At 58.1% G+C, this 452,027-nt stretch carries 457 protein-coding genes, 2 tRNA genes, 4 pseudogenes and 1 riboswitch (2 of these 464 running past the window's edge); of the genes and pseudogenes, 207 read left to right on the plus strand and 256 right to left on the minus strand.

The window, feature by feature from the left end; genetic code table 11:
• The 7 genes in view from ACR3E7_RS08155 to selD are tightly spaced (at most 7 nt apart) and all read left to right on the plus strand, a layout consistent with a single transcriptional unit that may run on beyond the window.
• Positions 1-2,016, plus strand: the 3' portion of a protein-coding gene (locus ACR3E7_RS08155) for a monovalent cation/H+ antiporter subunit A (protein WP_480502675.1). The gene continues 855 nt to the left of window position 1, outside the view; the window shows 2,016 of its 2,871 coding nt (coding positions 856-2,871); its start codon lies off the left edge, out of view; its stop codon occupies positions 2,014-2,016.
• Complete coding sequence (locus ACR3E7_RS08160; RefSeq protein ID WP_170770195.1) at positions 2,016-2,375, plus strand: Na+/H+ antiporter subunit C; 360 nt, start codon at positions 2,016-2,018, stop codon at positions 2,373-2,375. The genes ACR3E7_RS08155 and ACR3E7_RS08160 overlap by 1 nt, the downstream gene beginning before the upstream one ends.
• On the plus strand, positions 2,372-3,916 hold the full coding sequence (locus tag ACR3E7_RS08165) for a monovalent cation/H+ antiporter subunit D (RefSeq protein WP_480502676.1): 1,545 nt from the start codon (positions 2,372-2,374) through the stop codon (positions 3,914-3,916). Before ACR3E7_RS08160 ends, ACR3E7_RS08165 begins: the two co-directional genes overlap by 4 nt.
• Positions 3,913-4,413 carry a Na+/H+ antiporter subunit E gene (locus ACR3E7_RS08170; RefSeq protein ID WP_174839409.1) on the plus strand — a complete coding sequence of 167 codons (501 nt, stop codon included), beginning with the start codon at positions 3,913-3,915 and terminating at the stop codon, positions 4,411-4,413. The genes ACR3E7_RS08165 and ACR3E7_RS08170 overlap by 4 nt, the downstream gene beginning before the upstream one ends.
• Positions 4,413-4,682, plus strand: coding sequence for a K+/H+ antiporter subunit F (locus ACR3E7_RS08175; RefSeq protein ID WP_170770632.1), 270 nt, complete (start codon positions 4,413-4,415; stop codon positions 4,680-4,682). The genes ACR3E7_RS08170 and ACR3E7_RS08175 overlap by 1 nt, the downstream gene beginning before the upstream one ends.
• Before the next feature lie 7 nt (positions 4,683-4,689).
• Positions 4,690-5,076, plus strand: a complete 387-nt coding sequence (locus ACR3E7_RS08180) for a Na+/H+ antiporter subunit G (RefSeq protein WP_170770191.1) — start codon at positions 4,690-4,692, stop codon at positions 5,074-5,076.
• A gap of 5 nt (positions 5,077-5,081) precedes the next feature.
• Positions 5,082-7,241: a selenide, water dikinase SelD gene (gene selD / locus ACR3E7_RS08185; protein WP_480502677.1), complete on the plus strand. Its 2,160-nt coding sequence runs from the start codon at positions 5,082-5,084 to the stop codon at positions 7,239-7,241.
• Here the strand turns inward: selD and mnmH are convergent.
• Together mnmH and ACR3E7_RS08195 are read right to left on the minus strand one after the other, a co-directional pair.
• Positions 7,232-8,284: a tRNA 2-selenouridine(34) synthase MnmH gene (gene mnmH / locus ACR3E7_RS08190; protein ID WP_480502678.1), complete on the minus strand. Its 1,053-nt coding sequence runs from the start codon at positions 8,282-8,284 to the stop codon at positions 7,232-7,234. The genes selD and mnmH overlap by 10 nt on opposite strands.
• A 44-nt stretch (positions 8,285-8,328) precedes the next feature.
• Entirely contained in the window at positions 8,329-8,994 is a 666-nt protein-coding gene (locus tag ACR3E7_RS08195) for an SOS response-associated peptidase (RefSeq protein WP_480502679.1), read from the minus strand.
• Between the two features lie 45 nt (positions 8,995-9,039).
• On the opposite strand from ACR3E7_RS08195, the gene ACR3E7_RS08200 reads away from it, so the two are divergent.
• Complete coding sequence (locus ACR3E7_RS08200) at positions 9,040-10,692, plus strand: tetratricopeptide repeat-containing sulfotransferase family protein (RefSeq protein ID WP_480502680.1); 1,653 nt, start codon at positions 9,040-9,042, stop codon at positions 10,690-10,692.
• A gap of 61 nt (positions 10,693-10,753) precedes the next feature.
• Here the strand turns inward: ACR3E7_RS08200 and ACR3E7_RS08205 are convergent, their stop codons facing one another.
• Positions 10,754-12,331, minus strand: a complete 1,578-nt coding sequence (locus ACR3E7_RS08205) for a bifunctional metallophosphatase/5'-nucleotidase (RefSeq protein WP_170788949.1) — start codon at positions 12,329-12,331, stop codon at positions 10,754-10,756.
• A 108-nt stretch (positions 12,332-12,439) separates the two neighbouring features.
• Here ACR3E7_RS08205 and ACR3E7_RS08210 point away from each other — a divergent pair, with 108 nt between their 5' ends.
• From ACR3E7_RS08210 to arsC, 4 genes are read left to right on the plus strand one after another with little or no spacing between them, the layout of a single operon-like run.
• On the plus strand, positions 12,440-12,778 hold the full coding sequence (locus ACR3E7_RS08210) for a DUF952 domain-containing protein (RefSeq protein WP_170770179.1): 339 nt from the start codon (positions 12,440-12,442) through the stop codon (positions 12,776-12,778).
• Positions 12,775-13,206 carry a DUF1330 domain-containing protein gene (locus tag ACR3E7_RS08215; RefSeq protein WP_480502681.1) on the plus strand — a complete coding sequence of 144 codons (432 nt, stop codon included), beginning with the start codon at positions 12,775-12,777 and terminating at the stop codon, positions 13,204-13,206. The genes ACR3E7_RS08210 and ACR3E7_RS08215 overlap by 4 nt, the downstream gene beginning before the upstream one ends.
• Positions 13,203-14,261, plus strand: coding sequence for a quinone-dependent dihydroorotate dehydrogenase (locus ACR3E7_RS08220; protein WP_480502682.1), 1,059 nt, complete (start codon positions 13,203-13,205; stop codon positions 14,259-14,261). The genes ACR3E7_RS08215 and ACR3E7_RS08220 overlap by 4 nt, the downstream gene beginning before the upstream one ends.
• Positions 14,258-14,599 (plus strand): arsenate reductase (glutaredoxin), encoded by a 342-nt coding sequence (arsC, locus tag ACR3E7_RS08225; RefSeq protein ID WP_480502683.1) that lies wholly within the window; start codon positions 14,258-14,260, stop codon positions 14,597-14,599. The genes ACR3E7_RS08220 and arsC overlap by 4 nt, the downstream gene beginning before the upstream one ends.
• On the opposite strand, the gene ACR3E7_RS08230 is transcribed toward arsC, so the two are convergent.
• Genes ACR3E7_RS08230 through ACR3E7_RS08240 form a run of 3 tightly spaced genes read right to left on the minus strand, consistent with a single transcriptional unit; the run spans position 14,596 to position 16,855 of the window.
• Positions 14,596-15,912, minus strand: coding sequence for an MATE family efflux transporter (locus tag ACR3E7_RS08230; protein ID WP_170788952.1), 1,317 nt, complete (start codon positions 15,910-15,912; stop codon positions 14,596-14,598). The genes arsC and ACR3E7_RS08230 overlap by 4 nt on opposite strands.
• 5 nt (positions 15,913-15,917) lie before the next feature.
• The gene (locus tag ACR3E7_RS08235; protein ID WP_170782752.1) at positions 15,918-16,436 is read right to left on the minus strand and encodes a PaaI family thioesterase; all 519 of its coding nucleotides are present in this window, start codon (positions 16,434-16,436) and stop codon (positions 15,918-15,920) included.
• Complete coding sequence (locus ACR3E7_RS08240; protein WP_170770167.1) at positions 16,436-16,855, minus strand: PaaI family thioesterase; 420 nt, start codon at positions 16,853-16,855, stop codon at positions 16,436-16,438. The genes ACR3E7_RS08235 and ACR3E7_RS08240 overlap by 1 nt, the downstream gene beginning before the upstream one ends.
• A gap of 113 nt (positions 16,856-16,968) precedes the next feature.
• Here ACR3E7_RS08240 and ACR3E7_RS08245 point away from each other — a divergent pair, with 113 nt between their 5' ends.
• The 8 genes from ACR3E7_RS08245 to ACR3E7_RS08280 all read left to right on the plus strand — a co-directional run bounded on the left by ACR3E7_RS08245 (position 16,969) and on the right by ACR3E7_RS08280 (position 24,970).
• The gene (locus ACR3E7_RS08245; RefSeq protein ID WP_170770165.1) at positions 16,969-17,337 is read left to right on the plus strand and encodes a MerR family transcriptional regulator; all 369 of its coding nucleotides are present in this window, start codon (positions 16,969-16,971) and stop codon (positions 17,335-17,337) included.
• 276 nt (positions 17,338-17,613) lie between these two features.
• Positions 17,614-18,015, plus strand: coding sequence for a MerR family transcriptional regulator (locus ACR3E7_RS08250; RefSeq protein ID WP_170770163.1), 402 nt, complete (start codon positions 17,614-17,616; stop codon positions 18,013-18,015).
• A gap of 46 nt (positions 18,016-18,061) precedes the next feature.
• Complete coding sequence (locus ACR3E7_RS08255) at positions 18,062-19,843, plus strand: acyl-CoA dehydrogenase C-terminal domain-containing protein (RefSeq protein WP_480502684.1); 1,782 nt, start codon at positions 18,062-18,064, stop codon at positions 19,841-19,843.
• 54 nt (positions 19,844-19,897) lie between these two features.
• A complete protein-coding gene (locus tag ACR3E7_RS08260) occupies positions 19,898-20,110 on the plus strand; it encodes a hypothetical protein (protein ID WP_170770159.1) in 213 nt (70 codons plus the stop codon).
• Between the two features lie 316 nt (positions 20,111-20,426).
• Positions 20,427-21,065 carry a glutathione S-transferase family protein gene (locus tag ACR3E7_RS08265; protein ID WP_480502685.1) on the plus strand — a complete coding sequence of 213 codons (639 nt, stop codon included), beginning with the start codon at positions 20,427-20,429 and terminating at the stop codon, positions 21,063-21,065.
• An 11-nt stretch (positions 21,066-21,076) separates the two neighbouring features.
• On the plus strand, positions 21,077-22,288 hold the full coding sequence (locus tag ACR3E7_RS08270; protein ID WP_480502686.1) for an acetyl-CoA C-acetyltransferase: 1,212 nt from the start codon (positions 21,077-21,079) through the stop codon (positions 22,286-22,288).
• Positions 22,288-22,776: a cupin domain-containing protein gene (locus ACR3E7_RS08275; RefSeq protein ID WP_170782755.1), complete on the plus strand. Its 489-nt coding sequence runs from the start codon at positions 22,288-22,290 to the stop codon at positions 22,774-22,776. The genes ACR3E7_RS08270 and ACR3E7_RS08275 overlap by 1 nt, the downstream gene beginning before the upstream one ends.
• Complete coding sequence (locus ACR3E7_RS08280; protein ID WP_480502687.1) at positions 22,769-24,970, plus strand: 3-hydroxyacyl-CoA dehydrogenase NAD-binding domain-containing protein; 2,202 nt, start codon at positions 22,769-22,771, stop codon at positions 24,968-24,970. The genes ACR3E7_RS08275 and ACR3E7_RS08280 overlap by 8 nt, the downstream gene beginning before the upstream one ends.
• A 79-nt stretch (positions 24,971-25,049) precedes the next feature.
• Here ACR3E7_RS08280 and ACR3E7_RS08285 read toward each other — a convergent pair whose 3' ends face one another.
• Positions 25,050-25,697: a sulfotransferase family 2 domain-containing protein gene (locus ACR3E7_RS08285; RefSeq protein WP_480502688.1), complete on the minus strand. Its 648-nt coding sequence runs from the start codon at positions 25,695-25,697 to the stop codon at positions 25,050-25,052.
• Positions 25,694-26,629: a DMT family transporter gene (locus ACR3E7_RS08290; protein WP_480502689.1), complete on the minus strand. Its 936-nt coding sequence runs from the start codon at positions 26,627-26,629 to the stop codon at positions 25,694-25,696. Before ACR3E7_RS08290 ends, ACR3E7_RS08285 begins: the two co-directional genes overlap by 4 nt.
• 155 nt (positions 26,630-26,784) lie before the next feature.
• Between ACR3E7_RS08290 and ACR3E7_RS08295 the strand changes: the two genes are divergently transcribed.
• The gene (locus ACR3E7_RS08295) at positions 26,785-27,798 is read left to right on the plus strand and encodes a hypothetical protein (RefSeq protein WP_480502892.1); all 1,014 of its coding nucleotides are present in this window, start codon (positions 26,785-26,787) and stop codon (positions 27,796-27,798) included.
• A gap of 6 nt (positions 27,799-27,804) precedes the next feature.
• On the opposite strand, the gene upp is transcribed toward ACR3E7_RS08295, so the two are convergent.
• The 7 genes from upp to ACR3E7_RS08330 all read right to left on the minus strand — a co-directional run bounded on the left by upp (position 27,805) and on the right by ACR3E7_RS08330 (position 34,161).
• A complete protein-coding gene (gene upp / locus ACR3E7_RS08300; RefSeq protein WP_480502690.1) occupies positions 27,805-28,437 on the minus strand; it encodes a uracil phosphoribosyltransferase in 633 nt (210 codons plus the stop codon).
• The gene (locus tag ACR3E7_RS08305; protein ID WP_480502691.1) at positions 28,434-29,420 is read right to left on the minus strand and encodes an adenosine deaminase; all 987 of its coding nucleotides are present in this window, start codon (positions 29,418-29,420) and stop codon (positions 28,434-28,436) included. Before ACR3E7_RS08305 ends, upp begins: the two co-directional genes overlap by 4 nt.
• Entirely contained in the window at positions 29,417-30,628 is a 1,212-nt protein-coding gene (locus ACR3E7_RS08310) for a phosphopentomutase (protein ID WP_480502692.1), read from the minus strand. Before ACR3E7_RS08310 ends, ACR3E7_RS08305 begins: the two co-directional genes overlap by 4 nt.
• On the minus strand, positions 30,625-31,932 hold the full coding sequence (locus ACR3E7_RS08315) for a thymidine phosphorylase (protein ID WP_480502693.1): 1,308 nt from the start codon (positions 31,930-31,932) through the stop codon (positions 30,625-30,627). The genes ACR3E7_RS08310 and ACR3E7_RS08315 overlap by 4 nt, the downstream gene beginning before the upstream one ends.
• A 3-nt stretch (positions 31,933-31,935) precedes the next feature.
• Complete coding sequence (locus ACR3E7_RS08320) at positions 31,936-32,322, minus strand: cytidine deaminase (RefSeq protein WP_170788962.1); 387 nt, start codon at positions 32,320-32,322, stop codon at positions 31,936-31,938.
• Between the two features lie 89 nt (positions 32,323-32,411).
• Entirely contained in the window at positions 32,412-33,503 is a 1,092-nt protein-coding gene (locus ACR3E7_RS08325; RefSeq protein WP_480502694.1) for a cupin domain-containing protein, read from the minus strand.
• A complete protein-coding gene (locus ACR3E7_RS08330) occupies positions 33,478-34,161 on the minus strand; it encodes a hypothetical protein (protein WP_480502695.1) in 684 nt (227 codons plus the stop codon). Before ACR3E7_RS08330 ends, ACR3E7_RS08325 begins: the two co-directional genes overlap by 26 nt.
• A gap of 186 nt (positions 34,162-34,347) precedes the next feature.
• On the opposite strand from ACR3E7_RS08330, the gene ACR3E7_RS08335 reads away from it, so the two are divergent.
• The 3 genes from ACR3E7_RS08335 (at position 34,348) to ACR3E7_RS08345 (ending at position 40,384) form a co-directional block, all read left to right on the plus strand.
• Positions 34,348-36,621: an NADP-dependent malic enzyme gene (locus ACR3E7_RS08335; RefSeq protein WP_480502696.1), complete on the plus strand. Its 2,274-nt coding sequence runs from the start codon at positions 34,348-34,350 to the stop codon at positions 36,619-36,621.
• A gap of 255 nt (positions 36,622-36,876) precedes the next feature.
• Positions 36,877-38,766 (plus strand): propionate-CoA ligase PrpE, encoded by a 1,890-nt coding sequence (gene prpE, locus ACR3E7_RS08340; protein ID WP_170770129.1) that lies wholly within the window; start codon positions 36,877-36,879, stop codon positions 38,764-38,766.
• Positions 38,767-38,944: 178 nt separating this feature from the next.
• Complete coding sequence (locus ACR3E7_RS08345; protein ID WP_480502697.1) at positions 38,945-40,384, plus strand: amidase family protein; 1,440 nt, start codon at positions 38,945-38,947, stop codon at positions 40,382-40,384.
• A 259-nt stretch (positions 40,385-40,643) separates the two neighbouring features.
• Here the strand turns inward: ACR3E7_RS08345 and ACR3E7_RS08350 are convergent, their stop codons facing one another.
• On the minus strand, positions 40,644-41,405 hold the full coding sequence (locus ACR3E7_RS08350; protein WP_237215598.1) for an NAD kinase: 762 nt from the start codon (positions 41,403-41,405) through the stop codon (positions 40,644-40,646).
• 167 nt (positions 41,406-41,572) lie between these two features.
• Between ACR3E7_RS08350 and glyA the strand changes: the two genes are divergently transcribed.
• Positions 41,573-42,868, plus strand: a complete 1,296-nt coding sequence (gene glyA / locus ACR3E7_RS08355; RefSeq protein WP_480502698.1) for a serine hydroxymethyltransferase — start codon at positions 41,573-41,575, stop codon at positions 42,866-42,868.
• A 49-nt stretch (positions 42,869-42,917) separates the two neighbouring features.
• Here glyA and ACR3E7_RS08360 read toward each other — a convergent pair whose 3' ends face one another.
• Positions 42,918-43,292, minus strand: a complete 375-nt coding sequence (locus ACR3E7_RS08360) for a hypothetical protein (RefSeq protein ID WP_480502699.1) — start codon at positions 43,290-43,292, stop codon at positions 42,918-42,920.
• Positions 43,293-43,341: 49 nt separating this feature from the next.
• On the opposite strand from ACR3E7_RS08360, the gene ACR3E7_RS08365 reads away from it, so the two are divergent.
• Positions 43,342-44,142 carry an alpha/beta fold hydrolase gene (locus tag ACR3E7_RS08365; protein ID WP_480502700.1) on the plus strand — a complete coding sequence of 267 codons (801 nt, stop codon included), beginning with the start codon at positions 43,342-43,344 and terminating at the stop codon, positions 44,140-44,142.
• Here ACR3E7_RS08365 and ACR3E7_RS08370 read toward each other — a convergent pair whose 3' ends face one another.
• The 6 genes from ACR3E7_RS08370 to ACR3E7_RS08395 form a co-directional block, all read right to left on the minus strand.
• Entirely contained in the window at positions 44,143-44,331 is a 189-nt protein-coding gene (locus tag ACR3E7_RS08370) for a hypothetical protein (protein ID WP_480502701.1), read from the minus strand.
• Between the two features lie 88 nt (positions 44,332-44,419).
• Positions 44,420-44,797, minus strand: coding sequence for a rhodanese-like domain-containing protein (locus ACR3E7_RS08375; protein WP_480502702.1), 378 nt, complete (start codon positions 44,795-44,797; stop codon positions 44,420-44,422).
• A gap of 80 nt (positions 44,798-44,877) precedes the next feature.
• Positions 44,878-46,230, minus strand: a complete 1,353-nt coding sequence (locus tag ACR3E7_RS08380; RefSeq protein ID WP_170782772.1) for an HlyD family type I secretion periplasmic adaptor subunit — start codon at positions 46,228-46,230, stop codon at positions 44,878-44,880.
• A complete protein-coding gene (locus ACR3E7_RS08385; RefSeq protein ID WP_480502703.1) occupies positions 46,227-48,461 on the minus strand; it encodes a type I secretion system permease/ATPase in 2,235 nt (744 codons plus the stop codon). The genes ACR3E7_RS08380 and ACR3E7_RS08385 overlap by 4 nt, the downstream gene beginning before the upstream one ends.
• A gap of 37 nt (positions 48,462-48,498) precedes the next feature.
• Positions 48,499-50,436 (minus strand): type I secretion protein, encoded by a 1,938-nt coding sequence (locus ACR3E7_RS08390; protein ID WP_480502704.1) that lies wholly within the window; start codon positions 50,434-50,436, stop codon positions 48,499-48,501.
• 135 nt (positions 50,437-50,571) lie between these two features.
• Entirely contained in the window at positions 50,572-52,971 is a 2,400-nt protein-coding gene (locus ACR3E7_RS08395) for a CDK5RAP3 family protein (protein WP_170770099.1), read from the minus strand.
• 595 nt (positions 52,972-53,566) lie between these two features.
• Between ACR3E7_RS08395 and ACR3E7_RS08400 the strand changes: the two genes are divergently transcribed.
• Together ACR3E7_RS08400 and ACR3E7_RS08405 are read left to right on the plus strand one after the other, a co-directional pair.
• Positions 53,567-54,316, plus strand: coding sequence for a helix-turn-helix transcriptional regulator (locus tag ACR3E7_RS08400; protein WP_237217234.1), 750 nt, complete (start codon positions 53,567-53,569; stop codon positions 54,314-54,316).
• Positions 54,297-54,806: a hypothetical protein gene (locus ACR3E7_RS08405; protein WP_170770097.1), complete on the plus strand. Its 510-nt coding sequence runs from the start codon at positions 54,297-54,299 to the stop codon at positions 54,804-54,806. The genes ACR3E7_RS08400 and ACR3E7_RS08405 overlap by 20 nt, the downstream gene beginning before the upstream one ends.
• Before the next feature lie 398 nt (positions 54,807-55,204).
• On the opposite strand, the gene ACR3E7_RS08410 is transcribed toward ACR3E7_RS08405, so the two are convergent.
• Positions 55,205-55,290, minus strand: a tRNA-Leu gene (locus ACR3E7_RS08410).
• A gap of 757 nt (positions 55,291-56,047) precedes the next feature.
• Positions 56,048-56,935, minus strand: coding sequence for a LysR family transcriptional regulator (locus ACR3E7_RS08415; protein ID WP_480502893.1), 888 nt, complete (start codon positions 56,933-56,935; stop codon positions 56,048-56,050).
• 145 nt (positions 56,936-57,080) lie between these two features.
• On the opposite strand from ACR3E7_RS08415, the gene ACR3E7_RS08420 reads away from it, so the two are divergent.
• From ACR3E7_RS08420 to ACR3E7_RS08430, 3 genes and pseudogenes are all read left to right on the plus strand, one after another.
• On the plus strand, positions 57,081-57,929 hold the full coding sequence (locus ACR3E7_RS08420; RefSeq protein WP_170770091.1) for a TauD/TfdA dioxygenase family protein: 849 nt from the start codon (positions 57,081-57,083) through the stop codon (positions 57,927-57,929).
• 135 nt (positions 57,930-58,064) lie between these two features.
• Positions 58,065-58,373: pseudogene (locus ACR3E7_RS08425) on the plus strand (alcohol dehydrogenase catalytic domain-containing protein); the annotation flags it as partial.
• Positions 58,374-58,511: 138 nt separating this feature from the next.
• Positions 58,512-59,018, plus strand: coding sequence for a zinc-binding dehydrogenase (locus ACR3E7_RS08430; RefSeq protein WP_480502894.1), 507 nt, complete (start codon positions 58,512-58,514; stop codon positions 59,016-59,018).
• 624 nt (positions 59,019-59,642) lie between these two features.
• Here ACR3E7_RS08430 and ACR3E7_RS08435 read toward each other — a convergent pair.
• Positions 59,643-59,876: a hypothetical protein gene (locus tag ACR3E7_RS08435; RefSeq protein WP_010442296.1), complete on the minus strand. Its 234-nt coding sequence runs from the start codon at positions 59,874-59,876 to the stop codon at positions 59,643-59,645.
• 135 nt (positions 59,877-60,011) lie between these two features.
• Between ACR3E7_RS08435 and ACR3E7_RS08440 the strand changes: the two genes are divergently transcribed.
• The 10 genes from ACR3E7_RS08440 (at position 60,012) to ACR3E7_RS08485 (ending at position 69,922) form a co-directional block, all read left to right on the plus strand.
• Positions 60,012-60,764, plus strand: a complete 753-nt coding sequence (locus tag ACR3E7_RS08440) for a Crp/Fnr family transcriptional regulator (protein WP_480502705.1) — start codon at positions 60,012-60,014, stop codon at positions 60,762-60,764.
• Between the two features lie 445 nt (positions 60,765-61,209).
• Entirely contained in the window at positions 61,210-61,518 is a 309-nt protein-coding gene (locus ACR3E7_RS08445; RefSeq protein ID WP_170336653.1) for a hypothetical protein, read from the plus strand.
• A gap of 3 nt (positions 61,519-61,521) precedes the next feature.
• Positions 61,522-61,875 (plus strand): hypothetical protein, encoded by a 354-nt coding sequence (locus tag ACR3E7_RS08450; RefSeq protein ID WP_170694906.1) that lies wholly within the window; start codon positions 61,522-61,524, stop codon positions 61,873-61,875.
• Complete coding sequence (locus ACR3E7_RS08455; protein ID WP_480502706.1) at positions 61,865-62,719, plus strand: hypothetical protein; 855 nt, start codon at positions 61,865-61,867, stop codon at positions 62,717-62,719. The genes ACR3E7_RS08450 and ACR3E7_RS08455 overlap by 11 nt, the downstream gene beginning before the upstream one ends.
• A gap of 92 nt (positions 62,720-62,811) precedes the next feature.
• A complete protein-coding gene (locus tag ACR3E7_RS08460; RefSeq protein WP_480502707.1) occupies positions 62,812-64,011 on the plus strand; it encodes an N-acetyltransferase DgcN family protein in 1,200 nt (399 codons plus the stop codon).
• Positions 64,008-65,129, plus strand: coding sequence for an alanine/ornithine racemase family PLP-dependent enzyme (locus tag ACR3E7_RS08465; RefSeq protein ID WP_480502708.1), 1,122 nt, complete (start codon positions 64,008-64,010; stop codon positions 65,127-65,129). The genes ACR3E7_RS08460 and ACR3E7_RS08465 overlap by 4 nt, the downstream gene beginning before the upstream one ends.
• Positions 65,130-65,508: 379 nt before the next feature.
• A complete protein-coding gene (locus ACR3E7_RS08470) occupies positions 65,509-66,081 on the plus strand; it encodes a hypothetical protein (RefSeq protein WP_170521931.1) in 573 nt (190 codons plus the stop codon).
• Between the two features lie 556 nt (positions 66,082-66,637).
• The gene (locus ACR3E7_RS08475; protein ID WP_480502709.1) at positions 66,638-67,270 is read left to right on the plus strand and encodes a tyrosine-type recombinase/integrase; all 633 of its coding nucleotides are present in this window, start codon (positions 66,638-66,640) and stop codon (positions 67,268-67,270) included.
• A gap of 1,639 nt (positions 67,271-68,909) precedes the next feature.
• A complete protein-coding gene (locus tag ACR3E7_RS08480) occupies positions 68,910-69,599 on the plus strand; it encodes a hypothetical protein (RefSeq protein WP_170717691.1) in 690 nt (229 codons plus the stop codon).
• Positions 69,600-69,673: 74 nt separating this feature from the next.
• Positions 69,674-69,922 (plus strand): ParB N-terminal domain-containing protein, encoded by a 249-nt coding sequence (locus ACR3E7_RS08485; RefSeq protein WP_170353732.1) that lies wholly within the window; start codon positions 69,674-69,676, stop codon positions 69,920-69,922.
• Here ACR3E7_RS08485 and ACR3E7_RS08490 read toward each other — a convergent pair.
• The 3 genes from ACR3E7_RS08490 to ACR3E7_RS08500 form a co-directional block, all read right to left on the minus strand.
• Positions 69,914-70,927: a fatty acid desaturase gene (locus ACR3E7_RS08490; RefSeq protein WP_480502710.1), complete on the minus strand. Its 1,014-nt coding sequence runs from the start codon at positions 70,925-70,927 to the stop codon at positions 69,914-69,916. The two genes, ACR3E7_RS08485 and ACR3E7_RS08490, sit on opposite strands and share 9 nt — an antisense overlap.
• Positions 70,928-70,999: 72 nt before the next feature.
• The gene (locus ACR3E7_RS08495) at positions 71,000-71,206 is read right to left on the minus strand and encodes a cold-shock protein (protein ID WP_170430361.1); all 207 of its coding nucleotides are present in this window, start codon (positions 71,204-71,206) and stop codon (positions 71,000-71,002) included.
• A gap of 504 nt (positions 71,207-71,710) precedes the next feature.
• A complete protein-coding gene (locus ACR3E7_RS08500) occupies positions 71,711-72,100 on the minus strand; it encodes a MerR family transcriptional regulator (protein ID WP_170499190.1) in 390 nt (129 codons plus the stop codon).
• 98 nt (positions 72,101-72,198) lie between these two features.
• Here ACR3E7_RS08500 and ACR3E7_RS08505 point away from each other — a divergent pair, with 98 nt between their 5' ends.
• The gene (locus ACR3E7_RS08505; RefSeq protein WP_170499188.1) at positions 72,199-72,522 is read left to right on the plus strand and encodes a hypothetical protein; all 324 of its coding nucleotides are present in this window, start codon (positions 72,199-72,201) and stop codon (positions 72,520-72,522) included.
• Positions 72,523-72,526: 4 nt separating this feature from the next.
• The gene (locus ACR3E7_RS08510; protein WP_480502711.1) at positions 72,527-72,745 is read left to right on the plus strand and encodes a GDCCVxC domain-containing (seleno)protein; all 219 of its coding nucleotides are present in this window, start codon (positions 72,527-72,529) and stop codon (positions 72,743-72,745) included.
• Positions 72,746-73,009: 264 nt separating this feature from the next.
• On the opposite strand, the gene ACR3E7_RS08515 is transcribed toward ACR3E7_RS08510, so the two are convergent.
• Positions 73,010-73,933 (minus strand): LysR family transcriptional regulator, encoded by a 924-nt coding sequence (locus ACR3E7_RS08515; RefSeq protein WP_480502712.1) that lies wholly within the window; start codon positions 73,931-73,933, stop codon positions 73,010-73,012.
• 101 nt (positions 73,934-74,034) lie between these two features.
• Here ACR3E7_RS08515 and ACR3E7_RS08520 point away from each other — a divergent pair, with 101 nt between their 5' ends.
• From ACR3E7_RS08520 to ACR3E7_RS08530, 3 genes are read left to right on the plus strand one after another with little or no spacing between them, the layout of a single operon-like run.
• Positions 74,035-75,021 (plus strand): sterol desaturase family protein, encoded by a 987-nt coding sequence (locus ACR3E7_RS08520; protein ID WP_480502713.1) that lies wholly within the window; start codon positions 74,035-74,037, stop codon positions 75,019-75,021.
• A 10-nt stretch (positions 75,022-75,031) separates the two neighbouring features.
• Positions 75,032-75,436 carry a hypothetical protein gene (locus ACR3E7_RS08525; RefSeq protein ID WP_480502714.1) on the plus strand — a complete coding sequence of 135 codons (405 nt, stop codon included), beginning with the start codon at positions 75,032-75,034 and terminating at the stop codon, positions 75,434-75,436.
• Positions 75,406-75,801: a 3-methyl-2-oxobutanoate hydroxymethyltransferase gene (locus ACR3E7_RS08530; protein ID WP_331252127.1), complete on the plus strand. Its 396-nt coding sequence runs from the start codon at positions 75,406-75,408 to the stop codon at positions 75,799-75,801. Before ACR3E7_RS08525 ends, ACR3E7_RS08530 begins: the two co-directional genes overlap by 31 nt.
• A gap of 175 nt (positions 75,802-75,976) precedes the next feature.
• On the opposite strand, the gene ACR3E7_RS08535 is transcribed toward ACR3E7_RS08530, so the two are convergent.
• Together ACR3E7_RS08535 and ACR3E7_RS08540 are read right to left on the minus strand one after the other, a co-directional pair.
• Complete coding sequence (locus tag ACR3E7_RS08535; RefSeq protein WP_480502715.1) at positions 75,977-76,876, minus strand: hypothetical protein; 900 nt, start codon at positions 76,874-76,876, stop codon at positions 75,977-75,979.
• Positions 76,877-77,609: 733 nt separating this feature from the next.
• Positions 77,610-77,873 (minus strand): DUF4242 domain-containing protein, encoded by a 264-nt coding sequence (locus ACR3E7_RS08540; protein WP_170773675.1) that lies wholly within the window; start codon positions 77,871-77,873, stop codon positions 77,610-77,612.
• Positions 77,874-78,036: 163 nt separating this feature from the next.
• Between ACR3E7_RS08540 and ACR3E7_RS08545 the strand changes: the two genes are divergently transcribed.
• Positions 78,037-78,915, plus strand: a complete 879-nt coding sequence (locus ACR3E7_RS08545; protein ID WP_170773677.1) for a LysR family transcriptional regulator — start codon at positions 78,037-78,039, stop codon at positions 78,913-78,915.
• 80 nt (positions 78,916-78,995) lie between these two features.
• Here ACR3E7_RS08545 and ACR3E7_RS08550 read toward each other — a convergent pair whose 3' ends face one another.
• Both ACR3E7_RS08550 and ACR3E7_RS08555 read right to left on the minus strand, forming a co-directional pair.
• Positions 78,996-79,568, minus strand: coding sequence for a carboxymuconolactone decarboxylase family protein (locus tag ACR3E7_RS08550; protein ID WP_170773679.1), 573 nt, complete (start codon positions 79,566-79,568; stop codon positions 78,996-78,998).
• 69 nt (positions 79,569-79,637) lie between these two features.
• Positions 79,638-80,363 (minus strand): hypothetical protein, encoded by a 726-nt coding sequence (locus ACR3E7_RS08555; RefSeq protein WP_480502716.1) that lies wholly within the window; start codon positions 80,361-80,363, stop codon positions 79,638-79,640.
• A 77-nt stretch (positions 80,364-80,440) separates the two neighbouring features.
• Here ACR3E7_RS08555 and ACR3E7_RS08560 point away from each other — a divergent pair, with 77 nt between their 5' ends.
• Entirely contained in the window at positions 80,441-81,004 is a 564-nt protein-coding gene (locus tag ACR3E7_RS08560; RefSeq protein ID WP_480502717.1) for a Crp/Fnr family transcriptional regulator, read from the plus strand.
• 235 nt (positions 81,005-81,239) lie between these two features.
• Here the strand turns inward: ACR3E7_RS08560 and ACR3E7_RS08565 are convergent, their stop codons facing one another.
• The 4 genes from ACR3E7_RS08565 to ACR3E7_RS08580 form a co-directional block, all read right to left on the minus strand.
• The gene (locus tag ACR3E7_RS08565) at positions 81,240-82,019 is read right to left on the minus strand and encodes an IclR family transcriptional regulator (RefSeq protein WP_480502718.1); all 780 of its coding nucleotides are present in this window, start codon (positions 82,017-82,019) and stop codon (positions 81,240-81,242) included.
• 11 nt (positions 82,020-82,030) lie between these two features.
• Complete coding sequence (locus ACR3E7_RS08570) at positions 82,031-83,389, minus strand: TRAP transporter large permease (RefSeq protein WP_170770085.1); 1,359 nt, start codon at positions 83,387-83,389, stop codon at positions 82,031-82,033.
• Complete coding sequence (locus ACR3E7_RS08575) at positions 83,389-84,054, minus strand: TRAP transporter small permease (RefSeq protein ID WP_170770084.1); 666 nt, start codon at positions 84,052-84,054, stop codon at positions 83,389-83,391. Before ACR3E7_RS08575 ends, ACR3E7_RS08570 begins: the two co-directional genes overlap by 1 nt.
• Before the next feature lie 67 nt (positions 84,055-84,121).
• A complete protein-coding gene (locus ACR3E7_RS08580; protein WP_170770083.1) occupies positions 84,122-85,360 on the minus strand; it encodes a TRAP transporter substrate-binding protein in 1,239 nt (412 codons plus the stop codon).
• Between the two features lie 107 nt (positions 85,361-85,467).
• On the opposite strand from ACR3E7_RS08580, the gene ACR3E7_RS08585 reads away from it, so the two are divergent.
• The 5 genes from ACR3E7_RS08585 (at position 85,468) to ACR3E7_RS08605 (ending at position 91,240) form a co-directional block, all read left to right on the plus strand.
• Entirely contained in the window at positions 85,468-87,063 is a 1,596-nt protein-coding gene (locus ACR3E7_RS08585; protein ID WP_480502719.1) for a GMC family oxidoreductase, read from the plus strand.
• Between the two features lie 616 nt (positions 87,064-87,679).
• Entirely contained in the window at positions 87,680-88,213 is a 534-nt protein-coding gene (locus ACR3E7_RS08590) for a hypothetical protein (protein ID WP_480502720.1), read from the plus strand.
• Positions 88,214-88,919: 706 nt separating this feature from the next.
• The gene (locus ACR3E7_RS08595; protein WP_480502721.1) at positions 88,920-90,137 is read left to right on the plus strand and encodes a tyrosine-type recombinase/integrase; all 1,218 of its coding nucleotides are present in this window, start codon (positions 88,920-88,922) and stop codon (positions 90,135-90,137) included.
• Positions 90,124-90,447 (plus strand): helix-turn-helix transcriptional regulator, encoded by a 324-nt coding sequence (locus ACR3E7_RS08600; RefSeq protein ID WP_480502722.1) that lies wholly within the window; start codon positions 90,124-90,126, stop codon positions 90,445-90,447. The genes ACR3E7_RS08595 and ACR3E7_RS08600 overlap by 14 nt, the downstream gene beginning before the upstream one ends.
• Before the next feature lie 163 nt (positions 90,448-90,610).
• Positions 90,611-91,240 carry a hypothetical protein gene (locus ACR3E7_RS08605; RefSeq protein WP_480502723.1) on the plus strand — a complete coding sequence of 210 codons (630 nt, stop codon included), beginning with the start codon at positions 90,611-90,613 and terminating at the stop codon, positions 91,238-91,240.
• A gap of 372 nt (positions 91,241-91,612) precedes the next feature.
• On the opposite strand, the gene ACR3E7_RS08610 is transcribed toward ACR3E7_RS08605, so the two are convergent.
• Positions 91,613-92,269, minus strand: a complete 657-nt coding sequence (locus ACR3E7_RS08610) for a hypothetical protein (RefSeq protein WP_480502724.1) — start codon at positions 92,267-92,269, stop codon at positions 91,613-91,615.
• A gap of 156 nt (positions 92,270-92,425) precedes the next feature.
• Here ACR3E7_RS08610 and ACR3E7_RS08615 point away from each other — a divergent pair.
• From ACR3E7_RS08615 to ACR3E7_RS08625, 3 genes and pseudogenes are all read left to right on the plus strand, one after another.
• Positions 92,426-92,578: pseudogene (locus tag ACR3E7_RS08615) on the plus strand (IS3 family transposase); the annotation flags it as partial.
• 412 nt (positions 92,579-92,990) lie between these two features.
• On the plus strand, positions 92,991-93,647 hold the full coding sequence (locus tag ACR3E7_RS08620) for a recombinase family protein (RefSeq protein ID WP_480502725.1): 657 nt from the start codon (positions 92,991-92,993) through the stop codon (positions 93,645-93,647).
• 48 nt (positions 93,648-93,695) lie between these two features.
• The gene (locus ACR3E7_RS08625) at positions 93,696-95,045 is read left to right on the plus strand and encodes a hypothetical protein (RefSeq protein WP_480502726.1); all 1,350 of its coding nucleotides are present in this window, start codon (positions 93,696-93,698) and stop codon (positions 95,043-95,045) included.
• Positions 95,046-95,089: 44 nt separating this feature from the next.
• Here ACR3E7_RS08625 and ACR3E7_RS08630 read toward each other — a convergent pair whose 3' ends face one another.
• Both ACR3E7_RS08630 and ACR3E7_RS08635 read right to left on the minus strand, forming a co-directional pair.
• A complete protein-coding gene (locus tag ACR3E7_RS08630) occupies positions 95,090-95,437 on the minus strand; it encodes a hypothetical protein (protein ID WP_480502727.1) in 348 nt (115 codons plus the stop codon).
• Positions 95,415-95,936, minus strand: coding sequence for a Panacea domain-containing protein (locus tag ACR3E7_RS08635; RefSeq protein WP_480502728.1), 522 nt, complete (start codon positions 95,934-95,936; stop codon positions 95,415-95,417). The genes ACR3E7_RS08630 and ACR3E7_RS08635 overlap by 23 nt, the downstream gene beginning before the upstream one ends.
• Positions 95,937-96,089: 153 nt before the next feature.
• On the opposite strand from ACR3E7_RS08635, the gene ACR3E7_RS08640 reads away from it, so the two are divergent.
• The gene (locus ACR3E7_RS08640) at positions 96,090-97,736 is read left to right on the plus strand and encodes a DNA cytosine methyltransferase (protein WP_480502729.1); all 1,647 of its coding nucleotides are present in this window, start codon (positions 96,090-96,092) and stop codon (positions 97,734-97,736) included.
• Between the two features lie 2 nt (positions 97,737-97,738).
• On the opposite strand, the gene ACR3E7_RS08645 is transcribed toward ACR3E7_RS08640, so the two are convergent.
• The 3 genes from ACR3E7_RS08645 to ACR3E7_RS08655 form a co-directional block, all read right to left on the minus strand.
• A complete protein-coding gene (locus tag ACR3E7_RS08645; protein WP_170802781.1) occupies positions 97,739-98,353 on the minus strand; it encodes a BglII/BstYI family type II restriction endonuclease in 615 nt (204 codons plus the stop codon).
• 8 nt (positions 98,354-98,361) lie between these two features.
• A complete protein-coding gene (locus ACR3E7_RS08650; RefSeq protein ID WP_480502730.1) occupies positions 98,362-99,120 on the minus strand; it encodes a BglII/BstYI family type II restriction endonuclease in 759 nt (252 codons plus the stop codon).
• 273 nt (positions 99,121-99,393) lie between these two features.
• A tRNA-Thr gene (locus ACR3E7_RS08655) sits at positions 99,394-99,469 on the minus strand.
• 163 nt (positions 99,470-99,632) lie between these two features.
• Between ACR3E7_RS08655 and ACR3E7_RS08660 the strand changes: the two genes are divergently transcribed.
• On the plus strand, positions 99,633-100,541 hold the full coding sequence (locus ACR3E7_RS08660) for a hypothetical protein (protein WP_170790451.1): 909 nt from the start codon (positions 99,633-99,635) through the stop codon (positions 100,539-100,541).
• A gap of 48 nt (positions 100,542-100,589) precedes the next feature.
• Here ACR3E7_RS08660 and ACR3E7_RS08665 read toward each other — a convergent pair whose 3' ends face one another.
• Positions 100,590-100,859, minus strand: a complete 270-nt coding sequence (locus tag ACR3E7_RS08665; RefSeq protein WP_170614681.1) for a DUF2312 domain-containing protein — start codon at positions 100,857-100,859, stop codon at positions 100,590-100,592.
• Positions 100,860-101,022: 163 nt separating this feature from the next.
• On the opposite strand from ACR3E7_RS08665, the gene ACR3E7_RS08670 reads away from it, so the two are divergent.
• Complete coding sequence (locus ACR3E7_RS08670) at positions 101,023-101,241, plus strand: hypothetical protein (protein ID WP_170770077.1); 219 nt, start codon at positions 101,023-101,025, stop codon at positions 101,239-101,241.
• Between the two features lie 9 nt (positions 101,242-101,250).
• On the opposite strand, the gene ACR3E7_RS08675 is transcribed toward ACR3E7_RS08670, so the two are convergent.
• Entirely contained in the window at positions 101,251-101,466 is a 216-nt protein-coding gene (locus ACR3E7_RS08675) for a hypothetical protein (RefSeq protein WP_170770076.1), read from the minus strand.
• 244 nt (positions 101,467-101,710) lie between these two features.
• Between ACR3E7_RS08675 and ACR3E7_RS08680 the strand changes: the two genes are divergently transcribed.
• The 4 genes from ACR3E7_RS08680 to ACR3E7_RS08695 are packed head-to-tail and all read left to right on the plus strand — an operon-like array spanning position 101,711 to position 103,891.
• Entirely contained in the window at positions 101,711-102,574 is an 864-nt protein-coding gene (locus ACR3E7_RS08680) for an MBL fold metallo-hydrolase (protein WP_170770075.1), read from the plus strand.
• 22 nt (positions 102,575-102,596) lie between these two features.
• The gene (locus tag ACR3E7_RS08685; protein ID WP_170790449.1) at positions 102,597-103,019 is read left to right on the plus strand and encodes a YeeE/YedE family protein; all 423 of its coding nucleotides are present in this window, start codon (positions 102,597-102,599) and stop codon (positions 103,017-103,019) included.
• A complete protein-coding gene (locus ACR3E7_RS08690) occupies positions 103,019-103,450 on the plus strand; it encodes a DUF6691 family protein (RefSeq protein ID WP_170770073.1) in 432 nt (143 codons plus the stop codon). The genes ACR3E7_RS08685 and ACR3E7_RS08690 overlap by 1 nt, the downstream gene beginning before the upstream one ends.
• 9 nt (positions 103,451-103,459) lie before the next feature.
• Positions 103,460-103,891: a protein tyrosine phosphatase family protein gene (locus ACR3E7_RS08695; protein WP_170790448.1), complete on the plus strand. Its 432-nt coding sequence runs from the start codon at positions 103,460-103,462 to the stop codon at positions 103,889-103,891.
• A gap of 9 nt (positions 103,892-103,900) precedes the next feature.
• Here ACR3E7_RS08695 and ACR3E7_RS08700 read toward each other — a convergent pair whose 3' ends face one another.
• The 5 genes from ACR3E7_RS08700 to ACR3E7_RS08720 all read right to left on the minus strand — a co-directional run bounded on the left by ACR3E7_RS08700 (position 103,901) and on the right by ACR3E7_RS08720 (position 109,775).
• Positions 103,901-104,974, minus strand: a complete 1,074-nt coding sequence (locus ACR3E7_RS08700) for a FliM/FliN family flagellar motor C-terminal domain-containing protein (RefSeq protein WP_480502731.1) — start codon at positions 104,972-104,974, stop codon at positions 103,901-103,903.
• Positions 104,975-105,047: 73 nt separating this feature from the next.
• Complete coding sequence (locus tag ACR3E7_RS08705; RefSeq protein WP_480502732.1) at positions 105,048-107,726, minus strand: ATP-binding protein; 2,679 nt, start codon at positions 107,724-107,726, stop codon at positions 105,048-105,050.
• A complete protein-coding gene (locus tag ACR3E7_RS08710) occupies positions 107,714-108,025 on the minus strand; it encodes a hypothetical protein (protein ID WP_170770069.1) in 312 nt (103 codons plus the stop codon). Before ACR3E7_RS08710 ends, ACR3E7_RS08705 begins: the two co-directional genes overlap by 13 nt.
• Entirely contained in the window at positions 108,022-108,402 is a 381-nt protein-coding gene (locus ACR3E7_RS08715; RefSeq protein WP_170770068.1) for a response regulator transcription factor, read from the minus strand. The genes ACR3E7_RS08710 and ACR3E7_RS08715 overlap by 4 nt, the downstream gene beginning before the upstream one ends.
• Positions 108,403-108,479: 77 nt before the next feature.
• Positions 108,480-109,775, minus strand: a complete 1,296-nt coding sequence (locus ACR3E7_RS08720; RefSeq protein ID WP_480502733.1) for a helix-turn-helix domain-containing protein — start codon at positions 109,773-109,775, stop codon at positions 108,480-108,482.
• Positions 109,776-109,952: 177 nt separating this feature from the next.
• Here ACR3E7_RS08720 and ACR3E7_RS08725 point away from each other — a divergent pair, with 177 nt between their 5' ends.
• The 4 genes from ACR3E7_RS08725 (at position 109,953) to aat (ending at position 113,179) form a co-directional block, all read left to right on the plus strand.
• Positions 109,953-110,489, plus strand: coding sequence for a LuxR C-terminal-related transcriptional regulator (locus tag ACR3E7_RS08725; RefSeq protein WP_170770066.1), 537 nt, complete (start codon positions 109,953-109,955; stop codon positions 110,487-110,489).
• 149 nt (positions 110,490-110,638) lie between these two features.
• Positions 110,639-111,139: an acetyl-CoA carboxylase biotin carboxyl carrier protein gene (gene accB / locus ACR3E7_RS08730; protein WP_170770065.1), complete on the plus strand. Its 501-nt coding sequence runs from the start codon at positions 110,639-110,641 to the stop codon at positions 111,137-111,139.
• A 9-nt stretch (positions 111,140-111,148) separates the two neighbouring features.
• Positions 111,149-112,498 carry an acetyl-CoA carboxylase biotin carboxylase subunit gene (gene accC / locus ACR3E7_RS08735; RefSeq protein ID WP_170782801.1) on the plus strand — a complete coding sequence of 450 codons (1,350 nt, stop codon included), beginning with the start codon at positions 111,149-111,151 and terminating at the stop codon, positions 112,496-112,498.
• A gap of 48 nt (positions 112,499-112,546) precedes the next feature.
• Positions 112,547-113,179, plus strand: a complete 633-nt coding sequence (gene aat, locus ACR3E7_RS08740) for a leucyl/phenylalanyl-tRNA--protein transferase (RefSeq protein ID WP_480502734.1) — start codon at positions 112,547-112,549, stop codon at positions 113,177-113,179.
• Here the strand turns inward: aat and ACR3E7_RS08745 are convergent.
• The 6 genes from ACR3E7_RS08745 to ACR3E7_RS08770 all read right to left on the minus strand — a co-directional run bounded on the left by ACR3E7_RS08745 (position 113,134) and on the right by ACR3E7_RS08770 (position 116,882).
• Entirely contained in the window at positions 113,134-113,502 is a 369-nt protein-coding gene (locus ACR3E7_RS08745; protein ID WP_170770062.1) for a DUF2155 domain-containing protein, read from the minus strand. The two genes, aat and ACR3E7_RS08745, sit on opposite strands and share 46 nt — an antisense overlap.
• Positions 113,502-113,951: an outer membrane lipid asymmetry maintenance protein MlaD gene (gene mlaD, locus ACR3E7_RS08750; RefSeq protein ID WP_170770061.1), complete on the minus strand. Its 450-nt coding sequence runs from the start codon at positions 113,949-113,951 to the stop codon at positions 113,502-113,504. Before mlaD ends, ACR3E7_RS08745 begins: the two co-directional genes overlap by 1 nt.
• A 12-nt stretch (positions 113,952-113,963) precedes the next feature.
• Positions 113,964-114,347 carry an NADH:ubiquinone oxidoreductase subunit NDUFA12 gene (locus ACR3E7_RS08755; protein ID WP_170770060.1) on the minus strand — a complete coding sequence of 128 codons (384 nt, stop codon included), beginning with the start codon at positions 114,345-114,347 and terminating at the stop codon, positions 113,964-113,966.
• A gap of 79 nt (positions 114,348-114,426) precedes the next feature.
• Positions 114,427-114,786 carry a RidA family protein gene (locus ACR3E7_RS08760; protein WP_170790443.1) on the minus strand — a complete coding sequence of 120 codons (360 nt, stop codon included), beginning with the start codon at positions 114,784-114,786 and terminating at the stop codon, positions 114,427-114,429.
• 62 nt (positions 114,787-114,848) lie between these two features.
• Complete coding sequence (gene clpX, locus ACR3E7_RS08765; RefSeq protein WP_170770058.1) at positions 114,849-116,114, minus strand: ATP-dependent Clp protease ATP-binding subunit ClpX; 1,266 nt, start codon at positions 116,112-116,114, stop codon at positions 114,849-114,851.
• 135 nt (positions 116,115-116,249) lie between these two features.
• Positions 116,250-116,882: an ATP-dependent Clp protease proteolytic subunit gene (locus tag ACR3E7_RS08770; RefSeq protein WP_170770057.1), complete on the minus strand. Its 633-nt coding sequence runs from the start codon at positions 116,880-116,882 to the stop codon at positions 116,250-116,252.
• A gap of 320 nt (positions 116,883-117,202) precedes the next feature.
• Between ACR3E7_RS08770 and ACR3E7_RS08775 the strand changes: the two genes are divergently transcribed.
• On the plus strand, positions 117,203-117,544 hold the full coding sequence (locus ACR3E7_RS08775) for an ArsR/SmtB family transcription factor (protein WP_480502735.1): 342 nt from the start codon (positions 117,203-117,205) through the stop codon (positions 117,542-117,544).
• 7 nt (positions 117,545-117,551) lie between these two features.
• On the opposite strand, the gene ACR3E7_RS08780 is transcribed toward ACR3E7_RS08775, so the two are convergent.
• Positions 117,552-118,673, minus strand: coding sequence for a zinc ABC transporter substrate-binding protein (locus ACR3E7_RS08780; protein WP_480502736.1), 1,122 nt, complete (start codon positions 118,671-118,673; stop codon positions 117,552-117,554).
• Between the two features lie 93 nt (positions 118,674-118,766).
• Between ACR3E7_RS08780 and ACR3E7_RS08785 the strand changes: the two genes are divergently transcribed.
• The 4 genes from ACR3E7_RS08785 (at position 118,767) to ACR3E7_RS08800 (ending at position 120,992) form a co-directional block, all read left to right on the plus strand.
• Positions 118,767-119,246, plus strand: coding sequence for a Fur family transcriptional regulator (locus ACR3E7_RS08785; protein WP_480502737.1), 480 nt, complete (start codon positions 118,767-118,769; stop codon positions 119,244-119,246).
• Positions 119,225-119,986, plus strand: a complete 762-nt coding sequence (locus ACR3E7_RS08790) for a metal ABC transporter ATP-binding protein (RefSeq protein ID WP_480506575.1) — start codon at positions 119,225-119,227, stop codon at positions 119,984-119,986. Before ACR3E7_RS08785 ends, ACR3E7_RS08790 begins: the two co-directional genes overlap by 22 nt.
• Positions 119,986-120,780, plus strand: coding sequence for a metal ABC transporter permease (locus ACR3E7_RS08795; protein ID WP_170790437.1), 795 nt, complete (start codon positions 119,986-119,988; stop codon positions 120,778-120,780). Before ACR3E7_RS08790 ends, ACR3E7_RS08795 begins: the two co-directional genes overlap by 1 nt.
• Positions 120,781-120,854: 74 nt before the next feature.
• Positions 120,855-120,992 (plus strand): entericidin A/B family lipoprotein, encoded by a 138-nt coding sequence (locus ACR3E7_RS08800; RefSeq protein ID WP_170770051.1) that lies wholly within the window; start codon positions 120,855-120,857, stop codon positions 120,990-120,992.
• A gap of 1,078 nt (positions 120,993-122,070) precedes the next feature.
• Here ACR3E7_RS08800 and ACR3E7_RS08805 read toward each other — a convergent pair.
• Together ACR3E7_RS08805 and ACR3E7_RS08810 are read right to left on the minus strand one after the other, a co-directional pair.
• Entirely contained in the window at positions 122,071-122,520 is a 450-nt protein-coding gene (locus tag ACR3E7_RS08805) for a hypothetical protein (protein WP_237215606.1), read from the minus strand.
• 116 nt (positions 122,521-122,636) lie between these two features.
• Positions 122,637-122,951: a hypothetical protein gene (locus tag ACR3E7_RS08810; RefSeq protein ID WP_234899444.1), complete on the minus strand. Its 315-nt coding sequence runs from the start codon at positions 122,949-122,951 to the stop codon at positions 122,637-122,639.
• A 191-nt stretch (positions 122,952-123,142) separates the two neighbouring features.
• Here ACR3E7_RS08810 and ACR3E7_RS08815 point away from each other — a divergent pair, with 191 nt between their 5' ends.
• Positions 123,143-124,090, plus strand: a complete 948-nt coding sequence (locus ACR3E7_RS08815) for an aldo/keto reductase (RefSeq protein ID WP_480502739.1) — start codon at positions 123,143-123,145, stop codon at positions 124,088-124,090.
• Positions 124,091-124,124: 34 nt separating this feature from the next.
• Here ACR3E7_RS08815 and lepA read toward each other — a convergent pair whose 3' ends face one another.
• From lepA to ACR3E7_RS08830, 3 genes and pseudogenes are all read right to left on the minus strand, one after another.
• The gene (gene lepA / locus ACR3E7_RS08820) at positions 124,125-125,924 is read right to left on the minus strand and encodes a translation elongation factor 4 (protein WP_480502740.1); all 1,800 of its coding nucleotides are present in this window, start codon (positions 125,922-125,924) and stop codon (positions 124,125-124,127) included.
• An 86-nt stretch (positions 125,925-126,010) separates the two neighbouring features.
• Complete coding sequence (locus ACR3E7_RS08825) at positions 126,011-126,289, minus strand: RNA ligase family protein (protein ID WP_480502898.1); 279 nt, start codon at positions 126,287-126,289, stop codon at positions 126,011-126,013.
• 77 nt (positions 126,290-126,366) lie between these two features.
• Positions 126,367-126,564, minus strand: a pseudogene (locus ACR3E7_RS08830) (RNA ligase family protein); the annotation flags it as partial.
• On the opposite strand from ACR3E7_RS08830, the gene ACR3E7_RS08835 reads away from it, so the two are divergent.
• The 3 genes from ACR3E7_RS08835 (at position 126,469) to ACR3E7_RS08845 (ending at position 128,116) form a co-directional block, all read left to right on the plus strand.
• Positions 126,469-126,732, plus strand: coding sequence for a hypothetical protein (locus tag ACR3E7_RS08835; protein ID WP_480502900.1), 264 nt, complete (start codon positions 126,469-126,471; stop codon positions 126,730-126,732). The pseudogene ACR3E7_RS08830 and the gene ACR3E7_RS08835 sit on opposite strands and share 96 nt — an antisense overlap.
• Positions 126,733-126,799: 67 nt before the next feature.
• Positions 126,800-127,108, plus strand: a complete 309-nt coding sequence (locus tag ACR3E7_RS08840) for a hypothetical protein (RefSeq protein ID WP_170753872.1) — start codon at positions 126,800-126,802, stop codon at positions 127,106-127,108.
• 66 nt (positions 127,109-127,174) lie between these two features.
• Positions 127,175-128,116: a LysR family transcriptional regulator gene (locus ACR3E7_RS08845; protein WP_480502741.1), complete on the plus strand. Its 942-nt coding sequence runs from the start codon at positions 127,175-127,177 to the stop codon at positions 128,114-128,116.
• On the opposite strand, the gene ACR3E7_RS08850 is transcribed toward ACR3E7_RS08845, so the two are convergent.
• Positions 128,113-128,556: a low molecular weight protein-tyrosine-phosphatase gene (locus tag ACR3E7_RS08850; protein WP_170770046.1), complete on the minus strand. Its 444-nt coding sequence runs from the start codon at positions 128,554-128,556 to the stop codon at positions 128,113-128,115. The two genes, ACR3E7_RS08845 and ACR3E7_RS08850, sit on opposite strands and share 4 nt — an antisense overlap.
• A 28-nt stretch (positions 128,557-128,584) precedes the next feature.
• Between ACR3E7_RS08850 and ACR3E7_RS08855 the strand changes: the two genes are divergently transcribed.
• Both ACR3E7_RS08855 and ACR3E7_RS08860 read left to right on the plus strand, forming a co-directional pair.
• Complete coding sequence (locus tag ACR3E7_RS08855; protein ID WP_170790434.1) at positions 128,585-129,280, plus strand: NAD-dependent deacylase; 696 nt, start codon at positions 128,585-128,587, stop codon at positions 129,278-129,280.
• 61 nt (positions 129,281-129,341) lie between these two features.
• Positions 129,342-129,950: an HdeD family acid-resistance protein gene (locus ACR3E7_RS08860; protein ID WP_480502742.1), complete on the plus strand. Its 609-nt coding sequence runs from the start codon at positions 129,342-129,344 to the stop codon at positions 129,948-129,950.
• Positions 129,951-130,026: 76 nt separating this feature from the next.
• Here the strand turns inward: ACR3E7_RS08860 and ACR3E7_RS08865 are convergent, their stop codons facing one another.
• From ACR3E7_RS08865 to meaB, 4 genes are all read right to left on the minus strand, one after another.
• Complete coding sequence (locus ACR3E7_RS08865) at positions 130,027-130,500, minus strand: copper chaperone PCu(A)C (protein ID WP_480502743.1); 474 nt, start codon at positions 130,498-130,500, stop codon at positions 130,027-130,029.
• A 44-nt stretch (positions 130,501-130,544) separates the two neighbouring features.
• Positions 130,545-130,895 (minus strand): hypothetical protein, encoded by a 351-nt coding sequence (locus ACR3E7_RS08870; protein WP_480502744.1) that lies wholly within the window; start codon positions 130,893-130,895, stop codon positions 130,545-130,547.
• Between the two features lie 399 nt (positions 130,896-131,294).
• Complete coding sequence (rpmB, locus tag ACR3E7_RS08875; RefSeq protein WP_170326827.1) at positions 131,295-131,582, minus strand: 50S ribosomal protein L28; 288 nt, start codon at positions 131,580-131,582, stop codon at positions 131,295-131,297.
• 231 nt (positions 131,583-131,813) lie between these two features.
• The gene (gene meaB, locus ACR3E7_RS08880) at positions 131,814-132,785 is read right to left on the minus strand and encodes a methylmalonyl Co-A mutase-associated GTPase MeaB (RefSeq protein ID WP_480502745.1); all 972 of its coding nucleotides are present in this window, start codon (positions 132,783-132,785) and stop codon (positions 131,814-131,816) included.
• A gap of 265 nt (positions 132,786-133,050) precedes the next feature.
• Here meaB and hrpB point away from each other — a divergent pair, with 265 nt between their 5' ends.
• From hrpB to ACR3E7_RS08895, 3 genes are all read left to right on the plus strand, one after another.
• Positions 133,051-135,483, plus strand: coding sequence for an ATP-dependent helicase HrpB (gene hrpB, locus ACR3E7_RS08885; RefSeq protein WP_480502746.1), 2,433 nt, complete (start codon positions 133,051-133,053; stop codon positions 135,481-135,483).
• 89 nt (positions 135,484-135,572) lie between these two features.
• A complete protein-coding gene (locus tag ACR3E7_RS08890; protein WP_170770042.1) occupies positions 135,573-136,031 on the plus strand; it encodes an NUDIX hydrolase in 459 nt (152 codons plus the stop codon).
• A gap of 92 nt (positions 136,032-136,123) precedes the next feature.
• Positions 136,124-137,602: an inorganic phosphate transporter gene (locus ACR3E7_RS08895; RefSeq protein ID WP_480502747.1), complete on the plus strand. Its 1,479-nt coding sequence runs from the start codon at positions 136,124-136,126 to the stop codon at positions 137,600-137,602.
• Here ACR3E7_RS08895 and ACR3E7_RS08900 read toward each other — a convergent pair.
• Together ACR3E7_RS08900 and ACR3E7_RS08905 are read right to left on the minus strand one after the other, a co-directional pair.
• Positions 137,599-138,573, minus strand: coding sequence for a 2-dehydropantoate 2-reductase (locus tag ACR3E7_RS08900; protein ID WP_480502748.1), 975 nt, complete (start codon positions 138,571-138,573; stop codon positions 137,599-137,601). The two genes, ACR3E7_RS08895 and ACR3E7_RS08900, sit on opposite strands and share 4 nt — an antisense overlap.
• A 66-nt stretch (positions 138,574-138,639) precedes the next feature.
• Complete coding sequence (locus ACR3E7_RS08905; protein ID WP_480502749.1) at positions 138,640-139,602, minus strand: pirin family protein; 963 nt, start codon at positions 139,600-139,602, stop codon at positions 138,640-138,642.
• A 291-nt stretch (positions 139,603-139,893) separates the two neighbouring features.
• Between ACR3E7_RS08905 and ACR3E7_RS08910 the strand changes: the two genes are divergently transcribed.
• Positions 139,894-140,373: a twin-arginine translocation pathway signal gene (locus ACR3E7_RS08910; RefSeq protein ID WP_480502750.1), complete on the plus strand. Its 480-nt coding sequence runs from the start codon at positions 139,894-139,896 to the stop codon at positions 140,371-140,373.
• Positions 140,374-140,973, plus strand: coding sequence for a ferric reductase-like transmembrane domain-containing protein (locus tag ACR3E7_RS08915; RefSeq protein WP_170790427.1), 600 nt, complete (start codon positions 140,374-140,376; stop codon positions 140,971-140,973).
• On the opposite strand, the gene argF is transcribed toward ACR3E7_RS08915, so the two are convergent.
• Both argF and ACR3E7_RS08925 read right to left on the minus strand, forming a co-directional pair.
• The gene (gene argF / locus ACR3E7_RS08920) at positions 140,970-141,896 is read right to left on the minus strand and encodes an ornithine carbamoyltransferase (protein ID WP_170782824.1); all 927 of its coding nucleotides are present in this window, start codon (positions 141,894-141,896) and stop codon (positions 140,970-140,972) included. The two genes, ACR3E7_RS08915 and argF, sit on opposite strands and share 4 nt — an antisense overlap.
• 111 nt (positions 141,897-142,007) lie before the next feature.
• The gene (locus ACR3E7_RS08925; RefSeq protein ID WP_480502751.1) at positions 142,008-143,195 is read right to left on the minus strand and encodes an acetylornithine transaminase; all 1,188 of its coding nucleotides are present in this window, start codon (positions 143,193-143,195) and stop codon (positions 142,008-142,010) included.
• Positions 143,196-143,487: 292 nt separating this feature from the next.
• Between ACR3E7_RS08925 and ACR3E7_RS08930 the strand changes: the two genes are divergently transcribed.
• On the plus strand, positions 143,488-144,378 hold the full coding sequence (locus ACR3E7_RS08930; protein ID WP_480502752.1) for a DMT family transporter: 891 nt from the start codon (positions 143,488-143,490) through the stop codon (positions 144,376-144,378).
• Here ACR3E7_RS08930 and ACR3E7_RS08935 read toward each other — a convergent pair.
• On the minus strand, positions 144,360-145,163 hold the full coding sequence (locus ACR3E7_RS08935) for an ABC transporter permease (RefSeq protein WP_170790423.1): 804 nt from the start codon (positions 145,161-145,163) through the stop codon (positions 144,360-144,362). The two genes, ACR3E7_RS08930 and ACR3E7_RS08935, sit on opposite strands and share 19 nt — an antisense overlap.
• Positions 145,164-145,289: 126 nt before the next feature.
• Here ACR3E7_RS08935 and ACR3E7_RS08940 point away from each other — a divergent pair, with 126 nt between their 5' ends.
• Positions 145,290-145,868: a GcrA family cell cycle regulator gene (locus ACR3E7_RS08940; RefSeq protein ID WP_170770617.1), complete on the plus strand. Its 579-nt coding sequence runs from the start codon at positions 145,290-145,292 to the stop codon at positions 145,866-145,868.
• A 195-nt stretch (positions 145,869-146,063) separates the two neighbouring features.
• Here the strand turns inward: ACR3E7_RS08940 and ACR3E7_RS08945 are convergent, their stop codons facing one another.
• Positions 146,064-147,500, minus strand: a complete 1,437-nt coding sequence (locus tag ACR3E7_RS08945) for an arylsulfatase (protein WP_480502753.1) — start codon at positions 147,498-147,500, stop codon at positions 146,064-146,066.
• 377 nt (positions 147,501-147,877) lie between these two features.
• Here ACR3E7_RS08945 and ACR3E7_RS08950 point away from each other — a divergent pair, with 377 nt between their 5' ends.
• Together ACR3E7_RS08950 and ACR3E7_RS08955 are read left to right on the plus strand one after the other, a co-directional pair.
• Complete coding sequence (locus tag ACR3E7_RS08950; RefSeq protein WP_480502754.1) at positions 147,878-149,701, plus strand: DUF3604 domain-containing protein; 1,824 nt, start codon at positions 147,878-147,880, stop codon at positions 149,699-149,701.
• A gap of 242 nt (positions 149,702-149,943) precedes the next feature.
• Positions 149,944-150,357 (plus strand): universal stress protein, encoded by a 414-nt coding sequence (locus ACR3E7_RS08955; RefSeq protein ID WP_480502755.1) that lies wholly within the window; start codon positions 149,944-149,946, stop codon positions 150,355-150,357.
• A 75-nt stretch (positions 150,358-150,432) separates the two neighbouring features.
• Here the strand turns inward: ACR3E7_RS08955 and ACR3E7_RS08960 are convergent, their stop codons facing one another.
• The 3 genes from ACR3E7_RS08960 to ACR3E7_RS08970 form a co-directional block, all read right to left on the minus strand.
• Positions 150,433-152,040 carry a BCCT family transporter gene (locus ACR3E7_RS08960; RefSeq protein WP_170770029.1) on the minus strand — a complete coding sequence of 536 codons (1,608 nt, stop codon included), beginning with the start codon at positions 152,038-152,040 and terminating at the stop codon, positions 150,433-150,435.
• A gap of 516 nt (positions 152,041-152,556) precedes the next feature.
• Positions 152,557-153,633 (minus strand): DUF2235 domain-containing protein, encoded by a 1,077-nt coding sequence (locus ACR3E7_RS08965; RefSeq protein WP_480502756.1) that lies wholly within the window; start codon positions 153,631-153,633, stop codon positions 152,557-152,559.
• On the minus strand, positions 153,611-155,902 hold the full coding sequence (locus ACR3E7_RS08970) for a xanthine dehydrogenase family protein molybdopterin-binding subunit (protein WP_480502757.1): 2,292 nt from the start codon (positions 155,900-155,902) through the stop codon (positions 153,611-153,613). The genes ACR3E7_RS08965 and ACR3E7_RS08970 overlap by 23 nt, the downstream gene beginning before the upstream one ends.
• A 116-nt stretch (positions 155,903-156,018) precedes the next feature.
• Here ACR3E7_RS08970 and ACR3E7_RS08975 point away from each other — a divergent pair, with 116 nt between their 5' ends.
• From ACR3E7_RS08975 to ACR3E7_RS08985, 3 genes are all read left to right on the plus strand, one after another.
• Positions 156,019-156,750, plus strand: a complete 732-nt coding sequence (locus tag ACR3E7_RS08975; RefSeq protein WP_480502758.1) for a dienelactone hydrolase family protein — start codon at positions 156,019-156,021, stop codon at positions 156,748-156,750.
• Positions 156,751-156,828: 78 nt separating this feature from the next.
• Positions 156,829-159,981 carry a valine--tRNA ligase gene (locus ACR3E7_RS08980; protein WP_480502759.1) on the plus strand — a complete coding sequence of 1,051 codons (3,153 nt, stop codon included), beginning with the start codon at positions 156,829-156,831 and terminating at the stop codon, positions 159,979-159,981.
• A gap of 93 nt (positions 159,982-160,074) precedes the next feature.
• Positions 160,075-160,407 (plus strand): DnaJ family domain-containing protein, encoded by a 333-nt coding sequence (locus tag ACR3E7_RS08985; RefSeq protein WP_480502760.1) that lies wholly within the window; start codon positions 160,075-160,077, stop codon positions 160,405-160,407.
• Here the strand turns inward: ACR3E7_RS08985 and ACR3E7_RS08990 are convergent, their stop codons facing one another.
• Both ACR3E7_RS08990 and ACR3E7_RS08995 read right to left on the minus strand, forming a co-directional pair.
• A complete protein-coding gene (locus tag ACR3E7_RS08990) occupies positions 160,408-161,190 on the minus strand; it encodes a crotonase/enoyl-CoA hydratase family protein (protein ID WP_170770023.1) in 783 nt (260 codons plus the stop codon).
• A 64-nt stretch (positions 161,191-161,254) separates the two neighbouring features.
• Positions 161,255-162,325 carry an SMP-30/gluconolactonase/LRE family protein gene (locus ACR3E7_RS08995; RefSeq protein WP_480502761.1) on the minus strand — a complete coding sequence of 357 codons (1,071 nt, stop codon included), beginning with the start codon at positions 162,323-162,325 and terminating at the stop codon, positions 161,255-161,257.
• Between the two features lie 95 nt (positions 162,326-162,420).
• Here ACR3E7_RS08995 and ACR3E7_RS09000 point away from each other — a divergent pair, with 95 nt between their 5' ends.
• A complete protein-coding gene (locus tag ACR3E7_RS09000) occupies positions 162,421-163,530 on the plus strand; it encodes a pyridoxal phosphate-dependent aminotransferase (protein ID WP_480502895.1) in 1,110 nt (369 codons plus the stop codon).
• Positions 163,531-163,636: 106 nt separating this feature from the next.
• Here ACR3E7_RS09000 and ACR3E7_RS09005 read toward each other — a convergent pair whose 3' ends face one another.
• From ACR3E7_RS09005 to ACR3E7_RS09030, 6 genes are all read right to left on the minus strand, one after another.
• A complete protein-coding gene (locus ACR3E7_RS09005; protein WP_480502762.1) occupies positions 163,637-164,827 on the minus strand; it encodes a pyridoxal-phosphate-dependent aminotransferase family protein in 1,191 nt (396 codons plus the stop codon).
• 51 nt (positions 164,828-164,878) lie between these two features.
• Positions 164,879-165,511, minus strand: a complete 633-nt coding sequence (locus ACR3E7_RS09010) for a bifunctional 4-hydroxy-2-oxoglutarate aldolase/2-dehydro-3-deoxy-phosphogluconate aldolase (protein ID WP_170782838.1) — start codon at positions 165,509-165,511, stop codon at positions 164,879-164,881.
• 3 nt (positions 165,512-165,514) lie between these two features.
• Positions 165,515-167,320, minus strand: coding sequence for a phosphogluconate dehydratase (edd, locus tag ACR3E7_RS09015; protein ID WP_480502763.1), 1,806 nt, complete (start codon positions 167,318-167,320; stop codon positions 165,515-165,517).
• A 2-nt stretch (positions 167,321-167,322) separates the two neighbouring features.
• Complete coding sequence (gene zwf, locus ACR3E7_RS09020) at positions 167,323-168,768, minus strand: glucose-6-phosphate dehydrogenase (protein WP_480502764.1); 1,446 nt, start codon at positions 168,766-168,768, stop codon at positions 167,323-167,325.
• Between the two features lie 127 nt (positions 168,769-168,895).
• A complete protein-coding gene (gene ptsP, locus ACR3E7_RS09025) occupies positions 168,896-171,139 on the minus strand; it encodes a phosphoenolpyruvate--protein phosphotransferase (RefSeq protein ID WP_480502765.1) in 2,244 nt (747 codons plus the stop codon).
• Between the two features lie 46 nt (positions 171,140-171,185).
• Positions 171,186-172,424, minus strand: a complete 1,239-nt coding sequence (locus tag ACR3E7_RS09030; RefSeq protein ID WP_170782841.1) for an aspartate kinase — start codon at positions 172,422-172,424, stop codon at positions 171,186-171,188.
• Positions 172,425-172,590: 166 nt separating this feature from the next.
• On the opposite strand from ACR3E7_RS09030, the gene ACR3E7_RS09035 reads away from it, so the two are divergent.
• Positions 172,591-172,947 (plus strand): hypothetical protein, encoded by a 357-nt coding sequence (locus tag ACR3E7_RS09035; RefSeq protein ID WP_480502766.1) that lies wholly within the window; start codon positions 172,591-172,593, stop codon positions 172,945-172,947.
• An 8-nt stretch (positions 172,948-172,955) separates the two neighbouring features.
• Here ACR3E7_RS09035 and ACR3E7_RS09040 read toward each other — a convergent pair whose 3' ends face one another.
• The 4 genes from ACR3E7_RS09040 to ACR3E7_RS09055 all read right to left on the minus strand — a co-directional run bounded on the left by ACR3E7_RS09040 (position 172,956) and on the right by ACR3E7_RS09055 (position 175,337).
• A complete protein-coding gene (locus ACR3E7_RS09040; protein WP_480502767.1) occupies positions 172,956-173,411 on the minus strand; it encodes a DUF1178 family protein in 456 nt (151 codons plus the stop codon).
• A 69-nt stretch (positions 173,412-173,480) separates the two neighbouring features.
• Positions 173,481-173,960, minus strand: a complete 480-nt coding sequence (locus ACR3E7_RS09045; RefSeq protein ID WP_480719401.1) for an NUDIX hydrolase — start codon at positions 173,958-173,960, stop codon at positions 173,481-173,483.
• An 85-nt stretch (positions 173,961-174,045) separates the two neighbouring features.
• Positions 174,046-174,789, minus strand: coding sequence for an EcsC family protein (locus tag ACR3E7_RS09050; RefSeq protein ID WP_170790409.1), 744 nt, complete (start codon positions 174,787-174,789; stop codon positions 174,046-174,048).
• 53 nt (positions 174,790-174,842) lie between these two features.
• Entirely contained in the window at positions 174,843-175,337 is a 495-nt protein-coding gene (locus ACR3E7_RS09055) for a GNAT family N-acetyltransferase (RefSeq protein WP_480502769.1), read from the minus strand.
• 72 nt (positions 175,338-175,409) lie between these two features.
• On the opposite strand from ACR3E7_RS09055, the gene ACR3E7_RS09060 reads away from it, so the two are divergent.
• The gene (locus ACR3E7_RS09060) at positions 175,410-176,015 is read left to right on the plus strand and encodes a flavin reductase family protein (RefSeq protein ID WP_170782847.1); all 606 of its coding nucleotides are present in this window, start codon (positions 175,410-175,412) and stop codon (positions 176,013-176,015) included.
• 133 nt (positions 176,016-176,148) lie between these two features.
• Here ACR3E7_RS09060 and ACR3E7_RS09065 read toward each other — a convergent pair whose 3' ends face one another.
• Complete coding sequence (locus ACR3E7_RS09065; protein ID WP_170790407.1) at positions 176,149-177,783, minus strand: SulP family inorganic anion transporter; 1,635 nt, start codon at positions 177,781-177,783, stop codon at positions 176,149-176,151.
• A gap of 163 nt (positions 177,784-177,946) precedes the next feature.
• Between ACR3E7_RS09065 and ACR3E7_RS09070 the strand changes: the two genes are divergently transcribed.
• Both ACR3E7_RS09070 and ACR3E7_RS09075 read left to right on the plus strand, forming a co-directional pair.
• Positions 177,947-178,504, plus strand: coding sequence for a hypothetical protein (locus ACR3E7_RS09070; protein WP_480502770.1), 558 nt, complete (start codon positions 177,947-177,949; stop codon positions 178,502-178,504).
• Between the two features lie 76 nt (positions 178,505-178,580).
• The gene (locus ACR3E7_RS09075) at positions 178,581-179,453 is read left to right on the plus strand and encodes an S-methyl-5'-thioadenosine phosphorylase (RefSeq protein WP_480502771.1); all 873 of its coding nucleotides are present in this window, start codon (positions 178,581-178,583) and stop codon (positions 179,451-179,453) included.
• A 3-nt stretch (positions 179,454-179,456) separates the two neighbouring features.
• On the opposite strand, the gene ACR3E7_RS09080 is transcribed toward ACR3E7_RS09075, so the two are convergent.
• Positions 179,457-180,314, minus strand: coding sequence for an alpha/beta hydrolase (locus tag ACR3E7_RS09080; RefSeq protein ID WP_480502772.1), 858 nt, complete (start codon positions 180,312-180,314; stop codon positions 179,457-179,459).
• 241 nt (positions 180,315-180,555) lie between these two features.
• Here ACR3E7_RS09080 and ACR3E7_RS09085 point away from each other — a divergent pair, with 241 nt between their 5' ends.
• From ACR3E7_RS09085 to ACR3E7_RS09095, 3 genes are read left to right on the plus strand one after another with little or no spacing between them, the layout of a single operon-like run.
• Positions 180,556-181,278, plus strand: coding sequence for a heparan-alpha-glucosaminide N-acetyltransferase domain-containing protein (locus ACR3E7_RS09085; RefSeq protein WP_480502773.1), 723 nt, complete (start codon positions 180,556-180,558; stop codon positions 181,276-181,278).
• Positions 181,275-181,571, plus strand: coding sequence for a DUF418 domain-containing protein (locus tag ACR3E7_RS09090; RefSeq protein ID WP_480502774.1), 297 nt, complete (start codon positions 181,275-181,277; stop codon positions 181,569-181,571). Before ACR3E7_RS09085 ends, ACR3E7_RS09090 begins: the two co-directional genes overlap by 4 nt.
• Positions 181,572-181,623: 52 nt before the next feature.
• Positions 181,624-182,253, plus strand: a complete 630-nt coding sequence (locus ACR3E7_RS09095; protein WP_480502775.1) for a LysE family translocator — start codon at positions 181,624-181,626, stop codon at positions 182,251-182,253.
• Here the strand turns inward: ACR3E7_RS09095 and ACR3E7_RS09100 are convergent.
• Entirely contained in the window at positions 182,250-182,423 is a 174-nt protein-coding gene (locus tag ACR3E7_RS09100) for a hypothetical protein (protein WP_170354960.1), read from the minus strand. The genes ACR3E7_RS09095 and ACR3E7_RS09100 overlap by 4 nt on opposite strands.
• 106 nt (positions 182,424-182,529) lie before the next feature.
• Here ACR3E7_RS09100 and ACR3E7_RS09105 point away from each other — a divergent pair, with 106 nt between their 5' ends.
• The 3 genes from ACR3E7_RS09105 (at position 182,530) to ACR3E7_RS09115 (ending at position 183,934) form a co-directional block, all read left to right on the plus strand.
• A complete protein-coding gene (locus ACR3E7_RS09105; RefSeq protein ID WP_480502776.1) occupies positions 182,530-182,664 on the plus strand; it encodes a hypothetical protein in 135 nt (44 codons plus the stop codon).
• Between the two features lie 80 nt (positions 182,665-182,744).
• A complete protein-coding gene (locus ACR3E7_RS09110) occupies positions 182,745-183,284 on the plus strand; it encodes an adenine phosphoribosyltransferase (protein WP_170770004.1) in 540 nt (179 codons plus the stop codon).
• Between the two features lie 170 nt (positions 183,285-183,454).
• Positions 183,455-183,934 carry a fasciclin domain-containing protein gene (locus ACR3E7_RS09115; protein WP_170770003.1) on the plus strand — a complete coding sequence of 160 codons (480 nt, stop codon included), beginning with the start codon at positions 183,455-183,457 and terminating at the stop codon, positions 183,932-183,934.
• 34 nt (positions 183,935-183,968) lie between these two features.
• Here ACR3E7_RS09115 and ACR3E7_RS09120 read toward each other — a convergent pair whose 3' ends face one another.
• The 11 genes from ACR3E7_RS09120 to coxB form a co-directional block, all read right to left on the minus strand.
• Complete coding sequence (locus ACR3E7_RS09120; RefSeq protein ID WP_480502777.1) at positions 183,969-185,384, minus strand: FAD-binding oxidoreductase; 1,416 nt, start codon at positions 185,382-185,384, stop codon at positions 183,969-183,971.
• 38 nt (positions 185,385-185,422) lie between these two features.
• The gene (locus ACR3E7_RS09125; protein ID WP_170790402.1) at positions 185,423-186,241 is read right to left on the minus strand and encodes an MBL fold metallo-hydrolase; all 819 of its coding nucleotides are present in this window, start codon (positions 186,239-186,241) and stop codon (positions 185,423-185,425) included.
• A 102-nt stretch (positions 186,242-186,343) separates the two neighbouring features.
• Positions 186,344-186,928 (minus strand): GNAT family N-acetyltransferase, encoded by a 585-nt coding sequence (locus ACR3E7_RS09130; RefSeq protein ID WP_170770610.1) that lies wholly within the window; start codon positions 186,926-186,928, stop codon positions 186,344-186,346.
• A complete protein-coding gene (locus ACR3E7_RS09135; RefSeq protein ID WP_170790401.1) occupies positions 186,928-188,190 on the minus strand; it encodes a M16 family metallopeptidase in 1,263 nt (420 codons plus the stop codon). Before ACR3E7_RS09135 ends, ACR3E7_RS09130 begins: the two co-directional genes overlap by 1 nt.
• On the minus strand, positions 188,187-189,575 hold the full coding sequence (gene thrC, locus ACR3E7_RS09140; RefSeq protein WP_480502778.1) for a threonine synthase: 1,389 nt from the start codon (positions 189,573-189,575) through the stop codon (positions 188,187-188,189). The genes ACR3E7_RS09135 and thrC overlap by 4 nt, the downstream gene beginning before the upstream one ends.
• Positions 189,572-190,249, minus strand: coding sequence for an SURF1 family protein (locus ACR3E7_RS09145; protein ID WP_480502779.1), 678 nt, complete (start codon positions 190,247-190,249; stop codon positions 189,572-189,574). The genes thrC and ACR3E7_RS09145 overlap by 4 nt, the downstream gene beginning before the upstream one ends.
• A 155-nt stretch (positions 190,250-190,404) precedes the next feature.
• The gene (locus ACR3E7_RS09150) at positions 190,405-191,220 is read right to left on the minus strand and encodes a cytochrome c oxidase subunit 3 (protein WP_170769997.1); all 816 of its coding nucleotides are present in this window, start codon (positions 191,218-191,220) and stop codon (positions 190,405-190,407) included.
• 22 nt (positions 191,221-191,242) lie between these two features.
• Positions 191,243-191,818 (minus strand): cytochrome c oxidase assembly protein, encoded by a 576-nt coding sequence (locus ACR3E7_RS09155; protein WP_170782862.1) that lies wholly within the window; start codon positions 191,816-191,818, stop codon positions 191,243-191,245.
• Complete coding sequence (locus ACR3E7_RS09160; RefSeq protein WP_170769995.1) at positions 191,818-191,979, minus strand: hypothetical protein; 162 nt, start codon at positions 191,977-191,979, stop codon at positions 191,818-191,820. Before ACR3E7_RS09160 ends, ACR3E7_RS09155 begins: the two co-directional genes overlap by 1 nt.
• A complete protein-coding gene (gene cyoE, locus ACR3E7_RS09165) occupies positions 191,976-192,932 on the minus strand; it encodes a heme o synthase (RefSeq protein ID WP_170769994.1) in 957 nt (318 codons plus the stop codon). The genes ACR3E7_RS09160 and cyoE overlap by 4 nt, the downstream gene beginning before the upstream one ends.
• 73 nt (positions 192,933-193,005) lie before the next feature.
• The gene (coxB, locus tag ACR3E7_RS09170) at positions 193,006-193,917 is read right to left on the minus strand and encodes a cytochrome c oxidase subunit II (protein ID WP_170790398.1); all 912 of its coding nucleotides are present in this window, start codon (positions 193,915-193,917) and stop codon (positions 193,006-193,008) included.
• A gap of 176 nt (positions 193,918-194,093) precedes the next feature.
• Here coxB and tldD point away from each other — a divergent pair, with 176 nt between their 5' ends.
• From tldD to ACR3E7_RS09195, 5 genes are all read left to right on the plus strand, one after another.
• Entirely contained in the window at positions 194,094-195,515 is a 1,422-nt protein-coding gene (gene tldD / locus ACR3E7_RS09175; protein ID WP_170790397.1) for a metalloprotease TldD, read from the plus strand.
• 239 nt (positions 195,516-195,754) lie between these two features.
• A complete protein-coding gene (gene dprA / locus ACR3E7_RS09180) occupies positions 195,755-196,882 on the plus strand; it encodes a DNA-processing protein DprA (RefSeq protein ID WP_480502780.1) in 1,128 nt (375 codons plus the stop codon).
• Between the two features lie 142 nt (positions 196,883-197,024).
• The gene (topA, locus tag ACR3E7_RS09185; protein ID WP_480502781.1) at positions 197,025-199,643 is read left to right on the plus strand and encodes a type I DNA topoisomerase; all 2,619 of its coding nucleotides are present in this window, start codon (positions 197,025-197,027) and stop codon (positions 199,641-199,643) included.
• A gap of 92 nt (positions 199,644-199,735) precedes the next feature.
• On the plus strand, positions 199,736-200,440 hold the full coding sequence (locus tag ACR3E7_RS09190) for a CoA transferase subunit A (RefSeq protein WP_170782869.1): 705 nt from the start codon (positions 199,736-199,738) through the stop codon (positions 200,438-200,440).
• The gene (locus ACR3E7_RS09195) at positions 200,440-201,066 is read left to right on the plus strand and encodes a CoA transferase subunit B (RefSeq protein ID WP_480502782.1); all 627 of its coding nucleotides are present in this window, start codon (positions 200,440-200,442) and stop codon (positions 201,064-201,066) included. The genes ACR3E7_RS09190 and ACR3E7_RS09195 overlap by 1 nt, the downstream gene beginning before the upstream one ends.
• 40 nt (positions 201,067-201,106) lie before the next feature.
• On the opposite strand, the gene ACR3E7_RS09200 is transcribed toward ACR3E7_RS09195, so the two are convergent.
• Complete coding sequence (locus ACR3E7_RS09200; RefSeq protein WP_170782871.1) at positions 201,107-201,967, minus strand: lytic transglycosylase domain-containing protein; 861 nt, start codon at positions 201,965-201,967, stop codon at positions 201,107-201,109.
• A gap of 352 nt (positions 201,968-202,319) precedes the next feature.
• Between ACR3E7_RS09200 and ACR3E7_RS09205 the strand changes: the two genes are divergently transcribed.
• From ACR3E7_RS09205 to pdeM, 14 genes are all read left to right on the plus strand, one after another.
• Complete coding sequence (locus tag ACR3E7_RS09205; RefSeq protein WP_170769986.1) at positions 202,320-202,532, plus strand: Flp family type IVb pilin; 213 nt, start codon at positions 202,320-202,322, stop codon at positions 202,530-202,532.
• A gap of 458 nt (positions 202,533-202,990) precedes the next feature.
• Positions 202,991-203,872, plus strand: coding sequence for a Flp pilus assembly protein CpaB (gene cpaB, locus ACR3E7_RS09210; RefSeq protein WP_170782872.1), 882 nt, complete (start codon positions 202,991-202,993; stop codon positions 203,870-203,872).
• Between the two features lie 190 nt (positions 203,873-204,062).
• Positions 204,063-205,469 carry a type II and III secretion system protein family protein gene (locus tag ACR3E7_RS09215; protein WP_170782873.1) on the plus strand — a complete coding sequence of 469 codons (1,407 nt, stop codon included), beginning with the start codon at positions 204,063-204,065 and terminating at the stop codon, positions 205,467-205,469.
• 16 nt (positions 205,470-205,485) lie between these two features.
• A complete protein-coding gene (locus ACR3E7_RS09220) occupies positions 205,486-206,118 on the plus strand; it encodes an OmpA family protein (RefSeq protein ID WP_480502783.1) in 633 nt (210 codons plus the stop codon).
• A gap of 201 nt (positions 206,119-206,319) precedes the next feature.
• The gene (locus tag ACR3E7_RS09225; RefSeq protein ID WP_170769982.1) at positions 206,320-207,555 is read left to right on the plus strand and encodes a CpaE/TadZ family protein; all 1,236 of its coding nucleotides are present in this window, start codon (positions 206,320-206,322) and stop codon (positions 207,553-207,555) included.
• 24 nt (positions 207,556-207,579) lie between these two features.
• A complete protein-coding gene (locus ACR3E7_RS09230; protein ID WP_170769981.1) occupies positions 207,580-209,022 on the plus strand; it encodes a TadA family conjugal transfer-associated ATPase in 1,443 nt (480 codons plus the stop codon).
• A gap of 12 nt (positions 209,023-209,034) precedes the next feature.
• Positions 209,035-210,003: a type II secretion system F family protein gene (locus ACR3E7_RS09235; RefSeq protein WP_170769980.1), complete on the plus strand. Its 969-nt coding sequence runs from the start codon at positions 209,035-209,037 to the stop codon at positions 210,001-210,003.
• Between the two features lie 10 nt (positions 210,004-210,013).
• Positions 210,014-211,000: a type II secretion system F family protein gene (locus ACR3E7_RS09240; RefSeq protein WP_170769979.1), complete on the plus strand. Its 987-nt coding sequence runs from the start codon at positions 210,014-210,016 to the stop codon at positions 210,998-211,000.
• Positions 211,001-211,050: 50 nt separating this feature from the next.
• Positions 211,051-211,608: a tetratricopeptide repeat protein gene (locus ACR3E7_RS09245; protein ID WP_237218035.1), complete on the plus strand. Its 558-nt coding sequence runs from the start codon at positions 211,051-211,053 to the stop codon at positions 211,606-211,608.
• 11 nt (positions 211,609-211,619) lie between these two features.
• Positions 211,620-212,471: a tetratricopeptide repeat protein gene (locus tag ACR3E7_RS09250; protein ID WP_480502784.1), complete on the plus strand. Its 852-nt coding sequence runs from the start codon at positions 211,620-211,622 to the stop codon at positions 212,469-212,471.
• Between the two features lie 3 nt (positions 212,472-212,474).
• Positions 212,475-213,020: a prepilin peptidase gene (locus tag ACR3E7_RS09255; protein ID WP_170769977.1), complete on the plus strand. Its 546-nt coding sequence runs from the start codon at positions 212,475-212,477 to the stop codon at positions 213,018-213,020.
• A gap of 117 nt (positions 213,021-213,137) precedes the next feature.
• Positions 213,138-214,445 carry an ATPase gene (locus ACR3E7_RS09260; protein WP_170769976.1) on the plus strand — a complete coding sequence of 436 codons (1,308 nt, stop codon included), beginning with the start codon at positions 213,138-213,140 and terminating at the stop codon, positions 214,443-214,445.
• A gap of 39 nt (positions 214,446-214,484) precedes the next feature.
• Positions 214,485-216,893: a ligase-associated DNA damage response DEXH box helicase gene (locus tag ACR3E7_RS09265; RefSeq protein WP_480502785.1), complete on the plus strand. Its 2,409-nt coding sequence runs from the start codon at positions 214,485-214,487 to the stop codon at positions 216,891-216,893.
• Positions 216,894-216,937: 44 nt separating this feature from the next.
• Positions 216,938-217,600 carry a ligase-associated DNA damage response endonuclease PdeM gene (gene pdeM / locus ACR3E7_RS09270; protein ID WP_480502787.1) on the plus strand — a complete coding sequence of 221 codons (663 nt, stop codon included), beginning with the start codon at positions 216,938-216,940 and terminating at the stop codon, positions 217,598-217,600.
• 5 nt (positions 217,601-217,605) lie between these two features.
• Here pdeM and ACR3E7_RS09275 read toward each other — a convergent pair whose 3' ends face one another.
• The 18 genes from ACR3E7_RS09275 to ruvC all read right to left on the minus strand — a co-directional run bounded on the left by ACR3E7_RS09275 (position 217,606) and on the right by ruvC (position 234,025).
• Entirely contained in the window at positions 217,606-218,343 is a 738-nt protein-coding gene (locus ACR3E7_RS09275) for a LytTR family DNA-binding domain-containing protein (protein ID WP_480502788.1), read from the minus strand.
• Between the two features lie 200 nt (positions 218,344-218,543).
• Positions 218,544-219,434, minus strand: coding sequence for a bifunctional methylenetetrahydrofolate dehydrogenase/methenyltetrahydrofolate cyclohydrolase FolD (gene folD, locus ACR3E7_RS09280; RefSeq protein WP_170790388.1), 891 nt, complete (start codon positions 219,432-219,434; stop codon positions 218,544-218,546).
• A gap of 51 nt (positions 219,435-219,485) precedes the next feature.
• Positions 219,486-219,791, minus strand: coding sequence for a chorismate mutase (locus ACR3E7_RS09285; protein WP_170769971.1), 306 nt, complete (start codon positions 219,789-219,791; stop codon positions 219,486-219,488).
• A gap of 58 nt (positions 219,792-219,849) precedes the next feature.
• Entirely contained in the window at positions 219,850-221,526 is a 1,677-nt protein-coding gene (locus tag ACR3E7_RS09290) for a formate--tetrahydrofolate ligase (protein ID WP_170769970.1), read from the minus strand.
• 186 nt (positions 221,527-221,712) lie between these two features.
• A complete protein-coding gene (locus ACR3E7_RS09295; protein ID WP_480502789.1) occupies positions 221,713-222,288 on the minus strand; it encodes an MOSC domain-containing protein in 576 nt (191 codons plus the stop codon).
• Between the two features lie 90 nt (positions 222,289-222,378).
• Positions 222,379-224,295 carry an ATP-dependent zinc metalloprotease FtsH gene (gene ftsH, locus ACR3E7_RS09300; protein WP_170782882.1) on the minus strand — a complete coding sequence of 639 codons (1,917 nt, stop codon included), beginning with the start codon at positions 224,293-224,295 and terminating at the stop codon, positions 222,379-222,381.
• A gap of 76 nt (positions 224,296-224,371) precedes the next feature.
• A complete protein-coding gene (tilS, locus tag ACR3E7_RS09305; protein ID WP_480502790.1) occupies positions 224,372-225,619 on the minus strand; it encodes a tRNA lysidine(34) synthetase TilS in 1,248 nt (415 codons plus the stop codon).
• Entirely contained in the window at positions 225,616-226,440 is an 825-nt protein-coding gene (gene ybgF / locus ACR3E7_RS09310) for a tol-pal system protein YbgF (protein ID WP_170770606.1), read from the minus strand. The genes tilS and ybgF overlap by 4 nt, the downstream gene beginning before the upstream one ends.
• A gap of 4 nt (positions 226,441-226,444) precedes the next feature.
• Positions 226,445-226,957, minus strand: coding sequence for a peptidoglycan-associated lipoprotein Pal (pal, locus tag ACR3E7_RS09315; RefSeq protein WP_170769966.1), 513 nt, complete (start codon positions 226,955-226,957; stop codon positions 226,445-226,447).
• A gap of 87 nt (positions 226,958-227,044) precedes the next feature.
• The gene (tolB, locus tag ACR3E7_RS09320; RefSeq protein WP_480502791.1) at positions 227,045-228,364 is read right to left on the minus strand and encodes a Tol-Pal system beta propeller repeat protein TolB; all 1,320 of its coding nucleotides are present in this window, start codon (positions 228,362-228,364) and stop codon (positions 227,045-227,047) included.
• Complete coding sequence (locus tag ACR3E7_RS09325; RefSeq protein WP_480502792.1) at positions 228,361-229,467, minus strand: energy transducer TonB; 1,107 nt, start codon at positions 229,465-229,467, stop codon at positions 228,361-228,363. The genes tolB and ACR3E7_RS09325 overlap by 4 nt, the downstream gene beginning before the upstream one ends.
• A gap of 9 nt (positions 229,468-229,476) precedes the next feature.
• Positions 229,477-229,953 carry a protein TolR gene (tolR, locus tag ACR3E7_RS09330; RefSeq protein WP_480502793.1) on the minus strand — a complete coding sequence of 159 codons (477 nt, stop codon included), beginning with the start codon at positions 229,951-229,953 and terminating at the stop codon, positions 229,477-229,479.
• Position 229,954: 1 nt separating this feature from the next.
• Positions 229,955-230,650, minus strand: a complete 696-nt coding sequence (gene tolQ, locus ACR3E7_RS09335) for a protein TolQ (protein WP_170769962.1) — start codon at positions 230,648-230,650, stop codon at positions 229,955-229,957.
• Positions 230,651-230,761: 111 nt separating this feature from the next.
• Positions 230,762-231,145, minus strand: coding sequence for a tol-pal system-associated acyl-CoA thioesterase (gene ybgC / locus ACR3E7_RS09340; protein WP_170782889.1), 384 nt, complete (start codon positions 231,143-231,145; stop codon positions 230,762-230,764).
• On the minus strand, positions 231,142-231,765 hold the full coding sequence (locus ACR3E7_RS09345; RefSeq protein WP_170782890.1) for a hypothetical protein: 624 nt from the start codon (positions 231,763-231,765) through the stop codon (positions 231,142-231,144). The genes ybgC and ACR3E7_RS09345 overlap by 4 nt, the downstream gene beginning before the upstream one ends.
• Before the next feature lie 64 nt (positions 231,766-231,829).
• Complete coding sequence (gene ruvB, locus ACR3E7_RS09350; RefSeq protein ID WP_170769959.1) at positions 231,830-232,849, minus strand: Holliday junction branch migration DNA helicase RuvB; 1,020 nt, start codon at positions 232,847-232,849, stop codon at positions 231,830-231,832.
• 4 nt (positions 232,850-232,853) lie between these two features.
• Positions 232,854-233,531: a Holliday junction branch migration protein RuvA gene (gene ruvA / locus ACR3E7_RS09355; RefSeq protein ID WP_170790379.1), complete on the minus strand. Its 678-nt coding sequence runs from the start codon at positions 233,529-233,531 to the stop codon at positions 232,854-232,856.
• Entirely contained in the window at positions 233,528-234,025 is a 498-nt protein-coding gene (gene ruvC / locus ACR3E7_RS09360; protein ID WP_170769957.1) for a crossover junction endodeoxyribonuclease RuvC, read from the minus strand. The genes ruvA and ruvC overlap by 4 nt, the downstream gene beginning before the upstream one ends.
• A gap of 332 nt (positions 234,026-234,357) precedes the next feature.
• Here ruvC and ACR3E7_RS09365 point away from each other — a divergent pair, with 332 nt between their 5' ends.
• Complete coding sequence (locus ACR3E7_RS09365; protein ID WP_170769956.1) at positions 234,358-234,570, plus strand: DUF1127 domain-containing protein; 213 nt, start codon at positions 234,358-234,360, stop codon at positions 234,568-234,570.
• A 104-nt stretch (positions 234,571-234,674) separates the two neighbouring features.
• On the opposite strand, the gene ACR3E7_RS09370 is transcribed toward ACR3E7_RS09365, so the two are convergent.
• From ACR3E7_RS09370 to ACR3E7_RS09385, 4 genes are all read right to left on the minus strand, one after another.
• Positions 234,675-235,157, minus strand: a complete 483-nt coding sequence (locus tag ACR3E7_RS09370; protein WP_237215610.1) for a hypothetical protein — start codon at positions 235,155-235,157, stop codon at positions 234,675-234,677.
• Positions 235,124-235,996: a 50S ribosomal protein L11 methyltransferase gene (locus tag ACR3E7_RS09375; protein WP_480502795.1), complete on the minus strand. Its 873-nt coding sequence runs from the start codon at positions 235,994-235,996 to the stop codon at positions 235,124-235,126. The genes ACR3E7_RS09370 and ACR3E7_RS09375 overlap by 34 nt, the downstream gene beginning before the upstream one ends.
• 64 nt (positions 235,997-236,060) lie before the next feature.
• Entirely contained in the window at positions 236,061-237,293 is a 1,233-nt protein-coding gene (locus tag ACR3E7_RS09380) for an MFS transporter (RefSeq protein ID WP_480502796.1), read from the minus strand.
• Between the two features lie 73 nt (positions 237,294-237,366).
• A complete protein-coding gene (locus tag ACR3E7_RS09385) occupies positions 237,367-239,592 on the minus strand; it encodes a primosomal protein N' (protein WP_480502797.1) in 2,226 nt (741 codons plus the stop codon).
• A 59-nt stretch (positions 239,593-239,651) separates the two neighbouring features.
• On the opposite strand from ACR3E7_RS09385, the gene fsa reads away from it, so the two are divergent.
• The 4 genes from fsa to ACR3E7_RS09405 all read left to right on the plus strand — a co-directional run bounded on the left by fsa (position 239,652) and on the right by ACR3E7_RS09405 (position 242,895).
• Complete coding sequence (fsa, locus tag ACR3E7_RS09390; RefSeq protein ID WP_170354905.1) at positions 239,652-240,305, plus strand: fructose-6-phosphate aldolase; 654 nt, start codon at positions 239,652-239,654, stop codon at positions 240,303-240,305.
• Between the two features lie 199 nt (positions 240,306-240,504).
• Positions 240,505-241,212, plus strand: a complete 708-nt coding sequence (locus ACR3E7_RS09395) for a DUF484 family protein (RefSeq protein WP_170769951.1) — start codon at positions 240,505-240,507, stop codon at positions 241,210-241,212.
• The gene (locus ACR3E7_RS09400) at positions 241,209-242,129 is read left to right on the plus strand and encodes a tyrosine recombinase XerC (RefSeq protein WP_170790376.1); all 921 of its coding nucleotides are present in this window, start codon (positions 241,209-241,211) and stop codon (positions 242,127-242,129) included. The genes ACR3E7_RS09395 and ACR3E7_RS09400 overlap by 4 nt, the downstream gene beginning before the upstream one ends.
• Before the next feature lie 70 nt (positions 242,130-242,199).
• Positions 242,200-242,895 (plus strand): CDP-alcohol phosphatidyltransferase family protein, encoded by a 696-nt coding sequence (locus tag ACR3E7_RS09405; protein ID WP_480502799.1) that lies wholly within the window; start codon positions 242,200-242,202, stop codon positions 242,893-242,895.
• Here the strand turns inward: ACR3E7_RS09405 and ACR3E7_RS09410 are convergent.
• The 9 genes from ACR3E7_RS09410 to ACR3E7_RS09450 all read right to left on the minus strand — a co-directional run bounded on the left by ACR3E7_RS09410 (position 242,892) and on the right by ACR3E7_RS09450 (position 252,615).
• On the minus strand, positions 242,892-243,359 hold the full coding sequence (locus ACR3E7_RS09410; protein ID WP_170769948.1) for a hypothetical protein: 468 nt from the start codon (positions 243,357-243,359) through the stop codon (positions 242,892-242,894). The two genes, ACR3E7_RS09405 and ACR3E7_RS09410, sit on opposite strands and share 4 nt — an antisense overlap.
• Before the next feature lie 76 nt (positions 243,360-243,435).
• Complete coding sequence (locus ACR3E7_RS09415) at positions 243,436-243,891, minus strand: methylated-DNA--[protein]-cysteine S-methyltransferase (RefSeq protein ID WP_170790375.1); 456 nt, start codon at positions 243,889-243,891, stop codon at positions 243,436-243,438.
• A gap of 125 nt (positions 243,892-244,016) precedes the next feature.
• Positions 244,017-246,920, minus strand: coding sequence for an isoleucine--tRNA ligase (ileS, locus tag ACR3E7_RS09420; protein WP_480502802.1), 2,904 nt, complete (start codon positions 246,918-246,920; stop codon positions 244,017-244,019).
• Positions 246,921-247,125: 205 nt separating this feature from the next.
• Complete coding sequence (locus ACR3E7_RS09425) at positions 247,126-247,605, minus strand: DUF2269 family protein (RefSeq protein ID WP_480502896.1); 480 nt, start codon at positions 247,603-247,605, stop codon at positions 247,126-247,128.
• On the minus strand, positions 247,605-248,930 hold the full coding sequence (locus ACR3E7_RS09430) for an SDR family oxidoreductase (RefSeq protein WP_480502803.1): 1,326 nt from the start codon (positions 248,928-248,930) through the stop codon (positions 247,605-247,607). The genes ACR3E7_RS09425 and ACR3E7_RS09430 overlap by 1 nt, the downstream gene beginning before the upstream one ends.
• 73 nt (positions 248,931-249,003) lie before the next feature.
• The gene (locus tag ACR3E7_RS09435) at positions 249,004-249,714 is read right to left on the minus strand and encodes a VIT1/CCC1 transporter family protein (RefSeq protein WP_170790373.1); all 711 of its coding nucleotides are present in this window, start codon (positions 249,712-249,714) and stop codon (positions 249,004-249,006) included.
• 54 nt (positions 249,715-249,768) lie between these two features.
• The gene (locus ACR3E7_RS09440; RefSeq protein WP_480502804.1) at positions 249,769-250,758 is read right to left on the minus strand and encodes a YcjF family protein; all 990 of its coding nucleotides are present in this window, start codon (positions 250,756-250,758) and stop codon (positions 249,769-249,771) included.
• Positions 250,751-251,206, minus strand: coding sequence for a GNAT family N-acetyltransferase (locus tag ACR3E7_RS09445; protein ID WP_170769943.1), 456 nt, complete (start codon positions 251,204-251,206; stop codon positions 250,751-250,753). The genes ACR3E7_RS09440 and ACR3E7_RS09445 overlap by 8 nt, the downstream gene beginning before the upstream one ends.
• A complete protein-coding gene (locus ACR3E7_RS09450) occupies positions 251,203-252,615 on the minus strand; it encodes a YcjX family GTP-binding protein (RefSeq protein WP_480502805.1) in 1,413 nt (470 codons plus the stop codon). The genes ACR3E7_RS09445 and ACR3E7_RS09450 overlap by 4 nt, the downstream gene beginning before the upstream one ends.
• 107 nt (positions 252,616-252,722) lie before the next feature.
• Here ACR3E7_RS09450 and truA point away from each other — a divergent pair, with 107 nt between their 5' ends.
• Positions 252,723-253,490: a tRNA pseudouridine(38-40) synthase TruA gene (gene truA / locus ACR3E7_RS09455; RefSeq protein ID WP_170790370.1), complete on the plus strand. Its 768-nt coding sequence runs from the start codon at positions 252,723-252,725 to the stop codon at positions 253,488-253,490.
• Here truA and ACR3E7_RS09460 read toward each other — a convergent pair.
• From ACR3E7_RS09460 to ACR3E7_RS09475, 4 genes are all read right to left on the minus strand, one after another.
• Positions 253,487-254,407: a nickel/cobalt transporter gene (locus ACR3E7_RS09460; protein WP_170790369.1), complete on the minus strand. Its 921-nt coding sequence runs from the start codon at positions 254,405-254,407 to the stop codon at positions 253,487-253,489. The two genes, truA and ACR3E7_RS09460, sit on opposite strands and share 4 nt — an antisense overlap.
• The gene (locus ACR3E7_RS09465) at positions 254,392-255,039 is read right to left on the minus strand and encodes a DUF1007 family protein (protein WP_480502807.1); all 648 of its coding nucleotides are present in this window, start codon (positions 255,037-255,039) and stop codon (positions 254,392-254,394) included. Before ACR3E7_RS09465 ends, ACR3E7_RS09460 begins: the two co-directional genes overlap by 16 nt.
• Positions 255,040-255,111: 72 nt before the next feature.
• Positions 255,112-255,930: a thioesterase family protein gene (locus ACR3E7_RS09470; protein ID WP_480502809.1), complete on the minus strand. Its 819-nt coding sequence runs from the start codon at positions 255,928-255,930 to the stop codon at positions 255,112-255,114.
• A complete protein-coding gene (locus ACR3E7_RS09475) occupies positions 255,927-257,162 on the minus strand; it encodes an acyl-CoA dehydrogenase family protein (protein WP_480502810.1) in 1,236 nt (411 codons plus the stop codon). Before ACR3E7_RS09475 ends, ACR3E7_RS09470 begins: the two co-directional genes overlap by 4 nt.
• A gap of 124 nt (positions 257,163-257,286) precedes the next feature.
• Between ACR3E7_RS09475 and ACR3E7_RS09480 the strand changes: the two genes are divergently transcribed.
• Positions 257,287-258,222: a 2-hydroxyacid dehydrogenase gene (locus tag ACR3E7_RS09480; protein ID WP_480502812.1), complete on the plus strand. Its 936-nt coding sequence runs from the start codon at positions 257,287-257,289 to the stop codon at positions 258,220-258,222.
• A gap of 7 nt (positions 258,223-258,229) precedes the next feature.
• On the opposite strand, the gene ACR3E7_RS09485 is transcribed toward ACR3E7_RS09480, so the two are convergent.
• Positions 258,230-258,586 carry a hypothetical protein gene (locus tag ACR3E7_RS09485; RefSeq protein ID WP_237218032.1) on the minus strand — a complete coding sequence of 119 codons (357 nt, stop codon included), beginning with the start codon at positions 258,584-258,586 and terminating at the stop codon, positions 258,230-258,232.
• Positions 258,587-258,980: 394 nt separating this feature from the next.
• On the opposite strand from ACR3E7_RS09485, the gene ACR3E7_RS09490 reads away from it, so the two are divergent.
• The 4 genes from ACR3E7_RS09490 to ACR3E7_RS09505 all read left to right on the plus strand — a co-directional run bounded on the left by ACR3E7_RS09490 (position 258,981) and on the right by ACR3E7_RS09505 (position 266,543).
• Positions 258,981-259,304, plus strand: a complete 324-nt coding sequence (locus ACR3E7_RS09490) for a hypothetical protein (RefSeq protein WP_480502813.1) — start codon at positions 258,981-258,983, stop codon at positions 259,302-259,304.
• Between the two features lie 54 nt (positions 259,305-259,358).
• Complete coding sequence (locus tag ACR3E7_RS09495) at positions 259,359-260,345, plus strand: type I glyceraldehyde-3-phosphate dehydrogenase (protein WP_480502814.1); 987 nt, start codon at positions 259,359-259,361, stop codon at positions 260,343-260,345.
• 325 nt (positions 260,346-260,670) lie between these two features.
• A complete protein-coding gene (locus tag ACR3E7_RS09500) occupies positions 260,671-262,473 on the plus strand; it encodes an autotransporter assembly complex protein TamA (RefSeq protein ID WP_480502815.1) in 1,803 nt (600 codons plus the stop codon).
• On the plus strand, positions 262,470-266,543 hold the full coding sequence (locus ACR3E7_RS09505; protein ID WP_480502816.1) for a translocation/assembly module TamB domain-containing protein: 4,074 nt from the start codon (positions 262,470-262,472) through the stop codon (positions 266,541-266,543). Before ACR3E7_RS09500 ends, ACR3E7_RS09505 begins: the two co-directional genes overlap by 4 nt.
• Here the strand turns inward: ACR3E7_RS09505 and ACR3E7_RS09510 are convergent.
• The 4 genes from ACR3E7_RS09510 to ACR3E7_RS09525 all read right to left on the minus strand — a co-directional run bounded on the left by ACR3E7_RS09510 (position 266,537) and on the right by ACR3E7_RS09525 (position 272,609).
• On the minus strand, positions 266,537-267,046 hold the full coding sequence (locus ACR3E7_RS09510) for a thioesterase family protein (protein WP_237217226.1): 510 nt from the start codon (positions 267,044-267,046) through the stop codon (positions 266,537-266,539). The genes ACR3E7_RS09505 and ACR3E7_RS09510 overlap by 7 nt on opposite strands.
• A 94-nt stretch (positions 267,047-267,140) precedes the next feature.
• The gene (gene fdhF / locus ACR3E7_RS09515; protein WP_480502818.1) at positions 267,141-269,924 is read right to left on the minus strand and encodes a formate dehydrogenase subunit alpha; all 2,784 of its coding nucleotides are present in this window, start codon (positions 269,922-269,924) and stop codon (positions 267,141-267,143) included.
• 14 nt (positions 269,925-269,938) lie between these two features.
• Complete coding sequence (locus ACR3E7_RS09520; RefSeq protein ID WP_480502819.1) at positions 269,939-271,642, minus strand: NAD(P)H-dependent oxidoreductase subunit E; 1,704 nt, start codon at positions 271,640-271,642, stop codon at positions 269,939-269,941.
• A gap of 85 nt (positions 271,643-271,727) precedes the next feature.
• A complete protein-coding gene (locus ACR3E7_RS09525) occupies positions 271,728-272,609 on the minus strand; it encodes a LysR family transcriptional regulator (RefSeq protein WP_170769931.1) in 882 nt (293 codons plus the stop codon).
• Positions 272,610-272,765: 156 nt separating this feature from the next.
• Between ACR3E7_RS09525 and ACR3E7_RS09530 the strand changes: the two genes are divergently transcribed.
• Positions 272,766-273,122 (plus strand): YybH family protein, encoded by a 357-nt coding sequence (locus ACR3E7_RS09530; RefSeq protein ID WP_480502821.1) that lies wholly within the window; start codon positions 272,766-272,768, stop codon positions 273,120-273,122.
• A 22-nt stretch (positions 273,123-273,144) separates the two neighbouring features.
• On the opposite strand, the gene ychF is transcribed toward ACR3E7_RS09530, so the two are convergent.
• Positions 273,145-274,242 (minus strand): redox-regulated ATPase YchF, encoded by a 1,098-nt coding sequence (ychF, locus tag ACR3E7_RS09535; protein WP_480502823.1) that lies wholly within the window; start codon positions 274,240-274,242, stop codon positions 273,145-273,147.
• Positions 274,243-274,435: 193 nt separating this feature from the next.
• Between ychF and ACR3E7_RS09540 the strand changes: the two genes are divergently transcribed.
• From ACR3E7_RS09540 to ACR3E7_RS09570, 7 genes are all read left to right on the plus strand, one after another.
• The gene (locus tag ACR3E7_RS09540; protein WP_170769928.1) at positions 274,436-274,921 is read left to right on the plus strand and encodes an acyloxyacyl hydrolase; all 486 of its coding nucleotides are present in this window, start codon (positions 274,436-274,438) and stop codon (positions 274,919-274,921) included.
• A gap of 78 nt (positions 274,922-274,999) precedes the next feature.
• Positions 275,000-275,791, plus strand: a complete 792-nt coding sequence (trpA, locus tag ACR3E7_RS09545; RefSeq protein ID WP_480502824.1) for a tryptophan synthase subunit alpha — start codon at positions 275,000-275,002, stop codon at positions 275,789-275,791.
• Positions 275,792-275,944: 153 nt separating this feature from the next.
• Positions 275,945-277,111: an alpha-hydroxy acid oxidase gene (locus ACR3E7_RS09550; protein WP_480502826.1), complete on the plus strand. Its 1,167-nt coding sequence runs from the start codon at positions 275,945-275,947 to the stop codon at positions 277,109-277,111.
• A gap of 247 nt (positions 277,112-277,358) precedes the next feature.
• The gene (locus tag ACR3E7_RS09555) at positions 277,359-278,012 is read left to right on the plus strand and encodes a 50S ribosomal protein L25/general stress protein Ctc (RefSeq protein ID WP_170769925.1); all 654 of its coding nucleotides are present in this window, start codon (positions 277,359-277,361) and stop codon (positions 278,010-278,012) included.
• A gap of 126 nt (positions 278,013-278,138) precedes the next feature.
• Complete coding sequence (gene pth / locus ACR3E7_RS09560; protein WP_170790356.1) at positions 278,139-278,819, plus strand: aminoacyl-tRNA hydrolase; 681 nt, start codon at positions 278,139-278,141, stop codon at positions 278,817-278,819.
• Between the two features lie 82 nt (positions 278,820-278,901).
• On the plus strand, positions 278,902-280,065 hold the full coding sequence (locus ACR3E7_RS09565; protein ID WP_480502828.1) for a serine hydrolase domain-containing protein: 1,164 nt from the start codon (positions 278,902-278,904) through the stop codon (positions 280,063-280,065).
• Between the two features lie 9 nt (positions 280,066-280,074).
• Positions 280,075-280,452 carry a DUF2237 family protein gene (locus ACR3E7_RS09570; protein WP_170769922.1) on the plus strand — a complete coding sequence of 126 codons (378 nt, stop codon included), beginning with the start codon at positions 280,075-280,077 and terminating at the stop codon, positions 280,450-280,452.
• A gap of 120 nt (positions 280,453-280,572) precedes the next feature.
• On the opposite strand, the gene trpB is transcribed toward ACR3E7_RS09570, so the two are convergent.
• From trpB to ACR3E7_RS09610, 8 genes are all read right to left on the minus strand, one after another.
• Entirely contained in the window at positions 280,573-281,820 is a 1,248-nt protein-coding gene (trpB, locus tag ACR3E7_RS09575) for a tryptophan synthase subunit beta (protein WP_170782916.1), read from the minus strand.
• Between the two features lie 67 nt (positions 281,821-281,887).
• Complete coding sequence (locus ACR3E7_RS09580) at positions 281,888-282,529, minus strand: phosphoribosylanthranilate isomerase (protein WP_480502830.1); 642 nt, start codon at positions 282,527-282,529, stop codon at positions 281,888-281,890.
• A 6-nt stretch (positions 282,530-282,535) separates the two neighbouring features.
• Positions 282,536-282,886 (minus strand): lipopolysaccharide assembly protein LapA domain-containing protein, encoded by a 351-nt coding sequence (locus ACR3E7_RS09585; RefSeq protein WP_170783005.1) that lies wholly within the window; start codon positions 282,884-282,886, stop codon positions 282,536-282,538.
• A gap of 6 nt (positions 282,887-282,892) precedes the next feature.
• Complete coding sequence (gene ihfB, locus ACR3E7_RS09590; RefSeq protein WP_050603110.1) at positions 282,893-283,177, minus strand: integration host factor subunit beta; 285 nt, start codon at positions 283,175-283,177, stop codon at positions 282,893-282,895.
• Between the two features lie 270 nt (positions 283,178-283,447).
• Positions 283,448-285,124 carry a 30S ribosomal protein S1 gene (gene rpsA / locus ACR3E7_RS09595; RefSeq protein ID WP_170377709.1) on the minus strand — a complete coding sequence of 559 codons (1,677 nt, stop codon included), beginning with the start codon at positions 285,122-285,124 and terminating at the stop codon, positions 283,448-283,450.
• A 225-nt stretch (positions 285,125-285,349) separates the two neighbouring features.
• The gene (locus ACR3E7_RS09600; protein WP_480502832.1) at positions 285,350-285,643 is read right to left on the minus strand and encodes a DUF6525 family protein; all 294 of its coding nucleotides are present in this window, start codon (positions 285,641-285,643) and stop codon (positions 285,350-285,352) included.
• Positions 285,644-285,784: 141 nt separating this feature from the next.
• A complete protein-coding gene (locus ACR3E7_RS09605; RefSeq protein ID WP_480502833.1) occupies positions 285,785-287,464 on the minus strand; it encodes a tryptophan halogenase family protein in 1,680 nt (559 codons plus the stop codon).
• Positions 287,465-287,585: 121 nt separating this feature from the next.
• Entirely contained in the window at positions 287,586-288,119 is a 534-nt protein-coding gene (locus ACR3E7_RS09610) for a hypothetical protein (RefSeq protein WP_170790351.1), read from the minus strand.
• Positions 288,120-288,337: 218 nt separating this feature from the next.
• Here ACR3E7_RS09610 and ACR3E7_RS09615 point away from each other — a divergent pair, with 218 nt between their 5' ends.
• Positions 288,338-288,817: a YHS domain-containing (seleno)protein gene (locus ACR3E7_RS09615; RefSeq protein ID WP_170769915.1), complete on the plus strand. Its 480-nt coding sequence runs from the start codon at positions 288,338-288,340 to the stop codon at positions 288,815-288,817.
• A gap of 31 nt (positions 288,818-288,848) precedes the next feature.
• Here the strand turns inward: ACR3E7_RS09615 and ACR3E7_RS09620 are convergent, their stop codons facing one another.
• The 10 genes from ACR3E7_RS09620 to miaB form a co-directional block, all read right to left on the minus strand.
• Positions 288,849-289,466 carry a (d)CMP kinase gene (locus ACR3E7_RS09620; RefSeq protein WP_170769914.1) on the minus strand — a complete coding sequence of 206 codons (618 nt, stop codon included), beginning with the start codon at positions 289,464-289,466 and terminating at the stop codon, positions 288,849-288,851.
• Positions 289,463-290,809: a 3-phosphoshikimate 1-carboxyvinyltransferase gene (aroA, locus tag ACR3E7_RS09625; protein ID WP_480502834.1), complete on the minus strand. Its 1,347-nt coding sequence runs from the start codon at positions 290,807-290,809 to the stop codon at positions 289,463-289,465. Before aroA ends, ACR3E7_RS09620 begins: the two co-directional genes overlap by 4 nt.
• Before the next feature lie 69 nt (positions 290,810-290,878).
• The gene (gene trmB / locus ACR3E7_RS09630; protein ID WP_480502835.1) at positions 290,879-291,589 is read right to left on the minus strand and encodes a tRNA (guanine(46)-N(7))-methyltransferase TrmB; all 711 of its coding nucleotides are present in this window, start codon (positions 291,587-291,589) and stop codon (positions 290,879-290,881) included.
• A gap of 125 nt (positions 291,590-291,714) precedes the next feature.
• On the minus strand, positions 291,715-292,896 hold the full coding sequence (gene metK, locus ACR3E7_RS09635) for a methionine adenosyltransferase (RefSeq protein ID WP_170782922.1): 1,182 nt from the start codon (positions 292,894-292,896) through the stop codon (positions 291,715-291,717).
• A 5-nt stretch (positions 292,897-292,901) separates the two neighbouring features.
• Positions 292,902-292,950: riboswitch (SAM-SAH riboswitch) on the minus strand.
• Between the two features lie 42 nt (positions 292,951-292,992).
• Positions 292,993-294,489, minus strand: coding sequence for an apolipoprotein N-acyltransferase (gene lnt / locus ACR3E7_RS09640; RefSeq protein ID WP_480502836.1), 1,497 nt, complete (start codon positions 294,487-294,489; stop codon positions 292,993-292,995).
• A complete protein-coding gene (locus tag ACR3E7_RS09645) occupies positions 294,486-295,373 on the minus strand; it encodes a hemolysin family protein (RefSeq protein ID WP_480502838.1) in 888 nt (295 codons plus the stop codon). The genes lnt and ACR3E7_RS09645 overlap by 4 nt, the downstream gene beginning before the upstream one ends.
• 36 nt (positions 295,374-295,409) lie before the next feature.
• On the minus strand, positions 295,410-295,904 hold the full coding sequence (gene ybeY / locus ACR3E7_RS09650; protein ID WP_170782924.1) for an rRNA maturation RNase YbeY: 495 nt from the start codon (positions 295,902-295,904) through the stop codon (positions 295,410-295,412).
• Positions 295,905-295,942: 38 nt separating this feature from the next.
• Positions 295,943-296,965: a PhoH family protein gene (locus ACR3E7_RS09655; protein WP_170790346.1), complete on the minus strand. Its 1,023-nt coding sequence runs from the start codon at positions 296,963-296,965 to the stop codon at positions 295,943-295,945.
• Between the two features lie 156 nt (positions 296,966-297,121).
• The gene (locus ACR3E7_RS09660; RefSeq protein WP_170770592.1) at positions 297,122-297,832 is read right to left on the minus strand and encodes an outer membrane protein; all 711 of its coding nucleotides are present in this window, start codon (positions 297,830-297,832) and stop codon (positions 297,122-297,124) included.
• A 239-nt stretch (positions 297,833-298,071) separates the two neighbouring features.
• Positions 298,072-299,391: a tRNA (N6-isopentenyl adenosine(37)-C2)-methylthiotransferase MiaB gene (miaB, locus tag ACR3E7_RS09665; protein WP_170769906.1), complete on the minus strand. Its 1,320-nt coding sequence runs from the start codon at positions 299,389-299,391 to the stop codon at positions 298,072-298,074.
• Positions 299,392-299,511: 120 nt separating this feature from the next.
• On the opposite strand from miaB, the gene ACR3E7_RS09670 reads away from it, so the two are divergent.
• Positions 299,512-300,375, plus strand: coding sequence for a glycosyltransferase family protein (locus ACR3E7_RS09670; protein WP_170783006.1), 864 nt, complete (start codon positions 299,512-299,514; stop codon positions 300,373-300,375).
• A gap of 68 nt (positions 300,376-300,443) precedes the next feature.
• Here the strand turns inward: ACR3E7_RS09670 and ACR3E7_RS09675 are convergent, their stop codons facing one another.
• Positions 300,444-301,241, minus strand: coding sequence for a phytanoyl-CoA dioxygenase family protein (locus tag ACR3E7_RS09675; protein ID WP_480502839.1), 798 nt, complete (start codon positions 301,239-301,241; stop codon positions 300,444-300,446).
• A gap of 86 nt (positions 301,242-301,327) precedes the next feature.
• Between ACR3E7_RS09675 and ACR3E7_RS09680 the strand changes: the two genes are divergently transcribed.
• Complete coding sequence (locus ACR3E7_RS09680; protein ID WP_480502840.1) at positions 301,328-302,218, plus strand: LysR family transcriptional regulator; 891 nt, start codon at positions 301,328-301,330, stop codon at positions 302,216-302,218.
• A 2-nt stretch (positions 302,219-302,220) separates the two neighbouring features.
• Here ACR3E7_RS09680 and irrA read toward each other — a convergent pair whose 3' ends face one another.
• Positions 302,221-302,637: an iron response transcriptional regulator IrrA gene (irrA, locus tag ACR3E7_RS09685; protein ID WP_480502841.1), complete on the minus strand. Its 417-nt coding sequence runs from the start codon at positions 302,635-302,637 to the stop codon at positions 302,221-302,223.
• A 188-nt stretch (positions 302,638-302,825) separates the two neighbouring features.
• Here irrA and fabA point away from each other — a divergent pair, with 188 nt between their 5' ends.
• Genes fabA through ACR3E7_RS09705 form a run of 4 tightly spaced genes read left to right on the plus strand, consistent with a single transcriptional unit; the run spans position 302,826 to position 305,644 of the window.
• A complete protein-coding gene (fabA, locus tag ACR3E7_RS09690) occupies positions 302,826-303,335 on the plus strand; it encodes a bifunctional 3-hydroxydecanoyl-ACP dehydratase/trans-2-decenoyl-ACP isomerase (RefSeq protein ID WP_170326986.1) in 510 nt (169 codons plus the stop codon).
• A 31-nt stretch (positions 303,336-303,366) separates the two neighbouring features.
• Positions 303,367-304,596 (plus strand): beta-ketoacyl-ACP synthase I, encoded by a 1,230-nt coding sequence (fabB, locus tag ACR3E7_RS09695; RefSeq protein ID WP_170354844.1) that lies wholly within the window; start codon positions 303,367-303,369, stop codon positions 304,594-304,596.
• Between the two features lie 5 nt (positions 304,597-304,601).
• Positions 304,602-305,393, plus strand: coding sequence for an enoyl-ACP reductase FabI (locus ACR3E7_RS09700; protein ID WP_170782930.1), 792 nt, complete (start codon positions 304,602-304,604; stop codon positions 305,391-305,393).
• Between the two features lie 59 nt (positions 305,394-305,452).
• Positions 305,453-305,644: a hypothetical protein gene (locus ACR3E7_RS09705; RefSeq protein WP_170769900.1), complete on the plus strand. Its 192-nt coding sequence runs from the start codon at positions 305,453-305,455 to the stop codon at positions 305,642-305,644.
• Positions 305,645-305,661: 17 nt separating this feature from the next.
• Here ACR3E7_RS09705 and ACR3E7_RS09710 read toward each other — a convergent pair whose 3' ends face one another.
• Complete coding sequence (locus ACR3E7_RS09710; protein WP_480502842.1) at positions 305,662-306,090, minus strand: FKBP-type peptidyl-prolyl cis-trans isomerase; 429 nt, start codon at positions 306,088-306,090, stop codon at positions 305,662-305,664.
• A gap of 108 nt (positions 306,091-306,198) precedes the next feature.
• Between ACR3E7_RS09710 and ACR3E7_RS09715 the strand changes: the two genes are divergently transcribed.
• The 9 genes and pseudogenes from ACR3E7_RS09715 to ACR3E7_RS09755 all read left to right on the plus strand — a co-directional run bounded on the left by ACR3E7_RS09715 (position 306,199) and on the right by ACR3E7_RS09755 (position 314,351).
• Entirely contained in the window at positions 306,199-306,888 is a 690-nt protein-coding gene (locus tag ACR3E7_RS09715; protein WP_480502843.1) for a haloacid dehalogenase type II, read from the plus strand.
• A complete protein-coding gene (locus ACR3E7_RS09720; RefSeq protein ID WP_480502844.1) occupies positions 306,885-307,712 on the plus strand; it encodes an alpha/beta fold hydrolase in 828 nt (275 codons plus the stop codon). Before ACR3E7_RS09715 ends, ACR3E7_RS09720 begins: the two co-directional genes overlap by 4 nt.
• Positions 307,709-308,683 carry a threonine ammonia-lyase gene (locus ACR3E7_RS09725; RefSeq protein ID WP_480502845.1) on the plus strand — a complete coding sequence of 325 codons (975 nt, stop codon included), beginning with the start codon at positions 307,709-307,711 and terminating at the stop codon, positions 308,681-308,683. The genes ACR3E7_RS09720 and ACR3E7_RS09725 overlap by 4 nt, the downstream gene beginning before the upstream one ends.
• A 59-nt stretch (positions 308,684-308,742) precedes the next feature.
• Positions 308,743-309,531, plus strand: coding sequence for a 3-oxoadipate enol-lactonase (gene pcaD, locus ACR3E7_RS09730; RefSeq protein WP_480502846.1), 789 nt, complete (start codon positions 308,743-308,745; stop codon positions 309,529-309,531).
• An 11-nt stretch (positions 309,532-309,542) separates the two neighbouring features.
• The gene (locus ACR3E7_RS09735) at positions 309,543-310,277 is read left to right on the plus strand and encodes an alpha/beta fold hydrolase (protein WP_480502847.1); all 735 of its coding nucleotides are present in this window, start codon (positions 309,543-309,545) and stop codon (positions 310,275-310,277) included.
• 61 nt (positions 310,278-310,338) lie between these two features.
• Positions 310,339-311,538, plus strand: a pseudogene (locus tag ACR3E7_RS09740) (TCR/Tet family MFS transporter).
• A gap of 82 nt (positions 311,539-311,620) precedes the next feature.
• Positions 311,621-312,715, plus strand: a complete 1,095-nt coding sequence (locus ACR3E7_RS09745; protein ID WP_480502848.1) for a Zn-dependent alcohol dehydrogenase — start codon at positions 311,621-311,623, stop codon at positions 312,713-312,715.
• Positions 312,716-312,721: 6 nt separating this feature from the next.
• A complete protein-coding gene (locus ACR3E7_RS09750; RefSeq protein WP_480502849.1) occupies positions 312,722-313,954 on the plus strand; it encodes a mandelate racemase/muconate lactonizing enzyme family protein in 1,233 nt (410 codons plus the stop codon).
• Positions 313,955-314,063: 109 nt separating this feature from the next.
• On the plus strand, positions 314,064-314,351 hold the full coding sequence (locus tag ACR3E7_RS09755) for an ArsR/SmtB family transcription factor (RefSeq protein WP_170770588.1): 288 nt from the start codon (positions 314,064-314,066) through the stop codon (positions 314,349-314,351).
• Here the strand turns inward: ACR3E7_RS09755 and ACR3E7_RS09760 are convergent.
• Positions 314,348-317,344: a cyclic nucleotide-binding domain-containing protein gene (locus ACR3E7_RS09760; RefSeq protein ID WP_480502897.1), complete on the minus strand. Its 2,997-nt coding sequence runs from the start codon at positions 317,342-317,344 to the stop codon at positions 314,348-314,350. The two genes, ACR3E7_RS09755 and ACR3E7_RS09760, sit on opposite strands and share 4 nt — an antisense overlap.
• A gap of 244 nt (positions 317,345-317,588) precedes the next feature.
• On the opposite strand from ACR3E7_RS09760, the gene ACR3E7_RS09765 reads away from it, so the two are divergent.
• The gene (locus ACR3E7_RS09765; protein WP_170783009.1) at positions 317,589-317,948 is read left to right on the plus strand and encodes a DUF3307 domain-containing protein; all 360 of its coding nucleotides are present in this window, start codon (positions 317,589-317,591) and stop codon (positions 317,946-317,948) included.
• Here ACR3E7_RS09765 and ACR3E7_RS09770 read toward each other — a convergent pair.
• The 7 genes from ACR3E7_RS09770 to ACR3E7_RS09800 form a co-directional block, all read right to left on the minus strand.
• Positions 317,945-318,676, minus strand: a complete 732-nt coding sequence (locus ACR3E7_RS09770) for a hypothetical protein (RefSeq protein WP_480502850.1) — start codon at positions 318,674-318,676, stop codon at positions 317,945-317,947. The two genes, ACR3E7_RS09765 and ACR3E7_RS09770, sit on opposite strands and share 4 nt — an antisense overlap.
• Positions 318,677-318,730: 54 nt before the next feature.
• Positions 318,731-320,035, minus strand: a complete 1,305-nt coding sequence (locus tag ACR3E7_RS09775) for an NAD(P)/FAD-dependent oxidoreductase (RefSeq protein ID WP_480502851.1) — start codon at positions 320,033-320,035, stop codon at positions 318,731-318,733.
• Entirely contained in the window at positions 320,032-320,706 is a 675-nt protein-coding gene (locus ACR3E7_RS09780; protein WP_170782943.1) for a TetR/AcrR family transcriptional regulator, read from the minus strand. Before ACR3E7_RS09780 ends, ACR3E7_RS09775 begins: the two co-directional genes overlap by 4 nt.
• Positions 320,707-322,257 (minus strand): trimethylamine methyltransferase family protein, encoded by a 1,551-nt coding sequence (locus ACR3E7_RS09785; RefSeq protein WP_480502852.1) that lies wholly within the window; start codon positions 322,255-322,257, stop codon positions 320,707-320,709.
• Positions 322,258-322,259: 2 nt separating this feature from the next.
• The gene (locus tag ACR3E7_RS09790) at positions 322,260-324,662 is read right to left on the minus strand and encodes a GcvT family protein (RefSeq protein WP_480502853.1); all 2,403 of its coding nucleotides are present in this window, start codon (positions 324,660-324,662) and stop codon (positions 322,260-322,262) included.
• 111 nt (positions 324,663-324,773) lie between these two features.
• On the minus strand, positions 324,774-325,403 hold the full coding sequence (locus ACR3E7_RS09795; protein WP_480502854.1) for a glutathione S-transferase family protein: 630 nt from the start codon (positions 325,401-325,403) through the stop codon (positions 324,774-324,776).
• Between the two features lie 11 nt (positions 325,404-325,414).
• Positions 325,415-325,912 (minus strand): class I SAM-dependent methyltransferase, encoded by a 498-nt coding sequence (locus ACR3E7_RS09800; protein ID WP_331252079.1) that lies wholly within the window; start codon positions 325,910-325,912, stop codon positions 325,415-325,417.
• A 233-nt stretch (positions 325,913-326,145) separates the two neighbouring features.
• On the opposite strand from ACR3E7_RS09800, the gene ACR3E7_RS09805 reads away from it, so the two are divergent.
• Genes ACR3E7_RS09805 through ACR3E7_RS09825 form a run of 5 tightly spaced genes read left to right on the plus strand, consistent with a single transcriptional unit; the run spans position 326,146 to position 333,366 of the window.
• Complete coding sequence (locus ACR3E7_RS09805; RefSeq protein WP_170769883.1) at positions 326,146-327,918, plus strand: ABC transporter ATP-binding protein; 1,773 nt, start codon at positions 326,146-326,148, stop codon at positions 327,916-327,918.
• A complete protein-coding gene (locus ACR3E7_RS09810; protein ID WP_170769882.1) occupies positions 327,911-329,821 on the plus strand; it encodes an ABC transporter substrate-binding protein in 1,911 nt (636 codons plus the stop codon). Before ACR3E7_RS09805 ends, ACR3E7_RS09810 begins: the two co-directional genes overlap by 8 nt.
• A gap of 13 nt (positions 329,822-329,834) precedes the next feature.
• The gene (locus tag ACR3E7_RS09815) at positions 329,835-330,863 is read left to right on the plus strand and encodes an ABC transporter permease (RefSeq protein ID WP_170769881.1); all 1,029 of its coding nucleotides are present in this window, start codon (positions 329,835-329,837) and stop codon (positions 330,861-330,863) included.
• Positions 330,860-332,014: an ABC transporter permease gene (locus ACR3E7_RS09820; RefSeq protein ID WP_170769880.1), complete on the plus strand. Its 1,155-nt coding sequence runs from the start codon at positions 330,860-330,862 to the stop codon at positions 332,012-332,014. The genes ACR3E7_RS09815 and ACR3E7_RS09820 overlap by 4 nt, the downstream gene beginning before the upstream one ends.
• A complete protein-coding gene (locus ACR3E7_RS09825; RefSeq protein ID WP_480502855.1) occupies positions 332,011-333,366 on the plus strand; it encodes a CoA transferase in 1,356 nt (451 codons plus the stop codon). The genes ACR3E7_RS09820 and ACR3E7_RS09825 overlap by 4 nt, the downstream gene beginning before the upstream one ends.
• Before the next feature lie 88 nt (positions 333,367-333,454).
• On the opposite strand, the gene ACR3E7_RS09830 is transcribed toward ACR3E7_RS09825, so the two are convergent.
• Positions 333,455-335,827 (minus strand): mechanosensitive ion channel domain-containing protein, encoded by a 2,373-nt coding sequence (locus tag ACR3E7_RS09830; protein WP_480502856.1) that lies wholly within the window; start codon positions 335,825-335,827, stop codon positions 333,455-333,457.
• 367 nt (positions 335,828-336,194) lie between these two features.
• Between ACR3E7_RS09830 and ACR3E7_RS09835 the strand changes: the two genes are divergently transcribed.
• The 7 genes from ACR3E7_RS09835 to ACR3E7_RS09865 are packed head-to-tail and all read left to right on the plus strand — an operon-like array spanning position 336,195 to position 342,686.
• Positions 336,195-337,409 (plus strand): glycosyltransferase family protein, encoded by a 1,215-nt coding sequence (locus tag ACR3E7_RS09835; protein ID WP_480502857.1) that lies wholly within the window; start codon positions 336,195-336,197, stop codon positions 337,407-337,409.
• Positions 337,406-338,653: a glycosyltransferase gene (locus ACR3E7_RS09840; protein ID WP_480502858.1), complete on the plus strand. Its 1,248-nt coding sequence runs from the start codon at positions 337,406-337,408 to the stop codon at positions 338,651-338,653. Before ACR3E7_RS09835 ends, ACR3E7_RS09840 begins: the two co-directional genes overlap by 4 nt.
• Positions 338,653-339,729, plus strand: coding sequence for a glycosyltransferase family 4 protein (locus ACR3E7_RS09845; protein WP_480502859.1), 1,077 nt, complete (start codon positions 338,653-338,655; stop codon positions 339,727-339,729). The genes ACR3E7_RS09840 and ACR3E7_RS09845 overlap by 1 nt, the downstream gene beginning before the upstream one ends.
• The gene (locus ACR3E7_RS09850; RefSeq protein WP_480502860.1) at positions 339,726-340,310 is read left to right on the plus strand and encodes a histidine phosphatase family protein; all 585 of its coding nucleotides are present in this window, start codon (positions 339,726-339,728) and stop codon (positions 340,308-340,310) included. Before ACR3E7_RS09845 ends, ACR3E7_RS09850 begins: the two co-directional genes overlap by 4 nt.
• The gene (locus ACR3E7_RS09855; RefSeq protein ID WP_480502861.1) at positions 340,307-341,449 is read left to right on the plus strand and encodes a glycosyltransferase family protein; all 1,143 of its coding nucleotides are present in this window, start codon (positions 340,307-340,309) and stop codon (positions 341,447-341,449) included. The genes ACR3E7_RS09850 and ACR3E7_RS09855 overlap by 4 nt, the downstream gene beginning before the upstream one ends.
• The gene (locus ACR3E7_RS09860; RefSeq protein ID WP_480502862.1) at positions 341,446-342,213 is read left to right on the plus strand and encodes a polysaccharide deacetylase family protein; all 768 of its coding nucleotides are present in this window, start codon (positions 341,446-341,448) and stop codon (positions 342,211-342,213) included. Before ACR3E7_RS09855 ends, ACR3E7_RS09860 begins: the two co-directional genes overlap by 4 nt.
• Positions 342,210-342,686, plus strand: a complete 477-nt coding sequence (locus ACR3E7_RS09865) for a class I SAM-dependent methyltransferase (RefSeq protein ID WP_480502863.1) — start codon at positions 342,210-342,212, stop codon at positions 342,684-342,686. The genes ACR3E7_RS09860 and ACR3E7_RS09865 overlap by 4 nt, the downstream gene beginning before the upstream one ends.
• 22 nt (positions 342,687-342,708) lie before the next feature.
• On the opposite strand, the gene ACR3E7_RS09870 is transcribed toward ACR3E7_RS09865, so the two are convergent.
• Positions 342,709-343,848: an alpha-D-ribose 1-methylphosphonate 5-triphosphate diphosphatase gene (locus tag ACR3E7_RS09870; RefSeq protein ID WP_170769870.1), complete on the minus strand. Its 1,140-nt coding sequence runs from the start codon at positions 343,846-343,848 to the stop codon at positions 342,709-342,711.
• 52 nt (positions 343,849-343,900) lie between these two features.
• Between ACR3E7_RS09870 and ACR3E7_RS09875 the strand changes: the two genes are divergently transcribed.
• Positions 343,901-344,584: a DUF1045 domain-containing protein gene (locus ACR3E7_RS09875; protein ID WP_480502864.1), complete on the plus strand. Its 684-nt coding sequence runs from the start codon at positions 343,901-343,903 to the stop codon at positions 344,582-344,584.
• On the opposite strand, the gene phnN is transcribed toward ACR3E7_RS09875, so the two are convergent.
• Genes phnN through phnG form a run of 9 tightly spaced genes read right to left on the minus strand, consistent with a single transcriptional unit; the run spans position 344,566 to position 350,552 of the window.
• Positions 344,566-345,114: a phosphonate metabolism protein/1,5-bisphosphokinase (PRPP-forming) PhnN gene (gene phnN, locus ACR3E7_RS09880; RefSeq protein WP_170790317.1), complete on the minus strand. Its 549-nt coding sequence runs from the start codon at positions 345,112-345,114 to the stop codon at positions 344,566-344,568. The two genes, ACR3E7_RS09875 and phnN, sit on opposite strands and share 19 nt — an antisense overlap.
• Positions 345,111-345,794, minus strand: coding sequence for a phosphonate C-P lyase system protein PhnL (gene phnL / locus ACR3E7_RS09885; RefSeq protein WP_480502865.1), 684 nt, complete (start codon positions 345,792-345,794; stop codon positions 345,111-345,113). Before phnL ends, phnN begins: the two co-directional genes overlap by 4 nt.
• Before the next feature lie 3 nt (positions 345,795-345,797).
• Positions 345,798-346,568: a phosphonate C-P lyase system protein PhnK gene (gene phnK / locus ACR3E7_RS09890; protein ID WP_480502866.1), complete on the minus strand. Its 771-nt coding sequence runs from the start codon at positions 346,566-346,568 to the stop codon at positions 345,798-345,800.
• A 4-nt stretch (positions 346,569-346,572) separates the two neighbouring features.
• Positions 346,573-346,977: a VOC family protein gene (locus ACR3E7_RS09895; protein ID WP_480502867.1), complete on the minus strand. Its 405-nt coding sequence runs from the start codon at positions 346,975-346,977 to the stop codon at positions 346,573-346,575.
• Positions 346,974-347,834 (minus strand): alpha-D-ribose 1-methylphosphonate 5-phosphate C-P-lyase PhnJ, encoded by an 861-nt coding sequence (locus ACR3E7_RS09900; protein ID WP_480502868.1) that lies wholly within the window; start codon positions 347,832-347,834, stop codon positions 346,974-346,976. The genes ACR3E7_RS09895 and ACR3E7_RS09900 overlap by 4 nt, the downstream gene beginning before the upstream one ends.
• Positions 347,831-348,427, minus strand: coding sequence for an HAD family hydrolase (locus ACR3E7_RS09905; RefSeq protein ID WP_170790313.1), 597 nt, complete (start codon positions 348,425-348,427; stop codon positions 347,831-347,833). Before ACR3E7_RS09905 ends, ACR3E7_RS09900 begins: the two co-directional genes overlap by 4 nt.
• Complete coding sequence (locus tag ACR3E7_RS09910; protein WP_480502869.1) at positions 348,424-349,515, minus strand: carbon-phosphorus lyase complex subunit; 1,092 nt, start codon at positions 349,513-349,515, stop codon at positions 348,424-348,426. The genes ACR3E7_RS09905 and ACR3E7_RS09910 overlap by 4 nt, the downstream gene beginning before the upstream one ends.
• A 3-nt stretch (positions 349,516-349,518) precedes the next feature.
• Complete coding sequence (gene phnH, locus ACR3E7_RS09915; protein ID WP_170790311.1) at positions 349,519-350,094, minus strand: phosphonate C-P lyase system protein PhnH; 576 nt, start codon at positions 350,092-350,094, stop codon at positions 349,519-349,521.
• A complete protein-coding gene (phnG, locus tag ACR3E7_RS09920; RefSeq protein WP_170790310.1) occupies positions 350,094-350,552 on the minus strand; it encodes a phosphonate C-P lyase system protein PhnG in 459 nt (152 codons plus the stop codon). Before phnG ends, phnH begins: the two co-directional genes overlap by 1 nt.
• 103 nt (positions 350,553-350,655) lie before the next feature.
• Here phnG and phnF point away from each other — a divergent pair, with 103 nt between their 5' ends.
• Positions 350,656-351,366: a phosphonate metabolism transcriptional regulator PhnF gene (gene phnF / locus ACR3E7_RS09925; RefSeq protein ID WP_480502870.1), complete on the plus strand. Its 711-nt coding sequence runs from the start codon at positions 350,656-350,658 to the stop codon at positions 351,364-351,366.
• A gap of 161 nt (positions 351,367-351,527) precedes the next feature.
• Here phnF and ACR3E7_RS09930 read toward each other — a convergent pair whose 3' ends face one another.
• The 5 genes from ACR3E7_RS09930 to phnC all read right to left on the minus strand — a co-directional run bounded on the left by ACR3E7_RS09930 (position 351,528) and on the right by phnC (position 356,245).
• Positions 351,528-352,142: an LbetaH domain-containing protein gene (locus ACR3E7_RS09930; protein ID WP_170782966.1), complete on the minus strand. Its 615-nt coding sequence runs from the start codon at positions 352,140-352,142 to the stop codon at positions 351,528-351,530.
• Between the two features lie 9 nt (positions 352,143-352,151).
• On the minus strand, positions 352,152-353,510 hold the full coding sequence (gene phnE / locus ACR3E7_RS09935; RefSeq protein WP_480502872.1) for a phosphonate ABC transporter, permease protein PhnE: 1,359 nt from the start codon (positions 353,508-353,510) through the stop codon (positions 352,152-352,154).
• Positions 353,507-354,388 carry a phosphonate ABC transporter, permease protein PhnE gene (phnE, locus tag ACR3E7_RS09940; RefSeq protein ID WP_480502873.1) on the minus strand — a complete coding sequence of 294 codons (882 nt, stop codon included), beginning with the start codon at positions 354,386-354,388 and terminating at the stop codon, positions 353,507-353,509. The genes phnE (ACR3E7_RS09935) and phnE (ACR3E7_RS09940) overlap by 4 nt, the downstream gene beginning before the upstream one ends.
• A 69-nt stretch (positions 354,389-354,457) precedes the next feature.
• Positions 354,458-355,360: a phosphonate ABC transporter substrate-binding protein gene (gene phnD / locus ACR3E7_RS09945; RefSeq protein WP_480502874.1), complete on the minus strand. Its 903-nt coding sequence runs from the start codon at positions 355,358-355,360 to the stop codon at positions 354,458-354,460.
• A gap of 63 nt (positions 355,361-355,423) precedes the next feature.
• The gene (gene phnC, locus ACR3E7_RS09950) at positions 355,424-356,245 is read right to left on the minus strand and encodes a phosphonate ABC transporter ATP-binding protein (protein WP_480502875.1); all 822 of its coding nucleotides are present in this window, start codon (positions 356,243-356,245) and stop codon (positions 355,424-355,426) included.
• A gap of 163 nt (positions 356,246-356,408) precedes the next feature.
• Here phnC and rpe point away from each other — a divergent pair, with 163 nt between their 5' ends.
• Together rpe and ACR3E7_RS09960 are read left to right on the plus strand one after the other, a co-directional pair.
• Positions 356,409-357,095 (plus strand): ribulose-phosphate 3-epimerase, encoded by a 687-nt coding sequence (gene rpe, locus ACR3E7_RS09955; RefSeq protein WP_480502876.1) that lies wholly within the window; start codon positions 356,409-356,411, stop codon positions 357,093-357,095.
• Positions 357,096-357,209: 114 nt separating this feature from the next.
• Positions 357,210-357,428 (plus strand): hypothetical protein, encoded by a 219-nt coding sequence (locus tag ACR3E7_RS09960; RefSeq protein WP_170790303.1) that lies wholly within the window; start codon positions 357,210-357,212, stop codon positions 357,426-357,428.
• Positions 357,429-357,482: 54 nt separating this feature from the next.
• On the opposite strand, the gene ACR3E7_RS09965 is transcribed toward ACR3E7_RS09960, so the two are convergent.
• From ACR3E7_RS09965 to parC, 4 genes are all read right to left on the minus strand, one after another.
• Positions 357,483-358,226: an FkbM family methyltransferase gene (locus ACR3E7_RS09965; protein WP_480502877.1), complete on the minus strand. Its 744-nt coding sequence runs from the start codon at positions 358,224-358,226 to the stop codon at positions 357,483-357,485.
• Positions 358,227-358,395: 169 nt separating this feature from the next.
• The gene (gene tuf / locus ACR3E7_RS09970; RefSeq protein ID WP_170356932.1) at positions 358,396-359,571 is read right to left on the minus strand and encodes an elongation factor Tu; all 1,176 of its coding nucleotides are present in this window, start codon (positions 359,569-359,571) and stop codon (positions 358,396-358,398) included.
• 113 nt (positions 359,572-359,684) lie between these two features.
• Entirely contained in the window at positions 359,685-360,278 is a 594-nt protein-coding gene (locus tag ACR3E7_RS09975) for a hypothetical protein (protein ID WP_170775380.1), read from the minus strand.
• Between the two features lie 97 nt (positions 360,279-360,375).
• A complete protein-coding gene (parC, locus tag ACR3E7_RS09980; RefSeq protein ID WP_480505763.1) occupies positions 360,376-362,724 on the minus strand; it encodes a DNA topoisomerase IV subunit A in 2,349 nt (782 codons plus the stop codon).
• A 201-nt stretch (positions 362,725-362,925) separates the two neighbouring features.
• Between parC and ACR3E7_RS09985 the strand changes: the two genes are divergently transcribed.
• The 6 genes from ACR3E7_RS09985 (at position 362,926) to ACR3E7_RS10010 (ending at position 367,154) form a co-directional block, all read left to right on the plus strand.
• A complete protein-coding gene (locus tag ACR3E7_RS09985; protein WP_237217585.1) occupies positions 362,926-363,531 on the plus strand; it encodes an SH3 domain-containing protein in 606 nt (201 codons plus the stop codon).
• A 68-nt stretch (positions 363,532-363,599) separates the two neighbouring features.
• Positions 363,600-364,427 (plus strand): SDR family NAD(P)-dependent oxidoreductase, encoded by an 828-nt coding sequence (locus ACR3E7_RS09990; protein ID WP_480505768.1) that lies wholly within the window; start codon positions 363,600-363,602, stop codon positions 364,425-364,427.
• Positions 364,428-364,504: 77 nt separating this feature from the next.
• Positions 364,505-364,708: a twin transmembrane helix small protein gene (locus ACR3E7_RS09995; protein WP_170356709.1), complete on the plus strand. Its 204-nt coding sequence runs from the start codon at positions 364,505-364,507 to the stop codon at positions 364,706-364,708.
• Positions 364,709-365,281 carry a cob(I)yrinic acid a,c-diamide adenosyltransferase gene (locus ACR3E7_RS10000; protein WP_170775376.1) on the plus strand — a complete coding sequence of 191 codons (573 nt, stop codon included), beginning with the start codon at positions 364,709-364,711 and terminating at the stop codon, positions 365,279-365,281.
• Between the two features lie 185 nt (positions 365,282-365,466).
• Complete coding sequence (locus ACR3E7_RS10005; protein WP_170775374.1) at positions 365,467-366,225, plus strand: electron transfer flavoprotein subunit beta/FixA family protein; 759 nt, start codon at positions 365,467-365,469, stop codon at positions 366,223-366,225.
• Entirely contained in the window at positions 366,225-367,154 is a 930-nt protein-coding gene (locus ACR3E7_RS10010; protein WP_170775372.1) for an electron transfer flavoprotein subunit alpha/FixB family protein, read from the plus strand. The genes ACR3E7_RS10005 and ACR3E7_RS10010 overlap by 1 nt, the downstream gene beginning before the upstream one ends.
• A gap of 63 nt (positions 367,155-367,217) precedes the next feature.
• Here ACR3E7_RS10010 and ACR3E7_RS10015 read toward each other — a convergent pair whose 3' ends face one another.
• Positions 367,218-368,039 (minus strand): DUF6473 family protein, encoded by an 822-nt coding sequence (locus ACR3E7_RS10015; RefSeq protein WP_480505760.1) that lies wholly within the window; start codon positions 368,037-368,039, stop codon positions 367,218-367,220.
• Between the two features lie 162 nt (positions 368,040-368,201).
• Here ACR3E7_RS10015 and ACR3E7_RS10020 point away from each other — a divergent pair, with 162 nt between their 5' ends.
• The gene (locus ACR3E7_RS10020; RefSeq protein WP_170775370.1) at positions 368,202-369,077 is read left to right on the plus strand and encodes a 3-hydroxybutyryl-CoA dehydrogenase; all 876 of its coding nucleotides are present in this window, start codon (positions 368,202-368,204) and stop codon (positions 369,075-369,077) included.
• 73 nt (positions 369,078-369,150) lie between these two features.
• Here the strand turns inward: ACR3E7_RS10020 and ACR3E7_RS10025 are convergent, their stop codons facing one another.
• The 7 genes from ACR3E7_RS10025 to ACR3E7_RS10055 are packed head-to-tail and all read right to left on the minus strand — an operon-like array spanning position 369,151 to position 374,568.
• Positions 369,151-370,050, minus strand: coding sequence for a lysophospholipid acyltransferase family protein (locus ACR3E7_RS10025; RefSeq protein ID WP_170775368.1), 900 nt, complete (start codon positions 370,048-370,050; stop codon positions 369,151-369,153).
• A 39-nt stretch (positions 370,051-370,089) separates the two neighbouring features.
• Positions 370,090-370,359 carry an HPr family phosphocarrier protein gene (locus tag ACR3E7_RS10030; protein WP_170356715.1) on the minus strand — a complete coding sequence of 90 codons (270 nt, stop codon included), beginning with the start codon at positions 370,357-370,359 and terminating at the stop codon, positions 370,090-370,092.
• Complete coding sequence (locus ACR3E7_RS10035) at positions 370,356-370,769, minus strand: PTS sugar transporter subunit IIA (protein WP_170775360.1); 414 nt, start codon at positions 370,767-370,769, stop codon at positions 370,356-370,358. The genes ACR3E7_RS10030 and ACR3E7_RS10035 overlap by 4 nt, the downstream gene beginning before the upstream one ends.
• Positions 370,766-371,659, minus strand: a complete 894-nt coding sequence (rapZ, locus tag ACR3E7_RS10040; RefSeq protein WP_170775357.1) for an RNase adapter RapZ — start codon at positions 371,657-371,659, stop codon at positions 370,766-370,768. The genes ACR3E7_RS10035 and rapZ overlap by 4 nt, the downstream gene beginning before the upstream one ends.
• Positions 371,644-372,114 (minus strand): HPr kinase/phosphorylase, encoded by a 471-nt coding sequence (locus ACR3E7_RS10045; protein WP_480505757.1) that lies wholly within the window; start codon positions 372,112-372,114, stop codon positions 371,644-371,646. Before ACR3E7_RS10045 ends, rapZ begins: the two co-directional genes overlap by 16 nt.
• 3 nt (positions 372,115-372,117) lie before the next feature.
• Complete coding sequence (locus ACR3E7_RS10050; RefSeq protein ID WP_480505755.1) at positions 372,118-373,830, minus strand: ATP-binding protein; 1,713 nt, start codon at positions 373,828-373,830, stop codon at positions 372,118-372,120.
• A 33-nt stretch (positions 373,831-373,863) separates the two neighbouring features.
• Positions 373,864-374,568 (minus strand): response regulator transcription factor, encoded by a 705-nt coding sequence (locus ACR3E7_RS10055; protein WP_170775352.1) that lies wholly within the window; start codon positions 374,566-374,568, stop codon positions 373,864-373,866.
• 346 nt (positions 374,569-374,914) lie between these two features.
• Between ACR3E7_RS10055 and ACR3E7_RS10060 the strand changes: the two genes are divergently transcribed.
• The 3 genes from ACR3E7_RS10060 to ACR3E7_RS10070 all read left to right on the plus strand — a co-directional run bounded on the left by ACR3E7_RS10060 (position 374,915) and on the right by ACR3E7_RS10070 (position 377,733).
• Positions 374,915-376,513 (plus strand): phosphoenolpyruvate carboxykinase, encoded by a 1,599-nt coding sequence (locus ACR3E7_RS10060; protein WP_170775350.1) that lies wholly within the window; start codon positions 374,915-374,917, stop codon positions 376,511-376,513.
• Positions 376,514-376,866: 353 nt separating this feature from the next.
• Positions 376,867-377,157, plus strand: a complete 291-nt coding sequence (locus ACR3E7_RS10065; RefSeq protein ID WP_170775348.1) for a hypothetical protein — start codon at positions 376,867-376,869, stop codon at positions 377,155-377,157.
• A gap of 33 nt (positions 377,158-377,190) precedes the next feature.
• Positions 377,191-377,733, plus strand: a complete 543-nt coding sequence (locus ACR3E7_RS10070; protein ID WP_480505752.1) for a hypothetical protein — start codon at positions 377,191-377,193, stop codon at positions 377,731-377,733.
• Here ACR3E7_RS10070 and ACR3E7_RS10075 read toward each other — a convergent pair.
• A complete protein-coding gene (locus tag ACR3E7_RS10075; RefSeq protein WP_170775346.1) occupies positions 377,730-378,494 on the minus strand; it encodes a sulfite exporter TauE/SafE family protein in 765 nt (254 codons plus the stop codon). The two genes, ACR3E7_RS10070 and ACR3E7_RS10075, sit on opposite strands and share 4 nt — an antisense overlap.
• A 144-nt stretch (positions 378,495-378,638) precedes the next feature.
• Here ACR3E7_RS10075 and ACR3E7_RS10080 point away from each other — a divergent pair, with 144 nt between their 5' ends.
• From ACR3E7_RS10080 to ACR3E7_RS10090, 3 genes are all read left to right on the plus strand, one after another.
• On the plus strand, positions 378,639-380,330 hold the full coding sequence (locus tag ACR3E7_RS10080; protein ID WP_480505750.1) for an acyl-CoA dehydrogenase family protein: 1,692 nt from the start codon (positions 378,639-378,641) through the stop codon (positions 380,328-380,330).
• 151 nt (positions 380,331-380,481) lie between these two features.
• Positions 380,482-381,036 (plus strand): hypothetical protein, encoded by a 555-nt coding sequence (locus tag ACR3E7_RS10085; RefSeq protein ID WP_170791608.1) that lies wholly within the window; start codon positions 380,482-380,484, stop codon positions 381,034-381,036.
• Between the two features lie 42 nt (positions 381,037-381,078).
• Positions 381,079-381,471 carry an META domain-containing protein gene (locus tag ACR3E7_RS10090; protein ID WP_480505748.1) on the plus strand — a complete coding sequence of 131 codons (393 nt, stop codon included), beginning with the start codon at positions 381,079-381,081 and terminating at the stop codon, positions 381,469-381,471.
• Here ACR3E7_RS10090 and recO read toward each other — a convergent pair.
• The 13 genes from recO to folK all read right to left on the minus strand — a co-directional run bounded on the left by recO (position 381,455) and on the right by folK (position 391,749).
• Positions 381,455-382,180, minus strand: a complete 726-nt coding sequence (gene recO / locus ACR3E7_RS10095) for a DNA repair protein RecO (protein WP_480505746.1) — start codon at positions 382,178-382,180, stop codon at positions 381,455-381,457. The two genes, ACR3E7_RS10090 and recO, sit on opposite strands and share 17 nt — an antisense overlap.
• Before the next feature lie 104 nt (positions 382,181-382,284).
• Positions 382,285-382,950, minus strand: coding sequence for a hypothetical protein (locus tag ACR3E7_RS10100; RefSeq protein ID WP_480505745.1), 666 nt, complete (start codon positions 382,948-382,950; stop codon positions 382,285-382,287).
• Between the two features lie 188 nt (positions 382,951-383,138).
• Positions 383,139-383,468 (minus strand): DUF1491 family protein, encoded by a 330-nt coding sequence (locus ACR3E7_RS10105; RefSeq protein ID WP_480505743.1) that lies wholly within the window; start codon positions 383,466-383,468, stop codon positions 383,139-383,141.
• A gap of 55 nt (positions 383,469-383,523) precedes the next feature.
• Complete coding sequence (gene era, locus ACR3E7_RS10110) at positions 383,524-384,432, minus strand: GTPase Era (protein WP_480505741.1); 909 nt, start codon at positions 384,430-384,432, stop codon at positions 383,524-383,526.
• Positions 384,433-384,659: 227 nt separating this feature from the next.
• Positions 384,660-385,340: a ribonuclease III gene (gene rnc, locus ACR3E7_RS10115; protein ID WP_170775328.1), complete on the minus strand. Its 681-nt coding sequence runs from the start codon at positions 385,338-385,340 to the stop codon at positions 384,660-384,662.
• Positions 385,337-386,176, minus strand: coding sequence for a signal peptidase I (gene lepB, locus ACR3E7_RS10120; RefSeq protein WP_170791612.1), 840 nt, complete (start codon positions 386,174-386,176; stop codon positions 385,337-385,339). Before lepB ends, rnc begins: the two co-directional genes overlap by 4 nt.
• 53 nt (positions 386,177-386,229) lie before the next feature.
• Entirely contained in the window at positions 386,230-386,652 is a 423-nt protein-coding gene (gene acpS, locus ACR3E7_RS10125; protein ID WP_170356731.1) for a holo-ACP synthase, read from the minus strand.
• Positions 386,649-387,083 (minus strand): hypothetical protein, encoded by a 435-nt coding sequence (locus ACR3E7_RS10130; RefSeq protein WP_480505738.1) that lies wholly within the window; start codon positions 387,081-387,083, stop codon positions 386,649-386,651. Before ACR3E7_RS10130 ends, acpS begins: the two co-directional genes overlap by 4 nt.
• Positions 387,084-387,118: 35 nt before the next feature.
• Positions 387,119-387,865: a pyridoxine 5'-phosphate synthase gene (locus tag ACR3E7_RS10135; RefSeq protein WP_480505736.1), complete on the minus strand. Its 747-nt coding sequence runs from the start codon at positions 387,863-387,865 to the stop codon at positions 387,119-387,121.
• Positions 387,858-388,556, minus strand: a complete 699-nt coding sequence (locus ACR3E7_RS10140; RefSeq protein ID WP_170775320.1) for a DUF2062 domain-containing protein — start codon at positions 388,554-388,556, stop codon at positions 387,858-387,860. The genes ACR3E7_RS10135 and ACR3E7_RS10140 overlap by 8 nt, the downstream gene beginning before the upstream one ends.
• Before the next feature lie 16 nt (positions 388,557-388,572).
• Positions 388,573-390,705 carry a RelA/SpoT family protein gene (locus ACR3E7_RS10145; protein WP_170775318.1) on the minus strand — a complete coding sequence of 711 codons (2,133 nt, stop codon included), beginning with the start codon at positions 390,703-390,705 and terminating at the stop codon, positions 388,573-388,575.
• A gap of 26 nt (positions 390,706-390,731) precedes the next feature.
• Positions 390,732-391,085, minus strand: a complete 354-nt coding sequence (gene rpoZ, locus ACR3E7_RS10150; RefSeq protein WP_170356736.1) for a DNA-directed RNA polymerase subunit omega — start codon at positions 391,083-391,085, stop codon at positions 390,732-390,734.
• A 94-nt stretch (positions 391,086-391,179) separates the two neighbouring features.
• The gene (folK, locus tag ACR3E7_RS10155; RefSeq protein WP_480505734.1) at positions 391,180-391,749 is read right to left on the minus strand and encodes a 2-amino-4-hydroxy-6-hydroxymethyldihydropteridine diphosphokinase; all 570 of its coding nucleotides are present in this window, start codon (positions 391,747-391,749) and stop codon (positions 391,180-391,182) included.
• A 140-nt stretch (positions 391,750-391,889) separates the two neighbouring features.
• Between folK and ACR3E7_RS10160 the strand changes: the two genes are divergently transcribed.
• The 6 genes from ACR3E7_RS10160 to ACR3E7_RS10185 all read left to right on the plus strand — a co-directional run bounded on the left by ACR3E7_RS10160 (position 391,890) and on the right by ACR3E7_RS10185 (position 395,722).
• Positions 391,890-392,462 carry a LabA-like NYN domain-containing protein gene (locus ACR3E7_RS10160; RefSeq protein WP_170775314.1) on the plus strand — a complete coding sequence of 191 codons (573 nt, stop codon included), beginning with the start codon at positions 391,890-391,892 and terminating at the stop codon, positions 392,460-392,462.
• Between the two features lie 188 nt (positions 392,463-392,650).
• Positions 392,651-393,601 carry a 4-hydroxy-3-methylbut-2-enyl diphosphate reductase gene (gene ispH, locus ACR3E7_RS10165; protein ID WP_480505732.1) on the plus strand — a complete coding sequence of 317 codons (951 nt, stop codon included), beginning with the start codon at positions 392,651-392,653 and terminating at the stop codon, positions 393,599-393,601.
• Positions 393,598-394,050, plus strand: a complete 453-nt coding sequence (locus ACR3E7_RS10170) for a DUF3429 domain-containing protein (RefSeq protein WP_170787294.1) — start codon at positions 393,598-393,600, stop codon at positions 394,048-394,050. The genes ispH and ACR3E7_RS10170 overlap by 4 nt, the downstream gene beginning before the upstream one ends.
• Positions 394,047-394,634, plus strand: a complete 588-nt coding sequence (locus tag ACR3E7_RS10175) for a class I SAM-dependent methyltransferase (protein WP_480505730.1) — start codon at positions 394,047-394,049, stop codon at positions 394,632-394,634. Before ACR3E7_RS10170 ends, ACR3E7_RS10175 begins: the two co-directional genes overlap by 4 nt.
• Positions 394,627-395,094: a ribonuclease HI gene (gene rnhA, locus ACR3E7_RS10180; RefSeq protein WP_480505728.1), complete on the plus strand. Its 468-nt coding sequence runs from the start codon at positions 394,627-394,629 to the stop codon at positions 395,092-395,094. The genes ACR3E7_RS10175 and rnhA overlap by 8 nt, the downstream gene beginning before the upstream one ends.
• Before the next feature lie 28 nt (positions 395,095-395,122).
• Entirely contained in the window at positions 395,123-395,722 is a 600-nt protein-coding gene (locus tag ACR3E7_RS10185) for a COG3904 family protein (protein ID WP_480505726.1), read from the plus strand.
• Between the two features lie 2 nt (positions 395,723-395,724).
• Here the strand turns inward: ACR3E7_RS10185 and speB are convergent, their stop codons facing one another.
• From speB to def (ACR3E7_RS10215), 6 genes are all read right to left on the minus strand, one after another.
• Entirely contained in the window at positions 395,725-396,546 is an 822-nt protein-coding gene (speB, locus tag ACR3E7_RS10190; protein WP_170791619.1) for an agmatinase, read from the minus strand.
• 62 nt (positions 396,547-396,608) lie between these two features.
• The gene (locus ACR3E7_RS10195; protein ID WP_170791620.1) at positions 396,609-396,845 is read right to left on the minus strand and encodes a GlsB/YeaQ/YmgE family stress response membrane protein; all 237 of its coding nucleotides are present in this window, start codon (positions 396,843-396,845) and stop codon (positions 396,609-396,611) included.
• A gap of 1 nt (position 396,846) precedes the next feature.
• Entirely contained in the window at positions 396,847-397,083 is a 237-nt protein-coding gene (locus ACR3E7_RS10200) for a hypothetical protein (protein WP_170775300.1), read from the minus strand.
• A 5-nt stretch (positions 397,084-397,088) separates the two neighbouring features.
• Positions 397,089-398,003, minus strand: a complete 915-nt coding sequence (fmt, locus tag ACR3E7_RS10205) for a methionyl-tRNA formyltransferase (protein WP_480505724.1) — start codon at positions 398,001-398,003, stop codon at positions 397,089-397,091.
• Positions 398,004-398,044: 41 nt separating this feature from the next.
• A complete protein-coding gene (gene def, locus ACR3E7_RS10210; RefSeq protein ID WP_170791623.1) occupies positions 398,045-398,539 on the minus strand; it encodes a peptide deformylase in 495 nt (164 codons plus the stop codon).
• Positions 398,536-399,054, minus strand: coding sequence for a peptide deformylase (gene def / locus ACR3E7_RS10215; RefSeq protein WP_480505722.1), 519 nt, complete (start codon positions 399,052-399,054; stop codon positions 398,536-398,538). Before def (ACR3E7_RS10215) ends, def (ACR3E7_RS10210) begins: the two co-directional genes overlap by 4 nt.
• Before the next feature lie 94 nt (positions 399,055-399,148).
• Here def (ACR3E7_RS10215) and ACR3E7_RS10220 point away from each other — a divergent pair, with 94 nt between their 5' ends.
• Entirely contained in the window at positions 399,149-400,321 is a 1,173-nt protein-coding gene (locus tag ACR3E7_RS10220) for a MalY/PatB family protein (protein WP_480505720.1), read from the plus strand.
• A gap of 36 nt (positions 400,322-400,357) precedes the next feature.
• On the opposite strand, the gene ACR3E7_RS10225 is transcribed toward ACR3E7_RS10220, so the two are convergent.
• Positions 400,358-400,711, minus strand: coding sequence for a hypothetical protein (locus ACR3E7_RS10225; protein ID WP_170775290.1), 354 nt, complete (start codon positions 400,709-400,711; stop codon positions 400,358-400,360).
• Between the two features lie 211 nt (positions 400,712-400,922).
• On the opposite strand from ACR3E7_RS10225, the gene ACR3E7_RS10230 reads away from it, so the two are divergent.
• Positions 400,923-401,912: a glutathione S-transferase family protein gene (locus ACR3E7_RS10230; RefSeq protein WP_480505718.1), complete on the plus strand. Its 990-nt coding sequence runs from the start codon at positions 400,923-400,925 to the stop codon at positions 401,910-401,912.
• On the opposite strand, the gene ACR3E7_RS10235 is transcribed toward ACR3E7_RS10230, so the two are convergent.
• Positions 401,894-402,256 (minus strand): response regulator transcription factor, encoded by a 363-nt coding sequence (locus ACR3E7_RS10235; protein ID WP_170775286.1) that lies wholly within the window; start codon positions 402,254-402,256, stop codon positions 401,894-401,896. The two genes, ACR3E7_RS10230 and ACR3E7_RS10235, sit on opposite strands and share 19 nt — an antisense overlap.
• A 181-nt stretch (positions 402,257-402,437) precedes the next feature.
• On the opposite strand from ACR3E7_RS10235, the gene cobD reads away from it, so the two are divergent.
• From cobD to ACR3E7_RS10250, 3 genes are read left to right on the plus strand one after another with little or no spacing between them, the layout of a single operon-like run.
• Positions 402,438-403,403, plus strand: a complete 966-nt coding sequence (cobD, locus tag ACR3E7_RS10240; RefSeq protein WP_480505716.1) for a threonine-phosphate decarboxylase CobD — start codon at positions 402,438-402,440, stop codon at positions 403,401-403,403.
• Positions 403,400-404,320 (plus strand): adenosylcobinamide-phosphate synthase CbiB, encoded by a 921-nt coding sequence (cbiB, locus tag ACR3E7_RS10245; protein ID WP_480505715.1) that lies wholly within the window; start codon positions 403,400-403,402, stop codon positions 404,318-404,320. Before cobD ends, cbiB begins: the two co-directional genes overlap by 4 nt.
• Before the next feature lie 12 nt (positions 404,321-404,332).
• Positions 404,333-405,496 (plus strand): lytic murein transglycosylase, encoded by a 1,164-nt coding sequence (locus tag ACR3E7_RS10250; RefSeq protein ID WP_480505713.1) that lies wholly within the window; start codon positions 404,333-404,335, stop codon positions 405,494-405,496.
• A gap of 14 nt (positions 405,497-405,510) precedes the next feature.
• On the opposite strand, the gene ACR3E7_RS10255 is transcribed toward ACR3E7_RS10250, so the two are convergent.
• The 5 genes from ACR3E7_RS10255 to ACR3E7_RS10275 all read right to left on the minus strand — a co-directional run bounded on the left by ACR3E7_RS10255 (position 405,511) and on the right by ACR3E7_RS10275 (position 411,735).
• Positions 405,511-405,849, minus strand: coding sequence for an acyl-CoA thioesterase (locus ACR3E7_RS10255; protein WP_480505766.1), 339 nt, complete (start codon positions 405,847-405,849; stop codon positions 405,511-405,513).
• A gap of 233 nt (positions 405,850-406,082) precedes the next feature.
• On the minus strand, positions 406,083-406,433 hold the full coding sequence (locus ACR3E7_RS10260) for a hypothetical protein (protein WP_480505711.1): 351 nt from the start codon (positions 406,431-406,433) through the stop codon (positions 406,083-406,085).
• Positions 406,434-406,487: 54 nt separating this feature from the next.
• Entirely contained in the window at positions 406,488-409,943 is a 3,456-nt protein-coding gene (locus tag ACR3E7_RS10265; protein ID WP_480505709.1) for a chromosome segregation SMC family protein, read from the minus strand.
• Positions 409,944-410,083: 140 nt separating this feature from the next.
• Positions 410,084-410,491, minus strand: coding sequence for a hypothetical protein (locus ACR3E7_RS10270; RefSeq protein WP_170775274.1), 408 nt, complete (start codon positions 410,489-410,491; stop codon positions 410,084-410,086).
• 35 nt (positions 410,492-410,526) lie between these two features.
• Positions 410,527-411,735 carry an aminotransferase-like domain-containing protein gene (locus tag ACR3E7_RS10275; protein WP_480505707.1) on the minus strand — a complete coding sequence of 403 codons (1,209 nt, stop codon included), beginning with the start codon at positions 411,733-411,735 and terminating at the stop codon, positions 410,527-410,529.
• 153 nt (positions 411,736-411,888) lie between these two features.
• Here ACR3E7_RS10275 and ACR3E7_RS10280 point away from each other — a divergent pair, with 153 nt between their 5' ends.
• Positions 411,889-412,653 carry an FCD domain-containing protein gene (locus ACR3E7_RS10280; RefSeq protein WP_170787321.1) on the plus strand — a complete coding sequence of 255 codons (765 nt, stop codon included), beginning with the start codon at positions 411,889-411,891 and terminating at the stop codon, positions 412,651-412,653.
• Between the two features lie 35 nt (positions 412,654-412,688).
• Here the strand turns inward: ACR3E7_RS10280 and ACR3E7_RS10285 are convergent, their stop codons facing one another.
• The 7 genes from ACR3E7_RS10285 to ACR3E7_RS10315 all read right to left on the minus strand — a co-directional run bounded on the left by ACR3E7_RS10285 (position 412,689) and on the right by ACR3E7_RS10315 (position 417,129).
• Entirely contained in the window at positions 412,689-413,549 is an 861-nt protein-coding gene (locus ACR3E7_RS10285) for a glycosyltransferase family 2 protein (protein ID WP_480505705.1), read from the minus strand.
• 82 nt (positions 413,550-413,631) lie between these two features.
• Complete coding sequence (locus tag ACR3E7_RS10290) at positions 413,632-414,447, minus strand: hypothetical protein (protein WP_480505703.1); 816 nt, start codon at positions 414,445-414,447, stop codon at positions 413,632-413,634.
• 90 nt (positions 414,448-414,537) lie between these two features.
• Entirely contained in the window at positions 414,538-415,098 is a 561-nt protein-coding gene (locus ACR3E7_RS10295; RefSeq protein WP_170787325.1) for a F0F1 ATP synthase subunit B, read from the minus strand.
• A 5-nt stretch (positions 415,099-415,103) separates the two neighbouring features.
• Positions 415,104-415,655, minus strand: coding sequence for a F0F1 ATP synthase subunit B' (locus tag ACR3E7_RS10300; RefSeq protein WP_480505701.1), 552 nt, complete (start codon positions 415,653-415,655; stop codon positions 415,104-415,106).
• A gap of 86 nt (positions 415,656-415,741) precedes the next feature.
• Complete coding sequence (locus tag ACR3E7_RS10305; RefSeq protein ID WP_005981269.1) at positions 415,742-415,966, minus strand: F0F1 ATP synthase subunit C; 225 nt, start codon at positions 415,964-415,966, stop codon at positions 415,742-415,744.
• 69 nt (positions 415,967-416,035) lie between these two features.
• Entirely contained in the window at positions 416,036-416,794 is a 759-nt protein-coding gene (locus tag ACR3E7_RS10310; RefSeq protein ID WP_170356118.1) for a F0F1 ATP synthase subunit A, read from the minus strand.
• A gap of 2 nt (positions 416,795-416,796) precedes the next feature.
• Complete coding sequence (locus ACR3E7_RS10315; RefSeq protein WP_480505700.1) at positions 416,797-417,129, minus strand: AtpZ/AtpI family protein; 333 nt, start codon at positions 417,127-417,129, stop codon at positions 416,797-416,799.
• 231 nt (positions 417,130-417,360) lie between these two features.
• On the opposite strand from ACR3E7_RS10315, the gene ACR3E7_RS10320 reads away from it, so the two are divergent.
• A complete protein-coding gene (locus ACR3E7_RS10320) occupies positions 417,361-417,693 on the plus strand; it encodes an ArsR/SmtB family transcription factor (protein WP_170775386.1) in 333 nt (110 codons plus the stop codon).
• 5 nt (positions 417,694-417,698) lie between these two features.
• Here the strand turns inward: ACR3E7_RS10320 and ACR3E7_RS10325 are convergent, their stop codons facing one another.
• The 6 genes from ACR3E7_RS10325 to ACR3E7_RS10350 form a co-directional block, all read right to left on the minus strand.
• Positions 417,699-418,112: a universal stress protein gene (locus ACR3E7_RS10325; protein ID WP_480505698.1), complete on the minus strand. Its 414-nt coding sequence runs from the start codon at positions 418,110-418,112 to the stop codon at positions 417,699-417,701.
• 79 nt (positions 418,113-418,191) lie between these two features.
• Complete coding sequence (locus ACR3E7_RS10330; protein WP_480505696.1) at positions 418,192-418,470, minus strand: hypothetical protein; 279 nt, start codon at positions 418,468-418,470, stop codon at positions 418,192-418,194.
• Between the two features lie 64 nt (positions 418,471-418,534).
• Positions 418,535-419,443, minus strand: a complete 909-nt coding sequence (locus ACR3E7_RS10335; protein ID WP_480505694.1) for a DMT family transporter — start codon at positions 419,441-419,443, stop codon at positions 418,535-418,537.
• A complete protein-coding gene (locus tag ACR3E7_RS10340; protein ID WP_480505692.1) occupies positions 419,440-420,318 on the minus strand; it encodes a LysR family transcriptional regulator in 879 nt (292 codons plus the stop codon). The genes ACR3E7_RS10335 and ACR3E7_RS10340 overlap by 4 nt, the downstream gene beginning before the upstream one ends.
• Positions 420,319-421,024: 706 nt before the next feature.
• On the minus strand, positions 421,025-421,432 hold the full coding sequence (locus ACR3E7_RS10345) for a universal stress protein (RefSeq protein WP_480505691.1): 408 nt from the start codon (positions 421,430-421,432) through the stop codon (positions 421,025-421,027).
• Between the two features lie 57 nt (positions 421,433-421,489).
• On the minus strand, positions 421,490-421,939 hold the full coding sequence (locus ACR3E7_RS10350) for a phasin family protein (RefSeq protein ID WP_480505689.1): 450 nt from the start codon (positions 421,937-421,939) through the stop codon (positions 421,490-421,492).
• Positions 421,940-422,138: 199 nt separating this feature from the next.
• Here ACR3E7_RS10350 and ACR3E7_RS10355 point away from each other — a divergent pair, with 199 nt between their 5' ends.
• Positions 422,139-423,311, plus strand: a complete 1,173-nt coding sequence (locus ACR3E7_RS10355; protein ID WP_480505688.1) for a cation:proton antiporter — start codon at positions 422,139-422,141, stop codon at positions 423,309-423,311.
• Here the strand turns inward: ACR3E7_RS10355 and ACR3E7_RS10360 are convergent, their stop codons facing one another.
• Both ACR3E7_RS10360 and ACR3E7_RS10365 read right to left on the minus strand, forming a co-directional pair.
• Positions 423,312-423,719, minus strand: a complete 408-nt coding sequence (locus tag ACR3E7_RS10360) for a c-type cytochrome (protein WP_170791643.1) — start codon at positions 423,717-423,719, stop codon at positions 423,312-423,314.
• Between the two features lie 114 nt (positions 423,720-423,833).
• Positions 423,834-425,438 carry a Na/Pi cotransporter family protein gene (locus ACR3E7_RS10365; RefSeq protein ID WP_480505685.1) on the minus strand — a complete coding sequence of 535 codons (1,605 nt, stop codon included), beginning with the start codon at positions 425,436-425,438 and terminating at the stop codon, positions 423,834-423,836.
• A 437-nt stretch (positions 425,439-425,875) separates the two neighbouring features.
• Here ACR3E7_RS10365 and ACR3E7_RS10370 point away from each other — a divergent pair, with 437 nt between their 5' ends.
• Together ACR3E7_RS10370 and ACR3E7_RS10375 are read left to right on the plus strand one after the other, a co-directional pair.
• Positions 425,876-427,096 (plus strand): APC family permease, encoded by a 1,221-nt coding sequence (locus ACR3E7_RS10370; RefSeq protein WP_480505683.1) that lies wholly within the window; start codon positions 425,876-425,878, stop codon positions 427,094-427,096.
• Positions 427,097-427,139: 43 nt separating this feature from the next.
• Positions 427,140-428,756: an MFS transporter gene (locus ACR3E7_RS10375; RefSeq protein ID WP_480505681.1), complete on the plus strand. Its 1,617-nt coding sequence runs from the start codon at positions 427,140-427,142 to the stop codon at positions 428,754-428,756.
• Here ACR3E7_RS10375 and ACR3E7_RS10380 read toward each other — a convergent pair whose 3' ends face one another.
• Entirely contained in the window at positions 428,757-430,349 is a 1,593-nt protein-coding gene (locus ACR3E7_RS10380; protein WP_480719404.1) for a trypsin-like peptidase domain-containing protein, read from the minus strand.
• Between the two features lie 220 nt (positions 430,350-430,569).
• On the minus strand, positions 430,570-431,073 hold the full coding sequence (locus tag ACR3E7_RS10385) for an Hsp20/alpha crystallin family protein (protein WP_480505677.1): 504 nt from the start codon (positions 431,071-431,073) through the stop codon (positions 430,570-430,572).
• Between the two features lie 280 nt (positions 431,074-431,353).
• Here ACR3E7_RS10385 and ACR3E7_RS10390 point away from each other — a divergent pair, with 280 nt between their 5' ends.
• Both ACR3E7_RS10390 and ACR3E7_RS10395 read left to right on the plus strand, forming a co-directional pair.
• Positions 431,354-432,658 carry a ferredoxin reductase family protein gene (locus tag ACR3E7_RS10390; protein ID WP_480505675.1) on the plus strand — a complete coding sequence of 435 codons (1,305 nt, stop codon included), beginning with the start codon at positions 431,354-431,356 and terminating at the stop codon, positions 432,656-432,658.
• A gap of 327 nt (positions 432,659-432,985) precedes the next feature.
• Positions 432,986-433,549, plus strand: a complete 564-nt coding sequence (locus ACR3E7_RS10395; protein ID WP_480505673.1) for a flavodoxin domain-containing protein — start codon at positions 432,986-432,988, stop codon at positions 433,547-433,549.
• 55 nt (positions 433,550-433,604) lie between these two features.
• Here ACR3E7_RS10395 and ACR3E7_RS10400 read toward each other — a convergent pair whose 3' ends face one another.
• Complete coding sequence (locus ACR3E7_RS10400) at positions 433,605-434,450, minus strand: universal stress protein (protein WP_480505671.1); 846 nt, start codon at positions 434,448-434,450, stop codon at positions 433,605-433,607.
• Between the two features lie 88 nt (positions 434,451-434,538).
• Positions 434,539-434,916 carry a SnoaL-like domain-containing protein gene (locus tag ACR3E7_RS10405; RefSeq protein ID WP_480505669.1) on the minus strand — a complete coding sequence of 126 codons (378 nt, stop codon included), beginning with the start codon at positions 434,914-434,916 and terminating at the stop codon, positions 434,539-434,541.
• 397 nt (positions 434,917-435,313) lie between these two features.
• Here ACR3E7_RS10405 and ACR3E7_RS10410 point away from each other — a divergent pair, with 397 nt between their 5' ends.
• Positions 435,314-435,571 carry a hypothetical protein gene (locus ACR3E7_RS10410; RefSeq protein WP_480503605.1) on the plus strand — a complete coding sequence of 86 codons (258 nt, stop codon included), beginning with the start codon at positions 435,314-435,316 and terminating at the stop codon, positions 435,569-435,571.
• 454 nt (positions 435,572-436,025) lie between these two features.
• Here the strand turns inward: ACR3E7_RS10410 and ACR3E7_RS10415 are convergent, their stop codons facing one another.
• The 8 genes from ACR3E7_RS10415 to ACR3E7_RS10450 all read right to left on the minus strand — a co-directional run bounded on the left by ACR3E7_RS10415 (position 436,026) and on the right by ACR3E7_RS10450 (position 441,554).
• Positions 436,026-436,913, minus strand: a complete 888-nt coding sequence (locus tag ACR3E7_RS10415; RefSeq protein ID WP_480503606.1) for an HlyD family type I secretion periplasmic adaptor subunit — start codon at positions 436,911-436,913, stop codon at positions 436,026-436,028.
• Between the two features lie 27 nt (positions 436,914-436,940).
• Complete coding sequence (locus ACR3E7_RS10420) at positions 436,941-437,108, minus strand: hypothetical protein (protein WP_480503607.1); 168 nt, start codon at positions 437,106-437,108, stop codon at positions 436,941-436,943.
• Positions 437,108-437,329, minus strand: a complete 222-nt coding sequence (locus tag ACR3E7_RS10425) for a hypothetical protein (protein ID WP_480503608.1) — start codon at positions 437,327-437,329, stop codon at positions 437,108-437,110. Before ACR3E7_RS10425 ends, ACR3E7_RS10420 begins: the two co-directional genes overlap by 1 nt.
• Complete coding sequence (locus tag ACR3E7_RS10430; RefSeq protein ID WP_480503609.1) at positions 437,329-437,769, minus strand: ATP-binding cassette domain-containing protein; 441 nt, start codon at positions 437,767-437,769, stop codon at positions 437,329-437,331. The genes ACR3E7_RS10425 and ACR3E7_RS10430 overlap by 1 nt, the downstream gene beginning before the upstream one ends.
• 5 nt (positions 437,770-437,774) lie before the next feature.
• Positions 437,775-438,161, minus strand: coding sequence for an ATP-binding cassette domain-containing protein (locus ACR3E7_RS10435; RefSeq protein ID WP_480503610.1), 387 nt, complete (start codon positions 438,159-438,161; stop codon positions 437,775-437,777).
• Between the two features lie 3 nt (positions 438,162-438,164).
• Positions 438,165-438,419, minus strand: a complete 255-nt coding sequence (locus ACR3E7_RS10440) for a hypothetical protein (RefSeq protein WP_480503611.1) — start codon at positions 438,417-438,419, stop codon at positions 438,165-438,167.
• A 359-nt stretch (positions 438,420-438,778) separates the two neighbouring features.
• Positions 438,779-439,135, minus strand: a complete 357-nt coding sequence (locus ACR3E7_RS10445; RefSeq protein ID WP_480503612.1) for a hypothetical protein — start codon at positions 439,133-439,135, stop codon at positions 438,779-438,781.
• 193 nt (positions 439,136-439,328) lie between these two features.
• Positions 439,329-441,554 (minus strand): Ig-like domain-containing protein, encoded by a 2,226-nt coding sequence (locus ACR3E7_RS10450; RefSeq protein ID WP_480503613.1) that lies wholly within the window; start codon positions 441,552-441,554, stop codon positions 439,329-439,331.
• Between the two features lie 535 nt (positions 441,555-442,089).
• On the opposite strand from ACR3E7_RS10450, the gene ACR3E7_RS10455 reads away from it, so the two are divergent.
• The 3 genes from ACR3E7_RS10455 to ACR3E7_RS10465 all read left to right on the plus strand — a co-directional run.
• On the plus strand, positions 442,090-449,982 hold the full coding sequence (locus ACR3E7_RS10455; protein WP_480719406.1) for a beta strand repeat-containing protein: 7,893 nt from the start codon (positions 442,090-442,092) through the stop codon (positions 449,980-449,982).
• 89 nt (positions 449,983-450,071) lie between these two features.
• The gene (locus ACR3E7_RS10460; RefSeq protein WP_480506158.1) at positions 450,072-451,805 is read left to right on the plus strand and encodes a type I secretion system permease/ATPase; all 1,734 of its coding nucleotides are present in this window, start codon (positions 450,072-450,074) and stop codon (positions 451,803-451,805) included.
• A gap of 12 nt (positions 451,806-451,817) precedes the next feature.
• Positions 451,818-452,027, plus strand: the 5' portion of a protein-coding gene (locus ACR3E7_RS10465) for an HlyD family type I secretion periplasmic adaptor subunit (protein ID WP_480506160.1). The gene runs 1,314 nt beyond the window's last position; the window shows 210 of its 1,524 coding nt (coding positions 1-210); the start codon lies at positions 451,818-451,820; the stop codon falls past the right edge of the window.

Consider the following 452,027-nt stretch of genomic DNA (forward strand, 5'->3'; position numbering starts at 1 on the left):
GCGGTGATTGCGCTGTTCAAAGACGACCTCAAGGCGCTGCTGGCCTTTTCAACCGTGTCACATCTGGGCCTGATCACCATGCTGCTGGGCTTTGGCACCAAGTTTGCCGCTGTCGCCGCCGTGTTCCACATCATCAACCACGCGACATTCAAGGCTGCGCTGTTCATGACCGCCGGGATCGTCGATCACGAGACCGGAACCCGGGATATCAAAAAACTGGGCGGGCTGCGCCACCTGATGCCGATCAGCTTTACCATCGGCACTATCGCAGCGCTGTCCATGGCGGGTCTGCCGCCCCTGAACGGGTTCCTGTCGAAAGAGATGATGCTGGAAGAAACCGTCCACACCACCTGGCTGCATTCGCACTATCTGGTGCCGGGTCTAGCCCTGTTGGCTGCAGTGTTCTCGGCAGCCTATTCATTCCGCTTCATCAGCCACGTGTTTCTTGGCCCCGAGCGTCACGACTATCCGCATCATCCGCATGACCCCCCGGTCGGGCTGTGGCTGGCCCCGGCGTTTCTGGTCGTGCTGGTCGTGCTCATCGGCCTTTATTCCAACGCTATCGTCGGCCCGCTGGTCGCGGTTGTGTCGGATGCGGTCTATGGCGGTGGCAAGCCGCCCTATTACTCGCTGAAACTGTGGCACGGGTTTACGCCCGCGCTTTACATGTCGGTTGTCGCCACACTGGGTGGCCTGTTCCTGCTGTCCCAGCACCGCCGGGGTGAGCAATTCTGGAACGCCCTGCCCCGCCCCGAGGCGAAAACCATATTCGAGGCCGTGATCAGTGCGCTGACTTCGGCAAGCCGCTGGATCACCGACACACTGCATAATGGCGTGATCAGCCGCTATGCCATCATCCTGATCGCCTTTACCGTGGGGCTTGGGTACTACGCCTATGCGACCGGTTCTATCGGCGCGCAGACGCGCGATCCCCTGCCGCTGCAGGTGATCCCAGTGATCGGCTGGATTTGTCTGGTGGGAGCCACCCTGGCCATCATGTGGTTCCACCGCAACCGCCTATTGTCGCTTGTATTGATCGGTGTCGTTGGTCTGATCGTTTCGATGGCCTTCAACTATCTGTCGGCCCCCGACCTTGCGCTGACCCAGATCTCGGTCGAGGTGGTAACGATGATCCTGTTGCTGCTGTCGCTGAACTTTCTGCCCACCGATACGCCTTGGGACAGCAGCGCCGCGCGGCGCTGGCGGGATGCAGCGATCTCGGTCGTAGCGGGGATCGGATCCGGTGCCCTGATCTATGCGCTGATGTTGCGGGATTTTGCCTTCCCCACGATCTCGGATTTCCACCTGGCCAATTCGTATAAGGGCGGAGGCGGCACCAATGTGGTGAACGTAATCCTCGTGGACTTCCGAGGCTTTGATACATTCGGCGAGATTATCGTGCTGGGCATCGCCGCCCTGATCATCTTTGCCCTGACCGAGTCCGTTCTGGGCACGAATGTGCGCGCCTATCTGCTGAACCGCAAACCACATTGGCCACAGTCGGGGGACTCGCATCCGCTGATGATGGTCGTCGTGACCCGGATGATGATGCCGATCGCGCTGATGGTGGGAGCATACATCTTTTTCCGTGGGCACAATCAGCCCGGCGGCGGGTTCATCGCCGGTCTGATTGTCGCCATTGCCTATCTGATGCAATACATGGCCAGCGGCTATACCTGGGCCATTGAACGGCAGAGGTTCTACTACCATGGGTCTATCGGGTGGGGCGTGCTGATCGCCGCTGCAACAGGGATCGGTGCATGGTTCAATGAGCGTCCGTTCCTGACCAGCGATTTCGGTTATATCCACTGGCCGCCGCTGGAAGAGTTCGAATGGGCCACAGCTATCCTGTTTGACACTGGCGTGTTCCTCGCCGTGCTTGGCGCGGTGATGCTGGCGCTGGACAGCCTGTCGCGCTTTGCGTGGCAGCCGGGCATGGCGCAGGAATTCCCGATGGATATCAACCCGCTGCGGGACCGCGACACAAAAGACGATAACGAGAAGGAGCAGGCCTGATGGAAGCGCTCGTAGCCTCAGCCGTAGGCGTCATGACCGCTGCCGGGATCTTCCTGATCCTGCGCCGCCGAACCTTTCCCGTCATCCTGGGCCTTTCCCTGCTGACCTATGCGGTGAACGTGTTCCTGTTTGCCACAGGCCGGTTGGCGTTGGATGCACCTGCGGTGCTGAACAAATACAAGGACGTGCCCTACACCGACCCGCTGCCGCAGGCGCTGGTGCTGACGGCCATCGTAATTTCGTTCGGGATGACGGCAGTGATCGTGATGATTGCCCTCTCGGCCTATCTGTCGGCCAAGGATGATCACATCGACATGCGTGGACAAAACAATACCGATGCGCCGGGAGAAGACGCATGAACCACTGGATCGTCGCTCCGATCGTTCTGCCCGCGATCCTGGCCCCGTTCATCATCATGGTCCTGCGCTATCATCTGGACCTGCAACGCATCTTCTCGGTCGCTGGTGTGGTGGGCCTATTGGGTATTGCCCTGACCATCACCGCGCAGGCCGCTGGCGGAGATATTCTGGTCTATGAGTTGGGCAACTGGCCTGCGCCATTCGGCATCGTTTTGGTACTGGACCGGCTTTCTGCGATGATGGTGCTACTGACCGCGCTGTTGGCCCTGCCTATCGTGCTCTACGCCATCGCCTCGGGCTGGGACGACCGGGGCAAACATTTCCACGCCCTGTTTCACTTCCAGCTCATGGGTGTGTGCGGAGCCTTCCTGACAGGCGACGCCTTTAACCTTTTCGTGTTTTTCGAGGTGCTGCTGATCGCCTCATACGGATTGATGACGCATGGAGGCGGCGCAACCCGCCTGAAAGCAGGCGTGCAATATGTGGCCTATAACCTGCTGGGCTCTACCCTGTTTCTGTTTGCTCTGGGTACGCTTTATGCCGTCACAGGCACGCTGAACATGGCCGATATGGCGGTGCGCGTGGCTGAACTGCCTGCCGAAGATACGGCCTTGCTGCGGGTCGGCGCAGTGCTGCTTCTACTGGTCTTTTGTATCAAGGCCGCCGTTCTTCCGCTGCACTTCTGGTTGCCTGCCAGCTATGCCAACGCGCCGTTACCGGTGGCCGCACTGTTTGCGATCATGACCAAGGTTGGGGCCTATTCGATCCTGCGGATGTACACGCTGGGCTTCGGTCCCGAGGTTGAGGCCACCCAAGGCCTGGTGGGCTCTTGGCTGCAACCAGCGGCTCTGGTGACACTGGCCATTGGAACCATCGGCATTTTGGGCGCACAGCATATCGCGCGGATGGTGGCGTTCTGCGCCATCGCCTCGATGGGGACATTGTTGATCGCAATCTCTTTGTTTACCGAGACCGCTACGGCTGCGGCGCTGTATTACATCTACCACTCGACCCTTGCCACGGCGCTGCTGTTCCTGATCGCGGATATGGTGGTCGAACGCCGCGGCGGGTCCATCGCTCCCACCGCGCCGATGCCGCAGGGCGGGCTGATCTCGGCCCTGTTCTTTGTAGGGGCCATCGCCCTGGCTGGGATGCCACCCCTGTCAGGCTTTATCGGCAAGTTGCTGGTGCTGGATGCCGCGCGAGATGCGCCTGACGCCAACGCGATCTGGGCGGTTGTCCTGATCGGGTCCTTCGTGACAATCGTCGGTTTGGCCCGCGCGGGTACGGTAATCTTCTGGAAAAGCCACGACATCCAGCACAATCCTGCAACCGACCTTGAAAAAGAAGAAGAGGCGCTGGCCAGCCCTGCCCCCGAGCCCCACCCCGGACTGGCCTTTACATCGGTCTTTGCGGCAGTTCTGGGTCTGGTCCTGCTGACACTCTTTGCGGGTCCGGCGCTGAAATATGCCAGCAACACGGCTGAGCAGCTCTTTACCCCAGAAAACTATATCGCTGCCGTATTGGGAGAGAACGGATGATCAGATTGCTGCACCGGATATTCCCGCACCCGCACCTGACCTTCCTGCTGACGGTGGTTTGGGTGCTGCTGGCCAATACCGGCTCGCTCAACTCGGTGGTGTTCGGGTTGTTGTTGGGGATCATCATCCCCTTTGTCACGCAACCCTATTGGCCCGACCGGCCGAAACTGCGCAACTGGCCGATGATCGCCGAATACATGCTGGTCGTGCTGTGGGACATCGTGATCGCCAATATAACCGTGGCCAGGATCATCCTGTTCAAACGCGATGCCGACCGGCAACCCAACTGGGTCTCGATCCCATTGGAACTGCGCACCCCCGAGGCGATCACCGTTCTGGCCGGAACAATCACCATGACGCCCGGCACAGTCAGCTGTGATCTGTCCGCACAAGGCCATAACTTGCTGGTTCACTGCCTCGACGCCCCCGACCCCGAGGCGGTACGTGACGAGATCAAGCAACGCTATGAGCGCCGCCTGAAGGAGATTTTCGAATGATTGTCACCTATGCCATCTGGTTCGCTTTCGCCTGTTTCGGCGCGGCGATCATGCTGTGTCTCTACCGGATCATCTCGGCCGAGGGGGTCGGCACCCGCGTTCTGGCGCTGGACACGATGGTGATCAATACCATCGCGCTGATGATCCTGTACGGGCTTGCATTGGGGACCGAGATCTTTTTCGAGTCCGCCATGATCATTGCCATGCTGGGTTTTGTCTCGACCGTAGCCTATGCGCGCTTCATGCTGCGCGGCAATATCATCGAGTGAGGGCGGCATGACGATTATCTTCGAAATTCTGATTGCTTTCTTTCTGGTCGTTTCTGGCATCTTCGGCTTTGTCGGGTCCTATGGGATGATCAAGCTGAAGGACCCGATGTCGCGCCTGCATGCACCCACTAAGGCCACCACGCTGGGCGTAGGCGGGGTGCTGCTGGCGTCGATCGGCCATTCGGTTCTGCTCGAAGGCAAGCTCTCGCTGCACGAGCTTCTGATCACACTCTTTTTGTTCCTGACCGCGCCGATCACGGCCCTGTTCATTGCCAAATGGCATATTCATCGCCATGAAAAGCCAAGCGATCTGCCGGATGCGGGCGAGGATGAGCTTTGGGCCACCCACGCGGTCGAGCAGGTCGAGGACGTCCCTGACCACACAGCGAACTGACCCTGATGCATACTTCTCCGCTGCCCCTGACCCGCGATCTGGTTCTTGTCGGCGGCGGCCATACGCACGCGCTGCTGCTGCGCAAATGGGGGATGAACCCCTTGCCCGGCGCACGCGTGACCGTGATCAACCCCGGCCCCACCGCGCCGTATTCCGGCATGTTGCCGGGGTTTGTGGCCGGGCATTACCAACGCGCAGAACTGGATATTGATCTGGTGAGGCTGGCCCGGTTCGCTGGCGCGCGGGTCATTTTGGGCAAGGTCGAGGGAATTGATCTGGATACCCGTTGCGTGCGCGTACCAGGCCGCCCTCCCGTGGCGTTTGACGTGGCCTCGGTTAACATTGGCATCACCTCGGACATGCCCGCCCTGCCCGGATTTTCTGATCACGCGGTGCCCGCTAAACCTCTGGGTCCGTTTGCCGCCAGATGGGGCGAATATCTTGAACGCACGGGCCCTGCTTGGGTCGTTGTGATTGGCGGCGGAGTGGCCGGGGTTGAGTTGGTGATGGCCATGGCCCACGCCCTGCGCGCCAAGGGACGTGTGGCGCAGGTCACGTTGATCGACAATGCGCAGGCGTTGACGGCGACAGCGGACAAGGCCGCTGCAACCATCCGCAAGGCCATGGAGGGGCTTGGGGTTGACGTGATCGAAGGCGCGACCATTGCAAAGATCACCAGCGAAACCGTCGTGCTGGAAGATGGCCGCCAAATCCCTGCCAGTTTCGTGACAGGCGCAGCCGGAGCGCGCCCTTATGCCTGGATGGCCGATACCGGGCTGGAGATGCAGGATGGTTTTATCCGGGTGAACGGCTTCCTCCAGTCCAGCGATTCCGCGATTTTCGCCGCCGGAGATTGCGCGCATCTGTCCGAAAACCCGCGCCCCAAAGCGGGCGTTTACGCGGTGCGCGAGGCACCGATCCTGTTCAACAACCTGCGGGCTATGTTGGGGGCGGGCCGAATGCGCCGGTATCAGCCGCAGAAAGACTATTTGAAACTAGTCTCGCTGGGCGAGAAGTCAGCCTTGGGCGAGCGCCTCGGAACATCGTTCAGTGGCCCTTTGATGTGGCGTTGGAAAAACCACATTGATCAGACCTTTATGAACAAGTTTCGCCACCTGCCCCAGAAGGAACCGCCTGCAGTGCCGCGACTTCACGCCAGCGGTCTACATGAAGCGTTGGGCAACAAACCCATGTGTGGCGGCTGCGGTGCCAAAGTCGGGCACGGTGCGCTGCACGCTGCATTGAAACACCTGCCCGAGGTACAACGAGAGGACATCCACTCCCTGCCCGGCGACGATGCCGCCCTGGTTCATACTGGTGGCGTGCGGCAGGTCATCACCTCGGACCATCTGCGAAGCGTCTCAGATGATCCAGTACTGATGACACGCATCGCCGCAGTTCATACCTTGGGCGATATCTGGGCAATGGGCGCTACGCCACAGGCCGCTACAGCGACCATCATCCTACCCCGCATGACGCCTGAATTGCAGCGCAGAACGATGGCCGAGATCATGGCAACCGCCAGCGAGGTCATCCGCGAAGCCGGGGCCGAGATCGTGGGCGGTCATAGCTCGATGGGGGATGAGATGACCATCGGGTTCACCCTGACCGGACTGTGCTCGCGCGCGCCGATCACCCTGTCCGGGGCGCATACGGGCGATGCTTTGATCCTGACCAAACCCTTGGGCAGCGGCGTTCTAATGGCTGCTGAAATGGCCGGCCAAGCCGACGGGGGCTGGATCACCAAAGCCTATGAACAGATGACCCACCCGCAAGCCGAAGCGTCTCGGATTCTGGCCGATGCCCACGCGATGACGGATGTCACCGGGTTTGGGCTGGCGGGGCATCTCATGGGCATGTGTCAGGCCTCGGGCTGTGGCGCAACGCTGGATCTGGATGCGATTCCATTGATGACCGGCGCGCTCGACTTGGCCAAGCTGGGGGTCCGGTCCACGATTTTCGACGAAAATCGTTCCATCGCACTGGATCTGCCATCCGGTGGAAAGGCCGATCTGTTGTTCGATCCGCAAACCGCAGGTGGGCTTTTGGCCGCGGTCGCGGCGGATCAGGCCCACAGTCTTTGCGAACGGTTGCACAAAGCGGGATATCCGGCGGTGGTGATCGGCCATATGACCGAAGCCGCAGGGCTGCGCCTTCAGGACTGATCCAGAACCGTCTGCACCTGAGAAGCGACCTGCTCCAACCCCTTGGCATCCAGCGTCGGCACATCAACCCGCGCAATCACATCCGCCTTCCGGGCACGGCTGGATTTCGCATAGGCCGGGTCATAGTGTTGCTGCATCAAAGCCTGCGTCAACGCCAGCTTGTCGCCCGCCTCGATCAGGGTAAGCCAACCGTCGACCACCTCATGCCCGCGATGAGACCGGAGCGGAAACAGCCTGTCCCGCAATCGAGCTGTGTCAGATAAAATATCATCATAGGCCCGCACCAGATAAGCTGAGCGCGCCTCAAGCGGTGCGCAGATGTGAATGCGCGGCGCGGCACATAATGCGGTCCACAGTGAGGGCGGCAGGATCAAAGACCCGATCTTGGAAGATTCCGCCTCGACCACCACGGGATGTGCGGGATCAAGGGCGCAGAGCGCCGCCGCAAGCGCCGATTCAAATGCTTTCTGACTAGGTTGACCCCCGGGCTGTTCCCCAAGTAGCGAGCCGCGGTGATTGGCCAACCCTTCCAGGTCCAGCACCTGAACACCACGGGTGTTCAGGCGGGTCAACAATTCCGTCTTGGCAGTTCCGGTGTAGCCATCCAGCGCGAAGAGACGATGCGGCAGAGGGTCCTCGTAGAGATACCGGTTCACCAACCGGCGATAGGTGCGATAGCCGCCCTCGACCACTTCGGCCCGCCAACCGATCTGTTGCAGCATCCAGGTGAACGAGCCTGAACGCTGACCACCACGCCAGCAATAGACCAGAGGTTTCCACCCGCCCTCATGATGCGACAGGTTGTTTTCGATATGGTTGGCAGCATTGCGAAACACCAACGCCGCCCCTAGTTTGCGGGCCAGAAACGGGCTTTCTTGCACATAGATCGTCCCGACCCGCGCGCGTTCTTCATTGTCCAAAACCGGCAAGCTGATCGCACCTGGAAGGTGATCTTCGGCATATTCTGCGGGGCTGCGCACGTCGATCACGGTGTCAAACCCATGCGCATACAGGTCAGGCAAGCTGGAGAATTTCAGAACCATGCCAACCGTCTATCCCGCACAGGCTGGTTTGAAAAGAAGAACGCTTAACCAGCGACGGACTCGATCAGGCTCGCTCCGCTGGCTCGGTTCGAGTTCACGGCAGGATCGACGCGATGATAGCTCAGTAAGCCCTCTGGCCCCGGCACCATCAGACGGGCGGCCCCTTTCCCAGCCTCACCCAGCCACAAGGGCCAGTCCTGTGGCTCAAGGATCAGCGGCATTCGATGGTGGATCGCACCCAGAGTGTCATTGGCCGAGGTCGTGACGATGGCGCAGGTCGGCTGCCGGGCTTCCTCAGCGCCCCAGTTCTGCCAGACACCGGCAAAGGCGATGGGCGCATGATCGAGGCGATGAATATACCATGGCAACCTGTTGCCTTTTTCGGTCTTGGTCCATTCAAAAAACCCCGTCGCCACGATCAGACAGCGCCTTTCGCGGCAGGCCGCGCGAAAGGCCGGTTTCTCGGCCAAGGTCTCGGCCCGCGCGTTGATCAGCAGGGGCCCAGCAGTTTCGGTCTTGTACCAATGTGGCAGGAACCCCCAGCGCATCGGATCCAGGGTCCGCCCGTTTTCGCTCGCGCGCACCACATGTACTTGATTTGTGGGACAAACATTGAAATTGGGCACAATTGGCAAGCTGTTGGACGGACGCGCGGCGAAAAGCTGAGCCATCGCATCATTGGGAAGAGTTATTGCAAACCGTCCGCACATGGGTAATGAACCACCTATATTTCCTTCTTACAGGCGCCAGGTCATATGCAAAATCAATCAGCGAAAACTTTGAAAAGCAAGGCATTGTCGGCGCTGGAGACCGGCAAGCTTCAGCAGGCGTTGAAGAAGGCGCAGCTGGGATTGAAGAAGTTTCCCAAAGACAATGACTTCCACGCCATCGCGGGCTTTGTCCTGACCGAGATGCAGCAATACAAGAAGTCGATCCCGCATTTTGTAGAAGCTGCGCGGATGAAGCCTTCCGACCCGCAATTTGTTGAGAATCTGGCCAATGCCTTGATGCAAACCGGCCAGATTCCAAAGGCGCTGGAATATGCCGAACAGAAGCTTGAGATCTTTCCGAATAACAAAGAGCTCAACCGCGTTCTGGATGAGATTTATCTGAAGGGCAACAACTGGCGGCAGATCATTGATCACACAAGCAAAAGGCTGGCCGCGGACCCCGACAATGCCGACCTTCTTTCAACACGGGCGCGGGCCTATGGGCGCGTCGGTTTTGTCGAAGATAGTTCGAACGATATTGACCATGCCTACCGGATCGCACCGGAAAGCCACAAAATCGCGTTCCAAAAGGCCGTCAACCTGCATCAAGGCGGTGACAAGGCGGGAACCAAGGCTATTCTGGATCGAATTCTTAACGAAAACCCGGACCACATCAATTCGTTGCTGCAACTATCTACGATGGTAGGTGGTGCGGAAGCCGGAAGCTTGCTCAAAAACGTTGAAAGCGCAGTTGAGAGATCGGAACATAAGCTATCCGAATTGGAATTTGCCAAGGCGCATCTGACACACAAAATCGATGGCTTGGACGCGGCCATGCCGCAATTCGAAAAGGCCAACGCACTTCAGCACGATACCAACCCATACGACTTTGATGCTGAAGATCAAAAACTGGATATCGTCACAGGCCAGTTTTCTGAAGATAAGCGAACACAGGCAGATGACGTGAGCGAAGGCCCGCTGCCGATCTTCGTCGTCGGCCAACCGCGATCAGGCACAACCTTGATGGAAATGATGCTGAGTTCGGACCCCAACATTGCTGGCTGTGGTGAACTTATGCTCGGGTCCGACCTCTCGGTTAACTTCTGGCAAGGCCAAGATACCTTCGATACGACATCAGCCGCTCATTTCGCGCAGGAATTTCGCAAACTGATGCCTCCGATCCCTGAAGGGTCCATCGCCTTTGTCGACAAGATGCCGCATAACTTCCAGCGGGTGGGCTATTTGCTGTCGGCCTTCCCGAACGCACGTGTGATCAACATGCAGCGCGATCCACGCGATGTAGGGCTGTCAAAATGGATCCGACGCTTTCCCGCAGGCGGTATGCACTATGCGTCAAACCAAAAGGCTATTGCACACACGGCCAACCTGTACCGGCGCTATATGGCGCATTGGAAAAAAGTGTTCGGGGATCGCATCCTGACCATTCCTTACGAAAAACTCGTGGCCGATCCAGAGACCTACAGCAAGCAGGTCGCGGCATTCTGCGGCATCGACTGGTCCGAGGCGATGATGCATCCGGAAGAGAACAAAAAACAGGTTAGAACGGCCAGCATCGACCAGGTGCGCAACAAAATCTCCACCAAATCTGTCGGCGGATGGCGCAGCGTCAGGCACCATCTTCAGCCAATGCTTGATGGTATCGATCCCGCGCTTTGGCCTGAATACGAATTCGACTGATCCCAATAAAAAAAGGCCGCATCCGTACGATGCGGCCTATCAGTTTTCTGCACCTAAGGTGTCATTTCTGCTTAATGCGCCCGTCCAGATACGGGGTGTACGGCGCGTTGGCGGCCAGATATTCGGCCGTCACGTCAGCCAGGTCCGGGCCATAATCATAGGCGTTCTTGTCATCGCCTTCGAACATGTCATAGCCGTCGCCGCCATTACGGACATAGTTGTTGGTCACGACAAGATAGGTCGCCGCCGGGTCAATCGGCACAAAGCCCCCATCCTTGGCTACCATCACATCGCTGATACGCCCTTCGTTCGGCGCAACCGCAGGATCCCATGTGAAAGTCATACCGGCCACTTGCGGGAAACGGCCCTTAACCTCTTCCACCTGGCTCACACCGTTTTCCAGCGCATCAATGACGCCCTGACCGCTGATCTGGAAGGTCGAGAGCGTGTTCTGGAACGGCAGCACGGTCAGCACTTCGCCCATGGTCACGTCACCCGGATCAATCGAGGCACGCAAACCACCCGAGTTTGCAATTGCAATCTGCACACCCTGATCGGCAACACGGGCCAGCATGGCATCGGCTACAAGATTGCCCATCTGGCATTCTTGCACTCGGCAGACAGCGCGGTCGCCCTCAATCGCGTCAGCAGCACTTGCCACAACCTTGTTGCGAATCTCGTCCAGCGGCACGGCCAGTTCCGCGATGCGATCCAGCGCCGACTGATCCTCGGTCACAGTGTTGTCCATGATCAGCGGCTCACCCGCGGCCTCGACCACATTGCCGTCGTCATCGAAGGTCACGTTCAGCTCGCCAAGGAATTTGCCATAGGCATAGGCCTGAACGATCTGAACCCCGTTCACCACGGTTGGATAGGGACCCGCCGCCTTGTCCGAGACGTTGGACAGATACGTGTTGGAATGTCCCCCCACGATCACATCGACACCGGTTGTTTCACTGGCCACGCGTTGGTCCACGCCAAAGCCCGAATGGCTGAGTACGATGATCTTGTTCACCCCCTCGCCGGTCAGTCTGTCAACTTCGGCCTGCACCGCCGGGACCGGGTCCGAAAAGGTTATGTTCGGGCCGGGTGAGGCCAGATCATGGGTGTCTTCCGGGGTCAGGCCGATCAGGCCGATCTTCTCGCCGCCCACTTCAATCACGGTCGATTTCTTGATCTTGTCGGTCAGCAGCTCTTCGTCTTTGACATCGGCGTTCGACATCAGCACTGGAAAATCGACCGAGTCGATGAAACCGCGCAGAACCTCGGGCCCGTCGTCGAATTCGTGGTTGCCCACGGTCATCGCGTCATAACCCAGCTTGTTCATGAACTCAGCCGCGACCTTGCCCTTGTAATAGGTATAGAACAGGGACCCCTGAAATTGGTCTCCGCCATCCACAAGGATCGAGTTCTCGGCACGGCCACGGGCATCGTTCACTGCCGTTACCAAACGGGCCGAGCCACCAAAGCACTCGCCTTCGGCATTGTCTTCAGCGCTACAGCCGCTGTCATATTTGTTGATCGGCTCGAACCGGGCGTGGAAATCGTTGGTATGCAGGATCGTCAGCTTATATTCGGCTGCGGCCATGCCTGCTGTCAGGCCCAGAACGGCGACCGATGTCAGTAAGCGGGTGAACATGTTCAAACTCCCAATTGTTATTTGTCGTGATCGTGCGCCGTGCTGCGCAAAGAGTCAAAGGGGGAAATCCAGCTTGATTCTACCCGCCGTGCGGGGCATCACGGCCCCATGCTGATTTACAAGATTTTCCGGGCCGACGAATGGGCCGCGTTGCAGTCCGATGGGGCGACGGATGGTGCTCCGATTGATGTGGCGGATGGCTATGTCCATTTTTCGACGGCCGAGCAAGCAGCCGAGACAGCGGCCAAGCATTTCGCCGGGATCGACGGTCTGACCCTGTTGGCCTGCGACGCCGACGCGATGGGCGACGACCTGAAATGGGAGGTCTCGCGCGGGGGCGCGCTGTTTCCGCATCTCTACCGGCAGATCAGGATGACGGATGTGCATTGGGCCAAGCCTTTGCCTTTTGACGGACAGGCCCACCAGTTCCCCGAGGAGATGGAATGACCCGCTACATCGACCCTGAGCGTGCTCAGTTCGCGGCGTTCAAGGATCTGGACCGCGATCATCCGATCGAGATGCTTAATCTGGTGAAATTCCGCGCCAAGGCCGCGTACCCGGATGACCACGATCTGGCCGCTGCCGGTCTGACCGGCGCGCAGGCCTATCGCAACTACGGGAGCGACACCGCCCCGATCATCGCTCGTATCGGCGCACATATTCTATGGAGCGGCGCGTTTCAAACAACCCTGATCGGCCCGCAGGACGAGGTTTGGGACGCAGTCTTTATCGCCAGCTATCCCACCGCTCATGCGTTCATGGAAATGGTCACGGACCCGGATTACCAAAAAGCGGTCGTGCATCGTCAGGCAGCGGTGGACACGTCGCGGCTTATCCGTTGCGCGCCGACCCAAGGCAGAGAGAGCTTCGGATGAAACTGACCGAGAAACTGGGCCTTGCCGCCCTGCACCGGATGGATCCGGAAGCCGCGCATGGGATGTCGATCAAGGCGTTGAAAGCGGGGCTAGCCCCCGCGCCCGGTCCTGTGACCTCGTCCCGGTTGCGCACACAGGTGGCTGGGCTTGATCTGCCCAACCCGGTTGGGCTGGCCGCTGGGTTCGACAAGAACGGCGAGGTTCTGACACCTCTGTCCCGCGTGGGCTTCGGGTTTATCGAGGTCGGTGCCGTGACCCCACGCCCGCAGCCCGGTAACCCCAAACCACGCCTGTTTCGCCTGTCCGAAGACAAGGCCGCCATCAACCGCTTTGGCTTCAACAACGAAGGCATGGAGGTCATGGCCACTCGTCTGGCGGATCGCCCCAAAGACGCTGTGATCGGCCTGAACCTGGGTGCGAACAAGGACAGCGACGACCGCCCCGGCGATTTTGCCAAGGTGCTGGCCCATTGCGCGGCACATCTGGATTTCGCGACGGTCAATGTCTCGTCCCCTAACACCGAGAAACTGCGCGACCTGCAGGGCAAGGCTGCGCTCAGTGCGTTGCTAGGCGGAGTGATCGAAACCCGCGATGCCCTGCCCCGTCCCCTGCCTGTCTTCCTGAAGATCGCCCCCGATCTGACCGAAGGCGAATTGCAAGACATTGCTGATGTCGCTCGGGAAACCGGCGTGGATGCGGTGATCGCCACCAATACCACCCTGTCCCGCGACGGGCTGCGAAGTGTGCATAAGGATCAGGCCGGAGGTCTGTCCGGCGCACCTCTGTTCGAGAAATCCACCCGCGTATTAGCCCGGCTGAGCCAGTTGACAGAAGGTCAAATCCCTCTGATCGGTGTTGGTGGGATCAGCACGGCGGAACAGGCCTATGCCAAGATTTGCGCCGGAGCCTCTGCCGTGCAGTTCTACACGGCGATGGTTTATGGCGGCATCTCATTGGCCGCTGAGATCGTGCAGGGGTTGGATAAACTTCTGGCGCGCGACGGGTTCGACACTGTCGCACAGGCTGTGGGCAGTAAACGTGAGGACTGGTTATGATCGAATATTGGCACAACCCCCGCTGTTCCAAATCCCGCGCGGGACTGGCGTTGCTTGAGGAAAAAGGCGCGCAGGTCGAGGTGCGGAAGTACCTTGAAGACGCCCCCTCGGCGGATGAGTTGCGCGCAACACTGGCCCTTTTGAACGTACCCGCCATCGACATGATGCGGACAGGGGAGAAACAGTTCAAGGAACTCGGGCTGACCAAAACCACGTCAGAGAACGCATTGATCACGGCCATGGCGAAACGCCCGATCCTGATCGAGCGCCCTCTGGCGATCAATGGCGACAAGGCCGCCATCGGACGCCCGCCCGAGAAACTGCTGGACCTGCTTTAAGCGATCTGAGCCTCAAGCCGGGGATAACGCCATCCCAAGGTCAATCCCCGCGCAATGTTCAGAACCATCAACGCGGCCCAAAGGCCGTGATTGCCCAGCGTCGGCACCAGTAAGAACAGGGCGACCACATAGATCGCAACCGACTGGATCATCGCGTTGCGCATATCCCGCGTCCAGGTTGCCCCGATATAGATGCCGTCAAACATCCAGCTTGCCACCCCGATCACCGGGGCCAGCGCCGCCCAGATCAGGTATTCTCGCGCAGCCAGACGAACCTCGGGCGAGGTGGACATCAGGTCGATCAGCGCAGGCCCGGCAAGGTAAAACACTGCGCCCAAGGCAAAGGCTCCGCCCACACCCCACTGCGATGCCAAGACCGAAGCCCGCCGCACTTGATACCGGTCCCGCGCACCCACTGCGCCGCCCACCAGCGCCTCGGCTGAAAAGGCGAATCCGTCCAGCGCAAAAGCCGTGATCTCCAGAAACTGCAGTAGGACCTGATTGGCCGCCAGATTAACATCGCCCAGATCGGACCCCACAAACAGGAAGGTGGTGAATGAGCCCGTCAACAGGACCGACCGGATCATGATATCCGCATTCACCTGCACCATCCGACGCAAACGCGCGGCGTTGAATATGCGGGGCCAGTCGCGCCACTGATTGCCGCCGAACGCGCTGCGACACAGCCACAGACCCAACGCCAGACCAGTCCACTCGGCGATCAAAGTGGCGATGGCGACGCCTTCGACACCCCAGCCCAGTCCCAGAACAAACCAAAGGTCTAACAGGATGTTCAGCCCGTTCATCCAGATCTGAAGCAGGAACACGCCGCGCGTGCGTTCGATTGCTATCAACCAGCCGGTCACGGCATAAAGCGCTATTGTCGCCGGCGCCCCCCAGATCCGAATTTCAAGGTATGCGCGAGTCAGGGACTCGACCTCGGGACTGGCCGGGGACAGCGCGAAGGCCCCCCAGAACACCCATACTTGCGTAGCGATGAATACAAGACCAGCGGCACCGCCCAGCAGTAGGCCGCGCATCAACAGCGCACCGGTCTCGGCTGTATCGCCTGCGCCGCGCGCCTGCGCTGCAAGACCGGTCGTGCCCATGCGCAAGAACCCGAAAATCCAGTAAATCGCTGACAGGATCACCGCGCCCATGCCGACGGCTCCGATGGGGGCCGCCTGCCCCATCTGGCCCACAACGCCGGTATCGACCGCGCCCAAAATCGGAACGGTGGCGTTTGACAACACGATAGGAAGGGCAATCTTCAGCACCCGTCCATGCGTTATTGGCGCCGAGGCGTCCTGCATGGATGCTAGCTACCCTTGGTCATAGGTTGTGGCATCAGGAAATGACCCGTGGCCTGCGCAAAGGGGCGCGCATGATTGTCCTGCCATGCTTCGACCCGGACCGAGGCATAGCGACGCCCCGACCGGCTGATGATAGCCCGCGCATAGGCATCGCGCGGCAGACCGGATCGCAGATAGTCGACCGTGAAATCCACGGTTTTGGGAAAGCGGATCGTCTCATCCCGCGCGATCTGCTCGGCATCCAGCTCACCGCTCTCGATGCTGGGGAGGAAATACTCCCAACTCAAGGTGATCACGGCCGTGACCTCAAGGAAGGCTGCGGTGACGCCCCCATGCAGGGCGGGAAGGATCGGATTTCCGATGAGCTTTTCGTCATAGTTCAACACCCCGGTCAGTTCGTCCCCACGCCGGTCAAAGCTGAAATCCATGAATCGGATATAAGGCACTCCATCGACAATCGCGTTCAGCGCCGCGTCCCGGCGCTGTTTGACCACTTGCACGGGTTCGGGACGTTTGCGCGCCATCAGAGTCCCTCCACCGTGAAAGAGCCCGAGGCCGTAGCCACCGGCAGGTCCTGATTTTCGTCCATCGCGGTCGCGCGTACGAAGGCCACGTTACGGGTGATGTGGTAGCAGGTCGCGCGCGTGGTGATGGTCTGACCCGGAGTTGCTGCGCGCATATAATCGATACGCAAATCGATGGTCGCCGTTCCACCGGGCGCGGACGGGTGGCTCATGACAGCGGCGCCGCAACAGGTGTCCAGAACGGCAAATACAGCGCCGCCATGGATGACCCCAGTGCGCGGATCGCCCACCAATTCCACGTTGTAGGGCATTGTAATCGCAGCCTCTCCGTTACCGATTTCAGTCAGCGTCATGCCCAGCGCCCTGGCATGTGGGATCGCCTCGATGAACTGACGCGCGATAGCAGCTTTGTCGACCATCTATTTGTACCTTCTTGGTTTCTCCCTTTATGAGCGCGTGGCCCGCAAAAGAGCAAGCCCACCTGTTGCGCTTGTCAGGCGTAGGTCATAGGCTGCGCCAGAGGAGATCAGGAATGCCCGACGACCGTTTGTCATTCAAAGAGATGTGCGCCCAGTTCGATGTGACACCGCGCACCCTGCGCTATTATGAGTATATCGAGCTGTTGCAACCCGACCGCGAAGGCCGTGCGCGATTCTATGGTCCACGCGAGTGCGCCCGCATGACGCTGATAATGCGGGGGCGCAAATACGGCTTTCCCTTGGAAGACATCCGCCAATGGCTGCTGATATACGAAGATCAGGGCAACCAGGCGCAGATGAAGGCTTTTGTCGACTTGGCCGATGTCCAATTAGTTGAACTACACAAGCAAAAGCAGCAACTGGATGAGGCGATCGACGCTCTGAAAACCATGCGCGATCAGACCGCCAGGTCGCTGGATTGACCTCAACGCCTATTGCGGCCCTCTTGAAGCCCCGCAAAAGGGATTGCTGTTGCAATTCCCGTTTCAATTGGGTGTTGGCCAGCTGTCGAAATCTTAAAATGACGTGACGTGACGTTGGGGATTTCACCCTCAAACGGACTTGACGCAAACGGAAGTTACGTCAACTAAAGTTGTGACGTAGCGTTTGCATTACGTGAACGTCATCTCCGTGTTGTAAGTGGCGCATCGACTGCGCAACTGTACTTGATAGACGCCAGTGACAAGAGTGCTGAAACCATGACCGAAGATCTGATGACCATTCGTGAAATGTGCGAGACCTATGACGTCACGCCGCGCACATTGCGGTTTTACGAGGCCAAAGAACTTTTGTTCCCGATCCGCGAGGGGCAAAAACGCCTGTTCACCAAACGCGACCGGGCGCGCCTGAAACTGATTCTGCGCGGCAAGCGCTTTGGCTTTAGCCTAGAAGAAATCCGGCAACTTCTGGATCTGTATCATGTGGGGGATCAGCAGATGACGCAGATGACCCGCACGTTTGAGATCGCCCGCGAGCGTCTGACCGATATGGAGGCCCGCCGCGAAGAACTGACGCAGGCCATCGACGATCTGAAGGAACAGTTGCGTTGGGGCGAGAAAGTGATCGCCTCGATGAAGAACGAAAAGAAAGCCGCCGAGTAGCCCTGCGGCCCCACCTCCGGACATTTGAGATTAAAGGGAGCTTCTTATGCCCGTCTATAACGCGCCAACAAAAGACATGCAGTTCATTCTGCACGAAGTCCTCAACGTTTCGGGATCGAAAACCCCCGGTTACGACGAATTGGAAGCCGAATTCACCGGTGCCGTTCTTGAGGAAGCCGGCAAAATCGCAACAAACGTCCTGCACCCGCTGAACGTTGTGGGTGACACCGAAGGTGTGCGCCACGAAAACGGAGTCGTCTACACGCCGACCGGCTTCAAAGACGGTTTCGAGCAGATGAAAGAAGGCGGCTGGACCGGCTTGGATATGCCCGAGGAATTCGGCGGTCAGAACATGCCTTATGTCCTGGGTAGCGCGGTGGGCGAGTTCTTTCAGTCCGCCAACCAAGCCTTCACCATGTATCAGGGTCTGACCCACGGCGCGGCTTCGGCCATTCTCGCCCACGGCACCGACGAGCAGAAGGCCACCTATCTGCCCAACATGGTCAGCTGTGAATGGACCGGCACCATGAACCTGACCGAACCGCATTGCGGCACCGATCTGGGCCTGATGCGCACCAAGGCTGAACCGCAGGACGACGGCAGCTATAAGGTGTCAGGTCAGAAGATCTTTATCTCGGCCGGTGATCACGACATGGCCGACAACATCATCCACCTGGTTCTGGCCAAAATCCCCGGCGGCCCCGAGGGCATCAAGGGTGTCTCGCTGTTCATCGTGCCCAAGTTCATGGTCAACGAAGACGGCTCGCTGGGCGAACGCAACGGCGTTTCGGTCGGCAAGGTCGAAGAGAAAATGGGCATCCACGGCAACTCGACCTGTGTGATGAACTATGACGAAGCCACCGGCTTTTTGCTGGGCGATCTGCACAAAGGTATGCGCGCCATGTTCACCATGATGAACGAAGCGCGTCTGGGTGTGGGTATGCAAGGTCTGGCACAAGCCGAGGCCGCCTATCAGAACGCTGTCGAATACGCCAAGGACCGCCTGCAGGGCCGTGACGTGACCGGAGCGAAAAACCCCGATGGCCCGGCCGATCCGCTGATCGTCCACCCCGATATTCGCCGTAGCCTGATGGATCAGAAAAGCTTTACCGAAGGTGCGCGTGCCTTCATCTTGTGGGGTGCCACACTGATCGACCAAGCACATCGTTCTGGCGATGCAGATGCAGACGGCCTGATCTCGCTGCTGACGCCGGTCATCAAAGGTTTCCTGACTGACGAAGGCTATGACATGACTGTCAAAGCTCAGCAGGTTTACGGCGGCCACGGCTACATCGAGGAATGGGGCATGTCGCAATACACCCGCGACGCCCGTATCGCCATGATCTACGAAGGCGCAAACGGCGTTCAGGCGCTGGATCTGGTGGGTCGTAAGCTTGCTACCGATGGCGGCAAGCACGTCATGGCCTTCTTCGACATCGTCAAGAATTTCTGCAAGGAAAACGGTGGCCAGAACGAAGCCTTTGACAAGGCGTTCATCGAACCGCTCAAGGCGGCGTCCAAGGATCTGCAGGCGGCTGGCATGTACTTCATGCAGAACGGTGCAAAGAACCCCAACCACGCACTGGCTGGTTCGAACGACTTCATGCACATGTTCGGCCATGTCTGCCTGGGCTTGATGTGGGCGCAAATGGCAAAAGCAGCCTATGCGGCCCTTGACGGCGGGGCGTCGGATACCGAGTTCTACCAGACAAAGATTGCCACCGGCCAGTTCTACATGGCGCGTCGCCTGCCGGCCACCGGCCTGCATCTGGCGCGTATCCAGACCGGTGCTGACACTGTCATGGCTCTGGATGCGGCGAACTTCTGATCCAAAACCGGCTGCAGGATTTTGTCTTGCAGCCGGACTTCGCAAAGGACCGACATGCCCAAACGCTTTCGCCTGACCCGCCGGTTTCCGGTTGCAATGACCGAAGATGGCTATCGCAAACTGCGCGGTTTCGCTGCCGAAGCCGGGTTGGATGAAGGTGAGGCTCTGTCGTTTCTATTCGAAAATTTCAACAGCGTGATTGATCACGACAACCTGACGCACAAGTTGCGCATCTTCAACTCGGAACTAGAGGCGCGAAAACGGTGAATGATGCGGGGACCAGACAACTTTGGCGAATCGCAGATACTCTGTCCGCCTCCGGCGGACGTATTTGGAGCGAGAAGAAGGCAAACGCACGCTTCCCCCCCGCCATCCGGGTTATGATCGCACCTTTGGGCACGCAGTCAGGACGGCGAGGCTTTTCATCGTGCGGACATCGGCTCGGCAGCCTGTACCGCACGCATGAAAAGGCCGCTTTGACGTTAAAGAACCGTTACGGAGAAGGGAAAACTCTGCGGACTTCTTCTCTTCAAAAATTCGGAAATATCGACATAGCCGCACAAGCCACGGGAGGGGCGCGCACATGACCATCAAACTGCATTGCTTCGGAGAAAGCGGAAATTCTTACAAAGCCGCGCTTGCGCTTGAGATGTCGGGCCTGGAATGGGAACCCGTTTTTGTGGACTTTTTCAAAGGCGTATCGCGCACCCCCGAATATCGCGCCGAGGTCAATGAAATGGGCGAGGTGCCAGTCCTGACCGATGGCGATTTTCGCACAAGCCAATCCGGGGCCATTCAGGCTTATATCACTGAAAAGTCAGGCAAGTTCGGTGGCAAGGACCGCGACGAAAACTACGATATCTTTCGCTGGGTCCTGTGGGACAATCACAAGCTCAGCTCGAATGCGGGGATGACCCGGTTTTTGTGCAATTTCCTGCCCGAAGAGCACCGCAACCCAGATGTCATTGCGTTCAACCAAGGACGCCTGAAGGCCGCTTACGAAATTCTGAATACCCACCTTGAGGGCCGCGACTGGATCGTGGGCGACGGCGTGACCAACGCCGACCTCAGCTGCTGCGGATACCTGTACTACCCTGAACCATTCGGCTTTGACCGTGCCGACTGGCCCCATATCGACGCCTGGCTGACGCGCCTCAGCGAACAGCCCGGCTGGAAACACCCCTATGACCTGATGCCCGGCAATCCGTCGGATCGAGCTTGAGGAGAAGACCCATGACCGAAGCCTATATCTATGACGCCCTGCGCACCCCGCGTGGCAAGGGCCGCAAGGATGGCAGCCTGCACGAGGTAACCTCGGTGCGACTGTCCGCCGTCGCCCTTAACGCCATGAAAGAGCGCAACAACCTGGAAGGTCACGCCGTCGAGGACGTGATCTGGGGCAACGTCACGCAGGTGATGGAGCAAGGCGGTTGTTTGGCGCGCTCGGCCGTGCTGGCCTCGGATCTGGATGAATCGATCCCGGGTCTGGCCATCAACCGCTTCTGCGCTTCCGGCATGGAAGCCGTGAACCTGGCCGCAAACCAGATCAAAGGCGGTGCCGGTGACGGCTATATCGCCGGCGGCGTCGAGATGATGGGCCGTGTACCCATGGGATCGGACGGCGCAGCTATTGCCGTTGACCCTACCCTGGCGATGGATACCTATTTTGTACCGCAGGGGATTTCCTCGGACATCATCGCCACCGAATACGGCTTCAGCCGCGATCAGGCGGACCAGTTGGCGATGGAATCGCAGCGCCGCGCGGCGCAAGCCTGGGACGAAGGCCGCTTTGAAAAATCGATCATTCCGGTCAAGGACCGCAACGGCCTGACCATTCTGGACCGCGACGAATACATGCGCCCCGGCACTGACATGCAGAGCCTCGGCAGCCTGAACCCAGCCTTCCAGATGATGGGCGAGCAGATGCCGGGCTTCGACAAGGTCGCCCTGCTGAAATACCCGCACCTGGAAAAGATCAACCACATCCACCACGCGGGCAACAGCTCGGGCATCGTGGACGGGGCAGCGGCCGTTCTGATCGGCAACAAGGAATTCGGTGAGAAGCACGGCATCAAGCCGCGCGCGCGTATCAAAGCCACCGCCAAGATCGGTCTGGACCCGACGATCATGCTGACAGGCCCGGTTCCGGTGACCCAGAAAATCCTGGCCGACAACGGCATGCAGATTTCGGATTTCAACCTGTTCGAAGTGAACGAAGCCTTCGCGTCGGTCGTACTGCGGTTCCAGCAGGCATTTGATGTGGACCCCGAGCTGGTGAACGTCAACGGCGGCTCGATCGCGATGGGTCACCCGTTGGGTGCAACCGGCGCGATGATCATCGGCACCCTGCTGGACGAACTGGAGCGTCAGGACAAAGAAACCGGCCTGGCCACGCTCTGCATCGCGTCGGGCATGGGTGCCGCGACTATCATCGAGCGGGTCTGATGCCCAAGCTGGATCTCTCTCAGATCCCGTTTATTGGGGGATCGTCTTATCCCGGTAAGCTGGCCGAGGCGACCGCAGGTCGTTTCGTTCAGCGGCTGGGGGATACGGGCGGTCTGACCCAATACGGGGTCAACATCGTACGGTTGGAGCCTGCGGGGATGTCCTCGCTGCGGCACTACCACATGGAGCAGGACGAGTTCGCCATTGTGCTTTCCGGCACCTGCACATTGATCGACGACGATGGTGAGCATGAGATGCAGCCCGGTGACTGCGCGGCCTGGCCCGCAGGTGAGCCCAACGGCCACCACCTTGTGAACAAAACCAACGCGCCCGCGACCTTTCTGGTGGTGGGCACGCGGACCCCGACCGAGACCGGCTTTTACAGCGATATCGACATGATGGTGAAGGATGACGCCGACGGCGAGGCCTTCACCCGGAAAGACGGCAGCCCGCTGACGGCTGACCAGATTGGAGATGACAATGACTGATTTCACTCTGACCAAAGACGCAGACGGCGTCGCCACGATCACCTGGGACGTTCCAGGTAAGACGATGAACGTAATGTCCTTTGACGGGCTGGCCCAGCTGAGCGACCTGATCGATCAAGCGCTGGCGGATGAGGAGGTCAAGGGGATCGTCCTGACCTCGGGCAAAGAAGGGTCGTTTGCGGGCGGCATGGACCTGAACCTGCTGGCCGTGATGAAGGAACAGGCAGGCGACAACCCGGCCAAAGGTCTGTTTGAGGGCACGATGCAAATGCACGCCCTTCTGCGCAAGATCGAGCTGGCAGGCATGGACCCCAAGACCAAGAAAGGCGGCAAGCCGATCGCAACCGCCCTGCCCGGCACTGCCGCAGGCATCGGCATGGAGTTGCCTCTGTCCACGCATCGCATTTTCGCTGCCGAGAACCCCAAGGCGAAATATGGCCTGCCCGAGATCATGGTCGGCATCTTCCCCGGCGCGGGCGGCACCACGCGGATGGTCCGCAAGGTGGGCGCGATTGCAGCGGCACCGCTGCTGCTGGAAGGCAAGATGCTGGACGTCAAAAAGGCCAAAGGCGCAGGCTATATCGATGAGATCGCTACAGATCCGGTGGCAGCCGCAAAGGAATGGGTGCTGAACGCGAAAGACACCGATCTGGTCAAGCCGTGGGATGCCAAGGGCTATAAAATGCCCGGCGGTGCGCCGTACCACCCTGCAGGTTTCATGAACTTCGTTGGCGCCTCGGCGATGGTACACGGCAAGACCCAAGGCGCCTTCCCGGCGGCCAAGGCGTTGCTGAGTGCAGTTTATGAGGGGGCTCTGGTTGACTTCGACACCGCGCTGAAGATCGAAGCGCGCTGGTTCACCTCAGTCCTGATGAACCCGTCCTCGGGTGCCATGATCCGGTCGCTGTTCCTGAACAAAGAAGCGCTTGAGAAAGGCGCAGTACGTCCAGCCGGTGTGCCGGATCAGTCGGTCAAGAAGATCGGCGTTCTGGGTGCGGGCATGATGGGTGCGGGCATCGCGCTGGTCTCGGCCCAGGCCGGGATGGAGGTTGTTCTGGTCGATCGTGATCAGGCGGCTGCTGATAAAGGCAAAGCCTATACCGAGGCTTATCTGGACAAGGGCATGAAGCGCGGCAAAGTCACCGAAGACAAGAAACAGGCGATGTTGTCGCGCATCACCGCAACGCCCGATCTGGACCACCTGAAAGGCTGCGACCTGATCATCGAAGCCGTGTTCGAAGACCCTTCCGTCAAGGCCGAGATGACCCAAAAGGTCGAGGCGATCATCCCCGAGGATTGCATTTTTGCCTCGAACACCTCGACCCTGCCGATCACCGATCTGGCCAAGGCCAGCGTTCGGCCCGAACAGTTCATAGGCATTCACTTTTTCTCGCCGGTTGAGAAGATGTTCCTGGTTGAGATCATCAAGGGCAAGGAAACCGGCGATCGTGCGGTTGCCAAGGCGTTGGACTATGTGCGCCAGATCCGCAAGACGCCGATTGTGGTCAACGATGCACGCTTCTTCTACGCCAACCGCTGCATCATCCCTTACATCAACGAAGGTCTACGGATGATCACCGAAGGCGTCAGCCCGGTGCTGATCGACAATGCCGCGCGTCAGCTGGGCTTCCCCGTAGGGCCGATCCAGTTGAATGACGAAACCTCGATTGATCTGGGTGCCAAGATCGCGCGGGCGACCAAAGCTGCGATGGGCAACGCCTATCCCGAAAGCCCCGCCGATGACCTGATCTTCTGGATGGAAGGCGAAGGCCGTCTGGGCCGCAAGGCCAATGCAGGCTTCTTCGACTATGACGAAAAGGGCAAACGCGTCGCATACTGGACCGGCCTGGCCGAGAAATACCCGCATGCCGAAGAGCAGCCCGACCTGATCGAAGTACAGGAACGCCTGATGTTCGCGCAGGTGTTGGAAGCTGTCCGCGCGTTGGAGGAAGGTGTTCTGGAAGACATCCGCGAAGGCGATGTGGGCGCCATCCTGGGTTGGGGCTTTGCGCCGTGGTCCGGTGGCCCGCTGAGCTGGCTGGACATCATCGGCACACCTTATGCGGCTGAACGTTGCGATCAGTTGACCGAAGCCTACGGTGAACGCTTCACCTGCCCGCCGCTGCTGCGGGAAATGGCGGAGAAGGGTCAAAGCTTCTACGGGCGTTTCGACCCCGAAGCCAAAGCGGCCTAAAAGTCAAAGAAGCTGGCGCAGCCCCCCTGCGCCAGCTTTCCCATTTGCACTTTTTCAAGATTCCAAACGGAACGTACTGCTAATCAAAGCGATACCCAAACCTGTCGACATCCTCGGCGCAAGCCTCGGCCACAGCCGCACGTGTCTTGTCGCAATAGTAACTGCGATAATCCGGCGCCCGCTCGGACCTGTTGCTCAGGGGCAATGCCACCCGAAATCCCAAATGGTCGATTAGCGGGGCGGCGTCTCGGTCAAAATACTCCAGCCGGATGAAAGCACTGCAATGTTCGGTTCCGTCGGTCAGCGTCATATAGCGCCTTGCGGGATTGGCTGCGAAGGATCGTGCAATCTGCGGGTGCAAGACGAAATCCTGAAATGAAAGGGTTTGCGCCAAGGTGACATCCCGGTGGTCAAACTTTTGGGTTCTGAGCCAATGATAGTAGCTGACCATCCTGTCCCAAGGGTTGCGCACCAGCGTGAACGTGAACACGCCGCGCAACGCATCCGGCGTCATCAATCCGTCCAGCGCAGAAAGCGGTGCGTGTTTCGTCAAAGCGCCAACGCCTGTCAAAGCCTTCTGCCGCTTGCGCCGCCGTAGGGCCTTGGGCGTATCGCCTATAAGGATATCATCCTTCATAGCCCGCGCCTCTAACGCCAGAGACAGCGACGTTCCCCCGGTTTTGGGGATGTGGACAAACACGTATCTACGGCCATTTGAGATGATCATGCCGCCGCCCGCTCGGCGGGCGCGCGACCGGCCCGCCAGCCCAGCAGCGCTCCGGCGGTCGCGATCAGACCAATCCCTCCGATCTGCATCAGCCCGATGGACTGACCAAAGGCGACCCACGCAAACAGGGGGCCGAAAATCATGACCGAGTATTCGAACACTGCAACATAGGATGGCTCGCCTACCTGATAGGCTTTGATCAGCATGAAAACCGCGATTGTTGACCCTACAGCCTGCACGATGATCCATGGCACAGCGTCTTGCATCTGCCACACCCAGCCACGCGTGACAAACCCGTCGGGCCCTGGGGGCGATATCATGGGGAAGAGGGTTAGAACCCCCACTCCGATCAATCCCGTCAACCCCAGTGTGATCACCATCGCCGCCAACAGCGCGACTGTGCTTTCACCCGCGCAATGGCTGCGCGTGATGATGGCGCTGAGGGCATAGAACAGCCCTCCGGCCACCGGCAGTAGGGTGCGGGCATCAAAATCCTGCGGATTGGGTTGCAGCACGCATAGAATCCCAGCGAACCCCAGTAGGACGGCCAGAATGCGCCAAGGCCCGATCCTCTGCCCCATTGCAAGCGTCGAAATCAGCAGCACGAAAATCGGAGAGGTGAACAGACCTGCCAGCGCCTGCGCAATCGGCATCAGCGCCAGCGAGGTGAAATAGAACAGCATGGCCAGCGTGATCAGCACACTGCGTAGCATCACCGGACCCGGCCGGACGGGACGCAAGCGCCCGAATCCCAACAAGGACAAGCCGATGATCAGCGGCAGCATCAGGGTGGACCGGCTCAGGTGGAACTGCCACAGCCCGACCGTGTCGGCCAGCAGGATCACTACGTTGTCGATCACCCCGATGATCGCCATTGCGCTGACCATCAGAACCGAGGCCAGGATCGGAGAAGTTTGCGCACCAGACGACATGTTTGACCCTATTGCAGAAACCGACCGGGGCACGCCTGCGCCCGGATGCGTCGTCACATCCAGCACAATTCCCCGACATCGCGCAACAGGTTTGCGCCGCTGGATTTTTGCGTGCTAAACTGCCGCCAATCAAGAATGAGCAGACCTCACCCGTGATGACGGCCCTTAAACAGTACCAACGGATCGAAGCAACCGGTCTGTGGCGCCCATCGCCCGATGTGCAGCGGCGCGAGGTCGTGGTGTCGATTGGCGAAGCCACGATGACAATCTCGGATTTCAACGACAACGCGCTGACCCATTGGTCGCTGGCTGCGTTGGAGCGGCAGAACCCCGGCGCGTATCCAGCTATATACAACCCCGATGGCGACCCGGACGAAACGCTGGAGCTGGCCGAAACCGAGACCACCATGATCGAGGCAATCGACCGCCTGCAACGGGCCATTGACCGCAGCCGTCCGCATCCGGGGCGATTGCGCTGGCTCAGCGTCGCCGGTGTTGCCGCCGCCGTCGTGGCCCTTTTGGTGTTCTGGGTGCCCGCCGCCGTGCAAAACCACGTGGTCTCGGTGCTGCCCGAGATCAAACGCCACGATATCGGCGACGCAATTCTTGAACGGATCGAGCGCGTGTCAGGCCGCGCCTGCGCCTCGGTCGACGCACAGGACGCGCTGAAACAGTTGGCCACACGTACCGGTGTGCGTGAAGTGGTTATCCTGCCTGCGGGCGTGCAAACGAGCCTCAGCCTGCCGGGCGGCATTATCCTGCTAAACCGCGCGTTGGTCGAAGATCACGAGGACCCTTCGGTCGCCGCCGGCTATATCGTCGCCGAACGCGCCCGGTCACAGGCACAGGACCCGCTGGACGATCTGCTGAACCGCACAGGTGCTGCAACCGCCTTTCGCCTGCTGACAACCGGAGAGCTGACACCGGGCATCGTCGATGCCTATACCGAAGAGGTTCTGTCTGAACCCCGCCCGTCCCTACCTGATGACGCGTTGCTGGAGATGTTCGCGCAGACCGCCTTGCCCTCGACCCCGTTTTCCTATGCTTTGGATGTGACCGGCGAAACCGTCCTGGGGTTGATCGAGGCTGATCCCATGGCCGGACGTCCTCAGCAGCAGGTTCTGCCGGACCGCGATTGGGTCCGGCTACAGAATATTTGCGGCGGCTAGACCAGCTTACTTGGTGCCAAACATCCGGTCGCCCGCATCGCCCAGCCCCGGCATGATATAGCCCTTGGAATTCAGCTCGCGATCCAGCGAGGCCGTGACGATATGCACATCCGGGTGCGCCTCTTTCATGCGTGCGACCCCTTCGGGCGCGGCCAACAAGCAAAGGAAGCGAATATCAGTGGCGCCAGCCTCCTTCAGCAGATCTATCGCCGCGGCTGAACTGTTGCCGGTGGCCAGCATCGGATCAACGGCAATGACCAGACGGTCCTTCAACTCTTCGGGCGCTTTGAAGTAATACTGCACGGGCTTGAGCGTTTCCTCATCGCGGTAGAGGCCGACAAAACCCACACGGGCCGAAGGGATCAGCTCCAGCACCCCGTCCAGCATGCCGTTGCCTGCGCGCAGGATCGACACCAGCGCCAGTTTCTTGCCCGCCAGGATAGGGGCGTCCATTTCCTCCATCGGGGTTTCAATGTGACGGGTGGTCAACGGCATTTCGCGCGTGATCTCATAAGCCAGCAGCAGCGTGATCTCACGCAGCAACTGCCGAAATTCGGCGGTCGAAGTGCCCTTGTCCCGCATGAGCGTCAGTTTGTGCTGCACCAGCGGATGGTCAACGACGGTCAGGTGTTCGCTCATGTTCTCTCCAGTCTTGTCTTGACCCGTTCACGGGTCTTGTCATCGCAAAAGGCGGCCGCAAGGGCGTTTTCATTCAGGGCCGCGAAATCCTCGGCCTGCCAGCCGAAGGCTTGCGCCAGCATCTCATATTCCCGCCGCATTGTAGTGTGGAAAAACGGAGGGTCATCGGTGGAAACCGTGACTTTGACACCGGCATCCCGCAGTTTTGCAATCGGATGGGCCGCGAATTCGGGGAAAAGCCCCAGTACCACATTTGAGCCGGGGCAGACTTCAAACGTGATGTCGCGGTCGATGATCTCGCGGATCAGGTCAGGGTCTTCGATGGCGCGTACGCCATGGCCCACACGCTCCACGCCCAGATCGCGAATGGCATCGCGTACGCTTTCGGGGCCGCCGAACTCTCCGGCATGTGTCGTCAATCGCAAACCCGCCTCGCGCGCGCAATCGAAGGCCCATGCGTAGTCGCCCTGAGCGCCCACGGATTCATTGCCACCCATACCAAACCCAGTGATCCACTCGCCCGCCGTTTCCGCCGCGCAATAGGCGCTGAGTTTAGCCTTTTCAGGACCGAAATGGCGCACGCAGGTCACGACGCCGCGCAAGGTGATGTCGTATTTTCGTTCCGCCTCATCCGCCGCGTCCTGAATGGCGGTCAGGTAGTCACGCCAAGCGTGCAGGTCTCCGCCGCCGCAGAAATCGGGGCTGAGGAAGGTTTCCGAATAGACCACTCCGTTCGCCGCGCTTTCTTCGAGGATGGCCAGTGTCAGGCGGCGGAAATCCTCGGGCGATTTCAGCACTTCGCAGGCGGCCTCATACACGCTGAGGAAATGCGCGAAGTCGCGGAAATCATAACTACCGTCGGGCTTGAAAATCCCGCTCAGGTCGATGCGCTTTTCATGGGCCAACTGCCGGATAAAGGCGGGCGGGGCCGCGCCTTCGTGGTGCAGGTGCAATTCGATTTTGGGAAGGTCTGCAACGCTCATAGGAAACTCCGCCCCGGCCCATGTGCCGGGATGTTCAGGTGATGTGCGATGCTGGCCGCAATGTCGGCGAAATTGACCGCGCCGATCTGACCCGCGCCTCGCCCGGCGATCAGCACCGGAACCTGTTCCCGAGTATGGTCGGTGCCGATCCAGCTGGGGTCATTGCCGTGGTCGGCGGTCAGCAGCATCAGGTCGCCGGGGCGCAGGTGGGCGATGATTGCGCCGATCTCACGGTCGAACCATTCCAGCGCGCGCGCATAGCCGCTGATGTCGCGGCGGTGGCCGTAGAGGCTGTCGAACTCCACGAAATTGGCGAAGGTCAGGCTGCCCTCTTCCGCCTCGTCGACCAGATCGGAGAGGTGGCGCATTAGGTCCGCATCCGAGCCTTTGCGCAGCGTGTCGATCCCCTGCATCGAGAAGATATCGCCGATCTTGCCCACCGCATGCACGCGCCGCCCGGCATCCTGCGCCCAGTTGGTCAGAACCGGCGCAGGTGGCAGGATTGCGAAATCCTTGCGGTTGGTGGTGCGCGTAAAGCCTTGTTCTGGCGTGCCCAAGAATGGCCGCGCGATGACCCGGCCCACTTTCATCTCGTGCAAGCGCGGGGCCAGAGTTCGGCACATTTCCAACAAGCGGTCGAGGCCGAAATGTTCCTCATGCGCCGCTATCTGGAACACGCTGTCGGCGGATGTGTAGCAAATCGGCCAGCCGGTGCGCAGATGTTCGGCGCCCAGATCGGCGATGATCGCCGTGCCAGAGGCGTGGCAATTGCCCAGTATGCCATCGGTTCCCGCAGCCTGCGCCGCAGCGCGGCTTAGATCGGCGGGGAAAGACGGGCGCGTGTCCGGAAAATAGTGCCAATCCCATGGCACCGGCAGCCCCGCCAGTTCCCAATGGCCCGAGGGCGTGTCCTTGCCCGGCGAATGTTCCCGCGCGCAGCCCCATAGGCCGGTCGGTTCCGCCCGCAGCCCCGGCGTACCCGCGCCCGAGGCCAAACGGGTCGCCGCCCCTAACCCCAACGCATCCAGATTGGGCAGGTGCAGCGGACCCGAGCGGTCATCCTCGGCCTGCCCCTCGGCACAGGCCTGTGCGATATGGGCCAGCGTGTTGGCCCCGGTATCGGGCACCGTGCCGTTGAAAAACTGATCCGCATCCGGCGCGCCGCCGATGCCGACCGAGTCCATCACGACCAGAAACGCGCGGGTCATGCGGTGATCCTTTCATGCACGATCCCCGGCAGCGCGGGGCTGGCCGGCCCGAGACTGATCGCTTGCAGGACGGCCTGCGCCGCCTGTTGCGCCGCGTCTTCGCGGGCGGCGTGGATCACGGCCAACGGCGCACCCTTGTCCAGCTTGTCACCCAGCCGCACGATGTCCGAGATGCCAACGGCAGGGTCAATCAGGTCGCTCTCAACTTGCCGCCCACCGCCCAGCGCGACAACGGCCAGACCCAGCGCCTCACCGTCCATCGCGGTCACATAGCCCGCACTTGGCGCAGGGACTTCAAGGATCACGCTGGCCTCGGGCAAGTACCGCGACCAGTTGTCGACGAAACGCAGTGGCGCGCCAACGGCGGCCATCATGCGCCCGAACCTTTCGGCCGCGCGGCCAGAGCGGATAATTTCGGCCAGTTTCTCGCGACCTTCATCCACGGTTGCGCACATCCCGGCATCCACCAGCAGCACGCCACCCAATTCTGCCGAGATTTCGGCCAAGGGCGAATTGTGCCCGTTGGTCATGGCCTTCATGACCTCGCAGATCTCTAACGCGTTGCCCAGCGCCGGAGCCAGAGGTTGGTTCATATCCGTGATCACCGCCGAGGTGCGGCATCCCGCAGCATTCGCGGTCTGGGTTAGGGCCTGTGCTAGATTGCGTGCATCTTCGTGGGTTTTCATAAACGCGCCGCTGCCCACCTTGACATCCAGCACCAGAGCATCAGGGCTGGCGGCCAGTTTCTTGGACAGGATCGAGGCGGTGATCAGGTCGAGGCTTTCGACCGTCGCCGTCACATCGCGGATTGCATATAGCCGCTTGTCCGCAGGGGCGATCTGCCCCGTTGCGCCAACGATGGCGGCACCCGTTTCGCGCAAGATCTGCGCCAGACGATCTTCGCTGATCTGAGTGGTCACGCCCGGAATCGACTCGAGCTTGTCCAGCGTCCCGCCGGTATGGCCCAACCCACGACCCGAGATCATCGGGACATAAGCCCCCATCTCGGCCAGTGCAGGCGCAAGCACGAGGCTGACGCTGTCGCCCACCCCGCCGGTCGAGTGCTTGTCGATCACCGGGCCATCCACGTCCCATGTCAGAACGTCGCCACTGTCGCGCATTGCAACCGTCAGGTCAGCGCGGCCCTGCACGCCCAGACCGCCCATACAAACGGCCATGGCAAAGGCACCGGCCTGCGCGTCACTAACGCCGCCATCGGCCAGACCTTGCGCGAACCAGCGCAACTCCTCGGCCGTGGGCACCTGACCCCGGCGCAGCTTGGCGTTGATCGAACGGGCGTCCATGGCTCACTCCATATGCGAGGCACCAAAGGCCCCCGGCAGCAGATCGCCGATGGTGGTCTCCATCTCAGCCCCTTCGACCGAGGCCAGCGTCACCTTGACCTCGCGCTTGCCGAACTCGGCCAGTTTCTGACGGCACCCCCCGCAGGGCGGCACGGGCTGAGGCGATGAGGCAACCACATAAACCTCGGTCAGTTCCTGCTCGCCTGCGGCGACCATGGCGGCAATCGCCCCTGCTTCAGCGCAGGTACCTTCGGGATAGGCCACGTTTTCCACGTTGCAGCCGGAATAGACGGTGCCGCTTGCCGACCGGACCGCCGCCCCGACCTTGAAGTTCGAATAGGGTGCATATGCGTTTTCGCGAACTAAGAGGGCTGTGTCTTTCAGGTTCATGGCGATTCCCCGATTTTTGATCATCTGGTCAGAAAAATACTGTTCTAGTGAAACGGCGCGCCAAGGTGAAGCCCCGCACGCCGCAATTCTTATCCCAGCCGCGTATTGAACGTACCGGGCAGTGTGACCTCAAGCAGCTCCACGTCATCCGACGGGTCCGACAGGCGCGTCCGCATCCCCGGAGGGATCACAAAAGCGTCGCCCTGTTCCAGCGGGTACGGCTCACGCCCTTCACCCTCAAGTGTGACCGCGCCGTTCATGACAAAGGTGAAATGGATATCGGTGTCATGGGCGGCCCATCGCGGATCACCCTGCCCTTTGCGCACCACCTGCACCCCGGCCACGCCCTTGGTGTTTTCGGCAATGGTTGTGTCGCGGCAGATATAGCCCGGCAGGCGGAACGGCACCCAATCCGCGCCCTCGGCCTGATTGAAGACGAACTTCTGCCCCTGCCATTCACGATCGGGGCGGTGGTGCGGGGTGGGCAGGTCCATATCGTGATCAATCTCGGTGACGTGCTCGGCAGGCACGCCGATCTCGATCACCTGCACATTGTCCGATGCCTCAAGCACGCGGTGACGGATTTCGGGTGGCTGGATAAAGCAATCACCCGCCGTCAGGCGCATCTTTTCGCCTTGATCCTCATAGACCACATCCACCCAGCCGTGGATGCAGAAGATCAGTTGGAACCCGACCTTGTGGAAATGCACCATGTCCGGCACCGGTCCACCGTAGGGAATGCGGATATGGCTAGCAATGATGGACCCGCCCAGCCGGTCGGGCACCAGATCGCGGTAATGCATCCCGGCACGGCCAATGATCCACGGGGCCTGATCCTTGAGCCTGCGCACCACGAAGGAATGGACGGTGTCGGGCATGACCATGGGCGGATTCAACTCATCAATCTCGACCTTTGTGCCGTTCGGGGCCACTAGGCTGCGCTGCCCGTCGGCAAAGCTATCGGGGTCATCGGTCAGGATGCGCAACGTGCCGGGGCTTTCCGACGCGTCCTTTTCAATCCGCAGCCGCAGCCCGTGGCCGGAAAACACCGCCACCCGAGGATCATCGGCGGGATAAATCATATCCATCCGCATCCCCAGCACCTTGGTATAAAACGGGATATCGTCGCGCAGCTCCTGCGTGGGCAGGCGAATCTCAGCTTTGGTCTGGTTGTTGGTCATTCACTGTCTCTTCGGTCTTGGCTTTCGGCCATCCGATCAGAACAGCGGCCAGAATGCCAATCGAAAAGAACATCTCAAGCGTTTCTTCGAGCACAAACAGGCGCAGCATCATGGTTTGCGAAATATCCGAACCCATCATCCCGGACACCTCTTCGAGCAGTTGCGCGACCACCGCCGACATGCCCGCCAGGAAAAACACCAGCAAAAAAGGCGCGCGGGCTTTGAACGCGCGCCAGCCAGACGGAATGCCATGCCAGACCAGCCCGCCAAGCACGATTGCAACCAGCACCAAACGCACAAGGGTCATGTCCAGCGCTGTATCCAACCCGCTGAGGATCGTATGCTGCCAAGTGCCAATGGCGTAGATATCTGCCTCAAGCTCGCGCTCGGCCAGCAGAAGACAGACAACGCCAATATACAAACGCGACACGCCACGATAGCGATAAAGCGCAATCACCCCAGCCATCATCAGCGCGAATGCCGATCCGGTTTCGATCAGCCCGCCTTCTTGGTTGAAGGCCGAAGCCTGAACAGGCCAGATCGAAATCACGACCAGAATCCAGGCCATCACAGCCAGCACCGCCCGTAGCCCCATGGATTGCACACCGAACGATCCGTGCAGGACCAAGCCGGGGTTGCGTTCGTCTTTCAAGCTCATATCAGACCTTCATCACTGCGCGTATTCATTGGTGTTTACGAACGCGGCAGACCGTAAATGTTTCGTGGCAGAATTCAACCAGCACCCCCATGAGGTCGGAAACCCACAATGAAATGACGCAACGTAGCCAAGCCTCGGAAAATGGTTTAACGATCAACCAAATCTTGGAACGGAGTTGATTTGTCGATGTCGGACACACCCAGCCTGCGGCAGGCCGCGCTTGATTACCACGCCCATCCCAAACCTGGAAAGCTTGAGATCAAGGCCACAAAGCCCATGGCGAATGGCCGCGATCTGGCCCGCGCCTATTCGCCCGGCGTGGCCGAAGCCAGCCTGGAAATCAAGGCCGACCCGCACAATGCCGAGCTTTACACCGCGCGCGGCAATCTTGTTGCAGTGGTCTCGAATGGCACTGCTGTTCTGGGGCTGGGCAATATCGGTGCGCTGGCCTCGAAGCCAGTGATGGAGGGCAAGGCCGTTCTGTTCAAGAAATTCGCCGGTATCGACTGTTTCGATATCGAGGTCGACCAGCCCGACCCCGAGAAGCTGGCTGATATCGTCTGCGCGCTGGAACCGACCTTTGGCGCGATCAACCTTGAAGATATCAAGGCCCCCGACTGTTTCATCGTCGAGAAAATCTGCCGCGAGCGGATGAACATCCCCGTTTTTCACGACGACCAGCACGGCACCGCCATTGTCGTGGGCGCTGCGGCCAAGAACGCGCTGCACGTTGCCGGCAAATCGTTCGAAGATATCAAAGTCGTCTCGACCGGCGGCGGGGCGGCCGGGATTGCCTGTCTGTCCATGTTGGTCAAACTGGGTGTCAAGCGCGAGAATATCTGGCTGTGCGATATTCACGGGCTGGTCTACGAGGGCCGCGCCGAGGATATGAATCCGCACAAGGATCAGTTTGCGCAGAAATCCGACCTGCGTACATTGGATGATGTGATCGGCGACGCGGACCTGTTTCTGGGCCTCAGCGGGCCGAATGTGCTCAAGCCCGAAATGGTCGCGAAAATGTCTAGCCGCCCGATCATCTTCGCGTTGGCCAACCCGACGCCGGAAATCCTGCCCGACGCCGCGCGCGAAGTGGCCTCGGATGCAATCATCGCCACAGGCCGCAGTGACTTTCCAAATCAGGTCAACAACGTCCTGTGCTTTCCTTTCATCTTCCGGGGCGCGCTGGATGTAGGCGCAACCGAGATCAACGACGAGATGCAAATCGCTTGCGTGGACGGCATCGCCGAGATGGCGCGCGCTACTACCAGTGCCGAGGCCGCAGCCGCCTATAAAGGGGAACAGTTGACCTTTGGGCCGGACTATCTGATCCCCAAACCCTTTGATCCGCGCCTTGTGGGGGTTGTGTCCTCGTCCGTGGCCAAGGCCGCAATGGACAGCGGCGTTGCCAAGCGTCCCATCGAAGATATCGAGGCGTACAAGGAACAACTGAACCAGACCGTTTTCAAATCCGCCCTAATCATGCGCCCGGTTTTCGAGGCCGCCGCAGCCGCTTCCCGCAAGATCGTCTTTGCCGAGGGTGAAGATGAACGGGTGTTGCGGGCTGCTCAGGCTATTCTGGAAGAAACCACCGAGACCCCCATTCTGATCGGTCGACCAGACGTGATCGGGGCCCGCTGTGAAAGGTTGGGTTTGACGGTGCGGCCAGGTGCGGATTTTCAGATCGTGAACCCGGAAAACGATCCGCGATACTACGACTATTGGACGTCCTACCACCAGCTCATGCAGCGCCGCGGCGTAACGCCTGATCTGGCCAAGGCCATCATGCGGACAAACAACACCGCAATTGCCGCCATCGCGGTGCAACGGGGCGACGCCGACAGTATGATCTGCGGCACCTTCGGCGAATATCGCTGGCACCTGAACTATGTGGAACAAGTGTTGGCGGACGGCGACCTGCGCCCGCATGGTGCTCTTTCGTTGATGATCTTGGAAGACGGGCCGTTGTTCATCGCCGACACTCATGTGCGGCAACTGCCCTCGCCCGAGGAACTCGCCGAAAGCACCATTGGGGCCGCCCGTCACGTGCGCCGCTTTGGGCTAGAGCCCAAGATCGCTTTCTGCTCGCAATCGCAGTTTGGCAACCAGTCCGAAGGGTCCGGCAAACGCCTGCGGGCCGCGCTGGATATTCTGGATTCCGAGCCGCGTGACTTTACCTATGAGGGCGAGATGAACTTGGATCTGGCACTGGACCCCGAACTGCGCGGGCGGATCTTCCCCAATTCGCGCTTGAAAGGTTCGGCCAATGTGCTGATTTTTGCTCATGCGGACGCAGCCAGCGGTGTGCGGAATATTCTGAAGATGAAGGCCGACGGGCTGGAGGTCGGGCCGATCCTGATGGGGATGGGCAACAAAGCGCATATCGTGACGCCCTCGATCACCGCACGAGGGCTTTTGAACATGGCCGCCATCGCCGGTACGCCGGTCACGCACTACGGATAAACTGCGGCCGGACGTCTGAAACGGCGTCCGGCCGATTCCCTATCTGTTTGCACGCCTGAATTTGCAGATTTGCAAATTTACCCATCAATCGCCAGATAACCCTCACGCAGTCGTGCATTTGCAAAAATTTGCAAGACAATTCGGCGAATTCTGCAAACTTTTTGCGATAAAGTGACGCTCCGTCACGCCGCTTGCTTGTCCTGTGGCCGCCCTGCCCCTTACACACATGCCCAGGAATTGACGGAGGAGAACACCGTGGCATATCAGGACGTTTACGAAGGCTGGAAATCCGACCCCGAGGGCTTCTGGATGGAGGCCGCAAAGGGCATCGACTGGGTAAGCCCCCCGACCAAAGCATTGTTCGATGACAACGCACCGCTATACGAGTGGTTCTCGGACGCCCGCGTAAACACCTGCTGGAACGCTGTCGACCGCCATGTCGAAAACGGACGGGGCGAGCAGACTGCAATCATCTATGACAGCCCGATCACGCATACCAAGCGCGAGATTTCCTATGTCGAGCTGCGCAACCGCGTAGCCAATTTGGCAGGTGCACTTCGGGCCAAGGGTGTCGAAAAGGGCGACCGGGTTATCATCTATATGCCAATGATCCCCGAGGCGCTTGAGGCGATGCTGGCCTGTGCGCGTCTGGGCGCGGTGCATTCGGTGGTATTCGGTGGCTTTGCCAGCAACGAACTGGCCGTGCGGATCGACGACGCCAAACCCAAAGCGATCATCGCCGCCTCTTGCGGGATGGAGCCGGGCCGCGTGGTTCACTACAAACCCCTGCTGGACGGCGCGATTGATCTGGCAGAGCACAAACCCGATTTCTGCGTTATTTTCCAACGCGAACAGGAAGTCGCCCAGCTGGTCGAAGGGCGCGACTTTAACTGGCACGGCTTCCAGTACGGCGTCGAACCGGCTGAATGTGTCCCGGTCGATGGTAATGATCCTGCCTATATCCTTTACACCTCGGGCACGACCGGTTCACCCAAAGGTGTCGTGCGCCCCACGGCAGGCCATCTGGTCGCGTTGAACTGGACGATGAAGAATATCTACAATGTCGACCCTGGTGACGTGTTCTGGGCGGCATCCGACGTGGGATGGGTCGTAGGGCACTCCTACATCTGTTACGCGCCCCTGATCCATGGGAACACCACCATCGTGTTCGAAGGCAAACCGGTGGGCACCCCGGATGCGGGGACCTTCTGGCGCGTGATTTCGGAACATAAGGTCAAGAGCTTTTTCACTGCCCCGACGGCGATCCGCGCGGTTAAACGCGAGGATCCGCAAGGTGAGTTGATCGCCAATTACGACCTGTCCCATTTGGGCGCGCTTTACCTGGCTGGAGAACGGGCAGACCCGGACACGATCGTCTGGGCGCAGGACGCGTTGAAAGTGCCGGTGATCGACCATTGGTGGCAGACTGAAACCGGCTGGACCATCGCTGGCAACCCGCTGGGGATCGAGGAACTGCCGACCAAGTTGGGCTCGCCAGCGAAGCCAATGCCGGGCTATGACGTGCAGATCCTGGACGAAGGCGGCCATCCGATGAAACCCGGCGAGTTGGGCGCGATTGCGGTGAAGTTGCCCCTGCCCCCCGGTACGTTGCCGACGTTGTGGAATGCGGAAGAGCGATTCAAAAGCTCGTACCTCAATCATTTCCCCGGTTACTATGAGACCGGCGATGCAGGCATGATTGATGAGGACGGATATCTGTACATCATGGCGCGCACGGATGATGTGATCAACGTTGCGGGCCACCGCCTGTCCACGGGGGGCATGGAGGAGGTTCTGGCCGCCCATCCCGACGTTGCCGAATGCGCTGTGATCGGAGTAACCGACCAGTTGAAGGGCCAGATGCCGGTTGGTTTCCTGTGCCTGAACGCAGGCTGCGACCGCGATCATGCTGAGGTCGTGCAGGATGTGGTCAAGCTGGTGCGCGAAAAGATCGGTCCGGTTGCGGCGTTCAAACAGGCTGTTGTGGTGGACCGCCTACCCAAGACGCGTTCAGGCAAGATCCTGCGGGGGACCATGGTGTCGATTGCCGATGGTGCAGACTACAAAATGCCTGCTACCATCGACGATCCCGCCATTCTAGACGAGATCACGGACGCGCTGAAGACCATCGGCTACGCACAATAACAACGGGAAACTCAAGGGTGCGCCTGTCGGCGCGCCCGATTTGCGCAGACGCGCGAATGCGAGGCTCTGCCTCGCGCTCCGGGATATTTCTGGCCAGATGAAAGAGGATCCCCGAAATGGGACTGAACCTCTTGCCATCGGCCGTCTTCCGCCTCAGGTTGAACCCCGGAGGACGAGCATGAGCGACAATGACATCTGGCGACTAAGCGCCACGGACTTGGCGAAGCAGACCCGCAGCAAGCAGATCAGCGCGGTGGAGGCCGTTCAGTCTTCGATTGACCGGCTGCATCAAGTCAATCCAGCCCTGAATGCCGTGGTCGAAGACCTGAGCACTGAGGCATTGACGCACGCGCATACGCTGGATCAGGCCGTGGCTGCGGGCACGGAGCCCGGTCCGCTGCACGGTGTGCCCGTGACGATCAAAATCAATGTCGACCAAAAAGGACACGCGACCACGAATGGGGTCGTGGCTTTGAAAGACGTGATCGCGCCGGACGATGCGCCCATAGTGCGAAACCTGCAAAATGCTGGCGCCGTCGTCCTAGGGCGCACGAATACGCCCGAGTTTTCCTTTCGCGCCGATACCGACAACGAGCTGCACGGCCGCACACATAACCCCTGGGGGCGGCATATCTCGCCTGGTGGGTCCTCGGGCGGGGCCGGCTCGGCGGTGATGGCTGGGATCGGGGCCTTGGCGCATGGCAATGATATTGGCGGTAGTCTGCGGTTTCCGGCGGCGGCAAACGGGGCCGTGACCGTAAAGCCGGGATTGGGCCGCGTGCCTGCGTGGAACCCGAGCCAAAAGGTGGAACGCGGCCTGTTGGCGCAATCCATGTCGGTGCAGGGGTTGATCACCCGTTCAGCCACCGATCTGCACCTGTCGATGCCCAGCCTGATCGCCGCCGACCCGCGCGATCCGTTCCATGTGCCGATGCCATGGCGTGGGGCCGCCTATGACGGACCTATCAAGGTTGCTTTTACAAAGAACACGTTCGGCTATGATCTGCATCCAGAAGTCGCAAAGGCCTTAGATACTGCCCGTGACGCGCTGATTGACGCAGGATATGCGGTAACAGAGGTCGATCCGCCTGATGTCTTTGATTGTGGGCGCAACGGATACCGCGCTTTGATGGGCGAAGTACTGACCCTGTTGAAAACTGATATCAAGGCAGCGGGGTCGCAGACCATCCGCGATATATTCGACGTGTATTTTCAGGAGTTCCCGCCGATCACCGGTACAGAGCTGATTGAGATGCTGGCCAAGCGCACACACTATGCCCGCGAATGGTCTCTGTTCATGCAGGACTACCCATTGGTTCTGTCGCCTTTCCTGCCGCAACCATTCTTTAGACCCGACCGCGATACAGAAGGCCCTGAAGGCGTGCATGAGGTGCTGGGCTGCGCGGTTTATTCCTATGCGATGAATTTCCTCGGGTTGCCCGCAGCCTGCGTTCCGGCGCGTTTGGCAGAACTGCCAAAAGGAGCGCAGCCAATCAATGTTCAGATCGCAGCCCCGCGCTGGCGTGAGGACATGGCGGTTGATGCGGCCGCGGCCATTGAGGCGCGCGTTGGGCAGATGTGTCTGCCACTGTGGGATAAGATGGGTTCCGCAGAATAACCCCCGACAAAAGAAATTGACCCCGGGGTTTTGTGCCCGGGGTCCACTTTCTAAAATATGCCCGGAGATCCGATAACAAGCGTAGCACCACCTACCCTTGTCAGCGCCTAAACTGCGCGGTCATTTCGAAAACACCGTCGGCGGCCACTCACTCCCGCCTTGGATGTGTCTCCGGGCAAGTTCACATTAACCCCAGGTTAATCAAACTCCTGTGAACTGGTTCACATAAGCGCGAAAAAACCGCGGTCGACTGTGGAAACTACGTGAATTGCTCAGAAATCAGCCGCTCTTCCAGCCCGTGGCCGGGATCGAACAGGATGCGATGCTGAATTGAAGGCTCAGACCGAATCTCAACCCAGTCGATATCCGGGAATGAGATCGAATCGGCATCTGCCATCACCGGGCGTTTGTCAGCGTCCAGAACATCGAACCGCACTTTTGCGATCTTGGGCAGCAAGGCCCCGCGCCAACGTCGGGGGCGAAAGGCGGCAATAGCGGTCAATGCCAGCACATCCGATCCTATCGGCAGGATTGGTCCATGTGCCGAGTAGTTATAAGCCGTCGACCCCGCTGGCGTAGACAAAAGCGCCCCGTCGCACACCAGTTCATCCATGCGAACACGCCCATCCACGCTAATCCTCAGCCGGGCGGCCTGCGGACCGGCCCGCAGCAGCGACACCTCGTTGATCGCCAAAGCCTCATGCATCTTGCCGGATTGATCCATGGCGCGCATGGCCAGCGGATTGATGACTTCTTCTTCTGCATCGGCGAGGCGTTCCATCAGATCTGCCTCGTGAAACTCGTTCATCAGAAAGCCGATCGTGCCCCGATTCATCCCGTAAACAGGCGTATCCAGATGCTGCATGTTGTGCAGCGTGTGCAGCATGAAACCGTCACCGCCCAAAGCGACAACCACATCCGCGTCGCGCGGGGCCGCATTGCCATAGCGCCGCACCAGCGCATCACGGGCGGTCTGGGCCACCTTGGCGTCGCTGGCGAGAAAAGCGATTCTCTGAATCATCGGTTGCAGTTTCCGGTGCTGAACATTTGGTTCCGAAACAACCATACCTTTCCCCGATAGGCCAGTCTTGACGCCGCAGCGGGCCAAATCGTCGCTTTACAGCTTTTGCATATCTGCCGTTTCCGATAGGAAATCCGCAAGATAATTCCAGCCATGCGGAGCCCCCAATGAACGCCAACCTTCGTGACACAGGTTTTTTCACCCAGTCTCTCGCGGATCGTGACCCCGAGCTTTTCGGCTCGATCACATCCGAGCTGGGCCGTCAGCGCGACGAGATCGAGCTGATCGCATCCGAGAACATCGTCTCTGCCGCCGTGATGGAAGCTCAGGGTTCGGTGATGACCAACAAATACGCCGAAGGCTACCCCGGTCGCCGCTACTATGGCGGGTGCCAGTTCGTCGACATAGCCGAGAACCTGGCCATCGACCGCGCCAAGCAGCTCTTCAATTGTGAATTCGCCAACGTGCAGCCCAACTCGGGCTCGCAGGCCAACCAAGGCGTGTTCCAAGCGCTGATCCAACCCGGCGACACCATTCTGGGCATGAGCCTGGATGCAGGTGGCCACCTGACCCACGGCGCGGCCCCCAACCAGTCGGGCAAGTGGTTCAAGGCTGTTCAATACGGCGTACGCCAGCAGGACAACATGCTGGACTACGATCAGGTCGAAGCGCTGGCGAAAGAGCATCAGCCCAAGCTGATCATCGCCGGTGGTTCCGCCATTCCGCGCCGGATCGACTTTGCCCGCATGCGCGAGATTGCCGATATGGTCGGCGCCTATCTGCACGTCGACATGGCACACTTTGCCGGTCTGGTTGCCGCTGGCGAGCACCCAAGCCCCTTCCCGCACGCACATGTCGCGACCACCACTACCCACAAGACCCTGCGCGGCCCACGCGGCGGCATGATCCTGACCAACGACGAGGCGATCGCCAAGAAAGTGAACTCGGCCATCTTCCCCGGCATTCAGGGCGGTCCGCTGATGCATGTCATCGCTGGTAAAGCCGTTGCCTTTGGTGAGGCGCTGCGCCCCGAGTTCAAGACCTACATCCAGCAGGTCATCAACAACGCACAGGCGCTGTCTGATCAGTTGATCAAAGGCGGTCTGGACACAGTTACGCACGGCACCGACACCCATGTGGTTCTGGTTGACCTGCGCCCTAAAGGCGTCAAGGGCAACGCGACCGAAAAGGCCCTGGGTCGTGCGCACATCACCTGCAACAAGAACGGTGTGCCGTTTGATCCGGAAAAACCGACCATCACTAGCGGTATCCGTCTGGGCAGCCCCGCCGGGACCACCCGCGGCTTTGGCGAGGTCGAGTTCCGCCAGATCGCGGACTGGATCATCGAAGTGGTCGACGGTCTGGCCGCCAATGGCGAAGACGGAAATGCCGAGGTCGAAGCCAAGGTCAAAGCCGAAGTGGCCGAGCTGTGCGCCCGCTTCCCGATCTACCCGAACTTGTAATTTTTCAGGATATCAACAGGCTGAACGGCGCCCCAAGCGGCGCCGTTTTTCATATGAAGCCCTGCCAGCGCAAAAACACCAGCAGCAGAACCAACAACGCCAGCAGGTTGAAAGCCAACCCACCCAACATCCCCAGAAACCAGCCCAACCTGCGGTCGGCCAAATTGATGCCGGTCAGATGATCCTGCACCTCTTCTGACGCGCGAGCCAGTTTGGGCGTATCCAGCACCAGCCTCAGCTTGGGATGGGCCGCCATCTGTTCGGCATTCGCCAAAAGCAGCGCCTGCTTATAGATGCGTCGGGGCAATTGACGTTTGGCCTTTCTGACCGAGGCCGTCAGCGTCTTATCCCGCACACCCAGCTTGTCGCGCATCAGCTGCACGGTCTGCGCGATTTGAGTTTGAATATCGGGGTTTTGCGCCATATTGGGGCCTCCTGGCGCGGCACCATATCCGGGTGGCGCCAGCACGACAATGGGGCTGGTTGTTTGGACCGGTGACGGGTATCACTCGGTAATGCTGAATACGATTGTCCATGGTGAGCCAACTTCAAACCCCCCGTTGCTGATTGCCCATGGGCTCTATGGCTCTGGCCGCAACTGGGGCGTAATTGCGCGCAGACTATCGGATGAGCGGCAAGTCGTTGCCGTCGATATGCGCAACCATTCCAACAGCGCGTGGACCCAGCAGCATGATTACCCAAGCATGGCGGATGATCTGGCCGAGGTGATTGACCATTTCGGCGGACAGGCCGATGTGGTGGGGCATTCGATGGGCGGCAAGGCGGCCATGACGCTGGCCCTGCTGCATGGTGAGAAACTGCGCAAGCTGGTAGTCGCCGACATCGCACCCGTGACCTATACCCACAGCCAGATCCAGTTCATCGAGGCGATGCGGGCCGTGGATCTTTCCTCTGTCACACGCCGCTCGGACGCCGAACAGCAGCTGGCTGATCAGGGGGTTGAGAAAGCCCTGCAAAGCTTTTTCACCCAGTCGCTGGACATCAAGGGCCAACGCTGGCTGCTGAACCTGGACGTTCTGGCCGCCGAGATGCCCAAGATCATGAGCTTTCCTGACATCACCGGCACATGCACCAAACCGACCCTGTTTCTGTCGGGGGGCGCGTCGGATTATGTCCTGCCCGAACACCGCCCCGCGATCCGGGCCCTGTTCCCGACCGCGCGCTTTGCCAAGATCCCCGGCGCAGGCCATTGGCTACACGCTGAAAAACCGCGCGAGTTCGAGGCCTCGGTCCGGGCGTTCCTGAACGCCTGATCAGGCTGCGTCGTTATACAGGTCTCGGGCTACCCGCCACGAGACCGGTGCCGCCAACGCAAATCCCAATGCCGCTGCCAATACGATGGTGGCCACGGAATTCGTGCCCGCAACCAGAACCGCGATCACAGCCGTTCCGGCCAGTGCAGTGGAAATCATGGCATAAAGAGTTGTCGCAAGACGTAACATGGTCAGTTGCCCTTTGTTATGTAACTGACCACAACTGTAACGCGGTACACTCCCGCAGACCTTGACATGCGTCAGGTGAAAAATTTTTCTATTCTTCTGACACTTCACCGCCTGCGTTCACCCAATCGGAAAAGCCACCCAAATTGTAGACCTGAGCATAGCCCATATCCTTGAGCAATTTGCCCGCTAGGGCAGCACGTCCCCCGGCAGCGCAATACAAAACAATGGGGCGATCCTTACGCAACTCGGGGTCATGGGACTTCAGCGCCTCATCTGCGCTGAATTCAAGCGACCCGCGAGAGATATGATGCGCACCACTGGCACGGCCCGTTTTCTGCAACTCGGCCCCGTCGCGGACATCCAGCAGTAAACCGCCCTGCCCCAGAATCTCGGCGGCGCGGGCCATGTCGATCCGCTCCACGCTGGCATTGGCGGCTTCCATCATCTCTTTCACGGTCAAGGGCATCTGTATCTCTCCTGTTGGTGCTGCCGACAGGGTAACATGCGAAAATTGGAAGGTGTAGTGGGATCGCCCTACACTGGCGATCAATGTTCGCGGAAGGCACGCGACATGCTGTCTGTCACCGGCTTGGCGATATAGGCCGCGAAAGTGCGTTCCTCGGTCTGAATCATGATCTCGGCTGGCATCCCTGGCGTTGGGATAAAGCCGCGCACGCGGTCAATCTCCTCCGGCGGCAGCGAGATTCGGGCCAAATAGACCTCTTGCGGGGCACCCGCAGAGTCCTCGAGCAAGGCATCGGCCGAGACGTAAAAGACCTCGCCGCTCAGCACCGGAGTCGTGCGCTGGTTCAAGGCGACCAATCGCACGGTGGCGTCCTGTCCCGTCACGACGCTGTCGATCTCGGTACGCGGGATTTGAGCCTCGATGATCAGGGGGGCGTCGGCGGGCAGGATTTCGGCGATGGGTTCACCTGTTTCGATCACCCCGCCCGGCGTGTGATAATGCAGCCGCACGACTGTGCCCGTAACCGGTGCGCGCACAACGGCGCGGTCCAGAACACTGCGGGCCTGACGGGCTTTTTCGCGGACACTTTCCAGATCGGCCTCGATCACGCCCAGCTCGTCCAATGCCGCCTCGCGGTAGGCCGACCGCGTTCGGGTGATCTGTTCTTCGTATTTCAGCATCATCTGGTTGACCTCGGCGGTCTCAGCCGCCAACCGCGCCTGCTGACCATCGGCCTCGGCCTGCACGCGGCGGATCGTGTTTAGCTCGCCTTTGCGGACCAAACCCTTTTCAAACAGCGCCTCTTTGGTCTCATACTCTTCCTGCAAAATGGCCGAGCGCACCCGCATACTGTCCAACTGCGCCTCAAACCCGCTGGAGCGGATGCGCAGCGCTTCCATATTGCGCTGAAGCAGAGCTATATCGTTCAGTAGGGTCTTGCGCGAGACGTCAAAGCTGATCTTCTGGCCGTCTAGGATCGTCATCACCTCGACGTCATCGGTGGCCTTGATCAGATCGGGCGAAAATTCCAGCCGCTCGCGTTCTTCATACTCGGCCAACAGGCGCTGGCTCATCGCCTGAAGGCGGATTTTACGGATGAACAGCTCACGCTCATTGGCCTCGGCAGAGGTCTGGTCCAATGTCATCAGGACCTCCCCGGCCTGCACCGATTGACCTTCGATGACCTTGATATCTTCGATGATGCCGCCTTCCAGATGCTGCACGATCTTGTTGCGTCCAGTGGCGACAAAGCTGCCCTGCGCAATCACGGCGGCAGCCAAGGGCGCGCGAAAGGACCACACGCCGAACCCGCCGAAACAGACAACCAGCAGCACCATTCCGACGACAACGAATTTGCTGATCGAGCGTGGAACCTCGGCATACCACACCTCGGGGTCTTTCGGATCATTGTTGACGGGCACCAGATCATTCATGTCGCATTCCCCTTCTGGCCTTCGATACCGGGCTGTTTACGCGGCCCGTTCAGCTGTTGCAGCACCTGTTCGCGCTGACCGAACAGGGCGACCCGCCCGTCGGTCAGCAGCATGATCTTGTCGACCGCATTCAGCAAAGTCGGCTTTTGCGTGATCACCACCACCGTGATCTTGTTCGCCTTGGCCTGCGCAATCGCCCGTGCCAAAGCCTGATCCCCGGCCACGTCCAGGTTCGAGTTCGGCTCGTCCAGAACCACCATACGTGGGTTACCAAAGAACGCGCGCGCCAGCGCGATGCGCTGCTTTTGACCGCCGGACAGCGGAGAGCCATCGGCGGCGACAACAGTCTCATACCCTTGAGGCAGCGTGGCGATCATGTTGTGCACATCGGCCAGCACGGCGGCGTCGTGGATTTGCTCATCCGTCGCGTCCTCACGCATGCGGCCGATATTGTCCTTAATGCTGCCGGGAAACAGCTGCACGTCCTGCGGCAAATAACCTATACTCTCACCGAATTGGCGCGGGTCCCAGTTGCGGATATCCATCAGGTCCAGTCGCACGCTGCCCGACGTTGGCAGGATCGAGCCCACCAGTGTCTTGCCCAGCGTCGTCTTGCCCGCCCCGGAATTGCCGATAATGGCCAGTGTCTCACCGGGATTGAGCGAAAACCCGATCCCGTTCAGCACCACGCGTTTGGTCCCGCCGGGCACGTAAAGAAGCCGTTCGACATCCAACCGGCCTTCGGGGCGCGGCAGGCGCAGCTTTTCGTATTGCAACTCGGACTTGGTCAAAAGGGTCTTGATCCGACCAAAGGCAGCGCGGGTCAGCAGGAAGGTGTTCCACCCTTCGATGGATCCTTCAATCGGGGCAAAGGCGCGCCCGGCGATGATCGAGGCTGCAATGACCATGCCGCCGGTGATCTCACCTTGCAGGGCAAGATACGCGCCCCAGCCCAGAATTGCGATTTGTGTAAGTAAGCGCACCGCGCGCGAAATCGCAGCAAAGATGACGTTCCGATCCTGCGCCCGCACCTGCCATGTCAGCGACTGCGCGGTGTCGCGGCCCCAAATGCGCACCGCCTCGGGGATCATCGCCAAAGCGTTGATGATCTGACTGTTGCGCGCCATCGAATCCAGATGCTGGTTGGCCATGGACTGAGCCCGGTTCGCCTCGGCAAAGGGCTTGGCGGTCATGCGCTGGTTGATCAGAGCGATGATCATCAGTAGCAGCGCAGTCACGATCACGATTGTGCCAAGTTGCGGGTGCACAAGGAAAATCATCAGGATGAACAAGGGCGCGAACGGCACGTCCAGAAATGAGATCAACGTGCCCGACACCAGAAATCCGCGGACCTGCTGCAAATCGCCCAGCGTCTGATATTCCCGTCCGGTCCCATGCAGCGAGGCATGGGCCGCCGCGCTGAGGATGGGCGCACCCAACCGGGCGTTTACCTCGACCGCTGTGCGCATCAGCATGAATCGGCGCACCGCATCAAAGGCTGATTGAAAGATCACCGCCCCGGCCACAATCGCGGTCAGCATGATCAACGTGTCCAGAGACCGGCTGGTCAATACGCGGTCGCTGATCTGAAACAGGTAGATCGGGATGGCCAGGATCAGGATGTTGGTTGCGCAAGTCAGCACCAGCACAAAAGCCAGATTGCGCAAGATTGCCCGCATCGAAATTCGCAGCGTCTGCTGAAAGTCCTCGGGCGGAGTGCGTTTGTGAAAGGTCTGGGGTGGCCCTTTGCCATCCCCACCGCCCTCTTTCCGGAGCGGCAGAGGTTGGTTCGCCTTGGCCTCGATCGTGGTTCCCAATTGTCCACCGCCTTTTGAGCGATCCGGGGGGGGCGTCCGGTCGGTCTTCTCCCTGGCGGTTTCCGGATCGGGGCCTTTGGCATCGGCCACCCCAGCTTCGCGGCCCTTCTGGAGTTTGTCGTTGACGGGCTGCGGAACGTCACGCCGAAGGGATTTCTCGGCGTGACGGAGGAATGTCGTTTCTTGAGCACTTTGCGTGCCCTTTGGTGAAGGTTGCAGTTCAGAGACTTTTGGGGCCTTGGGTGGAAACGTCACCGGATTATGCACACGCAGATCCTGGCTTAACCGCAAGCTCGCCATTTTGGCGGGTTTGGTCACGGGGTCATCTGCAGGGGCCTTGGTCGGGCCACCACCACCGCGTCCGTCCAGTGGGCTGGCGAACAGGGATCGGCGCGACGAGAACAAAATCGACATACTCAAACTTTCGAAACACTCGTATCCAACAGGGAAATCAGGCCAGCATGGTTTGCAGACCATCATCGAAGCTTTCGGCCATCTCGGACGGGGTCATCTTGTTGTGGCCCGGCGCGTTTTCCGAGTTTCCGGGTCCATCCACCGTGTCAATAAGGACAGCGATGGCATCATTTCCGATCTCAACATCCAGATCATCGTCCGGCGTGTCGATCAGACTGGCCTGATGCAGCACGAGGTCGGAATATTCGCCCTCACCGGTCATGACCACGGAATCGACGCCGGCTTTTACCACACCCGCGGTATTCAGAACCGCATTTCCAGCCCCCAACGCAGAAGCCACTGCACCGGCTTCCCCGTTAAGGTTGATGTCGTCCTGGTCTTGCAGGATCGTGATCTGTTCAATCGCGTTAACCTGCACCAGATCGCCGTCGATTTTGAGGACCCGGATCTGTTCCATCCCCGCGAAGTCCGGGTTGTTCAGCAAGGCGTCTTCCAGCGCTTCGGTGTCCATTTCCTCAAGCGGCAGAACACCCGCCAAGCTGGCGTCCAACTCCTCATGCGTGTCCTCACCCATCGTGGTCAGCGCCACCTGATTGACAACAAGATTGTCATCATCCTCATCCGGAATGCCACCGTTGATCTCGTCATCATCGAGGAACACGATTGTCTGGTGAACGATATCCACCGAAATCATGTCCCCGCCGATCAGGATCACGTCGTAATAGCTGCCAAGTTGCAGAATCTCGGTTACGTTGATCAGAACATTGTCACCCATCACGTAAAGGCTGGACGATGCGGTGATCTCGGTTTCGATGTGGTCGATATCGGTGGCGTCGATTTCTTGCTGGATGAAATTCGCGACCACCAGATCGCCCGCAATCCAGGTCACAGCGACCAGAGGATCCTGCCCCTCGGCCGCGACGTTGTCATCCAGCCAATGGGCCTCGTTGCCTTCAACGGTGATGGTCGAGGTTTGAACCACCATCGTGTCGCTTTGCGCACCGGCATCGCCGGTGTCAATGTCCGACACTACCGCAACCTGACTGACGACGGTCACGTTGACCGATTGCCCGCCCACCGCGATCACTGGCGCGTCGACCCAGGCCACTGTGACGGCAACTTCGTTGACGGCCAGATTGCCACCGGTGGATACGGTATGCCCCTCGCCAAATTCCGAGTCTTCGGACTGGTCCCACTCGGCGGGAAGAAGTTCTTCGGGCAGATCCTCTGTCTGGTCCTCATCGGGTTGATGATGCTGCGGCAGAAGCTCGCTCCAGTCAGGGGCCTCATCGACATGTTCGCCGTTCACGATGGCACCCATCGCGTCTTCGCCCTGGAACTGATGCACCGTCGCGCCTTCGACCTCGATGGTCTGCTGTACCTCTTCGACGAGGGCTTGAATGTGTTCAACCGACTGATAATCGGCGATATTCAGAGACGGGGCCGATACCGCGTGCAGCGACTCCGCAACCGCCGCCAAGGCGTCGCCCTGCGCAATCAAGGTTTCGACATCGCGGAACTCGGCCTGTCCAAGGGTGTCATTGTCGCTTAGACGCAGAGTTTGAACGGTATAGGTCACGGCCGACCCGATCAGCTCGGGGATCAATTGCGGTTGCAGAACTACGGTCTGAAATGAGATCGCCGGAAGCTGCACGTCGGAAATGAAATCATCGGCATTCGGCACCAGACCGAAACCCGGAACCGGGGCCGCCACGGACATCGCCTGCACGGGTGCAGGGGCTATATCAGCCTGTGGCGCATCCGTTCTGAATGGCAGGGCATCATATTTCCCCGGATCCAGCTTCAACCCCGCCTTGACCTTGATGACGGTCGCATCTTCAAGCTCTTCCAGTTCCGCCTTGCGCCTGAATGCGACAAATTCGTCATACTGATCCCGCCATCGGGCCTGTTCGCTGGTAAGTTCAAATGTTCCAATAAAATGAGCAATCGTTTCACTGATACTGTCGAGCGACATAACACTGTTCCTTTCCCCATCCCGGCCAGAAATTTCCGTTTTGGGTTAAGTTGGGCCGAGGCCGCACCATGCGGCCTCAGCATGTTTTTGCCGGAGATCGTGGGGGTTTAGCCGATCTCCGGCTGGGACACCGGCTTATACGTCGGTATCGTCGCTGGAGTAGGACGAAGTCATCGATCCACCAACCATGGTCGTATCGACCGAGTTGCCAAGCACGTTGGCACCCATGACGATCGACTGGTTGAAGGCCGTGGTGTCCACAACTGCGGCAGACGAAGCATAGGATTCACCCGATACGATGCCGTCACCAGCATTGTTCGAGCCCCAGACACCCGCGTTGCCACCGGTGCCACCTGCGCCCGAGTTCGCACCCGAAGCATCGCCACCAGTGACTATCCCACCAGCTGTGTGGCCGGTAGTCGCCCAACCGATTGCTTCACCGCTGGTGCCGCCCATACCGGCCCCGGCGCCGCCGCCGCCGCCAAAGCCTGAGGTCGCCGACCCGTCCGTCGAACCGGATGCATCAGAGGTGGCATCATTGTCCGAAGACGCGTCACCACCGTATCCGGCAATGGATTCGGCAAGACTGTCCGCCGAGCCATCTGTGTCTGCCTGCGCAAACACATCCACCAGACCACCGTCTCCGGCCGTGTTCATCGCATCGGCCGAACCGGTGCCCGAACCATCCGACGTCGCGCCTTGCTGGATCGCGCCGCCACCGCCGCCGAAACCATCGGCGGTCGAGGTGCCGGTTCCGGTGCCGCTGGCCGAGCCGTCGGTGTCGTTTGTGCCACCTGCTCCGCCATCGCCACTGGTGTTCTGCGAGTTGCTGGCCGACCCGTTCACGTCACCCGGAGACTGGGTGATGTTCGGACCGGTTGTCGCCTGATCGCCGACACCCTGCGCGCCGGCGTTCGCTCCGGCTGTACCGCCTGTCGCGCTACCGCCGGTGCCATCGCCACCCGAGCCGAAGCCGCCGGTGCCGTCGCCACCCGAGCCAAAGCCTCCGGTTCCGTCGCCGCCAGATCCAAACGCGCCGGTTCCGTCACCGCCAGTTCCCGGATTGCCGCCATTGGTGTCGCCACCGCCGTTGCCGGCACCGGCCTGACCTGCGTTCAGCCCGGACAGACCGTTTTGCTGGTTCAGAGCTGCAAGCGCTGCATCGACCTGACCGGAAGTGCCACCAGTGCCTTCAGCACCCGTGCCTGCACCACCCGTGCCGTTGCCAGCATCACCGGTACCGCCCATGCCTTCTGCGCCGTTGCCCTGGGCCCCAGAGCCTTCGGCACCCGCGCCTTCGCCACCATCGGCATCAGCGTCGCTGCCTGCCAAGCTGCCAGCCAGACCCAGACCGACATTTCCGGCCGCCGCATCGTTGGCGTCGGTGTCGCTGCTGCTGCCATTGCCGGCCTGACCATCCGCATCCGCATCACCGTCGCCACCGGCTGCGCCTTGCGCGGACGAGTCGTTCGCGCCAAGACCCGCGCCAAGCGCCTCTGCGACCGAAGCATTGTTGCCACCGGAAGACTGGCCATCATTGTCGGCATTCGACAGGCCCAGACCCAGACCCAGCCCAAACGAGCTTGCGTCTCCGCCTTCACCGCTGGTGCCGTCTGCGTCGGTGTCGGATGAACCTGTGTTGCTTGCTCCAGAGATGCTACCGGCGTCTCCGCCTTCACCGCCACTGCTGCTGCCGTTGGACTCGGCACCCGACACACCGACACCCAGGCCGATGTTGGATGCTGAACCGGTCGAGCCGCCGTCACCACCAACGCCTGTACCATCCGCGTTGCCGGTCAGACCACCAAAGGCCAGCGCGTCAGCGCCATGGGTTTGGGCACTTGCCGCGCCGCCATCGGTGCTGCCACCGCTGCCAGAGTTGCCACCATCGGTTGAAGAGCCGATGCCTTCATGGGCCGTCGCGGTGCCACCATGAGCATTGCCGCTCTGGTCAAATTCGCCTTCGTTGCGAACGGCGGCCGAGCCCAGATGGTCATTGTCGGACAAGTTTGCGACCTGGCTGCTGATCGAAGACATGTCATTGCCTTCACCGCTCAGGTCGATGTCCAGATTCAGGTCGTCGCCCGGGTCATAGTCCATATCGCCTGCAACGGTGATGACATCGCCCAGCTCAGCCGAACCTGACGCGTCAATATCGACGGTGTCATTGTCTTTCGGCAAGCCTTCTCCGTCGCCGAAGTCGATCGTGACCGAGTTGCTGTTCGAGTTGTCATTGTCGCCATTGCTTTGCGACTGACCCTGACCTTGATCTTGACCCTGGCCCTGATCCTGGCCTTGGGCTTGGTCTTGACCCTGACCATTTTCAACAGACGTCGCCTGAGCTTGCGCTTGGTCCTGACCCTGGCCCTGTTCGTTGTCGACATCATTGTCGACATCCGTCTCTTGCGACGTCAGGTCAGCATCAACATAGGCGTCATCCACATGGATATCTGCGTCGATTGGCGCGATGATCGTATCCACGTTCACCTCGTCAATATCGGTAATGCTGTTATGGGGTTGTTGACGTTTTGACATATCAATTTCCACTTATTAAGCGCACTGACCGTCACTCTTTCAAAAACGGTTACGGGCGCGGTTGAAACAAACAGCGCACTCGCGCAAAACCCGCGCGGATGCGTATTTCACAGTGAGATTGTCCTCCACCCTCCTTTCCCCGGCTTAGCCGGTCCTGCATCTGCCAAGACGTTCGTGGAAATGCGCGATTCGCAGACACGTTCGGATCTTTAGCCCCGTTAATTGGAGCCGTTCCATGGTTGCAGGAGGAAACTGGCCTGAATAGCTAGCCGGAAGCACTAGAACGGGTAATCACCTGATTCGGATTGATTATTTCCAAATCACGAACAATGCGCGACTTTTTTGGCTGCTGATTTTTTAGCTAATCGCATATCGAGAAAACTCGTTAAATTGCCTCTACTTAAGCGGGTGAAACGCCCCTGATCCTAAACTTAAGTTCTAGAACTGTTTGCGCGTTAACGACCGTGCAACCAGGAAATTTGCACTTTTCCCTATAGCCTGCACCGAAAGTGCGTTAATGTTCGGTTAATATTATTCGAAGTGCCAGTTTGCTATTTCGCCGCTTAGCGGTGCAGGTTTTGACAAGGGGGGAATGATGAGCATTCCGTTTCGGGAAAATGCTGCGCAAAACCAATTTGGTTTTGACGAATTCTCGGTAAATTTTATTGGTAAAGAGCTTTTCTACTCGGACCAGACCTTAACGGGTGTTGAAACAGAGTTTGGTGTCACCACACACCGCTACGATTCAATCTCAGCCCTGCCGACATATGGCGACCCTACCACCGGCCCCGGTAGGATCGTGATCGTCGATCAGATGATTCTGGAAGATCTTCTGGCCCGTCCCAGACACTATCGCGATTGCGTGGGCAGCGGCAGCTTGGCATACGCGTATCGAAAAGAGGAATCCGCCCGCTTTCTGTTTGAGCAATGGGACCGGACTCGCCATGGAGATATCGGTTTTCTGCCAATGAATGTCGGTCCCGATGTCTGGCGCGCGATCCTTCGATTGTTGCTGCATGAGGAACTATACCTGCCCGGCTTTCTAGCAGACAGCGTCTCCAACTTGCAAAGCCCACCCAAGCAGCACGCAGGCTCTACGCCTGCCGCGCCTGAGCCGCACCCGCTTTATTCCAAACTGACCCGGAGGGAAAAGCAGGTCCTGCAACAGGTATCAAAAGGGCACAGTAACAAGATCATCGCGGCCAATCTTGGTATAACCGAACACACGGTGAAGTTGCACATGCACAATGTCGCCGGAAAGATCGGCGTCAGCAACAGAACCGCCGCCGCACAGTTCTTTTTCGAAGTCGCCCCGGACGAAGCCCATGAACTTGCCAGCGACTGAGGATTTCGAAACCCGCTTTGACCGTCTTATCCTTTTGGTCGGCAAGCTGAACTATATGTGGACCAATACAGAAAGCCTGCTGATCCACCTGATCGCCGGGCTGAGCGGAACCAACAAGGATGTCGCGGTCATCATTTTTCTGACCCTCAACACCACCCGTGCACGCATTGATCTGGTGGAACGGCTGGCAAAGATGGACGGTCGCCCCCCCGATCTGAGGGATGCGATTCTGGAGCACACCCAGCGCTTGTCGAAACTTTCGGGCATTCGCAACAAGTACAATCACTGCATCTATTCCTTCGACCCTGACAGTGGAAATCCCAAGACGATTCTTATGCGGATTTCAGACCGGAAAACCGACATCAAGCTGGGACGCGAAGACACCGTTGACGCCGCAGCGCTGACAGAGATTGAAGGCGTAGTGAAAAAACTCTCGGACGCCAACCGCGATATCTGGCAGTTGATCACAAGGTTAGGCTTTCCGGTCTAAAGGCGACGTGGTGCGGGTGGTCAGGTTTAACAGAACATAAACAGGCCATTTCCTTCACGTTCACCTGACTTGATCTATAGTGGCGAGTGTCGCTTTAACTGCGACATTATCTTGCTACCCGATCAGGGTCTTTCGATGTTCAACTATGTTCTGACAACTTCTACCACTTTGATATGGGTCGCAACCGGGCTGCTTGTCGGCTTCCTTTTTATCTAGCCCCCCAGTGCGCGCCTAACTTGAGACTGAGAACAGAAGCCTTGAATGGCTTTGTTGCGTAGAGGTTGTGTAAGCAGTGAACAGGCACGCCGTCACGGGCAACTGACACCGCGTAGCGATTCTACCAAAATCAACGACTCTGGAACGGGTTGCACGCCAAACAACATCGGCTGTGAAATACCTGGTGCGGGCGGTGGGACTCGAACCCACACGGGCATAAGCCCTTCAGATTTTAAGTCTGATATGTCTACCATTCCATCACGCCCGCACGGCGTATTCCGCTCCCAATTGGGCTGAGGAAATCACTAAGCGGATAACGCTGCAAACACAATCCGTTTCAACGACAACCACTTGAATTCTGATTCACGGAGGGCCGACAACCGGAGCGATCGTTGCCAATCGTCAAAGGCTGGTTAAAATTCGCACGCAAGGATTGCACATAAATTGCCAATCTCTAGGACGGGGACCACCCCTAAGGGATATCATTTTCGATTTTCGGGCAAGTTACGAGTGCAGAACAAAAGTCCTTTCCAGACTGGATCGCTGGCATCGAACATCGCGCCAAGAGGCCGCCAGCCTGGCACCCCAACTTCGCACAAATACAATCTGGCAACGCCTCGCCTATCCCGGAGCCTTCGTCGGGGCGTTCTTTCTGGGAGTAATCGCCGTCTTCCTGACACGCTACATTCAATACCACATGGTAGGCGTGCCCGACGCTGGTGACACGAACTTTCCAGGCATCATCGGTATCGGCGTGGCCAGCATGGCGGGTTTCTTTATCTCACTGTTCCTCACAGACAAACTAAAGGAATTCGCTAGTGCCAGCACGGCAGGCGTTATGACGACCACACTCACCTTCCCAAATCTGGTCTGGAAAAACGACATCGGATGAGTATTCGATATGGGCTCGAATCCGTTTTTCTCCACGCTGCATACTAATGACTGACCCAAGCCCAGTTTTGACTCCCAGTTTTCTTAGTTCAATTGGTCGAAAACATCTTGTGGATACCTACTGGAGTGCCAACTCACAGACAAACCCGTTGACTATCTGCTGCTTCCAACAGCGCCGCTGTAACTGCGTCGATCATTTTGGTGTGAGGCGATGCCGTCATACTTACTAAGCCAACAATGCGTTCTGGTCCCTTCTGTTCAAGGGGGATCCTTTTGAGCCGCAGATGGTCGTATGTCGTTAAACGGTTGTCTGGTATGATTGACACGCCAAGTTCAGCGGCCACCATACTTGAGATTGCTTCAAGACTCTCAAGCTCCATCGCGTCTTTGACTTCAATGCCCTTTCTTTGCAGCCAAGTCTCGATTTGCCTTCCTACAACCGCATCACGCGTAAAGCGAATAAACGGTGACGCAACAAGCAATTCTCTCGAAGGTAAATCCGGGGTGTTTTCCGAGACAAGCAGGACCAATTTTTCAGATACAATTTCTGAGAAATCCAATGTGTTTGGCAGAACATCTGGTCGGGAAATGATCGCCGCTTGAATCTGCCCGCGGTCCAACTGTAGCAAAAGCTGATTGGTCAAACCTGGAACAATCCGTACAAGGATGTCCGGATGCGCGGACTTTAGCCTCGCCAACGCAGTTGGCACTAATCCAGTCAGGGTCGTTGGAACGGCCCCCAAAGTTATTTCACCAGAGAGTTCGTTGTTCGACTTCACCCTTTCCGCCAAACCGTCATATGCGGCCACCACCGCAGCAGCCTCTCCGACGAACGTTAGCCCGGTATGAGTAAGTTTGGGCGACTTGGATGATCGGTCAAATAATTCGAGCCCCAACGCGACCTCCAGATTCCGCATCTGGTGACTGACCGCCGACGGGGTTAGATGCTCCGCCTCAGACGCGGCACGGAAGCTACCATGTCGATGAACTGCGATTAGAGTTCGCAGTGCCCGAATGCTCATTCCGATAACCTCGCTAGCGCTAAAACCGTGTTCATTATGTGAAAATTTTTTCACTTATTAGTCAAAGATTTTTCGTTTTTGTTCATTTTTGTTGATGTGTACCATGCACACAGCACGCCTTATGAAACCAAACCCAGAGATGCTTATGGTTGCTCCCAAATCCAACGCCTATACTTCCATCGTCGCCAAACCCTTCGCTCCAAACCTCGGGGCTGAGATCTACGGAGTCGACCTAAGCAGGCCTGTGCCTGACGACCAGTTTGCAGAGATCTGCGACGCTTTTCACACCTACCAGGTGCTGTTCTTCAAAGAGCAGAAGGAAATACCACCTGCGCAGCACATTGAATTTGGGAAACGCTTTGGGCCGCTTCACGCACACCCCGCAGCCCCAACGATGGACGGGTATCCGGAGATTTTCGAAATACATGCAACTAAGAATTCCAAGGTAGCAAACGGTGAGTTCTGGCACTCTGACGTCTCTTGCGATGAGACACCGCCCCTTGGAACTATGCTGCAAATCCATATTGCACCACCCTGTGGCGGGGATACCATGTTCAGTGATATGTATGCGGCCTACGATGATCTTTCAGAACCGATAAAAGATATGATCAACGGGTTATCTGCACTTCATAGTTCCGAGCATATCTACAAAGGCCGCTATAGCGACCGGGGGCAAAAAGACAGCGAAATTGACTGTCCCGAAGCAGTTCATCCGATCGTCAGGACCCATCCGGAAACGGGCCGAAAGTCGCTGTTTGTGAATCGAACATTTACAACAAAGATTTTGGGCTTGTCGGAAAAGGAAAGCGACGCGATCCTCAACATGCTTTTCGAGCATGCGGAACAGATCAACTATCAAATCCGGTTCAGGTGGTCACTTAACGACATGGCCTTTTGGGACAACCGGTGCTGTATGCATCGTGCGATCTGGGACTATTGGCCCGCTGAGAGAAAAGGGCGACGTGTGACCGTGAAAGGCGATAGGCCTGTCTAGACTCGACCGAACCGAATTGCTGGATCAAAGAAACCGAATCTTTAGGAGCGATAAGTGCGAGCTGCAGTCGTAAGAAAGTTTTGTGAAGATCTTTCGATTGAGACGGTCCCGGATCCAACCTGCCCAGACAATGGAGTGGTCCTGGAGGTCGCAGCCTGTGGAGTATGCCGCTCGGATTACCATGGATGGTCTGGCGCGCACCCCAAAGTTCAAAATGGCTCCATCTTAGGGCACGAATATTGTGGAACTGTGGTAGAGGCAGGGCCTCAAGCGAAGCACAGTGTTGGTGACCGCCTCATAGCGCCATTCATCTTGGGTTGCGGCAGCTGCAACGCTTGTCAAACAGGCGTATCAAACACTTGTGCTAACCAAATCGTTCCAGGATTTGGAACGCCAGGTGCCTACGCAGAATATGTCGCTGTGCCGTTTGACCATAACTTGGTTCACTTGCCAGAAACGCTCTCTCCTTCCTTGGCGGCAGGGCTCGGGTGTCGTGTAACCACTGCGTGGCATGCTTTGACAGACCGTGCAGATGTCGCAGCTGGTGAATGGGTGGCTGTCCACGGTACAGGAGGTATTGGCTTGTCCGTTCTTCTATTGGCAAAAATGCTTGGATGCCGAGTTGTCGTAGTGGATGTGGTTGATGAGAAACTTGAGCATGCAAAGCTTAACGGCGCAGACGCTACAGTAAATGCCAGCAAAGAAGACGCCGCAGCAGCGATCCTAGATATCACGGATGGAGGAGCACAGGTTTCCATAGAAGCGCTGGGGATAGAGACAACGACGAACGCATCCTTAGAGTGTCTCGCCATCCTTGGTCGACACGTGCAAATTGGTATGCCTTCGGGCGACGGCCAGATGCAGGTAAACATGCGTGCAATCTATTCCAAACAACTCTCGTTTTTCGGCACTCGTGGTATGCCTTCGTGGAAATACCCACGCCTTCTAGGAATGATCGAGCGTGGCGAAGTAGATATCCAGCCAATGGTCGCCAGAGAGGTCCGATTGGAAGAGGCCAGCAATGAACTTCGCGCAATGAATGGACCAACTTCCCCAGGAACCGCTGTTATCACAAGGTTTCAGCCGTGATCAGCGCAAACGCCTGATAGGTATTTATTCAGTCATTCTCTCTGTCATCGTGCGCCCCTTCGCAAATTCAGATACTCACGCAAACTGGCTGTTCAGGGTAATGCAATGAGCGCCTGCTTTGGGCTCGGTGCAGACGTTCAGCAGAATTCAGTGAGCGTCCGCTGTGCGGACAAACCGGACTTGTGCGATTGCGGCAATTGCTGACGCGGCATTGATTTGCTGTCGCAGCACATTCATCGCTGCGTTGCAGCTGTTGTCGCCAGACCGGTCATTCAAAGCTATGATGATGCGATACTATCAAACTGTAGTTTCGAGGCACATAGGATCAGCAACTTAGACGCCGAACAAAGCCAACGTTTGCGTTGTCGCAGGCAGTGCAGCAGGACAGGCCATGCGGGCCTTCAGCCAGTAAGAAAATTCTCGTTGTGGCTCATGCAGGTGGCGGGGAAGAGGGAGTAATTCGCGGTCGTGGAATTTTTCATTAAGTTGAGATATTGCAGAGATTGGATCTTTGGTTCTTGCTTCGTGTTTGAATTGATCGGGAACGAAGCACCAATAGTGCTTCTATTTGTTGTTATGCTTTTTTGACGAGCGTATTCTTGTTTTTCTGACAGGAAATTAACGTTACTGCCGAACGCGATAGCCGGAAGCAATGATCTTGTTTATCAGAACAGCGGCGGCCTGGTGCATGTCCTTTTCATCGTTATTGCCGACCGCTGTTTCGTGGACAGCAGCTGCGTCATGCAGAACTCCCACAATTTCATGTTCGGGCAGAAGCTCACGATCTTTAATTGCAAGCAAAAGCGCTTCACAAATTGAGAGTGCGGCCATTCCTGAGTGGTCTTGCCGGTCAGCCATGGTAGACGTCCTTTTTTAACAGGCGTCCAAGCAAGGAAGCGCCACAATGAATTGCATCATACTGGCATAGATTGCTGTATACTTAACTGATCGAAAGCAGTCTTGGCGTCGGATAGTTTCGCGGGCTGCTCATCGATGAAGGAAGAACACTTGCGCACTATCAAAAACAGTCCACTCACCCGAAAGCTTTCAAACTTCGTCGCTCTGACTGAGGTTGAACTTGCGGCATTGGCACGCCTGCACAAGCGTCGCAGAACCTTTGAAGCCGGACGTGACCTTGTGCATCAAGGGCAATCAGAGCAGGCTGCCTACATTCTGGCCTCGGGCTGGGTTTGTTCCTACAAAACCCAGACTGACGGGTCGCGTCAGATCGTCGATTTCCAAATACCGGGTGACTTTCTGGGCTTGCGAAGCGTTCTGCTGCACACCTCGGATCACAGCATAGAACCAATCATGGAAATCCAAGCCATTGAAGTAGTAGTGGATGATCTCCTGGAAGCATTTGCGCAGACGCCCCGGCTGGCGACAGCAATTCTTTGGGCGGTCTCCCGAGATGAAGCGATGGTGGTTGAGCACCTGGTCAACATAGGACGGCGCGATGCGGGTGAGCGCATGGCGCATTTTCTTTTGGAACTTGGTGTGAGGCTGACTCAGGTCGGGATGGCAAACAAGACGGGATACACTTGCCCCCTGACACAATACCACCTTGCCGATGCGCTGGGACTGAGTGCCGTGCATGTTAATCGTGTCCTACGGCAACTGCGGGAGAAGGGGTTGGTTACTTTTCAATCCGGGCAAGTGGTATTTGATGATTATGAAGGACTGGTGACGTTGGCCGGTTTTGACCCCACTTATCTGGATCAGGCCGGGCAACTGTTGAAGCAATAAGTTCACCCCTACAGCGATGCCGGGATTTTGATGATCGTTGCCTGTTAGAGACGGAATTCGCTTCGGCAGATTTGGGATTTCACTGAAAAAGAAGCGCAAGATAAATACAGTCCGATTGCGGTACTGGATTTCCTGCGCTTCTCAATTACTCGTTAAGAACACGCCAGCAAATATCCCGCCAACATACATCACGTTGCCGGAATCCAAACATCGTTGCACTGACGCAGGTTAGTCAATTTTTTACAGTACCTGATCCTCGGGCACCAAATGCATTTGAAATTCCAATAAAATCTCAGGTCATTGGTCGAAGACTAACATCGATCAGCGCGCGTCTGCCATTTGCACATTATTCTAAATTACAACGCCAGTACTACCGCAGCGCTTACGAGCGTGTACCGCGGCAGACTGCGCGGGGAAGATCCAACAAACTATATGGAGGACCAAGGTGAGCACGAGATCGTCCAGTTCTTTGGTGACGTTTTCAAATCCGTTCTCTTTGTCCGGCTACCCGGATGAACTTCCTGCAGGCGAGTATGAAGTAGTTGTTGAAGAAGAACTACTACAGGGCCTGAGTTTCGAAGCATATCGCAGAACCGGAACCTACCTGACAGTTCAGGGCAAAGGCAGCAAGCCAGGCCGCACGGAAATGCGCCCAATTGACCCAGAAGATTTTGAACTGGCGCTTAAGCACGACCAGACCTTGGCCACATCTAACAATGACAGCGATGCGGCGCTTTCCCCGCAGGAGGAATAGATTATGAACACGCCCGAATGGCTTAAACCCGGAATCTACGGTGCTCTGATCGGCGGGGTTTTCGTAGGCGTCGTTGGATTTTCATGGGGTGGATGGATGACCGGCGGTAGCGCGGACAAGATGGCCAACGCCATGTCCCGCGATAATGTAATCGCTGCGTTGGTTCCGATCTGCGTCGACATGGCGAGAACTGACACTCAACGCGCCGAAAAAATAACGACGATCAAAGAGGCTTCTTCTTTCAAGCAGAAGGATGCCGTCATGGCGGCTGGCTGGGCAACGGTGCCGGGATCCCAAACTCCTAACAAAGACCTGGCGCAGGCCTGTATCGAGGGGCTGAACCTGGATGGATCGTAACTCAATCACTCAACATTCGGACAACGCCGTTTGCATCAGGGCAAATCGAAAAAATCAGTACCGGTTTTGCGCTCACTTAATGGCTGCGTTGTTTGTTGTCGTCTTCAGCGGTTTGGCGGGCTCCTTTATCTCATCAAGTCCCGCATCGGCCGAAACAAATTCGATCCCGGATAACGCGCATCCCAAAAAGTATGGCGACGGTTGGGAATGCGATTTGTCCTATCGGTTGAAAGGCGAAGAATGCGTGGCCATTGTCGTGCCGGGAAATGCCTACCCCACAAACAGAACCTATGGCTCAGGGTGGGCATGTATGCATGGCTTTGTTGAAGTTGGCGGCACCTCATGCACTGAAGTGATTGTGCCTGAGGGTGGATATCTCGATCCATCAGGTGAGAGGTGGCGGTGCCTGCGTGGATACACAAGAGTAGACGATAGCTGCCAGAAAATCGTGGTGCCGGATAATGCTTACCTAACGAATAGCACTTATGGATCTGCATGGCGTTGCAACCGTGGCTACGAAAAAGACGGAGAAGCATGCGTGGCAGTAGCGGTGCCGGAAAACGCTTTTCTGAACGCATCAACCAGCGGGCGTCCCTGGACGTGCGAGCGTGGGTATTTTGAGCGCGACGGACGGTGCGATGCCGTGTTTGTGCCTGAAAATGCTTTCTACGATGACGCGATCCATGGAGTTGGATGGAAATGCGAACGTGGCTACGAGGCGTCCGGTGATCGCTGCAATGCAATCGAGCTACCGGCAAATGCCCATATCGACCGATCCGGCAATGGGTGGCAATGCCACAAAAACTATCATCGATCAGAAGGGCTGTGTGTTCTGAACCAGTGAGAATTCAGACAGAAAGCCCACTTTCCCAAACTTCACAATTTTTGCCCGTCCTTACCAAGGACGCGCGTTTCACACTCTAAAAAGGAACAAATATGAAACCCGTACCCATTGTGTCGGATGCCAAGCAGTTCATTGCCAGCGATGCGCAAAAGCTGGCGCCTGAACAAGCAGTTTTTCCAGAGCTTCACCGCAAGACACTCGTGACAGATACACCGACTGCAATTGTGTATTGCGAAGGAAACTTCGCAAAGATCGATGGCAAGACGGCTAATGGTCTGGTTCGACATTCACAGGCCTATCGCGTTCTTTCGGTGATCGACAGCACGTATGGCGGTTGTGACAGTGGCAAAGTGCTTGATAATTTCGCAAATCAGGTTCCCATCTTCGATGATCTTGATGCCGCCGTCGCTAATGAAGCTACGATCCCCGACACTTTTATTTACGGAATGGCGCCGGCCAGCGGCAGAATGTCCCTTGAGGATCGCGAAGTTGTTGTGGATGCGATAACGCTCGGAATGAACATCGTGAGTGGACTGCATGAATTTCTTAGTGATGATAAAGAGCTCGCCGGATTTGCCAAAATTCACGATGTCACGATACGCGACATTCGCAAGCCGCGGCCCAATCCCGACCTGCGCCTGTTAGATGGCAGTATTGGAGACGTCCAGGCGATCCGCATCGCGGTGTTCGGCACCGATTGTGCAATTGGAAAGCGTACAACCGCGACAATCCTGACATGTTCCCTTAACGCGCATGGGATCAAAACAGTTTTGGTCGGTACCGGCCAGACAGGATTGATGCAGGGCGCCAAGTATGGTGTCGCGATGGATTCGGTGCCGCCGCAATTTTGCTGTGGCGAGCTTGAGCGCGCTGTTGTTGCAGCATCTGAAGATGAACACCCGGATGTCATAGTGATCGAGGGCCAGGGGGCGCTAAGCCATCCGGCCTTTTGCACATCAGCATTCATTCTGCGAGGCAGTCAGCCACATGCAGTTATTCTTCAACACGCGCCTAAACGAAAACGTCGATGTGATTTCCCCAACATGACTATGCCCGACCCTTGCGATGAAATCACCCTGATCGAGGCTTTTGCGAACACAGAGGTAATTGGCATGACGATCAACCATGAAGGAATGAATGATGTTGAGATTTCAAAGGCCATCACAGATTATAACTGCAAATTGTACCTCCCGGTCACTGACGCTCTGAACCGTCCTTCATCAAACTTGGTGAACATGGTTCTTTCTGCCTTTCCGCGTTTGCAGCACGTACCTGTAACGACGATTGAATGAGCAAGCTGCGTATCGACATTGATCTGAGCAAAATTCTTTACAACACACGGTTCCTTGTCGATCGCCTTAGACCCCGTGGAATTACGGTTACAGGCGTGACAAAAGCCGTGTGCGGTCACCCTGAGATTGCGAATGCTATGCTTGAAGGCGGCGCGACAGGGCTGGCGGACGCGCGGATCAGCAATATCATGCGTATGCGCGATGCTGGAATCTCGTGCTCCATATCCTTGATCCGAACACCCATGCTGAGCCAGGTCGCGCAAGTTGTTGATTACTGCGATGTAAGCTTCAACACAGAGATGGACATTATCGCAAGCCTGGCCATGAGTGCGCTGGGAAAGAACATTACTCACAACATTATCCTGATGGTGGAAATGGGGGATATGCGGGAAGGAATCCCGCCTGAACACCTTGAAAGCACTGTGTTTCAAATTCTTAGAATGGAAGGTATTTCTCTGAAGGGGATTGGCGCAAATTTTGCCTGTCTGGGTCATGTGGCACCCTCTGCAGAAGCAATGGCATTGCTTTCGTCGCTTGCCGTCGATACCGAACTTGCAAGTGGACCCGCTCTGGAAACAGTGTCAGGCGGCGGTTCTGCCAGTTTACCATGGGCGCTTGGCAAGGGGGCGACCGGAAAGATCAACAACCTGCGTCTGGGTGAGGCTATCCTGTTGGGTACCGATCCTGTATCCGGGCACGCGATCGGCGGGCTTTATACAGATGCTTTCACTCTTTGGGCGGAAGTGATCGAAACGAAAGCCAAATCAAACCCAAATCCCGTGCGAATGAACTACCCTATACCTTCAATGCAGTGTGTGACTTTAGACGGTCCTTCGAATACTCGGTCGATCCTTGCGATCGGACTCCAGGACACCGATGCGGCGGGTCTTGTATTCCCTGCGGGCGTCACGTTCGTCGGAGCCACCAGCGATCATATCATTGTTGAAACCACTGATTGTCTGCTTCGCCCTGGTGGCGAGGTGAAGCTGAAATTGAACTATAGCGCGCTCTCGCGCGGCATGGCTGCACCCGATGTAGCAAAAGTCTTCCATGGTGATGGCGCATTGGTTGACTGCACCGCAGCGAACACTGATCGCCCATATTCGAAGCGAAAGTAGCGCGCCAGGGTTGCCGCCGCCTCGGTTCTGCTTCATCCACCCGTCTTATTCTACGGCTTTACGTAGTAAATTGGGCCACCAATACCTATATTGGTGGTACCCGCATTCACTTTTCACACCCTATCTGGGCTCGTGAGTGTTGCGGACAATCAAAGGATCAAAATGATGCCTTTCAAAGACCTTACGACCAGAGCGGCTGCCGCACTGAAGGAAAACGATGCGGACGCGTCAAAAAAAGAAGTGACTTCGAAAGGGCAGGACGCCGTCCCCGAAAAATCAAAGCCTAAACCTCAAAACTGATAATACCCTGCCGGGAGCGGGTGGCTTGTTCTTGTTTACATCTCCGAGCGAGCGGTATCAGCAAAGGAGAACTACCCAAATGAACCAACTAATCAGCAAGACAATCGCAGTCTTTTCCAGGCCGTTTACTTTCCCTGGCTTTGACGAATTACTCCCGGCGGGCGAATACGACATAGAAACTGAGCTTTCCGCACCACCAGATTATTTGGATCCAGAAGCCTGGAAAGCATCAGTGCTAATCTTTCTGCTTCCACGGAAATCTCACCCCGGTCTGGCGCGAACGTTGACCGTTTCTCTTACTGATTTGGAGAGAGCCCGCGCAAGGGATAAATTGTCTGCGAAGGAGTTGTCGCAATTCCTGCTCGACCAACTCTTGGCCGATCCGATGGTGCAACTGATCATGGAAGCTGACGGTGTGTCTGAGACTCAACTTCGGCACCTCTACTCGGAGTCGCTCATTTCTGAGGCAGACGACGGATCATCAGATCAACGAGCCATACCACGAGGATGCGCAAGCGGTTCTCGGTATGCTTTCGCTGTCCAAGCTGCTGAGAACGAAGGAATGCCAGTTCGTCCTATTAAAACCCCTCGGATTACAGGCCGTCCCATCGGACAGTCTGAACCAGGCAGCTCCTTCAATCTCAAGGCTTAGGGCTCGGAACTTTCTTTTCCAGTCGCTGTATAAACCAAAACAGAAATCGAGGCTAAGAACTGATGGAAGACTTCGACAACGACGCAGATACGATCATGGCTCGCGCCCACAATGACGTGCCGCAAGAACGCCCGTGTCTTCGTTGCAGAACGCCATTCTGGAGCGAAGGGTTCGGAGAGCGGATTTGTCGACGCTGCAAGGGGTTGAGCGCGTGGCGAAATGGCGTATCAGTAAGCCCTGGGTTAGCTCGGCGTCGCTGATAACCTGACGCCGGTCTTTCCAGCTTTTCTGATCATGTCTCATTTTATCTTATTAGTGCTGACCCGGGCCTTTTAACGTGGAACCCGATCGGTAATCGGTGCTGAAGACGAAGCGTACGCGCGGTTTGGACTCGAACCGTTCTTATGTGTAGTGATATGGGCTCAAGCCGCCTAATGCACACACTAAACCATGCCAGTATTCATAATCGGACAGCAGGCATTCACGCCGCTTGTACTATTCGGTGGTCAGCGCGGTGCTGTTGCTTGGGTGCGGAGGGTGGATCGGAGTGCAAAAAATGCCAAGAGTCCAACTACCTGCAGTCACCCCAAAACCCAGAGCTTGGAACAAGGGGCGGATCATCGGTCAGAAACGACCGCTACTCCCAAAACAGGTCTGGGCGATCCGTGCCCGGCTCGAACTTTCTGGAAATCTGCGTGATCTCACAATGTTCAACGTCGCGATTGATAGCAAGCTACGCGGCTGCGATCTGGTCAAACTCGCTGTGACCGATCTTGTCAAAGACGATCGCGTCCGTGAGCGTGTTTCGGTGATCCAGAGCAAAACCAAGCGATCTGTTCAATTCGAACTGACGGAAAACACGCGAGAAACTGTATTGGTATGGGTAAAATCACCGGAAATGTTTGCTAGCCGGTTCATGTTTCCCAGCCGATTCCATGATCGACCACACATCTCGACGCGCCAGTATGGCAGGCTGGTTCGAGACTGGGTGACCGGAATCGGATTGGAACCGAGCGGATATGGCACGCATTCGCTTCGCCGAACCAAAGTAGCTGAGATCTACCGCAAGACAGGAAATCTCCGCGCGGTCCAACTTCTGCTTGGGCTCACAAAGGTCGATAGCACCGTGCGATACCTGGGCGTTGAATTGGAAGACGCGCTAAGCATTGCAGAGCGCATAGACATCTGAGACAGTTTGGCGAGCGGCGCTGTCGGTCGCCAATCCATAGTGGTTCTAGTTCTTTTAAGCAGGAGTGGGACGTAGCGTGCCCTGAGCGGAAGTGTCAAAATCTTGTTGCGTACGCTCGCAGCACAGTTTTCTCGGCTCAGGCGCAATTTACAGGGTGCGGGACCGAGCGGCCATTTGATCACGCCGCGAGCACTTGTGCAGAAGCGGCGCGAAAATCGCTGCGTTGCAGCCAATGTCATCAAGCCAGTCATTCCTAGTTACGGGGAAGCCTTGATCACATACTCCTCTTTCGCCGCACTCAGGCCAGACAATTTCTTTCGGTAGTTCACCAAGGATCTTGGTCACCGGCAGTTTCAAAAACTACCTGCCCTGGCGGTACTTGCATTGCGACAAGGGAAACTTCCTTGACTCTATTCTGGCTAAGGACCACAAAAGTGCATTGGTGAAAGTTACTCGTCGCCGCGATGCTGCCGGCTTCGATGATCCAATGGCCTTCAGAATAACTGTAGCATATGCCCCAGCATAGGAACGGGTTTCGCTGGGGTCTTCGCTATGAGCTCGTTCCTCACATGCATTCGCAACTGTCACCTGACATGCGCCAGCCATCGCGTGACCCATGAAAGAAAGCGCCGTATGAACAACACATGGCTCATAAATTGCGTGCTTGATGCCCGATAGATCAGGTCTCAGGCTCCGTTTCAATCAGTCATTCATCCTGTTTGCGCGCTGCATTCTTTGTTTGATCCCGACACTCTTGGTGTTGTTCTCAGGGACGCAGCTTCCTGCCCAAGTCGCAGGCAATGCCGATGGATCGGTTTGTGACCAAGGTTTCGAAAACAAGAACGGATCGTGCCAAAGAATAGACTTACCGGAAAACGCATATTTGACGGGTAGCTCCTTTGGCAGCGGCTGGGAATGCAATCATGGTTTTCAGATTGTCGGAGAACTCTGCGAGGAGATAAGAGTTCCTGAAAACGCCTATCTTGCATCAACCGGAGACCGATGGGAGTGCAACCGGCTGTTCCAGCGCGTCGAGGACGAATGTGAAGAGGTGATTTCACCTCAAAATGGGTACGTCGAAACCCGGTTTGGCGTGCAGGAATTACACTGCAACTGGGGATTTCGTAAGGAGAACCAGGATTGTGTTGCAATAGAAGTTCCAAAAAACGGTCGTCTGAGCGACAAAAGAAGCTCGGATGGGTGGGTATGCCTCAGAGGCTACAGGGCAGCTGAGAGCGGCTGTGAGCCTGTGGCCGTTCCACTGCATGCATACCTTGCACCTGAAACCTATTCCGGATGGAAATGCGAACGTGGTTTTCGCGCAAACCGGGACAGGTGCGTTGCGATCCTTGTCCCTTCAAATGCTCACTTAAATCGAAGAGGTGATGGTTGGGAATGCAAACGGCCATTCACACGACAGAACGATACGTGCACCGAAAATGTGCCGCGACAATAGGTTGGTGGAAATCAATATCGACCGACATATCCGGAAGGACCAAGCCGTGAACCATAACTCGATTAACGAAAACTTGGGTAAAAGCCTCAAGGCTGAAAAGGCGCGTCGCCGGTCCTACGGGATTAAAATATCTGTGGCGTCGGCGGTGCTTGTTGCGGCCATAATTGTGGCGGTGTTTCTCTGATGCGTAAAAATGCCCCTCAAGTAACTCTTCCCAGTTCAAAGATGTCAGCTCATGGTCTGGAACAAAGAGCGTTTCAGGACCGCAGTGTTCGTAAGTCGCGGAACGCTGACGTATCAGGAGTGATTGAGGAAGAATTTGGAAAGTACTTGATTAAGGCTGGCGTTCTGAGCGGCAATAGTGTTGCACGGGCATTTCCCAAGCCGCCGGCTAAAACGCAGGCAATGATTGCCGACGCAGTTGGAGAAACACCAGCATTGGCCATTGAGGCCTTAAAAGAAATTCTCGAAGAACGAGACAGAAAGCGTAGCGGTCAACGCCGTTTGGAGGGAAACTCCGGCACCTTCGTTCCTAGTGAAAGAGAATATGCAGAGGCATTACGCCAGATCAGGCTCACCGCCGCGCAGGTCACATTGCTCAAAGCACTTACAATCGCAGGCAAGGACGGTCTGACCATTGGTCACTTGTCTCAGGCGGCCGGTTACAAATCGCGCGAGGCCTCAATCAAGGTCTTTAAGAAAATCGGTCTATTGATTGCGGAGTATCTAGAGCTCGAACTTCCCGAAGGCGGATCGGTACAGAATGATGGCGCCGCTCAGGTCCTGGCATTTTCTCACATCGAAAGTGACGACGAGCCAGCAACTTGGATTATGCATCAGGAACTGCGCGACGCTGTTCGTTCGGTTCTATGACGTACGTTACAGCCCCAGCTCCTGTAGCGAACTTCGAACCGGAACAAATGCACGAAAGGTTGCTCACGTAGCTTATGTTGGAGAAAAGACCATATCCGCTCGACCTGATCTATGTACCTGTGAAACGGGCGAAAACGCTTGATCAACAAAAAGTTCTGACGCTGGCCGAAGATATCCTGAAGAATGGCCAGAAGACCCCGATCCAGATACGCGCTGACAACAAAAGGTTCGTGCTGATTGAAGGTCTTCACCGACTAGAGGCTATCCGCGCCCTCGGCGGTGATACTATTGAAGCCTATTTGGTCCGCGCCAGACTACACTAAGCTCTTTTTGGGATTGGCGTTTGACAAAGCCTCTGAAAAGGTCATCAGGCGCTGACTTTTTTCATCCCAAAGATGCAATCGCGCACAATGAAGGCTCTGATATAGAGTAATACGCTGGCAGTTTTCCAACTCAGAATGGTCACGCAAAACTTCGTTTAGCCGATAGAACGGTATGCGGCTGGCGAGGTGGTGAACATGGTGCACACCAATGTTGCCAGAGAACCACCGCAAGATGCCAGGCAAGGCATAGTGAGAACTACCATAGAACGCGGCGTTCTGAAGGTTCCAGCCCTCTTCCCGGTCCCAGGTCGTGTGTTCGAACTGGTGTTGAATGTAGAAAAGCCAAATACCAATCGATGATGCGACAATCACGGTTGGCAGGAAAACACACGCCACCACCTCAAAGCCTCCGGCCCATAAAATCAGAGCCAAGAACCCTGCAATTGCGGCGTTTGTTCCCATCGCACTTGCCCAATACAGCCAGCCCGACCGCATGAAGCCAACAGGTAAGCGGTATTGAATAAAGAACGTATAGATCGGCGCAACACCGAACAGGAAGACGGGGTTCCGGGTCAGACGATACGCGGCACGCCCGAACCAATTCCGTTTCAGGTATTCCTCAATGGTCAATGTAGGGATGTCACCCATACCACGCCGATCAAGGTTACCGGTTGAGGCATGGTGAATCGCATGGCTTTGCCGCCAAACGTCATAGGGTGTCAGGGCAAGAACACCCAGAACCCGGCCGGTCCAATTGCAAACAGTGCGACTTCTAAAGAAAGATCCATGACCGCAATCATGCATAATGATGAAGATACGGACCAGAAATGCGGCATTCAGGACGGCCAGTAAAAATGCGATCCAGACACTAAAATATAAAGCCATCCACGCTAGAGCCCATAGCGCGAATAAGGGGACAACGGTGATCGCAATTTCATAAATACTGCGCTTTGCATCGGCAACACGGTATTGCGCGAGCACCCGCGTCCAGTCTTTAGGTTGCAACTGACTTTTTCTCCAAGGGCTTTTAGCAGCCCATTGTGCAAACGGGCACCCCATAAGGGTGCCCGTAAAAGGTCAGGCCAGTGCCAGATTGGCGGCGCTGTCGCGTCCGTCACGGCCAGCTTCGACGTCAAAAGTGACCTTCTGGCCGTCTTTCAATTCGCTGATGCCGGAACGTTCAAGTGCTGAGATATGCACGAACACATCGCGCTTACCATCTTCAGGCTCGATAAAGCCAAAACCTTTGGTCGAGTTGAACCATTTTACTGTGCCATTTGCCATGGTCGAAGTCTCCTAATACTTGCCGCCCGCATTATTGCGGCGACTCGGCGTGGTCGGTCTGAATCGAAAGACTGAACGCCGAGTTTGGGAGACAGCAGGTCGAAAAAGAAAAACGTAAGCCTTGTGTATATGGACTTTGAGTACACACGATACAAGCCTTGATACAATGGAAAGCAACAGAAGATCTGAGTCTGCCTAGCCCAATTTGGGACAAAGATAAGCAGAACGCATTGCTCTGCGTTTCGGAAATCAGAGGTCGGCTTCTGATAAAACCTGCCGAATGCGTATGCAGCAAACTGATTGCTCAGGCACGGCAGGTAGGGCTCACTGTCCGAAATCGCCGCGTGCTTCAAGAACACCGTGGCCAGGCACAAATGTTCGTTGATTGATTGAAACATTACTAAATCAACGAGTTGACCTCTCTAACGAACGGTAGATTCTGCGCGGCCCGAATCTTGGGTCATGCTGCGTTGGCATAGGGCGACTGCGAGCCTCAAAGTGCCATTAGTAGGTCCGTATCTGCGTAAGCATCGGGCAAGAAACGTTACCGATGTTACAGTTGGCCGTAAGTTCATTCAGGGCGGCCTCCAATCGCTTAAGTTCGATTATCTTCATACGCACATTGGAGATATGAAGCTCGGCCAGTTCCTTAACGGATTGGCAATCCTCGCTATCACCTTCGGACAGGTTGAGAAGCACCTTTGCATCGGCAAGCGCAAAACCCAAGTCTCGGCACTTCCTTAGAAAACAAAGCCGTCCCACATCGTGCGCAGAGTACATGCGTCGATTATTCGATGCCCTTTCTGGTTTCGGCACGATCCCTTCGCGTTCGTAGTAGCGGATAGTTTCAATTCCGACACCGCTTTGCCGGGATGCCTCCCCAATCGCAAACATGTGAGATTTCCTGTCTTGATCCTGTAGTGGCTACAGAAGTTATACGAGAGGTTGTTGTCTCTACAACTCCGCGCGACGTAGTCCATCAGGGAAACAGAATGCAGAAGTATCTTAGCCTCAGCTATTTGGGATCGCTATCAGCGCTTGGCGTCGCGACTTGCTGCGTTTTGCCCATGATGATGATGTTACTGGGGCTGGGCGGCAGTTGGTTGGCAATCTTTGGGAAGGTTGCGGCAGCGAGTTACTATGTGCTGACGATTTCAACGGCACTCGTCGCGATATCGTGGCTGGTATCTTATCGGCGCGGTTCCTTACCGACGTTAAAATGGCGGCTTGCAGGAACAACTCTAATCACCGGCGTGGCTTGGGTCGTTGTGTTTAACGAGGCACGGATTAACGATTACCTGATCATGCAGATGTGAGACTATGACAAAACAAACTGTAGTCCTAGAAAGCACCCTGATTTGCCCGAAGTGCGGCCACAGCGAAACCGAGCAAATGCCAACGGATGCTTGCCAGTGGTTCTATGAATGCAAGTCGTGCAAAACAGTTTTGAAGCCGTTGGAAGGCTACTGTTGTGTTTACTGTTCATATGCGACGGTCCCGTGTCCACCAATTCAGCTAGGCGATAGCTGTTGCGGATGAAGTGAAGGACGGCTTTGTTGAGCAAACTGTGAACTGCCGCCGCGAGCATCGCTGCTATTTGCATGAATGACAGTTCTTTCCGCTGCTTGGCCGCACAAGATATTCGGCAGTTGCAATGTTGTTACTGCTACAAGCGCATGCAGCAATAAAATCCAGGGTACAGGTTGGACTCGAAGCGGTCGTTCGCTGCGTCGGGCATGAAAGTCTGCTTTGCGGACACTACGTCATTTCGCTGCTTGCGCCCCAATGGTCGCCTGTCTAGGACTAGCTCAAGACAACGCATTGTGTTGACCCGGATTCAGAGAAGTAATCTCGGCAAGCTTGAGCGAATTCTTGAACGATTCGTCTTGGACGCGCACTGTCGTAGCCGAGGGCCAGCGTTAGTGGCGGCAAAGTATCTGAAATCGGGCGCGCGACGACAGGCGCACCAACATACGTCTCGGACGTTAAAGGCAGCATATTTAGGATTGCGCATCCCCTCCCCGCTGCCACAAGACTGCGTACCATTTCGGTCGAGTTCGCGTAGGCCGCGATTGGCACTTGCCTTGTGCGGGATTGAAACAGACCTTTGTAATAGGAAGCGGCCAAGGGGCGGTTCAGCACAACCAAAGGTTCCTTTGAAATCTGAGCCATCGTGACTGCATCTTGGTCTGCCAATGGATGGGACTGTGGCAGCAAGCAGTACGGCGGTGCTGTGATGAGGGGGGTAAATTCGATGGAGGGCCTTGCACCCTCTGCGACAAACAAAATGGCATCGTATGTCCCATAGAGCAGCCCGTCCTGTACTTCATCATTGTTACATTCTTGCAATTCGAGCGTGACACCTGTGCGGTGAGACAAGAACGTATCAAAAATCCGCGGTAGAAACGCTGGGGCGATGGGAGCATAGTAGCCTACCCTCAGCGTTCCACTATGCGATTGCTTCAACTCCGCGCCCTCAATCAGAAGTGACCGGTAGTCTTCCAACAAATGCTCGCATTTCCGCGCCACGTCGCGTCCCGCTGCGTTCGGCTGAATACCACGCGCGCGTTGGCGGATCACAAGTGTCAGATCAAATTCTGCCTCGACCTGATCAATCGCGCTGGATACTGCAGAGGCAGCAATGTTCAGTTCCGCCGCCGCTTTGGCAATGTTGCCATGACGCAGCGCGGTTGTGAAATATTCCATGGCCTTAAGGGTTAGCGGCATCTTTATCTCTGAATTTATGATGATGTTTGTCTTTTAATACTATTTTTCCGGTGAAATAAATCGTGCCAACGTAAATGCGCTGCTTTTCTAGGAGACCATTGATGTCTGGCGCACCACTCAAAGGCTGGAACCACACGCCAAATGTCCCGCTGCAAGTGTCGCCATTCTTTAGCTGGCCCCCGCGCCCAATGGCGATGGTCGCATGGTTCTGGAACTCTTGGTTCTTCCTCACCGAACGATTAATCGTCGTCGCGATTGCCTGCATTTCGTTCTATTGGTTCCACCCCCCCTTAGCCGAAACGCAAACGCTGGCGTTCGGTTGGATTGCCGAGATGTTCATCCGTAACGTCGCATTGATGACACTCGTCGCCGGAGGGCTTCACCTCTATTTCTATACCTTCACCAAACAGGGCCAGGAGTTGAAATACGACCCGCGTCCCCTGATGAAAAACGGGCGACAGTTCACGCTGGGCGGGCAAATCCGCGACAACATGTTCTGGACCATCGCCAGTGGCGTCACAGTTTGGACGTTCTATGAGGTGCTGATGTTCTGGGCGATGGCCAACGGTTATGCACCGATGCTGACATGGGCAGCGAACCCCATCTGGTTCATCGCTCTATTTCTGCTGATCCCCGTTTGGGAAAGTTTCTATTTCTATTGGATTCACCGCTTCCTGCACATCCCGTTCTTCTACAAACACGTGCATGCACTGCACCATCGCAACATCAACGTAGGGCCTTGGTCGGGCATGGCGATGCATCCGGTAGAACATTTGATCTTTCTTGGGTCGGTGCTGATCCATCTTATTGTTACGGCACACCCGCTGCACATTCTGTTCCACCTGCAATATTACGCGCTGACGGCTGCGACGACGCATACGGGCTTTGAAGGCATGATGATCAAGGACAAGAACCGCTTGAAGTTGGGAACATTCCATCACCAGATGCACCATCGTTATTTTGAGTGTAACTATGGCTCGCTCGAATTGCCTTGGGACAAGTGGTTCGGTTCATTCCATGATGGCACCGTAGAATCTGACGCGAAAATCCGCGAGCGGCGCAAGAAATTTACCAACGGGGCCAAATGAATTGGGTGGCATGACAGTCAAGGACTTGCTGGAGGCCAAAGGCAAACGCACAATCAACTACGTGCAGGTCGCCCGCGAAAAAGAAGCGATTGCGGCGCGCGAAGCGGGTATAGACATGATCGGCTCAGCCTTTGTACCAGAGCAGGGCCATTCTGCTAAAGCTGTGCCCGACACGCATTTCCAGTTTGGCCTACCATGGGGCATACCCGCAGACGTAACAGAGGCGTTGCGCGATGCCATGGCCGCAATGATGGCAGGCGCTCAATCTGTCTATTGCGGCTACAACCCATGGGTCGTGGAGGCGCTTGCCCATCACGGTGTTCCTGCCATTTGCAACGTGGGTCTTGCCCGCCCAAGGCAGCTTGGACGGGCGGGTTCAAGGCGGTGGGCAAGACGCTGGAACAAGCCAAGATGATCCGGACGCAAGTTCAGGAGTTCGAGAACGCCGGTGCGTTCGCCGTAGAGATGGAGGTCGTGGCCGCAGGTCTTGCAATCGAGATCACCAAACGCACATCTATGCCGACGGTCTCGCTGCGGTCAGGCGGTGGATGCGACGCGCAATATCTGTTCTCGGCTAATTTGTTGGGCGAAAACCGCGGCTATATCCCGCGCCATGCCAAAACCTACCGTAGCTTCGCCGGAGAGCGGGACAGGCTACAAGATGAACGTGTCGCCGCCTACCGTGAAAAATTCGCGGACGTCACGAACGGAGGGTTTCCTAATGCAAACCAAATCGTGAACATCGACGAAGATACACTCGCGAAAGTCTGGGAGACGTAAACTCGAATCTTTAAAAGTGGCCAATCATTTGCCGCGCGACATTTTTTTGGTTTGGGCTCGGAGCAGTCGTTCGCTAAGCAGCGCATCAATGACCGCCGTGCGGACAAAGCAGAAGTATGAACTCAGCCGCGAAAAAACCTCCGCACACATCTGGCAAACAGGCTCAATGCCGCGATTAGAACCTGACCCTAAACGCCAGCCCAACCAACGGCGCAGTGTCATAGCTTTGCCGACTGATTTCTACTCCATTCGCATCATCTAACGTTAGGCGGCCATCAAATTCTGCTCCCGCAAATACGCTCAATGAAACTCCAGGATTCGGATTGTACCCAAGAGAAAGAACCACAGGAATACTCTTATCTTCACCCACCCCATCCGGGGCGGGGCCATCCCCATCCAGCCTGAAACGGATCCTCTCTGAGCGTGCGGTCAACGAAAGGTCGATAGCCTCATTTAGAGCGTAGCTCAGCGACAAACCGGGACCTTGCGTTGCTCCGACACCAGAGCCGGTGTTCAATTTCCAGCGGTCATTTATGTCCCAGTCGATAAGCAGAGCCGGAAAAAAATCAGTACCGCTTTCGTCAAATTCAGAAAACACACCAAAGGCTGGGCCTATCGTTAGGCGCTCGTTCAGTTGCCATGCAATACCTGCAAAAACACCGTAGGTTCTACCGTCAGATGAGGAGGCCCCGCTTTGGTAGTCCCACCTGATCTGTGGCGATACAAAAACCGTTGTTGTATCCCCCACACGAAACCGAACAGGAACAGCTACGCGAAGGTCACGTATGTTTTCCCATGGCTGGTTGTTCGATTGGCTGAATTTATAGTCCAGCTTGCCAAAACTGGTGGAAAGCCCAACGGAGCTTCCGCCTTCTAGATTGTAAAGTGCGGTAGCACGTAGAAACGCTCGACTTGCAGAGAACTTGCCGCCGTCACTCAAATCCGCATCCCCTTGAAACGCGGCAAGCCCATCAACCTGATACGCCCAGCCTAACCGAGGCTGGGCAGCCGACGGAAGCGAGGTGAACCCAAGAAAAACAAATCCAAAGCAGCACGTTAGAAGAAGATTTTTCATTTGACATTTTCCACGTGAGACTGGTTACGTATTGAATTGTCATTCCTGGTCGAACAGATCAAGTCCTTTAGAGTCTGCTAAGTGGACGAAGCCGCCGTTAACACCGTCATCAGCAGGTGTTGCCTAACAAGCGATATCCAAGCCACCTCGCAAACCTTCAGCGCGTTGTTCAGCAGTGTAATTTCGCGTTCGTCTAGTTCGGTTCTACTGGCGGTCTGAATGAAGGGGCGCAGGACTTCTTTGCCATTTCACTCTCGCAAAATTAAAAATGAATAATGAAGTACTTGCTCCAAACCCCAACTGCCAGGGCAATCCTCATAGCACTCTTTGTAATTATTGTTGTGAGGGTGTGCAGCTATGACAGCTATCAAGGGGCTGGATATCAAAGGCCTGATCAAGAGTATTGGGATGGCGAGGGCAGGCCTTAGCCCGAGTTCCCTTCTGTACTGCAGCGTCCAATGCAAACAGTCGCGCAGGTTGACCAAGTGATCCATCCGGCAGTCTGTGGTCGCATTGTGTAAGCAGAACTCCAGGGAGTCTGAGCTAGTCTTTCGAAGAAGCTAAAACGAGATGAGTTCTAGTCTGCATTGGAGATGATGCTGCGCTTCCGCAAAACTCGGTGTACCAAGTATCTGCGGGACGAACCTGCACCTCCCTGCCGAGCTGCTCAACCATTGCCAAGGGCCCATGAGCATATACTCAGGGCCCAAAAAGCAATCAATATTACAAGCCGTTACGGAGTAAGGTCCATTGCGGCTACGACCTTTTCGTAAGGAAGCCCAGCGGTATCGTTCAATCGACGAACTTGATCGGCGCTTTCACCATCAAACAAGCACATGCAGCGCCCGTCTTCGGGAGCAAATGTTGAACGAACGTAGCTGATCTTGTCTCCATCTGCCGTCATTTTTTGCGCAGTTGCTATCGCGGCTTTTTGAGCAGCGCCCAAGTCATCTATGCTGATACCCTTAAGGTTTCTTTCGACCATAAAAACAGACATTTCGCTCCCTTTTCGAATAGTCAAAACTAGTGCGTCTATTGCATCACGGAGCGGTGGCTCGGGGAACTATCAATACCTTATGACTTAATAACTCCAGGTTTGGATAAAACGGTGTATCCTGCGTCATGATTGTTATTAGCTTTCAGTGACGAGGTGCCCCAACATGGAGATGTCTCAGATTAGATATGTCTTATCTGCCGCAAAGCATCTGAATTTCACCAAAGCTGCTGCAGAATGCAATGTGAGCCAACCAGCGCTTACCAAGGGCGTCAAGTCACTAGAAACCGAACTGGGCGCACAGGTTTTCCATCGGGAAGGTAGGAAAATACTGGTTAGCGACTTTGGGAAGTCTATGCTGCCGCATCTACAGCACATCGTCGACGAAGCAGCAGCTACACAAGCGCTGGCTCAGAATTTTCGTTTGCTGGAAAAAGTACCGCTGCGCTTGGGTGTCCTATCAACAATTGGGCACGTTCGCCTTGCTCGCTTTTTAGCTCAATTCGAGAAAAACCACAGCGGATTAGAGTTGTCTGTCAACGAAGCAAGCGTGTCGGACCTAAAGAAAAAACTTGCCGATGGCGATATCGATGTTGCTTTAATGACCCTGACTGAAGAGCTTGAAGAGGAGTTCAGGACTAGACCACTCTACGACGAAAGATATGTGGTTGTTTTCCCGCCGGAACACCGCCTTGGACAACTCAACTCAGTTTCGCTCCAAGACTTATCACAAGAAAACTACGTTGACCGCTTGGCCTGTGAGTTGCGCGAGATGGTAATGTCGGTTTGTCAGTCAAAAGGCGTTGAGCTGTACGCTCGCTTCAGGTCTGAGCGAGAAGATTGGGTACAAGCAATGGTTGCTGCGGGCATTGGTTTTGCCTTTATGCCTGAGTACTCGGTTACTCTACCGGGCTTGATGCAGCGCCCGCTTGTTGAGCCAGAAGTTTCAAGAACTATCGCGGCCTTTACAGTTCCCGGCCGAAAACATTCGCCTGCACTTGATGCACTTATGAGGTCATCGCAGACTTTTGCATGGCCGGGATAAGTAACGTCAGCTTTGGGCTCGGTGCACACACTATGTCACTTCCGTTCAATCTCTGCTCTGCGGTCTGGCACAACTACAAATCAAGAGATATCGAGGCCGTTCTCCCGTCCGAAATCAGTGTAGAAGGTTTCGCTGCGGCATCGTTCCAAAGTGGCCTCATCGGCTTGTCTTGGATCGTTGCCAGGGCTTTGGACACCTGTTCCTTCTATAAATCGGTTCACCAGATTGAACACGCCGCAAACTTGGATGGCATCAAACAATGCACTCTCCGACCAGCCTGCGTCATACACCGCTTTTGCGTCTGATTCAGTCATTTGCGATGGCGAGACAGTGAGCTTTTCGACATATGCCAATAAAGGTTTAAGCTGATCCTCGACTGGTGCCGTATCGCGGTCCTCCATCAGCGACTCAATTGTCTCGACCTCAATACCGTATGCCTTGGCAAAAACGATGTGCGCCCCATGGCAATACGCGCAAGCATTCAAGCCCGAGACATAGGCTGCGATTAATTCACGTTCGGCGACCGACAGATCGCTCTTTCCCCTCATAACCAGGCTTTCGTACGCACAAAGTGGAGAAAGCTTATCGGGAAAAGCTTGATAGACACTACCAAGTGTTGCGTTGTCCGGCAAAGACGGGAACAGGCGTTTCATTGAATTCTCTCCCAATATTTTTGGGTAAACCTGGTCTCAATGTGACGATGCCAAGTTGCTTACGCAAACTCAAAGCGATTTTTGGATCCCACGTGATAGTTTTCTGCACACACTGCAAACGGCGGGTTCGCTTGGCTGCAACGCAGCATTTTCGACACTTGTTGAAAGGCAGCTTTGGGCTCGAAGCAGCCATTCACTACAGCTTGTATGAGTGTCCGCTCTGCGGACGAAGTCGCCATTGTCCGCCTGGGGACAAAGGTCCGCTTTGGGGAGACGCGCCCAGAGAAACCCAGTCAGAAGCGAAAGCAGTACAGCCAAAGTTGTCAGGGCCGATTTAACAATTGTGGCTGTACTGGCGGCATACACCAGTGCACTTGATACCTCTGGCCAACTCCAAATCATGGCCGCGATTCCAATGTTTTCGAAATAGTCGAACAAGGCGCAGCCAACCGAGAGAATTATGCCAGAGCGAACAAGCTTGCTGTCGGGCATACGTCGCCCGAACCAGCTAAACGTGGTTATCAAAGTCAGCGCGAGCATAGCCGGGTAAAATGTATCCAGAGAGAGCTGGTAACTGAGATAATACTCGCGCCCTTCCGCTCTTAAGGCTTCAAGAAGCGACGCGGCGTCTTTGGGAGAGTAGCCGAGCGGACGCATGTCGAATGGGACCTGCCCCGAGACAGCTTCGATGTGGGCAAGCGTGACGCTGATCATCAGCACGTAGATGACTAAAGCAATCAACCCGCAGCCAACGGCGGCAAAACCGATGTACCTTGAAAGAATTGTGTGAATCATTTTGGGAACTCCTTGATCTGTGCCAAGTTGCCCTTGGGTGAAGCCACACGCATTATCATTTGATAAGGCAAACCAAGATGGATCTACGGAAATTTCTCGCACAGTCTCCTGACCTGCCTGATATGAGTTTTGCAGACGGTTTTGCGTCTCAGTGGAGAAGTAAGCGTTTGAACAAGGGCGCGCGCCTTGCCCACCAAGAACAACCTGAATCAGATGAGTTCATTCTTTTGGATGGGTGCCTAGCCAGCAGCATTTGTGACCAAGAAGGCAAGGAAGTATGCGTTGGGCTCCATGTAGGTCCTTGCGTTGTCACGCCGAATATCGCGCGAACGCGGGATGGAGTGTCCCTTGTGTCCATCGAGGCAACCAAAGACGCCTCGCTTTATTGGATCAATACTGATCGGCTTACGAACCTGATGATTGAGTCTGAACCAATCCGAAACTGGGCAAATGGTATTCTACGAGACGCATTGAGTGAAAAGGCGGAACGCGAATGGTGTCTCGCCGCTCTTGACGGGGCGGAGCGGCTGAACTGGTTCCGCCAAGCCTTCCCCAGCTATGAAGACATTTTCACTCATTCGTTGATAGCATCCTTTTTGGGGATCACGCCCGTTACGATGAGCCGTCTACGCGCTAGGTAGAGAGCAAAAAGAAGGGCGGAACTCACGATTTGGAAATTCCAACCGACGCCCACGGAAACTTAACTCGGCAATTCGGCTGAAATTTCGGGACTCTCAGAGGCGATATACATTCAAACAACCGACTTTCCTTGAGCCCGCGTAAGCGGGTGAAGGTTGTTGATATCTGGAAAATAGATAGGGGCGCGAACAATACCGGTTTAGGCAAAAAACTTGCTACAGCACTGCAAAGAGCCAATCAGGAACAAAGAAGGTTCGACAACTTTTCGGCTCCACCATTCAGGACAGGAAGGAATTCGAGCAACCCTTGCAGTTCATGACGTTGCGTTGGGGCATGAACCGACAAAGTGGCGACCAACCTGCCCGTCTCGTCCTGAATTGGCACGGCGACAGCGGTCATGCCGGACATGAATTCTTCGTCATCCGTCGAATAATTTCTGGCAGAAATCCGGTGCATTTCGGCCCGCAATGCTTCCGGTTCGGTCAGTGTATGCGGCGTCTGGGCGTCCAGCCTTCCAGCGGCCAGATAACCGTCCAGAACTTGTTGCCTAAGCGTCGACAAGTACATCTTGCCGCTAGCGGTGCAGTGAAACGGCACTTGCGTCCCGATCGGCAATTGAATGCGCAAAGGCCACTTTGTCTCGACCCGGTCAAGATAGATCATCCCTTCGCGGTCGGGGATCGCCAGATTGCACGTTTCGCCGATCTCATCCGCCACGCTGGTCAAAATTGCTAGTCGCGCGGTACGAAGATGTTCCGATGACACTGTATTCACGGAAAGCTGGCGCAGGCGAGGCCCCGGTCCGAAAGACCGCCCATCCAGATCGCGCTGCAGAAACCCTTCGGCTTCGGCGGTTTGCAGCAGGCGATGGATCGTCGGTTTTGCCAAGCCCAGAGTTTCGATTAAATCCGATGGCTTTACCGCGACCCCACGCCGGGCGATTTCCTCAAGGATCACCAATAGGCGCAGGTTTGTCGGTATCTGAGTTTCTTTTTCGGGTGCATCAGTATAGGCCATCCCGATACATTCTAGTTGTTTGGCAGCAGGATCAAGGCCAGATCAGGTACCAGTGACACCAGTATCCAAACTGATAGCAAAGCCACTAGATACGGCACCGTGTAGCGCAACAATCTGAAATAGGGCACGCCGGTCACGCCGGACGCCACGTACAAGTTCAATCCATAGGGCGGGGTGATGAAACCGATGGATGCCCCAACCAGAAAGATCACCGAGAAATGGATTGGATCGACGCCAACAGACGCTGCTATGGGGGCCAGGATCGGCGCAAGAATGATCGTGACAGGTAGGCTTTCCAACACCATGCCGGAAAAGAATACGATCACCATCGAGGTAAACAACACGGCGTGGTACCCGCCCATTGAGGTGACAAAGTCACCGATCGTCTGCTGCGCCCCCAGCAACGACAGGATTTGCTGCATCACGACAGACACGGCAATCAGCGGTGCAAGGATACCAGTGATCTGCGCAGATCGGATCACGATCGAGGGGATCTCGGGGATGGTAAACCCTTCAACTACGAACATCTCGGCATAGGTTTTCTCAGTCGGCGGAATATTGTTGCGCGCGCCCATGATGCGGTTAATCGGATAGCTGACCAGCCCGGCAATCACACAGAATCCGACAGTCACGCCGGCAGCTTCGGTGGGTGAAAACTTGCCGGTGTAGATGCCCCACAGTACTAGGCCGATGGCAAAGAACCCAAGCCAAGCGCCAAAGGCGGTTTTCAGGATGCGGTTAAGTTGCAACGGGATCAGATAGCCCCAACCGTTGATGCGGCAGATGATCCAACAGGCCAGTTGCATGCCCATCACCATCAGCGCGCCGGGCAGAATGCCGGCCACGAACAGCTCGGAGATTGGCAGGTTCATCAGGAACCCGTAGACGATGAAAATAATCGACGGCGGTATGATGATGCCGACCGTACCACCCGCCGCAGCGGTTGCGGCACTAAAGCGCTCGTCATAACCGCCCTTGACCATTTCCGGGTGCAGCATCGACCCGATCGTCGCGGTGGTGGCCGAGTTTGAGCCGGAAATCGCCGCGAACAACCCGCACGCCCCCAGCGAGGCCATCGCAAGCCCGCCGCGTATCCAGCCCAGACAGGCATAGGCAAAGTCGCTTAGCCGGCGCGCAATACCGGATTTGTTGATCAGGTCACCGGTCAGAATGAACAATGGCATCGCCAACAGGGCGAAGCCCTTGTTGAACACGTTCAAGAGTTCCGCTCCCATATTGTCCAGCGTCAGGCCAAGGACAAAAGAACAGCCGATCACCCAATAGCTGATGACCAGCAGAACCGGCACGCCCAGCATGAACAGAAAAGTGACCCCTATCGAGATCAGAGTTACCCAGGTTCCGTCCGCCATCAGTCCGATCCTATCACCGCCTGCTGAAGCAGTGGCTTACCTGTTTTCCAGTTGTCAAAATCATCTGCCAGGTTCTGAAACACCCGCCCAACCATTAGGAAGAACGACAGCGGCGCGGCCAGAAGGAACCACCATTGCATGATGTTGTCGGTTCCGAGCACGATCTGAAAATTCGAAGCCGAAAGCGCCACCAGACGTGTCGTTGTCACGATGACAATGACTGCGAAAATGAACCAAAGAACAGCGTCCAATATCAGACAGGCCAGCTGCGCGCCGCGCGGCATCCCTGTGCGAAATTCAGTAAAGCTCAGATGTGTACGCAGGCGCACGTTGTAAGACGCGCCAAACCAAGCCATCACCATGAACAACAACGGCGGGATGGTCGTCGACCACGGTTCCTGATCGTTGAACACAAACCTGTCAATAACACCCCAAAAGATGATCAGCGCGATGGCCAGATAGGAGTACACCATGACCGAGCGTTCAAGCTGGCGCTCGATGAACGGTACTTTTCGGTAGATCATCATGATTAGCAAACCGCCGAGCGCGGCGACCACCGTTCCGACTACCCAAGCCGCGTCAGACCGCAGTGCGGTTTGAATCTCGAATGAATCCCGGCTGAGTAAGGCGCTGAAAATTGCCCCAATATCTGCCCACAGCGACATGAACCCCATCCTCCCAGTCGGTGTTTAGTGGAACCGGCCCGCGAAAGGGCCGGTTCGTTCAGTTTAATCAGGCAGTGCCCATCCACCAACGGCGGGGTTCGACATTTTCAGGCAGCATATCCGCCGGAATCTCGCGCGCGATGTCGTAGATTTCCTGATAGGTATCGATGCCACCTGCCCAGTTGTTCAGACGCTCACGCCATTGCGCCCAGGGTTCAGGGTTGTAGTTGGGCGCACACATTTCTTCGGCCAATTTGATCTGATCATCAGCTAGGAACGCGGCCCGTACACCGTTTTCGGCAAAGATCGTGTTCGGCAGTTGCGGGTCCGAGAAGCCCACGGTGTTCAGCAACGCAGCCTCGTTCGCACCTTGAATGAGCGCTTGTGTGAAGTACGAGGATTCCATGACGGCATCCTGAAGCTCTCCGCTCAGGCTGTCGAACACTTTTGCTGACATCGAGGTGTGTTCGGTACCACAGAAGAACTTGAGGTTCACCGACTGCGACACAACTGGGGCCATGTTGGCATAAGCCACGGCAGAGGCCCAAGTCTCGGCCCCATCGATCAGACCAGTTTTCAACGCATCCAACGTCTCTTCCCACGCGACAGGCACTGGGTTCAGGTTCAGCAGCTGCATTGCGATCCGACCAAGTTGTGTGCCGGTCACGCGGTTCTTAGTACCGAACAACTCTTCCAGCTTTGTAACAGTTGGTTTGTCTGCAAAGTTAGAACCCATCTGAAGGCCACGCAGTTCACAATGGGTGAACAAGAACTTCAGCCCATGGCGCTTCTCAAGGGGGTCTCGTAAGATGCGCTGACTGGCGGGGCTGTAAAAGAAATGATACTGCGCTGCGCGGCTGGGGAACATATAGGCATAGTCCAACACGTTCAAATACGGCGCGCCGCCTGCCGAGTTCTGGGTTGAAGCGGCATAGATGTCGACGATTCCCTGCTGAGTCTTCTCGACGCAGCTCAGCTGACCGCAGATCTGGTTGTCGCCGATGAACTCGATGCGAATCTCACCGTCTGTACGCTCTTCGAGGTCGCGCGCGAACTCGATGGCACCGGCCCGTTCGATCAAAAGGTTGCGGGTATTGAAGCCGGCCGCACCGAATTTCAGCGTGTGTTTGGGCTCCTTCGAGAACCTCTTTTCATAATTTGACTCAGCGGCTTGCGCCAGATTGGCGAGGCTCATCGCGCCGCCAAACCCACCAGCTGCCAGCAGAGTCGAGCTCATGCCATAGCGCCCTGCCACACGGAAGAAATCCCGCCGTGAAATGCCACTCAGTTTCCGTCCGATCTCCATTGCTATCCTCCCGTTTCGCAATTATTGAGACGTTTTGTATCAAAAAATGCTAGTATAGTTCTGGCAATTTGCATAGAGTTTTTTGACGACTTTGGGAGGAGACGGTCATGGAAGTGGATTATGCGGTTGTCGGGGCGGGGTCTTCTGGCTGTGTCATTGCCAACCGCCTAAGCGCTGATCCCAACACCAAAGTCGCCCTGCTTGAAGCGGGCGGGCCAGATACGAACCCGTGGATTCACATCCCTGTTGGGTATTTCAAAACCATGCACAACCCGTCGGTCGACTGGTGCTACCGCACCGAACCCGACCTAGGGTTGAACGGTCGTTCCATCGACTGGCCGCGCGGCAAAGTACTGGGTGGATCATCCTCGCTAAACGGTCTCCTTTATGTACGCGGACAAAAAGAGGACTACGACCGCTGGCGCCAGATGGGCAATGTCGGCTGGGGATGGGAAGATGTGCTGCCCCTATTCAAACGCAGCGAAGATCAGGAACGCGGCAAGGATGCCTTTCACGGCACAGGCGGCCCGCTGTCAGTATCGAATATGCGTATACAACGTCCGATCTGCGACGCCTGGGTCGCCGCTGCGCAATCCGCGGGCTATCCGTTCAACCCGGACTACAACGGTGCGGAACAAGAAGGCGTCGGGTATTTTCAACTGACGACGCGCAACGGTCGCAGGTGCAGCGCTGCGGTGGCTTATCTCAAGCCGGTCCGCGACCGCACCAATCTGAATATCATCACCCACGCTATGGTGTCGCACGTCACATTTAACGGCAAAAAAGTGACCGGACTGGAATATCGCGACCGATCTGGAGCTGTGCAGAAAATCACCGTTCGTCGCGAGATCATTCTGTCCGGCGGAGCAATCAACTCGCCGCAGATATTGATGCTATCGGGCATTGGTGATCCCGATCACTTGAAGGATAACGGGATTGAGCCGATCCACGCGTTGCCTCGCGTTGGCAAAGGTTTGCAGGATCACCTGCAGGCGCGACTTGTATTCAAATGCAACGAGCCCACGCTGAATGACGAAGTGCGTAGCCTGTTCAATCAGGCCCGGATTGCGCTAAAATATGCGTTGTTCCGCGCAGGTCCCATGACCATGGCCGCTAGCCTTGCCACCGGGTTTCTGAAAACGCGCCCCGAAGTGCAAACGCCCGATATCCAGTTCCACGTCCAGCCGTGGTCGGCGGACAGTCCTGGCGAGGGGGTACACCCGTTTTCTGCCTTTACCATGTCGGTTTGCCAATTGCGCCCGGAAAGCCGAGGCGAGCTGCGCTTAAATGGGCCCGATCCATCTGAATATGTCAAAATCTTCCCGAATTACCTGTCTACGGAAACCGACTGCCGGACGATCGTGGACGGTGTGAACATCGCTCGAAGGATTGCACGACATAACCCATTAGCGTCAAAAATTTCGGAAGAGTTCCGGCCTGACGCGCAGCTATCCTGCGATGATTACGAAGGCACACTGGACTGGGCACGGTCGAATTCTGTTTCGATTTACCATCCGACGGGCACTTGCGCGATGGGCGCGTCGGGCGATGCAGTCGTAGACCCCAAACTGAAAGTCAACGGAATAGAAAATCTGCGGGTCGCTGATTGCTCGATCATGCCAGAAATCGTCAGCGGAAACACCAACGCACCTGCGATCATGATCGGTGAAAAGGCGAGCGATTTAATACTTGCGGATGCCTGACCACTCGGCACGTGCGATCACTTCGGACAGGAGCACGGCGACAGCGGGTGGCCCCAACCGAAGCAACTTGGCTGCGCGTCTCAAAGATGTCCGACTGAAAAAGGGATACACTCTAAAGGCTTTGGCCAAGGCATTGGGCGTCGAACACCACACTATGATCAAGCAAATGGAACTTGGCAATGTGGCAGTACCTTCGAACCTATGGGTAACACTTGACGAACCTCTCAATTTGGATCGCTATATCTGGGTGCGTCTTTGAACCCAAGAATAACATCCCGACATGCATTGGTCGCTCTTGGCAACCTGAGCAGCCGGGAAGTAGCGAACTTCTTGGATGCCTTGCACAAGGGACAACTGAAAAACTTGCTGAACCAGCAGAACCAACAACCCAAACCAAAATCCACACCTGAAGACCTGACCTCTGCATGCCCAGCGCAAAGCGGATCGATTTAGCGTGCCCAAGTTCGGATGCGCTGGGTCTTCTTTGTGTCTAAAGAAAGAGCCCAATGAATATCTTCAAACCAATGACAGCCCGTACTTCGACAAGTTCATGATCGGCGGCAAAGAGTACAAGGCCAGTACCAAGCGCAAAGACTAGACTGTTGCTAAACGCGTCATGCCGGCGGAATACAACAAGGTCATGGACATTCGCCAACATGGCGAGAAGCCGGAGACAACGCTCCGAGACGCCTCCGCGCTCACGGTGGCCAGTGTCCAAAGCCGGACCAAGGACAGCTACCAATACAACATGCATCAAATGCTAGGGCTGACCAAGGTCTTCCACGGCCACTGGTCGCTTGATCCGGACCGTCCTCTTTCTCCTTGGACCGGTGGCGACGTGGATCACCTAAGGATGGCACGTCGGGCAGAAGGTATGACGGCAAACACGACCAAAGTCGAACTTCGCTTTCTCAAGCGAGTGAACAACTTTTGCAAAAAGAAGAACAAGGTGAACCCTGACCTGGATACTGAATTCGACCGCGGCTTAGTGAAATGCCAAGTTTTTTCTGAAACCAAAGAAAATGCCATTCCCCAGTTTCCCAACGCCAAGGCATCTGAGGGAAACGCCGCATATCAGAAGGCGGCCGATCTGTTCGACTACCTAAAAAATAAAGGTTTAAGGCTGATTGAAGCCATTCTGGTCGAGTAAGCAGATATGATCTGGAAAACAGAGCGATCGGCAACCGGGGCCACAAAACCAAGAAGTCCGTGTTAGTCCCAATCAGCGACCGGCTCTACGACGTTTTTTACAAGGCTCCCTGAGCAGCCAAAACCTTTCGTCTCAATGGACCGGGCCGTCAAACCCAAGCGGCAAGCCTAACGGACAACTGCGCCTCCAGTGCCCGTGTGTTGGCGGAGAAAGGAGCGGCAACAATTCACTCCTGCAGGGATACCTATGCAACTCGGATGCTGAACAAAGGTATGCGACCTGAGGAAGTGTCTCATCTCTTAGGTCACTCGACGGTCACTCGACGGTCACTCCGACACAAAAAACCGCCAAGTTCGCGAATCTGACCACGTCAGACAAAGCGCGCGAGATGCTAAACGCAGCCTAAGGCAAAACCGAAAGCGTCCCAAATTCCGACCCATTCTGGACTTACTGCACTGGGTCAAATCGCCCTGATAGGTGTTAAGACCAGTTTTTAAGGAATTTTCTGGTGCCCCCACACGGACTCGAACCGCGGACCTACTGATTACAAATCTAATGCCATTGAATTACCTACATTTACCTAAACATCGAAAGCACGTTGACTTATATACCAAAATCCCGTTTGATTTACCGATCTTGAACTACTGATTTACTTTGATTTACCAGTTTGACGCGTCCTATACGCGTCCTAGGATTTTGAGTTGGTATGCCGATCAAAAAAAGGACACCACCAAGAAAACCACCATCGAAGGCTAAACTGACCAAGTCTTTTATAGAGAGTCTGCCTTCCTTTCCGTACGACTATCTGGTCGCAGACACTGAAGTCCCCCGCCTAAAAGTAAAAATTACCCCAGCAGGAAATCGCAGTTTCCTAATCAGGTACCGGAATTCTTTTGGACGGGAAAAAAAGTTCAAGCTGGGTGATTTTCCAGACATGAGCGTAACGCTCGCGCGCAACATGGCAGCACGTCATCTAAACAACATTGCTGCGGGCCACGACCCAGCCGACGAGCGCGCAAAAAAACGTCATGGCCTAACTTTGAACGAATTGTTCGAACGGTTCTTAGAAGAATATGGCCAATTTCACCTCCGATCTTCGACGATCAAAGGGTACAGGCAATTGCATCGGGCAAACTTGGTCAACTCTCTGGGCAAGCGGCCAATCTCATCAATTACCCGAAATGACCTACTCCATTTCCATAGGGATCATGCCAATACCCCATATACAGCTAACCGGCTAATTGCCTTGATCCGAAGGCTCTTCAATTGGGCTGAAAACATTGGTCTCTGCGATGACTACAATCCAGCAAAAGGCGTTAAACCCTATACGGAACGAGCCGTAGAGCGGTTACTCACAATAGAAGAGACAGAAAGATTAGCGCAAGCTTTAGACTACGTTCGCATCAAGCATCCCGGCTCGGACGCATCGCTAAACGCAATTATCTTCATGTTCTTTACGGGATGCAGACGCAGTGAAGCACTGCGCATGAGATGGGATGAATTAGACTTTGAACGAAAAACCATAGCGTTCATTGGGGCCAAATCAGGTGATCGCAAGCAACACATGTCCGACGACCTCCATAGCTGGCTTGATGAACTCCATAAGCGCGCCACAAGCGAGTATTTGTTTCCTGGCGGCATAGTCGGACAGCCTCTTAAAGACATAAAGCGAACTTGGGAAATGGTCCGGAGACGTGCGGGGTTACCAGAGTTGAGGCTACATGATATTCGGCACAATGTGCTCTCTGACATCGCCGCATCAAATGATCTAGCGACAGCGCAGTCCGTCGGTGGGCACAAAAGCATTAGGTCTACAATGCGATACATTCACTCCAGATCATCGACAACCCAATCCGCTATCAATGAAACGGGTAGTCGCGTTCGAAGCACCTTCTTGGACAGGGGTAAGAATGATGAAATTTAGAAGGATTAGAGTGCGTGACCCTAAAACTGGAGTGCACCGTTACAAGTTAGTTGCCGAAACCGCAGAAGAGCAGCAAAAAAGGCGAAGACAGCGTCAGGCTGTTCACACATTAAATGATGAACTAAATGAAGTTGCCGCCGCGAAAATCCTGAACCTTAGCGTGCAGACGCTACGCAACAGGCGTAGCTTAGGTGAACCACCAAAATACTTCAAAAAGGGAAGAAGTGTGTATTACCACCTTTCCGACATATTGGATTTTGACAAAATAAGAAGAAAGAGAGGGCGTCATCTTCCAAACAAGCGAAGCTGACATTGGTAGACCAAATTTAGTTTTCGGAAACGGGAAACCTTCAGCATCTACGCAATGGCCACTTCCCCTCAGACAAAGACTTTAGAAACTTCCGAATATTTTTTACCAGACAAGCCAAAAACTGGCGGCGAAGACAGCCAAGATCACCAGCGGAGAAGTATTTATGCAGAGAACAGTAAAAGCCGTACTATTTATATCGTGCTCCATACTCGCGGTTCTAATTTTCTCACACTTCAAACCCCTCTTTGCTCCAAATCCGAATATTTCTGGCGGCTTTGGAGTAACTTTCGGAGAATCACTGCCAGAAGAAATAATTGAGGAAATTTTGAGCGATGAAAAACACTCATACACTGTCAAAATTTCCCCACCGGTTCCGAATAAAAACTTTGAAGTCTACTACGCGAGTGTCTTAAAATCCGAAATTGGCGTTTATCAAATATTCGGCGAAACTCGCTATAAAGGATGGTCGGTTTGCTGGGACACAGCAGACGTTTTGATTGAGTTACTTGAACAAAAATACGGAAAGTTTGAACACACCCAAAAGAGAGAATTGTCTTTCAGTAAATCCGGCGGCATCTCACAGGTACCTTGGTGGACCTACACGTATGGCAACATTCATACCGGCAAGGCGATTACACTAGACTGCGACGGATCGCTTATGAGGTTGACCTTTAGTGCAAATGATTTGGCACATGAAGACCTTAAAAGAAGAGGAAAACTTCTAATCGAAAACGCGAAAGAAAGCAGGGAGAAACGGCAATCCGAAGTCGAACGCGACGACTCTGGTCTATAATTCACTGATTATGGCCGCATCATCCAGTCACTTGTGGGCCCATATTTCGAATGCGTGGCGGCAGAGGCCCCTATAGCGCTATTTGTAGCTGAAATTCGGACAGTAAATTTAAGGTGCACATAACAACCCGAAGAGTCTGTTTCCTCGAAGAAACGTCTAACGTTTAGGAGTAAAAAGCACTTGCCCCCAATCAATGTAACAGATGTTCCTAACCGAATGATGCGAGATTTCAACACGCGTCATTTGCCGTTTACGATCACATCAGTAGAGCGTGGCCAATATCACTCCAGCCCCACAAAAGTTTTGGGATGGTTACTCAAGATCGGGTCACCCAAAAGCAACATGCACTTTCGGAGTAACAATACGACTGATTCAACCTAGGTTACGGCTACTCGATACTTGCAAAAAGCGGTCGTATGCTGGTCCAAAACCTTGAAGAGGCGTTCGACCAATCCATATTCGACAACTGGGCCATTCTTCCTGCCTGTCCTTCCCATATTCTCGGCCTTTTCTCAAAATTCGAATTTGTTCTTCGTGGCTTTTACCATTGAGACTAGTACCGTCGACGCCATGGTTCTTCGGTCCGTAACCACAAACATAGCTATCACTCCTGTTCGCGGGGTCTTTCGGCCCCAGTAAAGCTATGCGACCCTCGCTCGCGCGAACCGTCAGCGTGTTTTCATACGGCAGTTCAATCTCAGCAAGATGCTCCCTATAAATATAGGTAAGCGAATTACTTGGCTTAAGTGTGCACTGATTGCCTCCAACAACTTCTCCTGTTGTGGCTTTTTTCGGAATATCACAGGTGATGACCCAATTCCCCACACGCTCGAAATACTCGTGCAGTTTGGCTCTGTCAGCGTCTGCGCGTATTCGTATCTCCTCAGCACTCGGACGAGGTGCAAGAACAGCTTCCAAAGCTTGAATTTCTTCTCTGTTAGCCTCGCTAATTCCCTGCCCACTAGAGCAAGCGACAAGAAATAAAAATGATATGATAAAGCCCAAAGGCAGCGATAAACGTTTAAACAACATGACATTCCTTGCGCTAGCGCGTGATGTGGCAAAGCAGAATTTAATACTGCGAGAATGCCCAAGAAGAGAGTAAAGGGCAATGGACATTGCCTTGGCGATAGTCTTCCCCCACTGAAGTGGTCCGCCGTATGCATAGGAAACCGGAGGATCAGAATGAGAGTTAATCGACACAAGCCGGAATAGACTGTCACGAATTTACGGTAGGTTGAAGTGCTTGTCGGTCAGGGAATGCAGCGCGTGGATTCGATCCGTGAAGTGCGGATAACTGAGCAGACCTACTACCTCTGGCGAATGCAGAATGTGGGCCCCAGCTTTAGAAACCGGAGCTAAGCCACCTTCCCTAGCCTAAATTGTCTCGGAATATTGGACAGTAAATACTAGAATGTAATAAATCTGTAGGTGAGCATTCCTAATACCTGCGTCCCGAGCGCTTAGGGGTGCATACTGCGTATCTTCGATTGACATAACAGATACAACTAACACATTGATATAAAACGCACCCTACATTGAACCAACGTCCATGAGCCGACAGGCGTAAATCAACATACAATCGATTGCAGCCAAAAACTCAATAATCGTGGGAAAATATGTACGATTCTAACGTGCTTTTTCGGAAAATTGAAAAAATACAAAAAATCTTTGGCAAAACCTACCAATTGATGGCGCAGGTGATCAGGTCTGTACACATGCAACCGACGTTACTTGTGCAGGAGACCACATGGACCCGAAATTTATCTGTTACTACCGTGTTTCGACTAACCGGCAAGGCACAAGCGGACTGGGACTAGAGGCCCAGCGCAAAGCCGCAACCGAATACGCTAACCAACTTGGCGGGCAAATCATTAGGGAATTTATAGAAGTGGAAAGCGGAAAGCGGAACAACAGACCAAAACTATCTGAGGCGTTAGACAAATGTCGAAGCACGACTTCTATCCTTCTAATCGCGAAACTAGACCGCCTTGCCCGCAACGTACACTTTATTTCCGGACTTCTGGAAAGCAATGTTCGATTTGTAGCTGCAGATATGCCCAATGCAGACAAATTTATGTTGCACGTCTATGCCGCCATGGCTGAGGAGGAAGGTCGCAGAATAAGCGAGAGAACCAAAGCTGCACTTTCCAGAGCAAAGGAACGAGGGGTGAAGCTGGGTGAAGCTGCCAAACTAGTTGAAGACCGGAACGCCACGAGAGCAGATAAGTTTGCCGCCGAAATCGGCCCAAAGATAGCTCGCCTACGTTTTGATTTAGACTTGAGTTTTAAACAGATCGCCGAAGAGCTAAATAGCAAGGACATTCCTTCGTTCCGAGGAGGATCGTGGCATCAAACCACTGTTTTCAGAGTATATAACAGATTCAATGCTAATTGCTTGACCTAGCTCCATTTGGCGTCCCCTCTGTAAAGACCGTAATTAGGGACATAACACATGACGCAGAGAGACAGATTTCTGCCAAACATTGGAGCTGGCTCACGAGTTTCAGCGGAAACGGCAATGATAGATCGTTTTCAGTTGAAAGTTGGTCGCTGGTACGTTCATGGAACTCGCGACGAAATCTCAGCTAAATGGTCGCTACTCTCTGCACATGAAGTAGAAACTTCGTCAGGAACCACAGTGCCATGGTTTCAAAGCCGAAACTATCGAAGCAACTATAGAAGGTTGCACTTGTCGTTTCGCAGCACAGGAAGAGGGCCGCAAAACATTGGCCCGCGACCGCTACTTTCAGGAAACATCTTCGGCCAATTGCTCGGGACGGACATTCCGGGTTCTGGCCAGGAGGCGCGTTGTGCAATCGAAATAGACGCAACATGGAACTTGTCGCGTTTCCTGCAGGCCCACGAATTGTTCATTAAAACTGAAAATGGAAAACCTCGCTTCTCGACACATAACTTTCCGAATGCAATTGAACCCAAGCCCGAGTGGTGGCGAAACGAACGGCCTCTTGTTGTCTGCGACAATCTGATTATCGGCGATGAATTTCGATATAGGTTTGTAATGAATAGAACGCTGGAAACCCATCTATCGAATTATGTAGCGGGAACACTGGCGACATTCGTTCAAGCGTTGCAACAACACGAGTTGATCGAAAACGACAGCGCGAACGCGACAGATTTTTCTCCTGAAGACTACCAACTAGGTGACATAGAGTTCTATTGGGAGTTCAATCACGATACACCGATCACTTTTGTCGATACGCTGACTCACTCTTTACCTCGCGTCGCAAAAAGAATGCGTATCACACGCAGACGGATCGAGCCAACAGAACGCGAAATTTCACACCAATCTCAGAGCGCAACAATCTACCTCACTCGTGATCGCCGACTAAGAGTATATGCAAAAACGGATCGCCGAGTTCGCTTCGAGGTTACCTTTCCTGATGGGTATCGCAGTACCTTACATCGGCGATCATCTTTCCACTCTATGGAAGATTTTTTACTAGCGGTCGAGAATCTCAAAGCCGAAGCAACTCAAACTCTAAATGACGTCTTTGAGCACTTGTGGCATTGGGAAGAAAAACACGAGATGGACGCGACACCCGACCAACTCAGAGCGGCTATTGCAGCAGCGTCGGAAACCCCGTTTATCGCCACAACTATTATCCATAATCTGGCTAAGAACGGTCGTCTTGCTTTGGCTGCAGGTGATCCAATACGAGCGACGGTTCAAAGATTGGCGCGATCAAACCCACCTGTTCTAAAAACGCTAAAATCAGACAGACGCATATACGTCGTAGAACGTCGTTTCGAATACGCACGGCGAAATCTTCACATGGTGTAGCTTGGCACCTCGTCCAATACCCGACGCCAAAGGCCAATAGGGGATTAAGGCTTCTTGTCGTTGTCTGGGCCGCCAGCCCGTCCGACTGCAGCGCCTGCGACAAACAGAAACGCGCTTCCCATCCAAGTAAAAACTCTATCAAGCCACGCCTCTGACAACCCGAGGCTGTGTCCGCAGAAGACTAACACCACAATGACAATCAACAAGAGAACAGACAGTAGTACAGCCGCGCCGTGAGCTTTGTCTGACGTTCCGTAGCGGAAGATGCCGAGGTTAATATAGAAGGCACGGTCGGGGGCGGCAGGAGCCGTCCAGTCCGGAGCCATTCCGGTTGCTTTGTCTGGTTTGTCGGATGCCTTGGCGACATCTCTATTCGTTATCTTGATCGCCAATTTTTTCCCTAAACACAGTCTCAATTAAATCAGTCGGGATGGTCGGCTTCTCATCAAGGTCATAGTGCCGAGAAACAATTTCCCATGGCTCACCTTTTGCATGGGTCGCGTTCGAAAGCCTTACGCCCCTGAACTGCTTGTAATTGTCCCAAACGGCACAAAGAAAATCGTCAAGGGTGCCGTCATGTTCAGGGGTAACGCGAACGAATTCTCCATTACGCGACTCCAAACGTGTTCCTAAGGCAGTTATCGGACGCCGTCCAAACCCCTTGAACTCAATATACAGGTCGCGAACGACCGGGCCGTGCGGCCATGCCTCAATATCCTCTTCGAAAAGAGGACTGCCATAGTTGGCAAGAAACCAAGCCTGCGCATAGTAAACGAGCTTGTATAGCTTCATCTGATCGCAAGGCGGAAAGTTTGGCTCTGACCAACTCTTCGTCAGGAACCAATTCGCTACCGCCATTGCTGTGCTGGGGGCGTGCTCATGCTCTGCCATGGGTTCCTCCTATGTTCTATATATGGGCATGTTTGGAAGAAAGCCATACCAGCAAGTTAAGTATATAGCCCCCAAATAATAGGTGCGAGTGCGAGTTAAACTGCGTGCACGCAACACCACATTTTGATACAAGCGAGAAAGAAGACACCTTACTTGGACAAAATTCGCAGCATGAAAGCTATTGATCTATACGCGGGAATCGGCGGCTGGAGCCTCGGCTTGAAGCTGGCTGGAATCGAAGTCGTGCGATCCTTTGAGTGGTGGCGGCCAGCAGCGTTAACGCACAGCGCCAACTTGAAGGGAGATGTTCAAGTTGTCGATATTCGAAAAATGCCACTTGATCTGCTTAGCCTTCCAGACGGGTCCAATATAGACGTTGTGGTTGGAAGCCCACCATGCACCCAATTTTCGTACGCTAACCGAGGAGGTTCGGGTGATCTTGCTGACGGGTTAGTTGACATTCAGCGCTTCATGGAAGTTGTAAGACTCGTTAAGCCAAAGTTTTGGGCCTTCGAAAACGTACCTCGGGTCGCCAAAGTCGTCGAAAAAGAAAGTGGAAAGGGAGGTGTGCTCGAACAGTATGGAGATTTGCTGCAGAACGCTGAAATGCAGATCGTCGACATGTCAAACTTTGGCGTCCCTCAAAGGCGAAAGCGTTGTATTATAGGCAACCTCCCGTTTGAGCTTCTTGCTAGTTATCAGGAAGTATCTCCGAGTGTAACTTTGGGGGATGTTCTCTCTGCAATTCATCAGCAAAACGATCCAGTTTACCGCCGTGTGACGACGGAGCCCGTCACTGATGTTGAGCGAGAAGATTTCCTGAGCGATGAAGAAGCCCGTTTCAATCGAGACATGAAGCGTGCTCACCCGGTTTACAATGGGATGGAGTTCCCTGAGCCACTCAACCGAACAAGTCGGACAATTACAGCTACCTGCACGCGCGTCAGCCGCGAAAGCTTGATTGTGGGGGATACAACTCACGAAGGGAAGTTTAGGCGTCTCAGCGTGAGGGAGCGGGCATCTCTACAGGGGTTCCCGGTGGACTATCAATTTCACGGCTCCACTCACGCTGAAAAACTAAAAATGATAGGAAATGCAATTCCTCCAGCGTTCACCTACTTCGTTGCTCATAGTATGCTGGGTACACCGCCCACGAGCGTACCCGCTTTGTCGAAACAGGTTGCTTCTCGTTACATCGAGCGATCCAAACCAATCGAAACGAAGCCAGACAGAGTAGGCAAAACCTATCCGGAGACACGTAGGTTTCGTTTTAGCGTTCCAAATTTACGCTTCAAAAGCGGCACCCGTTTCGAACTTTCTAATGTTTCAGACCCTTATGATTGGCAAGTCAGATTTTTCTTTGGTGACTCCAAACGTATTAGGGAGCATGTGTTTGACTTTGAGCAAATGCTGGCAGTCGGTGAAGGTTTGGAGGCTGACCTCCCCCAACTTCTAGAGCACACACTGCGTTCTGCCTCAGTTCAACTACCGTCGGAAACATCTAGTGACCTGCAGCTATTGTGGTCGCATCGCGTCAAGGGAACTTCAGCCTTTCTCTTCTTGGACAAACTAGGAGAGATAGCTTCGAGCATTCTAGCATCGGACCTATGGCTAGAAACAGCCGACGGTACTTTTGAGGTATTATTGGAAACACTTCTCACTGAACAAGAAGGCGAAAAACCCATAGGGCTAGCAAAGCTGAAACGGAACGCTAGGAGCATCATCGCTGGTGCCGTGCTAGCCGTAGCAACAAATGAATCGCTTAGAGCAAACCCTAAGCGATCAGTTGCTGCGGAATAAGCTCAGGGCTTCACGCCGATAAGAATAAGCGGCACTGGCGGAAATATCCTACCTTGCCGCAGTATTTCATTTAGGTTTTTCTCATAGAAAGAAGGGCCGCTAGACATCTGGCGCTCAAGCTCCTTCATTGGGACTATCTCGATTCCCAAATCTATTCGGTCACGCATGTAATCCGCAGCATGCTTAACGAACAAATCAAACTGTACGAAAGCATACTTCCCAAACTGAACCTCAACAGAAACCCTTCCCTTTCGAAAGTCTGCGGAGTTTGAAGTCCTGAGCGGCTCCTCTCCAGCTTCTTCAATAAGCTGCTTCTGCTTCGCCCGCGGTTCGTCAATAATCCTCTTGGTTAATTCTGCATCCCGCGCAACGTAGTAGCTGTTAGTCTTCGCCTTTGCCCACCCTTGATCCCTGAGCGCTTTGCGGAATGCCTTGTTCATAGGTTTCGGGCCGTACAAGAGTTTGCCCTTCATAGTTTTCTCTTTGGAAACCTTGGTTAGGCAGCTAGCGGCATCTACGTTGGCGATAGCCAGTTTAATTTCCTCCCAATAGTCCTCGTGGTGATGCCGCAACCATTCCAGCCCATTCAAATGGGAATAATAAGCACCGATCTTCATGTCGTTCCTTAGTCAAAGTTTACAATAGTATCCGGCAACCCAACTAAAACGAGTGGACATGGGTTGCCCACACCGCGTGCCACACGGTCTTCCAGTTTCGACCAGTGAGTTGTAGCCGTTCCGAATTTATCTGAGACAAACCGGCGCGTGAAAGCATCACGAAACGCCATTGGGTTAATGTCTCGTTCAACAAGTTTGTTGATAGCTTGCCGTTGTTTAGGCGTAGGCACATACTCGTGCGCTGCGAGTTCATCAAAGTTGTCGACTTCATGATCGTCCAAGAACCGCCTAACCATATTCGGTAGGCCTTCCTGCAATGATCGTCCTCTTGTGATGATCACTCCCACGTCAATAGCGCCTTCTGCGTGGAGACGCTTGAAGTTCTCAAGGTCTCGATCAAAGAAAGGGTCCTTGTTGTTCCATTCGATTTCGAGAGCAACAAGCCCTGCTTCACCAAAGCTTTTGACGTGATCAACTTCGTGGGAAACAGATTCACGTTTCACACCGTTGATCGTTTTTTCAATCGTGAAATTCGTCTTTTTCCAGCCCATCTCGTCTAGAGCACGACGAAGCCTTTGTGTTCCCTTGGCTTCCCCACCACCAGACCCGATCAGCTCTGACATTGGGATTTCAAATTCTAACAAGCAACTGCAAAGCTCATCCCATGCCTCCGGAAAGTCGATGAAAAGAATCGCAGCTGCGTGAAAATAGAACTCAACTTGGAAACCACGTTGTGTCAGTGCACTAGTATCTACTGGTGTAGGCACGCATTATCCCTCAAGTATGGCCGTGCGCCGCTGGCGAAGCGACAAAAAACTCAGGCAAGCTCTATACTTAAACCGATTTGATTAGAAGTATCGAACGGCAGAATATCAAAAATTCGACGGAAGTTTTTCGGGCAACTTGGTTCCGCGGCCTTTAGCTAAGCATTGCATCAAGTTTTGGAAAACATTGCCAACGCACGGCTTCGTAACGCGCGTCCTATTTGCGTCCTACAATCGACTGTAAGACCTCAAAAACCAGCTAACCTATTGATTTAGTGGTGCCCCCACACGGACTCGAACCGCGGACCTACTGATTACAAATCAGTTGCTCTACCAGCTGAGCTATAGGGGCACTGGGTGTCGATTACTTTCTCTGCCGCGCGACTGCAAGCCCGAAATTTCACCGCAACTTAGGGAAATTCTTGTTTCGTCGTTGGCGAGGCAAGCGAAGGGTTAGTTGAGGCGGGTTTGACTGCGCGGGTTGCAACCTGTAACCCGACAAACGAGGCAAGAAGATGCAGGGACGAGAGCCGGATATGCAGTTTGCGATCCACGCTGGGGCCGCTTTTACGGATCAGGGGCGGCTGCAAAGGTCGCTTCAGGCGAATGGTGCGTTGCTCAGCGAGTGTGGCGCGCGGTTCTTTGGCCCTCGTCGGTATCGTCAGTATTTCAAACCGAATTTCGGCGGGCCGGATATTCGAACTCTGTCACCTGACGCAATCAAGAAAATGCGACTGGCCTTACCTGTGGACGCGGCGACCAAGCGTGCCATTTTCCTGAACGACAATTTCGTGGGTGATCAGGGGAATCTTCTGCGCGACGGCCAACTTTATCCCGATGCCGGGCGCAGGATGGCGCTGTTGCAGCAGGCCTTTCCAGAAGAACCTATAAATCTGTATTTCGCCCTTAGAAATCCGGGCAGTTTCATCCCGAAACTGCTGATGGCCCTGCCCGACCCAGATCGGGAAGAGATTCTGCGCACAACAGATCTAAGCTGTCTGAGCTGGATTGGCATGATCGAGGATATTCGTGATCTCGCCCCGGATGTGAAGATTACGCTTTGGTGCAACGAAGACACCCCCCTCATCTGGGGCAATGTTGTGCGCCAAGTCAGCGGGATACCAGAAACCGCAGCCCTGACCGGAGAATATGACCTGATCTTGTCGTTGTTGACTGCAGAGGGGCAAGTTCTGGCGCAGGCAGCCTTGGACACTGAAGCCAACGATCCTGAAGCCCTTCAGGTCCAGTTGTTCCACATTTTTGAGGAACACGCCGAAACGGACAGGCTTGAAGAGGAGCTTGAGCTTCCCGGATGGAACGCAGAAATCGTTGATGCATTCTCGGAGCTGTACGAACAGGACGTAGCTCGGTTGGCAAATATGAGCGGGGTTCAGGTTCTGAGCCCGCGCAACGCGCCCCTCTAGGTACAGAGGGATGGGCAAACGCCGGGTGTGGGCGTTTGCAAAGGGCCTTTAGCTCATGCCAAGCGCTTCTTTGTACATTTCAAGGACCGCCTCTTCCTCGGCGATGTCGTCCTTGTCGCGTTTACGTAGGGCAATGACCTTGCGCATCACCTTGGTGTCGTAGCCGCGGGCCTTGGCTTCGGCCATAACCTCTTTCTGCTGCTCTGCGATGTCTTTTTTCTCGGCATCCAGACGCTCGAACCGCTCGATAAATTGGCGCAGTTCTCCGGCGGTCACGCGGTAATTGGCGGTGGCCTGGTCTTCGGTCATATCTTCCATCTACGTCTCTCCCAGAGGTTGCGGTCCTGCCGCGGTGGCAGCGGCAATATGCCGGATACATCGCACCCGCCGGCGCCGCAAGCGGTCAATCGCAGGCCGGGCTTGTGCGCCACAATGCGATCCGGTAAGCGCAATGCGCATCAGCAAAAGATTGCGAGGCCAAATGTTCGAACTCATCACCTGGGGCGGAGCCGCCCTGTCGCTTGCCGGTCTCCTGGGGCTGGTCTGGTGTATCCTGCGCGTGATGAAGGCCCGCAAATCGGGCCTGTCTGATGATGAACTGCGCGCCGTTGTTCAGGGGGTTCTGCCGTGGAATCTGGCATCCCTGTTTTTGTCGGTCCTGGGCCTGATGCTGGTGATCCTGGGAATTTCGTTCAGCTAAACCTGTACGTCATACTGGCAAGTTGTCGAACTGCGCTTCCATTGCATCTTCGCAAAGGGCCGCATCCAGGCGACGCAGCCGCGATGGCACGTGAACGCCCTGCTGGCGCATCCGATCGATTACCTTTGTAACGCTAGGCTGCAAGGCCAGACGAGTTTCCAGACAGGCACCCTGCAACTTTTCTTCCAGTTGTGCGGCTTCGGAATACAAATTGCTTGTAGACATCGTCATCCTCCCAAATGCTGTCTGACTACACCCATATAGGTAACTGTTTTAAGACTAGCTGGTCCACGCCCGCGGTCGCGCATAAACTTGCCGTTACGTAAGGCAAAATCGGCGGCGAATTGCGGAACGGTTAAAGTCTAGTCGATTTCCGGCTAATCTGCCTTGACAGGCATCAAGTCACGCAAGCTTGATTGCGATATATTCCAGACTTACTATATAAAGAGAAAGACAAGCGGAGGGCAAGATGACACCCAAGGTCAAGGCATTTTTCGACACCGATACATTCACGGTGTCTTATCTGGTGCAAGAACCCGAAGGCACAGCCTGCGCGATTATCGACAGCGTTCTGGATTTCGACCATGCCTCCGGTCGCACGAGCACCAGTTCAGCCGACGAGATCATCAGCCATGTCCGCGCCAACGGGCTGAAGGTCGAATGGATTTTGGAAAGTCATGTCCATGCCGACCACCTGTCGGCTGCGCCTTACCTTCAGCAGGAACTGGGTGGGAAAATTGGCATCGGCGACCAGATCGTCACCATTCAGGAAACCTTCGGCAAAATCTTCAACGAAGGGACCGAGTTTCAGCGCGATGGCAGCCAATTCGACGCCCTGTTCCGCCAAGGCGACAGTTTTCACATCGGCCAGATGCGGGGTGATGTCCTGCATACGCCCGGCCACACTCCGGCTTGCATGACCTATGTGATCGGCGATGCGGCTTTTGTCGGCGATACCCTGTTCATGCCCGATTTCGGAACCGCGCGCTGTGACTTTCCCGGTGGGTCCTCGGAGGTCTTATATGACTCGATTCAAAAGATCCTTTCCCTGCCCGACGAGACTCGGATCTTTGTTGGTCACGACTACAAAGCCCCCGGCCGCGATGAGTTCGCGTGGGAAACCACCGTGGGCGAACAAAAGGCGCTGAACGTGCATATCGGTCAGGGCCGCCCGATCGAAGAATTCGTCGAGATGCGGGATGCGCGCGATGCGACCCTGGGAATGCCGCGTCTGATCCTTCCTTCCCTTCAAGTCAACATGCGGGCCGGCCAGATGCCACCAGCGGACGAAAAAGGCGATGTTTTTCTGAAGGTTCCACTGAACAAGCTGTAACGATCCGTCGAAAGGGCAAACAATGCAAACGGAATGGATTTGGGGATTCGGCGGCGGCCTGATGATCGGGTTGGGCGCTGCCATTTACCTGTTGGGTAACGGTCGCATCATGGGGGCCAGCGGTATTTTAGGCGGGCTGATCGACGGCTCGGACCGTACAAAGGAGCGATTGGCCTTTATCGCAGGACTTGTCGGAATGCCCCTGATTCTCAGCCTGCTTCTATCTCCCGCGCCCGCGACACATCTGACAGGCAATCTCTCGGTCGTCATTATTGCGGGCCTGCTGGTTGGGGTCGGCACTCGGATCGCCAATGGCTGCACGTCGGGGCATGGGGTTTGCGGCATCTCCCGGTTTTCGCTGCGCGGCATCGTGGCGACGGTAATTTATATTGGCGCCGGTGCCGTAATCTTGGTGTTCCTGCGCCACCTGCTGGGGTTGATCTGATGCGTATGGTGATTTCCCTCCTTGCAGGGTCCCTTTTCGGCGCGGGGCTGCTTTTGTCGGGCATGACCGACACCACCAAAGTTCAGGGTTGGTTGGACATTTTCGGAAATTGGGACCCGACGCTGGCCTTTGTGATGGGCGGCGCGATCGTGCCCATGTTCTTTGCCTGGCGACTGGCCGAGCACCGCCGCCCGTTGACTGGCGGGACGTTTCCGGCCCCATCCGCTCCCGAGCTTGACCGCAACCTGATCATCGGCTCGGTTATGTTCGGGATGGGTTGGGGGCTGTCGGGCCTGTGCCCTGGACCGGCCATTGCGTCGATCTCATATGGGGGAGTTGGCGGGATTGTGTTCCTTCTTGCGATGATTGCGGGGATGTATGCGGCCCCTGCGGTGGGGTCGAAACTGGACAGGGCGGCCAACGCGGCCTAATCAAACAGGATGGAGATTCGCCCCATCACCCCCCGCTACGCCGTCTCGCCGCAAATCACGGTCGAGGATGTCCCAGCCATTGTCGATGCAGGTTTCGTGAAGGTTATCTGCAACCGCCCGAATACTGAGGTGCCGGTCGATATGCAGTCTGACGCAATCGGTCAGGCTGTTCGGGCGGCAGGGCTGGAATATGAGGTTCTGGAACTGACCCACCAGACGATGACGCCGGAAAACGTGACCCGTCAGCGTGACCTTGCCGAAAACTGCACCGGGCCGGTTCTGGCCTATTGCGCCTCTGGCACGCGATGCTCGGTTGTCTGGGCCTTGGGACAATGTGACCGGATGAGCACCGATGACATTCTAGAGGCCACAACCAAGGCGGGTTACGCACTGGAGAACCTGCGCCCGACGCTGGACCAAATTCGCGGCTCGACAGACTGATCTACCGCTTTACCCAAATGCATCCGGGTTGTTTTCCAAACCAGCGAGTTTGGAAATTTCGGCGGCGATCTGATCAGAGTCGTTGAATTCCAGTGTCTCTGCTGTCAGATCGGGCTCCTTTATCGAGGGCTGACTTTCTTGCCTCGCTGTTTCTGCGTGGTGAGGTTGCTCGGTGGCCAACCGGGCTTCCAGAAACTCTTCGGTATTGGCCAGTGCTGGCAGTGGTGCATATTCATTTAACCGCACTGCTCGCATCCCGCCACATTGGCCCAATCGTCCGACCGCGGCACGGGTGCGATCTATGGTCAGAACCTCGGCCCGATCCAACCGGGAGCCGGTAAGCGGCAATACATCGCCCGCCGAGAGCCCCGACAATGCAGCCAGCGGCAGGGTCATTCGGCAAATCACCGTGTTCAATTCGGCCCGCACAACCCCGGTTGCCTGCTCCAGGCTCGGCCCCGAGGGGTCTTCTGGCACAATTTCAGCATCCGTGCCCGCCCGCTCGGGCAAAAGCAGTGCAATATGGCCCTGACGCAACCCGCCACTCAATTCGACCGTCAGATCAAAGGTCAAATATGCGTCCTCAACCATGGCCAGGGACAACGATCGCATATCAGCAAGACGGGCCTTGAATTCATAACCGGTTAGGCCAGGCTGGCCGCCAGTGGGATCGGCTAAAGCATCGGCGCGACGCAGTGCCTCTTCGACCATTGGCGCGACCATGGCGGCATCCGTGTCTGTGAACGAGCGACCGGAAGGAGGGTCAGGCATGACCTCTCCGATCGTTTGCACCTGAAGGATGGCCGATACCACCCCGATATCCATACATACCGCTGCCGCGACCCCATCGGGATCTGAGAAGCGCAACAACAACCAATCGTCGCCTGCAAAATCGCCCAGTACATCCGGAGATCTTGCTGACTGCTTCGCCCCGATGACTGAAAGAGGTAAGTTCAACCGATCCCCCGCGGCGCGGGCAAACCCCAGCCGAAAAGCGCGCAGGGCAGAACGAGGGCCATCCCCCTGCCCTTCTTGCCCGACCGAGAGTTTGCGCGCCAACACCGCGTTGACCGGTTGTGCCATAGCCTAAACCGCCAATTTACTTCATCTTCTCTGGTCTAACCCAGCGGCGGTTACCAATGTCTTTACAAAAAAGCTATTGCGCGGCCTGCCGATAGGCCAACGGCACGCGAACGCGGAACGCTGCGCCGCCTTGACCGGGCAAGTAGGTGATCTCTCCGCCAAGGCGCTGCATGATTTCCCGGCAGATCGCCAGACCCAATCCCGCCCCGCCGGCTTTGTCACCGCCGATCCGAGCGAATTTCTCGAACACCATCGACTGCGCCTCGGGAGGAATGCCGCTGCCGTTATCGGTGAAATCGACCACGACTTGTCCCCCTACATCATGGGCGGAAATCGTCAGAACCGGCTCATCCGCGTCGCAATACTTCTGGGCGTTCGTGATCAGATTGATGAAGACCTGCCCCAGACGATCAAGATCGGTATGGAGCGGCAGGCGTTCAGACGCGATTGAACGCCGAACGGTCAAAGTATGGCTTCCTCCGGCCAAAGCGCTGGAAACAGCCCGATCCAGCACGGACCGCAGCGTATCGCCACCCATGTTCAAACTGACCCGACCGCTTTCCAGAACGCTGAGGTCCAACAAATCGTCCAGCAGCCGCGTCAGGCGCAGCGCCTCGTCATGGATGATGGCGGCATAGCGCGTCTGTTCCTGGACGCTCAGCCCGTCCGTGTCGCGCATGATCTCGGAAAACGCCCGGATCGAGGTCATGGGGGTGCGCAATTCATGGCTGACCTGGCTGAGGAAACTGTCTTTCTGCTCTGAGATTTGGGTCAGCTTGGTATTGGCCTCGCGCAGTTGCCGTGCAGTGCGGCTGAGTTCGGCTGACTTCACCTCAAGCTGGCTGGAATATTCCAACAATTGCGCCGATTCGTCGGCCACCGCCAGCAGGTCTTCGACCGAAACCGACGAGCCTCCCACGATCTGACCGATCATCGCGTGGGCCGTCGCCGCCCCGACCGAACCGCTAAGTTCCCGTTCCAGCCGCTCCAGAAAGGCAGGTGTCGGCTCGGGTAGGCGCGTGCGGCCACCCTGTTGTTGGGCTTCGGCCTGAAAGAATTCCTGCGCAGGACCGGCCCCCAGAATCCGCTGGGTCATGATCATCAGGTCTTCGCTTTGTGCGACCGATCCACTCCAGCCACGTGGGGCAACGGAATGGTCAAATACATTGACGAATTGCGCGCCCTGCAACCGTTCCAGCGGGCTGGGAAAGCTCAGCAGCGAAGCCACGCAGAACGCCACCGTGTTCAACGACAGCGACCACATCACCGCGTGGACCATTGGATCCATGCCCTCGATCCCGAACAGCGCCTGCGGGCGTAACCAGCCCAGCCCGAAAGGTCCGTGCTGCAAGACGCTGTCGGTCATCAGGACACCGCCCATTCCGGGCAGCAACAACGTATATATCCAAAGCAGAAACCCGGTCGTCAGCCCCACAAGCGCGCCCGTCCGCGTGGCCCCTCTCCAGAACAACCCGCCGACCAAAGCGGGTAAGATTTGCGAAATTCCGGCAAAAGCCACCAACCCGATTGACGCAAGCGCCGCTCCTCCTCCTGACAATCGGTAATAATAGTACCCAAACGCCATGATCACCGCGATAGACACGCGTCGCGCCATCAAAACAACGTTGCGCACATCGCCCGAGACAGGTCCGCCCCCTTCCTGCGTGCTCAGCCAAATGGGCATAACCACATGGTTCGACACCATAGTCGACAGCGCCATGGCGGTGACGATCACCATGGATGTGGCCGACGAAAATCCTCCGATAAATGACAGCATGGCCAGCCATTCATTGCCCTGCGACAGCGGTACCGTCAGCACAAACAGATCGGGGTTCGAGCCGTCGGGCAACAGGTCAAGCCCGACCACGGCGATCGGCACCACGAACAGGCTCATCAACAGAAGATATAGCGGAAAGGCCCAGGCGGCAGTCCTCAGATGCGCTTCATCTGCGTTCTCGACGACCATGACCTGAAACATGCGGGGCAGACAGACAAAGGCCGCAGCGGACAGAAAGACAAAGGTTGTCCAGCGACCGGCATCGACGTTCCACTGACCTATCTCCGAGGCGTCAATACGGTCCATCATTGGCGCGACACCGCCGGCAATGCCCCAGACAACAAAGATGCCCACCGCCAGAAGCGCAAAAAGTTTGACGACGGATTCAACCGCAATTGCAGTGACCACGCCGTGGTGGCGCTCGTTGGCGTCCAGATTTCGCGTTCCAAACAAAATGGCGAAAACAGCCAGCCCTGCCGCAACCCAAAACACGCTTGATCCTTCGCGGTAAAGCCCTGTGGGGTCGGCCTCGGCAAAGATCGAAAAGGATAGTGTGATGGATTGCAGTTGCAGCGCGATATAAGGCGTGCCGCCTAGCACAGCCAGTATGGTCACGCCGATTGCCAGCGTGTTCGACTTGCCATACCGGGACGAGATCAGGTCGGCGATTGACGTCACCCGCTGACTGCGCCCCACCCGCACCAGTTTGCGTAAACCCCACCACCAGCTGATCATCACCAGCGTGGGGCCAAGATAGATCGTAACGAATTCCAGCCCCGAGCGGGCAGCATTGCCTACTGCGCCGTAAAAAGTCCAGGCAGTACAATAGATTGACAGAGACAGCGTATAGATCAGAGGTGAGCGCAACCACGCACCCTTGCCTGCCGCCGCCAACCGGTCCGCCGCAAAAGCGACGCCAAACAACAGCACGACATAGCCCAGACAAACAAGGATTAGAACGTTCAGCGTTGCCATTTGTCCGCATCCGATTCGGCGTCATCTCGGCTAGCGCTGCGCCTAGCTGCGAAGCCAAAGATCAAGCTGACCCCGATCAGCAGGCCCCAGCAAAAGAAAATGTAGAACATGGCCGAGGACAGGGGCACACCGTTGTCGCCTTCGGATTCCGGCCAAAGCAACGGAATGGCGATCAGCGCGGCCCCCAGAATCGGAAGCAGTCGCGCGGCGTCCATCAGCCGGCGGCGGCGGTAACTCTGGCGTTCCAGAAACAGCGAAGGCCGAACGCCCGGAGGCTGTCGATCCCCGCCGTTGCTCATGATTGCGTGGCCTGAGCGTGCAAGTCGCGTACGGCTGTCAGCACCTCGGCATTGGAAAACGGCTTAGTCATAAAGCGGCTGACCCCAGCATTTTCAGCCATCTCGCGGTCGCGCGATTGCCCGCGTGCGGTCAGCATCAAAACCGGCAAGCTGCGCATATCGTCCAGTTCGCGCAGGTCACGCAGAATGTCCATGCCACTTTTGCCCGGCAACATGACATCAAGAATCACCAGATCAGGCTGTGCGCCCTGGATCACCTCGATCGCGTCCGTCCCTTCCGAGTGCGTCTCGACCTGCCAACCCTCACGCGTCAACAGGAACCGAATGGCCTCGGCAATGTTGGGCTCATCCTCAATCAACAGAACCTTGCGGCTCATTTGTCGTATTCCTCCCCGAGACGGATCATCCATCCACAAACCGTCAGCGCCAGCTTACGCCGTCTGTCGGGAAACTGTCAAAAACCTTCGCTCAGAATCGATGGTTCGCGGCGCGACGCGCAATCATCGTTGGGGCACACCCGGCAACTGGGACCTACACGTGCGACGGCCTGATCACTGGGCTGACCCTCTTCAACCGACCGGACCAACATGACCGAATGGTAAACAGGCGCATCATCGTAGCCTGCGACCCCTTGCGGCCACGCGTAGGCAAAGCAATCGAACTCGGCAGCCGAGCGACCAAGCTGCACGATCCGGCGACGGATCGGAACCAGAGGGCGATTCAGCGCCTGAAACAGGGGCCAAAGGGGGCAGGCCTCGCCAAATCGGGGCATTGCGAAGCCCGGGACGGATTTGGTGAACAGGATGCTGCCGGATGCATCGCAAATAACCAGCCCTGTCGGTCGCCGCAGCACGCCTTCGGGCAAAGCCGCAAGTCGCCGCAGGACGGTCGCGATATCCACGTTGAATTGAGCAGCCAGTTTCAGCGGGTCTGGCTCTGCACCGTCCAGCACCGCTTTCACCGCGTCCAAAGGCATAGCACGTGCATCGGTTGCATAGACGTCCAGAAACCCGCGGGTCACAGTCCGGGCCGCCGTCGAAGCAAAACCGCTCAGGTCCAAGTCTGCAGGGTCCGCACCAGCCTCGATCTCGGGGAAATGATGGTCGTGACGTTCAAAGAACGCCTCAACATCTTCCAGCGGCACCCCGCGCCGATCATCGGTGGTTTCGGTGTCGTCCAGGTAAGCCACCAGCGATTTGGAGCTATCTGCCAACCTCTCCGCATCCTGGTGAAGGTTGCGGTGGAATCGATCCTGCCAATCAGGCTCAATCTCATGTGTTTCAGCCAGAATGGCAGCTGTGGACCGAATCGCGGCGGCGGTCGACAGCACCTCGTGCATCGAGGCCGCCAAATGCGGGTCATGGGTCAGACGGTCGGACAGGGTTTCAACGGTGCGTTCCAGCGAAACCACCCGGCGGTGCATCTGCGCCAGAACCCCCGCCCAACCGGGAAACCGCCCAGCAAATTCCTCAAGCGCATCAACCTCAGCCTGCTGACCAACTGCGTCTACCGCAGCCTCACGCAGGGCCGAGATTAGGGTGGCTTCGATCCCCTGCGTCAAGACCGAAGGCTCAACCGACAGAGCCGCCGCAATATCGACCAGCAATTTCCCCCCGATCCGGCGGCGATTATGTTCGATCAGGTTCAGGTAAGAAGCCGAAATACCCACACGGCGCGCCAGTTCGGCCTGACGTAGACCGGCGATCTGACGCCTTTCGCGGATTCGACTTCCTGTCAGCGCGTCCCTCATAGCTGCACTTTCCCTGTCATTGTTCGTGGAATTTTCGGAACTCTTGATATATTTCTATTACTTATAGTCAAATTTTCCCACCATCTTTACAACCTTAACAAAATCACAGGTCAAGCCAGGAACATATTCCCGGCCTTCCCCCTTCTCATCCCACTAAAATCCCGGCACCATAGCGGGATGAGCGACCCCGCCTTCGAATATGCCCCAATCGGCCTTGTCGAGCTGGAGAACCGGATCATCCGACGGTGCAACTTGCAATTCGCCCGCACCTTTGGCGGGGAAGAATTCGAGTACCGCAATATGCCTCTGCTGCACCTTTACCCCTCGGTCGCGGATTGGGAACGGATTGGCGCGCGCAGCCTTCAAGTGATGCGTGACACAGGATATTACACGGACGAACGGGTCATGCGGCGGCGTAATGGCGACCTGTTCTGGTGCCGTGCACGCGGTCGGTCCCTAACGCCGGACGACCCATTCCGGCATGGAATCTGGAGTTTTTCCGACATCTCGGAAGAACGCCCCTTGGTCGAGTTGACCACGCGCGAGCGCGAGGTCGCGATCCTGTCCTGCCGTGGCCTGTCCGCCAAGGAAATCGGCGTGGAACTGGGCCTGAGTTACCGCACCATCGAGGCCTACCGTGCCCGGCTGCTGGAGAAATTCGGAGCGCGAAAACTACCGGAATTGGTAGCGAAACTTTCTGGAATGCCGCTCTAGGTTTATTTCCCTACCGAAAACTTAACCAAACCCGGTTCAGACAGGCCGAGACGCGCTTTTCATGGCTGGACGCATAGATTATAACGCTGCGTAATCAGATCAAAGCCCGCAACTCACAGACGGGCCAAGGGGAACCGTCGAGGACACTCATGACAGACACTAAACACGAAGCGGATGTGGCATTCATCAAGGCTCTTGCCGAATTGCTACGCGAAAACGACCTGACCGAGTTGCAGGTCAAACGCGAATATGGCGAAGAAGACAGCCTGAACGTGCGCGTCAGCCGCATGAACCAAGCCGCAGCCGCTCCTGTTCAGGTTGCCGTCCCGGCAGCAGCCCCCGCTGCTGCCCCAGCAGCCGCACCTGCTGCTGCTCCGGCCGAAGCCCCTGCGGCAGCCGAAGACCCCGCCAGCCACCCCGGTGCCGTAACCTCGCCCATGGTGGGCACCGTTTACATGCAGCCCGAACCGGGCGCGCCTGCCTTTATCTCGGTCGGTGCGTCGGTGTCCGAGGGCGACACGCTGCTGATCGTGGAAGCGATGAAAACCATGAACCACATCCATGCGCCGAAATCCGGCACCATCAAGCGTATTTTGGTGGGCGACGGCGACGCTGTGGAATTCGGCACGCCTCTGGTCATCGTTGAGTAAGGCGGGCCCATGTTCGACAAAATCCTGATTGCCAATCGAGGCGAGATCGCCCTGCGCGTCATCCGCGCCGCGCGCGAGATGGGGATTAAGACGGTCGCCGTGCATTCGACAGCCGACAGCGACGCGATGCATGTGCGCATGGCAGACGAGTCGGTTTGCATCGGCCCTCCGCCCAGCCCGCAAAGCTATCTGTCCGTGCCCGCTATCATCTCAGCCTGCGAGATCACCGGCGCGCAGGCGATCCATCCCGGCTATGGCTTCCTTTCCGAGAATGCCGAGTTCGTGCAGATCGTAGAAGATCATGGCATAACTTTCATCGGCCCGACCGCCGAACATATCCGCGTCATGGGTGACAAGATCACCGCCAAGGACACGATGAAAGAACTGGGCGTGCCTTGCGTTCCGGGTTCCGACGGCGGCGTCCCCACGCTGGAAGACGCCAAACGTATCGGCGAGGAATTTGGCTATCCCGTCATCATCAAAGCCACCGCCGGTGGCGGCGGACGCGGCATGAAAGTCGCGATGAACGCGGATGAGATGGAAAGCGCCTTCATGACCGCGCGTGCCGAAGGCAAGGCTGCCTTTGGCAATGACGAGGTCTATATCGAGAAATACCTTACCACGCCGCGCCATATCGAGATTCAGGTCTTTGGTGATGGCAAGGGCAATGCCGTCCATCTGGGCGAACGCGATTGTTCCCTGCAGCGCCGCCACCAGAAAGTGTTTGAAGAGGCCCCCGGGCCATGCATCACCCCCGAGGAACGCGCCAAGATCGGCAAGGTCTGCGCGGACGCGGTGGCCAAGATCAACTATATCGGCGCGGGTACAATCGAGTTCCTGTACGAAAACGGCGAGTTCTATTTCATCGAAATGAACACCCGCCTGCAGGTGGAACACCCGGTGACCGAGGGCATTTTCGGCGTCGATCTGGTGCGCGAGCAAATCCGCGTGGCGGCCGGCGAAGACATGTCGTTTGGTCAAGACGATCTGGAGATCAATGGCCACGCCATCGAAGTTCGGATCAACGCGGAAAAGCTGCCCAACTTCTCGCCCTGCCCCGGCAAGATCACAGCGTATCACGCGCCGGGTGGTCTGGGCGTACGGATGGATTCGGCGCTCTATGACGGCTATTCGATCCCGCCCTACTACGACTCGTTGATTGCCAAGCTGATCGTACAGGGCCGCGACCGGGCCGAGGCGCTAGCGCGTCTGGAACGTGCCTTGGGCGAGCTGATCGTGGACGGGATCGACACCACCGTGCCTCTGTTCCACGCCTTGCTGCAAGAGCCTGATCTTCACAGCGGTGACTACAACATCCACTGGCTGGAGCACTGGCTTGCGGAGAACATGGCCGATTAACACAACCCGGTCGAAGGGCCTTGGCCTTTCGACCGCGGGACGTCCTGCATGAGCCTCTCGCCGGAACTTTTGCTACATGGCTATTCCGTCGGCATTTTTCCGATGGCCGAGCACCGCGACGACCCGGAGTTGTTCTGGGTCGATCCCAAGTTTCGCGGCGTGTTTCCGCTGGACGGGTTTCACATTTCTCGCAGTCTGGCGCGGCGGATGCGCAAATGCGGATTCTCGATCAGCATCAATCAAGACTTCGCTTCGGTGGTCGATGGCTGTGCCGACCGCGCAGATACGTGGATCAATAGCGAATTGCACCGGCTCTACCAACAGCTTCACCGCTCGGGCCATGCGCATTCACTGGAGGTGTGGGACGAATCCGCGTTGGTTGGCGGCGTCTATGGCGTGACCCTTGGCGCAGCTTTCTTTGGTGAGAGCATGTTTTCCCGCCGCACGGATGCGTCGAAAATCGCGTTGGCCTATCTGATTGACCGGCTGCGAAGAACCGGATTCCAGCTATTCGACACGCAGTTTTTGACAGCGCACTTGGCCTCTCTGGGCGCGATTGAGATACCGCGCGTGCAATACCGGCAGGAACTGGAAGAGGCAATCAAACTTGAGGCTGACTTTGTCGCGGCTTTGGATCAATCCGCTGAAGGCGTGATACAACGGATGACCCAGACGTCATAGCGCGCGTGATCCAGGGCGTTCAACGCCGGAGCTGTCGCAATCATCCAACCGTCAAACAGTTGATCTGTCTTACCATTTTCCCAAATCGTCAGATAGGCAAAAGCGTCACCGGTCGGGTTCTCGGCCGGATATCGGCAGTCGCCCAAGGCGACATCCAGACCAAAGATTGCCTCGGTCTGACCATTTTGCATCTGGATATCCACGGTCTGGCCGCTGACTTTGTCCAACCCGCGCAACATCGCGCCCGGCCCGGATTGGACCTTTTGCTGGGCCGAAACGCCCGTTGCGGTCAACAATGCCGCGACAAGGGCTGCGCGTCGCATCAGCTGCCGTCCCCGGCAACGAATTTAACCAGCAAAGAGATCAGGCTGACCGCGCCCTGCGTGTCGGTAACTTCGTCACCCGGCTCAAAATAAAAGGGCGAACCACCAGGCATTACCTCAACGAAGTTGCCGCCCAGCAGCCCTTCGGAGGAAATCACGATCGCGCTGTCATCAGGCACCAGAATGCCGTCCGATATCGAAAAGGTTGTATCTGCGCGGTAGGTATCGGAATTTAGGGTTACCCCCGTCACAGTTCCGATTTTAACCCCGGCAAGGCGCACATCTGTCCCTACGCCCACGCCCTCCAGCGACCGGAACGAGGCCCCCAGTTCGTACCCTGTACCGCCCTGCGACAGGCCAGTGGATTGACTGGCATAGATGCCAAACGCAACGGCACAGGCTAAAACAGCGCCGCCAACTAGGACTTCGGTTACGTTATAGCTCGACATAAATTGCCTCGTTTATTCGGGGCTCCAGGCCTCGTAATCGGAACGTTCAATCGGGTCCGGGCGGCGCAGCGACCCAGCCGGTGCATATGCCAGCGCCGAGCCCGTCAGGTTTTCCTGATGCGGTTTTTCCCATGATTTATGCGCCAGCGGCTTGTCGGTCGGTGGTTCATCCCACGTGCGGTGCAGCCAACCGTGCCAGTCAGGATCAATGCGGCTGGCTTCGGCCTCACCATTGAAGATCACCCAGCGCTTGCTGTCATCGGCGTTGCGATAAAAGACGTTACCCTGGTCATCTTCGCCAACCTTCTCACCCTTGCGTGCAGTATAGATCTGCGTGTTCAAGGTCGCCCCGTTCCACCAAGTCACGGCTCGCAAGAGATTGTTCAGGATACCCATGGGCTGCCTCCGGCAATTCTGTTTCCGCAGATATGGACCAAAGGCGCGCCAAGGTCCAGTCTCACAAGGATCACACCTGTCATTCCGGCAGATATGCGGTCACTTCGATTTCAATCCGGTATTTCGGGTCGATCAACCCACATTCGATCATCGTTGCCGCCGGTGGGTTCGCGCCGAATGTCTCGCTCAGGATTGGCCAGCAGGGTTCGAACTCGGCCTTGTCAGGCAACATGTACGTCACGCGGACCACGTCAGCAAACCCAGCTCCGGCCTCAGCCAGCGCCTTTTCAATGATCGTCAACGCCGAACGGCACTGCTCGACCACGTCATTGCCTTGCCCGACCGTGCCCGCAACATGGACCCAGCCACCTGCAACAACAGCCCGGCAATATCCGAGTTTGGCTTCAAACTCACCACCGGACGAAATACGTTTGATCATTCCTGCGCCTCACAAGAAAACGGCGCGGAAAACCGCGCCGTATGTGTTTGAAATTAAGCGGTTTACCCGGCTGACGCAGATTCCGCTGCATCCGCATAGATGATGAGCGGTTGCGACTCTGAGGTCACGGCCTCTTCGTTGACCACAACTTCGGTCACGTTTTTCAGACCTGGAAGTTCGAACATCGTATCCAGCAGGATATCTTCCAGGATCGAGCGCAGACCACGTGCCCCGGTTTTCCGTTCGATCGCCTTCTTGGCAATCGCCTTAAGTGCGTCATCGGTAAAGGCCAGCTCGGCATCTTCCAGCTCGAACAGACGCTGGTATTGCTTGACCAGCGCGTTCTTGGGCTTGGTCAGGATCGTAACCAGAGCATCCTCGTCCAGATCCTCAAGCGTTGCCAGAACCGGCAGACGGCCAACGAATTCCGGGATCAAGCCGAATTTCAACAGATCTTCGGGCTCAAGATCTTTGAAAATCTCGCCCACGCCCCGGTCATCATTGTCACGCACATCAGCACCAAAGCCCATGGCCGAACCTTTGCCGCGCTGCGCGATGATCTTGTCCAGACCCGCAAATGCGCCACCGCAGATGAACAGGATATTCGTGGTGTCCACCTGCAGGAATTCCTGCTGCGGATGCTTGCGTCCGCCCTGCGGCGGAACGCTGGCCACTGTGCCTTCCATCAGTTTCAGAAGCGCTTGCTGCACGCCCTCACCCGATACGTCGCGGGTGATCGAGGGGTTTTCGGACTTGCGCGTGATCTTGTCGACTTCGTCAATATAGACGATGCCGCGTTGCGCACGCTCGACATTGTATTCCGACGCTTGCAGCAGTTTCAGAATGATGTTCTCGACATCCTCGCCCACATACCCGGCTTCGGTCAGGGTCGTCGCATCCGCCATGGTGAAGGGCACATCCAGAATACGCGCCAGCGTCTGGGCCAGCAGCGTCTTGCCGCAGCCGGTCGGGCCGATCAGCAGAATGTTGGACTTCGCCAGCTCAATATCGCTGCCCGCTTTCTGAGCATGGTTTAGACGTTTGTAGTGATTGTGAACCGCAACCGACAGAACGCGCTTGGCGGTGGCCTGACCGATCACGTAATCGTCTAGAACCTCGCAGATATCCTTGGGCGTCGGCACCCCGTCGCTGGACTTCAGGCCACTGGCCTTGGTCTCTTCGCGGATGATGTCCATGCACAGTTCGACGCATTCGTCACAGATGAATACTGTGGGTCCGGCAATCAGCTTGCGCACCTCATGCTGGCTCTTGCCGCAAAAGCTGCAATAGAGCGTATTTTTGCCGTCGCCGCCTGAATTCGTCGCCATGTTATACCTTTCGGGCTTCGTCTCTGCGGCCCCGCCCGGGGCCGCGTTTGCCGCTTGTTGGTGCAGCTTAGGCCACCACCGGGGCGGCTACAATCTCAAAAATGTACCCAACGTGGTCAACACGGGCACAGATTCCTACGCGTCGTCCCCGTCCATTTTTGCACGATTTTCGACGATTTCGTCGATATGGCCCCATTCTTTTGCTTCCTCCGGGCTCATGAAATTGTCACGGTCCAGCGCCTTTTCAACCGCCTTTTTTGTCTGTCCTGTATGGCGCACGTAAATGTCATACAGACGATCCTTCAGCTTTTGCGTCTCGGCCGCGTGGATCATGATATCGCTGGCCTGACCCTGATAACCACCGCTGGGCTGGTGCACCATGATCCGGCTGTTGGGCAGCGAAAAGCGCATCCCCTTCTCGCCCCCGGCCAGCAGAACCGACCCCATCGAGGCCGCCTGACCGATCACCAATGTCGAACATTTCGGCTTGATATACTGCATTGTGTCGTAGATCGACAAACCGCTGGTCACAACGCCGCCGGGCGAATTAATGTAGATCGAGATTTCCTTGTTCGGGTTCTCGGCCTCAAGATGCAGCAACTGGGCCACGATCAAATGGCTCATCCCGTCATGGATCGGGCCGTTGATGAAAATGATCCGCTCTTTCAGAAGGCGCGAGAAAATATCATAGGCGCGTTCACCACGGCTTGTCTGTTCGACCACCATGGGGACGAGCGTATTCATATAGGTATCAACGGGATCGAACATACGGAACCTGCCTGCTTTGCTATGGATCGGGACAATACCCGAAGAAACGTTACCCGAGTCTTAGTGCTGCCACTGAGGGGCTGCAAGGGGGGCCAAAGACTTCTGTATCTTCTTGTGCAAATGAGATCGTTCGGACTCGAAAAACACGCATCTTGCACACAGAGCCTCACAATCATGTGCAAGCATCATCCCATCACGTCATTTTGATTCATGCATATGGGGGCAATTGGTCAAAATACAGGCAGACGGCCTCCGCGCAGCGGAGATCATTGAAAATCGAAAACACTCGCCCGTCGACCGGGCCCACAAGGAAAATATTAATGGCACTGCCCCAGATTTCACAGGATATGTCACCTCAGAACCTCGAACAGATCGCGGGGAACGCAACGGACGCGTCGAACTTCCTGAAAGCCATTAGCCACGAAGGGCGGCTGATGATCTTGTGCCATTTGGTCTCTGGCGAAAAATCGGTCACCGAACTGGAAGAACTTTTGTCGGCGCGACAAGCCGCAGTGTCCCAACAACTGTCTCGCCTGCGTCTTGAGGGGCTGGTCTCGCCCCGACGCGAGGGCAAGGCGATCTTCTACCGTTTGGCAGATGATCGCCCCCGCCGGATGCTGGAACTTGTCTACGAACTGTTTTGCACCGAAGAAGCGGCCTAAGCGCGGCTCAGGACCCGCTGGCGCAATTCACGTAGCCCTGCGCCATCCCCAATAACATAGCCGAGTAATGATCGGCTCCGGGGGTGACGTCGACGCCAAGCGGGTCCAGTTCGTAAACACCGGCACCAGAACCTTCGATCGCTGTCTCGACAAGGCGCGTGTCGTATTGAGGTTCGGCGAAGGCACATTGGATTGAATCCTCTGCTACCTTCTCTTGCAGCGCGGCCAGTCGCGCAGGCCCAGGGTTGGACGCGTCGCCGAGACTTACGGAGCCAGATGTTTGCAGTCCAAAGCGGTTTTCGAAATACTGATAGGCGTCGTGGAACGTAATAAACCGGTGATCCTGCATCCCAGCGATTTCAGTAGCGATCTGGGCTTCCAACTCAAGCAGCTCCGCTTTGGCGCGCTCTGCATTTTCCCTGTAAATGGCGGCGTTCTCAGGGTCTGACGTGGCCAGCGCCTCAGCAATGACATGGACCCAAACACGCCCGTTTGCAGGGTCGAGCCAAGCGTGCGGGTCGACGCCTTCATGATCGTGACCATGGTCATCATGGCCTGCGTGCTCGTCATGATCTTCGTCTTGGCTGGCGTGGTCATCATGATCTTCATGCGCCGCGTGCTCATCATCTTTGTCATGACCGTCATGATCGTCATGCCCCACATGTTCTTCATGATCTTTGTGATCGTCATGCCCGGCGTGATCGTCATGTTCTTCGTGTTCATCATGCGAATCGTGACCATCGTGGCCCGCATGGTCATCATGATCGTCGTGAACATCTGCAACCACGTCGCGGAATTCATACAGCACTGTACCTTCCGAATCCAACAACGTGACGAGGCGCGCATCGCCCGATAGCGCAGCCAGCGGCTTCTCCATCCATGGTGTTAGCTCTTCGCCGACCCAGAACACGACATCGGCAGATTGTAACGCCCGCGCCTCGGATGGGCGCATGGCGTGGTTATGCGGCGAAGATCCAGCCGGGATGATCAGCGCCGGCTCTCCAACACCGTTCATGACCTGCGCGACCAACGAATGAACAGGCGCAATATCCGTCGCTACTTTAGGCGGCTCGGCGACCGCCTGACTTGCCAACACAGAGCCCACAGCACAAAGAACTGACCGTCGCATATTTACCCTCGAGTGATATGTTATTACATTTCTTGGTCGCTTGATATGCCCGACGTTATAACATATCAAGCCAAAAATAATTCGGAGCACCGGATGAGCACCGTCGGTTTCAGACAGCACGATCACGCCCATTGCGTACATACCGCCCTCGCCCAAGCTGAGGCGAAATGCAAAGCAAAACGTTTGCAATTTACGCCAGTTCGACGGCGGGTTCTTGAGATTTTGCTGGAAAAACACAAGGCTATGGGTGCTTATGACATCCTGGCCGTGCTGGCTGCGGAAGGCATGGGGTCACAACCCCCCGTGGCCTATCGGGCACTGGATTTTCTGGTGCAACACGGCTTTGTCCACCGCATTGAGCAGCTCAATGCCTATGCAGCATGCGCGCACCCCACCCATGATCACGTACCAGCCTTTTTGATTTGCCGATCTTGCAAAGCGGTCGCCGAAACCGAAACCGAACTGACGCAGGGCCGTCTGGGCGTTGCCGCAAACACATCCGGCTTTCAAATCGAACGCGTCGTGGTCGAGGCTGAAGGCCTGTGCCCGGAATGTATTGGAACACAGGCGTGACGACCCCACTGATCACTCTCAAAGACCTGACGATCCGGGTGGATGGGCGCACAATTCTGGAAAACGTCAACGCATCGGTGTCCGAGGCTGAGATCGTGACGATTGTCGGCCCGAACGGGTCGGGCAAATCGACCTTGTTGCGCGCCATGATCGGTGCAATCCCACCAGCAGAAGGAACAGTCCACCGTGCGCCAAACCTGCGTGTTGGATATGTCCCTCAAAAATTGGCTTTGGATGCGGCCCTGCCGATGACCGTTCAGCGTTTCCTCGGCCTGCCCCGACGGGTCTCGGCGCAAGAGGCGGTTCAGGCCCTTGAATTGGCCGGTGTACCGGATCTCAGAAACCGGCAAATGACCAAACTGTCCGGCGGGCAGTTCCAGCGTGTCCTTCTAGCCCGCGCCCTTTTGGAGAAACCCCAAGTGCTTTTGCTGGATGAGGCTACGCAAGGGTTGGATCAACCGGGTGCCGCGGCCTTTTACCAAAGGATCGAGCAGGTGCGTCACGATATCGGCTGCGCGGTCGTCATGGTTAGCCACGATCTGCACGTGGTCATGGCGGCCTCGGACCGGGTTCTGTGCCTGAACGGACATATCTGCTGTGAAGGGTCGCCGCGAACGGTTGCTGATGCGCCTGAATACCGTGCGCTGTTCGGCAGTGGCACTAAGGGGACCATGGCGCTCTACCAGCATCAGCACAGTCATTCGCATGACCATGATCACTCGCATGATGAGGCACATTGATGCTGGATGACTTCATGGTGCGCGCAGCGCTGGCTGGTGTTGGCGTGGCGATTGCCGCGGCCCCTTTGGGTTGTTTCGTCGTTTGGCGCCGAATGGCTTATATGGGAGAAGCCACGGCCCATGCCTCGGTCCTTGGGGTCGCGCTGTCGCTTGCTTTCTCGCTTCCGCTTCTGCCCGCGATCCTGGCCTCGGCCCTTACCATGGGTTTGGCCGTAACGTTGTTGCGCGGCAAAGGTTTTGCCATGGACACTTTGCTGGGCGTCATCGCACATACCGCGCTGGCGGCAGGTCTGGTGACGGTGGCGCTGTTGTCAGATGTACGTCTTGACCTGAACGCTTTTCTGTTTGGCGACATTCTGGCCGTGACCAAAGGGGACCTTGCCACCATCTGGATCGGAGGAGCGCTGATCCTGACAGTGATGACACTCAGGTGGTCTGCTTTGCTGGTCGCCACGCTGAACCCCGATCTGGCCTATGCATCAGGCATCGACCCCAAACGCGAGGAGCTTTGGCTGACCCTCGCCATGGCGCTGGCCGTTGCAGTCGCAATCAAAGTGGTTGGCATCCTGCTGATCGCCGCACTGTTGGTCATTCCGGCAGCCGGGGCGCGGTCGCTGGTCAAAACCCCGGAAAGCATGGCTGTTTTCGCCGCCGTGATCGGGTCCCTCGCCGCTTTGGGTGGGCTCGGCGGTGCCTATCTGGCCGACACACCGGCGGGTCCCAGCATCGTCTGTGCCGCCGCTATAATCTTCCTGCTGACCGCACTTTTTGGCCCTTTCATCCGCAAGGACTGATTCCGCTGCAAAACGCTGGTTTCGCTTTTGAAAAACTGCTAGGCACGGCATAGCAAACACCTATGGAGACACAGATGATCCGCACCGCTCTGATTGGACTGACCCTGCTGGCCCTGACCGCCTGCGAAACTGCAAAAGGCGTTGGTCGGGATATCGAGAAAGCCGGGGACGCAATTACCAACACGGCAAGCGACGTTCAGGAAAACATCTGATCCCCTCCATTTTGGGGCAAGAACCTTGCCGCCCTCAATATATTGTTGAATGACCCAGCATATCGTGGCTATAATAGATCCACAGGTGCATAGACGCGGCATTGCATATCTGACACGACGTTGGGGTTCTTGTGGTCACACAAGAACCCCTTCTCGCATTTGGCGAAAGGTAAGTGGCAGCCTGATTGCCCAATAGCCTGGGAAAAGGAAAAGGCGTCAGGTGCGCAGACGCGGTCTTTGCATGTGCCCTTGCGGAACACTCCTGACGCCTTGCCGGTTCGGCACACCCGAGGGACGCACCGTTCCAGTTGTCTCGGCCCCCGCAGGAACCGCGACCACCGTGCCACGCTCGTGAAAGCGCGTCACAGCCCGCATCAACCATCTGATAAGGTTTCGAAACGGTCCGGCCATGATGCCCGGACCACCTTGAAACCAGCCGGTAACCCGCTGCGATCACAGAAAAACCCGAAAGTTCCCCATCATCCGCGTAGCCCCTTTGGCCTTTGCGTCCCGCCGTGACCCCTAAAGGCCTTGGCGATATCGAAACTGTTACATCCGATCCGCAGTCCGGCAAGAAAATAGCACCGCAGCATGAAAATTAGCCGTGGATAAAGTGTTGATATCCGCAGGGATGAATTTGTGGACAAGTCTGGAAACCCAGCCGCGAGGGGCTGTTGAGTACGGAAAACTCCCGTTTGTGAAAAATGGCCTCCTTCGCACCCGTTTCTGCACCCGCAAATGGGTTTCCTGAAGGTGCAGAGGCAGAATCACGTTGCCAATCCGAATCAAACCGCGCAATTCGACCTGAAAAACCAGAGAGCTCGGGCGACAGCATCGAACCACTGCAACACCGCGCTGAAGGTCGCGGGCCCAATCCCCTGCCGCCAAGAGACGCTGCGTATCTGGCGGAAAGGAGCAAAAGCCTGTTGCATGTGGGGCGCGCCGCCGCCCGAACCGCCTCCTCCCTGCGGAGACGGGTAGTCCTGAGAAGCGCCCTGACCCGGCCGGAATTACCTACTACGCCGCGGCATACCTTAGCAGCCGGTACCCCCTACAGCCCGTCCGAGTCAGGGTCGCTTCAGTTCACCTGCCGTTCCAGAACGGTGCTGTAGGTCGTTCCACGACGCAGGCTACGGAAATCCGCGTAAATTTTGCCGTCCTCATACCGGGCATCAATAAGCGCATTCACACCGATCTCGGGGTTGGCCGAGCTTTCGACGATGCTGATCCGGGTCGGGTCATCCAGACTGATGGTGCCAGTCGCGTCCATCACCCGCCAGGTCTGAGCCGCATTCGGACGCCACTTACTGGGCCCCCAAAACACATTGTCCTGCTGCTTTTGGATATCCAGAACCCACTCGGCGTTGTTGAACCGAGGCGCGTCCCCGGTCGAGGTCCGGTTCGGCCCGACGGCGGTATAGCTGCCCGTCCACGTCCCGCGCAGGTCCGGCGTATCGGCTGCGGCTGCGGTGGCAAGGCTGAGGCTCGTGGCCAAAGCGGCTGCTCCGGCAGTCATAAATCTGGTCATGGTCTCTCCTCCGTTTGTGTCCGGGCCGATGCTGGCCTGCTCAACAGATTGGGAGGTGGCGGACACGTTACAACATTTGTGAAGGAAGCTTCATGAAGGGTTTAGATTGCGGTTAATCAGGCCCACGCCAAGGCGGTTCCGGCGACAACCAAGGCAATCCCGATCCCTTCCCGCATCGAGAAATCTTCACCGAACAAGAAGAACGAGGCAATGGCGATCAGCACAACCTCGGCCCCCAGAATGCCGGTATAGATGATACCCAACCGCTCCTCGCGCAGCGCGGCAAGCTCCAGCGTTGCGGCGGCCAGCAGGGTTGCCACGATCAACAGGCTAAGGCCGAGGCCGGGGATTTTCCACCAGAACTTCATCGAGATCATGGCAATGGAATAGAGACCTGCCGATCCGAGGGCGATTATGGGGACCATGGACATAGGGGCCTCCTGCCGAAGTTGCCGCTAGGTCACCACTAACAAGTTTTAAAAAGTTGGGCTGTGAGCTGGATCACAGATTCGGATATCCTGTTTGGATTTCAAGTGATTTTACTCAGCCCTCAAGCTTGAAGTGCATAACGGTCCCGCAGAATATTCATATATTCTGATTCGAATTTTCAGGGAGGGGAGCAATGACGACGTTTCACGAAATCGGTCTAACCGGGGTGCGAATTCCTCGAATTGGTTTTGGGTCAACAGGGATAGGTAGCATTCCGCAAATCTATGGTTACGAAGTTGATGAGAATAGGGCGCGAGAAACCTTGCGCACAATACTTATCCGCCCCGACGGGTTTATCGATACCGCCCGCGGCTATGCTATGGGCCGAAGTGAAGACCGCATTGGGAGCGTAATTCGTGAACTCGGTGGTTTGCCAGAAGGCTGTGTATTGTCCACGAAAATCGACCGCGACATGGAGACGAGCGTGTTCGACGCTACCCAAGCTAGGCGATCGCTAGAGCAAAGCTTAATGGCACTCGGTGTAGACAGCGTCGACATCCTTCACCTGCACGACCCGGAATACGCTGGTGATATGTCAGAGATCACGCGCAGCGGAGGTGCGCTGGACGAATTGTTCAAAATCAAAGAGGAAGGCCTTGCAACTGCCGTTGGTTTGGCCGGCGGACGGCTGGACGTTCTGTCGCCTATGTTGCGCGACTGGGACTTCGATGTCGTGATGACGCATAACCGGCACACACTTGTAAACGTGAATGCTTCGCCCCTAATCGAACAAGCCGTTTCCAAGGGTGTCACCGTCTTAAATGCAGCACCCTACGCGGGAGGAATTCTGGCAAGAGGTAGCGCGGTTCACCACTTTTACGTTTACCGGCCAGCAACAGAAGAAATGCTCGCGCCTGTGCGCGCGGTCGAAGATATCTGTGCCCGATACGACATTCCAATGGGCGCGCTGGCGCTGCAATTCTCGCTTCGAGATGCAAACATTGCTTCAACAGTTTGCGGGGTGACGTGGCCCCAGCATGTAAACCAAACGCTTGAGTGGGCCGATTGGGACATACCTGAGGCGGTCTGGACTGAACTCACCGACCTCGGACAATCGGACGCCGATCCAGAATCCGCGTAAACTTAGACAAACCAAGAGGAAGAAATGGACAGCCTTAGCTGTCCATCTTCAACGCCGAAATAAACGCCTCTTGCGGGATATCGACCTTCCCGAATTGGCGCATTTTTTTCTTACCCGCCTTCTGCTTGTCCAGCAGTTTGCGTTTCCGGGTGGCGTCGCCTCCGTAACACTTGGCGGTCACGTCCTTGCGCAGGGCCGAGAGGGTCTCGCGGGCGATGACCTTGCCTCCGATGGCGGCCTGGATCGGGATTTTGAACATGTGGCGTGGGATCAGGTCTTTGAGCTTTTCGCACATCGCCCGGCCCCGCATCTCGGCCCGGTCGCGGTGAACCATGGTTGACAGTGCATCGACCGGCTCGTCATTCACCAACACCGACATCTTGACCAGATTGTCCTCTGTATAGCCGGTCATCTGGTAGTCGAAGGATGCGTAGCCCTTGGTCACCGATTTCAGACGGTCGTAGAAGTCAAAGACGACCTCGTTCAGCGGCAGGTCATAGACGACCATCGCGCGGCTACCCGCATAGGTCAGATCCAGCTGGATGCCACGGCGGTCCTGACACAGTTTCAGCACGTCGCCGAGGTATTCGTCGGGCACCAGAATGGTCGCCTTGATGCGCGGTTCCTCGATATGGTCGACCTTGGAGGGGTCGGGCATGTCAGCAGGGTTGTGCAGCTCGATCATCTCGCCGTCTTTCATGTAGACGTGATAGATCACCGACGGCGCGGTGGTGATGAGCTCGATATCGTATTCACGTTCGATCCGGTCGCGAATGACCTCAAGGTGCAACAGCCCAAGGAAGCCGCAGCGGAAGCCAAAACCAAGTGCCGCCGAGGTTTCCATTTCGAACGAGAACGAAGCGTCGTTCAGCGCCAGCTTATCGATCGCGTCCCGCAGGTCTTCGAATTCGGAACTGTCGACGGGAAAGAGGCCACAGAACACCACCGGCTGCGCGGGCTTGAAGCCGTCCAGCGCGTCCTCAGTCCCGTTGCGGTCATTGGTGATGGTATCCCCGACGCGGGTGTCGCGGACCTGTTTGATTGAAGCGGTCAGAAAGCCAATCTCACCGGGGCCTAGGCTGTCGACCATCTCCATCTCGGGGCGGAAGACTCCGACGCGGTCCACATGATGGAGGGTCCCGTTCGACATGAACTTGACCCGCATCCCCTTTTTCAGCGTGCCGTCCATGATGCGGACCAGGACGATCACGCCCAGATAGGCGTCGTACCACGAATCCACCAACATCGCCTTGAGCGGCGCGTCCAGATTGCCCTGCGGTGCTGGCAGTTGCTGAACAATGGCTTCCAGCGTTTCGTGGATGCCCTGCCCCGTCTTAGCCGAGACCTGAATGGCGTCGGTCGCGTCGATGCCGATCACATCCTCGATCTGTTCGGCCACGCGGTCGCAGTCAGATGCGGGCAGGTCGATCTTGTTCAGCACCGGCACGATCTCATGATCGGCGTCGATGGCCTGATACACGTTGGCCAGCGTCTGCGCTTCGACCCCTTGGGTCGAGTCGACGACCAGCAGCGAGCCCTCGACCGCGCGCATGGACCGTGAGACCTCATAGGCAAAGTCCACGTGACCGGGGGTGTCGATCAGGTTCAGCACATATGCCTCGCCATCATCAGCCGTATAGTCGATGCGAACCGTGTTGGCCTTGATGGTGATGCCGCGTTCCCGCTCGATATCCATGCTGTCGAGCAGCTGTTCCTTCATGTCGCGATCCTTGACCGTTCCGGTCTCTTGGATGAGCCGGTCAGCAAGGGTGGATTTGCCATGGTCGATATGCGCGACGATGGAGAAATTGCGGATATGAGCGAGGTCTGTCATAGCGACGGGATATGGTTCGAAAACAGTCGCTGGTCAAGGTGGGACAGCCCCATGCGAACGCCTTTGTTCGCATGGCTTGTCGGATGTCATGCAAGCTCGTTTTTGATCGGTTCGGCATTCACCCAATGCGTGTCGCTTTGCACATGATCTTCGCGCACATACTTGGCTAGGCGGGTTGGCATATCCTGTTCCGAAAACGCAGCCATATCACGAACCACGAAACCCTCTTGCCTATCGCGATTGAGGTTGGAAAGAACAGTGCTAACAACCTGATCCGAAAACGGCCCGCGATGCAGTTCTGGTACCGGCGCGATCCCAAGTTCGGCAAAGCGAAAGAGAGTCGCATCCCAGGCCTGAACCTCCACTTGTTTGATCCATACAAACCCAGAAAATAGGATGGTAAAGCGCGATACACGATAGAGTGGCGTGCAAAGAGATACTCGCCAACAATACGCTCATTCTCGGCCAGTTGAGGTGAGATACCAGCCGCAAAAGCTTTCATCCAATCGCGCGACGGATGGTATCGGGCATCAAGGCTGCGTGGATGGCAGCCCTGACTGTGGATTGTCGTATTCTCACCGTCCATTTTCTCGGTGAAGACCACCTCATCGGCGGCAACCAGCCCGTCGACACTGCGCATAATTTTGTCATCGCTGGTAGCCCCAGGGGATTGTGGCAAATGGAATGTGCGGCCGTATTTCTTAAGCATTTTATTTTCAAATCCGTTGGTTTGCCTAAGCAAATGCGACTTTGCTCCACTGCCCAATCACATTTTCGCACCCCCCGATTGATCCCGAAACCAGTTTGATTCATACTCCGCGAAAGGCCGAGAGGGGCGCAAGATCCCTCCGGGCAGGCAAAAACGAGGCTCGAGCATGAAAAAGTTCCTCTTAATAGCATTCTGTGCTGCGTCTGTGGCAAGCTCTCCGTTGGCGGTTGAGGCCGCGCAAATCAAGCGGGCGTGTCTGGCGTCGGACCGTTCGGCTGCGACGCGGGATCGGTGCAGTTGCATTCAACGCGTGGCCGATCAGGCGCTGACGCGCAGCGACCAAAAGACCGTCTCGAAATGGTTCGCTGACCCCCATCAGGCGCAGGAGTTGAAAATGTCACGCACCGCGCGGGATGATGCGCTATGGGATCGATATCAGAATTTTGGCCAGATGGCGCAGGCGATCTGTAGCTAAATACCTCAGCATCCTTGACCTGACCCGTCCTGCGCCCCAGAAAAGGCGCAGCGAAAGAGGTGTGCGATGGTGATGAAAGGGCTGACTCTGCGGGGCCTTGAAGTGTTCGAGGCCTTGGCGCGCACCGGTTCGGTGGCGCAGGCGGCCGAGATCACCGGGCTCAGCCAGCCATCGGTAAGCCAGCAATTGCGCAATCTGGAAAACGCGTTGGGCACCGAACTGGTCGACCACGGACGCCGCCCAATGCGGCTGACGCAGGGCGGGCGCAGCTTTCTGGCCCGCGCTGAGACGGTTTTGGCCGAATTGCAAATGGCCCAGAGCGAATTGACCGTGATGGATCTGGGCCATCTGACTACCCTGTCCATCGGGCTGATCGACGATTTCGACAATGACCTGACACCCAGACTGGCGACATTGCTGGCCGACAGCCTGACTCGCTCGAAATTCAAGCTGATCACCCTGCCCAGTCTTGATCTGTTTGCCGAACTCGAGGCACAGCGCCTGCACCTGGCCGTCTCGGCCCATTCCGGTGAAGTGCTTGAGGGCGTGGCCGAATACCCGCTGGTGCAGGATCCGTTCATTCTGGTCACTCCCAAAGGAGCGCAGGATGCGGTGCAGACGCTTCCGTTTCTGCGCTACGCCCGTGAACAGCTTATCAGCCGCCAGATCGAGGCACATCTGGCCCGCCAGAAGCTAGAGTTCGAGGAACGGTTCGAGATCGGCTCGCATCTTGCGCTGATGGCAATGGTCGCGCGTGGCCTCGGCTGGGCCATCACCACGCCCTTGGGGTTCATGCGCGCCGCCCGGTTCCATGAAGGGCTTGAGGCGCACCCTGCCCCGTTTGGGGATTTCTCGCGGATGATTTCCCTGTTCACCCGCACTGACTGGTCCGATCAGGTCCCGCAAGAGGTGGCCGACATGATGCGCCGCCTGATGCGCAGCCAGATCGTGGACCCGGCGCTATCGCAACTGCCATGGCTGGAGAGCCGGCTAAAGGTGATGGGCTAAGCGCGCAGATGCGTCTCAAGGCCTACGACGGCGGCTTCGATCAGGTCCAGCGCTCCGTCGAAATCGCGGGTATAGTAAGGATCGGGCACATGGTCCGCACCAGATTGCGGTGCAAAATCGGTCAGCAAACGAACCGGGGTGTCGTTGCCCGCAGGCCGCAGATCCTCGATATTCGCGATGTTGTCGGCATCCATCCCGATGATCAGATCGAACCGGTGGAAATCCTCGGCCACGAATTGCCGCGCCCGTAGATCGTCCAGCTTAATCCCGCGCGCCCGCGCCGCTTTTTGCATCGGCCCATAAGGCGGATCACCGATATGCCAGCCCGAGGTCCCGGCACTGTCGGTGACAAAATGGGGCGCACGGGTACGAAAAGCACCTTCGGCGGCAGGAGAACGGCAGATATTGCCCAGACAGACAAACAGGATACGGTGGCTCATGAGGCGAGGTGTAGCGCGTGAGGCAAAGATGGGAAAGATCGTCATTCTGACAGGTGCCGGGATTTCCGCCGAAAGCGGTTTGGGCACATTTCGCGACGAAGGCGGTCTGTGGTCCCAGCACCGGATCGAAGACGTCGCCACGCCCGAGGGCTTTGCACGTGATCCAGCGTTGGTTCACGGCTTTTACAACGCCCGCCGTATTCAGGCTGCCAAAGCGCAGCCCAACGCCGCCCATCTGGCGCTCGCCCGCCTGCAACGCGACTTTCCGTCGGAGGTTGTGATCGTCACCCAGAATGTTGACAACCTGCACGAGGCTGGCGGGGCCGAAAACGTCCTGCACATGCACGGCACGCTTGCAGGAGCACTCTGTGCCACTTGCGATCATCGCTGGACTGCCCCACCCGAGATGTCCGTGGGCGAGGTTTGCCCGGCCTGCACCGCCCCCTCTGCCCGACCCGACGTGGTCTGGTTCGGCGAGATGCCGTATCACATGGACCTCATTTACGACCACTTGGCAGGGGCGACCGTTTTTGCATCAATCGGCACGTCGGGCCAGGTCTACCCGGCAGCTGCATTCGTACACGAAGCTGCCTTGGCCGGAGCGCGAACGGTTGAACTAAACCTTGATCCCTCGGATGGCGCCTCGCGGTATGATGAAGTCATTCTGGGCCCAGCCACTCAGATCGTGCCGCAGTGGGTCGACGGATTGCTGACACATTCCTAACCTGCGGTTGAAAAACGATTTATTTTGGGGCTGAATAACCCTGCCAATACCGGAGGCCCCAATGACCGACCCGAACAACCCGCAGCCAGAGATCCTTGAGGCACACAGCATGGACAGCCGCGATGCGCTGGGCGATCAACTGGCCAATCTGTGGTGGACCTTCCTGCTGCGCGGCCTTCTGGCAGGCGCGCTGGGAATTGCAGCGCTGTTCTGGCCCACGGGTAGTATCGCACTGCTGCTGCGGCTGGTGGGGGTGTTGCTGGTATTGGATGGCGGCCTCACCCTGCTGGGGTTCGGGCGGCGCGGCCTGATCGGCGGTGTTGGCGTCGGCGCGCTGCTGATCGGTCTGGTACTACTGATCTGGCCCGAAGGCGTCGCGCGCTTGACCTTTTTCCTGCTAGGCGCATGGGCGCTGATCGTGGGGATCGGCGCGCTGATGGCGTGGCGACAAATGCCCGAACACAACCCAGATGCGGGGACTGTTCGCAATTCGGGGATCGTTGCCCTAGTCATCGGGCTGGTCCTGTTGTTTTGGCCCGGTAGTGGTATGGTCGCGCTTGGCTGGGCGATCGCCTTCTCAGCCCTGGCCTTCTCTGCCGTCATGTTCTTTCTGGCAGCCCGCTTAAAACGCGCCCATGACCGGGTCGCCCCGCGTGTCGTTAACCGCTAAGGCGCAAACAGGCCGGGTTTTACCCGGCCTGACGCATGGATGACGGCCGCATCGCGGCCCGAAGACAGGCGTAGGCCTAGTTAGAATGCGACCCGTGGCCGCCCGTATCGTGACGTTCCAAATCGACGGGAACCTCGATCACGACCTCACCGGCTTTTTCGAAGATCAGCGTCACAGGAACCGTCTCACCTTGTTCGAACGGAGCGGCAAGTCCCATGAACATCACATGGTCGCCGCCGCGCTTCAGCATATGCGACTCGCCCGCCGGGATCACAAAGCCTTCCTCAACATGGATCATCTTGGCAACGCCGTTTTCATCGATCTCATGGGTATGCAACTCGACCCGTGCCGCCGCGTCGGATTGCACACCGATCAGCCGGTCCTCGGCATCGCCACTGTTTTGGATCACCATAAAGGCCGCCCCGGCCTTGGCTGCTTTGCCTGCCGAACGCGCATAGGCATCCTCGACCGTGATAGTGTCCTGCGCCATAGCGGCGGAGGCAAAGGTAACGGCGGCCAGCACCGCCGTGAATTTGGATGAAAAGGGCATTGCGCCTCTCCTGACTTGGGTATTTGAACGAACTGAGTTTGCGATCAAATCCGGGCCGGAGGCGCGCGCGCCGGATGACGTGGACGGGGTGCCGCGATCAGATTTCCGCGCGTGCGTGCCGGCACGGCAACCTTGGGGCGCGGCGCAGGCGGAACATCCACATGCGGCGCGTCAATCGCCCCCAGCAATGTCAGCGCATAGTCCGGACAATAGTGCGGCGGTTGCGTCGGTTGTCCTTCGGCGTCCATATAGACGACCGCCGGCCCTGTGCCCGTACACAGCACCATCTGCCCTACAGCGGCGTCCACCCCGCGCGAGGCCGCAACGCTCTGACCGGTCAGGACAACCAGCAGCGATAGCATGTAAGGCAAGAGATATTTCAGAACGGGTCTCACTCTGACCCACGGTATAAGCCCGAGGGAAAGCGGGCTTCAAGCACAATCGGCAGCGCTAGAAGCCCTTGGTTTGAAATGAACCGTCAGCGGTCCAGTTCCGGTCGTTTTACGGACCCTTTGGTCAAGCTCGTATGCAGCCGGTTCACCTGACGTTGCATCCGAAAACCTGTCCCAAAGGTATTGCCGAAAAAACCGGTCAACAGGGCAAGAAAATCGTAGGATTTGAAAGACATGAGAGTGAACTCCGCCAGATGAATATGACTTAACTTAACCCTACGTCAGCCAACTGTATGTGAACATTGTCACGCTGGAAGTGCTTTTCTCATAATGTCTTGACTGTAAACGAAAAGACCCCGCACCGGACAGGTGCAGGGTCAAAATTCGCAGATAGGAAAAAGCTTAGGCGGAGGCCTGTGCCTTAGCGATTTCTTTTTTCACTTTCAGCGCGTTGGCCGACAGCTCTTCGTCCTTGGCTTTGGCCAGGAACGCGTCCAGACCACCGCGGTGGTCGACCGAGCGCAGCGCAGCCGCCGAGATGCGCAGCTTCACGCCACGGCCCAGAGCTTCGGACTGCAAGGTGACGTCGTTCAGGTTGGGCAGGAAACGACGACGAGTTCTGTTTTTGGCGTGGCTGACATTGTTGCCAGTCATCGGGCCTTTTCCGGTCAGTTCGCAACGGCGCGACATGGTTTCTTCCTTTGTTTCTGGAGGCCAGGCAAAACGCCCTCGGCCAAATCACAAGGGGCACAACCCGAAGTCGCGCCCGAAAACTGGTTGGATGCGTTTAGTGGGAATCGCCGAGAGGGTCAAGACGGATCAACGGAATTCTTTGACTTTGCTGCATGACGCCGGGGCGCACCAGTCACATCATGGTTTTGTCAGGAAAATTCGCAAAAAGAACACCCCACTGATAGCCCCCTAAACCAGATGAGACAGCATCTGTTGCGCAGCAGCAGCCGGGCTGAGCACCCCTTGCGCGACTTTGGCATTCAACGATGCCATTTCAGCTTTGGCCTCGGACGTTTCCAGCCTGGCCAGCAGGGCATGGCGCACCTCCTGATCGAACCAGAAACAGGCTTGATCGGACCGGTTCGCTGCCCATTGACCTGTTTCACGGCGCCATTGGCTAAGCGCCTGCATCTCGACCCAAGCCTGTTCCAACCCGTGTTCTTCGACGGCTGAAACCGTCATTGCCTTGGGAAAGCCCTCAGGGTCCTGCGGGCGCTTGCGCAACAGCCGCAATGCTCCCGCATAATCTGCGCAGGTACGGGTTGCAGTAGCCTTGAGGTCCCCATCCGCCTTGTTGACCAGAATCATATCCGCCATTTCCATGATGCCGCGCTTGACCCCCTGCAACTCGTCCCCGCCCGCCGGTGCGAGCAAGAGCAGGAACAAGTCCGACATCTCGGACACCACAGTTTCGGATTGCCCCACGCCAACGGTCTCAATCAGAACCACGTCGAACCCTGCGGCCTCGCACAGGGCGATGGCCTCGCGGGTGCGACGGGCCACACCACCCAGATGGCTTTGGCTTGGGGACGGGCGGATAAAGGCGGCGTGTTCGCGGCTCAGACGCTCCATCCGGGTCTTGTCGCCTAAAATGGACCCGCCGGACCGGGCCGAGCTGGGATCGACCGCAAGAACAGCAACGCGCAGCCCCTGCCCGATCAACATCATGCCGAAGCTTTCGATAAATGTGGATTTGCCAACGCCCGGCGTGCCCGACAGCCCGATGCGCAGCGCCTGCCGCCCGGAATTGGTCAGACGCGCCAATAGTTCACCCGCCTGTGCCCGGTGGTCAGCACGGCCGCTTTCGACCAAAGTGATCGCGCGGGCCAGCGCACGCCGGTCCCCGTCCAAAATCCTGTCACTCAGGTTGTCTATGTCCATTTTCGTCCCAACCTCCTGCGGCTCCACTAATTGCCGTCGCCACAGCCGATTTGTCCAGACCGGACTGTGCGAAGACCCCGCTGGATGCCAACAAGCTGCGCTGTTTTTGTGACCCTGGCGTCTAGTTTCTGTCCCCTTCACCGTCGCTGCTCAGGCCCAGCGTGCGGACCCGCTTTGGGTAAAGGCGTGCGAGATAGGCCTCTCCTCTGACGAAACCGGTGCAGAGGAACTGGACGCCGCCCGGCGCTTGGCGGATAAAGCCTGCATGACTCGACTGCCAATCGACGACGCCATTCCTGAACTGCTGGCTGCCCTAAAATCCGCAGGGCGGGCCGTACTGCAAGCGCCTCCGGGCGCGGGTAAGACGACACGGGTCCCTCTGGCGATGCTCGAGGCGGGGTTGTGTGGCGGCAAGATCGTGATGCTGGAACCGCGCCGTCTGGCCGCCCGTGCGGCAGCGGAACGCATGGCCGAAACGCTGGGCGAACGTGCGGGGCAGACGGTGGGCTACCGGGTACGGGGCGAAGCGAAGGTGTCGGCCAACACCCGGATCGAGGTCGTGACCGAAGGCATCCTGACCAGGATGCTACAATCCGAACCCGACCTGCCCGGCGTTGGCGCGGTGATCTTTGACGAATTCCACGAACGGTCCCTTAATGCCGATTTGGGACTGGCGCTGTGCCTTGAGGTGACAGGCGCGTTGCGCGACGATCTGATCCTTTTGGCCATGTCTGCCACGTTGGACGCCGAACCTGTCGGGCGGTTGATGAACGCGCCACTGGTAACCTCGTCCGGCCGCAGCTTTCCGGTTGAAACACGCTGGCTGGACCATCCTTTGGGCACGAAGGCGCGACGGCTGGATGCTCTGGTCGATCTGGTGGTGCAGGCCGAACGCGAAACAACCGGCGGGATGTTGGTTTTCCTGCCAGGCGAGGGCGAGATTCGCCGCGCCGAAAACGCCTTGGCCGGGCGCTTGCCCGATGTGTGTGTTGTGCGCCCCCTATTCGGCGCGATGCCCTTCGCCGCCCAACGCAAGGCGGTTGGTCCGGTCGAGACGGGGCGCAAGGTCGTTCTGGCCACGTCGATTGCCGAAACCTCTCTAACCATTCCCGACATCCGCGTTGTGGTCGATATGGGACAGGCACGGCGGACGCGGTTTGATCCGGGATCAGGCATGTCGCGGCTGGTAACGGAACGGGTCACACGCGCCGAGGCAACCCAACGCACGGGCCGTGCCGGACGCGTGGCTGAAGGCGTTTGCTATCGCTTTTGGTCCAAAGGCGAAGAGGGCGCCCTTTCCACCTACCCTCCGGCCGAGATCGAGGCAGCCGACCTGACCGGTCTGGCGCTGGAACTGGCGCTTTGGGGGGCGGAACCGGGCGATCTGGCCTTTCTGACCCCTCCGCCCGAAGGCACGATGTCTGAGGCCCGCGCCTTGCTGACCATGCTGGGCGCACTGGACCGCAAGGGGCGGATCACCGATCACGGTCGCACACTGGCCGCCCTGCCCCTGCACCCAAGGCTGGGACATATGCTGGAACGTGCCGGGCCGGACGCCGCCGCTCTGGCCGCATTGATGGCCGAGCGCGACCCGCTGCTTGGCGCGCCTGTTGATATGTTGTTGCGGCTTGAGGCCTTGCGCGACCCGCGCGCATTTCAACGCAACCGCGTCTGGCAAGTAAATACGGGTGCGCTTGATCGCATCAAGGCCGAGGCCAAGCGGCTGCGCAGCAAGGGCAGCCCATCCGACCCGAGCCCCGCCACCATGGCCGCGCTGGCCTATCCCGACCGCATCGGCCAACGCCGCAAAGGCGATGAGCCGCGCTATGTCTTGTCGGGTGGCAAGGGAGTGGTGCTGGACAGCACGGACACCCTGGCCGCAGCCCCCTATCTGGTTGTCACCGACACCGACGGCAATCCGCGCGAGGCGCGCGTGCGCATGGCTGCGCAGATCTCGGAACGTGAAATCCGTGATCTCTTCGCGGATCAGATCGCCTGGGTCGAAAGTTGTGCGTGGTCCAAACGCGACCGCCGCGTCATCGCCCGCAGGCAGGAACGGCTGGGCGCGATTACCTTGGATGACCGTATCTGGAAGGACGTGCCCGACGAAACCTTGGCACTGGCGATGTTGGACGGTGTCCGCGACCTCGGACTGCGGCTCGAAGGGGCGTCCGCCCGGCTGGCGGCGCGGGTTGAACTTGTCCGAGCCCAAGGTGCCAACCTGCCCGATTTCTCAGCCGAGGGGCTGACGAACACTCTAGAGGACTGGCTGCTGCCCATGCTGTCAGGCGTGCGCTCGGCCGAGGACTTGAAGCGGTTTGATCTGCTGCCTGCCCTGCGTGCACGGCTAGACTGGACCCAGACGCAGGAACTGGACCGACGTGCGCCGGGCGCGTTTCAGACGCCGTTGGGCCGCAAGGTACCGATTGATTATGGCGGGGCGATCCCGGAAATCTCGGTCCGGTTGCAGGAACTGTTCGGTGTTACCCGCCATCCGGTTGTCGGAGGCGAACCGCTGAAGATCACCCTGCTGTCCCCGGCCCAACGCCCCATTCAGATCACACGCGACCTGCCGGGGTTCTGGGCGGGCTCCTACGCTGATGTCCGAAAGGACATGCGCGCGCAATACCCCAAACACCCCTGGCCCGAAGACCCCACACAGGCCGTCCCAACCTTGCGTGCGAAACGACGCAATTAGGCCTGCCCCTCCGGTTTATTGAATATATCTTCTTTCGTTGTTATTTGACCGCTTGAGGAGGCGCTCGGGCAGGCCGGCGTAAAAAATACATGTCACATTGGTTGCGAAATACCTGGGAGGAGATCCTTCGCCCCCTGTTCCTGCGTCCCCGCAGGGTGCAGGTCGCAGCGTTGTGCACGCGCCAAACCGATAGCGGGATCGAGGTGCTACTGATCACCAGCCGCGACACCGGTCGCTGGATCATCCCAAAGGGCTGGCCCATGGATGGCAAAGACGGTGCGGAAACGGCTGCGCAAGAGGCATGGGAAGAGGCCGGCGTTCAGGCCGCACATATCCACCGGGACCCGGTGGGGCGCTATACATATGACAAAAAGCTAAACGACGGATCTTTGCTTCCGGTTCTGACCAGCGTGTACCGAATTGAGGTAGAGGAGTTGGCGGACGAGTTCCCGGAGCTCGGCCAGCGCGAGCGGCACTGGGTTCGCCCGTCCGAGGCGGCAGAGCGGGTGAACGAGCCCGAATTGCGTGCGCTTCTTCGTCGGTATTAACACATTCGCAAGCCCTGAAAGGGCAGAAGGTTGAATAGCAGGCCCGAACCTTGTATCGGCCTGCGCTAGCCCGCAACCACTTGCAAAACCCAATGACTGAAATCCACACCAACAGCCGATGGAAGGCGCTGGACAGCGACCTGCACCGCATTTCGCGTATTGAACACGCGAATGCGTTCGTTGCGCGCCCGCTGCTGGCCTCCGGCGTTGCGTTGGCCTTTGTGGTGTTGGCGGGATTGACTGCTGCAGTGTTGTTTGGGCAGGCCGACGGGCGTCTGGTAGTGGTCTCAGCCGCCGTATTCGGCGCCTATATAGCGATCAATGTGGGCGCCAACGATGTCGCCAACAACATGGGCCCCGCCGTGGGCGCCAACGCGTTGCCGATGGGTGTCGCCATCACAATCGCCGCCATCGCCGAAAGCGCAGGTGCGCTGCTGGCCGGGGGTGATGTCGTGACGACTATTTCGCGCGATATCGTACATCCGGCTTCGGTCACAACAGAAGCGCACTTTATCTGGGCCATGTTGGCGGCCCTGATGTCGGCGGCGTTGTGGGTCAATATCGCCACTTGGGTGAGGGCCCCGGTTTCGACCACGCATTCGGTCGTTGGGGGCGTGGTCGGCGCAGGCGTCGCAGCCGCAGGTCTGAGCGCCGTGAACTGGAGCACCGTCGGCACCATAGCACTCAGTTGGATGGTCTCGCCCGTGATTGGCGGCGCGGTCGCCGCCATGTTCCTGGCTTTTATCCGCGCGCGCATTCTGCGCCAGGACGACAAAATCACCGCCGCGCGCCGCTGGGTTCCTATTTTGGTGGGGCTGATGGCAGGTGCTTTTGCGACCTATATGGCGGTAAAAGGGTTAGAGCGGGTCGTCCAAGTTGATCCTGTCATCGCATTGAGCACCGGTGGAGGTTTGGGGCTTGTTTTCTGGCGACTTACGATCCCATGGGTGCACAGGCGGACCCGCAACATAGAGAACCGCCGCCGGGCGATGAAATCTCTGTTTGGCCTTCCTCTGATCATCGCTGCCATTTTCCTCAGCTTCGCGCATGGGGCAAATGACGTGGCGAACGCGATTGGCCCTTTGGCCGGGATCGTCCACGTGTCTGAATTCCACGACCTTGCCGCCACGGTAGCCGTGCCGCAATGGATCATGCTGATCGGCGCGTTTGGGATCTCTTTCGGTTTATTCCTGTTTGGTCCGCGCCTGATCCGCATGGTGGGTACCCAGATCACGAAACTGAACCCGATGCGTGCCTTTTGCATCGCCCTCGCCACAGCTCTGACCGTCATTCTGGCCAGTTGGCTGGGCTTACCCGTGAGCACCACCCATATCGCTATCGGCGCAGTATTCGGGGTGGGTTTCTTCCGCGAATGGGAGACAGATCGCCGCTGGAAAAAGTCCAACCAACAGCGCCCGCCTGAACAACGACGTGCCCGCGAGGAACGCCAACGCCGCAAGCTTGTCCGCCGGTCGCATTTCATGACGATCCTTGGGGCGTGGATGGTGACAGTACCCGCCTCGGCCGTCATGTCGGCGATGATCTTCGGCCTTCTGACGGCCTTCCACTAATCCACAGCGCGCCTGACCTGATCAACGGATAAAGGCTGATCCTGCGCCTCTTCGATCAAAGCCTGCACACCCGCGCAATACGGCGTCGCCACGCCATGCTGCACTCCGAGGCGGATAATCTCGCCTTGCAGGCTGTCGATCTCGGTAACGCGCCCGGCCATCAGGTCATATGCCATAGAGGTGCGCGCATTAGGATCTATCGTCAGCATCCGCGCCGCAATTTTTGAAAACAACGGCGTCGGCAGGCGAAGAACATGCGGAATAGCCCAAGCAGGCAACGGTGTGGTCGATGCAACGGGATGATCCGCAGCCCTGAGAACAGCCAGAGCCTCGGCCATTTGGTCGGCCAAAAGCTGACGCCAGTTCCGGTCCATCAACTGCTGTTTCAACGTCATCCCGGACAAGGCGTTCAGCGCATTGTTGAGGTTGATGACCAGCTTGCCCCACTGAACGGCCTCGATCCTGTCGCTTTCGACAACAGGCAATTCCGCAGATCCCAGCGCCTGCCCCAAACCTCCTGCGCCGGATTGGATGACAATCTCGCCCGAGGTGGCCCGGTGAAACCGCCCGCCCTCCATAGGAACAACGTTGAACGGCACCATTCCGGCGCGGACATCCTGAGCGGGCAAGGCAGCGCGCAGTACACGCGCATTCTCGATCCCGTTTTGCCAGGACAGCACTACCGACTGCGGCGCATATTGCCCAATCAGCGCAGCCATATCTGCCGTCGCTCCGGATTTGACGGTGACGATGACCACCTCGGCATCTGCCATGCACACCGGATCCTCGGCTAGGGTCAAAGTGTCAATGTGCCGGTTCTGCCCGGCAAAATCCGTCAGGGTCAGGCCATGTTGCCGGATCGGGTCCAAAACGCGGGCACGCCCCAACAGAGTGACCTCGTGACCGGCACTAGCAAGCAACCCGCCGCAATAACACCCGATACTGCCTGCACCCGCTATGGCGATTTTCATGGCGCCCTCCCCTTCAGACAAGAATTGCCGGGATAGGCCACTGGGGCAAGGTCACGTGACGTTCCGTCACCGCGCCAATCTGGGCTTCGTGCGTGCAAGCTGTTCAGAAATCTCGATATATTCGGCGTCATCTCCGGGGGGCAGTTGAAAAGCACCCTTCGCCCAATCGGCGGCCTGCCATTCCCGCGTGGCGGTCTCGATCTTTTCCTTCGAGGATGAGACAAAATTCCACCAGATATACCGATCTTGCCCCAATGTTGCGCCCCCTAACAGCATCAGCCGCGCCCCTGCTGGTCCTGCCCTGACCGAAAGGCGATCGCCTGGCCGGAACACCATCATGCGGCCGGCTTCGAAAACGTCGCCTGCAACCTCGACCGAGCCCTGTGTCACGTAGACGCCCCTATCCTCTTGATCGTCGGGCAAGGGAATGGCCGCGCCGGGGTCAAGTTGAACATCCAGATAAAAGGTCTCGGACAGCATGTTTACGGGGCTGGACGCGCCATAGGCCGATCCAAGGATGAGCCTCGCACTGACCCCTGTGTCCTGAATATGCGGCAACGCACATTGCTTGTGATGTTCGAAATCGGGGGCCATATCCTCGTGCTGTTCCGGCAGTGCGATCCAGGTCTGGATGCCGAACAGGCTGTGCTTTTTGCCGCGTGTTTCGGCGCTTGTGCGTTCCGAATGGGTCACACCGCGCCCCGCCACCATCCAGTTCACCTCGCCTGGATAGATCATCTGATGGGTGCCCAGACTGTCGCGATGTTCGAATTCACCCTGATACAGGTAAGTCACGGTACCCAGCCCAATATGCGGGTGCGGGCGCACGTCAATGCCACCATCGGTGATAAATTCCGCCGGGCCCATCTGGTCGAAGAAAATAAATGGTCCGACAAGCTGACGTTTTACCGAAGGCAGCGCCCGTCGCACCTCAAACCCGCCGAGATCGCGAGCCCGAGGAATGATCAGTGTTTCAAGCGCGGCGCTCTCAGACAGGCATTCGGGGCTGTGGGTGGGGTTCCAACTCATTCCGGTGTCCTCAGTTGCAAACGTAGGTTCTGTTCGTAGATGCAACATATACCCAAAAAACATCATTAATACTGCAATTTTTGCACATAACTAGTGCGCATTGCGAGTTACATCATTTCATTGCAATTATGTTATCACATACCATTCGATTAGTCGCGGCAAAGAAACCCTGCTCCGAACGCCCAGAAGTGGCCCCCGCATCCTCGAGCCACTTCACAATTCGCATATCCTCCTCGGAATAAGCTGAGATCGTGCTATTTTATATCTAGCGTCAAACCGCAGGAGGATTGCATGACCGGTTCGCCCCTCAATCGTCGTTCTCTGATCGCAGGAGGCGGGGCTGTGTTGGCCTCGGGCCTTTTGGTTCCTGCTCGCGCCAAAGGGTTGGCGCCGACGCCGTCGATGCGCGGAGGATCGAACAACTATCGCCCCGGCGCTCCTGTGGTCGAACGGATTGGTGGCGGCGGGTTCTGGATGACGGGTACCGTGCGCCGCGCAGGTGACGGTGCCCCTCTGCCCGGTCAACGCATTCAAATCTGGGCGCACACAACCGAAGGTCATGAGCGCGACCCCCAAAGCCACGGCGCAACCTTAACCGACGCGGAAGGTGTGTTCCGGCTGGAGATGCCGCAGATCGTGCCTGCTTTTGGGCAACCGCATGGGCATCTGGCCTATGATAGCGGCGAATTCGAGACGGTTTTCCTACGCCCTGTGATGTCCAGTGCACGGGACAAAACCCTTGCGGCGCATTTCGTGTTGCAACCTATCTAAGTGGCTCGTCGCACCGCGTTGGTCTGGGTGGCCTTGTTTGTTGCGCTTTTGGTGCCAGTCATTGCTGCTGGCTTCAGCCCCTATCTGGCCTGGCGAAGTCCTATCTACATCGTTGCAGGTTTCGCGGGGGTGCTGTCGCTGAGCTTATTGTTGTTGCAGCCGCTATTGGCCTCAAAAGCTCTACCGGGAGTAACGCCACTTCTCAGCCGCCGCCTGCACCGCTGGGTTGGCCTGATTTTGATCGGTGCCATCATCATCCACGTCGCCGGGTTGTGGATCACCAGCCCGCCGGATGTTGTAGATGCTTTGACCTTCACATCACCCACTCCATTCTCAGTGTGGGGCGTCATCGCCATGTGGACTGCATTCGTGGCTTGTGGGTTGGGCGTTTTGAGGCAGCGGCTGGCCCTGCGGTTTCGCATCTGGCGGCTATTGCACACCGTTTTAGCCTCTGTGACAATTGCCGGGACCGTCGCTCATGCGCTCCTGATTGAAGGCACGATGGAGGTTGTGACCAAAGCCGCCCTATGTGGTTTGGTTCTGGTGACGAGCGTTTGGACGCTCGCCAGATTGCGTGTATGGGACCTGCGCAGGCGTTAGACGCCCAGACACCAGCGCATCACAGCCTTTTGCGCGTGCAGACGGTTTTCGGCCTCGTCAAAGATCACCGAGTTCGGGCCGTCCATGACCTCGGATGTCGCCTCTTCTTCGCGGTGGGCCGGCAGGCAATGCATGAACAGCGCGTCCGGCTTAGCATGTGACATCAGTTCGGTATTGACCTGATAGGGGCGCAGAAGGTTGTGGCGGCGTTCCTTGGCAGACTGGCTGTCATGCATCGAGACCCACGTGTCGGCTACCACCAGATCGGCGCCTTGGACGGCTTTGAACGGATCACGCTCGATCACGATCTGCGACCCTTTTTGGCGGGCGAATCCCATGAACTCTTCTTCGGGGTCAAGCTGTGGAGGGCCTGTGAATGTGAAGTCGAAGCCAAATTGACCGGCCGCATGAAGAAAGGATGCGCAGACATTGTTGCCGTCGCCGGTCCAGACCACCTTTTTGCCTGCGATCGGCCCGCGATGTTCTTCAAATGTCAGGACATCGGCCATGATCTGACAGGGATGGGTGCGGTCGGTCAGGCCGTTGATGACCGGCACGTCCGAGAATTCGGCCATTTCCGTAAGGATCGTCTCGTCAAAGGTGCGGATCATGATCATGTCGACATAGCGCGACAGCACGCGCGCGGTGTCGGCGATGGTTTCTCCGTGACCCAGTTGCATGTCTTTGCCGGACAGCACCATCGTTTGCCCGCCCATTTGGCGCACGCCGACATCGAAAGACACGCGCGTCCGGGTCGAGGGTTTTTCGAAGATCAGAGCAACCATCCGATCCTTGAGGGGTTGTTCATCATCAACGGCGGCTTTGGGGCGGCCAAGGCGCGCCTGTTTCATTGCGCCGGCTTGGTCGATCATAGCCCGCAGGTCGCTTGCTTCGGTTTTGTGAATGTCGAGAAAATGGTTCATTTCGTTTCGCTTTTGGCTTTTGGTTGCCGGGGGCGCTGCCCGTCATCATTGGATCTTGAACCAATGGCGCCCGAATGGCGGCCCCCGAGGTATTTTTGAACATAAGAAGGATCAGGCAGTGGTCAGATTGGCCTGGACCTGCTGCGCTGCTTTTTCCAGGCGGATCATGGCTTGCGCGATATCGTCCTCAGTCAGGGTCAGCGGTGGCAACAGGCGGATCACATTGTCGGCAGCAGGGACGGTGATGACCTCATTGTCATAGCCCGCATTCACCACGTCGATATTGGTGGGCTTACATTTCAGGCCCAGCATCAGACCAGTGCCGCGCACCTCTTCGAAAACATCCGGGTGGTCGGCAATCAGCCCTTCGAGTTTCTGACGCAGAAGGCCCGCCTTGCGGTTCACACCTTCTAGGAAGGCAGGGGTTGCCACTTGGTCAATCACTGCGCAGCCCACGGCGCAGCCCAGCGGGTTGCCGCCATAGGTCGATCCATGAGTGCCTGCGGTCATGCCGTTGGCGGCGTCTTCGGTGGCCAGGACGGCGCCCAGGGGGAACCCTCCGCCTATGCCTTTGGCAACCATCATGATATCCGGCGTGATCCCAGCCCATTCGTGGGCGAAGAGCTTGCCGGTTCGGCCCACGCCGCATTGCACTTCGTCAAGGATCAGCAGCAGGCCATTGTCGTCGCAGATCTGGCGCAGCGCTTTCATTTCCGCATCGGGGATAGGGCGGATACCGCCCTCGCCCTGCACCGGTTCGATCAGAATCGCGGCGGTTTTCTCGGTGACGGCGTTGGTCACTCCGTCCAGATCGCCAAATGTCAGGTGCACGAAGCCAGGCAGCAGCGGGCCAAAGCCCTTGGTCATCTTCTCGGACCCCGCAGCGGCGATACCTGCCGAGGAGCGACCGTGGAACGAACCGTCGAATGTGATGATCTCGACCCGTTCTGGCTGACCTTTGTCATAGAAATGCTTGCGGGCCATTTTCACGGCCAGTTCACAGGATTCCGTTCCGGAATTGGTGAAAAACACCGTATCGGCAAAGGTATGTTCCACCAGCTTGTCGGCCAAGGCCTGCTGCTGGGGAATGTGATAGAGGTTCGACACGTGCCACAGCGCATGCGCCTGTTCGGACAACGCGTTCACCAGCGCCGGATGCGCATGGCCCAGCGCGTTCACGGCGATCCCGGCGCCAAGATCAAGGAAACGTCGGCCATCCGCCTCGGTCAGCCAGGCGCCCTCACCTTTCACGAAGGTCAAAGGCGCGCGATTATAGGTCGGCAGAACGGACGGGATCATGGGATCATCCTTTTTGGATCAGTTGAGCCTCGTGAGTGAAACACGAAGGCCCTATTCGTCAACAGATTTGGTGGAGTTTGCGCGGAATTACAGTGCGCAATAGATCAAACAGGCCGGTTACGCAGTGATGCGTCGACGTCGGAGGCGCAGGATATGTGCAGTCTTGATCATGCAAGCGCGTATAGCGAGGTCTGCACCAACTGGGAACCCCGAAATGGACGCGTGGTCGAATTTCCGTCCAAAGGTGAACTTGTCCCTTGCTATTTGAAGCTCCTTGGCGCACCGCTGGCCCATGACACCCGCCCGCCATAACCCGCCGTTCGCGGCCTTGCTGATCATTGCAGCCAGCGCGCTTCTTGCCGGGACAACCCTGCTGGCCAAGGCGTTGGGAACAGATGAGTTGGGCCCAGCCCTGCACCCGATGCAGATCAGCCACGGGCGGTTTATGTTCGCGTTTATGGTCATTGTCAGCGCAGTTGGCATTCTGCGCCCGCGCCTGAGCCGCCCGCATTGGGGGCTGCATATCGGGCGCACCAGCTTTGGCTGGTTGGGGATCACACTGATGTTCGCTTCGGTCGCGTTTATCCCGCTCGCCGATGCCACTGCGATATCCTTCCTGAACCCGGTTTTCGCCATGGTGCTAGCAATTCCATTGCTACGGGAAACCATCGGCCCGTGGCGCTGGCTTGCAGCAGCGGTCGCTTTGGCCGGAGCTTTGATCTTGCTGCGCCCCACCCCCGACAGTTTTCAACCCGCCGCGTTGCTGGCGCTGACAGCTGCCGTGGTGATCGGGATGGAGCTGATTTTCATCAAGAAGCTCTCGGGCCGAGAGATTCCCATCCAGATTCTGCTGATCAACAATGCGATGGGCCTGACTATCGCCTCGGTCGCGGTCAGCTTCGTGTTCCAGATGCCCACCCCACAGCAATGGGCGGCACTGGCCGGAATCGGAGTGCTGATGGCCTGTGCACAGGCGTGTTTCGTCAACGGAATGGCGCGGGCGGACGCATCATTTGTTGCACCGATCAGCTATGTCACGCTCATCTTTGCCGCGTTCTATGATTTCGCCATTTTCCGCGTTGTGCCTGATTGGATTAGCACGCTGGGCGCCACGATCATCCTGACCGGAGGTCTGATCCTCGTCTGGCGCGAAGGACGGCAGCGTCAGGCCTTGAGCCGATAACCTGTTCGCAACATCTGCCAGGTCGCCGCGCCTACCAAAAGGGTTGCGCCTGCGCAGATAACCATCCCCAGCCACGCAGAGCTATCGGACACCCCGATCATCCCATATCGCAGCCCGTCGATCAGATAGAAAACCGGGTTCACGTGGCTCAGGCGGTTCAATACGGGTGGTAGAGCCTCTACCGAGTAAAATGTGCCCGACAGGAATGCCAGTGGCGTGACGATAAAATTGGTAATCGCCGCCATCTGGTCGAATTTATTGGCGAAAATCCCGGCGAACAGGCCAAGTGCACCCATGAAAGCCCCGCCCAGTACCACAAAAATCAACGCGATAAGTGGGTTTTGCGGCACGATACCCAACACCAGGGCCAAAGCTATGGCGACCACCAGCGCGATCAGAACGCCCCGCGCAATCCCGCCTGCCAGATAACCCAACAGGATCTCCAGCGGCGACAAGGGCGGCATCAGCGTATCGACAATGTTGCCCTGCACCTTGGCGATTACCATCGACGAAGACGTATTGGCAAAAGCGTTCTGGATCACGGTCATCATCATGATCCCGGGCGCCAGAAAGGTCAGGAAAGGCACACCCATAACGTCCGAACGGCTGGGGCCGATGGCTATGTTGAAGATCAGCAGAAACAGGCCCGCCGTCACCAAAGGGGCCAACAAGGTCTGTGTCCACACCCCCATGAACCGAAGCGTTTCGCGTTGCGCCAGGGTGAAAAGGCCCATCCAATTCACCGCGCCAAAGCGGCGCGCGTCCTGTTCGATCAGATTCTGCATGACCCACCCCATGGCTGATTCGAGAACCGCTTGTAACTCGGGCGGCAGTGATTAGAATAGGGCGCTGAGATGATTTCCCAAGGCGGCCCGAATCCGGGGCCGCTTTCCGCTTTTGAAAGGCAAATGATGTCCTGGACTGACGAGCGTGTAGAGCTGCTGAAAAAGATGTGGGGCGAGGGCCAGTCGGCCAGCCAGATCGCCAAGGAACTGGGCGGCGTGACCCGCAATGCGGTGATCGGCAAGGTTCACCGTCTGGGCCTGTCGAACCGCGCAACCGGCGCGACCCCGGCCAAGGCCGAACCGAAGGAAAAACCGGCCCCCGCTGCGCCCAAGGCCGAGGCCAAACCGAAACCCGCGCCCAAGACCGAACCCGCGCGCCCCGCACCCGCTCCGACGGCCGAGGCGAAGCCCGCCGTGCCCGCCCGCCGCCAGATCATCCCGGCCGGTCAACCGCTGCCGCCGCAGCCTTCGGCCAACGAAATCAGCCCCGAGGCTCTGGCCAAGGTCAACGAGGTCGAGAAGAAGGCCAAGAAGCTGACGCTGATGGAACTGACTGAGAAAACCTGCAAATGGCCCGTCGGCGACCCCGCAACCGAGGATTTCTGGTTCTGCGGCCTGCCGGTTGAGGCCGGTAAGCCTTATTGCGAGGCGCATGTGGGCGTGGCCTTCCAACCCATGAGCTCGCGCCGCGATCGTAGGCGGTGATTGGGAACACCGGAACCTAAATAGACATTGTAGAGCTTGAAAAGAGTGGAGGCGTTTCGTGGAGCCTCCTACTGGAAGTGTTGTAAATTCAAGAACTACGCAAGGCGCAACGAGTCCTCACAAGGAAAACACCCTCGCTGAAAGCTGCGAGGGTGATTTGGGTCCGAGCGTCGGCTGGGCGGACAAAGCCGTCACTCAGTCGTTGGGTGGTTCATAGGGATCCGGCGTTCCCGGGGGGATCGGAGGAAACTTCTCGAATGTAGCGAGGTGCTCCTGCAACTGTGGCAGAGCCTTTTCAGCCGCCCATGTGTGCGGGAAGAGTACGCTTTCACGCTCGTGTGGGTCATTCAAAAGGTTATAGAGCCTTGGTGTGTCGAAAGACTCCGTTGCACCAAAAGCCGTCGTATTCTCTTTGAAAAGAACTTTCCAATCCTTCCATTTTACGCCGAATATCTGCTCACCCATGTAGACGATCACGCCTTCTCGGTTTGAGTTTGGTTGGTCACCAAGAAAGAACTTTGACTGGTCGACACCATCAAAGGCTCTGTCATCAGGTACCTTGCCCCCTGCGAAAGCCGCAAGTGTCGGATAGAGATCCATTGAGTGGACAACATCGTTGCTTTCAGAACCGGCAGGGATCTTTCCCGGCCACTTGATTGCAAAGGGTACACGCATACTTCCTTCGAGGCTGGTGAATAGAGTACCGCGCCAAGGTCCGGCCGTACCATGTACCGCAGGAACTGGCGAGACGTTGGCGTTCCCAACCGGAAGAGCTTCGGGGCCGTTGTCAGCAGTAAATATCACCACGGTGTCGTCGGAAACGCCTGCTGCCTCAATCGCATCAACAATGCGCCCGATATAGCTATCTGTTTGAAACAGAATGTCGGCCCAGACGCCGTTTCCAGTGGCGCCTTCGAACTCCTCGGACACGATGTTTGGATAGTGGGTCTGAGTATAAGCAAGATAGATGAAAAACGGCGCGTCTTCGGTACTCTTTGCTTCGATAAACTCGATGGCCTTTTTCGTCAGGTCGCCATCTATTTCGCCGCGATAGTCCAGATCGTAGTCTTGAGCGATGGTTGCTGGCTCGCCAGCAACACCTTGCATCACAACCGGCTCTTCCATGTTGGCATCGGCAAAACCCGGAAGCGTGCGCCAGACTGTAACGTCAGTGGTCTCTACGCCGTAAAACTCATCGAATCCTTGATTCGTTGGATAGCGCCCTTCGGTCCATCCAAGGTGCCATTTCCCGTACATGGCCGTGCTGTATCCTACATCCTTCAGCATCTCGGCCATCGTGATTTCCCATTGGGTCAGACCGTAAACGCCACCTCCCAGTGGGACCGTATGGTTGCCGCTCCGGATGCCGTACCGTCCAGTCATGGTCGCTGCGCGGGACGGCGTGCACTGGCTTTCCACGTTGAAGTTCGTGAGTCGTAGTCCTTCCGCAGCGAGGGCGTCCATCTCGGGAGTCGCAGTACCACGGATTATGCCACCTCCATTGAACCCGGGTTCGCCCCACCCAAAATTATCTAAAAATATGAATACGATGTTAGGTTTTTCTTGAGCCGAAGCGGCCTCGGCAAATAGAAGAGATGAGGACAGTAGGAATGTGCGGGACAACCACTTCATAATAACATCTCCAAATTAGGCTCACGGACTCAAGACTGTCGAACGAAGCTGCCAGTCGTCAAGAACGGCCACTCGTTGCGGTATTTTCTCACAGTGGTAGAGCGTCAGAATTGCGGGCGAAGCTGCGGTCCGGTTTTGGTCGAATCTCCCTCAGGCTCTCTTTTGCTCAACAAAGAAAAACCGTTGTTTTCCTTGACGAACAACCGACTCAGATGTTGCCATAAGCTGGCATTCAGCTCGGCTGGGAGGTTCATATGAAGTTTTTTCTAACGACATCGACAGCAATAGTTTCCGCAGCATTCATAACAAGCTCTTCACATGCTCAAGAGGCCGCACAAGGTGGGCTAGTCGGAGAGATGACTATATCGGTTGATGATATGCGTGAACCCGCACCCGCCGATTTCTCACCCTATGCAGGTCGAGACTTTCCTACACGCCCGCTGTGGGGTGACACTCACCTGCACACATCAAATTCACTCGATGCCCGCGGATTTGGCGTTATTCTTAGCCCCGACGATGCCTATAGGTTTGCACGTGGTGAGGAAGTCACCACATCACATGGCCTCCGTGTGAAGTTATCGCGCCCGCTCGACTGGCTTGTTGTATCCGATCATTCTGACGCCATGGGTGCAATGAATGAAATCATCGCGGGAAACTCCACACTGATGCGCGATGCAACGCTCAGAGACTGGAGCGAACGGCTTAATGCGGGCGGAGACGTTGCACTTGGCGCCACTATGGAAGTTATTGAAACCTTTGCTGGCATCACGGGCGAGGCACTTCCCGAGGCTGTTGCAGATCGAAGGTTTGTGCAATCCGTATGGGACGAGTTCACGCAAACTGCGGATCATCACAATGACCCTGGCACATTCACTGCGTTCATCGGATACGAGTGGACATCTACCGAAGCTGGCAACAACCTCCACCGCAATGTGATCTACCGGGATGATGCCATTCGCGCTCGGCAAATGTTGCCCTTCACAACTGCGGAAACATTTAATCCGGAACGGCTTTGGGACTGGATGGAAACTTATGAACTAGAGACTGGTGGTCGTGTACTGGCCCTTGCTCACAACGGCAACGTCTCCAACGGTTTGATGTTTCCGGTCGAGACAAACCCTGAAACGGGTGAGCCTTTGACAGAAGACTACGCAGAGCGGCGTGCCAAGTGGGAGCCGATGTATGAGATTACCCAGATCAAAGGTGATGGAGAAACTCACCCGTTTCTCAGCCCGAACGATGAGTTCGCTGACTATGAAACCTGGGACAAATCCAATCTGGGTCCGACACTCAAAGAAGACTGGATGCTTCAGTACGAATACGCCCGCGAGGCCTTGAAGAACGGTCTCAAGCTAGAAGCTCAGCTCGGCACCAATCCATACAAGTTCGGAGTAGTGGGCTCGACCGACAGCCATACTGCTTTGGCAACGGCGGAAGAAGACAATTTCTTTGGCAAACACTCTGGCGTCGAGCCGGAACCTGGCCGTTGGCAGCATGTCGTTGGCGAGTTCGATGCCTTGAGGATTCTCGGGTGGGAAATGGCAGCCTCAGGCTATGCAGCGGTTTGGGCTCAGGACAACACACGCGAAGCCATCTTCGACGCCATGGAACGGAAAGAAGTATACGGGACAACCGGTAGTCGCATCGCGGTTCGTTTCTTTGGTGGTTGGGATTTTACGGAAGCTGACGCAAGATCTCGATTGCCCGCAGAAATTGGATATGAAAAAGGCGTTCCGATGGGTGGGGACCTCGCGGACGCGACACAAGGCGCGGACGCCCCAACCTTCCTGGTTGCTGCGCTGAAAGATCCGTTCTCCGGCAATCTCGACCGTGTTCAGATTGTGAAAGGTTGGCTAAATTCCAGCGGCGAAACTGAAGAGCGGGTCTATGACGTGGCTTGGTCGGGAGACCGAGAACGCGATGCGGACGGCAACCTGCCAGCGGTGGGGAACACCGTGGATGTTGCAACGGGTACGTTTACGAATTCAATAGGTTCCCCGGAACTGATCACCGTTTGGAAAGACCCGGATTTCGATCCTTCTATGAGCGCTTTCTACTATGCCCGTGTCTTGGAAATTCCCACACCGAGATGGACAATTTACGATGCTGTTCGGTTCGGAGACGAACTGCCTGCCGAGGTGCCCACGTCAACTCAGGAACGTGCTTACACTTCGCCAATTTGGTATACTCCCGGGGGCTGAAATATACCTAAGCTGTCATCGTTACGGCAAAAGCCCGGCAGTTCCTGTCGCAGCAACACTAGGCTAGTGCGTTCATGCGAACGTCCGCTTAGGACGCGACACGGCCATTCGTTGCGTAGTACATCAGAAACTGCTTAGCGGACAAAGTGCCTGCTGTTTATGGAACGCGGTCGCTCTTGACTGTTCGCTTTGCAAAGTCATTCAATACTTATTGGCCAAATGCGTGAAACGGGATGTTGTAGATGCCACGTGATACGAAACTAATCCTATGCCCGCTAAACCTTCGTCACGTCAGGTTGGACTACAGCGCCTACGAAGAAGCAATCGCAATGGCCAGGCGCAGAGAAGCGCGGCTTCTCGTGGTGACAGTTGCGCCAGAAATGGAGCGAAACTTGAATATTCGCGACTCTGTTGGCTATTGGAGCGAGCAATTGGAGAAGTTTGTGATAGATCACCCGGCGGAAGGCGTCGAATTAGAAACTGTTGTTCGAACCGGTGCTGTGCATCGGCAAATCGTAAAGCTCGCCGATGAACGCAACGTGGATATGATCGTGATGGAGGCGGCCAACCCAAAGATTCAGGATTACCTCCTGGGAACGACCGCCAGCCACGTAGTGACACATGCCAGTTGCTCGGTTTTTGTTGTTCGGCACTAGTTGATTCAAAAACCTCGGCAACCCGATGTGATGGCTCCCTTATTTTAGGAAGCCATCATTGATTTTGTCCGCTTGCTACAGCTTTTTGTACTCGGATCGCAGAGCCAGCCACAGACAGTAGCACATAATGAGGATCACCAGTGTAAATGGAATCCCCATTGACACGGCAGCACCTTGGAGGGCGTTCAATCCACCGCCTAGAAGAAGCGCAATTGCAACCAAACCTTCCAAAGTGCACCACCAAACACGCTGAACAACGGGCGCATCCAGTTTACCACCTGCGGTGATAGTATCGATAACCAACGACCCTGAATCAGATGACGTGACAAAGAAGATCACAATCAAAATCAGCGAGATCGGGGCGACGATATTGTACAGAGGCAACTCCTTGAGGAAGCCAAACAGGGCGCCCTCCGGCGCATAACTGTCGATGACGGTTGCTTTGACGCCTTCAGCGCTACCTGCGTTCAGCATGTCAATCGCGGCCCCTCCAAAAGTGGACATCCACAATGCGCAGACCGCCGTAGGAGCAATAAGGGCACAAAGAACAAACTCACGCACCGTACGACCCCGAGAGATCCGGGCAATGAACATTCCCACGAAAGGAGACCATGCAATCCACCATGCCCAGTAGAACGTAGTCCACCCATGGAAAAAGCTGGTATCCTCTCTGCCAAAGGGATTGGAGAGCGCAGGTAGCAGCGTGACATAGTCTACCATGACTGAAACGTAACGAGCAATTGCGGCCGCCACCCCGGTCATTGCGATCACAAAAATAAACAGCCCCACAGCCATGATCATGTTGATCTCAGATAGCCGTTTCACACCGGCATCCATTCCCAACAAAACAGAACCAAGCGCAATGAGCGTGATCGCGACAATGATGATGACGGTCAATGTGGGCGAAGGCGTGATGCCAAACACTTCATTCAAACCTGCGGCAACCTGTTGCGCACCGAGGCCCAACGAGGTGGTTAGTCCGAAGAGGGTCGCAAACACGGCCAGCGTGTCGATGACATGCCCCCAGAAGCCCCAGACACGTTCACCGAGTAGCGGAAAGAACGCCGACCTAAGCGTCAGCGGCAGGTTCAAGTTGTATGCAAAAATCGCCAGTGCCAGTCCCACTGCAGCGTACACAGCCCAACCTTCGAGACCCCAGTGATGGATCGTACCAACAACACCGATATACTCATTGCCGGGCTCGGTGATGTCGATGTTTAAGGGGCGCGCATTCCCATCTTCCGAGAAGTTGTAGTACACGGGCTCCAATACACCGAAGAACAGTAGACCGATCCCGATTCCTGCGGCAAACATCATTGCGATCCAACCCGCATACGAGTAGTCGGGTTTCGCATCTTTTCCGCCAATTCTGACCTTTCCGACCGGCAAGACAATGAGCGCCAGGCAGAACAAGGTGATCGCATTCACCGACAACACAAGAAACCAATCAAAGGTGCTGGTCAGCCACGGCCGAAGCCAGCCAAAAAATGCAGCGGCCGCTTCCTGATTGGCCAATGCCACGATCACGAAGCCTAGGATCAGCAAACCAGAAACGATGAAGACAGGGTTATGGATGTCTAACCCGAGGGGTCTGATGTTGTCCTGTCCGAGTTCATATTCAGTCTCGAAATCCCAGACGCGAGGGTCTGGGTCGAGCATCTTTTTTTGACTTGTATCTGACATTTTACCTCCCTAAGCGCATGTGTCATGCGCCTTAGCGTTGCACAACCTGCGGCAATCTGTCCAACATTCAGTCAGACGCAGCTGCCACGATTGACGGTGTTCCAAGGGCCAACACAGCAGAGATTTCGAACAGGACCGGTCAAATCGGCTTACAAATGCGAAAAATTCAACAGGATCAACTTGCCGCGCACCGACCCAGACGTTCGCGCGAAAACGCCGAGACCTGCAAGACTTTATGACATTGTTTTCTGTGGCCCGTATAGCCAGATCAACTGCAACGCAGCCCCCCACTTAGGTTAAGTCCACTTCTGGCTGAAAGCCCCTGCATCTTCGCGGCTGGCTCGATTGCCTCGGGCAGCCCAACTGTCGGTTGGGCAGTTTTGGCGAATTAATGTAGCTTGCTTTTGGCGTTGCCACGAAAACTCCAATTCTGCTTCCCTAAGATGTCTGTTTTGGGCTCGAACCGGACTTTGAAGTGTTGGTGATCATTGGAGCCGTTAGCAAATCGTCAGCCCTTCACTGCGCCGGATGTGATGGCAAATCCGGCATCGGTACCCAGCCCGGCAGATCATCCGGCGAGACCGAGACGTGCAGCCTCTCGGATCGGTCCTTGCCCACTTTCCGGTGCTTGCGCAGCAGGAAAATCTTACCCCAGCCGCGCCATGTGCCCACTGACCGCGCAGCGGTATCGGTAGGGAAGCGGTCGCGCCATCCGTCAGGCAGTGGCAGGCCGTGCATCTCGGCCTTGTCCAGCATCCAGATCAGAGAGATGTTGCTGAGTGGGCGCGCCTCTTCGAACCCGTTCAATTGACCGCCGACATCCCCATGCGTGCCCCGGAACCAGACTTGTTCCACATGGCCCTTGAAATCAGGGGTACATTTCCACAAGACCGGCTCGAACACTTCGCGGGTCTCGTCAAGCGCCATGGCGTGATAGCCGTGGCGGGTTGCCGGGCCAAGCTGGTGGTTGTGAAAGGCGTGACGTTCTTCGGCCCAGCGCCACAGTAGTGGAAGACGTAGGCCCAGCGCTTTTACTGTGTCCCAGACGCCGACCATCTCAATCGCCACATCCTCGTGGCAGAAGGCTCGCCGGAATTCAGCCGCCGCCTTGCCGTTAGCGTTGCACTCATAGTGACGATAGGCCTGTTTGATGTTCCGCTCGGTCGCGTGTTCGGCCTTGAGCAACCCAATCAAGTCGATCACCCCGGCAAGGCTGCGCACCCCGTAGGCTCCACGCGAATAGCCGATGAAGTAAATCCTGTCGCCGGGTTTGTAGCGCGACGCCAGATAGCCGTAAGCACGCCTGATCTGGCGGTTGATCCCCCGCCCCATCATCACGTCCAGCGAGGACTTCCAGTTGTCCCACTGTACCCCAGCTTCGTAAAATACCGAGACCTTGCTGCCCATCTCGCAACACAGACGCAGAGTTTGGCCTGCGTGGGTCTCTCGGCCCGGTTCCAGCGTCGACATGGTCCCGTCGAGGATAATCACATGGCTGATCGGTTCACGGTGGCGCGACTCGGCTGAGTGTTCGGACCGCAGAGGCCGTCCGAGCCATCCCAGTACCTTTCTACTCAGCCGCGACAGATCCATGCGTCAGCAACTCCCATACTCTTTGAGGTGTGAAAGGCATATCTGCCTGTCGCACCCCGTGATCCCAGAGCGCATCCTGAACCGCATTTGCCACTGCGGCCAGCGCGCCCACGGTGCCGGCCTCACCGCATCCCTTCATCCCCATCGGGTTTGAAGTTGACGGAACCGGCGCCGAGGTAAACTTAATCATGGGTATCTCGGCGGCGCGCGGCAAGGCATAGTCCATCAACGAAGCCGTGAGCAGTTGCCCCTGCGCATCATGCACAACACGCTCGGTCAGCGCCTGTCCGATCCCCTGGACCACACCGCCATGTACTTGCCCTTCGGCCAGCATCGGGTTGATAAGGTTACCAAAATCATCGACCACTGTATAGCGGTCGACCCAGGTTTCTCCGGTGTAAGAATCAATGACGATTTCGGCAACATGTGCGCCATTGGGATAGCTGCGCGCATCCAGGTTGGCGCGCGCGTGATGTTGCAGCAGATCAGTACGGCCATCGGCGCGGGCCATATCCGCGGCCTCGGTCAGGGTGGGCGTCAGGTTCGACCCCGGCGCGCGAAAGGTTTCGTGATCGAATGTCACATCGCTTTCCTCCACCCTCATCTTATCAGCCAGATAGGGCGTGAATGCGGCGATCATGACGTCGATTGTCGCCAGTGTGGCTGTGCTTTGCACCGTAACGGACCGAGACCCACCGGTACCGCCACCATGAGGAAGTTGATCGCTGTCGCCCTGCACCACATTGATCAGGTCCACCGGAATTCCGGTCTGATCTGACAGGAAATGGGCATAAACCGTCTCATGCCCCTGCCCGTTCGATTGGGTGCCGACATAGAGGTTCACGGTGCCATCCTCGCAGAACTCCACTTTCGCGTTCTCGGAAGGGTCCCCCAAAATACTTTCGATATAGTAACATACGCCCTGCCCGCGGATCAGGCCGCGTTCGGCATCGGCGGCCTTGCGGGCGGCAAACCCCGCAGTCTGTTCGCCCGCGCGGGACAGGATCATGTTGAAGTCGCCCACATCATAGGTCTCGCCGGTGGCCGAGGTGTAGGGAAACGCCTCGGGGCGGATGAAATTCTTGCGGCGCAGTTCCCACGGGTCCACGCCCAGTTCGCGCGCGGCGCGGTCCATGACGCGCTCTAGCACATAAATCGCCTCGGGGCGGCCCGCACCGCGATAGGCATCGACCTGTGTGGTGTTGGTAAAGAACCCTTCGACCCGCAGATAGGTCGTCTGGACGTCGTAAACGCCCATCAAAACTTTGCTAAACAGGCTAGTCTGAATCGCCTGCCCGAAATGGCTGTTATAGGCACCCAGATTGATCTTGCTGTGAACGCGATAGGCCGTGATCCGGTGATCGGCATCAAAGGCCAGTTCGGCCAGCGAGGTCAGGTCGCGGCCATGATGGTCGGACAGCATCGCCTCGGACCGGTCGGACATCCAGTGCACGGGTTTGCCCAGCTTCTTCGCTGCAACGGCAGTGCAGAAATATTCCGGGTAGGGCATCACCTTCATACCAAAGCCGCCACCTACATCCGGAGTGGTGACGCGGATGTCTTCAGGCTCAACCCGCAGCTTTTGCGCCAGTTGAGCGCGCATGGCCCAAACCCCCTGTCCGCCATAAGCAAAATGCAGGCGACCATCGACCCAGTTGGCCTGACAGCCGCGCGGCTCGATCGAGGCAATGATGACCCGATTGTCCACCACGTTGAGCGATACAGTATGCGCCGCAGCCTGAAACGCGGCCTCGGTCGCGGCCTCGTTGCCCAGACCCCAGTCAAATGCGCGATTATCCGGCGCTTCGGGGTGCAAGGTCTCTCCGCCCGCATCCACGTCCAGCTTGGCGGGGCGTTCGTCAATCTCGACCAAGACCAGTTCGGCGGCGTCACGGGCCTGGGCTTGAGTGTCAGCAATAACCACCGCGATCGGTTCGCCAACAAAGCGCACCCGGTCGGTCGACAGCATGTGACGCGCAGGCGCTGCTGCGGGCGATCCGTCCCGGTTCTTGACCGTCGCCGCATTGATCACGGTGTCGATCCCGGCCTCTTTCAAATCCTCCAGCGTCATCACCAACCGAACCCCATCAGCTGCGCGCGCGCCGTCCAGATCAAGCGCCGTGATCACCCCATGCGCCACCTGCGAGCGGACAAACACGGCGTGCAGGGCACCTTCTGGTACAACATCATCCATGTAGTGTCCCTGCCCGGTCAGAAACCTCTGATCCTCGGTCCGTTTGACGGGCTGGCTTCTGCCGAATTTTTCCATGGGGCGACCCTCCTGCGCGGTTCCGAAGGCGACCCTAGCCCGAGTGTGGGCGATGTCCAGAAAAAGACAGGGGTTTGGACTTTAAGTTCTGCGGGATTCCGATAGCCTCAGACCCCATGACCTGGACACATGATACCGTTTTCCCTTTCTCTGCCGCGATGACGAGCGGCAAGACCGCAACCCATGACGTTTATGCCGGGGGCGAAGGCCCACCCATCCTGATCCTGCAGGAATTGCCCGGGATTGGGCCGGAAACGCTGGATCTGGCCAAACGCCTGAACGGGGCGGGGTTTCGTGTCTACCTGCCGCATATGTTCGGCACCTATGGCAAAGTCACGATGGGCCGCAACATGGCCCGACTGTTCTGCGTCCGGCGCGAGTTCAACATGTTCCTCAAAGGCCGTCAGAGCCCCATTGCGGGCTGGATGCGATCGCTGGCGGCCGAAATCAAGTCCCGCGACAACGCAGCAGGCGTGGGTGTCATCGGTATGTGCCTGACCGGAAGCTTTGCACTGACCATGATGGCTGAGGACGCGGTTCTGGGCGGCGTCGCCAGCCAGCCCGCTCTGCCGATCTTCGGCGGCGATGAACTGCACATGAGCCCCAATGATGTCGCACAAGCCCGTGCTGGTATGGCGACTAAAGGTCCGGGGCTGGCGATGCGTTATGCGGGTGACAAGCTGGCCCCGAAACGGCTGATGTGCGCGCTACAAGACGCCTTTGGTGATGACCTTGAAACGCAGGAATATGAGGGCAAGGATCACTCTCTGCTGACGTTGGATTTCCACGAACCGGCTTATCAGAGGGTGCAGGATTACTTCCGTGCCCGATTTGCCCAGGCCGGATAGCACACGCACCCTTCCCCTTCTTGCGCGCATTCGCTATTGCAATCGCTGACCCGAGATTGATGACGCAGGACGCACCCCATGGCGATGGAAAAGACATTCAACGCGGCCGAGGCCGAGGCCCGCATCTACGAGGCCTGGGAACAGGCCGGAGCCTTCAAGGCAGGCGCGAACCGTTCGCGCGACGAAAGCTTTACCATCATGATCCCGCCGCCCAACGTGACGGGCGCGCTTCATGTGGGGCACGCGTTTAACAACACGCTGCAGGATATCCTGACCCGCTGGCACCGGATGCGCGGGTTTGACACGCTGTGGCAGCCCGGACAGGACCACGCCGGTATCGCCACCCAGATGCAGGTGGAAAAGATGCTGGCCAATACCCAGCAACCAGGACGACGTGAGCTGGGGCGCGAGGCGTTTCTGGACAAGGTCTGGGAATGGAAAGGCGAATACGGCGGCACCATCATCGAACAGCTTAAACGGCTGGGCTCCAGCTGTGACTGGTCGCGCAATGCGTTTACCATGGCGGGCGCACCGCGTGACCCGCGCACCGGCCACGAAAATTCTGCGAATTTTCACGACGCGGTCATCAAGGTTTTCGTCGATATGTACGAAAAGGGCCTGATCTATCGCGGCAAGCGTCTGGTCAACTGGGACCCGCATTTCGAGACGGCGATCTCGGATTTGGAAGTCGAGAACATCGAAACGCCCGGCCATATGTGGCACTTCAAATACCCGCTGGCCGGCGGCGAAACCTATACCTATGTCGAAAAGGACGAGGACGGGAACGTCGTGCTTGAGGAAGAGCGCGACTATATCTCGATCGCCACGACCCGCCCCGAAACCATGCTGGGAGACGGCGCGGTTGCGGTTCATCCGTCGGATGAGCGTTACGCCCCAATCATCGGGAAACTCTGCGAAATCCCGGTTGGTCCGAAAGAACATCGCCGCCAGATTCCGATCATCACCGATGAGTATCCCGATCCCGATTTCGGCTCGGGCGCGGTGAAGATCACCGGCGCGCATGACTTCAACGACAACATGGTCGCCAAGCGCGGCGGCATTCCGATGTACCGCCTGATGGACACCAAAGGCGCGATGCGGGCCGATGGCGCGCCTTATGCCGATGAGGCCGACAAGGCACAGGAATACGCGCGTGGTCGCGAATTCACCGAGAACGAGATCGACGCGATCAACCTGATCCCCGATCACCTGCGCGGCCTCGATCGGTTCGAAGCGCGCGCGAAAGTCGTCGAAGATATCACTGCTGACGGCCTGGCCGTGATGACCCGCGCAGATGACCCTCGTCTGGGTGTGAAGCTGGGCGAGGATGACGACCCGTCGGCGCTGGTGCCGCTGGTCGAGAGCAAACCGATCATGCAGCCCTTCGGCGATCGTTCGAAGGTGGTGATTGAGCCGATGTTCACTGACCAGTGGTTCGTCGACGCCGAAAAGGTCGTCGGCCCTGCGCTGGATGCGGTCAAGGAAGGCACGGTCAAGATCATCCCGGAGTCGGGCGAGAAGACCTATTACCACTGGCTGGAAAACATCGAGCCCTGGTGCATCTCGCGTCAGCTGTGGTGGGGCCATCAGATTCCAGTTTGGTATGGGCTCGATCTGTCGGCCGAGAACTTCAAGGATGACGAAAACGACGGCAACCTTGATCTGGTCGAATTGGGCCGTTTGCTGAACGAAGGCGGCATGCTGCATCGTGGCAATGTCATGGAATGTGCCGCAAGCCTTGAGGCCGTCACTGAAAAATTCCTCGACGATAACGCTGACATTCCTAGCCCTTTGAGCCACGCGACGGTCATCGAAGTCGCAGACAAGCATGAAGCGATCCATCAGTTCGCTGAAAGCCTTGCCCATTACGCGGTCGAACAAGACCCGACCAAGCTGGTCTATCCGGTGTGGCGCGACCCCGACGTCCTCGACACGTGGTTCTCCTCCGGCCTCTGGCCCATCGGCACGCTGGGCTGGCCCGAGCAGACCGAGGAACTGGAGCGCTACTTCCCCACCGATGTTCTGATCACCGGCTTTGACATCCTGTTCTTCTGGGTCGCCCGGATGATGATGATGCAACTGGCCGTGGTCGATCAGATCCCGTTCCACACTGTCTACCTGCACCAGCTCGTCCGCGACGAGAAGGGCAAGAAGATGTCCAAGACCACCGGCAACGTCATCGACCCGCTGGAGATCGTGGACGAATTCGGCGCCGACGCCCTGCGCTTTACCAACGCCTCGATGGCGGCGATTGGCGGCGTGCTGAAACTGTCCCGCGAGCGCATCACCGGCTATCGGAACTTCGGCACCAAACTGTGGAACGCCGTCCGCTTTGCCGAGATGAACGAGGTTTTCACCGACGCCGTGCCGCAACTGGACGTGGCCGACCTGAAGCCCAAAGCCGCCGTAAACCGCTGGATCATCGGCGAAACCGCCCGCGTGCGGGCCGAGGTCGACGCGGCGCTGGAAAGCTATCGCTTCAACGACGCGGCCAACGGGCTCTATGCCTTTGTCTGGGGCAAGGTCTGCGACTGGTATGTGGAATTGTCGAAACCCCTGCTGCAAGGCGATGACGCCGAGGCGCAGGCCGAAACCCGCGCCACCATGCGCTGGGTTCTGGATCAGTGCATGGTCTTGCTGCACCCGATCATGCCCTTCATCACCGAGGAACTCTGGGGCCTGACCGGCGACCGCGCGAAAATGGTCGTCCACGCCGACTGGCCGACATATGGCACCGAACTGGTCGATGCCGATGCGGATCGTGAGATGAACTGGGTGATCTCGGTCATCGAAAACACCCGCTCGGCCCGTGCCCAGATGCGGGTTCCAGCGGGGCTCTACGTGCCGATGCTGGTGACAGAAATCGACGCCCACGGCCAAGCCGCATGGGACCGCAACGAGGCGCTGATCAAGCGTCTGGCCCGGATCGACAGCCTGACCAAGGCCGATGCGCTGCCCAAAGGCACGATTTCCATCGCCGCCCCCGGCGCGTCCTTCGGCCTGCCGCTGGCGGATATCATTGACATCGGTGCCGAAAAGGAACGGCTGGAAAAAGCCAAAGGCAAGCTGGCCAAGGAACTGGGCGGTCTGCGCGGGCGTCTGAACAACCCCAAGTTCGTGGCCTCGGCCCCGGAAGAGGTTGTCGAAGAAGCCAAAGCCAACCTCGCCGCCCGCGAAGAAGAAGAGGCTAAACTGAACGAGGCGCTGGCCCGTTTGGAAGAAATAGCCTGATCTTCTTCTCGTTCCATATACGGAAATCCCAAACCTCGCCGCACCACCCGTGGCGGGGTTTTCAGTTTCAGAGACAGCCTTTAGAATAGTGCCATGTTCGGGTCGCTAGCAAAACTCATCGAACGCCAGATCCAAAAGGCGCAGGCCGAGGGGCAGCTAGAGGGCCTTGAAGGCGAAGGCCGCCCCCTGCCCGACCGATCCTGCGAAGCGCAAACCGATCCTGCTTTGGCCGCCGGGCATCGGATCATGGCGCAGGCCGGTGTTTTGCCCGAAGAATTCACGATCAAGAAACAACTCGACGCTGCCAGGCAGGACTATGCCACACTGAGCGATCCGCAAGCGCGCAAACGGGCGATGGCGCGCATCGCCGATCTTGAGACGCGCTATAACATGGCCCGCGACGCCCGCCGCGCATTTATGCGCTGATCACTTGAAGACGGGCTTGCGACCTTGCATTTGGGCCGCGATGACCTCCATCTGCTCGGGCTTGCCAATCAACTCAACCTGTTCGGCGGATTCGGCCATCAGCACCTCGGCGCGAGGTTGAGTTTCGGCCAGATCGATCAGCCGCTTGGCCGCGCGGATGGCCGACGGGCTGCGGCCCCCGATGTCTTCGGCAAGCGCTATGGCCTCGGTCAGTGGATCGTCAGAGAGTTTGGTCACCAAACCCCAATCCGCCGCCTGCGACGCACCGATAGGCCGCGCAGTATAAGTCAACAGACGCAGAACGTCGGAGCGGACCAGCTTGGGCAGCAACACCATACCGCCCATATCGGGGATGATGCCCCACTTCATCTCCATCACGGCCAGTTTGGTGTCAGGATGCGCGATGCGCACATCCGCACCCAAGGCGATCTGCAACCCGCCGCCATAGGCCACGCCCTGAATTGCGCAAATTACCGGCATGGGTAGGCGTCGCCAGATCAGGGCCAGTTCCTGCATCTCGTTGGCATCTTCGTGACTGCGGGCCATCAGCCATTCGCGCGGGTCGATATGGGCCATCTTGGCAAAGCTCGCCATATCCAGACCAGCGCAGAAACTCTTACCTTCGCCCGACAACACCACCGCTCGCGCGTCCGAAGCCGCCACTTCTTGCCCCGCAGACAAAATCGCCTTGATCATCGCGTCATCCAACGCGTTCATCTTGTCGCCGCGCGTCAGCGTGACATGAGCGATGTGATCTTTGTATTCGACGGATACGCGTGACATGCGGACCTCCCATTACCGGTTGAGGCAAGCATGCCTGCAAGTGCCACCAAGTTCCAGATCAACGTTAGGGCAGCTTTTCGGCAGGCATTCGGCCGAACCACGGCGAATCCAGTGTCATGACATAGAAGTCATCACCTACAATCCGCCCTGCCGTCGTGATGCCCAAACGTCCAGCGGGGTCTTGCAGATTTTGCAGGATCGTCCCGTCGCCGTCGAAGAGGATCACCATACCCCGATGGATCGGGGCAGGCCGGACCATCGGCCCCAACCGCCAGATCACCTTGCGCAGAAACGGATAGGGCATCAGCGCCTCGGTCGGTACGCGCGGGCTGGCGAAGGCCAGCCAATAGGTGCCGTCGTCCTGGGCTTTGATATTGTCTGGATAGCCCGGCAGGTTGTCCAGAAACACCTCTTGTGTTCCCGCTTTGGGACCAGTCAACCACAGCCTGTGCACTCGTGCGCGCCCGGTCTCAGCAATCAGCAGAAAATCTTCGTCAGGCGACAGCGCGACCCCATTGGTATAAACGAAACCTTCGGCGATCTTTTCGACGGCTCCCTCCGGGGAATAGCGGGCGACATAGCCAGTGGGCGATTGCTCCCAAATCGTCAGAACCGAAGTGGGTTTGGTACCCCCCATGGTTTCGGGGTCGAAACGGTCAGACGAGTTCGAGAAATAAACCGTGCCATCACGCCCGACGTCCAGATTGTTGGCGTAGATCACCGGTGCGCCGTCAATTTCAGAGACCAGCGTTTCCAAATTCCCCGGCCCGGTCCAGCGCATCAGTCCCCGATAGCTGTCCGAGATATAGAGGGCTCCGTCAGGACCGGCCTTCAGACCCAACGGTCGGCCGCCAAGATCGTCGACCTTCTGCGGCGCATCCTGATCAATGCGATAGAGCGCTCCGGACTGTGTGGTCGTAAAGACTGTGCCATCAGGCAGACCAGCAATGTCTTCAGGGCCCTCCTCGCCGTCGGGCAGGGAGATCAGTTCAAGCCGATCCAGCGCGTTGTTTTCGGCGAATTCGCCCGTAAAACCAGGGGCCTTTGGGGCGTCCCAGACGACGGGCTCAACTGCGACCGGCCAAAAAAGCAGATAGGCGAGACCAATTAGGATCAGACCGATTGCGATGCGCATGTGCGCTCCTTCCGTTGTGGCTCGGCGCAAGGGTGCGGGTGTTTTGCCCGCAGCGCAAGCTTGCCTGACGGATGACCTTACGTTTATCTGCCTTCATGACAGAGTTCCGCTTTACCCCACTTGCCCAATCCCTACCCGCCACCGTGCCTTTTGTCGGCCCAGAAACGCAGGAGCGGCAGCGCGGTGCGCCTTTTCTGGCTCGATTGGGGGCCAATGAAAGCGTCTTTGGCCCCTCTCCGCGTGCGATTGAGGCGATGGCGCGGACCGGGATCTGGATGTATGGCGATCCCGAAAACCACGACTTACGCCATGCTTTGGCGGATCACCATGACGTTGCGCCCGAGAATATCGTTGTGGGCGAGGGGATTGACGGGCTGCTGGGATATCTGGCGCGCCTATTTGTCGGGCCGGGCGATGCCGTTGCGACCTCGGACGGGGCCTACCCTACCTTCAACTACCACGTGGCCGGGTTCGGAGGGGTGCTGCACAAGGTGCCTTATAGAGATGACCATGAGGACCCCGTGGCGCTGTTTGCCAAGGCGGCTGAGGTAGGTGCAAAGCTGGTTTACCTAGCCAACCCGGACAATCCGATGGGCAGTTGGCACAGGGGTGCAGATATAGTCGCGGCGATGGACAAACTGCCCGCAGGCTGCGTGCTGGTTCTTGACGAGGCTTATGTAGAATGCGCCCCCGAGGGCACCGCCGCCCCAATTGATGCAAACGACCCGCGCCTGATCCGCATGCGTACCTTTTCCAAAGTTCACGGCATGGCAGGCGCGCGGGTTGGATATGGGATCGGGGCACCGGCGTTGATTTCAGCGTTCAACAAGGTGCGCAATCATTTCGGAATGAACCGGGCGGCGCAGGCGGGGGCCTTGGCGGCGTTGCAGGATGATGAATGGCTGGCCCATGTTCAGCAACGCATTGCGGCAGCACGGGACCGCATTGGTGTCATCGCGCGGGATCACGGGTTGGAGCCCCTGCCCTCGGCCACCAATTTCGTTGCCATTGATTGCGGGCGTGACGGGGAGTTTGCCAAGGCGGTGCTGGACGCGCTGGTTGCGCAGGGCATTTTCGTGCGGATGCCGTTTGCCGCGCCTCAGAACCGATGCGTTCGGATCAGTTGCGGTGCAGAGAAGGATCTGGATGCGTTTGCATCAGCTTTGCCCAAGGCGCTGGCTGAGGCGCAGGCGCGTTTTCCCTGAGCTGGGCTCGTGTGGTGAGCGAGCGGGGGGCTGTTTGCCCCCCATCGCGCTTGGGCGCGATTCCCCCCGAGGATATTTTTAGCCAGATGAAGGGCGGATCTGCGCTTTAGGCCGCGAGAGTGGCTGCGGCGGCTTCGAGCGCGCCTTTACCGCGCGGGATGTTCAGCGCTGCGAGCGCGGTTTCGACCCCGCCCAGCATCGCCATCACCATTTGGGCGTTGACATGACCCATATGGCCGAGGCGGAAGCAGCCGTCCCAGTCCTCCATCCCCAAGCCGATGCCTAGGGTGAGGCCGAGTTGGGTCTCGGTGAAATGGCGCAGCGGAGTGCCCTGTCCGTGTGATAGGCGCAGCGCTGTGACTGCGTGACTGCGATGCGCGCGGTCGGCTACATTCAGGTGCAGCGCGCCGCCTTCTGCCCATGTCTCGCAGGCGGTCCAGATGGCGGTGGCAAGGCGCTCGTGGCGCGCCCAAACATGTTCGAGCCCTTCGGCGTGGATCAGGTCGAGCGCGGCGCGCAAGCCGTAGAGATGATGGGTCGGCGCGGTGCCGTCGAAATACTGATAGAACAGGTCGGGCTGGGCGCGCGGCACCCAATCCCAGTATTGCGAGACGCGGGGCATGGTGGCGCGTTTGGCGGCGGCTTTTTCGTTGAAAAAGACAAAGCCCACTCCTGCAGGGGTCATCAGTCCTTTCTGGCAGGCGGTGACCATGACATCGACGCCCCAGGCGTCCATTTCGAACCGGTCGCACCCGAGCGATGCGATGCAATCGGCCATCAGTAGAGCGGGATGGCCTAAGTCATCCAGCAGGGCACGCAATGCTGGAATATCGTTGCGTACGGAAGTCGACGTGTCCACATGCACTGCCAAAACGGCTTTGATCTCATGTGTTTTGTCAGCGCGTAAAGCTTCAGCGATGAGGTTAAAATTCCAAGGCGAAGAGGTCCCAAAATCAATCAACTGCGGCTTGGCGCCTATGCCTTCGGCCATCTCGGCCCAACCATAGGTGAAGCGGCCAGACGCTGGGGCTAGAACCACCTCACCTGGAGCGATCACGTTGGACAGTGCCGCCTCCCACGTGCCGTGACCGTTGGCGATGTAGATCGCCACTTTGTGTTCGGTTCGCGCCACGCGCTTGAGGTCGCGGGTCAGGTCGGGCATCATCTCGATCAGTGCGCCATCATAGATATTAGGCGACGGCCGATGCATCGCTTGCAACACGGCGTCAGGCATAACTGATGGGCCCGGAATGGCCAGATACTCGCGCCCTTGCGCGAGAGAGATGTGGTTTGTCATGGGGTCAACCTGTCTGAATTGACGCCCAATTTAGTGACGTCCCGCGCGGCGTCAATCCATCAGCTGCGACGCCTCACGTGCAAGTTTTTCGATGCCGGTCCAGTCGCCGTCCATGACCATCTGTTTGGGCGCGACCCAGCTACCGCCTGCGCAAACAACATTCGACAAAGACAGGTAATCGCGTGCATTTGACGGCGACACACCACCCGTTGGGCAGAATGTGATTTGCGGCAGCGGCGCGCCGATCGCTTTGAGCGCGGGGGCACCACCGGACGCTTCGGCCGGGAAGAATTTCAGCATGTCATAGCCCTGCTCAAACAGGCGCATCGCCTCAGAGGCAGTGGCCGCACCCGGCAGCAGGGGTAAGCCTTCGGCTTCACATGCGGCGATCAAAGCGTCGGTTGCACCCGGTGAGACACCAAATTGCGCTCCCGCCTCTTTCGCTGCGCGGACGTCTTCTGGGGTGATCAGCGTACCAGCACCAACCACACCACCCGGCACCTGAGCCATGGCGCGGATCGCGCTGAGCGCCGAAGGCGTGCGCAGGGTGACCTCAAGCGCGGGGAGGCCTCCTGCGACCAAAGCCTCGGCCAGAGGCCGTGCTTGAGCCGCGTCATCGACGACCAGAACCGGCACGATTGGGGCCAGTGCGCAAATCTCGCGGGTGCGTTGGGTTTTGGACATGGTTTACACTCCGAAAATGCTGGCGCCAGTGTCAGCGGACCCGACATTCTGGCGGAAGGCTCCGAACAGGTCGCGCCCCACGCCGTGCTGATTGGCGCTGAGGTCGGCGGTGGCGGGTCTACGATCCAGCACGCCGGGCGTCAGGATCTCCAAATCGCCTTTTACTGCGTCGACCCGCAGGATATCGCCGTCTTGCAGGCAGGCGATGGGGCCGCTATCCAGCGCCTCGGGGACCACATGGATCGCAGCGGGGACCTTGCCGGAAGCACCCGACATGCGGCCGTCGGTGACAAGCGCGACCTTGTGACCCCTGCCCTGCAAGATCGACAACATGGGTGTCAGCGAGTGCAGTTCGGGCATTCCGTTGGCCTTTGGTCCCTGAAAGCGGACGACGACGATGACATCGCCAGTGAACTCTCCGGCCTTGAACGCGGCTTTCACCTCGTCTTGGTCGTGGAACACGCGGACCGGAGCCTCGACTTGCCTGTGTTCAGGCGCGACAGCCGAGACCTTCATGACGCCCGTTCCCAGATTGCCCGTCAGGCGTGACAGGCCACCGGTGGGTTGGAACGGGTCGCTGGCCGGACGGAGGATCTTGTTGTTCAGGCTGTGTCCTGCACCTTCTTCCCAGACCAAGTCGCCATCTTTCAGCTTGGGTTCCTTGGTGTAGTTATGCAGCCCCTGCCCTGCGACCGTCAGCGTATCGGGGTGCAGCAGGCCGTCCTCCAACAAAGTGCCGATGCAATAGCCAAGCCCGCCTGCGGCGTGGAAATGGTTCACATCAGCCAAACCGTTGGGATAGACCCGCGCGACCAAAGGCACCACGGCGGAGATATCCGAGAAATCCTCCCAATCCAGTACGATCCCGCCCGCACGCGCCATGGCGATCAGGTGGATCAGCAGGTTGGTAGAACCCCCTGTGGCCATCAGGCCGACAATCCCGTTCACAAAAGCGCGTTCGTCGAGGATCTGGCATACGGGCGTATAGTCATTGCCCAGCGCGCTGAGCGACAGGGCGCGGCGCGCGCCTTCCTCGGTCAGCGCATCACGCAGGGGGGTGTTGGGGTTGACGAAGCTAGAGCCCGGCAGGTGCAGGCCCATGAACTCCATCAGCATCTGGTTGGTGTTGGCAGTACCGTAGAAGGTACAGGTACCAGGGCCATGATAGGCGGCCATTTCAGCCTTCATCAACTCGTCGCGGCCGACTTCTCCGGCGGCGAATTTCTGGCGGACCTTGGCCTTTTCGTCGTTTGGCAGGCCGCTGGTCATTGGACCGGCGGGCAGGAAGACGGCGGGAAGATGGCCAAATGCTTGCGCGCCAATGATCAGGCCAGGGACTATTTTGTCGCAGACGCCTAAGAACACCGCCGCATCATATGTGTTGTGACTGAGGGCCACGCCGGTCGCCAGCGCGATCACATCGCGCGAGAACAAAGACAACTCCATCCCCGCTTCGCCTTGCGTAACGCCGTCGCACATGGCAGGCACGCCGCCCGCGACCTGCGCCGTGCCGCCTGCCGCGCGGATCGCATCGCGGATCAGGGCGGGGTAGCGTTCGAACGGCTGGTGGGCCGAAAGCATGTCGTTATAGGCGGTGACGATGCCCAGATTGCCTGCCGCGCCGGTGGCCATGGACTGCTGATCCTCGCCCGCACCGGCATAGGCATGGGCCTGTCCACTGCAGGACAGGTGCGCGCGAGCGGGGCCTTTGGATTTGGCCTGCTCCATCCGTTCCAGATGCGGGTCCCGCAGATCGGCGCTGCGCGTGATAATGCGCTGAGTGACGTCGGTGATGACGGAATGAACCATGATTACCCTCCGATCTGACGCCAGCGGCGTCCGTCCCGATGCATCAGCATCAGGGCTTCCTCTGGGCCAGAACTACCCTGATCGTATTTAGCGGGCCGGTCACCACGCTGTTCCCAGCCGCTTATGATAGGATCGACCCAGGCCCAGGCGGCCTCGGCCTCATCGCCGCGCATGAACAGGGTCTGGTCGCCGCGAATGACGTCCATGACCAGTCGCTCATAGGCGTCCTGTGCCCGCGCATCTGCGCCCAGCGCCTCAGCAAAGCTCATATCCAGCGCCACATCAGACAGACGGAAGCCGCCCGGGCCGGGGTCTTTTATCGTAGTGCGCAGGGTAATGCCTTCGTCGGGTTGAAGGCGGATCACCAGCACGTTGCCATGCAGAGGGCCAACATTCGGGAAAATCGTATGCGGCGGGTCGCGGAAGAAAACCGCAATCTCGGATTCACGGGCTCGCAGGCGCTTGCCCGTGCGCAGATAAAACGGCACCCCGGCCCAGCGCCAGTTGCCAATATGCGCCTTGAGCGCAATGTAGCTTTCGGTGCGGCTGGCCGGATCTCCTACATGGTCCAGATAGCCGTCGCCACCCTTGTCGGTACGGTATTGACCTCGGGCGATATCCCTTGCGTCGACTGGTTCTAACGCTTCGATCACTTTCACCTTTTCATCGCGCACCGCGTTGGGCGCGAATTTCGACGGAGGCTCCATCGCCGTCAGACACAGAAGTTGTACCAGATGATTCTGGATCATATCCCGCATCGCGCCGGATTGGTCGTAGTAGACCCCGCGCCCTTCGACCCCGACGGTTTCAGCGACGGTGATCTGAACGTGGTCGACATGGGTGGCGTTCCACAGCGGCTCGAACAGGGAATTGGCAAAGCGCAAGGCCATCAGGTTCTGCACCGTTTCCTTGCCCAAATAATGGTCGATACGGTAAATCTGATGTTCCTCGAAACAGGCGCGCAGCCCTTCGTTTAGCGCCTTGGCCGAGGCCAGATCGTGCCCGAACGGCTTTTCCACGACGATCCGGCTGTCAGGCGTTGCCACGCCGTGGTCGTTCAGGCGTTGTGCAATCCCGGAAAACAGGCTGGGACCGACCGACAGGTAAAAGGCGCGCACCACGTCCGGGCGCAACATTTTGGCTAGCTCTGGCCAGCCTTTGTTCCCCAGTGCATCCACCGAGACATATTCGACCTGTGCCAGAAACCGATCCAGCACATCCTTTTTGAACTCCGGCGCGAATTCCTTCATCGACGCGCGGACCTGATCTCGGAACGCGGCGCTGTCGATATCCGAGCGCGCGGTGCCGATCACCCGGGCCTCGGGCGGCATCTGGCCGACCTCGAAGCGATGATACAGGCCGGGCAGGATCTTGCGTTGCGCCAGATCTCCGGTCGCGCCAAACAGCACCAGATCGAAGGGATTAACCGGGATTACGCGTGAAACCATCGACAGGCTCCTTCAGAACTCACTGGGCTTACCAGCTATGTTATCGCTAACATTCACCGCCGAACTAATGAAATCCGACGCATAAATCAACACCGGATTTGAAATTAGTTTCAAAATCCCTGCCCGCTTAGCCCTGATTGCGCAGCCACTCCATGACGGCGGGGCGCACGGATTGTTCGCCCCGGTGCCGCGCATCTGCGATGATCTTGCGCAGAGATTGCAGATCAGCCCGTAACAGAACGCTTTTCACCGGCCCGATTGAGGCAGGCCGCATCGACAGCGACCGGATGCCCATCGCAGCAAGGCAAAGCGCTTCGACCGGTCGGCCGGCATCCTCACCGCAGAACGACAGTGGCGTGTTCGAGATGTTGCAGCGTTCAACGATGCGTTCAATGAAGCTGAGGAAGCTGACATTCAGCGTATCATAGCGGCGGCGCACCAGTTCGTTCTCGCGGTCAGCTGCAAAGAAGAACTGTTTCAGGTCATTGCCTCCGATCGAGACAAAATCCACCTCGTCAAAGAACTTCTGCGGCGCAAAAGCCAGCGAGGGCGTTTCCAGCATCGCTCCAACTTCGATCTTTTCCGGCAGGACGTGACCCAGACGCTTTTCGCGTTCAATGGTCTTGTTGACCTCCCACCTGGCATCACGGAATTCGTCAGCTTGTGCCACAAATGGGAACATGATCGTCAGCGGGCGGCCATTGGCAGCGCGCATCAAAGCCTGCAACTGCATCCGCATCACGCCGCGCTTGTCCAGCCCCACCCGAATTGCGCGCCAACCCAGCGCGGGGTTGGGTTCTTCCACGTGTTTCATGTAGGGCAGAACCTTGTCCGAACCGATGTCCAGCGTCCGGAACACCACGCGCTTTTCGCCCGCCGCGTCCAGAACCCGCTGATACTGCGTCACAAGCTCGGACCGTTTCGGCATCTGATTGCGGATCAGGAATTGCAACTCGGTCCGAAACAGGCCTACGCCCTCGGCCCCCGAATTGCCCAGCGAGGGCAAATCCGCCATCAGACCCGCATTCATCACCAGATTAATCCGCTCGCCATCACGGGTCACGCAAGGCGTTTCGCGGATCGAGGCATATCTCTCCTGCGCCTGCGCCTGCATGGCGATCTTGTCGCGGAAGGCAGTGACGACGGAATCTTCGGGGCGCAGATGGACGCTGCCGTTGTCACCGTCGACAAGGATGTGATCCCCGTTCAACGCCTCGGTCGTAATTCGGCCCACATGCACAACCAGCGGAATCGCCAAGGCCCGCGCCACAATCGTTGCGTGGCTTCCGACCGAGCCTTCTTCCAGCACAATCCCATTCAGCGACCTGCCATATTCCAGCAAGTCTCCGGGCCCGATATTCCGAGCGATCAGGATCGGGTCAGGCGGCAAATCCGCGCCATTGGTGTTGCCTTGCCCGGTGAGAATACGCAGCAGACGGTTGCTGAGGTCGTCCAGATCAGCCAAACGTTCGCGCAGGTAGGGATCCGTTACTTGCCCCATCCGCACCCGGGCCTGCGATTGCTCCTTTTCGACAGCCGCCTCGGCGCTCAAGCCGCGAGCGATGTCTTCCTCCATCCGGCGCATCCAGCCCTTGGAATTCGCGAACATCCGGTAGGCTTCCAGCACCTGCAACTGCTCGGTATCGCCATCCTTTGATATCTCGAGCATCTTGTCGACGCCGACCCGCAATTCATCGACAGCCTCGGTAAGCCGCTCACGTTCGCGATGAGGGTCTTCGGCAATGGGGTTGGTGACCACCACGCGCGGCTCGTGCAACCAGACATGGCCCTCGGCCGAGCCTTCCTGCGCCGGGCCGCCGCTCAGCTGTACCGATTGCTGGTGTCGTGGCGACAGAGCCGCACCCTCACCCACAAAGGCACCCAGTTCGGTCATCTCGGCCAGCACCATGGCGACTACTTCCAGCGCATAGACCTCGTCCGCCGAGTATTCCCGCGCGTCGCGGGATTGGACCACCAGAACACCAAGTTTTTCACCCAGACGTTGGATCGGCACACCCAGGAAAGACGAGAATCTCTCTTCCCCGGTTTCAGGCATATAACGGAAACCCTTGGCGGCAGGCGCATTCGGTGTGTTCACGATTTTGCCGAACTTAGCTACACGACCCACAAGCCCCTCACCCATGCGCATTCGGGTCTTATGAACAGCCTCGGGTGACAACCCTTCGGTCGCGCAGAGCTCCAATGTGTCTTCATCGCGAAACAGATAGATCGAGCACACTTCGGCCCGGATACTATCGGCGATCAGGTGGGTGATCCGGTCAAGACGTTCCTGACCGGCGGCCTCGCTCGCCATCTCTTCGCGCAGCCGCCCAAGCAGCTTGCGGGATTCAGTTTCGGTACCGTCCGCCATGGCCCACCCAAATTAGTGCGTCAGGCAAGACCTTTGGCTGAAACGCTCAGGCCGCCTTGTCCAGTTCAAAGGCATCATGCAGTGCCTGAACCGCAAGTTCCATGTATTTCCTGTCCACAAGGACGGAAATTTTAATCTCGGAGGTTGTGATGACCTTGATGTTGATCCCCTCATCCGAGAGAATTTTGAACATCTTGGCCGCAACACCCGATTGCGACCGCATGCCGATGCCAACCACCGAAACCTTGCAGACGTCTTCGTCGGCGACCAGTTCGGCATAGTTCAACTCACCCGCATCCTTGATCGCCAGCAATGCCTTTTCGGCGCGTGCCACCTGATCGGTCGGGCACGAGAACGTCATGTCGGTGCGTCCCTCGTCCGAGATGTTCTGCACGATCATGTCCACATTTACGCCCTCATCGCTGAGCGCGGTAAAGATGATCGAGGCGATGCCGGGGCGGTCTGCCACGGACACGACGGTCATCTTAGCTTCGTCGCGGGAATAGGCCACACCGGCCACAACATTGGATTCCATGATATCCTCCTCATCGACGACCAGCGTACCGGCCTCGTCGGATTGTTCTTCGAAACTTGAGAGAACGCGCAGTTTCACCTTGTAGCGCATCGCCAGCTCGACCGAGCGGGTTTGCAGCACCTTGGCCCCCAGCGAGGCCAATTCGAGCATTTCCTCGAACGAAATCTTGTCCAGCTTGCGCGCCTTTTCACAGATGCGCGGGTCGGTGGTATAGACGCCGTCCACATCCGTATAGATGTCGCAGCGCTCCGCACCAAAAGCTGCGGCAAAGGCCACCGCCGTCGTGTCCGATCCACCGCGACCCAGCGTGGTGATGCGGCCTTCGGGGCTGATGCCCTGGAACCCGGCGACGACGGCAACGCGCATGCCTTCGCCGAATTTCTGGTTCAGGTTCTCGGTCGGGATTTCCTCGATCCGGGCCTGGCTGTGGGCGCTGGTGGTCATCAGCGGCACCTGCCAGCCCTGCCAGCTGCGGGCGGGGATATCCATTTCCTGAAGCGTCAGCGCCATCAAGCCGGCGGTCACATTCTCGCCCGAGGATACAACCGCATCATATTCGCGCGCATCGAACAATGGAGAGGTCTCGTTCACCCAGCCTACCAACTCATTGGTTTTACCGGACATGGCCGAGACGATGACAATGACGTCATAGCCCTTTGCCACCTCGACGCCGATACGTTTCGCAGCGCGACGGATGCGGTCCAGGTTGGCGACAGATGTGCCGCCGAATTTCATCACGAGTACGGGCATGGGGGCAATTGTCTCCGCGCCTTGGAATTCAGATCCCGAGCGTCTTATGTCAGGGGGGTCGCAAGGGCAAGTGTTCAAAACCTTTTCCATTGCGGTCTAACGGGTGCTTTACATCCCCCCACCACGGTGTCAGCTTGGCCCTATTCCATTTGTGAAGAGGTTCCCCATGCCCCGCCTAGCCCTTGCTTTTGTCTTGTTGTCCACACCCGCTTTGGCTCAGCAAGCCTCGCTCGCCGCAACAGATGGGCAGAACGCGCTTGGAACCGTACCCTGTGCCACCAATGCGGGCGAACCGCTGCGCAGCTGCAACGCCGAGCTGCGCCATCGCGAAGATGGACGGATAACTCTGGCAGTTGGCATGGGCAATGGCGAAGTACGCAACATCTATTTCGCCGACGGCATCCCAGAATCCACCGATTCCGCCGCGCGCCTCAGCTATGAGACGCAGGGAAACGTCATGGTGATCTTCGTTGACCCCGGCGAGGTCTACGAAATCCCCACGGCGGCGTTGGCCCCTCGGTAAACTTAGGATCAGTTGCTTTTGCGGCTGGGGATAAAGGGCAAGGGCGCGACAGGAACGCCGTCCTCAATCAGGGCCTTGGCCTCTTCGGGTTTGGCTTCACCATAGATAGCCCGTTCTGGGGCATCGCCCAAATGCATCTTGCGTGCTTCGGACGCGAAATCCTTACCCACGTAGTCCGAGTTTTCCTCGACCTTGCGCCGTAACTCGGACAGCGCCTTCTCAAGCTCGGCGGGTGGAACCGACATCTCGACCGGGTTTTCTTCCTTGGCGGGTGTCTCGCTGCGCGCCTCGACCTTTCGGGCTGGGCGCACACGCGGGGTCATGATCGCCTTTTCAACGCAAGCGTCGCCACAGATGGCACAGACCACCATGCCTGCCCCGGCAAGCTTGTCGTAAGCGGCGGCCGATTGGAACCAACTGTCAAACGCGTGGCCCTTGCTGCATTTCAAGGCGTATTGAATCATGATCCGTCCAGATTGCGATTGCCGAATAGATACTGACCATCAAAACAATGACAAGCCCCAGTCTGCAGATCAATGCGACTGCGTTGCCACCTGCCGTAACATTTGGGAGAGTTCAGGCTGATCCACCCGCGCTGCCGCTTCCTGCATCGAAAACCATGCGCGCTCACGATCACCGCATTCGGGATAGCGCTCCGATAAGGACACTACTATCAGCGGAAATACATCCACCAGGCAAAGGACCGCTCCTTTTTTGCGCCGTTGTTTTACGTGCGTGTACCGCCCGATCATCTCAGCCGAACAGAACCCACGCACGCCCGCTTCTTCCCAGGCTTCCTGCCGCGCTGCCTCGGACGAAGACATCCCCTTGATCAATCCGCCCTTGGGAATAATCCAGCGGCCCGACCTACGAGTTGTGATCAGCAAAACTTCGGGGGCGCCCGCACGTAAACGGTAACACAATGCGGCGGATTGTTGTCGAACCGGAATCCTGTCCGATTCCGGCGGTTGATACCGCCATAGCCTGCTCATGCCCTGTGCCCCTTTCAACACCTGCGACGCCCAAAGCTTTGGTTTTTGTACTTATTTAGAGGGTCGTCGCAGAACCACTACCATACTTGGCGAACTCCACCAAGCGTCACATGCGTGCGGCCAGTTTTCGCACAAGATCGTCATGCGGGATATCGGCATCACTGGCCAATCGGCGCAAACCGAAATGCACGCGGGCGATACGCTGGTAATAGCGTGTATAGACATAATTCGTCCCACCCCCAGCAAGCGCCCCCAAAACAGGTACGGATTGCGCGGCGAGTTTTTGCCCCAGCACCACCGCCAGTTTCGGCGCGACGGTGGCGATCAGCTTTTGAAGGGCCGGTCCGGTCAACGTCATCCGAGCTGAAAAAAACCCGAAATCCGCACCATCGTCGAAGGACAGCGGACCCGCCGCGGACAGAACCTGCACACAATCGAATTTCACACCGTCTTCCGATGGGTCAAACCCTTCTCGTGCCGCAGCACCTTGTATGGCGCGCAACAGCATCGTGGTCGTTGCGGGCAATTCCACCAAAGAGGTCGACACTCCGCCCACACCGCCTGCTGCGCCCATGGCCGTGGTCACAGCCGTATTCACCCAAGGTCGTTGATCCGGCACCGCCCTGCGCGACCCTTCGGCGGCATGCATGGCCAGCCAAAGCGCCTGCTCGGTTGCGCCAGTCAACGCCTCTCGCACTGACGGGGGCAGTTGATCCAGCAAGGTTTCCGCAGATCCGCCCAGACTGTTGAGCAACCGAACACCCGGCCCACCCGCCGAGCGGTAGTACCCGGCCAGCCGGTCCAACTCTGCCTCGGCATCCAGTTTTTCGACAAGAACAACGTTCTGCATGCGTGCCCTCCTGTCCTAAAAAGATCGGCACTATGCCCCGTTTTTTCAATAGCTCATCGGTCCCAACGCGTTACAGGACCTTTGACATCCGTCCACGCGTCCAAGGCAAGCTCAGCCCCCAGAACCCGTTCGGGATTGGTGGGCGGCGGCATCTCAACTCCGGTCAGGCGGGCGAAGCCGAAACGACTGTAATAAGGTGCATCGCCCACCAGCATCACCCGCTCCCATCCTCTGATAAGACCTGCCTGCAAGCCCTCGTGTATGAGGAAACCGCCCAAGCCCTCCCCCTGATGGGTGGGGTGCACGGCCACCGGCCCCAGCAACAACGCATCGAAGGTCCCCACATGAACGGGCCAGAACCGGATCGCCCCCGCCAAAATGCCCTCACCATCTCGGGCCACTAGAGACAAGCCCTCAACCGGCGGAACATCATCGCGCAACCGGTACGAGGACAGCGCCTCGCGCCCAGGCGCAAAGCACAGGTCGTACAAAGCCTCGACCTCCCACCAATCGTCCGGGTCCTCCGGCTTGATCGTGAATTGCTGCACCCCTGCCCTCTTTTCCTTGCTGGAATTCGCCCTAGCACTTCGTTACGCCTTGGGCAAACGCTTGGAGTTCATATGTTCTATCGCCCCGAAGACGGCCACGGCCTGCCGCATAACCCTTTCAACGCCATCATAACCCCGCGCCCGATTGGCTGGATCTCTTCCCGCGACGGCGATGGGATCAACAATCTGGCGCCGTACTCCTTCTTCAACGGGGTCGCGTATACACCGCCACAGGTGATGTTTGCCACGACCGGGACGAAACCCGACCAAGACGGCGGCAAAGACAGTCTCGCCAATATCGAAGCAACAGGCGTTTTCTGCGTCAACGTTGTCGCCCATGCGCATCGTGATGCGATGAACGCCAGCTCTGCCGGGTTACCAAAACATGTGGATGAATTCGGCCACGCAGGTTTGACTGCAGTGGAGTGCGAGACGATCCCATGTGCTAGGGTTCAAGACGCGCCCGCCGCCCTGGAATGCAAGCTGACCCAGATCGTCACACTGCCCGGCGCGGCGAACCGCGTTGTTTTCGGCGAAGTCACCGGTGTCCACCTGCGCGATGACTGTTTGAAGGATGGCAAGTTCGACGTCACGGCGTTTCAGCCACTGGCGCGGCTCGGATACCGCGACTATTCGGTGGTTACTGAACTATTCTCACTCAACCGCCCGGATGACTGAGCGTATAGGGGGCGCTGCCCCCGCCGCCTATTCGGCGACTCCCCCGGGATATTAATAGCCAGATGAAGCAGGGGATCCTCCGTTCATATGGCCCCAAATATCCCGGAGCGCGAGGCGGAGCCTCGCTAAATCCTCAGTGACCGCCCAGAATGCCGGTGCGAACTGAATAATCGACCGCGATTTCATAATCAGGGTCATCGTCGCTATCGACCATAAGGTGACCGGCTTTGTTCAGCAGCTTGTGGCAATCTCGACTCAGATGGCGCAGCATCACGCGTTTACCGGCCGCTTCGTATTTGCCAGCGATATTTTCGATCGCCTGTAGGGCAGATTGATCGACCACACGGCTTTCGGCGAAATCCACTATGACGGTCTCGGGATCATTCGGGACATCGAAAAGTTCGACAAATCCGTCAGAAGAACCAAAGAACAGAGGGCCTTGGATTTCGTAGACTTTCGCACCTTTCTCTGTTTCAGAATCCCGCGTAATCGCATGGATGCGCTTGGCGTTGTTCCAGGCATAGGCCAGAGCCGAGACGATGACGCCGACGACAACTGCAACCGCAAGGTCCTCCATCACCGTAACAACCGTCACCAGCACGATGACGAACGCATCCATCAGGGGCACTTTGCGCATGATGTTGAACGAGTTCCAAGCGAAGGTACCGATGACCACCATGAACATCACGCCGACCAATGCGGCCAGCGGAATCTGCTCGATCAGCGGGGACGCGAAAAGGATGAAAATCAACAAAAACAAGGCTGCCGCGATGCCAGCGATTCGAGTTCGACCACCGGATTTCACGTTGATCATCGACTGGCCGATCATCGCGCAGCCGCCCATGCCACCGAAGAACCCGGTAGCGACGTTGGACACGCCTTGCGCGATGCATTCCTGTGACGCTCCGCCCCGTTTGCCCGTGATTTCACCCACAAGATTCAGGGTCAGCAGCGATTCAATCAGGCCGATGGCGGCCAGAATGACGGCGTAGGGCAGAATGATTTCAATGGTTTCCCAGGTCAGCGGCACCATCGGAATGTGGAAAGGCGGCAGGCCGCCTTCGATCGAGGCTAGATCGCCTACGCGCGGTACATCCAGGCCAAAGCCGATCACCAGCGCGGCAACAACGACAATCCCGGCCAGAGGGGCCGGAACAACACGCGTGATGCGCGGCATGACCCAAATCACCGCCATGGTCAGCGCGACCAGGCCCAACATGGTGTAAAGCTGCAGACCCGAAAGCCACTCACCTCCGCCCATGCCGTGGCCGGTGTTCTCCATTGTGCCCGGAACCTTGAACTGCCCAAGCTGCGCCAGAAAGATCACGATCGCCAGCCCGTTTACAAAGCCCAACATCACCGGATGCGGCACCAAGCGGATAAACCGGCCCCAATGCATGGCCCCGGCAATCACTTGCAGGATGCCCATCAGAACCACGGTCGCAAACAGGTATTCCACGCCATGCTCCGCCACCAGCGCCACCATCACAACCGCCAAGGCCCCGGTCGCACCCGAGATCATGCCCGGACGCCCGCCGATCAGCGCCGTGATCAGGCCGACCATGAAGGCAGCATAGAGGCCAACCAACGGATGCACGCCTGCGACAAAGGCAAATGCCACCGCTTCGGGCACCAGCGCAAGGGCCACGGTCAGGCCAGACAGCAGTTCGATCCGCAAACGGGACGGTGTCAGCCCTTCATCCGGCACCCAACGCAGGTCGGGTTTGGCAATACGGTTGGCAAAGCTTGCCAGCATGGCTCGGGGCATGGAATGTCCTGTCGGTTGATCTGCGCGCGAAAGGGGCTTTCTACCTGTCATCCGCTCTCTGAGCCACCGCATCAAGCGGGAGGCTGCTATGCACGGGGCGCATAGCCGGTATCTCACAAAGTCGTGAGTTGAACCTGCCACACCGGGGGCACACCTTTGCGCCATGCGATGGCTGATCTTGTTTCTTCTGACCCCTATTGCTGCCTTGGCGCAGGATTTGCAGGGCAATGACACTGCCAGCAACTGGCGTGTGACCCATTATGAAACCTACGGGGTCTGGAATTCCATCTGCGATGAGCGCGAGGAATACGGGGCGCTCAAGCAAAGCTGTTACATTCGCCGGGCCGAGGTGTTTTCGCTGCGCCCGAAATTTGGAGCACAGTTCATCTTTATCACCCCTGCCCCGGATGGCGTGGAGATCGAGTTCGGTATCGAGCCCGGCACGTTGTTCTGGCCATCCGGCTTTCGGATCGATGGAAAGGACGGAGCGGTTTGGCGCACGCGCAGACCTGGATGTCTGACCGGGTTGAGCTGCACGTTTGACGGCGTCGGTGCGGATGAGATCGTTGAAGCCATGCTGAAGGGCGAGGCCTATCGGTTCGAATTCCGCGACAGGCATGGGCAGGCACAGGACCTAACATGGCCATTGCAGAAATTCAGCCCCGCATGGGCGGATTTCCAACAACAGGCGCAGGCGCGCAATCTGTTGACGTCACAATAAGCCGCATTGCCCCTTGTCAGCCGTCGTCGCTCGGCGCACAAATCCTTCAACTCGCACAACAACTCGGAGAAAGCACGTGACCCAGACCAAGATAGCCGTCATCGGCGGATCAGGCATCTACGACATTGACGGGTTGGAAAATGCAGAATGGGTCACTGTCGAGACGCCCTGGGGAGACCCTTCAGACCAGATCCTGACCGGGTCATTGGACGGTGTTGCAATGGCGTTCCTGCCCCGCCATGGGCGCGGCCACGTGCACTCTCCGACCGAGGTACCCTATCGCGCCAATATCGACGCGTTGAAACGGCTGGGTGTCACCGATGTGATCTCGGTCTCTGCCTGCGGGTCGTTTCGCGATCATATGGCACCGGGGGACTTCGTGATCGTAGATCAGTTCATCGACCGGACCTTTGCGCGCGAGAAAAGCTTTTTCGGCACCGGTTGCGTGGCGCATGTCAGCGTGGCCCATCCAACCTGCCCGCGCCTGTCGGATGCGTGTGAAACCGCAGGCAAGGCCGCCGGGATCAATATCCACCGCGGTGGCACCTATCTGGCGATGGAAGGCCCGCAATTCTCATCGCTGGCGGAATCCAAAATGTACCGCGAACACTGGGGCTGTGACGTGATCGGCATGACCAACATGCCTGAGGCCAAGCTCGCCCGCGAGGCCGAGCTGTGCTACGCCTCAATCGCGATGGTCACGGATTACGACAGTTGGCACCCTGACCACGGCGAGGTTGACGTCACCGCCATTATCGCCACCCTGACCGGCAACGCGGAAAAAGGCAGGGCCCTGGTCAAAGGGTTGCCCGTGCTTTTGGGGGCAGACCGTGCCCCCTGCCCGCATGGATGTGACCGTGCGTTGGAATACGCCATTCTGACAGCACCGGAAAAACGTGACCCGGCCCTGCTGGCCAAACTGGATGCGGTGGCCGGGCGGATCCTTTGACCGCTAATTGATCAGCGCCTGTTGCACTTGATCCCATAGGCCGTAGGACCAAAGGTCGTTATGCATACCGTCGGGAATGATGAAAAGCTGCGCGTTGTCTCCGGCCATTTCGGCCAGAGACTGCCCGTGGTGGACCGGGATGGTCGTGTCCGCCGTGCCGTGGAAGATCAGCGTTGGCACGCTGACTTGATCAATCAGGTCGCGGGTTGCGAATTGGTCCTTCATAAGGGCTGAGACCGGCAGGAACGGATAACGTTCAGCTGCGACATCGACCGTTGCGGTGAACGGTGCCTCCAACACCAACAGGCGTGCATCAGGGCGCTGCGCGGCCACGGCGGCGGCAACGCCGGTCCCAAGGCTTTGCCCATGCAGAACGACCGTGTGACCCGCTGCAGCAAGGCGGTCATACATCTGGATCCCATCGCCGATCAGCGCCGGTTCAGAGGGCGTGCCCTCACTACCCGGAAAGCCGCGATAGCTGGGGGCGAACAGGCCGAAACCACTGTTGAGGATTTCACGCATCCGATCTGCGCGATCCCCCAGGCTGCCGGATTGACCATGGAAAAACAGCACTGTAGGCGCGCCTTCTGTGGCCGGAGGAGCCGTCCAAACAGCCAGCTGGGTACCATCGGCCATGAGCAGTGAAAGCACCTCGACATCCGCCAGACCGACCGTAGCCGGCGCAGGTAGCGTCTCGCCCGGTTTGAACAACAGCGATTGTTGGTTGGCGTACATATACCCAAGGATCGCGGCATAGACAGCAGCACAGATCGCAACCAACAGGATCAGCGCCCTTTTGAGCCGCGCGCTTGTGAGTACATGCCCCGTGATGTGCGGATGATCCGTTTGCACCTGTGCCATAGGCCTCCTCCCGGTTGAAATCTGCCTGTTCATAGACTGGGAACCCTGCCCTGTGTTTCAAGGCGCGACCGCGCGGTTTAATGCAATCTTCAGACTGTTGCGGAAATACCGCCCTGTGCGCGGGTTGGATAGGGTCAAGGTTGAAAACAAGCGCAGCCGCTCGCGATTTGTTTACAGGGTGCAGCCGCACTTGCGCCACAAAGACCCAGCAGAACCGCAGGCGACAACTATGAGGACAAGCATGAAACGGTTAGAGGCACTGGACGCAGCCCGGTTTTTGGCGTTCTGCGGTATGGTGTTGGTTAATTTCCGGATCGCGGCGCAGGTTGCGCCAGATGGCGGCTGGGCGACGGCTCTGGTCGATGCGCTGGAGGGGCGTGCAGCGGCCTTGTTCGTGATCCTGGCCGGGATCGGCGTCAGCCTGTCACACATCGCGGCCCCTCTGCTGCTGCGGCGTGCTTTGTTCCTTTTTGGATTGGGGCTGATCAACATGAACGTGTTTGACGCCGACATCCTGCATTTCTACGCATTGTATTTTGTGGTCGGCGCAGCGTTTTTGACCGCCTCGGCGCGAAGCCTTTGGTTGGGCGCTCTGGGTATCGTCGGATTGGCTGTACTGGCCAATCTGACCTTCGACTACAGCAATGGATGGAACTGGGCGACCCTGACGTATTACGACCTCTGGACCTTACCCGGTTTTCTGCGCAACGCGGTCTTCAACGGCTGGCATCCGGTTTTGCCATGGGCTGCGTTCCTGCTGATTGGCATGGCAATTGGGCGGTCAGAACTCCACACGATCTGTATCCAACACCGCCTGATCATGTGGGGGTTCGGCGCAGCCGTGCTTGCAATGTTTCCTTCGATGCTGGTCAAGACCCTGACCTGGTCGCCTACCTCGGCACCGAATCCATTCCGCCCGGACCATTCTATATCCTCGCCGGAACCGGATCGGCCTGCGTGGTGATCGGGCTGCTGCTGAAACTGTGGCCAAAGCTCAAACGCTTGGGCGCCGCATCAGCTTTGACAGCGCCGGGGCGGATCAGCCTGACACTGTATGTCGCGCATATCCTGATCGGTATGGGCGCGCTAGAGGAAGCAGATCTGCTGGACGGCTCTCTCTCCCCCGCTCAGATTGTCTTCTATGCGCTGGGCTTTTGCATACTGTCTTCACTGGCGGGCCTGCTTTGGTCGCGTTGGTTCACGCGTGGACCGCTTGAGGGCCTGATGCGTCGCATGACGCAGCCACGTGCGGCTTGACCTTCTCGGTATCGCAGGGCTTTCTGGCGGTACTATTCTGACAGGAGCCCCCATGTCCCTTGATCTCTGGCTGGCCTTTGTGGCTGCCTCGACTGCACTGTTGCTGATCCCCGGACCGACCGTCCTGCTGGTGCTAAGTTATGCTCTGTCGAAAGGACGCAGCGTTGCCGTGGCCTCGGCCACTGGCGTTGCCGTCGGAGATCTGATCGCCATGACCGCGTCTTTGCTGGGCTTAGGCGCACTGGTGCTGGCCTCCGCCACCTTGTTTTCGGTCCTGAAATGGGTGGGGGCAGCCTATCTGATCTGGCTTGGCATCAAATTGCTGCGCAGCGCCCCATCCGGTGGGTTGAGCACCGTCGAGACCAGCCGGGACGTCACTGCCCGCAGCGTGTTCGGTCACGCAGCAGCCGTGACGGCGCTTAACCCGAAATCCATTGCCTTTTTCATTGCGTTCGTGCCGCAATTCCTGCGCCCCTCGGACCCTCTGGGCCCGCAATTCATCATCCTGATCGCCACATTCGTCGGACTCGCTTGGCTGAACGCGCTAGCCTATGCGCTGCTGGCAGATCGGCTGCGGGTGATGATCGGACGAGCGGGCGTGATCACTGCCATGACCCGGTTGGGAGGGCTGGCCCTGATCGGAATGGGTGTCGCGACTGCGGTTTTGCGCCGTCCAGCCTAGTCTTCGGCGTTTTCCTTCATGAAGCCGCGTATGAACCGCCGAATTTCGCGGGCGGCCGAAGTGTCCAACTCTTTGCACAGTTCGACAAAAGCGTCCCGCTCATCCTTGTCCAGACGCAGGACCAACTGACTGTTTTTCTTGGTAGAACCCTTACCGTCTTTCTTGGCCACGCTGCACATCCCTGACAAAGTCTTGATTCTTCCCGAGATGCATTGTATATACATCGCATAGAAATTGTAGTTATCGAGCACCTAACAATAAATAAGGAATATGGCAATGAACCTTCATGCTGCTCAGGCATTTCTTTTGCAAGACCAGCGCAACTGGCGCAAACCTCACCTAGCTTGGCTGCCCTCGGCGCTGTATCGCTATAAAAGCTTCCCGACCATTCTTGCGGGACGTCATAAATAAACACTCTCAATCAATCCTTGCATGACCGACCCCAATGGGCCAAACAGCCCAGCGTGTTTTGACGCCAAAGGGGTCCTTCCATGTCCAGAAACAAAACGGTCAAGGATTACATCCGAACCATCGTCGATTTCCCCCATGAAGGGATCATGTTCCGGGACGTGACAACGCTGTTCGCCGACCCGCGCGGGTTTCGCATGGCGATTGATCAGATGCTGCACCCTTATGCAGGCGAGCGGATTGACAAGGTTGTGGGACTTGAGGCCCGCGGCTTCATTCTGGGCGGCGCGATTGCCCACCAACTGAGTGTCGGGTTCGTCCCGATCCGCAAAAAGGGCAAGCTACCCGGCACGACGATCAGCCAAGACTACAAGCTGGAATATGGTGAGGCTATCGTTGAGATCCACGACGACGCGATCCAGCCCGGCGAAAAAATCCTGGTGGTCGATGATCTGCTGGCCACCGGGGGCACAGCTGCCGCCGGGATCAAACTGATCGAGAGATTGGGCGGTGAGATCATCTCTTGCGCGTTCATCATCGACCTACCCGACCTTGGCGGTCGCAAATTGCTGGAGGAGATGGACATGGATGTGCATGTCCTGTGCGAATTCGAAGGTCTCTGACTGCAAACTGATCACAAAGCTGTGAGTTGAAAATTCGTTCTACGCTGGCTTAGCGCAGAGTTTGGCGGCTTCAAGTCAAAGTCATCAACATATTCAGTGATCCTGTTTTGAATAGCGCGCGTACCCCTGTTGATGCCACCAAGGGCATCCCAACAAGGGAATCTTTTATCATGTTTCGCAAATTCGCAATTGCCGGCGTGTCCGGCGCCCTGATCGCCACCGCTGCTTTAGCCGGAGCCAAGAAAGACATTGTGGATACCGCTGTCGGCGCGGGCAGCTTTGAGACTCTGGTCGCTGCTGTTCAGGCCGCCGAGTTGGTGGATACTTTGAAAGGTGAAGGTCCATTTACGGTCTTCGCCCCGACTGACGAAGCCTTCGCAGCCCTGCCTGAAGGGACCGTTGAGTCTCTGCTCAAGCCCGAAAACAAAGATCAACTGGTCGCTGTTCTGACCTATCACGTGGTACCGGGCAAAGTGATGTCGGGTGATCTGTCCGACGATATGAAGGCTGCGACCGTGCAAGGCGGCGACGTGACAATCGATCTGGACAACGGCGTGATGGTAAATGACGCCTCAGTCGTTCAGGCCGATATCGAAACGACGAATGGCGTGATCCACGTTATCGACAAAGTGATCCTGCCATCCTCGTAAAACGGCGCGCGGCTCGGGGGTACCCGGGCCGCACTTATACCGACAAAACAGCCCCGGGGTTCATGATCCCCTTGGGATCAAGCACAGACTTGATCGCCCGCATTGCAGCCAGCTTGGCCGGATCGCCGTAGCGTTCCAGATCATCTGTCTTCAGCCGTCCAATCCCATGCTCTGCGCTGACCGATCCACCGAACTTGTGCACAAGATCGTGGATGGCACGCTTGATCAGGGCCCGCTGCACATCGAAATCAGAGCGATTACGCCCTGCCGGGGGAAACACGTTGTAGTGAAGATTACCGTCCCCCAGATGACCGAAACAGTTGATGCGAAACGGCCCCAACGTGGCAACAACCTCTGCCCCCTGTCGGATAAACGCGGGGATTTCCGAGATCGGCACTGAGATATCATGGCTCGAAACTGAGCCGATCAGCCGGTTCGCCTCGGGGATTCGCTCGCGCACAGCCCAAAGATCAGCCCGCTGCGCCTCGCTTTGCGCGATCACGGCATCCCGGACCAAACCCCTTGCCTCAGACGCTGAATAGAGCGTCTCAAGTGCCTCCTGAGGTGCGATATCGCCGAACAACCCAATCTCGATCAATACGGACCATTCCGGCGGGGATGCAAATGGCTGACGTATATCCGGCAGCACCTCGGACAGAAAGTGCAGCCCCTGCCTGTGGATCAGTTCGAACGTGCTGACACCGTCCCCCAGCTGATCCCGCGCCAGGGCCAACAAATCAATGGCAGCTTCGGGCGACGGGACCTGCACCATCGCCGTTCCAACCCCAGCAGGACACGGCGACAGCTTAAGCGATGCCGCGGTGATGATCCCCAACGTTCCCTCAGACCCGATCAGCAAATTGCGCAGGTCATAACCGGTATTGTCCTTGCGCAACCGGCTGAGCCCATGCCAGATCTCCCCATTGGGCAGAACCGCCTCAAGCCCCAGGCAAAGATCGCGTGCATTGCCATAGCGCAGGACGTTGACCCCACCCGCATTGGTCGCAAGGTTGCCGCCAATCCGGCACGACCCTTCCGCGGCCAGAGACAGAGGAAACAAGCGGATTGCTTGCCGGGCAGCCGCTTGAATATCAGCCAGAACGGCTCCGGCCTCGGCAATCAGAATATTCTCGGTCGGATAAACCGCGCGGATAGCTGTCATCCGCTCCAACGAGATCAACAGCGGCGCAGGCCCATCAGGCATCACCTGCCCACCGACCAGCCCGGTTCCGCCCCCATAAGGCACAACCGGTATCGACGCCGCAGACGCCAACCGTATCAGCGCCGCGACCTCTTCCGTTCGACGCGGGGCCGCGACAAGACCGACCTGTCCTGAAAATCTGCGGCGCGGCTCCTCTGCATATCGCAGCTCGGGAACACGTAAAACGTCATCGCCCAGAGAGTCGCGGATGGATTGAGCAAAGGTTTGGTTAGCAGGATTCAGTCTCATAGGCATTCCTTGACCAACTCCGCCGGACCCGGCAAGCCCTATTCAAGCTCGATCAGATATTGAGGCTCCAGCACCACCACCGTCGGCCGATCCGGCAATGTGCGCAGCGACACAGTCAATTCCGAGATACCATCCCGCTCAACCGGGAACTCATCCCGGATATCGACCAGAAACCGGTCCAGCGAAAAGCCCGAAAACCAATGCATCGGAATAATGACCGAGCTTTTCAACCGCTTCAGCACCTCAATCATCTCGGGCAGAGGCATGGTCGTGCCCCCATCTACCGCGGCCATGACCACGTCCAGCCGCCCCAAGGCTGCGAATTGTTCGTCCGACGGGACATGATGCAAATGCCCCAGATGGCCAATGCACAGCCCCTCGATTTCGAAAACAAAGATAGAGTTTCCGCGCTCCTCAACCCCGCCATAGACCGAACGAATGTCGGTCGAGACATTGCGCACCAGCATCTCACCCAAATCCAGATGATGCTCGATCCCCTGCCCGAACTCCCCCCAACCGGGCAAGACATGCGGAATCGCCGGGTCGGGATGCGCCGTCCAATGGGTGCTATGAGCATGGTTCATCGTGACCACATCCGGGATCAGATCGGCACTGCCAATAAACCCTGTGAAATCCGTCACCGCATTCAACCCGCCCCGCGTCTGAATCAGAAACGAGGCATGGGCGACATAGCTGATCCGCACCGAAAACTCCGGCACCGGGTCCGTCCAGGCGGCTTTGTGAACATACTCAATTCCAGGTGCGGCATCCGCAATGGCAATACAATGGCTTGGCCGCCGCTCCTGCGCCGCAGCCCCACCCGAAATCACCAACAATATCGCAACCACCCAGCGCATAACCCGATACTAGCGCAGATGCGCCGCAAGTCATGCCCCTTGTTCTTCTGTTCAAAAATACCTCGGGGGAGGCGCGGCTTGCCGCGACGGGGGCAGAGCCCCCTAGCCCGCGTCGGTCCTGCCGCGACGGTCCGACCGCAGGCACGCATACAGAACATGCGTCCGCCAACGTCCATTGATCTGCAAATAGGATTGCGCCACGCCCTCATATTTGAAGGCTGACCGCTCCAGCAACCCGCGCGAGGGCTTGTTTTCGGGCAAACACGCCGCCTCGATCCGGCTCAGATCCAAGCGCGTAAAGGCATGATGCACAACTGCCCCGATCGCCTCGCGCATATAGCCGTTCCGCGCATAGGCCTGCCCGGTCCAATACCCCAGCGTTCCCGCCTGCGCAGGACCCCGCCGAATATTGTCCAGCGTGATCGCGCCGACCAGCCGGTCATCCTCGCGCCGGAACAGAAACAGCGGTATCGCCGTCCCGCTCGCGACCGAGCGCTGCGCCCAATAAACCCGGTTAGTAAAAGACTTGCGGCTTAGGTGGTCCTTGGCCCAGATCGGCTCCCACGGAGTGAGAAACTCTTTTGAGGCCCGCCGCAGCGCCGCCCAGTCGTTGAAATCGGAATGCACCGGCGGGCGCAGGCTGAGGCGCGCTGTCTCAAGTTTCAGCTTGCGTCGGCCCAGAAGCATCACGCCGCGCGCCTCTCCTGCAATTCCGCCAATGTGGGCGCGCCCGAGACCGGACCATACAGCGCCAGCGCCGCCGGGGCCTGTATCGCCATGGTTTCGGCAAAGGCACGCACGTCCTCGGTGCTGACCGCATCAATCTTGGCCACGGTATCTTCAAGCGAGGGCACCCGGCCCCAAATCTGCACCAACCGCGCCAGACGCTCAGCCCGGTTCGAGGGGCTTTCAAGCCCCATCAGCATTCCGGCCTTCATCTGCGCACGCGCACGGGCGACCTCTTCGGGGCTCATATCTTCGGCAGCGCGCTTCATCTCGTCGATTGTGATCGTCGCCAGCTCGCCTATCTGATCGGCTGACGTACCTGCATAGATCGTGGTCGTTCCGGTATCCGCATAGGCCCCGGTTTGCGCAAAGATCGTATAGCAGAGCCCGCGTGTCTCGCGCACCTCCTGGAACAAGCGCGATGACATACCCCCACCCAAAGCGGTCGAGTAAATCTGCGCGGTATAGATCGCATCATCACGGTAGCCGGGGCTTTCCAACGCCAGCGCAAAATGCGCCTGTTCTAGCTCTTTCTCCTGTCGCGCTTCGCCGCCGGTGAACTTCGCGGCTTCTGCAATCAACCCCTTGCGCGGTTGCAGATGGCCAAACATCTCTTCGGCCATTTTCATCAGCGCGTCATGATCCACGGCGCCAGCCGCAGATAGGATCATCTGCTCAGGGCCATAGTGTTCAGCCACGAAACCCGACAAGTCCTCGCGCGAAAACGCGCTGACCCGTTCGGACGGTCCCAGAATGGTACGGCCCAGAGGTTGGTCGTGATAGCTCTGCTCTTGCAGCCAATCGAAAATCACGTCGTCGGGCGTGTCATAAGCCTGACCGATCTCTTGCAGGATCACGCCGCGCTCGACCTCGATCTCGCGCGGGTCGAAGATGGGGTTCAGAACGATGTCGCCGATCACGTCCATCGCCAGCGCTACGTCATCTTGCAGAACACGCGCATAATAGGCCGTCACCTCGCGCGAGGTGTAGGCGTTGATATAGCCGCCCACATCCTCGATCGCCTCGGCGATTTGCAAAGCCGAACGTCGCTCGGTTCCCTTGAACGCCATATGCTCAAGGAAATGCGCAATGCCGTTCTGTTCGATCCGCTCGTTCCGCGCACCCGCGGTCACCCAGATGCCGATGGCCGCAGATTGCAGCCCCGGCATGTTCTCACTGACGATCCGAAATCCGTTCTTCAGCTGGTCTTGTCTGACAGTCACTCGGCGATATGCCCTTTGATATGATCCTCGAGGGCACCCAGATCATTGGCAATCCGTGTCACCCGTTCCGGACGTTCATACAGATCAGACATGCGGGATGGAAGAGGCGGATATTCCCCGCTTGCCTTCTCTACCGCTGCCGGGAATTTCGCCGGGTGGGCGGTGGCCAGAGTGATCATCGGAACCGCCACTGCGCGTTGTTCTTCGGCGACCTTAATTCCAACGGCAGTGTGCGGGCAGACCAGTTCGGCACTGTGGGCCAGCGTGTGTTTGATTGTCGTCAGCGTTTCATCCTCGGACACACGTCCCGAGTCGAAGCTTTCGCGCAGGGCCTCCATCGCGCCCTGACTGACGTTGAAACCCCCGCGTTTCAACTCATCCATCAACTGCGCCACGGCGCTGCCATCCTCGCCATATGCATAGTAAAGCGCCCGTTCAAAGTTCGAGCTGACCTGAATGTCCATCGACGGGCTGATCGACGGGATAGTGTCGCCCTTGAAATACCCCTCGCCCGACAGGCAGCGGTGAAGAATGTCGTTCTGGTTGGTCGCCACAACCAGACGATCAATGGGCAGCCCCATGCGTTTGGCCAGATAGCCCGCGAAGATATCGCCAAAATTGCCGGTGGGCACGGTAAAGCTGACCTTGCGATGCGGTGCCCCCACACTGACAGCCGCCGAGAAGTAATACACGATCTGCGCCAGCACCCGCGCAAAGTTGATCGAGTTCACCCCGGCCAGCTTCACCCCGTCGCGGAAATCGAAATCGTTGAACATATCTTTCAGCGCGGCCTGACAATCGTCAAAATCGCCATCCACGGCCAGCGCATGCACGTTGCTGTCGGCGGGCGTCGTCATCTGACGGCGCTGCACCTCAGAGACACGACCATGGGGGAACAGAATGAACACATCCACCGCGTCTAGCCCCCGGAACGCCTCAATCGCGGCCGAGCCTGTATCGCCACTGGTCGCCCCCACGATGGTCACACGATCATTGCGCCGCTTCAGCGCAACCTGGAACAGCTGGCCGATCAGCTGCATGGCAAAGTCCTTGAAGGCCAGCGTAGGGCCATGGAACAGTTCCAGCAGGAAGTGGTTCTCGTTCAGCTGCTTCAAGGGCGCGCGGGCGTCATGGCCGAAGCCTTCGTAAGCACGGGTGATGATGTCCTTGAACTCCTGCTCGGTGAACGAGCCGCTGACATAGGGCCACATCACACGGAACGCGATCTCTTCATAGGGCAGACCGGCCAGAGCGGCGATCTCATTATGGCTCATCACCGGAATCTCAGCGGGCAGGTACAAGCCGCCATCGCGGGCAAGGCCGGTCAGCATCGCCTCTTCAAAGGTCAGTTCCGGCGCTTGGCCGCGGGTCGAGATATATTTCATTGCTCTTCACTCTGTGCAGGGGCGCGGTTGCGCCACAGGAAATAACCGGTCATTGCGGCCCAGACCAGAGCCAGACCAAACCATGTGATTGCATATTGTAGGTGATCGTTTGGAATTCCCGCTGTATCGACCGGAAGAGGCGTGATGCCGGGGTCGGTTTCCGACCGCGCGATCAGCAGGATCGGTTCGGCTCCAAGCGCGGCGGCCAGATTGGGCACATCGCGGGCAAACCAGATGTTGTCGTCAATATCGGGTTCGGGCGTGTAGCTGTCGATCTCATCCGGCCAATGCAGGTTGCCGGTTACGGTCATTGGCCCGGTCAGTCGCTCGACCAGTTTCGCCGTGGTGGGCACAAAGCCGCGATCCACCAAAATAGTCCGATCCTCGGTGCTGAACGACTGAATGATCCGATAGCCCGCCCCGACCTGCTTGACCGAGACCAGAACGTGGATCTCCCCCGGCTCCATATCGCCCGAGATTGTCACCGGCAGGTATTTGTCGGTGTCTTCGGAAACGCTCGGCGGCAGGTCCACAGGATCTGCTGCTATGCGCGAGTCGATCTCGGCCAGAACGCCTTCTTTCCAGGCCAAACGCTGCACCTGCCAGACGCCCAGCGACAGCAGCACGCCCAGACCGGCAAGCCCAAAGATCAGCAGGAACAAAATGCGGCGCATAGTCAGGTGAAACCTTGTTACAGAAACCGGCGTCTTGTTAAGGGCAGCGTAATCCCGATTGCAACCACGCAATTGTATGGGGCGCAATCTTGCGCCCCCGATCGAGAAAAAGCCGCCCCTCGGGGCGGCTTTTGCAATTTACCTATCTGAGCGGATCAGAACAGCGGAGCCTGACCCCAGATATAAACGGCAAAGAAAAGGAACAGCCAGACGACGTCCACAAAGTGCCAGTACCAAGCGGCGGCCTCAAATCCCACGTGCTTTTCAGGTGTGAAATCGCCCTTCAGAGCTCGGATCAGGCAGACACTCAAGAAGATCGTCCCGATGATCACATGCGCGCCGTGGAAACCGGTTGCCATGAAGAAGTTCGAATAGAACTGGTCGCCACCGAATTCCCAGCCTTCATGCGCCAGCAGCTCATAATACTCGAACGCCTGCAAGCCGGTGAACGCAATACCCAGCACAATACCGATAGCCAGACCCTGCACCAACGCCTTGCGGTCGTTGTTGTGAACCAGAGCGTGGTGCGCCCATGTGATCGCACAACCCGACAGCAACAGGACCAAGGTGTTGATCAGCGGCAGGTGGAACGGGTCAACCGCATGGATATCGGGCTGGATGTACTCGGTTCCGGCATAGTCGTACATCGGATACATGCGATGTTTGAAGAACGACCAGAACCAGGCAAAAAAGAACATCACTTCGGACATCACGAACAGGATGAAGCCATAGCGCAGGCCGATGCGCACCACCGGCGTGTGGTCGCCCGCGCGGCTTTCGGCCACCACTTCGGACCACCAGGCGAACATGGTATATAGAACGGCAACCAGACCCATCCAGAACATGAACGACGTGACGCCGTGCATCCACAGGACGGCTCCGAACAGCATCACAAAGCCGCCAACGGCGCCGATCAGCGGCCAGATCGACGGGGCCAGAATGTGATAATCGTGGTTTTTAGCGTGTGCCATCAGCGTCCCTCACCTAAAGGCATTAGTTCGTGTTTGTATCAGCCTGCGCATCAAGGGCGGCATAGCCCTCGGGCAGGTCAATTTCGTAGAATGTATACGACAGCGTGATCGTATGCACATATTTCGCTTCCAGATCCTCGACCATCTCAGGATCGACGAAAAAGCTTACCGGCATCTGAACCCGCTCGCCGGGCTGCAGGACCTGTTCTTCAAAGCAGAAACAGGCGATTTTCTGGAAATAGCCGCCGGCCGAATAGGGCGCGACATTGTAGGATGCCTGCCCCGCAATTGGTCGGTCCGTCGGGTTATAAGCCTCGTAAAAGGCCAACCCGTTCTCACCGATGCGTACTTCCATCTCACGTTCGACCGGTTTGAACTCCCACGCCATGTCCTTGGCCTTAGACGCGTCGAAGCGGACGGTGACGGTGCGGTCGAGAATATCCTCGGGCGCGGCTTCAGCCACACCTGTGGTGCCGCCAAACCCGGTGACGCGGCAGAACCAGTCATAAAACGGCACCGCAGCCCAGGCGAGGCTGCCCATCAGCACCACGACGCCCACAGTTTGAACAACCGTCTTTTGAGGACCAGACAGCGCCATCAGTTCTGTACCTCTTGCTTCGCCATGTTGAAATCGGTGCCCGAGACTTTGACGATCGTCAGACCGAAAATTATCACGATGAACGCCGCCAGCGTCAGGCCTACGCCCAGATTGCGACTAAAACGACGTTCGTGCAGTTCGTGGCTTTTGCGCAGGCTCATGACCAGCCTCCCAGCCCATAGGGTTTCAGCAACGCTTCGACCAGAATCGCGCCGAAGTGCAGGAAAAGGTACAGCAGGGACAGTTTGAAGAACGACCGCTCGACCTTGAAATTATCTGCTTCCGAGTCGTCCTCGGTCCGGCGCGCAATTGCCCATGCACCGCGCAGGAACAAGGCGTTCATCACTATAGCGACGGTCAGATAGACCGGACCACCAATGCCCGAGAATGCCGTTCCAACAGCCAGCAGCGCCAGAAGGCCCGTGTAAACCAGGATATGCCTGCGCGTCGCGCGGCGGCCATGAGTCACGGTCAGCATCGGCACGCCTGCGTCGTCATAGTCCGAGCGCATGAACAGCGCCAACGCCCAGAAATGCGGCGGGGTCCACATGAAGGTCAGGGTGAACATCAGCCAAGGCTCAATCGACATCGTGCCCGTGGCCGCGACCCACCCGATTACCGGCGGGAAGGCCCCTGCCGCGCCACCGATCACAATGTTCTGAGGCGTCGAGCGTTTCAGCCACATCGTGTAGACGACGACGTAGAAGAAGATGGTGAACGCCAGAAACGCACCAGCAAACCAGTTGGTCGCCAGCCCCAGCATGATCACCGACAGGCCCGACAGCGCCAATCCCAACGACAGCGCTTCGCCTTCCTGCACTTTACCCGCCGGAATCGGTCGACCCTTGGTGCGTTTCATCACCCGATCAATATCCGCATCCCACCACATGTTCAGCGCGCCAGACGCGCCGCCGCCGATGGCGATGAAAAGAATGGCACAGAACCCGACAAAAGGATGCACCGGCACCGGTGCTGCCAGCAGACCCACCAAGGCCGTGAACACGACCAGTGTCATCACGCGCGGCTTCAGCAGGGCGAAATAATCGCCAAAGCTGGCCTCATCCGCGTGCGCCGAGGCGGTCACTTGGCTGGCATTGATGCTTGCGTCGCTCATGTCCGGTCCTTTGGGGGCAAAAGCTGCGCGATCCCCGCGCAGCCCACTTGTTAAAACCTAGGCCGCAAAGGGCTTAGTTCGAGGCAACCTGATAGGTGTCAGGCTGACCTGCATACTCTTCCAGAGCACCCTGCAGCCATTCCTCATAAGCTTCTTCGCTGACCACTTTGACGGTGATCGGCATATAGGCATGGTCCTTGCCACACAGTTCCGAACACTGTCCGAAGTACACACCTTCCTTGTCGGCCTGGAACCACAGCTCGGCCAGACGACCGGGCACACCGTCCTGCTTCACGCCAAAGGACGGGATGGTCCACGAATGAATCACGTCGGACGCGGTGACCTGCATAACGATGACCTTGCCCACGGGCACGACAACAGCGGTGTCGGTGGCCAGCAGCCACTCATCATCGCTGTAACCGGCATCTGCCAGCTTGGCGCGCATTGCATCATCCAGAACAAACGGGGTCACATCGGCATCCGCCGGGCGTGCACCTTCGTCCAGCGTGGCCGGATGGCCCAGCAGGTAGCTGTCGAATGCAAAGTCGTGGTCGACGTATTCATAGGTCCAGTACCATTGGTTGCCGACAACCTTGATCACCACGTCGCCTTCGGGAATTTCCTGCTGTTTGAACAGAACCGGCAGCGAGAATGCACCGATAAAGACCAGAATCAGGATCGGGCCCAGCGTCCACGCGATCTCAACCGGGGTATAGTGCGAGAACCGCGCAGGTTCAGGGTTCGAGCGTTCATTGTAGCGCACGATGCAATAGATCAGCAGACCAGCCACGAACAGACAGATCGCGGTGATGATCACCAGAATCATCCCGTCCAGCCGCTGAATTCCGGTGGCCAGCTCGGTCACGGCGGGCTGGAAGCCCATACCACCATCAACCGGTTTGCCAATAATCTCAAGCTCCTGAGCCATGGCCGGAAGGCTGGAGAGGGCTGTCATAAAGCCCGAAAGCATCAAAGCATTCTTCATGTTCTGTCCTGATCGTTTGATCTTTGCGTCCCTGGCGAAAAGGTGTGAATCGGTCGCACCTCTCCCGTTGTCTTTAGCCGCGTTAAAAACCATATTCCTGCGGGTAGATAAAGCAAAATGCTTGCGTCAAACAGACGCTATTTTTGATCTGGATCAAACCCGAAAGGTCCCAAGTGATGCCCAACGACCCGTTTCGCCCGTTTGAAAGCGTTCTTCCACAGGACGAAGCCCTTGCGGTCCTTCAATCTGCCACCGCCGGGGCCGAGGACGGAGAGCTGTTTGTCGAGCGTCGCAAATCCGAAGCGTTGGTCTTTGATGACGGTCGGCTAAAGACTGCGTCTTATGACGCGTCCGAAGGGTTCGGCCTGCGGGCGGTGCAAGGCGAAGTGGCTGGGTACGCGCATTCCACCGATGTTTCGATCGGCGCTTTGAAACGAGCCGCCGAAACCGCGCGTTTGGCGGTTGGGGATGGCGGAGGAACGCTGGCGGACGCTCCGCGCGCTACGAACAAGCGGCTTTATACGGATGAGGACCCAATAGAATCCGCCAGTTTTCCGGTCAAAATCGAAACCCTGCGCGAGATCGATGCCTTTGCCCGCGATCTGGACCCTCGGGTCGTACAAGTCAGCGCAACCATCGCTGCCGCTGTGCAGGAGGTTGAGATTCTCCGCCCCGATGGCGTGCTGGTACGCGATGTGCGACCGATGACGCGGCTGAACATCTCGGTGATTGTCGAGCAGAACGGTCGCCGCGAAAGCGGCTCGGCCGGAGGGGGCGGTCGTGTTGGGTTGGACGGGCTGATCGACCCGGCAGACTGGCAGGACAAGGCGCGAGAGGCATTGAGGATCGCGCTGGTCAACCTCGACGCCATCCCCGCCCCGGCCGGTGTGATGGAGGTCGCGCTTGGCCCTGGCTGGCCCGGCATTCTGCTGCACGAAGCCATCGGTCATGGGTTGGAGGGCGACTTCAACCGCAAGGGCAGTTCCGCCTTTGCCGGGCTCATGGGGCAGCGAATCGCATCCAAAGGCGTGACCGTGGTAGATGATGGCACGATCCCGGATCGGCGCGGCTCGATCTCGGTCGATGATGAGGGCACGCCCAGTTCGCGCACGGTTTTGATCGAGGATGGCATCCTGACCGGCTACATGCAGGACCGCCAGAACGCGCGTCTTATGGGGGTTGCCCCTACCGGGAATGGCCGTCGTCAAAGCTATGCTCACAAGCCAATGCCCCGCATGACCAACACTGTCATGCTGGGCGGGGACGCCGATCCTGCGTCTTTGGTCGCCGACATCAAGGACGGTATCTGGGCGGTCGGGTTTGGCGGTGGTCAGGTGGACATCACCAATGGCAAATTCGTCTTCTCGTGCACCGAGGCTTACCGTGTCGAAAACGGCAAAATCGGCGCACCGGTGAAAGGGGCCACGTTGATTGGCGATGGCCCGTCCGCGCTGAACCGTATTCGTGGCGTTGGCAATGACATGGCGCTGGATCCCGGCATGGGCACCTGCGGCAAGGACGGTCAATGGGTGCCCGTTGGCGTTGGCCAACCTACCGTTCTGATGGACGGCCTGACCGTGGGCGGATCGGCGGCCTAGGTTAGAATCGTGGCTCATCTGTTGGGGCGCAGGGTTAACACTGCGCCTCAAATCCTGCGCATAGATTTGGGCAATATCTGGTTGGCCCTATTGTTGCGGAAAAATATTTTCGTTATTTTTCAGAACGCTAGACATTGTCACGAGATCAAATCGCAAAAATACCGGAAAAATTTGAGGGGATTCAGAAGCTGTTAACCCCTACAGTCGTAAACCAGTTGTGCAATCAGGCGGAGCAACGGATGACCGAAGAGCAGCTTTCTTCCTATCACCCCACACTCCCACCCACCACGGAAGAGGATCGGTTTTCCTGGCTTCGTCTGTTGCGCTCTCGCAAGGTTGGTCCGGCAACGTTTCGTCGGCTGCTGCGGGAACATGGCTCAGCGCAGAATGCGCTGGCCGCGCTGCCCGAAATGGCACGCGCTGCCGGTATCGAAGGGTATGAAACGTGCCCGCCCGGCGTGATTGAGGCGGAACTCAAGGCCGCAAAAGCTGCCAAAGCGCAGCTTTTGTGCCTTGGGTCCGCCGATTTTCCTGACGCTTTGAACGATCTTAACGATGCCCCGCCGATGCTGTGGGCCATCGGCGACGTGTCGATCTTTCACCACCCTACGGTGGCGATGGTTGGCGCGCGCAATTGCTCGTCACTCGGCGCGCGGATGGCGCGGGGGCTGGCGACGGATCTTGGCAAACAGGGACATGTCATCGTCTCGGGCCTGGCACGCGGGATCGACACCGCAGCGCATATGGCCGCGTTGGACACAGGTACTGTTGCTGTGATGGCCGGTGGCGTAGATGTGATCTATCCCGCCGAGAATACTGATCTCGCTCATAAAATCGCCGAATCCGGGTTGCGTGTATCGGAACAGCCCATGGGCGTGACACCGCAAGCCCGGCATTTTCCGCGCCGCAACCGGATCATATCGGGGCTGGCGCAGGCGGTTGTCGTGGTCGAGGCCGCCGCCAAATCCGGCAGCCTGATCACTGCGCGGGATGCACTGGATCAGGGACGTGAAGTTCTGGCCGTTCCCGGCCATCCCTTTGATGCCCGCGCCGCAGGATGCAACCTGTTGATCCGCGACGGGGCGACTTTGGTGCGTTCGGCAGAAGACGTGATCGAAGCCCTGCCCCAACACGACCTGTTCACAGCTACTCGATCGCAGGAAACCTCAACAATCACAAAGCCCACCCCGCCTGCCACGTTGCACCAGGCGATTCTGACCCGCCTCGGTCCCTCACCAATTGCCGAGGATCAGTTGATCCGTGACATCGCCGCCTCCGCTGGCGAAATCGGCCCTGCACTTGTGGATCTTGAGCTGGAAGGGCGTATCCAACGTCAACCGGGCGGGTTGCTGTCTCTTTCGGCTTAAAGGCCTGATTTTCGCCTGTATCGCTTTGAAATCACCTCTAAATTCCAATGAGCAAAGGAACGCATTGACAATTCGCTCTTGCCCTACACATTTTGCACCATCATAGAAGGCGCCAAATTCGTCGAGCGAGGTTTTCCCCTAAATGCCTGTAGTTGTTGTAGAATCCCCTGCCAAGGCCAAAACGATCAACAAATACCTTGGCCCCGACTACACGGTTCTGGCGTCTTATGGCCATGTGCGCGACCTGCCACCCAAGGACGGATCGGTCGATCCCGAACATGAATTCGAGATGAAATGGGAAGTCGGCACCGACAGCCGCAAGCATGTCAAAGCCATCGCCGACGCCTTGAAAGAAGACAACGCCCTCATCCTCGCCACTGACCCCGATCGCGAGGGCGAGGCGATCAGCTGGCACCTGCAAGAGGCGCTGACCAAGCGCCGCTCGATCAAGAAGGACACGCCCGTCAGCCGCGTGACCTTCAACGCCATCACCAAGGACGCCGTGACCGAGGCGATGCAGAACCCACGTCAGGTCGATATGCCTCTCGTAGAAGCCTATCTGGCCCGCCGCGCGCTGGACTATCTGGTGGGGTTCAACTTGTCCCCCGTCCTGTGGCGCAAGCTGCCCGGGGCGAAGTCGGCAGGCCGCGTGCAATCGGTCTGTCTGCGCCTGATCGTCGAGCGCGAGATGGAGATAGAGGCATTCAAGCCGGTCGAATACTGGTCGGTCAAAGCGCTGTTCGAGACCCCGCGCGGCCAAACTTATGAGGCGCGTCTGGTCACTCTGGCTGGAAACAAGCTGGACAAGCACGACCTGAAAAACACCACGCAGGCAGAACTGGCTGTGCAGGCGATCACCAGCCGCGCACTCAGCGTTACCTCCGTCGAGGCGAAGCCTGCGGCGCGCAACCCGTCGGCCCCGTTCATGACCTCGACCCTGCAGCAGGAGGCCAGCCGCAAGTTCGGCATGGGCGCGCGCCATGCAATGCAGGTGGCGCAGCGACTGTATGAGGCGGGCTACATCACCTATATGCGGACCGACGGTATCGACATGGCCCCCGAGGCCGTGGCCGCCACTCGCGATGCCATCTCTGACCGCTATGGCAAGGAATACGTGCCGGACAGCCCGCGCATCTACAAGAACAAGGCCAAAAACGCGCAGGAGGCCCACGAGTGTATCCGTCCCACGGATATGTCGCGCGATGCCAGCGACCTGAAGATCACGGATGAGGATCAGCGCAAGCTGTATGACCTGATCTGGAAGCGCACGATTGCCTGTCAGATGGCCGCGGCACGGCTGGAACGCACCACGGTCGAGATCGGCAGCGATGACGGCCAAGTCGGTTTGCGTGCCACCGGTCAGGTGGTCATGTTCGACGGCTTCATGCGCGTCTATGAAGAAGGCCGCGACGACGTTGCCGATGACGACGATAAACGCCTGCCGCAGATCATGCAGGGCGATCCGGCGCGGTTCGCCAAGACCTCGCTTAAGGATCAGTTCTCGAAAGCCGAGGACAAGGCCGCAGTTCTGTCCGACAATGAGGCCGTTCTGGCCCTGCAACACCATACCCAACCACCCCCACGCTATACCGAGGCCACGCTGGTCAAACGCATGGAAGAGCTAGGGATCGGGCGTCCATCAACCTATGCCTCGATCGTGACCACGATTCAGGACCGCGAATATGTGCGCAAGGATAAGAACCGGCTGATCCCCGAAGAAAAAGGCCGGATTGTCACGATCTTTTTGCTGAATTTCTTCCGGCAGTACGTGGGCTATGAATTCACCGCCAATCTGGAAGGCGAGTTGGACGATGTCAGCGCGGGCGACCGCGACTACAAAGACCTGTTGGGTAAATTCTGGCGCGATTTCTCGGCCGCGATTGGGGAGACGTCCGAGCTGCGGATTTCCGAAGTACTGGACAAGTTGGATGAAGCGCTGGCACCCCAGCTGTATCCGCCGCGCGAAGACGGCTCCGACCCCCGCGTTTGCCCGAAATGCGGCTTGGGGCAACTGCACTTGAAAACCTCGCGCACCGGCGGGTTTGTCGGCTGCGGCAACTACCCCGAATGCACCTATACCCGCCCCATCGCGGGCGAAGGGGCTGAGGGCGATGAACGTCTGCTGGGCGAAGATGCGGGCGATGAGATTTGGCTGAAATCCGGCCGGTTCGGGCCTTACGTCCAGCGCGGCGAGCCAAGGCCCGAGAACAAGAAACCCCCGCGTGCATCCCTCCCCCGTGGATGGAGCAAGGATGACATGGATCTGGACAAGGCGCTGACGCTGCTGTCCTTGCCCCGCCAGATCGGCGAACACCCCGAGGGCGGCATGATCAGCACGAATTTCGGACGGTTCGGGCCCTATATCATGCACCAGATGCCGGAAGAGGCGAAGCCCGTCTATGCCAACCTCAAAGACCCCAATGACGTCTTTGAAATCGGCATGAACCGCGCGGTCGAGATGTTGGCCGAAAAGCGCGCCAATCCGGGCCGTGGACGCCGGGCGGCGGCAAAACCGCTTAAGGAGTTGGGCGATCACCCCGATGGCGGCGCGATGCAGGTGTTGGACGGACGCTATGGGCCATATGTGAAGTGGGAAAAGGTCAACGCGACCATCCCCAAGGATATCAAGCCCGAGGACGTGACGCAGGAAATGGCCATCGAACTGGTCAACGAACGCGCTGCCAAGAAAGGCACCAAAAAGAAAGCTGCCCCCAAGAAGAAAGCCGCAGCGAAGAAGACGGCCAAAAAGGCGGCCTCATAGGTAGAAATACCACCACCCTGTTGGATTCGTTGACTTCCCCGTGACGTGGCGGCACAACCTGCCCATCACCATGTCATTGGGGGAGTTTTTTCATGAAAAAAGTCTATGCAAACGCGGCCGAGGCGCTGGACGGGCTGCTGCATGACGACATGTTCATCGCTGCAGGCGGATTTGGCCTCTGCGGTATTCCGGAACTGTTGCTTGAGGCCATCAAGGAGGCAGGTACGCAGAACCTGACCTTTGCGTCGAACAACGCAGGCGTCGACGATTTCGGCATCGGCATTCTGTTGCAGACCAAGCAGGTCAAGAAGATGATCAGCTCGTATGTTGGCGAAAACGCCGAATTCATGCGTCAGTACCTGGCCGGCGAACTCGAGCTAGAGTTCAACCCGCAAGGTACTCTTGCCGAACGTATGCGCGCCGGTGGCGCAGGTATCCCCGGTTTCTATACCAAGACCGGAGTTGGCACCGTGATCGCCGAAGGTAAAGAGCACAAGGACTTCAACGGCGAGACTTACATAATGGAGGAAGGCATTTTTGCCGACCTCGCGATCGTCAAAGCGTGGAAGGCCGACGACACCGGCAATCTGGTGTTCCGTAAGACTGCCCGGAACTTCAACGTGCCCGCTGCGACCTGCGGCAAGGTCTGCGTGGCCGAGGTTGAGGAAATCGTGCCTCGTGGCTCGCTGGACCCCGACGCGATCCACCTGCCCGGCATCTATGTGCATCGCATTATTCAAGGCAGCCACGAAAAGCGCATCGAACAGCGCACCACCCGCAAGAAGGAGGACGCATAATGCCCTGGGACCGCAATCAAATGGCCGCCCGCGCAGCGCAAGAGTTGGAAGACGGCATGTATGTGAACCTCGGCATCGGTATTCCGACGCTGGTGGCGAATTATGTGGGCGACAAGGACATCACTCTGCAATCCGAGAACGGAATGCTGGGCATGGGCCCCTTCCCTTTCGAGGGCGAGGAAGACCCCGACCTGATCAACGCGGGCAAGCAAACGATTACCGAGCTATCTCGTACGTCCTATTTCGACAGTGCCACGTCCTTTGGCATGATCCGGGGCGGCAAGATCGCCGCCGCTGTTCTGGGCGCGATGGAAGTCGATGAAGAAGGCGATCTGGCCAACTGGATGATCCCCGGCGTGCTGGTCAAAGGCATGGGCGGTGCGATGGATCTGGTGGCCGGTGTGGGCCGCGTGATCGTAGTGATGGATCACACCAACAAGCACGGCAAATCAAAGTTGCTGAAGAAATGCACCCTGCCTTTAACAGGCAAAAAAGTGGTGAACCGCATCATCACCAATCTGGGTGTGTTGGACGTGGTCGACGGCGGCCTCAAGATCGTCGAGATCGCCGAGGGCGTGACCGAGGACGAGATTCGTGCCGCCACCGAGTCCAATATCGTCAACTGAGTATCCAATGAAAAGGCCCGCTGGTTCAAGCGGGCCTATTTCAATTCAGCGTCTGAAACACGCAGCCGTCGGAAATGAATTGGGGTGGCGTGGAACAAAGCGCGCGGGCCACCTGAAACGCCGCTAGCACCTTGGGCACATAGTCCCGAGTCTCGGAAAACGGTGGCACCCCGGCATGTTTGCGCACCGACCCCTCGCCTGCGTTGTAGCCCGCCAGCACCAGAATCGGGTCGTTGTCGAACTCGTTCATCAGCCAGTCCAGATATTTCACACCACCCGAGATGTTCTGGCCGGGGTGAAAACTGTCCTCGACGCCAAAGCGCCTGGCAGTGGCAGGCATAAGCTGCATCAACCCCTGTGCACCTGCTGAACTGACCGCGTCAGACCGGCCAGCCGATTCCACCGAGATCACAGCCAAAACCAATGCTGGGGACACATTAGTGCCCACGGTCTGCCGCAGGATCTCAATCCCTTGCTGCTGTGCAATGGTCTGAAGGGTCTGCAGCCGAGGGGAGGCCACGTTGATTGCGATCAGCGCATTCATCGCATCTTCCAACCGGCCAGCCCGGGCCTGCGCCAATTCAGGAGATATCTTGTCCCAGAAGGCTTTGTAGGACCCAACCGGTTTGTCCGATCCGCCCGGCAAGGCCGGAGGTGCGACGCGGGTACGAGCGATTACCTCCGGCACCTCAATCTCTGCCCCGGTACTGGGCGCGGACGGAGCCGCCGCATGTTCCTGAGGTGTTATCTGCACGGTCACGCGTGGGCGCGTCCCCGGCTTTGGCGCTTTGACACGTTTATAGACACCTCTTGGCTCTTGCGTCTGCGCAAGCGCTTGAACAGGAGCCAATATCGTCGCAACCGCCAAGCTGACGCTCAGCATTACATTCCGGAGATTCATTTTGCCCGCCTCACGGATTTCTTTTGGCTGATATGAACCCGGAATCGACGGCTAAGGCCATAAAAACAACGTGAATTGGGGCAGATTCGCCTCATTTGCCGCAATTTTGCATCGCAGATTTCACATCCTCGAGCAAAAGAGAATATTTTAATTGTTTATTATCAGTGACTTACCGTGAAAGCTATCAAAAAGTTAAACTTAAGCGAAAAAATTTGGGGTTTGGCCCAATTCCTGCCACGCCTGCCCGTCAAACATAATGCCATACCGAGACGGTCGGGAGCGGACTGAGAGAGAAAGCTCTGGAAGACGCCGAGGTTTACTTAACTATTTTGATCCTTAGGAGGGACGTAACATGATCAAGTTCATCAAGAACTTCTGCAAAGACGAAGACGGCGCCGTAACAGTTGACTGGGTCGTTCTGACCGCAGCTATCGTTGGCCTGGCCGCAGTTGCTTACACTCAGATCGGCGACGGCACCGCGACTGTTTCGCGCAACGTCGGTACCGCACTTGGCACGGTTGACACTCCGTCCGACATCAACACTTCGTTTGGTACTACTCCGTAATACCACTCCTGTTGAAAACAAATTCGGTGGGGTCATGCTTAGTTAGGCTTGGCCCCATTTTTTTTAAGCGTCCTTGCCATGGTGCCACATGCTAAAAAGACTTAAACAGTTTTTGGATTGCGAAAATGGAGCAGTCACGGTCGACTGGGTTGTTTTGACCGCCGCGATTGTTGGATTCGCTTCTTTCATCGGCCTTTACATAGCGGAACCAGTAAAAGACTTGGACGCCAGAAACGGCGCCGCGGTCTCGTCTGTAGTTGTGCATGAAATAGACCTGGATTTTTCGGACAGCCCAGATTCTTAAGTTCAGTGTAGGCTTGAGTAAGCTCTGCACAAAAAAACGCAAAAACTATCGGGATTGTCCCTCTTTTCGACACAATTGACCGATACCCAAGGTCGAGCATGGCCGAAATCCAATCGGCGATTAAACGACAACAAAATGATACGAGGGGACACGAATGCGTGCAGTATTTGGACTAGTCCTGATTATAGGGGTGGCTTTGGCCGGTGGCGCTGTTTACTTGGCGCGGGACTATATCGCCCAGACTCAGGCAGAAGTGGAGCGACAGAAACGAGCGGCGGAAGAGGCTTTGGCGAATGTCAAATCCGTGCCGACTGTTGACGTTTTGGTATCAACACGCGCCCTGAAATATGGTGAGCGCATCGCCCAGGAAGATGTGCGCGTCGTGAAATGGCCCGAAGATGCGATTCCCGAAGGCACTTTTTCCGAAATGGCAGCATTTTTTCCAGAAGCAGCAAAGGGCGACCGTTTTGTACTGAGGACAATGGAAAAAGATGAAGCTTTGATGGCCGTCAAAGTGACTGAGCCGGGCGAAGCAGCAGGTCTGACCTCGCGCCTTGCCAAAGGGATGCGTGCGTTCGCAATCCGTGTCGACGTGGCCTCGGGGGTTTCGGGCTTCCTACGCCCCAGCGACAAGGTCGACGTGTATTGGACCGGCTCTCTTAGCGGTGCGATTGCCGGCAACAACGGCGAAATCACTCGTCTGATCCAGACAAATATCGAGTTGATTGCAGTCGACCAAACCGCCGGATCAGATCTGGCTGGCGCAACGATCGCGCGTACTGTTACTGTTGCGGCTACACCTGAACAGATTGCCGCCCTAGCGCAAGCGCAGAACACAGGCCGTTTGTCATTGGCTCTGGTTGGCGTACAAGATGAGACGGTCGCAAGCGCCGTCGAGGTTGACCAACGCAAGTTGTTGGGAATCAAAGAGACCGCTCCTGCGGCACCTGCAGCCGTCGAAGAAGTCTGCACGATTAAGACCCGTCGCGGCGCCGAAATCTTTGATACCGGAATCGTGACACCCTGCACAAACTAGCGCCAAATCAGCGCTTTAGGATGACAGGCCGCGCCTCTGCGCGGCTTGTTTCATTTTGGATGTTGCGAATTGTCCACATAAGGAAAATTCCAGAAACCCTTGATTATTGCAATAAATTCGTAATTCGCGCAGGGTTAACAGGCATAAGGTGCTAAACCTAAAACGAGGCGTGATCGGAGAGGCAGGTCACATGAAAATATATTCTTGGATCAGCGCAACCCTGCTGGGGTTGACGCTTGTTATCAGTTCAATCGGTGAGACCGCCTGGGCTGAAAGTCTTCGCGTGGTAAAGAAGGGAACAGCGGAAACGCTGGATGTCCCGATGAACCGCGCCATTGTTGTTGAGAGTGAGCAGCCGTTCGCCGAGCTCAGCATTGCCAACGCTGGCATCGCTGATATTTCGTCGCTTTCGGATCGCACGATCTATGTATTGGGTAAAGCGCCCGGTCTGACCACTCTGACATTGTTCGACGGTGCAGGTAACTTGCTTGCGAATGTTCGGGTCCGGGTTTCGCCGGATGTATCGGAGTTCAAAGAGCGTCTGCGTCAGATTCTTCCCAATGAGCGGATTGAAGTACGAACTGCAAATGACGGGATCGTATTGTCCGGGACAGTATCCAGTTCCGGCAAACTGGCCCGCGCATTGGAGTTGGCCGAGCGCTACGCGCCCGAACGTGTGTCCAACCTGATGTCGGTCGGTGGTGTTCAACAAGTGATGCTGAAAGTTCGCTTTGCCGAGATGAACCGGTCGGTTGCCAAAAGTCTGACCGCTTCGCTGGGCTTTGCCGGGACTGACACATCAGGTGGTTTCAACACGTTGAACAACCTTCCGGCTCTGACGAATGCGTTGAACAATAACATTCCAGTCGTTCAGACCAATACCGGCGCAATCCTCTTTGGATTTGGCGCAGGGTCTACTCAGGTTCGCCTGCTGCTTGAAGCGTTGGAATCCAAAGGCCTGGCCCGCAGCCTGGCAGAACCGAATCTCTCGGCCCTGTCCGGTCAGGAAGCCACCTTCCTTGCCGGTGGTGAGGTCCCGATTCCTGTGCCACAGGACGATGGCGTCATCGCGATCGAATATCGCGCCTTCGGCGTAGAGATGGACTTTATCCCCCGCGTTCTGGATGACGGCATTATTAATCTTGAAATGGCGGCCTCTGTGTCGGCCATTGACGGAAACTCGGACTTCACAATCCAGGGTGACAATGTTCCCACCTTCATCGTTCGCCAAACCAGCACAACTGTTGAACTGCGCGATGGTGAGAGCTTCGCAATCGCTGGGCTGATTCAGGATGACTTTACCGACATCAACAGCCAGGTTCCCTGGATCGGCGATGTGCCGGTTTTGGGTGCCCTGTTCCGCAGCGCGGAATACCAGCGTGCGCAAAGTGAGTTGGTCATCATTGTGACGGCACACCTGGTGTCGCCCACACGTGGCGAAGCTTTGGCATTGCCGACAGATCGGGTCAAACCGCCCAGCGAATTTGATCTGTTTATCAATGGCCGTGTCGCACGAACCGAACCCGCCGGAGCCGGCGCGGCTTCTGAGGTCGCCAAGCAGGACTTCGGTAGCTCTTACGGCTACGTCCTGGATTGATAGGAGGATAGGACCAATGCAAAAGTGGATAATCGCACTGGGTCTTTCGGTCTCTGTCACCGCGTGTACGCGAGAGGCCGGATATGAAATCGACCAAGGCGCATTCGGAAATGCGACACTGCACAACACGCGTGTCCTGAACGGCGACCTGAGCTACGCTCAAATTCTGGGTCAGAGATTCGCCGCCGAGGTGCCGACGCAGATCAACTTTGCCTTCGACAGCGCACAGCTGGATGAATCGGCACGGCGGATTCTGTTGCGGCAAGCGGCTTGGATCAAACAATTCCCAGAAGCGCGGTTCCGCGTCTATGGGCACACTGATGCGGTCGGCTCTCAGGCTTATAACCAGGCCTTGGGTCAACGCCGGGCGAACGCCGCAGTGGCATTCCTGACCCAACAGGGCATTTCACGCTCTCGTCTTGAAGCTGTTGCATCCTTCGGCAAGACGCGTCCGTTGATCGACACCCCGAACCGGGATCGCCGCAACCGCCGGACAGTGACCGAGGTTTCCGGCTTTGTGGACGGCAACCCGTTGATTCTGGACGGAAAATACGCCGAGGTGATCTACCGCGAGTATATCGGCAGCGCGACCTATGCCAACCAATTGCGCTCTGAAACCGCTCTCGGCACCATCACCGGCAACGAATAAAACAATAAACTTGAATTGGGCGACATCGTCGCCCAATTCCCTACAATTGGTTCTTTTGCGCCTAAATCTTGCCTAAGTTCCAAGCCACATTTTCAACAATTGGGTGAAGTCGGCCGTAAAAGGCCGCAGCAGGGCAACAGCCAGCCTGATCGAACGATTGCGTTCGCCGGGATGGCTGCCCTCATGATGAGGATTGGGTTAATGACAAGCGCAACGACGCAAGATGACAACACCGCCATTCTGGCCTGCACGATCAGCAGAGATGTCCAGAATTTCGACTTGCTCATCGAAGATATGGAAGCCGCTCTGGGTGAGCGCTGGGGCGATCTGGGATTTGCGGAAGCACTTGCTTTCTTTGGACAGCCCGAGGCGGACAACCTGGAATTCGTCGCTCTTGCCATCGACGGCGAAGACGAGGACAACCTGACCCAGATGGGCGAGATCATCTCGCGCGCTAAAGAAAAGAAAATCAAAGTCGTCCTTATTGCCGAAGATGTGACTCCGGCATCGCTGCATCAGTTGCTGCGCAAGGGCGCGGACGAATTTGTTCCCTACCCTCTTCCCGAAGGCGAACTGCAAGAAGCAATCGCGCGCATGAATCAGCCTGACCCCGTCGTTGTCGCACAACAAGCTGCGGTTCAGCTGACGCAGGGCGAGTCGAAAGAAGGTGCTTTGTTCGTTGTGCATGGGCTGGCTGGCGGCGTCGGATCGACGACAATGGCCGTCAACCTTGCCTGGGAATTGGCAACCGCATCGGACAAGGAAACCCCGAAGGTCTGCCTGTTGGATCTGGATTTGCAGTTTGGCACCGTGTCGACCTATCTGGACCTGCCGCGTCGAGAAACGGTGTTCGAGATGCTGTCAGACACGGATTCGATGGATGACGATGTCTTCTCGCAAGCGCTGCAAAGCTACGAAGACAAGATGCAGGTTCTAACGGCCCCTTCGGACATGGTTCCGCTGGATCTGATCACTCCCGAAGACATCCAGCGCGTGATTGATACCGCGCGCAAGCACTTTGACTATGTGATCGTCGATATGCCGAGCACGCTGGTGCAGTGGTCGGAAACCGTTCTTCAGGCCGCGCATGTATATTTCGCCCTGATCGAGCTGGATATGCGCTCGGCCCAAAACGCTCTGCGCCTCAAGCGCGCGTTGCAGGCCGAGGAACTGCCCTTCAACAAGCTACGGTTTGCCCTGAACCGGGCCCCGAAATTCACTGATCTAAACGGTAAAAGCCGCGTGAAACGTATGGGCGAAAGCCTGGGTATTTCGATTGATCTGCAACTACCCGACGGCGGCAAGCCGGTGATGCAAAGCGGCGATCACGGTCTACCGCTGGCCAATTCGGCAGCAAAGAACCCATTGCGCAAGGAAATCGCAAAACTGGCAAAGTCACTTCACACCCTTGGCAGCAGCAGCGCCGAGGCCGCGTAACATCATCCCAAAGGGGGATCCGACGTGTTTTCAAGATACAAGAAACAGCCCGCCGGACAGCCGGTCGAAGCAATCAAGGCGCAAGCCGCGACACCTGCCCCGGCGCCGGAAAAAGCAGCTTCGGCGACTGCGGTCGCGCGGCGTCCGCTCAAGAAAAAAACCGCCGAGCCGGTCGCAAGTGACAAGGAACGCAAGCGTAAGGAGCGGTTGGGCGAGATCAAGATCGAGTTGCATCGTGAACTGCTTGAGAACCTGAACCTGGCGGCCCTTGAGAATGCGGGCGAAGCCGAACTGCGGGCCGAGATCAGCTCGATCGCCAGCGAGGTTCTGGAAGACAAGAACATCGTGCTCAACCGCGATGACCGTTCGCAACTGAACAAAGAACTATATGACGAAGTCACCGGGCTTGGGCCGCTGGAAACGCTGCTTCAGGACGATACCGTAAACGATATTCTGGTAAACGGCCCGCAACAGATTTTCGTGGAACGTCATGGTAAGCTGGAAATCAGCGACATCACGTTCAAAGATGAAAAGCACCTGATGCGGATCATCGACAAGATCGTGTCCGCCGTGGGTCGTCGTGTGGATGAATCCAACCCGTATGTTGACGCCCGTCTGGCCGATGGTTCGCGTTTCAACGCTATGGTGCCGCCAATTGCGGTGGATGGCTCGCTTGTGTCCATTCGTAAGTTCAAAAAGGACAAGCTGGGCATTGACGACCTGGTCAATTTCGGCGCGTTCACCGAAGAAATGGCCGCCTATTTGCAAGCCGCCGTGTCGACCCGGCTGAACGTGATCGTCTCGGGAGGTACCGGTTCGGGTAAAACGACCACGCTGAACGCCCTGTCCAGCTTTATCGATGACGCCGAGCGTATCCTGACCATCGAGGATACGGCGGAACTTCAGCTGCAACAGACCCATGTGGGCCGGATGGAAAGCCGTCCACCAAACGTGGAAGGCAAAGGCGAAGTCAGCCCGCGCGACTGTCTGAAGAACGCCCTGCGTATGCGCCCTGACCGCATCATCGTGGGTGAAACGCGTGGCGCCGAGGTGATCGACATGTTGCAGGCTATGAACACTGGCCACGATGGTTCGATGACGACAATCCACGCCAACTCGGCCCGTGATGGGATTTCGCGTCTGGAAAACATGATTGCGATGGCCGGGATCGAAATGCCGATCAAGGCGGTCCGCAGCCAGATCTCAAGCGCTGTGAACCTGATCGTGCAAGCCAGCCGCTTGCAGGATGGCTCGCGCCGAATGACCTCGATCACTGAGATCACAGGCATGGAAGGTGACGTCATTTCGATGCAAGAAATTTTTAGATTTCAACGTGTTGGATTGACGCCTGAGAACAAAATCATCGGTCATTTCACCGCCACCGGTGTACGTAGCCACTATTCGGAACGGTTCCGTCTGTGGGGCTTTGACCTGCCCCCAGCGATCTACGAACCGACGACAATGTAAGGAGTTCCCATTATGCAACTGCCAGTCGAGGCCCTTATTTACGTCGTCATTTTCGTCGCCGTATTGGCACTGGTCGAAGGGATCTATCTGGTCGCCTTCGGCAAATCCATCAGCTTAAACAGCCGCGTCAATCGACGTCTGGACATGCTCGATAAAGGTGTCGGGCGCGAACAGGTTCTGGAACAGCTGCGCAAGGAAATGCAGCAGCACATGAAATCCCAGAGCATCCCGCTCTATTCGCTTCTGGCCGACAAAGCGCAGAAGGCGGCGATTGCGTTTTCGCCGCGGCAACTGATCATGATCATGGTCCTGGTGTCGGGCTTTGCCTTCATGGGGTTGAGCATCGGAACCGCAACAGATGTGGTCCTGCGTATTGCGCTCTCAATCGCTATCGGCGTTGGAGGCGTGTATGCGTGGGTGAATCACAAGGCCGGCAAGCGCATGGCCATGCTGGAAGAACAATTGCCAGATGCTGTGGAACTGATGGTGCGTTCGCTTCGGGTCGGTAACCCGTTCGTATCCACCATCCAGATTGTGGCGAACGAGGTTCAGGATCCACTTGCAACCGAGTTTGGCGTGATTGCGGACGAATGTGCCTATGGCCGCGACGTAGGCGAGGCCCTGAAGGATCTGGCCGAGCGGCTCGACATGCAGGATCTGCGCTTTCTGTCCGTTGCCGTCGGCATTCAGCAACAATCCGGGGGTAACCTGGCCGAGGTTCTTGCTGGTTTGGCGCTTGTCATTCGATCGCGGTTCCGTCTGTTCCGTCGTGTAAAAGCCATCACGGCCGAGGCGAAATGGTCCGGTAAGTTCCTGTCCGGCTTCCCCGTCTTTTGCCTGGTCTTCATTCTGGTGAAAGACCCTGGATACTATGACGAGGTTCTGGACCATCCCTGGTTTATCCCGGCATGCTTCTTTGTTGGCATCATGCTCACGGTGAACCTAATCGTCATGCGCATTCTCACAAACATTAAGGTCTGAGGAGGACCCCATGGAATTCCTGACCCATATCAATAACTTGATCACAGAACATCTCGGCGAATTCGGCCCGTTGATCATCGTGGGCGCGCTGGGGGTACTAATGATCCTTGTCGCAATTCCGTTGATGATGAATCAGCGTGAAGATCCGCTGAAAAAGTTGCAGCGTTCGCAAGCGGCACCGAAGAAGAGCAAGAAGGACAAGCGCGACAAACTGCGCACCGCAGGCCGCAACGAACAGCTTGAAAAGTTTTCGAGCTTTCTGGAGCCGAAAAATGAAGAAGAACTCTCTGCAATGCAGCTCAAACTGCGTCAGGCGGGGTATCAGTCCAAGGACGCCGTTCGCTTCTTCCACTTTGCGCAATTCGCTCTGGGCATCGTCGGCCTACTGATCGGTATGTCTTTGGTAACCGTTTTTGCCGGAGACCAGGAGTTCACCTCGCAACAGATGATCATTCGCGTTTTGATCCCTGCGGCCGCTCTCTACTTCCTGCCCCGCTATTGGATCACCAGACGCGTCGCCGAGCGGCAGGGTGCCATTGAAGCCGGCTTCCCTGACACGTTAGACTTGATGCTGGTTTGTGTTGAGGCCGGCCAATCATTGGACCAGGCCATCGTCCGGGTCGCGTCCGAAATGAAAGCCTCCTACCCTGACATCGCGCAGGAGTTCGAGGTCGTCGCCTACGAGCTGAAGGCTGGTAAGGACAAAGACACTGTTCTGCGTGACTTTGGGACGCGATGCGGGGTGCAGGACGTCAACTCGTTCGTGACAGTGATGATCCAGTCGGCCACTTTCGGGACGTCGATCGCAGACGCTCTGCGGGTTTATGCCAGCGAAATGCGTGACAAACGTGTTATGCGGGCCGAAGAGGCCGCTAACAAGTTGCCAACCAAAATGACACTTGCCACAATGATTTTGACGGTGCCGCCGTTGCTGGTCATTTTGGTCGGTCCTTCGGCAAAAGCTATCTCGGATTTCGCAAACACTGGCAGTGGTTAAAAAAACCGATGAAAAACATAAACAGGGGCGTCTCAAACAGGGTGCGCCGCATGCTGCAGGCCATCATGGTTTTTACCATGGTGGCCTCTTGCACGGAAACGACACAGAGTGACAACCTCACCCCGCCTAGTTTTGATCCAGATGGCGAGGCCGAGGATCCGTTGGTGGTCGCCAATCGCCTGCTGGTATCGGGTGAATATGATCTTGCCTTGGATTCCTTTGCCCGTGCCGCTCTGGATCAGGGTATGACCTCCGAAATCCTGACCGGTATGGGCACTGCAAATCTGGGTCTGAAGCAGTTGAAGCCGGCTGAAACCCTGTTGCGCCGCGCGGTCGAGGAGGACCCTGAATGGTCCGTTGCCTGGAACAATCTGGGCGTTTTGCTGATCGAAAAAGGCGAATATCCTGAGGCCGCTCAGGTCTTTCGGCGCGCCTTCGCGTTGGACAATGGCGAAAGTGACGCAATTCTGGACAATCTGCGCTTAGCTCTCGCAAAAATGGAAAATCCTGTTAATACTACTCCAGAAGAACAAGAATACACACTGGAGCAGCAAGGCGACGGGCAATTCACGCTTCGCAAGCTCCCGGAACCAGAGCCTGAGCAGTAAGGGACGCAAAAATGCGCCAACAATTCTTGATTCCGTCGATGGTTTTGTGTGGGTTGATCCTGTCGGCCTGCGAAAAAGAAACCGAAGAGGAAAAGGTCGAAAAGACGTTTCAGGAAGTAAACGTCATCGACGAGACCAATTTGAACGATGTCCTGCTGACCGCCGCAGACCCGAACGAGGCCGTGACCTATTTCCAGGGCGCAGCCGCAAAGAACCCCGGTCGGATTGATTTGCAGCGCGGTCTGGCCATTTCACTGTCTCGCGCGAAACGCACCACCGAGGCGACGGCCGCCTGGAAAAAGGTCACCACCATGAAAGGGTCCGGCAACGTGGACCGTGTGGAGTATGCGGACGCGTTGGTCCGGTCGGGCGATTGGAAGCAGGCCAAGACGGTGCTGGACGGTATTTCGCCAACCTATGAGACATTCAAACGGTATCGCCTCGAGGCGGTTGTCGCGGATTCTCAAAAAGATTGGAACCGCGCGGACCATTTTTATGAAACCGCTGTCGGTTTGACGACCCGTCCCGGAAGCGTGATGAACAATTGGGGCTATTCCAAACTGTCGCGCGGCGATTACGAAGACGCAGAGCGTCTGTTCGCTGAAGCAATTCGTCAGGACCGGACCCTCTTTACCGCCAAGAACAATCTGGTTCTGGCGCGTGCGGCTCAGGGAAACTATGCGATGCCGGTTGTCCCGATGACGCAGGTTGAACGCGCTATGTTGCTGAACACAATGGGGATTTCCGCAGTCAAACAAGGCGATGTTGCCACTGCGAAGAACCTGTTCCGGGAAGCGATTTCCACGCACCCGCAGCACTACGAGGAAGCGGTTCGTTCGCTCCGTGCGCTCGAGGAAGCCTGATTGATGCACATCCCAGCAGAGGCCGCGGCCTGGTTTTTGCCGTTCGTCCTGCCGATCTGTTTTTATGTTGCTTTCACCGACATGCGCGAGATGCTGATCAAGAACCACGCTGTGGTAGCGTTGTTTGGCGTCTTTGTGGTGATCGGTCTGTTTCTACTGCCTCCTTGGTCAATGGAGTGGACGCAGGGGCGGCTGGGGCCAATTGCGATTTCCCTTCCACCTTATATCTGGCAACTTCTGCACGCGCTCGTCTTTCTGGTTTTGGGCATCCTGTTTAATGTCGCCGGGGTCATGGGCGCGGGGGACGCCAAGTTCATTGCGGCGGCTTCTCCGTTTGTGTGGACCGCCGATTTTCGTGCGGTGATCCTGATTTTGATGGCAACTACATTGGCGGCATTTGCCACGCATCGGTTGGCCAAGGCGACCCCCTTAAGGGCCATCGCACCCGAATGGGAAAGCTGGAACAGGGGCAAGCAATTTCCCATGGGATTTGCGCTTGGCGGTAGCCTCGCCCTTTATCTGATACTGGGAACTGTTTACGGCTCGTAAACTATCATTAACCCGCCTTGTCGATGCCTTGGTACTGCCACAAAGCAAGGCCAGTTTTTCTACCAAGCGGCCCCGTGGGGGCTTTTGGCGTGAATACTGGATAGACGGGCGACGCTCATGAATATGCAGACAACCTCGGTCATGGCCCCTCCTGCCCCCAAAGGGCTGGGTGAAATGCGGCTTCCGATCGTGATGATGCGGGACATTCTGTTGAAAACGATGTTCCGCAAGAACGTAGACACCGTTTCGGAAGTGGCCGAAGCGATTTGCCTGCCCGGTGCGGTAACACAGGAATTGATCGATATCTCACGCGAACAAAAATTGCTTGAGGCGACAGGTACGCTGAACGCCAATAGCGGCAATGAGATGGGTTACCAGTTGACCGATGCCGGTAAGGCGCGGGCGCTGGATGCGCTTAGCCAGTCGGAATACTTTGGCGCGATGCCGGTTCCGCTGGACGTGTACCGCGAACAGGTCAAGCGCCAGTCGATCCGCAATATTCAGGTGACACGCGATCAGCTAACCGGTGCTATGGGCCATCTGGTTCTGCCCGACAGCCTGTTGGATCACCTTGGACCTGCGGTCAGCGCGGGTCGCTCGATCCTGATGTATGGACCGCCCGGCAATGGTAAATCCTCGATTTCGAACGGGATTCGCGATGCGTTGGGGGACAGCGTGTATGTTCCCCGCGCCATCGAATATGCCGGTCAAGTGATCACCGTTTATGACCCGATCGTACACACGGCGATCGAACAAGAGGCTGACGACCCCAACAGCCTGCGCCGCCGCAAACGGTTCGACACCCGCTATGTGCAGTGCGAGCGTCCGACCGTTGTGACCGGTGGTGAATTGTCGCTCAGCATGCTGGACTTAGTCTACAACCCCACCGCGCGGACCTATCAGGCCCCGCTGCAGCTGAAATCGACCGGCGGCATCTTTATCGTGGACGACCTTGGCCGTCAGGCCGAGCCACCCCAGGCATTGATCAACCGCTGGATTGTTCCGCTGGAAGAAAGCAAGGATATCCTTGGTCTGCAATCGGGCGAGAAATTCGAGGTGCCTTTTGACACGCTGGTGATCTTTTCGACCAACTTCCACCCGAATGAGATTTTCGACCAAGCGGCCTTGCGCCGGATCTTCTTTAAGATCAAGATCGACGGTCCTAACCAGGAAAACTTCCTGAAAATTTTCGCCATGGTCGCCCGCAAACGCGGCATGCCACTGGATGAAGCGGCTTTGGTGCATCTGTTGAAGGTCAAATACCCGACCATCAACAATATCTACGCCAATTATCAGCCGATCTTCCTGATCGACCAGATGATCTCGATCTGCGAATTCGAAGGCATCCCCTATCAGATGAGCCCCGACCTGATCGACCGCGCCTGGGCCAACATGTTCGTCAAAGAAGAAAAGATCGTTCACTAACCCCTGCCATTCTGACGCCGGGCGGGCCATCATACGGCCATGACGCCGATTCCCGCCCGGATCACCGACTGGTTCACGACCAAAGGCTGGTCGATCCATCCCCACCAACTAGATATGTTCGACCGGGCCATGGACCCGGCAACGTTGCTGATCGCGCCCACGGGTGGCGGCAAGACGATGGCCGGGTTTCTGCCGACATTGGCCGAACTGTCCGAAAGTGCTCCAGAGGGTCTGCATACGATCTATGTCTCGCCGCTCAAGGCGCTGGCGGCGGATATCCGGCGCAACCTGCGGGGCCCAGCGGATGAGATCGGCCTGCCCATCCGCATCGAGGACCGCACAGGTGACACTTCGGCCACGCAGAAGAAACGCCAACGGGTGGACCCTCCGCATATCCTACTAACCACGCCGGAAAGCCTGGCTCTGTTGACCTCATACGAAGACGCGCAACGCATGTTTCACGGGGTACAGCGTGTGATCGTTGATGAGATTCACGCGCTGGCCGAAAGCAAGCGGGGAGATCAGTTGATGCTGGCGCTGGCGCGGCTGCAAACACTCGGCCCGACTATGCGGCGTGTGGGGCTATCTGCTACGGTCGAGGACCCGGACTCCATCGCCCGGTTTCTGGCCCGGCACCCCGACCCCTGCCAAATCGTACAGGCCGACCCCGGACCAGACCCCGACATTCAGATGCTTGAAACCCAGGAGCTGCCGCCGTGGTCCGGCGGCGGGGCCGCCTATGCCATTCCTGCGGTTCTGAAACAGATCAAAGAGCACAAAACAACGCTGATCTTTCACAATACCCGCGCGCAGGCCGAGGTTTTCTTTCATAACCTGTGGCTCGCCAATGAAGACGCCCTGCCCATTGGCATCCACCACGGCAGTCTGGATCGGCAACAGCGTGAACGGGTCGAGGCCGCAATGGTGCGGGGCGATTTGCGCGCGATTGTGTGTACCGGTTCGTTGGATCTGGGCATCGACTGGGGCGACGTGGACCTTGTGATCCAGATCGGTGCGCCCAAGAATGTCAAACGTCTGGTTCAGCGGATCGGGCGCGCCAATCACCGCTACAACGCGCCCTCGAAGGCTCTGCTGGTGCCCGCAAACCGGTTCGAGGTGGTGGAATGCGTCGCAGCACTCGAAGCTGCACGAGCCCATGATTTGGACGGGGAACCGCGCGGCGCAGGACCTCGCGATGTGCTGTGTCAGCATATCCTGATCGCGGCGGCGGCAGGCCCGTTTGATGCGGATGCGCTTTATTCGGAAATGGTGGCCGCCGGACCGTTCGCCGATCTGTCCCGCCTGCAATTCAATGATTGTCTGGAGTTCTGCGCCACCGGAGGATACGCCCTGCGCGCTTATGACCGTTGGCAGCGGCTGCAACGACGCCCCGATGGCATGTGGCAGTTGCGCGATCCACGCGCGGCGCAGCGCATCCGTATGAACTTGGGAACTATTCAGGACACCGACACGCTGAAAGTTCGGCTGAAACGCAATCGCGGCGGCAAACCGCTGGGCGAGGTTGAAGAGGCCTTTGCCGCCACGCTCACCCCCGGTGACACGTTTCTGATCGGCGGTCAGATCGTGCGTTACGAAGGCCTGCGCGACATGACGGTTGAGGTCAGCCGACGCGCGGATCGCAAGCCAAAAGTCGCTGTGTTCTCGGGCACGAAGTTTGCCACCTCGACGCAGCTTAGCGACCGTATTCTGCGTATGTTTGCCCAACCGGACTGGCCACAACTGCCCTCGCACACGGCGGACTGGCTAGCCCTGCAACGGCAGGTTTCACGCCTTCCCAGCCGTGAGCGTCTACTGATCGAAAGCTTCCCCTCGGACGGGCGCGAACATCTGTGTGTTTACGGGTTTGCCGGGCGCAATGCGCAGCAAACGCTGGGTTTGTTGCTGACCAAACGGATGGAGGAAACCGGCCTTGCGCCGCTGGGGTTTGTCGCCACCGACTATGCCACCCTGATCTGGGGGTTGGACGCCGTCACCGACCCGCGCCCCCTGTTTCAGGCCGAGACGCTGCGCGATGGAGTGGACACGTGGCTGGCGGGCAATGCCGTGATGAAACGCACCTTCCGCAGCTCGGCGACCATTGCGGGACTGATCGAGCGCAACACCGGCGGGCAGCGCAAAAGCGGGCGGCAGGCGACGTTTTCCTCAGACATTCTGTATGACACGTTGCTAAAATACGACCCCGACCACCTGCTGATGCAGATCACCCGCGAAGAGGCGATGCGCGGTCTGGTCGACTTTGGCCGGATCGAGGACATGATTGCACGGATCGGCAACCGCATCGACCTGTTGCGGTTGGATAGCGTCTCACCGCTGGCCGCGCCCCTGTTTCTCGAGGTCGGCAAAGTCCCCGTCAAGGGCGCTGCCGAGGAGCGGCTTTTAGCCGAAGAAAGCGCGCGGCTGTTGCAAGAAGCAGGGTTGGCACCATAGCGAATCCGCTTGCAGCGCCGCAGAAAACCCGCAAAGAACGTATCATGAACGATCTGACATTCACCTTTGCGGGGCATACGCTGCGCGCTTTGGGGAGCGGGGCGCTTTGGTGGCCCGAACAAAGCCTGCTTTGCGTGTCTGACCTGCATCTGGGCAAGTCAGAGCGTCTGGCGCGCCGATCCGGCCTGACTTTACCGCCCTATGAAAACCGGGACACCTTGGCGCGGCTTTCCTCGGACATCGCCCACACGCAGGCCGATACGGTAATTTGCTTAGGAGACAGCTTTGACGACCTGGACTCGACGCAGGGCCTGAACGAAGCCGAAAGATTGCAGATCGCAGCCTCGCAAGCCGGTCGCCGCTGGATTTGGATCGAAGGCAATCACGACCCCGGACCGGTCGATCTGGGCGGCGCGCATCTGGCCGAGCATTCAGTTTCGGGCCTGACCTTCCGCCATATCGCGCACCCTGACGGAAAGACCGAAATCTCGGGCCACTACCATCCCAAGGTGCGGCTAAAACTACGAGGACGGTCAATCTCGCGCCCCGCATTTCTGCTGGACAAACGCCGCCTGATCCTGCCCGCCTATGGCACCTATACCGGCGGTCTTCGCAGCACACAGGCTGCTGTGTCCGAACTAATGGGGGTTGACGCAATGGCCATTTTGATCGGGACACACCCCCAAATGGTCCCTATGCCGAGATAGCGAATTCAGACAATCCCTTGCTCTTCCAGCATGGGCTTGTACTTGCGGCTGATCGGAACCAGGTCGCCATTTTCAAGGCGCAGAAACGTCTTGCCACCATGTTTTTCGACACCAGCAATGGCGCTGCCAACTACCCAATGCGACCGATGGGTACAATACCCAAGGACAGGCTCCATCTCGTCAATCGCATCTGAAAGCCGTGACCGGATGGTAAATGTACCCTCTGATGTCACGACATCCACGGAATGGTCCCGCACCGCCAATCGGTGGATCTGTCCAGAAAACCCCTTAGGCAAGCGTCGTGTCAGACGGGGTTGAACAGCAATCTTTTCCGGCGCTTCGGGCATGGGGCTGCGCGTCATCAAAAGCCCGGTCGCGAACAAAGCCCCATAAGAGGCAACCGGCAAAAATCCGGGCGACTGAGCTCCCTGCGCGGCGAAGAGCAGCCAGACCATCACCCATAAGCAGGGAAGGAACAGCACCAATATTACCGGAATTACCGCCAGATCACGCCGCGACAATTCTAACTTTCTGAACCAGTTGCAGCTGATCCTCCGCGCAGCCCATGTTGCCGCGATGGCCAAAGCCGTGACACCGGACCAGAACACCAGACGCGACAGGAATGGCAGGCTTAGTTCAGGGAAAGGTTGGAGCGCAAAAGCCAACAAAGGCAGAAAAACGAAACCCGCGATCACTCGGCGCAAAGTAAACTCGGCCAGAATTGAGTTCAGTATGGTCTTCATATTGGCTCTGCAAATCCCCCCGGCCCCGGCCAATCCATCGACCTAGGTCGTAACCAGCTGGGATTACTGATTTATCACCGTTTCCTTCCACGAAAAAGCCTGACCGTGCAAATTTAATATTTCCACAATGAATCGCGAAAGAGGCCGAAGAGTCGATGAACTCCACGGCCTTTTCTATTCGCCCTAAGTAAAAATTCAGGTCAAGCCGTCAGCCCCTCGGGCTCGGGCAGGCCATTCGCGCGGCAGCACGCTGTCAGAGTGTTGGCCAGCAGGCAGGCGATGGTCATCGGACCTACGCCACCCGGAACCGGCGTGATCGCGCCTGCGCGCTCAGCGGCGCTGGCGTAGTCGACGTCTCCGACCAGCTTGTTCTTGCCGTCACGCTCAATGCGGTTGATGCCCACGTCGATGACAGTCGCACCTTCCTTGATCCAGTCGCCCGGCACCATTTCGGGGCGGCCCACAGCGGCGACAACGATGTCGGCGCGGCGCACGACGTCCGGCAGGTCTTTGGTGCGGCTATGCGCGATGGTCACGGTGCAGCTATCGCCCAGCAGCAGTTGCGCCATCGGCTTACCCACGATGTTCGAACGACCGATCACAACAGCGTCCATACCCGACAGAGAGCCGTGGTGGTCGCGCAGCATCATCAGACAGCCCAGCGGCGTGCAAGGCACCATCGACTTCTGGCCGGTGCCCAACAGACCCACGTTCGAGATGTGGAAGCCATCCACATCCTTGGCCGGGTCGATCGAGTTGATCACCAGATCTTCGTTCAGGTGCTTGGGCAGCGGCAGCTGCACCAGAATGCCGTGCACGGCCGGATCGTTGTTTAGCTTGTCGATCAGTGCCAGCAGGTCTTCTTCCGAGGTCTCGGCGTCCAGCTTGTGCTCGTACGAGTTCATGCCGACCTCGACGGTCTGCTTGCCCTTTGAGCGGACATAAACCTGGCTGGCCGGATCCTCGCCCACCAGAACCACGGCCAGACCGGGCGTGATACCGTTTTCCTCTTTCAACTTTGCAACCTGATCAGCCACTTGTGCACGCACATTCGCTGCAAAGGCCTTACCGTCGATAACCTGGGCTACCATCCTGTGATCCCTTCTTTCCAAAAACGGATCGGGCGCAAAGCGCCCGGTCATTCATTCCGGCCCAAGAACGCGCTCCTCACGCGCAATCGACCAGTCAATCAAAATGCGCCACAACTGCTCGGCCAGATCAGGATCCATACCCAACGCATCCGAGCTGTCGCGTACCCGCTGCACCACTTCTTCAACACGATCCGGGATACGGGCTGGCAGCCCTTCGGCCGGTTTAAGCTGCGTGGCGCGGTCGATGTAACCTGCGCGCGTCACCAACATCTCGATCAGTTGGCGGTCCAGCTTATCGATCTGAACCCGCAATTCCTGCATAGAATGACAGTCTTGCGGAGGTGTCAGAGTGGGCATAGCGATCTCCTCATGGACCGGGGATATCCCCGGACCATGAGATGGTTCAAAAACCGGCTTAGAACAAGCCTTCGATCTCACCTGCGTCGTTAAGGCAGATGGTTTCCGCAGCAGGTTTACGCGGCAGGCCAGGCATGGTCATGATCTCTCCACAGACAACCACGATGAAGCCGGCACCAGCGGACAGGCGGACTTCACGCACCGGGACCGAGTGGCCGGTGGGCGCACCGCGCAGGGTCGGATCGGTCGAGAACGAGTACTGGGTTTTCGCCATGCAGACCGGCAGGTTGCCATAGCCCGCGTCTTCCCACTCGCGCAGTTGGTTACGGATTTTGTTGTCGGCCAGAACCTCATCGGCGCGGTAGATGCGCTTGGCGATGGTTTCAACCTTCTCGAACAACGGCATGTCATCGGGGTAGATCGGCGCGAAGTTAGCAGTGCCACCTTCGACGATTTCCACGACTTTTTCGGCCAGCGGCGCCGAGCCTTCCGAGCCCAGTTCCCAGTGACGTGACAGAACCGCTTCGACTCCGTGATCGGCGCAATATTTCTTGACCGCATCAACTTCGGCATCGGTGTCGGTGACGAAGTGGTTGATAGCGACAACGACCGGAACACCGAAGGACTTCACGTTCTCGATGTGACGGCCCAGGTTGGCGCAGCCGGACTGAACCGCGTCGACGTTTTCGGCACCCAGATCGGCCTTGGCAACGCCGCCGTTCATCTTCATTGCGCGCACGGTGGCAACCAGCACCACTGCCGACGGAGCAATGCCCGCCTTGCGGCACTTGATGTTCATGAACTTCTCGGCACCCAGGTCGGCTCCAAAGCCTGCTTCGGTCACGACATAGTCAGCAACTTTCAGCGCGGTCTTGGTCGCGATGACCGAGTTACAGCCGTGCGCGATGTTTGCGAACGGGCCGCCATGGACGAAGGCCGGGTTGTTTTCCAGCGTCTGTACCAGGTTCGGCTGCATTGCGTCTTTCAGCAGAACGGTCATTGCGCCTTCGGCTTTGATGTCGCGGCAATAGACCGGGGTCTTGTCGCGGCGGTAAGCAACGATGATGTCGCCCAGGCGCTTTTCCAGGTCTTTCAGGTCGTTGGCCAGGCACAGGATCGCCATAACTTCCGACGCCACGGTGATGTCAAAGCCAGCTTCACGCGGGAAACCGTTCGACACGCCGCCCAGCGAGGCGGTGATCTGACGCAGAGCGCGGTCGTTCATGTCGACCACACGACGCCATGCAACGCGACGGATGTCGATGTCACACTCGTTGCCCCAATAGATGTGGTTGTCGATCATCGCCGACAGCAGCGAGTGGGCCGAGGTGATGGCATGGAAGTCACCGGTGAAGTGCAGGTTCATTTCCTCCATCGGAACAACCTGCGCGTAACCGCCACCTGCAGCGCCGCCCTTCATGCCGAAGTTCGGGCCAAGCGAGGCTTCGCGGATACAGATCATCGCGTTTTTGCCGATGCGGTTCAGGCCGTCGCCCAGACCCACGGTGGTGGTGGTCTTGCCTTCACCCGCAGGGGTCGGGTTGATCGCGGTGACAAGGATCAGCTTGCCGTCTTCACGGTCCTGAACCGAGTTGATGAAGTCCTGGCTGACCTTTGCCTTGTCGTGGCCATAAGGCAGCAGATCGGCGGATTCGATGCCGATCTTGGCACCGATTTCCTGAATCGGTTTCTTATTCGCTTCGCGGGCGATTTCGATGTCGGATTTGTAGCTCATTGGGCAAGATCCCTGATTGAATGCCTTGCAAACCGGCGCAAATAGCCCGGTGCTGATCAATCCATACAATTGTGTACCAAAGCGATGGATATGGATTCCGACATAATCACGCCGTGAAACGGCGTAGCGTCACTTAGGGGGTCGCGTAACGTAAGCTTGATCGTTTCCCATCGGAAATCCTGTGTCTTAAGGTGCCCAAGCGCGCTGATCGGGGACGAACAGCTTTAGCTGGTCACCCAGATGTAGCGCTCCGGGCCTTTCAACCCATGCAGTCACCCCACGCCGCCCCTTGGCTGCGGGCTTGAACGCGGCACCATGGCCGGGCAAATCGGCCTCGACCTCGCGGCCGGGAATCACGCAAGGGCGGTTTTCCATATCCACCGTGATCGTTACTCCATCCGGCCCCTGCAGACGCGACGAAGGCGGGATATGGGTAAAGTCAGGAATACCGCGCAAAAGGATGCTGACCCCCAGGTAGGACGCGTCCAGCGTTTCAAGCCCCATCTCGGTAGCAGTTGCCTGCATCTCCTCTTCAGACAGCACCGAGAGTTGCCGCACATTTCGGATTTCTGTGCCTTTGGGATAAAGGTTCGTCATCCGCACACATGAAGCGCGGTTTTCGCCCTCATGCCGCTCTCCGGCGACACCTGCAAAACCCAGCGACAAAGCGGGTACGGAGTCGGCACGGATGGACCGACCAGCCGGTACATGGCCCAACCAGACCACTTCGCCCATGAATTCCGTTTCGCGCATGACCGGCATAATCATCCCCTTTACAGCTTTTCACGGGCACTAGACGGCAGGCATGTCGGAAAGAAAAGAAAACCCGAGCCTTAGCTCGGGTTTTTGCTGTTACGCGGTCGGTTCTGGCTCCATCCCGCCATCGGGCGGAGTTTTCTTGACCTTGGTCTTCGGAATGGCCGTAACGCTGGGCGCGTTGCCCTCGTCAGGGCTATCGCCTTCGTCGTCACCTTCGGTCGGAGAGTCGCCGTTCATCACGCGCTTGATCTCGTCACCGGTCAGGGTCTCGTATTCCAGCAGGCCTTGCGCCAAGCGTTCCCATTCTTCGTTTTTGTCGGTCAGAATCTTGTGGGCACGCTCATATCCTTGCTGGATCAGGCGCTTCACCTCTTCCTCGATCAGCTCCTTGGTATGGGCAGAAACCGAGAAACCAGCAGTGTTGCCCTGATAGCCTTCATGCGCCTCGGCATAGTCGATATTGCCGACTTTGTCCGACATGCCCCAGCGCATCACCATCGCACGCGCCAATTGGCTGGCCTGCATGATATCGCCAGCGGGACCGTTCGACACATGATCCTCACCGTATTTGATGACTTCGGCGGCCTTACCGGCCATGGTCATGGCCAGCTTTTGTTCGCACTCATCTCGGTGATAGTTCAAGCGGTCCATTTCGGGCAGTGAGACCACCATACCCAATGCACCACCGCGCGGGATGATCGTGGCCTTGTAAACCGGATCGCACAGCGGCAATTCCAGACCGACCACAGCGTGACCAGCCTCGTGATACGCTGTCTTTTCCTTCTGGTCTTGCGTCAGCACCATACTGCGGCGCTCAGCCCCCATCATCACCTTGTCTTTGGCGTTCTCGAAATCTTCCATGGTGACAAAGCGGCGACCAACACGCGCGGCCATCAACGCGGCCTCATTCACAAGGTTCGCCAGATCGGCACCCGAGAAGCCCGGCGTCCCCCGCGCAATGATGCGCAGGTCAACATCGGGGCCCAGAGGCGTCTTGCGCGCATGCACGCCCAAAATCTTCTCACGACCTTTGATGTCAGGGTTGCCGACGGTCACGTTGCGGTCAAACCGGCCCGGACGCAGCAGCGCGGGGTCCAGAACGTCCTTACGGTTAGTGGCCGCCAGAATGATCACGCCTTCATTGGCCTCAAACCCGTCCATCTCGACCAGCAACTGGTTGAGCGTTTGTTCGCGTTCATCGTTGCCACCGCCATAACCCGCACCACGATGGCGGCCCACGGCGTCGATTTCGTCGATGAACACGATACAGGGCGCGTTTTTCTTGGCCTGTTCGAACATGTCGCGCACACGCGATGCACCGACACCCACGAACATCTCGACAAAGTCCGATCCTGAGATTGTGAAGAAGGGCACGCCTGCCTCACCTGCAATCGCACGGGCCAGAAGTGTCTTACCAGTACCCGGAGGGCCGACCAGCAAAGCGCCTTTCGGGATCTTGCCGCCCAGACGGCTGAATTTCTGCGGGTTGCGCAGGAATTCGACGATCTCCTCCAGCTCTTCCTTGGCCTCGTCGATACCGGCGACGTCGTCAAAGGTCACTCGGCCATGCTTTTCGGTCAGCATCTTGGCCTTGGACTTGCCAAAACCCATCGCGCCACCTTTACCGCCGCCTTGCATCCGGTTCATGAAATAGACCCAGACACCGATCAGCAGCAGGAAGGGCAGCAATGTGATCAGGAACGACTGAAAGCCCGACTGCTGCTGTTTTTCCGCCCGCACCGGGATGTTCTCGTCGATCAACAGCTTGGTGACTTCGGCATCCCCGGGTTTGATGGTGACATAGCTGGCACCACTTTGCGTGGTGTAGCGAATCTGTTCGCCATCCAGCGTCACATTCTTAACCTCGCCGCTTTCAACGGCTGTGACGAAATCGGAATAAGTTCTTTCATTGCTCTGAAGCGTTCCACCAGGTCCGCTGAACAGATTGAACAGTGCTAGGATCAGTAAAAACAGAACGACCCAGAAGGCGATGTTACGAGCGTTGCCCAAGGAAAATCTCCCAAAAGATTTCGGCAGATGGGGGTCTGCCGGGTTGCCCTATAAAATAGAGATGATTCAAGCAGGTTCAATGCGATAAAAAAGAAGAGTGCAACTCGGGCACTTCTGACGCCAATTCCGCCCGCCAACCATTGGAAAAACCCGCCAAAGGCGCCGACAGCAGCGTGTCTTCTGCCCAAATCGCGGGCGATGCCACAAGCGCCGCGCGCGGTTTTCCCAAAGCACGCCAGTCGGGCAACTGCCGCAGCCCGGCCTCTGCCAATGGGCGGACTTGCGCGTCTGATCTTTGCGGACCGGTCAAGATCCAGCGGCTATCCCACAAATCGCCCGGCTTGGAAGGTTGTACGGAAATCGCCCCTAGTTCCCTGCAAATCCACGTGTTCTCGTCCTTGGCAACCACCATACATCCCCCGATTGTGGTTGTTTCTGCTTGGTGCAAAGCCGACAGAGCCTGTTCGACCGCCATCTGCCGCGGCGGATAGCCTGCACCCGCGATCCATTGGATACTGCCCACCAACAGACGCCGTTGGATTTCGCTGGGCAGCGCCACAAAGGCAGCGCGATCAACGCAAATGTCGCCCGTCTCAGCCCGCAGAACCTGACGCGCGGTTTCCTGCGTAAACACGTCCAAAGCCTCGCGCGCTTGTGCAAGGTTGTCAGCCACCCGGCTGAGGGAACGGGCGGTTATGCCGATCTCTTCCAACCCTGCCAGAGCCTCACGTGCCTTGATCCGATCAAAGCGCAGGTCGTGATTCGAAGGGTCTTCTATCCAGTCCAACCCGTGTGCATTCAGGTAGTCGCGCAACTCCTGTCGGGTGACATCCAAAAGCGGTCTGAGCAGTTGAACCCCGTTCAGCTCGCGCGCAGCAGGCATCCCAGACAGGCCTGTGACGCCGGACGCGCGACCAAGCCGCAGCAGGACGGTTTCGGCCTGATCGTCGGCAGTGTGACCAAGTGCGATAGCGGGTACATCATTGCGCCGGGCCCAGTCGGTCAGCAACCTGTACCGGGCCTGCCGCGCTTGATCCTGCAAGTTGCCGCTGCCATCCCATCCGGTCCACCGCAACACTTCATGGGGCAATCCCATGTTTCGGGCCATTTCGGCAACCCGATCGGCTTCAGTGCGAGATTCAGGGCGCAATCCATGATCCACCGTTGCAACGTACAGCGAAACGCCCTGCGCGTTCTCCGCAAGAAGGTGCAGCAAAGCGACCGAGTCGCCGCCGCCTGAAACTGCAACCCCCAAGCGGGCAGGAAGTTGCGCGGGCAGTCGCCTGCGCAACGCATCCTTCAACTTGTCGGGGAATGTGGTCAAGAACAGCCCAGCGACGCCATTTCCTGTGTCGCGCTAGAGGCCGCTGGGGATGCCGGGAACCGCACCCCAACCTCGCTGAGTGTTATACAAGCCTGATCGGTTTGTCCCAGTCGACCCAAGGCCGAGCCGAGCTCAAACAAAGCCTCGGGCGCAAAAGTCCCCTCGGAATCACCGGTGAAACTGGCCAGAAAGGCACGCGCCGCTTCGCGAGTGTCGCCCAACCCTTCCAACGCTTGCCCGCGCTTCAGGTTAGCTTCGGGCGCAAGAGGGCTGCCGGGATATGAGGTATCAAAGCTTGCAAACTGGTCGGCTGCGGCCTGAAAATTGCCCTCGGCCAGCGCTTGCGCGGCAGCGTCGAAATCCGCGCGTTCGCCTATCGCCAACTCACCCTGATCAATCGCCGTGGGCGCAGCAGGCGTTGTCGGAGCAGCCGCCGTAATCTGCGTCTCCCCCCCAAGGGTCGAGGTTTCGCCCAGCGTGCTCAGATCGCCGCCTTCCAACTCAACCAAACGGAACTCCAGATCGCCGATGCGGTTGGTGCCGTCGGTGACGATATTCTGCACCCGCTGGTTCAACTGCTCAGTCTGACGGGTCAGGCGCTGCAACTCGGCCTCGATGGCGTCGACGCGTTCAAGCACCGAACTACCGGACAGGTTGGGTGACGGTGACCCCGTCGTCGAAAACTCACGTTTCAGACGCTGGATTTCCACATGCAACACGGTCAACTCCTGCCGGATATCGGCTAGGGTCTGCTGATCCTGTGCTTGTGCCACCCCGGCGGTCGCCAAAACCGCGGCCAGAACCCATCCTGCAACTTTCATCATCTTACCCCAGTGTTGAGCCGGTCAGCACCGTAACCGCACGGCGGTTCTTGGAATAGCAATCCTCGGTACTGCAAATCTCGATCGGGCGTTCCTTGCCAAAGCTGACCGTGGTCAGACGGTTGCCCGCCACCCCGCGCGAGATCAGGTATTCGCGGGCCGCATTCGCCCGACGTGCGCCCAGTGCAAGGTTGTATTCGCGAGTGCCCTGTTCATCTGCGTGGCCCTCGATGGTTGCCACGAAATCGGGGTTCGCCAACAGCCAGTCCGCCTGACCCTGCAGAACGGTCTGCGCTTGCGGTGTAAGGGTCGACTGATCGATCGCAAACAGAACCCGGTCGCCGACGGTCTGCTGGAAATAAGCAGGTGAGCGCGGATCGCTGGGCGATCCTGCGGCCAGACCACCACCATTTGCGCCGCCGCCAAGGCCGCCTCCTAATGTCGAGGGATCGTTGCTGGTGCAGGCGGCCAGAATGCCTAGCACGCCCAAAGCTACCACTTTGCCCAATACGTTCATTTCAAGTGCCTCGTTGTGTTTTCTGTTTATTGCCGCCTGTGTATCACAGCGCGGGTTTCTTGTGAACTTTTCCGACCGCCCCCGCGATCAATTCTGCAAAGGCCCCCAGGACGGATCGCTGCCGCCATCTGGCGTTCGCACCGGGCGCAGGTTGCGCCCCGAGATATCCACCGAATAAAGCGTCGCCCGACCGCTGGCGCCTTGGGTTTCACGGGTGAACATAATCACCCGACCATTGGGCGACCATGTCGGCCCCTCGTCCAGAAAGGACGAAGTCAGCAACCGTTCCTCGCTGCCATCGGTGCGCATCACGCCAATATGGAACCGACCTTTGTTTTGCTTGGTGAAAGCGACCAGATCGCCCCGCGGGGACCAGACCGGCGTACCATAACGCCCCTGACCGAAACTGATCCGCGTCGCCTCACCCCCATTTGCGGGCATGATATACAGTTGCGGCGTGCCCGAGCGGTCGCTTTCGAACACGATTTGCGACCCATCTGGCGAATAGCTGGGCGCGGTCTCAATCGCCGGCGTTTTAGTCAAACGCACGCTCTGCCCCGAGGCTAGATCCATTTTCCAAAGATCCGTATTCCCCCCTTGAATCAGCGAATAGACAATCGAGCGTCCATCCGGCGAGAAACGAGGTGAAAAGCTCATCGTGCCGCCGGGCGTGTTCAGCTCGGTGCGGCGGACGCGGTCCACATCCAACACATAGATGCGTGGCTGGCCGGTTTCATAGCTGGTATAAAGCAGCCGGTCACCCGTCGGCGAAAAGCGCGGGGCTAGAACGATGGCGGCGCTGTCGGTCAAGTACTGCACGTTGGCACCATCGTAATCCATGATCGCCAGACGTTTCAGGCGCTGATCCTTGGGGCCACTTTCCGACACGAAGGCCACGCGACTATCGAAATAACCGCCCTCACCCGTCACGCGGCTATAGACCTGATCGGCCACCTTATGCGCCATGCGCCGCCAGCCATCCGTAGTACCTGCGAACTGCAGCCCGTTGCCAAGCTCTTGCCCGGAGAATACATCCCATACCCGGAAGCGGACCGTTAGCCGGTTGCCCGAGACATTTACCGCCCCAGTAACAAGCGCCTCGGCATTGATCGCCTTCCAGTCGGCAAATTGCAGTGGCGCCTCAAAGCTGCTGACCCGGCTGATAAATGCATCAGACGAGATTTCGCGGAACAGCCCTGTGCCGGTGAGGTCCGCTGCAACAACCCGTGTGATATCTTGCGCGTACTGAGCCGCAGCGGGACCGTCGGGCACGAAACTGGGCACCGCGAAGGGCAAGGGTTCGATGATCCCCTGATCCAGTTCCAAGCGCAGCGGTCCGTTCTGGGCATGAACCGGTGCTGTCAGAAGCGTCAGGCCGAGCAACAGGCTGGTCAGAAATCTCATCATTTGATCCGCATCCTCTCGGGATTGAATGTAATCTCAATATCCTGCCATTGCGCGTATTTGTCAGCAGGCAGGTCATATCCTTTTGCCCCGCAACGCAGAATTGCGCGTCTGGCGGCCTCATAGGCTTGTCTTGCTGCGCCGTCGGAACCGCCTGAACTTTCAATCAAACGCAAGCTGCCGCCCACCACATTGCCATCCGGCGTGAGCGAAAACCCTACAACGACCACAGTCTGCAAGGCGTCGGTCGACAACGACCCTACATTCCAGCACTTGGACACTGCCAAACGCATTGCATCTTTCTCACCACTGGTCAGCGGCGGGCCAGAGGGTTCTGTGCCCTGCCCCAGCGCCTCGGCCAACGCATCTTCGATGGCGCTTTCATCCGCAGGCTGGGGTGCAGGCGTCTCGGGCTCGGTTTCAGGCGCTTCCGCCACCTCAGACTGCGCAGGAGGGGTCGGACGGTTTGGCCGAACCTGCGGGCGCGGAGAGCTGCGCGGCGCGTATTCCCTGGCTTCCTCGGCCTCGGTCACGATCTCATCCGTGGCCTCTTCGGGAGCGGTCTGATCCTGTTGCTCTTGCTGGATCTCGGCGCCTTCTTCCAAGGACACAGCGGGCGTTTCAATGTCATCGGGTGCAGCCTCGGGCGGAGGCGGTGCAACGGGTTCGGGCGCAACCTTGTCTGCCGGGCGCGGCTGCGCCTCGGGGCCGGGGGGCACGGGCAAGGCGGCCACCTCTGGCGCGGGCGGCTCAAGCGCTGGGGGTTGTTCGATTACCACCGGCTCGGGCGGCGGTTCCACCGCCTCGGGCACCGGGTCAGGCTCGGGTTCGGATGGCTCCGACACCTCGGGCACCGTCTGATCTTCTTCGACCGGCTCGGGCGGCGTCACCTCTTCAACCGGCGTGTCAGGCTGCTGCAAGGCCGCAGGCGTTGTCACCTCGGGCGCATCCCGCTGAGCGGTCATTGCCGCAAATTGCTCAGCCGAGATCACCGAGACATCCTGCACGGCCATCGGCAAAGGTTCGGACCGGAACGTGCCGCCGAACAAGGCCCATCCGATCAAACTGACATGGGCAATCGCCGAGATCTTGGTGCCGGTATCCACCGTGCCGCCTCACTCTCCACCTTCGTCAAGCGTCGGACCGCCCGTGTCGGTGACGAGACCGACATTGGAAAACCCACCCGCATTCAACGCACCCATTACCTGCATTACCTGCGCATAAGGGATCGAGCCATCCGCCCGCAGGAACACACGGTCACTGCTGCGCTCGGACGCGATGGCGCGCAATCTGCCAATCAATTCTTCACGCTGAACATCTGTCGTCTGAATCTGCACCTGACCATCTGCGGTCAGCGTCACGGTCAAAGGTTCCTCATTATCACCGGGCAATGCACTGGCCGCCGTCTTGGGCAGGTCCACCGGCACCCCGACAGTCAACAATGGTGCGGCGACCATGAAGATGATCAGCAACACCAACATAACATCCACAAAGGGCGTGACGTTGATCTCAGCCATTGGCTGGGCACGACCGCGACGACGTCCGCGTCTGCGTCCATTGCTGCCCGAGCTTTGCTGAACCGCAGCGCCCATCCTAGCTGTCCAACTGACGCGACAGGATGGTGGCGAATTCGTCTGCAAAGGCCTCATAGCCGCCCACGATCCGGTCACTATCCGCGCTGAGTTTATTGTAGAAAATCACCGCCGGGATCGCGGCCAACAGGCCCAGACCGGTCGCCAGCAAAGCCTCGGCAATACCGGGGGCTACAACCGCCAGATTGGTGTTTTGTTGTTCGGCAATCTCGATAAAGGCGTTCATGATGCCCCAAACCGTGCCGAACAGCCCGATAAAGGGCGCGGTCGAGCCAACCGTCGCCAAGACCGGCAGACCCTTTTGCAGCGTCTCGGACTCTTTGGCGATGGCCACATCCATTGACCGGTCAATCCGCGCCGTGGCCCCCGCGATCAGCCCGCCATCGGTGCGGTGTGAACGACGCCATTCGATCATGCCCGCAGCGAAAATTTTTTCGGAACTGCCATCGGGCTGCGTGCCGATCTGCTCAAACAACTCATCCAAGGGGTTACCTGACCAGAACGCCTCATCAAACACCTGCGCCTCACGCCGCGCGGCCCGGTAGTTGATGATCTTCTGGATGATAATCCCCCAGGACCAGATCGACGCACCGATCAGCATCAGCATCACCAGTTTGACGATAAAGGTCGCGCGGGCATACAGCCCCCACATGGAGAAGTCGATCTCCTGCGCCAGCGCCAGCGTTTCAGCTTCCATGAACCTGCTCTTTAGTTTTTGCCTGATGGCCGTTCGTTTGGCCTTGTTTTGATAAACGCTAACGCAGTTGGATATGAAAAGCCAACAGAACCACCCCGGTCCCGCAAAATGTTACATCAATGCGCGAATCTCTGCCGGAAGACGCACCGGTTTGCCCTGCGCATTCATGCAGACCGCCGTGACCGAGGCGGTGAAAACTTCGGTCTCGCCCCGTGTCACCCGCTGCGCCATCGTCAGCCGCGCGCCAGACAGCGACGTGATCCAGGTTTCAATCGTCAACTCATCATCGAATTTCGCAGGGGCCAGATATTCGGCCTCGATCTTACGCACGACCCAGACAATACCCGCATCGCGCATCGCATTCTGGTCGTTACCGATATTGCGCACATAGTCCGAGCGCGCCCTCTCGATGAATTTCAGATAGTTCGCGTGATAGACCACACCCCCCATATCGGTGTCTTCATAGAAAACCCGGACGGCATAGGTATGGGTCATTGCGGTTGCTCCAATCTGGCAAACAGGCGCAACGCATGAGAGGCATCCTGCGCCGCACCCGGCAATACCGGATCGTAGGCCGCGCGGATCAGCCCTGCAATATCAGGTCTCAAAATCGTAGCCTCACCCGCCACCGCCAAAGGTGATTGCGTGCGAAATGCCGTGTCGGACCATAGCAAAACGGTTTGCACCACCTGGCTGAGCGCCAGGGTTTCGGCAGGCACCTTCGACAGCTCTTTGTCCATTCGCAAAAACACGAACGCGGCACGGATTGCGCCGTCTTCCTCGAACCGGAAGATACGATATTGGTTGGCATCTACCGCAACCAGTCGTTCGACCAAAGGTGCTAGGTCCGGGACAAGACGATCGAGGTCCGGCACTTCCAACAGCTCATTCCAGTCCCGGAAGAAGAACACCATGCAGTTGGCCCCTAGTTCAGGGTCCGTTTCCGCCATTTTGTGACCGGCCAGCGTGACGACCGCTTCGAACGCCCCTTTGACCGTGGCCAAGGTGTCATCTTCCACCCCGAAAACGATGGGCACAATCGGACGCCCCCAACGTGCGAACAAAAACTCGCCGCTTTCGCGGGTGAACAGCGCTTCGATTTGATCAGGTGTCACGCGCAGACCCTTCTTCTCGTTTCAAATATGACCGCCGGAGGCTTAAAATCCCTAGCACTACAATTCAACCAAACAGATCGCTTTGCCCCCGAGGCGCTGCCATACCCAAATGCGTCCACGCCTTTTGTGCCAGCATCCGCCCGCGCGGTGTGCGCTGGATCAAACCCTGCTGCAACAAATAGGGCTCAATCACTTCCTCAAGCGAATCCCGGCTTTCCGACAACGCTGCTGAAAGGGTTTCGATCCCCACTGGTCCACCGGCGTAGTTCTCGGCGATCAGCTTCAGATACCGCCGGTCGGCCCCGTCCAGCCCCAGATTGTCCACGCCCAAACGGGTCAAAGCACCATCGGCCAGATCCCGCGTGATCCGCCCGTCGCCTTCAACGATGGCAAAGTCCACCACGCGCCGCAGCAAACGTCCCGCGATCCGAGGCGTCCCGCGCGACCGCCGCGCGATCTCGCGCGCGCCTGCGTCATCCGCAGGTGCCCCCAGTTTGCGGGCGTTGCGGGTGACGATCTCGTGCAATTCATCGACCGTGTAGAATTGCAGCCGAGTCGGAATGCCGAAACGGTCGCGCAAGGGTGTGGTCAGCAGACCCATTCGCGTGGTGGCACCGACAAGCGTAAAGGGCTGAAGTTCGATCCGCACGGTGCGCGCGGCGGGGCCTTCGCCGATCACCAGATCCAGCTCAAAATCTTCCATCGCCGGGTACAGCACCTCTTCGACCGCCGGGTTCAGGCGGTGAATCTCGTCGATGAACAGCACGTCGCGCGATTCCAGATTGGTCAGGATTGCCGCCAAATCCCCGGCCTTGGCCAGCACCGGGCCAGAGGTCATGCGGAAATTCACCCCCAACTCGCGCGCCATGATCTGCGCCAGCGTCGTCTTGCCAAGGCCCGGAGGGCCATGAAACAGCGTATGGTCCATCGCCTCGCCCCGCTGACGAGCCGACTGGATGAAAATGCGCAGGTTCGCCCGCGCCTCGGCCTGACCGATGAACTCGTCCAACCCCTGAGGGCGTAGGGCGCGGTCGTTATCCTCGGGCAAAGGGTCCGGGCGCAGAGTGGGATCGGCGTCAGTCATCCATTCAGCCTTTCGGAGCCAGCAGTTTCAACGCCGCCCGGATCAGATCAGCCTCACCGGCGTCCGGCAGGCTGGCGGCCGCTTCGGCCACGGCCGAGGCCGCCTCGGACGGGCCATAGCCGAGGTTCGACAGGGCCGACAACGCACCAGCCGAGGCCGCCGCATTGCCCGAGGCCGGTTTCGCAGCGCGTTTGGGCGCAGGCGCTGGCTCAATCAGTTCGACCGGCTCAGGCACAGGGCCGTCCATCGCCTCGGTCACGGTGCCGCCCATGGCCATCACGCCCGGCGCTTTGTCCTTCAGGTCCAATACGATGCGCTGCGCGGTTTTCGGCCCCACGCCTTTGGCCGCCTTGACCGCGCCCCAATCACCCAAGGCAATCGCACGGCTGACCCCATCCGGGCCCAGCGCAGACAGGATCGCCAAAGACACTTTGGCCCCCACCCCCTGCACCGAACACAGCAGGCGGTGCCATTCCTTCTCGACCAAAGACAGAAACCCATAAAGCTGCATCAGGTCTTCGCGCACCACCATGTCCGTGTAGATCGAGACCGCCTCCCCCACGCCCGGCAGAGCCGCCATGGTCCGGTCCGAGCAATAGACGATATAACCAACCCCGCGCACGTCGATCAGCACGTGGTCTGCTGCGCGGTAATCCAGGCGTCCAGTGAGTTTTCCGATCATGCCCGCACCTCTTTCATCCGCGCCTGCGGCGCTGCGCCATAGTAGGAATGGCAGATCGCAATCGCCAGCGCATCTGCCGCATCTGCGCCCTTGGGCTGACACCCCGGCAGTTGCAGCTTGACCATGTGCAAGACTTGCTCTTTCTCGGCATGCCCCACGCCCACAACTGTTTTCTTGACCCGGTTGGGCGCATATTCCCCTACCGGCAACCCGGCTTGCGCGAGCGTCAGAAGCGCAACCCCGCGCGCCTGGCCCAGTTTCAACGTGCCCGCACCGTCCTTGTTCACGAAAGTCTGTTCGATCGCGGCCTGATCGGGCGTGTGTTCGGCGATCACCTCGACAATCTGGTTGTGCAGAGACAACAACCGCTCGCCCAAATCATCACCGTCGGATTTGCATAGCCCGTTGGCCACGTGGCTCAGGCGGCTGCCATGCGATTCGATGACGCCCCATCCCAGGGTTCTCAGCCCCGGATCAATGCCCAAAATCCGCATGTTGTGCCCCAGCCTGCTCGGGTTTTTGTGATCTTTCTTACGGGTTAGCACGAAGCGTGAACATTTTCCAAGCGAATTGACGGAAAGTCCAAAAACGACAGACCTGCTCGAGGGGCGACACAATGGCCTGTTTGCGACCGCGAAATGCCTGAATTCGACGTGTTTGATTAAGCAAAAATGACCAGTAAATTAAGGGGCTTTCACGTTTTCAGAGCATTGCAGAAAACGCATAGGACACATGCAATTTCGTCGCTTGTGGTGTCAGATCGACATCCCTAAATGCCGCTCAAACGAAGGATTGAAACTGAACTCTAACCAGAAGGAAACAGGATATGGCCGTACTGGATACCACCCGCGCCACCACTGGCTCGTTCGGCCTTGCTGGCCGTATCGGCGGATTTTTTGCAGCGGTTGTGAACGCCGTTGTGGAATGGAACGACGCCCGCGTGACCCGCAACGCGCTGAGCGGTCTGAGTGACCGTGAACTGGACGATATTGGCATGTGCCGCGGCGATATTGACGTCGTAGCGGATAGCCGCCGGTAAGATCTAGACCACCACTCACACGCCCCTATCTCCTCCCTCGGGGGCAAAGCAGAACGCCGCGCATTGATTTATGCGCGGCGTTTCTGATTCAGATTTGCAAAAAATCAGGGCAGATAGCTTGAGACCTGCGCGGCCAGAAAGGCAGAAATCGGGTCAATCTGCATGATCCAGGCCCCAGCCTGTTCGACCGACGTCCCTTGGCTCAGACTGTCAACGCGGTATTCATAGGCGGACGGCCCAAGGCTCGCTAAAAGAAAGGTCTTGAATGCAAAAAAGCCCACAAGGCACATCAGCAACACTTTGGCAGGCACCGCAGACTGAACGCGCTGCGGCCTCATCACCACCAGGCCATCTTTGCGCATCGTCGCACGATAACCACGGCTGAGTTTCGCGTGTTTTTTGTTCAGACGATGAACGCGCTGATCAAATTCCAGTTGTTTTCCAGTCATGGCAGCCTCCAATAACCGCCCCCGATATGCATCTTTGAACGGTAGACAGAGATTGCGCCAAAAAAGTGGCAGGAATCCATAAAACTCCTGTAAATGGCCCGATTTTAGCCCTGTTTGCTTAAGATTAGCGTCGTCCATTCGCCAATCTCGTCCCGACGGGCCAGATTGAACCCGTTTTGTGAATAAACGGAAACCACATCATCGGCCTGTTCATTGAGGATTCCCGACAAGATCGCGTACCCCCCTGCCCGCAGATTCGCCCCAATTTCCGGCGACAACGCGACCAGCGGCCCCTTGAGGATATTGGCAAAGATCAGGTCATAGGGCGCGTGGGCTTTCAGGTCGGGGTGACCGAACCCGGCAGCCTCGACGCACTGCACCTGACCGGCCATGCCATTGGCTTTCAGGTTCGCCTCGGCCACATCGACGGCCACCTGATCAATATCGCTGGCGATGATATCGCCATCCCAGACCCGCGCGGCGGCCATGGCCAGAACGGCGGTGCCACAGCCGATATCGGCCACTTTTGTCGCCTCGAACCCCTCATTCAGCAGATGATCCAGCGCCTTGAGGCAACCAAGTGTGGTGCCGTGATGCCCGGTGCCAAAGGCCATCGCGGCCTCGATCAGCAGGGGAATGCGATCTTCAGGCAATTTGTCGGCGTCGTGACTGCCGTAAACAAAGAAGCGCCCGGCCTCGACCGGAGCCAGTTCGCGACGCACATGGGCGACCCAATCGGTTTCGGGCAGCTCCGAGACGACAAAGGGCTTGGCTTGGAACGCGGCGGCCAGAACGGCCAGCGCGGTTTCATCTGGGGTTTCGGTGAAATAGCCGCCAACCTCCCATAGGCCCGAGCCGTCCTCGACCTCGAACACACCAACGCCGGTAGGTTCCGGCTCCAGACGCTCCATTGCTTCGCCCAAGCCTTCGGCGGCTTTCTTGCCCATCAGAGTGGTCAGCGCAGTGAATGTGGGCATGGGGGCCTCCTGTTTGGGTTTCCCCTGCGCCTAGGCTGCCGGGCAGGCAAGGTCAAGCGCTGGCTTATTCCGCAGGGGCCGGGGCGTATTTTGACAGGATGGTTTCATTGCCCGGCTCGGGGTGGCGCGGGATCAGCAACGACAAGGTCAGCGAGATCATCGCCATCGCTGCCGCCAGCGTAAACACCGCGCCAGGCGAGACCACCCACAGCAAACCCAGCAACGCCGGCAGAAACACGGCGGCGATGTGGTTGATCGTGAACGCCACGGCTGCGGTTGGTGCGATATCGGCAGGGTCGGCGATTTTCTGGAAATAGGTTTTCAGCGCCAATGCCAGCGCGAACAGCACATGGTCAATCACATAAAGGATCGCGGCCAGCACCACGCCCCAGCCAAACCAATAGATGCCGCCATAGGCCGCGAACACGATGGCCAGACCGGCATATTCGAAGATCAGCGTGCGGCGCTCGCCGAACACGGACACGGCTTTGCCCAGCATCGGAGCGGCGGCCATGTTGATCACCAGATTGATCAGATAGAGGCTGGTTAGCTCATGCACCTCGAACCCAAATTTCTCGACCATCATGAAGCCTGCGAAGACGACAAAGATCTGCCGCCGGGCACCGGCCATGAATTGCAGGGCGTAATACAGCCAATAGCGTTTGCGCAGGATCAGTTTCTTGGTCTGCGGCGTCGGCGCATCGAATTGCGGGTAAGCCAGCAGGCAGAACAGCGCCAACAGGGCCGTCACGCCGCCCGCTGCCATGAAGACGAAGTTATAGGACAGATCGAACCGGTCCCATGTCAGCACGATCAAACCGTACACCAGTGCTGTCGCCGCTGAGCCCATCGCGACCAGCCAGCCCAACACCTGCGGCGCACGATCCTTGGGCAACCATTGCAGTTGCAGCGACTGGTTTACCGTCTCGTAGTAGTGAAACCCTATCGAGCTGAACAGCGTCACGAACAGCAGCCCGCCAAGGCTGGGGAACCACGCAGTGATTGCCGTCGCAACGCCCAGCATCATCAGCGAGATCATCGCCAGCACTTGCTCGCGGATAAAGATGATCACCGCGATCACGCCTACGGCCAGAAATCCGGGAATTTCACGCACCGTATGCAGCAGGCCTATGTCTGCGCCGTCGAAATTCGCGACCTCGATGACGAAATTGTTCAGCAGCGCGCTCCATGCGTTAAACGCAATGGGCATCATCAACGCCATCATGAACAAGAGCGTTATGGGACGGTGCCAGAACGGAAGGCTCTGCGCATCAGAGAGCGGCATGGGTTTCAGCATGACACCGCTCTACGCTCATTTTTTCGGTTTGGCGAGGGGGCAGACGCACAGGCGGTCTGCACCGGTGCAGAGGTCAGTAAAAACTCTGCGGGTCGATATCGACGGTCAGGCGGATATCGCCCTTCAGACGCAGGGGCGCAATCCAGCGGGCGATAGCATCCTGAATCGGCGCGCCTTTGGGGGCTTTGACCAGCAGGCGTACACGGTGCCGCCCGCGTATTCGTGCTATTGGCGCGGGCGCAGGTCCGAAGACTTGGGCATCTATAGCACGTAGCGGCGCATCGTTGCGTGCCATCGCGTTGCCGATGTCGAAAACCGGACCGACCTCGGGCCCGGACAGCACGATCCCGGCCATGCGCCCATAGGGCGGGACGCCTGCGGCCTGACGCCCGGCGGCCTCGGCCTTCCAGAACCCTTCTTCATCGCCTGACAGAATGGCGCGGATCACCGGGTGTTCAGGCTGAAACGTCTGCAACAGTGCCTGCCCCGGCTTATCCGCCCGCCCGGCCCGGCCCGCAACTTGCCGCATAAGCTGGAACGTGCGTTCCGCCGCTCGCAGGTCCGCCCCGTGCAGAGAAAGGTCGGCATCAATCACCCCCACCAGTGTCAGCTTGGGAAAGTTGTGCCCCTTGGCCACCAGCTGCGTACCGATGACGATATCCGCATCGCCCTCGGCAATCTCTTCGATCTTGGCCTTTAACGCGCGGGCCGAGCCGAACAGATCAGAACTCAGCATCGCGATCTTGGCCTCAGGAAACGTCGCCTCGGCTTCTTCTGCCAGCCGTTCGATCCCCGGCCCGACCGGGGCCAGCTTGCCCTCAACCTGACAGGATGGGCAGGTGTCGGGCATCGGCTTCGTCTCGCCGCATTGATGGCACATCAGTCGTTTGAGAAACCGGTGTTCAACCATCCGCGCATCGCAATGATCACAGGCGATCTGCTCCCCGCACGCCCGGCACAGCGTCACCGGCGCATAGCCACGGCGGTTGATGAACAGCAGCGACTGTTCCCCGCGTTCGATCCGCTGCCGTACCGCCTGCCGCAGCGACGGGGAAATCCATGTCCCCGGCTGCATCTGCTCGGCCCGCATATCGATGGGTTTCATCTCTGGCAGCACCGCCGCCCCAAAGCGCGAGGTCAGGTCCAGCCGCTCATACTTGCCGGCCTCGGCATTCGCCCAGCTTTCCAGCGACGGCGTCGCACTGGCCAGAATCACGCGCGCCCCGCAGACCGAGGACCGCAGCACCGCCATATCCCGCGCGCTGTAATGCACGCCGTCTTCCTGTTTGTAAGAGGTGTCGTGTTCTTCATCGACCACCACCAGCCCCAGATCGCGGAACGGAAGAAACAGCGCCGAACGCGCGCCGACGACCAGTTGCGCTTCCCCCTGCCCAACCATGCGCCAGACCCGCCGGCGTTCGGTCATGGTCGCACCCGAGTGCCATTCGGCAGGCCGCGCGCCGAACCGAGCCTCGACCCGCGTCAGGAATTCGGCGGTCAGGGCGATCTCGGGCAGCAGAACCAGCGCTTGCCGCCCCATGCGCAGGGCTTCGGCGACGGCCTCTAGGTAAACCTCGGTCTTGCCCGAGCCAGTGACACCCTTCAGCAACGTTGTCCCATAATCCCCGGAACGTTGCCCAGCCTGCAGGCGCGCGACCGCGGAGGCCTGATCGTCAGTCAACGCCTTGCCCGGCAAGTCCGGGTCCAGCCGGGGATAGGGCAAATCACGTGGGCTGTCTTCCTCGCGCACTGCGCCTTGCTTGACCAACCCCTTGACGACCGAGGACGTCACCCCCGCCTGCTCGGCCAACTCCTTTAACGTGAACGCCAAGCCGCCGTAGTCGCGCAGCACCTCAAGCACGCGGGTCCGCGCATCGGTCATGCGGTCTGGCTCGGCACCGCCCAAACGATAGATTTTCCGCATCGACGGCGGATCGCCCAGCCCAGGCGCACGGGTCGCCAAGCGCAGCATCGCAGGCATCGGTGTCAGCGTGTAATCGGCCACCTTGCCCAGAAACAACCGCATCTCTTCGCGCATCGGCGCGACCTCTAGCACACGGATCACGGATCGCGCCTTGGCCAGATCAAAACCGCCCTGCCCCGGCCCCCAAACCACACCCAGAACCTTGCGCGGGCCCAGCGGCACCTCGACAAACGCGCCCAGAAAACACCCGCCCTCGGGCGCTTTGTAATCCAGCGTCCGGTCCAAGGGCTGTGTGGTCAGCACAGCCACCAGCTCACCCTGATCGAAATACTCCTGCGCGCTCACCGCATCTCCTCGGGTCGGGGGTTTCAGCATCGGTGTTATTGGGGTAAAGCCATCCGCAACCAAGGCCAACCCATCAAAGGACTGCCCGCATGAAATTCTTCGTAGATACCGCCGAGATCGACGCCATCGCCGAACTGAACGATCTGGGAATGGTAGACGGTGTGACCACCAACCCCTCGCTGATCCTGAAATCGGGCCGCGACATTCTAGAAGTCACCAAAGAGATCTGTGATCTGGTCGACGGCCCCGTATCCGCCGAAGTCGTCGCGACCGAGGCCGACGACATGATCGCCGAAGGCCGTAAGCTGGCCCAGATCGCGCCGAACATCGCCGTGAAGGTTCCGCTGACATGGGCGGGGCTGAAAACCTGTAAAACCCTGTCCGACGAAGGCCAGATGGTCAACGTCACGCTCTGCTTCTCGGCCAATCAGGCACTGCTCGCCGCCAAGGCGGGCGCGACCTTTATCTCGCCCTTCATCGGCCGTCTGGACGATATCAACCTCGACGGCATGGATCTGATCGCTGATATCCGCCAGATCTATGACAATTACGGATTCGAGACCGAAATTCTGGCCGCATCCATCCGCACCGTGAACCACGTAACAGACAGCGCCCGCATCGGCGCCGACGTGATCACCGCTCCGCCTGCCGTAATCAAGAAACTGGCCGATCACCCGCTGACCGACAAGGGGCTTGAAACCTTCCTGGCCGACTGGGCCAAGACCGGTCAGAAAATCCTCTGATCCCTGACACTGCCGCGCGGTGCTGCCAGGCACCGCGCCCGGCCCAACTGCCAGCCCTGATCGCAGATCAGGGTCTTGCAGGCGGGAGAGGCCCCGTCGCGCAAATGACGGGAAATCCAACCAAAGGCTCACTTTTCCCAAGGCAAATCGGTCCAGCCGTGTTATAAGGCCGCAAAACATAAAAAAGACCGGACGGGACATGAGCAGCAATACCAAACTCAAGGACACTCTCCGCGAGGCGATTCTGGCCGAGCCTGACGCCGTGCTGGACGACAAGGACCTGATGCAGGCCCTCGTCGCCGCCAATGAACAAGCGCGCGGAGATAACATCGTCGACCTGCGCGGCATCGCCATGCAGCGGCTCGAAGCGCGGCTGGATCGGCTTGAAGACACCCACCGCTCGGTCATCGCGGCCGCTTATGAAAACCTTGCGGGTACCAATCAGGTGCACCGCGCAATCCTGCGCCTGCTGGAGCCCACAGGGTTCGAGGACTTCCTGACCACCCTTGGCTCAGACGTCGCCGAAATTCTGCGCGTGGATCGGATTACGCTGGTCCTGGAAACCACCGTCCTGCAGGAAGACCCCGCGATCGAAAAACTGGGCGGAGCGCTGGCCGTAGTCGAGCCCGGCTTTGTCGACAACTACCTGACTTTCGATCGCAGCGGCCCTGCCCGCGAAGTCGTGCTGCGCGAGGTCATCCACCCCACACACCGCATCTTCGGCGATCAGGCCGATCACCTGCGGTCCGAAGCCTGTATGCGGCTGGACTTGGGCGAAGGCCGCCTGCCCGGCATGATCATCATGAGCGCGAAAGACCCCAACCACTTTTCACCGCAACTTGGCACCGACCTGCTGACCTTCTTTGCCGGTGTTTTTGAACGGTCCATGCGCAACTGGCTGTCATGAGCCTGATCTCTCCGGCCTGCCGCGACGCGTTGCAGCACTGGCTGGAGGGTCTCGTCGCGCTTTCAGGCCGATCAACCAATACTCAGGCCGCCTACCGCAGCGACGTGAATGATTTCCTATCCTTTATGACCCTGCACCATAGCGAGCGTCAGGGTTTGGCAGCACTGGCTCGGATCACCGTATCCGATATGCGGGCTTGGATGGCGGATCAGCGCGGCTCGGGCGTCGGCGCGCGTTCGCTGGCGCGCAAGTTGTCGGCTGTCAAAAGCTTCTACCGCTGGCTGGCAGAACGTGAAGGGTTCGAGCCGACCGCGGTCTTGTCGACCCGCGCGCCCAAATTCACCAAGAAACTGCCCCGCCCCGTCGACGAAGATGCTGCCCGCGCCCTGATCGAAACGGTCGAACTGCAATCGACCAATGATTGGGTCTCTGCGCGCGACGTGGCCGTGGTCACATTGCTCTATGGTTGCGGGTTGCGGATTTCCGAGGCGCTGTCGCTGACCGGCGCTGACGCCCCCCTGCCACAATCGCTGCGAATTGTTGGCAAAGGCAACAAGGAGCGCATCGTCCCGGTCCTGCCCGCCGCACAAGCAGCTCTGGACCGGTATCTGGCGCTCTGCCCTCATCCGCTGGACAAGACCAAGCCATTGTTTCGTGGTGTCCGCGGCGGGGCGCTGAACCCGCGTGCCATTCAGGGCGTCATGGCCAAGGCGCGTCAGCAGTTGGGCCTGCCCGCGACGGCCACCCCACATGCGTTGCGCCACAGCTTTGCCACGCACCTGCTGTCTGCGGGCGGCGATCTTCGCGCCATACAGGAATTGCTGGGGCATGCCTCTCTGTCGACCACGCAAACCTACACCGCCGTGGACACCGCCCGGTTGATGGAAGTCTACGACCGCACTCACCCGAAAGCCTGACACAATTGCAATTTCACCAAACAGGGCATTTTGCTTTGCATCTTGGACACGCATCGTACATGACACGCGCATGACACTCAGATTCAAAGCTCTCTCCGTCCATCTCTTTACTGCAACCGGCGCCGTTTTCGCGATGCTGGCCATGCTGGCCGCTGTCGAAGAAAAATGGAGTCTGATGTATCTGTGGCTGGTCGTGTCCTTTATTGTCGATGGCATCGACGGCCCACTGGCGCGGCACTATCACGTCAAGAAAAACGCCCCCGAGTTTGACGGCGTATTGCTGGATCTGATTATCGATTACCTGACTTATGTATTCATTCCCGCCTTCGCCCTGTTTAAATCCGGGCTGATGGATGGCTGGACCGGCTGGTTTGCGATCATCGTCATCACCTTCGCCAGCGCGATGTATTTCGCGGACACTCGGATGAAGACCAAGGACAACTCGTTCTCGGGCTTTCCCGGCTGCTGGAACATGTTTGTCATTGTGACCTTCGCACTCGAACCCAATTTCTGGGTCATCCTGCTCATGGTCTCCCTACTGGCTCTGGCCATGTTCCTGCCGTTAAAATTCGTGCATCCCGTCCGGACCGAGCGTTGGCGCAGCGTCACCCTCCCCATGGCCCTCGCCTGGACCTTTTTCGCCGGATGGGCGGCCTGGGTGGATTTTCATCCCGAAAGCTGGGCGCATTGGGGGCTGGTGATCACCAGCCTGTACCTAGTCTTTGCAGGGATCGCCCAACAGGTGATCCCACAGCATAAAGCCTAAAGGATTTCCTCGACCTCAAACTCGGTCCCGTTATGGGTGAACACGTCGCCCTCCTGCAGGCCGGTCATCGCCAGATAGATCGGGCTTTGGGTCGAAATCCCCATATAGGTCGTCCCGTCCACATCGAACCGCGTTGTCGACACACAGACCACAAAACTCCGGTTGTTAAACTTTACAACGGCACCGGGCTGGACTGTATCGGTCAGCCCAAAATCGGTGTTCTCGATCACGTCGATCTTGGCATGATGCGCTTGCAAGGGCGCGTCGAAAGCCGCCGCCAGATCCGCATTCTCACGCGAAGCCGCGATATCATCCTTGTCGTGCCCTTCCCGGTCGTCCAATTGAGAATCCTTCAGAAACGCATCGTAATGCGCCTGCGCGGTCGCCAGCTCCTGTTCTTCCAGTGACATCAAACGGTCAATAATGGCTTTCTTGCGCGCGGCGGGGTCGGCTTGAACGGTCATGCCAAAAACATCCTTCGAATTCTCTATGTGATACAAGTTGGGACGCAAGCGAATGGATTGCAATAGCTTTCCACTCTCAGATCAGCAACCCTGCCGCGCCCTCGTGCCGCAACAAGGCCACCTTGGTCTCCACGCCGCCGTCACCGGAAAACCCACCCAATCCATTTGCCCCCAACACCCGATGGCACGGAATAATGACCGGGATCGGGTTCGCCCCACAGGCCTGCCCCACAGGTTGCGCCGGGCGACCAAGCTGTTTGGCAATATCCCCATAGGTCACAGTCTCGCCCAGTGGAATCGCATACATCAGATCACATACCTGCCGCTGAAAGTCAGAACCGGCCACACGATAAGGCAGATCAAACCGCTCCAACCGCGCCTGATCATAGGCCGCCATCTGCGCTGCCGCCTCACGCAACAAGGCTGACGCCTCACCTTCATTGCGTCCATCCCAGACCAAACGGGTAATCGCACCACCCGTCTCTTCAATCCCCAGACGTCCAAATCGCGTATCGACAGCAATCATCGGCATAGCCAGAACCTGACCGCGAATTGAGAAAAGGCGCAACCCCCAACAGGCTGCGCCCCAATCTTCTTCTGTTCAAAAATACCTCGGAGCGCGAGGCAGAGCCTCGCAGAACTCCAAATCCAGAGTCGTTACGCCAACGCCTCGTCACAGCGCCCGCAGACACCCGTATGAGCATGACGCCCGACATCCGGCAGGATTTTCCAGCACCGCTGACACTTCTCGCCCTCGGCCTTTTCGAACACCACCGCAACGCCCTCAATCTCGGGGACGCGGAAAGCCTCGGCCGGGGCCGGATCACCCGTAACAGTCAACCCCGAGGTGATGCACATATCGTCCACATCGAAAGTAGCCAGCAGATCACGGGTTTCCTGGTCCTCAACATAAACGATCGGCGCGGCCTCAAGGCTGGACCCGATGACTTTGTCCTGACGCTGAACCTCCAGCGCAGCCGTCACCGAACGACGCACGCGGCGCACCTTGGCCATGCTTGCTTCCAGTTCCGCATCGCGCCAATCGGCCGGCGTGTCCGGGAAATCCACCAGATGGACCGAGCTGTCATCACCGCCAAACCGCTCCAGCCAGACCTCTTCCATGGTAAAGACCAGAACCGGGGCCAGCCATGTGGTCAGGCGGTGGAAGAGGATATCCAGCACAGTTCGGGCCGAACGGCGACGCAGGTTGTCGCCATCGCAATAGAGCGCATCCTTGCGGACGTCGAAATAGAACGAGGACAGATCTACCGTGGCAAAAGTGAACACAGCGCTGAACACACCCTGGAAATCGAACGCGGCATAGCCCTTGCGCACCTGTTCATCCAGATCGGCCAGACGGCTCAGAACCCAGCGTTCCAGACGCGGCATATCTTCGGGCGCGACGCGATCAGCCTCGGTGAAATCAGCCAGCGAGCCCAGCATGAACCGCATGGTGTTGCGCAGACGGCGATAGCTGTCGGCGGTGCCCTTCAGAATCTCCGGCCCGATCCGCTGGTCAGCGGTATAGTCAGTCTGAGCCACCCACAGGCGCAGGATGTCCGCACCATATTGCTTGACGACCTCTTCCGGAACGATGGTGTTGCCCAGCGACTTGGACATCTTGTTGCCCTTGGCATCCAGCGTGAAACCATGGGTCACCACGTTGCGATAGGGCGCACGGCCTTTGGTCCCGCAGGCCTGCAGCATCGACGAATGGAACCACCCGCGGTGCTGGTCAGTACCTTCCATGTAGACATCGGCGATACCGTCCTCGGTCCCGTCTTCACGGTCGCGCAGAACAAAGGCGTGCGTCGAGCCCGAGTCAAACCACACGTCCAGCACATCGAACACCTGATCGTAGTCATCAGGGTTGGCGATGCCGTCGAGGATCTTTTCCTTAAAGCCCTCGGTGTACCAAACGTCTGCGCCATCCTTCTCGAACGCCGCCTTGATGCGTGCGTTCAAATCTGCATTGCGCAGCAGGTAATCCGCGTCGGTGGGCAGGGCACCCTTCTTGGTGAAGCAAGTCAGCGGCACACCCCAGGCACGCTGGCGTGACAGCACCCAGTCCGGACGGGCTTCGATCATCGAATACAGGCGGTTACGACCCGTCTGCGGGGTCCATTTCACCAGCTCATCAATCGAGCGCAGGGCGCGTTCGCGGATGGTGTCGCCCATCTCGCCCAAGCCGTCGTCCAGCTTGCGGTCGACGGAGGCAAACCACTGCGGTGTGTTGCGATAGATGATCGGAGCCTTCGAACGCCACGAATGCGGATAGCTGTGCTTGATCTTGCCCCGCGCCAGCAGCCCGCCAACCTCGGCCAGCTTGTCGATCACCGCCTTGTTCGCGTCACCTTCACCGCCCTTGCGGGACAGGATATATTTGCCACCGAAGAACGGCAGATCGGCACGGAACGAGCCGTCATCCATCACGTTATAGGTGATGACCTGTTCCAACATACCCAGATCGCGATAAAGCTCGAATTCCTCCATCCCGTGCGACGGCGCACAGTGAACGAAACCGGTGCCTTCGGTATCGGTCACAAATTCAGCGGCGCGGAAATCGCGGATGCCATCCCATTCGCCATTGCCGCCCTCGGCCCCGGCCAGCGGGTGGGTCAGTTGCACGCCTGCCAGCTCATCCGTGGTTACGTCGCGGACGCGGGTCCACTGATCGTCGTTCAAACGGGCACGGCCCAGAACATCCGCCGCCAGATTGTCGGCCAGCAGGAATTTGTCACCTACTTTGGCCCAGCATTCATCCGGCGCGCCGGTGACTTCGTAAAGGCCATACGCGATGTCCTTGCCGTAAACGACCGCCTTGTTCGACGGCATCGTCCAAGGGGTCGTCGTCCAGATCACCACAAACGCATCATCCAGATCGCCTGCATTCACGACCTTGAACTTCACCCAGATGGTGAAGCTTTCCTTGTCGTGATACTCGACCTCAGCCTCGGCCAGAGCGGTCTTTTCGACCGGCGACCACATCACGGGTTTGGACCCCTGATAGAGCGTGCCGTTCATCAGGAACTTCATGAACTCATCGGCGATCACGGCCTCGGCGTGATAATCCATGGTGATATAAGGGTCAGGCCAATTGCCGGTGATCCCCAGACGCTTGAATTCTTCGCGCTGGATGTCGATCCAGCCTTCGGCGAACTTGCGGCATTCCTGACGGAAATCGACGATGTTCACCTCGTCCTTGTTCTTGCCTTTTTTGCGATACTGCTCTTCGATCTTCCATTCGATGGGCAGGCCGTGGCAGTCCCAGCCGGGCACGTAACGCGCGTCGTGGCCCATCATCTGATGGCTCCGCACGATCATGTCCTTGATGGTCTTGTTCAGCGCGTGGCCGATATGCAGGTGGCCGTTGGCATAGGGGGGACCATCGTGCAGGGTAAAGGGCGTGCGGCCTTCCTTCTCGCGCAGGCGGTCATAGACGCCGATTTTCTCCCAACGCTCCAGCCATGCAGGTTCGCGCTTGGGCAGGCCAGCGCGCATGGGGAAATCGGTTTTGGGCAGGTTCAGCGTGTCTTTGTAATCAGGTGTATCGGCGCACATTGGGGGCGTCCTTTGGATGATCTGGTCGTATGGATCGAAGCGGTCGGTGCGAGGTCTCAAACACCTTTGCCCGGCGTCTCAGGATGTCAGAGCGCCGGGGATATAATTCGAATAATGATGGCCATCCGGTCATACATGGCCGCGCTTATAAGACGCCCTTGGCAGATGGTCCAGAGCTTCCGCCCCCTGCGGCGAATGGCGCGGTTCAAAACAGCTCGATCGCGGGGCGCGCAATCATCAGCCACAGGATGCTCAGCACCGAAAGAAAGGCCGGGATGCCGCATAAGAACCAGATGCGGAACAATCGGTGATAGCTGTCAGGCAACGGTGCACCCTGTGCAGCAGCCGTCTGTGCCAGATCCCGCAGGCGGACCTGTATCCACACCACAGGCAGCCAGAACACGCCCGTCACGCCGTAAAGCATCAGCGACAGCACGATCCACCCTTCGGCAAGGGACCAACCCAGTCGCCAGGCCAACAAAGCTCCGGTCACGGGTTGGACGACTACGGCGGTCGTCGTGAACAGAAGGTCAGCCAGAATGACCACACGGGCAGTTTGCGCAATAAACCGCGCGTCGCCGGACCGATGCGCCAACAGCATGAAAAACGCGATCCCGGCTCCCGTGCCCAGCAGAACGCTTGCACCGATGACGTGCAGCCATCGCAGGATCAGGTCTGGATCCATCATCGGCTTTGCACCATAGGCCAGGCAACCAGCGACAGCAGCAGTGCAGGCAGCACTTTGACGAGTAGGCCCAACGTGTCCAGCCACAGGCCTGGTGTCACGACCGTTGCCGCCAGCACATAGAACGCTGCCACCCCAACTTGCGCCAGGCACACGCGCGGGGTCCAAGGACGATATAGAACGGCCAGTCCCAAAGCGATATCGACGAAAGACCAGAACACGACAGAACTGACGGCAGCGGCATCGGCCCATCCGGCCTCGGTCAGAACACCGGCGGCCTCGGGCAATCCGACCAATCCGAAAATGCCGGACAGGACCCAGAAGAGACTCAGTACGGCTATGACAAGCGGGGCCAGCAGGGACATGCGCGCGGTCAGCCTGTGTTCACGCGCGCTGGTCATTGACCCATAAATTTCGGGCAGCGGCCTGAGCGACCGACCCGTTGCTGCGCGATAGGGCGCGGGATCACCCATAACACCCGAAGCCATGACCGTCATCGCCGTGCTGCGCAGGGGCGAGCGCCACCCAAGATAGCCCAGCGCGTCAGCACACCGTGCAACTGCCTTGGTCAAGACCGGAGGCATGACAAGCCGAAAGCGGGCCGCCGGGAAACCCAGCCAACGGCGCGTGGTGGCCAGGACATCCCCCAACGATTGGGCTTGATCCTCAACAAGATCGTAGGCGCCTTGCGGTATTTCGTCGGCGCAGCAGGTAACCACGGCATGGCACAAATCCTCCATCCCAACGCACTGGACCGGTGTCGCTGGATAGGCAATCGGCTGTACCAGCGGAACCGCTGCCAGCATCCGCAGTAGGGCCGTTCCACCGTAATCTGATTGCCCGATAACCAGCCCGGGGCGCAAAATCCACAGGTCCGCACCGCTGCTTTCAAGGGCCGCATCACCAGCGGCCTTCGTGCGCATGAACTCGGTGTCCGCATTGGGCGTCGCCCCGATGGCTGATATTTGTACGACCGAAACACCTCGTTTTGCACAGGCCTGACCCAGCGCTGCAATGGCGTGATGATGCACCGCCGCAAGATCATCCGAGGGGCCGTCCTGCAACGCGCCTGCGCAGTTCACAACGCAGTCGATACCAGTGAGTGCGGCCTCCCAATCCTGCGGGTGCGTAAAACGGCGCAAATCGCCCTGAACCAACTTAATTCCGTCCAGTAGCAACGCGCCTTGCACAGGCTCACGAACAAGCCCCGTGACCTGCGCGCCCCGGCCTCGCAAGGCGCGGACCACCGCCGCGCCTATGAAGCCGTAAGCGCCTAGAACAAGGATATTTTTCCCAGTGAGTGTCAGAGCACACCTCGCCACCACGTTGATGCCTTCACCCTAGCCATCTGAGGTATATCCGCCATGGGGACTGTGCCGCCTGCGACAATTCTAGCCGTCAGGGATGAAACAGCGATCCAACCAGATAGGCGATTGATGCCGCAGCGCCCCCAATCAACAAGGTCTCACCACCCGACCGCCACCACGGGGCCAGCGACCAGCGGCTTTTGAGCGCGCCGATGGCAAAAAAGACTCCCATCGTCATCCAAGCTGAGAGCGCAAAGGCGCGCTCGACCCCGGCCAGAAACGGCAAGAGCGGGATCATGCCCGCAACCAGAAAGGCCAGAAACGTCGCCATCGCGGCCTTCATCGGGTGCGGGTCCACACTGCCCAGACCATATTCACCCTCGATCATCAGGTTGATCCAGTTGTCGTGATTGGCGGTGATGGCATCGGTTGCCTCATCCAGAACGCGCCCCGACAGGCCCTTCTGCGACAGGATTTCCCGGACTTCATCGCGCTCACCATCCGGGTAAAGGTGGATGTGGCGCTCTTCGATGGCACGGATGCGGCGGATATTGTCCAACTCAGCTTTGGTGCCCGAGTAATTGCCTGCCGCCATGGAAAACCCATCAGCCAGCACATTGGCCAGCCCCAAGGCTACGATGATGAACGGCGACAACCCGGCCCCCGCGACGCCAGCTACGATCGCAAAAGTCGTCACCGATCCGTCGATGCCGCCGTAAACTACATCGCGCAACACGCCCCGACCGGGGGGCGCGTTGATCCGGGCTGCAATTTCCTGCTGGCTGTGTCCGTGCTCGGTCATGGCTGGCTCCACCTTTGGTATGGCAACCAGCAGGGCAGAGGTCTTTGCGTCAGGTCAAGTCTTGGAAAACAATCCCGCCAACGCCCCTTTGATGATCCGCCGGGTCGAGGGCTTGTGACGGTCCGAGAAAGGCAGCGGGCGGCAGACCTCCATCGCGGCCACCCCGACGCGCGCGCTGAGCGCGCCGTTGACCAGACCTTCGCCGAACCGGCGGGACAGTTTGCTTAGGACCGAGCCGCCCAGAACCGGTTCCAGCAGGTCATCGCCCACAGCCACCGCGCCCGTGGCCACCAGATGCACGAACACAGCGCGAGTCAAACGCCAGCTGCCCAGAAACCCGGCGCGGCCACCGTAGATTTCAGCAATTCGCCGGATCATCCTCAGGGAAGCCGCCAGTGCCGTCACCACATCTGCCAGCGCCAGCGGAACCAGCGCCGTCACCGTGGCCACCTGACGGGCGGCGGCCTCAACCTCGCGGCTGGCGGCTTCGTCCAGCGGGGCCAGAAGTTCGTCTTCTGTCAGGGTAAGCAGGCCGGAGGCATCAAACTGCTCGCCCATGCGTTCGGATAGGCGATCGCGGCCCCATTTGGTGTCGTCGCGCCCCTTGTAGAAGGCAATCAGCCGGTTCGTGACTGCCCGCGCCTGCCCCAGATCACCCTCGGCCAGCGCGACATCGGCGGCGCGGCGCATCCCGTCCACCCGCGACAGACGCCCAATCGCAGCCAGCTCGCGCAGGGCGATGATCAGCCCGACCACCAGCAACGCGCCGATCAGGCCCGTTACGACCCAGCCCAGAACCGGCGCGCGCAGCAACAGAGACGTCACGAAATCCCAAGCCGCGACCGAGACCACAGCCCCTATCACAGCCGCCGCCAGCCCCCAGAACCAACGCGACAAGGCCGAAGGTTTTCGCGCTGCCAACCGCGCAGCGGTCTGCATCGCCTGCCCCTGCGGAGCGGCGACATCCGGAACCGGCGGTGCCTGCGCCACGTCCGCACCGGGGGCCTCGGCCTCCAGATCAATCAGGACCGGACCTTTAGCCATCTGCGTGTTCCTCTCGATGCCAGACATATTTAATGTCGGGCAGGTTTTCGTCGTTGTCAGAACCATCGCTGCGGGCAACCTCGGCGAACCCGTTGCGTTCGTAGAACCGGCGCGCGCCACCATTGGCCTGAAAGGCGAACAGCGACAGGTGTGAGCGTTCGGCTTTGGCGTGATCCAGCAAGCGCTGTCCGATCCCCTGCCCACGTGCCGGGGCACTTAGATATAGTGAGTGTACCTCGACCCCGTTCAGGGCCAGAAACCCGACTACACCATCGTCGGATTCCGCGACGGTGACCCAATCCTGATCTATCATCCGGCCGCAAAAGGCGATGGTTTCCGCGCGGGAATGCAGCTCGGGCATCCAGTCATGCTCGCGGGCGAATCCGTGCAGGATTTCTCCGGTGGCTCCGGCATCGGTGCTGCGGGCAGGTCGCAGGATTACCGTCATAGCCGATCTCCGATCAGGAACTGGGCCGCGCGGTCCAGCCGGATATGCGGAGGGCCGTCACCGGGGCGCAGGGTCAACTGCGCGGGCGCAAAGGCCATGAACCCATAGTCTTCGCCCAGCCAGCTTTCAGCCCCGTTGCGCGCAGGCCCCAACAGATGCGCGGGGTCGTCGGGCAACTCGCCGGGATAGAAAGCGGCTTGCTTCCCGTCCAGTAAAGTGCCGCGCACGCAGGGCAAGTCCACCCCATCATGTGTGCGAATTTCTTCGGTCGTGGCCCGGAGCGCGGCCAGCGACAATGCCGCCGTTTCCGCCCCGGCAAAGCTGGCGCGATCGCGGGCGTCGCGGGTCAGCGCCTCCATGATGTGGGTTAGACGGGCGTGTTGGTGGTGGTGCAGATGATCCGCCTTGGTGGCGGCAAACAGGATGCGTTCAACACGCTTTCCCAGCAGCAACCGGCTGAGCCACGCGTTCCGCCCCGGCCGGAACGCCGACAGGATATCGCCCATCGCGCGGCGCATATCCTCAACTGCCTGCGGCCCTTTGTGAATCGCGCCCAGCGCATCAACCAGTACCACTTGCCGGTCAATGCGCGAAAAGTGATCACGGAAGAAGGGTTTGACCACTTGCGATTTATACGCCTCGAACCGACGGGCCATTTCGCGGTGCAGGCTGCGTCTTGCACCACTACCTTCGACAGGCAGCGGCGCGAAGGTCAAAACCGGAGAGCCCGCCAAATCCCCCGGCAGCAAAAACCGCCCGGGCGTGCAATCATAGTAGCCGGCATCGCGCGCGGTGTTGAGGTAATCGGAAAACGCCTTCGCCAGGGCCTGCGCCTGCGGCTCATCATGCTCGGCCTCTGGGTCGGAGGCTTTGGCCTGCGCAAGGTAGCCTGCTGCCTCGGCGCGGTTGGTGATACGATCCAACGTCTCAGACGACCACGACCCATAGGACTTGTCCAGCAAAGCCAGATCCAAAAGCCATTCGCCGGGGTAATCCACGATGTCCAGATGAACCTTACGCGGACCCTGCAGGCCGGACAGCAATCCGGCAGGCCGGGCCTTGAAGGACAGGCGCAGTTCAGAAACCGCCCGCGTGCTGTCCGGCCAATGCGGCTTTGGGCCGGTCAGGGCTGCCAAATGGTTTTCATAATCGAACCGCGGCACCGTGTCGTCGGGCTGGGGTTGCAGATAGGCTGCGTTGATCCGCCCCTCTTGCTGCGCCACTAAGCCGGGCATCCGGCCCCTGTCCAGCAGGTTGGCGACCAGCGACGTGATGAACACCGTCTTGCCCGACCGTGCCAAGCCGGTCACACCCAGACGGATCACCGGTTCGAACAATGCCTCGGACACGCTGTCGCCCACGGTTTCAAATCCGCGCACAAGACTGTCTGCCAGCGATGAAATGACCAAATTGTCGTCCCGCTTTTATCGTTTTTCCCAAGATAGGTAGCCGGTGCGCGACATACCAGCGCTTTCCTGCCCTTGCCCGTCTCGTCACCGCGCGCTACCAGCAGCACATGCCCAGATACGCGCTGAAAGTCGAATACCTTGGAGAACCGTTTGCCGGATGGCAGCGGCAAAAGGATCAACCCTCGGTTCAGGGGGCGATCGAGCAGGCCTTGTCGCGCATTCAACCCGGCGCGCATACCATTGCCGCCGCTGGTCGTACTGATGCGGGCGTTCACGCGCTGGGACAGGTCGCCCATTGCGATCTGGTCAAGGATTGGGACCCGTTTCGCCTGTCCGAGGCGCTGAACTATCACCTCAAGCCCGACCCTGTTGCGATTGTGCAAGCCGCGCGGGTCGAGGACGATTGGCATGCCCGGTTCTCAGCGGTCGAGCGGCAGTATCTGTTCCGTATCCTGATGCGCCGCGCGCCCGCGACCCATGACGCGGGGCAAGTTTGGCAGATCAATCACCAACTGGACGTGGCGGCGATGCAGGCCGGGGCAGATATGCTGATCGGGCGGCATGATTTCACCACCTTCCGGTCGTCCATTTGTCAGGCCGCCAGCCCGGTGAAAACGCTGGATGAGCTGCGGGTTGAACAGGTGCAGGGTTTCTCTGGTCCCGAGATTCACTTTCACGTCCGCGCGCGGTCTTTCCTGCACAATCAGGTCCGCAGTTTCGTCGGCACGCTGGAACGGGTGGGCGCCGGTGCTTGGTCACCCGAAGATGTGCGGGACGCGTTAGAGGCACAAGACCGCGCCGCCTGCGGGCCCGTATGCCCGCCGCAGGGGCTGTATCTGGCGCGGGTCGGCTATCCCGAACCCATCTTCAACTAGATCGCACGCAGCAGCAGCCCGCTAGCAATAACGGCAATCAACAACCCTGCCACCAGTTCAATCGTGGGGGCCAGCACCTGCGCGAAACGGGTGGCAGAGGCTGAGGCCAACAACCCGCCACGCAAGCCAAACGAAGTCCAACCGACCAGAGTTGTCACTGTCGCCGTGCCCAGTGCCATGGCGAACGCACCGGCAATACCCACCATGGCGATACCCATCTGCCACGTCAGGATCAGCACGAACAAAGCGCCGGTACAGGGGCGCGCCGCGATGCCTGCGATTAGCAATGCCGCCTCTTTCCAATTGCCGATCTGCGCCACTTCTTCAGCGGTGGGGCCGTGGCGGTGGCCGCAATCGGAACAGACCTCATGATCATGGTGATGATGATCGTGGTGATGATGCGCGTGAGATTTCTCGGCCCGGTTTCGGCGGGCGAAACTACGCAGGCCCCGGAACACCAGCCACAGACCGATTGCAGCGATGGCGCCGTAGCTGACCGGGGCCATGACCTGCTCGGTCGTGCCAACCAGACTGTCCCGCGACATCTGGAACACCAGAACACCCGCATAAACCAGCACAACAGCCGTGACGGCCTGGCCCAGACTGGACAGCACGCTGATCGCAGACAAACGCCAAAAGGCGACGTTGCGGCCCAGTCCATAGCCTCCGATCAGCACCTTGCCGTGACCGGGACCGATGGCGTGAAAAAACCCATAGGCGAAACATACGGTCAACAGAGTGGCTACGGCCTGAGGCTGTTCTGCTCGCGCAGCACGCAGGGATCGGGCGATCTGGTTCTGAAATTCCCGCTGTTCCCCGGCGGCCCAAGCGGCGAGGTTGTCAAACCCTCCGCTGCCCCAGAACCACAACAGCAGGCCCAAAGCCAAGGCGACAGGGACAATCAGGTACTTGGACATGAAACGCGGATCTCAGTCGCGAAGTCTTCGCCCACCAGCGGGATATCGTTTTCCTCAAGATCATAATCGGCATCCAATGTCAGAAGGAACGCCCGCATCTGCGCAAGCTGGCCGTCAATATCCGGCACGATCATTTCGATATTGCACGATATATTTCCCGTGACCGTCACAGGGCGTGTCACTTCGTAGGCGGTGTAGTAGGTCTCGTCGAACGCTTTGGCTGAAAGCGCCGATGCCGCCACTGGTGCGCCCTCAACCGCCCTCAGGTGGGTCGAGACGATGCGGCCATTTTCGGTGGTGGCCGTGGGCTCTGCCGGACCCGACAAAGGTACGATGCGCCCCTCGGACCAAAGAACCAGATCACCGTTGTAGCCTTCCAGCCATTGGGCGTCGAACCCGGCCAAAAACGCCTGCTCGCTTTCGCTCAGCAGACCATCACCATCTTGATCCAGCTTTCTGTCTTCAAGCTCGAACAGGGAATACAGCTCATCATAGGCCCAAGTGACGCGCACATGGGTCAGGTTGCCCGCGTCATCCACGATAAACTCCAGCCCCGCGTCGATGAAAACATGAGGGTGGGCCAATGCCGGGATCGGCAGGCAACAGGTCAACAAGGAGATCAACAAACGCATGATCGGAAGATAGGGCCTTGTACCCGCCGCGACAATGCACATTCAAGCCAACGCGCAGAAACCGGCCCACCTTCAGGCCCGAGGAAACAGAACCAGTGTTTGCAGGGCCGTGCCCACGGGGCCTTGGGTGTCGAACAAAACCGACTGCGACATGCCGATACCCGATGGCTGCCAATGGCAGACCGACTCTGACGCCAGCCAGTCCGAGACCGGTTCGCGGTGGATTTGAACCGTCAGGTCAGTGTTCATGAAGCCCATCTCGGTTGTCGGCGCGTTCCACGAAATACCGTTGCCGCAATCGGCCAGCGGACAGAGCGCCTGGATAGGAGATTGCACTTCGTCCGCCAACAGCGGCGGCGTCCGCATCCAGATGGTTTTGGGCCCCGGGCCCTGATTGCCGCCTTGGGGGTAGAGGATATCGGAGTGATTGGCGAAACCGGGCAGGTTGTGGCGGGTCTCTCCAATCGGAAACGGCCCGGTCACTGCGTCATCCAACTGCGGCGGGGGCATGGTCACATTCGCAACGGGGCCAAGATCACGGCGCACCAAATGCATGGTAGTGGCCGTCGCGCAGAGCGTGTCGTCAAGATCATGCACCGTGACCCGCGTGGTCGCCAGTGTCTTGGTGTGGCGGGTCGTCTCGGCGGCGACACGCAGTCCGGCCAGCGGTAGCGGGCGCAACAAGTCTACCGACAGCCGGGTCAGCATCTTCTCGGGCCCGACCTCGGTTTCGGCTGCACGCACGATCAGTCCGCTGACAGGACCTGCATGGCAATGATCGGCGGACCAAGGTCCCCGAGCCGCGTCATTGCCCACAAATGCGCCATCCGGGCTGATGTGGAAATAGGCGGGTTGGCTCCCGTCGAGCTCTGCCTGCATACCGATGCTCACACCTTTTCCTGCGTGTGTTTCTTCAACTCGGCCCGCGCGACCTGACGGCGGTGCACTGCATCCGGCCCATCGGCCAGACGCAGCGTGCGCACGTGGGTCCAGGCCGTGGCCAACGGCGTATCCTGACTGATCCCTTGCGCACCAAACATCTGGACCGCCTCGTCAATCACCTTCAACGCGACCCGAGGGGCCACGACCTTGATCTGGCTAATCCAAGGCGCCGCCGCCCGCGCATCGCCCTGATCCATGTACCACGCGGCCTTAAGGCACAGCAGGCGGGCCATCTCGATCTCCATCCGGCATTCGGCGATGATGTCGAAATTGGCCCCAAGCTGCGCCAGTTTCTTGCCAAATGCCTCGCGCTGAAGCGACCTTTTGCACATCTGTTCCAGCGCGCTTTCTGCCTGACCGATGGCGCGCATGCAGTGGTGGATACGTCCCGGCCCCAGACGGCCCTGCGCGATCTCGAATCCACGCCCTTCGCCCAGCAGGATGTTTTCTGCAGGAACGCGCACATTGGTGAACCGGATATGCATATGCCCATGGGGCGCATCGTCATGGCCATAAACTTCCATCGGGCGCAGAACCTCGATCCCCGGCGTGTCGGCAGGCACGACGATCATCGATTGACGCTGGTGCTTGGGCTGTTCCTCGCCTGCGGTCTTAACCATCACGATATAGACCTTGCAGCGCGGATCGCCCGCCCCTGACGACCACCACTTTTCGCCGTTCAGAACATAGTCGTCCCCGTCCCGCACACAGGACATCGACACATTCGTGGCATCCGACGAGGCCACATCTGGTTCCGTCATCAGATAAGCCGAGCGAATCTGGCCGTCCAGCAGAGGCTTCAGCCACTGCTCTTTCATCTTTTTCGAGCCGTAGCGTTCGAACACCTCCATGTTGCCGGTATCAGGCGCAGAGCAGTTGAACACCTCGGCCCCCAACGGGGTCTTGCCCATCTCTTCAGCGAAAAAGGCATATTCGACCGTGGTCAGCCCAATCCCCTTCTCGCTATCCGTCAGCCAGAAGTTCCACAGCCCCGCCGCCTTGGCCTTGGCTTTCAGACCTTCCAAAATCTCGGCCTGTCTTTCGGTATATTGCCAGCGGTCGCCCTTGGCGATTTCGCCCTGATATTCTGCCTCCAGCGGCATCACCTCGTCACGGATCATCTCGACCACCCGTTGCAGCAGAGCGCGGTTTTCCTCGCGCAGGGTGAATGACATGTTCATGGGCTTCCTCCTTGCACCCGGCAGACGGGCTTTACCTTCGGCCCGAGAATGACTTAGCTGCCGACATGATGTCCAGTTGGGTGACGAAACGTCAACTCAATCAAATTAGTAGGTGGAGACAAATATGGCGCTGTTGATCGAAACCGGGTTAACCGGCTGGATGGGTGATGCGGATATCGCCCGTGACATTCGAGCTGTGGACCCTGATCTGGATGTGCGGACGCCCGATACGATCGGCGATGCGGATCAGATTACCATGGTGGCTGTGGCTGGGCTGCGAGACGCGTGCTTAAAAGAATTGCCCAACCTTAAACTGGTGCAAAAGCTTGGTGCAGGGGTTGAAACGATTGTGGGCAACCCAAATCTGCCAGACCACGTCCGCATCGCAAGGTTGAAACCGGATGCGCCCGCGCAAGGCATTGCCGAGTGGTTCGTGGCCTATGTTCTGCGACACCAGCGCCACATGCCCTTTTACGAAGCCGCCCAGACCCGCGCTGAATGGCTGCCAAAAGAGCCCGGCTATTCGCCCGATACCACGGTCGGCGTACTGGGGCTGGGGCATATCGGGTCACGCAGCGCCCTGATGCTGCGCGCAATCGGCTTTCAAGTTTTGGGGTGGAGCCGCTCGCCCAAAGAAATTGACGGCGTAACCTGCCTTCACGGCGATGATGCTCTACCCGAACTGCTGGGGCAATGTGATCATGTCTGCGCGATCTTGCCCTCGACCCCTGAAACCAAGGGCCTGTTTGATGCCGACATGCTGGGGACTATGAAACCGGGTAGCCAGCTGTTGAATGCTGGACGCGGGGACCTGATCGACGAGGCGGCCCTGATTGACGCGCTGGATGTGGGCCGCCCGGCTCACGCGGTTCTGGACGTGACAAGCACCGAGCCGCTTCCGTCGAACAGCCCGCTCTGGTCCCATTCCGGTGTCACGATCACCCCGCATGTTTCGGGTTGGCATTTGGGCGACGCATTGGCTGATGTGGCCGAGAATTACCGGCGGCTGAATGCAGGATCGCCCCTGCTTCATGAGGTAGACCGCACACGCGGCTATTGATGGCGGTTCAAGGGGTCAAAATCCACTTGCCGTCCGCGCTGCGGCAACGCTGTGTGCCCACCTCACGCGTTTGATCGGTGCCGTCGGGCTGGATAAAGTGTTGCAGTTGCACGCAATTGTCACGCACGCCTTGCACCCGAATTGTGCCTTTGGACCCACTTTCGGGATTGCTCCAGCTTTGTTCTGCCCCTACTTGCGGCCTGCCGGATTCAAGCATCGCGTCTGCCGTCGCATTGACGACTTTGAAATCGTCAGGGCTCAGCCCCATTTCTGCGATGATCCGCGACAATGGTTTCGCATCGCTCAACGTGCCGGCGGTCAACGCCACCGCCAAAACCGTAGCTGAAATAATCCGGGCCATCATAGCTGCCTCTTCTTTTTCGAAATGAATTCGCAATCAACACTATACAGGCTCTGACCATGCGTCCAAGCCCCCGCCGCGCCCATCAGTCAAACACAGCCGTCCCCGCCCCAAGGCATCGGAACCCTTCGCAATAGGTACGACCCAAATTCCAAAGCCGCTGCTTGGCTCTGGTCCAGATTTGCGCGCTCATCACCCTCACATTCCCTGCCCGCAAGCCGCACATTCCAGCTTTTCAGGACGTTTTTGATACCCGACCTTCTGGGACAAGTAGCGTCGCATGCCCATAACCCTGTAAAAACAGTGTGTTTCCGAGCGGTTTCTTTGGCGCAGGGCTTCACAGGATGAGTTGAATCTGATGAAATACGCGTAGTTTTTTAGCACTGGAGATTGTTCAATGGTACTGCGTGGATCCCTGTTGGCGCTGGCCGCTGTCATCGGCTTGACGGCTTTTAACGCAACCCCTGTTGTCGCCAAGGAAGAGACCAAGTCCGTCTCGGTCTTCAGCCGTACCTGGGCGATCATGCAAGTCTCGGATGGTCCGATCGTATATCGTGCGACGCGGGACGACAATAACCTCAATCCATTTGGCCCGCCGCCGCGACTGCGCACGCTACAGGCCATTGCGGCGATCCAGCAGGCCACCGGGTGCAAACCCATCGTATCCAGCATGTATCAGAACATCTCGGGCCAGTTCTTTTCCCAAGTTAGCTGTAACTGAACCCGGCACAAAACGGGCATTGAGGTCAACGCAACGCGCTGCCATAGCTTGCGCATGAAACTTGCGATCAACGGATTCGGCCGCATTGGCCGCACGATCCTGCGGCAGCTGCTGGCCATGCCGCAGGACAATGGTATCGACCTGGTGCTGATCAACGATATCGCACCGCTGGAGACCTGTGCCTATCTGTTCAAATATGACAGCACCTTTGGCCCCTATGCGGGACAGTTAGATCAGGACGGCGCCCATTTGGTCGTGGACGGGCGCAGGATTCCCGTGACGCACAGCCCCGACCTGTCGCGCGTTGATCTGACAGGCGTGGATGTGCTGATGGATTGCACCGGCGTTGCCCGAACTTCGGATGTGGCTGGTCAAGGGTTGGTGGCAGGTGCAGGCAAGGTCTTGATCTCGGGCCCATCACCTGCGACCGAAGTTACGATTGTTCTTGGAGCAAACGAAGATCAGCTTGGGTCTGCGCGCATCGTTTCGAATGCCTCGTGCACGACCAACGGGTTGGCGCCTCTGGTCAAGGTGCTGGACGGGATCGGCGGCGTCGTTTCCGGGCACATGACCACCATTCACTGTTATACCAACAGCCAGCCCATGGTGGACGCGCCCCGCGGTGATCTGACCCGGTCGCGGGCGGGGGCGCTGTCGATGGTTCCGACAACCACCAGCGCCATGCATCTGATCGACGCGGTTTTGCCCCATCTTGCGGGCCGTATCTCGGGCGCGGCGGTACGGGTTCCCACGGCCAGCGTGTCAGCAGTCGATCTGATCGTGACGCTGGAACGCGGTATTTCGGCCGAAATTTTCGAAACAGCGCTGCGAGAGATCGTGACACAATCGCCGGTTCTGGGCTGGACGGATGAACCTCTGGTCTCATCGGATTTGCGCACGCGCCCCGAGTCTCTGGTGATCGCTGGCCCCGAGACGCGTCAAATCGGAGAACACCAGATCCGCGTATTCGGCTGGTACGACAATGAATGGGGCTTTTCCGCCCGGATGCTGGATGTCGCGCAGCTAATGGCTGCAAGCTAAAAATCGCGGACCAGCTACAGCACCCTCCGGGTCGCAGACCAACGCGACACTGACGAGCACCCGCGCATTGAATTCATATGACGCTTTTGCGCGACCTGCCGCGATGCGGCCCAATATCACCAATTTAACGCGCCACTACCATTCAATACGGTCCTCCAGCACCAATGCGTAGGGTCTTGGCCACCACACCTGGCTGCAATTCCCAGTACATATTCGATAATTTCTTTCCCAGCGCAGCGACTGATGATCTAAATGTTCAGAAAGAGCTGTCACCCTTCATAAGGCAGCAATATTGCGTTCGATTTTGGGCAGTTGGAGCCAACAGATGCAGGGAAGCAGGCTGCGCTTTTCTAAAAACTTGGTACTAGGCATCGTGGCCGCCGCAATGCCGACCGGACTGTCCGCTCTGGAAACCTCGCTGGTCGCGCCAGGCGCTCCGCAAGAGTTGGTGGACCGGATCGAGGAGACATCTTCGGTTACCACCGCAGAATCCCGCGGGTTGGATACTCCGCTGGAAATCCTGTCCGCCGCACTGTCGGATTATCGGACTATCGTCCAGATCATGTATGATGAGGGATATTTCAGCCCGGAAGTCAGCATCAAGCTAGATGGTCAGGAAGCAGCAGAGCTCAGCTCGCTCAGCGTCCCGGCCAAGATCGACCGCGCGGTGATTACCGTGGCAACGGGCCCTTCCTACCGTTTTGGCGAGGCGACCTTGCGACCGATTGCGCCGGAAACCGTCTTGCCCGAGGATTTTGCGATTGGCAAACCAGCCTCGACTGGGGCCATCCAGCGCGCGGCCTCGGCCGGTGTTCAGGGCTGGCGCAACGTGGGTCATGCCAAGGCCGATGTCGCCGGGCAAAAGGCGATCGCGCGCCACCCACAGGCCCGGCTGGACGCAGAGATCGACGTCGATCCCGGCCCGCGCCTGAGATTTGGCGAGATGTTCATTCTGGGTGATTCTGACGTCAAACACTCTTCGATCGAAAAGATAGCGGGTTTCCCCTCGGGTCAGTTCTATTCACCCGAAGAAATCCAGAAGGTCGGCACCCGATTGCGCAGGACCGGAACGTTCAATGTGGTCGCCATCGAAGAGCGTGAAACCCCGAACGCCGACGGCACGTTGGATTTCGACGTCTATTTCGAAGACCTGCCCAAGCGCCGCCTGACGCTGGGTTTCGAAATAGCCTCGCGCGATGGGATCGACCTGACCGCCACCTGGACACACCGCAACGTGTTCAAACGCGCCGAGCGTCTGCGTTTTGAAGCTGCATTGCGCAACATCGGCGGGTCCGAGGACTTGGATGGCCGGATCGGCTTGCGACTGGACCAGCCAGACCGGCTTGGTCCCGATGACAGCACCTTCTGGAATGCCCTGATCGACCGCCGCAATACGGACAACTACAGTGTGTCAATCACCTCGCTGGCATATGGTGCGCGCCGGACCTTCTCGGACCGGCTTTATGCCGAGGCTTCGGCAGGGTTTCAGTTGTCAAACGCGGACGATGCCTTCGGCGACGGACGCAAATTCAGGTATTTCATCCTTCCGTTCCGCGCCGAGTGGGATGAACGCGACAGCAAGGTCAGCGCCACGCGCGGGTTCTATCTGGATGCGCAGGCTATGCCATTTGTTGGACTGTCAGGCACGGAAACAGGTGCCCGCTTCTTCGCGGATGCGCGCAGCTATACCAGCCTTGGAACCGACGGGCGCATCGTTCTGGCGGGTCGGGTGCAAATCGGCTCAGTCATCGGCCCCTCGCTGGACGGTGTGACCCCGGACTTCCTGTTCTATTCTGGCGGTGCAGGCACTGTTCGCGGGCAGCCCTTTGAAAGCCTTGGTATCCCCGTCGGAGATGAGGTCGCAGGCGGCAAGTCGTTTTTGGGGCTTTCGGGCGAAGTTCGTGGTAAAATCACTGATACTATCTCGTTGGTTGGGTTTTATGACTACGGGGCGGTCGATACGACGGCTTTTGTGACCAGCACGGCGAATTCCCATTCGGGGGCTGGTCTGGGGGTCAGGTACGATTTGGGCGGCTTTGGCCCGTTGCGGCTTGATCTGGCTGTGCCGGTTCAGGGTGACACGGGCAATGGTCTGCAATTCTATATCGGGATCGGACAGGCATTTTGATACGACACACTTCATATACGATTGTCAGTGCCACTCTGATCGCAATCGCACCGCCGGTATTCGCGCAGGAAGACGGCGGCGGCAGTATGCTCGAGACCTTCTTGCAGGACACATTGTCGGGCGACAATCAGAACGTAACGGTCAAGGGCCTGCAAGGCGCGCTCAGCGCCCGTGCCACGATCGAGGAAATCACTGTCGCCGATGATGAAGGTGTCTGGCTGACCATCAAGGACGCCCAGCTTGATTGGAACCGACTGGCCCTGATCCGGGGACGGTTCTCGGTCAATGCGCTGACGGCGCAGGAAATCGACATCGCCCGCGCGCCGGGGGCGACGACAACGGAAGAGCCCGCCGCTTCGGCTGAGACACAGCCCTTTCAACTTCCTGAATTGCCGGTTTCCATTGAGATCGGCGAGATTCGGGTGGATGAGCTGGCCTTGGGCGAGCCTCTAATCGGTGTGGCGGCCGATCTGTCTGTCACTGGAAATCTGTCTCTGGCCGACGGAACGATGGACACCAATCTGGACATCACCCGGCTGGATCGCGCTGGGGATGAGATCAAGCTGACCGCTGGATTCCAGAACGACTCGAGCCAGATCACACTGGATTTGCAGGTGATCGAGGCGTCGGGCGGGCTCATATCGACCGCGCTGAAAATCCCTGACAGCCCGCCGATTGGGTTGACGGCCAAGGGATCAGGCCCGCTGACGGATTTTACTGCCGATATCGGGCTGAGCAGCGATAACAAGCAGCGCGTTTCGGGCCAAGTGCGCCTGCGCGCGGCTGAGGCCGATCAGGGTATCGCCTTCACCACCAACCTCAGCGGCGACCTGACCCCGTTTCTGACCGCCGAGATTGACCCGTTCTTTGGCCCCGAGACCCGCCTGTTCGTCGACGGGCAGACCAAACCCGACGGCGCTCTGGAGGTCTCGGACCTTGAACTGACGACGCAGGCTCTGAGCCTGAAAGGGGAATTGCAACTGGGCGAAGGCAGCGCTTTGCAACTGGCGGCCCTGCAAGGGCGGATCACCCCGCCCGACGGGCAATCCGTGACCCTACCCGTCGCAGGTGGGGATACGTCGATCAAAGCGGCACAGATTTCGGCGCTGTTTGACCGGAAAAACGGCAATCTGTGGGATCTCAGCCTGACGGCCAACGGGCTGAACGCACCGCAAGCCAATCTGCAAAACGCGCGCATTACCGCTCAGGGCGTTCTGGATCAGGACGAGGGCTTTGCGGTCAGCGGCGATCTTCAGGCCAGTGTTTCCGGCATTGACCTGAACGATCCCGCCCTGAACGCCGCTTTGGGGCAGCGGATCATATTGGACGGACAGTTCGACTATGGCAGCGATCAGTCCTTGAACCTGTCCGGGTTCGAGCTGATCGGCTCGGACTATGATCTGGCGCTGGATGCGCTGGTCAACGGCCTGAACAGCGGACTCAGCATCGATGGCTCGGCCGAGTTGAACGCAACCGACCTGTCGCGCTTTTCCGATCTGGCGCAGATGGAACTGGGCGGTCAGATCACGGCGCGGGTCGAGGGCAAAGGATCCCCGCTTGATGGCAGCTTTGACGGCAAACTGACCGTTGAGGGGGCCGACCTGTCGACTGGGCGCGAGGATATCGACCCGATTATCACCGGCAACACCACCGTCACGCTGGACGGTCAGCGGGGGGCGGACGGCATCACAGTGCGTACCTTCGCTCTGGACAGTTCCGCCGCGCAGGTCGAGGCCAGTGGCAACGTCACGACACCAGATGGAAACCTGACAATTGACGGGCAGGCAAAAGTCAACGCCCCGGATCTGTCGGTCTTTTCCAGGTTGGCCCAACATGATCTGGGCGGCTCTGTCCGGGCCGAGTTCGCGGGCCAGGGCACCGCGCAAACACAAGAATTCGACGGTACGCTCAACATCGTCGCGCGCGATCTACAGACCGGCTTGGCCGATTACGATCCATTGCTGACCGGGCAAACCACGATTCTGTGGGATGGCGCGCGTTCGCTCGACAAGATTGAAATTCGCAAAGCAACCGTGAACGGCACAGCGCTGCGTGCGCAGGTACAGGCGACGGTCAACAACCCAACGGACGCGCCTTCGGGTGAAGGGACGGTGCAGTTGGTCGTGCCCGACCTGTCGCTTTTCTCGGGCATTGCGGATCGGGAACTGACCGGTGTGGTCAACGCCAATTTGACGGGCAGCGGCGACCTATCGAGCCGCGCTTTTGATGTGCAAGGTGATGTGGATGCCGACAATATACAGATTGGAATGGACCTTGTGGACCGCCTAATTCAGGGCCGCACGACCCTGTCTGTGGACGCCCAAAACAGCGACGAAGGCTTGGATGTCAGAAACTTTCGCCTGAAGGGCACCGCAATCTCGGCCGATGCGTCGGGCAAGGTGGCGCGTCAGTCGGGCGGGCTGAATTATTCGGTTCAGCTGGATGACCTAGCGCGGATCACGGACATCCTGTCAGGGCCGCTAACATTGACCGGCAATGTCGCACCCACCGCGGATGGCGTCGAGGGCACGACAACCCTGAGTGGTCCCGACAGCTCCTACGCGTCATTGATCGGGTCGGTAGACGCGGACGGTTCGGCGGATTTTGACTTTGACGCCAAGTTCAACCGGATCGAGCGGTTCCTGCCAGAGTTCCCTGGCTCAGTCGCCACAAGCGGCACGGCAAAGCGGCAGAACGGGGTCTGGACCATCGATTCCAACACCGAAGGTCCGGCACAAATTAACAGCACTTTGTCGGGTACGTTCGATGAAACCTCGGGCGAAGCCGATTTGAAGGCCGTGGGCGGTGTCAATATCGGCATCGCGAACCTGTTCATCTCGCCCAACAAGATCGACGGCACGGCCCAGTTTGACGTGGCGCTCAAGGGCAAGCCCGCGCTGGATGCGCTGAGCGGGACAATCACCACCAACGGCACCTCGCTGGCGCTGCCAACCGCAGGACAGACCTTCACCGGGATCGACGGAACGGTAACATTAGCGCAAAGCCGGGCAACCATTGCGATAACCGGCGGCCCGCGCTCGGGTGGCAGTTTCAACGTGTCCGGACCGATTGACCTGACCCCGCCCTTCAACGCCAATGTGACGACGACGCTGAACAATCTGGTGCTGACAGATCAGCTCTTATTCGAAACATCGCTGAACGGTCAGATCGCGCTGACCGGCGCTCTGGCTGCCAACAGTGCCGTTTCAGGTCAGATCAATTTCGGCGAAACCAATATCAATCTTGCTGCGGCGTCCGGCGCCGTAGGTGCCGCGCCGATCCCGAATATCGAACATGTCGGGGAAAGCCCGGCCAGCTACCTGACGCGGGAACGCGCTGGTTTGATCGTGGACGAGGAGGCCACCCAAAGCGACTCGCGCATCGCGCTTGATGTTTCACTGCTGGCTCCGAAGGCTGTGTTCGTGCGCGGTCGCGGCGTAAATGCAGAGCTGGGTGGGCGTTTGTTCATTGGCGGGACAACCAGTTCCGTGGTCCCATCCGGTCAGATCGAGCTGATCCGAGGTAACTTGGACATCCTTGGCCGCCGTCTGGCCCTGACCAAGGGGGTCGTAACCCTGCAAGGCGACCTGACGCCCTATATCGAGTTCGCATCCTCGACCAGCACATCAGAGGGCACCGCGACAATCGAGATCGCAGGCCCGCTGGATGCGCCCGAGGTCAATGTATTCTCAGACCCCGAGCGCCCTGCAGAAGAGGCGTTGGCGATCCTGCTGTTCGGCAACCGGTTCTCGGAATTGTCGCCCTTTGTCATCGCCCAGATGGCCGCGTCATTGGCGCAGCTCAGCGGGGCGGGCGGGGACGCGACCAAAGGCCTGCGCGACAGCACCGGAGTTGATACAGTTGATATCGGCGCCACCGAGGGCGGCGCTGGACGCCTGGGCGCAGGCGCGTATCTGAGCGACAACCTCTATACCGATTTCACCGTGAACACCGAAGGTGACACCGAGGTGAACCTGAACCTGGACGTGACGGATAACTTCACCGTGCGCGGCACTGTCGACGGACAGGGTGAGACAGGGATCGGCATGTTCTTTCAACGCGACTACTGACGGCGGATACCAATCGGCTGACCGACCTGCGGCGCAGGCGTAAGCCCCGCGTGGTCGCGCACCATTTGGGCCAACCGGGCGGCGGCCCACTCTGGATACGCCTCAGACCGACCGGTGGTGTGGCTGACATTCATGAACAACGCCTCTTGCGTGGCGCAAACCTCTCCCGTGTCTGACAGCATTTCGGCAAAATAATGCCCGCGCTTGTGATCGGCATCCAACATGCGGATACGAAATGTCAGAGGCTGCCCCTCGAGCACCTCTTGCAGGAAGGACATCTGCGATTGCAGCACATAGGGTCCCTGCCCCAGCGCGTTGACCTGCACCTCACCCAAGCCCAGATGATCCACCATCAGCCGCTCGAGCGCCATGTCGAACGCAACGCCGTAGTAGCCCACATTCATATGGCCGTTATAGTCGATCCATTCGGGCAGCACTTCAAAGCCCCGAATCTCGACCGGCGCATCATAGGGGCCGTCATGCCCGCTTAACGGTTCTGTCATCTGCATCATCCTCGCAACAGGGCGGCATGTTTGGACGCACGAACCCTGCTGTCAAGAAAAGTTAAAGGCGGCCATAAGGGCCGCCTTTGTTCGGTTATTCCGCCGCGATAGCGTCTTCGATCTTTTCTACCCTGATGGCCGAGAACTTGAACTCGGGGATTTTGCCATATGGGTCGATAGCCGAGTTGGTCAGGATGTTGGCCGCCGCCTCGACGTAGGCGAAGGGGATGAACACCATATCCTCGGCAATCGCACGGTCGGCGCGCACCATGATGTCGATGCTGCCGCGACGGGTCGTCAGTCGGATTGTCTCGCCCGGCTCGATCCCCATCAACTTAAGCGTTCGGGGGTTCATCGAACAGTTCGCCTCGGGCTCAACCGCGTCCAGAACGTTCGAGCGGCGCGTCATCGACCCGGTGTGCCAGTGTTCCAGCTGACGGCCCGTAGTGGCAATCATCGGGTATTCGTCATCCGGGGCTTCATCTGGCGGGATAACGCTTGCCGGGGTGAACTTGGCCTTGCCGTCCGTTCGCGGGAAGCCATCACCAAACACGATTGACTGACCAGGATCGGTTTCGGACAGAGACGGATAGGTGATCGTCTCGGACTTCAGTCGATCCCAAGTGATGTTATCGAGCGATGCCATTGTCAGCTTCATCTCATCAAACACCTGAGACACGTCCGTGTAGCCCCAGTTCAGCCCGATGCGCTGCGCTAGTTCAACAGTGATCGCCCAGTCCTCGCGCGCCTCACCCGGAGGCGGCACGGCGGGGCGCACCCGCTGCACCTGACGGTTGGTGTTCGACACGGTGCCGTTCTTTTCATACAGCGCCGAGGCAGGCAGGATGATGTCGGCATAGTTCGCTGTCTCGGTCAGGAAGATATCCTGCACGATCATCAGGTCTAGCTTGGCCAGCGCATCGCGGGCGTGGTTCACATCCGGGTCAGACATGGCCGGGTTCTCACCCATGATGTACATACCCTTGATGTTGCCCTGATAGGCTTGGTCGATGATCTCGGTCACCGTCAGACCCTTCTCGTTCGAGAAGTCGTCCGAATTCCAGACCTCGTTGAACTTGGCGCGAATGCCATCGTCAGTCACGGTCTGGTAGTCGGGCAGGAACATCGGGATCAGACCCGCGTCCGAGGCACCTTGCACGTTGTTCTGACCGCGCAGCGGGTGCAGACCTGCGCCGGGTTTTCCAACGTTGCCGGTCATCAGGGCCAGCGAGATCAGGCAGCGCGAATTGTCAGTGCCGTGGATGTGCTGACTGACGCCCATCCCCCAGAAAATCAGACCGGCCTTGGCCTGCGCAAAAGTGCGCGCGACGCGGCGCAGCTGATCGGCTTCGATACCGCAGATCGGGGCCATTGCTTCGGGCGTAAACTGGCGCAGATGCTCTTTCTCCGCTTCCCAGTTCTCGGTCCAGCGGTGGATGTACTGGCTGTCGTAAAGCTCTTCCTCGACGATCACGTTCATGATCGCGTTGAGCATCGAGACATCCGCCCCGGGGCGGAATTGCAGCATTTCATCCGCAAACTTGCGCATGCCGACGCCGCGCGGATCCATTACGATCAGCTTGCCGCCGCGTTTGGCGAATTGTTTGAAATACGTTGCCGCGACGGGATGGTTTTCAATCGGGTTCGACCCGATAATGATCGCCACGTCCGCGTCCTTGATGTCGTTGAACGCAGCCGTCACAGCGCCTGATCCGACGTTTTCGATCAACGCCGCAACGGACGACGCGTGGCACAGACGGGTGCAGTGGTCGACATTGTTATGCTTGAACCCCTGACGGATGAACTTCTGGAATAGATAGGCTTCTTCGTTGGTGCATTTGGCCGAGCCGAAACCGGCCACGCTGCGCGGGTCTTCGTCGCGCAGGGCCACCAGTTTGGAGGCGGCCAGATCCATCGCCTCTTCCCATGTCGCTTCGCGGAAATGGGTCGACAGGTTCGCGGGATCGACATTCAGCCCCTTGGCAGGCGCGTCCTCGCGCCGGATCAGCGGCTTGGTCAAACGGTGCGGGTGGTGGATGTAATCAAAGCCAAAACGGCCTTTGACACACAGACGGCCTTCGTTGGCGGGGCCATTGATGCCCTCGACGTATTTGACCTTGCCGTCCTTAACCTTCAGCGAGACCTTACAGCCCACACCACAGAACGGGCAGACGCTTTCGGTTTCGCTGTCATAATCCTTGCTGTCGCCCTTCTGCTGATCGTCCAGAACGGTGGCAGGCATCAGCGCGCCGGTGGGGCAAGCCTGAACGCATTCACCACAGGCTACACAGGTCGAATCGCCCATCGGGTCGTTCTGGTCGAACACCACCTGCGCAGTATGGCCACGACCGGCCATGCCGATCACGTCATTCACCTGAACCTCGCGGCAGGCACGGACGCAGAGATTGCAGTTGATGCAGGCGTCCAGATTGACGCGCATCGCAACGTGGCTGTCATCCAGCAGCGGGATTTTCTCGGCCTCTTTCGCAGGGAAACGGCTGCCGGATACATCGTTCAGCTTGGCCATATCCCAGAAGTGGCTGGAGGTGTCATGCGCCTCTTCCGGCTGATCTGCGACCAGCAGTTCCATGACCATCGCGCGTGATTTCTCGGCGCGGTCACTGTCGGTCTTGACGACCATACCGTCCGCCGCAGGACGGATACACGAGGCGACCAGAGTGCGCTCGCCTTCCACCTCGACCATACAGGCGCGGCAGTTGCCGTCCGGGCGATAGCCGGGCTGCGGCTTGTGGCACAGGTGCGGAATGGTGAACCCTTGGCCCTTGGCGGCTTCCCAGATGGTCCAGCCTTCGGGCACGGTGACATCTTCGCCGTTCAGGTTGAAGGTGACGGTCTTGTTTGGGCTTGCATCTAGCATGGCTCTGTCTCCCTTCAGATTTCGTCAGCGAAATGTTTGATGACAAGGCGGATCGGGTTCGGAGCCGCCTGCCCCAGACCGCAGATCGAGGCGTCGCCCATCACCTGACACAGATCCTCGAGCAGATCGGTGTCCCACTTGTCGGCCTGCATCAGCTTGACCGCCTTTTCGCAGCCTGCACGGCAGGGCGTACACTGACCACAGCTTTCATCCTCGAAAAACCGCAGCATGTTCAGCGCCGCATCGCGGGCCGTGTCCTGATCGGACAGAACCACCACGGCAGCCGACCCGATGAACGTGCCCAGCGGCTGCAACGTGTCAAAGTCGAGCGGGACGTCGTCAATATGGGAGGGGAGAAGACCTGACGACGGCCCGCCCGGTTGATACGCCTTGAATACATGGCCGTCCGCCATGCCACCGGCGGCATCAATCACGTCAAGAATGGTCGAGCCTGCGGGCAACAAGTAAACACCCGGCTTCGCGACACGGCCCGAGACCGAGTAGCTACGCAGGCCCTTACGGCCATTCTTTTCAACTGAATTCAAAATCTGCGGGCCCTCGCGGCAGATTTTCGACACCCAATACAGCGTCTCGACATTGTGGACCAAGGTCGGGCGGTTGAACACGCCGACCTGGGCCACGAACGGAGGACGGTGGCGCGGCAGGCCCTTTTTGCCCTCGATGGATTCGATCATCGCGGATTCTTCACCGCAGATGTACGCACCAGCACCCCGACGCAGGTCAATATAGCCGGGCGCAACGATACCGGCCTGCTCCAGCGCGGCAATCTCACGGTGCAGGATTTCCAGCACCGCCGGGTATTCGTCGCGCATGTAGATAAAGCAGGTCTCGGCCTCGACCGCCCATGCGGCGATCAGCATGCCCTCAAGGAAAACGTGCGGCGTGCGCTCAAGATAGTAGCGGTCCTTGAACGTGCCGGGCTCGCCTTCGTCGCCGTTCACGGCCAGATAGCGGGTGCCTTCGTTCATGCGAACAAAGCCCCATTTCTTGCCCGACGGGAAACCCGCACCGCCCAGACCACGCAGGCCTGAGGACAGGACGTCTTCCTGCACCTGCTCCCAATCACCGATGTCGCGCAGCTCTTTCAGCTTGGCGTAACCGCCGTTCGTCTCATAGGCCGCGAAGGTCTCGTAGTCGGGCAGATGCGCATGAGTATCATCGGCAGCAATCGCGGCCTGAACCTTTTCGGGGGTCGCGTGGTCGATATGGTTGTGACCGATCTCTAGTACAGGCGCGGTGTCACAACGACCCATGCAAGGCGCACGCACGACGCGAACCTCCGACGCATCCAGACCATCCTCCAGCGCCTTCTGCAACTGCTGGGCACCGGCCATTTCGCAGGACAGGGAATCACAGACACGGATCGTCAGCGCGGGCGGAGGCGTCTCATCCTCTTTCACCACATCGAAATGGGCATAAAAGGTGGCGGTCTCATAGATCTCGGCCTGACCGATGCGCATCTCGACCGCCAAGGCGGCGATGTGGTCGGCGCTGATATGGCCGTGTTCGTCCTGAATCAAATGCAGGAATTCGATCAGCAGATCGCGACGGCGCGGGCGGTCGCCCAGCAGGCGCGCAACTTCGGCCTGCGCCTCATCCGTGAACTGACGGCCTTTGGGCGTGTGCCGCCCCTTGCCTTTACCTGACTTCCAGACGCCCTTGGGTGCGCCTGATGGCTTGGTGTCTAATGGTGCCATGATGCCCTCCGATTAAGGCCCCGTGTCTCATCAGACCAGCATATCGTCAAATCTCTTATCGCTATCGCACGATAACGACAGCTTATCACCGCAATGAGGCGACGACGGCGCGCAAAGCCTCGACCGTGGGCAATTCGGGCTCGCGCGTCAGGGTGGCCAGACAAATCGGTTTGCTGACAACAGGATCGACCAGCGGCAGCACCTTGGTGCCCCGCAAATCGCCCAAAGCCCGCACCAGAACGCGCGGAACAACAGTGGCTGCCAGCCCCTCGCGCGCCATGACCATCGAGGCGGTAAAGCCGCTGGTTTCCGCCACCACGTGCGGATGCAGGCCCTGTTCGGCGAATATTCGATCCAGAATGCGGCGGTTCTGCATCTGCGGCTCAAGCAGGCTGATCGGAAATTCGGCCACCTGTGCCCAGGGGATCGGACCCGTCTGTTCGGTCATATGCGAGGGCACAAGCAGCACATAGGTTTCCTCGTACAGAGGCTGAACCTGCCGCAGATCGGTGCCGATACTGTCGCCATAGGTGATGCCCGCGTCTAGACTTCCCTCATCCAGCCGGTGCTGAATGGCGCTGGCCGACATGGTCTCAATCCGCGACAGGATGCGCGGATGCGCCTGCTGCAAACGCTTGATCAGCCGCCCGGTGAAAGCGATCGCCGTCGGAATGACCCCTAGGATCAACGTGCCCGTAATCTCTCCCCGCGCGGCCAGCACTTGTTGCTCCAGCGCCTTGGAATCATCCAATATCCGCCGTGCCCGACGAACCATCATCTCGCCCTCTTCGGTGAGGCCCTGAAACCGGTTGGCACGACGGACGATCGAGACACCCAACCGGTCCTCAAGATTGCGGATGCGCATCGAGAACGCGGGCTGCGATATCCCGCATTCCTCAGCTGCCTTGGCGAAATGTTGGTGTCGCGCAAGGGCGCTAAGGAGTTGGAGGTCGCGGATTTCGATCATATTCGAGTTTTCCAATAACGGGCCGACGACCACTTTAGCCGTATTAACCTGCGGGAAAAGCACCGTCTGCAGGCGAGCATACCTTTGAACGCATTCTTGTCTTACTCAAGAAACTCGCCTGTAATACACGGCAAGGGCAACACGGAGAGGCTTCGGATGACCGCAGTAGAAGTTTTTCAGAAATTGTATGACAAGTATGTTGATTGCTATCGGTTAAAAGATGCAACTGGTTGTGCGTCATTCTTTATGAATGACGCACAACTATTTTCGCCCTACGGCCCTGCAGCCAAAGGCCGAAAGGCTATAGAAGCTACCCATTCTGAATGGGTTGAGGAAGGTGGCGAGGACAAAATCGTTACGGTTGTTCAGGCCGGCATCGACGGTCAAATCGGCTGGTGCCTTGTCCACTTTAGTGAAGGGACGACCGGTCACGGGACATCCCTTAACGTTTTGTACCGGCAACCTGACGGCGGGTGGCTGATCAGCCATTGCAGCCTGAACGAAACGCTCTGATACGGACGTTTGCCAGACGGGCTCAGTTGTTAAACAAAAAGTGCATCACATCGCCGTCCTTGACGATGTAGCCCTTGCCCTCGGCGCGCATCTTGCCTGCCTCCTTGGCTCCTTGCTCGCCATTAGCGGCGATGTAGTCGTCATAGGCGATGGTCTCGGCCCGAATGAAGCCCTTTTCGAAATCACCATGGATCACGCCAGCCGCCTGCGGTGCCGCGGTGCCGGAGCGGATGGTCCAGGCTCGGGCCTCTTTCGGGCCGACGGTGAAATAGGTTTCCAGCTTGAGCAGGTCGTAACCGGCGCGGATCAGACGGTCGAGGCCGGGTTCTTCCAAACCCATCTCGGTCAGAAACATCTCGGCTTCGTCTGCTTCCAGCAGGCTAATCTCTTCTTCGATCTTGGCGCTGATGATGACGTGAGAATTGCCCTGCGCGGCAGCCATTTCAGCGACCTTGGCGGAATATTCATTGCCTTCGGCGGCTTCTTCTTCGGACACGTTGCAGACATACAGAACCGGTTTGGTGGTCAGCAGTTGCAGCATCTTCCACGCCTTGGCGTCCTCGGCCGTAACCTCAACCAGCCGCGCGGGTTTACCGCTTTCCAGCATAGCCTGCGCTTCGGCCAGCAGGCGGTCCTGCTGTGCCGCTTCTTTGTCGTTGCCTTTCAGCTTACGCACCAGATTGGCGCGGCGCTTTTCGATGCTTTCCAGATCGGCCAGCATCAGTTCGGTCTCGATCGTATCGGCATCAGCCACCGGGTCCACGCGGCCATCCACATGGGTCACATCGCCATCTTCGAAACAGCGCAGCACATGGGCGATCGCGTCGGTTTCACGGATATTGGCCAGAAACTGATTGCCCAGCCCTTCGCCCTTGGACGCCCCCTTCACCAGACCGGCGATATCCACGAAAGTCATCCGCGTCGGGATGATCTGCTTCGAAGACGCAATCGCCGCCAGCTTGTCCAAACGCTCATCAGGAACGGCCACGTCGCCCACATTCGGCTCGATGGTGCAGAACGGGAAATTCGCCGCCTGCGCCGCGGCAGTCTTGGTCAGCGCGTTGAACAAGGTCGACTTGCCCACATTCGGCAGACCCACGATTCCCATTTTAAAGCCCATTGCGGCCTCCTGAAGCGATGTGACGGCGTCTTCTAGGCGGGTTGTGGAAAATGCGCAACCCAAGCGGTGCAACCGGCAGATGGCCACCGCAGCTTCACTAAACCGTTACGGTATTTGTACTTGCGTGAGTTGAACCGCGCGGGTCATGGTCCCCAATTAGGAATTCACATACAATTAATTGACGAAGAACCCAATGAAAGCGTTACTTACTTCTGTCGCCTTGCTCGTGGCTGCAACCTCGGTACAGGCCCAATCTGTCATCTTTGGCGCGGGTTTTGCGGATTTTTCTAACGGCAACGGCGACGATCAGGGCGTCTTTTCGCTAGAATACCAGCATCGCCCGTTTCACGAAGCAACGCGCTTCAGCGCTGGTCTGGGTGCAGCCCTGACTGTCGACACCGACGGTGACACGCATATCGGCGCAGGTCTGGTGGGCATCTATTCCTTCTCGGATCGCTGGTTCGCTGAGTTGAGTGTGATGCCAGGCTACTTTAACGCCTCTAACGGCGACAATGACTTGGGTGGTGGCTTTCAGATTCGCAGCCTTCTGGGTGTTGGCTATACTTTGGACAGCGGCAACGCCATTTCGCTGGCCGTCACTCACAAGTCGAACGCCAGCACAGAAAGCTTCAACCCCGGCGTCAACGCACTGTTCCTGCGGTATCACTACGGGTTCTAGGCCAATCTGAGCGGTCGGGATTGATTTCCGACGAAAGTTTCTGCACATCAGGTTCAAACCTGAATGCAAGGACCGCAGATGACCCGTATCGACGCCAAGTTCGCCGCTCTCAAGGCCGAGAGTAAAAAGGCTTTCGTTGCCTATATCATGGCTGGTGATCCCGACTTTGACACCTCGCTTGAGATCGTCAAAGGATTGCCGGGGGCCGGTGTGGACGTGATCGAGCTTGGCCTGCCTTTCACCGATCCTATGGCGGATGGTCCGACCATCCAGGCCGCAGGTCAGCGTGCCCTGGACGGTGGGATGACCTTGCAGCGCACGTTGGACCTGGCCCGTGCATTCCGCGAAACGGATGACACGACGCCGATTGTTCTGATGGGATATTACAACCCGATCTACAGCCGTGGGGTAGATACCTTTCTGGCCGATGCCAAAGCAGCTGGCATCGACGGGCTGATCGTGGTGGACCTGCCGCCCGAAGAAGACGATGAACTCTGCCTGCCTGCGCAGGCTGCAGGCCTGAACTTCATCCGCCTTGCGACCCCTACGACCGACGACAAACGCCTGCCGCGCGTTTTGCAAAACACGTCCGGCTTTGTGTACTATGTCTCAATCACCGGTATCACCGGCGCAGCCGAGGCCCAGGCCACCAATGTCGGCCCCGAAGTGGCCCGCATCAAATCCGCCACAGACCTGCCCGTCATCGTCGGCTTTGGCATCAACACGCCCGAGAAATCGCAGGCCATTGCAAGCGTTGCTGACGGGGCCGTAGTGGGATCCGCCATTGTCAGCCAGATCGCGGCTGGCAAACCGGTGGCCGAGGTTCTGGATTTCGTAAAATCCCTATCTGACGGCGCACACTCCGCCTGACCCTGCCCTGCTCGACATCAAGACCATGAACCGCGCCTGGAGGCCCCAGTCGCGGTTTTGTGTTAGCGCACTAAAATCCTGCTCAAACCTTACATTGCGACGCGGCATAAAGATTGGTAAACAAAGTGAACCAATCCTACGAAAGCCTGCTTCATGCCCGTCATCACCAACATAGAAGACCTCAAACGCATCTATGAGCGGCGTGTCCCGCGTATGTTCTATGACTATGCGGAAAGCGGCAGCTGGACCGAGCAGACCTTCCGCGACAACAGCTCGGATTTCGATGACATCCGCCTACGGCAAAGGGTTGCCGTCGATATGTCAGGGCGTTCAACCGCATCGCAGATGATTGGTCAGGACGTGTCAATGCCGGTCGCCTTGGCCCCGGTCGGTCTAACAGGCATGCAACACGCGGACGGAGAGATCAAGGCCGCCAAAGCCGCCGAGGAGTTCGGCGTGCCCTTCACCCTGTCCACCATGTCGATCAACTCGATCGAAGACGTGGCAGAGCACACGACCAAACCGTTCTGGTTTCAGCTCTATACGATGAAAGATCAGGACTATGTCAGCCGCCTCATTCAACGAGCCAAGGACGCCAAGTGTTCCGCGTTGGTCATTACACTGGATCTACAAATCCTGGGCCAACGGCACAAAGACCTCAAGAACGGCCTGTCTGCACCACCAAAGCTGACGCCCAAAACCATCGCAAACCTCATGACCAAATGGTCCTGGGGGATTGAGATGCTGGGCGCCAAGCGCCGCGAATTCGGCAACATCGTCGGCCATGTCGAAGGGATATCGGATGCTTCGTCCCTTGGCGCGTGGACGGCCGAGCAGTTCGACCCCAGCCTCGACTGGAACAAGGTCGAAAAGCTGATGGAGCAATGGGGCGGCAAGGTGATCCTCAAGGGCATTTTGGACGCCGAAGACGCAAAGATAGCCGCCAAACTGGGCGCGGATGCGATTGTTGTCTCAAACCACGGCGGTCGCCAACTGGACGGCGCGCTCAGTTCAATCCGGGTACTGCCCGAAATCATGGACGCCGTAGGCAATGATGTTGAAGTCCATCTGGACAGCGGCATACGCTCGGGCCAGGACGTCTTGAAAGCCGTCGCCCTGGGTGCGCAAGGCACCTATATTGGCCGCGCCTTTGTCTATGGTCTGGGAGCGATGGGACAAAAAGGTGTCACCACCGCGCTGGAGGTGATCCACAAGGAACTCGATACAACAATGGCGCTGTGCGGTGAACGCAATCTCGGGGACGTCGGGCCGCACAACCTGTTGGTGCCCGAAGGTTTCGGGGGCCGTTGGCAAAAGTGATCACTGGGTCAGGGGGCTCTGCCCCCACCGCCCGTTCCGGGCGCCTCCCCCGGCATATTTTCAGCCAGATGAAGTCTGGATCCGCTCTTTATCTGGCCCCAAATATCCCGGAGCGCGAGGCAGAGCCTCGCAAAAAAACGATGGCTCGAAAAAGCCCTTTCCAAATCCAATGAATCAAGCTAAGGACGCGGCTTCACGCGGGCATACAGCCTTGGAGGATGCCCGCCCTAACATTTGGAGATATATCATGGCTGGTGAGATTCCTGATCTCGTAGCTCTGGAACGGACGGGGACAGGCAAGGGCGCCGCTCGTCAAGCACGCCGCGACGGCATGGTTCCGGGCATTGTTTTTGGTGGCGACAAAGAGCCGCTGCCGATCAACATCCCGTTTAACGTTCTGTTCAAGCGCCTGAAAGCAGGCCGCTTCAAGTCGACCCTATGGAACCTGAAGGTTGAAGGCCACGAAGACGTTCGCGTCATCTGCCGCGACGTTCAGCGTGACGTTGTCAAAGACCTGCCGACCCACCTGGACCTGATGCGTCTGCGTCGGACCACCAAGATCGCGCTGTTCATCCCCGTTGAATTCGTCAACGAAGACGAAGCGCCCGGCATCAAGAAGGGCGGCGTTCTGACGGTTGTCCGTCCCGAGGTTGAGCTGGTCTGCACCGCTGGTGACATTCCTGAGAAGATCACCATTGATCTGACCGGTCTGAACATCAACGACGTTGTCACCATCTCGTCAGTTGACCTGCCCGCAGGCACCAAGCCGACCATTGACCGTGACTTCGTGATCGCCAACATCTCGGCCCCGACCGGCCTGTCGTCCAGCGATGATGAGGAAGGCGAAGAAGTGGCCGCGGATGAGGTTGAAGTCGTCGGCCAGGACGCAGCCGAAGAATAAACCCAGACCCGGTGTTTGGAGTTTGAAGCGGGGCCTGATCCAGGCCCCGTTTTCTTTTGCCCTGTGGGCTGGAAAGCAGGGGGCAAACCGTGGCATCAACCTGTAGCATCAGACAAGGGCGCGCTTATGAAACTGTTTGTCGGATTGGGGAACCCCGGATCGAAATATGCTCGCAACCGGCACAATATCGGCTTTATGGCCGTGGACCGGATTGCCGAAGATCACAATTTCGGTCCCTGGAAATCCAAGTTTCAGGCCGAGATTGCCGAAGGTCGTCTTGGCCGAGAAAAGGTTTTGCTGATCAAGCCGCAAACCTTCATGAACCGCTCGGGCCAGTCCGTGGGCGAGGCGATGCGGTTCTACAAGCTGGACTCAACCGACGTGACCGTTTTCCATGACGAGTTGGACCTTGCCCCTGGCAAAGTGCGCGTCAAGGCAGGCGGCGGGCATGCGGGGCACAATGGACTGCGGTCAATCCACGAACATATCAGCCCGGCCTATGACCGTGTGCGCCTTGGGATCGGGCATCCGGGGCGGAAAGAGATGGTCTCGCCCTATGTTCTGGGCGACTTCGCCAAGGCTGATACCGACTGGTTGGATGATGTGCTACGCGGTGTCTCGGATGGTGCAGGGCATCTGGCCGATGGTGACGGTGGCAAGTTCATGAACGCGGTTGCCATGCGCACCGCGCCGCCGCGATCGTCGAAAACTGCAGACAAAGCGCAAAAACCTGCGCCCCAACCAAAGCCGGAACCACAGGTTGATGACCGCTCGGCGATGCAGAAACTGCTGGATAAGTTCAAATAGCCCCTTAGCTCTTGCCGTAACGTCCTGATTGCAGATGGCTGCCGCACGCGGTCCAATGCGGCACGTCTATGGGAGGAGACATATGAGATCACTGCTGAAGTGGATGTTGCGCGTCGCCTTGATGCTGGCGCTAGCCGCAATCGTTGTCGGGGTCTGGAAGCGCGAAGAAATTCAGCGGCTCATGGCCGTGAACTCTTTGTTTGCAGAACAAAAGATCGTCCACAATTTCTCTCATATGGATGAGGCGTTTCTAACGGTCGCCCTGCCCCGTGGTAACGGCCCAACCAGCGAATTGCCCTATGGCGCTGGATTCGACCTGCCCGAGGGCACCGATCAATGGATCGAGGACCGGGCGGTGACGTCCCTGCTGGTGATGCAGGATGGCGAAATCCGGTTTGAGGAATATTACCTGGGCACCGGTCCCGACGATCACCGGATTTCGTGGTCGGTTGCGAAAAGCTATCTATCGGCCCTGTTCGGCATCCTGCTGGCCGAAGGCGCGATCGGGTCGCTGGACGATCCGGTGGTGCAATATGCGCCCAAGCTGGCGGGAACGGCCTATGATGGCGCAACGGTCCGCAACGTGCTGAACATGGCAAGCGGCGTCACCTTTAACGAAGACTATTTCGACCCGAACTCCGATATCAATCGGATGGGTCGCGTGGTGGCCTTGGGTGGTGAGTTGGACGATTTCGCGGCCTCGTTGCAGGACACTTTCGTAGAACCCGGCGCGCAATGGCAATACGTGTCCATCGACACACATGTCGTTGGCATGGTGATCCGAGGGGCGACCGGGCGCAGCGTCTCGGATCTGTTGACCGAAAAGATCGTTCAGCCGCTAGGTCTGGAACAGGATGGTTACTATGTGGCGGACGGTGCCGGAGTGGCCTTTGTGTTGGGCGGGCTGAACTTTACCACCCGTGATTTCGCCCGCTTTGGGCAGATGATCCTACAAAATGGCACCTATGGGGGGCAGCAACTGGTCCCTGCCGACTGGATCGCCGAATCCGTTCTGCCCAGCGCCCCAACACAGGCGGGCAAGATCGGGTATGGCTATCAGTGGTGGATTCCCATCGGCGCGCATGAGGGTGAGTTTCTGGCGCGCGGCGTCTATGGCCAATATATCTATTTCGATCAGCCTCGGGGCGTTCTGATCGTAACAACCGGCGCGGACCGTAAATTCCGCGATGACGGGGTGAATGAGGCCAATGTAGAAATGTTCCGCAGCATCGCGCAAAGCCTGTAAAGTCGGATTATGCAGAAACAGGACAGCATAAATGTACTGGGCGGCGTGCTTGCGCCCTGTTCCCGCGATCCGCTGACCGGGTTCTTTCGCGACGGCGCTTGCAACACCTGCCCCGAGGATCAGGGCAGCCACACCGTCTGCGCTGTGATGACAGCCGAGTTTCTGGCTTTTTCCAAATATGTCGGCAACGACCTGAGCACCCCTCGACCAGAGTTCGACTTTCCCGGCCTCAAACCCGGGGATCGTTGGTGCCTGTGCGCCGGGCGGTTCCTGCAAGCGCATGACGAAGGCTGCGCGCCCATGGTACACCTTGAGGCCACACACCAACGCGCCTTAGAAGTGGTCCCGCTGGATATACTACGCGACCACGCGGCTGCAGGTGATTGAGACCTGGCTGAACCTCTGGTTTGCGACATCAATAGACCGCCGCGCGGGCCCTCTTGTGGGCGCGGTCAAAAAAACCGGCCCTGTTTTGGGGCCGGCTCCAAACGTTTAACGCTATGGCGCTTAACCCGCCGTACGCCCTTCGGTATCTGACATATCGAAGTTCAGATACTTGGCCACGGTCTGCACATCCTTATCGCCCCGCCCGCACATGTTCATGCAGATCAGGTGATCCTTGGGCAGGTCAGGCGCAATTTTCATCACGTGGGCCAGCGCGTGGCTGGGTTCCAGCGCCGGGATAATCCCTTCGGTAGCGCAGCAGAGCTGGAACGCCTCGAGTGCTTCTTTGTCGGTGATCGAGACATAGTTTGCGCGGCCAATATCGTTCAGCCACGAATGTTCCGGCCCGATACCGGGATAGTCCAGACCGGCCGAAATCGAATAGCCTTCCAGAATCTGACCGTCATCATCCTGCAGCAGATAGGTGCGGTTGCCATGCAGCACGCCAGGACGACCGCCGGTCAGCGAGGCGCAATGCTCCATCTTCTCGTTTACACCTTTGCCACCGGCCTCGACCCCGATGATATTGACCGATTTGTCGTCAAGGAACGGGTAGAACAGGCCCATCGCGTTCGATCCGCCACCGATGGCGGCAATGATCGTGTCGGGCAGACGGCCTTCGGCCTTCAACATCTGTTCCTTGGCTTCCTTGCCGATAATCGACTGGAAATCGCGGACCATTGCAGGGTACGGGTGTGGACCGGCTACGGTGCCAATACAGTAAAACGTGTCGCGCACATTCGTCACCCAATCGCGCAGCGCGTCATTCATCGCGTCTTTCAGCGTGCCACGACCGGACGTAACTGGAATCACCTCGGCCCCCAGCAGGCGCATACGGAACACGTTGGGGGCCTGACGCTGCACGTCATGGGCACCCATATAGACGATGCACTTCAAGCCGAACTTGGCGCAGACCGTGGCGGTGGCCACGCCGTGCTGCCCTGCGCCGGTTTCGGCGATGATCCGGGTCTTGCCCATACGGCGCGCCAGAATGATTTGGCCCAGCACGTTGTTGATCTTGTGCGCGCCGGTGTGGTTCAGCTCGTCGCGCTTGAGGTAGATTTTCGCGCCGCCCAAGTGTTCGGTCAGGCGTTCCGCGAAATACAGCGGCGAGGGACGACCCACATAGTTCGCCCACAGATCATCCATCTCGGCCCAGAAGGTCGAATCGTCTTTGGCCTTCTCGTATTCCTCTTCCAGCGAAAGGATCAACGGCATCAGGGTCTCGCTGACAAACCGTCCGCCGAAGATGCCAAAACGGCCCTGCTCATCCGGGCCGGACATGAAGGAATTGAAAAGATCGTTGGCCATGGGTGTCTCCCTCGTCATTCCCGTTGTTCATAGGAGGTAGCGGCGGGATTTGCCATGGCAAAACGTATCAGCTTGCTGCGTCAACAAATGCGCGGATCAGACCGGCATCCTTGACCCCCGGCGCGCTTTCGACCCCCGAGGATACATCGACCTGTTGTGCCCCGGTCATGCGGACAGCCTCGGCCACGTTGTCAGGGGTCAGGCCACCCGCCAACATCCACGGACGCCGCCAGTATTTGCGCCCAGCCAGCAGGCGCCAGTCAAAGGCCAGACCGTTCCCGCCGGGCAATTCGGCGTTGCGAGGCGGCTTAGCGTCGATAAGCAATTGGTCGGCCACCTCAGAATACAGATCAATCGCCATTAGATCTTCGGGCTCGGCCACACCTATGGCCTTCATCACAGGCAGGCCGTAACGCTGCCGGATATCAGCCACGCGGTCGGGGCTTTCCTTGCCATGCAGTTGCAACATGTCCAGCGGTACATCCGCGACAAGCCTGTCCAGTTCCGCGTCCGAGGCATTGACAGTCAGCGCAACTTTGGCCACGCCGACAGGCACCAGATGGGCCATAGCGGCCGCGGCCTCAATTTCTAGGTGCCGGGGCGATTTTGGAAAGAAGACAAAGCCCACATACCGCGCGCCGGCCTCAGCTGCTGCGCGCACGTACTCAGGGGCGGTCAGGCCGCATATTTTGACCGAAATACCGGACATGGTGCCTTAGCTGGCCTCATCCAGAATGGCGAGGACCTCGTCCTTGCCTTCGTTCTGTTTCTTCTTGAGCTTCTTGACCTCACGCTCAAGCTTGCGGACTTCGCCGGTCTTGGCCGACGCATCTGCGCGGTGCTTGTGCTCGCGCAGCCATTCCCACAGGAAACCGATGACCAGTCCGGCCACGATGCTACCCAGAACCACAATAAACAACGGCAGCGAAATGCTGAAATTGACCCCGACCAGATCGGCAATCGCCTGCGGCATCAAGGTCAGTTCAACGGCTTCGCGGTTGGCCAGCGAAACCGAAATCAGGACGATCCCGAGGGTCGCCAGAAAAGCATATCGAATGTAGCGCATCATGCCTTAGGCTTTACCGTTCAAACGGTCCCTTAGCAACTTGCCAGTCTTGAAAAATGGAACACATTTTTCTTCCACCTGAACAGTCTCACCTGTCCGAGGGTTACGGCCAACCCGCGCGTCGCGCTTTTTGACGGAAAACGCGCCAAATCCGCGCAGTTCCACCCGGTCCCCGCGGGCCATGGCATCCGTCACTTCTTCGAAAACAGTATTCACGATCCGCTCGACGTCGCGTTGGTAGAGATGCGGGTTCTCGTCGGCGATTTTCTGAATCAGTTCTGAACGGATCATGTGCGTTACCCTCCCAGGCGACCGGATTACCATGTCTATTATTCTGATCACTATAGAAAAAAACTTGGTTCGGGGGAACGTTGACTCTGTGTGTGCGACCTTGATTCTACGTCAAACTCACGCGAATTTTTGCACTTGTCGGGGAATTGGCCTGCAAATCGTGAACCACAGATGAATAAAGCCTGCAAATCGGAACGTGTTGATTCGCAACAAAAACGGCCCCGCACTCTCATGCGGGGCCGCAAATTCTGCTTGGACTGAGGTCCGGGCTTAGTCGCCCGACTTCAGCGCTGCACCCAGGATGTCGCCCAGCGACGCGCCCGAGTCCGACGAACCGTACTGTTCCACGGCCTCTTTCTCTTCGGCGATCTCGCGTGCCTTGATCGACAGGCCCAGACGGCGGGTCTTGCTGTCGACGTTGGTGACGCGGACGTCGACCTTGTCGCCAGTGTTGAACCGCTCGGGGCGCTGCTCGGCGCGGTCACGCGACAGGTCCGAACGACGGATGAACGACTTCATGCCTTCGTATTCGACCTCGATGCCGCCATCTTCGATCGCGGTGACCTCAACAGTGATGACCGAGCCACGCTTCACGCCGCCCACGGCTTCGGCGAACTTGTCACCGCCCAGGGCTTTGATCGATAGCGAAATACGCTCTTTCTCAACGTCCACTTCCGAAACGACGGCCGAAACCATGTCGCCTTTGCGGTAGTTCTGGATCGCATCCTCGCCACGCTCGTCCCAGGACAGGTCCGACAGGTGTACCATGCCGTCGATGTCGCCTTCGAGGCCAATGAACAGACCGAATTCGGTGATGTTCTTGACTTCGCCTTCGACCTCGGTGCCCTCGGGGTGGGTTTCTGCAAACACTTCCCACGGGTTGCGCTGAGTCTGCTTCAGGCCCAGAGACACGCGACGCTTGGCGCCGTCGATTTCCAGAACCATGACGTCGACTTCCTGGCTGGTCGAAACGATCTTGCCAGGGTGGACGTTTTTCTTGGTCCAGGACATCTCGGACACGTGCACCAGACCTTCGACACCGGCTTCCAGCTCGACGAACGCGCCGTAGTCGGTGATGTTGGTGACGCGACCCTGATGGACCGAGCCCAGCGGGTATTTCGCAGCAACCAGATCCCACGGATCTTCCTGCAGCTGCTTCATGCCCAGGCTGATGCGGTGGGTCTCTTTGTTGATCTTGATGACCTGAACCTTGATGGTTTCGCCGATCGTCAGGATCTCGGACGGGTGGTTCACACGGCGCCATGCCATGTCGGTGACGTGCAGCAGGCCGTCAACGCCGCCCAGGTCAACGAATGCACCGTATTCGGTGATGTTCTTGACAACACCCTCGACGGTCTGACCCTCGGACAGGTTGCCGATAACTTCGGCACGCTGTTCGGCACGCGATTCTTCCAGGATTGCGCGGCGCGACACAACGATATTGCCACGGCGGCGGTCCATTTTCAGGATCTGGAACGGCTGCTTCAAACCCATCAGCGGGCCAGCGTCGCGCACGGGGCGAACGTCAACCTGCGAGCCGGGCAGGAACGCAACTGCGCCACCCAGATCGACGGTGAAGCCACCTTTGACGCGGCCAAAGATTGCACCTTCGACGCGCTGGTCGTCGGCATATGCTTTTTCCAGACGGTCCCATGCCTCTTCACGGCGGGCCATCTCGCGCGAGATGACGGCTTCGCCACGGGCGTTTTCTGCGGCACGCAGGTAAACTTCTACCTCGTCGCCTACAGCGATTTCAGGGGCTTCGCCGGGATTTGCGAATTCTTTCAGATCAACGCGGCCTTCCATTTTGTAGCCGACGTCGATGATGGCTTGGCCGGCTTCGATCGCCAGAACCTTGCCTTTGACAACAGAACCCTCTTCGGGCGTGTCCATTTCGAAGCTTTCGTTCAGGAGGGCTTCGAATTCCTCCATGGATGCGTTAGCCATGTGGCGTTGTTTTCCTTTACAGTACGATTTTGCTGGCCGAGCGGTTGTCTCCGCCGGTCTTGTTTCATGGTGTCCTCTGGCGTGACCCGGTGCGCATCCGATTACACAAACACAAAGGGCCGAGGTAACCCGGCCCTGCTCAGATACGTCATCCGGACGTTGACCGCCCTTGTTCAGACAGCGCGCGTATAGGCCGAATTCAGGTAATGTGCAAGAGCAAAGCCCTTAGTTACCGGCTGCTCGGCTATCTTTCACGTGCCAGATGCCTGCGTCCTTCTGCAACATCGACCGTTCGATGGCATCCAGTCGGGACAGCGCCCCGGCAATATCCGTCGATCCGCCCGACCGGTTCCAGATCTTCAGCGCCGAGGCCGGGCTCCACGGCAGGCATGCCGCTGCCAACCAGCAGCGCAATTCAGGCGGCAGGGAATCATAGGTTCGCATCGGAGACACCCTGCGCCGCCGCTTTAGACCGGTGCAAAGATTACGACCGCCTCGCCCGGTCTTGTTTCGTCGCATGGCAAACCTCGTCACAAAATTTTTTGTAATGTTATTACATTCCAAGGCTGGTTAGACAAGCACTCCAAATGCAAAAAGGGCGGGATCAATTCACCGCCCTTTCCATGCTAAAGACGCGGCGCCGCAAAGCGCCCAGACTTCTCAAAACAGTTGCAGATCCTTTGCACCACTTTGAATCTCGGCAAAGTTCGGCATATTCTGCACCGCCACTGGGGCCGGTTTCGTGCCAGGCATCGCCACTGTCGGTTTGGCTGGCTTGCCGAAGGCCGGTTTCTCAAGCTCGCCACGAATATCGCGCAGCAGCGTTTTATGGTCCGGCATGGATTTGAGTATCTGCGCAAGGTCTACCTTCGCACCCTTCCACCACTGGAACCAAATCGGTTTCTTCAGCGGTCGGATACGGTCACGGATACCTGTACCATAGCCCGTGTCGTAGACCTGCTTGCCCAACAGTACCGTCTGGAAAACGCGATGGTCGAACAGGGTGGCGAACTCCACATCATGCTCCATCGGCAGGCGGTGCTGCCAAAGCTCAAGATTCTCAGCCAGACGATCGGGGATTTTCATCTCGGTCCGCGCGTCGATCCAGTATTGGTCATCCGTACGGTTGCCCAACCGGTAATGCAGACAGATGAATTCCAGCACCTCATTGTAGAGCTTGTCCATCTGCCGGTTATAGCGCGCGCGCAACGACGGCTCGATGTCACGCGTCGGCAGATGTTCCGCGAACCAACGGATGGCGTGGTCGATCATATGGATCGCGGTGCTTTCCAGCGGCTCAATAAAGCCGCCCGATAGGCCGATGGCCACACAGTTCTTGACCCAGGCATTGCGCACTCGCCCAACCCGCATCGGGATCACACGTGGCGTAAGACCCTTGCCGCTGTCACCCAGCCACTCAAGATATTCATCGGCTGCCTGATCATCCGTCCGATGCGCCGAAGAATACACATAGCCCGTGCCTACGCGATTGAACAATGGCACTCGCCACGTCCAACCCGCCCCCAACGCGGTCGAGCGCGTGGCGCTTTCGATCTTCTCCGGATTGGGATGTTCGACCTGCAACGCCATGGCCCGGTCATTGGGCAGATAGTCCGAATAGTCCATGAACGGCTCACCCAGAGCCTGATTGATGATCAACCCCCGGAATCCGGTGCAATCCACGACCATCTCGATGTCATGACGGCCTTTGCGTTCAAGCATCAGGTGGCTGACATTGCCCTGTTCGTCCAGTTCAACCGCCTGAACCTCATCCTGAATATGCTCGACGCCACGTTTGGTGCAAACCTTCGTCAGCATCCCGGCGAATTTCACCGCGTCCAGATGGTAGGCATAGCCGAACCGTTGTTCGAACTCCGGCGCGCCCAAAGGACGCGCACCTTTGCACAGCCGCGCAAGATCATCATGCGGGGCAATGGATTGAGTGAAATCCCGATCCCCGTTGCCGAAGCGCAGGAAATATTCCGAGGCCTCCAACCCTTCCAGCAACTGGCCATGCGCGAATGGGTTCATATAGTCGATACGATTGCCCTTGGCGTCCTTGTTCCAGTTGCAGAACTTCACACCCAATTTGAACGACGCGTTGGTTTCGCGGAAGAAATCGCGCTCGGATATGCCTGCCTGACGCAGTGTGACCGGCATACGCGGCACGGTTGCTTCGCCCACACCCACGGTCGAGATATTTGGGCTTTCGATCAGGCAGATGCGGGGGCGGTCCTTGGGGGCGGATGTGCGGGAAAACACCATCTCGAGGATCAACGCGGTCATCCACCCCGCTGTGCCACCACCCACGATGGAAATCTTGCTCAAACGCTTGCTCATTAGGCTCTGCTCCCCCTTGTTTTGGGGGACTATAACAGCTTTCCCTAACCTAGCCAGAGCCTATGACCGGTGCTTTGGAAATGTTGCCAGATAGCAGAAGTCTGCACCGCGACATCGGCGTTCAGATTTCCTCGCCCTTCTTCAAAAGCTCTTCGATGAGGGCGCGCTGCAAACCCTGACTGTCACCGCCCCCAAACTCGGCCGCACCACCGGAATAGAGCGTGCCATATGTCTTGGCTATATTCACTGTCTGCGCCAGACCCGAGATCAGCTGATCCTTCTCAAGCGCCGACAACGGATGGATATAGGCCGCCCACAATGTACCATTGGCTATGGCATAGCGTGCATCCAAAGTACTGTCGAAATTCGCTTGCATCACGCGCTGCAGATCCGCTGGCGACAGATCGTCCGCACTGACAATCGCCACCATGGCCCGCATCCGGTCGGCGTTGATATCAGTAACAACAAAAACCGGGACGTCGCCCAATGTTAGTTGAAAACCCGGACCTTGCGGCAGTGCCTCGGGATCCAATGCAAACAGAATTTTACCCAGCCGTTCATAGGTCATGGGAGGTTCCAGTACCGGGGTCTCTTGCGCCTCTTGAGCAGCCAGACCTGTGGCCAGAAATATCATGAAAAAGGCTAGTCGGATCATGGCGAGGCTCCCGCTGGTTTCAGTGTCAGCATAAAAGGCAGCAGGTCACGTGACCAAACAAAGCTTAGTGAAGGCATCACTGAGAAGCGCCGCAATTTTGAACGATCTGCAAAACTGTAAGTCCTTTCTGTCATAGTTCGTTCGGTTGAGCGTTGTTAGATTTGTTTCAGCGACGGATACCCCGACCGCTCTGAGCCCAAAGCACGTAAGGAAACGCAATGAAATCTCTGATCCTGACCACCCTGATCGCCGCCCTGCCCTTGGTTGCTGCACCGGCCTTTGCAGCAGACGAAATCAACGTCTCGAACGGCATTTCAGCAGCGGGCGCTCCACTGGCCGCGCATGGTGTCGACCTGGTGGCGCTGGTGACAAATGGCAATCCGGTGGAAGGCTTTGCCAACCACTCGGCGACTTATGATGGCGCATCGTACTATTTCACCTCGGCGGATAACCTCGCCGCGTTCGAGGCCAACCCGGCGGCGTATCTGCCCCAACATGGCGGTTTCTGCTCGTTCGGTGTGTCGGTCGGGAAGAAATTTGATGGCGACCCGGATCAGTACCTTATTGCAGATGGCAAGCTGTACCTGTTCCTGAATGCAGAAACCCGCGCCGCCTTCCTGAAAGACGTCCCCGGCACGGCAAAAACAGCCGATGGTCAGTGGTCGAAAATCAAAAGCATCGCAGTCGGCGAGTTGTAATCCCGACACCTCGCAGCGATCACCCGCGGCGCTACGGCGTCGCGGGCTTGCGTTCTGCGATCAGCGTAATGGCCTGTGCCAGGGCCTCTTCGACGCTGAGGTCCGAAGTATCCAGCAAAACGGCATCCTCAGCCGGTTTCATCGGGGCTGTACTCCGCTCGGCATCGCGGGCATCGCGCTCGCGCACATCAGCAAGGACCTGTTCACGGGTCACATCGTCGCCCTTGGCGCTCAGTTCCAGATACCGCCGTTCAGCACGCACCTCGGCGCTGGCGGTGACGAACAGCTTGGCCTCGGCCTCGGGGCAGATCACGGTTCCGATGTCACGCCCGTCCAGCACTGCGCCGCTATCCCGTCGGGCAAAGGCGCGCTGGAAATCGACCAAAGCCGCGCGAACCTCGGGGATCACCGCCACTTTCGACGCGGCCTGAGCGATCTCGGCCGTGCGCAGATCGCCCTGCTGCAACTCCTCGGCGGTCAGGGCCTCGGCCGCCGCGATGGGCTCCATCCCTTCCAGCGTCCGCCGCCCCACCGCGCGGTACAAAAGCCCGGTGTCCAGATGCGCAAAGCCGAAATGTGCCGCAACCCCTTTCGAGATCGTGCCCTTCCCAGCAGCTGCAGGGCCGTCTATGGCGACCGTAAAGCTCATGTGCGTGCGACCTTGGCGCCCAGCGCAGCCATCAGCGGTTCAAAAATCGGGAACGAAGTCGCAATCGGGCCGCCATCATCAACCGAGACCGGCGATTTCGCTCCCATTCCCATCACCATGAACGACATGGCGATGCGGTGATCCAGAAAGCTCTCGCAGGTGCCGCTGCCGGGGACATTGCCGATGCCCAGACCGTCAATCGACCACCAATCCTCGCCCTCATCCACGGTCACGCCATTGGCACGCAACCCGCGGGCCATGGCGTCGATCCGGTCGCTTTCCTTGACGCGCAGCTCTTTCACCCCGCCCATCATCGTGGTGCCCGTGGCATTGGCCGCAACCACAGACAGCACCGGGTATTCGTCAATCATCGAGGCTGCGCGTTCCGGCGGCACGTTGATGCCCTTCATGTTGGGCGAGTATTTCGCGCGCAGGTCAGCGACCGGCTCGCCACCCTCTTCGCGCTCATTCTCATAAGTCAGGTCCGCACCCATCTCGCGCAGCGTGGTAAACAGCCCCGCGCGGGTCGGGTTCAGGCCAATGCCCGGCACCAGCACATCCGAACCCGGCGTGATCAGCGCCGCGCAAACCGGAAAGGCCGCGCTGGACGGGTCACGCGGCACGGCAATAACCTGCGGATTCAACTCGGGGCGACCGGTCAGAGTGATAACCCGGCCCTCATCGGTATCCTCAACGGTGATCTCTGCGCCGAACCCGGCCAGCATCCGTTCGGAATGGTCGCGGGTGGCCTCTTTTTCGATCACCACGGTTTTGCCCGGTGCGTTCAGACCGGCCAACAGCACAGCGGATTTCACCTGCGCCGACGGAACGGGAACCTCATAGCGCACCGGCACGGGTTCTGCCGCGCCCACGATGGTCATCGGTAAACGCCCGCCCGAGCGGCCAACCGATTGCGCCCCAAATAGCGCCAGCGGGTCCGTCACCCGCGCCATGGGGCGTTTGTTCAGGCTGGCATCGCCGGTAAACGTGGCTGAGATCGGGCAGGTCGCCATCGCGCCCATGATCAGCCGCACACCCGTGCCCGAATTGCCGCAATCAATCACCTGATCCGGCTCGGCAAAGCCGCCAACGCCCACGCCATGCACGGTCCATTCACCGCCACCATGATCCGTAACCTCAGCCCCAAAGGCGCGCATGGCCTTGGCGGTATCCAGAACATCCTCACCTTCCAGCAGGCCGGAAATCTTCGTCTCACCCACCGCCATCGCGCCCAAAATCAGCGACCGGTGCGAGATCGACTTGTCGCCGGGCACCTCTGCCGTTCCGGTCAGCGGACCGCAGGGATGCGAGGTCATCGGGATGGGCGTGCCGTGTCCGGACATGGGGGCTCCTGTTTTCGCTATCAGTGCCTTAGCCGATTAGCGAATTGGGGCCAGATGGTCCAGCGGCAATCAGCCCTTGCGGCGGAAGGTCAGGTAGTGCGGCGTGCGCCCTTCGCGCAGAGCTTTCTGTTCATAGCGGGTGGAAATCCAGTCGTCCCACGGTTCGCGCCAATCAGAGGGGCGCTCCGCCAGCCATTCGAACCCCGCGCGCGGCGCTTCCTCGAGCGTTTGGCGGACATAGTCGGGAATGTCCGTCGCCACGCGAAAGATCGAACCCGGTTTCAGCGTCCGCGCCAGCGGCTCCAGGTGCTCCGGGGTCACAAAGCGGCGGCGATGGTGCCGCGTCTTGGGCCACGGATCGGGATAGAGCAGGAACGCGCGGGAAATGCTGGCCTCGGGCAGCACATCGAACAGATCACGCGCATCGCCGGGATGGACGGCGAGGTTCTCAACCCCCGCCTGCCGGATTTTACCCAACAACATGGCGACGCCGTTAATGTAAGGTTCGGCCCCTATGATGCCGATGTCAGGATTGCGCGCAGCCTGATGCACCAGGTGCTCACCACCACCAAAGCCGACCTCAAGCCAGACGTCGCGACCGTCAAACAGCTCCTGCAAGTCCAGCGGCTTGCGTTCAGGGTTGCTCTCCCAATCGACCGCACCCGGGGACAGCGCATCAAGGTCTTCGCTTAGATAGGTCTTCTGGCTTTGCTTCAGGGTTTTGCCTTTGAAGCGGCCATAAAAGTTCCGGCGGGGGCGTTGGGGGATCTCGGTGCTCATGGGCCGAGCCCATACTGTGCCGAAACCACGGACGCAAGAGGGCGACCGGTCCACTCAACAGACCTGCCGCCCCCAAAAAGCACCAGAATAGAGCGCGCCCGAATGGGCGCACCTTTGGTCTAAGATCAGACCGCCGCTTTCAGCGCGTCCGCCAGATCAGTGCTTTCCCAGCTGAAGCCGCCATCGGCATCGGGTTCGCGGCCGAAGTGGCCGTAGGCTGCAGTGCGCTGGTAGATCGGCTTGTTCAGTTGCAGATGCTCGCGGATGCCGCGCGGGGTCAGGTCCATTACCTGGCCCACGGCTTTTTCGATCGCTGCATCTGCGATCTGGCCCGTGCCATGCGTATCCGCGTAGATCGATAGAGGCTTGGACACGCCAATCGCATAGCTGAGCTGGATCGTGCAACGCTCAGCCATACCGGCAGCCACTACATTCTTTGCCAGATAGCGTGCGGCATAGGCGGCCGAACGATCCACTTTGGTCGGGTCTTTACCCGAGAACGCGCCTCCACCGTGAGGTGCTGCACCCCCATAGGTGTCCACGATGATCTTGCGACCAGTCAGGCCAGCATCGCCATCGGGGCCGCCGATCACAAATTTGCCGGTCGGGTTTACGTGCCATTCGGTCTCGGCCGACAGCCAACCTTCGGGAAGAGTCTCGCGGATATAAGGCTCGACTATGGCGCGGATGTCATCCGAGCTCAGCGCCGCGTCCAGATGCTGGGTCGACAGCACGATCGAGCTGACACCGACAGGTTTTCCGTCACGGTAGACAACCGAAAGCTGCGACTTGGCATCGGGGCCCAGCGCAGGCTCGGAGCCGTTTTTGCGCACTTCAGCCAGCCGACGCAGGATCGCGTGGGAATACTGGATCGGAGCCGGCATCAACGCAGGCGTTTCGGTCGTGGCGTAGCCGAACATGATCCCCTGATCGCCTGCCCCTTCGTCCTTGTCATCGGCGGCATCGACACCCTGCGCGATATGGGCGGATTGTTCGTGCAGCAGGTTCGTCACTTCGACGGTTTCGTGGTGGAACTTGTCCTGCTCGTAGCCGATATCCTTGATACAGGCGCGCGCGATGTCGTCGATATGCGCCATGTAGTCGTGCAACTTGTCCTGATCCGACAGGCCAACTTCGCCACCGATGACAACCCGGTTGGTGGTGGCAAACGTCTCGCACGCTACGCGTGCTTCGGGTTCTTCGTTCAAAAAGGCATCAAGTACGGCATCGGAAATACGGTCGCAGACCTTATCCGGGTGCCCTTCGGACACGGATTCCGAAGTGAAAGTATAGTTCTGTCGGGACATGAATGTGCTCCATTAAGATTTCCCCATCACGCCAGGAAGCCGTTGTGACGGGCATGCGAGGGGATACGCCCGCACAAAGCCGGGGTCAATCGGTATTTATGCGTCTACCCGCCGGGCGTTGCGCCAAAGCAGCGCGGTCAGGCCGAATAGCACAAAAAAGACCGGATAGTCGCCGATCCGCGCATACAGTGTCCGAGCCAGCGGGGCAGGCAAAAGCGCGTCGATAAACCCCGCCTCTCCAAGTGGCAGTGCCTTGGTGATCCGCCCCAAAGGGTCGATCATCGCCGAGACACCAGTATTGGCGGCGCGCATCATTGGCAGGCCCTGTTCAACCGCGCGCATTTGGGCTTGGGCGAGGTGCTGATACGGCCCGGACCGAGTGCCAAACCAAGCATCATTGGTGATCTGCATCAGAAAATCCGGGCGCCCCGGTGCCGACAAGACATCTTGCGTGAACACCGCCTCATAGCAGATCAACGGCAGGGCCAGCCCCAGCTTTCCCGCCTCGATTAGCTCAGCGCCCGGACCGGCGCTGAAGCCGTTGCCCGTGGTCGTGGCCATGCCGTGAATGCCGAACCGGGCCATCACGTCCCCAAACGGAACGTATTCGCCAAACGGGGCCAGATGGTGCTTGTCATACAGGCCCTGCTGCTGCCCATCTTCATTCAGGTAGATCATCGAGTTGTAGATCCGGGGCCCATCCCCCCGTTGAATGCCCAGAAAAACCGGCGTTCCCTGCGCGGCTTCGGCAATCGCGTCCAGATGAGGCTGCGCGCTACCCAGCCAAGCGGGAACCGAGGTTTCCGGCCACACGATCAGGTCCGGGCGTGGCTGCTGCGCCGAAAATTCAATCTGGCGGGCAAAGAAAAGCGGAGCATAGTCTGGGTCCCATTTCTGGTGCTGCGGCGCGTTCGGCTGGATCAGACGGACGATGTGTTCGGTATTGGTAACGTCCGGGCGCATCGCGGCGTATCCCAAACCCAGACCTACAAAACCAACCGACAGACACAAAGGCAGGAAAATCCCCTTGCGCCGCGACAGCGCCGCGCCCAGCGGCAGAGTAGCCAGCAAGGTCAACGCCCCCAACCCATAGGGCCCGGTCAGAGCAAGAACCTGCGCCACGCGTGTGTCCACCCAGACCTGCGCCAACCCGGCCCACGGAAACCCGGTCAGCACATAGCCACGCCCCGCTTCTGCCAGCGCGATGATCAGTGCGAGCAAAACAGTTTGCCCCACCCCCGATGCGCCGGGTTTTCGTGCCACCCAAAATGCCAGAGCCCAGAACAGGGCAAGCCCTCCGGCCATAAACACCAGCGCAAAAGGCGCCATCCATCCGTAGCGCGGCGCGTCGACCAGAAATGGCTCAACGATCCAGCTTAGGGCATGGGCGAAATAGCCCGTCGCGAAGGCCCAACCGATCCAGGCCGCCTGCCCCCGGCTTTTGCTGGACAGGTAAACCGGGCCCAGCAGCGTCAGCGCGATAACCGTCGCCCACCAATACCCGAACGGAGCAAGGCCAAAGGCGGCCACGCCACCAAGCACTGCGGCAGACAGGAAGATTAGCCAGAATGGCCAGCCCCCCACAGGGGTCATGCAACAAGATCCGGCAACATTACGCGCAGGCGCTTGATACGACGCGGGTCAGCGTCAATCACTTCGAATTCGGGACCTTCGGGATGCAAAACAACCTCGCCGCGCGCAGGCACGCGGCCGGACAGCATAAAGACCAACCCGCCCAGCGTGTCGATCTCTTCCTCGTCCACATCCTCATGGCTGGTCAGAGACCTTCCAATCTCGGCCTCGAACTCCTCGACTGGGACACGGGCTTGAACGACATAGCAGCCAGGCTTTTCCTGCACCCATAACTGACTTTCGTCAGCATCATGCTCATCTGCAATCTCACCCACAACCTGCTCAATCAGGTCTTCGATGGTCAGCAACCCGTCAACACCACCATATTCGTCGATCACCAAGGCCATATGTCTACGTTCTGTCTGCATCTTGGTCAGCAGAACCCCAATTGGCATCGAGGGCGGAACAAACAGCAAAGTCCGTAACATCGAGACCAGATCGAATTCGGATGATGTTCCGTTGAACCCATGGGTCAGCGCGAAATCCTTAAGGTGCACGAAGCCCAAAGGCGTATCCAGTGTCCCTTCATAAACAGGTATCCGCGACAGACCGCTTTCGCGAAACACCTGCGCAAGCTCGTCTTTGGAGATGGTCGAAGGAACTGACACGATTTCTGCCGTGGGAATGGCCACATCTTCAACCCGCATCCGGCGCAGGTTGATCATGCCGCGTGGCTGTGTCGCCTCAGTGTCATGACCATTCATCGCAGTGGCCTCCCCCTCGGTCGGGGTTGAGAACGCATCTACTATTCGAGAGAAAAACCCTGTCTTCTCTTTGCTGTTTTCGCCGCTGCTCTGCGGTTGCGCGCTTTGCGCCGCCATAGAACTGCCGTCTGTTTCGCCCATTATCCTAGTCCAAATGATCGGCCTGACTGGCCCGTATTAAACTATATATGGGTTATCAATACCCATTTTGCCAAGTATCTCGACCTCAAGCCCCTCCATCAAAGTGGCGTCGGGGTCACGAATGTGATCATAGCCCAGCAGATGTAACAATCCGTGAATGATCAGATGCGTCACGTGATCGTCCATGGGTTTGCCTGCCTCGGCAGCCTCGCGGGTGCAGGTATCGAAGGAAATGGCGATATCCCCAAGAGCGATTTCACCGGTAAAATCGGGCTGCGGATGGTCAGGGATATCGCCTGCGGCCTCGGGCGACAGATCCTCGGCGGGCCAACTCAGCACGTTGGTCGGGCTGGGTTTTTCCCGAAACTCGGCGTTCAGCGCGGCAATGTGGGCATCATCGCAGGCCAGAACACTGACTTCACACAGATCTGCATCCAGATCAAAACGATGGAACACCGCCTGAGCGGCACGGTCTACCAATGCTTCCAGACCTCTCCAACGGGGGTCTTCGACCGTCAGTTCAATAGCCATGTCAATTCGCCCAATACCCGGTATCCGCAGCGCGGGCCTTATCCGGTTTCACGCCCCGCGTCGGCCTCATACGCCTCGATAATGGCGGCGACAAGCGGGTGGCGGACCACATCTTTGGAAGTGAAGTAGTTGAAGCTGATATTCGGGATCGTTTTCAACAAACGTTCCGCATCTGCCAGCCCCGATTGCACCCCGCGCGGCAGATCGACCTGCGAGCGGTCACCGGTGATCACCATCCGGCTACCTTCACCCAGACGGGTCAGGAACATCTTCATCTGCATGGTCGTGGCGTTCTGCGCCTCATCCAGCACCACGAAGGCATTCGCAAGGGTACGCCCCCGCATGAAGGCCAGCGGCGCGATTTCGATCCGCTTTTCCTCGATCAGCTTGGCCAATTGCTTGCCGGGCAAAAAGTCGTTCAGCGCATCATAGAGCGGCTGCATGTAGGGATCGACCTTGTCCTTCATATCGCCGGGCAGGTATCCAAGCTTCTCGCCCGCCTCGACCGCCGGACGGCTGAGGATGATGCGATCCACATGCCCGCCGATGAACATCGACACACCAACAGCAACGGCAAGATAGGTTTTACCCGTGCCTGCCGGCCCTATTCCAAAGGCTAGTTCATTGTTGAACAGCGACTGCACATAGGCTTTCTGCGCATCCGTGCGGGGCTCGACCAGTTTCTTGCGAGTCTTGATCTCGACCGTGCCGCCCTTGAACATCTCAAGCTGATCGCCGTCGCGGCTGCCGGTTCCGGTCTCGGACCCGCCCATGCGCAACTCACGATCCACATCTGCGGCTTCAACCTCGCGCCCGCCTTCCAGACGCGTGTAAAGCGCCTGGAGCACCTCAATCGCCTGTTTCTGGGCTTCCTCGTCACCCATGACGACAAGCTGATTGCCACGGCGCACGATCTGCACCGATAGCTTGTTTTCGATGTCGGTCAGATTGCGGTCATATTCGCCGCAAAGGTCAATCAACAACCGGTTGTCTGGAAATTCAACAAATGCCTCACGCTGGGGCATTTCATCTTGCGGTGGGGTCAGGGCACCGATGGCCAATCCGTTCTCCTGTCTTGGCGTTTCACCCTGAGCGTGACAACAATTGCCGGTAGGTGCAAGCCACAGATTCAAATTTTCCGGATCAGATGACAATTCCGCCGATTGTTTGTGATTTCAGCCAATCATCCCGGTATTCGACAGAGCACCCTCTGCAAATCAGAACGTATAAGTCAGGCCAAACCGAAGACTGCGATACTCCGGCGTGGAACGGGTCGAGAATCCGTTGCCAAATTCGATATCCTCACCCTGAAACTGAACATATTCATATTCGCCGGTAATTGACCAATCGTCGTTCAGGTAATGCTCAGCCCCAATACTCAGCGAGAATCCATCCCGGCTGTCACTCTCCTGAAATGACTGTGTCGTTGCGCCGGTGGTAATGCTGTTTGTCGTTTCGATGTCGCCGCGCACATAGCCAGCGGACACAAAATAAAGGATGGAGCCGCTTTTGTTTGTCAGGCCATTGCGGAAGCGGATGGACAACACGTCCGACACTTCGGACCCGCCGGTGACTGTCGTTCCACTGATCAGCGCGGTTGTTTCATCGTCAATCGAGCCGAACTCATACCCGATTTCAAGGCCGTAAACATAGTCGCGCCCGCCTTTGGCCGGAAGAACACCGCGCCATCCAGCCCGAACGCCACCGAATGACCCGTTCAAGTCCAATTCGCCAATGGGAAACGTGCCGCCTGGTGTGGCCAAACCGAACTGATCCGTTCCGCCACTTGCGTATCCCGCCGTCAATCCCAGATAGAAAGCGCTAACGTCGCGATCAACCCGCTGCGGATCCAATACCGGAGGGTCTGACAAGGCGGCATCGGTATTGCCCGCAATCGCTGCCCCTGAGAGCCCCAAAAGCGAAACCATCACTGCCAAAACAAACTGCAAACAAAGCTTTGTTTTATTTCTTTCGACTACCACTCGCACCCTCCAAGGCCCAGACACTTTGCCCGCGTCAGTACACAACCCGAAAATTCAGAGGCTACAAATGTCGTAGGTCCCTAAAAAATCTGGCTTTTCTCGGAGCATAGAACGAAGCGATAAATCAAGCGTTAATTTTCAGTTCAAATTGACCCTTGGCGTTTTCATCACAGATAGCGCGCGTGTCAGACAAGCTCACCCGCCAGCGAATTCGCGCCCGACGAGGTGATGCGTACGTCTCGCAACTCTCCGATGGCCAAATCCGCGTCGGCCACGTGAACCGAATGAAGATACTCGGATTTTCCGACCATCTGCCCCGGTAGACGACCCGGCTTTTCAAACAAAACACGCACATTTCGGCCCACCATCGCATCCTGAATTTCGCGTTGATGCCGGGTGATCACGGCCTGCAGGCGCTGTAGGCGGTCATCCGCCACCTCAGGATCAACCTGAGACCGCTCGGCCGCCGGCGTTCCCGGACGGGTCGAATATTTGAACGAATACGCGTATCCGTATCTGACTTGCTCAACCAAATCCAATGTCGCCTGAAAATCCGCATCGGTTTCCTCGGGGAAGCCCACGATGAAGTCGCCTGACATCATGATATCCGGCCGTGCCTCGCGAATACGTTCGATCAGACGCAAATAGCTGTCTGCCGTATGGCTGCGGTTCATTCGCTTCAGAATTCGATCCGAGCCCGACTGAACCGGCAGATGCAAATAGGGCATCAGCTTGTCGCATGTTCCGTGCGCCTCGATCAGGTCATCGGCCATGTCGTTGGGGTGCGACGTGGTGAACCGGATACGCTCCAGCCCGTCAACCTTGTTCAACTCCCAGATCAGCCCGGCCAGCGTCATGTCACCGTTGGGTCCGGCCCCGTGATAGGCGTTGACGTTCTGACCCAGCAAAGTGATCTCACGCACGCCGCGTTCGACCAGATCCTGCGCCTCACGGATGATGCGATCCGCCGGGCGGCTAACCTCGGCCCCGCGGGTATAGGGCACAACGCAGAAGGCACAGAACTTGTCGCAGCCTTCCTGAACGGTCAAAAACGCCGTCGGGCCACGCTTGGCTTTGGGCCGGTTCTTGAGCTTTTCGAACTTGTCTTCCTCGGGGAAGTCGGTGTCCAGCGCCTTGGCGCCCTCGCGGGTCTTGGCCTCCATCTCGGGCAGACGGTGGTAGCTTTGCGGCCCCACCACCAGATCGACCAGAGGCTGACGACGCATGATCTCTTCACCCTCGGCCTGTGCAACACAACCGGCCACACCGATCTTCAAATCGGGCTTTTCCGCTTTCAGCCCTTTGAAGCGACCCAACTCGGAATAGACCTTCTCAGCCGCCTTTTCGCGGATATGGCAGGTATTCAGCAGAATCATATCCGCGTCATCGGGGCTTTGGGTTTCCACATATCCCTGACCGCCCAGCGTTTCGGCCATACGCTCGCTGTCATAGACGTTCATCTGGCAACCATAGGTCTTGATGTACAGCTTTTTGGGTTCCGACATGGGTAAGGCCTTTGCGTTCGCGGGATCGGCGTCGTCTATACCTTACGAACGCCGCTTGCAATGCCCGCGCGATTACCCGATTTTGGCCCGAAACGCCAGCAAGACGAGCGCGAACAGGCCATGCAATACGACTCGGTGAATTCCTTTCTGCGATCTGGTATACCCACGCTGTCAAAAGGCCCAATTGCTCTGATCTTTGCCGAGGATGAGGTCGAGGTCGAAAGCACGATCCGTCACCACCTGAACCTCGGCTTCGCTGCGCTGGTAGCCTTCATGCCCACCGAATTCACTTTGTCCGACGATCTGGCCGAGCGCATACACCGTGTCACTTTGACCTGCGCCCCGCGCACAGTCGTCTTCGACACGATCAATACTATGATCGCATCGGCCCCGACGCGTTGGATGTATTATTGCTACAACGCCGAATACCTGTTCTTCCCCTTCTGCGAGACCCGCACCATCGGCGAGATGCTGGCCTTTCACACCGAAGAACGCCGTGATGCAATGTTGACCCACGTGGTCGACCTCTATGCTGACGATCTGGCGGCTTTCCCCAACGGGGTTGCTCCGGATCGCGCGATGCTGGACCGAAGCGGGTACTACGCACACACCCGCCACACGCCCGACGGCCACCCGGTTGAACGGCAGTTGGACATGTCAGGGGGGCTGCGCTGGCGGTTTGAAGATCACATTCCTTATGAACGCCGCCGCATCGACCGGATTGGTCTGTTCAAATCCCGCAAGGGCCTGACGCTCCGGTCAGATCACACGTTCAACACACAGGAATACAACACCTATTCCTGCCCCTGGCATCATAACCTGACGGCTGCGATCTGTTCCTTCCGTGCGGCAAAGGCTCTGAAATCAAACGCAGGATCGACCTTTGAAATCCCAAGTTTTCAATGGCGCAACTCGGTCGCGTTCGAATGGACCTCAAACCAGTTGCTGGACCTGGGCCTGATCGAACCGGGACAATGGTTCTGATCCGCCCTTCATCTGGCCAAAAATATCCCGGGGGAGGTGCGGCCCCGCCGCGCCGGGCGCAGAGCCCCCTATCGCGGCCACACCATCGGAAACCAATCCTCGCGCAGGCGCTGCCCCGGCACCATGTCATGGCCCGGAAACGGGGGTGAGGTGCGGCCGGGTCGCTCCACATAGCGCGCATCATCCCCCACCAACCGCAACGAAAACGCGCGGCGGCGACTGTCTGAGTGATTCCCGCGTGCGCCGTGCAATGTGCGATAGTTGAAAGCTACCGCGTCGCCCGGCTGCATTTCGAATTCGACCACATTCATCCCTTCGGTGTCCGGGTCAGGTACAGGGATGTACTGGCCCTCATCCGCAAAGAACCCCTCCTCAGACACCCAGCGGGTCGGCAAAACCTCTTTCTCCCACCGATGCGATCCGGCCACGCAGCGCAAGGTGGCCTGTGACACCGAGTCCAGCGGGGACCAAAAGCTGATCGTCTGCCGACCCTCGACAAAGTAATACGGCCCATCCTGATGCCAGGGCGTCGCCATCGAGGTCCCCGGCTCTTTCACCAGCACATGATCGTGAAACATTTGCACTGTCTGCGATTGCATAAGATCCGCCGCGACCTCGGCCGCCGGAGAGTTGTGGACTACGTCCTGAAACTGCTCGATTCGCGACCAGTTGCAGTAGTCGTCAAAGAACAGTCCCGTTTCGCCCTGTTTCTTGTTGTCCGAGGCATATGGACCGGGATCCGCCATATTCGCTGCTACTCCGTCGCGCAGGCGATCAACGTAGTCGGCAAACAGCCCCCTGATCAGCACGACGCCGTCACGCTGATAAGTGTCGATCATGTCTTGCGTCACAAGGGAGTGGGTCATGTTCGTCTCCGAGCCGGTTGTGCGATGATCTGCGCATGGCATTGCACTCTGTTCAAGTCATATCTTTTGAAGGTAGATATAAAATCATGTTATATCTTTCTCTACGACAGTACGAATATGTCTGCGCCATCGGTCGACATGGGGGCCTGTCGGCGGCAGCGCAGTACCTGAATGTGTCGCAACCCGCCCTGTCCAACGCCCTGACACGGGTCGAAGAACAAGTGGGCCACCCACTATTCACCCGCAAACGCGGCGCAGCCATGAGCCTGACGCCGCAAGGGCGCAGGTTCATCGAACAGGCCGAGGCCCTGCTGGCCCGCGCAGCTCAACTGGAAAACGCATCCGCCGAGGGACCTGCGGCGGCGCGCCTGCGCTTGGGATGTTTCGAAGATCTTGCGCCGTTCCTGCTGGCGCGTTCTTTACGCCTGTTGCGCAGGGAACTCCCAGATGTCGCTGTGACCTACCGCGTGGCGGATTTTCAGGGCCTAGTTTCGGGCCTGGTTCAGGGGGAAATCGACTTGGCATTCACCTACGGCCTGACTTTGGATGCTGGCTTCTCGACGACGCAGTTGTTTGCAAATTCCCCGAACGCGGTGATGTCTCCGGATCACCCGCTTGCGGGGCGGGAACACGTCTTGTTAAGTGACGTGGCCGCCTATCCCTTGATCCTGTCGGATGAAGGGCTTTCGGCACAACATTTTCTCAATCTCTTCCGCTCAGCCGGACAGACCCCAAAGGTTGCCCACCGGGCAGCATCGCTGGAAATTCAACGCAGCTTTGCGGCGCATGAAGAAGGGGTTGCGATGACTTATGCCAACATCCCAGCCCCGCTCAGCTACGACGGAACGCCTCTGGTCAGCCTGCCCGTCACTGACCAGATCGCGCGCGAGCCGGTTGTGCTGGCGCGGCACGGTACGGGACCGCTGGATGCGCTTACCGAACGGGCGCAACAGGTCCTGGCTGAATTATCGACGTAAGGTTATTTCTTCCGCAGACGGATCACCACATCGACCGACGCGACTTCGACCCCCTCAGGCGCGTCAGGCAGGCGCTGAATCACCAACTGGTCCGACGGCGCATCGCTCAGGCGGCCTTCGTCTTCCCAGAAGAAATGCGGATGGTCATGGGTGTTGGTGTCGAAATAGCTTTTCGAACCGTCCACGGTGATTTCCTGCAACACCCCGGCCTCGCAGAACGCGCGCAGCGTGTTGTAGACCGTCGCCAAAGACACAGCATCGCCGTTCTTTTTGGCCGATTCAAACAGGCTTTCCGCGGTGACATGACGATGATTTCCGTCACCCACCAAAAGCTCCGCCAGGGCCACGCGCTGACGTGTCGGGCGCAATCCGGCGTGAACCAACCAATTATTGGCTATGCTCTGGCTTTCTGGTGTCATGAATCCGATACCGATTTGTTGCTTGTGTATATATAAGTGCTGAGGCCTAGGAATTTCAAATGAAATTCATTCGCAAGAACAGACGGAACTGGTCATGATGTATGTCACCGCTCTTGCAGGACCTTGCATACGGGTGCTAGACGAGGCCAGATTAGATAAACGGACCCCTGGCAGGAGAGGCGGCAAGAATGGCCCAATTCCCGAGCAGCTTTGACAAGGATGATCTGCTGAAATGCGCCCGTGGCGAATTATTCGGCCCCGGTAACGCGCAGTTGCCCGCCCCGCCGATGCTGATGATGGACCGGATTACCGATATCTCAGCCGATGGTGGAGCCCATGGCAAAGGTCATGTTTTGGCGGAATTCGACATTACTCCGGACCTGTGGTTCTTTGACTGCCACTTCCCCGGCAACCCGATTATGCCCGGTTGTCTGGGGCTGGATGGCCTGTGGCAGCTGACCGGCTTTAACCTGGGCTGGCGCGGCTGGCAGGGGCGTGGCATGGCTGTTGGCGTGGGCGAGGTCAAGCTGACCGGCATGGTCCGCCCCGACCGCAAGATGCTGACTTACAAAATTGATTTCAAAAAAGCGATCCAGACGCGCCGCCTGACCATGGGTGTGGCGGATGGTATCGTCGAAGCGGACGGTGAAATGATTTACGACGTCAAGGACATGAAAGTCGTCCTGTCCGAAGCCTGAGCCTGATCGGCCCGAAATAAGGAGCACGCATATGCGTCGAGTAGTTGTCACCGGTTTGGGGATTGTCTCCTCCATCGGGAACAATGCCCAAGAGGTTCTGGCCTCACTTAAAGCTGGCAAATCCGGCATTGAGGCCAACGACCAGATGGTCGAACACGGTTTCCGCAGCCAGATTGCAGGGTCGCTGAAGATCGACGTGACCGAGTATGTGGACAAGCGAACCTTGCGTTTCATGGGTCCCGGCGCGGCTTATGCCCATATCGCGATGAGCCAGGCGATCGCAGATTCCGGTCTGACCGAAGATCAGGTGGTGAACCCGCGCACAGGTCTGGTGGCCGGCTCGGGTGGCCCCTCGACCAGTGCGATGCTGACTGCGCACCAAACCGTACTGAAGAATGGCGCGACCAAGCGGATCGGGCCGTTTGCGGTGCCGAAATGCATGTGCTCAACGATTTCGGCCAACCTTGCGACCGCGTTCAAGATCAAGGGCATTAACTACTCGATCACCTCGGCTTGCTCGACCTCACTGCATTGCATCGGCAACGCGGCGGAACAGATCATGCTGGGCAAGCAGGACGTGATGTTTGCAGGCGGCGGCGAAGAGCTGGACTGGACGCTGTCCTGCCTGTTTGACGCGATGGGCGCGATGTCTTCGAAATACAATGACACGCCGGACAAAGCCTCGCGCGCCTTTGACCAGAATCGCGACGGTTTCGTGATTTCCGGCGGCGGCGGCATTGTCGTGCTGGAGGATCTGGATCACGCGTTGGCACGCGGTGCCAAGATCTATGCCGAAGTGACCGGTTATGCCGCAACCTCGGACGGGCATGACATGGTGGCCCCTTCGGGTGAAGGCGGCGAACGCGCGATGCGTCTGGCCCTGTCCACCCTGCCCGAAGGCCGAAAGGTTGGATACATCAACGCCCACGGCACCTCGACCCCGGTCGGCGATGTGGGCGAGGTTGAAGCCGTACGCCGCATCTTTGGTGAAGGCAACGTGCCGCCGATTTCCTCGACCAAGTCGATGACCGGCCACGCGCAAGGTGCCGCAGGCGCGTTAGAGGCGATCTTCTGCTTGCTGATGCTGGACAATGATTTCATTACACCGTCGATCAATGTCGAAACGCTCGCCGAAGGCATCCAGCCCGGTGAAATTGCAACGCAAGTTGTTGAAAATGCGGGACTCGACTCGGTGATGACCAACAGCTTTGGCTTTGGCGGCACCAACGGATCCATGGTTCTTTCAAAGTATAACGGGTGAATGTGATGTCGGATCTTCTTAAAGGCAAACGCGGCCTGATCATGGGCGTGGCGAACGACCGCTCGATCGCGTGGGGTATCGCCAAAGCCATGCACGAGGCCGGTGCCGAACTGGCATTCACCTATCAGGGCGAGGCTTTTGGTAAACGGCTGGAGCCGCTGGCCCAGAGCCTCGGCAGCGACTTCATGGTCGACGCCGATGTCACCGATGACGACTCGCTGGACCGAGCGTTCGGCGAGCTGGGCGAACGCTGGCCCACCATTGATTTCGTGGTTCATGCGATTGCCTATTCGGACAAGTCGGAACTGACCGGCCGCTTCCTGAACACCACGCGGGCGAATTTCAAACACTCGATGGACGTGTCGGCCTATTCCTTCATCGAGGTCGCGCGCCGCGCCTATCCGATGATGAAAGACAATGGTGGCACGCTGCTGACGTTGACATATCAGGGTTCGAACCGCGTGGTTCCGAACTACAACGTGATGGGTGTGGCCAAGGCAGCGCTGGAATCGGCGACGCGCTATCTGGCCAATGATCTTGGCCCCGAAGGCATTCGCGTCAACGCCATCTCGCCCGGTCCGATGAAAACGCTGGCCGGTGCGGCCATCGGTGGCGCACGCAAGACCTACAAGTTCTGCGACCAGAACGCGCCCATGCGTTCGAACGCTACGCTTGAGGCCGTAGGCGGCACCGCTGTTTATTTGGCATCCGAGGCCGGGGCATGCACCTCGGGCGAGATCATCAAGGTAGATGGTGGCTTCCACGTTCTGGGCATGCCGCAGCCTGACTTTATGTGACCCCAATTTTCCCTGCCGGTGCCCAGATTTTACCATCTTTCACCGGCAGGGATACGGGTATGAGCAAAGCTGAACATATCGCGGCAAGCACCGCACGCACGTCCCGATCCCGTCGCAAGTCTGGATTTTTGGGTGCGCGAGGGCGTATAGCTCTGCTGGGCCTGACCACAATGCTGATGCTGTTTGTGTATTTTACCCAGCCGCAGGTCAGAACCGCAGTCGCATCCTGGACCAGCCTGCTGACAGGCTGATCCGCATCGGCGCAGGGTCAGTTGATCGACACCACCTCGATATCAAACACGAGGTCCTGACCGGCCAAGGGATGGTTGGCGTCCAGTGTCACTGTTGCCTTATCCGCATCAACCACCGTCACAGGCATGACCTGCCCGTCGGGTGCCTGCATTTGCAGGCGTGAACCGGGCTCCAACGGGATATCGTCGGGGATGCCTTCGCGCGGGATGCTTTGCCGCATCGCCGGGTTGATCGGCCCGTATGCGTCGACGCAAGCAATCTCGACCTTCTTCTTCTCACCCACCGTCAGGCCAGACATGGCGCTGTCGAGCCCCGGAATGATCTGCCCCGATCCCACCACAAATTCCAGCGGATCGCGACCGTCCGAGCTGTCAAAGACATTCCCGTCCAGTAACGTCCCCGTATAGTGAATGCGAACCGTGTCGCCCTGTTTGATAGCGGTCATTCTGGCCTCCGGCCGTTAAAGAGTTGAACGGCCAACCCTAGAGTGTGACACGCCATTGTAAACTCGTTCCTCTTTTGCCAACCTGCGCCCCAGGGATGGAGGGATCAGATGCCGATCAAAACATGTATCTTTGACGCTTATGGCACGCTGTTTGATGTAGCCGCCGCCGCGCGACAGGCCGCAGCCGAACCAGGGTTTGAGGAGCTGGGGCAGAAATGGCCCGAACTGGCTAATTACTGGCGCCTGAAACAGTTGCAATATACTTGGTTGCGCGCAGTCTCGGACGCACATGCGGATTTCTGGGATGTCACTCAGGACGGGTTGGATTGGGCTTTGGAGGCCACCGGTCTGGATGGCGATTCAAAACTACGGCAACGTCTGCTCGACCTCTATTGGGAGTTGCAGGCCTACCCCGAAGTGCCCCAGATGCTGCAAGCGCTCAAGGCCGGAGGATTGCAGACCGCGATTCTGTCGAACGGCTCGCCGCCGATGTTGGACGGTGCGGTGCAATCTGCGGGGATTGGCGATGTGCTGGACGATGTCCTGTCGGTCGAAAGCGTCGGGGTCTTCAAACCCCATGTACGCGTCTACGATCTGGTGCAGGAACGGTTCGGCGGCGAACGGAACGAGATTTTGTTCGTGAGTTCAAACGGCTGGGACGCCGCAGGTGCCAGTGGCTATGGTTTTACCACCGCATGGGTCAACCGCGCAAAGGAACCAATGGACCGCTTGCCCTGGAGACCCGCGCATGTATTGTCCGACCTGACGATGATCCCTCAACTTGCTGGGCTGGAATGACATTTTTTACAACAACTGATGGAAAGAACCTGTATTTCGAAGAAAACGGATCAGGTTCGCCCGTCCTTTGCCTTGCAGGGCTGACACGTAATACCCAGGACTTCTCGTTTCTGACACCGCATATGGCAGATCATCGGATGATTGCGATGGACTACCGAGGGCGCGGCCAGTCGGAGTATGACACCGACCACGGCAACTATAACGTTCTGCGCGAAGCCCATGACGCGATCGAATTGCTGGACCATCTTGGGCTTGAGCGGGTTTCGGTGATCGGTACTTCGCGCGGCGGGTTGATAGCCATGGCGCTCGCCGCCAGTCACCCCGAGCGTTTGGCCTCGGTCGTGCTGAACGATATCGGGCCGGTTATCGACACGTCAGGGATTGCCAAAATAATGGGCTATGTCGGCAAAAAGCCGGTTTCCAAAACCTATGATGAAGCAGCTCTTGCCCTGCAGCATATGATGGCCGAGCATTTCCCCGGAGTTCCGCTGGAGCGATGGCGGCAAATGGCTGAATTCCAGAATCAGGAAACTGAACAGGGCCTAGCTTTGCGCTATGATCTGGGGTTGCGCACCGCCTTGCTGGAACAGGCCGCCGCCGGGGCGATCCCGGATATGTGGCTGTTTTTTGAGGCTTTGCGCGACATTCCAACCGGCGTAATTCGGGGTGCAAATTCCGATGTGCTGGGCAAGGATACTCTGGCCGAGATGCATAGACGTCATCCCGGCCTCGTCTCAGTCGAAGTCCCTGACCGGGGCCACGCGCCCTTTCTGGACGAACCGCAATCCCTGGAGCTGATCCGCAACGTATTGGACGCCGTATGAGCACATTACAAATGATTGAAGCGGCCGCCGACCGGTTGCGGGGCCATGTGCGGGAAACACCGATCCTGACCTCTCCGTTTCTGGACGAGATTGCGGGCCGCCGGGTGCTGGTCAAACCCGAGTGCCTGCAACATACCGGCAGCTTCAAGTTTCGCGGAGCTTGGTCGGCGATTTCAGCGCTCAGCGAAGCCGAGCGCAGCCGCGGGGTGATCGCTTTTTCCTCGGGCAATCACGCGCAGGGCGTGGCCCACGCCGCCGCCCGTCACGGTATCGCGTCGGTGATCATCATGCCGTCAGACGCGCCCCAGTTGAAAATCAACAACACCCGCGCTCTGGGCGGTGAGGTGGTTCTGTACGACCGCGCTACGGAAAGCCGCGAAGAAATTGGTGAGGCTTTGGCCGTCGAGCGTGGCCTGACCCTGATCCGCCCCTATGACGAACCGCAAGTGATTGCCGGGCAAGGCACCACTGGTCTGGAGATCGCCCGGCAAGCTGCGGATTTGGGCGTGAAACACGCAGATGTGCTGGTGTGCTGCGGTGGCGGCGGGCTGACCTCGGGCATTGCGCTGGCGCTTGAAGAACACGCTCCCGGCCTGCGTCCCCGCCCCTGCGAACCCGAGGGGTTTGACGACGTGAAACGCTCTTTGGCGACAGGGCAAATCCAAAGCAACGCAGCGACCAGCGGCAATATCTGCGACGCCATCCTGACTCCGCAACCGGGGGACATCACCTTCCCCATCCTCAACCGCCTGTGCGGCCCCGGCCTGTCTGTGTCCGAAGATGAAGCCATGCACGCCATGGCGCTGGCCTTCTTGCGCCTCAAGATTGTTCTGGAACCGGGCGGAGCGGTATCGCTGGCCTCGGCCCTGTTTCGGCGCGACGAGATCGAGGGTGATGCGGTGATCGTCGTCGCCTCGGGCGGCAACACAGACCCGGATGTCTTTGTCAAAGCGCTGGAGTTCCTGACCTGACAAACCCTACGCGATTTGGGTATTAGTCGGTTCCAGATGGGATGAACGGGGAAACAGTCATGCAGATCGCTGATCTTGGGGATGTCCAGATTCACTATCGGGTCGACGGAGACCCCGATGGGCCGACCGTGGTGTTCGCGAACTCACTGGGCACCGATATGCGCCTGTGGGACGCCGTGCTGCCCCATCTGCCCGCTGGTCTGCGGATCATTCGGTATGACAAACGCGGGCACGGCCTGTCGTCGTGCCCAACGGGTCCCTATTCGATGGGGGCGCTGGTGCGGGATGCCGAAGCGTTGCTAGATCTTCTGAATGTACGCGACTGCGTGTTTGTGGGCCTGTCTATCGGTGGGCTGATTGCGCAAGGCTTGGCCGTTAAACGCATGGATCAGGTGCGCGCACTGGTGCTGTCGAACACGGCGGCCAAGATCGGCACGCCCACCATGTGGCAGGACCGGATCGACGCCATCCGCAAGGATGGGATCGAGGCGCTGGCCGACGCCACGATGGAGCGCTGGTTCTCGCGCGCGTTTCGCACCACGCCTGATATGCTGCTGTGGCGAAACATGATGGAGCGCCAGCCTGCCGAAGGATATATTGGGTGTTGTGCGGCCATTTCGGGCACGGATTTTTACACCCCCACAAGCGGCTTGCGCCTGCCCACGCTGGGCATTGCGGGCAGCGAGGATGGCTCGACCCCGCCCGATCTGGTGCGCGAGACCATCGAGTTGATCCCCGGATCGAAGTTCGAGTTGATGCGCAGGGCCGGTCATTTGCCCTGCGTCGAGCAGCCCGAAGAATATGCAAACCTGCTGCACCGTTTCCTGACCGATATCGGTCATATTTGAAGGAGGGAGACATGGCGGATTTTCTGTTGGTTCACGGCTCCTGCCACGGCGCGTGGTGCTGGCGCGATCTGATCCCGGCGCTTCAGGCTTTGGGGCACACGGCCCGCGCGATCGACATGCCCAGCCATGGCTCGGATCCGACGCCGGTCGCGCAGGTCACATTGGCCGGGTGCCGGGATGCGGTGTTGGGCGCCTCGACCCCCGAAACGATCATCGTCGGACATTCCTGGGGCGGCTACCCGATCAGCGCCGCGGCCGAGGCCGATCCTTCCGCCATGAAGGCGCTGGTATATCTGTGCGCCTATGTGCCCAAAGATGGCATGTCGATGGTCGAGATGCGCCGCCAATCGCCGCGCCAGACCATCGCTGACGCGGTCGACAAATCCGCGGATGGCCTGTCGTACACCGTAAAACCCGATTGCGTCCAAGAGCTGTTCTATCACGATTGCCCACCTGCCACCGTGCGAAATGCTCTGGCGCGTCTGTGCCCGCAACCCATCGCGCCGCAGGACACGCCTCTGCCCCTCAGCGACAGGTGGGATCAAGTTCCAAGGGCTTATATCCGCGCGACCGACGACCGCACTATTCCCCCAGAATATCAGGCACAAATGAGCCTGTCGGTGCCGCCAGATATGCGCTTTAACATCGACAGTTCGCACTCTCCGTTCTTCTCGCAGCCTGACACATTGGCCGGAATTCTGAACGCCATCGCCGAACAAACCTTTCCATCCGGTCGTCCGTGTTGACGCTTTTCGTCCAATCACCGAGGGACCAGCGCCCGCCGGACCACTTGGGTGATTGCTGACGATGCGCCTGCCCTTCCTCTTTGTCCTGCTGACCGTGATGATCGACGCGATGGGCATCGGCCTTGTTCTGCCAATCATGCCCGAGCTCATTGTCGAGGTTCAGGGCGGCACCCTCGCAAGCGCCGCTATCTGGGGCGGCGTGCTCAGCACAACATTCGCGGCCATGCAATTTGTATTCGGCCCGATCTTGGGCAACCTCTCGGACGCGTATGGGCGGCGGGTCGTTTTGCTGGTCTCGCTGTTCGTGATGGCGCTGGACTATGTCGTGATGGCACTGGCGGGCAGCATTTGGCTCTTGCTGATTGGGCGCCTTGTCGGAGGTATCACAGCAGCCACCCATGCCACCGCTGCCGCCTTCATGGCCGATGTCTCGAAACCGAAAGACAAGGCAGCCAATTTCGGCCTGCTGGGCGCGGCTTTTGGCATCGGCTTTGTCCTTGGCCCCGTAATCGGTGGATTGCTCAGCGAATACGGAACCCGCGCGCCCTTTTAGGCTGCCGCTGGGCTTTCAACCCTCGCATTCGCCATCGGTGTCTTTGTCATGCCCGAGACCGTTACCGACAAAACCCGCCGCGCGTTCAGCCTGCGCCGCGCCAATCCGGTCAACTCTTTGCGCGCCATAGCCAGCCTGCCCGGAATTCGCCCGTTGTTGTGGGTTTATTTCCTCTATTCCGTGTCGATCTACGTCTATCCGGCAATCTGGGCCTATTTCACCACAGAGCGCTTTGGCTGGTCGCCGCAGATGATCGGCCTGTCGCTGGGCGTCTACGGCATCGGAATGGCCGCGGTTCAGGGCGGGTTGATCCGACCGGCCATGCGGTATTTTGGTGAGCGCAAGACCATCATCTACGGCATGGGCTTCGAGATCGTCAGCTTTATCATACTGGGATTTCTGACCAACGGCTTCATCGCCCTGATGCTGATCCCGATCACCGCCATTGGTGCAATCGTCACCCCGGCGTTGCAAGCGATGACATCCCGCGCCACGCCGGATTCCCAGCAAGGAGAGTTGCAGGGCGTCCTCACCTCACTGCATGCCTTGTCGATGGTAATATCGCCTTTGGTGATGACCAGCGTCTTTGCGCAGTTTGCGCGCCCGGATGCCGTGCTCTATCTGCCGGGGGCACCGTTTTTTCTGGCCATGCTGTTGATGGTTGTGGGCTTTGTCCTTTTCTTCCGGTCACCTAAGGTCATGACCTGACAACGACACTTTTGTGACGGTTTCCACCTTGCGTCGCGCGCCCGTCCGCGTCACCGTGACCGGAAAAGGACGAGGGCAAACCATGCAAACCATCAAAGCCGCCGTATGCCGGGCGTTTAACGAACCTCTGGTCATCGAGGACGTGCAACTGGCACCACCGGGAACGGGCGAGGTCGAAGTGACCCTGGATGCGGTGGCGATCTGCCACTCGGACATTTCCTACGCCAGTGGCGCGTGGGGCGGGTTCCTGCCTGCGGTCTATGGGCATGAGGCTGCGGGTGTGATCTCCGCCGTGGGCGCTGCAACCGACGGGTTTCAGGTCGGGGATCCAGTCATTGTCACGCTGATCCGCGCCTGCGGGTCCTGTCCGTCCTGTGCGGGTGGGCAACCGACCATTTGCGAAACGCCCTACGACACAGTGAAAGGCCCACTGCGGACCTCGGACGGCGATCCACTGGAACAGGCCATGGCCTGCGGTGCCTTTGCCGAAAAGGTCGTCGTCAGCCATAGGCAGATCGTGAAAATCCCCGAAACCATGCCCAAGGACGTTGCCAGCCTGCTGTCTTGCGGTGTGATCACCGGAGTCGGTGCCGCCGTCAACGCCGCTGGTTTGCGGGCCGGTCAGGACGTTGTAGTTATCGGCGCGGGCGGGGTCGGCCTGAATGCAATTCAAGGCGCTCGCATTGCTGGAGCCCGCCGCATCGTGGCTGTCGACATGACGGAAGAGAAGCTTGAGATCGCAAGGGAATTCGGTGCGACCCATGGCGTACTGGCGACGGCCAAAGTCCCTTGGAAGGAATCTTACAAGGCTTTGGGCGGGCGCGGCGCGGATGCCGTACTAATTACCGTTGGAGCCATCCCGGCCTATGATCAGGCCCCGCGCTATCTGGGACGCGGCGGCAAGGCGATCATGATTGGGATGCCGCATTCCGGGGATATGTCCACCTATGAACCGGTTATGCTGGCCGCACTGGGCCAGGGCGTGATCGGGTCGAAAATGGGCGATGTGGTCATTCAGCGGGACATTCCGTGGATGATCGACCTCTACGAACAAGGGCGGTTGAAACTGGACGAGTTGATTTCCGGTCGCTGGTCACTGGATCAAATCAACGAAGCGATTGCCGACACCAAAACCGGATCGGCCAAACGCAATGTCATCCTGTTTGACCGAGAGTAGCCGCGCATGAAACTGCAAGATCTCGACATTATCGTCACCGCTCCGCCTGCGCCGGGCTGGGGGGGACGCTATTGGATATTGGTAAAGCTCACGACCGATACCGGGATTACCGGCTGGGGGGAATGCTATGCCTCCTCCGTCGGACCCAAGGCGATGCGCCACGTTATCCGCGACGTGTTCGAGCGGCACATGCTGGGCGAGAACCCCGAGAACATCGAACTCATGTTCCGCCGCGCCTATTCCAGCGGCTTCACGCAGCGCCCCGACCTGACGGTGATGGGCGCGTTTTCGGGGCTCGAGATCGCTTGCTGGGACATTCTGGGCAAAGACCGCGACCGCCCGGTCTATGCCTTGCTTGGCGGGCTGATGAATGAACGCATTCGCGCTTATACGTATCTCTACCCCCTGCCTCAGCATAATCTGACTGACTTCTGGACTTCACCCGAACAGGCCGGAGAATGCGCGGCCGAGATGGTCCGGCGCGGCTTTACGGCCGTTAAATTCGACCCCGCCGGGCCATACACGATCCGGGGCGGGCACATGCCTGCTATGTCCGATATCTCAATGTCCGTGGCCTTCTGCAAAGCGATCCGCGAGGCGGTCGGCGACAAAGCCGACCTGTTGTTCGGAACCCACGGCCAGTTCAACACCGCCGGCGCGATCCGTTTGGGACAAGCGCTGGAACCGTATTCTCCGCTATGGTTCGAAGAACCAACCCCGCCCGACATGATCGAGGATATGGCCCGCGTCGCCCGCAATGTCCGCATCCCGGTGGCGACTGGTGAACGGATGACGACCAAGGCCGAATTCGGCGCGGTTCTGCGCGCGGGCGCGGCTGAGATCCTGCAACCTGCCTTGGGACGTGCGGGCGGGATATGGGAGATGAAAAAGGTCGCCGCCATGGCCGAGGTTTTCAACGCCCAGATGGCACCGCATCTTTATGCCGGGCCGATCGAGTGGGCCGCGAATATCCATCTGGCGGCCTCAATCCCGAACCTACTTCTGCTTGAGACGATCGAAACCCCGTTCCATGACGCGCTGATCAAGGGCAGCCTTCGGGTTGAGGACGGGTTTGTCACCGCGCCCACCGCGCCGGGGTTGGGAATTGAAGTAGACGAGGAATTGGCCCGCGCGCATCCCTTTGACGGAACGGGTCTGCATTTACAGATGCAGGAAGAACCTTGCGACTATGTCAACGGAAATGCGTTTCAGGGCGGCGCGCCTGCAACCGAGGGGTGACAAACCGCAGGGTTTTGCGGCATATTGCATGAACCCCCTATTTTCAGACAGGCCACCCATGACACTCATGGAAAACGACACGCAAACGGCAGATGGTGCCGTAACAGATATGAAGGAAAGCGCCGCGCAGGCGGCGGCTTTTCTCAAAGCTCTGGCCCATGAAGGCCGACTGATGATCCTATGCCATTTGGGAACGGGCGAAAAATCGGTGGGTGAGTTGGAAAGGCTGCTGGAAATCCGTCAGGCCGCCGTCAGCCAGATGCTGGCGCGTTTGCGGGCCGAGGGGCTGGTTTCAACCCGTCGCGATGGCAAGACGATCTATTACTCGTTGAAAGACGGCAATACCGAGCAGGTGATCGGCCTGCTTTACGATCTGTTCTGCAAGCCGCAGGATTAGTTCGACACGTAGCCCGCAATCACCTGCATCAGCTTAAACGCCGTCGCGGCGTCATTTTCCACAACGGCCAGGAATTCCTCTTCGCCCACGCGCAGACAGGACAGCTCTGTCTCGGCGATCATGCTCAGCGCGCGCGGTTCTTTGCGGATCAGTCCCAGTTCGCCCACCAACGCCCCTGCGCCTACAGTGGTGATCAACTGATCCGGTCCGTCGGGCTGCGGCAAGTACAGCCCAGCCTCCCCTTCCAGAACTACATAGGCCCCGTCGGTAGGCTGGTCATCTTTGAGGAAAACAATCTCGCCCGGTTTGGCGTCGAACCAGCGGGCACCAAATGCCAGTAGGCGAAGTTGGCGACGGTCGAGGCCAGAAAACAGCGGCGTCTGCTCCAACGCGCGCAGTTTGCGCGCGAGGTCGGCCGATGCAGCACTGTCTTCTTCCACGTCCGTAGGTCCTTCGTCTGAAACCACACGACCTTGCCGTATTTCGACAAACATGTCGAATACGCCGGGGTTGTCGAACTGGTCGTTCAGATAGATGACAGTCGTCTCGGGTAGCAGCGATCGCAGGTTCTTATAGACCGCAACCTGCGTGGACATGTCATAGCTGGCGAGCGCACTATCAAGGATCAGGATATCGGGTTTCTTGATCGTCGCACGGGTAAAGGAAAGCGGTTCGGCAAAAACCGCAGGCAGGTTCTGCCCGCCCAACGCCACCGGCACGTCATATATCAACTCGACCACTAAAGGCCGTGCGCCGTTCTGATCCAGCACATCCACGATCAGCTTGCGCACCTCGTCCGAGCGCGCGCCACCGATCTGGCTGACTTTTCCGAACAGCGCATTCTCCATCACCGTCAAACCCGGTGCAAAAGCATCTGCGTTCAGTGGCACAAACACATCGTGCAGCGTTTCCAGCAGCTTTTGCGAGTGACTGTGGCGCAGTTCCAGAATCCGATCCTTCAGCTCATCGGTGAACGCAGGCCCGATCTGCTCGGCCGAGATCACAACAGGCACGGCCAGAAGCGTGGCAAGCTGTTCATCATCCAGACCTGACACGCCTTCGTCCCGCGTGCGTTCCAAAAGTTCGATGGCCTTTTCATAGGTCTGCGCCTCAAGCCCAAGCTTTCGGAACAAAGGGTGATCGGTTCCGTCCAGACCGAAAATCTGGCGCAGCATTTCGATTACGTCGCGGGTCAGATGCACCAGCGTTTCATCCAGCCCCAATTCCCGAAGCTGGCCAAGGAAAACGGTCTGCTGTGCCAACAGGGCCTGCGTCACCGGAACGCGCGGGGTGGCAAACAGCAGGTTCTCGGCCACCGGCAGGGCCGCGTTGTAGCAGCAGCGATCAAAGACCAGCGCCTGTTGCTCCAGCCCGGCATCACGCACGGCCTGCTGCACCACCGGGCGCAGCTCAATCAGTTTTCCCGCCAGATTTTGGTGCGTGCCCGGATCAAACGCCTGTTCCGCCCCGCGCTGGAACAACGCCCCACCCGAGCCCATCCCGTCAATCAGGTGCAACCACCAGTCGCGTAGCGCCTCGGGGCTGTCCAGATCCGCACGCGACGGGTCCAGCCATTGGGCCTGCAACGGGTCATCGCTGTTGCCCGCCCGTCGAGTTTCGGCAAATCCGGGATCGTCTGTGGACGCGCTTAGCGGTTTGAACCGGATCGGCATCATTACGTTGTCGCCCAGCGTGCCCTGAAACATCACCGGGCGAGACGAAGCATAGCCGATACGCGCCGCGACGACCCCCTGATGCAGGCTCGCAATATCCTGTGTCCCTATCGACACTCGCCCGGCACTGGGCAGCATCTCGCGCGTCAGCAGCTCGGCAATGGCGCGGCGATCTTCCTCGCTGGGTGCCGCGATCCCGATAGTCTTACCCGCCGGAAAGCTGAGGTTCAGATCATCCAGCACCTGATTGCCGTCCATATCCCGGACCGAGACATGATCCAGCACGATATCGCCCCGCAGACGCGGTTGTTTTTCGGGCTCACCCTCAAACAGCTTTTCGTCCAGCATGCCCGGTGGGGCAAATCGCTCGACGACCACCTCCCATCTCAGTGACATGTCCTGAGTCTGGTTGTAGTAGGTCAGCAATTCCTTCCAGGGCGAGCTGAGGTCCTTATACGCCGCCAGCGCCGCCACCAGCGCCCCCAGCGAGACCGAACCCTGAAGTACCAGCAAACCACCGACCAGATAGAACATGAACGGGGTCAGTTGCGAGATGAAGTTGTTGATGAACTTCATAAAGAACTTTTTCTGGTAGATCTCGAACCGGATACCGAACAGACGCCCCAACTGATCCGAGATCATCGCCCGCCGATACCGCCATCCGCCATTGGTGCGCAGGGTCGAGGCACCAGCCGCGTTTTCACCGATCTGGGCGGCCAGAACGCGGACTTCCTGAATACGCTTCTTGTTCAGCAGGTTGATCTGGCGTTGAAGCTTGGGGATCAGCCACGCCTGCACCGGGATCAACGCAACAGCGGCCAGGCCGAACCAGACGCTTTGCAAAAACAGGAAGGACAGGATGGTAATCATCTGTCCTGCCTGCAACACCGGCTGACTGATCGCATCGCCCATCAGCCCGCCCATCGGCTCGCTTTCGGCGGTGATCATCGACACCATCTCACCCTGACTGACCCGTTCAAAATAGGGTTGAGGGAACCGAAGGGCACGGCTGATTAACTGATAACGAAAGCGGCGCAGCATCCGCTCGCTCAGCACACCTTTCATCGTGTTGATCCGCATTTTCATCAGGCCATGAGCCAAAACTGCAGCAAGGAAAGCAAAACATAGGATGATCAGAAATGTCGTTTGCGGCAGTTGGTAGCCAAGCACATTCACCACCGAGCTTCCGGCCCCGATGGCGTCATTGATGATCCGCTTAGGCAACTCCAGCGTGAGATACAGCAAGGGAAACAGCGTCGAAGTCACAGCCAGCAGGATTAACTGGTCGCGCTTCGAATATTTCCAAATAAAGCGGAAGATCGTGCGTTCTATGGAACCTGCCCCTGCTACGGTTCATGGACCCGGCCTGAACAGCATCGCCGCCCAACCGTTGCTTTGAATTTACCGCAATCGAGACCAGCGACGCAAACAGTTTCCAATTTGATCAGATTTTTGCCGAATGTGAACAAGTTCATTTGCGCAACCACAAGTTAGCGCCTAGACTTTGCATCAGGACGATGTCGGGAGGATTCATTTGCATGCCAGTTTAGGCGCAGTGTTTTTGATGCTCTGCTTATTGCAGATCAAACATATGTTTGCGGACTACTACCTCCAAACGCCAAAAATGCTGGCGGGACGCGGAGAATATTTTCACATGGGACGAGCACAACATGCAGCGGTGCATGTAGTGGGCTCTGTCCTTGTGTTTTTGCTGTTCGGCGCGCCCTGGGCCTTTATTCTGATCATCGCCGCGCTGGAATGGATCGTTCATTTCAACATTGATTTCGCCAAGGCCAGTTATTCCGACAAAAAGCAATTGGTACCGACGCAATCGGCCTTCTGGCGTGCTGCCGGTCTAGACCAATGCCTGCACAATCTGACGTATGTCGCTATGGTCTGGGCTTGGGTGAAATTTGCGGTTTAGGCCACGTTAACAAGGCCGGATCGACTGTAGATCGACAACCACATGTCATCCAGCACATCCAGCTTCTCAACGTCAAAATTGTCTGCATGTTCCCAATACCGACCACTCGGAACATAATATCCCAGATCCCGTTCGCACCGCAAAACGTTGTCCATCCCATCCGTCGATGGCAACTGAGGTGACATCAAAGAGGTCGTGGAAACTGAGGGGTAGACCAACCTGCTGCACCCTTGCGAAAGCCGCACGACCCGGCAGCCCTGCGCAGCCCCGAACAAGCCCAGACGCGCGGACTTGGCCTCGAGCGATCTGAGCGTGACATCATCACGCAAGGGATCGGCGGCCCCGCGACCGTAGAAATGCGTCTTGCCTACTTTCGGGTAAATCATGTCGCAGCCAAAGTAGGTTAGAACCGCCGGGCGCAGCGATGCCAAAGCCCAATACCCAGCCGTCAAGGCCATCGTCCCGCCCGCATAGACGAAACCGCCATAAGCATTTTGCAGCGGAACATACTCCGAGGCCTCGACAATGCGCTGACCCGGATCTGACGCGGCAGGTCTGTTATCGACCGGAAAATCCTCGGGGTGAATCAACACATCCCAATCCGGTCGGACACGCCAGGCATTATTGATGGCGACTATATGGGTAAAGGGCGCGCGGGGCCACTGTCGGGCGGCCACTGCGCTTGGGGCGCTGCCCAGTATCAGAACTCGGTTCCTCGGTTCGGTCATTCTGGGCTCCGTCCCATTCTGCTCCCAGAATTCTAGAGCGATTCAGCCTGACGGCTAGCCCAGAACCGAAAAACTGCTTTCTTCGTTAATGGGGCGCTTACGAGAATAGAACCCCACGTCGATCATTCGCTTGATATAGGGCAGTTCGAATTGCAGCGGTTGCGTGTCGTGATCTGCACCGCCCTCGCAATAGTTGATCAGCGCGGCCATCATCTTGCCGGCAATTGGCGCGTTCTTGTACTGGTTCCCGCTGGTCCCGCAGGCCATGTAGAACCCCGGCAGGCTGGATTTGTCGTAGATCGGAATCCAGTCGGTCGACGCATCATACAAGTCCACCACTCCGCGCGTTTTCGAGGGAATGCCGAGGCTTGGCACCCGTTGTGCATAGCGCATCGCCTGAGTGGTCCACTGATCGGTGAAGTCGCGGTTGTAGTGCACGTCATCCTCGCACCACTGATGCGGATCGCATTCGGGATCTTCCGAGCCAACAAGGATGTGGTTGCCATGTTCCGGCCGGCAGTAAAGCGCGATATCGCTGTCCGACACGATGGTGCCGTCGTTTTCGAAATCAAACCCTTCGGGCGCGGGGACGTGCACCACCTCTTGCCGCAGGGGGCGGGTTTCGATGGTCATGTCATCCAGCACACCCGCCATACCGTTGATGATGGCCGAGCCCGGCCCAGCCACATTCACCACCACCTTGGCACGGATTTCCTCACCCGAGGCCAGCTTGACCCCGGCCACGCGCCCATCCTCGGTCAGAATCTCGACCACTTCGGCCCCGGTGCGTACTTCGGCCCCGCTCAATTTGGCCGCGTCCATCAGGTTCTGCGCCGACAGTGCCGGGTCGGTAACGTAGCCCGCTTGCGGCCAGAACACCCCGCCCTGCATCTTGCCCCCGTTGGGCTGGCCAAATTCCGGATCATCCATGCGTTTGGGCGGCGTGAAACTGTCCAGCGAATAGACAGGCAAGCGCTCGGTGATCTTCTCAGGCGACCATTCCTCAAACGGGCAATCCAGATCAGCGCTGTTTTTCATATGCTTGTCCAGCATCCCGTTGGCATCGGTCTTCATCACCAGACACCCCGTCTCGCGGAACTGCGCCAGATTGGCATCAGCGGGCAGGCCCAGATAGGCAGCCCAGTCGCGCCAATAGTGATACCCCTCCCACGCGAACGCAGTGCCGTCGAAGGTCGAATAGTGCATTCGAATGATGGCGCAGGACCCGGCTGTGGACCCGTGCCCGACCTGAGCGTTGCGGTCCAGTGACAGGGTTTTCCATCCTGCCTTGGCCATCTCGAATGCGACGGCAGCCCCGATCACTCCGGTGCCGATGATGATTGCGTCAGGTTGACTCATGACGTGTTCTTCTCCCAGTAAAACCGCGAATAGGCGCTGAACTCCTCGATCTCTTCGTCGAGCGGTTCCACACCAGTGAAAACAAACAGGTAGTGAGAGACCAACGACAGCCGCAGCGACATCGGCTCATTTAGCTGCGCCAAATCGTACCCGATCTGCATGTAGTAGAGCACGCGCGCCCGCGTCTCGGCCTCGGTCTCATCATAGTCATAGCGGATGAACATTGCCCGCAGCGCCGCCAGCCGCCGTGCATCCGACTGATCCAGCATTCGCCGTACCTTGCCCGACCGCCGCGCCCAGTCGCGCATGGCAAAATCCAGCGCGGTATCGAAGAGTTCAGAGTTCACGACACAACGCTGCACATTGCAAACAGCGGCGGTGATCGTTGCGGCAGGGAGTTCGGATTGGGCGATCAGGGCCGCCGTATTGGTCGCCTGCCATTTGGCGAGCAACGCATCCAACAGCTCCTGCCGGGACTTGAAATACCAATAGAAAGACGACCGCGACACGGCCATACGCTCGGCCAGGTTCATCACCTTGACCTGCTCGACCCCGTCCGAGATCAGCACGTCCATCGCGACATTCAGCCAGTCGTCCCGCGTGACCTTGATATTGCCGACCAAAGGTTCGGCATCCGGATCATCACGGTGAAGAATGGGTTTGGTGTTCATTCAACTCTCCGGCGGCGCGCCGCCCTCGGCGGTCCTGCGCGCGATGAAATCCTGCAAGGCACCCAGCTGGTCGCTGTTGCTGCTGGGGGGCTTGAAATCATTAAGGATACCCTTCCAAACTTCGGTGGCGCGGTGATTGGCATCGACCGAGCCACGCTCGGTCCACGTCCCGAAATTGGCGTAGTCATGGACATGGGGCTGATAGAATTCGGTGTTGTACCGTTCCATAGTCTGGGTTGAGGCAAAGAAATGCCCGCTAGGGTCGACCTCGCTCAGCGCGGTGTCAAAACCGATCTCGGCAGCGCCGGCCTGAGCGCCTGCGCAAAGCTCGGCCACCATGTTCAGCACCTCGGCGTCACAGACAAGCTTTTCGAATGAAACGGACAGCCCGCCCTCCAACCATCCTGCCGCGTGTATGATCACGGTGGCCCCGGCCATTAGACAGCCCCACAGGCCAAACTGGTTCTCATTCGCCGCCTGCACATCGTTAATGTTTGAAGCCGATCCCGCAGCGGATCGCCATGGCAAGCCCAAATGCCGCGCGAGTTGCCCTGCAGCCAGTGACGCTTGAAAATGCGAGGGCGTCCCGAAAGCAGGGGCGCCCGATTTCATGTCCACGTTGCTGGTGAACGTGCCATAGCAAACTGGCGCGCCGGGTTTGGTCAGTTGGGTCAGGGTCAATGCCGCCAGAGCCTCGGCATGGGACAGCGTAATCGCGCCCGCCACGGTGATCGGGGCCATTGCACCCATCAAGGTAAACGGCGTGATAATCGACATCTGCCCATGCCGCGCAAAATCGATCAGCCCCTGTGCCATGGGGATATCCAGCGTGCGCGGGCTGTTGGTATTGATGATCGTATAACAATGCGGGTTTGTACGGAATTCGTCATCGCTTAGCCCCCGCGCGGTCGAGAGCATTTCGAAACAATCCATCACCTGCGGCGTTCCGCGCGAGAAGAAGAAGGGGAACTTGTCTGTCAGTTCCATTTGCGCCTGCGTGGTGAAATAGTGCCGCAAATTGGTCGGCACATTCTGCGGCTCTACCTGGGGTGAGATCATCTGGAACACATCGAAATGATGCGTCAGCTTCAGGAAATCCAGATAATCCTGCCCCGTTGCCGGGCGGCGACCCCTTTCCAGATCGGTGGCGTTTGGCGCCCCTGCCCCTGGCTGAAACACCAATGAGCCCAGCTCCAGCGTGAAATCGCGAGCACGTGACCCGGCACGGCAGGCAATCGACTTGGGGGCCGAGGCGACGGCGGCCTCAACCATGTCGCGACCGATAAAAACCATTTCACTGCCTTCATCTACGCGCGCTCCAGCAGCGGCATAGATACGACGTGCCTCCGGCAGCAGGACCTTGACCCCAAGTTCTTGCAGGATGCGCAGCGCAGTGTTGTGAATGTCCGCGATCTGATCTGCAGGGAACACTTCCATCTGCGGAAAGGGATTCCTGAGCTGGCGGTAGTTGACGTCGCGACTGGGCGGTGGCGCGGTGTCCCCACCGCGTCCACGCCGTCTTCGGCCCCGTTCAGACGTTTGCGCGTTCATGTTCAACCCCGCATCGCTTTGCCCTGCGGATCGTAGGGCGAAGCAGAAATGACCCGCGCGGGACGCTCGACGCCAACCACATGCACGGACAACTCGGTCCCCGGCTCGGCCTTGTCGCGGTTAACCAGGGCCATCGCCAGAGATTTGCCGGTGTAGTGCCCGTAGCCGCCCGAGGTCACAAAACCCACCCGCTCATCACTCGACCAGATCGGTTCATACCCGCTGGCATCCGCATCCAGCGCATCGACCTCTAGCGTGACCTGAACCTGCGCTGGTCCGTTGCCGTCGCGTTCGGCCATGGCGGCCTCTTTGCCCACAAAGGATTTGTCCCAGTCGATCCAACGATCCATCCCGGTCATGCCCGGCGTGTACGCCTGAGTAAATTCAGCCGACCAGATCCCAAAGCTTTTCTCAAGTCGCGTAGACTGCATCGCGTTAAAACCGCATTCGCGAATGCCTTCGTCAGCCCCGGCCTCAAGCAAAATTCGGCGCAGTTTGATGTGATCACCATAGCGGCAATTGATCTCATAGCCTTTCTCGCCCGTCACCGACATGCGGGCCACGCGCGCACGGACCAGACCGATGTCGAAATCCCCACAGCCCATGAAAGGAAGGCTTGCGATATCCTGCTCGGCCAGTTTCTCGACCACCGCCTGCGACTTCGGTCCAACCACGGCGAATCCGCAATTTTCCTCACCAAGATCGCGGACCGAGACACCGTCAATCATGTGGTCATCGAACCAGCGCATGTGCCAGGCCCGCAGGTAGTAGCTACCCATGATCCACCACGTTCCTTCGCCCCAGTTAAGGACAGTCAGATCACCTTTGAGCCGCCCGTTCTCGCCCAGCATCGGGGCAAGCTTGGCACGCCCCGGCGCAGGCAGTTTCGAAGCCATGACCTTGTCCAGCCAAAGCTGCGCATTGGGGCCGCTGACCTCGAAACGCGAAAAGCCGGAAATATCCAAAAGACCCGCACCTTCGCGGATCACCTTGCATTCCTCGGACACAATGTCATGCGCGTTTGACCGTTTGAGCGTCGGCGTTTCCTCGAACCCTTTCGGCCCGAAATAGAGCGGCACCTCAAGATCCCAACTGACGCCCCACTTGCACCCGGCTTCGGTCATCGCGTCGTGCGCGGGGGCCATTTTCAGCGGGCGGCCTGCGGGCAGTTGCTCGTTCGGATAGGTCATCACGAAGCGGCGCGAATAGAACTGCCCCGTGGTTTCGCGGATATACCGCTTGTTCTGCGCAAAATCCCCGAAACGCGCCACATCCATCGGCCACGCATCCGCCTCGGGCTCGCCATGGATCATCCACTCGGCCAGTGTTTTGCCAACGCCGCCGCCCTGCAAGAACCCGGCCATCACCGCACAGGCCGACCAATAGCCGCGCTTGCCGGGCACCGGCCCGACCAGAGGGTTGCCATCCGGCGCAAAGGTAAACGCGCCGTTCACCCAGGTCTTGATGCCCACATTCTGGATCGACGGATACCGCTCAAAGCCCAGCGTCAGCTCATTCTCGATCCGATCCAGCTGTTCCTGAAACAGTTCCTCGCCATAGTTCCACGGCGCGCCATCCATCGCCCAGTGTTCATGCTCAACTTCATAAATACCGACCAGAACGCCTTTCTGGTCCTGCCGCATATAGGTGAACCCTTCTAGGTCCACGGTCATCGGCATCTCGAAATCCGCTTGCGCGACCTCGGGTACCGTGTCGGTGATCAGGTAGTGGTGTTTCAGCGGCGAGACCGGCAATTCGACTCCGGCCATGCGCCCCACCTGTTTGGCCCACAGACCCGCTGCGTTGACCACATGCTCGCAGGTGATGGTGCCTTTGTCGGTGACAACTAACCAACCATCGGCCGTCTGCGTCAGGCTTTCGACCTTGGTTTCCTCGTAATATTCCGCACCGCGCTTTTTGGCTGCTGTCGCATAGGCCTGCACCGTGCCGGTTGTGTCGATATATCCCTCGCGATCAGCCCACATTGCGCCCAACACGCCCTCGGTCGACATGATCGGACAACGCCTCTGCGCCTCTTCCGGGGTCAGCAACTCGCAATCATCAATACCGATGGACTGGAAGATGCGGTAATTGGCCTGCAACCACTCCCAACGCTCGGGTGTACCAGCCAAAGTCAGACCACCAGTCATGTGCAGGCCGATATTCTGGCCGGATTCTTTCTCGATCTCGCTCAGCAGGTCGATTGTATAGGCTTGCAACGCCGCCATGTTGGGATCGGCGTTCAACGCATGGATACCGCCCGCCGCATGCCAAGACGACCCCGAGGCCAACCGCCGCCGCTCCAGCATAACCACATCCGACCAGCCAAACTTGGCCAGATGATACAATACAGACGCCCCCACGACGCCGCCCCCAATGACCACTACGCGATACTGAGATTTCATCTTGCCCTCCCCTGCATGGCTCGCGGGGAACGCTAGACGCACTGTTCATATCTGTCTAGACATTTCTGTACAGTTCTGAACTTTAGAACGCCTCTCGGGGTTCAATGGGCCCTAAAGCTGGGCGCTGTGGCGGCCGGCGACCTTATCGAACCACGCAAGCGTCGCCGAATTTTCCTGCGGGATCCGCATCTTGATCACCCGAGCGAAATCCACAAACACAAAGGTCGAGATATCGGCCAGCGTAAACTCTGGCCCAGCCACATTGGCACTGTCTTTCAGCCGATTTTCAAGCATCGCAAAGAACCGTTCCACCCGCTCGACCCCGCGCTGCGCCAGCTCGGGAATTTGGGCATAGTTTGCAGGACCGGGAATCGCTCGTCCTTCGAAAGCTGGATGCGCGTTGCGCAGCGCCTCGGCCACAGGGGCACCACCTTGCTGTTCGACGATGCTGTTCCACATCAAAACCAACCCTTTTTCATCCGGGGTACGCCCCATCAGCGGCGGTTCTGGGAACTGCGCCTCAAGATAGGCCGCGATTCCGAGGTTTTCGGTCAATACCGTCCCTTCATCTGTCACCAGCACGGGCAGCGTGGCATTGGGGTTGATCGCACGGAAGTCCTCAGCCAGCTGTTCCCCCTTTGCGATCGAGATATCGCGGGTCTCAATCTCCAGCCCTTTTTCATCAATGAACATCCGCGCGCGGCGTGGGTTCGGGGCAGTCGAGCAATCGTAGAATAGCATTAGAGCCCCCTTCAGCGGCGATAAATGAAACAACGCCCTTCAACTGCTCCGTCTGGCAGGGGCAGTTCAGTCAGCCCATCGAAATACATCCGATCGCTGGAGACCATCAATCCGCCCTCGGCCAGAAGCGGCTCGATCAACGGGGACACGAACCGGGCAAAAGCGTCGTTCTTTTCGCGGTTATGCCCGCCCAGATCGGCATGGATCAAACTGGCAGTAGCGCCGAATCGATCCAGCGATGCGGGCAACGTCTCGCGCACATCGCCCAAAATCACCAGATCTTCCGGCGGGGTCGAATCCGGGTGCGAGGCCACGGCGCGTTCGAACACATAGACCGGGCGGTTCCGCACATACTGCACCATGTGGTGATAAGTACGGCCATTACCCAGGCCCAGCTCGAAAACCGGCCCGTCCATCCCCTGCGTTTGAGCGATGGCATAGTCCAGACAGGCCCGTTGCGAGACCATGCGGTCAATGAACAGATCGAGGCGGCTTTGGGGATCGGGCACGGGAAAATCTCTCCTTGATAGTTGCCGAAGCTTAATCAGGCATCGACGCCGCCTGTGATGACAAATCCTCAAGGGTTTGTGTAGGCAATTTCGCCTCAGTTTCATATTCCCGCGACATTTCAGCCCAAGAACGGGTTTGACTAATCAGGCCCAACCGCGCGAAACTGCGACAAAAAACACGGGGAGTTGATCAAGCCTATGCCGAGTGACGGCCGAACGGGTGGGAAACCCGCATGACTGCGTTGTTGTCTGTCAGGGACCTCAGCATCGGCTTCGGTGCGGGTGAGGCCGTGGTTCAGGGCGTCAGTTTCGACGTCGAGGCCGGGCAGACTTTGGCGTTGGTGGGCGAGTCCGGGTCTGGAAAAACCATCTCGTGCCGCGCGGCGCTTCGCATCCTGCCGCGCACGGCCCAGATACGCAGCGGCACCATTACTCTGAATGATTCCAAAGGATTGGAAGACCTGACGGCAATCAGTGAGCGCCAGATGCGTGACATTCGCGGCAATCGGGTCTCGATGATTTTTCAGGAACCGATGCGGTCGCTGTCGCCCTTGCACAAGATCGGCAATCAGGTCAGCGAGGTTCTGTGGCTGCATCGCGGCGCGTCCGAGGCGCAGGCCCGCAAAGAAGTTCTGACCCAGTTCGAACGCGTGGGCTTTCCTGACCCCCAGCGCGCCTATGATTCTTACCCGTTCGAGCTGTCCGGCGGCATGCGCCAACGTGCGATGATTGCCATGGCAATGGTTGCCAAGCCGGAACTGCTGATCGCGGATGAGCCAACCACCGCGCTGGATGTCACCACGCAGGCGCAGGTTTTGGGGTTGATCAAAGAGTTGCAGCGCGAGACGGGCATGGCGCTGATCCTTGTGACCCACGACCTGGGCGTCGTTGCCAATATGGCCGAACAAGTGGTCGTTATGCACAAGGGTAGGGTGATGGAATCCGGGGCAGCCGCGCCTATTTTGACCACACCTGCGCATCCCTACACCCAGCAATTGTTCAACGCCGCGCCCCAGATTCCCGACAAGGAAGCTGTTGGCATTCCGATGCCCGGCGAGGACCTAATCCTGCAAATGAACAGTGTCTCCAAAACCTATACCATGCGCTCCAGCAAAGGGTGGCAAGGTGACCGGCTGATCCATGCCTGTCGCGGTGTCGATCTGAATCTGGCACGTGGCAAGACACTGGCCATTGTCGGCGAAAGCGGATCGGGCAAAACCACGGCCGCCCGCATTGCGCTCGGGGCCGAGCCCCCCGATCCGGGCGGAGAGGTTCTGTTTCGCACCGCGCCCGACGCCGACCCGATCACGGTTCACCACATGACCCGCGCCCAGCGCACTGCGTTTCAGCGCAAGGCGCAGATGGTGTTTCAGGACCCCTACAGCTCGCTCAGCCCGCGGATGCGCATTCAGGACGCGATGACCGAGCCGTTGGAGATCCACAAGATCGGCTCGCCCGCTGAACAACGGGACAAAGCGGCCGAGATGCTGCAACGGGTCGGGCTGAACGCCGACATGCTGAAACGCTATCCTCACGCGTTTTCAGGCGGTCAGCGACAGCGCCTTTCCATCGCACGGGCGATGATGCTGGACCCACAGCTGATTGTCTGTGACGAGCCGACCTCGGCTTTGGATGTCTCGGTGCAGGAACAGATCCTGACGCTGCTGGAAAACCTGCAAGACAGCTTGAAACTGTCCTATTTCTTTATCTCGCACGACCTTGCGGTCGTGGCGCGCATCGCAGACGAAGTTGCAGTGATGCGCCGGGGCCTTGTGGTGGAACAAGCCCCGCCCGAGACACTGTTCTACAACCCGCACCACCCCTACACAAAGGCGCTGATCGCCGCACAACCGGAACCCGACATCAACCGGCCCATCGACCTGAATTTGGTTGCTTTGGGCGCCGGTTCGCCCGACAGTTGGGATGACGCCTTCCGATTTACCGACTCCGTGATACCATCATTGGTGGAAATGGAGCCCGGCCATAAGGTACGATGCCATGTTTAAGACCACTCGCCCCCTGATCCTGGCAGCCGCAATGTCGGCGCTGTGGTTTCTGCCCGCCACTGCAGAGACCCCCACCCCTCAGGAAAGCGCGTTCTGGGAAGACGAAGTGGCCGCCGGAAACATGCCTCCCGTCGCAGAACGCCTACCGGCTGAGCCGCTGGTGGTCGATCTGGCCGCCAAGGGGCGTGAGTTCGGAACGCCGGGCGGCACGTTGCGCACCATGGTGACGCGATCCAAGGACATTCGGCAGATGGTGGTCTATGGCTATGCCCGCCTGGTCGGTTTTGACGAAGATTACGAAATTGTCCCTGATCTGCTGGAATCCTTCACCAATGAAGACAACCGCAAATTCACCCTGAACCTGCGCGAAGGCCACAAATGGTCCGATGGGTCGCCCTTTACGTCCGAAGATTTTCGATACTGGTGGGAGGACGTAGCCAATAACGAATTGCTCAGCCCGTCGGGGCCGCCGGATTTCCTGATTGTCGAAGGCAAGAGCCCGACCGTCACTTTCCCTGATGAAACGACCATCGTGTTCGAATGGGCCGACCCGAACCCTGATTTCCTGCAATCACTGGCACAGGCGCGCCCGCCGTTCATCTACCGCCCATCCGCGTTTCTGAAACAATATCACGAGAGCTTCGCTGACGCCGATGAGCTGGCCTTTCAGGTCGAAGACGCCCGGGTCAAAAGCTGGGCGGCGCTACATAACAAGCTGGATAACCTCTATAAGTTCGACAATCACGAGCTGCCGACGCTGCAACCTTGGCTGAATGCCAGCTCGGGCAAAAAGATCCGGCACAACTTTGTCCGCAACCCCTATTACCACCGCATCGACAGCAAAGGTGTGCAACTACCCTATATCGACGTGGTCGAGATGGAGATCGTGGCACCCGGTCTGGTCGCCGCCAAGACCAATGCGGGCGAGACCGATTTGCAAGGGCGTGGGCTGGCGTTCCGGGACGCCTCGATCCTGAAAAAGGGTGAAGCCGGGGGGAATTACAAAACCCTGCTGTGGAAAACCGGTGTTGCCTCGCAGATTGCGATTTATCCCAACCTGAACTTTGCCGATGACGGATGGCGAGAAGTTCTGCGCGACGTGCGCGTGCGTCGCGCGCTGTCGCTGGCCATTGACCGCAAGACGATCAATCAGGCGCTGTACTTCAAACTGGCGCAACCGGGTGCGATGTCGGTTCTGCCTGCCTCGCCCTTCTATGACGAGGAAAACGCCAAGGCCTGGGCGCAATATGACATCGAAACCGCAAACGCTTTGCTGGACGAAGCTGGCCTGAACCAGCGCGACAAGGATGGTATTCGCCTGCTACCCGATGGCCGCCCGATGGAGCTGATCATTGAAACCGCCGGTGAGCGGCAAGAGGTCGAGAACGCCTTGCAGATCGTTACCGACACATGGCGCGAGATAGGCGTCGATCTGGTGATGCGCCCGCTGGACCGGGACATCCTGCGGAACCGGGTGTTTGCGGGGAATACCATGGCCTCGGTCTGGTTTGGCTGGGATGACGGTATCCCGCAGGCCCACACCTCACCCGCCTATCTGGCACCCACCGATCAGGTGTTTCTGGCCTGGCCTAAATGGGGGCAGTATTACCAGACCGGCGGCGATGTCGGCGAAGCGCCCGATATGCCCGAGGCCGAGCGCCTGATGGAACTTGCCCATGACTGGGAAATCGCCACATCAGATGACGAACGCAAGGCCGTCTGGTCCGAGATGCTGAAGATCCACGCCGATCAGCTTTATGCCATCGGCATTCTGAATGGCGCCCCGCAGCCCATCGTTGTGTCCAACCGCCTGCGCAACGTGCCCGAACAGGCCATGTGGGCATGGGAACCCGGCGCGCATTTCGGCATCCATCGCCCTGACGAGTTCTACTTCGCCGACTGACAGGAGCAGCTAAATGGTAATGCTGCGCTACGCGGTGTATCGCTTTTTCACGATGCTGCTGACACTGCTTGTGGTGTCGGTTCTAATCTTCGTGATCATCAACCTGCCGCCTGGCGATTACCTCAGCAACCAAATCGCCGAGCTTCAGGCCTCAGGGCAATCCGCCGGTGTGGCCAAGGCCGAATTCCTGCGGACCGAATACGCGCTGGACCGTCCGATGTGGGAGCAATACCTGATCTGGATGGGCTTCTGGCCCGGCCCCCATGGGTTTGAGGGGCTGATTCAAGGCAATTACGGCTGGTCCTTTGAATTTGACCGCCCGGTGGCCGAGATTGTGGGCGACACACTGTGGCTGACCGTTGTGGTGAACCTTGCCGCAATCCTGTTTGTCTACGCGGTCGCTTTGCCGCTTGGTGTCCTTGCGGCGGCGCGGTCGCGGACGTGGATCGACTATACCTCGGCCTTTGTGGGCTATCTGGGTCTGGCCACGCCGAACTTCCTGCTGGCCCTGATCCTGTTCTACTACGGCCACCAATATTTCAACCTGCCCATCGGCGGGCTCATGGACCCGATTTACGAGGGTGAGCCGATGAGCTGGGACAAGATGAAATCCATACTTCTCCACCTGATTGTGCCAACCTTTGTAATCGGTACCTCGGGCGCCTCGGCGATGATGCAACGGCTGCGCGCGAATATGTTGGACGAGCTGGGTAAACCCTATGTGGAAACCGCCATCGCAAAAGGCATGGCTCCGTCGCGGATGCTGACCAAATATCCGCTGCGCGTGGCCTTCAACCCCTTTGTCGCCGATATCGGCAACCTGCTGCCCTCAATGGTGTCGGGGTCGGTTCTGGTCTCGGTGGTGCTAGGGCTGCAGACCATCGGCCCGACCTTGCTGACCGCGCTGAAGACGCAGGATCAGTTCCTGTCTGCCTTCATCCTGATGTTCGTCGCACTGCTGACGCTGATCGGGACAATGATTTCGGACATCTTGCTGGTCATGTTGGACCCGCGAATTCGGTATGAGGGGCGTGAAGCATGACCAAACGCTCTGACGGTCGCTATGTCGACGATGCCCCCTTCGATCCAGACGCCGCCCTGCAACAGCTCGAGCGAGCTGATCTGGACGCCCCCAACTGGCTGCTGGTCTGGCGCAAATTCCGCACCCACAAACTGGGCTTGATCTCGGGTATCTTCTTGCTGCTGTGCTACCTGATGCTGCCCTTTGCCGGGTTCATTGCCCCCTATGGTGCGAATGAACGCAATGACGAGCATCTTTATGCCCCACCCCAAAGCGTCAACTGGTTCCACGAAGGCGAATTCGTCGGTCCGTTTGTCTACCCGACGGTGATCGAGGCCGACCTTGAGACCTTCCAGTGGAAAGCCGTGACCGACACCAGCGATCCGCGCCCGCTCCAATTCTTCTGTGAAGGGGCCGAGTACAAGCTGGCGGGGCTGATCAAGTCGGACACGCATTTGTTCTGTGCGCCCGAAGGGGCAACGCTGTTCCTGTGGGGGTCCGACCGTCTGGGTCGGGATGTCTTCAGCCGCATTCTTTATGGCGCGCAACTGTCGCTGACCGTGGGCCTGATCGGCATCTCGGTGTCGTTCTTCCTAGGCATCCTGTTCGGGTCGATGGCGGGTTATTTCGGCGGCAAGATCGACTGGGTCATCAACCGCGTCATCGAGATTCTACGCTCACTGCCCGAACTGCCATTATGGCTGGCCTTGTCTGCAGCGGTGCCCTCGAACTGGAGCCCAGTGGCAGTGTTCTTCATAATCTCGATCATCCTCGGGATACTCGACTGGCCCGGCCTTGCCCGATCTGTGCGCGCCAAGTTCCTGTCGTTGCGCGAGGAAGAATATGTGCGCGCAGCCGAAATGATGGGTGCAAGCTCGGGCCGTGTGATCCGCAAGCACCTGCTGCCGAACTTCATGTCCCACCTTATTGCCTCGGCCACTCTGTCGATCCCGGCGATGATCCTGGGGGAAACGGCGCTGTCTTTCCTAGGCCTCGGCCTGCGGGCTCCAGCGGTTAGTTGGGGCGTGATGCTGAATGACGCGCAGAACCTCGCTTCGATCGAGATCTACCCGTGGACGGCGATCCCGATGCTGCCGATCATCGTGGTTGTGCTGGCTTTCAACTTCCTTGGCGACGGGCTGCGTGACAGTCTCGACCCCTATCAGCAATGACACTGGTTTCGGCGCTTCCTGACCCGGAAAGCTATCGAGTAATCGGAAGCGGAGCGCGGCCCAGCGCCTTTGCCGTATCTGAACTGGCCACCGCCAGCTTTGCCGCGGTGGGGCAAGAGCTGGCGCGCTTGATGGTGTCCCTGAACCTGACGTCCAGCGCGCCCGACGTCACGGTTGATCACCGGCTGGCTTCACTGTGGTACGGGTTTTCCTTCAAGCCCGAAGGGTGGGAGATGCCGAGCCTCTGGGACGCCATCGCCGGGGATTATCAAGCTTCTGACGGGTGGATCAGGCTACATACCAACCTAGCGCGCCACCGACTGGCCGCACTGAAAGTGCTCAAGGTCGATGCGAACCGCGATGCTGTCGCTCAGGCCCTCAAGACATGGGCTGTCGCCGATCTGGAAACCGCCATCGTGGCCGAGGGCGGCGCCACCGCCGCAATGCGCAGCAGGGCCGAATGGCTGGAGCATCCCCAAGGCCGGGCGATGTCGCGTGATCCGTTGATCGGCTGGCACAACCCCCGCCAGATCATGCTGCGCGACCGTCCAGAGGCCACGGCCGAACGGCCGCTTCAGGGCCTGCGCGTTCTGGACCTGACCCGCGTTCTGGCAGGCCCCATTGCCACCCGCACTCTAGCCGGGGTCGGGGCCGAGGTTTTGCGTATTGATCCGCCCGGCTGGGACGAACCCGGCGTGATCCCGGATGTCTCGCTGGGCAAACACTGTGCCTATCTGGATCTAAAGTCGCCCGCCGGAATGGAGACATTACAGGAATTGCTGTCTCAGGCGGATGTGTTCGTGCATGGCTATCGCCCAGGCGCGCTGGATGCGCTGGGGTTGACGCAAGCGAAACGGGACGCGATTGCGCCCAACCGGGTCGAAGTCACATTGAACGCCTATGGCTGGCAGGGGCCATGGGCGAACCGGCGCGGATTTGACAGCCTTGTGCAGATGAGCGCAGGCATCGCCGATACTGGCCGCATCTGGGCCAAGGCAGACAAGCCGACGCCCCTGCCGGTGCAGGCGCTGGACCACGCAACCGGCTATCTGATGGCCGCCGCCGTGCTGTCTGCTCTGGCCGAGGCCGCCCAAGGTAACTCAATCATGCAGGCCCGCTTGTCCCTTGCCCGAACTGCTGAATTGCTGGCCATTCTCAGCAAGTCCGAAACGTCTGAGGATATCGAAAATGCCAACCCGACCGACTATGCCCGCACGCCCGAGGAATCCGGCTGGGGTGTCGGTCATCGTCTAAAACCGGCCCTGAGGTTGAGCACAACGGACATGCACTGGCCTCTGCCTGCATCGAAACTGGGCACGTCCCAACCCGTCTGGCCAACGCTGAAGCCCTAGCGCATCCGCCGCGCGGTACGCGCGGCCCGGCCCAACGCTTTGGGTGGCGTTTCGTCAGAAACGCGGCCCAAAGGGGAGGGAGCACGTCCTATCTGTCATCCCCTCCGCCGGGGCCGATATCGTCCAGATAATCTTCGTCAATCGCGGCCTGCACCGCACCTGTCACCGCCTCGCGCTGTTTCGGCGTCAGGTCTTCGGGCGCTTTCTCATCGGCCAGACGCACCGTTACCTCGCGGTGCGCAAACCGGATACCTTCGCGGGCGAACAATTCGCGGATTTCCTGATAGACCTTTTTGCGCACCAACCACTGATCACCCGGCTTGGTCATGAACTTGACGCGGATGATCATTGCGGAATCCTGCATCTCGATCACGCCCTGCGACTTGAGCGGCTGGATGAAATTGTCGCCGATGACCGGGTCGCTCAGCAATTGCTGCCCCAGCTTCTTGATCAGTTTGCGCACCTTCTCGACATCAGTGTCATAAGTTACGCGCAAGGGTAACTTCATGATCACCCAGTCACGGGAATAATTGGTCAGCACCTTGATCTCACCAAAAGGAATGGTGTTCAGCGCACCCAGATGATGACGCAGCTGGAACGACCGGACCGATATTTTCTCGACAGTGCCTTTCACATCACCAATGTCGATATATTCCCCTTTGCGGAACGCATCATCCATCAGGAAAAACGCCCCCGAGAAAATATCCCGCACCAGCGTCTGCGATCCAAACCCAACGGCCAGACCCACAACACCCGCGCCCGCAAACAGGGGGCTGACATTGATGCCCATTTCCATCAGCGCAATCAGCGCAATGGTTACGACAACCACCGCCAAGATCGCCCCCCGGAACAGAGGCAGCAGAGTGGCTAGACGGCTTTGCCCGCCTTCGCCACCTTCATCGCCCAGCTCGGCCTCGGCCCCGCCATCGTCAATCTCTTCAGCAATCTTGCTGTCAATCCAGATGCGGAAGAAATGGAACAGGACATAGCCAATGAAGATGATCACCATCACGTCCAGGAAACGCTCGATAGGCAGTTCCTCGCTCCAGCTGGCATCCGGGTTCCAGATGACGACCAGCGCGTAAAGCCCAACCACAAAGGCCAGAATACCAGCCACACGGCGCGCCAGATCCTCGTACGTCACGATGGAATGCGCGCGTTTTTCGGCCAGAGGGGTCTCGATTAACTCCTCCTCGGGCGCATCGGCGTCTTCGGCGTTCATCTCCTCCATCTGGCGGTTGCGGTCGAAATACCGCTCAAGCAGATAGTTCATAGCACCGTAAGCGATCACCACCGACATAAAGATGGCATAGCTACTGGCCACGATCGGGATAGAGTTCTGGTTTTCAAGCACCAGATCGACAGCCAGTTTGAACCAGCTGAACACGATATAGACGATCAGCGCAGGTGCCCAAGCCAGCGAGATGAAACGCAGGATCCACGACACTTGTTCCTTGGTACGTCCGCCCCGGATGGCATGGGAAATGGCACGCCCATTGAACGCGATCATCAGCAAATTGCCCAACGCACCCAACATGGTCAGGCCGCCATAGACCATGGCATAAACGTTATAGTTCAGCCCGAAATCCGCGACCCAGGTCGAAAACATCACGACCGAGATGTCATAGGTCGCAATCGCCGAAGCCCAGATATAAAGCCGTTTGGCGTCCCGGTCCGAAAACGGCGGCAGGCGGTACTGGCTAAGATAGGGCGACAGCACCATACGCCACAGATCAGACACCGTGCGCGACAGGAAGAAGGCCGCGAATATCGCAGTGACCGTGAACTGGATCGAGATATCCTCAGCCTCGCCGAAAAACAGGAATCCAACGATCAGGGCCATCAGCATGGCAAAGATCGTACCCCCGATCCCCATAAGGAAGCGGAACACCAAAAACGGCATTTTTTCGCGGTAGCCCTGCGGGTTTTCCTTGGATCGCGCGACCACGATTCCCTTGGCGATGCGCTTGCCGTAAATCTCAGTTGACAGCCACCGCCCCAGCAACAGGAACAGGATGTTCCAGAACAACACCTCGACATAGGTCTGTATTCGGCCATCGGGGCTGGTTTGGCGCAGGACGTATTTCACCTCGAAAATCGAATAAGGCAGCGCCTCAAGCCGCGACTGCATCGACTCGCGGAATTTCGAAAACCGCTCCTGCGCCTTCATCAATTGCGACCCATCGGCCATCGGGTCGCCTGCGGCGTCCTGATTGGCCTGTGCCGGTGCACCCGACGATACGATTTTCCCCGCACTGTCGATGACGATAACGCTGGCACCAGCCTCGGTTGCTGAGCGGATCGCAGCAGCCAGATCCCCACCTTCCGAGGCCTCGTCGGTGCTGTCCGCACCCGTTGTGTAGCCGGGAATGAGCGATGTTTGCGCTTCAGCTCCGCCTGCAAAAGTCAACGCGATTGCCCAGGTCAACAGCGCAAAAACGGCAAATAATCTTGTTGTCATCGGGTCTTTCATCCACGTCCGCATTTGCCCCGCAGCCTATAGAAGCACAATCCCGTGTTCAAATGCTCAACAGATGTCGACCCCAGTTCGTCTTTCCACGTGTTCCCACCGCAATAGCGGTGACCGAAGTATTTCCATCGCGATGGAAAGTGAATAAGACCGGGCCGGACAACAATTGAGGTTTTCGACCCGGAACCTGATGTAGAGCAAAGCGACGTTGGGTCATTTCATTGCAACATGTAGCCAAATCGCAATGTTTGTCGGTTTTGACCCGCCGGAACCGCGTTTTTTGCAAGCCGACCGAAAACAAATACGATAGAAGTGCACCCGCGCGGACATGCACCAAGACACGGACACAGGCAAAAGTATGAGCCTTAAAAGAAAACAGAAAATAGCCGGACGTGCGCCCCGTATTCTGTTCTACAGCCACGACACCTTTGGTTTGGGTCATCTGCGCCGCTCGCGTGCTCTGGCCGCTGCGATGACACAGGCGAACCCTTCGGCCTCGGCACTGATCCTGACCGGCTCGCCCGTTGCCGGGCGGTTTACCTTTCCGCGTCGGGTGGATCACGTTCGTCTACCCGGTGTTACAAAACGCGCTGACGGGTCCTATGCCTCACAGACCATGGGCATGGGTATCGAAGAAGTGACCGAACTACGCTCGGGTTTAATCCGAACGTCAGTGCAGCAATTCGATCCGGATGTGCTTATCGTCGACAAGGAACCTACCGGCTTCCGGGGCGAGCTGCTGCCGACCCTTGACTGTCTGATGCAAAGCAGAAGAACCAAAATGGTCCTTGGATTGCGCGACGTTCTGGATGAGCCCGAGGTTCTGGCCGCTGAATGGGATCGTAAAGAGGCGGTCGCTGCAACCGACGCCTATTATGACGAGATCTGGGTCTATGGGCTACGCTCGATCTACGACCCGACACGTAGCCTACCGCTGAGCCCCGAGGTGCAATCGCGCATCCATTGGACCGGCTATCTGCGCCGTGATCTTGGCCCCGTGGGCGAACCGCCCGAGCAGCCATATATCCTGATCACCCCCGGAGGGGGCGGCGACGGCAAGGCGATGGTGAACCTTGTTCTGTCGGCTTACGAAAAAGACCCCACCCTGTCGCCCCGCGCCGTGCTGGTCTATGGTCCGTTCCTGTCGGGCGAGTTGCGGGACGATTTCGAAACGCGCGTTGCGGCGTTGAACGGTCGCGTGACTGCTGTCGGTTTTGAATCCCAGATTGAAACCCTGTTTGCCGGGGCCGCCGGTGTCGTCTGCATGGGCGGCTACAACACGTTCTGCGAAGTGCTGTCCTTTGACAAACGCGCCGTCATTGTTCCTCGCACGACCCCGCGTCTGGAACAGTGGCTTCGCGCCTCGCGCGCAGAAGAGCTGGGGCTGGTGCGGATGCTGGACGAAAGCCGCGATGGCCTGACTCCCGAGGCAATGATTGCAGCCATTCGCGCCCTGCCCGATCAGCCCCTGCCGTCCCAAGCCATTGGCGACGGGCTGTTGGACGGGCTGGACTATGTCACGGACCGCGTTGACGCCCTGCTGAACGGAGAACAGGAACGGGCTATCGGATGACATCTGCGCCTCCTAATCTGGCGGTGCTGGTCAAAGGGTGGCCGCGCCTGTCGGAAACGTTCATCGCTCAGGAACTGGTTGCATTGCAGGATGCGGGCCATCGGTTCGACATCTGGTCACTACGCCATCCCACCGACGTCAAACGCCATCCGCTGCATGACCGGTTTAAGGGTCAGGTGCATTACCTGCCCGAGTATCTGTATCAGGAACCCCAACGCGTCTGGGCCGCGCGCCGTGCCGCGCAGGCCCTGCCCGGTTATGCCGAGGCCTACCGGATCTGGCGTGCAGATCTGCGCCGCGACCCGACTCACAACCGCATTCGCCGCTTTGGTCAGGCTTGCGTGCTTGCCGCTGAATTGCCGCAGGACACGCGGGTCATGTATGCGCATTTCATGCACACGCCGTCCTCGGTCGCGCGCTATGCCGCCATCATGCGCGGCCTGCCGTGGAGCTTCTCCGCCCACGCCAAGGATATCTGGACTTCTCCTGATTGGGAAAAAGCTGAAAAGCTTCAGGCCAGCACCCATGGTGCTGCCTTTGGTGCAACCTGCACAGCCATCGGCGCCGCACATCTGCGCGACCTGGCCGACGATCCCAAGCGGGTCGAACTGATCTATCACGGATTGGACCTCAGCCGCTTTCCTGCCCCGCCCGAGCGCACGCAGCGCGCACCTGACGCGCCGTTTCACATGATCTCGGTCGGGCGGTTGGTCGAGAAAAAGGGCTTTGACCGCCTGATCGACGCCTTCGCGCTGTTGTCCGAGGGTCTGGACTGGCACTGGACGCATATCGGCGGCGGCACGCTGGCCGAAACGCTGGCCGGGCGTGCCGAAGATGCCGGGCTTGCAGGGCGAATCACCTGGAAAGGGGCCTGCGACCAGCCCGAAGTTATCGAAGCCATGCGCAAGGCCGATCTCTTCGTCCTGCCCAGCCGCATCGCCGCCGACGGCGACCGGGACGGCCTGCCCAATGTACTAATGGAGGCCGCCTCGCAAAAGCTGCCGATCCTGTCCACACCGGTTTCGGCCATCCCGGAATTCATCGACACCGGAATCCATGGGTTGTTATCCGAGGATGCGCCCGCCGCATTAGCCGCAGCGATCACCCAAATGGCGCAAGACCCTGCTGAGGCGATGCAGATGGCAAGAAACGCCTATGACCGCCTGATCGCCGAATTCCGCATGGATCCCGGCATTGCTTTGCTGTCAAAACGGCTGAACGCATTGGGGGCGGACCGGGGCTGATGGCACGCGTTGCGTTCTACACGCCGATGAAATCCCCCAACAGTCCGGTGCCGTCCGGCGACAGGGAAATGGCGCGCAACCTTTTGGCAGCGATTGGTGCGCAGGGGGACCCGGTCGATCTGGTCTCGCATCTGCGCGTTTTCGACAAAACCGGCGACGCTCAGGTGCAGGATAAGCTGCGCACCGAGGCTGACGCCGAGGTCCAACGCCTGATCCATACGCTCGCCCCAGATACCGCCCTTTGGGTGACGTATCACAACTATTACAAGGCACCTGACTTGCTGGGCCCGCGAGTCAGCCGGGCGCGGAAAATCCCCTATGTGCAACTGGAAAGCACGCGCGCGACCAGCCGTCTAACCGGCCCCTGGGCCGGGTTCGCCGAAGCCGCCCATGAAGCCTGCGATGCGGCGCAGGTGATCTTCTACCACACGGCCAACGATCTGATCACACTGGAACGTGAAAGATATGGGTCACAACATCTGATTGAACTGCCGCCCTTCCTGCCCCGTGCGGACCTACCGGATGCGGCGGCTTGTGAAGGCCCCATGCTGGTCGTCGGGATGATGCGGTACGGGGACAAGCTGGCCTCGTACCAGATTCTGGCACAGGCTCTGGCGTTGCTGGACGGCGCGTGGTCTCTGGATATCGCGGGCGATGGCCCGGCGCGGGCCGAGGTTGAGGCTTTGATGGCGCCTTTTGGGGCGAAAGTTCGGTTTCTGGGCCAATTGGATCGCGCCGATATGCAGGCGCACTATCAAAAGGCGTCGCTGTTGGTCTGGCCTGGTGTGAACGAAGCCTACGGCATGGTTTATCTTGAGGCGCAATCCTGCGGCCTGCCGGTCGTTGCGCAAGACCGTCCGGGCGTGCGCGACGTTCTGGCCCCGTCGGACTACCCAACGGTCGAGGACGGCCCGGCCGGGTTGGCCCATCGGCTGCAAACCCTTTTGGCCAATCCCTCACTGCGCCGAGACATTGGCGCTGCGGCCCAAGCGCATGTTGCCGCGCGCCATCTTCAACCCGCCGCCACCGAACGCTTCTGGCAAACGGTGCGACCCCTGATCGGAGGGCAGAAATGACCCAGCTTGCCTTGCTCCGCCATGGACATACGACATGGAACCGCGCCGGGCGCATCCAAGGGCGCAGCGATATTCCATTGGATGACGCGGCCCGGTCCGAGCTTGCGACTTACGCATTGCCCGAGCCGTGGGATCAGGCGGCGCTCTGGTCCAGCCCCCTGAAACGCGCGCAAGAAACGGCGCGTCTGGTGGCCGGGCGCGCGCCCCTGACGGCAGAGGCGCTGACCGAGATGAATTGGGGCGATTGGGAAGGGTTGCGCGGCGTCGATTTACTGGCGGAGCCCGACAGTGGCTATCGTCATATCGAGCATTGGGGGTGGGACTTCCGCCCCCCAAAGGGCGAAAGTCCGGCCGAAGTTCGCGACCGCCTGCGCCCGTGGTTAGGTGGCCTGACAGGCGACGCGGTTGCCGTCTGCCATATCGGCATCATGCGGGTCATTCTGGCGCAAGCGTGGTCTTGGGAATTTGATGGACCTGCCCCTTTCAAAATCAAACGCAACCGGCTTTATATCATTGATATGAAGACCATGCGCGCCCAGACCGAACCTCTCCGCCTGATCAAAAGGGATGGCGTGGCATGAAGGTGATGATTGTCGTCACTCATCTGTTGGGCACGGGGCACCTGAGCCGCGCACTGACATTGGGGCGCGCGTTTGTGCAAGACGGCCATCAGGTTCTGGTGGTAACGGGCGGAATGCCTGCGCCGCAGCTGAATGTGACGGGCATGACGTTGCTGGGTCTGCCGCCGCTGCGCTCGGACGGAACAGATTTCACCCGGCTGCTGACCCAGACCGACGAAGTTGCCGATGTAGCATATCTGGCCGGGCGGCAGGCGGCACTGATTGAGGCGGTGCGCAGTTTTGCCCCTGATGTGCTGATAACCGAACTATTCCCGTTTGGCCGTCGGTCCCTGAGCGCCGAATTCATCGCCGCGCTCAAGGCCGCCTTTGCACTGCCCAAACGACCGGTGATTTTGGGCTCGATCCGAGACATCCTTGCGCCGCCCTCAAAACCAAGCAAAGCCACGCGCGCAGAAGAGATCGTGCTGACCACATACGATGGGGTTCTGGTGCATTCTGACCCGCAGATGGTTTCGCTGGACGTAAGCTGGCCAGTGTCAGAGCGGTTGCGCCCAAGGCTGTACTACACCGGGTTTGTCACCCCGGAGGCGGCCCCTCCACACCCCGACGCGTTGGGGCAAGGTGAGGTTCTGGTCAGCGCGGGCGGAGGCTCGGTCGGGCAGCCGATCTTTCGCGCGGCCATCGAGGCCGCCCAAAAGATGACCAACAGGCGCTGGCGCCTGCTGGTTGGGGGGCAGGACGCTCAGGTGCGCATTGCTCAACTGTCGGATTTGGTGGGCATCGCCAATGTCACCGTGGAACCTGTGCGACCCGATTTTCGCCAGATGCTGCGCCACGCCGCAGCCTCGGTCAGCATGTGCGGCTACAATACAGCACTTGATATTCTTCAGGCCGCGACACCTGCGGTCTTTGTCCCGTTCGATGACGGCAATGAGGTCGAACAGACCTTGCGCGCCCAAAGCCTATCGGATCAGCCGGGGGTCGCATTGGTTGCCAGCCACGATCTGAGCGGTGCATCCCTTGCACAGGCTGTAGACCGCGTTCTGAACGCACCTACGCGGCCCGTTCCCGACCACGGGTTTGACGGCGCGGCCAAATCTGTCGAGATCGCCAAGGCTCTGCTGGAGCGTCGGGGATGAAGGTCGATTGGCACTCTCTGGATGCAGAACTGGCACTGTGGCGGCAAGAGGGATTGTCACTGCCGCTTTGGTGGCGGGATGACGATGCGATCACCACAACCCCGCAATTGGAGCGTCTGACTCAGCTGTCCGACGCGCTTGGGCTGCCTGTTCATCTCGCCGTGATCCCACGGAATGCCGATCACGCTTTGGCCGACTATGTACAGGCACATTCAGCGCTGGTCCCAGTCGTCCACGGCTGGGCGCATCAGAACCATGCTCCGGCGGCCGAAAAGAAAGCCGAATTCCGGCTGCACCGACCCTTGCCCGATATCACGAAAGACGCCAAAGCCGGGCTGGATAGGTTGACCACCCTGTTTGGGCACCGGCTACGGCCGCTATTCGTGCCCCCGTGGAACCGTATCGCGCCCGAAGTAGTGCAGAACTTGCCGACGCTGGGTTTCACAACACTTTCGACCGCGACACCGCGCAAAATCGCGCAAACCGCACCGGGGCTGGATCAGGTGAACACCCATCTAGACCCGATTGACTGGCGCGGCACGCGCAGGCTGATCGCGCCGGATCAGCTTGTCGTCCAGACCGTCGATCTGCTTCGCGACAGGCGTTTGGGACGCGCGGACAACGCCGAACCCTTCGGCTACCTGACCCATCATCTGGTTCATGATGACGACATCTGGACCTTCACCCATGACTTCTTGCGGCGGCTTCTGGATGGGCCCACGACCCTCTGGACTGCCCCCGAGACCTTACGGAGACCTCAATGAGCCGATTGGATTCCATGCTGCGCCGCCTGACTGCCCAGCGCGACGGGCTGAACTGGGCGGTCGCGCAGATAGCGGACCACCCCGGAGACGTTCTGGACATGGGTCTTGGTAATGGCCGGACCTATGACCACCTGCGCGAAATCCTACCCGACCGGCGCATCTGGGTGATGGACCGGGTGCTGCAATGCCACCCCTCCAGCACCCCCCCTGCCGAGGATTTCCTGCAAGGCGAAGCTGAACCCATGCTGGAAAAACTGGCCCAAGGCGGGCCGAAGATCGCCATGGCACACTATGATTTCGGGCGCGGCATCAAGGCCGATGACGTGGCCGAAGCCGCCCGCCTCAGCCCCTTGATCGCGCAGGTCATGTTGCCCGGAGGGCTGCTGATCTCGGGGCAACCACTGGTAGGTTTCGACCAAATCACCGGGCCCGTAACCATCGCGCCAGACCGCTACCTGCTCTATCGCGCCTGATCAGGCTGATCTGACGCACCAATCAGGCCACACGCCGTCCGCGCGACCAAACGCCGTTCAACGCAGGTGCACCTTCGCGCAGACGGAACCGAATGACATCGGCGCGGGCACCTTCACGCAGCTCACCGCGATCCTGTAGACCCACAGCTTGTGCAGGTGTTTGCGTCACGGTGCGCAGGCCACGCGCCATATTGCCCCACATATCTCCCAGGCGGGTTGCCGACAGCAGCAGCGCGGCGGGCACGTAGTCTGACGACAGAATATCCAGATGGCCCAGATCAGCCAGTTCCTGCGCCGCGACATTGCCGGAATGAGACCCACCCCGGATCACATTGGGCGCCCCCATCATAACCTTGATTCCGTGATCGTGGCAGGCCCGGGCGGCCTCGACCGTGGTGGGGAATTCGGCCAGCGTGATGCCATGCCCCGCCGAAACGGCCACCTGATCCTGCGTCGTGTCATCGTGGCTGGCCAGCATCGCCCCGAACCGTTTGGCGGCCTTGACCGTCTCGACCTCGTGCTGATCGCCAAACCGATCGCGCAACGCCTTCAGTTGTGCCACGTGCTGCAGGAAGTCATCATCGTTCATGCCATGCTTGCCCTTCATGTAGGCCTCAAGCTGGGTCATATCGCGGAACTGCCTCTGGCCGGGCGTGTGATCCATCAGCGACACCAAACCGACGCGATCCTCGGGGCCGAACTCGTCCAGCTCGGCCACGAGGGTTTCCGAGCAGACCTCGGCCCGCAGGTGCAGAAAATGGCTGATCTTCAGCGCATCCTGTTCGCGCAGATCCCACAGCTCGCGCGACAGCTCGCGGGCGTATTTCTTGTATCGGTTGCCCGACGGGATCGAGCCGATACGCATCGCATCGAATACGGTGGTAATTCCGGTGCTGGCCAGTTCCGCATCGTGGGCCAGAATCGCCGCCGCGTGAGGCCAGTCGACTTTGGGGCGCGGCTGAATATGGCGTTCCAGATTGTCAGTGTGCAGTTCGACCAGACCGGGGCAGACATAGTCGCCGCCGCAATCCACTGCGCCGGGCGGCACGGTGCTGCCCGTGGCGATCTCGGCGATGGTTTCACCGGTGACGCGGATGCTGCCTGTGACCGTCTCATCGGGCAGAACCAGCGTGGCATTGGCAAGGATCATTTCTTCTGTCATCTGAACTTCACAAGGTCTGAGCTATTGGGTAGGCCACGCATAGGAGGCCAATGTGACATTCACGCGATACGCGATCTATTTTGCGCCACCCGAGGGGGCCGAGTGGACCCGGTTTGGCACAAGCTGGCTGGGCTGGGACGTTGAGACCGGCGCGACGGTCGCGCTCCCCGATATCCCAGATGTTGACGTGGCTGCCGTCACGCAGGTGCCGCGCAAATACGGGCTGCACGCGACGATGAAGCCGCCGTTCCGGCTGCGCGACGGGCAATCCGTTCAAGCGCTGCGCGAGGCTTGCGCGCAGATGGCTGCTGCGCAGGCTCCGGTCACGTTGGAGGGGCTTGAGATCGCACGACTGGGTCGGTTCCTGGCCCTGCGCCCCAAAGGTGACGGGGCCGCGCTGAACGCGCTGGCCGCCGCCTGCGTGCGTGATCTGGACAGCTTCCGCGCGCCCGCATCCGAGGCCGAACTGCAGCGTCGTCGTGGCACCGGGCTGTCGCCCGCGCATGAGGCCAATCTGGTGCAATGGGGATACCCTTACGTGATGGACTCGTTCCGCTTTCACATCACCCTCAGCGGCAAGTTGGACAAACCGACGCTGGCCACCGTTCAGGATGCGCTCGACACGCGGCTTGCGCCCCTGCTGCCCACGCCGTTCCACATCACCGATCTGGCGCTGATGGGCGAGACCGAGGACGGGCGGTTTCACCTGATCCATCGCTATGCCCTTTCCGGCTGAAGCTGGGTCAGGATGGCACTGACCGTCTGGTCCAGCGGACCGGAATTGTCGATCTGCACCACCCGGCGCAATCCATCGGGCAGCGTGATCTGCGCGCGTTCAAGCCGACGAGCCTGATCCGTCGCACTTTCGCGCCCACGCGCCGACAGGCGCTGCGCCAGCACCCGCGGGTCGGCAGTCAGCGAGATCACGACCAGATCACCAAACACCTCTTGCGCGCGCAAAAGCACGGATCGGGACAGGTTCACCAAAACTGCATCCGCCTGCCCCCGCAGCTGCTGGATGCTTTGGGGCACCCCATACAGCAACCCATGGGCCGGCCAGTGCAGGGCAAAGGCATCCTCATCCACCATCTGCTGAAATGTGCCTTCGGAGACCCGGTCGAAATCTTCGCCGTCCTCGCCCTCGGGGCGGGTGATCACCCGGCGCATCCGGTGGATACGTGCGGAGCGCGCCTCTAGCGCCTCGATCACGCTGTCCTTGCCAACGCCCGAGGGTCCGACGACCGCAATGACCGGTGCAAGGGTCATGCGGCCATCCCCGGAGTGAAGTCCGAGACGTTGATCTCTCGATCACACACCCGGTCACGCGCGCCGACATCGTGGAAAATGCCGATGATGGCCGCTCCACGCGCTTTGGCCTCTTCGATCAGACTCAGCACGGTTTCGCGGTTTTGAAGGTCAAGCGAGGCGGTGGGCTCATCCAGCAGCATCGCCGGATAGTCATGCGCAAAGCCCCGCGCGATGTTCACGCGTTGCTGCTCACCGCCCGAAAAGGTCGTGGGGCTAAGCGTCCAAAGGCGTTCAGGAATATTCAGCCGCGCCAACAGCCCTGCCGCCTTGTCGAGCGCCGACCGGCGGTCGCATCCGACGGCCAGCAGAGGCTCGGCCACCACCTCAAGCGTCGGCACGCGCGGCACCACCCGCAGGAACTGGCTGACATAGCCCAGAGTGTCCCGCCGCAGGGCCAGAATCTCGCGCGGTTCAGCCTGCGCCACATCCACGCCGCCCACCATGACTTGCCCCGAGGCGGCCAGATAGTTGCCATAGATCACCCGCATCAGGGTGGATTTGCCCGCCCCGGACGCTCCGGTCAAAGCCACGCATTCCCCGGGGGCCACGCTGAGTGTCGCGCCCTCCATCACAGGGATCACCGCGCTGCCCTGATTGTGCAGGGTAAAGCTTTTGCTGACGTTGTTCAGTTCAATCATCTCTCACACCTGCAACACGCTTGAGACCAGCAACTGCGTGTACGCATGTTGCGGATCGTCCAGCACCTGATCGGTCAGGCCGGATTCGACCACATGACCGTCTTTCATCACCATCAGCCGGTCCGCCAACAGGCGCACCACGGCCAGATCATGCGTGACGATGATGGCGCTCAACCCCATCTCGCGCACCAACCCGCGCAGCAAATCCAGCAGACGCGCCTGAACCGAAACATCCAGCCCGCCCGTCGGTTCATCCATGAAAACCAGCCGAGGCCCGGTCACCAGATTGCGCGCGATCTGCAACCGCTGCTGCATCCCACCGGAAAAGGCGGTGGGGCGGTCATCGACGCGGTTCGCTTCGATCTCGACCCGGCCCAGCCAGTCGATAGCCTTGTCGCGGATGTCACCATAGTGGCGGTCGCCCACGGCCATCAGACGCTCACCAATATTGCCGCCCGCGCTTACCGACATGCGCAACCCGTCGCGGGCGTGCTGGTGGACAAAGGCCCAATCGGTGCGGCCCAGCATCCGGCGTTCGGGTTCGGACATGGTCACCGTATCCACTGGCCCTTTGGTTCGTGTATCGAAAACAACCCGCCCCCCGTCCGGTTCCAGATGACCGGCCAGACAATTCAGCAACGTCGACTTGCCCGAGCCGCTTTCGCCCACAATTCCCATCACCTCACCGGGATAGAGATCAAAGCTGACGCCGGTACAGCCGATCCGGGAGCCATAGGTTTTGCGGATGTTCTGAACGCTTAACAGCGGGGTCATGGCTCTACCTCGGATCATAGGCAAATTCGATCCGATTGCCGCCTGGCTCTCGGATCATAAAGTGGATTTTTGGCCCAGCACCCGATGGTTCGGGGGCAAATTCCACCTGAACGCCGGGCCAGTCCTTTACCGCGTCAAACACCACGCCCAAAGACTCGCGTGACGGGATTTTGAACGCCACATGGTGCAACCCGACATTGGCGTGCCGGTCGAACCCATGCTGGTCTTCGCCCTTTTGCTGCCAGAGCGTCAGAACCGCCGACCCGTTGCTGATAAACGCCGAGGGGTATTCTGGCCGTCCGCCGACCACATCCCAGCCCAGCGCCTCGACAAAGAACGCCTTGGTCGCCTCAAGGTCCGAAACCGTCAGGCCCAGATGATCAATTCCCAGTACGTGTTCACGCATCATGCTGCATCCTCCTTGGCCAAACGCCCTTCGTGCCCCGCAGCGCGGCGTGAGCGGCAGTAATCGGTGTCGGAGCAGACAAACATTCGGTTGCCCGCATCATCCATGATCAACTCGTCCAGATAGCTGTTTTCGGCGCCGCACAGGTCGCAGGGATGGTCTGCCTTGGTCGCCTCGAACGGATAGTCCTCGAAGTCGAGGCTGACGACCTTGGTGTGCGGCGGCACCGCATAGATGCGCTGTTCGCGCCCCGCGCCGAACAGCTGGATCGCGTCCATTTCCAGCTTGGGGTTGTCGAATTTAGGGATCGGAGACGGATCCATCACATAGCGCCCGGACACTTTTACCGGATAGGCGTATGAGGTCGAAATTGCCCCGTGCTGACTAATATCTTCATACAGCTTCACATGCATCAGTCCGTATTCTTCAAGCGCGTGCATCTTGCGCGTTTCCGTCTCACGCGGTTCCAGAAAGCGCAGAGGCTCGGGGATCGGCACCTGATAGACCAGTATCTGATCCTCGGTCAGCTTGGCCTCGGGGATCCGGTGGCGGGTCTGGATGACAGTGGCCTTTTCGGTTTCTTCGGTGGTCGCGACCCCGGCGGTGTTCTCAAAGAACTTACGGATCGAGACCGCGTTAGTCGTGTCATCCGCGCCCTGATCAATCACCTTGAACGTATCATCCGGCGTCAGCGTCGCGGCCGAGACCTGCACCCCGCCGGTGCCCCAGCCATAAGGCATCGGCATCTCGCGGCTGGCAAAGGGCACCTGATATCCAGGTATCGCCAGTCCTTTGAGGATCGCCCGCCGGATCATCCGCTTGGTTTGCTCGTCGAGATAGGCGAAATTGTACTCACTCATAGTATTCCCCTCTCGGACAATTCAGTTTCCAGTGCTTCGGCGCCGACAAAATGAATAGCGTCCATTCCTACAGCACGCGCGCCTTCGACATTGTGCAAACCATCGTCGATGAACACGCAGTTTTGGGGCTGAACAGCGGCCCGTTCGCACAGAAGTCTAAAAATACGCGGATCAGGCTTCATGACGCCTTCCTGACCCGACACCACCAACGTGCCGAACACCTCACCCAACCGGGGATGCACTTTCAGACCCTCTGGCCAGGTTTCGGCCGACCAATTGGTAATAGCGTGGACGGGGGTTCCATTCGCCTTGAGGCAATCGAGGATATCCCAAGTGCCGTTAACCGCGTTCTGAACAGTGAGTGTATATCGCTCCACGTAGGAGGCGAACAGGTTCTGATCCTCCGGGTCCGCCAACTCTTTGGCCATATCCGCGAACCGCTCGCCATTGTCTCCCCGCGCGTTTTTGGCTTTGAACCCGGTGCGTTCGATAAAGGCATGGGCGGCGTCCTCGGACCCCAGATCGTCAACCCAGGCAAGATGGGGGTGCCAATCAACCAATACGCCGCCGATATCGAATACAACGACCTTCATTCCGCAGCCTCCTTGGGCGTGATCCGTTCCTCAGCCTCGCGGCGCAGTTTTCGGACCAATTCCAGTTCGGACTGGAAATCCACGTAATGCGGTAGCTTGATATGTTCCAAGAAACCGGTGGCCTGAATGTTGTCGGCATGGCTTAGGACAAATTCCTCATCCTGCGCGGGCGCGCCCAAATTGTCCTCGCCCAGCTCCTTCCAACGCAGCGCGCGATCGACCAGAGCCATGGCAATGGATTTACGCTCGGATTGACCAAAGACCAAACCATAACCGCGGGTGAACTGAGGTGGTTCGGTTTTTGAGCCCTTGAACTGGTTGACCGTCTCGCATTCGGTCAACTCGACTTCACCGATTTCGATGGCAAAGCCCAGTTCCGGAATATCCATCTCAACCGCGGCGCTGCCAATTCGCAGTTCGCCCACGAACGCATGGTTGCGGGCGTATCCGCGTTGCGTGGAATACGCCATACCCAACACGAACCCTTCATCCCCGCGGGTCAGGGATTGCAGACGCAGGGGACGGGTCGAGGGGAACTCCATCGGTTCACGTGTCAGGTCGCCCGGTGTTTCGTCGCTTGTGAGCTCATCCTGAATGATGTCCTCACCCTTGAGGAATTCGGTGATATGTGGCGTTGGCTCGGTGCGCGGCGCGGCTTCGGGCGCAATCGGGTCGCCGCCTTCTGCGGCCAGTTTGAAATCCAGCAAACGATGGGTGTAGTCGAAGGTCGGCCCCAGCACCTGCCCGCCGGGCGCATCCTTGAACGTGGCCGAAATGCGCCGGTCGCAGGCCATGTTGCCTGTCGCAACCGGGTTGGTGTACCCAAAGCGCGGCAGCGTCGTGCGGTAGGCTCGGATCAGGAAAATCGCCTCGATCAGATCTCCGCGCGCCTGTTTGATCGCCAGTGCAGCAAGATCAGGGTCATACAGCGACCCTTCCGCCATCACCCGGTTCACTGCAAGGCTTAGTTGTTCGCGGATTTGGGCGACGCTTAGCTCGGCCACGTCCGGCGCGCCTCGGCGCTCTTCGGCCAGCCAGGCATGGGCGTTCTCGATCGCCTTCTCACCCCCTTTGACAGCGACATACATCGGTTACACCTCCGCGCTGATCTGGGTACTGCGCGGCAAGGCCGCTACGGTTGCACCAGATGTGAAAAAGAAATCGCAGCCCAGCGGATAAAGCGCCGCGTTGGCTTGCAGCGCCGGAATATCAGGCAGCGACAGTCGGGCCGTGTCCCGGATTCCCGGTCCTGACAACTGGGCCCCCTGCGCTCTCAGACCATCACACTCCACGATCAGGGTGGCCGAGCGGTCAGGATATTCTGCCGTCCCAATGCGGTATTGCCCGATCGGCAACAGCGCTTGCCACGTACCGACCACGAAGTCGGCCTGCGCTGCATCCGTAAAGGGTGCGCCGGTGTGGAATGTCAGCCATTGCCGCACGGCATCCGTGTCTAACTCTCCGGCCAGACAAACCTTGGTGTCGGGGTCACACAATGTCAGCAGCAACGTGCCCGCCGCAACCGATAGCGGCGCAGGTGGCTGTGCCCCGGCCAGCGTTCTGATCTCACCCGGCCGCGCCATAACGGTCATCGCGGCGCGAAAGGCGTGAGACGATTGAACCGGAGCATTGTCGAATCCACCCGAAAACTGAGCTTGTGCGGTCATCAATCCTCTCCCCGAACCAGCGTGAAGAACTCAACCTTGGTGGCAGCAGCTTTGGCCGCGCGCCGGGTGCGGTCTGCCTGCACACCCTCTGACAAAGGCGCGATCACCTGCGCACGCACGTCATTCGCCGCTGCCGTTTGCATCAACGCGTCAATCAGCGCGGCAGCCTCGGATTTCGGCTTGGACCGGCCCTGGACATAGCCATGCCCGACCGTGCCATCCTCCAACACCACCGAACACCGGGTAACGGTCATTTCCCCCAGGTTGAATGGGGCACCCGTAGCCCCCGCACGACCCCGCACCATAACGCCGCCGATTTCAGGGCGTCGCAGCCATTCAAAGCGCGGAGGCGTGGCATATTTCTGCCAAAGGGCCATTAATGCGTCTTCGGGCGCGCGGGCCAGAAGACCCATCCACGCCCGACGCGCTTCGGTGTTGATTTCTGACAATTCCGTCATCGGACCCTCTTGGATGGGTTGTCTATTTATACTATACAACTAGACAAATATTACACCTCAACGGTACCTTCCGCAATCCACCGGTGCATGAAGATTTGATGACATGAGTAAAACACCCATCTGGAAAAGCATCGCGTTGGCCCTGATCTCAGATATTGCCGAAGGCCGCTATGACACCGGCGACCGACTGCCGACCGAGGCGCAACTGGCCGCCAAGCATGGTGTGAACCGCCATACGGTGCGACGCGCTCTGGCAGACCTGACCGAGCAAGGGCTAGTTCACCCCCGGCGCGGAGCAGGTGTCTTTGTGGCAGCGCGACCCACCGACTATCCGATCGGAAAACGCGTCAGGTACCACCAAAGCATATCGGCCAGCGGAAAAATTCCGGGCAAGAAAATCCTGAGCCTGACAACGCGAACGTCCGATGCGGCCGAGGCCGAGGCCCTGAGTCTGACCCCCGGCGATCCGGTGCACGTCTATGACGGCTTGTCTTTAGCGGATGGTCAGCCAATCGCTCTGTTTCAAAGCGTCTTTCCGGCCAAGCGCCTGCCCAATATTCTGACCGCCTTGTCCGAGACACAATCCGTGACCAAAGCATTGCAACGCTGTGGGATCGACGACTACACCCGCGACTCCACCCGCCTGACCGCACGCGCCGCGAGCGCAACCCAGGCTTTGCACCTGCGCTTGCCCGAGGGTGCCCCTGTCCTGCATTCGATCGGTATCAACATAGCGCCCGATGGCACACCCATCGAATATGGCCGCACCACATTTGCCGGTGAGCGCGTTACTCTGACACTTGGGGATGATTGAGCCCAAAATGCTCCCGCCCGTCTTCAACCTCCTGCCGGAGGTCTCATCCTGTTGGGCATAGCGCCGCGCAAAGCGCGGCGCCGGGCCCAAGGCCGCCCGCGAGTATCGGCGTAGCCGATGCGTGCGCGGGCGCGGGAGGACCACGCCCACACATGTTGCGGCTACTCGTATTTCTCGAGGAACGCTTCCGCCTGCAGCGACCGGAAATCCGGAAGCGCAGCCCGCAGGCGCGCATTGTCCCAATCCCACCAGGCCAAGGCCAGCATTCGCTCCGCGACGCCAGCGGGGTATCTCGGCCGGATCGGAGCAGCCGTCACACCACCTACAATGGTGTATGGTGTGACATCCTTGGTCACGACCGCGCCTGAGGCCACAATCGCACCGTGACCAATTGTGACTTCGGGTTTGATGATCGCAGCATGGCCGACCCATGTGTCATGACCAATCACGGTCATCCGACTGGCGCGATGTTCGAACCAAGCTGCATCATCTTCTACGTCATCCCAATAATCCGCCGAACGATACAGGAAGTGATGCAACGAGGCTTTCTCCATCGGGTGATCCGTTGCACCGACCCGGGTAAAACTGGCGATGTTGGCAAACTTGCCGATCTGTGCGTTCGCGATATCACAGGTCCTGTCACAATATGAATAATCCCCAAGCTCCACATTGGCCAATCGCGTCCCGGCACCAATTTCGACATACGCGCCGAATGTGCTGTTGGTGATCGCACAATCTGGGTGGATAAACGGTTGATCGGAACTCAGTCGTGCCATGTGATTTCCTTAGCTCGCGGATAACGCGATCTTTGCCTTTTTCCGTTGCGGCTTTGTTTCGCCCTGGATCAATCGGCGACGCAGCCAGCCCGAGAACCAATCCATCAGCATTACCATCAGGATGATCAGAACGATGTAGTAGGCAACCTCTTCCCAGTCTTTCTGGGTGATGATGGCCTGCGTCAGCAGCAAGCCTATCCCACCGCCCGTAATCGCACCAATCACAGTGGCGCTGCGCGTGTTGGATTCGAGGAAATAGAGCAACTGGCTGAGCAGCACCGGCGTCACCTGCGGGATCACCCCGAACCGATAGCGTTGCGGCGCATTGGCTCCGGTCGATTGGACACCCTCGATCTGTTTTTGATCAACATTCTCCAGCGCTTCCGAGAAAATCTTGCCGAACGTCCCAGTATCCGTCACCAGAATGGCCAGCGCACCTGTCAGCGGACCGGGGCCGAATGCCCGCGCCAGAACGACGGTCCAGATCAGAGCGTCCACACCGCGCACAAAATCAAACACCCGGCGCGTGAGAAACCGAACCGAACGCAGCGGGTTGAAATTGCGGGTCGCAAGGAAAGCCAGCGGCAGGGCCACAATGCCTGCCCCCAAGGTTCCGAGGAAGGCCATCAGGATCGTCTCGAAAATGGCCCAAGCCACGTCCTGATGGCGCCACATCTTGTTGGTCCAGAAATCATTCAGGATCGCGCCCGCCTCACCATTTGCGGCCAGCCCAATGAGTTGCGGGAACGACTTGCCATAGTAGGGGCTATCGAGGGTGAAGAAGAACAGCTCCCACCCGTTGAAATAGCGGAACACTTCGGACCGGTTGCGCGTCACGGTCAGGCGGCCGGCATCCGTGGTGATCGCCATCCGGTTCTTTGAGACATTGATCCAGTCGGGCACGTCGCCTGCGGGCAGCTCGGCCTGAACACCCGCCGAACGGGTCGGCGTAGCACGCACCGTGCCATAACCGGGGATGTCATATTCCACCGTCTCGGGGCCGAACCGCACGATATGGCCGTCTTCCAGATCAATCACCGTGGTCTTGCCCAGAGCTACCCAATCCGGCGCTTGGCCTTCGGGATATGCACCCTTGCGCTCACCTTCGATTGCGGCCGAGACTTCACCTGTGCGATTGTCACGCTCGATGTGGGTTTTGTAACTGTAGCTGTCAGCCAAAAGCGTCTTGCCGTTTTCCCAGTTGGCGCGTCCGGCCAATCCGGGCACGTCGAAAGCGAAAAACACATAGGTCAGATAGACCAGTACCAACGCAGGCAATCCAAAATTGATCAGGCGCTTTCGGCTGAACAGACGATCAGCCTCGGCCTTCAACTCATCAAGGGTGAGGTCAGTGGCGAAGGTGCTCATGTCCGCGCTCCTTTCTCGGATCCGTGGGTCAGGCGATCACGCAGATGGCCCGAGATTTGGTCGACCACAACGATGGTGACGAACAACAGCAAGAAAATCGCGGCAGCCTGATCGTACTTGCCCTGCCCCCAGGACATCGAGTTGCGCAGCTCATAGCCAAGACCACCTGCACCGACGAAACCCAGAATGGCCGAGGCGCGAATGTTGATCTCGAACCGCAGCAGCGCGTAGCTGACATAGTTCGGCCCAACCTGAGGGATCACGCCCAGGTACATGCGCTGCGACCAGTTCGCGCCGACCGAAGCCAAACCCTCGACCGGTTTCAATGAGGCGTTCTCATTCACCTCAGAAAACAACTTGCCCAGTGCGCCAGCCGTATGGATTGCAATGGCGATCATCGCCGGAACCGGGCCGCCACCCAGAATAAAGACCAGGACCAGAGCGATCACGATTTCAGGGATAGCGCGACAGATATCGGCGATACGCCTAAACAGGGGGATCAGCGCGGGCCAAAGCGCCATTCCACGTGTGGACATCAGCGCAAGGAACGTACCCGCAATGGTGCCGATCAGCGTAGATGCGGCGGCGATGTTGATCGTTTCAACCAGCGCAGGGAAGAACTTGACCAGATTGGCGGGCAACGCGTCGATCTTGTCCCATGCCTCGGACAGAACCTCGGCCGGATAGTCAAAAATGCAGCGCCAACCGTCAAAAAAACTGCCGGCGTTGCGGTCATCCGCGGTGCGGAACCCGGCGGCCATCAGGGCCACAAATACGATCAGAAGAATACCACCATAGACCCGCTTGCGTCGTGTCATCTCGGTATAGTCGTCCCGGATCTGGTCGACGGTCGGGGACCCTGCGGTCAGGTCTGTCATGGAATGCTCCTGAGTGGAAAACGGGGCCCGGCTTGGAACACCGGACCCCGGTCTTTGGGGTGTGCAGGCTTAGTTGGACTTCAGCTTGCGCGCTTCGATGATGATCTCATACGCGTCATGCGTGATCGGCTCGAACGCGCGGGCTTCACCGGCGGCAACGCCGTAGAAGCACTCACGGTCTTTCTCAGCCAGACCAGCCATCAGAGCGGTCATTTTCTCTTTTACATCTGCAGGCAGCGCGGTGCGCAGAACAACCGGACCTTCGGGGATCGGCTTGGATTTCCAAATCTGGACCATGTCGTTCATGTCGACCAGACCGGCATCAACAGCGCGACGCAGCGCGCCCGACTGATACCCATCTTCCCAATCGCCCAGGCCGTCAGCCCAAGTTACGCCACCATCGACGTCACCGTTGTTCACGGCAACGATGGTCTGCTCGTGGCCACCGGTGAATTTCACCTCACCGAAATAATCGCCCGATTCCATGGTGGAACCCGTTGCCGCAGGGATTTCGATCGACGGGATCAGGTAGCCCGAGGTCGAGTTCGGATCGCCAAAACCAAAGGTCTTGCCCTTCATGTCCTCCAGCGAGGTGATGCCGCTGTCTTTGCGCGCAAAACCGATCGAGAAATAGCCATAACCGCCATCGGTGTTGACCTTGACCAGAACCGGCTCGACCGCTTCGGGATCAGACAAGTAGGTTTTCGCATAACCCGAAGCACCCAGCCACGCCATGTCGATGGTGCCGCCCAGCAAGCCCTGGATCACGCCGTCATAATCAGCCGGTGCGAACAGTTTGGTTTCAACGCCCAGAGTTTCCTCGGTGTATTCGCGCAGGCATTCGTTGTTGTTCAGGCGGTCCTGAGCGTTTTCACCGCCCAGAATGCCGATGCCGAATTCGTTGATATCCGCGGCCAGGGCCGGCGCGGCCATTGCAGTTGTAGCCACTAGGGCTGCCATCAGTTGTTTCATCTGTTTCTCTCCGGTTTGATATGCCGGCCTTTCATCGGCCGGTCGATGAAAGGGGTAGTTGGCTTAGATGGTTGCTTCTGCTTCCATCAGGGCCTTCTGAGTCGCATCCAGCGTCTCAATCTCGGTCGATGTCGCCTCTTCCGAGAAGCTGGCATCAGCGCCATAGATCTCGCGGGCGACGCCGGTTGTCAGTTGCTCAGGCAGGCCGTCGAACACGATGCGACCGTCACGCATACCGACAACGCGATCGCAATAGCGACGAGCCGTATCCAGCGTGTGTAGGTTGGCGATTACTGTGCGGCCGTCTTCTTCATGGATGCGGCGCAGTGCCTGCATGACGACCTGCGCATTCATCGGGTCCAGCGAGGCAATGGGTTCGTCCGCCAGAATGATGCTTGGGTCCTGCATCAGCGCGCGCGCGATGGCGACCCGCTGTTGCTGCCCACCTGACAGCGCCTCGGCCCGTTTGGGTGCGTGCTCTGCAATGCCCAGACGGTCAAGAATGTCGATGGCGCGGTGAATTTCCTCCATCGGAAACAGGTTGAACATGGTCGCCAATGTCGAATGGCGGTTCAGCGTACCATGCAGCACGTTCGACACCACATCCATGCGCGGCACCAGATTGAACTGTTGGAAGATCATCGCGCAATCGGCCTGCCAGGCACGCTTGTCGCGGCCCTTCAGCTTGGTGACTTCACGTCCTTGGAAAGTGATCTCGCCTTCGCTGGCGTCCGTCAGACGGTTGATCATCCGCAGCAAGGTCGATTTCCCTGCACCGGAACGACCGATGATCCCGATCATGCAAGGTTTGTCCACGTCCAGCGTGGCCCGGTCCACGGCGATATTGTCGCCAAAGCGCTTGGTCAGTTTTTCGATACGCAGCACGTGCCACCCCCAATACATGTTGGCGGTCAGCTACAGATCCTGCTCAACGAATATGTGTCAGGGCAGTGAAAGTTTTGTAACGGCGCAAAATGCGCGGGGGCTACCCTTTGTAGGACGTCGGCGGTATATGCGACGACGACTCTACTGATGACATGAGGCCGCCATGAGCTTTGACCGCACCATCAAGATCGCACCGTCGATCCTCTCCGCCGATTTCGCCAATTTCGGGGCCGAGATTCAGGCCATCGAAGCCCAGGGCGCCGATTGGGTCCATGTGGATGTGATGGACGGTCATTTCGTACCTAACCTGACCTTCGGCCCTCCGGCGGTCAAAGCGTTCCGACCGCATGTGAAAACGGTGATGGATGTCCATCTGATGATCACTCCGGTCGATCCTTACATTCAGGCCTATGCCGATGCCGGAGCCGACATCCTGACCGCGCACATTGAGGCAGGGCCGCACACTCACCGAACCCTGCAAGCGATCCGCGCTGCAGGCATGAAGGCTGGTGTTGCCCTGAACCCCGGCACCCCGGCCGAGGCGGTCGAACACCTGTTAAACCTGACTGATCTGGTTTGTGTGATGACCGTGAACCCCGGTTTTGGCGGGCAGAAATTCATCGACATGACCGACAAGGTCCGCCGTCTGCGCCAGATGATCGGCGACCGCCCCATCCATATTGAGATCGACGGCGGCGTCGATCCAAACACCGCCCCACTGGTCGCGGCGGCCGGTGCAGACGTTCTGGTCGCAGGGTCGGCTGTGTTCAAAGGCGGATCAGTCTCGACCCCCGAAGTATATGGCGAGAACATCCGCACCGTGCGCGCCGCCGCAGAAACAGCACTTTAACGCCTTCGGGCCATGCACCTGCTGCACTGCGGCTATGCCTGATTTCAGCTACCTAATCGCACAAGCTGCGATTAGGTTTCGGACTGTCAGAATTCAAACCTATGGCGTGTTTCCATGTCCAAACCCTCTTCACCCCGCCCGTACAGCTTTAACCCCGTTGGCCTGACCGGGCGCTTGCCGCATAGACTGCGCACAGCACTGCACAAGCTGTCCAAGGCGCGATCTTCGGCTCGACGCATCCGTGCCTATTGGGTCATGAGCGATCAGGACCTGCGCGCACGCAGCTTGAGACGCGAAGACATCATCCGACTGGTTCTGGCGGATGTGATCTAAACACAGTCCCCACCCAAGGCGATTTGTGGTGCAGGGCTCAGGCGCATCCCTGCGCTATTTGGCTTTGCTTGTCATCCGGGACAGCTTTGCGTCCCGATAGTCAAATTTCGCGCTGCGATAGGGCGCGAAGATCGCGTCGCAATCCGTGGCATCTGGTGATGGAGGCCGAATGAAATCGTGCAGTTCAAAGCCCTGCTCGGCCATCACTGCCACAAAGTCACTGAACCTATAACCACCTTGGTATCGCCGAACCGAGACCTCGGCCAGAACAAAGGCGCAGTTTTGCAGCATTTCGCTTGCGCCCTTGATCACCTCAATCTCGAACCCTTCGGTATCGATCTTCAGGCCAAAAGGCCCATCGTAAGAACGCGCAATCTCATCCAACGTGCGGACGGGCACCAGTCTTTCCTCAATGCCGGACGTATGCGCACTGGCGGCTTCGTCAAAGGCCATCATCGTAGCGCGCGTTCCCAGCACTCGGCCAGCAACTGTCGGTATATGAAGGGTGGTCTGCCCGTTTTCCGCGCCAACACCGCAGGCATGGAAGTCGAAATCAATTTTGTCGCCCCAATTCTTGCGCAGCTTAATTTCATAGTCCGCGATCGGCTCGACCAGAACAAATTTCGCCTTTGGAAAGGCCTCATACAGATGAGAGGTGCCCGACGCGACGCCAACATCGAAAATAGTGGCGGCCTCAAAGCCCAGGCTTGCGATATAGTCCCCGCTCTCTCTATTGACCGATACTTGATAGCCCCGACGTTTCAGACGCCGAGCCAATCGAATTTCGATGTCATCCATAGGTGAATTCTCCGTTGGCGCGCCTAACACAGTCGGCGAAGCAGTCGAGCTAAAGAAACATCGCTTCGCCACAAGCACAACGAAAAAGGCCGCCCCTATGGAACGGCCTTCTTTAGTTCAACGTTTAGGGCCGAGATTATTCGACGAATAATCTCAGCACCTTCACCGATTACTCAGTGATTTTCGACACAACGCCGGCGCCGACGGTGCGGCCGCCTTCGCGGATCGCGAAGCGCAGGCCCTGCTCCATCGCGATCGGCGCGATCAGCTCAACGCCGAACGACACGTTGTCGCCAGGCATGACCATCTCGGTGCCTTCCGCCAGGGTCACGGTGCCGGTCACGTCAGTTGTACGGAAGTAGAACTGAGGACGGTAGTTCGCGAAGAACGGAGTGTGACGACCGCCTTCTTCCTTGGTCAGGATATAGGCTTCGGCTTCGAACTTGGTGTGCGGTGTAACCGAACCCGGCTTACACAGAACCTGACCACGCTCAACGCCGTCACGGTCAACACCACGCAGCAGCGCGCCGATGTTGTCGCCCGCTTCACCGCGGTCCAGCAGCTTGCGGAACATTTCAACGCCGGTGCAGGTGGTTTTCGAAGTGTCGCGGATGCCGACGATTTCAATCTCGTCGCCAACGTTGATCACGCCACGCTCAACACGACCGGTCACAACGGTACCACGGCCCGAGATCGAGAACACGTCTTCGATCGGCATCAGGAACGGCTGGTCAACAGCGCGCTCGGGGGTGTCGATATACTCATCAACGGCCGCCATTAGTTCCTTGATCTTCTCTTCGCCGATTTCAGGGTTGTTGCCTTCCATCGCGGCCAGAGCCGAACCTGCAACGATCGGAATATCGTCGCCGGGGTATTCGTACGAAGACAGCAGCTCGCGGATTTCCATTTCCACCAGTTCCAGCAGCTCTTCGTCGTCAACCTGGTCAACTTTGTTCATGAACACGACCATCTTCGGGATGCCAACCTGGCGGCCCAGCAGGATGTGCTCGCGGGTTTGCGGCATCGGGCCGTCAGCGGCGTTCACAACCAGGATCGCGCCGTCCATCTGGGCAGCACCGGTGATCATGTTCTTGACGTAGTCGGCGTGGCCGGGGCAGTCAACGTGCGCATAGTGGCGGTTCTCGGTCTCGTATTCCACGTGGGCGGTCGAGATGGTGATACCGCGCGCTTTCTCTTCCGGCGCACCGTCAATCTGGTCATACGCTTTGAAGTCACCGAAATACTTGGTGATCGCTGCGGTCAGCGTGGTTTTACCATGGTCAACGTGGCCGATCGTGCCGATGTTGACGTGCGGTTTTGTACGCTCAAACTTTTCCTTTGCCATTCCTCAGGCGCCCTTTTGCGATTTGGGGGACCCGTGGTCCCGTGGTTACATCTGCGCGCGCGAGATATTTGGTTCGCAGGGGAAAATCAAGCACATCCTGCGGGAAAAGCCGTTTACGACGCTGGATTTTGCGTGAGTTCACCGGAATCCAGCGGCTGGATCAGATCGGGGCGGCTTTTGAACCAACCGTTCTGCTGATGTTCCTCGGCCAGCCATTCTTCGACTCGGTCCGCTACCTTCAGGGACAGACCGCTCATCTGCTCTTCCTTGGTGCGCTCATGGCCTGAGCCTTTGAACGCGCTGCCGCCTGTGGTGTCTTCCAGAACCTGAAATTTTTTACCCTTGGCCAGAAACTCTTTCTTGTTCACGTCGTAGACATTCACAAGCACGATTGCAGTGCTGCGCGGGTTGTAGATCAATGGAATGCCCGGAGGCGCAAGCATGTATCCTTCCAGGCTGATGCCGATGTCGTAATCCTGCGCGCCCTCATAGCGGCCGAGACGGATATCCACCGCATTCTGAATCGCCGCGGTCCACTCATCGGGTGTGGCATCGCGTGAAACCGGGCCCTGCACCGCCTTTTCGGCAAAGGCATAGTTGACGCGCAGTTTAAATTCACCCAGCGACTCGGGCTCTTCATACACTTGTGTCTGCGTACAAGCGCCCATCAGGGCCAGTCCGGTGATCAAGGTCAGAATGCGCAACATGTCTCTCGTCTCGATATGCCTGTTTTCTTTGATCTAGCGCACCGATATGGACTGTGCCAAGCCGTATCGGCGGAATTCCCCGCAAGCGGGCGCGAGATCACGAGAATTTATAGTCCCTCGGGAAGCCGTAGGGCGGTTTTTTCCCTACACTGGCGCGTTTGGCCAGCCATTGAGACATATCCGCCTCGTGCCGGGTCTTGTCACCGCCCATGGACCATTTCAGGCCTTCTTCCCAGTTGAACGTCGTGATATCAGACAATCCACCATCCAGCTCCAGCGTTCCCTGCCGCCCTCGTGCCATATTGTATTTTTGCAGGCGCACGCCTTTGCCCCGGGTCATCTCGGGCAGGTCTTCGGTGGGGAAGACCAGGAACTTGCCGTTTTGCGAAACGACAGCCACGTGATCCCCATCGACCGGTTTACAGATCATTGCCGTCTCGTCGCCCTTGACGTTGAGGACCTGTTTGCCATTGCGGGTTTGCGCGAGCACATCATCCTCGGGCACCATGAACCCGTTGCCCGCATCCGAGGCCACCAGCAGCTTGCGCCCCGGCTTGTGGATCAGGATGTCGATGATCTGCGCCTCGTTCGGCAGATCGACCATCAGACGCAGCGGCTCGCCCATGCCCCGCCCGCCGGGCAGGTTGGCCGCGCTAACTGTGTAGAACCGACCATTTGAGGCAAATACCAGCAGGCGGTCGGTAGTCTCGGCATGGAAGATGAAACGCGGGCCGTCGCCATCCTTGAACTTCAACTCGCGCTTAAGGTCGATATGTCCGGTCATGGCGCGAATCCAGCCCATTTGAGAACAGACGACCGTGATCGGCTCCTTGTCGATCATCGCCTCAAGCGGCACTTCCTCGACCTGACCAGCCTCAGCGAACTGGGTACGGCGCGCGCCGCCTTCATAGTCTTTGCCGAAAGTCTTCTTGGTCTCTTTCAACTGCTCGGCGATCTTGGCCCATTGCAGGGCGGGATCAGCCAGCAGGTCTTCGAGATTGGCGCGCTCTTCCATCAACGCGTCACGCTCACGGACCAGCTCCATCTCTTCCAGACGGCGCAGGCTGCGCAAGCGCATGTTGAGGATGGCATCGACCTGAACCTCGGACAGTTCGCCCTCGCCCGGTTTGGGCGAGATGTAATCGGATTCATCGTTTGCACGAACGTGGTCGATGCCCCAATCCTCGCGCATCAACGCGGCTTTCGGGTCGTCGTCGTAGCGTATGATGTCGATCACGCGGTCGAGGTTCAGGAAGGCAACGATAAAGCCCTCCAACACTTCTAACCGGTGGTCGATCTTAGCCATGCGGTGACGCGAACGCCGCAACAAAACCTCTTGCCGGTGGTCAAGGAAGGCGCGCAGCACTTCCTTCATCGAGCAGACCTTGGGCGTCACCCCGTCGATCAGCACGTTCATATTCAGGCTGAAACGCACCTCAAGGTCCGAGTTGCGGTAGAGCATCCCCATCAGCACCTCGGGGTCCACGTTTTTAGAACGCGGCTCAAGGATCAGACGAATGTCATCCGCGGATTCATCGCGGACATCGCCGAGGATGGGGATTTTCTTGGTCTGGATCAGTTCCGCGATCTTTTCGATCAGCTTGGATTTCTGAACCTGATACGGGATCTCGGTGACAACGATCTGCCACTGGCCACGCCCCAGATCCTCGACCTCATACTTACAGCGCAGGCGGAACGATCCACGCCCGGTGCGATAAGCCTGCGCGATATTCTCAGGGGGCTCGACAATCACGCCACCAGTAGGAAAGTCCGGGCCGGGGACATAGTTCAGCAGCGTGTCATCCCGCGCGTCCGGCGTCTTGATCAGATGCAGACAGGCGTCACACAGTTCCGAGATATTGTGTGGAGGGATATTCGTCGCCATGCCCACTGCGATCCCGCTGGCGCCATTGGCCAAAAGGTTCGGGAACTGCGCAGGCAGCACGACCGGCTCGGTCAGCGTACCGTCATAGTTGTCGCGGAAATCGACAGCGTCTTCGTTTAGACCTTCCAGCAGCGCTTCGGCCACGATGGTCATCCGCGCCTCGGTGTATCGCGAGGCCGCCGGATTGTCGCCGTCAATGTTGCCGAAATTCCCCTGCCCGTCGACCAGCGGGTAGCGGACGTTAAAGTCCTGCGCCAGACGCGCCATCGCATCGTAGATCGCGGCATCACCGTGTGGGTGATAGTTGCCCATCACATCGCCCGAGATCTTCGCGGACTTACGGAATCCCCCTGTCGCGCTGAGTCGCAGCTCGCGCATCGCATAAAGGATTCGCCGGTGAACCGGCTTCAGACCATCACGGGCATCGGGCAGCGCTCGGTGCATGATGGTGGACAAAGCATAAGTAAGGTAGCGTTCGCCAATCGCGCGGCGCAGCGGTTCGGCTACCTCGCCCCCGCCTTCGGGGGTCTCCATGTTGGGGTCGTCGATCGTGTCGTTCATATATGATGTGATACGACGCAAGCGCGCCGCGGTAAAGCAACCGGCGCTCATTTTGCTGGGGACAAGTGGCGCTTTTTGCAACAGGGGGAGGCAACTGCTGGATTTCCCCCGATCTTTCGACTCGGGGCCTAAGATATGGTACGCTCCGGATCATTAAGCTGCTGCCTATTTCATGTTTCACGATTACCTGGGGGATGCGCCATGACGCGCCTTATCGTTATTAGTTTCGCTGCACTCGGCTGGTGCTTCTATGTCATGAGCGGAGGGCCCGAGTTTGAACCGCGCGGCCTGCGGTCAGAACAACCCGTGCGCGTTGCTGCCCAGCCCAGTCCGACTCAGATCGCACCAGCACCCGCCGAGGCGCTTGTCACCAACGTGGCCGCGCGCACGCCGACCGTGCGCATCACACCGATCAAACAGCAACCCGAGATTGTCGAATTCGTAGCCGAACCCGCCAGCCTGGAGGGGTTCAATGGCTTGTCGGTGTTTGACACCCAAACCAGCGGCATCCAGCTTGCGTCGCTTGAGGACGGTGTGACGGGTCTGAAACAAGTCCCTGCCGAAACCCAACAGGCTGACCCGATAGCACCGGCAGAGCCGGAAAAGGACATCCGCGAAATCTCGGGCACGCGGGTCAATATGCGCGATGGGCCGGGCACGATCTATCCGATCATCGGCAAGGCCACGATTGGCCAGAAGGTCGAAATTCTCAGCGATTCGGGCACCGGCTGGCTGCGTCTGCGCGTGTTGCCACAGCAACAGGTCGGATGGATTTCTGCCTCGCTGGTCGGAAAATCGACGAACTAACCAAAGCAGCAATTGTCCCGAGCTCAGCCTCACCCTAGCTATGGGCCAGGCTCAGGTTCGGGGACATGATGCAGAAATCAATTCTAATCACCGGCTGCTCGTCCGGTATCGGGCTGGACGCAGCACATGGAATGCGTGCACGGGGCTGGCGCGTCTTTGCTTCGTGCCGTCAGCAACGCGATTGCGACCGGCTGCGCGCCCAAGGGTTTGAAAGCCCCTGCATCGACTATACCGACACCGACAGCATCACCACAGGGCTCGCCGAAGTGCTTGAGGCAACCGGAGGCACTCTCGACGCGCTGTTCAACAATGGCGCGCACGGCCTGCCCGGAGCAGTCGAGGACCTTCCCACCGACGGGTTGCGCGCCATCTTCGAAACCAATTTCTTTGGCTGGCACGAACTAACCCGCCAGGTCATCCCGGTGATGCGCGCGCAGGGGCGTGGCCGAATCGTCCAGAATTCATCCGTACTGGGACTGGTCGCGTACCCTTGGCGCGGCGCATATGTGGCGACGAAATACGCGATCGAAGGCCTGACCGACACGCTGCGACTGGAACTGCGCGACACAGAGATAAAGGTCATCCTGATCGAACCCGGCCCCATCACCTCGCGGCTGAGAGAGAACGCCATCCCGATCTTCGAACGGTTTATCGATTGGGAAAACTCCGCCCTTCGCAGCCGGTACGAAGGATCGCTGCTGAAACGGCTTTACGAATCCTCGGGACCCGACCGGTTTGAACTGCCGGCCTCGGCCGTGTCCGACAAGCTGGTCCACGCGGTCGAGGCCAAGCGCCCCCGCCCCCGCTACTACGTCACGACGCCCACATATATCGCAGGCTGGCTGCGTCGGATTTTGCCGACGCGGGTCATCGACCGCATCCTGTCGGATGTCTGAGACGAAATTACCGGTTCGCATTTTGGTCTCGCGGGTCTAGATGATAGGCCAATGTAATAAACGCGGACGGTGGACCCATGGACCTTTTGATGGTCGTATTGTTGCTGGCCATGGCGGCGGTTGTCGTCGTGCTGGTGATCGGCATTTCAAACTTCGGCAAGGCCGGGAAAAGTGCCGCGCTGAAAAGCAACAAGATGATGCAGCTGCGCATCCTGTTTCAATTCATTGCCGTGGTGCTGATCGTGCTCTACGTCTGGCTGCGCGGACAGGGAGGTCAGTAAATGGTCGTGCTTAACAAAATCTACACGCGCACAGGCGATGACGGCAAAACAGCCTTGGGCAATGGGGAGCGCGTTGCCAAGTATTCGGGTCGTGTTGCCGCCTATGGCACAGTGGATGAGCTGAACTCATTCGTCGGTGTCGCCCGAACTGAAGCTGATGGTGAGGTCGAGGCCGCACTGTCGCGCATCCAGAATGACCTGTTCGATCTGGGTGCCGACTTCTGCCGCCCCGACATGGATAAGGATGCCGAGGCCGAATATACGCCGCTGCGCATCGTCCCCTCGCAGATCGACCGGTTGGAAGCCGAAATTGACGCCATGAACGAGGCGCTGCAACCGTTGCGCAGCTTCATCCTGCCCGGTGGGTCTCGACTGGCCGCGCATCTTCATGTGTGCCGTACCGTCTCGCGCCGGGCCGAGCGTCTAGCGGTTGAGCTGACCAATATGGAACCGGTGAATGAAACGGCGGTGAAATACCTTAACCGCCTGAGCGACTGGTTCTTCGTGGCCGCACGCTGTGCCAATGAAAATGGCGCGGCCGATGTGCTGTGGATTCCGGGCGCAAACCGCTGAGACGTTGACTCTACGGCACCTTTGTTGCGCGCCGTAGCGTCAAAAAACATGAAACGCGACGTCCCAAGCCCACGAGATGACGATTTTGCCCTGTTGTCGCGTGACTTGAGACGTTATTCAGACGTCCGAGAGCATTGGTGGAGTCGCGTCGCGGCTTACCGTTATTTGTGAGGAGCAAGCGCAAAATGAAGGTACTCGTGCCTGTCAAACGCGTGATTGACTATAACGTGAAAGTTCGCGTCAAAGCGGATGGCAGCGGTGTTGATCTCGCCAATGTCAAAATGTCGATGAACCCGTTCGACGAGATCGCCGTCGAAGAGGCGATCCGCCTGAAAGAAGCGGGTAAGGCTGACGAAGTCGTTGCCGTTTCCATCGGCGTCAAGCAGGCGCAGGAAACTCTGCGTACCGCGCTGGCCATGGGTGCAGACCGCGCCATCCTGGTGGTCGCAGCCGACGACGTGCACACCGATATCGAACCGCTGGCCGTTGCCAAAATCCTGGCCAAAGTGGTCGAGGAAGAGCAGCCGGGCATCGTTCTGGCGGGCAAACAGGCGATCGACAACGACATGAACGCCACCGGTCAGATGCTGTCGGCTCTGCTGGGCTGGAGCCAAGGCACCTTCGCCTCTGAGGTGGATATCGAAGGCGACAGCGCCAAGATCACCCGCGAGGTTGACGGCGGTCTGCAGACCATCAGCGTCAAGATGCCGACCATCGTGACCGTTGACCTGCGCCTGAACGAGCCGCGCTATGCGTCGCTGCCCAACATCATGAAGGCGAAGAAAAAGCCTCTGGATGAGAAAACCGCCGCCGATTACGGCGTCGACGTCACTCCTCGTCTGGAAATCGTCAAAACCGAAGAGCCGCCGGCACGTGCCGCTGGTATCGTCGTAGGCTCGGTTGACGAGCTGGTTGCGAAACTCAAAGAAGCGGGGGCTGTGTAATGGCTGTTCTTCTTCTCGCCGAAGTCAACAATGGTGAACTGGCGCTGGACGCCACCGCCAAAGCCGTAAACGCCGCAAAGGCGCTGGGTGACATCACCGTTCTGGCCGCAGGTGGTTCTGCCGCTGCTGCTGGTGAGGCCGCTGCAAAAATCGACGGTGTTGCCAAAGTTCTGGTCGCCGAAGACGAATCGCTGGGTCACCGTCTGGCGGAATCGACGGCAGCCCTGATCGTAGGCCTGGCCGATGGCTATGAGCACATCGTCGCACCGGCGACCACCGACGCTAAGAACGTGATGCCCCGCGTTGCGGCCCTGCTGGACGCGATGGTGATCTCGGATGCATCCGGCGTGGTTGACGGTTCGACCTTCGAGCGTCCGATTTACGCAGGCAACGCGATCCAGACCGTGAAATCGAACGACGCCAAGAAAGTCGTCACCTTCCGTACCGCATCCTTTGATGCAGCAGGCGAAGGCGGTTCGGCTGCCGTCGAGACCATCTCGGTCGGCGACAACCCCGGTCTGTCGTCCTGGGTTGAAGACAAGGTTGCCGAAAGCGACCGACCTGAGCTGACCTCGGCTGGCGTTGTTGTTTCGGGTGGCCGTGGCGTCGGCTCGGAAGAGGACTTCAAGCTGATCGAGGGTCTGGCAGACAAACTGGGTGCTGCCGTTGGCGCATCGCGTGCCGCCGTTGACTCAGGCTATGCTCCGAACGACTGGCAGGTGGGTCAGACTGGTAAGGTTGTTGCCCCCGACCTGTACGTTGCCGTAGGCATCTCGGGCGCGATCCAGCACCTGGCTGGTATGAAGGACTCGAAGGTCATCGTTGCAATCAACAAAGACGAAGAAGCACCGATCTTCCAGGTTGCCGATTTCGGTTTGGTTGCCGACCTGTTCCAGGCTGTACCGGAACTGACTGAGAAACTCGGCTGATCTTTAGACCAAGATTTTTCGACGAAAAATCTGATGGGCCCGCCGGATTGGCGGGCCTTTTCTTTAGCGCAAATTCTGGATTGGTCCGACCAACGCATCGGCAATCGACCGATGCCCTGCGGGTCCGATCATAAACTCGGCCATCGGTTGTTGCAGCGTACCGAACAACATATCCTCCAACTCATCCGACTGGCCCGAAACACACACCGTTTCCCGCACAATCCGCGCGCAATAGGGTCTGACGACGTTCAGCATCTCACGCGTCAACGGCACTTCTGTTTCCTGAACTGGTCGAGAGTCTTCCGATTGCCGTATGACGCGAAGGCACAAAAGGATCACCGGTGATTGCAGGCTTTGCAGCAGGCCGCCGACCTCCCGGACCCAGTTTCGGCGCAACTCTTCCGCCACAGCTTCGAACCTCGCATCCTGATGACCCTGCAGCAGTTTCATCAGATGATGCACGAAATTGACATCAGCGAAATCAATCTCGGGATAGAGCGAGATCAGGTCATCGGTCGCGGCAAGAAACCGGTCGTTCCGCCTTGGGTGCACACGATAGAAGCGATTCGATTGCCCCAAAAGGTCCGGAGCCTGTAAGACGCATAGCTCTGCAGCGTCTAAAATGGACTGCAGGCCTTTTTCCTGACAAAGCGCGTCGACTCCGCAAAACAGACTGCCGAGATTGAGACAACGCCGGTCCAACCGGTCCTCAAGCACTGCTGCAAAGGGACGATCGACAAAACGACCGAAGGTTTCTGTCCCTCCTGCGCAAGCCATATATGGTGTATCCAAGGACCGCTTGGGCCCCCGAAACCAAAGCCGCGCACTAGAATATTGGCAAACGGCATCCTCGGGTATCCCCGAGCCTGTTTGATGATAGCTCATAACACTCACCCATTTTTCACCCGGGTGCCATCTTGCAGCCGTAAGTCTTGAGAATTCTCTAATGTGCGCATTTGAAGCAAATTGGATGCACCCGATGCTCTTGCCGCCCGCCCCAATCTACCGATACTGTCGCCCTGACCCGTGAGACAAAGGCACCAAAAAATGGATGTAAAATCAGTCGGAGTGATAGGCGCAGGACAGATGGGCAACGGTATTGCTCATGTCCTTGCCCTGGCGGATTACGATGTTCTTTTGAATGATGTCAGTCAGGATGCGCTCAATAGTGCTTTGGCAACAATCGAAGGCAATTTGGCCCGCCAGGCGTCGCGCGGCAAGATCTCGGATGAGGCAATGCAGAACGCGCTGAAGCGCATCACAACAACGCTGGAATTGCCCCGGCTTGGGCAAACCGATTTGGTGATCGAGGCTGCGACCGAGCGCGAGGCCGTCAAACAAGCCATTTTCGAAGACCTGCAACCCCATTTGCTACCGCATACGATTCTAACGTCGAACACTTCGTCGATTTCGATCACGCGGCTCGCCAGCCGCACGGACCGGCCAGAACGGTTTATGGGGTTTCATTTCATGAACCCGGTCCCTGTCATGCAACTGGTGGAATTGATCCGCGGGATTGCCACGGATGAGGACACTTTCAGTGCCTGCAAGGCGGTGGTCGACAAGCTAGGCAAAACCGCTGCCAGCGCCGAGGATTTTCCCGCCTTTATCGTAAATCGCATCCTGATGCCGATGATCAACGAGGCCGTCTATACCCTTTATGAAGGAGTCGGGAATGTACAGTCCATCGATCAATCGATGAAACTAGGTGCAAACCACCCGATGGGGCCGCTGGAACTGGCGGATTTCATTGGCCTGGATACCTGTCTGGCGATCATGAATGTACTGCATGACGGGTTGGCCGATACCAAGTATCGTCCGTGCCCCCTGTTGACGAAATATGTCGAGGCCGGGTGGTTGGGTCGCAAGACGCAACGTGGGTTTTATGATTATAGGGGTGATGCCCCAGTACCGACGCGGTAAGGGGGCCAGCCCCCTCGCCCGGAAATTATCCGGGCTCACCCCCGGGATATTTCTAGCCAGATGAAGAGGCGGATCAGTGTTTGGGCGCCTGGCGCAGGGACAATGTGTGTTTTCTGAGCCAGGCCATGAAACCGCGCGGGTCGGTTTCGAGCAGCTGCATATCTTCGTCCGAGATCGGTTCGCCGATAACGGGGGACTGCGGTTTGTTGCAGGAGCGAACGATTTCATGCAGTAACAGACCCTGACGCAGGATCGCTGATAGTTTGTTGGCGATCTGGTAGGCGCGCGAATTGCTGCCTGGGAAGAAGATTGGCACGACCTGAGCGCCGGAGCGGCGGATCATTTTGGCAGTGAAGACATTCCATTCCCGCTCAATCGCGGGACCGAACCAGTCATCGGAGGACATCACTACGCCAGAGGGAAACAGTGCGACGACGCCACCGTTTTTGAGATGCTCCATGGCTTTGCCGCGCATTTCCAGCATTTTGGCTTGTGCTTCGGGGTCATGCGGGAAGGGCACCGGGATCATGAACGACGTCGCCGCCTCGTCAAGCCCGGTTAGAACCGAGCGAGTCAAGATGCGGTAGTCGCTGCGCACACGCCCGATCAGTTCGGCGAAGATCATCCCATCGACCATGCCGTGCGGATGGTTGGCAACCACAACGACCGGCCCTTCCTTTGGAATATTTGCGATTTGCTCTGGCGGGGTGGTCAGGTCAATTCCCATAACCTCGAGCGCACCGCCCCAGAACCGTTGCCCTCGATAATACTCGTTCTTCTTTTCGAACTTGTTGACCATGCGCAAAATGGTCAGTTTGCCGGTGCACCATTCGATCGCGCGGATGGCTGTCGACGTCCACGCATCGTCAAAGGAATTTGCATAGGTCAGAGTTCTACGGTCGTAGATTTCCCCCTGATCCTCGACCCCGTTTACAACCGGGCCTGTCTTGGTCTCGTGCGTTGTTTCCGCCAATTCCTGGTCTTCCCGTTCTTGGTCCTGCGGCAGGTGCGGTCAGAACCCCTCGCCGAACTTGTCGTTCACCAGAGTTTCCAACGCATCGGCCAACGCCTCAGCATCCGGTCCGGACGTCTCGACGTCAATAGTCGTTCCACGCGACGCTGCCAACATCAAAAGGCCCATAATGCTGTCACCAGAGGCCGAAAGCCCATCTTTCGACACTTCTGCCTGAGCATCAAACCCTTCCACCACCTCAACCAGTTTGGCCGAGGCACGGGCGTGAAGGCCCTTTTCGTTCACGATCTTCAAGCTTCGGGTGGTCATGTATGGTCAATCCGGTCTTCGTCCAATGTCACATTTTGCGCATTGATATATTTTCGTCCAGCCTCCATCGCCAATCGCACGGCGTCGCCAATCGGCAAATGGCGAGATTTGGCCAGTTTGATCAGCATAGGAAGATTTGCGCCATACAGGATGCGCCGATCCTGTGGCGCACAGGCCCGCAGGCTGAGATTCGATGGGCTGCCGCCGAACAGGTCGGTCACGACAACGACGCCGTCGCCAGCATCCACGCTGTCGGCAGCGGCGCAAATTTCGGCCTGCTTTGCGTTCCGGTCATGATCGGCCTCGATCGAGATTGCGACCAGGCCGGGTTGTTGTCCGACGACATGCTGCATGGCCGCCAGGTATTCCTGGGCCAATCCACCATGTGCAACAAGTACGATCCCGATCAATCCGGCCTCACATTCAACAAGCGACGTTCCATTTCGCGGTGCCTAATTGCCACTTGCTGCCCCTCCTCCGCAAGGGCTTTTGCAACCGCCTCGGCGGTGGCGACCGATCTGTGTTGGCCCCCGGTACAACCAAAGGCAACCGACAGATGGGCCTTTCCTTCGGCGCGATAGGCCGGAAGCAGCAGTTTGAGCAAATCGACCACGCGTTCGAAAAACGGTGCATAGTTCGCGTCTGACTGAACATAGTGCGCCACATCCGGGTTTCGACCATCCTCTGCCCGCAATTCCGGCCGCCAATATGGGTTGGCCAAAAACCGGCAGTCAAACACCATATCCAGCCCGCGCGGTAGGCCGCGTTTATAGGAAAAGGACTCTATTGAAACCGCCAGATGCCTCCCGCCTTGAGGGGCAAACCAACGTTCAACCTCTTCACGCAACTGGTGTACGTTCAAGGGGCTGGTGTCGATCAGGGTGTCAGCAATCTCGCGGATGGGGGCAAGCAGTTCCTTTTCTTGCACAACACCGGTTTCAGGGCTGGCGTTTGCAGCGACAGGGTGGCGGCGGCGAGTTTCCGAAAAGCGCCGCAAAAGGATATCATCCGTACAATCCAGATAGAGCGTGGTCAGATCTACCTGCTCCATCCGGCGCAATTTCGCGGCCAGTTCGATAAAGCCAATGGTCGAGAAATCGCGATTGCGTGCATCAATTCCCAGCGCCATCGGCCGGTCGTCTTGCGAGCCATCCAGCAAGCGCAGAAGTAAACCCATCGGCAGGTTGTCGATGGCTTCGAATCCCAGATCTTCAAGCACACGAATCGCGGTCGAACGCCCGGCCCCCGAAGGACCGGTCACCAGAACGATGCGCCGTTGCGGTGTCATGTGTTGGGCCATTCCGGGTTCACCCGTCCCATTTTCAACATCTGAAAGAGTGCTGCGGCCAAATTGGGCACGCCGCCGCCCCGTAGCAAGGGAACAGTTTGCCTCAGGGCTCGAATTTCTAGCGGATCGGGTAGTCGGGCCTGTTCTGTTTGATCCATATCCACGATACAGGCGACGGGAACAGGCCCAACGTTTGTGGCGCACAGCAGGCCTACGCCTCGCGCCTCGATCAATCCGCTGATATTGGGAGCGGCCTCTGCGACAATGTTCTGGCCGTCCATGCGCAACACTACACGGTCGTCGCCCACCAGCCCGGCGCCCAAAGCCATCATTTGCAACGCAAGGCCGGATTTGCCGGACCCCGATGCGCCGATGATCACAACGCCCAGGCCATCTACGGCAACGCAACTGGCGTGGATGATGGCCTTGTCCTGATTTTCAGTATCAGAGAGGGGCGAGCCACTCATGGGTTAAACCGGCAGCCCAACCACAAATCGCGCACCCAGCGGGTCCGACGTGATGTCGGCTTCGGTCGGGCGAATATTTTCAGCCCAAATCACACCGCCATGCGCCTCGATGATCTGTTTCGAAATCGCCAGACCAAGGCCTGAATTGTTGCCGAAATGCTCGGCCGGGCGTTGCGAATAGAAGCGTTTGAAGACCTTGGTCAGCGCCTGTTCGGGAATGCCAGGGCCGGTATCTTCGACCACGATCAACACGCGGTTTTCGCGCCGCCGCACCCAAACGCGGATTGCATCGTTTTCTTCACAGAACGAAATCGCGTTGGTGATCAGGTTGACGAAAACCTGCGCCAGACGCGCCTCAAGCCCGTTGATGACAATGGGTTGGCTGGGCAGATCGGTGATATAGTCAATCCCTTTCGAGCGCGCATCCTCACCCAGATATTGCCCGATATTGCCAAGCAGCTTGAGCAGATCGAAGGGCTGCTCCTCTTCCTTGACCAGTTCAGCATCAAGGCGCGACGCGTTCGAGATATCGCTGACCAATCGGTCGAGGCGGCGCACATCGTGTTCGATCACATCCAGTAGCTTGTCGCGCTGATCCTCGCGCTTGACCATACGCAGGGTGCCAACAGCCGATTGCAGACTGGCCAGCGGGTTTTTGATTTCATGCGAGACATCGGCTGCGAACTGTTCGTTGGCATCAATGCGGTTGTAAAGCGCCGTCACCATCCCCCGCAGCGCGCGGCTGAGGCGTCCGATTTCATCTGGTCGCGCCGACAAGTCGGGGATACGAATACGTCCGGGATTAACCCCTGTTCCGCGGTCTTTTCCGGTTTCTGCCGCCGCAGCAAGATCGGCAAGTGGGTTTGCAATGGTCGAGGCCAGAACAAGGCTGAGCCCAATGGAAACCAACAGCGCCACGACGAACATTTGCAGGATCCGCTCCTGCTCGCGCCGGGCCAAAGCGTCAATCTCGCCCGCAGGTCCTGCCATGGCGACGGCACCGACCGGCACGCCTTCCAGCTGGATTGCCGAGGCCGCGACGATCACCGTCTCACCTGCGTCATCTTTGACCGCCTGAACCTGCGTCTGCCCCTCGAGGGCACCGGGAATAATGGCCTGAACCCGTTGCGCCAGGGTCGGAGCGACCCCTTGATCGTCACTGGTGAAAACCCGTGACAAGCCCGTCCAGACAGCATTGAGCGCGTCGCTGATCAACGTACTGCCTGACTGAATATCCGCATCAACGCTCAGCAGACCCGGCATTTGTGTCTCACCGCCGCGTGTCCAGCCGATCAGAGTGCCTGAGCCATCGTAAACAAAGACTTCACCGCCTTCGGGCAGGCTCAACTCGGCCAGAGTATCCTTGACGTCCAGCTCTCCGGCATATTCAGACAGGCCAAATTCGCTTTGTCGCAACTGCGCTTCGAACACGTTACTGACAAGCTGGGCGTCCCCCATCAGGTTCTGCGCGGTTTGCGCCACCTGCTCTTCCCGCGAGTCATCCAGATACAGCAATCCGGTGACCAATGTAACTAGAGCGATCAAATTGAAGGTGATGATCTTGCGTGCCAGCGGCGAGCCGCGCAGGGCAAACAGGTTGCGACGGCTGCGCGTCGCGTTCAGTTCGGCCGCGTCGGCATCCTGCGGGATGACCCAGTCATCCCCCAATACGACATCCCCGTCGCGAAGCTCATTGGCGTGTTCCGTATCGCGCACCAGACCCGACTACCTTTGCTTATTCAGTCAAAGTTATTCTTCGTTGTACCGATAACCGATGCCGTACAGCGTCTCGATTGCCGAAAACTCAGGGTCGGCGGCGCGCATCTTTTTGCGCAGACGCTTGATATGGCTGTCGATGGTGCGGTCATCCACATAGACCTGATCATCATAGGCCACATCCATCAACTGATCGCGGCTTTTGACGAAACCGGGACGTTGCGCAAGCGCTTGAAGCAGCAAGAACTCGGTCACCGTCAGCGACACATCCGATCCTTTCCAGCTAACAGCATGGCGCAGCGGGTCCATCCGCAGTTCTCCCCGCTCCATGACTTTAGCATCGCCAGTGGTTGCAGCGGTGGCATCTCCCGAGGTCGCCTCCTGCCGGCGCAGCAGCGCGCGGATACGTTCGACCAGAAGACGCTGCGAGAACGGCTTTTTGACATAGTCATCCGCGCCCATCCGCAGGCCCAGAACCTCGTCGATCTCGTCGTCTTTCGAGGTCAGAAAGATCACCGGCATCTGGGTTTTCTGCCGCAGACGCTGCAACAGGTCCATGCCATCCATGCGCGGCATCTTGATATCCAGAACTGCCATATCCGGCAGTTTCTTGTTAAATGCGTCCAACGCGGCCTGTCCGTCATTGTACGTCTCGACCTCAAAGCCTTCGGCCTCAAGCGTCATGGACACGGACGTCAGAATGTTTCTGTCGTCGTCCACCAATGCAATCTTCGACATCGGGTTAGCCCCTATTCCTGCTCACTCATGCAATATATCGTTATTAGTAAGGTATTTCTGGCGTTTTTAAGGCCGCGAATCAATCCGTATCTGCGAATCGTGCGATTGTTGTCACACAGATGCGGCAAAAAAGCCGTTAATGTTGCCGGAAAAGCGCCCTTATTTCGGTCGTGAAAAAAGTGATGGCGCTAAACTTGGACTTGGTTGCGCTAACTGCGTCAAACCCGCCTGTTCATGTCCTGAATGACCATGGTAAGACGCGCCCACCCGCCGGTTTTTCCCGGCTAATTGCCCAAATGGCGCATCCGGCCCAATCGCCCTGCGCCGCCACACGGAGAAGACACACATGACATCTGGACGGGTTAACCCGCAATTCCGCCTCGAAGATCAGGGCATCGAGGGTCTGGGCAATGTCTATTACAACTTCATGGAACCGGCGCTGATCGAAGAAGCGCTGAAGCGCGGCGAGGGTACTCTGGGCAATGGCGGGGCCTTTCTGGTCACCACCGGCAAGTTCACCGGCCGCTCGCCCAAAGACAAACACGTCGTGCGCACCGACAGCGTCGCTGACCACATCTGGTGGGAAAACAACGCCGAGATGAGCCCCGAAGGCTTTGATGCGCTTTACGAAGACATGCTGGCCCATATGAAGGGTCGTGACTATTTCGTGCAGGATCTCGTCGGGGGCGCCGACCCGACCTATTCGATCAACGTGCGCATGGTCACTGAACTGGCTTGGCACAACCTGTTCATCCGCCACCTGCTGCGCCGTCCGGATCGTGAGGACCTGGATGAGTTCACCGCAGATTTCACCGTCATCAACTGCCCAAGCTTTCAAGCCGACCCGGCAAAGCATGGCTGCCGGTCCGAGACCGTGATCGCGATGAACTTTGACCGAAAGCTGATCCTGATCGGCGGCACCGAATATGCGGGTGAGAACAAGAAATCCGTCTTCACCTTGTTGAACTACATGCTGCCGGAAAAGGGCGTGATGCCGATGCATTGCTCGGCCAACCACGCCGTTGGCAACCCGGTTGATACGGCCGTGTTCTTTGGCCTGTCGGGCACGGGCAAAACCACCCTGTCCGCTGACCCGGCCCGCACCCTGATCGGTGATGACGAGCACGGCTGGTCAGATCGCGGCACTTTCAACTTCGAAGGCGGTTGCTATGCCAAGACGATCAACCTGAACGCTGAGGCCGAGCCCGAAATCTATGCAACCACCAGCAAGTTCGGCACCGTGATCGAAAACATGGTGTTTGATCCCGAGACCAAAGAATTGGATTTCGAAGACGACTCGCTGACCGCTAACATGCGCTGCGCTTACCCGCTGGAATACATCTCGAACGCGTCCAGCAGCGCCCTGGGTGGTCACCCCAAGAACATTATCATGCTGACTTGTGATGCGTTCGGCGTGCTGCCTCCGATCGCGCGGCTAACGCCTGCGCAGGCCATGTATCACTTCTTGTCGGGCTTCACGTCCAAAGTGGCTGGGACCGAGCGTGGTATTACCGAACCGCAACCCACCTTCTCGACCTGCTTCGGTGCGCCTTTCATGCCGCGTCGTCCGGAAGAATATGGCAACCTGCTGCGGGACAAGATTGCTCAGCATGGCGCAACCTGCTGGCTGGTCAACACCGGCTGGACCGGTGGGGCCTATGGTGTGGGCAGCCGGATGCCGATCCGCGCAACCCGCGCACTGCTCACGGCCGCTCTGGACGGGTCCCTGCGTGATGCCGAGTTCCGCAAGGATGCCAATTTCGGCTTTGACGTACCCGTTTCGGTGCCCGGCGTCGCCGAGGTTCTGCTGGACCCACGCCGTACTTGGGATGATCAGGCGGCCTTCGACAAACAGGCCGAGAAATTGGTGCAGATGTTTGCCGCGAACTTTGAACAATATCTTCCATTCATAGACGAAGATATCAAAGCCGTCGCAATCGGGTGAGAAGACAGAGGGGCACTTTCGCCCCTCTTTTCGTTTGAGGAGTCTCACCGCATCGTGATCACGCATAAGTTGCAATATGCACGTTGTATTTACAATGCCGTTGCCCGAAGTGTCGGATTGAGGTATCTCACCATGTCATTAGCATGACAAAGCCCGGCGCTTGACGCGCCGGGCAAAACCAAAAAAACCTAAGGGTTGCCTGATCGCACACTCACATTTGCGAATTTGGCTGCCTAATCAAGTACTAAAGAACCAAAAAAGGGGATGAGTGTCAATATGAGACGTGCTGGAAAATTCTGAGACCGGTATGTTTCTTCCGCTTCATAAACTCGGCGGGCGACACAGGAGATAACATGACTGAGATTTCGAAACTGACAGAACTTCGCAAGCTGATGCAAAGCATGGAGCGCACATTGGGGCTGGAGCAACTCTCTCCGGTTGAGCGCGACATCTACTACGCAGCGGAAGAACTGTCGAAGAATGATCAAGAAGTCCGCACATTCGGTCTGATCGAACACACGCTGGTACAAAGCGTCTCTCGCCCAACGTTTTTCCGGGCGCTGAAATCGCTGGTACAAAAGGGATACCTGTCTCAAAGCGGCAACTCAAATCGGGGCCGATATATCGTTCATGCCCCAAGATGATGCCCCCAATGCGCGCGGCGATGGCTGACCATCGTGCGCAAATGGGCCTCTGAAACCTTCTTCGCCTCGTTGGCTTATGTCGTGGCATCATTCCTCACGTTCGAGGTTTTGATGCCGCTGCAAAACCTGTTCTTCCCAGAATATCCAAGCCGGGCCAGTCTTCTGTTTCTTCCGCATGGCGTGCGGGTTCTTTCTGCATGGTTGTTGGGATGGCGAGCCATCTTCGCGCTGCTGCCAGGTGTTTTCATTGTATTCGCCGTCATCGGCGGAGCCGACGTATTTTTACCCAGCCGACTTGCTGCAATAACTATTGCCGTTACGACGGTTCCAGCAGTGTACTATTTGCTGAAGTGGGCCGGTTGGGACCTATTCCCACGCAGCGACCGCAAACCCTGCTGGGCTTGTATCATGGGTGTAGGAGTCATCACGTCCTTCCTTGTCTCAGGCCTGACCAATATGGCTTTTGGCAGCGCCCGCGTTGAATACGTCGCCTATTTGATCGGCGATATCTCGGGTTTGTTCTTCCTTATGCTCGGGCTCTACTTTGCGTTTCGGTTTGCAGATAGGCGCGCCTAGCCAAAGACGGCACGCCGCAACAGATTTAGCCCCCCAAACAGCAACACCAGCAATGTAATCTTGCGAAAACGCGCCTGATCAATACGGGCTTGCAACCGCAGCCCAATCCACATTCCGGCAAGCGCAGGGACAACCAAGATCGCTGAAAAAGGCACCGTCTCGGCGCGCAGAATTCCTGAACCCAGATGCGCCACGACCAGCGCCACGGCGCCCAACCCATAAATAACGCCTTGCACCCGCATTTGAATGTCTTTTGGCGTGTTCATCGCCGTCAGGTAAAGCACCGTCGGCGGCCCCCAAATCCCCGAAATCCCTCCGACAAACCCAGCAACGGCACCAATCGTGGCTTCAATCCATCGAGACGGCTCCGAAAGCGTCAACTTCAGCCCAGCAACCTGAATCAGCGCAAAAAATGTCACCGGAATGCCGATCAAAAACAGAAACGTGGTCTCGGGGACAAGACTGACCAGCATCGCGCCAGCCAGGAGAAACAGAAGTCCGGTTAGCAAGAAAACGCGAAACTGGCGCACTGCATCGACAGCAGCCGGAAGCCCGCCGCGAAGAGCCTGAACGACGTTTGTTACCAATGCAGGCAGGATCAATCCGGCCAACGCCAGTTGCGGTGGTAAAAAAATGCTCATCCCCGACATCAGAACCATCGGCATGGCAAAACCGACCATACCCTTGATCCATCCCGCTGCAAAAGCCACGAGCAGCGCGAACAGAAAATCCTGTGGAGATAAAAGCGAAAACAGTGTCATCCACCCGTGATATCACTCCAGTCGGTTTCTGCATCGCAAAATCTCTTGAGTAATTATTGAACTTTTTTTTGCCTTTGCACGTATTTTTGTTGCGCTGCATGTGCAGCATGGTATGACCAATCGACCCAGAAAAGGACGTGATTCATGGCCCATGACGGACAGGATATGACCCAGATGACAGCATCCGCGATTTTGCCCGACCTACTGACACTGACACGCGCCGCCGTTCCGGCTGTGGAGGCGGTGTTTGACCGCGCGCGCAAATCAGTGCGCGAAATGGTAAGCGCCGAGGGCCGGGTATCCGGAGCGTTGATCGAAGCCAACCAGACCGCCGCCCATGGCCTTGCATGGCTGGCCACCTACAACCAGTCTCTGCAACAGATGCAACGCTGGGCCGAAGCGCTGGAGGCCGACGGCAAGTTCGGCGAGATCGAACAGTTGGTGCACCAGATCGCCTTTGGCGAATACCTACATCAGGTCGCTGGCGGCATCCCCATGAATCAGGGCGAAGTTATCCGCCTGCAAGACATGGGTCTGGGATGGGACGCGCTGTCTGGTTTCCAAATTCCTGAAGTCCAGAGCCTGATGGCGCAGGCAAACTCGCAAGCCGCTCGTAGTCGCCTTGTCGAATTGATGGAGGATCAGGCTGGTGCCACAATGTTTGGCGCCTCAGGCCTGGATGAAGAACTGGAAATGATCCGCGACCAGTTTCGACGCTACGCCGTCGAAAAGGTCGAGCCGCACGCCCATGAATGGCACTTGAAAGACGAACTGATCCCGATGGAAATCATCGAGGAATTGGCCGAGATGGGCGTCTTTGGGCTGACCATCCCCGAGGAATTCGGCGGGTTCGGCCTGTCCAAAGCCTCGATGTGCGTGGTGTCCGAGGAACTGTCTCGTGGATATATCGGCGTGGGTTCTCTAGGCACGCGGTCCGAGATCGCGGCCGAGCTGATCATCGCTGGCGGCACGGATGAGCAGAAAGCCAACTGGCTGCCGAAACTGGCCAGCGCTGAAATCCTACCTACCGCCGTCTTCACCGAGCCCAACACCGGGTCCGACCTTGGCAGCCTGCGCACCCGCGCGGTCAAGAACGCCGATGGCGATTATGAAATCACCGGCAACAAAACCTGGATCACCCATGCGGCCCGGACCCATGTTATGACCCTGCTGGCCCGCACCAACCCCGACAGCACCAACCACCGTGGTCTGTCGATGTTCCTGGCCGAGAAAACGCCCGGAACAGATGAAGACCCTTTCCCAACCCCTGGCATGACCGGCGGCGAGATCGAGGTTCTGGGCTATCGCGGCATGAAGGAATACGAACTGGGCTTTGACGGCTTCAAGGTCAAGGGCGAAAACCTGCTGGGTGGCGAAGAAGGCAAAGGCTTTAAACAGCTGATGGAGACCTTCGAATCCGCCCGTATCCAGACCGCCGCCCGTGCCATTGGCGTGGCTCAGTCAGCGCTGGATATCGCCATGCAATACGCACAAGATCGTAAGCAGTTCGGCAAATCCCTGATCAACTTCCCGCGCGTCTCTGGCAAGCTTGCGATGATGGCGGTTGAGATCATGATCGCGCGCCAGCTGACCTATTTCAGCGCGTGGGAGAAAGACCACGGCCAGCGCTGTGATCTTGAGGCGGGCATGGCCAAGCTGCTGGGCGCGCGAGTCGCTTGGGCTGCTGCGGATAACGGGCTGCAAATCCACGGCGGCAACGGCTTTGCGCTGGAATACAAGATCAGCCGCGTCCTATGTGACGCGCGGATTCTAAACATTTTTGAAGGAGCTGCCGAAATTCAGGCGCAGGTTATTGCAAGACGTCTGCTGAGCTGAAACGGCATTCCTGTTTCCCCAACTTGACCCGGCGCACGCGCCGGGTCTTTTTTCTGCCATCGGTCCTCGGCCGCCGACCGAAAATAGCCCCCTGTACCTGCCCCCGGAATGCCGTTAATCAACGACGACACTCAGCAGGGTTTTCATCGTTATGATCCGACATTTTCTGGCCCTTTTCCTGACCTTCGCGGCGGTGGCACTGGCAGCGTGCGCAACGCAGCCTCCGACCGCCAGCCAGAACGAAATAGACGAGCTAGCCAGCGCGATCCGCAGCCTGAGCCCCACCGTGGACCCAACCGAAGCTCAAACAGCTGCAACCATCTCCTATACGTATTCTCAATACCTGGCGCGCGAATGGAATGTCACTGACTCGGCGATCATCCATAACGCCAAAGTCATAAACGGCCTGCGAGAAAAGGGGTTGTGTAACGATTGGGCAGAAGCCATGACAGCTCGTCTGCGGCAGGAAAACTTCGAAACGTTGGACTTGCACTGGGCGACGTCTCCTCCAACTGCGTTTCGCATCATCCACCATTCTGCCCTGATCAGCGCCAAGGGGGCGTCCATGTACGAGGGGCTGATCCTTGATCCATGGCGCAATAGCGGTGCGCTAACCTGGGCCCCCACGCGCGAGGATACCCGGTACAACTGGCGCCCCCGCAGCGAGGTCAGGGCCGAGTTGATCAGTGGCGAGAACCCCTATTGAACCCAGCTTCCCACGGCGGCAACAGCGAGGTAGAAACCTCTCATGGTACGATTGATCCTGACATTTCCTCTGCTGGCTCTGTTTCAATGCGGCACGGATGAAACTGTCGCCAGCTATGGTGCAGCGGATCAAATCTGGACCTTAAAGGAAATCGACAGCCAACCCTTTGCCGCGAGCGCGCAGTTGCAGTTCCATGGGGATGGCAAGATCAGCGGTCACGCGCCCTGCAACAGCTATAGCGGCACCTTGAACGCCCCCTACCCGTGGTTCGAAATCCAGGACCTGAGCGCAACACGTGCGGCTTGCGCGGGACTGGAAGCTGAAGGGATGTATTTTGCCGCTCTGCTGGCGATGACCCAATCTGAGGTCTCCGGCAATGTGCTGATCCTGCGCAACGAAGACGGGCATGAGATGGTGTTCACAGCCGCCGAGTGAAGCGATCGACAAACCGGGTTCGCGCTTCGGGCACTGGCTTATGCCCTAGCGCCGGGGCCAAATGGTTCTCAAGGAAATAGCCTGTCGTGAGCAGCCCCTGCGCGATCTCCTCATCCGGCGCGGATCCCTCGCCCCGTAAACAAGGTGGAAGCGGCAATAGCCGATCCGCCCATTCGCCTGCACCTTGGGCACTGACCGCGCGCCCGGTTTTGGGCGAGACATAGACCAGCCCCTCGGTCGATCCGGTCACAGCGCAACTAGACAAATCCAGCCCAAATCCAAGCTCTTCTAGCAACGCCAATTCCCAGAGCAGATAAGCCAAAGGCCAGACCTCATCCTGCCCCAGCAAATCCATCAACTGTTCCGAATGTTTGTAAATCGCCGGATGCGGCTCACGTTCAGGCAGGCAAAAGGACAGCAATGCGACCACCGAATTCAACCCGGCCAGCGCCAGACGCCCTGAAAACGCCGCGGCCGCGCGAGATCGGAGCGGCTCGACCTGAAACGTCCCGATATGTTCTTCAAGCCGCGCCCGCCACAACACATCCAATTGCGCGCCTGGTTGCAGGATTGGCGCGATCTTGCGACTGGTCCCACCTCGCACAACGCCCGCATGCCGACCATGGGCTTGGGTAAATACCTCAATGATCGCCGCCGTCTCACCATGTCGGCGAGTGGTCAAGAGTATGCCGTGATCGCGCCAGTCCACTGTTTTGCTACCAGGCAGGAACGCAGATTGAGAAAAATCGAAAAAGGCTGAGCCCGTCGTACATTTATTATCCAAAACGTTTGTTAAAGATACTCACCATTATTCTAGTTTCGACGCGCCGCCAACGATCTTGGATCAAGCTGTTTTACCACGGTACAGACACGGTTCCGCCGCTTGCTAGAGCAATTGTACTCCACCGCTGCAATCGGCTCGACTCGCAGTCTGTCTGACTGCTTACCGTAACGAGAAGCTAAAATAGCTCGGGCTGAATCTACAGCCTGTTCCATTGTCTGCGTTCTGGCGGGAATGACATACACCACCCCCCGCTTCGCCACAAATGCGTATGTCCCCCCGTTCGGCAGCACTTTGGAGTTACCTCCTCTTTGACCTTCAAACAACGCGAATTGACCACCAGAATGAACAGGAACACTATCCAACATAGCGCCAGGAACACCGCTTTTCTTTTTCCGCGATATCCACTCTGCATTTATGTTGAAGCCAAATGGGCCCATGACGTAACCGCCGTTATCCCCCCTGCACTTTTTTGTAGTCCCGTTCTTAACAGGACAAAACACGCCACCGGCAAATGGCATTTGACCCGTTCCGAAGTGCAATATCATCCGATGCACGTCGTTTGCGCTCAACTGCTTCTGAGGCCTACTGTCACTTGCGCCCCCCAAGGGTTGTTGAGCAATCGCTATCGAAGGTAATTGCAATGCGACAATCAAATAAAGGCCTAAACCCAAAAAGCAGGTCTTCAGGAAGTTCAAATCGATCTCCTTTTTATTAGAGAAACTGCGTCAATACCAATAGATTTTTTTATCGCAGCGGCATCGCACACACCTAAGAAAATAGGATGCCGAGCCTGAGTGAAGAAGAAATCACTCATTCGGGGTCAGCACCAATCAACCAAGAAATTGTTGCTTTCCAAACACAAAAACGGCTTGGCTCCGTGGGCCTATAGCAACCCCTCTTCCCCCAGCATATGACGCCCTTGCCGATCCTCGACCTCGATTACCCAAAGGTCAGGATCAAAACTACGTTGTTTCGCGATGGCAGCATCGACATCCCTTTCGGACCCCGAGGTTAGCTCGACCCATTTCCGCTCACCGCTCAACAGATCGAAGCTGCGGTGAAAAGCTGTGGCCTGCCCGTCCAGCGTGTTCAGCTTGATCAGGACGGCCCCTGCGGTATCATCGCCATGTGCGACGACAAAAGCGGGTATTTCCTGAAACCGCAATCGGGCCAGATAGGCGTGAACCCAAAACTCTGCGGTCAGACGGGCCATGTGCGCCGTCCATCGACAAGCGCCGAGAATTTTCGTCGAACATTCTTAGCCCGTGTCATGCGTTGCCGTCTTTGAAATCCAGACCCATTTCCGAATACCGCTCGGATTCCTCCAGCCAGTTAGGCCGGACTTTCACTTGCAGAAACAGATGGATTTTGCGGTCGAGAAACTCTTCCAGTTCAGCGCGGGCAGCCTGACTGACGGCTTTAATCGTCTCGCCCCGCTTGCCCAGCACAATGCCCTTGTGACCGTCGCGCATGACGTAGATGACCTGATCAATCTTGGCCGAGCCGTCCTTGCGCTCTTCCCAACTCTCAGTCTCGACGGTCAGTTGGTATGGCAGTTCCTGATGCAGGCGCAGGGTTAGCTTTTCACGCGTCATCTCGGCTGCGATCATGCGCAGCGGCAGATCAGCAATCTGGTCTTCGGGGTAGAGCCATGGGCCTTCGGGCAGTTCGCGTGCCAGCCATTGGCGCAGGTCGTCGACACCGTGACCTTTTTCTGCGGAAATCATAAAAGTCTCGGAAAAAGAATAGCGTGCGTTCAGGTCGCTCGTCAGCGCCAGCAGTTTTTCCGAAGGCACTTTGTCTATCTTGTTGATCGCAAGCGCGACGGTACGGCTTTGACCAATTTCCTCGAGCCCTTCGAGGATACGTTCAACGCCTTCTGTGATACCGCGATGGGCCTCGATCATCAGAACGACGACATCCGCATCAGCTGCCCCGCCCCAGGCTGCGGCGACCATGGCGCGGTCAAGACGGCGGCGGGGTTTGAACAGGCCAGGCGTATCGACAAAAACCAACTGTGCGTCGCCTTCCATCGCCACGCCCCGGATGCGGGCGCGGGTTGTTTGTACCTTATGCGTCACGATCGAGACCTTGGCCCCGACCATGCGGTTCAGAAGGGTGGATTTGCCCGCGTTGGGCTCTCCGATCAGGGCGATAAATCCGGCACGTGTGGTCATGTGTATTGCGATCCTGTTTGCAAGTGCGCACCCCTATAGCAGAAAGCACCGGCGGGCCAGAGGGTTTTGTCAGGGTGAGCGTGTGTGGATCATCGCGCCTGTGTGCTTCGAATTGGCTGCGCCAATCCGACCGGGAGGGGGCCAGCCCCCTCGCCCGGATTTTATCCGGGCTCACCCCCGGGATATTTTTGGCCAGATGAAGGGGATCCGGGCAGAAACGAGTGGGACTATTTAGGTAGGCTGTCCAGCAAGGCCTTGGCCGCTGCTTGTTCCGCTTGGCGTTTGGAACCTGCGGTTGCCTGCGCTTCGGCACCGTCTTGCAGACGGGCCGCGATGGTGAAGATCGGGGCGTGATCGGGGCCGCTGCGTTTGATTTCAACGTAAGAGGGCGGCTTTTGGCCGCGTGCTTGCGCCCATTCCTGAAGTGATGTTTTTGCGTCGCGCGCGTCGGCCTCGACCTTGTGGATCCGGTCGCCCCAGAGGCGCAGGATCACGTCGCGGGCGGCCTCGAACCCGGCATCGCGGTATATGGCGGCGATCACCGCCTCCATCGCGTCGCCCAATAGGGCTTGTTTGCGGCGGCCACCGGACAGCATTTCTGACCGACCCAGTTTCAGCACCGCACCCAAATCGATCTGGCGAGCGACATCGGCGCAGGCCTCTTTTCGCACAAGCGCGTTGAAACGGGGGGCTAATTGCCCCTCTGACGCCTTCTTGTCGGCTTCCAGCAGGGCTGTTGCCATAACCAAACCCAACACGCGGTCGCCCAGAAATTCGAGCCTCTGGTTATCGGGGCGCGTCGGCGAGGACACCGAGCCATGGGTCAAAGCGCGCAGCAGCAATTCAGGGTCGGAAAATTGGTACCCCAAACGTTGCTGAAACGCTTTTATCTCGGCCGAAAGTTTCAATTCACCGCCTTGAAGAACCGATCCCCGCGCCAGGTCCAGAAGAAGAGCATCGACCGGCCAGCGGACGAGAACATGATCCGGTCGGCCCGACCGATCAAGTCCTGATAAGGGACAAATCCCACTCCGCCCGCGGATTGCGGCAGGCGGCTGTCGCTGGAGTTGTCACGGTTGTCGCCCATGAAGAAATAGTGGCCTTCAGGCACAGTGTAGATTCCGGTATTGTCCGACCCTTGGTTGCCGATATTCAGCACGTCATACGAGACTCCATTGGGCAGAGTTTCGATCATCCGCGATTTTTCGCAGCGACCGCCAAACCCGACCGGGCCATTTTCACAGCGCGGGCGCAACCCTTGCGAACCCTGAGGCTCGGCCAGTTCGGTGAACACACCATCGGGTTGTTGCGGAACCGGCGTTCCGTTTAGAATGATCTGACCCCCGCGGATCTGAATTCGGTCACCCGGCAAGCCGATCAGACGTTTGATGTAGTCGCGACCATTGACCGGGTGACGGAACACAATCACATCGCCGCGCTCGGGTTCACCGCCCCAGATACGCGTGTCTTCATCGCCCGGTAGCCAGCCGCAGATATCCTCGGCATCGATGTTGAGGCCAAAGCGGGGAATGATCAGGCTGGGACAGGAGGCGTAGGAATAGCCATACGCCATCTTGTTGACGAACAGAAAATCCCCGATCAGCAGGGTCTGTTTCATCGACCCCGATGGGATCCAGAAAGGTTGAAAGAACAGTGTGCGGAATACGCCTGCGATCAGCAAAGCGTAGACGATGGTTTTGATCGTCTCCCATACGGGATTTCCGGTTTTGACGTCCTCGGCCATACTGCTCTCCGGTCCTTGGTTTGTTGGGGTGCTACATGCGGGGCGCAGAGAGGTTAGTCAAGGCTGGCCGCTGCGTTCGTGATGGCGCGCGCTTCAATCACTACGAAAGCCTGCGCCCAAGGATGGTCGTCGGTCAGGGTGACATGGATGATCGCCTCATGGCCTTCGGGGGTCATCTCGCGCAGGCGCTCGGCGGCCCAGCCGGTGACATGCATGACCGGCTGGCCAGTGTTCAGGTTGGTGACGGCCATGTCCTTCCACGCGATGCCCATGCGCAGACCGGTGCCCAGCGCCTTGGAGCATGCCTCTTTCGCCGCCCAGCGCTTGGCATAAGTCCCAGCCGTGTCATGGCGACGTTCGGCCTTGCGCTGTTCGGTGTCGGTGAAAACGCGGTTGCGGAACCGGTCGCCGAACCGGTCGAGCGTGCCCTGAATACGCTCGATATTCGCGAGGTCTGTACCGATTCCTAGGATCATCCGTTTCGCTCCATGTTCTTTAAAAACATCGAGTAGCCTCTTTTGACACCCAGAATGAATGCATATCGGCACAAAATAATGGAGACAGTACCAACGATAGCCACTTGAACAACAAAACCCGTCAGATCGCCTTCATTCCCCGAGATTTCCGGAAAACCGAGATCTAGAACAGCGACAAGAACAATTCCGGCTATGGTTAACAGCCCGGTAAAGACCATGTTTCCAGCAAGCACCCAACTCTTCCAAGACGGCCCACATCGGTTGCCGCGTAAGCCTTTACGCGCCACATAGAAAAGTGATGCCAGAACAAGTGCCAATCCCATGGAAAAAGGGAACGAAGGTTCGGTCAAATCGAAAGTGCGTTTGATCAGATAGAGTGCGGACAACACCGAAAATACGAGCGCAGAATAGGTAATGTAATCAAGTTTCACCCTACCTTTTGCTACGGTTTTCGCCCGACACTGTTTCAAGCCCGCGCCTCATCCATCAGGCGGCGCATCTCGGCAATGGCGGGGGTGAGGCCGCGGAAGATGGCCTCTCCGATCAGGAAGTGGCCGATATTCAGCTCGCGCACCTCGGGGAAGGCGGCGATGGGTTGCACCGTGTCATAGGTCAGGCCGTGGCCCGCATGGACCTCTAGGCCCAGGGAATGCGCAAAGGTGGACATTTGGCGCAGGCTGTCCAGCTCGCGGGTGGCTATGTCTGTGTGGCCCTCGGAGACGGCGTCGCAATAAGCACCGGTGTGCAGCTCGATCACCTCAGCACCGATACGGTGCGCGGCTTCGATCTGGCGCTGGTCGGCGGCGATGAAAATGGACACACGGCAGCCCACGTCGCGCAGGGGAGCGATGAAATGGGCCAGCTTGTTTTCCTCGCGCGCGACTTCCAAACCGCCCTCTGTCGTCCGTTCCTCGCGCTTTTCGGGAACGATGCACACCGCATGCGGTTTGTGCCGCAGGGCGATCTGCTGCATCTCGGGCGTCGCAGCCATTTCAAAGTTCAGGGGCACCGACAGAACCTCCATCAGCCCGTCGATATCGGCGTCCGAGATATGGCGGCGATCTTCGCGCAGATGGGCCGTGATGCCATCAGCCCCGGCCTCTTCCGCCAGCTTGGCGGCGCGCAGAGGGTCAGGGTACGCCCCACCGCGCGCGTTGCGCACGGTTGCTACGTGGTCGATATTCACGCCCAGACGCAGGATATTGTCAGACATCGTTTGATTCCTTTGCCGAATTCTGGCCCGAGCCTAGTGGTTTTGGAACCGAAACGGCAGGCTTGGATTCAGCCAACCGCCGGATTTCGTCGAACTTGGCTTTGATCTTGGCCCGGCGGCGCTGCTGATAGGTTCGGATCAACGGCAGGCTCAGGTAGTGACACACAGCCCCGGCGACAAGACCGGGCAGAATCCCCCCAACCAGATAGGGAAAAAACACCTCATCATAAAAGATCCTTAGCCCGTACCAGTCGGCCATGCGGTCGGTGAAGATCGCCAGAAAATTGTTCTTCAGATCGCCGAGCGCACCAGCGAATTTGCCCATCAGACCGTGGGTGTCGCCTTCTTCGAATTTGGTACCCAGAATGAAGTGGCCGGTTTGCAGGCTGACAACGCCGATCGGGACATATGTCAACGGATTACCAAAGAATGTCCCACTCAGCGCAGCCAGAATATTGCCGTTGATCAACCGCGCCAGAAGCGCAGCAACCACAAAGTGCAGGCTATAAAAGGGCGTGAAGGCAGCAAACACCCCTGCCCCGATCCCACGTGCGATACGTTCCGGGGAATCGGGCAACCGGCGTACACGGTGTTTGACATAGTGAAAGGCTCGGGTCCATCCGCCACGGGGGTAGACGAATTCAGATGCGATCTGGACAGGCGAGCGTCGATCTCGGCGCTTGAATACCACTCCTGATCACCCCTTCTCAGCCAGCCGCCACGGCGGTCTTGGACCTGTCCCTGAACCGTTCCACCGCCGCTACGTCGCTTTCGGCTTCAAGCATCAGCATCAGCGAATGCAGCTGTTCGAGATCACGCAGTTCGACACTGATCAACAATCGGTAAAAATCCGGTTTGCGATCAACGAATTCCAAGTTTGAGATATTGGCCTTTTTCTCGCCAATCAATGTGCAAATACGCCCCAGTACGCCCGCATCATTCCCGATCGTCAACTCCAGCGTTGCACCGTAGACCGCCGGATGGGTTCCGGTATGCCAATGCAGGTCAACCCACCGCTCGGGCTCGCCCTCGAACTCGGTCAGACGATTACAGTCGATGGCGTGAACCACCACGCCTTTGCCGCGATAGGTAATGCCGACGATGCGTTCACCAGGTAGAGGCTGACAGCACGGCGCGCGGTCAAATTTCTGCCCCGGCTCAAGCCCGATTACGGCACGGCGCAACGGGATGGCGTCGCCTTCATCCTGCGTCAGTTCCGGGTAAACGGCGCTGACCACATCATGGGCGGTCAGTTCGGCACTGCCTAGCCGGGCCAACAGTTCGTCTCGATCCTTCAGGCGCAAGTGTTTAGCGGCCGTCTCCAGCGCCTTGTCTGTGGCCTTGCGCCCCACATGTTCGAAGCCCGAGCGCGCCAGTTCTTTGCCCAGTTTGATAAAGCGCTCGCGATCCACCTCTCGCAGAGCGCGCCGGATGGCGGTGCGGGCCTTGCCGGTGACAGCAATCTCAAGCCAAGTGACCTGCGGGGTCTGACCGTCCGCGGTGATGACATCAACCGATTGGCCGTTCTTGATCCGGGTCCATAGCGGAACCCTGATACCATCTACCTTGGCGCCAACGCAGGCATGACCGATCCGTGTGTGGATCGCATAAGCGAAATCTATTGGTGTCGCCCCACGCGGCAGTTTCACCACATCGCCCTTGGGTGTGAAGCAGAACACCTGGTCCGAATACATCTCAAGCTTAACTGCTTCGAGGAAATCCTCGTGGTCATCCTCACTATCAAACTGCTCGGTCAGGTTCGCGATCCACTTGGCTGGATCGACTGCAAACGGGTTTTCCGACCGCACCCCATCCCGATAAGACCAATGCGCCGCCACACCCGTCTCAGCCACGTCGTGCATCTGACGGGTACGGATTTGCACCTCGACGCGCTTACCGTCGCGCCCCGACACTGTGGTGTGAATCGAGCGGTAGCCGTTGGATTTTGGCTGGCTGATATAGTCCTTGAACCGCCCCGGCACCGCACGCCAGCGTTGGTGGATTGCGCCCAACGTCCGGTAACAATCTTCTTCCGTCTGGGTGATGATGCGGAACCCGTATATGTCGGACAGGCGCGAGAACCCCTGATCCTTTTCCTGCATCTTGCGCCAGATCGAATAGGGTTTCTTTGCGCGGCCAAAGACCTCGGCTTCGATCCCGGCTTTTTCCAGCTCGAACCGCATGTCGCCCGTGATCCGGTGGATCACATCGCCGGTTTCACGTTGCAGAGTGATGAACCGCCGGATGATCGACTGGCGGCCTTCGGGATTCAGCACGCGGAAGGCCAGGTCCTCCAGCTCTTCGCGCATCCATTGCATCCCCATCCGGCCGGCAAGCGGCGCGTAGATGTCCATTGTCTCGCGCGCCTTGACGATCTGCTTTTCCGGGCGCATCGCCTTGATCGTGCGCATATTGTGCAGACGGTCGGCCAGCTTGACCAGAATGACCCGCAAATCCTTGGACATGGCCATGAACAGTTTACGGAAATTCTCGGCCTGTTTGGTTTCGCGGCTGGACAGCTGCAGGTTGGTCAGCTTGGTGACCCCATCGACCAGCTTGGCCACTTCATCGCCAAACAGCTCGGACACCTTGCTGTAATTGGCTTTTGTGTCCTCGATCGTGTCATGCAGCAGCGCGGTAATGATCGTGGCATCATCCAGACGCTGTTCGGTCAGGATGGCGGCAACGGCAACGGGATGAGTGAAATAGGGCTCGCCCGAGTGGCGAAACTGACCTTCGTGCATCTGTTTCCCAAACTCATAAGCTCGGGTTATGCGGTCAGCATTTGTCTTGGGGTTGTAGTTGCGGACCAGCGCAATCAGGTCTTCAGCAGAAATCATCCGGTCCGCACCTTCGTCTTTGGGGATTACCCCTGGCCTTGAGCCTCCATCAGAGCGCGCAGCAGCTTCTCTTCGGACATGTCGTCATCGGCGGGCTTGTCGGATTCCGCACCCATCAGCAGAGCCATCTGATCCTCTTCAGGCTCGTCAACCTCGATCTGGGTCTGGTTGGCCTCGATCAGGCGCTCGCGCAGCTCATCAGCGCTTTGGGTTTCATCGGCGATTTCGCGCAGCGACACGACCGGGTTCTTGTCGTTGTCGCGGTCCACGGTGATCGCGGCACCGGCCGAAATCTCACGCGCACGATGGGCGGCAAGCATCACCAGCTCAAACCGGTTTTGTACCTTGTCTACGCAATCTTCTACCGTCACGCGGGCCATGGGGCGCTCTCCGTTTCTGAATCCATGTCAGGAAGACGTTTATCTAAGGGCGAATCCCCGCCTTGACAAGCAAGAAATGCTGCAAATGCACCCTTCACAAAGGGGTGACAGAGGCAATTTCATTGGCAGGTAGCTGCGCCAGCATTTCCCGAACGCTCTGACCCAAGACTGGATGCTCCCAATCCGGGGCGATATCGGCCATCGGAACCAGCACAAATGCGCGATCCTGAAGCCGCGGATGCGGCAGAATCAACTGGTCCGGTGCGCGTTGCATCTGGTCATCTTGCGGCAGTGTCCTCCAGCGTTCGTACTCCGTCCGGTCGGGCAATACGCCGTCACCAAAACACACCAGATCCAAATCCAGCGTCCGCATCCCCCAGCGCTGAATCCGCTCGCGCCCGTATTCCTTCTCCACCTCATGCAGCAGATGCAGCAATTCGGACGGCGTCTTTTCTGTCTCAATCAAAGCTGCGGCATTAACATAGTCTGGCCCCGCGCCGGCTGGGAAACACGGTGTCTCAAAAAAGCGGCTGACCGCGCGAATCACCACCCCCTGACGCTTTAGTGCGTCAAGAGCCTTCTCAAGTGTCACCTTGGGCCCATCACCTCTCAAATTGAGATTTGCGCCCAGTGCGATCACCGATTCTGACGTAATCTTGCGCATTCTACTCCCTATATTCGGTGAATTGCATACTTGCGATACACATTAAAAACACTAATTATAGGCGTATCAGCGCGCCGCCTATTTCCTAAGCTCACTCACGTAACACCCGGCGTTCTGGTAGATACCGGAAGGACCTATTTATGTTTTATAAAGACGAACGGCTAGCGCTGTTCATCGACGGCTCGAATCTTTATGCGGCCGCAAAAGCACTGGGGTTTGACATCGACTACAAATTGCTGCGCCAAGAATTCATGCGTCGCGGCAAGATGCTTCGTGCTTTCTACTACACAGCGCTACTGGAAAATGACGAGTATTCCCCGATCCGACCCCTGGTGGACTGGCTGCATTACAACGGCTTCACCATGGTGACGAAACCCGCCAAGGAATACACCGACAGCATGGGGCGTCGGAAAGTCAAAGGGAACATGGATATCGAACTGACCGTCGATGCCATGGAACTGGCACCGCGCGTTGATCATATCGTGCTGTTTTCGGGCGATGGGGATTTCCGCCCGCTGATTGCCAGCCTGCAACGTCAGGGCGTGCGCGTTTCGGTCGTCTCGACCATCCGCAGCCAGCCGCCGATGATCTCGGACGAGCTCCGCCGCCAAGCCGACAACTTCATCGAGCTGGAGGATTTGCGCGACGTAATCGGCCGCCCTCCGCGTGACGTCCCGATGGAGCCGCGCAGCGTCGCGGCAAGTGGGCAGTAACACCGCCCCCGTCAGTTCGGCTTAAAAATCGACGCGGTCGGGGCAAATGCCCTGACCGCGTTGCTTAAACTAGGAACAGGTGCTGAAACATCTGATTGCTAACACTGATTCATGTCAGTTGAATGACACAGTCCTGTCTGGACCATGGCGAGGAAAAGACCTACCTGTGGCCGTAAGGAGTATGTGACATGAACAAGCCCCCTCTGACCTTGTACCTTGCCGCGCCGCGCGGGTTTTGCGCCGGCGTGGACCGGGCGATCAAAATCGTTGAGATGGCGCTGCAAAAATGGGGCGCGCCGGTTTATGTGCGCCACGAGATCGTGCACAACAAGTTCGTGGTCGACGGTTTACGCGAAAAAGGCGCGGTGTTTGTCGAGGAACTGGACGAATGCCCCGATGATCGCCCGGTGATTTTCTCGGCCCATGGCGTGCCAAAATCCGTCCCGGCCGCAGCCGCACAGCGCGAAATGATCTATGTCGACGCCACCTGCCCGCTGGTCTCCAAGGTCCATGTCGAGGCGCAGCGCCATGCTGAGGCCGGGTTGCAGATGATCATGATCGGCCACAAGGGCCATCCCGAAACCGTCGGCACGATGGGGCAACTGCCCGAGGGCGAAGTTCTGCTAGTCGAAACGGTCGAGGATGTGGCCACCGTTCAGGTGCGCAACCCCGAAAAGTTGGCCTTTGTCACTCAGACCACCCTGTCAGTCGATGACACCAAGGATATCATTGCTGCGCTTGAGGCACGGTTTCCCGCCATCGTCGGCCCGCATAAAGAAGATATTTGCTACGCCACCACTAACCGGCAAGAGGCCGTCAAAGCCGTCGCCCCCAGATCCGACGCCCTGTTGGTTGTGGGCGCGCCGAACTCGTCAAACTCGCGTCGTTTGGTCGAGGTCGCCGCGCGTGCTGGGTGCGACTATGCCCAACTGGTGCAACGGTCCACCGATATCGACTGGCGGGCGCTGAAAGGGGTTTCCTCGGTTGCCATCACCGCCGGTGCTTCGGCCCCAGAAGTTCTGGTCAACGAGGTGATCGACGCATTTCGCGACCATTACGACGTGACGGTCGAGATGGTCGAAACCGCTGTTGAGAACGTCGAGTTCAAAGTCCCGCGCGTGTTGCGCGAACCGGCATGAGCGGCATACCAAGAGCCCCGTTATTTCTGGGGCTGGCCGGGCTGATCCCCTTTGTCTGGGGCGCACTGACCTACCTGAATGACGATCTGCACGCTTGGGGTACTCAGGCGCTTGGGGCTCGTTTTGTGGGGCCTTATGTGCAGTTGTTCTACGGCTCTGTCATCCTCAGCTTTATGTCCGGCGTGCTGTGGGGTTTTTCGACCAAGACATCTGGTAGCAAGGCGGCGACCTGCTATCTGCTCTCGGTTCTGCCGGCACTTTGGGCCTTTGCGAAAACGGGCGGCGGGCCGGTCGCTGCAGGCACCAACCTGATGTGGGGTTTTGCCGGGTTGCTTTTGCTGGACGCTGTGTTCTCATACTGGCGATTGACGCCGGTTTGGTGGATGCGTCTGCGCATGATGCTGACGGCCGTTGTTCTGGCCTGCTTAGCCGTTGGAGTGTACCTGTGACCGACAAGAGAACGATTGACGCCTACACTGCCCGCGTGGCCGAATATCTGAGCATCCCCCTGCCCCCCGAACAGATCGAAGCCCGCATGGCCTTTGCCGAAGCGGTTGCGGAAGGCGGTTATGTGCTGGATCTCGGTTCCGGCCCCGGATCGGACAGCGCCTTTCTACAACGCGAAGGGCTGCGTGTCCGTGCCCTTGATGCCACGCCCGCCTTTGTCGAACATGCGCAGCAGAACGGGATTGACGCGCGTCTGGGCACGTTTGACGACGTGACGGAAGAGGCTGAATATGACGGCATCTATGCCAGCTTTTCCCTGCTGCACGCCCCGCGCGCGGAATTTGCGCGTCATCTGTCCGCCATCCACAAAGCGCTGAAACCCGAGGGTGTTTTTTTTCTGGGCCTGAAACTGGGCACGGGTGAACATCGCGACGATCTGGATCGCTACTACACCTATTTTTCACAAACTGAAATCGAGGAGGCTATGACAAAGTCCGGGTTCACCATCGACCGGATCACGACGGGCGTGGGTGCCGGCCTTGCGGGTTCATATGACGGTTTCATTCTGGTGCTGGCCCATGCCTAAGCTGTTCGCCTATACGGACGGCGCATGTTCCGGCAATCCGGGCCCCGGCGGCTGGGGGGTTCTGCTGCGCGCGATGGATGGCGACAATGTCCTGAAAGAACGGGAACTCAGCGGCGGCGAGGCCGAAACCACAAACAACCGGATGGAACTGCTGGCTGCGATCAGCGCGCTAGAAACATTGGAGCGGGCCTCGAAGATCACCGTTGTGACTGACAGCGCCTACGTGAAAAACGGCGTCACGGGGTGGATTTTCGGGTGGAAGCGGAACGGTTGGAAGACCTCGAACAAGAAGCCTGTTAAGAATGTAGATTTGTGGCAGCGGCTGGATGAGGCACAAACCCGCCATGACGTGACCTGGGAATGGGTCAAAGGTCACGCGGGCCATCCTGAAAACGAAAAAGCCGACGAGTTGGCCCGGACGGGCATGGCCCCGTTCAAGCCCAAGAAAGCAAAGGCCTAAGTGGCGCGCCAAAAGGAATACACCTGCCATGAAACCACAGCTCTGCTTTGCAGTCAGTTTCGCCCTTATGGCTGGGTGTACCCCATCCTACGACGCCCTGCGGTTTGAGGCACAGAGCGACCGGATTTTCGCCTCGGGCACGATCGACCACACGTCCTTGCATGCCTTTCAGGAGGTCATCCGCAGCAATCCGCAGGCTAAAACCCTTGTCCTGCAATATATTGAAGGCTCCGTGGACGATGACGCAAATGTCGTCTTCTCGCGTGTCGTGCGGGAACTGGGGTTTGACACGATTGTTCCGTCGGACGGCATGGTGGCGTCGGGCGGCACGGACCTGTTTCTGGCAGGCAGCCGCCGCGTTCTGGAACCTGATGCCTGCGTTGGCGTGCACAGCTGGGGCGGCTGGAACATCGTGGCCACCGAAATCCCCAAAGACGACCCAGAGCATGACCGGTACCTGGACTACTATGCCGATATCGGTGTTGACCCGGCCTTCTACTGGTACACGCTTAACGCGGCCTCGGCCGAGGACATGCACTGGATGAGCGCGACCGAAGTTGAACGGTTCGCCCTCACGACCCGTAATGTGCCGCAACTTGGATCATCCGCAACCTGCGACGCGCGATGACCTCAGCGTGACAGCAACCTGGCTCCGATCTCTTTGACGAATTTCGCAGCCACCATGGCCGTCATCCCATACGGGTCACGATGAGGATTCAATTCGACGATGTCAGCGCCGACCAACTGCCCCTTGAAACGGTGGATCAGGTTGATCACCTCGCGGGTGCTTAACCCACCGGGTTCATGATGCGACACGCCAGGCGCAAAGGCGGGGTCCAACGCATCCAGATCCAGCGAGAGGTAAACAGGGCCATCAAAGCTGATTTCAAGATCGGGGCGCCAGCTTTGCATGTCGATCACTTCGACTCCGAACTTGTCGGCCTGTTCCTGCTGGTGCTTGTTCATGGTACGGATGCCAACCTGCACCAGACGGTTGATTGCGCAGGTTTCCATTACCCGCGCGAAAGGGCAGCCATGGCCCAGCGGACCGACCTGCTGACTGTCATACAAGTCTGGATGCGAGTCGATATGAAGGATGTTCAACCCCTCATACCGTTCCGAATGCGCCTTGATCAGCGGATAGGCAACCGAATGGTCCCCTCCCAGAGATAACAGTCGCGCACCGCTTGAAATCCGCGCAGCAGCACCAGCTTCGATCCGGTCGATAGGTTCCTGTCCGATCATCTCGAACACATCCAGGTCGCCTGTATCCTTGAAGCGGTCGGTCGCGCCGAGATCTGTGCCATCCTCTGCGGTCAGGTTAGCGGCTCCGGAATGCAGAGCCTCGCGAATACGACCAGGGGCAAAGGCGGGCCCTTGCAGAAACGAGGAATGAAGATCCAGAGGCACCCCCATAAGTGCGACGTCACCTGGGTTCAGATCCTGTGGCATGGAACACCTTTAAGATAAATTCTGCGGCGATCTGGCCGAATTGATTCCGAAAGGTCAAGAGGTCAACGGCGCAGGTATGTCTGCCAGATCCAGATCACCAACAACGCACCCAAAACCGCACCGACAAAGCCCGACAGCCAGCCCGCTACGGCGATCAATGCACGTAGAAGGAACCCGCCGACCAGCGCGCCAACGATGCCGATCAACATGGTTGTGGGAATATCGGCCTCGATCCGCATCAGTCGTGTCGCCAGAAACCCGGCGGCGGCTCCGATGATGACAAGGGCGATGACGGGCACGTTATTTCCTCCAATGAGTGGGCACGATGATCAGCGCCCCGATGGATGACAGGACCGCGTCCAGTCCGGGCGGGCCGAAGCTGATGCCAAACATGATGCGCACAAAGTAGAACAGGAACGCGCCGCCCACGCAAATGATGATCGAGGGCAGGTATCCATTGTGGGTAAATCCGGTTTTTTCAGCCAGATACCCCACGATCCCGGCAATCACGACGGTGCCCATCAATATCATGAACATCTGGTTTACTCCGAACTGAGCCGCGTTCCGGTCGAAACAGGCCACCCCCGCAAAAATGTTTCAACATCCTGCGCCCCTTTCCCTGCCCGTTGCAGCCGCAAAAGGTCAACCGCGCCGTCGCCACAGGCCACGCGGAGTGTGTCATTCAGTACCTCTCCCGGAGCGCCCTGCCCAGCGGCCAGCCGAGAGGACAAAAGCTTGACCCGCTCGCCTTCGATCTCGGTCCAGGCGCCGGGGAACGGGGACAGGCCCCGGATTTGCCGATCAACCTCGGCGGCAGGACGCGCCCAGTCGACGCGCGCCTCGGATTTGTCGATCTTCGCAGCATAGGTCACGCCATCTTCAGGCTGAACCTCAGGGGTCAGGTTCGGCAGCTCCTCCAACGCTTCAACCACCATAGCAGCGCCCATTTCTGACAATCGATCATGAAGCTGCGCTGTGGTTTCCAGCGGCCCAATATCCGTAGCCCGACGCAACAGGACCGGGCCGGTATCCAGCCCGGCCTCCATCTGCATGATGCAGATACCCGTCTGAGCGTCGCCCGCCATGATCGCACGCTGAAGCGGAGCAGCCCCGCGCCAGCGCGGTAACAGGCTGGCGTGAATGTTCAAACAGCCATGTTTAGGCGCGTCCAAAATGGGCTGCGGCAACAGCAGGCCATAGGCGACAACGACTGCGACGTCTGCGTTCAAAGCCGCAAACGCCGCTTGTTCGTCGGGCGATTTCAGCGAGACCGGATGACGAACGTCGAACCCCAATACCTCTGCCCGTGCGTGAACCGGGGTGGGACGGTTCTTTTTGCCACGCCCTGCTGGGCGGGGCGGCTGGCAATAGACGGCGGCGATCTCATGTCCGGCGGCAACCAGAGCATCCAACACCGGTACCGAGAAGTCGGGCGTTCCCATGAAGATGATACGCATGAGGGGCCTCCGGACGTTGGGGATGCTGGGCTGAAGCCCGATTACACGAGTTTCTTGGCTTTGCGCAGCAGCATGTCACGTTTGACTTTACTGAGCCGGTCGAAATACATCCGACCGTTCAGGTGGTCGATCTGATGTTGTACGCTGGTGGCTTCGATCCCCACAAAGTCACGACGATCAATCATGCCCTGTTCGTTCAAGAACTTCACCGTCACCGCACGCGGACGTTTCACCTTGGCCGAGACGCCGGGCAGGTTCGGGCTGGCCTCATCATGTTCACGTAGCTCAATCGAACTGTGCAGGATTTCGGGGTTCGCCAGACGAACGGCCCTGCCCCGCTCAGTCGAGCCATCCACCACGGCCAGCCGCAACATCACCCCGATCTGAGGCGCGGCGAGGCCGACGCCGGGCATCGCCTCCATCGTGTCGATCATGTCGTTCCAGATGGCGCGAATTTCATCGGTGACCTCTGCCACGTCTTCCGCCTTGGTGCGCAGACGTTTGTCAGGCCACGGCAGACAAGCGCGGACCGTCATGCGCGGGCCATTTCACGTTTCAACTTTTGCATTTTGCGCGTGATCATCTGGCGTTTGAGCGGTTTGAGATAGTCGATGAACAGCTTACCGTTCAGATGGTCGATCTCATGTTGCACACAGGTGGCCCAAAGGCCGTCGAAGGTTTCCTGCTGCGCGTTGCCGTCGCGGTCGATCCAGGCCACATCCACGACTTTGGGACGGGTGACCTCGGCATATTGCTCGGGGATCGACAGGCAACCTTCCTCGTACACATTCGTTTCGTCGGACGACTCGATGATCTCGGGGTTGAACATGATCAAGGGGCGCGGGGCCTCGCCCTCCTCCTTGACGCAATCCAGCACGATCAACCGATCCAGCACTCCGATCTGCGGCGCGGCCAACCCGACGCCGGGCGCGTCATACATCGTCTCCAGCATGTCGTCGGCCAGCTTGCGCAGCTCATCCGTCAGATCGGCCACGGGGGCACAGACCTTTTTCAGGCGGGGGTCGGGATGGATCAGAATAGTGCGTTTCATGAAGTTGATTTAGGCCATCGTGCGATCCGCCGCAACGCCCCCCTTGCACCTGCCGCGATTGTAACTAGCTTTCGTCGCGACAGATGGAGATGACATGACGTTCAACGACCTCACCGACCGCCGGGGCACCAACAGTTCAAAATGGGACAAGATGGAGCGCCTCTATGGCATTTCGCCAGATGACGGGCTGGCCATGTGGACTGCGGATTCTGATTATCGCACAGCGCCTTGCGTGATTGATGCCGTGCAACAGGCCGTCGATCACGGTGTGTTCGGCTATTCCTGGATGCATCCGGACTATCTGGCTTCGGTCCAGTGGTGGATGGTAAATCGCCACGGGTGGGAGATTGACACAGATTGGGTCCTGACGTCGCAGGGGTTGGGCAACGCGATCGCCCTGTGTCTGGATGTCTGGTCTCAGCCGGGCGACGGGATTGTGATCTTCTCCCCTGTTTACCATGAGTTCGCGCACAAAGTGAACAAATCCGGCCGCCGCGTGGTCGAATGCCCATTGGTGCGTGATGGTGAAACCTATGCCGTTGACCTCGAGGATGCGCAATCGCGACTGGACGGGTCGGAAAAGATGCTGCTGTGGTGCTCACCGCAGAACCCCTCGGGCCGGGTCTGGACACCGGACGAGCTGCGCGCGGTCGCGGCGTTTGCCGAACGGAACGGGCTGATCCTGGTGTCGGATGAGATCCATCATGATCTGGTCTATCCCGGCAGCACCTTTGTGCCGATGGATGTTGCAGCACCTGATGCGCGCCCTTGGACGGTGACCCTGACGGCGGCTTCCAAGACCTTCAACATCGCCGGTCAACGCACCGGGAATATGATCATTCCCGATACTAAGCTGCGCGCGGACATGCGCCACCGCATTCAGGCGCTGGACTATGACCCCAGCGCGCTAGGTGTGGCGATGATCACCGCCGCCTACACGCCCGAGGGCGCCGCATGGGTCGACCAGCAGGTCGCGCATCTGGACGGAAACCGCAAACTGTTCGACGCGACGATTGCTGAAATCCCCGGCCTTTGGTCAATGCCGTTGCAATCCACTTATCTGGCCTGGGTCGATTTTTCGGGCACAGGCATGGACCATGCCGAGTTCACCCGACGTCTGCGAGAAGATGCCAAAATCGCCACCTCACCCGGCCCCGGCTTCGGAGCAGGCGGAGAAACCTTCGAGCGTTTCAACCTTGCTACTCAGCGCAGCCGTGTCGAGGACGCATGCGCCCGGCTGAAGCGTGCTTTTGCAGATTTGCAGTGATCGGAAGGCCCGGCGGTCTGTCCGTCGGGCATCCCGTTAGTCCTTATGGCCTAGCAGCGCGATGGGCGCATCCGGCGCACGGTAGAAATCCAAAGGAGCCTTATCCGAGGCGGCAGTGCTACGCTTGAACTCATACCGCATCTCACCCGCCTCATCTTCGTCAGCGATGATCAGGCATTGGTACAGATGGTTCGCACCGTCATAGATATCGACCAACCCGCGCAATTTCGGCGTCGTTGCGGCCTCAACCGTGAAGCCGTCTTTCCACAATCTCAGAATTTTATATGTATTGTCGCCGATTTCGACACGAAGGCGGCTGGTCTTTTTCAACCCCGCGATTCGCGCCGCATCCAATTCGGCGCTTATTTCCTTAGAAACATAGGTCGTCATAACAATTTTCCCCCGCAGTACATACTATTGTGAGCAACTCTTCGTAAAAATCCAATGAAGCTGAGAACCTGAAACAAACCGATTTCAATCTGTTGCGCGGAAATCCCGGATCGACCTGTGCAATGACGCAGGCAAGATGCGCGCGCCCTCGCATGGAACCGACCCGAGCGACACCCTATGTTTGCCGAAATCGGATTTCGGAGGGACAAAGATGGGCCTGTTGGTCGATGGCAAATGGCACGACACTTGGTATGACACCAAATCCACCGGCGGCGCGTTCAAACGCAGCGCTGCGCAGTTCCGCAACTGGCTGACCGCCGATGGCAGCGCGGGCCCCTCGGGCAAGGGCGGGTTTAAGGCGGAAGCTGGACGCTATCACCTCTATGTCAGCCACGCCTGCCCCTGGGCACATCGCACCCTGATCTTCCGGGAACTCAAGGGGCTAAGCAATCTGATCTCTGTCTCGGTCGTGCACCCGGATATGCTGGACAAGGGCTGGAACTTTCAGCCAGACGACAAAGGCGCAACCGGGGATGATCTGTACGGGCTGGACTATGCCCATCAAATCTATACCAAGGCGGACCCGTCCTATTCCGGCCGTGTCACAGTGCCGATCCTTTGGGACAAAGAACAGGAAACGATCGTCTCGAACGAAAGTTCAGAGATCATCCGTATGTTCAATTCGGCCTTTGATGGCATAACGGGCAATAGCGACGATTACTGGCCCGAGACGATGCGCGATGACATCGAAGCGGTCAACGCCCGGATCTATTCCGACGTGAACAATGGCGTCTACAAATCCGGCTTCGCCACCAGCCAGGCCGCCTATGACAGCGCTGTTGGGCCGCTATTCGATACGCTGGATTGGCTCGAAGATCGCCTGTCCCAAAACCGCTACCTGATGGGGGATCGCATCACCGAGGCCGATTGGCGCTTGTTCACGACCCTGATCCGGTTCGATCCGGTTTATCACCTGCATTTCAAATGCAACCGGCGGCGACTGATCGACTATCCGAACCTGTGGGCCTACACGCGCGAGCTGTATCAATGGCCGGGCGTCGCGCCCACTGTGAACATGGAGCACATCGTGCGCCACTACCACTACAGCCATGAAAGCATCAATCCGCACCGCATCATCCCGACCAATCCAGTGCTGGATTACGCAGAACCGCATGGGCGCGGTCAGCGACCCGCCGCGTAGTGTTCGACCATCGCCGCCAGATCCTCTGGCGGCGTTCCGCTTTGCACATAGGCGCACGCATTGGGGCTGTGGGCAAAGATGGACCCGTCCGAGAAAAAGGTGGTGTTCGTGACGAAGATCACCCGCGCCTCAGGGCGGCGATAGCTGGCGAAATCAGCCACGGCCAGCGCGCTGCCTGCCTCCAGCACCAAATCCAGCACGATAATGTCAAACGCGACCCCGTAAAGCGCGAGGATCGCTGCCTCTTGCCCGGCGACAAGCGTGACCTCAGCGCCTTGACGTTCAAGGTGCCGCTTCCAGACCCGACCTAGGTCGGGATTACTCTCAACAATCAAAACATTCATAAGTAACAACCTCGGCACATGAAGTGGTGAACGGTGCCGACCCCTGAGTTTGTGATCACGCCAATTCCTTAACAAAGGGTTAACGCTGTTTTCCGGTTGCCGCCGAGGCACGGATTCGCTTGTGCAAATGGCGAAAATCCGCTTGAAACGGGCCGCAATGCGCGATTCCGGCGAGAACCTAATGACAAGCTCTGACAAAAACTTGAACCCGCGCGCCCGTCGCGACCATGGCGGAGGACTGGATGATGCTATCCAAGCTTATGGCGGATCGCGGCAAGACTGGCTGGACTTGTCGACCGGAATCAACCCGCAGCCCTACCCGGTGTCTGACCTGAGTGCCGAGGATTGGACCGCCCTGCCCGACCACGGCGCGTTCGAGCAACTGACCAACGCGGCCCGCCAATTCTGGTCCGTGCCTGATAACGCCGCGATTTTGCCTGCGCCCGGCGCCTCGGCTTTGATCGCCCGCATTCCGGCCTTGGCGCCGCAGGGGCGGGTTCAGATCACAACCCCCACCTATAACGAGCACGCCGCCGCCTTTTCCGCGCAAGGCTGGAGCGTTCAGCCCGAAGGTCCAACCGACGCGCGTGTGATCGTTCACCCCAACAATCCCGATGGTCGCTATTGGACCGAGGCCGACGCCAACGCGCCGCTGACCATCATTGACGAGAGTTTCTGCGATGTCGCCCCCGAAGCGTCGCTGATCCATCTGGCCGAGCGGCCCGGCGTGATCGTGCTGAAAAGCTTTGGCAAGTTCTGGGGGTTGGCCGGGCTGCGCCTTGGCTTTGCCATCGGCGACCCAAAGCTGATCGCACGGCTGAACGATCTGACTGGCCCATGGGCGGTCTCGGGTCCTGCTTTGCGAGTTGGCGCGCGGGCTTTGCAGGACACGGGCTGGGCCGCAGCCACCCGACGGTATCTTCAGCAAGGCGCGGACCGGCTGGATACCCTCGTGACGGGTCAGGGTGCCTGTTTGGTCGGGGGTACACCGCTCTTTCGCCTTTACTCCGTCGAAGACGCCGCCGAGTGGCAGGACCGTCTGGCCCACGCTCATATCTGGAGCCGCATCTTCCCCTATTCGACAACTTACCTGCGTCTGGGCTTGCCACCAGCAGACGGCTGGGCCCGGCTTGAGGCAGCATTGTGAGCACCGCCTTCCTTCTGGTCTGCGCCCTCTGTCTGGATGCGGCCCTGGGCGAGCCCGACTGGCTGTGGTCGCGGGTGAAACACCCCGCCGTCGTGATCGGCAACCTTATTGGCTGGCTTGACAAACGCCTCAACCACGGTGCGCAACGGCGTCTGAAAGGTGTCGCGGTTGTCGCCTTGTTGGTGTGCGGCGTATTGATTATTGGGCGCGCGCTGACCCTTCTGGGACCAGTAGTCGAAATAATCGCCTGCGCCATTCTGCTGGCTCAGAAGTCACTGGTCAGCCATGTGCGCGATGTTGGCACCGGTTTGGCCATCTCGCTGGAAGACGGGCGGGCAAAAGTGGCGATGATCGTCTCGCGCGATACACGCGACATGACGCAGGCGCAGGTCGCGCGGTCAGCGATCGAAAGCGCGGCCGAAAACCTCAGCGACGGGGTCATCGCGCCCGCTTTCTGGTTTCTTCTCGGCGGCCTGCCCGGTCTGTTGGTTTACAAGGCCGTAAACACCGCCGACAGCATGATCGGCTACCGCAGCGAAAAATACCGCGACTTCGGCTGGGCCTCGGCCCGGTTGGACGATGTACTTAACCTGATCCCCGCCCGCCTGACCTGCGTGATGATCGTGGCGCTGTCGGGCCAATGGGCGCGCTGGCCTCAGATGGTCGCGGATGCCCGCCGCCATATCTCGCCCAACGCTGGCTGGCCTGAGGCCGCCATGGCCCGCGCCTTGAACGTCGCCCTGGCTGGACCGCGCAGCTATGACGGGCAGCTGCGCGATCTGGCCTGGGTCAATGGCGACGCCCCCCGCGAGATTGGCGCGTCAGAGGTTTTCCGCGCATGCGACATGCTCTGGCGGGTCTGGGGGCTTGCGCTTGGCATCGTGTCGGTGTCGGTTGGGGTCAGTTTCATTTTCTGACGGACCCGTTTCATGCGTTTGCTCTCTGGCCTTATGGTCGCCGCCCTCTTTGTGTCACCCGCCTTTGCCCAATGCGGCGGCGGGTTCAATAGTTTCGTAAAAGGCCTGAAATCCGAGGCCGTGCAACAGGGCTTTGACCGCGCCACCGTCGACGCCTTCTTCAACGGCGTGCAGCAGGACAGCGCGGTGCTGAAAGCCGACCGCGCGCAAGGCGTGTTCCAGAAGCCGTTCATCGAGTTTTCGCGCCGTCTGATCTCGCAAAACCGCATTGATCGCGGGCAGGCTATGTCGCGCAAATATGACGCCGTGTTTGACCGGATCGCACGCGATTACGGCATCTCACGCGGCGTACTGCTGGCCTTCTGGGCGTTCGAGACCGATTACGGTGCCTTTCAAGGCGATTTCAACACCCGCAATGCGCTCGTGACGCTGGCCCATGACTGCCGTCGGCCCGAGCTGTTCCGTCCGCAAATCTTCGCTGCCATCGAATTGTACGAGCAGGGCAATTTCGACCCCGCCCGCACCACCGGGGCTTGGGCCGGAGAAATCGGCATGGTCCAGATGCTGCCCCGCGATATTCTTGAGAACGGTGTGGACGGGGATGGGGACGGCAAGGTGTCGCTGAAAACCTCGGCCCCGGATGCGCTGATGTCGGGGGCCAAGATGCTGTCGGGCCTGGGATGGCAACCGGGTCAGCCTTGGCTGCAAGAGGTCAGTGTGCCCAGCGAAATGGATTGGTCGCTGTCCGGCCCCGGCAAACCGCGCCCAGTGTCCGAGTGGCAGGCCATGGGCGTTCAGGCCCGCAGCGGGTCGCTGTCCAACCTGCCCGCCTCGCTGATCCTGCCGCAGGGCCATAAGGGGCCCGCCTTTCTGGCCTATCCGAATTTCGACGTCTATTTCGAATGGAATCAGAGCTTTACCTACGTCCTGACCGCCGCCTATTTCGGCACCCGACTGGAGGGTGCGCAGATTTACGACGCGGGCAACCCGGCGCAAGGTTTGTCAGGGGCGCAGATGAAGCAGCTACAGACCAAACTGCAGGCGCGTGGGTATGACGTGGGCAAGATCGACGGTATTCTGGGGGCTGGTACGCGGGCGGCGGTGCAGGCAGAGCAAAAGCGATTGGGGCTGCCTGCGGATGCGTGGCCAACGGTGGAATTGTTGAACAGCCTATAGCTGATCAAACGGCTCTACTCGTCTTCGAACACCGGTCGCGGGGCACCGTTGCTATCCAAAGCAACGAAAACGAAATCCGCATCCGTTACCTTTTGTCCATTGTCCGATTGCCTGGGACGCGCCCAGACATCCACATGAACCCTTATAGACGTGCGCCCAACATTCACCAGCGTTGCATAGAGCGTCACCTCATCCCCAACTTTTACTGGCTGAAGAAACTGCATCGCCTGTACGGAAACTGTGGCCGTTCGACCCTGCGCAACACGCGCGGCCATGTTTCCCGCCGCCAAAACCATTTGGGACATCAACCAGCCGCCAAATATGTCCCCTGCCGGGTTTGTGTCGGCTGGCATTGCTATGGTCCGAATGACAAGAACGCCTTCATCCTGCTGGCGACCATGTGATCCAAGCTTCTTACCACGCGCCAACCGGCTGTCCGTGTCTTCCGTCACTGATTATGTCCTTTCAAGAGGTTGTGTCTGGCGTAATTTTACTCAATCTACCAGGTCTGCCCAGCGAGCAGTTACACCCACCCGTTTCGCGGTGCCATATGGGAAAGTTCTAAATAGCCGCAAGGCCCGGATGACTACTCCGGCCGTACCGGATACCGATCCCCTTTTTCGTCAATCAGCACCAACCTTTCACCGCTGCGCACATACAGATCGCACCTGCTGAACCCATTACGATAGGCGATGCAGACGCTGCCGTCCTCGGCGATGGAATAGGTGCCAAAGGCGGCGTCTCCGCTGGCGTAGGTGTAGGAATAGGCCCCTCCGGCCGAGAATTTTGCCTGACCGTCGTCAAAAAATGTCAGCGTGCGTCCGGCCAAAGCGTCCAGTTCTTCGGGCGACAGGGGGACGTCTCCGGGTTTCGTGGGCCATTCGGCGGCAAGGGCGGGGCCAGCGGTCAGCAAGGTGAGGATCAATAGTCGCGTCATGGGAACAGTCTAAACCGAACTGCTCTGCAACAGGCATAACGTTGCAGTGAAAGGTTAGGCGACCATCTGTTCGGCTTTCTTCAGGTCGACTGAAACCAACTGGCTGACGCCCTGTTCTTGCATGGTCACGCCGAACAGCCGGTCCATCCGCGCCATCGTCACCGCATGGTGGGTGATGATCAGGAACCGCGTGTCGGTCTGGCGGCACATCTCGTCCAGCAGGTCGCAGAACCGCGTCACGTTGGCGTCGTCCAGAGGCGCGTCGACCTCATCCAGCACACAAATCGGCGCGGGGTTGGCAAGGAACACACCAAAGATCAGCGCGGTTGCAGTCAGGGTCTGTTCGCCGCCCGAGAGCAGGCTGAGCGTCGAGAGTTTCTTGCCCGGCGGTTGACACATGATCTCGAGACCCGCGTCCAACGGATCGTCGCTTTCAACCATGACCAGATTGGCCTCTCCACCACCAAACAGATGCTTGAACAGCATGGCAAAGTTCGAGTTCACCTGTTCAAACGCCGTCAACAGACGTTCCCGCCCTTCGCGGTTGAGGCTGGCGATACCGCTGCGCAGGGCCTTGATCGCCTCTTCCAGATCAGCCTTTTCGCTGTTCAACGTGTCGAATTCTTCCTGAACTTCTTTGCTGTCCTCTTCGGCCCGCAGGTTCACCGCACCCATCGCATCGCGCTGACGTTTGTGGCGGTTGACCTCGGCCTCAAGCGCGTCGGCGGCGGGCATCTGGTCTGGGTTCACGTCCAGCTGGTTCAGCAACTGGTTCGGCGTCAGCTGCTGATCCTCGGCGATGCGTTCCGCAGCGGCGGTTACGCTTTCTTTGGCGGCGTCAGAGCGCGCTTCGGCGGCGGCCCGGCTTTCGCGCGCTTCCGAGGCCAGACGTTCCGCATCACGTTCGGCCATCACCCATTCGCGCTGCTGAGCCTCGGCTTGGGCCAGCTTGTCCGCAGCCTCGGCACGACGCGCGTCGGCGGCTTCAATCAATTCGTTCAGTTCTTCGCGCGCCTCGGCGATTTCACCGGGGGCGGCCATGGCATCGGCAAGCTCCTCCTCCGAGCTTTCCTTGCGTTCGACCAATTCCGAGATGCGCTTTTCCGCCGTCTCCAATCGGTGCTTCCAGCCACTGAGGTCTTTTGTCACCTCTTGGCTGCGGCGGGTCCGCGCCTCGCCCTCGCGGCGCAATTCGTCATGGGTCGAGCGGTGGGTCAGCATGGTGATCCGTGCAGCTTCGACCGTTTGTTTGATGTCCTCAACCTGCGCGCGGGCGCTGTCGAGGTCCCCCAGCCCGGTCAGTGCGCCCTCGGCCTCGCGCAGTTGGGCGCGGGCGGACATGGCGTCCTCCTTATGGCGGTCGACGGCCAGCGTCAGGGTTTCCAGCTTGCCCTGCGCGAGATTGCGATCCGCCTCGGCCCGACTGAGCGCACGTGCAGTTTCGGCCATACGTTGATCGGCGGCCCGTCGGGCGTCGCGCGCACGGCGGTCAGCCTCGGTCACGTCGGCCAGTTGCTGCGACAGCGCCTCATGCGCCGCCCGCGCGCCATCTGCCTGCGCCTCGGTCCGGGTGAGTTCCTGTTTCAACGCTTCCAGCTTGTTCAGCTGTTCCAAGCGCAGGGCGGCGGCGCTTGGGGCATCCTCGGCCCAGGCGCGGAACCCGTCCCAGCGCCACAGGTCGCCCGAGCGCGAGACCAAGCGCTGACCGGGTTTCAGCGAGGCCTGCAGACGCGCGCCCTGATCCGAACCGACCAGACCGATCTGCGCAATGCGGCGGCTGAGGCGGTCGGGGCCGGAAACATGCAGCGCCAGCGGTTCGGCCCCCTCGGGCAGCGGCTGATCGGCGTCATAGCCTGCAACCTGCACCCAACCGGATGGCCCGTCGCCTTCAACCAGAGGCGCGCGCAGGTCATCGGCCAAAGCCGCGCCCAACGCCTTTTCGTATCCCGGTGCCACGCGCAGCAGATCCAGAACCTGTCCGCCTTCTGCGGTGTCGCGTTCGACCAGTTTGGCCAGCGCGGTGGTTTCGGCCCGGATCGCGCCTAATTCACCTTCAGCCTCGGAGCGTTTGGCCCGAGCCTCGGCCTCGCGCGCCTGAGTTTCGTTGCGCAGCTCATCGGCGGCGGCCAGTGCCTCTTCGGCGGCCTCGGCGGCCTCGCGTGCTTCTTCCTCGCCTTCTTGCGCGGCTTCGAATGCTTCGGCGGCGCGAGTCAGCGCCTCGTGCGCCTCATTCACAGCACCGCGCGCTTTTTCCTCTTCGCTCTCGGACCGGGCCAGCGTTTTGCGGCTGTCTTCGACCAAACGTTGCGCCGATTGGTGACGGGCGACCAGACGAGCCATATCCTCGGTCTGTTGTGACAGGTGATCTTCACGATCCTGCAAGACCGACGCCGCCTCGCGCGCGATTTCGGCCGCCTCGGCCACGTTGTCATCATGACCTTCCGCGGCCTTTGTCAGCTCGCGGGCTTCCCATTCCAGCCGTTCGATCATCTGGCCCGCATCGCGGTTCAGGCCGGTTTCACGCTCGATATCATTGCTCAACTGCTGAATACGGTTGGTGAGCGTTTCGATGGTCTGACGGGCGCGGGTTTCCTGATCAGAAAGCTGGTCACGCTGCACCTGCTGGCGCTGCAACACGGCGGCGGCGATGGCCTCTTCCTCACGCAGCGGCGGCAGGGTTTCTTCGATCTCGGCGCGCTTTGCGGCGGCGGCACGGGCCTCTGCCTCAGCACGCGAGGCTTCTGTGATCCGATCGCGCAGCTTCTCCTCGGCCTGTTGGCGGGCCATATCGGCCTCTTTCCAACGACGGTAGAGCAGCACTCCCTCGGCCTGCCGCAATTGTTCACCGATCTCGCGATAGCGCGCGGCCTGACGGGCCTGACGCGCAAGTTGCGCCAGCTGCGTGCCCAACTGTTCCAACACGTCATCAACGCGGGTCAGGTTGGATTCGGTGCCCTTGAGTTTCAGCTCGGCCTCATGCCGCCGCTGATAGAGGCCCGATATTCCAGCCGCCTCTTCCAGAATACGCCGCCGGGCACGGGGTTTGGCGTTGATCAGCTCGGCAATACGGTTCTGCCCCACCAGCGCTGGTGAATGCGCCCCGGTTGAGGCATCCGCGAACAGCATCTGCACATCGCGCGCGCGTACGTCCTTGCCGTTGGTCTTGTAGGCGCTGCCGACGTCGCGGGTGATGCGGCGGATGATTTCCAACTGGTCCGTGTCGTTGAACCCCGAAGGCGCTAACCGTTCCGAATTGTCCATAGTCAGGACCACTTCGGCAAAGTTGCGCGCGGGACGCGTGGCCGCCCCTGCGAATATCACATCTTCCATCGCCCCGCCGCGCATGGATTTGGGGCGGTTTTCGCCCATCACCCAGCGCAACGCTTCAAGCAGGTTGGACTTGCCGCAACCATTTGGCCCCACCACACCGGTCAGCCCATCCGCGATGATCAAATCGGTCGGATCGACAAAGCTTTTGAAGCCGGTGAGTTTGAGTTTGCTAAAGCGCAAAGGCAATGAGTCCCGTGATTCCTATATGCTTGAAGTCTGCGCAAGGGATTGGGGACCTGTCAACGCAGTTGCGCAGGATATGGGAATTCGACCCGAGTTATCCACAACATCTTGCTCAAATACGCAAGATTACGCGCAAGTCAGTAGGGCGTGCATTCAAACACCTGATAGCCGTAATCGCCGCCGATATCGTCGAAGACGCCCGTATCTACGCATTCATAGTTCGGGCGCGAAATTGCAGTCAGCAAAAGGCGCTCGGCCATTTCTCGATCACAGCCCAGTACACCAACGGTGACTGCGGCATCCCCCAGCACATCCAGAATCGGACACCCCGACACCTGTGCCATTGCCAACGCTGCGCGGTCGCGGATTGGACCAAGCCGCGGCGCGTATTGCATGTTGATCCGCACCGCCTCGGCCAGTTCACCACGCACGCGCACGTCAAAGACACTGCCATTCACCGCCACGCGCGTGGCTGGCACATCGCGAAAATGGGGCGTGCCGGCCGAACATGCGGCCAGCACCAGGAGAGACAGATACCGGATCATACGCCCAGTGTTGCGGGCAAACCGTTAATGAAACCTTACCCGGTCTGGGTTTTCAGTACCTGCCCCAATCGTGCGATCCCTTCGCGGATCGTCGCCTCATCAGAGTTCGAGAAGCTAAGTCGCACGGTATTCGCCCCACTACCATCGGGGAAAAACGCCCGACCGGGTACAAAGGCCAGCTTGACTGTCTCCAGCGACCGCGCCAACAACGCGGCGCCGTCGACCCCTTCGGGCAAGGTCAGCCAGATAAACATCCCGCCTTCGGGCCGGGTCCATTCTACCCCGTCGGGCATATGGTCCTCCAACGCCTGCAACATCGCATTTCGGCGCGCGCCATAGGTTCGGCGCAACATCGGGATGTGGCTATCGAAACAGGTGCGCGCCACCTGCTCGGTCGCCATCTGGTTGAGTGTTGGCGAATGCAGATCAGCCGCCTGCTTGATCAGAACAAGCTGCTGGATCACTGGCTGCGCGGCCACGATCCAACCCACACGCAAGCCCGGCGAAAGGGTTTTCGAGAAGCTGCCGCAATAGATCGTCCGGCACGCCTCGATCGAGCCCTTACGCTTTTGCTCCAGTGCCAGAATGGACGGGATCGCATCGCCCTCGTAACGCAACGCCTGATAGGCCCCATCCTCGATTACCGCGATTTCCAGCGCATCGGCCAGATCCAGCAGGCCCTCTCGTGCGCGCAAATCAACGGTCTCACCTGTCGGGTTGGCGAAGTCCGGTGACAGATAGGCAAATTTCACCCGCCCTTCGCCCGCTGCCGCGGCATATTCCGCCGCTCCTTGGTTGCCGTTCAGGCGCAGCCTGTCGAAGCGCGGCTCATAGGCGTCAAACGCGTTGATCGCACCCAGATAGGTGGGCCAGCCGACCAAGGCGGTATCTCCGGGCGATAGGTAGAGCTTGCCAAGATAGTCCAACGCCTGTTGTGACCCCGAGGTGATCAGGATGTTCTCAGCCCCACATTCAATGCCGTAGCCCCGCATATGATCGACCAGCCATTCACGCAGAGGACCATAGCCCTCACTGACCGAATATTGCAGCGCGCGGTCACTGTGATCTTCGGTCATTGCGGTCTGGAACGCCTGCGCAAATTCTTCTTTCGGGAACAAGGCTGGGTCGGGAATACCGCCAGCGAAGGAAATGATTCCGGGCTGATCGAGAAGTTTCAACAACTCGCGGATCTCGGACGCTTTCATTCGCGATGCACGCGTGGCGAACAGCGCTTGTGTCGACATGTGCCCCCTCCCTGTTCGGACCTGGGCAGCGTATCGACAAATTTTTTAAAGTCAATAATTCTGACCTATTTTTCACCTCAAGGCCGCGACATTCTTGTACCCGCCTGCATTCCATGGTCATATGAATTGACCAATTTCAGCGACAACATCCCCATGCCCTTCCAAAAAGTTCAGACCGAGAAGCTCTCAATCGCAGTGGTACGACAGATCGAGCTGCTGATCCTGCGCGGCATTCTGCGCCCCGGCGAGCGCCTGCCCGCTGAACGCGAACTCGCCGAGCGGTTGGGCGTGTCGCGCCCATCCTTGCGCGAAGCGATTTCGGAGCTTCAGGAGCAAGGTCTTTTGGCCGCCAAGGCCGGATCCGGGATCTATGTGGCCGAGGTGTTGGGCTCTGCCTTTTCACCCGCCCTGATCCGCCTTTTTGGCAGTCATCCAGAAGCAGTTTTCGATTATCTCTCATTCCGTCGGGACATGGAGGGCTTGGCGGCTGAGCGTGCAGCGAGAATGGGATCAGAAAGCGACCTGAAAGTGGTCCAAACGATCTTTGAAAAGATGGAGGCCGCCCATGCCCGCAACGCTCCGAAAGATGAGGCCAATCTGGACGCGCAATTCCACATGGCCATTATCGAGGCGAGCCATAACGTCGTAATGCTGCATATGATGCGGTCGATGTTCGACCTGTTGCGCCAAGGCGTCTTTTACAACCGTCAAATGATGTTCAATCAACGCACAACCCGAGAAGCCATCTTGGATCAGCACCGTGCAATCAATACCGCACTACAGGCGCGCGACCCGGAAGGCGCCCGCGAGGCTGTTCAGAAACACCTGAACTTCGTTCAACAATGCACACAAGATCACCAAAAGGCTTTACGGAACGAAGAAATCGCGCGGCAGCGACTGGATCATGAAACGCGTTGATCTGACATGATGGACCGCCTGAATGTCAGCGAGGTTCAAAGCTTCCGAATAGCTCGTTCACACCGGTGTCTCCAAAGGCTCAAGTGCTTCAACGGTTTAGGATCGTAGTCGATCAGTCCGGGAAAGGTGCTGTCAGCTTCCGACCGGCTCCGCAGTATGGTGGGCGCGGCCACAATGGATTTCGTAACTGCGTCCGCGCTGTCTGCCTTCTGCTTTTCAGCGGCTATCACAGCTAGCATTTCTGCATGATAGGCGTCCATGGCCTCTGAGCGCTGGCCTTTGCGGAACCGAAACGCACCGATCTTGTCGTGAACTGCTATTAGTTCGGCGCAGCGCGAAAACCGCAGCCAAAGCTCACCATCGACAGCCAAGGACAGGCGCTCGTCAAGCTGTCCACCGGCTTTATCCCATAAGCTGCGTCGCCAAAATGTCGACTCCTGCTGCACCCACTGATAGTCGCCCGCAAGAAACCGTTGATACGAAATTGGTCTTGGACGTCGAGAGGCCAAGATACACCCTGCCTCGTCTATCGTCGTGAGCTTACCCGTCACCCAGTCCAACTTTGACTTTAGCGCAAAAAGAGACCCAACAAGTCCGAGCCCACCCGGCATTAGGACATCATCGGAATTGATCCACCCCATGACCTCGCCAGTGGCGAGAGCAAACCCCTTGTTGACCGCGTTGGCTTGCCCGGTATCCGGCTCGGATATGATATGTGCGAATGCCCCGCGATATCTTTCGACAATATCAAGCGACCCGTCTGTGCTGCCTCCATCCGACAAGATCAGCTCAAGATTAGGATAAGATTGGCTGACAATTGACGTAATGGTCTGCTCGAGAAAATCGGCGCAGTTCAGGTTTGGAATGACCAGACTTATCTTGGGCATTTTCGCCATGCATAATCCTTTTACCCAAGGCCGAGCTGCGTTGACGCAGCAACAGAGTTTCTGTCCGGTTGCATCAACACTGACAAGTTGATCATTGCAACAGCTTCTTTGGAATGCGCTTTCCGCTGCCGGGGCCCATATGCTCGGTTTGTGCCAAAGTCGTAAGACCGGGGTCAATGAAAAGACGCTTTCCCGCGTTGCGCAGCGAAAGATGCAGGGTTGTGTGCTCGCAGGTGACGTGGCCGGTCTCATCCCGTGGCCGGTAGGTGGCACCATGCAAAGCTTCGGTCTTGTACAGGCCCAACCCACCAAAAGCACTGTCCACCTCAATCATTGGCGTATCAGGCGGCATCGAGTATTGGCGACTATAAATGATTTTGCGCTGCATCCGTCGCCACCAGACACTGCGAAACATCCTGGGCCGCTTTAGCGCCGCAAGCTCTCGCCACGGGTCTTGTTCGCACCAGCCTGCGCATCGCAGCGCGTATAGGTCATAGTAGGCGGGCAATGAGTTGGCAAACACAGCGTCCCACTGTGGCACCTGACGCACCGCCGCGTTCAACACCTGACTCGGATCCATCTGCGTGTTGGGTCCGTCCATATCAAGAACCAGGGTCAGTGGATGGATCGGACTGCTGGTTAGAAGGTGCTCAAGAACTGTATTTCTGGCTGCAGCAATACGCTCCACACGTTCTTCGAAGAGGCCGGCCATACTATCAAGAAAGAGTGTATCAACACCCGCGCTCATAGCCGCGTAGTCTTGCAGGATATCATCGGTGTTGTCTGAATTATCGTTGGTCGCGATAATCACGCGACTGCTGTCTAGCTGCGCCCGTAGTTGTTCGATACGCAAGAGCGTTTCGGTCAGAGATTCTCCACCATTTCGAACGACGCCGAGAATGTTCATAAGAAGTCCAGCAATTCAGGCAAAAGGTCTTCTAAAACACTTTGACCCGAAAGCGAGCTTTCGGGTCAAAGTTCAAACTTTGTCCAGATTTCAGTGCAGCTTTTCGCCTACATCCGCGATGGCCGCGTCGATCAACTTGTTGGCCTGGGTAGCCGTCATCTGCTTGGCCAGAACCGCGTTTGCTGCAGAAACAGCAACAGTAATGGCTTGATCGCGCACTTCTTTCACGGCCGAAGCCTCAGCCGATGCGATCTGGTCCTGTGCTGCCGCCAAACGACGAGCAATGGACTTCTCCAGATCGACCTTGGCTTGTTCAGCCGCCAGCGCAGCATCATCCTTAGCCGCCGCCACGATGGCATCCGCCTGAGACTGAACTTCGCGTTGCTTGCGCTCATACGAGGCCAGCAGGCTGCGCGCTTCTTCATGCAGGGCGCGAGCTTCGTCCAGTTCCGACTGAATGCCCTCGGCCCGCTTGTCCAGTGCGCCGCCGATCATGCCGGGCACTTTGAAGTAAAACAGAACCGCGATGAAGACGATAAAGCCCAGCAGGACCACAAAGTCTGTGTTGCCAAGCGAGAAGAACGGGCCGCTTGCGGCCAGCGCGGGGCTGGCAGCACCGAGTGTCAGGATAAGGGCAAGAGTATTCCGCATGTCACTTATCCTTTCATCTGCGCGTCAACGGCACCGTCGATGGCTTTGGCATCCGCCTCGCCGCCCAGTGCTGTGACCAGTTCAGTTGCCGTATCCTTGGCAACCACTTGAATACTTTCCAGCGCACCGACACGGATGTCGGCAATTGCCTTTTCCGATTCAGCTGCTTTTGCAGCGATTTCAGCATCTGCCTTTGCAATCGCGTCATCCAGACCAGACTGGATTTCGGCACGCGCCTCGGCAGCGATACGCTGCGCTTCGGCACGGGCATCGGCCAGCGCCTTGTTATAGGCCTCTTCAGCCTCGACCGCCTTGGCCTTCAGATCTTCGGCCGCAGCCAGGTCATTTGTAATGGTCCCCTGACGCTCGGCCAGGATTGCCGCGATGCGGGGCAGAGCCACGCGGGACAGGACCAGAAAGATGACGACCAGCGTGATGACCAGCCAGAAAATCTGGTTGGGGAACCAATCAAAGCAGAGCTGCGGCATCCCGATGGCCGACCCGTACGAGTCAACACAGGTGCCTGCTACTTCTTTGGCTAGGGGTTCAGTCGCCATGATGTCCTCCGTCGGAACGTTGTCTTTACAACAGGTGGGCCGCTATGGCTTGGACCCACCTGCGCGTAAGGATCAGGTTCCGCAGATTAGACGGCGAACATCAGCAGCAGCGAGACCAGGAATGCGAAGATCCCCAGGGCTTCTGCGAATGCGATACCGATGAACAGGGTTGCGGTCTGCGAAGCAGCCGCCGAAGGGTTGCGCAGGGCGCCGGCTAGGAAGTTGCCTGCAACGTTGCCCACCCCGATTGCGGCTGCGCCGGAACCGATTGCTGCCAGGCCTGCGCCGATGTGTGCGAGATCGCCTTCCATGATGTATCTCCTTACGAATTGGAAGTTTCGATGTTGGGTTATCGTTCCTGTGCTGGGTGCAAGACCCGATCAGTGATGCGGATGCAGAGCGTCCTTAAGGTAAACACAGGTCAGAATGGTGAATACGTAGGCCTGGATAAAGGCCACCAAGACCTCGAGACCGTACATTGCGGTGATCGCCAGAACCGACACGGGCGAGATCACAGCAATCGCGGCAAAACCTGCGAACACCTTGATCACCGCGTGGCCCGCCATGACGTTACCGGCCAGACGAATGGAGTGGCTGACCGGACGCACAAAGTACGAGATCAGCTCGATGATCGCCAGGATCGGGCGCAGCGCCATCGGGGCGCTGGAGACCCAGAACAGGCTCAGGAAGCCCGCGCCGTTCTTGACAAAGCCCAGGATGGTGACGGTCAGGAAGACAGCCAGCGCCAGCGGGATGGTCACGGCGAAATGCGATGTGGTTGTGAACGAGGTCGGGATCAGGCCCAGGAAGTTCGCGGTCACGATGAACATGAACAGGGTCATGACATAGGGGAAGAACTTGACGCCTTCCTTGCCGCAAATGTCTTCCAGCATCTTGTAGATGAAGCCATAGGCCAGTTCGGCCACCGACTGCATCCGGGTCGGAACAATCGCGCGCTTCGAGGTCGGCACGATTAGCAGCAGAACAATCGCAACGATCGCAAAGAACAGCCACAGCGTCACGTTGGTAATGGTGAACATGCCCACTGCGCCGTCGCCGAACAACGGTTTGACGATGAACTGGTCCATCGGGTGGAATACCAGGCTGCTGCCTTCTGCTGCGGTGGTCTCGGTTGCCACGTTCAGTCCCTCTCGTCCTTCTCGGCAGCCGTCGCCGCCGTTTGTTTCTCTTGGACCTCTTTCGCGCTGCGGAGCATAACCTTCACGCCCGCGACAAGGCCCAGCAATGTAAACAGCACCAGAAAGATCGGGATCGTCCCGAGCAGGCTGTCCAGCCCGTATCCGATGCCAAATCCGATCCCCAGACCGGAAACCATTTCGATGACCATCCTCCAGGCAAGCTCGCCGCCGGATATGTCATTGTCTGCGCGTTTGGGGGGCTGTTTGGCCTTTTTCGCCGCGTCGATCTTGGCCTCCAGCTGCGCCATACGCTGCTTTTGGTCATCATCGGTCACGGGCGTTTCCCTCGCACAGTCTTGGGTAGGGTGCTAAGGCGATGCGGGCACAGAGTCAACGGTGTATAGGTCGCACCCACAGATCATTTAAGTATTTGATTTTTATTATTAAAATCTTTTCACCGCCAGACCCAAAACGGAAGTGGATTAAAGGTCCGGCACGGATACGCCTGAATCCGCATATTTAACCAAATGGTTGACCAAGCCCTGACGCTGTGGTTCAGCGAAGACATGTCCAACGATCTCGACACAGTATTCGCAGCCCTCGCCGACCCGACCCGCCGCGCCATCCTTGCGATGTTGCTGGAGGACGATATGGCCGTGACCGACGTGGCCGAACCGTTCGAGATGTCGCTTGCGGCGATCTCGAAACACCTGGTGATCCTGACCAAGGCGGGATTGATCAGCCAGGAAAAACGGGGGCGGGTGAAATGGTGCAAACTGGAACCGGATGCCTTGCGGACGGCTTCGGTTTGGATGCAAGGTTTTGGGCAGTTCGAACCCGTCAATCTGGACGCGTTCGAACGATTTCTGGAAGTTGAACTTCCCTCGGGCGAGGATTGAACCGCCTAACGGACAACAAAGACCGAAATGGAGGCGTGCGTTGCCAGATAGCCGGCATGGCTGGAAAAGATGTAGTCCATGATCCGTGGCGCATGCGTGCCCACCACGATTAGGTCCGCGCCAATCTCATCCGCTGCGCGCGTCAGGTCGCCATCCAATTCAGCACCGACATCGACCGAGTGGATGTTGCGAAAGTCAACTTCGGACCCGCTTTTTTCAGCGAGTTGATCGGCAAAGTTGCGCAGATCTTCGTTGACCATCGCGTCAGGCTGCACGGGGTCACCGGGTTGAATTCCGGTGACGCTGACAACAGTAATCTTGGCGCTTTGCCACTTGGCGACCGCTGCGGCGACCTCGGCAGCTTTCTGAACCGTGGGCGGCAGGTGCAGATCAACTGGGAACATGATGTGGTCATACATAGTGAATTCCTCCTCTGCTCAAAGCATAGGGAAACTCGAATGTAACAACTTTGATCTGCCTCAAAGGGCACCGGCAGGCCTAGGCGCCCGGCTCAACACCTGTCACTACACCCGTCACATCCGCAAGGCACAGCCAAGGCGCAGATACCCCCTGAACATCTACCAAGGTGATCGAACCTGTCGCCTCAAACTGAGTGGGACGCGCGGAAATACCGCTTGCTCGTATGCCGGATTCCGCCGCGACCAGCGCCTCGCAACTGGCTTGCAGGTCGGCTTCGTTGATGACGCCGCTGGGGGGCTGCGGCGGCGTGCACGCAGTCAGTATCGCCATCGCAGCGAACGGGAAAAACGCTTTCATCAAGGCGCCTCTGATCTGACCTGTATCCGCTCTACAGTCTCATATCTTGTTCCAAGCACAACAGTCATTTGGTAACGGGCGCAGCCTCCTGCGTTTCTTCGGATTTCAGCAACAGAACCAGCGCGACAACGGTCAGCACGGCCCCTACCCCGACCAGCAAGGCGGGGGCTTTCTGGCCCAAAGCAATCTCCCACAAGATGACCCAACTTGGTACGAGATAGGTGTAGGCCATTACCTTGGCCGAGGGCAGACGCAGCGCCGAATATTGCACCAGCACGAAACTGGCCGCCGTGGCAAAGACAGACAGATACAGAATGACCAACCAGATGAACAAAGACAGGCTTGCCCAATCCGTCGCCGCTATGTCCTTCCAGCCGTATAGCGACAGCAAGAGGCAACCCGCGACCATAGTGCCAAAGGAAAAGACCACAGCAGGCTCACCCCGGTTCAGCTTTCGCACCATCGGCGTATAGATTGCGTGAGCGACACAACCCCAAAAGTAGATGATCTCGCCCCGGTCGACCTGAAACGCCATAAAGGCCTGCCAGTCGGCTCGGAAAATCACCCACAACGCTCCTGTTGCTCCGATAACCAGAGCCAGTGCCATACGTGGGGTCGTCACCTGCTGTAACAAGACCCAGCCCGCCAAGGCCGAAAGAACCGGGGTCAGCGTAAAGACCGCCGCAGCACTAACCGGTGGTGCAGTTTTCAGACCGACGAACATCAATACGAAATAGGTGCCGAACAACCCGCCCAAAACAAGGTACCGCCACGGGGCCCGCGCAGCAGATCGGGGCACCCCGGTCGTGGCCAACGCAGCGGCACCAATCACCAGCGCTGCAATTGCGAACCGCGCCGCTGTAACCGCGACAGGCGAGATTTGGTTTGCGATCATTGCCCCAAGGGAAAAACTGCCAGCGACCAGTGCCGAGAATGTCAGCATGGCCAGATGGCCCCGTGCCTGTGGGCTCATGTTTGCCAATCCTTGGACTGCTCTTTCAGGTAGGACAGAAATGCCTGCACCTTGGTGGTGCGGTGCAAATCCACATGCGTTACCAGCCACAGATTGCCGAACCACTCGGGCAACGGTTCAATCACCTCGACAAGGTTTGGATCACGCGCAGCCTCCCACCTGGCCATAAAGCCGATCCCGGCACCGGACAGAACCGCCTCGCGTATGCAGAAATTATTCGTGCAGCGAAATGTGATCCGTTCGACGGGCACGGTTTCACGCAACCATTTTGAAAAAGGCGCCCGGCTGTTTTCATCATCCGTGCTGACGAAATAGTGGTTAGGGAAATCCTCAATCCCGGAGGGCCTTCCATGTTGCTCAAGATAGGAGGTGCTCGCGTACAGTCCGACCTCCTGCCGCATGAAGGGCTGCACCACGTTGTCCGGTTGATCCGGGGCCGAGCCCGCGCGGATAGCCACATGCGCCTCGCCATATTCAAGTCGGAACAAGCGATCCCCGGTCAGGTAGCGGACAATCAGATCGGGATGCAGTCTCTGGAATGCGCTCAGCACCGGGACGATCAACGGCGCCAGCGACGACAGTGACGTAACCACCAACTCGCCCGAAACGTCGTCACCACGCCCCTTCATCCGCCCCACCAACTGATTGAACTGATCTTCGGTCGCCTGCGCAACCCGCAAAAGATCCTCACCCGCTTCGGTCGGCGTGTAGCCCCGCGCGTGACGCTGAAACAACTTAACCCCCAACCGCGCTTCGATCGCATCAATATGACGGATCACCGTCGCATGATGCACGCCCAGCACGTCCGCCGCACCGCTAACCGTGCCCATTCGCGCCACCTGATAGGCGGTTTTCACTTCGTCCCAGTTTTCCATTGCATCTTGCCTATTGTGCAAATTTCAACACTCAAATTGGGTGTAACAAAATTTTGCAAGGTGGCGAAGGGGCATGGTTTAGTGTTTTCTGATCGCTGGGCGTTTTTCTGGTCGAGATATTGACTATGTCGAATCCCGGATGGGCCTTGCCCAAACCGCAAACCCGAACACTAGAGGTGGAAGCGGCGTTCTTCTTGACCAATGCATAAGGCCTGAAAGCTTAGTAAAAAACTGCACTTGCAGAAGATCAGTATAGATATCGTCTTTTTTGAAAGACCGAGTTAGCAACTGAATGTAAACCGCCCAGTCTTCACTAGCGTCAACCACGACCCACGGTTCTTCTGGTGGTGTTGGCGCGAACGTAAAAGGCCCCGGCGCTGTACGAGGCTAAACGTTAGATATTCGAACTGGAGTATTGGTAGTGGGTGCAGGATTTGGCCTTCATCAAACAGCTTTGCGTCAAGAAAGGCGAAGTCTTTGGCGCTGAGACAACCCAAGTGTCGAAAGTCTCCTAACGACCGATCGGCAACTGCTCTTCGCAATAAAGTAATCCAGCGCTCCAACAAATTCGAAACCGCACGTAAATTGCAAAAAACATGTCGCTGCAGTCCGAGGGTTCTTTGGCTCAACTGCCAATTCTTTCGATCTGATTTGGCTCACTAAGTATTGGGCCAGCCAATAAGGGCGTCACACAGCTGACTTTGGATCAACGAATTACATGAACCGAACACCTTGCGTGATGCACGACTCTGTTCGCAGTGGAACCCAAGAATATGTCCTCAAAACCAGGCTTGTGCGATGCCAAGACGATGCAATCTGCATCGCACTCGTTTGCAAAGTCGACAATAGCCCTGCCCGCGTGCCCAGAGATGAGCCAAGCCTTCGCGCCTGGAATTTCAGAGGCAGTCTGATGCAGGTTTTCCAAGATTTCATGCCGTGTATTTGCGAGTACTTCGCTGGGAATCTGAGATCCCACATAAGGGGGAATTGGCTCTTGAACGTGTACCACGGTAAAAACGGCGTCTGCATCGGCCAATTGGCGCGCGGCTGCAAAGGACGCTTGTGTGTCGTGTTCTTGGTCCAGAGCAACCGGGATCAGGATGTTCTTGTACATTTGACCTCCTATCTACTGCTCCGATGATTTCAGTTTGGTTTTTCGGCAGCACGAACCCTAAACAGGTTCGGACTTTGAAGATTTCCCGGCACTCTTTGTAGCGGCTGCAACGTCATCAACTGTTTTCTCAACAGCTGCAACTTCGGTTTCAGTGACATAAGATGCACAGCGGGACACGGTTTCGAACCATTCCTGCGCGTCGGCAACCAACCGCTCAGCCGAATGGCGCTGCCATTCCGTCATACTCTGAAGCGCTTTCGTTGGATCGGACGGGTTCGCGGAAGACACTTTGCGTGCAGCTTGTAGAGCCGTCCGAACCGCCTCGTGACGCCGTTCGAACCAATGCTGCGCAAAGGCCTCTGTTTCTTCGAGCAATTTTTCTTGCGCGTCCCAAAATTGTTCGATCTGGGCGCCGAAGGCCGGATTGTCAGACATGGGCGGCTGCATTTGCTTGAAAACATCCACAAGTGAGGTCGAGCTATTTGTGCTAGATTTCTTTGTCGGCATCGAAAATTCCTCCTCGTTTCCTGAATGAGCTATTGTGCCACCTGCTGCGCGCTTTCGCCTTAATACAGATCAATATCCCTATTTTTAGGATCTTCAGCTTAGGCTGCGACGGGACATTCGCATTCTCTCCGACACCGGTTCCTAGCGGGCAGTGTTGGAGTTAGAGTAGTCTAGACAAGAACTTAACGCTTGGTTTTCTATGCACATTGCCGGCTTTCTGATTACCCTTGGCATCCTCTTCCTTGCCGGATTGGCGGCTGACCAACTTGGCCGGGCCACGCATCTTCCTCGTGTTACAACCTTACTTTTCCTCGGCCTGATCGCAGGGAACGCCGGAATTGGTTTGATCCCACTAGAAGTTGCAATGTGGTTCGACGAGATTTCCATTGTGGCCTTGACGATGGTCGCGTTTCTTCTTGGAGGTTCTTTGACCCGCGAGAACCTGGTTAGGCATGGTCGAGCCATCCTTACGATTTCAATTTCAATCGTGGTTGCAACCCTTGCTATTGTGTCTGCTGGACTGACCGCAATTGGCGTGCCCTTCGGGTTGGCGTTGGTGCTGGCGGCAATTGCTACGGCTACAGCTCCGGCCGCCATGACAGACGTGATCAATCAATCTGGGGTGTCCAACAGCTTCACCGAGACATTAAAGGGCGTCGTCGCAATTGATGACGCTTGGGGTCTGATCGTTTTCAGCATCGCCTTAGTTCTGGCCGGTCATTCGGATGGTTGGGCCACAGTCACGACCACAGCGATGTGGGATTTCGGAGGGGCTATTTTGTTGGGTGCCGCACTAGGCGTGCCATCCGCTTACCTGACCGGCCGCTTGAAACCGGGAGAGCCAATGCAGGCAGAAGCAGTGGGCATAGTCTTTCTGACAGCGGGCCTCGCGCTTTGGCTGGAGGTCTCATTCTTGGTAGCAGGCATGGTTGCGGGCGCAGTGATCGGGAATCTTGCCCGCCATCACGACCGTGCTTTTCATGAGATCGAGCACATTCAGTGGCCATTCATGATCCTGTTCTTCCTGCTGGCTGGCGCCACGTTGGATATTGAAGCCTTTGGCTTAATGGGCTGGGCTGGTGCACTTTTCCTGATCTTGCGCGCCGTAGCCCGCCTTGTCGGAGGTTACTGCGGAGCGAGACTTGGCGGCCTGCCTCGCCGTCAGGCCGGTTGGTTTGGTCCCGCTTTGTTACCACAGGCCGGTGTCGCGGTCGGAATGGCCCTTGTCGCCGGAGAGCAATTTCCGAATTGGGCCGCGTCGATCATGGCCTTTACCCTGGCCAGTACAGTTGCCTTCGAGGTGTTGGGGCCGCCTTTGACACTTATGTCAATCAGACGAACGGCTGACACGGATGAACCGATTGGTCCGTGACTATTCAGACTGGATCGATTCAAGAAAGGCGAGCAAATTCGCCAACGGCAAACCTACCATCATTGGTTGCCCACTAGGCAAAGCCACCGCAATTTGTTGGTCTGTCTCAAACACCGCACCAAAGATTGGCATTTCGCCGCCATGAGCGAGCAATTGTGAACGGCCATCAATCTGTTCAGCTATGCGATCTATCGGAAACACACCGCCGTTCTCACCAGCCAATTTGGTAAGGTCAGGTGTTCGAATAGCCAGCATTTCGGCCATTGGCCCGTCTCCGGTTGCTTCGAAACCGTGACATTGCCAGCAATACGTTCGGTACAATTCACTTCCTTCGCTGACGCTGACCTCCTGCGCTTGTGCAGGCCCCGTGGCGAACAGTGCCAGTAAAATCCCTCGATACGACCGCATATTCTCCTCCAAATCGCTGCCACAAATGATGATCCTATTAGACAGCACAGTTACGGAACGTCTTTGACCTTGCTCATGTTGCACGCGCCGAGTCTAATCCAGGCCAGCCGCCATCTACGCCATTTCTTCGTTGAGCTCACCACTATCGCGCCCTGACGGCACTCCTTCCAGTGCGTTCATGTGCCAGCGAATTCGCCAGAGGTGATAAGACACACGATGCAACCATCTGAGAGCATCCAGCCGAGCCCACACCACATCGTCCGGTAGACTGTCAGTTGCAGCGTCAGAGATGAGCAGGTCTCTGCGAAGTTTCCTCTGTCGTCGCAAAAAACGGCGAACGCGGTTCAGCGTGTTTTCGCACTGCACTGGATTGTCGATCTCCAAATAGCTACCAGTTGCTGCAATCAACACCGAAGCAAGCCGCTTCAAACGCTGGTCTTTTGGTAACTCGCTTATCCGATCATCTTGGCTACACCGGTAAAGCAGTCGGTCAAGATGGTCGAGGACATGGTACATACCCTTGATGCTGGATATCTCTGCGTCGGACCTGCTGGGCAGTTCAATCTTGTCTAGGTACGAGCGCGCTTCCGATACAGCAGTCTGAATGCTGCCCCGTCCATAATCGGGTCCGCTTGGCTGAGATGCCCCGATACATGACCGAAGGTGCGCCACTTCGGCCCTTACAATTTGTTCGACTGCAACTTTTGCTGCGCCCACAGCTATTTCTGGCATCCCGAGGACGAGAGGATCCAAAGATCTCGTCAACTCAGCCCCTTTGTTGGGTACGAGGGCCTCGACAAATCTGGCGAAGGGTTTCGCGAACGGCAGGATCAGCGCCACGCCTATGGCGTTGAAGAAGCTATGGAAAGCGACAAGCGCAGTCAGAGAGCTTCCAGCCCCCGACCCGCTTACAAAGACTGCAGTAAACGGCCCCAGCAGGAAAAATGCCAGTGCCCCTGTCATCACATTGTAGATCACATGAGCAAAACCGGTGCGGCGCGCCATCGTCCCACCGCCAAAGGTTGCCAAAACAGCGGTGAAAGTTGTCCCCACGTCCATTCCAATGACCAGAGCCGCCGCTTGGGGGAAGTTCACAGCACCGGCGCTCAACGCAGCTAACGCCGTTGCAACGCCAGCACTCGAAGACTGCGTCACCATCGTGATGAGGACGCCGATCAGTACAAGCTTCAACCTGCCCAGCAGTGTGTCTGGTGGAAAATCGGCAGGAGTAACTACGCCCTGAAATGCGTCCAACCCGGATTTGAGTTGTTCGATCCCAATGAAAATCAGACTGAACCCGGCCAATGCCAACCCAAGGCCGGAAACCGCTTTTCTTCCTGAAAGCGCCAGCAAAGCCCCAAAAAAAACAACAGGCAACATCACTTGCCCCAGGTCCAGCTTGAACCCCAAGAGCGCGACGAGCCAACCTGTCATGGTCGTTCCGATATTGGCCCCAAAGATGATCCCAAGCGCTTGGGGAAACGTGAGCAGACCAGACGCGACAAATCCAACGGCCGCAACGGTGGTCGCACTGGAAGATTGGATTGCAGCTGTCGTGACTGCACCTGTTACAGCCCCGGTAAACGGTGTCGACGTGAACCGGCCCAGAATATCTCGCAATTTCGCCCCTGCCAAAGTCTTCAAACCGTCGGTCATCAACAGCATGCCGACAAGGAACAGGCCGATGCCGCCTAAGGCCGGTAACAGGTTCCAGAACATCACGAATTGCTTTCCACCCTAAATCTCAAACCGCCTAACGTGTTTGCTTTGCCTTTAAGTCCGACGGCAAACGACAGGTGGTTTGCACTCAGCCTCGCAGACCCGCCCCCCCGAGTTGGTTGACATAGATCAAAGCATCATAATGAATCACATAGTGAAATACGAATGTTTTAACGTGTCTACGTTCACCGACCTGTCCCCAAGCAAACACAAAGGTGAACGGAATTTTGTCGGAGCGGAAGCTCCACCCAAGGGGGCTCGGCAGGAGTGGTGGCGAGCCCCCAGTTAATCGATCGGTGCCCAACGCGCCCAGACATTGAAACACAAGGCCTTCGATGCAGCATTGACCATCGGATTAATCCGTTCCGCTAATCGCGGACGAAAACGAGAAGGACGCCACTGGCGATGTTCTGAATCGGCAGTTGTTGGAAACACTTATGAACTCTGTTGATCCAAACGAACAGAAACTCAGACGGGCTCTTACTACCCCGTTGCTCACGCTTTATGGCCTTGGGGTAACGGTCGGAGCGGGCATTTACGTTTTAGTCGGTGCAACAGCAGACATTGCCGGACCGTTTGCGGCCTTGTCGTTCGTCGTAGCCGCCCTCGTCGTATCGCTCACCGCGCTTTCCTATGCAGAACTCGCAACTCGATTTCCTGTGAGCGCAGGTGAAGCGGCCTATGTTGAAGCGGGATTTCAGAAAAGATGGATGGCGGTTTTCGTTGGGCTTGCGGTGGCAGCCTCAGGCGTTATCTCCGCCTCTGCCGTTGCAATTGGCGCAGCATCATACCTTCATGCTTTGACCGGTTTTACGATCCCTGTTTTGACCGTCAGCGTCGTTTTGGTCATGGGTCTAATCGCGCTTTGGGGGATCACCGAGTCAGTCTTTGTTGCGGCTGTCATCACGATCATCGAGATCGCAGGTCTTCTCTTTGTGATCGGCTGGGGCATGTCGATTCAGGATCCGCAGGGATACGGGGTAAGTTCGATGCTTCCCCCGCTGGAACTCGACGCGTGGAGAGGTATTTTCGCGGCATCGCTTCTCGCCTTCTTTGCATTTGTTGGCTTCGAGGACATGGCCAATGTCGCGGAAGAGGTGAAAGACCCAGTGCACACCATCCCAAAAGCGATTTTGCTAACGCTCGTTCTGGCAACCGTGTTGTATCTGGGAACTTCAATGACGGTCCTACTTGTTGTTCCGATTGATGTTCTTTCGACGTCCGCAGCACCTCTCGCGCTTGTGTTCTCAAACGCCCCTGAGATGATTAAACAGGGCTTTTCCGCGGTCGCGATTGTAGCGACGGTCAATGGCGTACTGATCCAGATGATTATGGCCTCGCGGGTGATCTACGGACTCGCTGACCGTGACCATCTGCCGAAGGTTCTGGCGATTGTCCCGAAAGCAACGCAGACACCAGTTGTTGCTACTTTGCTGGTCGTCGCGATCATCGTACTGCTGACCCAAACTATGCCGATTGGTACTCTGGCAGAGCGCACATCCCAGATCGTTCTGGGCGTCTTTGTGCTCGTCAACATTTCTCTGATCCTGCTGAAGATGCGGCCGGACGAGGCTGTCAAGCACTTCCGCGTTCCTCTTGTGGTACCGATCCTTGGCGTGATCACCAGTGCATTGCTTTTCGGATCTGGATTTCTCTAACTAAATACATCGACCCAAAGGCTTCCAAGAGCTACCACGGCATATGACGACCGACCAAACTTCCATAAGATCAAAACTCTCGGGCTGGTGGCATAGAACCTTTGTGGATCTGGTTCAGCAGCTGCAATGGTCCTATTTGCCGCCATTAATGGTCTATTTCGCGGCCGGCGTGTCCGGCCTGACCTCGGTCGTCGGCGCTTTTTTCCTAAAAGACTATCTTGATTTATCCGCCTCTTTCGTTGCAGGACTGGCATTTTGGGCCGGCATCCCTTGGATCCTCAAAATGCCGCTTGGTCATGTCGTGGACCTGTTTTGGCGCTGGAAGTCCCTGCTGATCCTGTTTGGCGCATCCCTGATCACGTTGTCTTTGCTCACAATGTACGGTCTCGTGACCGCGCCTGCCGTGATGTCCAATTTCATGCCACTGGAAGACTGGTATGTCCTAGCCCTGCTGCTGGCGCCTTCAGGCTATGCCATTCAAGACGTAGTTGCGGATGCCATGACGGTCGAAGCGGTCCCCAAGGTTAACCAGCACGGCCTCCCGTTTACGCCTGAAGAAACCCGTGCACAGCACACGACAATGCAAACCTTGGGCAGAGTTTCGATCATTTCCGGGTTTGCGGCGGTTGCGGCTGTGAACATCTGGATTTTCTCTGGAACTGATGGTCTGCAAAAATCCGAGCGCCTTGCGCTTTATGGCCAAGTGTACCTGATAGCTCTGGCCATCCCGGTGTTGTCGGTCAGCGGGGTCGTTCTTCACAGCTTGATCCAGCGTCAACTTGCCAGGCGGGGTCATCCGCCCCACACACCGGATGAAGTCACAGAAGTCAAATGGTCCATTTTGCTGGGTGGCTTTGCATTCGTTTTGCTTAGCATCGTGCTGGGAACCGCAGATTTTGAATTTGCGCAAGAGACTGTTTTTGCAGTTTCTTTGACGGTAATTCTGTACCTGATGTCGCGTCTGCTGAAGGAGCTGGAACCAGCCCAAGCCAAGGCCCTGATCGGGACGGCAACAATCATTTTTGTTTTCCGTGCCATGCCGCTACCAGGGCCAGGCCTGACTTGGTTTGAAATCGATGAACTGGGGTTCGATGAACAGTTCCTGGCAATCCTGGCTTTATTGACTTCGCTGCTGGCGTTGCTGGGGTTAATTGTTCTCCGACCGTTTATGGCCAACCGTTCCATTGCGCATGTGGTCGTATTGCTGACAATCGCTGCAGGCGTTCTCGCCCTGCCAAACCTTGCCCTCTACTACGGCGTACATGAATGGACAGCCGCGCGTACCGGCGGAGTTGTCGATGCAAGGTTCATCGCCATTCTTGATACAGCCGTTGAATCGCCGCTTGGGCAGATCGCCATGGTCCCGATGTTGGCTTGGATCGCCCGCAATGCACCCGTTCAGTTGAAAGCGACCTTTTTTGCGGTGATGGCATCGTTCACAAACATGGCATTGTCGGCCAGCAGCCTCAGCACCAAGTACCTCAACCAGACATACGTCGTCACACGCGCTGTCACCAACCCTGAGACCGGTGAGGTCACTTCAACCGCAGACTACAGTCAACTTGGATACTTGCTGATCTCCGTGGCCGTGATCTCAGTGATCGTTCCACTGGCCACTGTGTTCTTTGTTCAAAACTCGCGCTTCCGAACGAGCGAATAGTCACTGGCTTTCGACCTCTTCTAGCAGAGCTCTGAGATGTGAAACCGGGACGCCGATGTTTGAGCCACCAAATTCGGGCAGGATCGCAGCATTGATGGCAACGACCTCGCCCCGCCGATTCAATGCTGGCCCCCCGCTCCCACCGGTCGTGGTCTCGGCGTCGTAAACGATGGCACTCTCACTTGTCCGTGCAACGATCCCCCGGCTTGCCAGTGGGTGAATCTTGCTTTGAGTAGAAAGCCGGGACGCGATCGACCAAAAGTTCAGCGTTCCTTCTGCCTCCAGATCCTCTAGAAAGCCCGGACCAGCCTGCGCAATCAAAGCTTTCAAACCCGTTGGATACCCCAATAGATACAGCTCTTCACCGACGCGCGACGCGGCGTCTGCTAAAGGAATTCCGAGGTCCTGAACGCGGCTTGGCTCAACTGCCAAAATCGCCAAGTCTGCCGCTTCGCTGAACCGAACCAAACGCGCCTCTATTGGTTCCGTTTGATCAGGCAAATAGGCCAGCAGCCTCAACATCTCAGGCTCAAGACCAGCGTCACTCAATGCTTTCTCTCGGTTCCCCGAAGTCCAAGGCAAAGCAACATGGCGGTTGGTAGTCATTAACGGTACGCCAGCAATCAAAAACCCGGTTCCGGTGAACTGAAATTCTGCAGGTTCGCCGGCCCCATCCGGTTCGATCCAAGGCTGGCCGAATGGGGTTTTCAGGTTTTCTCCGTTCGGTCCCAATACATGCCGCAATATCTTCCCGCTTTCCACGTGACGCAATCCATAGGCCCCCTGAAGGAAAGCGACGGATCGGGCCGAGGCAGCGATGACCCGCGTGGGGGCTCCGGCCCGCTGTTCCAAGGTTCCAAGACGCTGCTCGGTCGACAGAACCTGGTTCTCAAAAGCGTCACGCAAAGAAGCCAAGTCATCAGGCGTAAGTGCATCTTCTCGCGTCTGGGCGAGCATAACCGCGACCGCTTCGATCTTGCGGGACTCCTGTTCGATACTGTCCGCCAAACGCCGATCGTTTTGGTAAAGAAGATACCCAAACCCCGCGATCAAAAGGAGCGTTGCAAGTACTGTGATCCTGAAAAGTATCGTGGTCTGAGACGCAAGCCGCCACCCGCCGTCGCGCAGGGCACCAGACATCTTTTTGGCGAAGGGTCGACGGCTCGTTCGGGTATAAGCATATGCGTCGCTGAGGATATCCTCGACTGTATGGTGCGCGGGAAATGAGTGATCGCACAACCTGTACCGAGACATGGGGCCCTTTTCTCCGAACTCAATCATGTCACCATGATTAAGAGACGTCGAAGAAGTTTTTTGCCCGTTCACCCACAGATTGCGTCCCGCTGTAGCGGTTATCGTGTAACGATCGTCAGCCCACTGAAGGGTAGCTATATCGTTGTCATGAGGAGGCAGGTCCTCTTTAAGACGCAGGCTTAGCACCCTGCCTTCACTAACAGAGACAGTCAGGGCATTGTCGACAAGCCAGTTCACGTTTCCGCGCGATGGACCTGTAAGGCTCTCCAGAAAGGCCCGCACCTCGCCTTCACCACCATTCACTGAGGGTATCATGTCGCTCACTTTTGGTTTGCGCATTGTGGCCCCCTATCCAAACGCGTGAGGGCATTCTACCACGCCGCAACACCAAACCCATGGTTTGACGCGAATGTACAAAAAAGCTCATTTAAACAAGCACCTGCGATGTCTGCCCGGATTCAACCAAAAACAACTATCAGACCACAGTTCGAAGAAGGCCGATCCATGATCGGCCCTCTGCTTTGGCATTTTCAAGCACCGCATCACGCCAACAGTCTGTCTATTTCGACGATACCTTGATCTTACGGCTTGGATCCTGAGGCTCACTCTTCGGCATTTGAATACGCAGAACACCCTTGTCGAATGTTGCTGAAACCTTGTCGACTTCCACAGTATCTGGCAGCGACATGGCTCTGGAAAAGCTGCCGTAGCTTCTTTCGCTGACACGCAGATCGCCCGTTTCGTCATGCGCAATCTTCTTCTGACCGCGCAGGATTAGCCTGCGATCCTTGATTTCAATTTCCACATCATCCTCTTCGAGCCCCGGCAATTCAGCCGTAAGGACTATCGCAGAATCCGTCTCTTGGACATCGATTGCCGGAGATATCGCGCCTGTCATATCAAGAGACGGAAAACCCGTGCGTTGCGCAGCCGTTTCCATGGGTAGGAAAGGCGATCCTCCCCCAAAAAACCGCGACATCAGAGTTTCCATTTCACGTCGAAAATCGTCGGAGAGCGGATGCGTTCCAGTGAAAAGTTGCGGGGACTTTTTGTCTTCTAGCATTTTTTGAGCCTCCTCCTTTGGTCGGATTTCGCGCGCGCAATATTATGACAGGAAAAGCGGTCAATGACCTTGATCTTGCGCAAGCATGCAGCCTCGGCTTTAGCCAGATCGCACGTACCGACCGGACGAACAGAAACGGGAACAGTCGGCAAACATACTTGCCCTGTCTTGCCGCAATTCAGACCAATCTCAGTAGTCTTGATCGGAGCCCCATGTCAGCTTAGCGTTTATTCTGAATGAGCCCGGGTTGCTTACCTTTAGAAATTTGGAGCAAAGCCGTATGAAATGGCCTTATCTGGCGCTGATGTACGTTTTGCTGATCTTGACCCCCTTGGGGTTTTCCTGGTCTCTGGGATGGCAACCGCGATCATTTCATCAAGAGCTCGCGTCCGGGCTTGGAATGCTTGCTTTTTCAATAATACTAGTTGAGTTCTTGCTGTCTGGGCGGTTCAGATTCATCTCTTCCGGTCTGGGTATGGATGTGACCATGCGGGTGCATCAGATGATGGCGCGTACAGCGCTTGGCTTCGCGCTAATACACCCGCTGCTGTACCAGGGTACGCCATCTGGCGGACGCCGCCCGTGGGATGAAACAAGTCAACTTACTATTTCGACCGACTTTTCTGCCCTGGCGTCGGGCATCGGCGCATATTTTTTACTGTTCATTCTGGTCGCCTCGGCAATTGCCCGTAAATCCCTTGATTACAAGTACGAGACATGGCGCCTCTTGCACGGGCTGGGAGCCTTGGTGATTGCCTGCCTGCTGTTGCACCACACGGTCTATGCTGGGCGCTACGGTGGACATCCGCTAATGACGTTTCTCTGGCTTGCCCTGACCACTATTGCTGTAGGGACCTTGCTGTATGTCTATCTCGTTCACCCTTTGCGTCAGAGGAAAAGGCCGTGGCGCGTTACTTCTGTGTCTCGACTAACACCGAGGCAATGGGAGTTGCGCCTCAAGCCCGATGGTCACACCGGACTAACTTTCGAAGCAGGGCAGTTTGCTTGGCTAAATGTCGGCCACAGTGCTTTCTCGCTGCACGAAAACCCATTCTCGATTAGTTCAGCACCAGCTGAAGGCCCCGAAGTGTCCTTTGTGATTAAGGAACTTGGGGATTTCACATGCGGTCTCGGACAAATTGCTCCGTGCACCCCGGTCTATCTGGATGCCCCACACGGAAATTTGTCGATCAGCCACCGTCCTGAGAAAGGCATCGTTCTGATCGCAGGTGGTGTGGGTATCGCGCCGATGTTGAGCATCACGCGACAGGTTCGGTTGAGTGATACACAGCGGGATCTCAAGCTTATCTATGGCAACCGCGTGGAGGAGCAGATTGTTTATCCTCAGGAGTTGTCCAAGGAAGAAACTGTATTTGTTCTATCCGAACCGCCAAAGGATTGGTCAGGAGAAACAGGTTTAATCGACGGTCCCCTGTTGGACCGCAATTTGTCTTCTGAACAATTTGAAAGCTGGCTTTTTGTTCTCTGCGGCCCGCCTGCCATGATGGACGCCGTGGAAGATCATCTGATCACGCGGGGCACCGCGCCCCATCGGATTTTGTCTGAAAGGTTCGACTATGATTAGATTGCTTAGAAACCTGCCCGCACGCCAACAGGTGAAATTCGCAGTGTGGTTTATCAACTTTGCAATCTTTGTCGCTGTCTTGGCCTTTTCCTTAAGGTAGCCATACGGACCATTGGGCCTTGGCTAGCCTTGTAATTGCCAGCCGAAAAAAGGCAGATTTTCTTGCAGATGCATGCCGTTACGAATTTCCTTAAAAACAAGCTTTGCTTGGACAGACAGGACGCACCACAACTCTCCCAAGTAACGCCTTTGATGGAGATCAAGGGCAACACACACCACTTATTCATAATTGGAAATCTATTCAGACCGATTTATGGGAGGATCGGAATGACCGTACTCATCGCCTTCGCTACAGTCGAAGGTCAGACGGCAAAGATTGCGCGTTTCATCGGCGATATCGTGAAGGAAGCCGGCTTCAACACACGGCTGATCAATACTGACGAAATGCACGACCACGTGTCGCTTGACGATGTGGCCAAGGTCATTCTCTTGGCTCCGGTCCACGAGCGTAGGCACCCCGAGTCCTTTGAGGCTTATGTCGCGTCAAATAGAGATGCCTTAATGAAACGAAAATCTCTCGTGCTTTCCGTCGGTCTAAAGGCAGCTTTTGCTTCAGGTCGAGAGGAAGCGCGCGACTATCTCAAAGAAATGCTTATGCGAACAGGATTGGAACCAAATGCGACGGCATTGATCGCAGGCGCGGTGAGGCCCGAAAGCTACGGATATTTTGAGAGGGAAATCCTAAAACACGTCGTCTTGCTGGGTCGAAAAATCGATCCACGAGATGGAGCGCGGGAGTTTACTGATTGGGACGAATTAACGTCTATTGTGATAGATTTCCTTGGTGGAAACGGCCGGGCCAATCAGCATCAATCTCAAGCGATATCCTAGTAACAGCTGGCTACTCTCGTACTTACCAGAAAATCACAGTCGCCGGTTCACTTCATCAGTGTCCGAAAAGCACTGGCAACCCTGTCTGCTCCAACATTGCTTGCGTCGTTCCACCAAAGAGTGACTCACGCAGATGGGAATGCCCATAAGCGCCCATAACAACGAGATCGGCCCCCAATTCTGTTGCGCGATCCTGAATGCAGTGTTCGATCGAGTCCCCACCACATGGAAACTGCGACACGGTCACTTTGCAACCGTGATGACGGAGCCATCCAGCAACCTCAGTTCCAGGCTCTTCGCCTTCGACGTCATCAGACGACCGCAAATCAAAACACCCAACCACAACTTCCTTGGCCGCCAGAAAAAAGGGTAAAGCTAAATGCGCAGCCCTGGACGCAGGCAGGCTATCATTCCATGCCAAAACAATGCGTTCACGTTGGGCAAACGGGTCTCCATTGATCATCAGGGCGACCGGTGAATGGAACAATACTCCGTACGCGACCTTATGAAACAAATCGGGATCTTTTCGCAACTCAGCGTCAAGAAAGGCGATATCACAGCGTTTGGCTTGGCCTGCCACAAGATGCTGTAACTCTGTTCCAGATCCAATAAAGGCGTTTACATTTGCCGATACACCCCGCGCGGCCAGAAGCGCTTCAACTTCGGTGGCGCGGGACTTCAAGGCAGCATTTCTTGCGTTAAGGACATCCAACCAGTTTGAAGGAAGACCCGCCTCAACGAACCTGTTTGATCCATACTTTAGGTAAGGCAGTTTAGGTAAAGCTGCGATCACTACGCAATTCAAGTGGCCGTTCTGGGTACGGGCAGTTTCCGCGCATTCCAATATCGACGCATCGTCAGCATCGACTCCTACATAATATACCACTGTTCTGTGTTGCATTCCCGACCTCCGTCCGGGATTTCACTTCGTCCAAGACTCGTGTGCACTGACTAGGTCAACAAAGAAACAATGTTGTCGGTCGCGATTCTTACTTCGGCAGCATGAAGAACTCTTCCAGCACAATCTTGCCTTCTGCCACTGAATACACAGCGATCTCGCGCAGGGTCATACGCTCTCCGGTAGCCTTCTGAATCACTTCAGCCCTGAAGCGCACTCCAAAACGGTTGGGCGGGTGGACATAAGGGCCATCCACGTCGAGTTCCTGGATTTCGTGCGAGGCCAACCAATCTTCTCTCTTCCCCTTGATGGCTTCTCGCCCCTTAGAAACGCGGAACTGTCTGACCGGAGGCACAACTGCCTCAATCGATTGAGCGTTTTCGGCATACATTTCATCAACACTTCCAAGGCCTCTGCGCTCACGCATGGACTGGACGAGCGATCTTCCGATTTCAACTAACTCTTCCATGAATTTCCCCCTAGATTACCATTGACTGTACCACGTCTTCCCCGCGCTTATCTTGACAAGGATCAATGAGCGTATCTCCCTAACAGCCGGGCGCCGCTCGCAAACTCGGCACTTGTTCGCATAGGCAATCTATTCGCTGCAATGCCCTGGAAGACGCCGTTCTGGATTTGCTTCGTCAGAGTCTGATGCAGCCCGACGCAGTGGCAGCTTTTATCAAGTCCTTCAGCGAAGCCGCCAACGCGGAAGCAGGCACAGCGGAGGTAGCCCGGACCCGTCTACAGTCCGAGCGGGACAAAGCGGCGCGTAAACTGAATGGGTTTTAAGAGACAATCGCAGGGGGCATTCGCACCCCCGGAGATGCAAGCCAGGCTTGAAGAGCTCTTCCCGCGGGGGTGATGTGAACGCGCCGCTCTCCGAGCCTGCGTTTTCACCGGTGCGACTACACCCGAACCTGTCCGAGCTCTATCGCTCCAATGTTGCTAGTCTTGCACATGCGTTATCGGACCCGTCGATCCTCACAGGAGCTTTGGATATCATCCGGGTCCTTATCGAACGGGTCACGGTCCTGCATGAGAGGGACGGCGTTCAGATCGAACTCCAGGGTGCCGTGGCAGCGATGATTGGGTTGGCCCAGAATGAACTAAAGTCGCCGTGAGGCGGCATGTTCGGCATTTTGTTAACCGTGTTGGTTTCTGGAGTATGCTTTGGCGCACTTGCTTTGAGGTTTTGAGCCTGACGCGGTGGCGACGTTAAGCACTTGATCCGGGGGATCAATTTTAGTCTGACCGGGCTGTGTAGGGGATTTCTGACGCTGGTTGCGGGAGCAGGATTTGGCCTTTGCCGAACGTCCGCAAAATTGACGTCCTAACGATACTGCTGTGCACAGTTTTTAATTCATCATGATGAGTTGAAAAGTTTGGTTCAATAGAAGTCGGCGAACGAGTTGGCGTTAAAAGGTCACCCAAATCTCATCGGCTTTCTTTTCCTTTGAGAACGGCGTAGTCCAAGACTGATATACTTTAGCGCAGCCCTGATCAGAGCCGATACAGAACATTATCGTAATTGGAAGATTGGACGTGTGCACCACCGGCATTATTGGGGCCGGTGATTTAATCCTCGCGAAACGCACGCTGAAAATACAGGGTGAGCGGTTGCGTCAGATAACTTAGCGGAGTCCGGTTCTCGGTCTTGAGGAAGGCTTCGGCCGGCATGCCTGGAACAAGTGAGACATTTTCCAAAGCCTCGACCGCGGCCGCTTCGGGCATGAGGATCGCTTCGTAGTACGCTACGCCTGTGGCTTCATCTTGTGCAGCGTCAGCGGCAACGCGGACGACTTTCCCCGCAACTTCCGGCGTCGTGCGTCGATTGAACGTCGTGAACATCAGCGAAACGTCCTGACCGGTGTAGACCTGCTCGATATCTGTCGGTGAGATCCTTGCGGACACGTGAAGCGGTTGATCCCCTGGCACGATATACATCATCGGATCGGCTGCCCGAACTACAGACTGTTCCGCAAAGACGCTTGATCCAAAGGTAATGCCGGCGACAGGCGCCCGGACATCAAGGCGGGACAGCCTTTCGATAAGCCCAAGGCGCTTCTCGACCAATTCGAGTTTATTGTAACCTAAGTCCCTTAGTCGGCTTATTGCTTCTTCGCGGCGTTGGTCAAAAAGAGTAAGTCGCTGGATTTCCAAGCCTGATATCTTTGCGCGCGCCTCGGCGACGCGCGCCGTCAGACTGCCGATTTCTCCTTCGAGCCTAGCTTGGGCGCGTTGCAATTCAAGAAGGCGCGACGCTTTCGTCAGCCCCTGATCAAAGAGGTTTTGTACATCAGCCAGTTCCTGCTCGATGAGCTTGAGTTGGCGATCAAGTGCCCTGCGCTGCGCCTCTACGCCTTCAATTTGCTGTGCAACTTGAGCTTTCTGTTCAGAAATTTGCTGGGCGTTCTGCGCGAGTGATATGCGACGCGCTTCAAAAAGACGTTTCTGCCCTTCCATTTGCTCTGTGATTTTGCCCTCAGGCAGTTACATCAGGTCTGGAGGAGTGTCGAATGTCACGCTCTCAGTGTCGTCACGCTCGGCTTCGAAGCGCGCCATGCGCGCGAATATTTCCAAGAGCTGACCTTCGACGATCTCGAGTTCATTTTTGAGAAATGTATCGTCGAACCGCACAAGCACATCGCCGGCAGCCATTAGATCGCCATCGCGCGCGAAAATAGCCCAACCACCCCACCGTCTGGATGCTGGATCGCCTGCCGCTCGCTTTCAACCTCGATCACCCCGGAGGCCACCACGGCACCGGCAATCTGCGTCTTGACGCTCCAAACCCCAAGGACACCCAACATCACGATGATCGCCGTTGCACCAATTGTGGTTGGCACGACGGCACTCCAGCTCTCTTTATGTTCTGACATCAGCTTGTCTTTCCGCTGACGACGCTTTGAACCTGGTTGGCATTCTTCAACGTCGACTTAAAAACTTCGTCTCGCGGGCCCTGCGCCGCGACTTTACCCTGGTCCAGAATAACCATGTTGTTACACTCTGAGATCGCCGTCGATCGATGGGTCATAATAACAACAGCTCTGTTGTCCGCCTTCATTTCCCGCACGACCGAGTTCAGGGCCTCAGATCCATCAGCATCCAGTGCCGAGTTCGGCTCGTCGAGAACCAAAAGCACGGGGTCGCGATAAAGCGCGCGAGCCAATGCAAGCCGTTGCTTTTGTCCACCCGACAATTGCGCATCGTGGGTTCCGATCCGAGTATTGTACCCGTCGGGGAGTCTCTGAATAATGTCGTGCACTCGCGCTTTTTTGGCGGCCTTGATGACAAGTTCAGAATCCGGGTTTAGGTCCATTAGCGCTATGTTTTCGGCGACACTACCTTCAAAAGCACAACGTCCTGTGGAAGATAGCCAATGTGCCGACCCAATTGATCCGGGCCACAATGTTCCAGCTTAGCCCCATTTAGACGCACCTCACCGGCGACGGGCGTCAAAAGACCTACGATCGCGCGGGCAAGAGTGGTTTTGCCGGAGCCGCTCTTTCCGATTACACCGAGCGATTCTCCTGGCGAAACCTCGACCTTCACGTATTTCAGGATCGGTTCATCGCCTCGGCGGACAACAAAAGACACATTATTGACAGGGAGTTTGGCCCCGGGTTGCGATAACTCAAGAGGTGGCTCACGCTCGCAGTTGTCGGCAAGATAGGTATTCAGGCGCTTCCCGCTAGATAGCGCATTCTGCACGATTTACCAGCTTCCAAGACTCTGCTCGACCGGTGCGAGAGCACGGCCCATCAGAATAGAGGCCGCAATCATGGCTCGTGCGCTGATTTCATTTCGTAAAACGAGCCAGGCGCCAACCGCCAGATTTGCAGATTGAAGGAAGAGCCTGAATGCTTTGCTACTGGCGGTGAAAGAGCCCGTCCAATCGGTGGCAGCGATCGTACGTTTAACACCTTCCGCTCGCATGTCTTGCCAGCGCTTTACCATTGCTTGCGACATGCCCTGTGCCCAGATGAGTTCGCCCCCTTCTTCGGCTTGAGCCGCGAAGCGATCTGCCCGGTGTGAGAGCCCGTTGGCCTCGGTAAGCCTTTGTAAGTTACGAATTGGTTAATGAAAGCGACAGCGATCAGAGTCATGCCGCCTGCGCCGGCCATCCATCCCAGATAGGGATGGAAGATAAAAATGCAGCCGATAAAAATGGGGGTTCATGGAAGATCAAGTAGCGACAAGAGAACTGGAGCTGTGAAGAAAGTTCGAATTGAGGCCAGCGCGTCGAGCGGGGCGGTCTGCTTATGTTGTCCACCATGTACGGCGGTGTCTTCAAGTACGGCTCGGAAAACGGACTCGTCGAAAGCCGTCTAAAACCGGGCACCGGCACGCGCAGCGATGAGTCCGCGGGCAAACTCGATGAGCCCGTAAAACAGGTAAAGAATCGCGACAAGACCGAACAAAACAACCAGGGTTTCCTCTGACCGAGAGGCAAGCACCCGGTCATAGACCTGAAGCATGAAGAGAGGCCCTGTCAGCATCAAAAGGTTGGTGAAAATGCTGAAAACGATGACCGTTGCGACAAGCCGACGAATATGCGGTCGGATCTTCTTAGGTTTGTCGCCACCGGTAGTCGAAACCACAAGAGATGCCCGCCAATACATTCTGTAAACGACAGTGGTTTTAAAACCGGCTCCATCCCAGCACAAAATAGGTAGGGTTCTCAAGGAAATTTCCCTAAAGGAGTCGCGAGGGTGTCATTGCAAACTTGTCTGCTTTGCCCTTAAGTTGGCAGCCTCCTAATATCGGTCTCAATTATCCCGATTATTCTGCAGAAGTTTTACCAACCAAAGCCCGCCCTCGTCTCAAACCTGTTCATTCCGACAGAGCCAACGGCGCTTACTGTGCTAAAATTGCAGATTAGGCGACCCCGAAGACTACATCGTCACTTGTCAGGTACAGAACATTATCAAGATGGATTGAGCCACCGGAATACTCTACCAAAACCCCAGAATCCTGCGTCGTGACTGTCAGGTCGTCGATCGACGTCTCTGGACCGCTGAATGCAAGTACATCTTGTCCGTTCGTGAAATCAGAAATCTGGTCATTTCCGTTGGAGCCGTCGAAGTCGAAATAGTCATCTCCGTCACCGCCGAACAAGACATCATTTCCGCCGCCCCCGAAAATGTAATTGTCGCCATCATTGCCAACTATCGTATCATCGAAAGAAGAGCCAATAGCGTCTTCGATCTCTGTCCCATGAGCGATAGCAATGTTGTTGCTACCTGACTGGCTAACGGTACTAAATGAACCCTCGCGCAAATCGATTTCAACGCCGTGCGTTGAAGCTGAGAGGTCGATGGCATCATGCCCACCCGCATCCCAGATTATTTCCACAGTCCCGGACAACGCATCGAAGTCATATACGTCGTCGGTTGTTCTAGTGGTCGCGTTGGCTCCATATAAATATTGGATAGCCGCGACGTCATACAATAACATCGAACTTGCCTCGCCGTCGAAGGACGGATGCACATAATCCGACATCACAGTATATTGCCGATTCAACTCATCAAGCGGCAGGTTTTCTGGGTGCTGAAGCCCCAATACATGCCCGATTTCATGAATCAGCGTTTTATATTCCTCAGTCCCAGGCTCAAAAGAGAGTCCTGACAATGATGAATCGATCCAAACATCTCCGGCAGGTGCACCAACGGTATAGGCATTCGGATAATAGGCTAACCCTCGGGCGGACCCGCCGATATCCGCGATCCCAAACACTATGCTGGCTTCTTCAAGTGGGGCTTCGACGAACGTAATGTCCGCGAACTCCGAAATACTGGAAAGCGCGCTACGCGTAATCGCCTGCATTTCTGCCGTGAAAGCTTCGAAGTCCGTCCAGGCAAAATGGCCGTCGTGGTAATAATCCGGTGTCGCAGTAGCGAACGAATAAGTTACAGTGATGCTTGTCCCGACCGGATCGTTGGGGTTCAGCCGATACTCGTCTCCAGCAATCAGCCCTGTAACATAATAAGGGACATCCGGCTCTGAGGCACCCTCGACTTCTATTGTCACAACTGCGGAAGAACTACCTCCGTGACCGTCTTCAACTGTATAGCTGAAAGTGTCAGTTCCGACGAACCCCATGGCGGCGGTATAGCTGAACGTCCCGTCGGCGTTCACAACGACCGATCCATTGTTGGCGCTGACAGCATCGTATTGCGTAATGGTCAGCGTATCACCATCGCTGTCGCTGTCATTGTCGAGAATACTGGCCGAACTCTCGAGAGTTTCACCCTCAACGGCCATAACAGTATCGTTGACAGCGACTGGGGCCGAGTTGTCGTCAACAATCTCCATCGTCACCTGCGCAGTCGAGGTGCGCCCTCGGTCGTCAACAACGGTATAGCTGAAAGTGTCCGCGCCAGAGACCCCTTCAAAAGGAACATAAGTGAGGGTCCCGTCTTCGTTAATTGTTACTGCACCGGACACACCTTCCGTTACAGAAGCTATTCGCAATCCCTCGCCAAGGTCATTCGTCAGAACAGCTAGAATCACCGACCCATCGCTCTGCACCGACCCATAGTCGTCAAGCGCTTGCGGCGAATCGGCGCTAGGATCGTCAGGCGTTTCCAAGTCTACGACCAACAAATCTATGTCAGAAAAGGACAGCACCTCGACATCTATCAGGTGGTCCCGCTCGCCAGAAGAAGAGGTGACATAAATACTTTCACCCACAATTTCGAATGAGTAGTCTTCCAACTTCCCTTCAAAGCGAACGGTGTCATACCCCTCGCCACCATCGATCAGGTCAAATCCCTCCCCCCCCGACAAGGTATCGTCCCCGGCAAATCCCAGGATCGTGTCGTCGCCATCCAAGCCAGAAAAAATGTTGTCCCCGTCGTTACCTTCGAGAATATTATCAAGCTCATTGCCGGTGCCGTTAAGATCGTCGACGCCGTCCAGGAAAAGATTTTCCACATTGTCGTCAAGCGTATAGTCCACGCTGGAGAAAACGGAATCTATACCGCCATTCTTTCTCTCGCTAATGGAAATTCCCGAGGAATTAATAAAATAGGTATCGTCCCCGCGCCCACCTTTTAGCACGGTATTGCCGCCGTTACCGGCGCTGCCCTTGCCCTTAGCCATTTCTTGCCCTCAAACTTCCCGCTTTTGTGACTTTTGCGGTTGGATTGTTGATAAAAGACGAACAATGATGGCCGCAAGAGCCGCCAAAGTTTCGGCAATTTTTGGGCGGGAATTTGCTCGGAAAGTAGGCAAAAAATCACCTAGCGACACCTACCTTTACGCGAACTCTTCGCGCTTCACTCGCCTGACCGATTGAAAACATTGAGAAATTTGGAATCCTGTGGTAGCGTGCTGTCACAGTTTGAAGGAGAACCTATTATCTGGCATGGGGGTGCCAATGTCGCGGTTCATATCTCTTAAAGTCAAAAAATCGAAATTGTAGAAACCTTAGCCGTGCGAATCCGTTTCAGCGGTGCACGGCCTTATTGTGACTTTATCTGGCTCATCATCTGCCCCCCAACAAAGCCGTCTCCTTCTGAGCACATTATTGCGTCTGGATTGACTGCTGGAATCTGAAGTTATCCGAGACATAAAATTTGAGCGGTTCATCTCGGTGTCTTCATTGCTTCCAGTGTAAACCATTGGGGGAAGTGTTATGGCACTTACGATTAATATTGACGGCATTACTGGTATTGATGAATCCCTTGGTGACCAACAGCAAGACATTGTTGGAACCCCTGCCGTTTTCCCGACTGATGTAGAGTCGGTTTTCAACACCGCGTTGGCGGCCTATAGCGCAACGGTCACAGGCTATAGCGTGGCAGTCGGTGATGCGATTGAGATCGCGGGCGATCCCACTGACGGAACCGGCGGCAATGATGTGCAGATCACCGCTGATCCTCCGATCACTGGGCTAAGCCTGACCGATGACAGCGGGTTCTTATTCGATGGTACGTTTGATTCCGGCCTCGACTCGCTTGCGGGAAACAACATCAATCTTTTGTCGGCTGCGAACGACAACGTCGTTTTGGGAATTGACGCGATCACCCAGGAAGTCATCTTTGCGATTTACCTGGAAGAAGTCACTGATCCGGTCAGCGGCAATATCATCGGCGGCGACTTCTGGATCGCCTTGTTCGAGCCGATAAAACATCCGAATGGGAGCAACCCCGACGATGTTGTGGATTTAGCCAACAAGGTCTTTGTCTCGGCCGAGCAGGTCATCGACTTTTCATTCGAGGGCGCTCCGTCCGGCCAGAACGAGTTCATGGCCTTCAGCTCGGGGAACGTCACGATTGTGGCCTCCGGTCAGATGAATGGCGATTCAGTGAACAGTGGCCAGGGCGCCAATCTGGGCGACGGTTCAGATAAAACCGCGCTTGGTACCAACTCACAGGACATTGGCGCTGGAGAGATTTTGAACTTCAATTTCACCACTGGGTTTGACACCGAATATATCGTACCCGGGCTGACCCCCACCGAGGCCAGTGACCAGAACAACATTCTATTCACGGACGTGTTCCAGACGACCGGTGCGGCGTTCAATGTTGTGAAGGTCACTGGAGGTGGCCCAACCACAAACCCCTTGGTCCATCTGTCTGCGTGGAATACCGAAGGCGCGGGCCCAGGTCTTGAGACTGGAACGGATTTCATATCCGGCCATAGCGATGATGTTCAGGTGAATATTACCGCAGTCTTCGTGAATGGTGTCGACGTCACCGGTGACCCATCAATGGTCACCGATAATGGCGATGGCACATTTACCGTAATCGGCGCGGTTGAAAATGACCGGATCAGTATCGTGGCCCCGTCCTTCAACCGGATAGCGATCAAAAACGACGGCGACGATCAGGTCGCGTTCAGTATTCAGGCCTTCAGCCTTGAAAGCACTTCCTCCGAACGGGCCGAGGCGGGATCCAAGCTCGATTTTTACGATGATGGTCCCTCCCAAGGCGCGCAGGATGTCAATCTGACAGTTTATGAGGACGCCTTGACCGGCGGCAATCTTGACGGCACGGGTGACGTGCTGGTCGCAACTGACAACCTGAGCGGCATATTCCAATCTGGCCAGGACGCACCGGGCCTGGGTTTTGGCGCAGATTCGACGAAAGACGGAACGACGCTGAACAGTGACGACGGTCAAACGTTTGACGTTGAGGTGAATAAAGGTGTTAACGTCGACGTGGGCGGCACGACCTATAACGACGAAGTCATCCTGTCGATCAGCAACACCGATCATCTCCGGATTCTCGTGAATACCGACGGAGATATCCGGCTGGAACTGCTCGCCGCTGTCGAGCACGGCGCGGTAACGACGGGCAACCCCGACGACGACATCCTTGGGATTGGCCTTGGGGAACTCTTCGAAGCCTTTGACGAGGATGGTGACAAGCAGAATTTCTCAGCGAATGATGTCCGCGGCCTCATTGAGGACGACGCACCCCTCTTTGACATTGAGCTTGGTACAGGTGGATTGCAGACAGACGACGCAGATCTGGCAGGCGGTCCGGACACCGACACCAAGGGCGTCGACGAATTGTTTACGGTCGAAACCAATTCACCGGGTGCCGACGGCAATGGTGGCCTTGTCTACTCGTTGGCATTGAGCGCTGCCTCAGTTACAACAACTTTGAAGGACACCGCCACCGGCAACACCGTGTACCTGTTTGACGAACTCGGCGACATCGTCGGTCGTGAAGGTACGGATGCCTCTAACGCCGCAACCGGCGACGTCGTGTTCTCGGTCTCGGTCAACAGCAGCACCGGCGCCGTGACGCTGACCCAGGAACGGGCGGTCGAGCACAGTTCGGCTGACACTGAAGCGCCATATAACGGCGACACTGTCGGGCTGGGTCTTGGCGCCGGGGATTACATTAACCTGGTCGGCACGCTCAGCGATACTGAGACCCCACCGGACCAAGCCACCGATGCCGTCAACATTGCGCCTTCCATCTCGTTCACCGATGACGGGCCGGCCTTTGAAATGGAATTGGGCACCGCGGTCCTGCAGACGGATGACGCCGATCTGACGGGTGGGCCGGATACGGACACCGAAGGTGTGGGCGATCTATTCAACGTGACCACGAATGATCCGGGCGAAGATGGCCTGGGCGCGCTGGTCTACAGTCTTGAACTGGGCTCCAATGCCGGGTCGGTGACCCTGAAAGACACCGCCACCGGAGACACCGTGGTTCTCAGCAACAATGCTGGCGTCATCGAGGGCAAAACCTCGGGCGGGCAAGTCGTGTTCTCGGTCTCGGTCGTCAGCAGCACCGGCGCGGTGACGCTGACCCAGAACCGGGCGGTCGAGCACAGTTCGGCAGATACCTCGGGCTATGCCTCGGATGTCACCGGATTGGGCGCGGCCCTGACCGATGCGATCCGTCTGGTCGGCACCCTCAGCGATGCTGAAACCGCCGCAGACACCGCGACGGACTATGTCGACCTCACCCAAAAAATCTCGTTCACCGATGACGGGCCGGCCTTTGAAATGGAATTGGGCACCGCGGTCCTGCAGACGGATGACGCCGATCTGACGGGTGGGCCGGATACGGACACCGAAGGTGTGGGCGATCTGTTCAACGTGACCACGAATGATCCGGGCGAAGATGGCCTGGGCGCGCTGGTCTACAGTCTTGAACTGGGCTCCAATGCCGGGTCGGTGACCCTGAAAGACACCGCCACCGGAGACACCGTGGTTCTCAGCAACAATGCTGGCGTCATCGAGGGCAAAACCTCGGGCGGGCAAGTCGTGTTCTCGGTCTCGGTCGTCAGCAGCACCGGCGCGGTGACGCTGACCCAGAACCGGGCGGTCGAGCACAGTTCGGCAGATACCTCGGGCTATGCCTCGGATGTCACCGGATTGGGCGCGGCCCTGACCGATGCGATCCGTCTGGTCGGCACCCTCAGCGATGCTGAAACCGCCGCAGACACCGCGACGGACTATGTCGACCTCACCCAAAAAATCTCGTTCACCGATGACGGGCCGGCCTTTGAAATGGAATTGGGCACCGCGGTCCTGCAGACGGATGACGCCGATCTGACGGGTGGGCCGGATACGGACACCGAAGGTGTGGGCGATCTGTTCAACGTGACCACGAATGATCCGGGCGAAGATGGCCTGGGCGCGCTGGTCTACAGTCTTGAACTGGGCTCCAATGCCGGGTCGGTGACCCTGAAAGACACCGCCACCGGAGACACCGTGGTTCTCAGCAACAATGCTGGCGTCATCGAGGGCAAAACCTCGGGCGGGCAAGTCGTGTTCTCGGTCTCGGTCGTCAGCAGCACCGGCGCGGTGACGCTGACCCAGAACCGGGCGGTCGAGCACAGTTCGGCAGATACCTCGGGCTATGCCTCGGATGTCACCGGATTGGGCGCGGCCCTGACCGATGCGATCCGTCTGGTCGGCACCCTCAGCGATGCTGAAACCGCCGCAGACACCGCGACGGACTATGTCGACCTCACCCAAAAAATCTCGTTCACCGATGACGGGCCGGCCTTTGAAATGGAATTGGGCACCGCGGTCCTGCAGACGGATGACGCCGATCTGACGGGTGGGCCGGATACGGACACCGAAGGTGTGGGCGATCTGTTCAACGTGACCACGAATGATCCGGGCGAAGATGGCCTGGGCGCGCTGGTCTACAGTCTTGAACTGGGCTCCAATGCCGGGTCGGTGACCCTGAAAGACACCGCCACCGGAGACACCGTGGTTCTCAGCAACAATGCTGGCGTCATCGAGGGCAAAACCTCGGGCGGGCAAGTCGTGTTCTCGGTCTCGGTCGTCAGCAGCACCGGCGCGGTGACGCTGACCCAGAACCGGGCGGTCGAGCACAGTTCGGCAGATACCTCGGGCTATGCCTCGGATGTCACCGGATTGGGCGCGGCCCTGACCGATGCGATCCGTCTGGTCGGCACCCTCAGCGATGCTGAAACCGCCGCAGACACCGCGACGGACTATGTCGACCTCACCCAAAAAATCTCGTTCACCGATGACGGGCCGGCCTTTGAAATGGAATTGGGCACCGCGGTCCTGCAGACGGATGACGCCGATCTGACGGGTGGGCCGGATACGGACACCGAAGGTGTGGGCGATCTGTTCAACGTGACCACGAATGATCCGGGCGAAGATGGCCTGGGCGCGCTGGTCTACAGTCTTGAACTGGGCTCCAATGCCGGGTCGGTGACCCTGAAAGACACCGCCACCGGAGACACCGTGGTTCTCAGCAACAATGCTGGCGTCATCGAGGGCAAAACCTCGGGCGGGCAAGTCGTGTTCTCGGTCTCGGTCGTCAGCAGCACCGGCGCGGTGACGCTGACCCAGAACCGGGCGGTCGAGCACAGTTCGGCAGATACCTCGGGCTATGCCTCGGATGTCACCGGATTGGGCGCGGCCCTGACCGATGCGATCCGTCTGGTCGGCACCCTCAGCGATGCTGAAACCGCCGCAGACACCGCGACGGACTATGTCGACCTCACCCAAAAAATCTCGTTCACCGATGACGGGCCGGCCTTTGAAATGGAATTGGGCACCGCGGTCCTGCAGACGGATGACGCCGATCTGACGGGTGGGCCGGATACGGACACCGAAGGTGTGGGCGATCTGTTCAACGTGACCACGAATGATCCGGGCGAAGATGGCCTGGGCGCGCTGGTCTACAGTCTTGAACTGGGCTCCAATGCCGGGTCGGTGACCCTGAAAGACACCGCCACCGGAGACACCGTGGTTCTCAGCAACAATGCTGGCGTCATCGAGGGCAAAACCTCGGGCGGGCAAGTCGTGTTCTCGGTCTCGGTCGTCAGCAGCACCGGCGCGGTGACGCTGACCCAGAACCGGGCGGTCGAGCACAGTTCGGCAGATACCTCGGGCTATGCCTCGGATGTCACCGGATTGGGCGCGGCCCTGACCGATGCGATCCGTCTGGTCGGCACCCTCAGCGATGCTGAAACCGCCGCAGACACCGCGACGGACTATGTCGACCTCACCCAAAAAATCTCGTTCACCGATGACGGGCCGGCCTTTGAAATGGAATTGGGCACCGCGGTCCTGCAGACGGATGACGCCGATCTGACGGGTGGGCCGGATACGGACACCGAAGGTGTGGGCGATCTGTTCAACGTGACCACGAATGATCCGGGCGAAGATGGCCTGGGCGCGCTGGTCTACAGTCTTGAACTGGGCTCCAATGCCGGGTCGGTGACCCTGAAAGACACCGCCACCGGAGACACCGTGGTTCTCAGCAACAATGCTGGCGTCATCGAGGGCAAAACCTCGGGCGGGCAAGTCGTGTTCTCGGTCTCGGTCGTCAGCAGCACCGGCGCGGTGACGCTGACCCAGAACCGGGCGGTCGAGCACAGTTCGGCAGATACCTCGGGCTATGCCTCGGATGTCACCGGATTGGGCGCGGCCCTGACCGATGCGATCCGTCTGGTCGGCACCCTCAGCGATGCTGAAACCGCCGCAGACACCGCGACGGACTATGTCGACCTCACCCAAAAAATCTCGTTCACCGATGACGGACCGGCCTTTGAAATGGAATTGGGCACCGCGGTCCTGCAGACGGATGACGCCGATCTGACGGGTGGGCCGGATACGGACACCGAAGGTGTGGGCGATCTGTTCAACGTGACCACGAATGATCCGGGCGAAGATGGCCTGGGCGCGCTGGTCTACAGTCTTGAACTGGGCTCCAATGCCGGGTCGGTGACCCTGAAAGACACCGCCACCGGAGACACCGTGGTTCTCAGCAACAATGCTGGCGTCATCGAGGGCAAAACCTCGGGCGGGCAAGTCGTGTTCTCGGTCTCGGTCGTCAGCAGCACCGGCGCGGTGACGCTGACCCAGAACCGGGCGGTCGAGCACAGTTCGGCAGATACCTCGGGCTATGCCTCGGATGTCACCGGATTGGGCGCGGCCCTGACCGATGCGATCCGTCTGGTCGGCACCCTCAGCGATGCTGAAACCGCCGCAGACACCGCGACGGACTATGTCGACCTCACCCAAAAAATCTCGTTCACCGATGACGGGCCGGCCTTTGAAATGGAATTGGGCACCGCGGTCCTGCAGACGGATGACGCCGATCTGACGGGTGGGCCGGATACGGACACCGAAGGTGTGGGCGATCTGTTCAACGTGACCACGAATGATCCGGGCGAAGATGGCCTGGGCGCGCTGGTCTACAGTCTTGAACTGGGCTCCAATGCCGGGTCGGTGACCCTGAAAGACACCGCCACCGGAGACACCGTGGTTCTCAGCAACAATGCTGGCGTCATCGAGGGCAAAACCTCGGGCGGGCAAGTCGTGTTCTCGGTCTCGGTCGTCAGCAGCACCGGCGCGGTGACGCTGACCCAGAACCGGGCGGTCGAGCACAGTTCGGCAGATACCTCGGGCTATGCCTCGGATGTCACCGGATTGGGCGCGGCCCTGACCGATGCGATCCGTCTGGTCGGCACCCTCAGCGATGCTGAAACCGCCGCAGACACCGCGACGGACTATGTCGACCTCACCCAAAAAATCTCGTTCACCGATGACGGGCCGCAGATCACTGTCAACGACGCATCGGGAAGTTATGAAGCGGGTGCGCAAGGCACGTGGTCGGATTCGCCCGGCGCTGACGCGTTTGACTCGTTGGACATTGAACTGGTCAGCTACGAGATCGACGATAATGGTACTGTCGTGGTCAACGCCGATTTGACCCAGGACTTGGTTAATCCCAACTTGTTCTCTGGCTCAATCACCGATGACTTTAATGGTGATGGCGTCGATGAAACAGTGGATTTCACCATAGAATTCGACAGCCCAACCACCTATGATCTTCAGGTGTCTACACCGCCGGGTTCGGTGGTCGAACTGTCCACGGCAGATGGCAGCCTTGATGCGGGTGGCCCGGATCCGGTGCGAACGCTGACAATCGACAGTTCGGAAATCGTGTTCGCGGCGGTCGAGCCAACATCAACACCTGGCGACATCGCGCCGTTCCTGAATACCCTTGAAGCCAATTGGGAGGGCGGCGCAACATTCCTCAGTGCGGAACAGATGAATGTCAGCACCTCGGGCATCGGGAATGGCAATAACAATCTGAACGGTAATGCCAATGAAGGCATTGATGGCGACACGACATCGGGTGGCAAGGTGGATGAAAGCTTCGTCGTCGACCCGACCGGCTTTAACGTCAGCGCCGTGACGGTCTTCATCGACAACTCTGTGGGTGGGTATGATAACCCACCAGAGGATCTGTGGTACACGATCTACTATAGCGATGGTACATCCCCTAGCGGTCCGATTGAGGTCATGGACGGCGATCTGTCGCCTGAAGCCGGCGGCCAGGAAAGTTTTGTGATCGGTGATCCAACAGGACCGAACAACATCGACGCGATCCAGCTCTTTATGGGTCAAGGGACCATCAAGATCCCGGTCATCGAGTTCACGACCTCGCAGGAGTTCAATCCCGAATCGTTAGAGATGACCCTAAATGCGACCGAAGCCGACGGTGACTCGGATACGGACACTGACGGCTTCACAATCGACCTCGATCCGGTTGTCGCCTGACAAAGCAGTGAAACGCGCAGACCCGGCGCCTTGCCGGGTCTGCACATCCTAACAGCCGTACCAAACCCTTGTTACAGAGTGCCACGTTCATGAATGCCAATCCCGATACAAATATCGTCGACACCACCAGAAAAGCCGTGAAGCGGCTTTTCCCGCCGCTACTGATCGTAAGCTGTGTCGTAAACCTGCTACTTCTGGTGAGCGCTATTTACATGCTTCAGATCTATGACAGGGTTCTGACCACCGGGTCTTTCGACACTCTGGTCTGGCTGACGGTTGTCGCACTTTTTGCGCTGATCATTTACGGAATACTAGAGCAAGTACGACGGATGATCTTAGGTCGTGCAAGTTTCTGGGTTGAATCAGAACTTAGCGAACCGACCCTCAGAAAAGCCATGTCTGACCGGCTGACTGGCTGCAACCCAAAGGCCAGCCTGAACGATGTTGCCAACCTCAGGTCATTTCTGGGCGGAGACGCAGTGCTTGCCTTTTTTGATGCACTCTGGACACCGATCTTTATTGCATTCATTTGGTTACTCCACCCTGGACTTGGTGTCTTTGCGCTTTGCAGTACTATCGTTCTCTTTCTGTTTGCGCTTACAAATGACATTCTGACACGCAATCCCAACAAGGAAATAAGTGCCAAGCTTCGCCAAAGTGATACGGCAGCGCAGCAGTTTCTTGAGAGTGGTGAAACCATCCGCCCTCTGGGAATGGGTGATGCCTTGCTTGGTCGTTGGCAGTCTTTTCAGGCAGGTGCCCGACGTGAGCACCAGAACCTGAAGGAAAAAACCTCGGGCCTTGTCAGCGCATCACGAGCGCTACGCCTTGCCTTGCAAGTCATGATACTGGGACTTGGCGCGTATTTTGTCCTTCAAGGCAATCTGACTGCCGGAGGGATGATCGCTGCCTCAATTGTTCTGGGCAGGGCACTTGCTCCTATCGAGCGTTCAATAAGTGCTTGGAAAGGTTTCGTGGCAGCGCGTACCGCTATCACCCGGCTCAGGGATCACTTTGCGGGTGAATTTGCTCCCGATTATGAAGTCAACTTACCAAAGCCTCTCGGCCAATTACAGGTGGAAGAGGTCTATTGTCTCGCACCCTATTCGGGCGAACCGATTCTGGAGAACATCTCTTTCGCTCTTGAGCCCGGCGAGACACTAGTCGTTTTTGGGCCTTCCGGTTCGGGCAAATCGACCTTGTGTCGTTTATTGGTCGGAGCCTGGCAACCAACACGCGGCCATGTAAGGCTTGACGGTGCAGACGTCGGAAATTGGAACCCCGAAAATCTAGGGCCGTGGCTGGGCTATCTGCCCCAAAATGTAGAGCTCTTTCCAGGCACCGTAGCCCAGAACATTGCCCGAATGCGAGACATCGACGACTCGATGGTAATCAAGGCCGCCAAAGAAGCAGGAGTTCACGATCTCGTTTTGCGGTTACCACATGGGTACGAAACAGACGTTGGCTTGCACGGCGGGCGTATCTCTGGTGGCCAAAGGCAAAGGCTGGGACTTGCTCGTGCTCTTCTGGGTGACCCGTCGTTTATCGTCTTGGATGAGCCCAGCTCGAATCTCGATCAGGAAGGCGACGCAGCCCTTGCTGCAGCTCTTGCGCGCTCCAAGAATCTTGGTCGCACCGTCGTCGTTGTGACCCATCGTCCCGCCGGGCTCAGGACTGCAGACAAAGTTCTGGTTCTCAAAGACGGATCTGTCGCCGCATTTGGCCCGCGTGAGAAAATTTTGCAGATCAGAGGCCAAGCTCCAGCCTATCAAACCGTGCGGACGGTGCAATCTAGCAGCGGCAACAACGCAGTAGCAGAGTAAGGTGGTTCGCCAATGAGCATTTGGGAAGAGTTACAGGAAAACGTGAAGGCTTTCTGTGCTTCGGTGCTTGATGACATTTTGGGTGCAATTCCAGCCGACTGGTTGGATTGGATCTTAGAAAAGCTACCACCCGCCGTTGACCCGAGGTGGATCGCGGCAATTATTTTATTGCTCACGTTGGTGCTTCTGACATTACTCCTCCGCTCAATTCGACACAAAGCG

It is taken from the genome of Ruegeria sp. BK1 (genome assembly GCF_056535645.1).

Bases quoted from the DNA above. Each gene is read 5' to 3' on its own strand.
- ACR3E7_RS08405 (WP_170770097.1), top strand. From the start codon at position 54,297: ATGAACTTGCCAGCGACTGAGGATTTCGAAACCCGCTTTGACCGTCTT.
- ACR3E7_RS10380 (WP_480719404.1), bottom strand. From the start codon at position 430,349: ATGCGCAAACCAAAAGTGAGCGACATGATACCCTCAGTGAATGGTGGT.
- phnE (WP_480502872.1), bottom strand. From the start codon at position 353,510: ATGAGCACCTTCGCCACTGACCTCACCCTTGATGAGTTGAAGGCCGAG.
- ACR3E7_RS09750 (WP_480502849.1), top strand. From the start codon at position 312,722: ATGAAACTGCAAGATCTCGACATTATCGTCACCGCTCCGCCTGCGCCG.
- ACR3E7_RS09475 (WP_480502810.1), bottom strand. From the start codon at position 257,162: ATGAACATGTCATTCACCCTGCGCGAGGAAAACCGCGCTCTGCTGCAA.
- aroA (WP_480502834.1), bottom strand. From the start codon at position 290,809: ATGTCCGGACACGGCACGCCCATCCCGATGACCTCGCATCCCTGCGGT.
- ACR3E7_RS08680 (WP_170770075.1), top strand. From the start codon at position 101,711: ATGACACCCAAGGTCAAGGCATTTTTCGACACCGATACATTCACGGTG.
- ACR3E7_RS09680 (WP_480502840.1), top strand. From the start codon at position 301,328: ATGTTATATCTTTCTCTACGACAGTACGAATATGTCTGCGCCATCGGT.
- ACR3E7_RS10260 (WP_480505711.1), bottom strand. From the start codon at position 406,433: ATGACGCGACTATTGATCCTCACCTTGCTGACCGCTGGCCCCGCCCTT.
- ACR3E7_RS09810 (WP_170769882.1), top strand. From the start codon at position 327,911: ATGTTTAAGACCACTCGCCCCCTGATCCTGGCAGCCGCAATGTCGGCG.
- ACR3E7_RS09215 (WP_170782873.1), top strand. From the start codon at position 204,063: ATGAAAATATATTCTTGGATCAGCGCAACCCTGCTGGGGTTGACGCTT.
- ACR3E7_RS10235 (WP_170775286.1), bottom strand. From the start codon at position 402,256: ATGAATGTTTTGATTGTTGAGAGTAATCCCGACCTAGGTCGGGTCTGG.
- ACR3E7_RS10420 (WP_480503607.1), bottom strand. From the start codon at position 437,108: ATGGCTGCCGGCGATGTGCTTGTGCGGTTCGACGATACATTTCTCAAA.
- ACR3E7_RS09240 (WP_170769979.1), top strand. From the start codon at position 210,014: ATGGAATTCCTGACCCATATCAATAACTTGATCACAGAACATCTCGGC.
- zwf (WP_480502764.1), bottom strand. From the start codon at position 168,768: ATGGTTTCACGCGTAATCCCGGTTAATCCCTTCGATCTGGTGCTGTTT.
- ACR3E7_RS09845 (WP_480502859.1), top strand. From the start codon at position 338,653: ATGGCACGCGTTGCGTTCTACACGCCGATGAAATCCCCCAACAGTCCG.
- ACR3E7_RS10385 (WP_480505677.1), bottom strand. From the start codon at position 431,073: ATGCTAGAAGACAAAAAGTCCCCGCAACTTTTCACTGGAACGCATCCG.
- ACR3E7_RS08335 (WP_480502696.1), top strand. From the start codon at position 34,348: ATGTCGGACACACCCAGCCTGCGGCAGGCCGCGCTTGATTACCACGCC.
- ACR3E7_RS09190 (WP_170782869.1), top strand. From the start codon at position 199,736: ATGAAAAAAGTCTATGCAAACGCGGCCGAGGCGCTGGACGGGCTGCTG.
- ACR3E7_RS08995 (WP_480502761.1), bottom strand. From the start codon at position 162,325: ATGCGCATCGCAATCGGTCTGATCCTAATTGGTCTCGCCTATCTGCTT.
- ACR3E7_RS10280 (WP_170787321.1), top strand. From the start codon at position 411,889: ATGCCCTTCCAAAAAGTTCAGACCGAGAAGCTCTCAATCGCAGTGGTA.
- ACR3E7_RS10200 (WP_170775300.1), bottom strand. From the start codon at position 397,083: ATGTTCATGATATTGATGGGCACCGTCGTGATTGCCGGGATCGTGGGG.
- ACR3E7_RS10005 (WP_170775374.1), top strand. From the start codon at position 365,467: ATGAAGGTACTCGTGCCTGTCAAACGCGTGATTGACTATAACGTGAAA.
- ruvC (WP_170769957.1), bottom strand. From the start codon at position 234,025: ATGCGGATTTTGGGCATTGATCCGGGGCTGAGAACCCTGGGATGGGGC.
- ACR3E7_RS10305 (WP_005981269.1), bottom strand. From the start codon at position 415,966: ATGGAAGGCGATCTCGCACACATCGGCGCAGGCCTGGCAGCAATCGGT.
- ACR3E7_RS09835 (WP_480502857.1), top strand. From the start codon at position 336,195: ATGAGCCTTAAAAGAAAACAGAAAATAGCCGGACGTGCGCCCCGTATT.
- ACR3E7_RS09895 (WP_480502867.1), bottom strand. From the start codon at position 346,977: ATGATGCGTGAACACGTACTGGGAATTGATCATCTGGGCCTGACGGTT.
- folK (WP_480505734.1), bottom strand. From the start codon at position 391,749: ATGCGCAAGATTACGTCAGAATCGGTGATCGCACTGGGCGCAAATCTC.
- ACR3E7_RS09530 (WP_480502821.1), top strand. From the start codon at position 272,766: ATGACCGCAGTAGAAGTTTTTCAGAAATTGTATGACAAGTATGTTGAT.
- ACR3E7_RS09400 (WP_170790376.1), top strand. From the start codon at position 241,209: ATGAGCCTGATCTCTCCGGCCTGCCGCGACGCGTTGCAGCACTGGCTG.
- ACR3E7_RS08295 (WP_480502892.1), top strand. From the start codon at position 26,785: ATGACGGCCCTTAAACAGTACCAACGGATCGAAGCAACCGGTCTGTGG.
- ACR3E7_RS09265 (WP_480502785.1), top strand. From the start codon at position 214,485: ATGACGCCGATTCCCGCCCGGATCACCGACTGGTTCACGACCAAAGGC.
- ACR3E7_RS09615 (WP_170769915.1), top strand. From the start codon at position 288,338: ATGAAATCTCTGATCCTGACCACCCTGATCGCCGCCCTGCCCTTGGTT.
- acpS (WP_170356731.1), bottom strand. From the start codon at position 386,652: ATGATCCTAGGAATCGGTACAGACCTCGCGAATATCGAGCGTATTCAG.
- ACR3E7_RS08315 (WP_480502693.1), bottom strand. From the start codon at position 31,932: ATGGACGCCCGTTCGATCAACGCCAAGCTGCGCCGGGGTCAGGTGCCC.
- ACR3E7_RS10090 (WP_480505748.1), top strand. From the start codon at position 381,079: ATGGTACGATTGATCCTGACATTTCCTCTGCTGGCTCTGTTTCAATGC.
- ACR3E7_RS08835 (WP_480502900.1), top strand. From the start codon at position 126,469: ATGGCAGCCCTGACTGTGGATTGTCGTATTCTCACCGTCCATTTTCTC.
- ACR3E7_RS09600 (WP_480502832.1), bottom strand. From the start codon at position 285,643: ATGCGACGAAACAAGACCGGGCGAGGCGGTCGTAATCTTTGCACCGGT.
- ACR3E7_RS09770 (WP_480502850.1), bottom strand. From the start codon at position 318,676: ATGACCGAACCGAGGAACCGAGTTCTGATACTGGGCAGCGCCCCAAGC.
- pth (WP_170790356.1), top strand. From the start codon at position 278,139: ATGAAACTGTTTGTCGGATTGGGGAACCCCGGATCGAAATATGCTCGC.
- ACR3E7_RS08910 (WP_480502750.1), top strand. From the start codon at position 139,894: ATGACCGGTTCGCCCCTCAATCGTCGTTCTCTGATCGCAGGAGGCGGG.
- ACR3E7_RS09550 (WP_480502826.1), top strand. From the start codon at position 275,945: ATGCCCGTCATCACCAACATAGAAGACCTCAAACGCATCTATGAGCGG.
- ACR3E7_RS08195 (WP_480502679.1), bottom strand. From the start codon at position 8,994: ATGTGCGGACGGTTTGCAATAACTCTTCCCAATGATGCGATGGCTCAG.
- ACR3E7_RS09605 (WP_480502833.1), bottom strand. From the start codon at position 287,464: ATGAGCAAGCGTTTGAGCAAGATTTCCATCGTGGGTGGTGGCACAGCG.
- ACR3E7_RS10275 (WP_480505707.1), bottom strand. From the start codon at position 411,735: ATGTCGACACAAGCGCTGTTCGCCACGCGTGCATCGCGAATGAAAGCG.
- ACR3E7_RS08675 (WP_170770076.1), bottom strand. From the start codon at position 101,466: ATGTCTACAAGCAATTTGTATTCCGAAGCCGCACAACTGGAAGAAAAG.
- accB (WP_170770065.1), top strand. From the start codon at position 110,639: ATGACAGACACTAAACACGAAGCGGATGTGGCATTCATCAAGGCTCTT.
- ACR3E7_RS08770 (WP_170770057.1), bottom strand. From the start codon at position 116,882: ATGTTCGATCCCGTTGATACCTATATGAATACGCTCGTCCCCATGGTG.
- ACR3E7_RS10170 (WP_170787294.1), top strand. From the start codon at position 393,598: ATGAGCGGCATACCAAGAGCCCCGTTATTTCTGGGGCTGGCCGGGCTG.
- ACR3E7_RS10000 (WP_170775376.1), top strand. From the start codon at position 364,709: ATGGTCGTGCTTAACAAAATCTACACGCGCACAGGCGATGACGGCAAA.
- ACR3E7_RS09540 (WP_170769928.1), top strand. From the start codon at position 274,436: ATGAAAGCGTTACTTACTTCTGTCGCCTTGCTCGTGGCTGCAACCTCG.
- fsa (WP_170354905.1), top strand. From the start codon at position 239,652: ATGAAATTCTTCGTAGATACCGCCGAGATCGACGCCATCGCCGAACTG.
- ACR3E7_RS08505 (WP_170499188.1), top strand. From the start codon at position 72,199: ATGCAGAAGTATCTTAGCCTCAGCTATTTGGGATCGCTATCAGCGCTT.
- ACR3E7_RS09580 (WP_480502830.1), bottom strand. From the start codon at position 282,529: ATGTCCGGTATTTCGGTCAAAATATGCGGCCTGACCGCCCCTGAGTAC.
- ACR3E7_RS08850 (WP_170770046.1), bottom strand. From the start codon at position 128,556: ATGAGCCACCGTATCCTGTTTGTCTGTCTGGGCAATATCTGCCGTTCT.
- ACR3E7_RS09195 (WP_480502782.1), top strand. From the start codon at position 200,440: ATGCCCTGGGACCGCAATCAAATGGCCGCCCGCGCAGCGCAAGAGTTG.
- ACR3E7_RS10370 (WP_480505683.1), top strand. From the start codon at position 425,876: ATGAACTCTGTTGATCCAAACGAACAGAAACTCAGACGGGCTCTTACT.
- ACR3E7_RS10045 (WP_480505757.1), bottom strand. From the start codon at position 372,114: ATGAGTGGCTCGCCCCTCTCTGATACTGAAAATCAGGACAAGGCCATC.
- ACR3E7_RS09115 (WP_170770003.1), top strand. From the start codon at position 183,455: ATGTTTCGCAAATTCGCAATTGCCGGCGTGTCCGGCGCCCTGATCGCC.
- ileS (WP_480502802.1), bottom strand. From the start codon at position 246,920: ATGTGCGCCGATACACCTGATTACAAAGACACGCTGAACCTGCCCAAA.
- ACR3E7_RS09220 (WP_480502783.1), top strand. From the start codon at position 205,486: ATGCAAAAGTGGATAATCGCACTGGGTCTTTCGGTCTCTGTCACCGCG.
- ACR3E7_RS08605 (WP_480502723.1), top strand. From the start codon at position 90,611: ATGCAGAGAACAGTAAAAGCCGTACTATTTATATCGTGCTCCATACTC.
- ACR3E7_RS09440 (WP_480502804.1), bottom strand. From the start codon at position 250,758: ATGGCTAAAGGTCCGGTCCTGATTGATCTGGAGGCCGAGGCCCCCGGT.
- rnhA (WP_480505728.1), top strand. From the start codon at position 394,627: ATGCCTAAGCTGTTCGCCTATACGGACGGCGCATGTTCCGGCAATCCG.
- ACR3E7_RS09525 (WP_170769931.1), bottom strand. From the start codon at position 272,609: ATGATCGAAATCCGCGACCTCCAACTCCTTAGCGCCCTTGCGCGACAC.
- fdhF (WP_480502818.1), bottom strand. From the start codon at position 269,924: ATGCTAGATGCAAGCCCAAACAAGACCGTCACCTTCAACCTGAACGGC.
- ACR3E7_RS09395 (WP_170769951.1), top strand. From the start codon at position 240,505: ATGAGCAGCAATACCAAACTCAAGGACACTCTCCGCGAGGCGATTCTG.
- ACR3E7_RS08520 (WP_480502713.1), top strand. From the start codon at position 74,035: ATGTCTGGCGCACCACTCAAAGGCTGGAACCACACGCCAAATGTCCCG.
- ACR3E7_RS09790 (WP_480502853.1), bottom strand. From the start codon at position 324,662: ATGAAATCTCAGTATCGCGTAGTGGTCATTGGGGGCGGCGTCGTGGGG.
- ACR3E7_RS08945 (WP_480502753.1), bottom strand. From the start codon at position 147,500: ATGAAGTGGTTGTCCCGCACATTCCTACTGTCCTCATCTCTTCTATTT.
- ACR3E7_RS10460 (WP_480506158.1), top strand. From the start codon at position 450,072: ATGAATGCCAATCCCGATACAAATATCGTCGACACCACCAGAAAAGCC.
- ACR3E7_RS08245 (WP_170770165.1), top strand. From the start codon at position 16,969: ATGCCCGACGACCGTTTGTCATTCAAAGAGATGTGCGCCCAGTTCGAT.
- ACR3E7_RS10160 (WP_170775314.1), top strand. From the start codon at position 391,890: ATGTTTTATAAAGACGAACGGCTAGCGCTGTTCATCGACGGCTCGAAT.
- topA (WP_480502781.1), top strand. From the start codon at position 197,025: ATGCCTGTAGTTGTTGTAGAATCCCCTGCCAAGGCCAAAACGATCAAC.
- ACR3E7_RS08775 (WP_480502735.1), top strand. From the start codon at position 117,203: ATGGCACTGCCCCAGATTTCACAGGATATGTCACCTCAGAACCTCGAA.
- ACR3E7_RS10290 (WP_480505703.1), bottom strand. From the start codon at position 414,447: ATGAACATTCTCGGCGTCGTTCGAAATGGTGGAGAATCTCTGACCGAA.
- tldD (WP_170790397.1), top strand. From the start codon at position 194,094: ATGCCCAACGACCCGTTTCGCCCGTTTGAAAGCGTTCTTCCACAGGAC.
- ACR3E7_RS08255 (WP_480502684.1), top strand. From the start codon at position 18,062: ATGCCCGTCTATAACGCGCCAACAAAAGACATGCAGTTCATTCTGCAC.
- ACR3E7_RS09160 (WP_170769995.1), bottom strand. From the start codon at position 191,979: ATGAGCCTGCGCAAAAGCCACGAACTGCACGAACGTCGTTTTAGTCGC.
- phnN (WP_170790317.1), bottom strand. From the start codon at position 345,114: ATGACCCTTGCACCGGTCATTGCGGTCGTCGGACCCTCGGGCGTTGGC.
- ACR3E7_RS10075 (WP_170775346.1), bottom strand. From the start codon at position 378,494: ATGACACTGTTTTCGCTTTTATCTCCACAGGATTTTCTGTTCGCGCTG.
- ACR3E7_RS09465 (WP_480502807.1), bottom strand. From the start codon at position 255,039: ATGCGTTTGTTGATCTCCTTGTTGACCTGTTGCCTGCCGATCCCGGCA.
- ACR3E7_RS09095 (WP_480502775.1), top strand. From the start codon at position 181,624: ATGTCCCTTGATCTCTGGCTGGCCTTTGTGGCTGCCTCGACTGCACTG.
- ACR3E7_RS08720 (WP_480502733.1), bottom strand. From the start codon at position 109,775: ATGAGGGACGCGCTGACAGGAAGTCGAATCCGCGAAAGGCGTCAGATC.
- dprA (WP_480502780.1), top strand. From the start codon at position 195,755: ATGACCGAAGAGCAGCTTTCTTCCTATCACCCCACACTCCCACCCACC.
- ACR3E7_RS10355 (WP_480505688.1), top strand. From the start codon at position 422,139: ATGCACATTGCCGGCTTTCTGATTACCCTTGGCATCCTCTTCCTTGCC.
- ACR3E7_RS10135 (WP_480505736.1), bottom strand. From the start codon at position 387,865: ATGTCTGACAATATCCTGCGTCTGGGCGTGAATATCGACCACGTAGCA.
- ACR3E7_RS09995 (WP_170356709.1), top strand. From the start codon at position 364,505: ATGGACCTTTTGATGGTCGTATTGTTGCTGGCCATGGCGGCGGTTGTC.
- ACR3E7_RS10080 (WP_480505750.1), top strand. From the start codon at position 378,639: ATGGCCCATGACGGACAGGATATGACCCAGATGACAGCATCCGCGATT.
- ACR3E7_RS10360 (WP_170791643.1), bottom strand. From the start codon at position 423,719: ATGCGGTCGTATCGAGGGATTTTACTGGCACTGTTCGCCACGGGGCCT.
- ACR3E7_RS09065 (WP_170790407.1), bottom strand. From the start codon at position 177,783: ATGCCCCGAGCCATGCTGGCAAGCTTTGCCAACCGTATTGCCAAACCC.
- ACR3E7_RS09490 (WP_480502813.1), top strand. From the start codon at position 258,981: ATGGTACTGCGTGGATCCCTGTTGGCGCTGGCCGCTGTCATCGGCTTG.
- ACR3E7_RS09260 (WP_170769976.1), top strand. From the start codon at position 213,138: ATGAATATGCAGACAACCTCGGTCATGGCCCCTCCTGCCCCCAAAGGG.
- ACR3E7_RS08695 (WP_170790448.1), top strand. From the start codon at position 103,460: ATGGAGATTCGCCCCATCACCCCCCGCTACGCCGTCTCGCCGCAAATC.
- ACR3E7_RS08465 (WP_480502708.1), top strand. From the start codon at position 64,008: ATGAGCAAGCTGCGTATCGACATTGATCTGAGCAAAATTCTTTACAAC.
- ACR3E7_RS08160 (WP_170770195.1), top strand. From the start codon at position 2,016: ATGGAAGCGCTCGTAGCCTCAGCCGTAGGCGTCATGACCGCTGCCGGG.
- ACR3E7_RS08215 (WP_480502681.1), top strand. From the start codon at position 12,775: ATGACCCGCTACATCGACCCTGAGCGTGCTCAGTTCGCGGCGTTCAAG.
- ACR3E7_RS08935 (WP_170790423.1), bottom strand. From the start codon at position 145,163: ATGCAGAATCTGATCGAACAGGACGCGCGCCGCTTTGGCGCGGTGAAT.
- ACR3E7_RS08440 (WP_480502705.1), top strand. From the start codon at position 60,012: ATGAAGGAAGAACACTTGCGCACTATCAAAAACAGTCCACTCACCCGA.
- lepB (WP_170791612.1), bottom strand. From the start codon at position 386,176: ATGGCCGAGGACGTCAAAACCGGAAATCCCGTATGGGAGACGATCAAA.
- ACR3E7_RS08235 (WP_170782752.1), bottom strand. From the start codon at position 16,436: ATGGCGCGCAAACGTCCCGAACCCGTGCAAGTGGTCAAACAGCGCCGG.
- ACR3E7_RS10325 (WP_480505698.1), bottom strand. From the start codon at position 418,112: ATGTATGACCACATCATGTTCCCAGTTGATCTGCACCTGCCGCCCACG.
- pdeM (WP_480502787.1), top strand. From the start codon at position 216,938: ATGAACGATCTGACATTCACCTTTGCGGGGCATACGCTGCGCGCTTTG.
- ACR3E7_RS10335 (WP_480505694.1), bottom strand. From the start codon at position 419,443: ATGAGCCCACAGGCACGGGGCCATCTGGCCATGCTGACATTCTCGGCA.
- ACR3E7_RS10425 (WP_480503608.1), bottom strand. From the start codon at position 437,329: ATGTCAGAACATAAAGAGAGCTGGAGTGCCGTCGTGCCAACCACAATT.
- def (WP_170791623.1), bottom strand. From the start codon at position 398,539: ATGACGGTCCGCGCTTGTCTGCCGTGGCCTGACAAACGTCTGCGCACC.
- ACR3E7_RS09375 (WP_480502795.1), bottom strand. From the start codon at position 235,996: ATGCCCACATTCACTGCGCTGACCACTCTGATGGGCAAGAAAGCCGCC.
- trmB (WP_480502835.1), bottom strand. From the start codon at position 291,589: ATGAGCACCGAGATCCCCCAACGCCCCCGCCGGAACTTTTATGGCCGC.
- ychF (WP_480502823.1), bottom strand. From the start codon at position 274,242: ATGGGCTTTAAAATGGGAATCGTGGGTCTGCCGAATGTGGGCAAGTCG.
- trpB (WP_170782916.1), bottom strand. From the start codon at position 281,820: ATGGCCAACGATCTTTTCAATTCCTTCATGTCCGGCCCGGATGAGCAG.
- ACR3E7_RS10055 (WP_170775352.1), bottom strand. From the start codon at position 374,568: ATGTCGAAGATTGCATTGGTGGACGACGACAGAAACATTCTGACGTCC.
- ACR3E7_RS09295 (WP_480502789.1), bottom strand. From the start codon at position 222,288: ATGCCGGTCATGCGCGAAACGGAATTCATGGGCGAAGTGGTCTGGTTG.
- ACR3E7_RS08560 (WP_480502717.1), top strand. From the start codon at position 80,441: ATGGATCTACGGAAATTTCTCGCACAGTCTCCTGACCTGCCTGATATG.
- ACR3E7_RS09585 (WP_170783005.1), bottom strand. From the start codon at position 282,886: ATGCGCTACATTCGATATGCTTTTCTGGCGACCCTCGGGATCGTCCTG.
- thrC (WP_480502778.1), bottom strand. From the start codon at position 189,575: ATGAAATATATCTCGACCCGCGGCCAAGCGCCGGAACTGACCTTTGAA.
- ACR3E7_RS09620 (WP_170769914.1), bottom strand. From the start codon at position 289,466: ATGAGCTTTACGGTCGCCATAGACGGCCCTGCAGCTGCTGGGAAGGGC.
- ACR3E7_RS09005 (WP_480502762.1), bottom strand. From the start codon at position 164,827: ATGACAAACCACATCTCTCTCGCGCAAGGGCGCGAGTATCTGGCCATT.
- ACR3E7_RS08385 (WP_480502703.1), bottom strand. From the start codon at position 48,461: ATGTCGATTTTGTTCTCGTCGCGCCGATCCCTGTTCGCCAGCCCACTG.
- phnK (WP_480502866.1), bottom strand. From the start codon at position 346,568: ATGACCCCGCTGTTAAGCGTTCAGAACATCCGCAAAACCTATGGCTCC.
- ACR3E7_RS09110 (WP_170770004.1), top strand. From the start codon at position 182,745: ATGTCCAGAAACAAAACGGTCAAGGATTACATCCGAACCATCGTCGAT.
- metK (WP_170782922.1), bottom strand. From the start codon at position 292,896: ATGTCCCGACAGAACTATACTTTCACTTCGGAATCCGTGTCCGAAGGG.
- ruvA (WP_170790379.1), bottom strand. From the start codon at position 233,531: ATGATCGGAAAACTCACTGGACGCCTGGATTACCGCGCAGCAGACCAC.
- ruvB (WP_170769959.1), bottom strand. From the start codon at position 232,849: ATGACTGACGCCGATCCCACTCTGCGCCCGGACCCTTTGCCCGAGGAT.
- ACR3E7_RS08250 (WP_170770163.1), top strand. From the start codon at position 17,614: ATGACCGAAGATCTGATGACCATTCGTGAAATGTGCGAGACCTATGAC.
- era (WP_480505741.1), bottom strand. From the start codon at position 384,432: ATGACCACACGTGCCGGATTTATCGCCCTGATCGGAGAGCCCAACGCG.
- ACR3E7_RS09755 (WP_170770588.1), top strand. From the start codon at position 314,064: ATGAAGGAAAGCGCCGCGCAGGCGGCGGCTTTTCTCAAAGCTCTGGCC.
- ACR3E7_RS09715 (WP_480502843.1), top strand. From the start codon at position 306,199: ATGCCGATCAAAACATGTATCTTTGACGCTTATGGCACGCTGTTTGAT.
- ACR3E7_RS09975 (WP_170775380.1), bottom strand. From the start codon at position 360,278: ATGTTGCGCATTCTGACCTTGATCACCGGACTGGCCCTGATGGGCGCT.
- ACR3E7_RS09040 (WP_480502767.1), bottom strand. From the start codon at position 173,411: ATGATTCAATACGCCTTGAAATGCAGCAAGGGCCACGCGTTTGACAGT.
- ACR3E7_RS10345 (WP_480505691.1), bottom strand. From the start codon at position 421,432: ATGTACAAGAACATCCTGATCCCGGTTGCTCTGGACCAAGAACACGAC.
- rpoZ (WP_170356736.1), bottom strand. From the start codon at position 391,085: ATGGCCCGCGTGACGGTAGAAGATTGCGTAGACAAGGTACAAAACCGG.
- ACR3E7_RS08275 (WP_170782755.1), top strand. From the start codon at position 22,288: ATGCCCAAGCTGGATCTCTCTCAGATCCCGTTTATTGGGGGATCGTCT.
- ACR3E7_RS08515 (WP_480502712.1), bottom strand. From the start codon at position 73,933: ATGCCGCTAACCCTTAAGGCCATGGAATATTTCACAACCGCGCTGCGT.
- ACR3E7_RS09050 (WP_170790409.1), bottom strand. From the start codon at position 174,789: ATGCAGAACGTTGTTCTTGTCGAAAAACTGGATGCCGAGGCAGAGTTG.
- ACR3E7_RS08685 (WP_170790449.1), top strand. From the start codon at position 102,597: ATGCAAACGGAATGGATTTGGGGATTCGGCGGCGGCCTGATGATCGGG.
- ACR3E7_RS09200 (WP_170782871.1), bottom strand. From the start codon at position 201,967: ATGAATCTCCGGAATGTAATGCTGAGCGTCAGCTTGGCGGTTGCGACG.
- ACR3E7_RS10145 (WP_170775318.1), bottom strand. From the start codon at position 390,705: ATGATTTCTGCTGAAGACCTGATTGCGCTGGTCCGCAACTACAACCCC.
- ACR3E7_RS10030 (WP_170356715.1), bottom strand. From the start codon at position 370,359: ATGACCACCCGAAGCTTGAAGATCGTGAACGAAAAGGGCCTTCACGCC.
- ACR3E7_RS08365 (WP_480502700.1), top strand. From the start codon at position 43,342: ATGGGGCTGGTTGTTTGGACCGGTGACGGGTATCACTCGGTAATGCTG.
- ACR3E7_RS09480 (WP_480502812.1), top strand. From the start codon at position 257,287: ATGGCGCTGTTGATCGAAACCGGGTTAACCGGCTGGATGGGTGATGCG.
- ACR3E7_RS09700 (WP_170782930.1), top strand. From the start codon at position 304,602: ATGTCGGATCTTCTTAAAGGCAAACGCGGCCTGATCATGGGCGTGGCG.
- ACR3E7_RS09485 (WP_237218032.1), bottom strand. From the start codon at position 258,586: ATGATGGCCCGGATTATTTCAGCTACGGTTTTGGCGGTGGCGTTGACC.
- ACR3E7_RS09930 (WP_170782966.1), bottom strand. From the start codon at position 352,142: ATGGCACGACTGAGTTCCGATCAACCGTTTATCCACCCAGATTGTGCG.
- parC (WP_480505763.1), bottom strand. From the start codon at position 362,724: ATGAACGACACGATCGACGACCCCAACATGGAGACCCCCGAAGGCGGG.
- ACR3E7_RS08460 (WP_480502707.1), top strand. From the start codon at position 62,812: ATGAAACCCGTACCCATTGTGTCGGATGCCAAGCAGTTCATTGCCAGC.
- rapZ (WP_170775357.1), bottom strand. From the start codon at position 371,659: ATGGCCCAACACATGACACCGCAACGGCGCATCGTTCTGGTGACCGGT.
- ACR3E7_RS08360 (WP_480502699.1), bottom strand. From the start codon at position 43,292: ATGGCGCAAAACCCCGATATTCAAACTCAAATCGCGCAGACCGTGCAG.
- trpA (WP_480502824.1), top strand. From the start codon at position 275,000: ATGACCCGTATCGACGCCAAGTTCGCCGCTCTCAAGGCCGAGAGTAAA.
- ACR3E7_RS08420 (WP_170770091.1), top strand. From the start codon at position 57,081: ATGGTTGCTCCCAAATCCAACGCCTATACTTCCATCGTCGCCAAACCC.
- ACR3E7_RS08475 (WP_480502709.1), top strand. From the start codon at position 66,638: ATGCCAAGAGTCCAACTACCTGCAGTCACCCCAAAACCCAGAGCTTGG.
- ACR3E7_RS08260 (WP_170770159.1), top strand. From the start codon at position 19,898: ATGCCCAAACGCTTTCGCCTGACCCGCCGGTTTCCGGTTGCAATGACC.
- ACR3E7_RS09910 (WP_480502869.1), bottom strand. From the start codon at position 349,515: ATGTATGTCGCTGTCAAAGGGGGTGAGAAGGCGATCGAGAACGCCCAT.
- ACR3E7_RS08540 (WP_170773675.1), bottom strand. From the start codon at position 77,873: ATGTCTGTTTTTATGGTCGAAAGAAACCTTAAGGGTATCAGCATAGAT.
- ACR3E7_RS08210 (WP_170770179.1), top strand. From the start codon at position 12,440: ATGCTGATTTACAAGATTTTCCGGGCCGACGAATGGGCCGCGTTGCAG.
- meaB (WP_480502745.1), bottom strand. From the start codon at position 132,785: ATGGACATAGACAACCTGAGTGACAGGATTTTGGACGGGGACCGGCGT.
- ACR3E7_RS10015 (WP_480505760.1), bottom strand. From the start codon at position 368,039: ATGAGCTATCATCAAACAGGCTCGGGGATACCCGAGGATGCCGTTTGC.
- ACR3E7_RS09365 (WP_170769956.1), top strand. From the start codon at position 234,358: ATGGCCGTACTGGATACCACCCGCGCCACCACTGGCTCGTTCGGCCTT.
- fmt (WP_480505724.1), bottom strand. From the start codon at position 398,003: ATGCGTATCATCTTCATGGGAACGCCCGACTTCTCGGTACCGGTGTTG.
- fabA (WP_170326986.1), top strand. From the start codon at position 302,826: ATGGCCCAATTCCCGAGCAGCTTTGACAAGGATGATCTGCTGAAATGC.
- ACR3E7_RS08660 (WP_170790451.1), top strand. From the start codon at position 99,633: ATGCAGGGACGAGAGCCGGATATGCAGTTTGCGATCCACGCTGGGGCC.
- ACR3E7_RS08240 (WP_170770167.1), bottom strand. From the start codon at position 16,855: ATGGTCGACAAAGCTGCTATCGCGCGTCAGTTCATCGAGGCGATCCCA.
- ACR3E7_RS09780 (WP_170782943.1), bottom strand. From the start codon at position 320,706: ATGAACACCAAACCCATTCTTCACCGTGATGATCCGGATGCCGAACCT.
- ACR3E7_RS08200 (WP_480502680.1), top strand. From the start codon at position 9,040: ATGCAAAATCAATCAGCGAAAACTTTGAAAAGCAAGGCATTGTCGGCG.
- pal (WP_170769966.1), bottom strand. From the start codon at position 226,957: ATGAACGTATTGGGCAAAGTGGTAGCTTTGGGCGTGCTAGGCATTCTG.
- ACR3E7_RS10060 (WP_170775350.1), top strand. From the start codon at position 374,915: ATGACATCTGGACGGGTTAACCCGCAATTCCGCCTCGAAGATCAGGGC.
- ACR3E7_RS08180 (WP_170770191.1), top strand. From the start codon at position 4,690: ATGACGATTATCTTCGAAATTCTGATTGCTTTCTTTCTGGTCGTTTCT.
- ACR3E7_RS09565 (WP_480502828.1), top strand. From the start codon at position 278,902: ATGAGATCACTGCTGAAGTGGATGTTGCGCGTCGCCTTGATGCTGGCG.
- ACR3E7_RS10250 (WP_480505713.1), top strand. From the start codon at position 404,333: ATGCGTTTGCTCTCTGGCCTTATGGTCGCCGCCCTCTTTGTGTCACCC.
- ACR3E7_RS10365 (WP_480505685.1), bottom strand. From the start codon at position 425,438: ATGTTCTGGAACCTGTTACCGGCCTTAGGCGGCATCGGCCTGTTCCTT.
- ACR3E7_RS09795 (WP_480502854.1), bottom strand. From the start codon at position 325,403: ATGCTATTCTACGATTGCTCGACTGCCCCGAACCCACGCCGCGCGCGG.
- ACR3E7_RS09060 (WP_170782847.1), top strand. From the start codon at position 175,410: ATGTTCTATCGCCCCGAAGACGGCCACGGCCTGCCGCATAACCCTTTC.
- ACR3E7_RS08670 (WP_170770077.1), top strand. From the start codon at position 101,023: ATGTTCGAACTCATCACCTGGGGCGGAGCCGCCCTGTCGCTTGCCGGT.
- phnH (WP_170790311.1), bottom strand. From the start codon at position 350,094: ATGACCGCACAAGCTCAGTTTTCGGGTGGATTCGACAATGCTCCGGTT.
- ACR3E7_RS08990 (WP_170770023.1), bottom strand. From the start codon at position 161,190: ATGTCACGCGTATCCGTCGAATACAAAGATCACATCGCTCATGTCACG.
- tolB (WP_480502791.1), bottom strand. From the start codon at position 228,364: ATGATGAGATTTCTGACCAGCCTGTTGCTCGGCCTGACGCTTCTGACA.
- ACR3E7_RS09035 (WP_480502766.1), top strand. From the start codon at position 172,591: ATGCCCCGCCTAGCCCTTGCTTTTGTCTTGTTGTCCACACCCGCTTTG.
- ACR3E7_RS09725 (WP_480502845.1), top strand. From the start codon at position 307,709: ATGAGCACATTACAAATGATTGAAGCGGCCGCCGACCGGTTGCGGGGC.
- ACR3E7_RS10375 (WP_480505681.1), top strand. From the start codon at position 427,140: ATGACGACCGACCAAACTTCCATAAGATCAAAACTCTCGGGCTGGTGG.
- ACR3E7_RS10020 (WP_170775370.1), top strand. From the start codon at position 368,202: ATGGATGTAAAATCAGTCGGAGTGATAGGCGCAGGACAGATGGGCAAC.
- ACR3E7_RS08230 (WP_170788952.1), bottom strand. From the start codon at position 15,912: ATGCAGGACGCCTCGGCGCCAATAACGCATGGACGGGTGCTGAAGATT.
- ACR3E7_RS08450 (WP_170694906.1), top strand. From the start codon at position 61,522: ATGAACACGCCCGAATGGCTTAAACCCGGAATCTACGGTGCTCTGATC.
- ACR3E7_RS08965 (WP_480502756.1), bottom strand. From the start codon at position 153,633: ATGGATCTGTCGCGGCTGAGTAGAAAGGTACTGGGATGGCTCGGACGG.
- ACR3E7_RS08565 (WP_480502718.1), bottom strand. From the start codon at position 82,019: ATGGCCTATACTGATGCACCCGAAAAAGAAACTCAGATACCGACAAAC.
- ACR3E7_RS09705 (WP_170769900.1), top strand. From the start codon at position 305,453: ATGAGCAAAGCTGAACATATCGCGGCAAGCACCGCACGCACGTCCCGA.
- argF (WP_170782824.1), bottom strand. From the start codon at position 141,896: ATGAACCATTTTCTCGACATTCACAAAACCGAAGCAAGCGACCTGCGG.
- ACR3E7_RS09645 (WP_480502838.1), bottom strand. From the start codon at position 295,373: ATGGGCGAAACAGACGGCAGTTCTATGGCGGCGCAAAGCGCGCAACCG.
- ACR3E7_RS08415 (WP_480502893.1), bottom strand. From the start codon at position 56,935: ATGAGCATTCGGGCACTGCGAACTCTAATCGCAGTTCATCGACATGGT.
- ACR3E7_RS10295 (WP_170787325.1), bottom strand. From the start codon at position 415,098: ATGCGGAATACTCTTGCCCTTATCCTGACACTCGGTGCTGCCAGCCCC.
- phnL (WP_480502865.1), bottom strand. From the start codon at position 345,794: ATGATTGAACTGAACAACGTCAGCAAAAGCTTTACCCTGCACAATCAG.
- ACR3E7_RS08925 (WP_480502751.1), bottom strand. From the start codon at position 143,195: ATGATCCCGTCCGTTCTGCCGACCTATAATCGCGCGCCTTTGACCTTC.
- ACR3E7_RS08305 (WP_480502691.1), bottom strand. From the start codon at position 29,420: ATGAGCGTTGCAGACCTTCCCAAAATCGAATTGCACCTGCACCACGAA.
- ACR3E7_RS10270 (WP_170775274.1), bottom strand. From the start codon at position 410,491: ATGATCCGGTATCTGTCTCTCCTGGTGCTGGCCGCATGTTCGGCCGGC.
- ACR3E7_RS08525 (WP_480502714.1), top strand. From the start codon at position 75,032: ATGACAGTCAAGGACTTGCTGGAGGCCAAAGGCAAACGCACAATCAAC.
- lnt (WP_480502836.1), bottom strand. From the start codon at position 294,489: ATGACCCCTGTGGGGGGCTGGCCATTCTGGCTAATCTTCCTGTCTGCC.
- ACR3E7_RS08290 (WP_480502689.1), bottom strand. From the start codon at position 26,629: ATGTCGTCTGGTGCGCAAACTTCTCCGATCCTGGCCTCGGTTCTGATG.
- phnE (WP_480502873.1), bottom strand. From the start codon at position 354,388: ATGACAGACCTGACCGCAGGGTCCCCGACCGTCGACCAGATCCGGGAC.
- ACR3E7_RS08575 (WP_170770084.1), bottom strand. From the start codon at position 84,054: ATGTCGCTGTGGGCAGATATTGGGGCAATTTTCAGCGCCTTACTCAGC.
- ACR3E7_RS10390 (WP_480505675.1), top strand. From the start codon at position 431,354: ATGAAATGGCCTTATCTGGCGCTGATGTACGTTTTGCTGATCTTGACC.
- mlaD (WP_170770061.1), bottom strand. From the start codon at position 113,951: ATGTCGAGCTATAACGTAACCGAAGTCCTAGTTGGCGGCGCTGTTTTA.
- phnG (WP_170790310.1), bottom strand. From the start codon at position 350,552: ATGACGGAATTGTCAGAAATCAACACCGAAGCGCGTCGGGCGTGGATG.
- ACR3E7_RS08895 (WP_480502747.1), top strand. From the start codon at position 136,124: ATGACTGAAATCCACACCAACAGCCGATGGAAGGCGCTGGACAGCGAC.
- ACR3E7_RS09785 (WP_480502852.1), bottom strand. From the start codon at position 322,257: ATGAACGCGCAAACGTCTGAACGGGGCCGAAGACGGCGTGGACGCGGT.
- ACR3E7_RS09460 (WP_170790369.1), bottom strand. From the start codon at position 254,407: ATGTCCAAGTACCTGATTGTCCCTGTCGCCTTGGCTTTGGGCCTGCTG.
- ACR3E7_RS09145 (WP_480502779.1), bottom strand. From the start codon at position 190,249: ATGCGCCGCATTTTGTTCCTGCTGATCTTTGGGCTTGCCGGTCTGGGC.
- ACR3E7_RS09125 (WP_170790402.1), bottom strand. From the start codon at position 186,241: ATGCGCTGGGTGGTTGCGATATTGTTGGTGATTTCGGGTGGGGCTGCG.
- ptsP (WP_480502765.1), bottom strand. From the start codon at position 171,139: ATGGCGGACGGTACCGAAACTGAATCCCGCAAGCTGCTTGGGCGGCTG.
- ACR3E7_RS08280 (WP_480502687.1), top strand. From the start codon at position 22,769: ATGACTGATTTCACTCTGACCAAAGACGCAGACGGCGTCGCCACGATC.
- ACR3E7_RS09275 (WP_480502788.1), bottom strand. From the start codon at position 218,343: ATGAAGACCATACTGAACTCAATTCTGGCCGAGTTTACTTTGCGCCGA.
- ACR3E7_RS09745 (WP_480502848.1), top strand. From the start codon at position 311,621: ATGCAAACCATCAAAGCCGCCGTATGCCGGGCGTTTAACGAACCTCTG.
- ACR3E7_RS10340 (WP_480505692.1), bottom strand. From the start codon at position 420,318: ATGGAAAACTGGGACGAAGTGAAAACCGCCTATCAGGTGGCGCGAATG.
- ACR3E7_RS09805 (WP_170769883.1), top strand. From the start codon at position 326,146: ATGACTGCGTTGTTGTCTGTCAGGGACCTCAGCATCGGCTTCGGTGCG.
- ACR3E7_RS10400 (WP_480505671.1), bottom strand. From the start codon at position 434,450: ATGCAACACAGAACAGTGGTATATTATGTAGGAGTCGATGCTGACGAT.
- ACR3E7_RS08395 (WP_170770099.1), bottom strand. From the start codon at position 52,971: ATGTCAAAACGTCAACAACCCCATAACAGCATTACCGATATTGACGAG.
- ACR3E7_RS09105 (WP_480502776.1), top strand. From the start codon at position 182,530: ATGAACCTTCATGCTGCTCAGGCATTTCTTTTGCAAGACCAGCGCAAC.
- ACR3E7_RS08370 (WP_480502701.1), bottom strand. From the start codon at position 44,331: ATGTTACGTCTTGCGACAACTCTTTATGCCATGATTTCCACTGCACTG.
- ybgC (WP_170782889.1), bottom strand. From the start codon at position 231,145: ATGACCCATACCTATGCCGTCCGGGTTTTCTATGAAGACACCGATATG.
- ACR3E7_RS08745 (WP_170770062.1), bottom strand. From the start codon at position 113,502: ATGCGACGCGCAGCCCTTGTCGCGGCATTGTTGACCGCAACGGGCGTT.
- coxB (WP_170790398.1), bottom strand. From the start codon at position 193,917: ATGAAGAATGCTTTGATGCTTTCGGGCTTTATGACAGCCCTCTCCAGC.
- tolR (WP_480502793.1), bottom strand. From the start codon at position 229,953: ATGGGCGCTGCGGTTCAGCAAAGCTCGGGCAGCAATGGACGCAGACGC.
- ACR3E7_RS09510 (WP_237217226.1), bottom strand. From the start codon at position 267,046: ATGACAGAACCGTTAAGCGGGCATGACGGCCCCTATGATGCGCCGGTC.
- ACR3E7_RS08590 (WP_480502720.1), top strand. From the start codon at position 87,680: ATGCCGGCGGAATACAACAAGGTCATGGACATTCGCCAACATGGCGAG.
- ACR3E7_RS09255 (WP_170769977.1), top strand. From the start codon at position 212,475: ATGCACATCCCAGCAGAGGCCGCGGCCTGGTTTTTGCCGTTCGTCCTG.
- ACR3E7_RS09290 (WP_170769970.1), bottom strand. From the start codon at position 221,526: ATGAGCTACAAATCCGACATCGAAATCGCCCGCGAAGCGAATAAGAAA.
- ACR3E7_RS08495 (WP_170430361.1), bottom strand. From the start codon at position 71,206: ATGGCAAATGGCACAGTAAAATGGTTCAACTCGACCAAAGGTTTTGGC.
- ACR3E7_RS08710 (WP_170770069.1), bottom strand. From the start codon at position 108,025: ATGAGCAACGGCGGGGATCGACAGCCTCCGGGCGTTCGGCCTTCGCTG.
- ACR3E7_RS10010 (WP_170775372.1), top strand. From the start codon at position 366,225: ATGGCTGTTCTTCTTCTCGCCGAAGTCAACAATGGTGAACTGGCGCTG.
- ACR3E7_RS10395 (WP_480505673.1), top strand. From the start codon at position 432,986: ATGACCGTACTCATCGCCTTCGCTACAGTCGAAGGTCAGACGGCAAAG.
- hrpB (WP_480502746.1), top strand. From the start codon at position 133,051: ATGACTCGACTGCCAATCGACGACGCCATTCCTGAACTGCTGGCTGCC.
- ybeY (WP_170782924.1), bottom strand. From the start codon at position 295,904: ATGGCTATTGAACTGACGGTCGAAGACCCCCGTTGGAGAGGTCTGGAA.
- ACR3E7_RS09120 (WP_480502777.1), bottom strand. From the start codon at position 185,384: ATGAGACTGAATCCTGCTAACCAAACCTTTGCTCAATCCATCCGCGAC.
- ACR3E7_RS09410 (WP_170769948.1), bottom strand. From the start codon at position 243,359: ATGACCGTTCAAGCCGACCCCGCCGCGCGCAAGAAAGCCATTATTGAC.
- ACR3E7_RS08325 (WP_480502694.1), bottom strand. From the start codon at position 33,503: ATGACCAACAACCAGACCAAAGCTGAGATTCGCCTGCCCACGCAGGAG.
- ACR3E7_RS09405 (WP_480502799.1), top strand. From the start codon at position 242,200: ATGACACTCAGATTCAAAGCTCTCTCCGTCCATCTCTTTACTGCAACC.
- ACR3E7_RS09710 (WP_480502842.1), bottom strand. From the start codon at position 306,090: ATGACCGCTATCAAACAGGGCGACACGGTTCGCATTCACTATACGGGG.
- upp (WP_480502690.1), bottom strand. From the start codon at position 28,437: ATGAGCGAACACCTGACCGTCGTTGACCATCCGCTGGTGCAGCACAAA.
- ACR3E7_RS10285 (WP_480505705.1), bottom strand. From the start codon at position 413,549: ATGGCGAAAATGCCCAAGATAAGTCTGGTCATTCCAAACCTGAACTGC.
- ACR3E7_RS09155 (WP_170782862.1), bottom strand. From the start codon at position 191,818: ATGGCGCTGTCTGGTCCTCAAAAGACGGTTGTTCAAACTGTGGGCGTC.
- ACR3E7_RS08600 (WP_480502722.1), top strand. From the start codon at position 90,124: ATGATGAAATTTAGAAGGATTAGAGTGCGTGACCCTAAAACTGGAGTG.
- ACR3E7_RS09775 (WP_480502851.1), bottom strand. From the start codon at position 320,035: ATGAGTCAACCTGACGCAATCATCATCGGCACCGGAGTGATCGGGGCT.
- ACR3E7_RS09905 (WP_170790313.1), bottom strand. From the start codon at position 348,427: ATGAAGGTCGTTGTATTCGATATCGGCGGCGTATTGGTTGATTGGCAC.
- ACR3E7_RS09570 (WP_170769922.1), top strand. From the start codon at position 280,075: ATGCAGAAACAGGACAGCATAAATGTACTGGGCGGCGTGCTTGCGCCC.
- irrA (WP_480502841.1), bottom strand. From the start codon at position 302,637: ATGACACCAGAAAGCCAGAGCATAGCCAATAATTGGTTGGTTCACGCC.
- ACR3E7_RS09415 (WP_170790375.1), bottom strand. From the start codon at position 243,891: ATGCCGATGATTGCTGTCGATACGCGATTTGGACGTCTGGGGATTGAA.
- ACR3E7_RS08635 (WP_480502728.1), bottom strand. From the start codon at position 95,936: ATGGCAGAGCATGAGCACGCCCCCAGCACAGCAATGGCGGTAGCGAAT.
- ACR3E7_RS09660 (WP_170770592.1), bottom strand. From the start codon at position 297,832: ATGGTTTCGCTTTTGGGGCTCTCAGGGGCAGCGATTGCGGGCAATACC.
- ACR3E7_RS09250 (WP_480502784.1), top strand. From the start codon at position 211,620: ATGCGCCAACAATTCTTGATTCCGTCGATGGTTTTGTGTGGGTTGATC.
- ACR3E7_RS09080 (WP_480502772.1), bottom strand. From the start codon at position 180,314: ATGGCACAGGTGCAAACGGATCATCCGCACATCACGGGGCATGTACTC.
- accC (WP_170782801.1), top strand. From the start codon at position 111,149: ATGTTCGACAAAATCCTGATTGCCAATCGAGGCGAGATCGCCCTGCGC.
- ACR3E7_RS08485 (WP_170353732.1), top strand. From the start codon at position 69,674: ATGTTGGAGAAAAGACCATATCCGCTCGACCTGATCTATGTACCTGTG.
- ACR3E7_RS09825 (WP_480502855.1), top strand. From the start codon at position 332,011: ATGACACTGGTTTCGGCGCTTCCTGACCCGGAAAGCTATCGAGTAATC.
- ACR3E7_RS08265 (WP_480502685.1), top strand. From the start codon at position 20,427: ATGACCATCAAACTGCATTGCTTCGGAGAAAGCGGAAATTCTTACAAA.
- ihfB (WP_050603110.1), bottom strand. From the start codon at position 283,177: ATGATCCGTTCAGAACTGATTCAGAAAATCGCCGACGAGAACCCGCAT.
- ACR3E7_RS08555 (WP_480502716.1), bottom strand. From the start codon at position 80,363: ATGATTCACACAATTCTTTCAAGGTACATCGGTTTTGCCGCCGTTGGC.
- ACR3E7_RS08900 (WP_480502748.1), bottom strand. From the start codon at position 138,573: ATGAAAATCGCCATAGCGGGTGCAGGCAGTATCGGGTGTTATTGCGGC.
- ACR3E7_RS08320 (WP_170788962.1), bottom strand. From the start codon at position 32,322: ATGAACCTGAAAGACACAGCCCTCTTAGTTCGCGAAAACGCATATGCA.
- speB (WP_170791619.1), bottom strand. From the start codon at position 396,546: ATGCCACAGGATCTGAACCCAGGTGACGTCGCACTTATGGGGGTGCCT.
- ACR3E7_RS09900 (WP_480502868.1), bottom strand. From the start codon at position 347,834: ATGAGTGAGTACAATTTCGCCTATCTCGACGAGCAAACCAAGCGGATG.
- miaB (WP_170769906.1), bottom strand. From the start codon at position 299,391: ATGTCGGAACCCAAAAAGCTGTACATCAAGACCTATGGTTGCCAGATG.
- ACR3E7_RS10230 (WP_480505718.1), top strand. From the start codon at position 400,923: ATGGGCCTGTTGGTCGATGGCAAATGGCACGACACTTGGTATGACACC.
- ACR3E7_RS08585 (WP_480502719.1), top strand. From the start codon at position 85,468: ATGGAAGTGGATTATGCGGTTGTCGGGGCGGGGTCTTCTGGCTGTGTC.
- fabB (WP_170354844.1), top strand. From the start codon at position 303,367: ATGCGTCGAGTAGTTGTCACCGGTTTGGGGATTGTCTCCTCCATCGGG.
- ACR3E7_RS09205 (WP_170769986.1), top strand. From the start codon at position 202,320: ATGATCAAGTTCATCAAGAACTTCTGCAAAGACGAAGACGGCGCCGTA.
- ACR3E7_RS08755 (WP_170770060.1), bottom strand. From the start codon at position 114,347: ATGGGTATCCTGAACAATCTCTTGCGAGCCGTGACTTGGTGGAACGGG.
- ACR3E7_RS09965 (WP_480502877.1), bottom strand. From the start codon at position 358,226: ATGGATGACATCGAAATTCGATTGGCTCGGCGTCTGAAACGTCGGGGC.
- ACR3E7_RS08500 (WP_170499190.1), bottom strand. From the start codon at position 72,100: ATGTTTGCGATTGGGGAGGCATCCCGGCAAAGCGGTGTCGGAATTGAA.
- ACR3E7_RS09675 (WP_480502839.1), bottom strand. From the start codon at position 301,241: ATGACCCACTCCCTTGTGACGCAAGACATGATCGACACTTATCAGCGT.
- truA (WP_170790370.1), top strand. From the start codon at position 252,723: ATGCCCAGATACGCGCTGAAAGTCGAATACCTTGGAGAACCGTTTGCC.
- ACR3E7_RS09985 (WP_237217585.1), top strand. From the start codon at position 362,926: ATGACGCGCCTTATCGTTATTAGTTTCGCTGCACTCGGCTGGTGCTTC.
- ACR3E7_RS09245 (WP_237218035.1), top strand. From the start codon at position 211,051: ATGCTGCAGGCCATCATGGTTTTTACCATGGTGGCCTCTTGCACGGAA.
- ACR3E7_RS09765 (WP_170783009.1), top strand. From the start codon at position 317,589: ATGCTCTGCTTATTGCAGATCAAACATATGTTTGCGGACTACTACCTC.
- ACR3E7_RS08980 (WP_480502759.1), top strand. From the start codon at position 156,829: ATGGCGATGGAAAAGACATTCAACGCGGCCGAGGCCGAGGCCCGCATC.
- ACR3E7_RS08205 (WP_170788949.1), bottom strand. From the start codon at position 12,331: ATGTTCACCCGCTTACTGACATCGGTCGCCGTTCTGGGCCTGACAGCA.
- ACR3E7_RS08985 (WP_480502760.1), top strand. From the start codon at position 160,075: ATGTTCGGGTCGCTAGCAAAACTCATCGAACGCCAGATCCAAAAGGCG.
- lepA (WP_480502740.1), bottom strand. From the start codon at position 125,924: ATGACAGACCTCGCTCATATCCGCAATTTCTCCATCGTCGCGCATATC.
- ACR3E7_RS09850 (WP_480502860.1), top strand. From the start codon at position 339,726: ATGACCCAGCTTGCCTTGCTCCGCCATGGACATACGACATGGAACCGC.
- ACR3E7_RS09870 (WP_170769870.1), bottom strand. From the start codon at position 343,848: ATGACAGAAGAAATGATCCTTGCCAATGCCACGCTGGTTCTGCCCGAT.
- clpX (WP_170770058.1), bottom strand. From the start codon at position 116,114: ATGGCGACGAATTCAGGCGGCGACGGCAAAAATACGCTCTATTGCAGC.
- ACR3E7_RS08580 (WP_170770083.1), bottom strand. From the start codon at position 85,360: ATGGAGATCGGACGGAAACTGAGTGGCATTTCACGGCGGGATTTCTTC.
- ACR3E7_RS08350 (WP_237215598.1), bottom strand. From the start codon at position 41,405: ATGATTCAGAGAATCGCTTTTCTCGCCAGCGACGCCAAGGTGGCCCAG.
- ACR3E7_RS08930 (WP_480502752.1), top strand. From the start codon at position 143,488: ATGACACCCGCCCGCCATAACCCGCCGTTCGCGGCCTTGCTGATCATT.
- edd (WP_480502763.1), bottom strand. From the start codon at position 167,320: ATGGTTCATTCCGTCATCACCGACGTCACTCAGCGCATTATCACGCGC.
- ACR3E7_RS08625 (WP_480502726.1), top strand. From the start codon at position 93,696: ATGACGCAGAGAGACAGATTTCTGCCAAACATTGGAGCTGGCTCACGA.
- ACR3E7_RS08285 (WP_480502688.1), bottom strand. From the start codon at position 25,697: ATGATCATCTCAAATGGCCGTAGATACGTGTTTGTCCACATCCCCAAA.
- ACR3E7_RS08800 (WP_170770051.1), top strand. From the start codon at position 120,855: ATGATCCGCACCGCTCTGATTGGACTGACCCTGCTGGCCCTGACCGCC.
- ACR3E7_RS08455 (WP_480502706.1), top strand. From the start codon at position 61,865: ATGGATCGTAACTCAATCACTCAACATTCGGACAACGCCGTTTGCATC.
- ACR3E7_RS08380 (WP_170782772.1), bottom strand. From the start codon at position 46,230: ATGAATGATCTGGTGCCCGTCAACAATGATCCGAAAGACCCCGAGGTG.
- ispH (WP_480505732.1), top strand. From the start codon at position 392,651: ATGAACAAGCCCCCTCTGACCTTGTACCTTGCCGCGCCGCGCGGGTTT.
- ACR3E7_RS09670 (WP_170783006.1), top strand. From the start codon at position 299,512: ATGCAATACGACTCGGTGAATTCCTTTCTGCGATCTGGTATACCCACG.
- ACR3E7_RS10405 (WP_480505669.1), bottom strand. From the start codon at position 434,916: ATGGAAGAGTTAGTTGAAATCGGAAGATCGCTCGTCCAGTCCATGCGT.
- ACR3E7_RS09555 (WP_170769925.1), top strand. From the start codon at position 277,359: ATGGCTGGTGAGATTCCTGATCTCGTAGCTCTGGAACGGACGGGGACA.
- ACR3E7_RS08715 (WP_170770068.1), bottom strand. From the start codon at position 108,402: ATGAGCCGCAAGGTTCTGTTGATTGAGGATGAGCCCAACATTGCCGAG.
- ACR3E7_RS10300 (WP_480505701.1), bottom strand. From the start codon at position 415,655: ATGGCGACTGAACCCCTAGCCAAAGAAGTAGCAGGCACCTGTGTTGAC.
- ACR3E7_RS08165 (WP_480502676.1), top strand. From the start codon at position 2,372: ATGAACCACTGGATCGTCGCTCCGATCGTTCTGCCCGCGATCCTGGCC.
- ACR3E7_RS08270 (WP_480502686.1), top strand. From the start codon at position 21,077: ATGACCGAAGCCTATATCTATGACGCCCTGCGCACCCCGCGTGGCAAG.
- ACR3E7_RS08470 (WP_170521931.1), top strand. From the start codon at position 65,509: ATGAACCAACTAATCAGCAAGACAATCGCAGTCTTTTCCAGGCCGTTT.
- glyA (WP_480502698.1), top strand. From the start codon at position 41,573: ATGAACGCCAACCTTCGTGACACAGGTTTTTTCACCCAGTCTCTCGCG.
- ACR3E7_RS09830 (WP_480502856.1), bottom strand. From the start codon at position 335,827: ATGACAACAAGATTATTTGCCGTTTTTGCGCTGTTGACCTGGGCAATC.
- ACR3E7_RS08400 (WP_237217234.1), top strand. From the start codon at position 53,567: ATGAGCATTCCGTTTCGGGAAAATGCTGCGCAAAACCAATTTGGTTTT.
- phnF (WP_480502870.1), top strand. From the start codon at position 350,656: ATGAGTAAAACACCCATCTGGAAAAGCATCGCGTTGGCCCTGATCTCA.
- ACR3E7_RS08690 (WP_170770073.1), top strand. From the start codon at position 103,019: ATGCGTATGGTGATTTCCCTCCTTGCAGGGTCCCTTTTCGGCGCGGGG.
- ACR3E7_RS10455 (WP_480719406.1), top strand. From the start codon at position 442,090: ATGGCACTTACGATTAATATTGACGGCATTACTGGTATTGATGAATCC.
- ACR3E7_RS08890 (WP_170770042.1), top strand. From the start codon at position 135,573: ATGTCACATTGGTTGCGAAATACCTGGGAGGAGATCCTTCGCCCCCTG.
- ACR3E7_RS08620 (WP_480502725.1), top strand. From the start codon at position 92,991: ATGGACCCGAAATTTATCTGTTACTACCGTGTTTCGACTAACCGGCAA.
- ACR3E7_RS08330 (WP_480502695.1), bottom strand. From the start codon at position 34,161: ATGAGCTTGAAAGACGAACGCAACCCCGGCTTGGTCCTGCACGGATCG.
- phnD (WP_480502874.1), bottom strand. From the start codon at position 355,360: ATGAAACAACTGATGGCAGCCCTAGTGGCTACAACTGCAATGGCCGCG.
- pcaD (WP_480502846.1), top strand. From the start codon at position 308,743: ATGCAGATCGCTGATCTTGGGGATGTCCAGATTCACTATCGGGTCGAC.
- ACR3E7_RS08760 (WP_170790443.1), bottom strand. From the start codon at position 114,786: ATGATCAAACGTATTTCGTCCGGTGGTGAGTTTGAAGCCAAACTCGGA.
- ACR3E7_RS09130 (WP_170770610.1), bottom strand. From the start codon at position 186,928: ATGCTTCTGGGCCGACGCAAGCTGAAACTTGAGACAGCGCGCCTCAGC.
- ACR3E7_RS09520 (WP_480502819.1), bottom strand. From the start codon at position 271,642: ATGGCACCATTAGACACCAAGCCATCAGGCGCACCCAAGGGCGTCTGG.
- ACR3E7_RS09820 (WP_170769880.1), top strand. From the start codon at position 330,860: ATGACCAAACGCTCTGACGGTCGCTATGTCGACGATGCCCCCTTCGAT.
- ACR3E7_RS08375 (WP_480502702.1), bottom strand. From the start codon at position 44,797: ATGCCCTTGACCGTGAAAGAGATGATGGAAGCCGCCAATGCCAGCGTG.
- ACR3E7_RS08780 (WP_480502736.1), bottom strand. From the start codon at position 118,673: ATGCGACGGTCAGTTCTTTGTGCTGTGGGCTCTGTGTTGGCAAGTCAG.
- ACR3E7_RS09435 (WP_170790373.1), bottom strand. From the start codon at position 249,714: ATGACCGAGCACGGACACAGCCAGCAGGAAATTGCAGCCCGGATCAAC.
- tolQ (WP_170769962.1), bottom strand. From the start codon at position 230,650: ATGGAAGCTGAAACGCTGGCGCTGGCGCAGGAGATCGACTTCTCCATG.
- ACR3E7_RS08955 (WP_480502755.1), top strand. From the start codon at position 149,944: ATGCCACGTGATACGAAACTAATCCTATGCCCGCTAAACCTTCGTCAC.
- rpsA (WP_170377709.1), bottom strand. From the start codon at position 285,124: ATGGCTAACGCATCCATGGAGGAATTCGAAGCCCTCCTGAACGAAAGC.
- ACR3E7_RS09720 (WP_480502844.1), top strand. From the start codon at position 306,885: ATGACATTTTTTACAACAACTGATGGAAAGAACCTGTATTTCGAAGAA.
- ACR3E7_RS10085 (WP_170791608.1), top strand. From the start codon at position 380,482: ATGATCCGACATTTTCTGGCCCTTTTCCTGACCTTCGCGGCGGTGGCA.
- ACR3E7_RS08855 (WP_170790434.1), top strand. From the start codon at position 128,585: ATGGGAAAGATCGTCATTCTGACAGGTGCCGGGATTTCCGCCGAAAGC.
- ACR3E7_RS08345 (WP_480502697.1), top strand. From the start codon at position 38,945: ATGAGCGACAATGACATCTGGCGACTAAGCGCCACGGACTTGGCGAAG.
- ACR3E7_RS09380 (WP_480502796.1), bottom strand. From the start codon at position 237,293: ATGCTGAAACCCATGCCGCTCTCTGATGCGCAGAGCCTTCCGTTCTGG.
- ACR3E7_RS08700 (WP_480502731.1), bottom strand. From the start codon at position 104,974: ATGGCACAACCGGTCAACGCGGTGTTGGCGCGCAAACTCTCGGTCGGG.
- ACR3E7_RS09735 (WP_480502847.1), top strand. From the start codon at position 309,543: ATGGCGGATTTTCTGTTGGTTCACGGCTCCTGCCACGGCGCGTGGTGC.
- ACR3E7_RS08810 (WP_234899444.1), bottom strand. From the start codon at position 122,951: ATGTCCATGGTCCCCATAATCGCCCTCGGATCGGCAGGTCTCTATTCC.
- ACR3E7_RS08785 (WP_480502737.1), top strand. From the start codon at position 118,767: ATGAGCACCGTCGGTTTCAGACAGCACGATCACGCCCATTGCGTACAT.
- ACR3E7_RS10225 (WP_170775290.1), bottom strand. From the start codon at position 400,711: ATGACGACCTATGTTTCTAAGGAAATAAGCGCCGAATTGGATGCGGCG.
- ACR3E7_RS08805 (WP_237215606.1), bottom strand. From the start codon at position 122,520: ATGACCAGATTTATGACTGCCGGAGCAGCCGCTTTGGCCACGAGCCTC.
- ACR3E7_RS09085 (WP_480502773.1), top strand. From the start codon at position 180,556: ATGAAACGGTTAGAGGCACTGGACGCAGCCCGGTTTTTGGCGTTCTGC.
- aat (WP_480502734.1), top strand. From the start codon at position 112,547: ATGAGCCTCTCGCCGGAACTTTTGCTACATGGCTATTCCGTCGGCATT.
- ACR3E7_RS09840 (WP_480502858.1), top strand. From the start codon at position 337,406: ATGACATCTGCGCCTCCTAATCTGGCGGTGCTGGTCAAAGGGTGGCCG.
- ACR3E7_RS09000 (WP_480502895.1), top strand. From the start codon at position 162,421: ATGACAGAGTTCCGCTTTACCCCACTTGCCCAATCCCTACCCGCCACC.
- ACR3E7_RS09235 (WP_170769980.1), top strand. From the start codon at position 209,035: ATGCAACTGCCAGTCGAGGCCCTTATTTACGTCGTCATTTTCGTCGCC.
- cyoE (WP_170769994.1), bottom strand. From the start codon at position 192,932: ATGAGCGACGCAAGCATCAATGCCAGCCAAGTGACCGCCTCGGCGCAC.
- ACR3E7_RS09815 (WP_170769881.1), top strand. From the start codon at position 329,835: ATGGTAATGCTGCGCTACGCGGTGTATCGCTTTTTCACGATGCTGCTG.
- ACR3E7_RS10220 (WP_480505720.1), top strand. From the start codon at position 399,149: ATGACGTTCAACGACCTCACCGACCGCCGGGGCACCAACAGTTCAAAA.
- ACR3E7_RS08480 (WP_170717691.1), top strand. From the start codon at position 68,910: ATGCGTAAAAATGCCCCTCAAGTAACTCTTCCCAGTTCAAAGATGTCA.
- ACR3E7_RS09225 (WP_170769982.1), top strand. From the start codon at position 206,320: ATGACAAGCGCAACGACGCAAGATGACAACACCGCCATTCTGGCCTGC.
- ACR3E7_RS09445 (WP_170769943.1), bottom strand. From the start codon at position 251,206: ATGACGGTAATCCTGCGACCTGCCCGCAGCACCGATGCCGGAGCCACC.
- folD (WP_170790388.1), bottom strand. From the start codon at position 219,434: ATGGTAGCCCAGGTTATCGACGGTAAGGCCTTTGCAGCGAATGTGCGT.
- ACR3E7_RS09865 (WP_480502863.1), top strand. From the start codon at position 342,210: ATGAGCCGATTGGATTCCATGCTGCGCCGCCTGACTGCCCAGCGCGAC.
- ACR3E7_RS08860 (WP_480502742.1), top strand. From the start codon at position 129,342: ATGACCGACCCGAACAACCCGCAGCCAGAGATCCTTGAGGCACACAGC.
- ACR3E7_RS08535 (WP_480502715.1), bottom strand. From the start codon at position 76,876: ATGAAAAATCTTCTTCTAACGTGCTGCTTTGGATTTGTTTTTCTTGGG.
- ACR3E7_RS10430 (WP_480503609.1), bottom strand. From the start codon at position 437,769: ATGGACCTAAACCCGGATTCTGAACTTGTCATCAAGGCCGCCAAAAAA.
- ACR3E7_RS08815 (WP_480502739.1), top strand. From the start codon at position 123,143: ATGACGACGTTTCACGAAATCGGTCTAACCGGGGTGCGAATTCCTCGA.
- ACR3E7_RS10065 (WP_170775348.1), top strand. From the start codon at position 376,867: ATGACTGAGATTTCGAAACTGACAGAACTTCGCAAGCTGATGCAAAGC.
- ybgF (WP_170770606.1), bottom strand. From the start codon at position 226,440: ATGAAAGTTGCAGGATGGGTTCTGGCCGCGGTTTTGGCGACCGCCGGG.
- ACR3E7_RS10415 (WP_480503606.1), bottom strand. From the start codon at position 436,913: ATGGAAGGGCAGAAACGTCTTTTTGAAGCGCGTCGCATATCACTCGCG.
- ACR3E7_RS08795 (WP_170790437.1), top strand. From the start codon at position 119,986: ATGCTGGATGACTTCATGGTGCGCGCAGCGCTGGCTGGTGTTGGCGTG.
- ACR3E7_RS09010 (WP_170782838.1), bottom strand. From the start codon at position 165,511: ATGTCCAAAACCCAACGCACCCGCGAGATTTGCGCACTGGCCCCAATC.
- ACR3E7_RS08940 (WP_170770617.1), top strand. From the start codon at position 145,290: ATGTCCTGGACTGACGAGCGTGTAGAGCTGCTGAAAAAGATGTGGGGC.
- ACR3E7_RS08790 (WP_480506575.1), top strand. From the start codon at position 119,225: ATGTATTGGAACACAGGCGTGACGACCCCACTGATCACTCTCAAAGAC.
- tuf (WP_170356932.1), bottom strand. From the start codon at position 359,571: ATGGCAAAGGAAAAGTTTGAGCGTACAAAACCGCACGTCAACATCGGC.
- ACR3E7_RS08725 (WP_170770066.1), top strand. From the start codon at position 109,953: ATGAGCGACCCCGCCTTCGAATATGCCCCAATCGGCCTTGTCGAGCTG.
- ACR3E7_RS08665 (WP_170614681.1), bottom strand. From the start codon at position 100,859: ATGGAAGATATGACCGAAGACCAGGCCACCGCCAATTACCGCGTGACC.
- ACR3E7_RS10440 (WP_480503611.1), bottom strand. From the start codon at position 438,419: ATGTCGCAAGCAATGGTAAAGCGCTGGCAAGACATGCGAGCGGAAGGT.
- rpe (WP_480502876.1), top strand. From the start codon at position 356,409: ATGAGCTTTGACCGCACCATCAAGATCGCACCGTCGATCCTCTCCGCC.
- ACR3E7_RS10450 (WP_480503613.1), bottom strand. From the start codon at position 441,554: ATGGCTAAGGGCAAGGGCAGCGCCGGTAACGGCGGCAATACCGTGCTA.
- ACR3E7_RS09860 (WP_480502862.1), top strand. From the start codon at position 341,446: ATGAAGGTCGATTGGCACTCTCTGGATGCAGAACTGGCACTGTGGCGG.
- ACR3E7_RS08865 (WP_480502743.1), bottom strand. From the start codon at position 130,500: ATGCCCTTTTCATCCAAATTCACGGCGGTGCTGGCCGCCGTTACCTTT.
- ACR3E7_RS09990 (WP_480505768.1), top strand. From the start codon at position 363,600: ATGCAGAAATCAATTCTAATCACCGGCTGCTCGTCCGGTATCGGGCTG.
- ACR3E7_RS08390 (WP_480502704.1), bottom strand. From the start codon at position 50,436: ATGTCGCTCGACAGTATCAGTGAAACGATTGCTCATTTTATTGGAACA.
- ACR3E7_RS08570 (WP_170770085.1), bottom strand. From the start codon at position 83,389: ATGGCGGACGGAACCTGGGTAACTCTGATCTCGATAGGGGTCACTTTT.
- ACR3E7_RS10255 (WP_480505766.1), bottom strand. From the start codon at position 405,849: ATGCCAGCCGACACAAACCCGGCAGGGGACATATTTGGCGGCTGGTTG.
- ACR3E7_RS09285 (WP_170769971.1), bottom strand. From the start codon at position 219,791: ATGCCCACTCTGACACCTCCGCAAGACTGTCATTCTATGCAGGAATTG.
- ACR3E7_RS08220 (WP_480502682.1), top strand. From the start codon at position 13,203: ATGAAACTGACCGAGAAACTGGGCCTTGCCGCCCTGCACCGGATGGAT.
- ACR3E7_RS08510 (WP_480502711.1), top strand. From the start codon at position 72,527: ATGACAAAACAAACTGTAGTCCTAGAAAGCACCCTGATTTGCCCGAAG.
- ACR3E7_RS08950 (WP_480502754.1), top strand. From the start codon at position 147,878: ATGCGTGAACCCGCACCCGCCGATTTCTCACCCTATGCAGGTCGAGAC.
- ACR3E7_RS08170 (WP_174839409.1), top strand. From the start codon at position 3,913: ATGATCAGATTGCTGCACCGGATATTCCCGCACCCGCACCTGACCTTC.
- ACR3E7_RS08705 (WP_480502732.1), bottom strand. From the start codon at position 107,726: ATGGCAACGCTGAACGTTCTAATCCTTGTTTGTCTGGGCTATGTCGTG.
- ACR3E7_RS08550 (WP_170773679.1), bottom strand. From the start codon at position 79,568: ATGAAACGCCTGTTCCCGTCTTTGCCGGACAACGCAACACTTGGTAGT.
- ACR3E7_RS08970 (WP_480502757.1), bottom strand. From the start codon at position 155,902: ATGGAAAAATTCGGCAGAAGCCAGCCCGTCAAACGGACCGAGGATCAG.
- ACR3E7_RS09855 (WP_480502861.1), top strand. From the start codon at position 340,307: ATGAAGGTGATGATTGTCGTCACTCATCTGTTGGGCACGGGGCACCTG.
- ACR3E7_RS08310 (WP_480502692.1), bottom strand. From the start codon at position 30,628: ATGACCCGCGCGTTTCTGGTCGTGATGGACTCGGTCGGCATCGGCGGC.
- ACR3E7_RS09070 (WP_480502770.1), top strand. From the start codon at position 177,947: ATGCGATGGCTGATCTTGTTTCTTCTGACCCCTATTGCTGCCTTGGCG.
- mnmH (WP_480502678.1), bottom strand. From the start codon at position 8,284: ATGGTTCTGAAATTCTCCAGCTTGCCTGACCTGTATGCGCATGGGTTT.
- ACR3E7_RS08845 (WP_480502741.1), top strand. From the start codon at position 127,175: ATGGTGATGAAAGGGCTGACTCTGCGGGGCCTTGAAGTGTTCGAGGCC.
- ACR3E7_RS08960 (WP_170770029.1), bottom strand. From the start codon at position 152,040: ATGTCAGATACAAGTCAAAAAAAGATGCTCGACCCAGACCCTCGCGTC.
- ACR3E7_RS08595 (WP_480502721.1), top strand. From the start codon at position 88,920: ATGCCGATCAAAAAAAGGACACCACCAAGAAAACCACCATCGAAGGCT.
- ACR3E7_RS09610 (WP_170790351.1), bottom strand. From the start codon at position 288,119: ATGATCCGACTAGCCTTTTTCATGATATTTCTGGCCACAGGTCTGGCT.
- ACR3E7_RS08645 (WP_170802781.1), bottom strand. From the start codon at position 98,353: ATGAAGATCGGTGCTTATTATTCCCATTTGAATGGGCTGGAATGGTTG.
- ACR3E7_RS08905 (WP_480502749.1), bottom strand. From the start codon at position 139,602: ATGAGTTGGAACCCCACCCACAGCCCCGAATGCCTGTCTGAGAGCGCC.
- ACR3E7_RS09370 (WP_237215610.1), bottom strand. From the start codon at position 235,157: ATGGACGACGCTAATCTTAAGCAAACAGGGCTAAAATCGGGCCATTTA.
- ACR3E7_RS10320 (WP_170775386.1), top strand. From the start codon at position 417,361: ATGTCCAACGATCTCGACACAGTATTCGCAGCCCTCGCCGACCCGACC.
- rpmB (WP_170326827.1), bottom strand. From the start codon at position 131,582: ATGTCGCGCCGTTGCGAACTGACCGGAAAAGGCCCGATGACTGGCAAC.
- ACR3E7_RS08435 (WP_010442296.1), bottom strand. From the start codon at position 59,876: ATGGCTGACCGGCAAGACCACTCAGGAATGGCCGCACTCTCAATTTGT.
- ACR3E7_RS10105 (WP_480505743.1), bottom strand. From the start codon at position 383,468: ATGGCCCGTCTGACCGCAGAGTTTTGGGTTCACGCCTATCTGGCCCGA.
- ACR3E7_RS09425 (WP_480502896.1), bottom strand. From the start codon at position 247,605: ATGGATCCAGACCTGATCCTGCGATGGCTGCACGTCATCGGTGCAAGC.
- ACR3E7_RS09150 (WP_170769997.1), bottom strand. From the start codon at position 191,220: ATGGCACACGCTAAAAACCACGATTATCACATTCTGGCCCCGTCGATC.
- ACR3E7_RS08975 (WP_480502758.1), top strand. From the start codon at position 156,019: ATGACCTGGACACATGATACCGTTTTCCCTTTCTCTGCCGCGATGACG.
- ACR3E7_RS10185 (WP_480505726.1), top strand. From the start codon at position 395,123: ATGAAACCACAGCTCTGCTTTGCAGTCAGTTTCGCCCTTATGGCTGGG.
- cobD (WP_480505716.1), top strand. From the start codon at position 402,438: ATGACAAGCTCTGACAAAAACTTGAACCCGCGCGCCCGTCGCGACCAT.
- ACR3E7_RS08840 (WP_170753872.1), top strand. From the start codon at position 126,800: ATGAAAAAGTTCCTCTTAATAGCATTCTGTGCTGCGTCTGTGGCAAGC.
- ACR3E7_RS08545 (WP_170773677.1), top strand. From the start codon at position 78,037: ATGGAGATGTCTCAGATTAGATATGTCTTATCTGCCGCAAAGCATCTG.
- cpaB (WP_170782872.1), top strand. From the start codon at position 202,991: ATGCGTGCAGTATTTGGACTAGTCCTGATTATAGGGGTGGCTTTGGCC.
- def (WP_480505722.1), bottom strand. From the start codon at position 399,054: ATGAAACGCACTATTCTGATCCATCCCGACCCCCGCCTGAAAAAGGTC.
- arsC (WP_480502683.1), top strand. From the start codon at position 14,258: ATGATCGAATATTGGCACAACCCCCGCTGTTCCAAATCCCGCGCGGGA.
- ACR3E7_RS10330 (WP_480505696.1), bottom strand. From the start codon at position 418,470: ATGAAAGCGTTTTTCCCGTTCGCTGCGATGGCGATACTGACTGCGTGC.
- ACR3E7_RS09500 (WP_480502815.1), top strand. From the start codon at position 260,671: ATGCAGGGAAGCAGGCTGCGCTTTTCTAAAAACTTGGTACTAGGCATC.
- ACR3E7_RS09385 (WP_480502797.1), bottom strand. From the start codon at position 239,592: ATGCTGAAACCCCCGACCCGAGGAGATGCGGTGAGCGCGCAGGAGTAT.
- ACR3E7_RS09960 (WP_170790303.1), top strand. From the start codon at position 357,210: ATGTCCAAACCCTCTTCACCCCGCCCGTACAGCTTTAACCCCGTTGGC.
- selD (WP_480502677.1), top strand. From the start codon at position 5,082: ATGCATACTTCTCCGCTGCCCCTGACCCGCGATCTGGTTCTTGTCGGC.
- ACR3E7_RS10350 (WP_480505689.1), bottom strand. From the start codon at position 421,939: ATGCCGACAAAGAAATCTAGCACAAATAGCTCGACCTCACTTGTGGAT.
- ACR3E7_RS09030 (WP_170782841.1), bottom strand. From the start codon at position 172,424: ATGCCCGTACTCGTGATGAAATTCGGCGGCACATCTGTCGCCAACCTG.
- ACR3E7_RS09495 (WP_480502814.1), top strand. From the start codon at position 259,359: ATGAAACTTGCGATCAACGGATTCGGCCGCATTGGCCGCACGATCCTG.